The sequence below is a fragment of the Campylobacter sp. RM6914 genome, from assembly GCF_004803835.1.
Lineage (GTDB): Bacteria > Campylobacterota > Campylobacteria > Campylobacterales > Campylobacteraceae > Campylobacter_A > Campylobacter_A californiensis.
On record NZ_CP012545.1, the window covers coordinates 572,726 to 1,034,098 of the forward strand.

General features: G+C 36.6%; 462 protein-coding genes, 7 tRNA genes, 3 rRNA genes, 1 other RNA gene and 3 pseudogenes (2 of these 476 only partly in view). 226 read left to right on the forward strand and 250 right to left on the reverse strand.

Features of this window, described 5'->3' with window-relative positions:
• From rpiB to folD, 4 genes are all read right to left on the reverse strand, one after another.
• On the reverse strand, positions 1-284 hold the 5' portion of the coding sequence (gene rpiB, locus CCAL_RS03025; RefSeq protein ID WP_170016527.1) for a ribose 5-phosphate isomerase B. The gene continues 166 nt to the left of window position 1, outside the view; 284 of the gene's 450 nt are visible here — the first part of the coding sequence; its start codon is at positions 282-284; the stop codon falls past the left edge of the window.
• 65 nt (positions 285-349) lie between these two features.
• Positions 350-991 (reverse strand): site-2 protease family protein, encoded by a 642-nt coding sequence (locus CCAL_RS03030; protein WP_170016525.1) that lies wholly within the window; start codon positions 989-991, stop codon positions 350-352.
• Positions 978-1,838: a signal peptidase I gene (gene lepB / locus CCAL_RS03035; RefSeq protein ID WP_170016523.1), complete on the reverse strand. Its 861-nt coding sequence runs from the start codon at positions 1,836-1,838 to the stop codon at positions 978-980. Before lepB ends, CCAL_RS03030 begins: the two co-directional genes overlap by 14 nt.
• A 12-nt stretch (positions 1,839-1,850) precedes the next feature.
• Positions 1,851-2,714 carry a bifunctional methylenetetrahydrofolate dehydrogenase/methenyltetrahydrofolate cyclohydrolase FolD gene (gene folD, locus CCAL_RS03040; RefSeq protein ID WP_170016521.1) on the reverse strand — a complete coding sequence of 288 codons (864 nt, stop codon included), beginning with the start codon at positions 2,712-2,714 and terminating at the stop codon, positions 1,851-1,853.
• An 84-nt stretch (positions 2,715-2,798) separates the two neighbouring features.
• Here folD and CCAL_RS03045 point away from each other — a divergent pair, with 84 nt between their 5' ends.
• From CCAL_RS03045 to CCAL_RS03090, 10 genes are all read left to right on the forward strand, one after another.
• Entirely contained in the window at positions 2,799-3,182 is a 384-nt protein-coding gene (locus CCAL_RS03045) for a c-type cytochrome (RefSeq protein WP_170016519.1), read from the forward strand.
• Positions 3,179-4,462 carry a glutamate-1-semialdehyde 2,1-aminomutase gene (gene hemL, locus CCAL_RS03050; protein WP_170016517.1) on the forward strand — a complete coding sequence of 428 codons (1,284 nt, stop codon included), beginning with the start codon at positions 3,179-3,181 and terminating at the stop codon, positions 4,460-4,462. Before CCAL_RS03045 ends, hemL begins: the two co-directional genes overlap by 4 nt.
• Positions 4,455-4,733, forward strand: coding sequence for an AtpZ/AtpI family protein (locus tag CCAL_RS03055; RefSeq protein ID WP_170016515.1), 279 nt, complete (start codon positions 4,455-4,457; stop codon positions 4,731-4,733). The genes hemL and CCAL_RS03055 overlap by 8 nt, the downstream gene beginning before the upstream one ends.
• On the forward strand, positions 4,730-5,245 hold the full coding sequence (locus tag CCAL_RS03060; protein ID WP_169936351.1) for a hypothetical protein: 516 nt from the start codon (positions 4,730-4,732) through the stop codon (positions 5,243-5,245). The genes CCAL_RS03055 and CCAL_RS03060 overlap by 4 nt, the downstream gene beginning before the upstream one ends.
• A complete protein-coding gene (locus CCAL_RS03065; protein WP_170016513.1) occupies positions 5,235-6,455 on the forward strand; it encodes an MFS transporter in 1,221 nt (406 codons plus the stop codon). The genes CCAL_RS03060 and CCAL_RS03065 overlap by 11 nt, the downstream gene beginning before the upstream one ends.
• Before the next feature lie 2 nt (positions 6,456-6,457).
• Entirely contained in the window at positions 6,458-8,104 is a 1,647-nt protein-coding gene (locus CCAL_RS03070) for a hypothetical protein (protein ID WP_170016511.1), read from the forward strand.
• Positions 8,101-8,367: an EscU/YscU/HrcU family type III secretion system export apparatus switch protein gene (locus tag CCAL_RS03075; RefSeq protein ID WP_228026616.1), complete on the forward strand. Its 267-nt coding sequence runs from the start codon at positions 8,101-8,103 to the stop codon at positions 8,365-8,367. The genes CCAL_RS03070 and CCAL_RS03075 overlap by 4 nt, the downstream gene beginning before the upstream one ends.
• Before the next feature lie 140 nt (positions 8,368-8,507).
• Entirely contained in the window at positions 8,508-10,187 is a 1,680-nt protein-coding gene (locus CCAL_RS03080; protein WP_169972123.1) for a methyl-accepting chemotaxis protein, read from the forward strand.
• Positions 10,188-10,223: 36 nt separating this feature from the next.
• The gene (locus CCAL_RS03085; RefSeq protein WP_170016509.1) at positions 10,224-10,787 is read left to right on the forward strand and encodes a CheB methylesterase domain-containing protein; all 564 of its coding nucleotides are present in this window, start codon (positions 10,224-10,226) and stop codon (positions 10,785-10,787) included.
• On the forward strand, positions 10,777-11,616 hold the full coding sequence (locus CCAL_RS03090; protein WP_170016507.1) for a CheR family methyltransferase: 840 nt from the start codon (positions 10,777-10,779) through the stop codon (positions 11,614-11,616). The genes CCAL_RS03085 and CCAL_RS03090 overlap by 11 nt, the downstream gene beginning before the upstream one ends.
• 1 nt (position 11,617) lies before the next feature.
• Here the strand turns inward: CCAL_RS03090 and CCAL_RS03095 are convergent, their stop codons facing one another.
• The 4 genes from CCAL_RS03095 to CCAL_RS03110 form a co-directional block, all read right to left on the reverse strand.
• A complete protein-coding gene (locus CCAL_RS03095) occupies positions 11,618-12,811 on the reverse strand; it encodes an MFS transporter (protein ID WP_170016505.1) in 1,194 nt (397 codons plus the stop codon).
• A complete protein-coding gene (locus CCAL_RS03100) occupies positions 12,812-14,029 on the reverse strand; it encodes a copper resistance protein NlpE (protein ID WP_170016503.1) in 1,218 nt (405 codons plus the stop codon).
• Positions 14,030-14,073: 44 nt separating this feature from the next.
• Positions 14,074-14,529 carry a copper resistance protein NlpE gene (locus CCAL_RS03105; protein ID WP_169972126.1) on the reverse strand — a complete coding sequence of 152 codons (456 nt, stop codon included), beginning with the start codon at positions 14,527-14,529 and terminating at the stop codon, positions 14,074-14,076.
• Positions 14,530-14,670: 141 nt separating this feature from the next.
• Positions 14,671-14,859 carry a hypothetical protein gene (locus CCAL_RS03110; protein WP_170016501.1) on the reverse strand — a complete coding sequence of 63 codons (189 nt, stop codon included), beginning with the start codon at positions 14,857-14,859 and terminating at the stop codon, positions 14,671-14,673.
• 155 nt (positions 14,860-15,014) lie between these two features.
• On the opposite strand from CCAL_RS03110, the gene CCAL_RS03115 reads away from it, so the two are divergent.
• The 4 genes from CCAL_RS03115 to CCAL_RS03130 are packed head-to-tail and all read left to right on the forward strand — an operon-like array spanning position 15,015 to position 19,668.
• Positions 15,015-16,061 carry a dehypoxanthine futalosine cyclase gene (locus CCAL_RS03115; RefSeq protein WP_169936373.1) on the forward strand — a complete coding sequence of 349 codons (1,047 nt, stop codon included), beginning with the start codon at positions 15,015-15,017 and terminating at the stop codon, positions 16,059-16,061.
• Positions 16,062-17,288: a M16 family metallopeptidase gene (locus CCAL_RS03120; RefSeq protein WP_170016499.1), complete on the forward strand. Its 1,227-nt coding sequence runs from the start codon at positions 16,062-16,064 to the stop codon at positions 17,286-17,288.
• Entirely contained in the window at positions 17,285-19,099 is a 1,815-nt protein-coding gene (gene recG / locus CCAL_RS03125) for an ATP-dependent DNA helicase RecG (RefSeq protein WP_170016497.1), read from the forward strand. Before CCAL_RS03120 ends, recG begins: the two co-directional genes overlap by 4 nt.
• Positions 19,100-19,128: 29 nt before the next feature.
• Positions 19,129-19,668 (forward strand): DUF1523 family protein, encoded by a 540-nt coding sequence (locus tag CCAL_RS03130; protein ID WP_170016495.1) that lies wholly within the window; start codon positions 19,129-19,131, stop codon positions 19,666-19,668.
• 34 nt (positions 19,669-19,702) lie between these two features.
• Here the strand turns inward: CCAL_RS03130 and hpf are convergent, their stop codons facing one another.
• The 6 genes from hpf to fliW form a co-directional block, all read right to left on the reverse strand.
• Positions 19,703-20,230, reverse strand: coding sequence for a ribosome hibernation-promoting factor, HPF/YfiA family (hpf, locus tag CCAL_RS03135; protein WP_170016493.1), 528 nt, complete (start codon positions 20,228-20,230; stop codon positions 19,703-19,705).
• Between the two features lie 98 nt (positions 20,231-20,328).
• On the reverse strand, positions 20,329-20,787 hold the full coding sequence (locus CCAL_RS03140; RefSeq protein WP_170016491.1) for a type IV pilus modification PilV family protein: 459 nt from the start codon (positions 20,785-20,787) through the stop codon (positions 20,329-20,331).
• Complete coding sequence (locus tag CCAL_RS03145; protein WP_169936386.1) at positions 20,787-21,665, reverse strand: prepilin-type N-terminal cleavage/methylation domain-containing protein; 879 nt, start codon at positions 21,663-21,665, stop codon at positions 20,787-20,789. Before CCAL_RS03145 ends, CCAL_RS03140 begins: the two co-directional genes overlap by 1 nt.
• On the reverse strand, positions 21,662-22,240 hold the full coding sequence (locus CCAL_RS03150; protein ID WP_169999739.1) for a prepilin-type N-terminal cleavage/methylation domain-containing protein: 579 nt from the start codon (positions 22,238-22,240) through the stop codon (positions 21,662-21,664). The genes CCAL_RS03145 and CCAL_RS03150 overlap by 4 nt, the downstream gene beginning before the upstream one ends.
• Positions 22,237-25,956: a hypothetical protein gene (locus tag CCAL_RS03155; protein WP_170016489.1), complete on the reverse strand. Its 3,720-nt coding sequence runs from the start codon at positions 25,954-25,956 to the stop codon at positions 22,237-22,239. The genes CCAL_RS03150 and CCAL_RS03155 overlap by 4 nt, the downstream gene beginning before the upstream one ends.
• A gap of 43 nt (positions 25,957-25,999) precedes the next feature.
• Positions 26,000-26,383, reverse strand: a complete 384-nt coding sequence (fliW, locus tag CCAL_RS03160; protein ID WP_169972135.1) for a flagellar assembly protein FliW — start codon at positions 26,381-26,383, stop codon at positions 26,000-26,002.
• Positions 26,384-26,525: 142 nt separating this feature from the next.
• Between fliW and CCAL_RS03165 the strand changes: the two genes are divergently transcribed.
• Both CCAL_RS03165 and lon read left to right on the forward strand, forming a co-directional pair.
• The gene (locus CCAL_RS03165; protein WP_169972136.1) at positions 26,526-27,173 is read left to right on the forward strand and encodes an outer membrane protein assembly factor BamD; all 648 of its coding nucleotides are present in this window, start codon (positions 26,526-26,528) and stop codon (positions 27,171-27,173) included.
• 17 nt (positions 27,174-27,190) lie between these two features.
• A complete protein-coding gene (gene lon, locus CCAL_RS03170; RefSeq protein WP_170016487.1) occupies positions 27,191-29,602 on the forward strand; it encodes an endopeptidase La in 2,412 nt (803 codons plus the stop codon).
• A gap of 234 nt (positions 29,603-29,836) precedes the next feature.
• Here the strand turns inward: lon and rpsR are convergent, their stop codons facing one another.
• The 6 genes from rpsR to CCAL_RS03200 all read right to left on the reverse strand — a co-directional run bounded on the left by rpsR (position 29,837) and on the right by CCAL_RS03200 (position 34,924).
• Positions 29,837-30,097 carry a 30S ribosomal protein S18 gene (gene rpsR / locus CCAL_RS03175; protein WP_169936398.1) on the reverse strand — a complete coding sequence of 87 codons (261 nt, stop codon included), beginning with the start codon at positions 30,095-30,097 and terminating at the stop codon, positions 29,837-29,839.
• A gap of 13 nt (positions 30,098-30,110) precedes the next feature.
• A complete protein-coding gene (locus CCAL_RS03180) occupies positions 30,111-30,671 on the reverse strand; it encodes a single-stranded DNA-binding protein (RefSeq protein WP_169936400.1) in 561 nt (186 codons plus the stop codon).
• A gap of 14 nt (positions 30,672-30,685) precedes the next feature.
• Positions 30,686-31,108: a 30S ribosomal protein S6 gene (rpsF, locus tag CCAL_RS03185; protein ID WP_170016485.1), complete on the reverse strand. Its 423-nt coding sequence runs from the start codon at positions 31,106-31,108 to the stop codon at positions 30,686-30,688.
• A 74-nt stretch (positions 31,109-31,182) separates the two neighbouring features.
• Positions 31,183-32,181, reverse strand: a complete 999-nt coding sequence (holA, locus tag CCAL_RS03190; RefSeq protein WP_170016483.1) for a DNA polymerase III subunit delta — start codon at positions 32,179-32,181, stop codon at positions 31,183-31,185.
• Positions 32,181-34,109: an RNB domain-containing ribonuclease gene (locus CCAL_RS03195; RefSeq protein WP_170016481.1), complete on the reverse strand. Its 1,929-nt coding sequence runs from the start codon at positions 34,107-34,109 to the stop codon at positions 32,181-32,183. Before CCAL_RS03195 ends, holA begins: the two co-directional genes overlap by 1 nt.
• Positions 34,106-34,924, reverse strand: coding sequence for an HDOD domain-containing protein (locus CCAL_RS03200; protein WP_169936409.1), 819 nt, complete (start codon positions 34,922-34,924; stop codon positions 34,106-34,108). Before CCAL_RS03200 ends, CCAL_RS03195 begins: the two co-directional genes overlap by 4 nt.
• A 145-nt stretch (positions 34,925-35,069) precedes the next feature.
• On the opposite strand from CCAL_RS03200, the gene ilvC reads away from it, so the two are divergent.
• Genes ilvC through ruvX form a run of 4 tightly spaced genes read left to right on the forward strand, consistent with a single transcriptional unit; the run spans position 35,070 to position 38,517 of the window.
• The gene (ilvC, locus tag CCAL_RS03205) at positions 35,070-36,092 is read left to right on the forward strand and encodes a ketol-acid reductoisomerase (RefSeq protein WP_170016479.1); all 1,023 of its coding nucleotides are present in this window, start codon (positions 35,070-35,072) and stop codon (positions 36,090-36,092) included.
• A 3-nt stretch (positions 36,093-36,095) separates the two neighbouring features.
• Complete coding sequence (locus tag CCAL_RS03210; protein WP_172285051.1) at positions 36,096-37,358, forward strand: divergent polysaccharide deacetylase family protein; 1,263 nt, start codon at positions 36,096-36,098, stop codon at positions 37,356-37,358.
• The gene (dprA, locus tag CCAL_RS03215) at positions 37,355-38,137 is read left to right on the forward strand and encodes a DNA-processing protein DprA (RefSeq protein ID WP_170016475.1); all 783 of its coding nucleotides are present in this window, start codon (positions 37,355-37,357) and stop codon (positions 38,135-38,137) included. The genes CCAL_RS03210 and dprA overlap by 4 nt, the downstream gene beginning before the upstream one ends.
• Positions 38,134-38,517 carry a Holliday junction resolvase RuvX gene (gene ruvX / locus CCAL_RS03220; RefSeq protein WP_170016473.1) on the forward strand — a complete coding sequence of 128 codons (384 nt, stop codon included), beginning with the start codon at positions 38,134-38,136 and terminating at the stop codon, positions 38,515-38,517. The genes dprA and ruvX overlap by 4 nt, the downstream gene beginning before the upstream one ends.
• Here the strand turns inward: ruvX and CCAL_RS03225 are convergent.
• The 5 genes from CCAL_RS03225 to hemW form a co-directional block, all read right to left on the reverse strand.
• Positions 38,503-39,348 carry a hypothetical protein gene (locus tag CCAL_RS03225; protein ID WP_170016471.1) on the reverse strand — a complete coding sequence of 282 codons (846 nt, stop codon included), beginning with the start codon at positions 39,346-39,348 and terminating at the stop codon, positions 38,503-38,505. The two genes, ruvX and CCAL_RS03225, sit on opposite strands and share 15 nt — an antisense overlap.
• Entirely contained in the window at positions 39,345-40,367 is a 1,023-nt protein-coding gene (queA, locus tag CCAL_RS03230) for a tRNA preQ1(34) S-adenosylmethionine ribosyltransferase-isomerase QueA (protein ID WP_170016469.1), read from the reverse strand. The genes CCAL_RS03225 and queA overlap by 4 nt, the downstream gene beginning before the upstream one ends.
• Positions 40,364-41,107 (reverse strand): twin-arginine translocase subunit TatC, encoded by a 744-nt coding sequence (gene tatC / locus CCAL_RS03235; RefSeq protein WP_169936423.1) that lies wholly within the window; start codon positions 41,105-41,107, stop codon positions 40,364-40,366. Before tatC ends, queA begins: the two co-directional genes overlap by 4 nt.
• A complete protein-coding gene (tatB, locus tag CCAL_RS03240; RefSeq protein WP_169936425.1) occupies positions 41,107-41,577 on the reverse strand; it encodes a Sec-independent protein translocase protein TatB in 471 nt (156 codons plus the stop codon). Before tatB ends, tatC begins: the two co-directional genes overlap by 1 nt.
• A gap of 69 nt (positions 41,578-41,646) precedes the next feature.
• Complete coding sequence (gene hemW, locus CCAL_RS03245; protein WP_170016467.1) at positions 41,647-42,693, reverse strand: radical SAM family heme chaperone HemW; 1,047 nt, start codon at positions 42,691-42,693, stop codon at positions 41,647-41,649.
• A gap of 98 nt (positions 42,694-42,791) precedes the next feature.
• Here hemW and CCAL_RS03250 point away from each other — a divergent pair, with 98 nt between their 5' ends.
• From CCAL_RS03250 to cmoA, 9 genes are read left to right on the forward strand one after another with little or no spacing between them, the layout of a single operon-like run.
• Positions 42,792-43,256, forward strand: coding sequence for an RNA pyrophosphohydrolase (locus CCAL_RS03250; RefSeq protein WP_170016465.1), 465 nt, complete (start codon positions 42,792-42,794; stop codon positions 43,254-43,256).
• Positions 43,256-44,455 (forward strand): aspartate kinase, encoded by a 1,200-nt coding sequence (locus CCAL_RS03255; RefSeq protein ID WP_170016463.1) that lies wholly within the window; start codon positions 43,256-43,258, stop codon positions 44,453-44,455. The genes CCAL_RS03250 and CCAL_RS03255 overlap by 1 nt, the downstream gene beginning before the upstream one ends.
• On the forward strand, positions 44,455-44,997 hold the full coding sequence (locus tag CCAL_RS03260; protein WP_169936433.1) for a HobA family DNA replication regulator: 543 nt from the start codon (positions 44,455-44,457) through the stop codon (positions 44,995-44,997). The genes CCAL_RS03255 and CCAL_RS03260 overlap by 1 nt, the downstream gene beginning before the upstream one ends.
• The gene (locus CCAL_RS03265; RefSeq protein WP_169972147.1) at positions 44,998-45,618 is read left to right on the forward strand and encodes a DNA polymerase III subunit delta'; all 621 of its coding nucleotides are present in this window, start codon (positions 44,998-45,000) and stop codon (positions 45,616-45,618) included. It begins immediately after the preceding gene.
• On the forward strand, positions 45,615-46,766 hold the full coding sequence (gene folP / locus CCAL_RS03270) for a dihydropteroate synthase (RefSeq protein WP_170016462.1): 1,152 nt from the start codon (positions 45,615-45,617) through the stop codon (positions 46,764-46,766). Before CCAL_RS03265 ends, folP begins: the two co-directional genes overlap by 4 nt.
• 2 nt (positions 46,767-46,768) lie before the next feature.
• The gene (gene ligA, locus CCAL_RS03275; protein ID WP_170016460.1) at positions 46,769-48,712 is read left to right on the forward strand and encodes an NAD-dependent DNA ligase LigA; all 1,944 of its coding nucleotides are present in this window, start codon (positions 46,769-46,771) and stop codon (positions 48,710-48,712) included.
• Complete coding sequence (gene tlyA / locus CCAL_RS03280; protein WP_170016458.1) at positions 48,702-49,409, forward strand: 23S rRNA (cytidine-2'-O)-methyltransferase TlyA; 708 nt, start codon at positions 48,702-48,704, stop codon at positions 49,407-49,409. Before ligA ends, tlyA begins: the two co-directional genes overlap by 11 nt.
• Positions 49,375-50,238 (forward strand): bifunctional riboflavin kinase/FAD synthetase, encoded by an 864-nt coding sequence (locus CCAL_RS03285; RefSeq protein WP_169936443.1) that lies wholly within the window; start codon positions 49,375-49,377, stop codon positions 50,236-50,238. The genes tlyA and CCAL_RS03285 overlap by 35 nt, the downstream gene beginning before the upstream one ends.
• Positions 50,235-50,939 (forward strand): carboxy-S-adenosyl-L-methionine synthase CmoA, encoded by a 705-nt coding sequence (cmoA, locus tag CCAL_RS03290; protein ID WP_170016456.1) that lies wholly within the window; start codon positions 50,235-50,237, stop codon positions 50,937-50,939. Before CCAL_RS03285 ends, cmoA begins: the two co-directional genes overlap by 4 nt.
• Positions 50,940-50,972: 33 nt before the next feature.
• On the opposite strand, the gene rpsO is transcribed toward cmoA, so the two are convergent.
• The gene (rpsO, locus tag CCAL_RS03295; RefSeq protein ID WP_169936449.1) at positions 50,973-51,245 is read right to left on the reverse strand and encodes a 30S ribosomal protein S15; all 273 of its coding nucleotides are present in this window, start codon (positions 51,243-51,245) and stop codon (positions 50,973-50,975) included.
• A gap of 187 nt (positions 51,246-51,432) precedes the next feature.
• On the opposite strand from rpsO, the gene CCAL_RS03300 reads away from it, so the two are divergent.
• Genes CCAL_RS03300 through CCAL_RS03330 form a run of 7 tightly spaced genes read left to right on the forward strand, consistent with a single transcriptional unit; the run spans position 51,433 to position 57,930 of the window.
• Positions 51,433-51,837, forward strand: a complete 405-nt coding sequence (locus tag CCAL_RS03300; RefSeq protein WP_169936451.1) for an RrF2 family transcriptional regulator — start codon at positions 51,433-51,435, stop codon at positions 51,835-51,837.
• Between the two features lie 2 nt (positions 51,838-51,839).
• Positions 51,840-54,029: a flagellar biosynthesis protein FlhA gene (gene flhA / locus CCAL_RS03305; protein ID WP_170016454.1), complete on the forward strand. Its 2,190-nt coding sequence runs from the start codon at positions 51,840-51,842 to the stop codon at positions 54,027-54,029.
• A gap of 10 nt (positions 54,030-54,039) precedes the next feature.
• Positions 54,040-55,056 (forward strand): DHH family phosphoesterase, encoded by a 1,017-nt coding sequence (locus tag CCAL_RS03310; protein ID WP_170016452.1) that lies wholly within the window; start codon positions 54,040-54,042, stop codon positions 55,054-55,056.
• Positions 55,053-55,283 carry a hypothetical protein gene (locus tag CCAL_RS03315; protein ID WP_170016450.1) on the forward strand — a complete coding sequence of 77 codons (231 nt, stop codon included), beginning with the start codon at positions 55,053-55,055 and terminating at the stop codon, positions 55,281-55,283. The genes CCAL_RS03310 and CCAL_RS03315 overlap by 4 nt, the downstream gene beginning before the upstream one ends.
• 19 nt (positions 55,284-55,302) lie before the next feature.
• Positions 55,303-55,704, forward strand: coding sequence for a tetratricopeptide repeat protein (locus CCAL_RS03320; RefSeq protein WP_170016448.1), 402 nt, complete (start codon positions 55,303-55,305; stop codon positions 55,702-55,704).
• Positions 55,705-55,720: 16 nt separating this feature from the next.
• Positions 55,721-56,650 carry an aspartate carbamoyltransferase catalytic subunit gene (locus CCAL_RS03325; RefSeq protein ID WP_169936462.1) on the forward strand — a complete coding sequence of 310 codons (930 nt, stop codon included), beginning with the start codon at positions 55,721-55,723 and terminating at the stop codon, positions 56,648-56,650.
• A 2-nt stretch (positions 56,651-56,652) separates the two neighbouring features.
• The gene (locus CCAL_RS03330; protein WP_170016446.1) at positions 56,653-57,930 is read left to right on the forward strand and encodes a dihydroorotase; all 1,278 of its coding nucleotides are present in this window, start codon (positions 56,653-56,655) and stop codon (positions 57,928-57,930) included.
• Between the two features lie 53 nt (positions 57,931-57,983).
• Here CCAL_RS03330 and CCAL_RS03335 read toward each other — a convergent pair whose 3' ends face one another.
• Together CCAL_RS03335 and CCAL_RS03340 are read right to left on the reverse strand one after the other, a co-directional pair.
• Positions 57,984-58,160 carry a hypothetical protein gene (locus CCAL_RS03335; RefSeq protein WP_169936466.1) on the reverse strand — a complete coding sequence of 59 codons (177 nt, stop codon included), beginning with the start codon at positions 58,158-58,160 and terminating at the stop codon, positions 57,984-57,986.
• Positions 58,157-58,408 carry a helix-turn-helix domain-containing protein gene (locus tag CCAL_RS03340; RefSeq protein ID WP_169936468.1) on the reverse strand — a complete coding sequence of 84 codons (252 nt, stop codon included), beginning with the start codon at positions 58,406-58,408 and terminating at the stop codon, positions 58,157-58,159. The genes CCAL_RS03335 and CCAL_RS03340 overlap by 4 nt, the downstream gene beginning before the upstream one ends.
• 308 nt (positions 58,409-58,716) lie before the next feature.
• On the opposite strand from CCAL_RS03340, the gene CCAL_RS03345 reads away from it, so the two are divergent.
• The 3 genes from CCAL_RS03345 to dnaK all read left to right on the forward strand — a co-directional run bounded on the left by CCAL_RS03345 (position 58,717) and on the right by dnaK (position 61,976).
• Positions 58,717-59,520: an HrcA family transcriptional regulator gene (locus tag CCAL_RS03345; RefSeq protein ID WP_170016444.1), complete on the forward strand. Its 804-nt coding sequence runs from the start codon at positions 58,717-58,719 to the stop codon at positions 59,518-59,520.
• Positions 59,517-60,032, forward strand: coding sequence for a nucleotide exchange factor GrpE (grpE, locus tag CCAL_RS03350; RefSeq protein WP_170016442.1), 516 nt, complete (start codon positions 59,517-59,519; stop codon positions 60,030-60,032). Before CCAL_RS03345 ends, grpE begins: the two co-directional genes overlap by 4 nt.
• A gap of 69 nt (positions 60,033-60,101) precedes the next feature.
• Positions 60,102-61,976: a molecular chaperone DnaK gene (dnaK, locus tag CCAL_RS03355; RefSeq protein ID WP_170016440.1), complete on the forward strand. Its 1,875-nt coding sequence runs from the start codon at positions 60,102-60,104 to the stop codon at positions 61,974-61,976.
• A gap of 250 nt (positions 61,977-62,226) precedes the next feature.
• On the opposite strand, the gene CCAL_RS03360 is transcribed toward dnaK, so the two are convergent.
• Positions 62,227-66,513 carry an autotransporter domain-containing protein gene (locus tag CCAL_RS03360; RefSeq protein ID WP_172285052.1) on the reverse strand — a complete coding sequence of 1,429 codons (4,287 nt, stop codon included), beginning with the start codon at positions 66,511-66,513 and terminating at the stop codon, positions 62,227-62,229.
• A gap of 88 nt (positions 66,514-66,601) precedes the next feature.
• Positions 66,602-67,414, reverse strand: a complete 813-nt coding sequence (gene ppk2, locus CCAL_RS03365) for a polyphosphate kinase 2 (protein WP_170016718.1) — start codon at positions 67,412-67,414, stop codon at positions 66,602-66,604.
• A gap of 92 nt (positions 67,415-67,506) precedes the next feature.
• Here ppk2 and dsbD point away from each other — a divergent pair, with 92 nt between their 5' ends.
• From dsbD to CCAL_RS03395, 6 genes are all read left to right on the forward strand, one after another.
• Positions 67,507-69,213 (forward strand): protein-disulfide reductase DsbD, encoded by a 1,707-nt coding sequence (dsbD, locus tag CCAL_RS03370; RefSeq protein ID WP_170016716.1) that lies wholly within the window; start codon positions 67,507-67,509, stop codon positions 69,211-69,213.
• Between the two features lie 312 nt (positions 69,214-69,525).
• On the forward strand, positions 69,526-69,921 hold the full coding sequence (locus CCAL_RS03375) for a hypothetical protein (protein WP_170016714.1): 396 nt from the start codon (positions 69,526-69,528) through the stop codon (positions 69,919-69,921).
• 38 nt (positions 69,922-69,959) lie between these two features.
• Positions 69,960-71,483, forward strand: a complete 1,524-nt coding sequence (locus tag CCAL_RS03380) for a helix-turn-helix transcriptional regulator (protein ID WP_170016712.1) — start codon at positions 69,960-69,962, stop codon at positions 71,481-71,483.
• A gap of 212 nt (positions 71,484-71,695) precedes the next feature.
• A complete protein-coding gene (locus tag CCAL_RS03385) occupies positions 71,696-73,270 on the forward strand; it encodes a flavocytochrome c (protein ID WP_170016710.1) in 1,575 nt (524 codons plus the stop codon).
• Positions 73,270-73,692: a cytochrome c3 family protein gene (locus CCAL_RS03390; RefSeq protein ID WP_170016707.1), complete on the forward strand. Its 423-nt coding sequence runs from the start codon at positions 73,270-73,272 to the stop codon at positions 73,690-73,692. Before CCAL_RS03385 ends, CCAL_RS03390 begins: the two co-directional genes overlap by 1 nt.
• 9 nt (positions 73,693-73,701) lie before the next feature.
• Positions 73,702-74,346 carry a cytochrome c3 family protein gene (locus tag CCAL_RS03395; RefSeq protein ID WP_170016705.1) on the forward strand — a complete coding sequence of 215 codons (645 nt, stop codon included), beginning with the start codon at positions 73,702-73,704 and terminating at the stop codon, positions 74,344-74,346.
• A 46-nt stretch (positions 74,347-74,392) separates the two neighbouring features.
• Here the strand turns inward: CCAL_RS03395 and CCAL_RS03400 are convergent, their stop codons facing one another.
• The 7 genes from CCAL_RS03400 to CCAL_RS03430 all read right to left on the reverse strand — a co-directional run bounded on the left by CCAL_RS03400 (position 74,393) and on the right by CCAL_RS03430 (position 80,727).
• Positions 74,393-74,755: a nitrous oxide-stimulated promoter family protein gene (locus CCAL_RS03400; RefSeq protein ID WP_170016704.1), complete on the reverse strand. Its 363-nt coding sequence runs from the start codon at positions 74,753-74,755 to the stop codon at positions 74,393-74,395.
• 73 nt (positions 74,756-74,828) lie between these two features.
• Positions 74,829-75,539 (reverse strand): 3-deoxy-manno-octulosonate cytidylyltransferase, encoded by a 711-nt coding sequence (gene kdsB, locus CCAL_RS03405; RefSeq protein ID WP_170016702.1) that lies wholly within the window; start codon positions 75,537-75,539, stop codon positions 74,829-74,831.
• Positions 75,536-76,996 (reverse strand): threonine synthase, encoded by a 1,461-nt coding sequence (gene thrC, locus CCAL_RS03410; RefSeq protein WP_170016700.1) that lies wholly within the window; start codon positions 76,994-76,996, stop codon positions 75,536-75,538. Before thrC ends, kdsB begins: the two co-directional genes overlap by 4 nt.
• A gap of 24 nt (positions 76,997-77,020) precedes the next feature.
• The gene (gene argB / locus CCAL_RS03415; protein WP_170016698.1) at positions 77,021-77,866 is read right to left on the reverse strand and encodes an acetylglutamate kinase; all 846 of its coding nucleotides are present in this window, start codon (positions 77,864-77,866) and stop codon (positions 77,021-77,023) included.
• 45 nt (positions 77,867-77,911) lie between these two features.
• Positions 77,912-78,835: a tetraacyldisaccharide 4'-kinase gene (locus tag CCAL_RS03420; RefSeq protein ID WP_169936528.1), complete on the reverse strand. Its 924-nt coding sequence runs from the start codon at positions 78,833-78,835 to the stop codon at positions 77,912-77,914.
• On the reverse strand, positions 78,828-79,961 hold the full coding sequence (locus CCAL_RS03425) for a DegT/DnrJ/EryC1/StrS family aminotransferase (RefSeq protein WP_170016693.1): 1,134 nt from the start codon (positions 79,959-79,961) through the stop codon (positions 78,828-78,830). The genes CCAL_RS03420 and CCAL_RS03425 overlap by 8 nt, the downstream gene beginning before the upstream one ends.
• Positions 79,962-79,971: 10 nt before the next feature.
• Positions 79,972-80,727, reverse strand: coding sequence for an NAD+ synthase (locus tag CCAL_RS03430; RefSeq protein ID WP_170016691.1), 756 nt, complete (start codon positions 80,725-80,727; stop codon positions 79,972-79,974).
• A gap of 115 nt (positions 80,728-80,842) precedes the next feature.
• Here CCAL_RS03430 and CCAL_RS03435 point away from each other — a divergent pair, with 115 nt between their 5' ends.
• Positions 80,843-81,445: an MBL fold metallo-hydrolase gene (locus tag CCAL_RS03435; protein ID WP_170016689.1), complete on the forward strand. Its 603-nt coding sequence runs from the start codon at positions 80,843-80,845 to the stop codon at positions 81,443-81,445.
• On the opposite strand, the gene CCAL_RS03440 is transcribed toward CCAL_RS03435, so the two are convergent.
• Genes CCAL_RS03440 through CCAL_RS03450 form a run of 3 tightly spaced genes read right to left on the reverse strand, consistent with a single transcriptional unit; the run spans position 81,438 to position 83,042 of the window.
• Positions 81,438-81,965: a PaaI family thioesterase gene (locus CCAL_RS03440; protein ID WP_169936536.1), complete on the reverse strand. Its 528-nt coding sequence runs from the start codon at positions 81,963-81,965 to the stop codon at positions 81,438-81,440. The genes CCAL_RS03435 and CCAL_RS03440 overlap by 8 nt on opposite strands.
• A gap of 8 nt (positions 81,966-81,973) precedes the next feature.
• Entirely contained in the window at positions 81,974-82,834 is an 861-nt protein-coding gene (cmoB, locus tag CCAL_RS03445) for a tRNA 5-methoxyuridine(34)/uridine 5-oxyacetic acid(34) synthase CmoB (RefSeq protein WP_394346911.1), read from the reverse strand.
• A gap of 31 nt (positions 82,835-82,865) precedes the next feature.
• Entirely contained in the window at positions 82,866-83,042 is a 177-nt protein-coding gene (locus CCAL_RS03450; RefSeq protein ID WP_169936538.1) for a hypothetical protein, read from the reverse strand.
• An 89-nt stretch (positions 83,043-83,131) separates the two neighbouring features.
• On the opposite strand from CCAL_RS03450, the gene CCAL_RS03455 reads away from it, so the two are divergent.
• From CCAL_RS03455 to CCAL_RS03470, 4 genes are read left to right on the forward strand one after another with little or no spacing between them, the layout of a single operon-like run.
• Positions 83,132-84,217, forward strand: a complete 1,086-nt coding sequence (locus tag CCAL_RS03455; RefSeq protein ID WP_169936540.1) for a transglutaminase domain-containing protein — start codon at positions 83,132-83,134, stop codon at positions 84,215-84,217.
• Between the two features lie 2 nt (positions 84,218-84,219).
• Entirely contained in the window at positions 84,220-84,543 is a 324-nt protein-coding gene (locus CCAL_RS03460) for an aryl sulfotransferase (RefSeq protein WP_170016685.1), read from the forward strand.
• Positions 84,536-84,796 carry a heavy-metal-associated domain-containing protein gene (locus CCAL_RS03465; RefSeq protein WP_169936544.1) on the forward strand — a complete coding sequence of 87 codons (261 nt, stop codon included), beginning with the start codon at positions 84,536-84,538 and terminating at the stop codon, positions 84,794-84,796. Before CCAL_RS03460 ends, CCAL_RS03465 begins: the two co-directional genes overlap by 8 nt.
• Before the next feature lie 6 nt (positions 84,797-84,802).
• Positions 84,803-86,080, forward strand: a complete 1,278-nt coding sequence (locus CCAL_RS03470) for a M20/M25/M40 family metallo-hydrolase (RefSeq protein WP_172285053.1) — start codon at positions 84,803-84,805, stop codon at positions 86,078-86,080.
• A 73-nt stretch (positions 86,081-86,153) separates the two neighbouring features.
• Here CCAL_RS03470 and CCAL_RS03475 read toward each other — a convergent pair whose 3' ends face one another.
• Both CCAL_RS03475 and CCAL_RS03480 read right to left on the reverse strand, forming a co-directional pair.
• Positions 86,154-86,486 (reverse strand): hypothetical protein, encoded by a 333-nt coding sequence (locus tag CCAL_RS03475; protein ID WP_170016681.1) that lies wholly within the window; start codon positions 86,484-86,486, stop codon positions 86,154-86,156.
• 393 nt (positions 86,487-86,879) lie between these two features.
• Positions 86,880-87,467 (reverse strand): S24 family peptidase, encoded by a 588-nt coding sequence (locus CCAL_RS03480; RefSeq protein WP_170016679.1) that lies wholly within the window; start codon positions 87,465-87,467, stop codon positions 86,880-86,882.
• Between the two features lie 177 nt (positions 87,468-87,644).
• Between CCAL_RS03480 and CCAL_RS03485 the strand changes: the two genes are divergently transcribed.
• From CCAL_RS03485 to CCAL_RS03500, 4 genes are all read left to right on the forward strand, one after another.
• Positions 87,645-87,872 (forward strand): helix-turn-helix domain-containing protein, encoded by a 228-nt coding sequence (locus tag CCAL_RS03485; protein ID WP_169937045.1) that lies wholly within the window; start codon positions 87,645-87,647, stop codon positions 87,870-87,872.
• Positions 87,872-89,848: a DDE-type integrase/transposase/recombinase gene (locus CCAL_RS03490; protein WP_170016677.1), complete on the forward strand. Its 1,977-nt coding sequence runs from the start codon at positions 87,872-87,874 to the stop codon at positions 89,846-89,848. The genes CCAL_RS03485 and CCAL_RS03490 overlap by 1 nt, the downstream gene beginning before the upstream one ends.
• 110 nt (positions 89,849-89,958) lie before the next feature.
• Positions 89,959-90,474 (forward strand): phage major tail tube protein, encoded by a 516-nt coding sequence (locus CCAL_RS03495; protein WP_170016675.1) that lies wholly within the window; start codon positions 89,959-89,961, stop codon positions 90,472-90,474.
• Between the two features lie 21 nt (positions 90,475-90,495).
• On the forward strand, positions 90,496-90,768 hold the full coding sequence (locus CCAL_RS03500) for a phage tail assembly protein (RefSeq protein ID WP_170016673.1): 273 nt from the start codon (positions 90,496-90,498) through the stop codon (positions 90,766-90,768).
• A gap of 139 nt (positions 90,769-90,907) precedes the next feature.
• Here CCAL_RS03500 and CCAL_RS09445 read toward each other — a convergent pair whose 3' ends face one another.
• Positions 90,908-91,042, reverse strand: coding sequence for a hypothetical protein (locus CCAL_RS09445; RefSeq protein ID WP_257792152.1), 135 nt, complete (start codon positions 91,040-91,042; stop codon positions 90,908-90,910).
• Positions 91,043-91,126: 84 nt separating this feature from the next.
• Between CCAL_RS09445 and CCAL_RS03505 the strand changes: the two genes are divergently transcribed.
• From CCAL_RS03505 to CCAL_RS03530, 6 genes are all read left to right on the forward strand, one after another.
• Positions 91,127-93,343: a phage tail tape measure protein gene (locus CCAL_RS03505; RefSeq protein ID WP_170016669.1), complete on the forward strand. Its 2,217-nt coding sequence runs from the start codon at positions 91,127-91,129 to the stop codon at positions 93,341-93,343.
• A 10-nt stretch (positions 93,344-93,353) separates the two neighbouring features.
• Positions 93,354-93,728 (forward strand): phage tail protein, encoded by a 375-nt coding sequence (locus CCAL_RS03510; protein ID WP_170016667.1) that lies wholly within the window; start codon positions 93,354-93,356, stop codon positions 93,726-93,728.
• Positions 93,721-93,915 (forward strand): tail protein X, encoded by a 195-nt coding sequence (locus tag CCAL_RS03515; RefSeq protein WP_170016665.1) that lies wholly within the window; start codon positions 93,721-93,723, stop codon positions 93,913-93,915. The genes CCAL_RS03510 and CCAL_RS03515 overlap by 8 nt, the downstream gene beginning before the upstream one ends.
• Entirely contained in the window at positions 93,909-94,943 is a 1,035-nt protein-coding gene (locus tag CCAL_RS03520; RefSeq protein ID WP_170016663.1) for a phage late control D family protein, read from the forward strand. The genes CCAL_RS03515 and CCAL_RS03520 overlap by 7 nt, the downstream gene beginning before the upstream one ends.
• A gap of 227 nt (positions 94,944-95,170) precedes the next feature.
• Positions 95,171-96,496: an AAA family ATPase gene (locus CCAL_RS03525; protein WP_170016661.1), complete on the forward strand. Its 1,326-nt coding sequence runs from the start codon at positions 95,171-95,173 to the stop codon at positions 96,494-96,496.
• Positions 96,486-97,085, forward strand: a complete 600-nt coding sequence (locus CCAL_RS03530; protein WP_172285054.1) for an RloB family protein — start codon at positions 96,486-96,488, stop codon at positions 97,083-97,085. Before CCAL_RS03525 ends, CCAL_RS03530 begins: the two co-directional genes overlap by 11 nt.
• A gap of 268 nt (positions 97,086-97,353) precedes the next feature.
• On the opposite strand, the gene nth is transcribed toward CCAL_RS03530, so the two are convergent.
• Positions 97,354-97,989, reverse strand: a complete 636-nt coding sequence (gene nth, locus CCAL_RS03535) for an endonuclease III (protein WP_170016657.1) — start codon at positions 97,987-97,989, stop codon at positions 97,354-97,356.
• Between the two features lie 88 nt (positions 97,990-98,077).
• Here nth and CCAL_RS03540 point away from each other — a divergent pair, with 88 nt between their 5' ends.
• From CCAL_RS03540 to CCAL_RS03570, 7 genes are read left to right on the forward strand one after another with little or no spacing between them, the layout of a single operon-like run.
• Positions 98,078-98,905 (forward strand): peptidylprolyl isomerase, encoded by an 828-nt coding sequence (locus CCAL_RS03540; RefSeq protein ID WP_169972178.1) that lies wholly within the window; start codon positions 98,078-98,080, stop codon positions 98,903-98,905.
• Positions 98,906-98,917: 12 nt separating this feature from the next.
• Entirely contained in the window at positions 98,918-99,982 is a 1,065-nt protein-coding gene (fbaA, locus tag CCAL_RS03545; RefSeq protein WP_170016655.1) for a class II fructose-bisphosphate aldolase, read from the forward strand.
• Positions 99,983-99,986: 4 nt separating this feature from the next.
• Positions 99,987-101,315 carry a MotA/TolQ/ExbB proton channel family protein gene (locus CCAL_RS03550; protein ID WP_170016653.1) on the forward strand — a complete coding sequence of 443 codons (1,329 nt, stop codon included), beginning with the start codon at positions 99,987-99,989 and terminating at the stop codon, positions 101,313-101,315.
• Entirely contained in the window at positions 101,302-102,390 is a 1,089-nt protein-coding gene (locus CCAL_RS03555) for an OmpA family protein (RefSeq protein ID WP_170016651.1), read from the forward strand. Before CCAL_RS03550 ends, CCAL_RS03555 begins: the two co-directional genes overlap by 14 nt.
• A complete protein-coding gene (locus tag CCAL_RS03560) occupies positions 102,387-103,235 on the forward strand; it encodes a 1-aminocyclopropane-1-carboxylate deaminase (protein WP_170016649.1) in 849 nt (282 codons plus the stop codon). Before CCAL_RS03555 ends, CCAL_RS03560 begins: the two co-directional genes overlap by 4 nt.
• On the forward strand, positions 103,232-104,527 hold the full coding sequence (gene hisD / locus CCAL_RS03565; protein WP_170016647.1) for a histidinol dehydrogenase: 1,296 nt from the start codon (positions 103,232-103,234) through the stop codon (positions 104,525-104,527). Before CCAL_RS03560 ends, hisD begins: the two co-directional genes overlap by 4 nt.
• A gap of 55 nt (positions 104,528-104,582) precedes the next feature.
• Positions 104,583-105,332: a flagellin gene (locus CCAL_RS03570; RefSeq protein WP_170016645.1), complete on the forward strand. Its 750-nt coding sequence runs from the start codon at positions 104,583-104,585 to the stop codon at positions 105,330-105,332.
• A 115-nt stretch (positions 105,333-105,447) separates the two neighbouring features.
• Here CCAL_RS03570 and rpoD read toward each other — a convergent pair whose 3' ends face one another.
• A complete protein-coding gene (gene rpoD, locus CCAL_RS03575) occupies positions 105,448-107,307 on the reverse strand; it encodes an RNA polymerase sigma factor RpoD (protein WP_170016643.1) in 1,860 nt (619 codons plus the stop codon).
• Positions 107,308-107,460: 153 nt separating this feature from the next.
• On the opposite strand from rpoD, the gene CCAL_RS03580 reads away from it, so the two are divergent.
• Together CCAL_RS03580 and flgG are read left to right on the forward strand one after the other, a co-directional pair.
• Positions 107,461-108,273 (forward strand): flagellar hook-basal body protein, encoded by an 813-nt coding sequence (locus CCAL_RS03580; protein WP_170016641.1) that lies wholly within the window; start codon positions 107,461-107,463, stop codon positions 108,271-108,273.
• Between the two features lie 11 nt (positions 108,274-108,284).
• Positions 108,285-109,073: a flagellar basal-body rod protein FlgG gene (flgG, locus tag CCAL_RS03585; RefSeq protein ID WP_172285055.1), complete on the forward strand. Its 789-nt coding sequence runs from the start codon at positions 108,285-108,287 to the stop codon at positions 109,071-109,073.
• 140 nt (positions 109,074-109,213) lie between these two features.
• Here flgG and CCAL_RS03590 read toward each other — a convergent pair whose 3' ends face one another.
• Positions 109,214-109,726 (reverse strand): hypothetical protein, encoded by a 513-nt coding sequence (locus CCAL_RS03590; protein WP_170016639.1) that lies wholly within the window; start codon positions 109,724-109,726, stop codon positions 109,214-109,216.
• 200 nt (positions 109,727-109,926) lie between these two features.
• On the opposite strand from CCAL_RS03590, the gene CCAL_RS03595 reads away from it, so the two are divergent.
• The 4 genes from CCAL_RS03595 (at position 109,927) to CCAL_RS03610 (ending at position 112,821) form a co-directional block, all read left to right on the forward strand.
• On the forward strand, positions 109,927-110,547 hold the full coding sequence (locus tag CCAL_RS03595) for an AzlC family ABC transporter permease (RefSeq protein WP_170016721.1): 621 nt from the start codon (positions 109,927-109,929) through the stop codon (positions 110,545-110,547).
• A gap of 60 nt (positions 110,548-110,607) precedes the next feature.
• Entirely contained in the window at positions 110,608-110,952 is a 345-nt protein-coding gene (locus CCAL_RS03600; protein ID WP_170016637.1) for a branched-chain amino acid transporter permease, read from the forward strand.
• Positions 110,953-111,046: 94 nt separating this feature from the next.
• Positions 111,047-112,096 (forward strand): type II asparaginase, encoded by a 1,050-nt coding sequence (locus CCAL_RS03605; RefSeq protein WP_394346904.1) that lies wholly within the window; start codon positions 111,047-111,049, stop codon positions 112,094-112,096.
• Positions 112,097-112,224: 128 nt separating this feature from the next.
• The gene (locus CCAL_RS03610) at positions 112,225-112,821 is read left to right on the forward strand and encodes a LysE family translocator (protein ID WP_170016635.1); all 597 of its coding nucleotides are present in this window, start codon (positions 112,225-112,227) and stop codon (positions 112,819-112,821) included.
• A gap of 106 nt (positions 112,822-112,927) precedes the next feature.
• Here CCAL_RS03610 and CCAL_RS03615 read toward each other — a convergent pair whose 3' ends face one another.
• Together CCAL_RS03615 and CCAL_RS03620 are read right to left on the reverse strand one after the other, a co-directional pair.
• On the reverse strand, positions 112,928-113,407 hold the full coding sequence (locus CCAL_RS03615; protein WP_170016633.1) for a DUF5991 domain-containing protein: 480 nt from the start codon (positions 113,405-113,407) through the stop codon (positions 112,928-112,930).
• A gap of 7 nt (positions 113,408-113,414) precedes the next feature.
• On the reverse strand, positions 113,415-113,657 hold the full coding sequence (locus CCAL_RS03620; RefSeq protein WP_170016631.1) for a hypothetical protein: 243 nt from the start codon (positions 113,655-113,657) through the stop codon (positions 113,415-113,417).
• Positions 113,658-113,679: 22 nt separating this feature from the next.
• Here CCAL_RS03620 and CCAL_RS03625 point away from each other — a divergent pair, with 22 nt between their 5' ends.
• The 7 genes from CCAL_RS03625 to CCAL_RS03655 all read left to right on the forward strand — a co-directional run bounded on the left by CCAL_RS03625 (position 113,680) and on the right by CCAL_RS03655 (position 118,305).
• A complete protein-coding gene (locus CCAL_RS03625) occupies positions 113,680-113,979 on the forward strand; it encodes a hypothetical protein (protein ID WP_170016629.1) in 300 nt (99 codons plus the stop codon).
• A gap of 146 nt (positions 113,980-114,125) precedes the next feature.
• Positions 114,126-114,797, forward strand: coding sequence for a response regulator transcription factor (locus tag CCAL_RS03630; RefSeq protein WP_170016627.1), 672 nt, complete (start codon positions 114,126-114,128; stop codon positions 114,795-114,797).
• Complete coding sequence (locus tag CCAL_RS03635) at positions 114,794-115,825, forward strand: sensor histidine kinase (protein ID WP_170016625.1); 1,032 nt, start codon at positions 114,794-114,796, stop codon at positions 115,823-115,825. Before CCAL_RS03630 ends, CCAL_RS03635 begins: the two co-directional genes overlap by 4 nt.
• Positions 115,826-115,889: 64 nt before the next feature.
• On the forward strand, positions 115,890-116,438 hold the full coding sequence (locus CCAL_RS03640; protein ID WP_170016623.1) for a glutathione peroxidase: 549 nt from the start codon (positions 115,890-115,892) through the stop codon (positions 116,436-116,438).
• A 9-nt stretch (positions 116,439-116,447) separates the two neighbouring features.
• Positions 116,448-117,026: a nitroreductase family protein gene (locus CCAL_RS03645; protein WP_170016621.1), complete on the forward strand. Its 579-nt coding sequence runs from the start codon at positions 116,448-116,450 to the stop codon at positions 117,024-117,026.
• 17 nt (positions 117,027-117,043) lie between these two features.
• Positions 117,044-117,502 carry a ferritin-like domain-containing protein gene (locus tag CCAL_RS03650; RefSeq protein WP_170016619.1) on the forward strand — a complete coding sequence of 153 codons (459 nt, stop codon included), beginning with the start codon at positions 117,044-117,046 and terminating at the stop codon, positions 117,500-117,502.
• Between the two features lie 17 nt (positions 117,503-117,519).
• Positions 117,520-118,305, forward strand: a complete 786-nt coding sequence (locus CCAL_RS03655) for an HpcH/HpaI aldolase family protein (protein WP_172285056.1) — start codon at positions 117,520-117,522, stop codon at positions 118,303-118,305.
• Between the two features lie 45 nt (positions 118,306-118,350).
• On the opposite strand, the gene CCAL_RS03660 is transcribed toward CCAL_RS03655, so the two are convergent.
• Positions 118,351-119,307 carry an SLAC1 anion channel family protein gene (locus CCAL_RS03660; RefSeq protein ID WP_172285057.1) on the reverse strand — a complete coding sequence of 319 codons (957 nt, stop codon included), beginning with the start codon at positions 119,305-119,307 and terminating at the stop codon, positions 118,351-118,353.
• Positions 119,308-119,470: 163 nt separating this feature from the next.
• Between CCAL_RS03660 and CCAL_RS03665 the strand changes: the two genes are divergently transcribed.
• The 11 genes from CCAL_RS03665 (at position 119,471) to glyS (ending at position 128,113) form a co-directional block, all read left to right on the forward strand.
• Positions 119,471-120,115, forward strand: a complete 645-nt coding sequence (locus tag CCAL_RS03665; protein WP_170016615.1) for a Crp/Fnr family transcriptional regulator — start codon at positions 119,471-119,473, stop codon at positions 120,113-120,115.
• A gap of 65 nt (positions 120,116-120,180) precedes the next feature.
• Entirely contained in the window at positions 120,181-120,357 is a 177-nt protein-coding gene (locus CCAL_RS03670; RefSeq protein ID WP_169938607.1) for a YgaP family membrane protein, read from the forward strand.
• Between the two features lie 86 nt (positions 120,358-120,443).
• Entirely contained in the window at positions 120,444-120,923 is a 480-nt protein-coding gene (locus CCAL_RS03675) for a 3-isopropylmalate dehydratase small subunit (protein ID WP_169938609.1), read from the forward strand.
• Positions 120,924-120,942: 19 nt separating this feature from the next.
• Positions 120,943-122,010, forward strand: a complete 1,068-nt coding sequence (leuB, locus tag CCAL_RS03680) for a 3-isopropylmalate dehydrogenase (RefSeq protein WP_170016613.1) — start codon at positions 120,943-120,945, stop codon at positions 122,008-122,010.
• The gene (locus tag CCAL_RS03685; RefSeq protein ID WP_169938614.1) at positions 122,007-122,252 is read left to right on the forward strand and encodes a hypothetical protein; all 246 of its coding nucleotides are present in this window, start codon (positions 122,007-122,009) and stop codon (positions 122,250-122,252) included. Before leuB ends, CCAL_RS03685 begins: the two co-directional genes overlap by 4 nt.
• Complete coding sequence (locus tag CCAL_RS03690) at positions 122,234-122,602, forward strand: CiaD-like domain-containing protein (protein ID WP_335890497.1); 369 nt, start codon at positions 122,234-122,236, stop codon at positions 122,600-122,602. The genes CCAL_RS03685 and CCAL_RS03690 overlap by 19 nt, the downstream gene beginning before the upstream one ends.
• Positions 122,568-123,719 (forward strand): CCA tRNA nucleotidyltransferase, encoded by a 1,152-nt coding sequence (locus tag CCAL_RS03695; RefSeq protein WP_169938676.1) that lies wholly within the window; start codon positions 122,568-122,570, stop codon positions 123,717-123,719. Before CCAL_RS03690 ends, CCAL_RS03695 begins: the two co-directional genes overlap by 35 nt.
• A gap of 15 nt (positions 123,720-123,734) precedes the next feature.
• Positions 123,735-124,568, forward strand: coding sequence for a formyltetrahydrofolate deformylase (gene purU, locus CCAL_RS03700; RefSeq protein ID WP_169938618.1), 834 nt, complete (start codon positions 123,735-123,737; stop codon positions 124,566-124,568).
• On the forward strand, positions 124,568-125,047 hold the full coding sequence (locus CCAL_RS03705; protein ID WP_169938620.1) for a tRNA (cytidine(34)-2'-O)-methyltransferase: 480 nt from the start codon (positions 124,568-124,570) through the stop codon (positions 125,045-125,047). Before purU ends, CCAL_RS03705 begins: the two co-directional genes overlap by 1 nt.
• Positions 125,044-125,970, forward strand: coding sequence for an endonuclease/exonuclease/phosphatase family protein (locus CCAL_RS03710; protein WP_170016610.1), 927 nt, complete (start codon positions 125,044-125,046; stop codon positions 125,968-125,970). Before CCAL_RS03705 ends, CCAL_RS03710 begins: the two co-directional genes overlap by 4 nt.
• Positions 125,971-126,085: 115 nt before the next feature.
• Positions 126,086-128,113 (forward strand): glycine--tRNA ligase subunit beta, encoded by a 2,028-nt coding sequence (glyS, locus tag CCAL_RS03715; protein WP_170016608.1) that lies wholly within the window; start codon positions 126,086-126,088, stop codon positions 128,111-128,113.
• Between the two features lie 35 nt (positions 128,114-128,148).
• Here the strand turns inward: glyS and modD are convergent, their stop codons facing one another.
• The 9 genes from modD to CCAL_RS03760 all read right to left on the reverse strand — a co-directional run bounded on the left by modD (position 128,149) and on the right by CCAL_RS03760 (position 133,747).
• Positions 128,149-128,988, reverse strand: coding sequence for a ModD protein (gene modD, locus CCAL_RS03720; RefSeq protein ID WP_170016606.1), 840 nt, complete (start codon positions 128,986-128,988; stop codon positions 128,149-128,151).
• Positions 128,985-129,254 (reverse strand): helicase, encoded by a 270-nt coding sequence (locus CCAL_RS03725; RefSeq protein ID WP_170016604.1) that lies wholly within the window; start codon positions 129,252-129,254, stop codon positions 128,985-128,987. Before CCAL_RS03725 ends, modD begins: the two co-directional genes overlap by 4 nt.
• Entirely contained in the window at positions 129,244-131,334 is a 2,091-nt protein-coding gene (locus CCAL_RS03730; RefSeq protein WP_394346912.1) for a heavy metal translocating P-type ATPase, read from the reverse strand. The genes CCAL_RS03725 and CCAL_RS03730 overlap by 11 nt, the downstream gene beginning before the upstream one ends.
• On the reverse strand, positions 131,303-131,611 hold the full coding sequence (locus CCAL_RS03735; RefSeq protein WP_169999644.1) for a YtxH domain-containing protein: 309 nt from the start codon (positions 131,609-131,611) through the stop codon (positions 131,303-131,305). Before CCAL_RS03735 ends, CCAL_RS03730 begins: the two co-directional genes overlap by 32 nt.
• Complete coding sequence (locus CCAL_RS03740) at positions 131,612-131,920, reverse strand: hypothetical protein (protein WP_169999642.1); 309 nt, start codon at positions 131,918-131,920, stop codon at positions 131,612-131,614.
• Between the two features lie 10 nt (positions 131,921-131,930).
• On the reverse strand, positions 131,931-132,254 hold the full coding sequence (locus tag CCAL_RS03745) for a hypothetical protein (RefSeq protein ID WP_228026746.1): 324 nt from the start codon (positions 132,252-132,254) through the stop codon (positions 131,931-131,933).
• Positions 132,254-132,898 (reverse strand): ferritin-like domain-containing protein, encoded by a 645-nt coding sequence (locus CCAL_RS03750; RefSeq protein WP_170016600.1) that lies wholly within the window; start codon positions 132,896-132,898, stop codon positions 132,254-132,256. The genes CCAL_RS03745 and CCAL_RS03750 overlap by 1 nt, the downstream gene beginning before the upstream one ends.
• Positions 132,891-133,214, reverse strand: coding sequence for an HMA2 domain-containing protein (locus CCAL_RS03755; RefSeq protein ID WP_170016598.1), 324 nt, complete (start codon positions 133,212-133,214; stop codon positions 132,891-132,893). Before CCAL_RS03755 ends, CCAL_RS03750 begins: the two co-directional genes overlap by 8 nt.
• An 86-nt stretch (positions 133,215-133,300) precedes the next feature.
• Positions 133,301-133,747: a Fur family transcriptional regulator gene (locus tag CCAL_RS03760; protein ID WP_169938639.1), complete on the reverse strand. Its 447-nt coding sequence runs from the start codon at positions 133,745-133,747 to the stop codon at positions 133,301-133,303.
• A 133-nt stretch (positions 133,748-133,880) separates the two neighbouring features.
• Here CCAL_RS03760 and CCAL_RS03765 point away from each other — a divergent pair, with 133 nt between their 5' ends.
• Positions 133,881-134,090, forward strand: a complete 210-nt coding sequence (locus CCAL_RS03765; RefSeq protein WP_169938641.1) for a hypothetical protein — start codon at positions 133,881-133,883, stop codon at positions 134,088-134,090.
• Here CCAL_RS03765 and CCAL_RS03770 read toward each other — a convergent pair.
• Positions 134,087-134,743: a lipid-binding SYLF domain-containing protein gene (locus CCAL_RS03770; protein WP_169938643.1), complete on the reverse strand. Its 657-nt coding sequence runs from the start codon at positions 134,741-134,743 to the stop codon at positions 134,087-134,089. The genes CCAL_RS03765 and CCAL_RS03770 overlap by 4 nt on opposite strands.
• A 186-nt stretch (positions 134,744-134,929) precedes the next feature.
• Here CCAL_RS03770 and CCAL_RS09525 point away from each other — a divergent pair, with 186 nt between their 5' ends.
• The 3 genes from CCAL_RS09525 to CCAL_RS03790 all read left to right on the forward strand — a co-directional run bounded on the left by CCAL_RS09525 (position 134,930) and on the right by CCAL_RS03790 (position 139,070).
• The gene (locus CCAL_RS09525) at positions 134,930-137,197 is read left to right on the forward strand and encodes a molybdopterin oxidoreductase family protein (protein WP_336607771.1); all 2,268 of its coding nucleotides are present in this window, start codon (positions 134,930-134,932) and stop codon (positions 137,195-137,197) included.
• 93 nt (positions 137,198-137,290) lie between these two features.
• Positions 137,291-137,905, forward strand: coding sequence for a trimeric intracellular cation channel family protein (locus tag CCAL_RS03785; protein WP_169938647.1), 615 nt, complete (start codon positions 137,291-137,293; stop codon positions 137,903-137,905).
• 1 nt (position 137,906) lies between these two features.
• Positions 137,907-139,070: an acetylornithine transaminase gene (locus tag CCAL_RS03790; protein WP_169938649.1), complete on the forward strand. Its 1,164-nt coding sequence runs from the start codon at positions 137,907-137,909 to the stop codon at positions 139,068-139,070.
• 12 nt (positions 139,071-139,082) lie between these two features.
• On the opposite strand, the gene ybaK is transcribed toward CCAL_RS03790, so the two are convergent.
• Complete coding sequence (gene ybaK, locus CCAL_RS03795; RefSeq protein ID WP_170016592.1) at positions 139,083-139,568, reverse strand: Cys-tRNA(Pro) deacylase; 486 nt, start codon at positions 139,566-139,568, stop codon at positions 139,083-139,085.
• A 57-nt stretch (positions 139,569-139,625) separates the two neighbouring features.
• Between ybaK and fliL the strand changes: the two genes are divergently transcribed.
• Genes fliL through CCAL_RS03810 form a run of 3 tightly spaced genes read left to right on the forward strand, consistent with a single transcriptional unit; the run spans position 139,626 to position 143,848 of the window.
• Positions 139,626-140,168, forward strand: coding sequence for a flagellar basal body-associated protein FliL (fliL, locus tag CCAL_RS03800; RefSeq protein ID WP_170016590.1), 543 nt, complete (start codon positions 139,626-139,628; stop codon positions 140,166-140,168).
• A complete protein-coding gene (gene acpS / locus CCAL_RS03805; protein WP_170016589.1) occupies positions 140,165-140,515 on the forward strand; it encodes a holo-ACP synthase in 351 nt (116 codons plus the stop codon). Before fliL ends, acpS begins: the two co-directional genes overlap by 4 nt.
• Before the next feature lie 42 nt (positions 140,516-140,557).
• Positions 140,558-143,848: a DUF748 domain-containing protein gene (locus tag CCAL_RS03810; protein ID WP_172285058.1), complete on the forward strand. Its 3,291-nt coding sequence runs from the start codon at positions 140,558-140,560 to the stop codon at positions 143,846-143,848.
• A 25-nt stretch (positions 143,849-143,873) separates the two neighbouring features.
• Here the strand turns inward: CCAL_RS03810 and radA are convergent, their stop codons facing one another.
• From radA to CCAL_RS03835, 5 genes are read right to left on the reverse strand one after another with little or no spacing between them, the layout of a single operon-like run.
• Complete coding sequence (gene radA, locus CCAL_RS03815; RefSeq protein WP_170016585.1) at positions 143,874-145,214, reverse strand: DNA repair protein RadA; 1,341 nt, start codon at positions 145,212-145,214, stop codon at positions 143,874-143,876.
• Complete coding sequence (locus tag CCAL_RS03820; protein WP_170016583.1) at positions 145,207-146,115, reverse strand: DMT family transporter; 909 nt, start codon at positions 146,113-146,115, stop codon at positions 145,207-145,209. The genes radA and CCAL_RS03820 overlap by 8 nt, the downstream gene beginning before the upstream one ends.
• Positions 146,096-146,443 carry a VanZ family protein gene (locus tag CCAL_RS03825; RefSeq protein ID WP_169938663.1) on the reverse strand — a complete coding sequence of 116 codons (348 nt, stop codon included), beginning with the start codon at positions 146,441-146,443 and terminating at the stop codon, positions 146,096-146,098. Before CCAL_RS03825 ends, CCAL_RS03820 begins: the two co-directional genes overlap by 20 nt.
• A complete protein-coding gene (gene ftsY / locus CCAL_RS03830) occupies positions 146,436-147,302 on the reverse strand; it encodes a signal recognition particle-docking protein FtsY (RefSeq protein ID WP_169972208.1) in 867 nt (288 codons plus the stop codon). The genes CCAL_RS03825 and ftsY overlap by 8 nt, the downstream gene beginning before the upstream one ends.
• Positions 147,302-147,874, reverse strand: coding sequence for a TlpA family protein disulfide reductase (locus tag CCAL_RS03835; RefSeq protein WP_170016581.1), 573 nt, complete (start codon positions 147,872-147,874; stop codon positions 147,302-147,304). Before CCAL_RS03835 ends, ftsY begins: the two co-directional genes overlap by 1 nt.
• Positions 147,875-148,035: 161 nt before the next feature.
• Here CCAL_RS03835 and CCAL_RS03840 point away from each other — a divergent pair, with 161 nt between their 5' ends.
• From CCAL_RS03840 to CCAL_RS03920, 17 genes are all read left to right on the forward strand, one after another.
• Complete coding sequence (locus CCAL_RS03840; RefSeq protein ID WP_170016579.1) at positions 148,036-148,653, forward strand: 5-formyltetrahydrofolate cyclo-ligase; 618 nt, start codon at positions 148,036-148,038, stop codon at positions 148,651-148,653.
• Entirely contained in the window at positions 148,586-150,139 is a 1,554-nt protein-coding gene (gene rny, locus CCAL_RS03845; protein ID WP_169938670.1) for a ribonuclease Y, read from the forward strand. The genes CCAL_RS03840 and rny overlap by 68 nt, the downstream gene beginning before the upstream one ends.
• Positions 150,140-150,145: 6 nt before the next feature.
• The gene (locus CCAL_RS03850) at positions 150,146-150,736 is read left to right on the forward strand and encodes a lipid-binding SYLF domain-containing protein (RefSeq protein WP_169938672.1); all 591 of its coding nucleotides are present in this window, start codon (positions 150,146-150,148) and stop codon (positions 150,734-150,736) included.
• A 7-nt stretch (positions 150,737-150,743) separates the two neighbouring features.
• On the forward strand, positions 150,744-151,304 hold the full coding sequence (locus tag CCAL_RS03855) for a DedA family protein (RefSeq protein WP_169938674.1): 561 nt from the start codon (positions 150,744-150,746) through the stop codon (positions 151,302-151,304).
• Between the two features lie 394 nt (positions 151,305-151,698).
• Positions 151,699-153,209: ribosomal RNA gene (locus CCAL_RS03860) — 16S ribosomal RNA — on the forward strand.
• Between the two features lie 157 nt (positions 153,210-153,366).
• Positions 153,367-153,442: transfer RNA gene (locus CCAL_RS03865), tRNA-Ala, on the forward strand.
• Between the two features lie 16 nt (positions 153,443-153,458).
• A tRNA-Ile gene (locus tag CCAL_RS03870) sits at positions 153,459-153,535 on the forward strand.
• Between the two features lie 520 nt (positions 153,536-154,055).
• Positions 154,056-156,962: ribosomal RNA gene (locus CCAL_RS03875) — 23S ribosomal RNA — on the forward strand.
• A gap of 129 nt (positions 156,963-157,091) precedes the next feature.
• Positions 157,092-157,210: ribosomal RNA gene (gene rrf / locus CCAL_RS03880) — 5S ribosomal RNA — on the forward strand.
• Together the 16S, 23S and 5S rRNA genes with 2 tRNA genes alongside form the textbook arrangement of a ribosomal RNA operon.
• A gap of 842 nt (positions 157,211-158,052) precedes the next feature.
• On the forward strand, positions 158,053-158,502 hold the full coding sequence (locus CCAL_RS09530; RefSeq protein WP_169938844.1) for a helix-hairpin-helix domain-containing protein: 450 nt from the start codon (positions 158,053-158,055) through the stop codon (positions 158,500-158,502).
• A 710-nt stretch (positions 158,503-159,212) separates the two neighbouring features.
• Positions 159,213-159,488 (forward strand): hypothetical protein, encoded by a 276-nt coding sequence (locus CCAL_RS03890; protein ID WP_172285059.1) that lies wholly within the window; start codon positions 159,213-159,215, stop codon positions 159,486-159,488.
• A gap of 232 nt (positions 159,489-159,720) precedes the next feature.
• Entirely contained in the window at positions 159,721-160,734 is a 1,014-nt protein-coding gene (locus CCAL_RS03895; RefSeq protein ID WP_170017214.1) for a bifunctional 3,4-dihydroxy-2-butanone 4-phosphate synthase/GTP cyclohydrolase II, read from the forward strand.
• Positions 160,735-160,753: 19 nt separating this feature from the next.
• The gene (locus tag CCAL_RS03900; RefSeq protein ID WP_170017212.1) at positions 160,754-161,503 is read left to right on the forward strand and encodes an amino acid ABC transporter substrate-binding protein; all 750 of its coding nucleotides are present in this window, start codon (positions 160,754-160,756) and stop codon (positions 161,501-161,503) included.
• 14 nt (positions 161,504-161,517) lie between these two features.
• Positions 161,518-162,189, forward strand: a complete 672-nt coding sequence (locus tag CCAL_RS03905) for an amino acid ABC transporter permease (protein ID WP_170017210.1) — start codon at positions 161,518-161,520, stop codon at positions 162,187-162,189.
• Between the two features lie 10 nt (positions 162,190-162,199).
• Complete coding sequence (locus CCAL_RS03910) at positions 162,200-162,934, forward strand: amino acid ABC transporter ATP-binding protein (protein ID WP_169938742.1); 735 nt, start codon at positions 162,200-162,202, stop codon at positions 162,932-162,934.
• Between the two features lie 176 nt (positions 162,935-163,110).
• Positions 163,111-163,683, forward strand: a complete 573-nt coding sequence (locus CCAL_RS03915) for a cytochrome C (RefSeq protein WP_169972520.1) — start codon at positions 163,111-163,113, stop codon at positions 163,681-163,683.
• 95 nt (positions 163,684-163,778) lie between these two features.
• Positions 163,779-166,322 (forward strand): molybdopterin-dependent oxidoreductase, encoded by a 2,544-nt coding sequence (locus tag CCAL_RS03920; RefSeq protein WP_170017207.1) that lies wholly within the window; start codon positions 163,779-163,781, stop codon positions 166,320-166,322.
• A gap of 40 nt (positions 166,323-166,362) precedes the next feature.
• On the opposite strand, the gene CCAL_RS03925 is transcribed toward CCAL_RS03920, so the two are convergent.
• Positions 166,363-166,824: a methylated-DNA--[protein]-cysteine S-methyltransferase gene (locus CCAL_RS03925; RefSeq protein ID WP_170017205.1), complete on the reverse strand. Its 462-nt coding sequence runs from the start codon at positions 166,822-166,824 to the stop codon at positions 166,363-166,365.
• A gap of 104 nt (positions 166,825-166,928) precedes the next feature.
• Between CCAL_RS03925 and CCAL_RS03930 the strand changes: the two genes are divergently transcribed.
• The 8 genes from CCAL_RS03930 to CCAL_RS03965 all read left to right on the forward strand — a co-directional run bounded on the left by CCAL_RS03930 (position 166,929) and on the right by CCAL_RS03965 (position 176,708).
• Positions 166,929-169,490: a bifunctional aconitate hydratase 2/2-methylisocitrate dehydratase gene (locus CCAL_RS03930; RefSeq protein WP_170017203.1), complete on the forward strand. Its 2,562-nt coding sequence runs from the start codon at positions 166,929-166,931 to the stop codon at positions 169,488-169,490.
• Between the two features lie 85 nt (positions 169,491-169,575).
• Positions 169,576-170,799, forward strand: coding sequence for an ankyrin repeat domain-containing protein (locus tag CCAL_RS03935; protein ID WP_170017201.1), 1,224 nt, complete (start codon positions 169,576-169,578; stop codon positions 170,797-170,799).
• Positions 170,800-170,809: 10 nt separating this feature from the next.
• On the forward strand, positions 170,810-171,562 hold the full coding sequence (locus tag CCAL_RS03940; RefSeq protein ID WP_170017199.1) for an SDR family NAD(P)-dependent oxidoreductase: 753 nt from the start codon (positions 170,810-170,812) through the stop codon (positions 171,560-171,562).
• A gap of 15 nt (positions 171,563-171,577) precedes the next feature.
• The gene (locus CCAL_RS03945; protein ID WP_170017197.1) at positions 171,578-173,269 is read left to right on the forward strand and encodes a Na+/H+ antiporter NhaC family protein; all 1,692 of its coding nucleotides are present in this window, start codon (positions 171,578-171,580) and stop codon (positions 173,267-173,269) included.
• Positions 173,270-174,379 carry a tRNA (uridine(54)-C5)-methyltransferase TrmA gene (gene trmA / locus CCAL_RS03950; protein WP_170017195.1) on the forward strand — a complete coding sequence of 370 codons (1,110 nt, stop codon included), beginning with the start codon at positions 173,270-173,272 and terminating at the stop codon, positions 174,377-174,379.
• Positions 174,372-174,770: a CoA-binding protein gene (locus CCAL_RS03955; RefSeq protein WP_170017193.1), complete on the forward strand. Its 399-nt coding sequence runs from the start codon at positions 174,372-174,374 to the stop codon at positions 174,768-174,770. Before trmA ends, CCAL_RS03955 begins: the two co-directional genes overlap by 8 nt.
• Positions 174,754-175,965 (forward strand): threonine ammonia-lyase, encoded by a 1,212-nt coding sequence (gene ilvA / locus CCAL_RS03960; protein ID WP_170017191.1) that lies wholly within the window; start codon positions 174,754-174,756, stop codon positions 175,963-175,965. Before CCAL_RS03955 ends, ilvA begins: the two co-directional genes overlap by 17 nt.
• 47 nt (positions 175,966-176,012) lie before the next feature.
• Positions 176,013-176,708, forward strand: coding sequence for a DUF4230 domain-containing protein (locus CCAL_RS03965; RefSeq protein ID WP_170000536.1), 696 nt, complete (start codon positions 176,013-176,015; stop codon positions 176,706-176,708).
• On the opposite strand, the gene truA is transcribed toward CCAL_RS03965, so the two are convergent.
• The 7 genes from truA to glmU are packed head-to-tail and all read right to left on the reverse strand — an operon-like array spanning position 176,705 to position 183,057.
• A complete protein-coding gene (truA, locus tag CCAL_RS03970; RefSeq protein ID WP_170017189.1) occupies positions 176,705-177,427 on the reverse strand; it encodes a tRNA pseudouridine(38-40) synthase TruA in 723 nt (240 codons plus the stop codon). The genes CCAL_RS03965 and truA overlap by 4 nt on opposite strands.
• Positions 177,427-178,455, reverse strand: coding sequence for an LptF/LptG family permease (locus CCAL_RS03975; RefSeq protein ID WP_169972530.1), 1,029 nt, complete (start codon positions 178,453-178,455; stop codon positions 177,427-177,429). Before CCAL_RS03975 ends, truA begins: the two co-directional genes overlap by 1 nt.
• Complete coding sequence (locus CCAL_RS03980; RefSeq protein ID WP_170017187.1) at positions 178,448-179,227, reverse strand: prepilin peptidase; 780 nt, start codon at positions 179,225-179,227, stop codon at positions 178,448-178,450. Before CCAL_RS03980 ends, CCAL_RS03975 begins: the two co-directional genes overlap by 8 nt.
• Positions 179,227-179,898 carry a polyprenyl diphosphate synthase gene (gene uppS / locus CCAL_RS03985; RefSeq protein ID WP_170017185.1) on the reverse strand — a complete coding sequence of 224 codons (672 nt, stop codon included), beginning with the start codon at positions 179,896-179,898 and terminating at the stop codon, positions 179,227-179,229. Before uppS ends, CCAL_RS03980 begins: the two co-directional genes overlap by 1 nt.
• 2 nt (positions 179,899-179,900) lie before the next feature.
• Positions 179,901-180,587 carry a hypothetical protein gene (locus tag CCAL_RS03990; protein WP_169938693.1) on the reverse strand — a complete coding sequence of 229 codons (687 nt, stop codon included), beginning with the start codon at positions 180,585-180,587 and terminating at the stop codon, positions 179,901-179,903.
• Positions 180,588-181,763: a bifunctional phosphopantothenoylcysteine decarboxylase/phosphopantothenate--cysteine ligase CoaBC gene (coaBC, locus tag CCAL_RS03995; RefSeq protein ID WP_170017183.1), complete on the reverse strand. Its 1,176-nt coding sequence runs from the start codon at positions 181,761-181,763 to the stop codon at positions 180,588-180,590.
• Positions 181,756-183,057: a bifunctional UDP-N-acetylglucosamine diphosphorylase/glucosamine-1-phosphate N-acetyltransferase GlmU gene (gene glmU / locus CCAL_RS04000; protein WP_169938690.1), complete on the reverse strand. Its 1,302-nt coding sequence runs from the start codon at positions 183,055-183,057 to the stop codon at positions 181,756-181,758. Before glmU ends, coaBC begins: the two co-directional genes overlap by 8 nt.
• A gap of 132 nt (positions 183,058-183,189) precedes the next feature.
• Between glmU and CCAL_RS04005 the strand changes: the two genes are divergently transcribed.
• Genes CCAL_RS04005 through CCAL_RS04025 form a run of 5 tightly spaced genes read left to right on the forward strand, consistent with a single transcriptional unit; the run spans position 183,190 to position 187,591 of the window.
• Positions 183,190-183,954 carry a motility protein A gene (locus tag CCAL_RS04005; RefSeq protein ID WP_169972534.1) on the forward strand — a complete coding sequence of 255 codons (765 nt, stop codon included), beginning with the start codon at positions 183,190-183,192 and terminating at the stop codon, positions 183,952-183,954.
• Positions 183,955-183,957: 3 nt separating this feature from the next.
• Positions 183,958-184,734, forward strand: a complete 777-nt coding sequence (locus CCAL_RS04010) for a flagellar motor protein MotB (protein ID WP_170017181.1) — start codon at positions 183,958-183,960, stop codon at positions 184,732-184,734.
• A gap of 3 nt (positions 184,735-184,737) precedes the next feature.
• Positions 184,738-185,469, forward strand: coding sequence for a flagellar type III secretion system pore protein FliP (fliP, locus tag CCAL_RS04015; RefSeq protein WP_172285060.1), 732 nt, complete (start codon positions 184,738-184,740; stop codon positions 185,467-185,469).
• A 32-nt stretch (positions 185,470-185,501) separates the two neighbouring features.
• On the forward strand, positions 185,502-186,722 hold the full coding sequence (locus CCAL_RS04020) for a hypothetical protein (RefSeq protein WP_170017260.1): 1,221 nt from the start codon (positions 185,502-185,504) through the stop codon (positions 186,720-186,722).
• Positions 186,719-187,591 (forward strand): DMT family transporter, encoded by an 873-nt coding sequence (locus tag CCAL_RS04025; RefSeq protein ID WP_169938878.1) that lies wholly within the window; start codon positions 186,719-186,721, stop codon positions 187,589-187,591. The genes CCAL_RS04020 and CCAL_RS04025 overlap by 4 nt, the downstream gene beginning before the upstream one ends.
• A 7-nt stretch (positions 187,592-187,598) precedes the next feature.
• On the opposite strand, the gene CCAL_RS04030 is transcribed toward CCAL_RS04025, so the two are convergent.
• From CCAL_RS04030 to murJ, 17 genes and pseudogenes are all read right to left on the reverse strand, one after another.
• Positions 187,599-188,282, reverse strand: coding sequence for a metallophosphoesterase (locus tag CCAL_RS04030; RefSeq protein WP_170017262.1), 684 nt, complete (start codon positions 188,280-188,282; stop codon positions 187,599-187,601).
• Between the two features lie 80 nt (positions 188,283-188,362).
• Positions 188,363-189,841 carry an aldehyde dehydrogenase family protein gene (locus CCAL_RS04035; protein WP_169938882.1) on the reverse strand — a complete coding sequence of 493 codons (1,479 nt, stop codon included), beginning with the start codon at positions 189,839-189,841 and terminating at the stop codon, positions 188,363-188,365.
• Between the two features lie 307 nt (positions 189,842-190,148).
• A complete protein-coding gene (locus tag CCAL_RS04040; protein ID WP_394346913.1) occupies positions 190,149-191,549 on the reverse strand; it encodes a methyl-accepting chemotaxis protein in 1,401 nt (466 codons plus the stop codon).
• Between the two features lie 24 nt (positions 191,550-191,573).
• Positions 191,574-192,146 (reverse strand): annotated as a pseudogene (locus tag CCAL_RS09535) (PDC sensor domain-containing protein); the annotation flags it as partial.
• A gap of 302 nt (positions 192,147-192,448) precedes the next feature.
• Positions 192,449-193,768: a methyl-accepting chemotaxis protein gene (locus CCAL_RS09540; RefSeq protein WP_216656489.1), complete on the reverse strand. Its 1,320-nt coding sequence runs from the start codon at positions 193,766-193,768 to the stop codon at positions 192,449-192,451.
• 114 nt (positions 193,769-193,882) lie between these two features.
• Positions 193,883-194,515 (reverse strand): annotated as a pseudogene (locus tag CCAL_RS09545) (cache domain-containing protein); the annotation flags it as partial.
• Between the two features lie 537 nt (positions 194,516-195,052).
• Positions 195,053-195,961, reverse strand: a complete 909-nt coding sequence (locus CCAL_RS04050) for an AEC family transporter (RefSeq protein WP_170017037.1) — start codon at positions 195,959-195,961, stop codon at positions 195,053-195,055.
• Positions 195,962-196,125: 164 nt separating this feature from the next.
• Positions 196,126-196,761 carry a YggS family pyridoxal phosphate-dependent enzyme gene (locus CCAL_RS04055; RefSeq protein WP_170017035.1) on the reverse strand — a complete coding sequence of 212 codons (636 nt, stop codon included), beginning with the start codon at positions 196,759-196,761 and terminating at the stop codon, positions 196,126-196,128.
• Complete coding sequence (rseP, locus tag CCAL_RS04060) at positions 196,758-197,870, reverse strand: RIP metalloprotease RseP (protein ID WP_170017034.1); 1,113 nt, start codon at positions 197,868-197,870, stop codon at positions 196,758-196,760. The genes CCAL_RS04055 and rseP overlap by 4 nt, the downstream gene beginning before the upstream one ends.
• 18 nt (positions 197,871-197,888) lie before the next feature.
• Positions 197,889-198,431, reverse strand: a complete 543-nt coding sequence (gene pgsA / locus CCAL_RS04065) for a CDP-diacylglycerol--glycerol-3-phosphate 3-phosphatidyltransferase (RefSeq protein WP_169938520.1) — start codon at positions 198,429-198,431, stop codon at positions 197,889-197,891.
• 72 nt (positions 198,432-198,503) lie between these two features.
• On the reverse strand, positions 198,504-199,283 hold the full coding sequence (locus CCAL_RS04070; protein WP_170017043.1) for an enoyl-ACP reductase: 780 nt from the start codon (positions 199,281-199,283) through the stop codon (positions 198,504-198,506).
• Between the two features lie 5 nt (positions 199,284-199,288).
• Positions 199,289-200,182, reverse strand: coding sequence for a 4-hydroxy-tetrahydrodipicolinate synthase (dapA, locus tag CCAL_RS04075; protein WP_170017032.1), 894 nt, complete (start codon positions 200,180-200,182; stop codon positions 199,289-199,291).
• Complete coding sequence (locus CCAL_RS04080; RefSeq protein WP_170017030.1) at positions 200,179-201,426, reverse strand: M16 family metallopeptidase; 1,248 nt, start codon at positions 201,424-201,426, stop codon at positions 200,179-200,181. The genes dapA and CCAL_RS04080 overlap by 4 nt, the downstream gene beginning before the upstream one ends.
• Before the next feature lie 9 nt (positions 201,427-201,435).
• Positions 201,436-202,509: a quinone-dependent dihydroorotate dehydrogenase gene (locus CCAL_RS04085; protein ID WP_170017041.1), complete on the reverse strand. Its 1,074-nt coding sequence runs from the start codon at positions 202,507-202,509 to the stop codon at positions 201,436-201,438.
• A 48-nt stretch (positions 202,510-202,557) separates the two neighbouring features.
• Positions 202,558-204,282 (reverse strand): ABC transporter ATP-binding protein, encoded by a 1,725-nt coding sequence (locus CCAL_RS04090; RefSeq protein ID WP_170017028.1) that lies wholly within the window; start codon positions 204,280-204,282, stop codon positions 202,558-202,560.
• Positions 204,279-205,661 (reverse strand): cysteine--tRNA ligase, encoded by a 1,383-nt coding sequence (gene cysS / locus CCAL_RS04095; protein WP_170017026.1) that lies wholly within the window; start codon positions 205,659-205,661, stop codon positions 204,279-204,281. Before cysS ends, CCAL_RS04090 begins: the two co-directional genes overlap by 4 nt.
• Positions 205,648-207,048 (reverse strand): murein biosynthesis integral membrane protein MurJ, encoded by a 1,401-nt coding sequence (gene murJ, locus CCAL_RS04100; RefSeq protein WP_170017024.1) that lies wholly within the window; start codon positions 207,046-207,048, stop codon positions 205,648-205,650. Before murJ ends, cysS begins: the two co-directional genes overlap by 14 nt.
• 188 nt (positions 207,049-207,236) lie before the next feature.
• On the opposite strand from murJ, the gene CCAL_RS04105 reads away from it, so the two are divergent.
• From CCAL_RS04105 to CCAL_RS04135, 7 genes are all read left to right on the forward strand, one after another.
• Positions 207,237-209,168: a flagellar assembly protein A gene (locus CCAL_RS04105; protein WP_172285063.1), complete on the forward strand. Its 1,932-nt coding sequence runs from the start codon at positions 207,237-207,239 to the stop codon at positions 209,166-209,168.
• The gene (gene ruvA, locus CCAL_RS04110; RefSeq protein WP_170017020.1) at positions 209,165-209,719 is read left to right on the forward strand and encodes a Holliday junction branch migration protein RuvA; all 555 of its coding nucleotides are present in this window, start codon (positions 209,165-209,167) and stop codon (positions 209,717-209,719) included. The genes CCAL_RS04105 and ruvA overlap by 4 nt, the downstream gene beginning before the upstream one ends.
• 13 nt (positions 209,720-209,732) lie before the next feature.
• Positions 209,733-210,770, forward strand: coding sequence for a D-alanine--D-alanine ligase (locus CCAL_RS04115; protein WP_170017018.1), 1,038 nt, complete (start codon positions 209,733-209,735; stop codon positions 210,768-210,770).
• Between the two features lie 66 nt (positions 210,771-210,836).
• Complete coding sequence (locus CCAL_RS04120) at positions 210,837-211,067, forward strand: type II toxin-antitoxin system Phd/YefM family antitoxin (RefSeq protein ID WP_169938503.1); 231 nt, start codon at positions 210,837-210,839, stop codon at positions 211,065-211,067.
• Complete coding sequence (locus tag CCAL_RS04125; RefSeq protein WP_170017016.1) at positions 211,057-211,833, forward strand: alpha/beta fold hydrolase; 777 nt, start codon at positions 211,057-211,059, stop codon at positions 211,831-211,833. The genes CCAL_RS04120 and CCAL_RS04125 overlap by 11 nt, the downstream gene beginning before the upstream one ends.
• Entirely contained in the window at positions 211,830-213,260 is a 1,431-nt protein-coding gene (locus CCAL_RS04130) for a Mur ligase family protein (RefSeq protein WP_172285064.1), read from the forward strand. Before CCAL_RS04125 ends, CCAL_RS04130 begins: the two co-directional genes overlap by 4 nt.
• Positions 213,260-213,703: a sel1 repeat family protein gene (locus tag CCAL_RS04135; protein WP_170017012.1), complete on the forward strand. Its 444-nt coding sequence runs from the start codon at positions 213,260-213,262 to the stop codon at positions 213,701-213,703. The genes CCAL_RS04130 and CCAL_RS04135 overlap by 1 nt, the downstream gene beginning before the upstream one ends.
• Before the next feature lie 3 nt (positions 213,704-213,706).
• On the opposite strand, the gene CCAL_RS04140 is transcribed toward CCAL_RS04135, so the two are convergent.
• The 3 genes from CCAL_RS04140 to pta are packed head-to-tail and all read right to left on the reverse strand — an operon-like array spanning position 213,707 to position 216,553.
• A complete protein-coding gene (locus CCAL_RS04140; protein ID WP_170017010.1) occupies positions 213,707-213,985 on the reverse strand; it encodes an SEL1-like repeat protein in 279 nt (92 codons plus the stop codon).
• Positions 213,985-215,181 (reverse strand): acetate kinase, encoded by a 1,197-nt coding sequence (locus CCAL_RS04145; RefSeq protein ID WP_169971774.1) that lies wholly within the window; start codon positions 215,179-215,181, stop codon positions 213,985-213,987. The genes CCAL_RS04140 and CCAL_RS04145 overlap by 1 nt, the downstream gene beginning before the upstream one ends.
• Before the next feature lies 1 nt (position 215,182).
• Entirely contained in the window at positions 215,183-216,553 is a 1,371-nt protein-coding gene (pta, locus tag CCAL_RS04150) for a phosphate acetyltransferase (RefSeq protein ID WP_170017008.1), read from the reverse strand.
• Between the two features lie 70 nt (positions 216,554-216,623).
• Between pta and flgH the strand changes: the two genes are divergently transcribed.
• The 4 genes from flgH to lpxD all read left to right on the forward strand — a co-directional run bounded on the left by flgH (position 216,624) and on the right by lpxD (position 220,629).
• A complete protein-coding gene (gene flgH / locus CCAL_RS04155; RefSeq protein ID WP_169938488.1) occupies positions 216,624-217,331 on the forward strand; it encodes a flagellar basal body L-ring protein FlgH in 708 nt (235 codons plus the stop codon).
• Positions 217,332-217,512: 181 nt separating this feature from the next.
• Entirely contained in the window at positions 217,513-219,207 is a 1,695-nt protein-coding gene (locus CCAL_RS04160; RefSeq protein ID WP_170017006.1) for an acetolactate synthase large subunit, read from the forward strand.
• Between the two features lie 5 nt (positions 219,208-219,212).
• A complete protein-coding gene (gene ilvN, locus CCAL_RS04165; RefSeq protein ID WP_169938530.1) occupies positions 219,213-219,674 on the forward strand; it encodes an acetolactate synthase small subunit in 462 nt (153 codons plus the stop codon).
• Between the two features lies 1 nt (position 219,675).
• Entirely contained in the window at positions 219,676-220,629 is a 954-nt protein-coding gene (gene lpxD / locus CCAL_RS04170; protein WP_170017004.1) for a UDP-3-O-(3-hydroxymyristoyl)glucosamine N-acyltransferase, read from the forward strand.
• A gap of 38 nt (positions 220,630-220,667) precedes the next feature.
• Here the strand turns inward: lpxD and CCAL_RS09350 are convergent, their stop codons facing one another.
• The 3 genes from CCAL_RS09350 to tgt form a co-directional block, all read right to left on the reverse strand.
• Complete coding sequence (locus tag CCAL_RS09350) at positions 220,668-221,051, reverse strand: CorA family divalent cation transporter (protein ID WP_335890515.1); 384 nt, start codon at positions 221,049-221,051, stop codon at positions 220,668-220,670.
• A gap of 94 nt (positions 221,052-221,145) precedes the next feature.
• A complete protein-coding gene (locus CCAL_RS09355) occupies positions 221,146-221,355 on the reverse strand; it encodes a hypothetical protein (RefSeq protein WP_228026760.1) in 210 nt (69 codons plus the stop codon).
• Complete coding sequence (gene tgt, locus CCAL_RS04180; RefSeq protein WP_170017002.1) at positions 221,348-222,475, reverse strand: tRNA guanosine(34) transglycosylase Tgt; 1,128 nt, start codon at positions 222,473-222,475, stop codon at positions 221,348-221,350. Before tgt ends, CCAL_RS09355 begins: the two co-directional genes overlap by 8 nt.
• A gap of 121 nt (positions 222,476-222,596) precedes the next feature.
• Here tgt and CCAL_RS04185 point away from each other — a divergent pair, with 121 nt between their 5' ends.
• Genes CCAL_RS04185 through mog form a run of 10 tightly spaced genes read left to right on the forward strand, consistent with a single transcriptional unit; the run spans position 222,597 to position 233,506 of the window.
• The gene (locus tag CCAL_RS04185; RefSeq protein ID WP_228026759.1) at positions 222,597-223,703 is read left to right on the forward strand and encodes an MlaE family ABC transporter permease; all 1,107 of its coding nucleotides are present in this window, start codon (positions 222,597-222,599) and stop codon (positions 223,701-223,703) included.
• Positions 223,700-224,440 (forward strand): ABC transporter ATP-binding protein, encoded by a 741-nt coding sequence (locus CCAL_RS04190; protein WP_170017000.1) that lies wholly within the window; start codon positions 223,700-223,702, stop codon positions 224,438-224,440. Before CCAL_RS04185 ends, CCAL_RS04190 begins: the two co-directional genes overlap by 4 nt.
• Complete coding sequence (locus CCAL_RS04195) at positions 224,440-225,366, forward strand: MlaD family protein (protein ID WP_170016998.1); 927 nt, start codon at positions 224,440-224,442, stop codon at positions 225,364-225,366. The genes CCAL_RS04190 and CCAL_RS04195 overlap by 1 nt, the downstream gene beginning before the upstream one ends.
• A gap of 1 nt (position 225,367) precedes the next feature.
• Complete coding sequence (locus CCAL_RS04200) at positions 225,368-225,928, forward strand: ABC-type transport auxiliary lipoprotein family protein (protein WP_170000157.1); 561 nt, start codon at positions 225,368-225,370, stop codon at positions 225,926-225,928.
• 39 nt (positions 225,929-225,967) lie between these two features.
• The gene (locus CCAL_RS04205; RefSeq protein WP_170016996.1) at positions 225,968-227,392 is read left to right on the forward strand and encodes a COG3400 family protein; all 1,425 of its coding nucleotides are present in this window, start codon (positions 225,968-225,970) and stop codon (positions 227,390-227,392) included.
• Between the two features lie 55 nt (positions 227,393-227,447).
• The gene (aroB, locus tag CCAL_RS04210) at positions 227,448-228,488 is read left to right on the forward strand and encodes a 3-dehydroquinate synthase (RefSeq protein ID WP_170016994.1); all 1,041 of its coding nucleotides are present in this window, start codon (positions 227,448-227,450) and stop codon (positions 228,486-228,488) included.
• A complete protein-coding gene (locus CCAL_RS04215; RefSeq protein ID WP_170016992.1) occupies positions 228,485-230,074 on the forward strand; it encodes a mechanosensitive ion channel domain-containing protein in 1,590 nt (529 codons plus the stop codon). Before aroB ends, CCAL_RS04215 begins: the two co-directional genes overlap by 4 nt.
• Positions 230,071-231,315: a tRNA (N(6)-L-threonylcarbamoyladenosine(37)-C(2))-methylthiotransferase MtaB gene (gene mtaB, locus CCAL_RS04220; RefSeq protein ID WP_236860504.1), complete on the forward strand. Its 1,245-nt coding sequence runs from the start codon at positions 230,071-230,073 to the stop codon at positions 231,313-231,315. The genes CCAL_RS04215 and mtaB overlap by 4 nt, the downstream gene beginning before the upstream one ends.
• The gene (locus CCAL_RS04225) at positions 231,302-232,957 is read left to right on the forward strand and encodes an AAA family ATPase (protein ID WP_170016988.1); all 1,656 of its coding nucleotides are present in this window, start codon (positions 231,302-231,304) and stop codon (positions 232,955-232,957) included. Before mtaB ends, CCAL_RS04225 begins: the two co-directional genes overlap by 14 nt.
• 9 nt (positions 232,958-232,966) lie before the next feature.
• Positions 232,967-233,506, forward strand: coding sequence for a molybdopterin adenylyltransferase (gene mog / locus CCAL_RS04230; protein ID WP_170016986.1), 540 nt, complete (start codon positions 232,967-232,969; stop codon positions 233,504-233,506).
• Between the two features lie 53 nt (positions 233,507-233,559).
• Here the strand turns inward: mog and CCAL_RS04235 are convergent, their stop codons facing one another.
• From CCAL_RS04235 to CCAL_RS04305, 15 genes are all read right to left on the reverse strand, one after another.
• On the reverse strand, positions 233,560-234,303 hold the full coding sequence (locus CCAL_RS04235; RefSeq protein ID WP_169938460.1) for a glycosyltransferase family 2 protein: 744 nt from the start codon (positions 234,301-234,303) through the stop codon (positions 233,560-233,562).
• Entirely contained in the window at positions 234,300-235,073 is a 774-nt protein-coding gene (locus tag CCAL_RS04240) for a polysaccharide deacetylase family protein (RefSeq protein WP_172285065.1), read from the reverse strand. Before CCAL_RS04240 ends, CCAL_RS04235 begins: the two co-directional genes overlap by 4 nt.
• Positions 235,070-236,053, reverse strand: coding sequence for a glycosyltransferase (locus CCAL_RS04245; RefSeq protein ID WP_170015994.1), 984 nt, complete (start codon positions 236,051-236,053; stop codon positions 235,070-235,072). The genes CCAL_RS04240 and CCAL_RS04245 overlap by 4 nt, the downstream gene beginning before the upstream one ends.
• Positions 236,050-237,105 (reverse strand): glycosyltransferase, encoded by a 1,056-nt coding sequence (locus tag CCAL_RS04250; RefSeq protein ID WP_172285066.1) that lies wholly within the window; start codon positions 237,103-237,105, stop codon positions 236,050-236,052. Before CCAL_RS04250 ends, CCAL_RS04245 begins: the two co-directional genes overlap by 4 nt.
• Positions 237,102-238,073, reverse strand: a complete 972-nt coding sequence (locus tag CCAL_RS04255; RefSeq protein ID WP_169936013.1) for a glycosyltransferase — start codon at positions 238,071-238,073, stop codon at positions 237,102-237,104. Before CCAL_RS04255 ends, CCAL_RS04250 begins: the two co-directional genes overlap by 4 nt.
• Positions 238,070-238,759 (reverse strand): polysaccharide deacetylase family protein, encoded by a 690-nt coding sequence (locus tag CCAL_RS04260; RefSeq protein ID WP_169936010.1) that lies wholly within the window; start codon positions 238,757-238,759, stop codon positions 238,070-238,072. The genes CCAL_RS04255 and CCAL_RS04260 overlap by 4 nt, the downstream gene beginning before the upstream one ends.
• A gap of 110 nt (positions 238,760-238,869) precedes the next feature.
• Positions 238,870-240,072, reverse strand: a complete 1,203-nt coding sequence (locus CCAL_RS04265; protein ID WP_170015998.1) for an O-antigen ligase family protein — start codon at positions 240,070-240,072, stop codon at positions 238,870-238,872.
• On the reverse strand, positions 240,069-241,151 hold the full coding sequence (locus CCAL_RS04270; RefSeq protein ID WP_170016000.1) for a glycosyltransferase family 4 protein: 1,083 nt from the start codon (positions 241,149-241,151) through the stop codon (positions 240,069-240,071). Before CCAL_RS04270 ends, CCAL_RS04265 begins: the two co-directional genes overlap by 4 nt.
• Positions 241,148-242,038: an ELM1/GtrOC1 family putative glycosyltransferase gene (locus CCAL_RS04275; RefSeq protein WP_170016158.1), complete on the reverse strand. Its 891-nt coding sequence runs from the start codon at positions 242,036-242,038 to the stop codon at positions 241,148-241,150. The genes CCAL_RS04270 and CCAL_RS04275 overlap by 4 nt, the downstream gene beginning before the upstream one ends.
• Positions 242,035-242,913 (reverse strand): lysophospholipid acyltransferase family protein, encoded by an 879-nt coding sequence (locus CCAL_RS04280; RefSeq protein WP_169936002.1) that lies wholly within the window; start codon positions 242,911-242,913, stop codon positions 242,035-242,037. Before CCAL_RS04280 ends, CCAL_RS04275 begins: the two co-directional genes overlap by 4 nt.
• A gap of 45 nt (positions 242,914-242,958) precedes the next feature.
• On the reverse strand, positions 242,959-243,564 hold the full coding sequence (locus CCAL_RS04285; protein WP_170016003.1) for a DedA family protein: 606 nt from the start codon (positions 243,562-243,564) through the stop codon (positions 242,959-242,961).
• 41 nt (positions 243,565-243,605) lie between these two features.
• Complete coding sequence (locus tag CCAL_RS04290) at positions 243,606-244,259, reverse strand: LysE family translocator (RefSeq protein WP_170016005.1); 654 nt, start codon at positions 244,257-244,259, stop codon at positions 243,606-243,608.
• Between the two features lie 38 nt (positions 244,260-244,297).
• Positions 244,298-245,086 (reverse strand): MetQ/NlpA family ABC transporter substrate-binding protein, encoded by a 789-nt coding sequence (locus CCAL_RS04295; protein ID WP_170016008.1) that lies wholly within the window; start codon positions 245,084-245,086, stop codon positions 244,298-244,300.
• Between the two features lie 33 nt (positions 245,087-245,119).
• A complete protein-coding gene (locus CCAL_RS04300; protein ID WP_170000139.1) occupies positions 245,120-245,899 on the reverse strand; it encodes a MetQ/NlpA family ABC transporter substrate-binding protein in 780 nt (259 codons plus the stop codon).
• Between the two features lie 136 nt (positions 245,900-246,035).
• Entirely contained in the window at positions 246,036-246,809 is a 774-nt protein-coding gene (locus CCAL_RS04305; RefSeq protein WP_170016010.1) for a MetQ/NlpA family ABC transporter substrate-binding protein, read from the reverse strand.
• A gap of 304 nt (positions 246,810-247,113) precedes the next feature.
• On the opposite strand from CCAL_RS04305, the gene CCAL_RS04310 reads away from it, so the two are divergent.
• Complete coding sequence (locus CCAL_RS04310) at positions 247,114-247,890, forward strand: PhzF family phenazine biosynthesis protein (protein ID WP_170016012.1); 777 nt, start codon at positions 247,114-247,116, stop codon at positions 247,888-247,890.
• A 4-nt stretch (positions 247,891-247,894) separates the two neighbouring features.
• Here CCAL_RS04310 and CCAL_RS04315 read toward each other — a convergent pair whose 3' ends face one another.
• The gene (locus CCAL_RS04315; RefSeq protein ID WP_170016014.1) at positions 247,895-248,230 is read right to left on the reverse strand and encodes an ArsR/SmtB family transcription factor; all 336 of its coding nucleotides are present in this window, start codon (positions 248,228-248,230) and stop codon (positions 247,895-247,897) included.
• A 99-nt stretch (positions 248,231-248,329) separates the two neighbouring features.
• On the opposite strand from CCAL_RS04315, the gene CCAL_RS04320 reads away from it, so the two are divergent.
• Entirely contained in the window at positions 248,330-249,292 is a 963-nt protein-coding gene (locus tag CCAL_RS04320; protein WP_170016016.1) for a permease, read from the forward strand.
• Between the two features lie 5 nt (positions 249,293-249,297).
• Here CCAL_RS04320 and CCAL_RS04325 read toward each other — a convergent pair whose 3' ends face one another.
• From CCAL_RS04325 to pbpC, 6 genes are all read right to left on the reverse strand, one after another.
• Positions 249,298-249,972 (reverse strand): methionine ABC transporter permease, encoded by a 675-nt coding sequence (locus tag CCAL_RS04325; protein WP_169971749.1) that lies wholly within the window; start codon positions 249,970-249,972, stop codon positions 249,298-249,300.
• Positions 249,972-250,928 carry a methionine ABC transporter ATP-binding protein gene (locus CCAL_RS04330; protein WP_169935981.1) on the reverse strand — a complete coding sequence of 319 codons (957 nt, stop codon included), beginning with the start codon at positions 250,926-250,928 and terminating at the stop codon, positions 249,972-249,974. The genes CCAL_RS04325 and CCAL_RS04330 overlap by 1 nt, the downstream gene beginning before the upstream one ends.
• Positions 250,929-250,972: 44 nt before the next feature.
• Positions 250,973-251,956, reverse strand: coding sequence for a diaminopimelate dehydrogenase (locus CCAL_RS04335; protein WP_170016018.1), 984 nt, complete (start codon positions 251,954-251,956; stop codon positions 250,973-250,975).
• A gap of 108 nt (positions 251,957-252,064) precedes the next feature.
• The gene (locus CCAL_RS04340; protein WP_170016020.1) at positions 252,065-254,677 is read right to left on the reverse strand and encodes a valine--tRNA ligase; all 2,613 of its coding nucleotides are present in this window, start codon (positions 254,675-254,677) and stop codon (positions 252,065-252,067) included.
• A 116-nt stretch (positions 254,678-254,793) separates the two neighbouring features.
• Positions 254,794-259,923: an alpha-2-macroglobulin family protein gene (locus CCAL_RS04345; RefSeq protein ID WP_170016022.1), complete on the reverse strand. Its 5,130-nt coding sequence runs from the start codon at positions 259,921-259,923 to the stop codon at positions 254,794-254,796.
• A 1-nt stretch (position 259,924) separates the two neighbouring features.
• A complete protein-coding gene (pbpC, locus tag CCAL_RS04350; protein ID WP_170016024.1) occupies positions 259,925-262,108 on the reverse strand; it encodes a penicillin-binding protein 1C in 2,184 nt (727 codons plus the stop codon).
• Between the two features lie 61 nt (positions 262,109-262,169).
• Here pbpC and CCAL_RS04355 point away from each other — a divergent pair, with 61 nt between their 5' ends.
• The gene (locus tag CCAL_RS04355) at positions 262,170-264,203 is read left to right on the forward strand and encodes an ATP-dependent helicase (RefSeq protein ID WP_170000132.1); all 2,034 of its coding nucleotides are present in this window, start codon (positions 262,170-262,172) and stop codon (positions 264,201-264,203) included.
• Here CCAL_RS04355 and CCAL_RS04360 read toward each other — a convergent pair whose 3' ends face one another.
• The 14 genes from CCAL_RS04360 to CCAL_RS04425 form a co-directional block, all read right to left on the reverse strand.
• Complete coding sequence (locus tag CCAL_RS04360) at positions 264,204-264,611, reverse strand: DUF3237 family protein (protein WP_228026734.1); 408 nt, start codon at positions 264,609-264,611, stop codon at positions 264,204-264,206. It lies immediately after the preceding gene.
• Positions 264,612-264,691: 80 nt separating this feature from the next.
• Positions 264,692-265,237, reverse strand: coding sequence for a DUF3237 domain-containing protein (locus CCAL_RS04365; protein WP_169935970.1), 546 nt, complete (start codon positions 265,235-265,237; stop codon positions 264,692-264,694).
• 102 nt (positions 265,238-265,339) lie between these two features.
• Positions 265,340-266,155, reverse strand: coding sequence for a DUF3137 domain-containing protein (locus CCAL_RS04370; RefSeq protein ID WP_170016028.1), 816 nt, complete (start codon positions 266,153-266,155; stop codon positions 265,340-265,342).
• Positions 266,156-266,249: 94 nt separating this feature from the next.
• Positions 266,250-266,813, reverse strand: coding sequence for a LemA family protein (locus tag CCAL_RS04375; RefSeq protein WP_170016029.1), 564 nt, complete (start codon positions 266,811-266,813; stop codon positions 266,250-266,252).
• A gap of 66 nt (positions 266,814-266,879) precedes the next feature.
• Positions 266,880-268,736 (reverse strand): molecular chaperone HtpG, encoded by a 1,857-nt coding sequence (gene htpG / locus CCAL_RS04380; RefSeq protein WP_169971740.1) that lies wholly within the window; start codon positions 268,734-268,736, stop codon positions 266,880-266,882.
• Between the two features lie 85 nt (positions 268,737-268,821).
• Complete coding sequence (locus tag CCAL_RS04385; protein ID WP_236860494.1) at positions 268,822-269,139, reverse strand: YolD-like family protein; 318 nt, start codon at positions 269,137-269,139, stop codon at positions 268,822-268,824.
• Positions 269,120-270,382 (reverse strand): Y-family DNA polymerase, encoded by a 1,263-nt coding sequence (locus tag CCAL_RS04390; RefSeq protein ID WP_170016031.1) that lies wholly within the window; start codon positions 270,380-270,382, stop codon positions 269,120-269,122. Before CCAL_RS04390 ends, CCAL_RS04385 begins: the two co-directional genes overlap by 20 nt.
• Positions 270,383-270,742 carry a fluoride efflux transporter FluC gene (locus tag CCAL_RS04395; RefSeq protein ID WP_170016033.1) on the reverse strand — a complete coding sequence of 120 codons (360 nt, stop codon included), beginning with the start codon at positions 270,740-270,742 and terminating at the stop codon, positions 270,383-270,385.
• On the reverse strand, positions 270,735-271,421 hold the full coding sequence (locus CCAL_RS04400; RefSeq protein WP_170016035.1) for a lysophospholipid acyltransferase family protein: 687 nt from the start codon (positions 271,419-271,421) through the stop codon (positions 270,735-270,737). The genes CCAL_RS04395 and CCAL_RS04400 overlap by 8 nt, the downstream gene beginning before the upstream one ends.
• Positions 271,402-272,703, reverse strand: coding sequence for an SH3 domain-containing protein (locus CCAL_RS04405; protein ID WP_170016037.1), 1,302 nt, complete (start codon positions 272,701-272,703; stop codon positions 271,402-271,404). The genes CCAL_RS04400 and CCAL_RS04405 overlap by 20 nt, the downstream gene beginning before the upstream one ends.
• The gene (purQ, locus tag CCAL_RS04410) at positions 272,697-273,362 is read right to left on the reverse strand and encodes a phosphoribosylformylglycinamidine synthase I (protein ID WP_169935954.1); all 666 of its coding nucleotides are present in this window, start codon (positions 273,360-273,362) and stop codon (positions 272,697-272,699) included. Before purQ ends, CCAL_RS04405 begins: the two co-directional genes overlap by 7 nt.
• On the reverse strand, positions 273,359-273,595 hold the full coding sequence (purS, locus tag CCAL_RS04415) for a phosphoribosylformylglycinamidine synthase subunit PurS (RefSeq protein WP_169935952.1): 237 nt from the start codon (positions 273,593-273,595) through the stop codon (positions 273,359-273,361). The genes purQ and purS overlap by 4 nt, the downstream gene beginning before the upstream one ends.
• 8 nt (positions 273,596-273,603) lie before the next feature.
• On the reverse strand, positions 273,604-274,314 hold the full coding sequence (gene purC / locus CCAL_RS04420; protein ID WP_170016039.1) for a phosphoribosylaminoimidazolesuccinocarboxamide synthase: 711 nt from the start codon (positions 274,312-274,314) through the stop codon (positions 273,604-273,606).
• Between the two features lie 17 nt (positions 274,315-274,331).
• Positions 274,332-275,615 carry a S41 family peptidase gene (locus CCAL_RS04425; RefSeq protein ID WP_194239105.1) on the reverse strand — a complete coding sequence of 428 codons (1,284 nt, stop codon included), beginning with the start codon at positions 275,613-275,615 and terminating at the stop codon, positions 274,332-274,334.
• A gap of 219 nt (positions 275,616-275,834) precedes the next feature.
• Here CCAL_RS04425 and CCAL_RS04430 point away from each other — a divergent pair, with 219 nt between their 5' ends.
• From CCAL_RS04430 to hypA, 13 genes are all read left to right on the forward strand, one after another.
• A complete protein-coding gene (locus CCAL_RS04430) occupies positions 275,835-278,408 on the forward strand; it encodes an ATP-dependent Clp protease ATP-binding subunit (protein WP_170016041.1) in 2,574 nt (857 codons plus the stop codon).
• Positions 278,409-278,589: 181 nt separating this feature from the next.
• Positions 278,590-279,744, forward strand: coding sequence for a hydrogenase small subunit (locus tag CCAL_RS04435; protein ID WP_170016043.1), 1,155 nt, complete (start codon positions 278,590-278,592; stop codon positions 279,742-279,744).
• On the forward strand, positions 279,737-281,461 hold the full coding sequence (locus tag CCAL_RS04440; RefSeq protein ID WP_170016045.1) for a nickel-dependent hydrogenase large subunit: 1,725 nt from the start codon (positions 279,737-279,739) through the stop codon (positions 281,459-281,461). The genes CCAL_RS04435 and CCAL_RS04440 overlap by 8 nt, the downstream gene beginning before the upstream one ends.
• Positions 281,462-281,464: 3 nt before the next feature.
• Positions 281,465-282,124, forward strand: coding sequence for a Ni/Fe-hydrogenase, b-type cytochrome subunit (cybH, locus tag CCAL_RS04445; protein WP_170016047.1), 660 nt, complete (start codon positions 281,465-281,467; stop codon positions 282,122-282,124).
• Positions 282,125-282,126: 2 nt separating this feature from the next.
• The gene (locus CCAL_RS04450) at positions 282,127-282,681 is read left to right on the forward strand and encodes a HyaD/HybD family hydrogenase maturation endopeptidase (protein ID WP_170016049.1); all 555 of its coding nucleotides are present in this window, start codon (positions 282,127-282,129) and stop codon (positions 282,679-282,681) included.
• Complete coding sequence (locus CCAL_RS04455) at positions 282,641-284,122, forward strand: hypothetical protein (RefSeq protein ID WP_170016051.1); 1,482 nt, start codon at positions 282,641-282,643, stop codon at positions 284,120-284,122. Before CCAL_RS04450 ends, CCAL_RS04455 begins: the two co-directional genes overlap by 41 nt.
• Before the next feature lie 36 nt (positions 284,123-284,158).
• Positions 284,159-286,369, forward strand: coding sequence for a carbamoyltransferase HypF (gene hypF, locus CCAL_RS04460; protein ID WP_170016053.1), 2,211 nt, complete (start codon positions 284,159-284,161; stop codon positions 286,367-286,369).
• Between the two features lie 46 nt (positions 286,370-286,415).
• A complete protein-coding gene (gene nikR, locus CCAL_RS04465; RefSeq protein WP_169935934.1) occupies positions 286,416-286,829 on the forward strand; it encodes a nickel-responsive transcriptional regulator NikR in 414 nt (137 codons plus the stop codon).
• A 215-nt stretch (positions 286,830-287,044) separates the two neighbouring features.
• Positions 287,045-287,857 (forward strand): hydrogenase nickel incorporation protein HypB, encoded by an 813-nt coding sequence (gene hypB / locus CCAL_RS04470; RefSeq protein ID WP_170016055.1) that lies wholly within the window; start codon positions 287,045-287,047, stop codon positions 287,855-287,857.
• Positions 287,857-288,147 carry a HypC/HybG/HupF family hydrogenase formation chaperone gene (locus tag CCAL_RS04475; RefSeq protein ID WP_169971730.1) on the forward strand — a complete coding sequence of 97 codons (291 nt, stop codon included), beginning with the start codon at positions 287,857-287,859 and terminating at the stop codon, positions 288,145-288,147. Before hypB ends, CCAL_RS04475 begins: the two co-directional genes overlap by 1 nt.
• Positions 288,131-289,222 carry a hydrogenase formation protein HypD gene (gene hypD / locus CCAL_RS04480; RefSeq protein ID WP_170016057.1) on the forward strand — a complete coding sequence of 364 codons (1,092 nt, stop codon included), beginning with the start codon at positions 288,131-288,133 and terminating at the stop codon, positions 289,220-289,222. Before CCAL_RS04475 ends, hypD begins: the two co-directional genes overlap by 17 nt.
• On the forward strand, positions 289,219-290,208 hold the full coding sequence (gene hypE / locus CCAL_RS04485) for a hydrogenase expression/formation protein HypE (RefSeq protein WP_170000123.1): 990 nt from the start codon (positions 289,219-289,221) through the stop codon (positions 290,206-290,208). Before hypD ends, hypE begins: the two co-directional genes overlap by 4 nt.
• Positions 290,208-290,549 carry a hydrogenase maturation nickel metallochaperone HypA gene (gene hypA, locus CCAL_RS04490; RefSeq protein WP_170016059.1) on the forward strand — a complete coding sequence of 114 codons (342 nt, stop codon included), beginning with the start codon at positions 290,208-290,210 and terminating at the stop codon, positions 290,547-290,549. Before hypE ends, hypA begins: the two co-directional genes overlap by 1 nt.
• A 48-nt stretch (positions 290,550-290,597) precedes the next feature.
• On the opposite strand, the gene CCAL_RS04495 is transcribed toward hypA, so the two are convergent.
• Positions 290,598-293,165 carry a YhdP family protein gene (locus tag CCAL_RS04495; RefSeq protein ID WP_170016061.1) on the reverse strand — a complete coding sequence of 856 codons (2,568 nt, stop codon included), beginning with the start codon at positions 293,163-293,165 and terminating at the stop codon, positions 290,598-290,600.
• On the opposite strand from CCAL_RS04495, the gene mltG reads away from it, so the two are divergent.
• From mltG to CCAL_RS04545, 10 genes are all read left to right on the forward strand, one after another.
• Positions 293,113-294,057, forward strand: a complete 945-nt coding sequence (gene mltG, locus CCAL_RS04500) for an endolytic transglycosylase MltG (RefSeq protein ID WP_170016069.1) — start codon at positions 293,113-293,115, stop codon at positions 294,055-294,057. The genes CCAL_RS04495 and mltG overlap by 53 nt on opposite strands.
• Positions 294,058-294,129: 72 nt before the next feature.
• On the forward strand, positions 294,130-296,313 hold the full coding sequence (locus CCAL_RS04505) for an NADP-dependent isocitrate dehydrogenase (RefSeq protein WP_170016071.1): 2,184 nt from the start codon (positions 294,130-294,132) through the stop codon (positions 296,311-296,313).
• A gap of 3 nt (positions 296,314-296,316) precedes the next feature.
• Positions 296,317-297,207, forward strand: coding sequence for a lactate/malate family dehydrogenase (locus CCAL_RS04510; RefSeq protein WP_169935915.1), 891 nt, complete (start codon positions 296,317-296,319; stop codon positions 297,205-297,207).
• Positions 297,207-298,382: an ADP-forming succinate--CoA ligase subunit beta gene (sucC, locus tag CCAL_RS04515; RefSeq protein WP_170016073.1), complete on the forward strand. Its 1,176-nt coding sequence runs from the start codon at positions 297,207-297,209 to the stop codon at positions 298,380-298,382. Before CCAL_RS04510 ends, sucC begins: the two co-directional genes overlap by 1 nt.
• 1 nt (position 298,383) lies before the next feature.
• The gene (sucD, locus tag CCAL_RS04520; protein WP_170000168.1) at positions 298,384-299,283 is read left to right on the forward strand and encodes a succinate--CoA ligase subunit alpha; all 900 of its coding nucleotides are present in this window, start codon (positions 298,384-298,386) and stop codon (positions 299,281-299,283) included.
• On the forward strand, positions 299,267-299,572 hold the full coding sequence (locus tag CCAL_RS04525; RefSeq protein ID WP_170016075.1) for a 4Fe-4S dicluster domain-containing protein: 306 nt from the start codon (positions 299,267-299,269) through the stop codon (positions 299,570-299,572). The genes sucD and CCAL_RS04525 overlap by 17 nt, the downstream gene beginning before the upstream one ends.
• Entirely contained in the window at positions 299,573-300,700 is a 1,128-nt protein-coding gene (locus CCAL_RS04530) for a 2-oxoglutarate synthase subunit alpha (protein WP_170016077.1), read from the forward strand.
• Positions 300,690-301,535 carry a 2-oxoglutarate ferredoxin oxidoreductase subunit beta gene (locus tag CCAL_RS04535; RefSeq protein WP_170016079.1) on the forward strand — a complete coding sequence of 282 codons (846 nt, stop codon included), beginning with the start codon at positions 300,690-300,692 and terminating at the stop codon, positions 301,533-301,535. Before CCAL_RS04530 ends, CCAL_RS04535 begins: the two co-directional genes overlap by 11 nt.
• Positions 301,532-302,083 carry a 2-oxoacid:acceptor oxidoreductase family protein gene (locus tag CCAL_RS04540; protein ID WP_169935905.1) on the forward strand — a complete coding sequence of 184 codons (552 nt, stop codon included), beginning with the start codon at positions 301,532-301,534 and terminating at the stop codon, positions 302,081-302,083. The genes CCAL_RS04535 and CCAL_RS04540 overlap by 4 nt, the downstream gene beginning before the upstream one ends.
• A gap of 55 nt (positions 302,084-302,138) precedes the next feature.
• Positions 302,139-302,624 (forward strand): flavodoxin domain-containing protein, encoded by a 486-nt coding sequence (locus CCAL_RS04545; RefSeq protein WP_170016081.1) that lies wholly within the window; start codon positions 302,139-302,141, stop codon positions 302,622-302,624.
• A 34-nt stretch (positions 302,625-302,658) separates the two neighbouring features.
• Here the strand turns inward: CCAL_RS04545 and CCAL_RS04550 are convergent, their stop codons facing one another.
• The 15 genes from CCAL_RS04550 to murA all read right to left on the reverse strand — a co-directional run bounded on the left by CCAL_RS04550 (position 302,659) and on the right by murA (position 315,826).
• The gene (locus CCAL_RS04550; protein WP_169935901.1) at positions 302,659-303,297 is read right to left on the reverse strand and encodes a thiamine phosphate synthase; all 639 of its coding nucleotides are present in this window, start codon (positions 303,295-303,297) and stop codon (positions 302,659-302,661) included.
• On the reverse strand, positions 303,290-304,450 hold the full coding sequence (gene thiH / locus CCAL_RS04555; protein ID WP_170016083.1) for a 2-iminoacetate synthase ThiH: 1,161 nt from the start codon (positions 304,448-304,450) through the stop codon (positions 303,290-303,292). The genes CCAL_RS04550 and thiH overlap by 8 nt, the downstream gene beginning before the upstream one ends.
• Complete coding sequence (locus tag CCAL_RS04560) at positions 304,450-305,217, reverse strand: thiazole synthase (RefSeq protein WP_169935897.1); 768 nt, start codon at positions 305,215-305,217, stop codon at positions 304,450-304,452. Before CCAL_RS04560 ends, thiH begins: the two co-directional genes overlap by 1 nt.
• A 12-nt stretch (positions 305,218-305,229) precedes the next feature.
• Positions 305,230-306,084 carry a sulfur carrier protein ThiS adenylyltransferase ThiF gene (gene thiF / locus CCAL_RS04565; RefSeq protein WP_170016085.1) on the reverse strand — a complete coding sequence of 285 codons (855 nt, stop codon included), beginning with the start codon at positions 306,082-306,084 and terminating at the stop codon, positions 305,230-305,232.
• Complete coding sequence (thiS, locus tag CCAL_RS04570; RefSeq protein ID WP_170016087.1) at positions 306,084-306,287, reverse strand: sulfur carrier protein ThiS; 204 nt, start codon at positions 306,285-306,287, stop codon at positions 306,084-306,086. The genes thiF and thiS overlap by 1 nt, the downstream gene beginning before the upstream one ends.
• An 84-nt stretch (positions 306,288-306,371) precedes the next feature.
• Positions 306,372-307,541, reverse strand: coding sequence for a pyridoxal phosphate-dependent aminotransferase (locus CCAL_RS04575; RefSeq protein ID WP_170016089.1), 1,170 nt, complete (start codon positions 307,539-307,541; stop codon positions 306,372-306,374).
• Positions 307,542-307,655: 114 nt separating this feature from the next.
• Positions 307,656-309,491 carry a biosynthetic arginine decarboxylase gene (speA, locus tag CCAL_RS04580; RefSeq protein ID WP_169935889.1) on the reverse strand — a complete coding sequence of 612 codons (1,836 nt, stop codon included), beginning with the start codon at positions 309,489-309,491 and terminating at the stop codon, positions 307,656-307,658.
• Positions 309,484-310,722 carry a histidine--tRNA ligase gene (hisS, locus tag CCAL_RS04585; RefSeq protein ID WP_170016091.1) on the reverse strand — a complete coding sequence of 413 codons (1,239 nt, stop codon included), beginning with the start codon at positions 310,720-310,722 and terminating at the stop codon, positions 309,484-309,486. Before hisS ends, speA begins: the two co-directional genes overlap by 8 nt.
• A gap of 20 nt (positions 310,723-310,742) precedes the next feature.
• Positions 310,743-311,327 (reverse strand): dTMP kinase, encoded by a 585-nt coding sequence (gene tmk / locus CCAL_RS04590; RefSeq protein ID WP_169935884.1) that lies wholly within the window; start codon positions 311,325-311,327, stop codon positions 310,743-310,745.
• Between the two features lie 2 nt (positions 311,328-311,329).
• On the reverse strand, positions 311,330-311,800 hold the full coding sequence (gene coaD / locus CCAL_RS04595) for a pantetheine-phosphate adenylyltransferase (RefSeq protein WP_169935882.1): 471 nt from the start codon (positions 311,798-311,800) through the stop codon (positions 311,330-311,332).
• A 57-nt stretch (positions 311,801-311,857) separates the two neighbouring features.
• Positions 311,858-312,409, reverse strand: a complete 552-nt coding sequence (locus CCAL_RS04600; RefSeq protein WP_170016093.1) for a UbiX family flavin prenyltransferase — start codon at positions 312,407-312,409, stop codon at positions 311,858-311,860.
• Positions 312,406-313,212, reverse strand: a complete 807-nt coding sequence (gene flgA / locus CCAL_RS04605) for a flagellar basal body P-ring formation chaperone FlgA (protein ID WP_170016095.1) — start codon at positions 313,210-313,212, stop codon at positions 312,406-312,408. Before flgA ends, CCAL_RS04600 begins: the two co-directional genes overlap by 4 nt.
• 68 nt (positions 313,213-313,280) lie before the next feature.
• A tRNA-Gly gene (locus CCAL_RS04610) sits at positions 313,281-313,355 on the reverse strand.
• Positions 313,356-313,398: 43 nt separating this feature from the next.
• Positions 313,399-314,559: a molybdopterin molybdotransferase MoeA gene (locus CCAL_RS04615; protein WP_169971711.1), complete on the reverse strand. Its 1,161-nt coding sequence runs from the start codon at positions 314,557-314,559 to the stop codon at positions 313,399-313,401.
• Between the two features lies 1 nt (position 314,560).
• Complete coding sequence (gene murA, locus CCAL_RS04620) at positions 314,561-315,826, reverse strand: UDP-N-acetylglucosamine 1-carboxyvinyltransferase (RefSeq protein WP_169936045.1); 1,266 nt, start codon at positions 315,824-315,826, stop codon at positions 314,561-314,563.
• A gap of 141 nt (positions 315,827-315,967) precedes the next feature.
• Between murA and CCAL_RS04625 the strand changes: the two genes are divergently transcribed.
• The 4 genes from CCAL_RS04625 to CCAL_RS04640 are packed head-to-tail and all read left to right on the forward strand — an operon-like array spanning position 315,968 to position 318,500.
• On the forward strand, positions 315,968-316,654 hold the full coding sequence (locus CCAL_RS04625; RefSeq protein ID WP_170016097.1) for an NlpC/P60 family protein: 687 nt from the start codon (positions 315,968-315,970) through the stop codon (positions 316,652-316,654).
• Positions 316,655-316,664: 10 nt separating this feature from the next.
• Complete coding sequence (locus tag CCAL_RS04630; protein ID WP_169936043.1) at positions 316,665-317,189, forward strand: rhomboid family intramembrane serine protease; 525 nt, start codon at positions 316,665-316,667, stop codon at positions 317,187-317,189.
• 8 nt (positions 317,190-317,197) lie between these two features.
• The gene (locus CCAL_RS04635) at positions 317,198-318,013 is read left to right on the forward strand and encodes a ferritin-like domain-containing protein (protein WP_170016099.1); all 816 of its coding nucleotides are present in this window, start codon (positions 317,198-317,200) and stop codon (positions 318,011-318,013) included.
• A complete protein-coding gene (locus tag CCAL_RS04640) occupies positions 318,006-318,500 on the forward strand; it encodes a SixA phosphatase family protein (protein ID WP_170016101.1) in 495 nt (164 codons plus the stop codon). The genes CCAL_RS04635 and CCAL_RS04640 overlap by 8 nt, the downstream gene beginning before the upstream one ends.
• A gap of 481 nt (positions 318,501-318,981) precedes the next feature.
• Here the strand turns inward: CCAL_RS04640 and CCAL_RS04645 are convergent, their stop codons facing one another.
• From CCAL_RS04645 to murI, 4 genes are all read right to left on the reverse strand, one after another.
• Complete coding sequence (locus CCAL_RS04645; protein WP_170016103.1) at positions 318,982-320,331, reverse strand: TolC family protein; 1,350 nt, start codon at positions 320,329-320,331, stop codon at positions 318,982-318,984.
• Between the two features lies 1 nt (position 320,332).
• Positions 320,333-322,261, reverse strand: a complete 1,929-nt coding sequence (locus CCAL_RS04650) for a MacB family efflux pump subunit (protein ID WP_170016105.1) — start codon at positions 322,259-322,261, stop codon at positions 320,333-320,335.
• Positions 322,258-323,451: an efflux RND transporter periplasmic adaptor subunit gene (locus CCAL_RS04655; protein ID WP_169971705.1), complete on the reverse strand. Its 1,194-nt coding sequence runs from the start codon at positions 323,449-323,451 to the stop codon at positions 322,258-322,260. The genes CCAL_RS04650 and CCAL_RS04655 overlap by 4 nt, the downstream gene beginning before the upstream one ends.
• 66 nt (positions 323,452-323,517) lie before the next feature.
• A complete protein-coding gene (murI, locus tag CCAL_RS04660) occupies positions 323,518-324,318 on the reverse strand; it encodes a glutamate racemase (protein WP_170016107.1) in 801 nt (266 codons plus the stop codon).
• Positions 324,319-324,397: 79 nt separating this feature from the next.
• Here murI and CCAL_RS04665 point away from each other — a divergent pair, with 79 nt between their 5' ends.
• The 3 genes from CCAL_RS04665 to murG all read left to right on the forward strand — a co-directional run bounded on the left by CCAL_RS04665 (position 324,398) and on the right by murG (position 327,724).
• A complete protein-coding gene (locus CCAL_RS04665; RefSeq protein ID WP_169935858.1) occupies positions 324,398-325,459 on the forward strand; it encodes a tyrosine-type recombinase/integrase in 1,062 nt (353 codons plus the stop codon).
• Positions 325,460-325,532: 73 nt separating this feature from the next.
• On the forward strand, positions 325,533-326,693 hold the full coding sequence (locus tag CCAL_RS04670; RefSeq protein ID WP_170016109.1) for a peptidoglycan glycosyltransferase FtsW: 1,161 nt from the start codon (positions 325,533-325,535) through the stop codon (positions 326,691-326,693).
• Positions 326,690-327,724: an undecaprenyldiphospho-muramoylpentapeptide beta-N-acetylglucosaminyltransferase gene (murG, locus tag CCAL_RS04675; protein WP_170016111.1), complete on the forward strand. Its 1,035-nt coding sequence runs from the start codon at positions 326,690-326,692 to the stop codon at positions 327,722-327,724. The genes CCAL_RS04670 and murG overlap by 4 nt, the downstream gene beginning before the upstream one ends.
• On the opposite strand, the gene CCAL_RS04680 is transcribed toward murG, so the two are convergent.
• From CCAL_RS04680 to CCAL_RS04695, 4 genes are all read right to left on the reverse strand, one after another.
• Positions 327,716-328,453 carry a hypothetical protein gene (locus CCAL_RS04680; protein ID WP_170016113.1) on the reverse strand — a complete coding sequence of 246 codons (738 nt, stop codon included), beginning with the start codon at positions 328,451-328,453 and terminating at the stop codon, positions 327,716-327,718. The two genes, murG and CCAL_RS04680, sit on opposite strands and share 9 nt — an antisense overlap.
• A gap of 75 nt (positions 328,454-328,528) precedes the next feature.
• Positions 328,529-328,615, reverse strand: a tRNA-Leu gene (locus tag CCAL_RS04685).
• Between the two features lie 90 nt (positions 328,616-328,705).
• Positions 328,706-329,008: an HU family DNA-binding protein gene (locus tag CCAL_RS04690; RefSeq protein WP_169935850.1), complete on the reverse strand. Its 303-nt coding sequence runs from the start codon at positions 329,006-329,008 to the stop codon at positions 328,706-328,708.
• 129 nt (positions 329,009-329,137) lie between these two features.
• The gene (locus tag CCAL_RS04695; protein ID WP_170016115.1) at positions 329,138-329,878 is read right to left on the reverse strand and encodes a YaaA family protein; all 741 of its coding nucleotides are present in this window, start codon (positions 329,876-329,878) and stop codon (positions 329,138-329,140) included.
• A 108-nt stretch (positions 329,879-329,986) separates the two neighbouring features.
• On the opposite strand from CCAL_RS04695, the gene flgL reads away from it, so the two are divergent.
• The 4 genes from flgL (at position 329,987) to CCAL_RS04715 (ending at position 334,771) form a co-directional block, all read left to right on the forward strand.
• A complete protein-coding gene (gene flgL, locus CCAL_RS04700) occupies positions 329,987-332,251 on the forward strand; it encodes a flagellar hook-associated protein FlgL (RefSeq protein ID WP_170016117.1) in 2,265 nt (754 codons plus the stop codon).
• A 143-nt stretch (positions 332,252-332,394) separates the two neighbouring features.
• On the forward strand, positions 332,395-334,503 hold the full coding sequence (locus tag CCAL_RS04705; RefSeq protein WP_394346914.1) for an FtsK/SpoIIIE family DNA translocase: 2,109 nt from the start codon (positions 332,395-332,397) through the stop codon (positions 334,501-334,503).
• Between the two features lie 98 nt (positions 334,504-334,601).
• Positions 334,602-334,676, forward strand: a tRNA-Gln gene (locus CCAL_RS04710).
• Positions 334,677-334,696: 20 nt separating this feature from the next.
• Positions 334,697-334,771: transfer RNA gene (locus tag CCAL_RS04715), tRNA-Met, on the forward strand.
• Positions 334,772-334,829: 58 nt separating this feature from the next.
• Here the strand turns inward: CCAL_RS04715 and CCAL_RS04720 are convergent.
• The 9 genes from CCAL_RS04720 to CCAL_RS04760 form a co-directional block, all read right to left on the reverse strand.
• Entirely contained in the window at positions 334,830-335,705 is an 876-nt protein-coding gene (locus tag CCAL_RS04720; RefSeq protein WP_194239107.1) for a tyrosine-type recombinase/integrase, read from the reverse strand.
• Entirely contained in the window at positions 335,689-336,912 is a 1,224-nt protein-coding gene (locus tag CCAL_RS04725) for a replication endonuclease (RefSeq protein ID WP_170016119.1), read from the reverse strand. Before CCAL_RS04725 ends, CCAL_RS04720 begins: the two co-directional genes overlap by 17 nt.
• 53 nt (positions 336,913-336,965) lie before the next feature.
• The gene (locus tag CCAL_RS04730; protein WP_170016121.1) at positions 336,966-338,198 is read right to left on the reverse strand and encodes a type II secretion system protein GspD; all 1,233 of its coding nucleotides are present in this window, start codon (positions 338,196-338,198) and stop codon (positions 336,966-336,968) included.
• Positions 338,146-339,273, reverse strand: coding sequence for a zonular occludens toxin domain-containing protein (locus CCAL_RS04735; protein WP_172285067.1), 1,128 nt, complete (start codon positions 339,271-339,273; stop codon positions 338,146-338,148). The genes CCAL_RS04730 and CCAL_RS04735 overlap by 53 nt, the downstream gene beginning before the upstream one ends.
• A gap of 12 nt (positions 339,274-339,285) precedes the next feature.
• The gene (locus CCAL_RS04740) at positions 339,286-339,726 is read right to left on the reverse strand and encodes a hypothetical protein (RefSeq protein WP_170000093.1); all 441 of its coding nucleotides are present in this window, start codon (positions 339,724-339,726) and stop codon (positions 339,286-339,288) included.
• The gene (locus CCAL_RS04745) at positions 339,723-341,903 is read right to left on the reverse strand and encodes a hypothetical protein (RefSeq protein ID WP_170016125.1); all 2,181 of its coding nucleotides are present in this window, start codon (positions 341,901-341,903) and stop codon (positions 339,723-339,725) included. The genes CCAL_RS04740 and CCAL_RS04745 overlap by 4 nt, the downstream gene beginning before the upstream one ends.
• 226 nt (positions 341,904-342,129) lie before the next feature.
• On the reverse strand, positions 342,130-342,435 hold the full coding sequence (locus tag CCAL_RS04750; RefSeq protein WP_169935832.1) for a hypothetical protein: 306 nt from the start codon (positions 342,433-342,435) through the stop codon (positions 342,130-342,132).
• Positions 342,436-342,475: 40 nt separating this feature from the next.
• Positions 342,476-342,694 (reverse strand): phosphonate transporter, encoded by a 219-nt coding sequence (locus CCAL_RS04755; RefSeq protein ID WP_170016127.1) that lies wholly within the window; start codon positions 342,692-342,694, stop codon positions 342,476-342,478.
• Between the two features lie 125 nt (positions 342,695-342,819).
• A complete protein-coding gene (locus CCAL_RS04760; RefSeq protein ID WP_170016129.1) occupies positions 342,820-343,149 on the reverse strand; it encodes a hypothetical protein in 330 nt (109 codons plus the stop codon).
• 256 nt (positions 343,150-343,405) lie between these two features.
• On the opposite strand from CCAL_RS04760, the gene CCAL_RS04765 reads away from it, so the two are divergent.
• Complete coding sequence (locus CCAL_RS04765) at positions 343,406-343,639, forward strand: TetR/AcrR family transcriptional regulator (RefSeq protein WP_170016131.1); 234 nt, start codon at positions 343,406-343,408, stop codon at positions 343,637-343,639.
• A gap of 162 nt (positions 343,640-343,801) precedes the next feature.
• On the opposite strand, the gene CCAL_RS04770 is transcribed toward CCAL_RS04765, so the two are convergent.
• On the reverse strand, positions 343,802-344,068 hold the full coding sequence (locus CCAL_RS04770; protein ID WP_169935825.1) for a type II toxin-antitoxin system RelE family toxin: 267 nt from the start codon (positions 344,066-344,068) through the stop codon (positions 343,802-343,804).
• Positions 344,065-344,271: a hypothetical protein gene (locus tag CCAL_RS04775; RefSeq protein ID WP_169935823.1), complete on the reverse strand. Its 207-nt coding sequence runs from the start codon at positions 344,269-344,271 to the stop codon at positions 344,065-344,067. Before CCAL_RS04775 ends, CCAL_RS04770 begins: the two co-directional genes overlap by 4 nt.
• A gap of 428 nt (positions 344,272-344,699) precedes the next feature.
• On the opposite strand from CCAL_RS04775, the gene CCAL_RS04780 reads away from it, so the two are divergent.
• The gene (locus tag CCAL_RS04780; RefSeq protein ID WP_170016133.1) at positions 344,700-346,148 is read left to right on the forward strand and encodes a transglycosylase domain-containing protein; all 1,449 of its coding nucleotides are present in this window, start codon (positions 344,700-344,702) and stop codon (positions 346,146-346,148) included.
• Positions 346,132-346,707, forward strand: a complete 576-nt coding sequence (locus tag CCAL_RS04785) for a hypothetical protein (protein WP_170016135.1) — start codon at positions 346,132-346,134, stop codon at positions 346,705-346,707. The genes CCAL_RS04780 and CCAL_RS04785 overlap by 17 nt, the downstream gene beginning before the upstream one ends.
• A 187-nt stretch (positions 346,708-346,894) precedes the next feature.
• Here the strand turns inward: CCAL_RS04785 and CCAL_RS04790 are convergent.
• Positions 346,895-346,971: transfer RNA gene (locus tag CCAL_RS04790), tRNA-Arg, on the reverse strand.
• Positions 346,972-347,102: 131 nt separating this feature from the next.
• On the opposite strand from CCAL_RS04790, the gene CCAL_RS04795 reads away from it, so the two are divergent.
• Together CCAL_RS04795 and CCAL_RS04800 are read left to right on the forward strand one after the other, a co-directional pair.
• On the forward strand, positions 347,103-347,285 hold the full coding sequence (locus tag CCAL_RS04795; RefSeq protein ID WP_170016137.1) for a hypothetical protein: 183 nt from the start codon (positions 347,103-347,105) through the stop codon (positions 347,283-347,285).
• Between the two features lie 59 nt (positions 347,286-347,344).
• Entirely contained in the window at positions 347,345-348,169 is an 825-nt protein-coding gene (locus CCAL_RS04800; RefSeq protein WP_170016138.1) for an adenylosuccinate lyase, read from the forward strand.
• Here CCAL_RS04800 and CCAL_RS04805 read toward each other — a convergent pair.
• From CCAL_RS04805 to CCAL_RS09550, 8 genes and pseudogenes are all read right to left on the reverse strand, one after another.
• On the reverse strand, positions 348,159-349,406 hold the full coding sequence (locus CCAL_RS04805; RefSeq protein WP_169971696.1) for an RNA polymerase factor sigma-54: 1,248 nt from the start codon (positions 349,404-349,406) through the stop codon (positions 348,159-348,161). The genes CCAL_RS04800 and CCAL_RS04805 overlap by 11 nt on opposite strands.
• 2 nt (positions 349,407-349,408) lie before the next feature.
• Positions 349,409-350,137, reverse strand: a complete 729-nt coding sequence (lptB, locus tag CCAL_RS04810; RefSeq protein WP_169935811.1) for an LPS export ABC transporter ATP-binding protein — start codon at positions 350,135-350,137, stop codon at positions 349,409-349,411.
• Positions 350,130-350,537: a tRNA (adenosine(37)-N6)-threonylcarbamoyltransferase complex ATPase subunit type 1 TsaE gene (gene tsaE, locus CCAL_RS04815; RefSeq protein ID WP_170016140.1), complete on the reverse strand. Its 408-nt coding sequence runs from the start codon at positions 350,535-350,537 to the stop codon at positions 350,130-350,132. Before tsaE ends, lptB begins: the two co-directional genes overlap by 8 nt.
• Positions 350,530-350,781 (reverse strand): RNA-binding S4 domain-containing protein, encoded by a 252-nt coding sequence (locus tag CCAL_RS04820; protein WP_170016142.1) that lies wholly within the window; start codon positions 350,779-350,781, stop codon positions 350,530-350,532. Before CCAL_RS04820 ends, tsaE begins: the two co-directional genes overlap by 8 nt.
• Positions 350,782-350,822: 41 nt before the next feature.
• The gene (gene mmuM, locus CCAL_RS04825; protein ID WP_170016144.1) at positions 350,823-351,455 is read right to left on the reverse strand and encodes a homocysteine S-methyltransferase; all 633 of its coding nucleotides are present in this window, start codon (positions 351,453-351,455) and stop codon (positions 350,823-350,825) included.
• Positions 351,379-351,756: a homocysteine S-methyltransferase family protein gene (locus CCAL_RS04830; RefSeq protein ID WP_170016146.1), complete on the reverse strand. Its 378-nt coding sequence runs from the start codon at positions 351,754-351,756 to the stop codon at positions 351,379-351,381. Before CCAL_RS04830 ends, mmuM begins: the two co-directional genes overlap by 77 nt.
• A pseudogene (locus CCAL_RS09265) lies at positions 351,753-352,774 on the reverse strand (amino acid permease). Before CCAL_RS09265 ends, CCAL_RS04830 begins: the two are co-directional and overlap by 4 nt.
• Positions 352,755-353,132: an amino acid permease gene (locus CCAL_RS09550; protein ID WP_216656451.1), complete on the reverse strand. Its 378-nt coding sequence runs from the start codon at positions 353,130-353,132 to the stop codon at positions 352,755-352,757. The pseudogene CCAL_RS09265 and the gene CCAL_RS09550 overlap by 20 nt, the downstream one beginning before the upstream one ends.
• A 221-nt stretch (positions 353,133-353,353) precedes the next feature.
• Here CCAL_RS09550 and CCAL_RS04840 point away from each other — a divergent pair, with 221 nt between their 5' ends.
• The 16 genes from CCAL_RS04840 to CCAL_RS09555 all read left to right on the forward strand — a co-directional run bounded on the left by CCAL_RS04840 (position 353,354) and on the right by CCAL_RS09555 (position 368,975).
• Positions 353,354-354,574 carry an argininosuccinate synthase gene (locus CCAL_RS04840; protein WP_169935801.1) on the forward strand — a complete coding sequence of 407 codons (1,221 nt, stop codon included), beginning with the start codon at positions 353,354-353,356 and terminating at the stop codon, positions 354,572-354,574.
• 83 nt (positions 354,575-354,657) lie between these two features.
• Complete coding sequence (rplI, locus tag CCAL_RS04845) at positions 354,658-355,107, forward strand: 50S ribosomal protein L9 (RefSeq protein WP_169935799.1); 450 nt, start codon at positions 354,658-354,660, stop codon at positions 355,105-355,107.
• A complete protein-coding gene (gene hslV / locus CCAL_RS04850) occupies positions 355,108-355,653 on the forward strand; it encodes an ATP-dependent protease subunit HslV (protein WP_169935797.1) in 546 nt (181 codons plus the stop codon). It abuts the gene before it with no gap.
• Complete coding sequence (gene hslU / locus CCAL_RS04855; protein WP_169971692.1) at positions 355,653-356,975, forward strand: HslU--HslV peptidase ATPase subunit; 1,323 nt, start codon at positions 355,653-355,655, stop codon at positions 356,973-356,975. The genes hslV and hslU overlap by 1 nt, the downstream gene beginning before the upstream one ends.
• Positions 356,976-356,984: 9 nt before the next feature.
• On the forward strand, positions 356,985-357,854 hold the full coding sequence (gene era, locus CCAL_RS04860) for a GTPase Era (RefSeq protein ID WP_170016148.1): 870 nt from the start codon (positions 356,985-356,987) through the stop codon (positions 357,852-357,854).
• A gap of 51 nt (positions 357,855-357,905) precedes the next feature.
• Entirely contained in the window at positions 357,906-359,429 is a 1,524-nt protein-coding gene (locus tag CCAL_RS04865; protein ID WP_170016150.1) for a C4-dicarboxylate ABC transporter, read from the forward strand.
• On the forward strand, positions 359,429-360,076 hold the full coding sequence (pilO, locus tag CCAL_RS04870; RefSeq protein WP_169971689.1) for a type 4a pilus biogenesis protein PilO: 648 nt from the start codon (positions 359,429-359,431) through the stop codon (positions 360,074-360,076). The genes CCAL_RS04865 and pilO overlap by 1 nt, the downstream gene beginning before the upstream one ends.
• Entirely contained in the window at positions 360,076-360,492 is a 417-nt protein-coding gene (locus CCAL_RS04875) for a hypothetical protein (RefSeq protein WP_170016152.1), read from the forward strand. The genes pilO and CCAL_RS04875 overlap by 1 nt, the downstream gene beginning before the upstream one ends.
• Complete coding sequence (mshL, locus tag CCAL_RS04880; RefSeq protein WP_170016154.1) at positions 360,470-361,990, forward strand: pilus (MSHA type) biogenesis protein MshL; 1,521 nt, start codon at positions 360,470-360,472, stop codon at positions 361,988-361,990. The genes CCAL_RS04875 and mshL overlap by 23 nt, the downstream gene beginning before the upstream one ends.
• The gene (locus CCAL_RS04885; RefSeq protein ID WP_169971686.1) at positions 361,980-362,807 is read left to right on the forward strand and encodes an ATP-binding protein; all 828 of its coding nucleotides are present in this window, start codon (positions 361,980-361,982) and stop codon (positions 362,805-362,807) included. The genes mshL and CCAL_RS04885 overlap by 11 nt, the downstream gene beginning before the upstream one ends.
• Positions 362,800-363,627, forward strand: a complete 828-nt coding sequence (locus tag CCAL_RS04890) for a CDC27 family protein (protein WP_172285068.1) — start codon at positions 362,800-362,802, stop codon at positions 363,625-363,627. Before CCAL_RS04885 ends, CCAL_RS04890 begins: the two co-directional genes overlap by 8 nt.
• The gene (locus tag CCAL_RS04895) at positions 363,624-364,166 is read left to right on the forward strand and encodes a hypothetical protein (RefSeq protein ID WP_170000080.1); all 543 of its coding nucleotides are present in this window, start codon (positions 363,624-363,626) and stop codon (positions 364,164-364,166) included. The genes CCAL_RS04890 and CCAL_RS04895 overlap by 4 nt, the downstream gene beginning before the upstream one ends.
• Complete coding sequence (locus CCAL_RS04900; protein WP_170015384.1) at positions 364,166-365,917, forward strand: GspE/PulE family protein; 1,752 nt, start codon at positions 364,166-364,168, stop codon at positions 365,915-365,917. Before CCAL_RS04895 ends, CCAL_RS04900 begins: the two co-directional genes overlap by 1 nt.
• Entirely contained in the window at positions 365,914-367,158 is a 1,245-nt protein-coding gene (locus CCAL_RS04905; RefSeq protein WP_170015386.1) for a type II secretion system F family protein, read from the forward strand. The genes CCAL_RS04900 and CCAL_RS04905 overlap by 4 nt, the downstream gene beginning before the upstream one ends.
• A gap of 46 nt (positions 367,159-367,204) precedes the next feature.
• Complete coding sequence (locus tag CCAL_RS04910) at positions 367,205-367,705, forward strand: PAS domain-containing protein (RefSeq protein ID WP_169935773.1); 501 nt, start codon at positions 367,205-367,207, stop codon at positions 367,703-367,705.
• Between the two features lie 496 nt (positions 367,706-368,201).
• Complete coding sequence (locus tag CCAL_RS09555) at positions 368,202-368,975, forward strand: methyl-accepting chemotaxis protein (protein ID WP_394346915.1); 774 nt, start codon at positions 368,202-368,204, stop codon at positions 368,973-368,975.
• A 24-nt stretch (positions 368,976-368,999) separates the two neighbouring features.
• Here CCAL_RS09555 and CCAL_RS04920 read toward each other — a convergent pair whose 3' ends face one another.
• Both CCAL_RS04920 and CCAL_RS04925 read right to left on the reverse strand, forming a co-directional pair.
• Positions 369,000-369,443 (reverse strand): GatB/YqeY domain-containing protein, encoded by a 444-nt coding sequence (locus CCAL_RS04920; protein WP_170015390.1) that lies wholly within the window; start codon positions 369,441-369,443, stop codon positions 369,000-369,002.
• A 45-nt stretch (positions 369,444-369,488) separates the two neighbouring features.
• Positions 369,489-370,394 carry a Ppx/GppA phosphatase family protein gene (locus CCAL_RS04925; protein WP_170015392.1) on the reverse strand — a complete coding sequence of 302 codons (906 nt, stop codon included), beginning with the start codon at positions 370,392-370,394 and terminating at the stop codon, positions 369,489-369,491.
• 161 nt (positions 370,395-370,555) lie between these two features.
• Here CCAL_RS04925 and CCAL_RS04930 point away from each other — a divergent pair, with 161 nt between their 5' ends.
• On the forward strand, positions 370,556-372,100 hold the full coding sequence (locus CCAL_RS04930; protein WP_170015394.1) for an inorganic phosphate transporter: 1,545 nt from the start codon (positions 370,556-370,558) through the stop codon (positions 372,098-372,100).
• On the opposite strand, the gene mnmH is transcribed toward CCAL_RS04930, so the two are convergent.
• From mnmH to CCAL_RS04975, 9 genes are all read right to left on the reverse strand, one after another.
• Positions 372,101-373,126, reverse strand: coding sequence for a tRNA 2-selenouridine(34) synthase MnmH (gene mnmH, locus CCAL_RS04935; RefSeq protein WP_170015396.1), 1,026 nt, complete (start codon positions 373,124-373,126; stop codon positions 372,101-372,103).
• Positions 373,113-373,598 (reverse strand): HIT family protein, encoded by a 486-nt coding sequence (locus CCAL_RS04940; RefSeq protein WP_169936037.1) that lies wholly within the window; start codon positions 373,596-373,598, stop codon positions 373,113-373,115. The genes mnmH and CCAL_RS04940 overlap by 14 nt, the downstream gene beginning before the upstream one ends.
• Positions 373,598-374,395, reverse strand: coding sequence for an indole-3-glycerol phosphate synthase TrpC (gene trpC / locus CCAL_RS04945; protein ID WP_170015398.1), 798 nt, complete (start codon positions 374,393-374,395; stop codon positions 373,598-373,600). The genes CCAL_RS04940 and trpC overlap by 1 nt, the downstream gene beginning before the upstream one ends.
• Complete coding sequence (locus tag CCAL_RS04950) at positions 374,392-375,651, reverse strand: tetratricopeptide repeat protein (RefSeq protein WP_170015400.1); 1,260 nt, start codon at positions 375,649-375,651, stop codon at positions 374,392-374,394. Before CCAL_RS04950 ends, trpC begins: the two co-directional genes overlap by 4 nt.
• Positions 375,627-375,995, reverse strand: a complete 369-nt coding sequence (locus tag CCAL_RS04955; protein ID WP_170015402.1) for a YkgJ family cysteine cluster protein — start codon at positions 375,993-375,995, stop codon at positions 375,627-375,629. The genes CCAL_RS04950 and CCAL_RS04955 overlap by 25 nt, the downstream gene beginning before the upstream one ends.
• Entirely contained in the window at positions 375,992-376,693 is a 702-nt protein-coding gene (locus CCAL_RS04960; protein ID WP_170015404.1) for a tRNA1(Val) (adenine(37)-N6)-methyltransferase, read from the reverse strand. The genes CCAL_RS04955 and CCAL_RS04960 overlap by 4 nt, the downstream gene beginning before the upstream one ends.
• Complete coding sequence (locus CCAL_RS04965; RefSeq protein WP_170015406.1) at positions 376,690-378,933, reverse strand: hypothetical protein; 2,244 nt, start codon at positions 378,931-378,933, stop codon at positions 376,690-376,692. The genes CCAL_RS04960 and CCAL_RS04965 overlap by 4 nt, the downstream gene beginning before the upstream one ends.
• Before the next feature lie 5 nt (positions 378,934-378,938).
• Complete coding sequence (locus tag CCAL_RS04970; RefSeq protein WP_169935753.1) at positions 378,939-379,895, reverse strand: NAD(P)-binding domain-containing protein; 957 nt, start codon at positions 379,893-379,895, stop codon at positions 378,939-378,941.
• Positions 379,896-380,036: 141 nt separating this feature from the next.
• Positions 380,037-381,377 carry a class II 3-deoxy-7-phosphoheptulonate synthase gene (locus tag CCAL_RS04975; protein ID WP_170015408.1) on the reverse strand — a complete coding sequence of 447 codons (1,341 nt, stop codon included), beginning with the start codon at positions 381,375-381,377 and terminating at the stop codon, positions 380,037-380,039.
• Between the two features lie 149 nt (positions 381,378-381,526).
• Between CCAL_RS04975 and rarD (CCAL_RS04980) the strand changes: the two genes are divergently transcribed.
• Genes rarD (CCAL_RS04980) through CCAL_RS04990 form a run of 3 tightly spaced genes read left to right on the forward strand, consistent with a single transcriptional unit; the run spans position 381,527 to position 383,753 of the window.
• Positions 381,527-382,414, forward strand: a complete 888-nt coding sequence (rarD, locus tag CCAL_RS04980; protein ID WP_170015410.1) for an EamA family transporter RarD — start codon at positions 381,527-381,529, stop codon at positions 382,412-382,414.
• Positions 382,411-383,289, forward strand: coding sequence for an EamA family transporter RarD (gene rarD / locus CCAL_RS04985; RefSeq protein ID WP_170015412.1), 879 nt, complete (start codon positions 382,411-382,413; stop codon positions 383,287-383,289). Before rarD (CCAL_RS04980) ends, rarD (CCAL_RS04985) begins: the two co-directional genes overlap by 4 nt.
• On the forward strand, positions 383,286-383,753 hold the full coding sequence (locus CCAL_RS04990; RefSeq protein ID WP_169935745.1) for a hypothetical protein: 468 nt from the start codon (positions 383,286-383,288) through the stop codon (positions 383,751-383,753). Before rarD (CCAL_RS04985) ends, CCAL_RS04990 begins: the two co-directional genes overlap by 4 nt.
• A gap of 27 nt (positions 383,754-383,780) precedes the next feature.
• Here the strand turns inward: CCAL_RS04990 and CCAL_RS04995 are convergent, their stop codons facing one another.
• From CCAL_RS04995 to CCAL_RS05060, 14 genes are all read right to left on the reverse strand, one after another.
• Positions 383,781-384,824: a glycoside hydrolase family 3 protein gene (locus CCAL_RS04995; protein ID WP_170015414.1), complete on the reverse strand. Its 1,044-nt coding sequence runs from the start codon at positions 384,822-384,824 to the stop codon at positions 383,781-383,783.
• Positions 384,825-384,838: 14 nt separating this feature from the next.
• The gene (locus CCAL_RS05000) at positions 384,839-385,729 is read right to left on the reverse strand and encodes an NAD(P)H-dependent glycerol-3-phosphate dehydrogenase (RefSeq protein ID WP_170015417.1); all 891 of its coding nucleotides are present in this window, start codon (positions 385,727-385,729) and stop codon (positions 384,839-384,841) included.
• A 146-nt stretch (positions 385,730-385,875) separates the two neighbouring features.
• Positions 385,876-387,300 carry an Asp-tRNA(Asn)/Glu-tRNA(Gln) amidotransferase subunit GatB gene (gene gatB, locus CCAL_RS05005; protein WP_170015419.1) on the reverse strand — a complete coding sequence of 475 codons (1,425 nt, stop codon included), beginning with the start codon at positions 387,298-387,300 and terminating at the stop codon, positions 385,876-385,878.
• A 144-nt stretch (positions 387,301-387,444) separates the two neighbouring features.
• The gene (locus CCAL_RS05010) at positions 387,445-388,122 is read right to left on the reverse strand and encodes a F0F1 ATP synthase subunit A (RefSeq protein ID WP_169935737.1); all 678 of its coding nucleotides are present in this window, start codon (positions 388,120-388,122) and stop codon (positions 387,445-387,447) included.
• Between the two features lie 114 nt (positions 388,123-388,236).
• The gene (locus CCAL_RS05015; protein ID WP_170015421.1) at positions 388,237-388,998 is read right to left on the reverse strand and encodes a TSUP family transporter; all 762 of its coding nucleotides are present in this window, start codon (positions 388,996-388,998) and stop codon (positions 388,237-388,239) included.
• A 122-nt stretch (positions 388,999-389,120) separates the two neighbouring features.
• Positions 389,121-389,654, reverse strand: coding sequence for a superoxide dismutase family protein (locus CCAL_RS05020; RefSeq protein WP_170015423.1), 534 nt, complete (start codon positions 389,652-389,654; stop codon positions 389,121-389,123).
• A gap of 72 nt (positions 389,655-389,726) precedes the next feature.
• A complete protein-coding gene (locus CCAL_RS05025; RefSeq protein WP_170015425.1) occupies positions 389,727-390,488 on the reverse strand; it encodes a TIGR02757 family protein in 762 nt (253 codons plus the stop codon).
• Positions 390,485-392,356 carry a flagellar hook-associated protein FlgK gene (gene flgK / locus CCAL_RS05030; RefSeq protein ID WP_170015427.1) on the reverse strand — a complete coding sequence of 624 codons (1,872 nt, stop codon included), beginning with the start codon at positions 392,354-392,356 and terminating at the stop codon, positions 390,485-390,487. Before flgK ends, CCAL_RS05025 begins: the two co-directional genes overlap by 4 nt.
• A gap of 2 nt (positions 392,357-392,358) precedes the next feature.
• Positions 392,359-392,784: a flagellar biosynthesis protein FlgN gene (locus CCAL_RS05035; RefSeq protein WP_170015429.1), complete on the reverse strand. Its 426-nt coding sequence runs from the start codon at positions 392,782-392,784 to the stop codon at positions 392,359-392,361.
• A gap of 14 nt (positions 392,785-392,798) precedes the next feature.
• Positions 392,799-393,002, reverse strand: coding sequence for a flagellar biosynthesis anti-sigma factor FlgM (locus tag CCAL_RS05040; RefSeq protein ID WP_169935725.1), 204 nt, complete (start codon positions 393,000-393,002; stop codon positions 392,799-392,801).
• Between the two features lie 54 nt (positions 393,003-393,056).
• Positions 393,057-393,356: a rod-binding protein gene (locus tag CCAL_RS05045; protein ID WP_170015431.1), complete on the reverse strand. Its 300-nt coding sequence runs from the start codon at positions 393,354-393,356 to the stop codon at positions 393,057-393,059.
• Entirely contained in the window at positions 393,356-394,414 is a 1,059-nt protein-coding gene (locus CCAL_RS05050) for a flagellar basal body P-ring protein FlgI (protein WP_170015433.1), read from the reverse strand. Before CCAL_RS05050 ends, CCAL_RS05045 begins: the two co-directional genes overlap by 1 nt.
• Before the next feature lie 68 nt (positions 394,415-394,482).
• Positions 394,483-395,052 carry a 16S rRNA (guanine(966)-N(2))-methyltransferase RsmD gene (gene rsmD / locus CCAL_RS05055; protein ID WP_170015435.1) on the reverse strand — a complete coding sequence of 190 codons (570 nt, stop codon included), beginning with the start codon at positions 395,050-395,052 and terminating at the stop codon, positions 394,483-394,485.
• Positions 395,049-395,381, reverse strand: a complete 333-nt coding sequence (locus CCAL_RS05060) for an ornithine carbamoyltransferase (protein WP_170015437.1) — start codon at positions 395,379-395,381, stop codon at positions 395,049-395,051. The genes rsmD and CCAL_RS05060 overlap by 4 nt, the downstream gene beginning before the upstream one ends.
• Positions 395,382-395,495: 114 nt before the next feature.
• On the opposite strand from CCAL_RS05060, the gene CCAL_RS05065 reads away from it, so the two are divergent.
• From CCAL_RS05065 to CCAL_RS05080, 4 genes are read left to right on the forward strand one after another with little or no spacing between them, the layout of a single operon-like run.
• On the forward strand, positions 395,496-395,903 hold the full coding sequence (locus CCAL_RS05065) for a FlaG family protein (RefSeq protein ID WP_170015439.1): 408 nt from the start codon (positions 395,496-395,498) through the stop codon (positions 395,901-395,903).
• Between the two features lie 3 nt (positions 395,904-395,906).
• Positions 395,907-397,673: a flagellar filament capping protein FliD gene (gene fliD, locus CCAL_RS05070; protein WP_170015441.1), complete on the forward strand. Its 1,767-nt coding sequence runs from the start codon at positions 395,907-395,909 to the stop codon at positions 397,671-397,673.
• 9 nt (positions 397,674-397,682) lie between these two features.
• Positions 397,683-398,051 carry a flagellar export chaperone FliS gene (fliS, locus tag CCAL_RS05075; protein ID WP_169935711.1) on the forward strand — a complete coding sequence of 123 codons (369 nt, stop codon included), beginning with the start codon at positions 397,683-397,685 and terminating at the stop codon, positions 398,049-398,051.
• Positions 398,051-398,281 carry a hypothetical protein gene (locus CCAL_RS05080; RefSeq protein WP_170015443.1) on the forward strand — a complete coding sequence of 77 codons (231 nt, stop codon included), beginning with the start codon at positions 398,051-398,053 and terminating at the stop codon, positions 398,279-398,281. The genes fliS and CCAL_RS05080 overlap by 1 nt, the downstream gene beginning before the upstream one ends.
• On the opposite strand, the gene rnpB is transcribed toward CCAL_RS05080, so the two are convergent.
• The 13 genes from rnpB to CCAL_RS05145 all read right to left on the reverse strand — a co-directional run bounded on the left by rnpB (position 398,277) and on the right by CCAL_RS05145 (position 410,146).
• An RNA gene (gene rnpB, locus CCAL_RS05085) (RNase P RNA component class A) lies at positions 398,277-398,594 on the reverse strand. The two genes, CCAL_RS05080 and rnpB, sit on opposite strands and share 5 nt — an antisense overlap.
• Before the next feature lie 531 nt (positions 398,595-399,125).
• Positions 399,126-400,259, reverse strand: coding sequence for a tRNA pseudouridine(13) synthase TruD (gene truD, locus CCAL_RS05090; RefSeq protein WP_236860505.1), 1,134 nt, complete (start codon positions 400,257-400,259; stop codon positions 399,126-399,128).
• A complete protein-coding gene (locus tag CCAL_RS05095) occupies positions 400,228-401,049 on the reverse strand; it encodes a thiamine-phosphate kinase (protein ID WP_170015447.1) in 822 nt (273 codons plus the stop codon). The genes truD and CCAL_RS05095 overlap by 32 nt, the downstream gene beginning before the upstream one ends.
• An 11-nt stretch (positions 401,050-401,060) precedes the next feature.
• On the reverse strand, positions 401,061-402,872 hold the full coding sequence (locus CCAL_RS05100; RefSeq protein ID WP_170015449.1) for a menaquinone biosynthesis decarboxylase: 1,812 nt from the start codon (positions 402,870-402,872) through the stop codon (positions 401,061-401,063).
• A 19-nt stretch (positions 402,873-402,891) separates the two neighbouring features.
• Positions 402,892-403,830, reverse strand: a complete 939-nt coding sequence (gene hemC / locus CCAL_RS05105) for a hydroxymethylbilane synthase (RefSeq protein WP_170015451.1) — start codon at positions 403,828-403,830, stop codon at positions 402,892-402,894.
• 299 nt (positions 403,831-404,129) lie between these two features.
• The gene (locus CCAL_RS05110; RefSeq protein WP_170015453.1) at positions 404,130-404,567 is read right to left on the reverse strand and encodes an FxsA family protein; all 438 of its coding nucleotides are present in this window, start codon (positions 404,565-404,567) and stop codon (positions 404,130-404,132) included.
• Complete coding sequence (locus CCAL_RS05115) at positions 404,561-406,264, reverse strand: proline--tRNA ligase (protein ID WP_170015455.1); 1,704 nt, start codon at positions 406,262-406,264, stop codon at positions 404,561-404,563. The genes CCAL_RS05110 and CCAL_RS05115 overlap by 7 nt, the downstream gene beginning before the upstream one ends.
• Positions 406,251-407,549 (reverse strand): glutamyl-tRNA reductase, encoded by a 1,299-nt coding sequence (gene hemA / locus CCAL_RS05120; protein WP_170015457.1) that lies wholly within the window; start codon positions 407,547-407,549, stop codon positions 406,251-406,253. Before hemA ends, CCAL_RS05115 begins: the two co-directional genes overlap by 14 nt.
• The gene (locus CCAL_RS05125) at positions 407,549-408,442 is read right to left on the reverse strand and encodes a polyprenyl synthetase family protein (RefSeq protein WP_170015459.1); all 894 of its coding nucleotides are present in this window, start codon (positions 408,440-408,442) and stop codon (positions 407,549-407,551) included. Before CCAL_RS05125 ends, hemA begins: the two co-directional genes overlap by 1 nt.
• An 8-nt stretch (positions 408,443-408,450) precedes the next feature.
• Positions 408,451-408,879, reverse strand: coding sequence for a hypothetical protein (locus tag CCAL_RS05130; RefSeq protein WP_169935689.1), 429 nt, complete (start codon positions 408,877-408,879; stop codon positions 408,451-408,453).
• Positions 408,872-409,126 carry a DUF2018 family protein gene (locus tag CCAL_RS05135; protein ID WP_169935687.1) on the reverse strand — a complete coding sequence of 85 codons (255 nt, stop codon included), beginning with the start codon at positions 409,124-409,126 and terminating at the stop codon, positions 408,872-408,874. The genes CCAL_RS05130 and CCAL_RS05135 overlap by 8 nt, the downstream gene beginning before the upstream one ends.
• Positions 409,127-409,193: 67 nt before the next feature.
• Entirely contained in the window at positions 409,194-409,817 is a 624-nt protein-coding gene (locus CCAL_RS05140) for an HAD family hydrolase (protein ID WP_170015461.1), read from the reverse strand.
• Entirely contained in the window at positions 409,814-410,146 is a 333-nt protein-coding gene (locus CCAL_RS05145) for a hypothetical protein (RefSeq protein WP_170015463.1), read from the reverse strand. The genes CCAL_RS05140 and CCAL_RS05145 overlap by 4 nt, the downstream gene beginning before the upstream one ends.
• Before the next feature lie 137 nt (positions 410,147-410,283).
• Between CCAL_RS05145 and CCAL_RS05150 the strand changes: the two genes are divergently transcribed.
• Positions 410,284-411,561: an O-acetylhomoserine aminocarboxypropyltransferase/cysteine synthase family protein gene (locus CCAL_RS05150; RefSeq protein ID WP_170015465.1), complete on the forward strand. Its 1,278-nt coding sequence runs from the start codon at positions 410,284-410,286 to the stop codon at positions 411,559-411,561.
• Between the two features lie 23 nt (positions 411,562-411,584).
• Here CCAL_RS05150 and CCAL_RS05155 read toward each other — a convergent pair whose 3' ends face one another.
• The 5 genes from CCAL_RS05155 to CCAL_RS05175 form a co-directional block, all read right to left on the reverse strand.
• The gene (locus CCAL_RS05155) at positions 411,585-413,030 is read right to left on the reverse strand and encodes a potassium/proton antiporter (protein WP_170015467.1); all 1,446 of its coding nucleotides are present in this window, start codon (positions 413,028-413,030) and stop codon (positions 411,585-411,587) included.
• Positions 413,031-413,050: 20 nt separating this feature from the next.
• Positions 413,051-413,488, reverse strand: a complete 438-nt coding sequence (locus tag CCAL_RS05160) for a nucleotidyl cyclase domain-containing protein (protein WP_169935677.1) — start codon at positions 413,486-413,488, stop codon at positions 413,051-413,053.
• Positions 413,489-413,515: 27 nt separating this feature from the next.
• The gene (locus CCAL_RS05165) at positions 413,516-414,754 is read right to left on the reverse strand and encodes an ArsS family sensor histidine kinase (RefSeq protein ID WP_170000101.1); all 1,239 of its coding nucleotides are present in this window, start codon (positions 414,752-414,754) and stop codon (positions 413,516-413,518) included.
• Entirely contained in the window at positions 414,754-415,434 is a 681-nt protein-coding gene (locus tag CCAL_RS05170; RefSeq protein ID WP_170000050.1) for a response regulator transcription factor, read from the reverse strand. The genes CCAL_RS05165 and CCAL_RS05170 overlap by 1 nt, the downstream gene beginning before the upstream one ends.
• Positions 415,435-415,527: 93 nt before the next feature.
• Positions 415,528-416,937: a Do family serine endopeptidase gene (locus CCAL_RS05175; RefSeq protein ID WP_170015469.1), complete on the reverse strand. Its 1,410-nt coding sequence runs from the start codon at positions 416,935-416,937 to the stop codon at positions 415,528-415,530.
• 153 nt (positions 416,938-417,090) lie between these two features.
• Between CCAL_RS05175 and CCAL_RS05180 the strand changes: the two genes are divergently transcribed.
• Genes CCAL_RS05180 through CCAL_RS05190 form a run of 3 tightly spaced genes read left to right on the forward strand, consistent with a single transcriptional unit; the run spans position 417,091 to position 419,976 of the window.
• Entirely contained in the window at positions 417,091-417,963 is an 873-nt protein-coding gene (locus CCAL_RS05180; RefSeq protein ID WP_169935670.1) for a DnaJ C-terminal domain-containing protein, read from the forward strand.
• Between the two features lie 3 nt (positions 417,964-417,966).
• On the forward strand, positions 417,967-418,347 hold the full coding sequence (locus tag CCAL_RS05185; protein ID WP_169935668.1) for a heat shock protein transcriptional repressor HspR: 381 nt from the start codon (positions 417,967-417,969) through the stop codon (positions 418,345-418,347).
• A complete protein-coding gene (locus CCAL_RS05190) occupies positions 418,348-419,976 on the forward strand; it encodes a cation:proton antiporter (protein ID WP_170015471.1) in 1,629 nt (542 codons plus the stop codon).
• A gap of 27 nt (positions 419,977-420,003) precedes the next feature.
• Here CCAL_RS05190 and CCAL_RS05195 read toward each other — a convergent pair whose 3' ends face one another.
• Together CCAL_RS05195 and secA are read right to left on the reverse strand one after the other, a co-directional pair.
• On the reverse strand, positions 420,004-421,203 hold the full coding sequence (locus CCAL_RS05195) for an ABC transporter permease (RefSeq protein ID WP_170015473.1): 1,200 nt from the start codon (positions 421,201-421,203) through the stop codon (positions 420,004-420,006).
• A 64-nt stretch (positions 421,204-421,267) separates the two neighbouring features.
• The gene (gene secA, locus CCAL_RS05200; protein ID WP_170015475.1) at positions 421,268-423,865 is read right to left on the reverse strand and encodes a preprotein translocase subunit SecA; all 2,598 of its coding nucleotides are present in this window, start codon (positions 423,863-423,865) and stop codon (positions 421,268-421,270) included.
• A 99-nt stretch (positions 423,866-423,964) separates the two neighbouring features.
• Between secA and lolA the strand changes: the two genes are divergently transcribed.
• The gene (gene lolA / locus CCAL_RS05205; RefSeq protein WP_169971641.1) at positions 423,965-424,477 is read left to right on the forward strand and encodes a LolA-like outer membrane lipoprotein chaperone; all 513 of its coding nucleotides are present in this window, start codon (positions 423,965-423,967) and stop codon (positions 424,475-424,477) included.
• Between the two features lie 11 nt (positions 424,478-424,488).
• On the opposite strand, the gene CCAL_RS05210 is transcribed toward lolA, so the two are convergent.
• From CCAL_RS05210 to CCAL_RS05230, 5 genes are all read right to left on the reverse strand, one after another.
• Positions 424,489-425,013 (reverse strand): hypothetical protein, encoded by a 525-nt coding sequence (locus tag CCAL_RS05210; protein WP_170015477.1) that lies wholly within the window; start codon positions 425,011-425,013, stop codon positions 424,489-424,491.
• A complete protein-coding gene (locus CCAL_RS05215) occupies positions 425,010-426,332 on the reverse strand; it encodes an ATP-dependent DNA helicase (protein ID WP_170015479.1) in 1,323 nt (440 codons plus the stop codon). Before CCAL_RS05215 ends, CCAL_RS05210 begins: the two co-directional genes overlap by 4 nt.
• 3 nt (positions 426,333-426,335) lie before the next feature.
• Complete coding sequence (locus CCAL_RS05220) at positions 426,336-428,348, reverse strand: bifunctional C40 family peptidase/M15 family metallopeptidase (RefSeq protein WP_170015481.1); 2,013 nt, start codon at positions 428,346-428,348, stop codon at positions 426,336-426,338.
• Between the two features lie 86 nt (positions 428,349-428,434).
• Positions 428,435-428,887 carry a DUF523 domain-containing protein gene (locus CCAL_RS05225; protein WP_170015483.1) on the reverse strand — a complete coding sequence of 151 codons (453 nt, stop codon included), beginning with the start codon at positions 428,885-428,887 and terminating at the stop codon, positions 428,435-428,437.
• A gap of 1 nt (position 428,888) precedes the next feature.
• Positions 428,889-429,755 carry a D-amino acid aminotransferase gene (locus tag CCAL_RS05230; protein ID WP_169935650.1) on the reverse strand — a complete coding sequence of 289 codons (867 nt, stop codon included), beginning with the start codon at positions 429,753-429,755 and terminating at the stop codon, positions 428,889-428,891.
• A gap of 100 nt (positions 429,756-429,855) precedes the next feature.
• Here CCAL_RS05230 and CCAL_RS05235 point away from each other — a divergent pair, with 100 nt between their 5' ends.
• The gene (locus CCAL_RS05235; RefSeq protein ID WP_169971638.1) at positions 429,856-430,362 is read left to right on the forward strand and encodes a hypothetical protein; all 507 of its coding nucleotides are present in this window, start codon (positions 429,856-429,858) and stop codon (positions 430,360-430,362) included.
• Here the strand turns inward: CCAL_RS05235 and CCAL_RS05240 are convergent, their stop codons facing one another.
• Positions 430,363-430,656 carry a hypothetical protein gene (locus CCAL_RS05240; protein WP_169935646.1) on the reverse strand — a complete coding sequence of 98 codons (294 nt, stop codon included), beginning with the start codon at positions 430,654-430,656 and terminating at the stop codon, positions 430,363-430,365.
• Positions 430,657-430,659: 3 nt separating this feature from the next.
• Entirely contained in the window at positions 430,660-431,583 is a 924-nt protein-coding gene (gene rsmH / locus CCAL_RS05245) for a 16S rRNA (cytosine(1402)-N(4))-methyltransferase RsmH (RefSeq protein ID WP_169935644.1), read from the reverse strand.
• Positions 431,584-431,695: 112 nt separating this feature from the next.
• Here rsmH and CCAL_RS05250 point away from each other — a divergent pair, with 112 nt between their 5' ends.
• From CCAL_RS05250 to ftsZ, 4 genes are all read left to right on the forward strand, one after another.
• The gene (locus CCAL_RS05250) at positions 431,696-432,292 is read left to right on the forward strand and encodes a class II aldolase and adducin N-terminal domain-containing protein (protein WP_170015485.1); all 597 of its coding nucleotides are present in this window, start codon (positions 431,696-431,698) and stop codon (positions 432,290-432,292) included.
• Positions 432,293-432,423: 131 nt separating this feature from the next.
• Positions 432,424-433,881: a peptidylprolyl isomerase gene (locus tag CCAL_RS05255; RefSeq protein ID WP_170015487.1), complete on the forward strand. Its 1,458-nt coding sequence runs from the start codon at positions 432,424-432,426 to the stop codon at positions 433,879-433,881.
• Between the two features lie 5 nt (positions 433,882-433,886).
• Positions 433,887-435,317 (forward strand): cell division protein FtsA, encoded by a 1,431-nt coding sequence (ftsA, locus tag CCAL_RS05260; protein ID WP_170015489.1) that lies wholly within the window; start codon positions 433,887-433,889, stop codon positions 435,315-435,317.
• 14 nt (positions 435,318-435,331) lie between these two features.
• Complete coding sequence (gene ftsZ / locus CCAL_RS05265) at positions 435,332-436,468, forward strand: cell division protein FtsZ (protein ID WP_170015490.1); 1,137 nt, start codon at positions 435,332-435,334, stop codon at positions 436,466-436,468.
• Between the two features lie 379 nt (positions 436,469-436,847).
• Here ftsZ and CCAL_RS05270 read toward each other — a convergent pair whose 3' ends face one another.
• The 3 genes from CCAL_RS05270 to CCAL_RS05280 are packed head-to-tail and all read right to left on the reverse strand — an operon-like array spanning position 436,848 to position 438,654.
• Positions 436,848-437,138: a metal-sulfur cluster assembly factor gene (locus CCAL_RS05270; protein WP_170015492.1), complete on the reverse strand. Its 291-nt coding sequence runs from the start codon at positions 437,136-437,138 to the stop codon at positions 436,848-436,850.
• Positions 437,128-438,309 (reverse strand): peptidase M50, encoded by a 1,182-nt coding sequence (locus CCAL_RS05275; protein WP_170015494.1) that lies wholly within the window; start codon positions 438,307-438,309, stop codon positions 437,128-437,130. Before CCAL_RS05275 ends, CCAL_RS05270 begins: the two co-directional genes overlap by 11 nt.
• A gap of 3 nt (positions 438,310-438,312) precedes the next feature.
• Positions 438,313-438,654 carry a hypothetical protein gene (locus tag CCAL_RS05280; protein WP_169935630.1) on the reverse strand — a complete coding sequence of 114 codons (342 nt, stop codon included), beginning with the start codon at positions 438,652-438,654 and terminating at the stop codon, positions 438,313-438,315.
• 715 nt (positions 438,655-439,369) lie between these two features.
• Between CCAL_RS05280 and CCAL_RS09560 the strand changes: the two genes are divergently transcribed.
• The gene (locus tag CCAL_RS09560; protein ID WP_394346916.1) at positions 439,370-440,386 is read left to right on the forward strand and encodes a methyl-accepting chemotaxis protein; all 1,017 of its coding nucleotides are present in this window, start codon (positions 439,370-439,372) and stop codon (positions 440,384-440,386) included.
• Between the two features lie 58 nt (positions 440,387-440,444).
• On the opposite strand, the gene CCAL_RS05290 is transcribed toward CCAL_RS09560, so the two are convergent.
• The 19 genes from CCAL_RS05290 to mnmE form a co-directional block, all read right to left on the reverse strand.
• Positions 440,445-440,954 (reverse strand): hypothetical protein, encoded by a 510-nt coding sequence (locus CCAL_RS05290; RefSeq protein WP_170015498.1) that lies wholly within the window; start codon positions 440,952-440,954, stop codon positions 440,445-440,447.
• Complete coding sequence (locus tag CCAL_RS05295; protein WP_170015500.1) at positions 440,951-441,904, reverse strand: hypothetical protein; 954 nt, start codon at positions 441,902-441,904, stop codon at positions 440,951-440,953. Before CCAL_RS05295 ends, CCAL_RS05290 begins: the two co-directional genes overlap by 4 nt.
• Positions 441,901-442,575, reverse strand: a complete 675-nt coding sequence (locus tag CCAL_RS05300) for an ABC transporter ATP-binding protein (protein ID WP_169935622.1) — start codon at positions 442,573-442,575, stop codon at positions 441,901-441,903. Before CCAL_RS05300 ends, CCAL_RS05295 begins: the two co-directional genes overlap by 4 nt.
• Positions 442,572-443,681, reverse strand: coding sequence for an ABC transporter permease (locus CCAL_RS05305; protein ID WP_170015502.1), 1,110 nt, complete (start codon positions 443,679-443,681; stop codon positions 442,572-442,574). The genes CCAL_RS05300 and CCAL_RS05305 overlap by 4 nt, the downstream gene beginning before the upstream one ends.
• Positions 443,671-443,859 (reverse strand): hypothetical protein, encoded by a 189-nt coding sequence (locus tag CCAL_RS05310; RefSeq protein ID WP_169935618.1) that lies wholly within the window; start codon positions 443,857-443,859, stop codon positions 443,671-443,673. Before CCAL_RS05310 ends, CCAL_RS05305 begins: the two co-directional genes overlap by 11 nt.
• Complete coding sequence (locus CCAL_RS05315; protein ID WP_228026724.1) at positions 443,856-444,899, reverse strand: nitrous oxide reductase accessory protein NosL; 1,044 nt, start codon at positions 444,897-444,899, stop codon at positions 443,856-443,858. Before CCAL_RS05315 ends, CCAL_RS05310 begins: the two co-directional genes overlap by 4 nt.
• A 10-nt stretch (positions 444,900-444,909) precedes the next feature.
• On the reverse strand, positions 444,910-445,743 hold the full coding sequence (locus CCAL_RS05320) for a tetratricopeptide repeat protein (protein WP_169971630.1): 834 nt from the start codon (positions 445,741-445,743) through the stop codon (positions 444,910-444,912).
• Positions 445,744-445,754: 11 nt separating this feature from the next.
• Positions 445,755-448,427 carry a cytochrome c biogenesis protein CcsA gene (gene ccsA / locus CCAL_RS05325; protein ID WP_170015504.1) on the reverse strand — a complete coding sequence of 891 codons (2,673 nt, stop codon included), beginning with the start codon at positions 448,425-448,427 and terminating at the stop codon, positions 445,755-445,757.
• A gap of 15 nt (positions 448,428-448,442) precedes the next feature.
• Positions 448,443-449,414, reverse strand: coding sequence for an NrfD/PsrC family molybdoenzyme membrane anchor subunit (gene nrfD, locus CCAL_RS05330; protein ID WP_170015506.1), 972 nt, complete (start codon positions 449,412-449,414; stop codon positions 448,443-448,445).
• 1 nt (position 449,415) lies between these two features.
• Positions 449,416-450,090, reverse strand: a complete 675-nt coding sequence (locus CCAL_RS05335; RefSeq protein ID WP_169935610.1) for a 4Fe-4S dicluster domain-containing protein — start codon at positions 450,088-450,090, stop codon at positions 449,416-449,418.
• A gap of 27 nt (positions 450,091-450,117) precedes the next feature.
• A complete protein-coding gene (locus CCAL_RS05340; protein ID WP_169971626.1) occupies positions 450,118-450,888 on the reverse strand; it encodes an FKBP-type peptidyl-prolyl cis-trans isomerase in 771 nt (256 codons plus the stop codon).
• Between the two features lie 63 nt (positions 450,889-450,951).
• Positions 450,952-453,012 carry a cytochrome c3 family protein gene (locus CCAL_RS05345; protein ID WP_169935607.1) on the reverse strand — a complete coding sequence of 687 codons (2,061 nt, stop codon included), beginning with the start codon at positions 453,010-453,012 and terminating at the stop codon, positions 450,952-450,954.
• Between the two features lie 104 nt (positions 453,013-453,116).
• On the reverse strand, positions 453,117-454,541 hold the full coding sequence (locus tag CCAL_RS05350; RefSeq protein WP_170015740.1) for an ATP-binding protein: 1,425 nt from the start codon (positions 454,539-454,541) through the stop codon (positions 453,117-453,119).
• A complete protein-coding gene (locus tag CCAL_RS05355; protein ID WP_170015508.1) occupies positions 454,531-455,220 on the reverse strand; it encodes a response regulator transcription factor in 690 nt (229 codons plus the stop codon). The genes CCAL_RS05350 and CCAL_RS05355 overlap by 11 nt, the downstream gene beginning before the upstream one ends.
• Positions 455,221-455,401: 181 nt before the next feature.
• Complete coding sequence (purH, locus tag CCAL_RS05360; protein WP_170015510.1) at positions 455,402-456,934, reverse strand: bifunctional phosphoribosylaminoimidazolecarboxamide formyltransferase/IMP cyclohydrolase; 1,533 nt, start codon at positions 456,932-456,934, stop codon at positions 455,402-455,404.
• 17 nt (positions 456,935-456,951) lie between these two features.
• A complete protein-coding gene (gene purL / locus CCAL_RS05365) occupies positions 456,952-459,147 on the reverse strand; it encodes a phosphoribosylformylglycinamidine synthase subunit PurL (protein ID WP_170015512.1) in 2,196 nt (731 codons plus the stop codon).
• 90 nt (positions 459,148-459,237) lie between these two features.
• Positions 459,238-459,714, reverse strand: coding sequence for a hypothetical protein (locus tag CCAL_RS05370; protein WP_170015514.1), 477 nt, complete (start codon positions 459,712-459,714; stop codon positions 459,238-459,240).
• A 23-nt stretch (positions 459,715-459,737) separates the two neighbouring features.
• The gene (locus tag CCAL_RS05375) at positions 459,738-460,316 is read right to left on the reverse strand and encodes an NAD(P)H-dependent oxidoreductase (RefSeq protein ID WP_170015516.1); all 579 of its coding nucleotides are present in this window, start codon (positions 460,314-460,316) and stop codon (positions 459,738-459,740) included.
• A 20-nt stretch (positions 460,317-460,336) separates the two neighbouring features.
• A protein-coding gene (mnmE, locus tag CCAL_RS05380; RefSeq protein ID WP_170015518.1) for a tRNA uridine-5-carboxymethylaminomethyl(34) synthesis GTPase MnmE crosses the window boundary here: on the reverse strand, positions 460,337-461,373 show its 3' portion. 301 nt of this gene lie beyond the right edge of the window; only the last 1,037 of its 1,338 coding nucleotides appear in the window; its start codon lies off the right edge, out of view; the stop codon is at positions 460,337-460,339.

Here is a 461,373-nt window from a genome sequence, read left to right on the forward strand (position 1 = left end):
CGAGCAGTAAATTCATCATGGCAAAGTGCGCAACGTATGTTTGCGTGGCGATTTGCTGCGATTGATATGCCGATACCTGTTCCGCATATTAAAATTCCATAGCAGTTATCATCTAAATTTTTTGCCATTTTGTGAGAAAAGTCAGGATAATCAACACTTGTAGTAGCGTCGTCTGTACCAAGGTCGATGATCTCGTAACCGATGTTTGAAAGTGAGTTTTTAAGCTCTTTTTTTAGTCCAAAACCTGCATGATCACTAGCGATAAAAATTTTGTCTATTTGCATGAGTATTCCGTTTGATTTAAAATTTCAAGATTATATCGCAAATAGCATTAAACTAAAATTCAATCTCAAAGCATGGAACGAAGTAGCTTAAAAATATAAGTTATAGGTGCAAAAAACTGCTCTTTAAACGGTGATATTAATATCACAACAAGTATAATAAAGCCGTATTTTTCAAGGCTTGTTATCAAATTTGCCATGCTGCTAAGTCTAAAAGATCTTAAAGCGTATTCTAATGCCTTTGATCCGTCAAGTGGCGGGATCGGATAGAGATTAAAAAGCCCTAAGAATAAATTTATAGCAAGAAAAGTGTAGATAAATTTAGCTTCCGCAAATCCAAAATTTAAAAATTTTAGCACAAAAAATGCAAATGCCGCTAGGATAAAGTTGTATGCTATGCCAGCAAGAGCAACTATGATAGCGCCTTTATGGCCACCGTTTCTCATAACGGTGGTAAGATTAACGGGGACTGGTTTAGCCCATCCTAGTACAAAACCGCTTGTTAGATAAAGTGCCGCAGGGATGATTATCGTGCCAAACATATCAATGTGACGGATAGGGTTTATACTTAGGCGATTTTGATTTTTAGCGGCCATATCGCCAAATTTATAAGCCGCTAGGCCATGGGCTATCTCATGACCTACAATGGCTATGACTAGGCAGATTACTATGGTTAAAATTTCAACTATGTTTATATTAGTGAAGTCCATCTACTTCATTCTCTTTTAGTGCAAAATTTATAAATTTATCGTCGTTTTGTACCGTATCGACAAATCTTCCTATGCGCTCCCATCTTATGCGATAGTCGCCATCCCAGCTAAAGTAAATAAACCAAGGCTTACCAACTATATGCTCATATCTTACGCTTCCCCAAAATCTACTATCATTTGAGTGATCGCGGTTATCTCCCATCATAAAATACTCATCTTTTGGCACTTTAAAGTAAAATGCGTTAAAGCCGTATTTGTCATTTGGTGCTAGAGAGCTTACTCTTAGCGGTTTCATGGCTAGTTTGCCTGCATTTAGGTAATAAATCATTTGCTCAAACATATTTACGTTTTCATCATAGTGAACACCGCTAAATTTATAAGGTTCTTTAACAAAGAGTTTGCCATCAAGCTCTACTATGTCGTTTTGATCGTAATTTGCTCTTATATACTCATCGCCTTCATGCGGTCGCAAAAAAGTTTGTTTTTCACTAAAGACGACTTCGTCTTCGCCGATCGCAAAATTTCTTTTAACATAGTGAATTTTATCATCGTAAGGATAGCGGAAAACAACGATATCACCACGTTTTGGGCCATCGGCTGTGATTAGATGTCCGTTGCCGTTTAGCTCAGGCATGACTTTTACTTCAAGCCAAGGAATTCTAGGCGTAGGAATCCCGTAGCTAAATTTTTTAACAAATAAATGATCGCCTATCAAAAGTGTATTTTTCATAGATCCAGACGGTATAACAAACGCCTGTGCTACAAAAAATATAACTAATAATACGATTATAACAGTACCTGTCCAGCTACTTGAAAAATCGTATAATTTACCTAAAAATTTCTTCATTATCTTCTTTCTTTAAAAATTTAATCCTAATTTTTTTGCGCGATTTTTAGCTGAGATTATAGTGTTGTTTAAAAGCATAGCTATTGTCATTGGTCCAACGCCTCCAGGAACCGGCGTGATAAAACTACATTTTGAAGCAACCCCGTCAAAGTCCACATCTCCAACAAGTCTTCCGTCATCAAGGCGGTTTATACCCACATCAACGACTATCGCCCCCTCTTTAACCATGTCCGCGGTTACAAAATAAGGCTTTCCGATGGCCGCCACGATAAGGTCTGCACCAGCACAAATTTCTTTTAAATTTTTAGTCTTGCTGTGAGTTACTGTAACTGTAGCAGACGCGTTTAAAAGTAAATTTGCCATAGGTTTGCCGACTATATTGCTTCGTCCGATAACAACGGCGTTTAGTCCAGCTACATCTATGTTATACTCTTTTAAGATTCTCATGATACCAAATGGAGTGCACGGCGCAAAACCATCAAGTCCGCTAACGAGTTTTCCGACATTTATGGCATGAAAACCGTCTACATCTTTTTCAGGGCGGATCGCTTCAAGGACGCTATTTGTATCTATGTGTTTTGGAAGGGGAAGTTGGACTAAAATCCCATCAACGCTATCGTCTAAATTTAAAACATTTATAAGTGCTAAAAGCTCGCTTTGACTTGTGCTTTGCGGAAGTCTGTGTATTATAGAGCCGATACCTGCAGCTATACAAGCCTTTTCTTTTGATGCTACGTAAGTTTGACTAGCCTTATCTTCTCCGACTAATATCACTGCAAGAGCCGGCTCAACGCCTGCTGTTTTTAGTTTGCTAGCTTCTGTGGCAACTTCCTGTTTTACTTTTGCACTAACGGCTTTTCCGTCCAAAATGGTCATTTTTTACCTCGCTTAAATGCTATTTTAATCACAAAAATTGTATCATATCCAAAAATTTATTAAAATTTAAAAAACGGAAGGTAGATGAGAGTATTTTTTTTATTTTTTTTGATTTTATTTTCGGTATATGGAGCCGACTTTATAACTAAAAAAGAATACGCAAAAATGCTATACTCAAACCCTCGCGGCATAGGTTGCGATAAGTGTCACGGAGCTAACGCCCAAGGTAGCGTGATATCAAAATTTAAACAAAAGAGTAAAGATAGCGAAAAGTTTGTTGATGCAGAGCTAAGAGCTCCTGCGATAAATAATGTAAGCTATGAGGTATTTGAGCGGGCTTTAGAAGAGCCAAAAGGCATGATGCCAAGCTACTTTTTGACCGAAGAAGAGAGTTTGATACTATATGAATACATCACAAATTTAAAAGAAGAAAGTAAAAAAACTAAATCAAAAGGAAAGAAAAAATGACAAATAAAGAGGCCTTTAAACAAGCTAAAGAATTTATCCCGGGAGGCGTAAATTCGCCTGTTCGTGCATTTGGCAGTGTTGGCGGTGAACCGCTGATAATAGACCATGGCGAAGGTGCGTATATTTATGATATCGAGGGTAGAAAATATCTTGACTTTATTCAAAGCTGGGGACCGCTAATATTTGGACATTGCGATAAAGACATAGAAGATGCCGTTATAAATTCAGTCAAAAATGGCTTAAGCTTTGGTGCACCGACATTAAATGAAACAGTTTTGGCAAAAATGGTTTGCGATAAATTTGAAAATATAGAAAAAATTCGCTTCGTATCTTCGGGCACGGAAGCTACAATGAGTGCCATAAGAGTTGCTAGAGGATATACAAATAAAGATGGACTTATCAAATTTGAAGGTTGTTATCACGGGCATTCTGACGCTTTGCTTATTAAAGCAGGAAGCGGCGCCACTACTTACGGTAATGCTTCAAGCGGCGGAGTTCCGCAAGATACGGTAAAAAATACGCATTTAGCAATATACAACGACATATCAAGCGTTGAGAAAATTTTTAATTCAGGTGCGCAAATCGGAGCCGTGATAATCGAGCCTATCGCGGGAAATATGGGACTTGTCCCTGCGCAAAAGGAGTTTTTAGCAGCTCTTAGGGAGTTGTGCGATAAATTTGGCGCAGTGTTGATACTTGATGAGGTTATGAGCGGTTTTAGGGCTTCGGAATTTGGCTCTTTGCCTTTTCATGGAGTAAAGGCTGATCTTGTGACATTTGGCAAGGTTATAGGAGGAGGGCTTAATGTTGCGGCGTTTGGCGGAAAAGCGCAGATAATGAACTGCTTAAGTCCTGATGGTGCGGTTTATCAGGCAGGGACATTAAGCGGTAATCCTGTCGCTATGAGCGCGGGTATAGCAGCTCTTAGCAAGATAAACTCAAATAAAAATTTATACGCTAAGCTTGAAAATTTAGCAAGAAAATTAACGGACGGTTTTAAAGACGCAGCAAAAAGTGTCGGTATAGACATCCAAACCGATGTTAGAGGCTCTATGTTTGGATACTTTTTTACTAGCAAACCTGTTAGAAATTACGAAGATGCATTAAAAAGCGATACAAAAATGTTTGCTAAATTTCATGCGGCTATGCTAAAGCGCGGAGTTTATCTAGCTCCTAGTCAGTTTGAGACGGGATTTATATGCGAGCCTATGAATGAAAGCGATATAGAATTTGCGGTAAACGCTGCAAAAGAGGCATTTAACGAGATAAAAAATGGCTAAAATCAAAATAAACGAAGTTGTAAACGGAGCCGAGAAGTTAAGTCTTGGCATATCCATGGTTGTAGCCGTAGCTATCGGCGTAGGGCTTGGCTTTTGGCTAAAAAGCTTAACTGGCTGGAACGCCATGATATTTGTTGGTCTTGCTTTTGGTATCGCTGCTGCTGCACTAAACGTCCATAAAGCTTACAAGGCTCAGATAAAAAGTCTTGACGAACTAAAGGACGAAAACAGATACAAAGGCTACAAAGACGCAAAAGAGGATGATGAGTGATTAAAACTCTTGCCTTGCTTTATCTTGTTTTTTGGCTTATTTTGCTTGTTTTAGGCTCGTTTGTATCGCTAAATTTCATACTTAGCTCTCAGGTTGCATTTTTTTCGTCGTTACTTATACTTTTTGCCACGTTTAAAAGCTATCAAAGACGAGTAAACGCTCGCATGAGAGACGATAAAGATGAAATTTTAGCCATGCAAAAAGAGCTTGATGATGAAGAGGAAGAGGAGTGGGGCGAGCAAGATAGCCAATATAAGCAGGGCGAAGATGTTAAAGAATTTAGTCTAAAAAATGAAAAAGAAAGGCTTAAAAAGCAAAAGATCAAACTAAAAGATCTAAATTTAACAGCCGCATTTGTGCCTTATCGTTTACTTGCTTATGCGGTTTTGATTTTGGGATTTTTAGTGCTTAAAAGAAAAGAGATGCTTGACATCGCAGGTATTTTAATCGGTCTTGCGCCTATGCCTATCGGGGCGTTTTTATTTGGAGTAGTTAGTAAAAATGTCAAGTAGTATCCGCATGATCCGTTCGATGTTGCCGCTTTTTTTTGGTATGAGCTTACTCTTTGTTGGCAATGGTCTTGTTATTAGTTCATGCGGTGTGAAGCTTAAGGAGATGGGTGTTGGTGAGCTTGAGATCGGCGCTATAAATACCTGCTTTTTTATCGGCGCTCTAATTAGCACGATAGGAGCTCATCGTATCGTTTCAAAGGTCGGACACATCAGGTCATTTGCGATATTTTCGGCGGTTTTTGGCGTAGCTGCGATGTTTCATGGATTTAGTCAAAATTTATATTTTTGGGCGTTATTGCGCGCACTTTTGGGATTTTGCTACTACGGACTTTTGATGGTGATAGAAAGCTGGCTTAATGCAAAAACCGCAACTTTCATAAGATCGCGCGTTATAGCGTTTTACGAGGGCGTATTTTATTTTAGCTTTAGTGCGGGAATTTTGATACTTCTTTTTAAGTTGGATACATTTGAAATTTTTATCATCAGCGCCGCGTTTATCATGCTTTCAAGCATACCTTTAAATTTAATACGCATAAAAGAGCCAAAAATTCCCAAAAAAGAGAGCGTAAGCATACCCAAAATTTTTAGCATAGTTCCACTTGCCCTTGTCGGTAGTGTAATAGCAGGTGTTTTGATAAACGGCTTTTTCTCGATGGCTAGCTTATTTGTTATGCTACAAGGGCAGGGCGCAAAAGAGGTATCTATTTTTATGACTACGGCGATGGTTGGCGGGTTTTTCGCGCAAATTAGCATAGGCTCATTGAGTGATAAATTTGGCAGACGACCCGCGATAATGGGGTGTGCTATCATTTCTTTGATATCTGCTGTTTTGTTTTTGGTTACCACAGGAAGTAGTCTAACTCAATACATCTTATCGTTTTTTTTAGGGAGCGGATTTTTCTGTCTTTACGGCTTATCTTTGGCTAGAGCAAACGATATGCTAGTTGATAGAACTCATAGCATAGAAGTTGGCAGGGCATTGCTTTTTAGTTATTGTACGGGCTCTCTTATCTCGCCACTTTTGATGGGCGCTAGTATGAAATTTTTTGGGGCGATGGGCTTTATATATGTTTATATCTTACTGCTTACAATACTAATCGCATTTGCTATGACACAAAAAACCGTTCCCATGCATCTTAGAAAGCCATATGAAGAGCACCCTATGCATAACATGGGCGAAATGTCGGCACTAAATTCAAGTAAAAGCTGATAATGGAAATTTTAAATTCTTTAAGCGCTCAAGTAAATACCCAAAACGCAGGTAATATCGCCTCAAATCAACCAGAAAGGTTGGCACAACAAGAGGGCTTGTTTAAAAACCAGCCAACTCAGCAAAATGCAACTAATCAAAGATCGCAAGAAGCACTTGATAACCTAGATAAGCTTGTAGGGCGCGTCCTTGAGGAGTTAAAATCAACCGGAAGCACAACAAAGGCGGAGCAAATTTTACAGCAGGCAAAAGATACTCAAATTTCTCCAAATTTATCAAAAGATCTGCAGTCGTTGGTGAAAATGCTTGAGACGCAGGATGAAAACGATGGGGTGCTAAAAGGATTTGCCTTAAAACTAAAAGAATTTCTAAAGCCGATCGCCGACATAAAGACAGGTAGTTTTAACGAGCAGATAAAAAATTCAGGCATAATGCTTGAAGCAAATTTAAAAGAGGCATTAAATGGTCAAAAACTGCCAAGCTCTATGTTAAATTTGCTTAATGACATTAAAAACCTCTCAAACAAAGAGCTACTTGCTAATATATTAAGTCTTGCTGCGGATGAAAATTTAGATAACCACGGCTCTTTTATCAAACTAAACCAAATGCTTCAAGCATCTAAAAATGATGCCGCTGCGGTTTTAAACAACTCTTTATTTAAAAATTTATTAAGCGACGTTAGCAAGCTTGATAATATTGCCAAATTTTTAAACAAAGAGAGTAAAGAGGACTTAAGCGGCGATAAGATAAGGTCGCAAGCTGCTAAGATAAATGAATTTGTCGATGTTTTAAAGTCTAAAGTTTTAACTCTTGCTAATGAAAAACTTAGCCAAAACTCAGCCTTTGATTCAAATTTTAAGTCACTTAAGAGTGCTCTTGAAGATATAAAAAATACTTTAAAGGCGTTAAATAGCATAGGCGATGAGGCGGGAGTGATCAAGTTTTTTAACAACATAACATCATCTCTTGAAGAAGCAACACTACAAGATAAACTAACTAGTGCGGCTAGGCGACTTGCTCAAACCATAAATATAGCAGACCGTGAGGCAAGTAGTGCAAAAGCAAATTTAAACGAGGTAAAATCCCTCATAAAACAACTAAATTTAGCCTCAAACGATATATCTAAAATCGAGCCAAAAAATGCACAAGAGATAGCCAAAACGCTAAGCAGTGATGTAAAAAGCACGCTTTTGTCCATACAAGATAAAACTCAAAATCAACAAATCAACCAAGCCGTAAACAAAATGCTCTCTCAAATCGAAATGCATCAAATGGTTTCTAGTATAGGAGGCGGTATACAAACATATATGCCATATGTTTGGGACGGCGTGGATGGCGCAAATGTCGCGTTTAAGCGTGGCAAAAAGGATAAGTATTACGCGCAAATCGACCTAAATTTTAAAAAATTTGGACAGATAAATATCATGGTGGGACTTATCGATAAGCGCTATATCGATATCTCTATCGCTACTCAAAGTGCTGAATTTAAAAGTGTCATACTTGAAAATTCAGCAGAACTAAAACAAGCCATATCTGAAGTAGGGCTCATAATTTCAAATTTTAATTTACGAGTGCTAGATAAAAAACAAATCAAGCAGAAATTTAAGGATTTTGGCGGGCTTGAGGTTGGGTATGACAAGAAGGCATGATGAAAATTACTAAAAAAAGAGCAGTTGCTCTAGGATATAACAGAAAAAAAGATAATGCGCCTAAGGTTTTGGCTTCAGGAAGTGACTATATGGCGGATAAGATAATATCTGTCGCAAAAAAGCATGAGATACCCATAAAAGAAGACCCAGATCTTATAGAAATTTTAAGCAAAGTCGAAGTTAATCAAGAAATCCCGCCAAATCTATATAAAGCGGTTGCTGAGATCTTTGGATTTCTTTATAAAGTTACAAATAATAAGTGAATCTATTTTAAGAAAATAAAATTTTATTTATAATTTAAATTATAAATTTTTTTTAATAATATTAATTGTTTTTTCTGATATAATAACGCGTTTTTTAATGTAAATTAATTGCAAATTTAAAAATAACAAGAGAGGGTTAAATGAATATTTCAACCAAAGTCACGGCTATGGTCGTATCTTCACTACTGTTGCTTTTTGCTGCATTAGTAAGCATAAGCTATTATGAACATCAAATGAATGCTAAGCATGTTGAAAAAGACCTGATAAATTCTATCATCGGTGGTAAACAAGTTGAGTTAGCGGGCGAACTTGCTATCGCTGCTACGATGGTTAAACAAATAGAAAAAAACTATAAAGAACACGGGCTAGATACGGAAACTCTTAGAAAAGATCTACTTGACTATGTAGGGGCAGTTAGATTTGGTGCGGGCGGTAGAAACTATATCTCTATCTATGACACAAAAGGTATTGCTATCATAAACCCGGGAAATCCGAAATTTAACGGAACAAGCCGTATACATGCTGCAGATGTTAATGGACTAAGATATATAGAAAAACTTGTTAATACTGATGAGTTTGTGCAATTTACTTTTGCAGGTGAGAATGGAAACATTAGACGTCTTGGTAAGAGTCAAAAACTAAATGTAGCGGGCGAAGATATGGTGTTTATGGCTATAGCTGACCTAGAAAACGCATATCGTATAGGCGGCGAGCAAGTTAAAGTCTTAAAAGATGAGATGATCGCCGGTCTAAAAGTCTTTGTTACGGCGTCTATCGTTGTTATGATAATTGCTCTAATAGCTTCTATGCTTTATGCTAAATTTTCAATAACCAAACCTTTAAATTTATTAATCGATAAAGCTCGCGACCTTTCAAGCGGCGACGGTGATCTAACCAGGAAGCTTGAGATAAAAGGCAACGATGAGATCGCTCAAGCAAGTGCCGCGATAAACGACTTTATCGAAAAAGTTCGCGTGCTAATTAATGATGCTAAAAATTTATCAAGCGAAAACTCATCTATCGCAAATGAGCTAAGCTCAACATCGCTTCAAACAGGAAAGCGCGTCGAAGACTCAACAACTATTGTTACACGAACAAGTCAAGACTGTAACTCTATACAAACTAACATGAGAGGCTCTATACAGCTAGCTCAAGACGGTAAAGACGACTTACAAAAAGCTCTTAAGTATGTTGACGAGGCAAACAAAGCGATCGCTACTTTATCATCTGATATCGTAAATACCGCGCATGTAGAAAACGAAATGGCTGTTAAGATAAACCAATTAAGCAAAGATGCCGAGCAGGTAAAATCAGTTCTGGTGGTGATCAACGATATCGCCGATCAAACAAACCTACTTGCCCTTAACGCTGCCATTGAGGCTGCACGTGCAGGTGAGCACGGACGCGGTTTTGCTGTCGTTGCCGATGAGGTTCGCCAACTAGCAGAGCGCACACAAAAGAGCTTAACAGAGATCAATGCTACTATTAATGTTATTGTTCAAGCGATCTCGGACTCTAGCGAGCAAATGAGTAAAAACTCACATCAAATTCAAGAGCTTACAAATGTTGCTAGCAATGTTGAGCAGACTATCAATGTTATGAGTGATGTTATGAGTAGTGCTATCGGAATGTCTGATAAGACGATACAAGATTATATAAATACCGGTAAAAATATCGATGATATAGTTAAAAATATCGATGGTATCACAGCCATATCAACCGAAAATGCGAGAAGCGTCGAAGAGATCGCAAGTGCCGCAGAACACCTAAATAAAATGACAGATACGCTAAATGCGAAACTATCTGAATTTAGAACTTGATAGGCGGGCATTTTAAATTTAACTAAAAGGCTAATTATGGCTCAAAAATTAGTTTTGATCGGAGCCTCTACAGGAGGTCCCGGTCATATCAAAAAGCTTTTAAAAGACATTAAAATAACAGATACTAGTATAGTTATCGCACAACACATGAATAAGATGTTTATCCAGTCGTTCGTAACGCAAGTAGGCAGAGAGTGTGGGCTGGATGTGGAGCTTTTGAATGAAAAAACCATACTTAAAAACAAAGTTTATGTCTGCGATCAAAATTTCATGATCGGAGAAAATATCCCGCTAAACGCAAAGCCAAACCCCGATGCAAAAACGATATACACACCAAATGTCGATGTGCTTTTTAACTCAGCGGTTGGGATTTGTAAAAATTTAAATGTCATGGCTATACTCTTAACTGGTATCGGTGATGATGGGGCTATAGGGCTTAACAACCTTTATAAGGCAGGAGCCAAGTGTATCGCCGAAAGTGAAGATAGTGCAATAGTTTACGGTATGCCAAAACGTGCTAAAGAGCTAAATCCAAATACAAAATCTTTAAATTTAAGTACGATAAAAAAAGAGCTTGAGGAATTTTTAAATGTTTTTTAAGAGAAATAGCGAGCAAAATTTAACAAATACAAACTACGATACCTCTTTTGTGGCGCCAAGCGACATGGATGGGTTTAATGAATTTTTAAATACCTTAAAAACTCTTTGCGGGGTCGATCTTGAGTCAAAACGCGAGATAGTCCTTCAAAGGCTAAAGACTTTTGCTAAAAATAGACAAATCCCTACATTTAAAGAGATAGTAAATTCTATAAAATATAACAAAGAGCTAAGGCAGGATATTTTAAATTTAATCACTGTAAATGAGACTTATTTTTACCGTGAACTTCCTCAACTAAAAGAAGTGATATCTTACGTCAAAGAGCTTGGTAGTGCTAGGATACTATGTGCTCCTTGTTCAAGCGGAGATGAAGTTTATTCTCTTGCTATGCTAGCACACGAATACGCTCTTGGAGCAGGCGCATTAAGTGTGGTTGGTATCGACATAAACTCACAGGCTATATCTGACTGCATAAGTGCAACATATAGCAGCAGAAGCTTGCATAGGCTTGATAATTATCAAAAAGAGAGATTTTTTAAAAAAGACGGAGATAAATTTGTCTTTAAAAAAGATCCTGCTTTTAAATGTGAGTTTAAGATCATGAATGTCTTTGACGATGCGATATTTTCACTTGGTAAATTTGATGTGATACTTTCAAGAAACATGATGATATATTTCGATGATAATTTTAGATTAAAATGTGTTGAGAGACTTCATAGGCTTTTAAAAGATGGCGGTAGGCTTTATACCGGACATGCCGATCTTGTGCCGTTTACACCGCTTTATGAGAAGAAATTTGTGCACGGATCACCTTATTATCAGATGATATGAGTTATTTTATATCATAAAATTTTGAAATTTTGTGATAGTAAAAAGCCCCCGCAAAAAACACCATACCCATAAGCGCCGTTATGATCTCAAGGCCAACTCCAAGTCTAAATAAAAGCCCGATAGCAACCGAGACAAGCGCGCTTATGCCAAGATATACCATGTCGTTATATGCTATCACTCTTCCGTAAAATTTAGCGTCGCAGTTTTGTTGTAAAAGAGTATATGTATAGCTCCAAAGTGTAGACGTGAAAAATCCGGCAGCCAAAAGTCCTAGAAACCCAAGATAAAAATTACTTTGCAAGATCGCCCAGATGATTATCCCGATCCCATGTCCTATATAAAAATACAGTAGAGTTTTTTTATTAGCAAATTTGCCAAGTATTATCGGAGAGATCATAAGCGATACTGCTCTACATGCATTTATAAGTCCGATGACTAGTGAGATAGAGAGGATGTTTGCATATGTATAGTCAGCCAAAAGCGCTACAAGTGCGTCGTAGGCAGTAACTCCGACTATGCTATGAAGTAGTATAAGGTGTATGACGAGCTTATTTTGTTTTAAGTATATTAGCCCGCTTTGTAGCATTTTAAATGTCGGCTCTACAAATTTTGGTTTGAAATTTGGAATTTTGAGTGCAAAAAGAAAGTAAAAACTAATAATATAAATAACCCCATCAAGTATAAAAGCGCTCTTGATGCCAAAAAAGTGTATATAAACTCCAGCCATGCCCATGCCAGCAGTATAGGCGACTGCCCAGATTATGGAGTGAATTTCGTTTGCGAGCTTTAAGTTTTCTTTGCTTAAAATTTTAGGAAACAGGCTCATCTCTACTTGAAAATAAATCCCGCCCGTGCCGTTTCTAATAAAAATCAAAACCAAAAGTAGCCAAAGTAGATCAAGCGAATTTATAAAAACCAGCATAAAAACGGTAACGGTTTCTATAAGTGCGATAATGATAAGCATCGGTTTCGCGCTAAATTTATCCACCCAAACACCGCTAAAAGGCGCTAAAACAACTCCAGGGATATAAGCCATCGCGGCACTTAGTGTGATCGCCCAGATCGGTGCGTCAAGGCTGATAAGAAGAGTAAAAATTCCCGTATGCGAAAACCAAACTCCAAAATAACATATAAGCTGCACCAAGCTTAGAAGCCTGAAATTTCTTTCTTGCTTTAAAAGCGTGAGATACCTCATTTATTGGTTCCAAATGAGTAGAATTTGATCTATTTTAGTATCGTTTGGTATCTCTTCAAGTTTTATAAATTTCTTTAAATTTTGCGGTTTTTTTAGCTTTATAACCATGTCGCGAGATGGTATTTTAAGCGAAATTTGGTTTTTACTTACGGCAAATTTTTCTATTTTAAGACTACTTTTGATCTGCTCGAAATTTGAGTTTAAATTTATCCCTTCAGGTGTTTTAAACTGCGAAGACAACACGTCTATCTGAGTTATGATACCGTTTAAGAGAGTGTATTTAAACAGCGGCTCTTTTTTCTCGTTATAAATTATGTGTGAGTTATTTTTTGTATTTGTATCTTTGTGGATATTTTTTGTGCCAAAAATTCTAACTATATCGGCATGGTTCATATCTTCGGTAAGCTCACTGATAAAAAATTTACCGAATTTTTGTTTGGTATCTTGTTTGTTTTTGTATTTACCTGCTATATAGCCGCTTTTGCAAATTTTGGCATTTGGAGTATGGTTTAGGATAAATATATCATCATTGATCCTATGCAAGCTAAGTCTAACATCGTTATTTTTAAAGTAAAACACACCTTTGTTGTAGTTTAGTTCACCGCTAAGCGAACATGTGGGTTCGTTTGCCTTTAAAGATGAGTAAACGTTAATCTTGGCTTCATTTTTATAGGTGCTAATAACTATGCTTTGAAAGCTTTTTTCGTTCTTAAATTTAAAAAATTCACCGTAAAAGCCGTTTTTATACTCTTTATCTATAGGCTCAAAGCTGTAAATTCGCGATAAGACGCCAGCAAATTTTTGCTTGTTATCGTTTAATTGCAAGAGGGATTCTTTGTTTGGCTCAAAGTAGCAAGTTTTGCCGTTTTCGCTTTTTAACACCAAGAATTTACCCTCGGTGTCAAATGTCCCCTTTTCTTCGTAAGTATTGGCTGATTTTGAAATTTCTAGCATGGATTTTGTGTAAGTTTTGTCTTTGTTTAGCGTTAGTATCGTTTTTATCCCTTCGCAGTTAGAGCAGGGAAGTATGGTGTGATATGTCGAAAATATCGCTTTTGAAAGAATGAGATTTGACTTTATTTCTTTTTTTTGATTTTTATTTGTTTCTTGTGTTTTTGTCTCTTTGGTTTGTAGCTCTTGTTGGATTGGTTTTTGAGGTGTATTGTCGGCGCAGCCCAAAAAGAGCATGACCGTTAAAAATACTATAAAATTTCTCATAACAGCTCCTTAAACATAACGAAAATCAAGCCAAATTTTTATGCTTAATTGCTCTTTTTAAATGTATATAAGTCCTTAAATTCGCCCTTTGCAACATTGCCGTCAAAGTCTAAAAGGTGCAAATTTGTTCCGTCAAATTTATAACTCATTTTTTCTTTATACTCGTCAGTTGTTGTTACGATATCTCCGGCGATTTCATACTTGCCGTATTGCAAGTCGGTGTAGTCTTGGTTGCCCTTATATGTCATTTTGCAAGTAAAAGAGCCGTCGGCATTTAAATTTAAAGTAGTTTCTATCGCTTCGCAGCTAGCACAAGGAAGAGTTGCTTTATAAATTCCTGCTACAGGAATGCTTTTGATCTCGCATTTTGGTGCTTTGTTTTTATCGTCATCAATAGTGCAAGTCTCGCCCTTTGGAACATCTATGTGTTGGTTAAAACTAGAACAACCAGCCATAAAAATAGCACTTGCTAAAAGAGTGATAAACTTAAATTTTTTCATTATTTTTCCTTTTGATTTTAAAAATTAAGATGTATTATAGTAGAGCTAATGTTAATTTATAATTTAAGCGATAAAAAATTTAAGAAGAAATTTGTTGTTGAAATAAGGATAGCCCAAGAAATTTGGGCTTAGGGTTTAAATTTATTTTTGCATTGCGGGATTTTGCATCATGCCTCTTTGACAGCCACAACTTTGTATCACAGGTGTGCAGTTTTGTCCGGCTTTACAAGTACCGTAGCTTACTTGGTCGTTAGCATTGTTGGTTTTAGGTTGGTTAGCACAACCCACTAAAAATGTAGCTACAAATACGATAAGGGCAAAATTTTTCATTATATTTCCTTTTTGAAATTTGGTAAAAATAATTTTTGAATACTATAGTTTGTTTTTAAAAATTTTATTAACACCCTTTAAAATTTGTTGTTTTTTGAGTTTTAACAGCAAAATTTTGATAAACTACCATAAAATTTTAAAGAGGTTATGTAAAATTGAAAAGACTTAGTATAGACGAGGCGGTTTGGCTTATCGAAAACGCACCGCTTCATGAGCTTGGACGTATGGCATACGCTAGAAAAAAAGAGCTACATCCAGACGCGATTACAACATTTATCGTCGATAGAAATATAAACTACACAAATGTATGCTGGGTAGATTGTAAATTTTGTGCATTTTATCGCCATGCAAAAGAAGAAGACGCTTATGTTTTAAGTTTTGAAGAGATCGGCAAAAAGATCGAGGAGCTATTAGAGATAGGCGGAACTCAAATTTTATTTCAAGGCGGAGTTCATCCAAAGCTTAAGATCGAGTGGTATGAGGATTTAGTCGAGTATATAAGTAAAAAATATCCAAGCATTACGATACATGGATTTTCGGCAGTTGAGATAGATTATATAGCTAGAATTTCAAAGATAACGATAGCTGAAGTTTTAAGTCGCTTAAAAGCAAAAGGTCTTTACTCGATACCGGGAGCGGGTGCTGAAATTTTAAGCGATAGGGTGCGAGATATCATCGCTCCTAGAAAGTGTGACACCGCAATTTGGCTTGATGTGCACAGACAAGCACACAAACTTGACATAAAATCAACCGCAACAATGATGTTTGGCACGGTAGAAACTACACGTGAGATAGTTGAGCACTGGGATCACATAAGAAATTTACAAGATGAGACGGGCGGTTTTCGTGCGTTTATATTGTGGAGTTTTCAAGGGCTTAATACAAAACTCATGCAAGAGTATCCACAAATTCAAAAGCAAAGTTCAAATCGCTACTTAAGACTGCTTGCGGTTTCAAGACTGTTTTTGGATAATTTTAAAAACATACAAAGCAGCTGGGTTACGCAAGGAAGTTATGTGGGACAGCTTGCATTGAAATTTGGCGCAAATGATCTTGGCTCGACAATGATGGAAGAAAATGTTGTGAAAGCAGCAGGTGCTAGCTATAGGATGAGTCAAGATGAGATGATCGCGCTAATCCGTGATATAGGTGAAATTCCTGCCAAACGCAATACAAATTACGACATCTTAGAGAGATTTTAGATGAAAGTTACAAATTTAAATGTAAAAAATGTAGATATCCCTGTTGTTTTTGAAAGTTCAAAAAGCCTTGCTGTAGCCAGCTTAAAGCTTATTTTTAAGGTAGCTGGCGCTTGCGAGAACAAAACTGCCGGTCTTGCTAGGCTTGCGGCAAATATGCTAAATGAAGGCACAAAAAGCAAAGGGAGTATAGCATTTGCGCGCGAGCTTGAAACAAGGGCGATAAACCTAGAAGTAAGTGCAGGTTATGAAACCTTGGCGATAGATATAAATTGCTTAAAAGAGTATTTTAATTTTGCGCTAGATAAACTAGCAGAGTTGCTTGCTGAGCCAAATTTAACCAAGGAAAGCCTTGATAAGTGCAAGATAACAACATTTGGTGAGATATCAAATTTAGCAAACGATAACGACTACGTGGCAAGATGTGGACTTTATGAGTTGCTTTATAAAGGCACAAATTTAGCTATGCCAAACATCGGAATAAAAGAGAGCATAGAGGCCATAAGTTTAAATGATATAAAAGAATTTTTATCCTCTCATATGGATCTTGGAAATTTATTTATCGTTTTTGGCGGAGATGTAAACGAAAATGATCTTTGGCTTTTAAAAGATGCGTTAAATTTACTAGAAGTTGGTAAAAAACGCGAGCTTGAAATTTTAACAACAAGCGATAAATGTGAAAAGAAATTTATAACAAAGCAAAGCGAGCAAGCGTATGTGTATTTTGGAGCTCCGTTTAACGTAATTCAGGATGAGAGATTTAAAGCAAATGTGGCGATGTTTATACTTGGCGAGAGTGGTTTTGGTTCACGTATCATGGAAGAAATTCGTGTTAAACGCGGGCTTGCGTACTCGGCTTATGCGCGCGGGGTCTATAACCTTAGTAGCACCCAAGTTTATGGATATTTACAAACTAAAAATGAGAGTAAAGATGAAGCCATGTCGGTTGTTTTAAGTGAATTTGATAAATTTATAAAGCATGGCGCTACCAAAAACGAGTTGGCTCAGGCGAAGAAATTTTTACTAGGTTCGCTTCCTTTAAGGCTTGAGACGTTATTTCGTAGGCTTGGTATAGCCGAGGGTGAATTTTATCAAGGTAAAAAATTAGGCTCTTTTATGGATGAGCTTAAAAAGATAGAAGCGCTTAGTCTTAAGGAGCTAAACGACTTTATCGCCACTCATGACGAGATAAGCAAGCTTAGCTTTTGTGTGCTTTATGACGGCAAATGAAATTTGAAGCAAACGAGCGCGAAGAGCTAGCCAAGATCGGTGTTTATAGCTTGCTTGATCTAGCTTTGGTGCTTCCTAAAAGCTTTGAAAGTAGCTTTATAACAAGCTCGCCAAGACAAGGCGTGGTTTGTGTAGAGGCTGAAATTTTAACCTTGCGACGAGCAAGTGGCGGCATGCTTATCGCAACTGCCTTTTGTCAAACTTGGGAGTGTGAGATAAAGCTTGTTATATTTCACGCAAAACCTTGGCACTACGGTGCTTTTAAACCACATAAAGAGCTTATCTTAAACGGGACGTGTGCTTATGCTTACGGTGCATGGCAGATAGCTAATCCAAAAATCATCACAAAAACAGGCGTCATAAGTCCGAAATTTAGACGTGATATGAAAGATGAAAGATTAAAAAAATTAATCAAAAAATACATAACAAACGAAAATTTAAGGGCCGAGGGCTTAAATGAAAATGAAATTTCATTTTTAGTCGCTATCCAAAAAGGAGATGAAGATAGCATATCTTTGCTAAATTTGCTAAAAAATGGCGAAGTTGACACTCGTGTAATAAAATTTATTGAAATTTTTAACTATATAAAAAAGCTAAATTCTAAAAAATTATACTTTAAAAATCAAAAAATTGAGCCTTTTGATATTAATGAGTGGCTTAAAAATTTGCCGTTTACCCCAACAAATGACCAGTTAAACGCCATAAATGATATCAGACAAGATATGAGTAGCACGCAGGCAAAACGGCGAGTTATTATGGGAGACGTTGGTAGCGGCAAGACTTTGGTTATCTTAGGTGCTGCACTTAGCGCATATCCAAACAAGAGTATTTTGATGGCACCAACTAGTATCTTAGCAAATCAACTTTATGAAGAGGCATGCAGACTTTTGCCGGACTTTATGAATGTCGTGCTTGTTAAAAGTGGAGAAAAAGAGCCGGATCTAGCTAATGCAAACCTAATCATCGGAACACATGTTTTACTCTACACAAAACTGCCAAAATCCGTGCTCGTCATGGTTGATGAGCAACATCGTTTTGGCTCTGCGCAACGAAACAAGGTCGAGGAGCTCGTTAGAGACGGTGAAAGGAGTGCCACTTTTGTGCAGTTTTCCGCTACTCCGATACCGCGCACTTTAACTATGATAAACTCTTCGCTTGTTAGCTATAGCTTTTTAAAAGAAATTCCTTTTAAAAAAAATATACATACACAGGTGATCAAAAGCGCTGATTTTGGTGCGTTTATGGCACATCTTCGCTCTGAAATTTCAAACCATCGTCAAGCTGTGATCGTCTATCCACTAGTTGAAAGCTCTGAGGTGTTAAACTATCAAAGCTTAAGTGAGGCGAGTGATTTTTGGCTTCAAAATTTTAAAAATGTATATATAACGCACGGCAAAGACAAGCAAAAAGATGAAATTTTGCTTAAATTCAAAGAAGATGGTGATCTGCTTTTGGCAACAACCATCGTTGAGGTCGGCATCTCATTGCCTCGTCTTAGCACTATTTTGATCGTAGGAGCCGAGAGGTTAGGCCTTGCTACTCTTCATCAGTTGCGTGGCAGGGTAGGAAGAAATGGTGGCGATGGGTATTGTTTTTTATTTACCAAGCTTAAGCAAACGCCTTCAAGACTTATAGAATTTGCTCAAACTCTTGATGGCTTTAAAATAGCCGAGCTTGATCTTAAAAATCGTCAAAGCGGCGATATTCTTGACGGAAGTGTTCAGCATGGTGCTACTTTTGAGTATTACGAGTATGAGGAAGATATTACAAAAGCCGCACAAGATAGGTTAAAAGCATTAAGAATTCTATAGTAAAATGCACTAAAATTTAAAGGATTGTTATGAATTTTGGGCAAAATTTAAAAAGATCGGCAAAAATTTCTTTTATAGTTGTTTCGCTTTTGGCTCACTTTATGTTAGCCGTTGCAGTAAACTATGCATTTCCGCACTATGATGACGCTCTTATAACCGGCGGAGAAGTAAAACGCATGGATAAAGATGGGCTTGTAAGCACGGCAAATCCTGCCGACGGACCAACTAGAGATGTGTATTTTGTCTACACACAAGAGGCTAATAGCACAAAGGTCATGCCTTATCGTAATGAAGACACAAGATGGGGATTTCCATTTTATTTTAAATTTAACTCAGCCGATGTGCAGGCCGTAGCGCAAAGTTTTGCGGGTGAACAAAAGCTAGTTCAGGTCAAATTTTACGGTTGGCGGATAGCTCTGCTTGATGAATTTAGAAACATAATATCCATACGAGAGATAAAAGATGCAAGCGAACTTTCAAATCCTATCATGACTTATGTTTTTTATGTTTTGCTTTTGGTTTCGTTTGGTTTTAGTGTAAGAGTTATAAAAAGATTGTTTGACAAGTAGTAAATAAGGGGCGTTTAACCGCCCCCAGGAAGTATCAATAAAGTCCGAATTTACCGTCGGCTCTTTTATATATCACACGCATTTTAGCGTCGATATCGTTAAATACATAAAATTGCATTTCGCTATTTTTAAGGTGTTCAAGTGCCTCTTCGATCTCAAGCGGTTTATAAAGTTCAAGTTCCATAGGGATGATCTCGTCTACACCCTCAACAGGCTCTTCTGCTATGCGAGCGCGAACTTCTTTGCCGTCATCTTTGCCTTTAACTGTGATTTTTTTATCGTGTTCACGGCGTAAAACTTTAGATGCACGGTCTATTGCTAGATCAACTGCCGCATAAAGGTCTTTGTCTTTTTGGCGGATAACGATCGTATCTTTATGTGCCATATTCAACGCAAATTCTGCATTAAAACCTTTTCTGCCTTGTTTTTCGTCAGCTGAAACAACACATCTGCCTGATATTATGTCTAGATTGTATTTTCCCAGTGTTTCAAAAGCGTTTTCTATATAGCTTTTTATCGGCTCTGTAAGCTCAAGTTGTCTTCCTACAATGCTTATATTCATAGCATACTCCTTTGTTTGAAAGTAACATTATTATAGCACACCAAGCTTAAAATTTTTAGCTTAAATTTAATAAAGAAAATTAATTTTGTAATAAAAAACTATAGTTTTTGCAGTGTTCGTTTGTGAAAGCTTATTGGGTTTGGCGTGATGCTTTCTTCTTCGCCTTCGCTATTTATCTTTGTTTTTGTTGTTACGAAGACATCTAGCCTGACTGTTCCTATGCTTTGAGGGGTTTGTATGTCAGTTACTAGCTTGCCATCGTCGCAATTACCAATCTGACCAAAAAAATGCACATAAACCGAGTAGTTAAAAATATCATTGAAATTTTGATCGGATATTATTGGATTACTAGGGCAACCTTTGCTAAAATCATGGTTAAAAATTTCAAGCATTGCCATTTCGGTTGCACCTTGCCCCAAAAGCTCAGCCTGCTCTCTTAGATAAATTTCAGTTGTTTGTCGCATGCTAGCCATTGATAGTTCGAGTGCTAATATGCCAAGACTTGATATGACTACCACAAAAAATATCGCCGCCAGCAAGCTAAAACCACGCTTCATTAGTATATCGCCTTTGATTTGCATACGGTAAAGTCAAAATTCTTATCAAACATAAGCCCTGACTTGCCTGCTTCGTGCATGCAAAGTTTTATGACTACTACGCCGTTTTGCTCGGTAAAGTTAAATCTAGTCACATTCTCTGCTAATATCGCACTATCTGCATTTTGAAATTTTTCGCCAAGCCATGGTTGATAGTTGTAGTAAAGCTTTAGCGTAAAGTCGCCTCTTTGCTCGCTTTCATCGCTAACGGCGATAGCATATGCGCTGTAAGCTATGTGGTATTGTTCTGAGATTTCGCCGTCGTGAGTTAAATGTATTTTGTTATCCTCAACGCTTGTTATCTTTGCGACATCAAGAGAGTTTGTGTTGTTATAGCCAAAAGAAGTTGTGGCATCATAGGCTAAACCCTTAAATATCACGGCTAGGTCGGTTATCGCTACACCAAAGTCATCCAAAATGCCATTTTCTTGATTTAGACTAGAAAGTTTGCTTCCTGGAGTTATAAGACCATTTGCTTTGCTGCTTGGCTCTAAGTCGGCAAATCCGCTATAAATACCATCGTTAAACATCTCTCGAGCGTATGTTATAAACTCAAGCGTTGTGTATTCGTTATTTACCTGATCGTTATTTAAGGGTAGTATGTTGCTACTTGTGCCTTTTCTTGCGATAACGCTTTCTTTTATGCGATAGCTAAGCATTTTTGAGATCTGTTCAAGCACAAGTTCGGTTTGAGTTTGCAGCGAATTCATCGCTTTACTTTGCACATAGTTTTTAAAAACAGTTGTTGTTACTTGAAGTGTCATCAAGCCTACGATACCAAGCACAACGATAACGATGATTAGTTCGATTAGAGTAAATGCCTTTTTTGTTGCTCTCACTGCCACTCTTTAGTATTTAAAAGCCCGCTATCGCCGATATTTACCGCAAAACCACTTAGGGTTACTTCGGTTTCATGACTTTGTTTGTCGTAGGCTTTTGTTTTTATATCTATGCGCTTTATATCGTTGTTTGAGTTGAAGTTAGACACTGTGACGTTGTATGTTGAAGAGAGTATGTAGTCTCTTTCTTTTGTTGCTTCCATGTTTACGTTGCCGGTAAAATTTGCTATGCTTTTTATGTTGGTTATGCTCTCCGGGCAGGCTTTATCTAGGTTAGCTCCGGTTTTTGGTTGAAAATTTCTTCTGCCGTCACCAGAGATGGAATTTGATTCATAAAAATTTGTATCGTTAAATATCGGCACAAGCGTGTTTTCATTTTCGCTTATATAATCGCATGTAAAGGCGGATTTGAGCACCAAAGACATGTATGTTTTAGCGTTTAAGATACTTTCTTGTGTCAAGGCTTTTGTGTTTGCGACATTTGTTTGTTTTATGATGATAGGTATGCTTACACTTACGATAGCGACCACGATCAGCGCTAAAACGACTTCGATAAGCGAAAATGCCTTTTTCACCACTCTATCCTTCTGTTTGTTCTTTCCGAAACTCCTTCAAAGTCGCTACCGCCGATAAATTTTCCTTCGCCCATGTTTTTGCCGTCATTATCTTTGGTTTTTAGCCCAAGAGAGCTACCGCCCCAGCCTCCCTTGTCTAAAAATTTAACGACAAAGTCATTATAGGTGGCGTCTTTGTTTGTTTGGTTGTAAATTAGCCATTCAGGAAGGTCTTGCATGTTGATTTGTGCATATCCGGCCACAGTGCTACTTAAATTTATAGGCATTTTACCATTATTTAAAGTATAGCCTTCCTTGATCCGTGCCTTTGCTGAGGTGGGTTTTGGATCAAAGGTTATTGCAACTGCTTTATCGGGCCCGGCGTTTTTGTCGATATACCAGCCGCCGGTATTTGGCAAGACAGAAGCATTGCTTGCGTCAAATATAGCGCTATCGCAGTTGTTGCAGTAAATTCCATAATACAAATTTGTGTCAAATCCGTTTTTTGGACCTTCTAAATACGGTGCATAAAGTCTGGCGTAGTAAAAATTTGCCGACTTTATTTCATCACCTTGTGGCTTTATATATGTTGTGCCATTGACATTATCAGCGTCTTTTATATCGCTAAATTCAAACTGATCGTTTGTGATTTGAAATGGATTTATGGCTAGGTTTTTTTCTCGTGCAAAATTTATTTTGACTTCGCCGTTAAAAACACCTCTTGCAAAACCTTCGGCGAGTGCATTAAATTTATCATCTTCATTTTGCTTTAGTTTGGAGTCATCCATAAAGTAGTGGATCTTTTCTTTCGTGCTAGCTATGTTTGTGTCAGTGTCACTGCCTGGGTTAAAGGACATGTTAAATTTAACATCTTTTGCATAACAACCATTGCTATACATAAGAGCGGGCTTATCGTTATAAAGCCTTGCCGTGATCTGAAACTGCGCTTTTGCGTAGGTGTGAGCAGGGCTATTGTTGTCGATAGTTTGGCTTAGATAGACTGCTGCTTTATCGTTAGGAAAGCTAAATTTATCTACACGTATGTCTTTTGGTGTAAACGTAAGACTTTGATCTAGCGGGATATCACACCCTATCATGCCATTAATGTTTTCGTTTGATGCGCTACTGTTTATAACGCAGTCGTTGTTTATGCTATCAGTGCTTGTGTATTTGGTGTCTGCCGCTTTTATCGTTGCTAAGCCTATGTCTGGGTAGTAAAAATTTGTGGATTGATCTTGGGCAACCGCTACGCCGCCTGTTTCTTTTGTTAATCTTCCTTCGCCATGTTTTATATCGGCGTTAAATTTTAGCCCTTTAAGTTCGTCAAGCTCGATGTCACAACCGTCTGGATTTGTTTGCGTAAATTTGATATCTCCTATCCTTGCACCAAAGTTATCATCGATAGTGCCACCGTATTTAAGGGCTTTGATGGTGATGTTGTCATAGTTTTTGCCGCCTATGAGAGAGTTGATATTTTGACCATCTTCTTGTAGTATAAATTTGTCCGGTCTAACAGCAAATGAGTCTGAAGAGCATTTTTCTATGGTTTCGTCAAATTGGTTCTTATATACCATTTTGAATTTTAAGAAACTATACGATCCGTTTACCAAAACTCTTTCTATGTCAAATTCTGTTTTGCCTTTTGTGTTTATTTCCCGCGCCGTACTTTCGATAAAATCCGCATCACAACCCCCGGAAACAACACCAACCGTCATTACATCGTCTTTTATAAATATGGCAGGAGTCGTAGCTACGGCATTATTTTCATCAAAAAACATAAGCTTGACATCAAACGCTCTTCCTGAAAGTTGTGTAAACAAGCTTCTTTTTTCGTTTTTCGCATAGTTTTTATTAACAACGTCTATCTCGTTTTTTTCCGGAAGTATTGTTTCTATTTGGTATTTTTTACTTTCGCATTTGCTTATAAAACCGGACTCGTATTTATAGTCCATGCTTTTATTTTTAAATGACACTCTATAGTCGATTGGTTTAAATTCGCCGTTTAATATATTTTCAAATCGTATAAGTGCACGATTAATATTATCAAACGACCCTCCTTCGCCGCTGTCCGCTCCCTTTCCTACATAAAAATCTACTAACTTGCCGTTTAAAGTGTATAAATTTGCTTTGTTTACTTCTGAGTCTAGTATGTCAAAAGACTCTGAGATACGAGTAGGCACGATATAGGTGTTTTTGATGGCATTTTCTGAGTCAAATTCAGCCGTTACAACGACACCTTCGGCTGTTTCGTTGCCTTTATTTTTTATAATGAGTGTATTTTTTAGGATATCACCGATCCTTAGTTGTGTTTTTTGTTTCTCGTCGGTACTTATCTCAATAAAATCAGAATCACCCCTTTTATACTCTATCTTTTCCATGTAGCATACTTCAGGCACATAAAGCGTGGTTGAAAATCCTACCATACCGATATTAGTACGCTCGCCAAAATCTGTACCGTATATACTTTTGGTACCGGCTGTTATTTTTGCTGTTGCACTTGTTTGTGAGTTTCCTATGAGATTAGTTATGTTATAGGTATCAAGATCCATTTGGTTATTATAAACTCTATTTGAATTTAGGTGTTTTCCATTTTTTGTTATTGTGCTATTAAAATAGTTATCAAAGTATATATTATTGTTAATGTCTTTGTATTGGTTGATTCTATTGCTGTTATCGTTTATAATTTTTTTTGAATTGATTTCTATAACTTCGGCATTATATATTTCTTTCTTACCGCCAAACGATAAGATAGAAAATGACGAATGTACGTCTCCGCGAGTAGGAGTGTAAAAGCCATCAAATTTAAGATTCATTGATTTGTTTTTTACTATAGGAGCTAATATGGTAAGTCCGTCATAGATACTAATATTTTTTGGTTTTATGATATTGGTATGCTGGTCGCCAAAATCATATACTACCACTAAAGCCCAACCTCCATAAAAAGGTGCATATAGTTTATTATTCCAAGAACCTTCTCTATAGCCTATTAAAGGAAAAGATTTTCCTTTTGTAGATATTATATCTCCTGCAGTAAATGTCCTACCTTTTTTATCTTTTCCGAGCGTTTTTTTAATTATATTTGTTACATCTATATTTGCCTGATACATAAACTGCATACCATCATTGGTGTATGAGCCGTACCATTTTGTATCCGCTTCTTTGGCTGTTAGAGAGTAAATCCTACCGTTTGGTGTTTTAAATTGTATGGTATTAAAATTTTTAATATCTGAGTAATACCTATTCCGCAATACTTTATCGTTATCGTTAAATGAGTTTAGACCCCATTTGTTTGATATTGAACCGGCCCAATAAAGCTTTGCAAATATAACCTTACTTCCATCTATGTTTTGTTGTTCAAATTTGCTCTTATCGCTAAAATCAAGAGTAGCACTTGATGAGTTGGTTATGAAATTTGTATCATTTTTTATAAATTTTATTGTGGTTCGAACCGAATCTAAATCATTGTATACTTTTGGTTCAAAAAAATATTCACCTGCTTCAGGTATAGATATAGTAGCCCCAGTTACTTCCATATCTCCGTATATACTTGGCTTGCTGATGCCTTTTTTTGTTAAGACGTTATCGGTTTTTATATCTCTGTATCCATTCTTGCCAAAGCCGGTATTTTCTTTGATGACATCATGGCTTAAACCGTTTGTGTCTTTGTAAATAGCTCCGAGCAAATTTACGCCAAAAAATACAGCAAAAACACATACGGTAAATTTTAATCTTATCATTGCAAGCCTTTAGGGGACTTAGACCAAGATCGGTCCAAGCTGGTTACTTTTGTATAAAGTTTTCTATCTTTTCCGCTTGCCCATACTGCGGATATACGGCAGCGTCAAGCACTATTTGTGATAATGTCATGTTGTCCATATTACAAACTATGGGGGCTATAAAATTTACAGTTGAGGTTTCAAGAGGTAAAGAAACAACAATGATGTTGTAAATTTTAAGCTCGCTGCTGTCTTTTATCTGCATAAGCTCTTCATAATAAGTAGGAATTTCAAAGTCATAATCCCTAAGAGCAAAAGGGTTTATCATGGTAAAAGAAGTGTTATCGTCCTTACTTTGAAGCTTTACGAAAAATTTATCAAGTTCTATTATCTCCATTGTTTTAATGTGCTCAAAGCCTAATATCGGACTTTTAACGCTAAATGTCATACCTACTCCTTGTTTTTTGATTTATTTGAGTTGACTTTTATTTTACCATGTTTTAGTCTAAGAAAAACAAAAATTTACAAATTTATGCAAAAATAATACCAAAAAATGTAAAATAGCAAAAAATCAAATTTCAAGGAACACTATGCGTAGGATCTTAAATTTTATTATTATTGTCGGTTTTAGCGCGATTTTAAGTGGTTGTGCAGAAAAATACACAGAACTTTATAACCTCACTCCTGATGAGTGGTATGCGCAAATTATCGCTGATATAAAGGATGCTGATTTAGAGAGTGCGGATAAGCACTATGTGTCGATGTCTAGTGAGCACGTAGCAAGCCCACTTTTAGAACAAATGCTTTTGATCCTAGCACAAGCGCATGTTAACGAAGAAGAGTATATACTGGCAAATTACTACCTTGACGAATACATAAAAAGATATGGCGATGGTGCGGCAAAGACGGAATTTGCTCAATACCTTAAGATAAAAGCAAATTTTGACTCATTTTCACAGCCAAATCGCAACCAAAAGCTAATGGAAGATAGCGTGGTTGAGATAGAGAAATTTTTATATATGTATCCAAATACGCAGTATAAGCCGCTTATAGAGACTATGCTTATTAAATTTAAGCTTGCTATCTACTATCTAGACACCCAGATATATGACCTCTATATGCGCACAGGACGTGAAACCTCGGCTGAAATTTATAGACAAAAGATAGAGGCTTCACCGCTAAAAGATGCAAATTTGCTTGAGCCGGTGCTTCCTTGGTATAGAAAAATGTTTGAATAAAATTAGGAGTGATAAATTTGCAAATAAACGATAACAAGACATTACCGGCAAAATTGCCTGTAATTGTAGAAGATGAACTGTTTTTATATCCATTTATGATAACGCCGCTATTTTTAAGTGACGAAGAAAATTTACGTGCACTTGATATTGCGCTAGCTGACGAAACGCCTGTGCTAATAGTTCCTGCAAAACCTCAAAACGACGGAGCTAGGGATTTTGAAAGCGTGTATGACGCAGGAGTTATCGGCACTATCATGAGGCGTGTGCCTTTACCCGATGGTAGAGTAAAGATACTTTTTCAAGGCATGGAAAAGGGTCGCATACTACACGTTATAAATGAAAATCCTCTTGAGGCAATGGTTGATGCGCTACATGTAGTACGTCCTTCGCAGGTTAAAACCGATGCTTTGATCGTAGTTCTTAGAGAAAAGGTGCGCGAACTAGCGCAAGTAAGCCATTTCTTTCCGCCTGATTTACTTAAAACGATAGAAGAGAGTGCAGAAGCCGTGCGTGTATGTGATCTTGTTTCAAGCGCACTTAGACTTAAAAAACAGATCGCTTATAGTTTTTTTATCGAAGAAAATTTAGAGCAGCGTCTGCTTAAGCTAATCGACTATGTTATAGAAGAGATCGAAGCAAACAAGCTACAAAAAGAGATAAAAAATAAAGTTCATTCAAAGATAGATAAGACAAATAAAGAGTATTTTCTAAAAGAGCAATTAAAGCAAATTCAAGCCGAGCTTGGTGCTGACTCAAACCGTGATGAAGAGATAGAAGAGTATCGCAAAAAGCTTGAAAGTAAGAAAAAATTTATGGGTGAAGATGCATACAAAGAGATAAAAAAGCAAATAGACAAACTATCTCGCATGCACCCTGACAGCGCCGACGCAAATACCTTACAAAGCTACCTTGACTGGGTTGTTGAGGTGCCTTTTGAAAATTTAGCAAAGAAAAAGTCGTCTATCGCTGAGGTAAGCAAGCATTTAAATGCTGACCATTACAGCTTAGAAAAGCCAAAAGAGCGTATTGAGGAGTATTTTGCTTTACGTGAATTACTTGAACTTCGTGGTGTTAGCGAGAAAGTAAACAACGGTGCCATACTTTGTTTTGCGGGACCTCCGGGAGTTGGTAAAACAAGTCTAGCAAATTCTATCGCAAAAGCTTTAAAGCGCGAGCTAGTGCGTATAGCTCTGGGTGGGCTTGAGGATGTTAATGAGCTTCGAGGACATCGTAGAACCTACATAGGCGCGATGCCCGGACGTATTGTCCAAGGGCTTATAGAGGCAAAGCAAATGAACCCTGTTGTGGTGCTTGACGAGATAGACAAAGTAGGGCGAAGCTATAGAGGTGATCCGACTGCTGTTTTACTTGAAATTTTAGATCCGGAGCAAAATAATAAATTTCGTGATTATTATCTAAATTTCAATATTGATCTTAGCAAAGTGATATTTATAGCCACCGCAAACGACGTAAGTCAAATTCCTGCTCCTTTACGCGATAGGATGGAATTTATACAGCTTAGCTCATATACTCCACAAGAAAAATTTGAGATAGCTAAAAAATATCTAGTCCCTCAAGAGCTTAAAAAACATGGACTAAAACCAAGCGATGTTAGTATAAATAAAGAGGCTCTTGAACTTATCATTTCAGACTACACACGTGAGAGCGGAGTGCGTAATTTACGCCGTAGGATAGCTGATATACTTAGGAAAGTTGCTAAAAATATCCTAACTAAAAATAGCGAGGGCAAAGTTACTATAACGGCTAAAAATTTAAAAGAATTTTTAGAGAAAAAGGTTTATGAGATAGAGCAAGCCGATAAAAAAGACCAGATAGGTCAGGTAAATGGCCTAGCTTGGACTAGCGTAGGTGGCGATGTGCTTCGTATAGAAGCCATACGTATACAGGGCAAGGGCGTGATGCAAATAACCGGGCAGCTTGGCGATGTAATGAAAGAGTCTGCACAAATAGCATTTAGTGTGGTAAAGGTACTAATCGATAATAAAAAGCTAAAAGTTCCGATGGCTATCGTGCCAAAATTTGAAGATGATAAGCGCAAGCTTGAGGCTAGCGATGTTTACCGTAGATATGACTTGCATGTGCATGTTCCAGAAGGTGCAACGCCAAAAGATGGTCCAAGTGCCGGCATAACGATGGTTACAGCCATAGCTTCTATACTAACTGATATAAAAGTTCGCCATGATGTTGCTATGACGGGCGAGATCACTTTAAGCGGAAAAGTACTTCCGATAGGAGGACTAAAAGAAAAGCTTATTGCTGCTCACAAGGCAGGTATCAAAACGGCTCTTATTCCACGTAAAAACTACGAACGAGATCTTAACGACATCCCTGATGAAGTAAAAAAAGATATCAACATTATTGCCGTTGATACGATAGAAGATGTGTTGAAAAACGCTTTGGTTAAGTAAAATTCATTTTTCCCGGTAGGTTTTGTAAACTTGCCGGAAAATATTTTAAATTTTTATCTCTTTTTTCTTTAAATTTAACAACAAATATATCTTGCAAGCTAAATAAATTTTTATAATAATATTTATATAAAGGTTTTATAGGAGTAAAAATATAGAGAAGATTAAATTTAAAGAAGAAAGTAATATAATTTTTATAAAAGTGCTTAGCCCAAATATGGGCTAAGCAAAGTAGTATTATAGGCCCTCAAATGGGTTTGTTACTACGTTATCACGATCTACTATATATGGTATAAGCGCTGCTTGGCGAGCACGTTTGATCGCTTTTTCTACCATTTCTTGGTATTTTTTAGATGTGCCAGTTAGTCTGCGTGGCATTATCTTAAATCTCTCTGATAAGCAATACTTTAAAAGTGAAGTATCTTTATAGTCGATAAAATCTATCTTTGCCTCTGTGTATTTGCAATATTTGCGTGAATATTTTCTTTTTTCTGCCATAATTTATCCTTAATTAAAACGGTATTGTATCGTCGCTTTCGTATTTTACATTATCCGAATCAACGTTTACTTCAGGGATTTTTTCTTCATAATAATCTTCATTGCTTCTTTTGTTAAATTGCTGATTTTGAGCTCTTTGCGGTGCATTTTGGTTATATCCGCTATTTTGTGAGTTGAAATTTGACCCACTATTATAACCGCCCTGTTGATATCCGCCTTGATTATTTTGATTGAATCCACCTTGCGAAGAAGGGCCACCTCCAAGCATTTCCATGTTTTCAACACTTATGCTGTGTTTACTTCTATTTTGGCCGTTGTTGTCTGTCCACTGATCAAATTTCAAGCGACCCTCGACCAAAATTTTAGAACCTTTACTTAGGTATTGGTTGGCTATCTCTGCTGATTTTCCAAAAAAAGATATGTCGATAAAGCAAGTTTCTTCTCGTTTTTCACCGTTTGCCGTAAAACGGCGTGTTACTGCTATGCCAGAATTTCCGATAGCAGAACCGCTTGTTGTATATCTTAGCTCGATATCTCTGGTTAAATTTCCGACTAAAACTACTTTATTGAACATTTTTTATCCTTAAATTACTCTTCTGTAAGCGGTTGTTCTTCTACTTTTTCAACTCTTGGCTCACGTGGTGCTCTTGGCTCACGTGGCTCTTTGCGAGCGATTGTTTGTCTGATACCTTTTACCATTCTTTCCCATGCGGCTATCTCGCGTTTGTTTTCGTATTTAACGCTTAAGAATCTGATTATATCTTCTGTGATTCTGATATTTCTAACAAGTTCTGCTAGAAGTGCCGGAGGTGCTTTGTAGTAGATAACAAAATATGTGCCGCGCTCATATTTTTTAATAGCATAGGCAAGTTTTCTTGTGCCTATCTCTACAACATTGGCTATCTCGCCGCCGTTTTTGGTTATGACTTCTTTTACGAAATCAACTTTTGCTTTAACTTCTTCTTCTGTAAGCGTAGGCTTTAGAATGAATAAAAGCTCGTAATGTCTCATTGATTCTCCTTGTGGGTATTAAGCTCGCGAACGAGCAAGGATGCTTTTAAGCAAGCTAGGATTATACCTTTTTCTTACTTAATTTTTGCTGTTGATATTATGTTTTGCAGGTTTAGAATGGTTGATAAAAGATATGCCGACTTGTCTATACCGGGGTTTGTTTTTAGCTCTGATTCGGCTAAATTTAGCTGGATAAAAACATCTGCATAAGTCTTTAAATTTAAAGATAAACTTTGTGTTTTTAGCGCATTTGCGACGTTTTGAGGAGGCGCATATCCGATAGCTTCTTTGATATCAAATTTGCCGTTTATTTTTATATATGAGTAGAGTTTAAATAGTCTAAAAAATGATTTATAAAGCGAGTTAATAAATAAAATTTCGTTAAATATCGGATCTTGCTCGTATGTAAAAAAGTCTTTTTTGATATCTTTTAATGAAATAAATTTATTAAAAAAATCATCAAAATTTACACTTCCAAGTCCAAAAACAAGCTTTCTTACCGTGCCTTGTTCGATGTGGGTATTTAAGCTCGCAAGTTTGTTAAGTTCGCCTGCTGCAAGATATAAATTTTCATTATGTATGAAGTAAAGCTCGTAAAGTGCATTTTTGGTTATGTTTAGTCCTATTTTTCCGGCTTGTCTGGCAAGTAGTTGTAAGGCCTCTTCGGGGTTGTTTGGTTTAAAAAATCTAGCGAAATTTAAGCCAAACGTTCTTTGAGCTTCGGTTGTTATCTTGGTATCTGACTCGTAAAATTCGTATAAAAAGAAATTATTTTTATCTTTTTCACATGCTTTTATCAGCTCTTTTAGCTCTTTAGAAGCGATCTTTTTATCGGTTTTTATATGAAGTAAATTTTCTCCACCAAAAAGAGACGGTTCACTTAAGTGTGACAAGGCTCTTGCGTAGTCGTATTCGTTAAAGTAAAGGCTTAAGATATTTGTCTCTTCTTTTTTGTAAAGGGTTAAAATTTCCTTTGCAAAGAGCTCGATTTGGTATTCGTCAGCGCCAAAAAGTAAAAAATAATTTGCTATTTTGCCATTTAAAAGCGCATTTTCAAGCTCTCTTTTATACATTATTTTTCTTTTTTATCAAACTTTTTTATGATCTTACCGATGATTTTAGCTGTGGCGATATCGGCTTGCGTTATCTCTACTAGAACATGCGATAATAACTCGCAGGTGTAGTTTGGTATAAATATCCTAGCGCCTTTTAGTTCGTCGTCTAATTTTGCGATCAGGATGTTTTGGTTTTCGCTTATGTAGCATTTGACGTGTTTGCCGATATTTTTACTTGCCCACCTTGCAAATTTACGATCCATAAAGTCAAATGCCGTCTTGTCGGCTTCGCGTTCAAGCTCGCTTAAATTTGAGCACGTATTTTCTATATTTAAAAGTAGATAGTTATAAAGCCTGTCGTCTTTTGACAAATTTGCCTTTAGCAATCTATGCAAAATAAGATCGGAATACCGCCTAATCGGACTTGTAAAATGTGTATAACGGTCAAATCCAAGTCCAAAGTGTCCGAAGTTTTCGCTTGCGTATTCGGCCTTTTTTTGTGCTTTTATAATTAGCTTGTCGATCTCTTCGCGATTGCCTAAAATTTCTGCTTTTGCTTGAATTTTACGTATGAGATTTGCTAAGTCGCTCTCATAAGAGAAGTCAAGACCAAGTAAGGCAAGGTCGTTTAATAAATTTATGATTTTTTTAAGATCTGGTGAGCCGTGATTTCTAAAGACACCCTTTTTTATACGTTTGGCGGCTGCTTTGTTTGCAAGCAACATACAGTCTTCTACTAATTGATGCGAAGCAGAGTCGTTTTCAAATCTAGTTGCGCATACTTCGCCGTTTTCATCAAGACTCATTCTAAGCTCTTGAGTGCGAAAATCAAACGCGTGAACTAGGCGCTTTTGTCGTAGTTTGATCGTTAATTTATGCAAAGGTTTTATCCAGTCGATCTCGCTTTTTTCTTCATCTTTTAAAATTTTATCTATCTGATCGTAGTTAAATCTTTTCTTGGAGGCGATTATAGCTTCAAAAAGCTCTTCTTTTTTTACATCTAAATTTTTATCAAGAGAGATTTTAAAACAAAATGCAAGACGTGCAACATTTGGCTTTAGTGAGCAGATATTTTCACTTAAAGCTCGTGGCAACATCGGGATTGATTTGTGAGGAAAGTATATCGAAAAACCACGAGTTTTAGCTTCTTTGTCAATAGCGCCGTAACTGCTTACGTATTCGCTAACATCGGCTATAGCTACATAAATTTCAAGATTTTTTTCATCAAAATATATCGCATCGTCAAAGTCTTTGGCGTCGATAGGGTCTATCGTGCAAAAGTCAAGATCGCTAAGATCGACTCGCTGTGGATACATGCTAGGATCTACTTCGTCACCCCAAGCTCTGGCTTCATCTTCACAAGCGTCGGTAAATTCGTCGTTTTTGTTATAAACGGCTAATGAAATTTTTTCATCACTTGCAGGATCTGCGATATTTCCTAAGACTTCTACTATGTCGTTGTTTAGGTTGTTTATTTTAAGTAAAGTGCCCGTAGGTAGGGCTTTTAGGCTTTTTTGACTAGCCTTTAAGGCGAGGCTTAGTCCGGTTTTTAAATTTACTCCAAGCACTGCCGCGCCAAAACTTTTTGTGTAAACTACGCTTGTTTCGTTTGCGAGTTTTAGACTCATTACAACCTTGCCGTTTTCGCGTTTTCTACCATTTTTTAGGAGTTTTACGAGGACTATATCGCCGTAATGACCGTTGTTTAAATTTTTATTTTCGATTAATATATCTTGCTTAAAACGCTTATCATAAGGTAGTAAAAAACCGGTTCCGTTCGAGCTTATGTCAAGTTTTCCGCAAACAAAACCGTTGTTTAGATAAAATTTATTGTTGTATTTTGTAACGGCATTTAAATTTAAGAGATTTCGTAAAATTTCTTTGTTTGAGGCACAGACTTCTTTTTCTGTTATCCCGTCGATTAAATTTTCTAAAAATTCTCTCACAGACTATCTTTTACCTTTGCCGTAGCCATCAAGAAAGTATCTTGGCTAAAGCCGTATTCATCAAGTAAAGGAAGAGTGTTTTGTATGCTTATATCATCAAGTTGGTTGAAGATATTTACACTTGTTTTGATAACCTTGAGTGCTTTTGCATACTCTTTTATGTGCTCAGGCGCATCTTCTGGGTCATTTGAGTAGAAGATAGAATTTATGAGCTCATTTTCTAAATTCCACTGCTCAAAAATTTTAGCAGTGACTTCTTCGTTTGTGATATCTAAAAACTCACTCTCTAAAAGTGCTAAATCACTAGGATAAACGATATCTTTTAATCTTGAGTTAAATTCTTCCGCTTCGTCGTTTTCGTTAAGCTCGTGAGCTAAAACGATCTTTCCGATCTCTAGCATGAAAGAGGCTGGAGATAGTATTTCAAGGCTTTTTGGTTTTATTTTTGAGTACCAGTTATACATCAAAGCGTTTTGTATGGTTGAGATATTTAAGAAGTCCTGGCTAGTTATTCCGTAGGGCTCTAAATTTATATTAAAGCTCTTTTTTACGGCACTTGAAAGCGCAAAACCTCGTATAGTTACCGTTCCAAAAAGAGATATCGCTCTTGCTACGGTAGTGATCTCCTTGCTAAAGCCGTAAAGTGGAGAATTTGCCGAGCGCAAGATGTTTGCCGTTAGCATCGGATCTTGCTCTACGACCTTTGTTAGATCGCTAATGGAGCTATTTTCATCAGCGCAAATGCGTTGAATTTGGATAATCGTATCGTCAAGCGGAGGAAGGGATTTTATTTTTTTATATATTGAGTCGTTCATGATAGATAGCTTTCTTAAAAATTTTTGCAATATTTTATCTAAAATGGCTTGTTATAAAACTTAAAGGATATAAAATTTGCGACTTCAGCGATATTTGAGTTCGTAAATTGTATAATCTATGCCAAAATTTTATATAGGAGAAAATATGGCTGTTAATATTTATTATGACAAAGACTGTGATTTAAGTCTTATTCAGGGTAAAAAAGTTGCTATCGTTGGTTTTGGCTCACAAGGTCACGCACATGCGGAGAACCTACGCGATAGCGGTGTAAAGGTAGTTATCGGACTAGCAAAAGGCGGAAAAAGCTGGGCAAAAGCAGAGGCTAAAAACTTTGAAGTTAAAAGTGTGGCAGAGGCTACAAAAGACGCAGACGTAGTTATGATATTAACTCCCGATGAACTTCAAGCTGAAATTTTTGAAAACGAGATCAAACCTAATCTAAAAGACGGCGCTGCTATCGCGTTTGGACATGGATTTAACGTTCATTTTGGACAGATAAAAGCTCCCGCAAACATAGATGTTATAATGATCGCCCCAAAAGCACCTGGTCATACTGTAAGAAGTGAATTTGTTCGCGGAGGCGGTATACCTGATCTAATCGCTGTTGATCAAGACGCTAGCGGGCAGGCAAAAGCTATCGCGTTAAGCTATGCTTCAGCTATTGGCGGTGGCAGAACAGGCATCATCGAAACTACATTTAAAGATGAAACTGAAACAGATCTTTTTGGAGAGCAAGCAGTTCTTTGCGGCGGTTTATGTGCACTTGTAAATGCAGGTTTTGAAACACTTGTTGAAGCCGGATATGAGCCTGAGATGGCATACTTTGAGTGTTTGCATGAGTTAAAACTCATCGTTGATCTAATGTATCAAGGCGGAATGGCTGACATGCGTTACTCTATCTCAAATACTGCTGAATACGGTGATTACGTAAGTGGCACAAGAGTAGTTGATGAAAACAGCAAGAAGGCTATGAAAGAAATTTTAAAAGAGATCCAAAACGGAACTTTTGCTAAGAATTTCATCCTAGAAAGAAAAGCCGGCTATGTAAAAATGAACGCAGAGCGTGGCATAGCTGAAAGAAGTCTTTTAAATCAAACAGGCAAAAAACTTCGCGCGATGATGCCTTGGATAAGTGCCGGCAAAATCGTAGACCAAAACAAAAACTAAGTCTTGAATAAAAAAAAGACTACAAAAGGGCGCTCTAAAAAATCCCTCAAAGGGCGTCCTTTAAATAAAACATTTCTTGGTATCGCGCTTTTATCCTTGCTTATCATCATAACACTGATAGTCGCGCTCAACCAAAAATCAGACAAAACAGCAGATATAAATCAAACCACTATAAATGTAAAAAATGTAACTACCATAACCGATAAAAGGGTTGAAGATATAAAAAAACCCGTCCAAAAACAACATAAGGTAGCAAAATTTGATGAAGATGAAAATTTAACTAAAATTTTTATAGACCCAAAAAACAAAGATGAAATTTTTAAAAATCAAAAGCCTCAAATTTATCAAAAACAAAAAGATGAAACCGAAGTAAATGCATCGATAAAGCACGAAATAAAAGATGTTGAAAAAGATACAAAAAAAGAGTCGCCTGTAAAAACACAAGATAAATTTAATGAAGATAACGTTAGTAAAAAAATACCTCAAGAAAAAATACAAGAAAAGCAAATTTCAAAAAAAGACGAAAACAAAACCGCAAAACAAGCAACTCAATCCGATAAAAAGCCACTGCCCAAAGAGGAGGCTTTTGTGCCACTCACACCTACAAAAAGCCTTTTTGGAAAGCCAAAACTTGTTATTATAATAGACGACGTGGCGACTTTTGAACATGTAAATATGATACGCTCAACCGGACTTAAACTGACTCCTTCTATATTTCCGGCAACCAAGGCTCACCCTGATACGCCAAAGATAGCCCAAGGTTTTGAGTTTTTTATGATACATCTTCCTATGCAAGCTAAAAATTTTAAAAGACCCGAGATCGGCACTTTAAATGTAACAGATAGTTATGAAAGTATGCTTGAGAGGGTTAAAAAGATAAGAGCTGACTTTCCAAAGGCGGTATATATAAATAATCACACCGGGTCAAAATTTACGAGCAATTTCGATGCTATGGACAGGGCTTATCGTGCGCTTTTAAGTCAAAATTTTGTATTTGTAGATAGTCGAACTATAGGCACAAGCGTAGTTGCCAAAGTCGCAAGCAAATATTCAAAACCATACATCTCGAGAGATGTATTTTTAGACGATGACCCATCAAGATCAGCCGTAAAAAGAGAGCTTGAAAATGCCGTAAGGATAGCCAAAAAACGCTCTTACGCTATAGCTATCGGTCATCCTAAGAAAAACACTATAGACATCATTAAAGAGAGCAAAAACACCATCTTAAAAGATGTAGAAGTGGTTTATCTTAAAGAAATTTTATGAAAATTCTGGCAAAAGATAAATTTATAAGTAAGTTAGATAGGCTTACAAATCCTCCAAAAGAGCTTTACTATGAGGGTGATATAGATCTTTTAACCATGCCAAAAGTAGCGGTTGTGGGCTCAAGAAAAGCCAGTGTCTATACAAAAGAGTGCGTTGCTAGACTTTGTGCAAGTCTTAAAAACCATAATGTTTGCGTGGTAAGCGGAGGTGCACTGGGCGTCGATATAGCTGCACATAAAGCTGCCATGCCCTTAACGATCGGAGTTTTTGCGACTGGGCTTGATACCTTTTATCCTAGTTCAAATGCAAAATTTATAAAAGAAATTTATGATAAGGGGCTAGCACTAAGCGAATACAGCCCAGGCTCGCCTGCCATAGGATATAAATTTCTTGAGCGTAACCGCATAGTAGTCGCTCTCTCGCAAGCTCTTGTGGTAGCCCAGGCAGACTTAAAAAGCGGCTCCATGCAAAGCGCCAGACTTGCCGGAGAGCTTGGCGTTCCGGTATTTGTCCTGCCTCAACGAATGGGTGAAAGCGAGGGGACAAATATGCTTTTAGCAAAAGGTAAGGCAAAACTGATAAATGATTTTGATGAATTTTCTTCGCAATTTGGACTTTGTCTAAACAAAACGCCTGCACAAAATGATGATATTTTAGAATTTTGCAAAGACTTTGTTTCGCTTGAAAAGGCACTTGCAAAATTTGGCGATAAAATTTACGAATACGAATTGGAAGGCTTAGTGGAGATTATAAATTTAAAGGTAAAAAGTAAGATATGAATGAAAAATTTATGGCGATAGATGTTGGGCTTAAGCGGATAGGTGTTGCCTTTGGAGTAGGGCAAGTTGTTTTGCCCCAAGAGCCCATACTTCGTAAAAATCGCAACCAAGCCGCTCGTGACGTGTCGCAAAGAGTTGCAGAGTATGGAGTAAATGTTTTAGTTGTAGGCTTACCGCTTGGCGGAAGTAGTGAGGATGAGATGAGGCGTAGGATAGAACATTTTGTATCACTTCTTGAATTTGGCGGGCGCATAGTCTATCAAGATGAGAGTTTAAGTAGTTTTGAGGCGAGTGAAATTTATACAGATACAAAGCGCGACGGGAAGCTTGACAGCATGGCTGCTGCGGTTATACTTAAGCGATACTTAGAAGTTGTTTAACACTCTGCCCCTAACTCTTTCTTTTCTTTCATAACACATATCAAGCACTGCTCGCAAGATATCATAAGAGTATGGTTCTCTTAAGATGATGAGTTCTTGTTTGATTTCAGGTTTAAAGATCTCATCTGTTTCGCAAATCGCTACTATGCAAAAATATTTCATCTTTTTAAATTTTAGTAGTTCGTTTAAATTTTGCTCATCTTCTAAAAATACCTTTTGGACAAAGACTAGATCAGGGTTATATATAGCGTCTGTAATGTGTTGTTTTAAGCTTTCATAGTCACTGCTTGGCTTTACGTTTATGCCTATAAATTTTAGTTGATTTGAGAGGATTTTAAAGCCGTTTTTATTGTCGTAAGCAATTATGGCGTTGTAGTTTTTTATAGCTTGATTATTGATGTCAAGGCTTTTTGTGGGTTGTGCGTCGGAAGCCAACTCGACTTCTATATCAAGGATAAAGTTGCCGTTTTTATCTTGTCGTATGATGATACCGGCTTTATCACCATACTCTTTTGCCGCGTTTAGTAGTTCTTGGTCAAATTCTTTAAGTCGTTCGCTTGATGAGATTAGGATATTAAAAAGGATCCTATTTGTATTATAGTTGGCTAGTTTAAATTTGATTAAAATTTCACATTCACTTTGAAAAAAAAGAAAAATTTTAGTCAAATTTTCTATACATTTTATCGTATTAGAAGCGTCTATCTTATATACACGCGGATATGATGGGTCGTATTCGAAAAGTATGGTATTCGCATGTCTCTCGCCGTCGTAGTATATGGTCTCTAAGAATAAATTTATTCTTTCTATAAAGTCTATCTCTTTAAGTTTCATATGATAAGCATCCCATCTCCGTATGAGTAAAAACGGTATTTTTCATTGATAGCGGTTTGATAAATTTGCATTGTTTTTTCAAGGCCGATAAAACTTGTTACGAGCATGATTAGAGTTGATTTTGGTAGATGAAAATTTGTAAGTAAATAGTTTTGTCGGATCGGCGGGTTGTTTAAATTTAAAAACAACTTGCAAAATCCGCTTGCGCTATTGCTTCTGGCAAATTCTTCCACGCACCTAGTTACGGTTGTGCCAACTCCTAAAATTTTCTTATCGCTTTTTATAAGCTCTTGGGTGTTTTGCGGTATGTCATAAAATTCAGAATGCATGATATGATCTTTGATATTATTACACTCTACGCCTTTAAACGTTCCTGCTCCCACGTGCAAAGTTAGATATGAAATTTCATGATCTTTTTTGATGTTATCTATCATGTCCTCGCTAAAGTGCAAGCTTGCAGTCGGCGCGGCTACAGCTCCGCTGGTTTTAGCAAATATACTTTGATACCAGCTCTCATCATCTTTAGTGTCGGCTCGTTTTATATATGGCGGTAGTGGCACATGTCCGATCTTTTCAAGTTCGCAAAAAAGATCCGATGCGCTTAGTTCTAAATTTGATCTATAAAATTTAACCGCACGCGTGCTGTCGCTGTTTAAAGCTAAAACTTTTGCACTTATGCCATTATCAAAATTTAAGATAGAATTTTCTTTAACCCTGCCTCTGATATAACAGCTAAATTTGTTCTCTCCAAGTGGTTGGTTAAGCATTATTTCGCAAGCCCCACCGCTTTGTTTATGTCCTAAAATTCGTGCTTTTATAACTTTTGTATCATTAAATATAACCGCGGTATCTTTTGGTATAAGCTCTGCTAAATTTTTAAATTTAAGGTGATGTATCTCGTCTTTATCTTTAAGATAAACTAGTAAGCGAGCCTCTTCTTTTGGTAAGATAGGTTCGCTTGCGATAAGGCTTGGCGGGAGATTATAATCGTAACTAAGAATGTCGTCTATATCTTTCATTTCTCGTTTTCTTGTGCGGGCTCTTCGTCCTCTTCTTTTTTGTTTGCCGACTTGGCGATAAGTATAGAAAGACCATAAAGACCCATAAGTGGAAATGCCATTAAAAATTGGCTTATAACATCAGGCGGAGTAACGATAGCTGAAAAGATAAATATAATAACAACTGCGTATCTAAAGTATTTTTTAAGCATGATGTCATCAACAAGACCAAGTTTTGCAAAGAAAAATGTTATAACAGGAAGCTCAAAGGCGATACCAAATGCCACTAAAAGTTTGGTAAAAAATCCCACGTATTCGCCGATACTAGGAAGTGCGGTAAAGAGTTGTCCGCCAAAATTTACCAAAAACGTAAAGCCAAGCGGTATAACTACGTAGTAACAAAAAGCCGCACCGCATAAGAACATTATCGTTGCCGCAAGCACAAAAGGAACGACGTATTTTTTCTCGTTTTCATAAAGTCCGGGTGCTACAAATAGCCAAAACTGCCAAAATATAATAGGCAAAGAAACGATAAGTCCGGCAAAAAATGCAACTTTCATCGCCGTAAAAAACGGCTCTTGCACTTGCGTAAAGATGATGTTACTTCCATCCGGTAAGACGGCCTTTAAAGGCTCGGTCATCCATGCTAGGATCGGGTTCCAAACCGTAAAACAAACAACAAAAGCAAGAATAACGCTTGCTACGCTAAGACCAAGCCTCTTTCTAAGTTCAACTAAATGCGGTTTTAACTCTTCAAACATTATGCCTCTTTGTTTTGATTTTCTATATTTTTGTTTTCGGTTTTAATACTGTTTTGGCTTTGAGTGTCTTGTTTAGGGCTTTCACCGCTGCCTAAAACTGCGTCTTTTATAGCTTCGGTAGGGTTTTTAACACTATCAACAGCCTTTTTTACTCCGCTAACGGCATCGTTTAACCCACCCGTAATATCGTTTACACCGCTTTTTAAAGCATCAAGCTCTTCAAAGGTTAGTTTTTTTCGCACGTTTTCAGTGGTTTTTTCTAAATTTTCGCGGTATTTTTTAGCATCTTCTTTTAGTTCTGCTATCTTCATCTCTTGATCAAAGGTTGATTTGGCGTCATTCACGCCTTTTTTGAGCATTTTGAAAAATTTAGCTATCTGTATCATCGTGTCAGGAAGCTTCTCAGGTCCAAGAACTAAGACTGCTATCACGGCTATTATAAGTACTTCCGAAAAACTCATACCAAACATTTTTGTCCCTATTTTATTAAATTAAGCTCAACATTCTAGCTTTATTTTGCTCAAAGTTAAATAAATTTTTTAGCCGACGATAAATAATGCGATCTCGTCTGCAAGTAGGAAATTTTTAACAAAGTATTTGCCGTCTTTAAAGGCTAATTTTCGGCTTTTTCTTAAAATTTCCGCTCGCTCTTGCTCGTGTTTATTGAGCCACGAAGCTTCTATGCCTACGATACTTCTTGCTCCTAGAAAGATCCTTTCAAATTTCATATCGTTTTTACTTAAAATTTCGTATGTTTTTTGTGTGGGATCTGCTATAAATTTCTCTAAATTTGCACATGCGGTAAATCTAAAATCATCACAAAAGCCAACTGCATAAGCACCTATGGCTGCATAGTCCTTACCTTGCCAATACCCTAGGTTATGCTTGCAAATTTCGCCAAAATTTGAAATTTCGTATTGCTTTAAGCCGATATTTTCTATCTCATTCATTATAAATTTAGCCAGTATCGGGCTATCCTTTTTATACTCGTTTTTATGAAAAAACGGAGTATTTGGTTCAAGTGTTAGTGAGTAAGCACTAACGTGTGAAATTTCTAAATTTTTAATGTTTTCAACCTCCTTGGAGAGTCTTTTTTTTGTGTCAAATTTCGTGCCGTAAATCAAATCTATATTGATATTTTTAAAGCCTGAAATTTTAGCATTTTTAACGGCTTGATAAATTTGCTTTGCATCGTGTGTTCTTCCTAGAAATTTTAGCTTGTCTTCAAAGAAACTTTGAGCGCCGAAACTTATGCGATTAACCCCTAAGTTTCGCATTTGTGTAAGCCAGTTTGTATCTGCTGAGTTTGGATTTGCCTCGCTTGTTATCTCGCAATCTTTTTGACAAAAAGATAAAATCTGCTCAAAAAGCGGTTCGTAAAATTTGGCATTAACGGCGCTTGGAGTCCCTCCACCGATAAACACGCTTTTAAAATTTCTTATCTTAAATTTTTGAATTTGAAATTTCAAGTCTTTTAGTAACGCATCAAAATAACTTTTAGCTAGATTATCTTTGCCTACGACTGAGCCAAATGCGCAGTAAGGGCATTTGCTTTCGCAAAATGGAATGTGTATATAAAGTAACAAATTTTCTCTTTCTTAATTTTTTGTATTTTAACCTAAATAAATTTAAAGCCGAATTTGGTTAAAATCAAAGCCAAAAATTTATAAATAGGGCAAGGAAGATGCAGAAAAACTACAGACCAAATGTTGCAGCTGTCATTCTTTCAAGTGCATATCCGTTTAAATGTGAAATTTTTGTAGCTCGCAGGGTTGATTTGAGTGATGTATGGCAGTTTCCGCAAGGAGGCATAGACAAGGGCGAAGAACCTAAAGACGCGCTTTTAAGAGAGCTTGAGGAGGAGATCGGAACTCGTGATGTTGAAATTTTATACGAGTATCCAGAGTGGCTTAGCTATGATTTTCCGATTAATGCAAAAAAGAAATTGTATCCGTTTGATGGGCAGACGCAAAAGTATTTTTTAGTTCGTCTAAAGTCGAATGCAAGAGTAAATTTAAATACAAAGCACCCGGAATTTAGTGAATTTAAATTTATAAATGTCAAAAATGTACTTGATGAGATAAACCACTTTAAAAAGCCTATTTATATCAAGGCTTTAAGTTTTTTTAAAGAGAAAGGATTTTTTTAATGCTGATTGTTCAAAAATTTGGCGGAACGAGCGTCGGAACGCTTGAGCGTATCGAAGCGGTGGCAAATCGCGTAATAGAAACCAAAAATGTGGGAGCAGACGTGGTGGTGGTAGTGTCTGCGATGAGTGGCGTTACAAACCAACTTGTAGAATACGGCGAGCATTTTTCAAAACATCCAGACGGTGTTGCTATGGATATGCTTTTAAGCTCTGGCGAACAAGTAACTACGGCGATACTATCCATAGCTTTAAATGCAAAAGGATATGAAACAGTCGGTTTAACCGGTGCAATGGCAGGCATAATCACCGATGACATTCATACAAAAGCTCGCATTGAAAAAATAGACACAAAACGTATAAAAAAAGAATTAAATTCAGGCAAAATAGTTGTGGTAGCAGGCTTTCAAGGCATAGATGAGCACGGCAATATAACAACCTTAGGTCGTGGCGGAAGCGACCTTAGCGCAGTTGCGCTTGCGGGAGCTTTAAAGGCTGATCTATGTGAAATTTTTACAGATGTAGACGGTGTTTATACTACCGATCCTAGGATAGAAAAAAAGGCCAGAAAACTTGAAAAGATCAGCTATGACGAGATGTTGGAGCTTGCAAGTGCCGGAGCAAAAGTGCTTCAAAACCGCTCTGTAGAGATGGCTAAAAAACTTAACGTCAAGCTAGTAACAAGAAGTAGCTTTAACCACAACGAAGGAACATTAATAACTCAGGAGGATAGTATGGAAGCAGTTTTAGTAAGCGGAATAGCACTAGATAAAAATCAAGCAAGAGTAACTTTACGCGGTGTGGTTGATAAACCGGGCATAGCTGCTGAAATTTTTACCGCTTTGGCAAATGAAAATATAAACGTGGATATGATTATACAAAATGTAGGGCTTGACGGAACAACAAATTTAGGCTTTACGGTGCCTCAAAACGAGCTTGAAATAGCAAAAGAAACTATGCAGAAACTAAATGCCGCAAAACACGTAGAGTATGATGACGCGATAGTTAAAGTTTCTATCGTGGGCGTTGGTATGAAAAGTCATAGTGGCGTAGCGTGTTTAGCGTTTGAGACGCTTGCAAAAGAGGGCATAAACATACAAATGATCTCCACAAGTGAGATAAAAATTTCTTTAGTTGTGGATCAAAAATACGGTGAACTTGCAGTGCGTGTATTGCATGAAGCGTATAAGCTAGATAAATAATGCAAGATCTCATAAAATGGACACTCGAAGCGATCAGAAACGAAGGATCGCTTATGAGTTGGATGGAGGAGCGAAGGGTTGAATGGACTCCTCTTTTGGCTTCAAGACTAAAATACCTCCTTGATGGCAGGACTTTTATCGTTATAACAGACGACGAGAGGACTTGGTTTGAGGAGTATTTGATTAAAAAGATCAACAGAGCCTCAAGCGCAAGACCGCTTTTGCCGTTTGTTAGCCTTCGTGCGCTTTATCCAATGCTTGATGAAATAAACTCTAAAGAACAAATTTTACTTCTTGAGGATATGTTAAGCCTTGCTTTTCCAAACGGATATGTGTATTTTTACATCGGAAAAAGCGTCGATAAAAGATCTCAGATCGCAAAGGGTGCTGACGATAGCTATATGTGGCTCTTTGATGAGCAGGCGCAAAATAGCTTTTATCTAAGCTCAAATGATGAAAATTTAGACATAAAACTTATAACTTTATTTAGACTTTTTGATAAAAGTATCGATGCGGTACTTTTTGCAAAGGTTGTTTTGTAAATGCTTAATAAAATCGTTATAACAAACGATTTTAGCTCTTTGCAATTAGAGCTTGAAAATGAGTTTGAGAGTAAAAATTTAAGATTTTTTATTAGCGATGATTTTTTGCTAGAAAATGCAAAAGAGGTCGTAAACGAAGCCTATATAGCGGAAAAAGAAGAAAAACTTCTGGTTATAATGGCAAAAAACTACAAAACAGAAGCGCAAAATTCGCTTCTAAAAATCATCGAAGAACCCCCTAGAAATGTTAAATTTTTAATCGCAACAAACTCTAAAAATTTACTTTTACAAACTATTCGTTCGCGTATGATCGTTGAGAATAGACTTGAAAAACCGAAGCGAATGGATATAAATTTAAACCTAAAAAGCCTTGATTTAAAAGATGTTATGAAATTTATAGATGAGTATATAGAGCTTGAGCGTTCTGAAAATTTCGATAAAAACGAACTAAAATCGCTTATAAGCACTGTGATCATTAAAGCCTGTGAAGCCGGATTTAAATTTAGTGCAGATGAGCTTGAATATTTTTATAAGCTGATGATTTTAGCCGACTTGAATGCTAAATGCACGCAACTGCTTACTCCTTTAATGTTGATTATTTTACAAAAGGGACGTCCTTGAAATTTTATAAAATAAACGAAAATTCCGACTTTAACGCACTTTGTGAATACATAAAACCAAGCCCTGGCGGGATAAGTATAATGTCAAAAAAGAGCAAATTAAATTTTGTACTAATCGATGATATTCGCTCTCCTGCGGCAAATATCCTAAAGCAAGATGCCATTAGCGTTGGAGCTGAGCTTGTTACGCACAAGGATACGATATTTGGCATGCAGTTAAATTCTTCTGCACTTTTAATGGGTACAAATGCGCAATTTCAAGCACTTTCAAAGAAAGAGAAATTGCAGGATTTTGGTCTTAAAAATTTGGCTGTATTTTTAGGTAAAAGTTTTGTTAAATCAAGACAAGCCCAGATCATGGGTGTTTTAAACATAAATAAAGATAGCTTTAACGAAAACAGTCGCATAACGGGCGAGAATGGAATTTCCCGCATAGAAAATATGATAGAGCAAGGCGCTAGATATATCGATCTTGGCGGCGTAAGTTCAAGACCTGGAAGCGTTTATCCTGGAAGAGATGAGGAATTTGATCGCATAAAAGATATTGTTAGTGAAATTTATAGGCAAAAATTATACGAAAAGGTTGAGTTTAGCCTTGATAGTTTTGATGAGTACTGCCTGGAATTTGCTCTAAATCACGGCTTTAGCGTGATAAATGATATAACCGCAAATGAAAATTTAGCCTCTCTTGCTGCAAGATATGATGCGCAATTTTGCATGATGCATATGCTTGGTGATCCTGCGACAATGCAAATCGCTCCGCATTATGACGACTTGATGGGCGAGATAGATGAATTTTTTGCTCAAAAAATAGAGCGAGCAACAGCACTTGGTGCTAAGAAATTAATTTTAGATGTCGGGATAGGATTTGGTAAGACTGCTGAACAAAATATGCTTTTAATCAAACATCTTTCGCATTTTTTGCATTTTGGATATCCGCTTTTAATCGGCGCAAACAGAAAATCAGTCATAAATCACTATGTAAAAACAGATGTCAAAGACAGGCTTCCGGGCTCGCTTTATCTACATCTAAAAGCCTATGAAAACGGAGCAAGTATAATCCGCACTCACGATGTTAGCGAGCATGTGCAGATGTTTGTTTTACATAGCGGGATGCAAAATGTAAATTTATGGCAGGATAAGGCTTGATAATGACAAAAACAGAGTATGAAAATGCCGTTGAGACGTTAAATTCTTGGGCAAAGGCGTATTACGAGCTTGATGAGCCGATCGCTAGTGACGAAGAGTACGATAGGCTGTATCATGAAATTTTAGAGTATGAAAGGCTAAATCCAAAAGATATTTCGATATTTTCTCCTACTACTCGTGTTGGAGGAGGTGTTAGTGAAGGTTTTAGTAAAGCCTCTCATATAAAACGCATGTGGAGCATGGAAGATATCTTCAATCATGCAGAGCTTATGGCATGGATAAAACGCGGCGAAAAAGAAAATTTAAGCTTTGTTGTTGAGCCTAAATTTGACGGAGCTAGCTTAAATTTACTATATGAAGACGGAGTTTTGGTTAGAGCCATCACAAGGGGGGACGGCGTGGTCGGAGAAGATGTGACAAATAACGCCAAAACGATAAAGTCCGTTCCCTTGAAGATAGATTACGATAAACGAATAGAAATTAGAGGCGAGGTCGTTATAAAAAAAGATGACTTTGATATGATAAATGAGCAAAGGGCAAAGGATGGCGAAATGCCACTTTCAAATCCCAGAAATGCAGCTGCAGGTAGTTTAAGGCAGCTTGATAGTGCTGTAACGGCAAAGCGTAAACTTTTATTTATCCCGTGGGGTGTTGGTGAAAATAGCTTAAATTTTATGCGCCATAGCGAGATTATGAATTTTGTTAGAAATTTGGGCTTTGAACAGGATGAATTTTTTAAAATTTTAACCACCGATATGCTTGATGATGCTTACAAGGAGCTTTTGGCAAAGCGCGATGAAAAAAGCATCATGATGGATGGCATGGTTGTAAGGGTTGATGATTTGCAGCGTTGCGAGGAGCTTGGTTATACGGTTAAATTTCCAAAATTCATGGTAGCTTATAAATTTCCTGCCATAGAAAAAACTACGCGTTTGCTTGATGTTGCCCTTCAAGTAGGAAGAAGCGGTGTCGTAACTCCGGTTGGAGTGCTTGAAGAGGTTGTTATAGACGGCGCTCGCGTAAAGTCGGCAACACTTCATAACTTTGACGAGATAGAGCGCCTTGGGGTTATGAGAGGTGACATGATAAGCGTGATACGCTCAGGCGATGTCATACCAAAGATAACGGGAGTATTCAAAGAAAGAAGAGATGGAACGCAAACACCGATAATGCGTCCTCAAATTTGTCCTGAGTGCGGTTCACATCTACTTGATGAGGGTGTTTTTATAAAGTGTCAAAATTTAGACTGTAAGGCTAGAGTAATAAACTCAATCATTCATTATGCCTCTAAAAAATGTCTAAACATAGACGGGCTTGGTGATGCTATCATAAATTTGCTTTATGAAAAAGGCATCATTTCAAAGGTTATAGACATCTACTCGATAAATTTTGATGACTTGATAGGGATTGAAGGCTTTAAAGATAAAAAGATCAACAATTTACTAAAAGCTATAGAAGATAGCAAAAACACCAGCCTTGCAAGATTTATAACAGGGCTTGGATGCGAGCATATCGGCGAGGTTGCGGCTAAAAAGATAGAGCAGGTTTTTGGAGATAGATGGCTTGAGGCAAGCTATGATGAAGTTAAAAATTTAGAGGGTTTTGGCGAGCAAATGGCTAAAAGCTTGATCGAATTTATCGAGGTAAATCACCAAAGTATCAAAGAGCTAGCAGATATTGTTAAGCCCGTAGCTTTAAAACTAGAGATAAAAACAAACGCCTTTAGTGGCAAAACCTTTGTTATAACGGGCACTTTGAGTCGCGCACGCGATGAGTTTAAAAGCGAACTAGAAAGTTACGGAGCCAAGGTTGCCGGCTCGGTTTCTAAAAAAACAGACTTTGTTTTAGCAGGTAGCGAAGCAGGTAGCAAGCTTGATAAAGCACTTGAGCTTGGTGTAAGCGTGATCGATGAAGAGCGATATGAAAGCATGAAAAATGAGATTTGATTTATACGTCGCGCAAGAGTTAAATATCAGCCGAAACAAGGCAAGCGAGCTTATAAAAAACGGCAAGATCGCACTAAATGATGAAATTTGCGATAAGGTTAGCCTTGACGTGCAAGGCGGAAAAGTGGGGCTTCTTGATGAAATTTACGTTGGGCGAGGGGCATTAAAACTAAAAAGCTACCTAAAAAGCAAAAAAATTGAAATTTATGGCAAAAATGCCCTTGATATAGGTTCTAGCACAGGCGGGTTTATGCAGATCTTGCTGGCTAATGGCGTAAAAAGCGTCACTGGTGTTGATGTTGGAAGTGACCAGTTGGATACTTGCTTGCGCAAAGACGAGCGCGTTAAAATTTATGAAAATACAGATGTTCGTCTCTTTAAAAGCAGTGATAAATTCGAGCTTATTACCTGTGACGTTAGCTTTATATCTGTGGTTGAAATTTTAGAGGCTATTGATAAAAACGCCGATAGAAACGCGATGATCATCATACTTTTTAAACCTCAATTTGAAGTAGGAAAAGATGTAAAACGCAACAAAAAAGGCGTTGTAACCGATAAAAATGCAGTCTTACTTGCGATGAAAAAATTTGAACTCGCGTGTGCAAAGTTTGGTTGGACGCTTCTTGATACAATGGAGTGCGATATAAAAGGAAAGGAAGGAAATGCCGAATTTTTCTACACTTTTAACAAAAGATAACATAACAGCGGTTGCGATAGGGCATTTTGACGGTATTCATCGCGGTCATAAACAGCTTTTAAAAAGGCTTGGTCAATACGGCGGACTTGTTATAATCGATAAAAATAAAGCTAATATCACGCCAAAGTTAAAACGCGCTGAATACTCAAGCTATCCGTGTTTTTTGTATGATTTTGAAAGCATCAAAGGACTTAGCGGCGAAGAGTTTATCGCTCTTTTAAAGCGCGATTTTAAAAATTTAAAAAAGATAGTCGTCGGATTTGATTTTAGGTTTGGAAGAAATAGAGCTTGGGACAAGCGCGATTTGATGCGTATTTTTGATGGAGAGGTTGATGTTGTTGATGAGTATTGTTTTAACGAAATGGGTGTGCATAGCTCTACTATACGTGAATACATCAAAGATGGCAAGATAGCCCATGCAAATGCACTTTTAGGACGCGAGTATTCGATAGAGGGTGATGTCGTAAAAGGGCAAGGCATCGGAGCAAAAGAGCTTGTTCCTACACTAAATTTACGTATCCAGAGCTACTTGCTGCCAAAGGCGGGAGTTTATGCCACAAGAACTAGGATAGGCTATAAGACTTACGGCTCTGTTACGTTTGTGGGCAACCGCGTTAGTACAGATGGCGCTTTTAGCGTTGAAACTCACATCATCGGCGAGGAGGTTCATCCAAGTGCGGAGCGTATCGCGGTTTGTTTTGTTAAGGCGCTTCGTGAAAATAAAAAATTTAACAGCCTTGCCGAACTCAAAGAGCAGATAAAAAAAGACATAGAACAAGCAAAACAGTTTAGCGGAGTTTGTGAATTATTTTTAATGAGTCAAAAATGAGAGATGAAATTTTTAAAGAACCGATAAAAAAACAGTTTGAATTTGATGCTTCGGTTGCTAGTGTTTTTGATGATATGATAGGGCGCAGCGTGCCGTTTTATGATGTTAGTGTTAAGCTGATAAGTGAAATTTTGGCCAAAACTTTACCGCAAAATGCCAAAGTTATCGATCTTGGTTGTTCGACCGCAACTTCGCTTTTAGCTCTTTTTGCCTTTAGGCAAGATCTTTTGCTTTATGGAGTAGATAACTCACAAGCCATGCTTGAAAATGCCCAAAAAAAAGCTAAAGCTTTTGGCGCAAGGATAAATTTTAAAACAGATGATATTTTAAAGTGTGAAATTTCAGGCTTTGATGCGGTGATATTAAATTATACATTACAATTTATCCGCCCTATAAAACGAGCCGAGTTTATATCTAAAATTTATGATGGTTTAAATGAGAATGGAATTTTTGTTTTTAGTGAAAAGATAATTTACGAAGATAAGAAATTTGCAAAAAATATAATAGAAATTTATGAAAACTATAAAGCAGGGCAGGGGTATTCTCGTTACGAGATAGCGCAAAAACGTGAAGCTTTAGAAAATGTTCTTATCCCGTATACCGAAGATGAAAATCGCCAAATGGTTTTAAATGCAGGATTTAAGCGTATCGAAAGTGTGTTTAAGTGGGGGAATTTTGTTAGTTTTGTAGCGTTTAAATAAGATCTAAGAGAGAAACTCTCTTAGAAATTTTTGTTATTTATCTCTTATGCCTAATTCTACGATTAACTTAGAATAAGTAGCGTAGTTTTTGTTTTTAAGATATTTTAAAAGTCTTTTTCTTTGACCGACTAGTTTTAAAAGACCTAGACGTGAAGAGAAGTCTTTTTTGAAAACCTTAAGGTGTTCTGTAAGTTCTGCAATACGAGTTGAAAGAAGTGCTATTTGAACTTCCGGAGAACCTGTATCTCCCTCTTTTCTGGCGAATTTCGCAACTATTTCCGCTTTTTTAGCCGAATCCAAAGCCATGATGACCTCCTGATTGGTGATTTAAAATTAGATGGCGATTATATCATAAAAAACATAAAAATAGATAAAGTGATGTTTTTAATTAAAATAAAATAGTTTTGACGCATATTTGACGCTTATGGTTAAGTAAAAATCTAGCAAATTTTTTATAAAATATCTAGCTGATTATACTTTCGAAGGAGAAAATGTGCTTTTTACAAAAGCTAGTGAATACGCACTGCTATCACTTATATTAATATCTCAAAAATCATCTCCGGTAGATGTTGATACGATATCAAACGAATTACAAATTTCAAAAAGTTTTTTAGCCAAAATTTTACAAAATTTAGCAAAAGAAAAAATTTTAAAATCCTACAAGGGCGCAAACGGCGGTTTTACACTCGAGTGCGATCCAACTACTGTTAGTGTTAAAAAAGTAATAGAATGTGCAGAAAAGCGTCCCATGAGCGTATTTGAGTGCTCTGGCTCAGCCGAAGGCTGTTCTTCGCAAAGGGCTTCAACGTGTCAAATTTGGTCTATGTTTAGCACCCTTCAAAGCAAAGTTGATGAGATGCTTGATGATATAAAACTAAGCGATATTATCAAGAAGTAATCTTGGCAAAGCAAAAAAACACCATCTTAACTCTAGTTGCGCCATTTTTAGCTCCTATTTTACGTTTTAAAAGTCTAAGTATCGTTGGCGTAATCGTGGCGATTTTGGCCATTATTATCGTTCCGCTTCCTGCTGGAGTTCTTGATTTTTTCCTTGCGCTTTCGATCTCAATTTCGGTTTTGATCATTTTAATATCCATCTATGTGCCAAAGCCAACTGATCTTACGACATTTCCGACACTTATACTTATTATCACACTCTTTCGTCTTTCGCTAAATATCGCTACAACTCGTATGATACTTAGCGAAGGACACAATGGACCAGAGGCGGTAAGTGAGATCATATCGAGTTTTGGGCAGTTTGTCGTCGGTGGAAATTATGTTATAGGCGTTATAGTTTTTTGTATCTTGGTGCTGATAAATTTCATGGTCGTAACAAAAGGCTCAACTCGTGTTTCAGAGGTTCAAGCTCGTTTTACACTTGACTCGATGCCCGGAAAACAAATGGCGATAGACGCTGACTTAAATGCCGGTTTGATCGATGAAAAAACCGCAAGAGAAAGACGTGAAGCTGTTATTGCGGAGGCAAATTTTTACGGCGCAATGGATGGTTCGTCTAAATTTATAAAAGGTGATGCTGTAGCCGGGATCATCATCACGATTATAAACATCATAGGCGGCTTTGCTATAGGCGCTTTTCAACATGATCTTGATATGGCAACATCGGCGCAGTACTATACGATATTAACTATCGGAGATGGTTTGGTTAGCCAAATTCCGGGGCTTATCAGCTCTACTGCAACAGCCATTATCATAACACGTGCAAGTAAGGAGAGTGATAACTTTGCCGAAGGCTCGATAAACCAGCTCTTGGGCGATTATAAAACATTATTAATCGTTGGCTTTATACTTTTTATGTTTGCCCTAGTTCCAGGACTTCCAACACTTTCTTTGGGTTTTATAGCGGTGCTATTTTTGGGTCTTGGATATATTATAAAGCAAACCAAAGACGGACACATAATGATCCCTGCTGCAGGATCTGTCAAAACTAAGTCCGCCCAGGGTGCACAAGGCGGCACAGCAGGTCAAACCGCTCATGGTGCAAGTGCCGCAAAACCGGCTAAAAAAAGTGATGAAGAGATAGCAAGAGAGGAAGAGACCAAGATAAACGATATCTTAAAACTTGAAATTTTAGAACTAGATCTTGGTTATGGCTTGTTAAAACTAGCCGATGCCGATCTTATAGAGAGAATTCGTGCCATGCGCCGAAATATCGCTTCTCAATTTGGCTTTTTGATGCCCAAAATTCGTATCAGGGATAATTTGCAACTTCCTCCAAATGAGTATAGGTTTAAGCTAAAAGGTGTCGTGATAGGTCAGGGCGAAATTTATGCGGATAAATTTCTGGCTATGGATAGCGGACTTGTGAGTGAGGATATAGAGGGAATTCCCACAAAAGAGCCGGCATTTGGACTTGATGCCTTATGGATAGACGCAAATACAAAAGAAGATGCCATACTTAGCGGATATACGATAGTTGATCCCGCAAGCGTGATAAGCACCCATATGAGTGAACTTATCAAACAAAACTCAGCCGAACTTTTAACGCGTCAAGAGACGCAAAATTTACTTGATAAACTAAAAACAGACTATCCTGTGGTTGTTGAAGATACATTGCGTATAGCTCCGATAAGCCTTATACAAAAGGTGCTTAAAGCCCTGCTTAAAGATGCGATACCTATTAAAGATCTACTTAGTATACTTGAAGCCATCGGTGATATAGCCGAGGTTACTAAAAATTTAGACATGATAATCGAGCATGTCCGTGCTGCGCTTGCTCGTGCGATAACTTCGCTTTATGTCGATGAAAAAGGCCAGCTTAGCTTTTATATCCTTGATGCCGGCAACCAACAAAAGTTAATGGACGCAGTTCAGTACAAAGACGGCGCTTATCACCTCATGATAAATGTCGCTCAGACTTCATCTATCGTCCAAGCCTTAAGAAGAGAGCGAGAGAAACGACCTATAAGCCATCATGGACCTATGATAATTTGCGTTGAACCTAGTTTACGTAAATTTATAGCCAATATCTGCTCAAATTTTGGCATCGATATAGTCGTGCTTAGCTTTGCGGAAATTTCTGCAAATACGCCTTTTGAAACAATCGGCGTGATAGAAATAGAAAATTTATAAAAGGAAAATAATGAAAATTTATCATTTATCGCATACCGATCTTGACGGATACGGTGCGCAGGTTATTACGAATTTTTATTTTAATAACGTAAAATTTAGCAACTCAAATTACGGACGAGAGATCGATGAGAAATTTAACCAAATCGTATCTGATCTTGATGATGAAAAAAGCATTATTTTAATCACGGATCTAAATTTAACGATGGCTCAATGCGCGGACTTTTCTCAAAAGCTAGAGGGTAAAAATGCTAAAATTTTCTTATTTGATCATCATCAAAGTGGAGCCGAGTGTGCAAGCGCTTTTGAGTGGTATTTCTTAGACAGTTCAAGATGTGCCACAAAGATCACTCATGACTTTTTTGCTGCAATGTTTAAAGAAAACGAAGAGCTTAAAAAATTTAGCGACATTGTAAATGCTGTTGATATTTGGCTAAAAGATGATAAAAATTTCGAAATGGGAAAGGTGTGTTTGGGTCTTGTTGCAAACGCAAAAGAGATAAACAAGATAATGTTTGAGCGTGAAAATACGCTTTATCAGTTTCATCTCTTAAAACATGCCGCGGAATTTTTTAATGAAAAGAACGACTATATCGGGCTTGATATGCAAATACATGCCATAAAAAAAGAGTTTTTTAAATTGAATAAAGACGATACATTAAGTAATCTCATATCAAACTATGTCGTAAATTTACTTAGTGAAAACAAAGAAAAATTTAGCATAAATTATAATGAATTTAGAGGAATTTTGACATATAATATAGGAAATACTTCCGTTATAGGCAATGATTTTTTGGTGGCAAATCCTGAATTTGACTTTTTCATAGACATTACAAATAAAAAAACAATGAGCTTTAGAGCAAATGGAAAAGTCGATGTAAGTGCGATGGCAAAACATCTAGTAGGAGGAGGCGGACATGTAAACGCAAGTGGCGGAATGTTTGCAAATTTCAAAGACGGTTTTAGCTATGAAGCGATAAAAACACAAGTCGTAGAGTTGATAAATAAAAAAACACAGGAGGCATTATGAGAGAAGAAGACGTGAGCGTTGAGGAGCTAAGTTACGAGCTTAGTGTAGTTTTAGAAGGATTGCTTCACTATGCTGGAGTTAAAAAGTCAAAGCTTGAAGAGGCTGCGGGAGTTTATGTGGAGTGTATAGACGATGCGCTTGAAAATTCAGATGCACAAGGTGTTGACGAGGTTATAGCGATAGTCGAGTTTATGAAGAAAAAATATCCAAAACTATTTGAAAAATAAAATTTAATAAAGGAAAAACATGAAAAAATTACTAACTTTCTTAGCTTTAAGTGCACTTGCTTTTGGTGCAAACACAAATTTTGATGAGGCTGTAGAGCTTTATAAAGACGGTAAATTTGCGCAGGCTTACACTGCCTATAATAGAGCGTGCGGAGAGGGTGTAAAAAAAGCTTGCACGATGAATGCTATTATGCTTTTTAACGGAGATGGTGTTAAAAAAGATAATGAGCAGGCTGAGAGAATTTTTACTAAAATGTGCGATGAAAACGAGCCTATGGCGTGCGCAAAACTAGCTGAAATGCAAGCTTATGGATTAACAAAAGATAAAATAAAAGACGAGGCTAGAACGCGTGCATTGTTTAAAAAGGCATGCGAGGGCGGATACGAGCCTGCTTGTATGTGGGCTGGCGAGCAAAAATAATCCAAAAGGGGATAAAATGAGCTATAAACGCAAGGATTTACTCGGCACGATAGACCTTAGCACTGATGAGATTTTATATTTTTTAGATGCTGCTAAGGAATTTAAAAATTTAAATTTACAAGATATCAAAAAGATTGATTATCTACGTGGTAAAACTACTATAAATGCTTTTTATGAGAATTCTACCAGGACGCGTACTAGCTTTGAAATAGCAGCCAAAAGACTTGGAGCCGATACTATAAATTTCAGTTCCTCAAACTCAAGCGTAAATAAGGGCGAAACGCTAATTGACACGATGAACAATATGGCTGCAATGAAGAGCGATATCATTGTGCTTCGCCATCCAAGCTCAGGTGCTGCAAAACTTGCAAGCAAGCACACTGATGCTTCCATAGTCAATGCGGGAGATGGTATGAACGAACATCCGTCTCAAGCACTGCTTGACCTTTTTACATTAAGGGAATTTGGCAAAAGCCTTGATAGTAATACTACTGTAGCGATAGTGGGTGACATCGCTAGAAGCAGGGTTGCTCGCTCTGATGCTTGGGCTATGAACACCCTTGGTATGAATGTAAAAATTTTTGCTCCAACTATGATGATGCCAAAAAATGCAGAGGTTTTTAACGCTCATATTTGTAAAAATATGGAAGAGGCGTGTGAGGGAAGTGATGTTATCATAATGCTTAGGATCCAACTCGAACGAGGCGACGGTGACGTGTCTTTTCCTAGCTCAAGAGAGTATTCTAAATTTTTTGGTCTAAATAAAAAACGCATAGCTTTGGCAAATAAAAATGCTATCGTCTTGCACCCCGGACCTATTAACCGCGGTGTGGAGCTAAATTCGGATGTTGCCGATGGCGAGCACTCTGTCATCTTAAATCAAGTTGAAAGTGGTGTAGCTATGCGTATGGCTATACTAAATACCTTAATCAAAAATAGGGGATAAATATGAAAATAGCTATCCAAAACGGAACCATAGTTAATAATAATGAAAAATTTAAAGCCAACGTCCTTATTGAAGGCGATAGGATCGTAAAGATAACAAGCGATGAGATAGAAGCCGATGTTAAGATAGATGCTAGCGGTAAATTTATAATGCCTGGTCTAATTGATATGCACGTTCACTTTAGAGATCCAGGGTATGAGTATAAAGATGATATCATATCAGGCTCACAAGCGGCAGTTGCTGGCGGAGTTACTACTTGTCTTTGCATGGCAAATACAAACCCAGTAAACGACAACGCTTCCATTACGCGAGAGATGATACGAAAAGCGCGAGAGTGCGGACTTATAGACCTTATGCCAATAGCTGCCATTAGTAAAGGTCTTGGCGGTAAGGAGCTTGTTGAGATGGGCGATCTTATCGAAGCCGGTGCGGTGGCTTTTAGTGATGACGGCTTGCCTGTTAGTAGCTCAAGCGTCATGAGAGCTGCACTTGAGTATTCAAAGATGTTTGGTAGCTTTTGTATAAGCCACTCTGAAGACTGCTCGCTTTGTCGTCAGGGTGTTATGCATGAGGGTAAAGTTTCTGCGATACTAGGACTAAAAGGTATGGCAAGAGAAAAAGAGGAGATAGCCGTTAGCAGAGATATGTTGCTTGCAAAATTAACAAATGCGCACATTCATATTGCGCATGTAAGCTCGGAGTATTCTCTAAAGATTATCGAAATGGGACGCAAAGAAGGCATAAATATCACTTGCGAAGTCACTCCTCATCACTTTAGTTTTAGCGATGATGATATTTTGCAAAATGCCTATGATGCAAATTTTAAAATGTCTCCTCCACTTCGTGAAATAAGCGATATAAAAGCTATCAGAGAGGCTTTAAAAAGTGGACTTGTGGATGTTATCGCCACAGATCACGCTCCTCATCATAATGATGAAAAGATAGTAGAATTTGATCGTGCCCCGTTTGGTATCATCGGTCTTCAAACTCTTGTTCCACTTACCTTAAAGCTAGTAAAAGAGGGCGTGATAAGTCTTGAAAGGATGGTTGAGCTTACTTCTGCAAATGCCGCGAAGATGTTAAATTTAAAGGACAAAGGTCGCATAGCCGAAGGAATGCTAGCCGATATCGCTGTGATAGATCCTGATATTGAGTATATCTATGACGAAAAGATAAATCGCTCTAAGTCTATAAATTCACCTCTTTTTGGTAAAAATTTAAAGGGAGCCGCGGTTGTTACTATCAAAAGTGGCAAGATAGTTTATAAATTCGGCGAATAAATTTTAAAATTTTAGGCGTAAAACAACGCAAAATTTTACGTCTAAAATTCTTTTTAAAACTTCTTCAACATCCTTACATTCTTTACTTTAAGCTTTATTTGTGTTATTTTGTTAAAAGTAAGTGAATAAAATTCTCTATAAAAACGTATAAATTTACCCTCTTTTTTTGTGCATATCGCAGAAAAAACACTTTCAAGCTCCATACGCTCTTTTTGAGTAAGTCCGTTCATTTACTATCTCCTATTAATTTTTTCATCTTTTTTATTACAAACAAAATATCATCTTCGTCAAGCTCACAAAGCAACTGGCATATAGCAAGTGCGGCTTGTGGCTTTGAGTTGCCAAGCCTCCAGTCTTGATATGTCCTCATCGAAACACCTAGGTGCTTTGCCATTTGCGCTTGAGAAATTTTTTTACCGATATTTTTTGATTCAACTGCGTTATGAAGCAGGTTGAAAATGTCGCTTGTTTCAATCATCCGCAAATTATACATTTTTTATAATTAAACATGTATTAAATTTAATATAAATAGCAAATATAATTATATTTAATGAAGTTTATAAGATAAATAAATAATTATAACATATAAATTATACGGTAAAATGTATAAAAATGTAAAATAAAATTTAAAACTAAATTATTTTACATAATATTCTTTAGTTATATAGACTAAATATAAATAAATAAAAAAATTTAATTTTATTACTTGACATTAGTATACTCAATATTGTATAATTCACTTAGCAATCAAAAATAAAGAGTGCTAATAATAAGCAGAAAAAGAAGATGAACAGAGTAAATAAAAGAGATTTGATACTAAATTCTATCATTAAAGCTTATCTAAACAACAACTCTCCAATAGGTTCAAGTGAGCTTGGCTCTATCATGGATGTTGCGATGCCGGCCTCTACGATAAGGGTCTATTTTAAAAAGTTATCGGACGAGGGTGCTATCACGCAGCTTCACATTAGTAGTGGCAGAATTCCTACCGTAAGAGCGATGACTGATTATTGGAATGATGTTTTTGGAGAGATTAACTTTGATAAGGTTTTGCTCTACATACAAAACGAATTTATGCTTAAATCGCTTTGTGATAAATTTGAGCTTTACTGTATGGTTTTTGGGGATTTTAAACAAGAGCTTGATGAAATTTTGAATGTAAATGATAAATTTTTACTCTTAAATTTCACCGATGACGAACTTGTTTTAAAATACGATGTTCGCGTTGAGAAATTTTTAAAAAACCTGATCGGCATAGACTTAGACAAGCTTGAGCTTGTCTGCTCTCAAGTTGGTCTAAGTGAGCTTAAAGGCAAGATAAGAGAGCTAAAAAGGACGAAAATTTACTTTCAAGAAAATGAAATTTTAGCCTTTAAAATGTTTGATGATGAGCGTTTTAAGATGATACTTGAGCCAAGTTTTGCTACAAAAATGCAGCAAGGTTTAAGTTTTGCACCGATTTTTACGGAGGACTTTATGGGGTTAAAGATCAATGTTAATTACCAAGATAAGCCTTCAACTATGATATGCGCAGGTAGCGTGTATAGTAATTATGTTAAATTTTTAAATCAAATAAAGGAGGTAGCATGAGCGAGGATATAAAAACCGAGCAAGTTGCTGATGAGAATATAGAGCTTGAAGCAATTAGCCAAGAGAGTGCTAAAATTTTAGACTTAGAAAAACAACTTGGAGAATTAACAGATAAGTATTATAGGGCAAATGCGGATTTTGAGAATTTAAGAAAGCGTGTGGAAAAAGAGAAGGCTGATATCGCAAGCTACTCGAACGAGAAATTTGCGAGGGATCTGCTTCCTGTGATAGATGCGCTTGAGATGGGTGCTGGATTTGAGGCTGAAGATGAGTTTGCCAAAAAGATAAAAGAGGGTATAGAACTTTCTATAAATGAGTTTAAAAAGGCGCTTGAAAAGCACGGCGTGAGTCAAATTTCAACTGATGGCGAGTTTGATCCAAATGTTCATAATGCGATCATGCGTGTCGATAGCGATGCCCATGAAAGTGGCGCGATAGTGCAAGTTATGCAAAAGGGCTACTTAATAAATGGTAGAGTTTTACGCCCTGCGATGGTAAGTATTGCAAATTAAATTTTAGTTTAAAACGGCGTGAAAGCGCATATAAATTTTTAAAAATAAAATCAAAATAAAGGAAAGAAAATGGCAAAAGTAATAGGTATCGACCTAGGAACAACAAACTCATGCGTTAGTGTGTATGAGCGTGGCGAAAGCAAGGTAATCCCTAACAAAGAGGGCAAAAACACAACCCCATCGGTTGTGGCTTTCACTGATAAGGGCGATGTTTTGGTGGGCGATGTAGCTAAGCGTCAAGCGGTTACAAACCCTGAAAAGACGATCTATTCGATCAAGCGTATCATGGGTCTTATGAGCAACGAAGATGCTGCACGTGAAGCGAAAGAGCGACTTCCGTATCATGTCGTAGATCGCAACGGGGCTTGCGCGATCGAAATTTCAGGCAAGGTCTATACTCCGCAAGAAATTTCTGCAAAAGTTTTAATCAAGCTTAAAGAAGACGCAGAAGCATATCTTGGCGAAAAGGTTGTAGATGCGGTCATTACAGTGCCAGCATACTTTAACGATAGTCAAAGAAAGGCGACAAAAGAGGCTGGAACGATCGCTGGTCTAAATGTACTTCGTATCATCAACGAGCCGACAGCTGCGGCACTTGCGTATGGACTTGACAAAAAAGAGGCTGAGAAAATTTTAGTTTACGACCTAGGTGGTGGTACATTTGACGTTACAGTTCTAGAAACTGGCGATAATGTAGTTGAAGTTTTGGCAACTGGTGGTAATGCGTTCTTGGGTGGTGATGACTTTGATAACCTTGTTATCGACTGGCTAGCTGGTGAGTTTAAAAGTGAAACGGGTATCGATCTAAAAAGCGATGTTATGGCTTCTCAGCGTCTAAAAGAGGCAGCTGAAAACGCTAAAAAAGAGCTTAGCTCGGCACAAGAGAGCAATATCAACCTGCCTTTCATCACGGCTGACACAACAGGTCCAAAACACCTTGTTAAAACGCTAACTCGTGCAAAATTTGAAGGTATGATAGAAAAACTAGTAGCTCAAACTATAGATAAGATAAACGAGGTCGTAAAAGACGCTGGTCTAAGCAAGTCAGAGGTAAAAGAGATCGTAATGGTTGGTGGCTCTACTCGTGTGCCACTAGTAGGCGAGGAAGTTAAAAAAGCGTTTGGCAAAGAGCTAAATAAGAGCGTGAACCCTGATGAAGTCGTGGCTATCGGCGCTGCTATACAAGGTGCTGTTATTAAAGGTGATGTAAAAGACGTGCTACTTCTTGACGTTACTCCGCTAAGCCTAGGTATCGAAACACTTGGTGGTGTGATGACTAAAATCATCGAAAAAGGCACAACCATACCTGTTAAGAAAAACCAAACTTTCTCAACTGCTGAGGATAACCAAAGTGCGGTTACGATACATGTTATCCAAGGCGAGCGCGAGTTTGCTAGAGATAACAAGTCTTTGGGTCAGTTTAACCTTGAAGGTATCCCATCAGCTCCACGTGGTGTACCACAAATCGAAGTTGAGTTTGACATCGATGCAAACGGTATATTAACGGTATCAGCAAAAGATAAGGCAACTGGCAAAGCTCAAAATATCACAATCTCAGGCTCAAGCGGTCTAAGTGATGATGAGATCAACAAAATGGTAAAAGAGGCCGAGCTTCACAAAGAAGAAGATGCCAAACGCAAAGAGGCTGTCGAGACTAGAAACCAAGCTGACGCGCTGGTTCATCAAACTCAAAAGAATCTCGATGAGCTAGGTGAGAAAGTCCCAGCTGACGATAGAGCAAATATCGAAGCAGCCCTAAACGCACTTCGCGAAACACTAAAAGATGAAAGTGCAACAAAAGAACAGATCGATGCGAAGGTAAAAGCTCTAAGCGAAGCTAGCCACAAACTAGCCGAAGCGATGTATAAAAAAGATGAAAGTGCAACTGGTAGCGAACAATCTAAGAAAAAAGATGACGATGTCATCGACGCAGAGGTTGAGTAAGAGTGAAATTTAGCGGACGAAAGTCCGCTAAATTTAATTTATCTTTGAAGCACAAAAATAAGCTTTGTGATTTAAAAAAATCTAACCAAAAATTCTAAATATAAATACAAATAGCAAAACAAAAATAGATTGCCCGAAAATATTACCTATCAAAAAAGTGCGACTTAGCATAAAATAGATAAAATTTAGCGACTATTTAGCAATGCCAAAATCAACCGCCAAAGGCGTGATTTAAACACGCCTAAAAGAGTTAAAATTTATATTCCAGCTTTATTCCAGCTCTGCCGCCATAGCCACCCTTAAAGTCGCTAACTCCACCAAGATTGTATTGGATGGTAAAATTTTCATTTAGCTTTGTTTCGCCGATGTAGTTTAGCTCGTATTTTATGCGACTTTTCTTGATGTCATATTCAAGATAGTTATTTGCACGGCTTAAATTTAGCTTCACATCGTCGTTTGAGCGATGAATTTGCTTTTTGACAACGGCTTGGATCGTATGTGCCTGAGTTTGACTAACCACACTATACTCGGCACCAAGCCCAGCAGAAACGCCAAATTCGTTTAGCTTATCTTGCTTGTAGTTTTGCGTTTTAAAACCATCCATTTTTGTATAATCAATCTCAAAAAGCACCAACGGCTTTAAACTAGCCTTGTCTGAAACATCAAATCTATGCTTGTAATATGTCGATAACAACGCACCAAAGCCGTTATTTTTGCCATTTTCAGCTCTATTTAAAAGGGTAAAATCTTTCTCACTTTTTATGTAGGCAAGATTTAAGTTTGACTGAAACTCATGACCACTCGCGCCTTCATAGTCTGCGTAAATGCCTATATTATAGGCTTTTGAGCGATCTTGGTAGTTTTTGCCATCATGCTTTGCACTTGTAAATCCAGCCATAACGCCGTAAATAACGCTACCACTTGCAAGATCTGCTGTTTTGTCATAGCCTATATTGGTGCCGTAAAATTTCATATCTGCGCCGCTATTTTCTTTAAAATACCCACCACCGAAGTTATACCAAAAGCTATTTTTGGCTCTGTCATTTTGGATCGCTTCAAGGACATTTTTTAAGTCATCTTGTGAGCTATTGCCACTTGCCAAAGCGTATTTAAAGGCGTTTTGTGTGGTTAGCTTCGGACTAAATTTAATATGAGCTAGGCGTGAGTTCATCGCCAAATTTGATGAAAAAAGCACACCACTTGCGATATTTACACCAGAGTTTTCGCCGATATTTTTTAGCTCGTTTTCAGTTTTTTCTAAAATTTTACTTAAAGCATTCGCATCTTTTGTGTATGCTGCGTGTTCGATTTGTGCAACTAGTTCAGGGCTTGCACCATTTGCCGTGTGAGCTAGGATGGCGGCCAAAAGCTCGTTGCTTTGGTTGTTTGAGAGATTTTCTAGGGCTTTTTGACTCTTTGGATCTTCTTTTTGGAATTTCACTATAAGCTTGTTGTTTTCTATCGTGCTGGTTGCAAAGACTCCGCTTGAAAACTCTACATAAGGCGTCTTTGTGCCAGTTAGAGTTGTTGCAGTGATTATCTCATAGTTTTTCTCAAAGTCGATTTTATCGGTGTTTGCCTTTAAGACATCACTAAAATTTAGCTTTATTTTTAGCACGTCGGCAAAGCTTATTTGGTTAAAATTTAAAGCATTTACCTTGATCTCGTTGCCGTCAAGAAAGCCTACATTATTTAGCGTCAAAGAGCTTAAAATGCCGATATTTTGCGTGATATTTTTAGGGGTGCTCATATCAAATCTAAGCTCTTTGAAATTTATCTTTGAGCTATCGTGCGTTTGGAGGTTATGAAAGGCGTTTTCCTCCCAAGTTTTTAGCGTGATTTGGCTGTTGTTTTGAGCGGTTACGCTTTGTAAGGCGGAGGCATTTTTGATATTAGACAGGTCGATTTTTGAGTTATCGGCGTTTAAATTTTGCACACCAAATGTCGAATCTTCTGAAATTTTAAACTTGTCATTTGTGAAATTTACTAGGGTTAAATTTTTAGCTTCTAGCTCTGAGCTGTTTTGAAGCTCGATATTTCCACCATTTATACTAAGTGCATCAGTGCCTTGTTGCTTGTAGATTGAGCGATCAAGACTTATGCCTTTTAGTGTGGTTGTGCTGCTTGATGTAACGGAACTACCATTTTTGGCGATTAAATTTAACTCGTCAAGGTTGCTTACTAAGCCGTTGTTTAGATCCAGTCCTCTTGCATTGTCAAGCGTTATGGATTTACTAACATTTAGCGTTGCGGTGGTGCTTTTTTGGATTTTGTTGTTTGCGTTGGCGATGTTTTTAAACGCCAAATCCTCGATTTGCACGACCGAGTTGTCGCTAAAATTTACACTATTGTTTTCATTTAGAGTTAGATTTTTAGCCGTTAAAGTCGCGCTACCAGAAAGCGTTAAAGTTGGAGCAAACTCCGTTAAGCTCGATTTGATAGCGGTTGTGTCACTTGCGGTTATTGCACCACTAAATTTTATCGTATCGTTGCCCTGATTTTTCTCATCTAACTTTTGGCTTTCGATTTGCTGAGCGTATGATAGTCCGCCATTTTGCGTGTTGGCTCCGTCAAGTTTGTCGATAAAATAATCAATATCTCCGCCAAAATTTATAGCCGAAGTGTCATTTGCTGTGATGTTTGAGTTAAACTCACTCTCTTTGCCGATACTTAGCGTTGAGTCTTGCAAGGTTACGCCGTTTGAGATAAATTTTACTTTATCCCAGTCCGGCTGGGTAAGCGTCGATGGACGCTCCAAGTCCATATATTCTGGCATATTTTTGTCATATTGTTTTATCGTTGCCGTGCTTGTGTCGCGTGTTTTTACGGCGTGTGTGGTTGGGTGTCCGTGTATGGCAACTTTGGAATTTGCAACGCTTAAAGTGCCGTCTATTTGGGTATTTGCGTTAAAAACTAGCGTTTTGTCATTTGTGTTTTGAATTGCTATATTTATCTTGTTTTTATCGCTTCCACCGATGGTTGTATGCACGATAGTATCGGCATTATCGTTGCCTTGTAGGGTTAAATTTGCAGTTGTTGTTGATGATGAGTTTATGATATTTGCGCCGGCGTCGTTTGCAGAGATGTTTTTAGCGACTATACTTTTGCCGTTTAGATCGAGTTTTCCTCCGCCGTTACCGAAAAATAAATTATCTGCGTTAAAGTTAGTTATGTTATCTGCAAGTTTTAGCGTTGCTCTACCGCTAGTTACATAAATTTTATTAAAAGCATTTTCCGCATTTAGCACAACCAGTCCATTGCCAAGACGCAAATTTGTCCCAGTTGCGGCGCCTACATTGAGCGTTCCAGCTCCGATTTTATGCAGATCTTCCACAACTCTTGTGTTTAAATTTACGCTTGCATTTTCAGCGATGTCAAATCCCGCAAATTTCAAACTTCCAGTGCCATTTATCGCTGTCGCTCCACTCTCTACGACGATGCCGCCATAGCCTAAATTTAAATCACTACTAAGATTTATTGATTTATCGGCATTTATTATATTGTCTTTATTTGCAACTAAATTTGTGCCAGTAACATCTGTTTCATAAGCTGTTTTGTAATCATTAAGATCGTTGGCATTTACATAAGATATATTTATGAAATTTCCGCCCCCAGCCGCATGCCCACGCAAGACACCTACCAAAACCCACTCGTCTTTTATCGTGTCGTATAGATAAAAACCGCTTCCGCTATCGCCATTTGTGGTGTTGTTTTTAAAAGCACCATTGACCTCTGCACTTAACATAAGTCCTGATTTTTGATAATCTTCTGATAAATCTTTATTGATTATTCTACTAAAATTAATCGGCGATGTGCTTGCGCCTATCTGAAATAAGCTTCCGCCTTTTGCTGTATTTGGCTCTAAAACCGATAAAGCATTTGAATTATTATGCAATTTTAAATCACCACTTCCAGCTTGATACAGTATAAGCTTTCCATCTGCATCTGTGTCAAGTTTTTTCAGGTAGTCACCTATTTTTTCTATCTCTGGCAAAGCCTCTGCGTATGAGTTAAATCTTTCAAGACTGGATACATTTTCAGGATTAAAAGCTGACACTTCACCCTCAACAATATATTTTGTTGTTTTTAGATACATTGTCTCACCAGCATAATATTTTAGTGTTGCTTCTACTCCATTTGCGCCGTGTAAAAATTTATAACTCGTTTGACCAAATGTAGTCTTTTCGTTACCACTACTATTATGCATAAAACTATTTGCCAAAAACAATCTTTTAATATGGACTGCTGTTACGACATTATTTCGTCCAAGCGATGTGATAGAGCCGTCTATAGTGCGAGCGGCTTGGTTTGGCACACGAGCAAATTTAAACTCGCTTCCATCTTTTGCCTTTAAAACGACTTCGCCGCTAGTGTTGCTAAAAACACCTTTGTTTTGCCCAAGATCTAGGTAGTCTCTGTAGTGGAAATTTTCAAGAGACATATTTTGTGAGAAAGCACCTGTGCAAAGCACGCTGGCAAGCGCAAAGGAGAGAGATATGCGTTTTGCACAAGTTGTTTTTGTAGATTTTTTCTTCATAACTTTTCCTAACTATTAAAAACTCCGAAAAAGATTATACAAGATAATATATTAAAAATTAATTAGTTTTTTTAAAGTAAATTTAAAGTTAATTTATGCTCTTAAGCCCCTCTTTATTTAATCCACTTTCTATACGCTTTATCTCTACTTCACCGCTTCTCACGATTTCCTTATCGTAGCTAAGTATTTTTTTATCTGTCTTGTTTGGATACTCGACATTTGAAAGGATATATCTGAAGATATTTAGTCTGGCAACCTTTTTGTTATCCGAAGCGATGATAGTCCAAGGAGAGATCGTTGTGTGAGTTGCCAAAAGCATGGAGTATTTTGCGATGGAGTATTGATCCCATAACTCTTGTGCTTTTTGATCCACGGTAGATATCTTAAACTGTTTTAGAGGATCGGTCATGCGCTCTTTAAATCGCTTTTTTTGTTCCGCTTTTGTGATGGATAGGTAAAATTTAAAGAAAATTATCCCGGAATTTATGATCATTTCTTCAAATTTTGGCACTTCGCGTAAAAATTCCTTATGCTCTTCTTGTGTGCAAAAGCCCATAACAGGCTCGACTCCTGCTCGGTTATACCAACTTCTGTCAAATATCACTATCTCTCCGGCGCTTGGCAGATGTTCTACATATCGCTGAAAATACCACTGTGTTTTTTCAACGTCGCTTGGCTTTTCAAGGGCCACTATGCGACATCCTCTTGGATTTAGATGTTCTGTTAGGCGTTTTATGCTGCCACCTTTTCCTGCAGCATCACGTCCTTCCATAAGGATTAGCACTCGTAAGCCTTTGTCTTTTACATGATTTTGAAATTTTAGGAGTTCGATCTGAAGTGTTCTCAGCTCTTCTTCGTAGTTGTTGTTTGCCTTCTCTTTTTTTTGACCGTTTTTTGGCATATTGACTCCTTTATAAATGGTATGCTAAGCAAATTTTACTCTAAATTTAACAAAAAATATTAGAATTATACGTTTTTAAGGAGAATAAATTCATGTTTTTTAGAGCGCTTGTATCTTTTTGTATCTTTTTTGTTTCACTTTTATCTGCGCCACTAGATACCGCAGAGGCTTTTAAGCTAAGATCATCTATCGACGAGCAAAATGTTAGGATTGATTTTAAATTTGGACAAGATATTTATATTTATAATCAAACTTTTGAGATAAAGCTTGCAGATAAGCCTATAAATTCGCTCATTGATATGCCAAAAACAGAAATGTCAAACGAATACGAGATAATACCAACCGACTTTTCGCTCCTAATACCGCTTAAACTCATAGAAGAGAACTTGCAAGACGATTTGTCAAAAATTTCCATCTCATATCAAGGATGTGCCAAAAACGGCATTTGCTACCGTCCGCAAAATAAAACTTATATCGTAAGTAAAATTCAAAGTGGATATAAAGTCGTTGATAGTGATGCTAAACAAGAAATTTCAGACGAGCAAGGTATCGCAAATGAGCTCTCATCAAAGAGCTTTCTGCTATCGCTTGTGACTTTTTTTGGATATGGGTTGTTGCTTGCTCTTACTCCGTGCGTGTTTCCTATGATACCGATACTTTCAAGTATTATCGTTACTAAGGGTGGGGAGAATTTGGGTGTTAAAAAGGGCTTTTTACTCTCGTTTGTTTATGTTTTGGCGATGAGTTTTGCTTATGCGTTAGCCGGAGTCGGAGCTAGCACACTTGGTTTTGGAGTGCAAGGCATGCTTCAAAATGCATGGATTTTGGGCACATTTGCTGTTATTTTTGTTTTGTTGGCGTTTAGTATGTTTGGCTTTTATGAACTCAAACTTCCGTCTGTGATTGAAAATTTTATAAATAAAAAGTCTAAAAACTCAAGTGGCTTGCTCGGTGTTTTTATCATGGGCTTTACCTCTGCGCTAATAGTTTCTCCTTGTGTTGCCGCCCCGTTAGCTGGAGCCTTACTTTATATAGCTCAAAGCGGTAATTTACTTTACGGCGGAGTGATGTTGTTTATTATGGGGCTTGGCATGGGTGTTCCGCTTCTTATTATAGGCGCTAGTTCTGGTAAAATTTTGCCTCGTCCTGGAGTTTGGATGGATGGGGTAAAAAGTCTTTTTGGCTTTTTGATGTTATTTATGAGTGTTTGGTTGCTTTCAAGAGTGTTTGGAAGTGTTTTTGAGCTTGTTGGATACGGTGTTCTTGGTGTATTTACGGCTGTATTTTTTGGAGCATTTGAAGCAGCTGGCTCTGGCTGGTTGAAATTTAAAAAGGCGACTGCAATTTTGGTTTTTGTCTACTCGGTTATGCTTATTATCGGTGGATTTTTAGGTTCTAAAAATGCCCTTTCGCCACTTAGCGGTTTTAATTTAAGTGCATCCGCTAAAGATGAACTTAAATTTGAAAAAGTTCAAAATTTACAAGAGCTTTTGGCTGCTATAAATAACTCAAAAAAGCCTGTTATGGTTGATTTTTGGGCTAGCTGGTGTGTTAGCTGTTTAGAACTTGACGATAGGACTTTTAGTGATCTTGGCGTAAAAAATACTCTTAAGAATTTTACCGTTATAAAGATCGATGTTACACAAAATTTAAGTCAAAACCGTGAAATGCTTAAGTATTTTTCACTTATAGATCCACCTGCGCTTTTGTTTTTTAAAGATGGTTTGGAGATAAGTTCAAAACGAATAATCGGCTATATAGATCCACAGAAATTTTTAGAGAAAGTTTCTGATATCTAACGCCAGTATTTATAAATATCATTTTATTAAAATTTTAATTATTATCTATGTCAGAAGCAATTGACTATTAAAATATTAAATTAATATATCAAAATTTAATTTAAGACCCTTTAAAAAGCAAAGGTTTTACTATTTTTAAAGGACAATTTTTATCATGAAGTTATAAAAATAATATTTAAAAAATTTAATTATAAAATTAATTTTTGATTTTAATAGCTTTTGTTTTCATAAAACTATTTCAAATGACCAAAAAATATAAATAAACATAAAGATAATTTTTGAGATAATAATTAAAATTTTTAAGGGTGTATTTTGAAAATTTTAGTCAAGAAAGATTATAAATTTTTTATCATCATAAGCATAGTCTTTTTGTGTTTTATCGGACTTAATTACTATTTTAACTACGAGCTTTTAAAGGATAATATAAGGCGTTATGAAAGCGGAATTTTTAGCCGTGTACATACCAAAATTGAAGATTGGACAAACTCAAATTTTAAAGATGTAGAAAAAATTGCAAAACTTTTGCAAAATGAACATATACAAAGCGCGACACAAATTCAGCCCTTGCTTCATAAATTTCAACAAAGCTCAAATTTTCCGTATCTCATCATGGGGCTTAATGATGGAAATTTTACATATCAGATAATGATTACGTTACGCCTCACAATTACGACCTTAAAACTCGCGATTGGTATAACGACACATTAAAGGTAGGTGGCACGATAGCTTCAAATCCATACATCTCTATGCGACTTGGACTTCACAGCGTATCTATTTGCACTCCTATCAAATTAGTAGATAAGCGAGGTGTTTTTTGCGGAGGACAACCATTTGAGGTTATAAGGAGCTATTTTAAAGAGTATAAAACCCTATACGATAAAAATTTATATCTTATCAATAAAGGCGGTGAGATATTAGCAAGCTTTGGCAATATAAATGATACGATATCTTTTGAAAATGTAAATTTACCAAACGACAAATACATGGCGATCCCTATCAAAAATACTAATTGGAGTATAGTTGTTGAAAAAGATCAAGAGCTTTATACGAATGAGCTTAATAAATATTTACTTATAAATTTGTTACTTTACGCACTTTGTGTCTTGATATATATTTTTACTAATTTCATTTGGCTTAGAAAAAACAGTATAAGCTCAAAGCAACTTAATGAACAAAACATTTATATAAAAGATGTGCTTGCTAAGCAGGTAAATGGAGTTTTTATTAGCTGTAATGAAGATCTTGAGATCATATATGCCGGTGATGAATTTGCAAATTTCTATGATTTTTATAATGGTGCTGCAAACCTAAAAGAGACCATAAGAAACAGTAAATTTCTTAGTGATGATGAAAAGTTAAATTTTCTTAATGAGATAGCTATCTCAAGTCGGGGTTTGAAATTTAGGTATTTTAATATAGAGTTTACAAAAGAAAATGAGGTTAAGAAATATCTGATAACAACTGCACCTATCGGTGATCATGCTCCTTACGGTCTGTCATTTTTATTCCAAGACGTCAGTTTAATGCAAGAACAAGAGTCTCAAAAAACATATAATGAGTTCTATAATCCATATGTAGAAAAATTAATGATTTTTATTAAGCAAAATATCGGAGATGATGGACTTTGTGTGGAAAAATTAGCCAAAATTGGCGGGTATTCCAAATTTCATTTGCAAAGATTATTTAAAAATTATACCAACACTAATGTAGCTGAATATCTACGTTCGTTCCGTCTTGAGCGTGCTAGGTTTTTATTAAAATTTAGTGACGAAAAAGTAAGTGTTATAGCTAAAAAATGTGGATTTGCTCATAATGAAACATTTATAAGATTGTTTTCTAAATTTTACGGCTCGTCCCCGCTTGTTTATAGACAAAACATAAGAGGTAAAATTCCTAAAAAAGAGCTATTATACGAGGAGATAGAGTTGCCAGAAATTAAGCTAGCTGTAACACATAAGCCTCAAAATATAGAGTTTTTAAAATCAAAGCAAAGCGGTGGCGATATCTTAGTTTTGCTTGAAAACGGAGATATAAATAGTAAAATTTATGCAGCTTATAGCAAAGATGGCTCACTATCGTCATATGTGGAATTAAGCGGCGGAACATGGGCTAAGATAGATATAAAAGGCATGAATTTGCCAATTGAGGATATTTTAGACAAGGCTTGCGAGATATTTTATGATCCAAATCTGTACAAATTTAAAGCTCCTCAAATTTATTTTTCGCTAACTGATGATAAAAATATGGATTTTATATACTTTAAAATTTAGAAATTTTACTGATTAAAACACACATTAGCTTAAGTTAATATTTTATGCTAAACTTAGATTAAATCCTGTAAAAACGAGCTTCACGATTATTGATAAAAAATGCTTTGCCATTATTTGGCATTTTTTATCATGAAACAAACCAAAAAATTTATATTAGTATTTCATTTAAAGATCTTATTAAAAATCTTTAAATTCATATAAAAGGAGAGATGATGTTTGACTCATCAAGAAGGCGAACCTTAAAGACGCTTGCCTGTTGCTCCGCTGCTATTGCTGTTCCAAATTTAGTGTTTGGCAAGATGAATGCAAGCGATGTAAAGCGATGGGATAAGGAATTTGATGCTGTAGTAGTTGGAAGCGGATTTGCAGGCTCTGCTGCTATGTTGTCGTTACTAGATCACGGCATAACAAACTGCATAATGATAGAAAAGATGCAGTATCTTGGTGGTAACTCTGCTTATAGCGGTGGATCTATGGCGGTTGCCGGTACGCCTATACAAGAGCGCGACGGTATTAAAGATGACCCCGAAAGCCAGATAAAAGACACTCTAAAAAGCGGTCATGATCTAAATGATAAAGAGCTTGTGCGAGAGATGATTTATAAAGGTCCAGAAACCTTTAATTGGCTTGTTGAGAATGGCGTAAATTTTAAATGGGTGAGTCGCAGTGGTGGACACACTGTACCTAGGTCACACTCCGCAGGTGCAGGTAGCTATATTACTCGTCCTTTACAGCGTAAGATCATAGAACGCGGAGGCAAGATCGCCACTCGTGTAATAATGGATGAGATTATTTATAATGATAAAAACGAAGTTGTGGGGATCAAAGTGCGTGAGAAGTATGAATTTAACTTTGATAGAGAATTTGACGAGAATGACAATAAAAGTGGTCAGGTTAAATTTTATCGCTGTTTAGGTGGTTTGATATTAGCCACAGGAGGTTGGGGCGCAGACATTAAATTTAGACAAAATTTCGACCCCGCTCTTCGCGCTGACGTGCTAACTACAAATCATCTCGGAGCTACTGGCTATACGGCTCGTAAGCTTATCTTGGATGACATTAAATTTATTGATATGCAATACATCCAGCGCCTGCACGTCACTTCTGCAGATGAGCCGTTTTTCGGCTTTGCGTATCGCTGGATCACGCGCGGTTATGCATACGGCATAATGATAAATCCAAAAACTGGTCTACGTTTCGTAAACGAGATAGCTGATCGTAAAATAGGCTCGGACGCGATCTGGAGCATGAATGAAAATGGAAAAAATCATCCTGTATTAATAATGGACATAGAGGGCACAAAAACCGTCGATATCAAAGACTTCCAGCGTGGATTAAGCGTAGGAGCAGTGAAGAAATTTGACACCATAGATGAGCTAATCGCACATTATGGTATCAACAAAGAGCCGTTCTTGGATCAACTTAAGCGCTATAATTCTTTTGTAGATGAGGCTGCTAAAGATAAAGAGTATCGTGACCCTGAATTTAAACGAAATTTCTCCGCTTATAAAGGCAAATTTATTAAAGTGGAAAAGCCACCGTTCTTTGCCTCTCGTCCGGGACCAAAAGTGCATCACTGTATGGGTGGGATAAAGACTACGATTGATTGCGAGGTATACAATAACGATATGGCTTTGGTGTCGAATTTATACGCTTGCGGTGAGCTGACTGGCGGTCGCCATGGCTTTAACCGCCTTGGTTCTAATGCCGTACTTGACTGTCTGGTTTATGGCAAGCGAGCAGGTGCAAAACTAGCGCAAATTTATAACGCCAAAAGGGGTGCGTGATGAGAAAAATTTTATTTATACTTTCTATTTTGATTATATCTTTAAGCGCAGCAGATGTAAATGCTAGCTTATCTGAGATGTTGCGCAACTCAAAAGGTGAAATAACAACAGATTTTAGTCCAAAGATTTTTCCTATCCAAGGTATTCATAAAAAGCTAAATTTAGCCTGTATTGATTGTCATAAAGATGAAAAGCAAAAAGATTACTCTTCTGCAATGAATAACTCTTGTCTCTCGTGTCATGGAAGTTACTCAAAACTAGGCGAAACCACAGGACATCTAGGACATAACGATAATATCCATGCTAATCCACATTACGAATCGCTTGATTGTGACACTTGTCATAAATCGCACCAACCAAGCGTAAATATGTGCTTGCGTTGTCATACGCAAGACAGCATGAAAAAATTGATCGTGAAGTAGGAGGCAGTAATGAAAAAAGTAGTATTTTTAACGATAATTTTAACTTTGGTGGCTGTTTTTGGCGGATACCATGTGATAAAAGCCACTGGAGAATATCCATTTTGCGGAAGTTGTCACGAGTGGGATGGAGCCATAGCACAAACAAATTTGGCCGATCCTATTCACGGTGGCTCAAATCCAAAAGGTCTTGGAGCAAAATGCACTGACTGTCACTTGCCTCATGATAGCTTGGCTAATTATATTTTTACAAAAGCTAAAAACGGTATAGCAGAAGGCATCACGACACTAACTGGTGATCCAGACAAAAAAGATTGGATAGCCAATCGCGAATATGCACGCAAAAACTATACTTTTGATAGCTCTTGTCTAAACTGCCATGCGGACATTGTGAAAACATCGGATGCTAACGCTACAAGGCAAATTCTGCCTGTAAATAGCTTGCCAGAAGAGATTGCTACTTTAAGTGAAGCGGGTAGAATGCATATGAAATATCTTGAATTTAAAGGTACTGGCGATGAGATGAAATGTACCGACTGTCATAAAAATGTGGGTCATAAAGAGCTTGGCAAAATGCTAATCGAACAAAAACATAGGATTGCAAATAGCTGGGATGAGTGGGAGAATATGTATCAAGAGAGTAGAAAAAATAAGTAAAATTTTATTATTCTCTTGTGTGGGTTATGGGTAAAAATTTAATTTTTTACCCATCTTTATCTCTTAAAAACAACCTCTTTATCTTATTAAGTCCCAATTTCATGCCGCTGTATTTCATCATTTTTGCCATTCGTTTCCACATTGGTAGTTCATAACATGGATGTGGGCAGGTGTGACAGCGTGGTTTTTGCACATGTGGGCATGCGCAAAGCCTTGCAAAGGAGTAGTTTAGCATGTCTTCACAGTCTTTGCATAGTTCATAGCTCACACTTACAACATCAGGCACTCCTTCATAGGTTAATGTCTTTTCTTGCTTTATTTTTGGTAGTTGTTTGTGCTTATCTGTGCAGTAAATTTGTATAAATTTAGTAACAGTCGTAACCTCGTAAGCAAATTTTTCATTAGTCATTTTTGTCCTTTAGCAAAAGGTTATCGAAAAATGATAAAATTTGTTTACGAGTTTCATCAAGACTATATTGCTCTTAAAAATCAAATTTTACTCTAGCACGTTTTAGGTCTTCGGCACTATCTATGCCTATACTTTCGCTTGAAATTTCAAGCATGGCTATACGTTTGCCGTTTTGAAGCGCGCGAAGTTGCTCTAGTTTTTCGGTATTTTCAAGGCTTGACGGAGCTAGTGAGCAAAACTCATTTAGGCTAGCTACGCTGTATCCATAAATTCCAAGATGAGCCTTATATGTTTTACACTCTGCGCGGTTAAAAGGTATGCGTGAGCGTGAGAAATAAAGTGCAAAGTTATCTATATCGGTTACGACTTTAACTAAATTTTTATCATCAACAAGCTCATCGTTTATTAACTTGTAGCATGAAAACATGAATGCTTTATTTTGTCTTTTTTTGCAAAATTCTCTAAATTTTGCGATATTTTCAGGCTCGATAAATGGCTCATCTGCTTGCACGTTTATGACTATATCGTTTTGATCTAGGTTTAAATTTCTGCATGCCTCATTTATACGATCTGTCCCGCTTTGGTGACTAGTTGATGTCATGACGGCATTTAGCCCGTGAGTTTTTGCTATATCTAAAACACTCTCGTCATCAACTGCTATGACGACCTCGTCGCACTCGCTCACTCGTCTGGCAGTTGCTACAAACATTGGAACTCCGCCTATATCGCAAAGAATTTTATTTTTAAATCTAGTAGAACTTAGTCTGGCAGGTATGATTATCATTTTTTTATCCATTCTAAAATTTTATCTTCTATCTCATTTTGTTCGATAACATCAGGGTGTAAAATTTTAGCATCAAAAAGCTCTTCGATACTGCTTGGCGCGCTTTCATTTAGTTTTGAAGCAAGCGTGTTCAAGCCCTCTTTTTCGCTATCTGCACTTTGTTGGCACGCCTTTAGCATGCTTGGCGCAAATTTAACCCAATGTGCCGTTGAAGTGATGACATTTATACGTGAGCTATCTGCCATTTTAAAGCAAGTTGCGGTGTGCGGGTCGATAGCTACGCCTTTGTCCATCCACTCTTTTATATAACTCTCACACTTACTATCAGTGCAAAAGTCTGCTTCAAATTCAGCTTTTAATGCCTTCAGCTCATTTTTATCAAGCTTGTAAAATTTATCTTTACTTAGCTTATCCATAAGCTCTTTTGTGCGAACGGCGCCAAATTTATCAAACAGCAATCTTTCGATATTGGAGCTAATTAAAATATCCATAGCAGGGCTTATAGTTTGAAGCAATTTCTTGCCCCTAAGATCGTAAATTCCTGTATTAAAGAGTTCTGTTAGGATATTGTTTGCGTTTGAAACGATTTTGATTTTGCCGATTTTAGCGCCCATTTTTTTAGCATAGTATGCACCTAAGGCATTACCGAAGTTTCCGCTAGGCACGATGATGTCAAAACTCTCACCCCTTGCTAATTTACCATTTTTTAAAAGTCTTGCATAAGCGTATGCGTGATATATGATCTGAAATAAAATTCTTCCGAAATTTACGGAGTTTGCGGCACTTAGACTGAGTTTGTTTTTGGCTAATTGCGCTTTAAAATTTTCGCTTGCCAAAAGCGTTTTAAGTGCTCGTTGCGCGTCGTCAAAATCGCCTTTGATACCGATAGTTTTTAGGTTATCGCCCTTCATGCATACCATTTGTAGGCGCTGAACCTCGCTGGTGCCATTTGCAGGATATAAGCAGACGACTTTTATATTTTTAGCATTAGCGAAGGTTTTTAGCGTGGCAGGTCCGGTGTCGCCGCTAGTAGCGCACATGATGAGATAGTTTTTGTTTTTTTCTTGCGCAAGAGAGCTTAGAATTTCTCCAAAAGGCTGAAGAGCCATATCTTTAAAAGCGCGTGTAGGACCGTGATATAGTTCATTTATATATAAATTTTTACCAAGTTTTTTAAATTCAACCGGAGATGCTGGCTTGTCAAAGTTTTTATATCTTTTTACTGCTTTTTTAAAGACGTTTTTATCTATGTTAAATTTAAATAAAGAGATTATATAAAGGGCTAGTTTTTCATAGCTTAGCTTGCTTAGTTCGCGCCATTTTTTATCACTTATCTTTGGTAGCTTAACTGGCGCGTAAAGTCCACCGTGTTCGCTACTTGGATTAAGTAAAGCGCGTTTTAAACCGACTTTTTTTGATTTTTCGTTTTTCTTGGCTCTTGTTGGGTGCAGTTTCATGTTTTTTCCTTTGATCTCTTAAATTTATTGTCTTATCATAGTTCCTATACCGTCGTCGGTAAATAGCTCAAGAAGTAATGAATGCGATAGTCTCCCATCAAGTATGTGTGCGTTTTTAACGCCGCTTTTTACGCATTCTAAAGCCGCATCGACTTTTGGCATCATGCCTCCGCTTATAACGCCGGTATTTTTTAGCTCATTTATCTGTGATTCGTTTAGTTTGCTGATGAGCTTTTTATCGTTATCTAAAATTCCTTGAGTATCGGTTAAAAATATTACTCTTTCGGCCTTTAGTGCACTTGCTATCTTGCTTGCGCAAAGATCGGCGTTTATGTTGTAGCTATTTGCCTCATCGTCAGTTGCAATAGGTGCCACAACAGGTATAAGCCCATTTTGTAAAAGCCCGTTTAGCACGGCTGTATTTACGTATTCTATCTCGCCGACAAAGCCGTATTTGCCGTTATTTAGCGTTTTAGCTTTTAATAAATTTGCATCTTTGCCACTAACACCTATGGCTCTTGCGCCATTTTTATTTAAAAGTGCAGTTAGTTCTTTGTTGATATTTCCGCTAAGAACCATCTCGACGACTTCCATGGCTTCTTTATCTGTTACTCTAAGACCGTCTACGAATTCGCTTTTTATATTTAGCTTATCAAGATATGAGTTTATCTTTTTACCGCCGCCGTGAACTACGATAACCTTGCAGCCTACAAGCTGAAGTAGTGCGATATCTTTGATGAAATCACTCTTTAAATTTTCATCAAGTTGAGCCGAGCCGCCATATTTCACAACGAAAATTTTATCGCGGAATTTTTGGATATATGGTAGAGCAGATATGATCACCTGTGCGGTTTGAAGTTTATCTTTCAAAGTTTTTCCTTGTATTTAAAATCCTAGATTATAGCAAAAAACCGTTTAAATTGCTTGTTTTATGGCGTTTTTTAGCTCATTACTAAGCGTTGTGTGTAGTTTTATAAGCGAGATAGGGAGATTGAAGTCTTTTACTTTTACAAAATCCTTTTGTGTCATAAGTAAGGATGTAGCTTTGTAAGAGCTAAGAAGCTTTGCAAGCTCTTGTTTATTAAAGTCGTGATGATCTGGATAAAAAATTTGCGCTACTGTTTGGTTGAAAAATGGCTCTAGGCGCGTTGGATTGGCTATTGCTGTGACTAAAAGCATCTTATCTGTTTGGTTAAAAATTTGAGTTTTTCTAAAGTGCGAAACACCCTCTTTAGCTATGAAATCCCCAAATCTATAAAAGCCAACAGGATATCTATAAGCCCCGCTAGGTATGGTAAAATTTAGCGCTGGAAGAGGGTTTGGCTGGATTAGGATATTAAATTTTTTAATGTGAAATTTGCCAAAACCATCATCTAAAATAATATACCTTGCACCCATTTTTTTTGCTTCATATATAGCTTCATCTCGGTTTTCACTAACGATGACGTTTGTATTTTTTACACTTATGGCATACTCCATCGCCTCATCGCCACTTGTTTTTACGTCTGTTAAAATTTGACCGTTTACGCATACCTTTACAAGACCTTTACTACTTCTGCCGTATCCTCTTAGTATGATAAAAGCACCGTCAAATTCGTTTGCTATCGCGATACCAAGCGGAGTTTTGCCGCTTCCTCCCAAGCTAAGGTTGCCTATGCTTAAAATTTTAATACCAAGATCCTTCTCTTTACTTGTGTATTTTTTGATATAAATAACAAAAGCATATATTAAAGACAGTGGTAAAAGTATAAAAGAAAGAAGCTTTTGAGTGAAATTAGGGCGGTAAAAATAACTCTCCGCCCAAATGTATAAATTTTGTTTAAATGTGCTTTTAGACACGTGATTTTGATATCTCTTTAATCTTTTCGCAAATATAATAAACCTCTTCATCTTTTAAAGCGTTATAAATAGGCAAAGAAAGCACTTGTTGATATACCTTAAGTGCACTAGGGTAGGCGTTTACTTTAAGGTTGTATTTAGCCTTGTAGTAACTTAAAAGATGTATCGGTATATAGTGTAACGAAGTATGGATGCCATTTTCCAGTAGCTCACGTGCGAAACTGTCGCGGTTTTTATCGATTTTGATTATATACTGAGAGTATACATGGTCACGTTTTTTAATAGGAGTTGTTATGTGAGGACAGTTTGATAACTCTTTGTTATAAATTTCAGCTATCTCTTTTCTGCGTTTGATAAACATATCGTTTTTTTCTATCTGGGCAGTGGCATATGCGGCATTTAATGCACTTATATCGTATTTAAGACCGATGTCAACTACGTCATAAATATAGCCTAAGTTGCCGTATTTATCGATACCGTTTATAAGTGCGTAGTTTCTAAGAAGTCTCGCGCGTTCCGCAATCTTGTCGTCATTTGTTGTGAAAAATCCAGCTGTTGCGATAGGGTTGTTTACTTGCGAATACGTCTGAAAGCATGATAAAAATGAGTTTTCATTGCCGATTTTGGTGCCATTGTATGTTAGTCCGATAGAGCGATTTGCATCATCTAATACTTTTACGTCATAATGTTTTGCTATCTCGTTTATCTCATCAACCGGAGCACTTTGTCCTGCTATGTGACTTACAAAAATTCCTTTTAGTTTTTTATGATTATACTCTTTGAGGGCTTTTTTAAGTGAGTCCGGGTTTATGTTAAAGTCATCTTCGTTTATATCGACAAATATCGGCTCGGCATCAAAGTGCCTGATTGATTGGGCTACACTTGGAAATGAATTTACCGAGCAAATAATCTTATCTCCACGTTTTATCTCCATTGCACTTAAGGCTAAGTGGTGTGCTGCGGCTAGGTTGTTTGTGCTTATGACATGTTTTGCACCGAAATATTTTTGCAAAGTATCTTCTAGTGCTTTAATGGTTTTGTTTGAATTTTGGTTTTTTAAAACATCTTGTATAAGTTCGTTTTCGCGCTCCGTAATGGTTGGTTTATAAAATGAAATTTCTTCCATGTCTTGCCCCCTAAATTTTTGCTATCAGAGGCATTCGCCTCTTAAATTCGTTTGATTTTACTCTTTTTAGTATCTCTTGAACTGTTTTTTTGCCAAATTTTTCTTCGATTTGTTTATTATAAATTTCACCGTTTTTTGTCGCTATTAAAATTTCATCAACCACTTCATAGCTATATCCGATATCTTCTTCGTCGCTTTGGCCTTCCCAAAGATCGGCTGATGGCGCTTTGTTTATGATATTTTCGTCTATCTCAAGATACCTAGCAAACTCAAAAATTTCAGTTTTATAAAGCTCTCCGATAGGATTTATTGCACATGCCATATCGCCAAATATAGTTCCGTATCCAAGCATGAGTTCGCTTTTGTTACTAGTTCCCACAACGATAGCTCTTATGTCTGCCGAGTAGTCATACAAAAGGCTCATTCTTATTCTTGCACTTAAATTTCCTTTTCGAATATTGTTTAAATTTGTGTCTATACTCTCTTGGTATGCGCCTAAAATGCTTTCTATGCTTAAGATTTTAAATTTAATGTTTCTCTTTTGACAAAATTCAGTTGCATCTTTTATATTTTTTGGGTCGGAATTTTTAGTCGGCATGATTAGGGCGTGTGTATTTTGAGGCATTGCCTTTGCGCAAAGTGCGCCCACTATAGCAGAATCAAGCCCTCCGCTCATACCAATAAGTAAATTTTCGACACCGATATTTTTACAGTAGTCTCTTAGAAAAGCAACCAGTTTTAGCTCTAACTCTTTAAAATCTCTCATTTTGGTATCATTGTTTAAAAAATTTGTATTATTATACTTAACATATATAAATTTTTAGTTAAGTTTTCATAATTTTATTGTAAAATTCTTAAAAAAATAAATTAAAGTATTGAAAATGAAAGTGTTATCAAAAAGTTTTGGAGAATACGCTACAAACTGTTACATAATAGAGCAAGACGGTATGCAACTTGTCGTAGATCCAGGTAAAGGTTCGTTTGAGTGGATTGGTCAAAATGTTACAAATTTAAAGGCTATACTTTGCACACATGGGCATTTTGACCATATTTTTGATGTTTTAAAGGTCAAAAATAAGTTTAAGGCGCCTATTTATATCCATGAAGAGGACGCATTTTGGGCGCAAAATGATATTTTTGGATATGGATATGAGATATTTACTCCAGATGTATTTTTTAAAGACCAAGAGTGCGTTACTATCGGCTCGTTTAATATAAAATTCCATCACTTTGCAGGACATACACCAGGATGTTCAATGATAGAGATAAACGGCTGTATGTTTAGTGGTGATTTCTTGTTTAGAGATAGTATTGGCAGGTGGGATTTTCCGTATTCAAACAAAGAAGATATGCTAAAAAGCCTTGAAAAATGCTCAAAAATAAGTGGTGACTACAAGCTCTATCCAGGACACGGTGAGCCAAGCAGTCTAAGTGCGGAGCAAGGCAGGCTTGATATGTGGATAAGGATAGTGACTTCTAGTTAGCCTTATCCTGTCGTTCTTTAGCACGTCTAATAGCGCCTTCGCGTTGGATATTTTTTTGTTGTGCTAAAAAAATATGCTCTTCGAGTGCAACGAGTTGAAATGTCCCCTCAAATACCTTCATGTCGTGGAGTTTACCTATGACTCTTACTTCGCGTTTGCGCGACTCGTCAAAGTAAGCTCTTGCATCAAATTCTACGATCTCTCCAAGTTTGATCGGGCCGTAAAAATTTATACGAGCATTTATGGTGACGCAAAATTCTTCATTGATGGCAACAAGAGCAGCGTAGTTTGCCGCGGAAAATATAAATCCGCTATGGATGAGATCAGAGCCGTCGGCTACCATTTCGTTTGTGGTAAAAAATTTTGTTTTTGCGTGATTTTTTTCTAAAAATGTCGTTACGCCGGTTAGGCTTAACTTGATATTTGGTGATGTTTTTATCTCATTGCGAAATGGATTTTCGTCTTCAGGAAGGACGATTTGAGAGTCCCCAACCTCTTCATAAATGCTGTTTTCAGCCATTTTTATCCTTAAATTTTTATTTTTATATACACTCGGTTTGGAGCAGGATAACCTTCGATAGTTTTTAAGCTATCGTTTGGATCAAGAAAATTTTCTAAACTCTGTCCGTCTATCCACTCGGTTTTTCTTTGTTCGTTTACGTCGGTAGGTTTTGTGGCTAAAATTTCAAAATCACTAAATTTAGCCCTTTCACACCAATTTTCAAGCGCACCGATAGTAGGGACAAAGTATATGTTTGGTATCTTTGAATACGTAAGCTTTGGTGTTAATGCAAAATCACCCGGCATATCTATATACATCGTATCTAAAAATACTTCTCCGCCCTTATTAAGTGAACCTTTAAGTTCTTTTAGCATTTTTACCGGATCGCTTCTGTGATATATCACGCCAAGGCAAAAGATGGTGTCAAATTTATGCTCGTAATGCGCTAAATGCTCAACTCCTAAAAGCTCATATATGATATTTGAGCGCACAAAATGGTTTATGAAATTAAACTGCATAAACGTATGCACGCTAGGGTCAAAGCCGACTAATTTTTTTGGTTTTTCTTTAAGCATGCGAAACATGTAATATCCGTTATTGCACCCCACATCGGCTACAACTTTATCTTTTAAATTTATATGTGGTTTAAGTAGGTTGTATTTTATAAAGCTTTGCCACTCTGTATCTATAAAAAGCTCTCCAAGCGCAAACGGACCTTTTCTCCATGGCTTAAGCTCTTTTGCGATCGCCTCTATCTGTTCTTGTTCTTGAGCGGTTAAACCGTTAAATTTAATACTAACAATATCGTTAAATTCACACTCGCAATCAAACTTTCCTAGTGCATTTATGAGTGAAAGAAGTTCTAAATTTTTATATGAATTTAATATCTTTTGTCTTTCTTTTATGAAATTTTGCACGCTACTTCCAGTCTATGATGTTGTGCGGACACTCTTTGCGATATGTGCCGGTCGCGTCATAATACTCTTTACAGTCGTTGTAATACTGTGTTGAAATTCCGCGCTCATTTAAAAAAATACAACCGTTAAAAACAAAAACAATAAGCATTAAAAGTAATATTTTAAGAAATTTATTCATGGATTTGATTTTAGCATAAAATTTAATATTTTATAGTAAAATGTTCGTTTTTAGGGCTTAGGTTAGCCATTTTATTATTAAGGCATTTCATGCAAAGACGTGATTTTTTTAAAATAGGTGGAGTTTTGGGTGCGGCAAGCGTGCTGCCAAGCGTAGCATTTGCGGCTGCTAACGAGAGCAAAAGTAGTGCGGTTAGGACGTTTGACGTTAGATTAAGTCATTTACTAAAAGAAAAGGGTAAAAACGCTCGTTTTTGGTTACCTCTTGTTACTTCAACCGATTTTCAACAATTAGTAAGCGACTATAAGATAACAACAAATGCAAAAGAGTATTACATTTCAGATCTTGCCATCCCAACGCTATTTGCCGACTTTAAAGAGGGTCAAGTAGATCCAGCAATAGATGTTGAATTTAAAGTGAGAACCACTGAGAGAAATACCGACTTTTCAAAGGTTAATTTTAACGAAAATGAAAAATTAAGCAAAGAAATCGAGTTTTATCTAAAAGCAACCGCTCAAATTCCTACAACAGGCATAGTTAAAGAATTTGCTGACAAGATCATCGGTAAAACAAAAGGTGACTTAGAAAAAGCTCGTTTGATATATAACTGGGTCGCAAACACTATGGAGCGTGACAATAGCGTGCCTGGATGTGGCAGAGGAGATGTAAAAGCTATCCTTGAAAGCGGTAAACTAGTCGGTAAATGCACCGATATAAACAGTGTGTTTGTCGGACTTTGTAGGGCGGTTGGAATTCCTGCTCGTGAGTTATTTGGTATCCGCGTTGGTGCTTCGAGATTTTCAGGCCAAATGGGCGCAGCTCCAAAAGAGGACGGCTTAAGTCATATATCTGGCGGACAGCACTGTAGGGCGGAATTTTATCTAAAAGGATATGGCTGGGTGCCTGTTGATCCTGCTGATGTTACAAAGGTAAGACTGGGCGAAAAACTAAGCAACAGCGACACAAAATTGGCTCAAATTCGTGATTATCTATTTGGTAACTGGGAAATGTGCTGGATAGGCTTTAACTACGGTAGAGACTTTGACCTAAAGCCACTTGCCGAGCAAAGACCTATAAATAACTTTGGCTATCCATATGCTGAGGTTGATGGCAACACGTTAGATTATTACAACCCAAAAGAATTTAGCTACGATTACGTATCGAAAGAAATTTAAATTTGAAGCAGGTTTGGTTTATCATAACCTCGGCTATTAGCGCATTTATGGCAACGCTTTGTTGCCTACCTGCGCTACTTTTTTTACTGTTTGGAACCTCTTTTTCATTTTTGTCTTGGACTAGCGCATTTTATGAGTATCGCACGTTTTTTAGCATACTTTCGGTGATATTTTTCGTTGCTTCGGCATTTTTTGTGTTTTATAAGCCAAAGTCTTGCGCGCTAAATTATGCTAAGAAAAAGTGGATATTTACATATGTTCTTTTGGGGATTTTGATTGTTTTTATGCTTGTTTATCCAGAGCTGTTGGGAGACTTTTATGAGTAAAATTTTATTTGCACTACTAATTTGTACGGTTGCATTTTCGGATCAAAATTTTAAGATACAAGTAGAGGCTATGCATTGTCCACTTTGCACGTCAATGGTTAGAAAAGCACTGCTTGGAGTTGAGGGCACTCAAAGTGCCAAAGTTTCTTTACGTAGTAAAACGGCGGATGTTATTACGGTGGATGGAGTTAAGGAAGATGACTTGCTTAAAGCTATAGAGGCTATAGGCTATCCTGGTATTGTTTTAAAGTAGACACTCATGAAAGAAGTTCAAATTTTAGACAAATTTAAGGAAATTTCACAAATTCCCCATTGCAGTTTTAATACAAAAGAGTTGCGCGACTTTTTGGCTAATTATGCCAAAAATCACGGATATAGCGTGGACGTTGATGAGGTTGGAAATATCCACGCGATAAAAGGTGAGCCTAAAATTTGCTTGCAAAGTCACTATGATATGGTTTGTGTGGGCCATGCGCCAAAGCTCGAGCTTGTCGAAAAAGATGGTTTTTTAAGCGCTAAAGAGTCATCTTTGGGTGCCGATAATGGCATGGGTGTCGCTATCATGATGCAGATGATGAAGGAATTTGAAAATTTAGAATGTCTTTTTACAAACGACGAAGAGGTTGGGCTTATAGGAGCAAATGGATTTGACGGTAATTTTGCAAGCAAAAAGCTTTTAAATTTAGACAGCGAAGATGACAGCGAGGTTATAGTTGGTTGTGCAGGAGGTATAAATATCTTTGCATGCATTGACGCAGATACAAAGACCGTATCAAGCGGCGATGTTTATGAAGTTATCGTTAGTGGATATCCTGGTGGACACTCCGGTGTTGAGATACAAAAAGATATACCAAACGCTATTAAAATTTTAGCTCGCTTTATAAGACAAAACGGTGCGAAGCTAGTAAGTATAGAAGGTGGTGAAAGAAGCAACTCTATACCGGTTAACGCAAAGGCTGTCGTAGTAAGTCAGAACAAATTAAAAAGCGATGACTTGCATATTTGCGTTAAGAAGCTTGACGGTACTGCTAAAATTTTAAAAAATTCAGATCAAATTTTAGCTTTTATAAATGGTTTTTCGCAGGGCGTAAGAAGCTATGATGTGGAGTTAAATTTACCAAAAGATAGTGTAAATTTATCTACCGTAAAAAATCACAACGGTAAGACCTGGGTGGAATTTTACGCTCGCTCTATGAGTATGGATGGAATTTTAAGGCTCGAGTTTGAGATCGGCGAAATGGCTAGTGCGCTTGGTTTTGACATTAGTATCAATGAGCGCTCTAATCCCTGGGAGCCTAGTGCAGATGAATTTGCTTATGCTGTTTTGGATGAACTTCAAAAATTTAAACCGGATGCAAAGATAAAGGCTATACACGCAGGGCTTGAGTGTGGTGTGCTTTGTGAGGGCAGAGATGATATGCAGACTTGTTCCATAGGACCAAATATCTACTCTCCGCACTCTACTCACGAAAGATGTGAGCTTGCTTCGGTTGATATTATAGCAAGTGTCGTTAGAAATATAATTAGCAGATATTAAATTTGTAAAATTTTACATAAAATTTCATTTAAAATGCTTAGAAACTATAAGCATTTTAAATTTACATAAACGCTTAAACTAAGATGTTTAGGCTTCCTCTTTCTTGCCTGCTTTGTTCTTGGTTTTGACTCTGCTCGGTTTGTTCTAGTTGTCTTTGTTCGTTTGCTCTTTGACTTTGCTCGGCTTGAGATGCTTGTGTGTTTTGAATTCGCTCTTCGTTATTTTTGTTTTGAGCATTTTGCTCTCGCGTTTTGTTTTGATTTTTGTAGATATCATAGCTTTGATAACTTCCGTAAGAATTTATTGAAGTAGGTGTGAGGGGGTAGAGAAAATGAGAGTGAAAAATTTTAGCGATTTTTTTATGAAAGTCCCTAAATATGGGGATTGTGTGGATAGTTGTAAGCATTTTAAATGCGGAAATTTTTGTGCCAAAAAATCCCTATAGTCCCAAAATGGCTGTTTTATCCCAAAAGTAGTGGAAAAATAGCTCTGTTTTAAACACCTTAAAAACCCAAATAAACGACATTTAAAAGCCCCTTAAAGGCTGGAAAAAATCAAGGAAAATTTTAACGATATAGTAAAGCTTTGATACTTTACTATAAAAATATGGTTTATTTTTATAGGTGATTAAGACACAAAATTTAGCAAAAAATGTGTCTTAATAAAACTTAATGTGGCTTAATGCTTTTAAATAGCGTTTTTTCAAGCACTTATATTAAGACACAATCATAAAACAATAAACAATATGCCACTAAACTTAAAAATACATTTTTTAATTAAGACACGTTTTAAGCTTTCATTAATAGACTTTCATATCAAGGGAAAATTTGCATCTAACCTTGCCAATGATTTTTAGCTCTACAATCTTATCTTCTGTCAATACTATATCTTGATAAAAACTATTAAGCGATGTTAGTTTAATCTCTTTTTGTATTGGATTTCTAAGAAATTTTTTCATATACACATCACCGCCGATATTAGCTATGATTATATCTCCATTTTTTATATCCGCATCTAAATCAATAATAACCATATCTCCGTTTTGGGCAAATGGCTCCATGCTGTCACCAAAAACCCTTATAACATCATAGTTTTTTACAGGTACTTTTAGAACTTTTTCTAAAAATTCACCACTAACTGGAATAAGACTAAAATTTGCACTAGAATTTATAGCTCCATATCCTGCACTTGCAGCAACATCATCAAAATACCTTAGATTTACCTTGATATTTTGTGGTTTTTTTACCTTATCAACACTTAGGCTTGTAAATTTTAATTTTACTGATGATGTTAGTCCTTTTGAACGCCAAGTGCTCGCAGTATTTCTACTATAGCCCATTTTTTCGGCTACATCTTCAAGACTTGATACATTAAAAAACTTTTTCATATTCTCAAAAATTACTTTATCATCCATAGTTTTTATACCTCGTTTTATTCAAAATATAGTTTTTATACCTTGACAATAAGGTTAAAATACTATATAATTCTGCAAATGTTTGCTGAATTATATCTTAAAAATATAAATTCTGCAAATGTTTGCTGAATTTATACGAAAGGAGCAAAAGTGATAAGAAAATACTTTGACGATAATTGTATAAGCATTAGACAATGGGCTAAAAAGCACAATTTAGAACAAAGAACTACATATGCTGTAATCAATGGCGAAACAGTCGGAAAATACAACACAGCAAAAGGAAGCTCAAAGAAGGTATTTGAAGCACTTTTGAGTGAAGGGATAATAGAAAATATGCCTGACGTATTTAAGAGCGATGACAATGAAAAGGCTAGCTGATGTTATATGCTGAAACTGCGGTTGCTTCTGTTATTTTCAATGTTAGTCTTAGTGCCTTAAAAGAAGCAACTCGTAGAAATTCCCAAAAATACCCATTTATCCATATAACTGACGCTAAGGTGCGAAGTCGTGGCGGCGTGAAGCTACTCTTTGAGGTAGAAGTAGCTCAAATAAACTCATGCATAAAGAGCGGAAAACTAGATAGTGATGTGGGTGTGTATATGCTAAAAGATGGTGAGTATAGCCAAATAAAATTTAGTGAGATAGTAGGTAAAAACAGCACAAAAACAAGCGAAAGTGAGAGAATATCATACTTTAACCTAAGCCAAAGTGAGCAAGAGAGCGTAAATGAGAAGCTAAAAATACTAAAAGAGTGGGATGAGTATAAAAGGGCTGGGTTGTCCTCTAAAAAGTTCTGCAAGGATTTTAACATAAGCGAGGCAAGGTTTTTTAGATGGCAAAGGGCTTATAGGGAGCAAGGTGCTGTGGGTCTGGCTGATAAAAGAGGCAAACACAGGGTAGGAGCTAGTAAGCTAAGTGGCTGGATGATGGAGTTTGTGCTTAATAAATTTAGAGCTTATGGAGCTGGTGCAAAGCTAAATATAACAGAGGTCTGGAAAGCGCTACATAAAGAGGCTGGAGTAAGAGAGTGGTATGACTACTATGGCTTTTTAAAAGGGGAGGTAAAACCGCTCTTTGATACGGGAGCTATAAAAAGATACCTTGATAACTACTTTGCTAATAAGCCTTTGGAGCTAACGATGATAACAAAGGGTATGGATAAGGCTAAGAGCTATCATCAGCCTGCGTTTGGCTCACAGGGTGAAATCATCACAAGGCGTAATCAGTGCTGGCAAATAGACAGCTCACCGCTTGATGTGATGGCAAGAGATGGCAAAGGCGGCGAAGCGATAAGGGCTGACATACTCTCGATAGTGGATGTATATAGCGGTAGGTGCGTGGCTAGTGTGGAGAGTAGCTCAAACGCCTTGGCACTTGTAAGGCTAATGTGGAGAGCGTTATCTACGCTTGGAAAGCCTGAGTTTATCAAGGGCGATAACGGCAAGGACTATCTAAGCAGGCAGTTTCAGTATCTGCTAAATGGGCTTGGTATCGGATACGACAGAGCCATAGCGTATAGTGGGGATGAGAAGGGCTTTGTAGAGAGGCACTTTAGAACTATGCAGCACTCAGGCATCATAGCCCCAGAGTTTTCAGGCGAAGACGTTATAAAAACAAATCTTGAAAGCATTGCAAAAAGACTAAAAGCCACTGGCATTGTGGATCTAAAAGCAAACAATGCAAGTGAAGCTATCGCTAAGATGGGAGACTTTGGCACGAGTCGCCTAATCGCAGCCTATCCGTATGTAAAGATCTGGGATGATGAAGCAAATGATTATACGATGCAGCCCCAATCGGCACGCATAGCAGGTATGATAGCCTATGTCGATGGACAAAGTGAGTTTGGTTACTCAGATAGCTATTCAAACAGAGTGATGAACGGCGTAGTAGGGTTAGCTGATGATATAGACTTTGAGCTAGGCGAAACATGTACGGCGGATGAGCTACGTGCGGCTCATATCTCAACTATCATTAGAGAGAGCGGATTTAGAACTTGGGGTGGTGAAACGTCAGACCAAGATACCATTTGGCAGGATCTAGCCCGTGTTAGGATATTTGACCGCATTTCGCAGGCAGCTCAAAAGGGAGTGCTCTTTGCGATTGACCGCAAGGCAGATCAACTCTATCACGCAAAAAGAAGCGTCGAGGAGCTACTGCGTCAGCTTGTAGGTGCAAAGGTATTGCTTGGATATGAGCTATCTTGGAGCGAAAAGAATACGGATGCAACGGTTACGGTGGGCAAATTTTATCTAGACGTTAGAATGCAGAATAATCCAATAATAAAACAGCTAACGCTAGATTTTATCTACGTAGATAGTTACTCAAGCCAGCTAATGGATGATTTAAGTAAATAGGTGCTTTCTAAAAGCTTTTGGAGCAAAAACAAGGGGTACCCCGCTTGGCGGGGACTTTAGTGTTTGCTCCTTTAGCCAAGCTTTGCTTGGCGTTAAAAGGAGATAAAAAAATGATTAAAAGGAAAATTCCTCAAGTAGTCCAAGAGGCAAACGCGTATATCAACGGACAAGGGTATCTTGGAGTGGTAAAATCCTTGACTATCCCAAAGATAGAGCAAGAGACGATCGAAGCCAAAGGCGCGCTCGGCGGCAATTTTGCAAGCGGCAGTATAAAACCCGTCGAGATGGAGTTTAAGCTAAGCGTGATTGATAAAAATATGTATCTAGGCTACGGTCTTAACACTTGGCAAAACAGGATCCCATTTTTGTTTAAAGCAAGCATTTATCAAGCGGGCAAAGGAGAAGCGGTGCCGTTTTCTATGGCGGTAACGGGCGATATAGTTGAGATCGATCCGGGCAGCTTTGAAAGCGGCAAAGAGCTTGAGGTCACCGTCAAGCTTGCCGTGCACTTCCTTGACATCAATATAGACAAGATACCGATGGTGCTATTTGACGTGGAAAATATGATATGTTTAATAGGCGGAGTGGATTATTTAGCGAAAGTTAGATCAAATTTAGGCGAATAGTATAAATAAAAAGGATAAAAGATGGCAAAAAATAAAGCGGAAAATCACAATATCATCACGGAAAACGGCAATACATACACGCTTTTAAAGCTAAGCGACGGCAAAGAGTTAAAGATAAGACATCCAAAGGGCAGAGATTTAAGGTTTGCCATGAGCGGTACAAAGGGGGATGAGGCGGCACTTACTTTTAAACTAGCGAGTAACCTTACTTGCTTAAGCGAAGCGGAGCTTGACGAGCTAGAAGCCAAAGATTGCGCGTTGATTTTAGGAGTGGCCGCCGGTTTTTTAAGCTAGCCCCGACTTATGAAGGGGCTGCGCTGATTGCTCATACGCTTCATTTTTCGTTTAATGAAATTATGGAGTTTGAGGTTAGCGAATATCAAAGATTTTTAAAAATTTCAGAAGATATTCTGATAAAAACTAGAAATTTGGGTTAGGCTTTAGAGCTTAGCTCATCAAAGAACGGGTATAAAAACGGCACGGCAAAGATGAAATAAAATGGATTTATGTCAAAAATCGCATAAGCTAATGCTCCGATTAAAGTGCATATGCCAAGTAGTGAGTTCATTAACTCGTCCTCCTTGCATAAAGATTTTTGATTTTTCATCTAAATATTCTAACAATTAAAGTTTTTAAAGTCAAGGGGAAGTAGATGGATAATACTCAAGTCGGCATAATTATAGGGCTTAGCACAAAAGGCTTTGAAGCGCTAAGCGGCAATACAAAAAAACTTAGTGAATTTGCAAATAAGTTAAGTATGGCCGGTAAAAACGTCACAAAGCTAAATGAAAAAATTGCAAAAATTAACGGCTTTAAGCTAAAAATAGATGAAAATTTAGGAAATATCACAAATGAGCTATCATCGTGGCAATCTCGCCTAGTAACGGCTGCTAGCTTTGCAGTTCCGGTTAAGCTTGCCGTCGACTTTGAAACATCAATGGCGGACGTTAAAAAGTATGTCGATTTTAAAAGCGAAGATGAAGTCAAAATTTTAGGCGAACAGATAAAGAGCTTAAGCCGCGAGCTTGGCGTAAATGCGAATGAGCTAGCGCAAATTTCAGCCAGCGGCGGACAGCTAGGGCTAAAGAGCGATGAGATAGCAGGATTTACGAAGCTTGTCTCAAAAATGGGAGTGACCTTTGATATGAGCGGCAAAGATGCCGGAGACGCCATTGCCCTAACCATGAATAACCTAAAACTAGGCATCGATGAGATAGCCGTGCTTGGCGATAAGATAAACTACCTTGACGATAAAATGTCAATGGTAAATGCAAGAGATATAATAAACGTGATCGGTCGCACGGCGGGATCGGGCTCTATACTTGGACTAGAGGGCGATAAAATTTCAGCCCTTGCAAGTAGCTTTCTATCTCTCGGCAAAGCTCCGGAAGTAGCAAGTACCGCTATGAACTCGCTTTTTAACAAACTTGCAAATATTGACGGGCAGGATGAGAAATTTAAAGAAGCTCTAAAAAGCATGGGAATGGATGCAAACTACTTAAAGGTAGCGATGCAGCGTGACGCAAGCGGTGGGCTTGATATGTTTTTAAACGCTTTGGCGAAAGTGGATAAAAGAGCTCAAATGGGCGTATTGACCGATATGTTCGGATCTCAGTTTGCGGATGATATGGGCTCGCTCGTAAATGCGATCGATAAATATAACGAGGCTAGTTCGCTCATAAATAGCGAAGGTGCAAAAGGCAGTATGGACGGCGCGCTAAAAAACAAGCTAGCCACCACAAAAAGCGGGCTTGAAAGGCTATCTCAAAGCTTTATTAGTTTAGGTATCACGATCGGCGAGGCATTTTTGCCGACGTTAAATTTGATAACAAGCGGACTTGGCAAACTAACAAACGGCATCATTGCGCTTACAAGCAAATTCCCAAATGCCACAAAGGTGATATTTGGCTTTATGGGCGGAGTTTTAGCTATTGTTACCTTGGCTCCCGCCATAAAAATACTAGGCTGGGGTCTTGGCATAGCGTGGCAACAAGCAAAAATCTTAGGCTCAGCCTTTGGCGTGCTAAACGAAATTTTAAAGCTCAAATATCTAAATACCATAAAACTAAACTACGCCTATCTTAAGGTGACTGCAAGCGCAAAAATAACTGCGGCTGCCACTTGGGCAAACAATGCGGCAAGTAAGGCTTATGCCGCTACTTGCGGCTTGTTAAAAACCGCCGTCTCTGTTCTTGTAGGAGCGTTCAAGACATTACGTTCAGCGCTTATAACTACCGGCATAGGGGCGCTGGTCGTCGCCCTTGGGCTTGGAGCTAATTATATAATTGAAAACTGGGATAAGGTAAAAGCATTTTTTAGTAATATCTGGGAAGGTATTAAACCATACTGGCAAGCTATAACACAATTTTTTAGCGATCTTTGGCAAGGGTTAAGTGATTTTTTAAGTGGCATTTTTTCGCCAGTTGTTGATGCGTGGAACTCTTTATTTGGTGGATTTTTTGACTGGATCGGCGAAAAATTTGCTTGGGTCAGTGATATGGTATCAGCTATAGGCAATGTCATAGGTAAAGCAACTAGCTGGACTAAAGATACGCTTGGTATAGGAGATGGAAAAGAGAGCAACTGGCATAACCCTCTTAGCTGGTTTAATGACGATACGCCGGGTGAAAAAACACCCGCCTTTAGTGATACATTTAATACGACTTCTCCGAACATGGCTAAAAGTACAGTAGCCATGACAACAAGCGGAGCCACGATAAATGTAAATTTTAGTGGCGACTTTAATATCGCCACAAATAATGGCAAATTTGATATGAGCGAGTTTGAAAGGCAAGTAATAGCCAGTGTAAAAAGGGCTTTAAAAACTGATGAGATGAATGCCAAAAATAGAAGCATTATAGGGCAATAAGGGGCTAAAAATGGTCTTATCGTTAGGTGGATTTAAATTTAATTGGAAGCAAACCGATGGCATAAGCCGTGAAAGCGAATTCGGCATTAACCAAAATGATAGGATAGGAAACTATCCTGCGCTCTTTCGTGCAAATTTAGGAAACGAAAGCATAAAAATAGACGGACACACCTTGCCGTATCAAGGCGACAAGCAAGAGGCATTAAAAGAGCTTTATGCTCTTGCATACGTTGGATCTAGTTATCCGTTAGTAACTGGTTATGGCAAATATCTAGGCAAATTTGTGATAACAAAGATAAGCGAAAGCCAAGCTGTTTTTACCGATAACGGACTATTCTTTACACAGGGATTTAGTTTGGAGCTGAAAAGGGATTATGATGGATAAAATTTATATAGCTAAAGACGGCGAAAGACTTGATATTATCGTTTATAAACATTACGGCACATTAAAAAATTTCACTGAAATTTTAGCTTTTAATAGCCGTTTAAACAGCATTTTAAAAGCGGGCGATAAGGTATTTTTGCCCGAGATAAAAGAAAATGTAGTTAAAAAGGAAAAGACGCTATGGTAAGAGTGCCAAATTTTAAACTCCTAGCCAAAGGCAATGACATCACCGCTAAAATCAAATCAAATCTCATAAGCCTAAGCTACGAAGATAAAGAAGGACATGAAAGCGATGAAATAAGCATTGTAGTAAATGGCATATACGCTAAACCGATGTTCGGCGATAATTTAGAGCTTTGGCTTGGATATGGGAGCGATTTATTTCACTGCGGCAAATTTAGCGTTCAAACCGCCACAAGGGACTACAAGGCAAACACGACGGAGGTAAGAGCGACTGCGGTAAATTTCGCAAGCCCTCAAAAGCTCGCCAAACGTAGAAGCTGGGAAAATACTAGCTTGTTTGCCATAGCATCAAAAATAGCCGCTGAAAATAAGCTAAACGTAAAAACAAGCGGAACGGATCAGCCTATCGCCTCCGTTCTGCAAAACGATATTAGCGATCTTGATTTTTTATATGGACTATGCTTTGAGTATGGCTATATAATGAAAGTAGCAAATAATACAATAGTAATCACAAGTAAAGACGGCAAAGGCGATGAGAGTCAAACGTCAAACACAGCCAAAACCAGCAACGCGACCGAGCGAAGCGAGGGGGTTTCTACGCGAAACGTAGTGAAGCTGGAAAAGAATGAGAGCTTGCCAAGATTTAGTATCGAGCTAAGCGAGTGTGAAAGCCTAAGCATCACGGAAGCAAATCGCAATAGCTACACCGCCGTGATAGTGCAGTGGCACGACTCAAAGGACGGCAAGGATAAACAAGCCAAGATAGGAAGTGGCGAGCAAACCTATAAGCTAAATATCCCCGAGCCAAAATCAGACAATGAAGCCTTTAAAAAGGGTGAAGCTAAACTCAATGAGCTGCAACGCGGCGGAATAAACGGCTCGCTTACGGCTACGGGCAGAGAGATAAGAGCCGGCGGAAAACTAAAAATAACCGGTGCAGCCGGACTTGAAAATGTAGAATTTAGCGTAAAGTCAGTGTTGCACAACCTAAACGCTACAAGCTATATGATCGATGTGGAGTTTGAGGGGTGAAATTGCAAATAGAGCGTCCCCCCCCCATTTGCAAAATACAAAGTAGCAAAGTAATATTACTTAAATTTCTTACAAAGTAGCAAAAATATTAATACAGTGTTGATTAATTCGGTAGCGTCTAGATTGAAAAATAAAAGTTGAAATTTGTAAAAAAAATACAAAAACACTACTTTATTTAATAAAATTTGCTAAAATAATTTTGCGATTTATATCAAAAGAGGATAAAAATGCTACTAAGCTTTCGTGCAAAAAATTTTAGATCATTCCGTGATGATTTAGTTGTAGATATGCGGGCTCTAAATATAAAAGGCAATGAAGAAAACAAAGCCAATATAAATAACACTGAAATTTTAAAAAGTATAGTTATATTTGGTGCAAACGCAGCTGGCAAATCAAATATAGTTAAAGCATTTAATGCAATGCAATCTGCCGTTTTGCACTCATCAAGAACACAGCGAGGCGACAAGGTAATAGGTATAGACCCTTTTGTTTTAGACAATGAGAGTAGAAATAATCCTACCGAATTTGAAATATCCTTTTTGATAAACGAAGATAAATATATTTACGGATTTAGTGCAAACAAAAAAGAAGTTTTAAACGAGTGGTTATATTACTATCCAAAAGGATCAAGAAGAGTAGTTTTTAGTAGAGAATTTAATAATGATACAAATTCTTATGAATGGGATAAAAATAACGGTAAATACTTAAAAGTAAGTAGTGATGATGTAAATACTTACAGAAAGATGACTAGGGAAAACGAACTTTTTTTATCTAAAATAGTTCAATTAAATAACAAAAGTGCCGCAACGTGTGTATTTGATTGGTTTAACAATAAATTAAAATGTGCAGGTATTCAAGGATGGAATGACGGCGAAATAATAGCTACCAATATGATGCTAAGAGAAGAAGGTAAGGAGCAAAACAAAGAAGAAATATTGGATCTTTTAAATAAATTTGATTTAGCCATAGATGATATAGAGGTAAAAGAAGAGATATTGCCAGAAGGAGTTATTGACCCATTTTTAAAAGATTTAATAAGAAAGCATGCCTCCGCTATAAGTCCAAATACAACTCCTTCTAATGATGAATTTAGAACTATTAAAACATCTTTTGTTAGAAAAACATCCTCGGGAGAATTTAAAATAAATATAGACGATGAGTCAGATGGAACAAGGAAGTTATACTCCTTGGTTGCACCTTTTATTTTGGCCTTAAGAAGCGGAACAACGGTAGTAATTGATGAGCTTAATAATAGCTTGCATACTTTAATTTTAAAACAAATAGTTGATATTTTTCATGACAAAAACACAAACAAAAAAAACGCCCAGCTTATATTTACTACTCATGATGGTGTGATACTTGATCAGGAGATTTTTAGACGCGATCAGGTTTATTTTTGTTCTAAAGATGATGATTTTGCCTCGTATTTAGAACAGCTATCTGATTACAAAACAAGAGATAAAGAAAAGGTATTAAAGGGATATTTGATGGGCAGATATGGAGGCATCCCTAATTTGGCAAGCTTTTTTGATAAGGCTGAGTATGGGGACTGATGATTTATATAAAAAACGAAAAGCTAGAAAAATTAAAAAAAGTGGTGACCTTATGGTTATCATATGTGAAGGGCAAAAAAGTGAACCTAATTATATAAGTGAGTTTATAAAAGATTTTAAATCAAATCGTAATTTAAATAAAATAAAAATATTACCAAATCACTACACAGATCCTCTGAATATTGTTCAGCAGGCTGTAGAACTTAAAAAAGACGGGTATGATATAGTTGCATGTGTATTCGATAAAGATACTCATGCAAATTTTAGTAATGCAATAGAGCTTGCAAGAAAAAAAAATATAAAGACAATAATTAGTGACCCATGCTTTGAATTTTGGATACTTTTACATTTTAAGAATACTAGCAGACCTTTTGGTGGGGGAACCCCATGCCAAGATTGCATAAAAGAGCTAAAAAAGATACCAGGATTTAATAATTATCAAAAAGGTAAAGACAATATATATAGTATGACAAAAATGCATATAAATACAGCCACTCAAAGAGCCAAGAAACTACAATCACTAGACTCAAGCAAAACTAATTTTTTTGAGTTATTGGATGATATAAAAGAGTTTTTGCAGTCAGAATAACTACTGCAGCAGATATTTTAATTTGACACACATTTAAATCCCTTGTATAAATAAAACACTCCATTTTGTTAATCTTGCTACAGTCCGATGGGTTAAAGGTGTTTAAAATGAGAGTGAAAATATAGCAAGATTTTAATCGCTATCGTTTTAAATGCAAGATACTCTCATTTTTGATGCGCGGATACAGTAGGCATTTTTATCCTTTTGATTTTATTTATATTATAGTATCTTTTAGATAATTGCAACTTAATATGATATAAAATTTACATTAAATTTGCACTTTATCCTTGCTTTTGCAAAGCTCATATAAAAAGCATTCGCCGCAAAGTGGTTTTTGAGCCTTGCAGACATATCTGCCAAAAAGCACCATCGCTTGATGAAGCCTGCCAAGATCTGTTTTAAAAGCTAAAATAAGATCAGCCTCGGTTGCTTGTGGGGTTTTTGCACTGCTTAAACCAAGACGATGCGAAACTCTAAATACATGCGTATCTACTGCCATTACATTAGCACCAAGTGCTTCTAGCATGACGACATGGGCGGTTTTTGTTCCAACTCCTGCTAAATTTATTAGTTCGCTCTCTGTGAGCGGAATTTCTCCACCGTGATCATCAACAACACTTTTTGCCATTTTTATTAAATTTTGTGCTTTATTGTTAAAAAAACTGCAAGAATTTATAAACAATTTCACGCTCGCAAGATTGGCATTTGATAAGGAATTTACATCGGGATAGGCTTCAAAAAATGCCGGAGTTATTAGGTTTACACGCTTATCGGTGCACTGTGCCGATAGCATGACGCAGACTATTAGTTCGTAGTTGTTTTTCCACTGAAGTTCGCTTTTTGCATCTTTGTAATTTTGCAAAAATAAATTTTTGATTTTCGATATATCTTTTTTCGTTCTCATTTTGTGATTTTAGCATTTAATTAATAAAAAGTAACGTATTCTTTGGATATAATAACTAGTTTAAAACAAAATTTTATAAAGGATGTTTATGAAGAAATTTTTATTTCCAACGTTTTTAAGCTTGGCTACCGCACTTAGCCTAAATGCTGCCGTTATGGCTACAGTTGATGGCGAGAGCATAGAAGATAGCGAGGTTGCTGCTTTATTAAGCGCTGCTATGCCTGGATTTGACGCGAGCCAACTTTCACAGCTTCCTGCTGATGGTAAAAAACGCGTTGTTGATGATTTGATTAATAGAAAACTTTTACTTAAAGACGCTAAAGCAACAGGCATAGAAAAAGATCCTGAATTTACAAAAGCTATGCAAAATGTTCGCGATAGTATCGCTCTTGACGTATATATGAAAAAAATGTTTGACGGCATTAAAGTAAGTGATGCCGAGATAAAAGATTTTTACAACAAAAACAAAGAAAATTTCTCTCAACCGGCTCAAGCCCGTGCTCGCCATATACTTTTGGGTGACGAAAAAGAGGCCGGGGCTGTTATAGCTGAGCTTAAAAAACTAAAAGGTGACGCACTAACTAAGAAGTTTGCCGAGCTAGCAAGCGCTAAATCAATCGACAAAGGCTCTGCGGCACACGGTGGCGAGCTTGGCTGGTTTGGTCAAAGCCAGATGGTTAAACCTTTTGCCGATGCTGCTTTTGCACTTAAAAAAGGTGAAATTTCTGCAAAGCCTGTTCAAACTCAATTTGGATATCATGTTATCTTAAAAGAGGATTCAAGGCCTGCCGGAACAGTTTCACTTGATCAAGCTAAAGGTCAAATTGAACAAAATTTAAAACTAGAAAAATTTCAAGGTCAAATTAGACAAAAAACAGATGCGCTTCGCTCTAAATCTAAAATAGAATACAAGTAATCGGAGGATAAAATGGGCGTTTTAGATGTTGTAAAAGCCGGTGTTGTAAGTGGCGAGGATCTAAATAAGCTATATACATATGCAAAAGAGCAAGGTTTTGCTATACCTGCAGTAAATGTCGTAGGTTCTAACTCTGTAAATGCAGTACTAGAAGCGGCAAAAACGGCAAATTCGCCCGTTATTATTCAATTTAGCAACGGTGGAGCCAGTTTTTACGCAGGTAAAAGCTGTCAGGGTGGAGATGTTTTAGGTGCTATTGCTGGAGCTAAGCATGTTCACTTGCTAGCAAAGGCTTACGGAGTGCCGGTAGTGCTTCATACCGATCACGCCGCTCGTAAGCTTTTGCCTTGGATAGATGCTCTTATACAGGCTTCAAAGGAGCATAAAAAAACTCATGGTATACCACTTTTTAGCTCTCATATGCTTGATCTTAGCGAAGAGAGTTTGGAAGAAAATTTAAGTACTTGTGAAAAGTATCTAAAAGAACTTAGCGATCTTGACATCGCCCTTGAGATAGAACTGGGTGTAACCGGTGGCGAAGAAGACGGGGTGGATAATACAAATGTCGATAACGCACTTTTATACACACAACCCGAAGATGTAGCTCTTGCTTATGAAAGACTTAGTAAGATAAGTGATAAATTTAGCATAGCCGCAAGTTTTGGCAATGTTCATGGAGTTTATAAACCCGGCAATGTTGTTTTACGTCCCGAAATTCTTAAAAATTCACAAGAGTATGTCGCAAAGAAATTTAATACAAGCGACAAAAAGCCTGTAAATTTTGTATTTCACGGTGGAAGTGGCAGCGAGCTAAAAGATATCAAAGATGCCGTAAGTTACGGCGTGATAAAAATGAATATCGACACTGATACGCAGTGGGCGTTTTGGGATGGCGTGCGCGAATACGAAGCCAAAAATAGAGGCTACCTTCAAGCGCAGATCGGTAACCCCGAAGGCGATGATAAGCCGAATAAAAAATATTACGATCCAAGAAAATGGATAAGGTGTGGCGAAGAGAGCGTGATAAAACGCTTGCAAGTTGCATTTTCTGATCTGAACTGTTTAAATAGGAATTAATAAAATGTCGGTCAGTAACGACTTTAGCGATCTTGCCTTACCTCAAACCAAGGCAGACCGCTCTATCTTTGTTTTTTTTAAGATTATCTTTTTACCGGTTGCTACCTTTGTTTTAGCCTTGCTTGCATACCTTGAAGTTATCAACTTTGAGATGAAAGCGCACACGATAGTGATGATGGCTATTATCTTGATCGTAGCCGTGATATTTACTCGTCATAGTGCGGAGTATGCGTATAGTATTTTTCGTGCAAGAGGCGATGATTTTAGGCAAAGCCTTAAAAAATTTATCGTTTCACATTTGCTTGAAATTTCAGGACTTAAGAAGTCAAGAGCCGGTTTTAATGAATTTTTAGACGAATACACAAGAAATTTTAGAAATGACAATCTAGCAAGTATAGGCTCTGCCGTATTTCCTATGCTTGGAATTTTAGGCACATTTATAAGTATAGCCATGTCTATGCCTTCGTTTAGTTCAGGTACGGCCGGAGAGCTTGAAAAAGAGATAGCTATCTTGCTAAACGGTGTTGGTACGGCATTTTATGTGTCGATATACGGTATATTTCTTGCGCTTTGGTGGATGTTTTTTGAAAAGATAGGTATATCAAAATTTGAAAAATTTGCCAACGAACAAAAAGAGTTAAGTAGAGAATTTTTCTGGCAAAAAGACGAGCTTGAACAGTTGTATATGAGTGCTGCAAGTTCACATTTTGAAGATATGAAAGTCATGTTTACCCGAGTAAGCAATGAAGAGTATTTTAAACGGCTTGATAGCGTTACTGAGGCTAAATTTAGCAACTTTATGCAGCTTGAAGAAGCGCAGCAAAAAATAGTCGCTCAAGCTTCCGAGACTTTAGAGCAAAATGTAAAAATTTTAAATAAAGCCGCAAGTAGACAGGACGAATTTATTAAAATTCATTCAGATATTTTAAATGCCATGTCTTCGTTTAACGACTCTTTAAAAGAGTTGGAGTTAAAAATTTCAACCCAATACAACAGAGCAAGCGAACTAAATGAGAGCAAGATGGTAAGTCTTGATAAAAGTGTGGCTAAATTCTCGGAAAATTTAAAACTTTTTGACTTAAGTTTAAAAGAATTTTCGGTTAAACTTTTAAATGAGCAAAATGCTGCTATGAAGTCGTTTAGGCAAAGTATTTTTGATGGAGTAAGCGAATTTAAAAGTGTTTATGAGCAGGAGATAAAGAGTTCTGAAAGAGAAAAAGAGCGTGATGTCTTGATCGCGGAACTTAAAAAAAGCGTAAAAGAGATCGATCAAGAAGCTAGCTTAATCATACAAAAAATAGAAAATGCAAATTTGATAGATGAAAATAGATAAAAAAGACCAAGCATCCTCGACATTTTGGGTTTCGTATGCAGACCTTATGGCGGGATTGCTTTTTGTTTTTATGCTACTTATCGGCGCGATAGTCGTTAAGTATGTTTTTTCTCAAAATACCCTGGCAAGCAAAGAGCAAGCCATAATCGCAGCTCTTGCAAATTTAAAAGACGAACAAGGTAAAAATATCACGCTTGATAGGCTAAATGCAGCCTTAAAAAGCGAGCTTGCAAAAATAGGCGATGAAAATTTAGAGCTTAAAAAAGCAAATGAAATTTACATAGTTGAGCTTGATGCGCTAAAAGAGCGGTTAGAGAGAGCTGTAAATGAAAATTTAGACGCAAATGCAAGTATAAAAGACCTAAATGCGAGTATTTTAAATTTAAATCAACAAATGATAATCCTAACAGACGAGTTAAAAGCGGCTGAAGAAAACGCAACAACTCAAAGCGAAGATAATGAGAAAAATTTAGCTAAAATCGCCTTTTTGCTCGAGCAGGTAAGCCAAAAAGAGGCTAGATATGATGAAATTTTAAGAGACCTTAATATAACAAAAAGTCGTATTAAAAATTTAACAGGCATTAGAGTAAAGGTTATAGGGGCTCTTAAAGAAAGGCTCGGAAGCGATATCGCTATAGATCCGAATTCAGGAGCTTTAAAACTAAGTTCTTCTGTCCTTTTTGATAAGGGTAGGGCGGAGATAAAAGATGAAGTTAAAAATGAATTAAAGCTTACCTTACAAAAATACTTCGATGTGCTTTTAAATGATGAAGAGATATCTAAAAACATCGATCAAATCATGATAGAGGGCTTTACCGATAGTGACGGAAGCTATCTTTATAACCTCGAGCTTTCGCAGCGCAGAGCTTATGCTGTGATGGATTTCATAAATTCATATAGTAGCGATGAAAATTTAAGAAAACATCTCGTTGCAAGCGGTCGTAGCTTTAACGAGCTTGTAATGAAAGATGGAGTAGAAGACAAAGACGCCTCACGAAGGATAGAGATAAAATTTTTGATCTCAAACAAAGAGGCGATAAAAGAGATAGAGAAATTTTTGGAACATACGCCATGATAGAGAAGTTTAAATTTCGCGGACGTGAGATGTTTTTGCTAAGAGACGATCTGCTTGGCGAATTTAACGGCAACAAGGCCAGAAAGCTTGAGTATTTTTTAAATAGCGACTTAAAAGGTATAAAACGCATAGTCTCACATGGTTCAAGTCAGTCAAATGCCATGTATAGTCTTAGTGTGTTTGCAAAGATGCGAGGTCTTGAATTTTGCTTTGTGGTTTCTCATTTAAACTCGAATTTGCAAGAAAAGCCTGTTGGAAATTTTAAATTTGCCCTACAAAACGGCATGAAGATATTTGTCGCGCAAGATAGAAGGTCGCTTGCAAAAGAGCTAGCAAGCCAAGATGATGCTTTTTTTATAGAAGAGGGCGTGGCGATGGCTGAAGCCGAATTTGGCTTTAAAACACAAGCTATGCAAATAGAAAAATGGTGCGAAAAAAATAGCATAAGACCTGATATCTTTTTGCCATCAGGTACAGGAACGAGCGCAGCTTATCTTGCTAAAAATTCAAATTTAAGAGTATTTACTTGTCCTTGTGTCGGCGATGTTAAATTTTTACAAGATGAAATTTTTGCTCTTGATAAAAATTCAAAAGTTCAAATTTTAAATCCTCCTAAGAAGTATCATTTTGGGGATTTAAAACTTGAGCTTTATAAAATTTGGCGTGAAATTTTAGACGAAACAGGAGTTGAGTTTGAGCTCATTTACGATCCGGTCGGCTTTTTAACGCTATTTTCAAATTTGGACGCATTTAGCGGCGATATCCTTTATATTCACCAAGGAGGAATTCTTGGCAATATAAGCCAAAAAATGCGATATGAGAGAAAATTTAAAGGAGAATTATGAAATTTTTACACACAAACGACGCTGATTTTAGGGATAAATTCTCACAACTAGTAAGGCGTTCTGATATGGACATGAGCGGTGTTATGCCGACTGTTATGAAAATCATCGAAGATATAAGAAAAGACGGAGATGATGCACTTTTTGCGCAAATAGCAAAATTTGATAAATTTACTCCCACATCCACACAGGATCTATTGATATCAACCAAGCAAATGCAAGAGGCTTATGACGCGCTTGATAACACGCTTAGAGAGTCGTTAAAGCTAGCTTACGAGCGCATAAAAGCCTATCACGAGCAATCCGTGCCAAAAACTTGGAGTATGCGTGATGAGCACGATGTGCTTTTGGGTGCTAAGTATACTCCGGTAGATAGAGCGGGACTTTATATACCGGGTGGTAAAGCGGCATATCCTAGTTCGCTTTTAATGAATGCTGTTCCTGCCATAGTTGCAGGAGTAAAAGGGATAGTGGTTTGCACCCCTGCTATCGGCGGCAACGTAAACTCTCTTTTACTTGCAGCCATGCATCTTTGTGGTATCAAAACGGCATTTAAAATAGGCGGAGCAAGCGCGATAGCGGCCATGGCATACGGAACTAAGAGTGTTCCAAAGGTGGATGTTATAACAGGTCCCGGAAATATCTACGTAGCAACCGCTAAAAAGCTTGTTTATGGTGAAGTAAACATAGACATGATAGCGGGTCCAAGCGAGATAGGTATCATAGCGGATGACAGCGCAAATGCTCGCCATATCGCGATCGATCTTTTAAGTCAGGCAGAGCATGATGAGCTTGCAAGTAGCTTTTTAATAACTCCGGTAGAGGCTTTTGCTAATGAAGTTTCAAAGCACGTTGCAAGTGAATTAAAGAGTCTAAAGCGCGAAGCTATCGCAGCAGAAAGCATACGCAATAAAGCCGCGATAATAGTAGCAAAAGACATGCAAGAGTGCGTTGAGCTTATAAATGAACTAGCTGTAGAACACCTTGAAATCGCGACAAATGACGCACTAAGCTATATGAACGACATAAGGCATGCCGGAGCGATATTTTTCGGACATTTTACACCAGAAGCCATGGGTGATTATCTAGCCGGACCAAATCATACTTTGCCAACGGGCGGAAGCGCTAGATTTTACTCGCCTCTAGGGGTTGAAAATTTCATGAAGAAAAGCTCTATAATCTCTATTGGCAGAAAAGGCATAAAAGAGCTTGGCAAAGCATGTATGAATTTAGCCGATGCAGAGGGGCTTGGCGCACACGAAAGATCGGTAAAAGTTCGCTTAGAGGATTTTTAGGTTAAATTTAGTTTAAAACTATACAATGCCTTGTAAATAGAGTAAAGGGGTTAAAATGAAGTTGAACAACTTATCTGCGACAAATATGTATAATGTTGCACAAAATAATAACGACCAGCAAGAAAAAGCTTTGAAAAATATCGCTGTCGCGCGTGCTTTAAGTGGGATTGACGGCTCAAACCTTGCTATCGCGGACTCCCTTATGCTCCAAAGTAACACTCTTGAGCAAGGTATTGCTAATGCAAACGATGCTATAGGCATGCTTCAAATCGCTGACTCCACGCTGTCAAATTTAAGCCAAAGTGCAAATCGTATAAATGAACTTTCGGTATCTTTAAATAATGCTGCGTTAAATGACAGCCAGCGCTCAATGATACGAGGTGAGATCAACGCACTTTCAAATTCTATGAGCGATAGCCTAAGTAACGCTACGTTTAACGGTAGAAATGTTTTTGGATCAGAGCTAAATTTTGTTACAGGCAATGGCATGGAGAGCATAAATTTAAACACAAATTCTTTAATGACAATAGATGAAGATGGCTCTAATGCAACCGATATAATCTCTAATATCAATTCTCTTCGCACTCAAATAGGCTCTGCGCAAAATGGTATAGCTTCAGGCATAAATGCTTCTGTTGCGCAAAGCATAGCACTAAAAGAGAGTGAGAGTAACCTGCAAAACAATGATATCGCCAAGAATTTAAATGATCTTCAAAATGCAAATTTGAGCATAAATGCAGCCATTTTGGCGCAAACACATAATATTACAAGCTTGCAAACCCAACTTGATAGACTTCTTTCATAAGCCCAAATTTGGGCTTATGTTTTTATCTGCTTAAATTTTTATATATTCTATTAAAAATTTGAAAATTATAATGTATTAAAATGTAGTTTTGTCAAAAAAAGAAGATCGAGAGAAATTATCCCTCGATGTAGTTTTTGAGTTTTCTACCCACTTTAGGGTGTTTTAGCTTTTTAATGGCTGAGCTTTCTATCTGACGAACACGCTCACGAGTTACATTAAGAGCCTTGCCTATCTCTTCTAGTGTTCTATCACTTTCGTCTTCAAGTAGACCAAATCTCATGCAAATAACAGCTTTTTCACGGTCGTTTAGCTGAGAGAGAACCTCGTCTATCTGCTCTCTAAGGTCGCCTTTTAATATCTGCTCCATTGGGCTTAATGATGTTTTATCCTCGACAAAGTCTCCAAATTTTCCATCATCTTCGTTTGCTATCGGAGCTTCTAAGCTAATAGGCTCTTTTGTGATTTTGATGACTTGTTTTACCTTGTCTATGCTTAGTCCGACCTCTTTTGCAATGATGCTTACATCGGGCTCTTTCCCTTCTTCTTGGAGGTATTTTCGGTTGATTTTATTGATACGATTGATCGTTTCTATCATGTGTATCGGTATGCGGATAGTTCTTGCTTGATCGGCGATCGCGCGAGATATGGCTTGACGTATCCACCATGTTGCGTAAGTTGAGAATTTGTAGCCTTTTCGGTATTCAAATTTATCAACAGCTTTCATTAAGCCGATATTTCCCTCTTGGATAAGATCTAAAAACGGCAAGCCACGGTTGGTGTAGCGTTTTGCTATACTAACGACAAGGCGTAAATTTGATTTTGCCATTCTGGCTTTTGCCTCGTCTGAAATTTTCTTTCCGCGTTTTATCTGCTCTAAAATTTCTTTTAAGACGGTTGGATTAAGGTCAAATCCTTGCTTGCTAGCCTCTTTTGTTTGAAACAATTTCTTTATCTCAACATAAGTTGAAACCATTGTTGCTTCAGGAACACGTGTAGCTATCTCTTCTTTTGATAGTTTTACTATGTCTTTTAGTATGCTTTTGTGATTTTTCTTAAGTTCGTCACTAAACATTGGCAAGCGATACTCAAGGCGTTTAAGTTCTCTATCAAATTCGTCGTCGCTTTTTAGCGCAGTTTCCATTGATTTTACGATCTCGCTTATAAGCTTGCTTGTTGGTCCTAGATCCATAAGCTTATCTTTTAGAATTTTCTTTTTAAATGCAAGAGTAAGTTTTGACGCAGTATCTTCGTTCTCAACTTTTTCTTGTTTATTGGCTGTTTTTAGCCACTCTTTTTTGGCTTTTTCAAGTGCTTTAAAGCTTTCTATAACTTTTTCAGCGCGTTTGTCGTTTTTGAGTGATTTTTTAGGAGTTTCTTCATCCTCATTTTCCTCCTCATCGCTCTCTTCTTCCTCGTTTTCATTTTCACTTTCACCATCATCTTCAAAGCTTTTAAAAAGCTCTTTTACGCGACGTTCACGGTTGATAAGCGGCTCTTTGTAATCAAGTATAAAGTCTATAAGAAATGGCACCGAGCAAAATGCATCTATGATAATATCTTCGCCAAGTTCGATTTTTTTGCTGATTTCTATCTCTTCTTCTTTTGTTAAAAGCGCTATTTGCCCCATTTCGCGTAGATACATCCTTACTGGACTATCTGAGCGTGACCATTCTAAAAAGTCGTTATCGTTTGCAAGGTCAAATTCTTCTTCTAAATTTAATTCATTTGAATTTTGCTCTTTTTCGCTCTCTTTTTGGCGTTTTTTAGCATCTGCTATATTTCTTGCTTTTGCAACCTCTGCGGCAGTCATAAGCTGAACTTTGTTTGCGTTAGCCAATGCTTCTATCTTTTTAACCACTGTTGCCGTTGGGGCTTTTTCAAGTAGTTTTACTAATTTTTCATAAGTAACAAAACCCTTTGCGTTCTCAACAAAAAGTTCCTCGATTTGATTAAACGCGTCTTTGCTTGTACTCATAAAATTTCCTTTCCGATTGGCGATTTAAAAATATCTGACTATGTTTTGAAGAAATGTGGATTATACCGAAATTTTATTAAACGTATATAAATTTAAAGTTGGAACGTATTTTGCTTTAATTCGTTTTGATATAAATTTGAACTAGGAAAATCTATGCAAAATGGCTACTATCAGGCAACGGCAGGTATGGTTACGCAGTTTAACCGACTAAATGTCATAACAAATAATCTTGCAAACGTAAACACTATGGGATTTAAAAAAGACGGCGTGGTTGTGGGGGATTTTGAGAGAATTTTTAAAGAGGTTCACGATGAGCTTCCACTTAAAAACCACACCAAAGATGCTGCTAAATTTTTAAACAGAACGCTAGATAGAGTTCCGCAGGTAAGCGAGCAGTATATTGATTTTAGCATGGGAGGGATAAAAAATAGCACAAATACGCTCGATTTTGCAATTAAGCGAGACGATGTATTTTTTCTAATCGATACTCCAAGTGGTGTTAGATTAAGTAAAAACGGCTCTTTTAGTCTTGATGAAGACGGCTTTGTTGTTACGCAAGAAGGTTACCGTGTATTGCCTAGTGGATATGAAACTATGCCTTTGGCTCAAAGAGGCATTCAGGTGCCTCAAGGAGAGGACTTTAGAGTGGACACAAGAGGAAACGCTTATGCCAATAACGAGCAAATAGCTAAATTTTACATGGCTCAACCACGAGAGATAAGAGCTCTTGAAAAGATAGGGGATAATTTTTACAAGCCGGAAAATTTAGATGATATAGTAGATATAAATGAAGCAAATGTTGTCTTGCAAGGATATGCACAGATGTCAAATGTAAATCCTGTAACCGAAATGGTTGGACTTATAGAGACACAAAGGTTGGTTGAAATGTATCAAAAAGTAATGACAAGTCATATGACTGATCTTAACCAAGACGCTATTGATAAACTTGCAGCAAGTAGAGGATAAAGGATAAAAACATGATGAGATCACTTTATACGTCAGCAACAGGCATGATAGCCCAGCAGACGCAAATAGACGTTACCACACATAATATTGCAAACGTCAATACTTACGGCTTTAAGAAAAATCGCGCAGAATTCGCAGATCTTATGTATCAAGTAATGGAGTATGCAGGAACTGCCACAAGTCAGACTACTACAAGCCCAACCGGTATCGAAGTAGGACTTGGCGTTCGACCGACTGCGATAAATAAAATTTTCTCGCAAGGGTATTTTAAAGAGACGAGCAATAACCTTGACGTTGTCATCGCAGGGGATGGATTTTTTCAAATTCAGCTACCTGACGGCACAACGGCTTACACTAGAAACGGCGCCTTTAAGCTTGATAGTGAAGGTACGATCGTAAATTCTGACGGATACGCTTTGATACCTCAGATAACCGTTCCTGCAAACGCTACGCAAATTTCTATCGGTACTGACGGAACTGTTTCCGTGCTTCAAGCCGGCGAAACCGATATGGCGCAAATCGGACAAATAGAGCTTGCAAATTTTATAAATCCAGCAGGTCTTCACTCTATGGGGGATAATAACTATCTTGAAACGGCAGCAAGCGGAGATGTTGTCGTAGGTGTTGCTGGCTTAGATGGACTTGGAGCTATTAGACAAGGATTTGTTGAGATGAGTAACGTGCAGCTTGTTGAAGAGATGACTGATCTTATCACGGGGCAACGCGCGTATGAGGCAAATTCAAAAGGGATCACGACAAGTGATGCGATGCTTGAGATCGTAAACGGACTTAAAAGGTAAGTAAAATGAGCTATATGCTTTTAATTATCGGTTTTATTGTGTTGATTTGGGTGGCTGATATATTATACTTTTCAAACGAAGAAGCCCATAAATTTTCAAAATAAATTTATGACTTTCTAGCCCGTTTGTGGGCTAGAATTTTACTTTTCCGGGCATTTTGTATTTGGTTGGATACGAGTATCAGAGCCTTGAGATGATATCATGTAGGCTTCTCCGGCTATAAACTCACATACTTTTCCTGCTTGTGTAGAGGTAAATACCTCATCGCCGATTTTATACACCAAACTTACTGCATCAACGATAGTAGCTTCATCGCCGACTTTACTTCCGCCGACTCCGCCAAGTGTGCCACCCACTATTCCTCCGATCACTGCACCTTTATCCGACGAACCGCCACCTAATGCATAACCAGTAACCGCACCAACTGCGGCACCAAGCACCGCTCCAACGGTTGTGCTTTGTGTTTTTGTTCCGCCGTCTTCAACTGCAACTCTTGCAGGCAAGACTTCAAGTATTGTTACTACTTTTACACTTTGTTGTCTGTTTAATTCACCTTGATTATATACGTTGCCACCCATTGTATCGGCAGTTTTTGCGCCACATCCTGCAAATAACGCACCGCAAATGGCAAGCGAGATAAATTTAGCTTTCATTGCTTCTCCTTTTTAAAGTCATTTTGATTATACACTTAAATTTTAAATGAGTATTTTTTATTACATTAAGAAAACTACTTTAAATTTTTCCTTATGCTGAGATTTAAGTTATGTTTTTGTATTATTCGCGTTTTTAAGGCATTTTAGTGGAACAAAATTTAGATAATAAATTCATCTTTAAACTCTCCATCCCTGTTTTTATGGGTTATTTTCCATTGGGTATAGCATTTGGCATAGTTGCTCATAGTGTAGACATAAGTCCTTTTATAGCTCTTATGCTTAGTATGCTTTCTTACGGAGGGGCTGCGCAATTTATGATGCTTTCGCTTTTTGCGGCAGAAACTACTTTTTTAGAAGTTTTTGTTGTGTCTTATCTTGTAAATTTACGCCATACTTTTTATGGACTTTCGCTTTTAAAAGAATACAACGGACTAAAATTTAAAATTTTTAATATCGCTACTTTAACGGATGAAACATTTGCTATCTTTAAAACATTACATATCGAAAATTTAGACGATAGAGGTCGCGTTTTTACTGCGCTAAATTTTCTTTCTTGGAGCTACTGGGCTTTAGGAACGGCAACGGGAAGTTTTGCTGGTATGCTTATAAAATTTGATATGAGCGGACTTGAATTTAGCCTAACCGCACTTTTTATAGTCATAGTTATTGAGATGTTTAAAACAGATAGAAATTTTAAAGTCCTTGGTGCGGCTTGTGTTTTTGGAATTTTAGGACTCGCGCTTTTGCCGGTTAAATTTTTACTTGTTGGCTCAATGTTTGCATGTTTTGTATTTATTTTAATATTTAAGGATCGTTTGTGATTATTAAGATAAGATTTTGCTACATTATCGTAACACTTTAAATTTAACACGGAGATTTGCATGAATATAAGCACAATATCTAACGAATGGATACTTTTTTTGGCTGTTATTTTAAGTTCTATTGCAACATTTATAACCCGTGTAACACCATTTTATATGATAAAAAACTATAAACCAAGCCCATGGTTGAACGCGATACAAAAACATATGGGACTAATGATAATGGTGATTTTGGTATGTTATGCGTTAAAGGATACTAGGCTAAATGCCTATCCATACGGGGCAAGTGAAGCGATGGCTGTTTTGATTGCCATTTTGGCTCATCTTAAATTTAAAAACACCCTAGTTAGTATTATTGTTTCAACTTTGTTTTATATGTTTTTTATTAGAGTTTTTAAAATTTAATAAAATTAAAATATTAATTGACTTTCTAAATTTTACCATGTATAATTTCTCCTAAGTTTTATAAAAACCATTTTATTTTAAAGGAGAATGTATCATGAGTTTTTCATTCAAGAAGGTGGTGGCAATTATGCTTCTTTCAGCTGTTGCGGCTTTTGCAAAGCCTACGATTTACATTTTAGCTACTGGTGGTACCATAGCTGGTTCAGGTGCAAGCGCTCTTGATTCTAGTTATACTTCGGGCACAGTTACGGTTGATAAACTAATCGCCGCAGTTCCTGAGATCAACAAGATCGCAACCATCAAAGGTGAGCAAATTTCACAAATCGGCTCTCAAGAGATGAACAACGAGGTTTGGCTAAAACTTGCAACTCGCGTAAATGAATTACTAACTAGCGGCAAAGCTGACGGTGTCGTTATCACTCACGGTACTGACACTATGGAAGAGACCTCATATTTTCTTGACTTAACAGTAAAAAGTGACAAACCTATCGTATTTGTAGGTGCTATGAGAAATAGCGGTTCACTAAGTGCAGACGGTCCTTTGAACTTATTTAACGCTGTAAATGTAGCTATAAGCAAAGAAGCTGTAGGTAAAGGTGTTTTGGTTACAATGAATGACGAAATTCATGCTGCTCGCGAAGTAACAAAAACAAACACAACTGCAGTTGATACATTTAAGTCGCCAAACAGCGGTAAAATCGGTACTGTATTTTACGGAAATGTAAAATTCTATATGAACCCTATCCGCAAACACACTGTAAATTCAGCATTTGATATCACTAAGATCAAAGAACTTCCACGTGTTGACATCATCTATAGCCATGCAAATGACAATCCTGACTTTGCAAATATCGCTATCAAAAACGGTGCAAAAGGCATAATCAGCTCAGGTATGGGTAACGGCAATCCATTTCCAACTGTTCTTGAGGCACTTGGAGAAGGTGTTAAAAAAGGCGTTGTAGTAGTTAGGGATTCTCGTGTAGGAACAGGTGAGACTACTCTAAACGGCGAAGTTGATGATGCTAAATACGGTTTTTTGGCAAGTGATAATCTAAACGCTCAAAAAGCTAGAGTTCTTTTAATGCTAGCTCTTACACAAACAACAGATAAAGCTAAAATTCAAGAACTATTCTTAACTCATTAATATAGTAGATAGAGCGCAAAAGGTTACAAGTTAGCCTTTTGCGTGCTTTTACAGTGTTTTGTTTTTTTGCAGTGTATACCGTGCTTACTTCGTAAAATTCGACTTAATTCAGCCACTTAAGGCTCATCATGAACTATCTTCTCTTTGTTGTTACGTTTTTTCCTATTAGTTTTATGCCTGGCATTAATATGACTCTTGCTTTAAGTGTTGGTATGAGTATAGGCTATATGCGAGCTATACCTATGATATTAGGGCAACTTGTAGGTGTTGTTTTGGTTAGTTTTTTGTGTATTTTAGGGGCCGCTACGCTACTAATAAGATATGAATTTGTGTTTGAGATGATAAGAATTTGCGGTGCGATTTACATCATATATCTTGGCATTATGCTATTTTTTAGTCGTGGCAAACTATCTGTAAAAAGTTATAAGGGAGATATGAATAAAAGAACTTTATTTACACAAGGACTTATAATATCGTTTTCAAATCCAAAGGCTTGGATATTTTTCGCGGCTATTTTGCCACCTTTTTTAGATAAGCAAGATCCGTTTGGGACTGGCATGTGTCTGCTTGTCTTTTTGCTCGCCCTTGTAGAATTTACCTGTCTTAGTATCTACTCTTTGGGTGGTGCGGCACTAAAAAGGATACTTTTTAATCATCTTCGAATGTTAGAAATTTTTACTGCTAGTTTGATGTGTTTTATTGGGATTTGGATGATTTTAAGCTAAATTTAGACACACTTATAAGCCAGAGCCCAAATTTAAAGAGCTTATATGTTTAAATTTTAGTCGCCAAAGCGATTAAATATACCATCAAGCGCGAAGCATTTACTCTTTACTCTACCTTTTTAAAATATACGTAGTTCTCGTTCTTGCCAAAGATTTTTAACCCTTTGTTATCCTTTAGGTCAAGTCCGCGAAATAGCATAAATAGTGGTTTTGTATTATCAATACCATCTAAATTTATAAACTCGCCTTTTGTTACTTTTGTAAAATATATATCTACTCTGTTGCTCCTTACTATACCTTTACATACGACTTCATAATGTTCAACAAGGCTTAAATTTATCTGTGTCGCACCATCGCTCTCTATCTTGCCGATACTTAGTGAGTAGCCATCTTTTTGACTTTGATTACCTCCTGCATATGTGCCTTTCCACAGCTTGTCGCGGTATGGTTGAAACAGTGCTTCTATCGCACCAAATGCCTCTCTGGCGTTTTTAGGGGCTTCGTTTATGCCACGACTTCGTATGTTTTTGTTCCTGTCATCGTAGCTTGCGCCTAGCGCCCACGAACCACCGTCAAAGACCGGCATGTCTGGCTTATACTCCCTCGTTAAATATCCCAGCGTCCGCCTCTATCGTGCCGCTTAAAGGGTGGTCTTCGTCGATGGTGATGAGCGCCTTGCCGTCTGCTCTCTCTACCTTGTAGCTCTCGCCACCAAAGCGGTTCATTGCAACATCCTCGTAGTAGAAAAAGGAGTGCATATCGATTGGTTTTGTATCTGCATATACTGCCACACTTGCTAGTAAAATAGCCATAAAAAAGCTTTTTAATATAGACATTTCCACTCCTTGTAGGTTTGTTATGAATTTTACATTTTTAAATTTAAAAAATGCAAATTTGCAGGATTGGGCAATAATTTTACATAATCGTTCTACCACCCTTTGCGTGGTGTTAAAAGGTAGTAAAGTAGCAAGCGTGGGCTCGGCGCTCATGGGCTCGCTTCAATACGGAAGCGGCGTCATCTCATCGCTACTGTATGCCTATTTTAAGGGGCACTCGGCTATCCCGATGTGTGTTTTTATCGCGTTTTTCACTTTGCTTAGCTTTGTGGTGATATTTTATAAATTAACGGTGGTAAATTTAAAGATACTCAAGCGATAAAAATAAAAATGTATGCAATTTACGCAAATAATTTTTTAAAGTAAATTATGAAGTTTTAGAGCTTTATAAAATTTTTAATACATATAATTTTATACACATTAAGGACACATATATAAGCTATAATTTCATAAATTTAAGGAGCTTATATGTTTAAAATTTTAGTTGCCGAGGATGATGAACTACTAAACGAGATGATACAAGTAAAGCTAAAAAACGAGGGCTTTAGCGTAAAGAGCGCGTTTAACGGCGTGGAGGCGGTGGAAATTTTAGAAAGTGAGCATATTGACCTGCTTATCACTGACGTTATGATGCCTTTGCGTGATGGATACGGTCTAGCAAAAGAGGCAAAGCTCATAAAAGAGAGCCTTCTTATACTCATGATAACCGCCAAAAGCGAGATAGTGGATATGGAAAGGGGCTTTCTAAGCGGAGCCGATGATTATATGAGTAAGCCTATAAATTTAAAAGAGCTAGTTTTAAGGGTAAATGCCTTGCTAAGACGCGCTAAGATAGTAAATGAAAAGAGGCTCTCATTTAAAGGCACGGAGCTAGACTACAACGCGCTGAGCGCGAGTGTAAACGGCGAAAAGACGGAGCTTACGCCAAAGGAGTTTTACCTGCTCTTTTTGCTACTCTCAAACGAGGATAAAATTTTCACACGATTTGAGATAATGCAAGAAATTTGGGGCTTTGAAAGTGATAGCGATGAGCGAGTCGTCGATACTCACATAAAAAAGCTAAGACAAAAATTTGAACACACAAGCGACTTTGAGATAGTTACTATCCGCGGACTTGGCTACAAGGGTAAAATTTCATGAAAAAGTATCTAATCAGCCTAAAATCCTATATCGCCATAATGTCTTCGCTCACATTTTTATTTATCACCATATTTTCATCATCCTTGGTCGCGCTCATACTTTGGCTTTTTGATATACGGCTAAGTCTGTTTTTTAGCGTTGCGATAGTTTGCGTGCTTACTACGGTTTTAAGCACGGCGACATTTTACTTTGGCACGGCTTATTTTTTAAGATATATTGAGAGGTTTAACAAGGCTTCTAAAAGGATAGGAGATGGCGACTTTAGCGTGAGAGTGGAGCGAAACAGAGATAAATTTAGAGGAAATTTTATCTACCTGCACGAGCTTGATGAGTTAGCCGATAGCACAAATAAAACGGTTAGCGAGCTTGAAAAGATGAATTTCTTGCAAAAAGACTTCATCTCAAACGTATCTCACGAGCTAAAAACACCGCTAAGCGTTATAAGTGGATTTTGCGAAATTTTACTTGATGAGCCAGATGAAGCGGACAGGAAAAGATACCTAAACCTCATCCACGCCGAGGCAAACGCCCTAAGTGAGCTTTGCGAAAATATGCTACTGCTTTCAAAACTTGATAACAACACTATCGTGCCACAAAATGACGTCATCCGCGTTGATGAACAGATACGAAAGGCGCTATCCACACTCATACAAAAGCACAAAAGTGAGCATGAGCTAGAGCTTCTTTTAAACCCCGTAAGCCTAAAAACTAACGCCTCTATGCTTATGCAAGTGTGGATAAATCTGCTAGATAACGCCCTAAAATACTCAAAAAGTAAAATTTGCATAGAGTGCTTTGAGCAAAACGGCGAAATAGTCGTGCGTATAAAAGATGATGGCGAGGGGATAGAGCCAAGTAAGCTAGAGCGGATATATGATAAGTTTTATCAATGTGAGGAGTCACATAAAAAGAAAGGAAGCGGACTTGGGCTATCTATCGTAAAGCGAATTTTAGAGCATTTAAGGGGTGAGATAGAGTATAAAAACACAGAGTGTGGCGTGCAAGCATGTGTAAAATTTAAAGTGTGAAATTTAAAAGGACACATTAAGGACACATAAGAGCTGTATAATTCTCAAAAATAAAGGAGAATAAATGAAAATTTACGACATAAACGTTACTACAAATCGTGGCGAGAGCAAGTCTATGAGCGAGTATAAGGGCAAGGTGCTGTTAATCGCAAATACAGCTAGCAAGTGTGGCTTTACCGATCAATACACCCAGCTAGAAAAGCTAAATGCGGAGTTTAAAGACAAAGGGCTTTGTGTACTTGGCTTTCCAAGTGATAACTTCGCAAACCAAGAGCCTGATGATGATGAAAACATAGCTAAAAACTGTCAGCTAAATTTTGGTGTGACATTTGAGCTGTTAAAAAAGGGCGACGTAAGAGGTGAAAACGCGGCAGAGATATTTAAATTTCTAACCTCAAAGCAAGGATTTAAGGGCTTTGACAAGGAGCATCCGCTAAGTGCGAAAGTAAGTGAAACGTTAGAGAAAAACTTCCCTGAAATTTTAAAAGGTGATGGCGTGAAGTGGAATTTCACTAAATTTTTAGTGGATAAAAATGGCGAGGTTGTAGCACGTTTTGAGCCTACGGCTTCGTTTGATAAGATAAAAAATAGCATAGAAAATTTACTTAAATAAGGAGCAAATATGCAACTTTTAGAAGCGATGCAAAAACGAAAAAGTGTGCGTGAGTTTAACAGATATGTGCCTACAAAAGAGGAGATAGAGGCGGTTATAGATGCGGGGTGTTTGTCGCCGACACTATTTACGACAAAAGATGCTCACATAAGCGTCATCAATGATAAGGAGCTTTTGCACGAGCTTGACGCGGCGGCGGTAAAGAAATTTGGCGGCGCGCTTGATATGATGGGCGTTAAAAATACCCTTTACGATGCGCCGGTTTATATTTTACTTTCGGGAAAATTAGTCGAAAAGATGCCACAAGGCTGGGAGTTTTTAAAGCCTGAGAATATGCATAGAAACGTTTACTGGGCGATGGGCTCAGTGATGCAAAATATGCAACTTCGCGCTACCGAGCTTGGGCTTAGCTCTTGCCTTGTAAATACAGTCGTGGTTACGCTATTTGATGAGCCAGAGCTTGCCAAAAAGGCTGGCATACCTGATGGCTACTCTCCGCTTTGCTCTATCGTGCTTGGCAAGAGTGATAAAAATTCAGATGAGCTTAGAGTGCCAAATAGAAGCCATTATGGCATAAGTTATATTTAAAATTTAAAGGAAAAAATATGTCAAACAAAAATGAAATTATCAAATCATTACAGTTTCTTGTAACAAACCTTTCACAAGCGGCGGATTTGCACGCTATGCAGTCTAGGATTTTTGCTAGTCAAGGCTTTTCAAAACTAGCCGAAAAATACAAAGAACACGTGGTCGAAGAGCGTGAGTTTGTGGTTAAATTTATGGATAGGATCCTTGACTTGGGCGGTGAGCTAAAACTAGAGTCAAAAGAAGGGGATAAGGTCTATAAAGACGCGGTGGAGTTTATAAAGGCTGACTTTGAAGTATCTAAAAATGGACTAGGCGAAGTTGCTACTTTTGTCGAAAACGCAAAGGCTGACTACACTACGTATGATTTGCTAAAAGAGTATTATAAAGATGAAGAGAGCGATATGTATTGGCTAGAAAATCAACTTGAGCTTATCGAAATGATCGGCAAACAAAATTGGCTAGTAGCTCAGCTTTAAATCGCAAAGGATAAAAAATGGCAATGGTTAAAGACTATCTAAAAAACAGCTTTAAAGAGAATATCAACGCTGGAAATTTACAGTTTGGCGTAGCGCAAGAGATACCTAGTGCGGAGGTGGCTGAAGTTTTAGCCACGACTAAATACGACTGGCTATTTGTCGATGGCGAACACGGCGCACACGACATCCGCTCTATCGTTGATATAGCTCGTGCTATCGCGCCTTACGATATGACACCTGTGGTTAGGATACCGCAAGCTGGAACGGGCATATTTAAACAGCTCCTTGACTCAGGTATCCAAAATATCATCATCCCGAAAGTTGAGAGTGGCGAGGAAGCCGAGCAGATAATGTACTGGGCTTCGTATCCGCCTAGGGGCAACCGTGGTATGGGTGCAGGCGCGGTAAGAGCGGCAAGATATGGTAGGTATCCTGACTATTTAGAACGTATAGAAAAAGAGATATGCATCCTGCCTCAGATAGAGAGCAAAAAAGGTATAGAAAACCTTGAAGCGATAGCTACAACACCAGGCATCGGCGGTGTGTTTCTAGGGCCTATCGACTTAGCTGTGGATATGGGTCATGGGCTAAATATCTTTCATCCTGAGGTGGTAGAGGCGATGAAGTATGCTATAAAACGCATAAGAGAGTTTGGCGTGTCGGTGGGCACTATCGCTGTTACGCCTGAGCAGGTAAAAGAGTACGCCGATATGGGCGTTAGCTTTTTAGGCGTTGGGGTTGATACCCTATTTTTGGCAAACTCAGCTGATAGCACTCTTGAAACGTTTAAAAGCAAGCTTTAAAATGAGATGAACGCCACTAAGTCATCGCGGTTTAGTGGTGTAAATTTAGTGCTCCGCTACGCAAATTTCATCGTTTTTGATAGCTTTTATAGTAAAGTATCCGACAACTCCGATAAAAAATAGCAAAACCACAAACATTATCACGCCAAAGTATAGATAAATCATCTCACGGCTTAACTCATAAGCCTTCACAAAAGTCATGCTAGCCGCCGCTGTCGGGAAGGTAAACGCCCACCACGATAGGAAAAATTTAAGCTTCATGAAATTTTTATACATAAATAGTATCAGCCCCGTAAAAAATATCGTCAAATTTAAAAGCACGTGAGCAAAGACATCAAAGCTCCCCACAAGTCTCGTGTAGCCTAAAAATGCGATCGCAGGCGGAGCGATGACGATAAAAAGGGTCGGCATGAATTTTTGTGTGAGCTGATCGTGAAAGATGATGCGGTAAAAGACGATCGTAAACAAAACGAGCCAAAAAAAGAGCCCGATAGAGAAGTAATACCACAAAAACTCGCTCTTACTATCGCTTGCGATGACTACTACAAGGTTGCCAACTATCGGGATAAACCAGGCGGGATTTGAGTGGTTTATGAGTAGGTTGTTATTGATCCAAAAGGCGATGACATAAAAGGTAAAAAAAGTCTGTAAAACAAGTGCGATGTAAAAAAGCACGCTGTGCAAAGAGGCAAATTCACTCCACATCGCAGAAAGCAAAAACAGCGATATGGCAAATGCGGCGAAGAAATTTATCTTAACTGGATGAGATATCTCTTTTTTTACATCATCTTTAAATTTAATTATTTTTATTCCATAAAGTGCAGCGATAGCGATAAAGATTAGGCTAGTTGCGCTACGTAAAATTTCAAATATGATATCTGATAAACCAAGCGTTAAATTTAATTTCTCGTATGATAATGTAAGCCCGCCAAGTCCCATAATAACGGCAAAAAGCATAATGGGAAAGTTGGCAAGTTTAGATGATGTTTCTTCATTTTTCATAATAACTCTTTAAAATTTTTTAAAATATTACTCTTATAATGGCAAAATTTCAGTGATAAAATCACTTTGTTAAAGAATTTTATTACATGAAAATAAATAAATACTAAGAAGATGTTTAGAATTTTTCAATACAATACTGGAATTACATAATTCAAGGAATAAAATGCTAAATGAAGCTGATCGTAAATTTTTAGACGAAAGTTTTTTGTCTAAGTTTGAAATTTCGGACGCCCATAAGCAACTTGTTATGGAAAAAAGTCTAATCAAGACTTTTAAAAAAGATGAGATCATCTATACAAAAGACGGTTGCAAGGGTTTTATCGTAGTAAAGAGCGGCAATATAAGAGCCTACATCGCCTCTAGTAACTTTAAAGAAATCACTGTTTTTAGCCTAAAAGATAATGAAAGTTGTGTGTTATGCTCCTCTTGTGTCAAGAAAAATTTCGAGATAGAGATAAATTTACAGGTGTATGAAGACACCGAAGTAGTTTTGATACCTATTGATAGTTATAAAATTTTAAGGGACATTTATCCCGAGATCATGAGTTTTACTTTAAATTTAATCTCAACAAGATTTGCAAGTGTTATTACCGTTATGGAGCAGGCATTGTTTCTACCGCTTGTTGAACGTATAAAAAATTTTTTAGAGCAAAACAGCACAGACTCAAGCGTTAAGATCACTCATGAACAGCTGGCAAACCACATCGGAAGCGCCAGGGAAGCTGTCTCAAGAGTCTTAAAAGAGATGGAAAAAGAGGGGCAAATAGAGCAAAAAAGAGGAGTTATTACTCTACGTCATGCAGTGTAACTTTATCACAAATTTAAACTTTTATTTGCGCTAATATCTCGTAAAATTTTTAAAAGGAGATAAATATGGTAAGCAAAAAGAGCAGAATTTTTAGAGTGATATTTGGGTTATTTTTGATGGTTGGTGTTTGGCTTTTATTTAAAAGCTACTGGGCATTAATAGGCCTTGTTCCTATAATAGTAGGTATTACAGGATACTGCCCCGCATGCCAAATACTTGGCAAATGCTCTTTAAAAAGATAAATTTCAAAGACGCCTTTTTATTGTTTGATTTGTTATTTAGCTTTTTTTGGTTAAAATCGCAAAAACTTACTATTTAAAGGCGTATTATGGCAAATAAAGTATGGAAATTTGGAAATAATATCGACACTGATATTATCATCGCTGCAAGATATCTAAATACATCTGACGAAAACGAACTAGCAAAACATATCATGGAAGACGCTGACCCCGACTTTGTAAAGAAAATTTCAAAAGGCGATATTATCGTAGCGGGTGAAAATTTTGGCTGTGGAAGCTCGCGTGAACATGCGCCTATCGCCCTCAAAGCTGCCGGCATAAGTGCCGTTATAGCAAAAAGCTATGCGAGAATTTTTTATAGAAACAGCTTTAATACCGGACTTTTAATCCTTGAGATAAATGAAACCGATGAGATCAATGAGGGTGATGAGCTAAAGATAGATGTTGATAACGGTGTGGTGCTAAATTTAACTAGCAAAAAAGAGTATAAATTTAACGCTATCCCACCTTTTATGCAAGAGCTTTTAAGTGCCGGTGGACTTATAGAATACGCAAAAAGCAAAATTTAAAATTAAGGTAAATACAAAAATGAAAAGATATAAAATTTGCGTTATAAAAGGCGATGGTATCGGTCCTGAGATAGTTGATGAGGCGATTAAAGTACTTGAGGCGACAAGCTTGAAATTTGGCTTAGAGATGGAATATGATTATAAGTTAATGGGAGGCGCGGCTTATGATGTTTTTGCTGAGCCGTTACCAAATGAAACACTCGATAGTGCTCTTAGCTCAGATGCAGTGCTTTTTGGTGCTATAGGTGGTGCAAAATGGGACAATTTGCCTCGCGACAAACGTCCTGAAAGCGGACTTTTAAAGCTTAGAAAAGGTCTTGAAGCTTTTGCAAATTTACGTCCCGCTGTTATTTATGATGAGCTTGTAGAGGCCAGCACTATAAAGCCTGAAGTCCTTCGCGATGTTGATATATTGGTTGTTCGCGAGCTAACCGGAGGAATTTACTTTGGTCAGCCTAGAGAGAAGACAGAAGACAGTGCATTTAACACTATGACATATACAAGAGCCGAGATAGAACGTATAGCAAAGATAGGTTTTGAGGCTGCACTAAAGCGTAAAAAACGCGTTTGCATGGTAGATAAGGCAAACGTTCTTGAGACAAGTCAGCTTTGGCGTGAAGTCGTAAGTGAAGTTGCTAAAAGATACCCTGATGTAAGCCTTGAGTTTATGTATGTTGACAACGCCGCCATGCAGCTAGTGCGTAATCCTCGCCAGTTTGACGTTATTTTGACGGAGAATTTATTTGGAGATATATTAAGTGACGAGGCAAGTATGGTTGTAGGCTCTATCGGCTTGCTACCAAGCGCAAGTATGGGCGGCAAAGTAGGAATTTACGAGCCTATACACGGCTCTGCACCAGATATAGCAGGTCAAGGTATAGCAAACCCGATCGCAACTATACTAAGTGCTGCAATGATGTTAAGATACGCATTAAATGAAGAAAAAGCAGCTACTTGCATAGAAAATGCCGTAAAAACAGCACTATCTCAAGGTTATCGCACAAAAGATATCGCCGCTTATGGAGCAAAAGAAATTTGCACCACAAGTGAAATCGGCGATGTGATCGTTAAAATAATAGAGCAATGAAAAACACCGTTACCGAAGCACTGATATATGAGGCTCAAGGGCTAAAAGACGACGCCCTTGAGATTTATAAAAACATCCTTAAAAATGATGCGAACAACAAAGAGGCACTTGCTGCGATAAGGCGTTTAAGCGGACTTCGCAAAGGTCGCAAGATACAAAATGAACTTATGAAGGATTTTTTTATAGACATGAATACACCTGAAGAGATAACGGAATTTAAAAGGTGGTTAATAAGAATATGAAGCTTGATGATATAGCAAGAATGGCGATAGACGAGGTTAGCGCGGAGCTTGAGAAGATAGAAAATATGACCAAGGTTGAGGAAGAGCAAAATTTATCAAGTTCTAAAGAGGATGAAGCACAAGAAGATATCGCTTTGCAAAAAGTAGATGAGCCAAAAGAGAGTGCCAAAGAGATAATAGGTAGCGAAGAGATATTTTTACGTAATCTAAAAGAGCGTATAGAAGTTCTTTTTGAAGGGTTAAACGAGATGTCACAAAAAGATCTACCCCAAAGACTAGAACTCACGCTTAAATTTCTTGAATTTGTTCTTGCAAATGTTGAAAACAGGCTTGAAAATTTATCAAAATAAAGCCTTAGATGAGGTGCGAGAAATTTTAGCGCCTCATACTTCACGAGCCTATCTTGTAGGCGGTTGTGTTAGAGACTCCATTTTGGGGCGTGAAATTTATGATTATGATATTGAAGTTTATGATATATCGCCTGATAAATTTGATAATATCATGCAAGATGTCGGTGCAAGCGGTGTAGGCAAGAGCTATTTTATCTACAAATTTAAAGAATTTGACCTAGGACTTCCACGTACGGAAAATAAAACCGGCTTAAGACATACCGACTTTGAGGTAAGCTACTGCAATGATGAAAAAGCAGCCTCTCAAAGGCGTGATTTTAGTATCAATGCGCTTATGTTAAATATCTTTAACGGCGAGCTGATTGATAACTGGAGCGGGCTTAGCGACCTTAGAAATTCATCTATAAGGCACATTGATGATGAGAAATTTTGCGAAGATCCGCTTAGAGTTTTGCGCGCTGTTCAGTTTGCATCAAGGCTCAATTTTAAAATCTCTCAAAAAACATTAGAGCTTATGAAAACTCTTGATCTGTCCTGGCTTAGTAAAGATAGGATAGCTTGTGAACTACTTAAATTTTTTAAAGCAAAACATCTTGAAGTCGGCACATTTTACCTTTACGAGCTTGGACTTTTTGATAAGTTGTTTAACCTTAAAATTTCACGAGACGAGCTTGATGATTTTTGCAAAAAGCTGCAAAACGCACGTAAATTTATAGATAGTTCAAGGCTATTTTTGTATCTTTTATCTAATGAATTTTCTTTAAATTTGACGCAAATTTTAAAAGAATTAAAGTTGCCTAAAATTTATGAAAAGATATTAAAAGAGCCGTTTTATAAGGATCAGCCGAGTGATTTTGAGCTTTTGCAAATCGCGCAAAATTTACCACTTAAGCAGTGGCTCGGCTGCTATAGCCAAAAGCGTGTCGATAGGGCTAAAAAGCTAGGTTATTACGACGAACAATTAGAGATAAAGATCGACGCAGCCAGCATAATACAACAAGGCTTTACAGGCAAAGCCGTAGGCGAACAAATAGAGCTTAAAAAAAATGAAGAGATAGAAAAAATTCTTGCCGAAAAAGGCTTAAACAAGTCAAAATTTGATAAAATCCAAGACTAAATTTTAGGAGTTAGTATGCAAAAATACATTTTGAAAATAAAATGTAGTGACGAAAAAGGGCTGATATATAGAGTTTCTGATGTTATATTTAAACATCGTCTAAATATCGAAACAAACAATGAATTTGTTGATAAGGAAAATAATCGCTTCTTCATGCGTGCCGAGCTTAGCGGAGAACTAAACATAGGTGAGTTTTGCGGTGTGCTTGAAGCTGTTTTACCAAGCGATGCAGAGATAAGCTGCCTTGCAAAAGCAAAAAAAGATATCATTGTTTTAGCGACAAAAGAGACACATTGCTTGGGTGATTTGCTTATTAAATTTGATAGCGGAGAGCTAAATGCAAACATTGTTGCCGTTGTCGCTAATCATGAAATTTTAAGAAGTTTGGTTGAGAGGTTTAACATACCTTTTCATGTTGTATCGGCTGAAGGCATGAGTAGAGAAGACCACGAAGATGCGGTGCTTGAAGTCATGTCACAGTATAAATTTGACTACGCGATCTTGGCTAAATACATGCGTATCCTAACGCCAAAATTTGTCAATGCTTACCCGCAAAAAATCATAAACATACATCACTCGTTTTTACCTGCTTTTATCGGAGCAAATCCTTACAAGCAAGCATATGAGAGAGGTGTTAAGATCATCGGAGCAACGGCGCATTTTGTAAACGACAACCTAGATGAAGGTCCTATCATCACTCAAGATGTGATACATGTAAATCATGAAATGAGCTGGCAAGATATGCAACGCGCGGGACGCACATGCGAAAAAAGCGTTTTATCAAAAGCACTTGACCTTGCGTTTGATGATAGACTTTTTATAAATGAAAACAAAGTGATAGTTTTTTAATGTTTAACATAGTTTTAGTTTCCCCGCAAATTCCGCAAAATACCGGAGCTATAGGGCGAATGTGTGTAAATGCAAATTTAAAGCTTCACATCGTAAAACCAACCGTTTTTAGTCTTGATGAAAAGGCGGTAAGGCGTGCAGGGCTTGATTATTGGAAGGTATTAGATCCTGTTATATGGGAAAGCTTAGATGAGTTTTTAGAGCAAAATTTAAAATTTAAAGATAGATTTTTCTTTGCTACGACTAAGACAAATAAGCTTTATTTTGACGCCAAATTTAAAAGTGGGGATTTTATATTTTTCGGCGGAGAAAGCACGGGGCTGCCTGGTGAACTAATGAAAATAAACGAAGATAACAAAATAACAATCCCAATGGGAAAGCAAGGCAGAAGCCTAAATCAAGCAATGAGCGTGGCGATCGTGGCTTATGAGGCTATAAGACAAAATATAGCTGAATTTGACTTTAGGGTGCCGATTTGAGAGCGGTTGTTTTACTTGTTTTTTGCGTCGTTTTTGCGTTTTGTCAAAATATAAAAATTGCAACTTATAACGTTGAAAATTTATTTGACGGAATAAATAACGGTAACGAATACTCTGACTTTCGTATAGGTAAAGGCAAGTGGAGCAAAGAAAAGGCTAGGCAAAAACTTCTTCGTATAAAAGAGGTTATAACTGCTTTAGATGCTGATATTATCGCTCTTCAAGAAGTAGAAAACGAAGAGGTTTTAAAAGAACTCATAGCCGGCACAAACTATAAGTATATAAATTTTAGCACGAGCAAAAATGCTCCTGTAGGGCTTGGCGTGATATCAAAGATAAAGCCAAGCTCAAGTGAGGCTTATAAAGTCCACGGTATAAAAACGCGTGATATTTTAAGGGTTAAATTTAAACTTCAAGATGGAGAATTTAGCCTTTTCGTCGTGCATTTTCCAGCCTTTAAACGTAACGGCTTAGAGGCACAAAAAAGAGCAGAAAGAACTCTTAGAGTGGCTTTAGCGCAGCATAAAAATGCTATCGCACTTGGGGATTTTAACACCGTCTACTCTACGTCGGATAGATCGCTTTTATACAACATCACGACTACTAAAAACTACACAAATCTTTGGAGCGAGGTAAGAGAGTATAAACAGCGCTACTCGTATGCAAGATCGGGTTCAAATAAACGTGCGATAGACCATGTGCTTTTAAGTCCAGAATTTATGGACAAAAAAGGTCAATTTGTCTATGTTTGTGATAGTTTTAAGGTGTTTAAGCCAAATTTTATGATGGATGGCGAATACGCAAAAAGTGAGAAGAATTTAAGTGTGTATTCTGATCATTTGCCGCTTGTTTTTGAAATTTCAACTGATAAAAATTTGCTTTGCGGTATAATGAGCAAATTTTTAAATCGGATAAATATGTAATGGATAGAATTCTTGATATTTTCATGACCGCCTTATTTGTGGCATTTTTGGTATTTATGCTACGTGGCGTTGCACTTAATATAAGCGAAAAACAAAAAAGGAAAGAGGACAAAAAATGACAAAAGAGTTGCTGATCGAAATCGGTGTTGAAGAGCTTCCTGCGATACCGTTTCTAAAAGAGTTGCCAAATATCAAAACAAAATGGCATAAAGTGCTACAAGAGTATCGCTTGGATGGCGAGTTTGAATTTTACTATACGCCAAGAAGGCTAGTTTTTCTACACAAAAATTTTAGCATCTCACAGCCTGATAGCACGGTGGAATTTATCGGCGCGCCAAAGCATGTTGCGCTAAAAGACGGTGCTTTTACAAAAGCGGCGTTGTCGTTTGCCGGCAAATGCGGTATTAGCGAAAGTGAGCTAAAATTTAAAGAGATAGATGGCAAAGAGGTTTTATTTTACGAAAAAGAGCTAAAAGGCGAAGCTAGTAAAAACTTGCTTGGCGATATGATAGAGAAGTTTTTACTATCTCTTAGCTTTGGCAAGTCTATGCGTTGGGGCAATGGCGAATTTGAATTTATCCGTCCTGTGCGTTCGTTTTTATGTATCTTTGGTGATGAGTTTGTAGAATTTGAAAAATTTGGCGTAAAAAGCGAAGGCTCTACTTATCCTCACAGAAGTATCAGTTATGATAAAATTTCTATCGCAAACATCGATGAGTATTTTAGCGGATCAAAATCACGCGGTATCATCCTTGACGCAAATGAGCGCAGGGCGATTGTGCTGGCTGCATTTGATGAAATTTCAAAGAAAAACGGAGTACAGATAGAAATAGACGAAGAGCTACTTGATGAAGTAGTGACGATAACCGAGTATCCAACCGCGCTTTTGGGTGAATTTGAGAGTGAATTTTTACAAATCCCAAGCGAAGTCATCATAACTTCCATGAAAGAAAATCAACGATATTTTCCGGTGTTTAAAAATTCAAAGCTAAGCAACCACTTTGTTGTCGTAAGTAATGCTATAAGTAACGATAGTGCGCTTATAGTTCGCGGCAACGAGAAAGTTTTAAGGGCTCGTTTAAGCGATGCGATGTTCTTTTGGCAAAGCGACTTAAAAGCAGAATTTAGTCCTGAAAAGCTAAAAAATATCACTTATCTTAAAGAGCTTGGAAGTATTTACGATAAAGAGCTAAGAGAGGTTAGAGTAGCTCAAATTTTAGGCAAAATGTATAAAGATAGGCTAGAAAACGAAGTCGGCAAAGACTTTAATGCAAAGCTTGAAAGAGCTGTGATGCTAAGCAAGGCAGACTTAACAAGCGGCATGGTTTATGAATTTACCGAACTTCAGGGTATAATGGGTCATTACTACGCACGTGCAAAAGGCGAAGATGAAGCGATAGTAACCGCTATAAAAGAGCAATACCTACCAGATGGTGAAGATGCACAGTGTCCAAGTGGTGTATTTAGCTCGGTCGTCGCACTTTCAAGTAAACTTGATGCACTGTTAGGGCTTTTTAGCGTAGGCAAAATTCCAACCGGCACAAAAGATCCCTACGCACTTAGACGTGCGGCAAACGGTGTTATCAGGATAGTTCAAAACATGGGTTTTGAGTTTGATATCGTTAAAGTTTTAGAAGAACTCAAGGACGGATATAAAGAATTTGACACCAGCATACTTGAAGAGTTTATACTTGATAGACTTTATGTATTTTTTGATGTAAATTCTTCTATCGTAAAAGCTTGCATAAATAGCGGCAAGCGCGATATAAACGAGCTTGGTAAGGCGATAAATGCTCTAGCTAAGATCTCAAAAGATGATGAATTTAAAGAAAATTTCTCTACCTTTAAACGTCTTGCAAATATCATAAAAGATAGCGAAATTTTAAATGTAAATGAGAATTTGATTAAGAACGAATACGAAAAAGCCCTAAATGATAAATTTGGCGCACTGGATAAAAAAGAGGGCGACTATGAAGGGCGCTTAAATGAGCTGTTTGGGCTAAAAGATAGTATTGATGGCTTCTTTGATAATGTTATGATAAATGACGAAGATCCAAATATAAAGGCTAATCGCATCGCTATAATCGGACAAATTTATAAAGAATTTTTAAAGATAGCAGACATTAAAGAGATCAGCTTTTAATAACACATACAAGGGTCAAGCCTTTGACCCTTTGCCTATATAAATGAAATTTTACCTGTAAGATCGGCTGTGCCTTGAGTGTATGGTGCCGATGTTATTACCGCATTTATGCCTGTCTTTGCAAACTCCTTGCAGTTTTTTAAATTTATACCTCCTGCTGCAGTTACTATGATGCTTGAATTTGTTTTATTTTTAAGCTCTATGGCTTTACTAAGTTGCGATGGGCTAAATTTATCACACTGGATAACGTCCGGCTTGTAATGCAAAAGCGTCTGAAATTCGCTTAAATTTTCACACTCTATCATTATCTTTTTTTCTGGCAGATTGGTTTTAAAGTCGGCTATATGTTCGCAGAAATTTTCAAAACTTTTGTAAGCCTTGATATGGTTTGCGAAAAATAGCACGCTGTCGCTAAGGTTTGCCCTATGTATGCGTCCACCGCCGCTTATAACGGCATTTAGGCAAAATTCTTTTGCAAAAGGAAAGTTTTTTCGCGTGGTTTGGACTTGACAATACGGGCTAGCGTCCTTACATAAAGCTACCATGTCTGCAGTATGTGTTGAAATTTTACACGAGTATTCAAATAAAATTTGTATCAGCTTCCATGCTTTATGTAAATTTTCAAAGCTACCGCTCGCGTTAAATATCGGCTCTTTTGCTTTATAAATTTCACCGTCTTTTCCTGTGTTTACATCTTTGCATTCAAGAAATTCTGCTATGCGTATTGCTGTGGCTGTGTTGCTTAAAACAATTCGCTCACGTGTAAAAATTTCAAGTTTAGCAGGGCGCTCTTTACCCTCGCAAAGTGAGGTCGTAAGATCGTTTAATGGGAGATCGGAGTGGATATACTCCCAAATTTTTGCGTCACTTATCATTTTGTGCTAAGGGCTATTTTCTTACGTTTTTTGGACTGTTGGGTTATAATTTTTTGCGCAAAACCATTATTGTAAAGTCCGTGATGATATATGCTAAAGCCGACAAGTGCTACGCCTGATATGATATGTAGCGCTTTTATAGTTTTGTTTTTCATGCCAAACGCACTTAATGTAACCACTCCAAGTGACACACCAAGGCCGACTTTTGCGACTTTTCTTTGAGTCTCAAGATTTAGTAATGAGCCGTTTAAAATTTTATTTTGCAAATTTTACACCTTTCATTGAATTTAAAAGTAGCCAGATCGTAGTTCCGTTGTGCAGTATTGCGGTTGCGATAGGGTTTAGTATGCCAAATGTTGCTGCTACTAGGATGGCGGTATTTATACCAACGGTTGAGTTAAAATTTGAGCCGATTAGCTTCATTGTTTTTACAGACAACTCTTTGGCGATAGCAACACTTGCTATATCGTCCTTAAGTAGGCTTATATCAGCAGTTGCCTTTGCTATGTCTGCACCCTTGTGCATACTTATGCCTACGTTTGCTTTTGTTAGACTTGGTGCATCGTTGATGCCATCTCCTATAAATGCAACATTTTTACCTTCGGCTTTTAGTTCTTCTATTATCTTTGCTTTATCCGTTGGCAAACATTCTGCGTATACACGGTCACAACCAAGCTCTTTAGCAACCTCTTGAGCTTTTGCTTTTATGTCTCCGCTTAACATAATAATCTCTTTTACACCAAGAGTTCTTAGCTTGTCTAATGTGGCTTTTGCGTTTTCTCGCATATCATCTTTCATCGCGATAACGCCGACTAGTTCTTTGTCGTATCCGACATAAAGTAGGGTTAGTCCTTTGTTTAGTGCATCTTGTATGACTTTATCTTGCCCGGCAAAGCTTATACCTTCGTCATCTTCTAAAAAGTGTCTTGAACCGATAACGACCTCTTTTTTATCCATGGATGTTTTGACGCCGTGTGCAACGATAAATTCGACCTCATCGTGATGTATATGATGAAAACCGCGTTTATTGGCGGCTTCTACGATCGCCTCTGCTACAGGGTGGAAGTAGTGCTCTTCGGCGCTTGCGGTTAAATTTAAGATATCTTCTTCGCTTAAATTTTTCTTGAACGAAAATATCTTGACCACGCTAAGTCTTCCATGGGTTAGAGTTCCTGTTTTATCAAACACAAAAGTATCTGCCAAATTTAAAGCTTCGATCGCCTTCGCGCCTTTGATTAAAATCCCGTTTCTTCCGGCCTTTGAGATACTTGACTTAAAAGCCACCGGAGTTGCTAGCTTAAGCGCACAAGAGTAGTCTGCTTGAAGCACGCTTGCGACACTGTTCATATCGCGGTTTATCAGATAGGACACACCAGCTAAAGATAGAGTGACCGGCACTAGTTTGTCGGCCAGTTTTGTAGCTTTTAGCCCGACGCTTGATTTTTCGTTTAATGAGCTTTGGATGTATTCTTTGATACGGGCCGTAGCTGTTTCGTCGCCAACATTTTCAGCCCAAATTTTGATCCGGCCATCTTCGACGACAGTCCCGCTCATGACGCGGTCGCCTCTTGATCTAGCGATAGGCTCTGCCTCTCCGGTCATTGAGACTTGATTTACACTAGCATTTCCGTCAACTATATATCCGTCTATGCCTATGCTCTCTCCTGCGCCGACAACTACTATGTCGCCTTTTTTAAGTTTTTGGGTTTTTACTTTTTTAAGTCCTAGGCTGCCGTCTTCTTGGCGAATTTCTATCCAAACCTCTTCGATATTTGGTCTTGCAAGCTCTTTTATGAGATCATCGCTTCTATGAGAGGTACTTTCTTCCATGTATTCGCCTAAATTTAACATGAAATTTGTGCTGTTTGCGGCTAGATGGTCGCCTCTTGCAAGGCTAACGCCAACAGCCATAGACTCAAGAACTTTAGATGTTACTCCCTCTTCTTTTAGTTCTTTTACGCCTTGTAGTAAATTCGCACTACTTGCATAAAGTCCCAACGCAGTTTTTGTGTAATTGCTAGAGATGAGCGGACTTATCGCCATTACGGCACCTGACTTGTATATCTCGACCTTACTTGGCAAGGAAGTGTCTTTTGGCTTTTTTGGGATCTTTAAATTTTGTATGAAATTTAAAATTTCATCAAGATCGCCAAAATACTCTACAACGATACTTTTTGCGTATTTGTTTACGCGCACGCTTTTTACGCCTTTGTGCTCGCCGATATTAGCCTCTATGACACTTACGTCGCTTCGGTTGTTTAGCTCGTCACAGATAATACGAATTCGGTTACCGCAGTGATGTGCGATACGTAGATTATTTTTGTGCTTCAAGCTCTGCTTTGACATCTTCAAACCGCTCTTTTAGCTCTTCTATGCCGGCATTTACAAGCTCTCCGCCTTTTATGATAGCTTTAAAAAGGCGCTCTTGTGCTTTGGGATTAGTAAGTACATAAGCTGCTACGCCGCCGATAAGTAGTCCTTTTATAAAGCCTGCGGCATTAAAATTTTCAGGAACAAAAGGTAGTTCTTTGGCTGCTTCGTTTATGGCTTTATCTACTCCGTTTTGGGGAGGTGTAGTTACTTGAACTTGAATTTCTTGGTTGTCGATATATGGATTTTTCATTTAGTTACTCTCCGGTTTTATTAAATTTTCTATTAAAATTAGTGCACCGATACCAAGGGCGGTCTTTGTAGCCGCACTCATGTAGTTTCCTTTGGCGATAGAGTTTGACGCACTTATGCCTACGGCTGCTACCACACCGCCGCCTAGGCTAAATTTCAAAACTCTCTTTGCGACACCAAGGGGAGTTTTTTTGTTTTTATTTCCTAGCTCAAGCGCAGTCGCGCTCATAGCACCCACTAGAGCGCCGCTTACGAAGTGGTCAAACGGCAGTCTAGTTGTTGAAAGCATAAGAGCTTTACTTTTGCTCATATTATATCCCCTATGCTTGATCGTTAGCTACTTGCGGTTTTGCTTTAGCAGTAGACGGTTTTTTAACACTTTTTTTAGCGGCTGGTTTTTTCTCGCTTTTTGTTTGAGTTTTTAAGATCTTTTCTTGAGTAAATTCCTTTACGTCACCTGCGATATCTTTGCTTTTTTTAAAAAGGTCTTTTGCGGTTTCTTTACCTTTTTCAAAGCCGTCAGCCGCACACTCTTTTACCTTATCTCTTTTGTTGTAGGCTACTACAGCCAATGCGCCCAATGCGACGCCTGCAATAAATGGAAGTGCCATTTTAGCTCCTTTCTTGTTTGTATTTTGTATCATTATTTATCCTTTGGTTCTAAATTTTTACCGACTATGGAGATACCAAGAGCGCCTAGTGCAAGACCGCTAAAAAACGAAAAATTCGGATTATTTAAAATTTTCATCATCTGGGCTTTATCGGCTTTGCCACTTATGATATCTTGCAGATCGTTGCTTATTTTAGCGAAATTTTCTTGGTATTCGTTTATAACACCCTCATAGCCTTTTTCTTGTAAATTTTGTATTAAATTTTTTATATTATTTTGATCATCTTTGTCGCTAGACATGGTCTTAGAAAGTTTTGCTTTTAGGGCGACGATGTATTCGTTATTTGATGTAGCCCAAAGTCTAAAAAATAGATCTTTTAGCTCATCATCGTCTAAATTTTCACAGAAATTTTCATACATTTTATTTAGTTGAATTTCATAATTTAACGCACATATAAATGCATCCTGGGCGCAAGTCGGTTTTAAAAACGCATTTTGCGTCTCATCTTCGTTTAGCTTAAGCTTTTTAACCTTGGCATATGTTTGTATAAGGGTTATGGCATTTTGTCTTAGGGCGTAAATTTCTCTAAAAACATCATCAAATTCGTTTAAAATTTCATATAAAATTTGAGCATTTTTTTCGCTTAAATACGCTGCGTCCAAAAAGTCGTTATGCACAATACACCTCTTTTGCGATGTTGTTTATCTTGACTGAAATTTGGTCTAAATTTTGTCCCTCAAGAAGATCGTCCCATAAAATTTTAGGGAAAATTTCATTGTCATACTCGATCGTTACAGAGCCGATGATCTTGTTAAATTTGACGTTTTTTATGCCGTTTATCTTTGCTATAACACTGTCAAGTTCACCTAAATTTATGCTTTGCGAAAGGTCCTTGATCTTTGGATCAACCCTAACTCTAAGGCGACCCGGAGTGTGAGCTATCTTGCTAAAATAGCTTGATATTTGCATTAAAATTTCTAAATTTATATCCATTTTTTATCCTTTTGTCGGCATTATGTAATTAAGTAACTTAAATGTTACTTAAAGTTTTTTGCCTCTCGTTATCAAAATCCAAATTATTATGAGAAATTGTTTTTCAGACACTCATCACATATTCCATAAAGTATCATCGAGTGCGATATGCAAGTGAAATTTTTATCTTTACAAATTTTATCCTGAGCGTCTTCTATAAAATCATCTCTAAAGCTTTTAACTTTTCCACATCTTTCACAGATAAGATGATCGTGATGTGCGGTTAAATTTAACTCAAATTTTCTTACGCCGTTGTCGTCATATACGTTTGTAAGGTTACACTCGCTTAAGAAATTTAGTAAAGCATAGATGCTTGGCATGGAGATGTTTTGTTTGTGTCTTTTAAGAAATTCGTCTTTTATATCGGCTGCGCTTAAATGCGATGAGGCATGATATAAAATAAGTAAAATTTTCTCTTTTGCGTATGAATTTTTATGGTTAAACTCACTCATAAAATGTGATAAATTTTTATAAAAATTTTCAAAGTTTTCCATCTTGTATCACCGCAAATTTGATATTAATTACTAAGTATTTATAATAATACCTCATATTAACTATAAAGAAAATAAAGCCAAATATAAGGTTGTTTTGGTATAGTTTCGCAATTTTTTGACTTAAGGAAAACTAATGACGTATGACGAGCTTGAATTAGATGCGGTTTTACTTGAAATTTTAGAAAATCGCGGCAGTTTCGACTCTATGGATGATGAAGAGCTTTATGAGCTTATAGAGCATGTTGCGACTTTTACGGATGGGGATTATGAAGAAGCGTTTGAGTATATGACGCAGTTTTCGCCTATACCTAAAAAACGCTTCATCTCTTTATTTACAATCTAACCTTTAAAACTTTGCCTAGCTAGTTCTTGCAACTTCTTTGTGTATTTACTAGCTTTTGGGCTGTTGTTATAAATATCTTCGTAGTCGTATATCCTATCGTAATAATCTATCGTATCTTGTCTGTTTATGCCCATATGTGAAATTTGAATTCCAACTCCAAGATAAATTCCTCTTGAGTTAGATGACTCTCTTGCGTAAGCAAAAAATTCAGGGGCATTTGTGGTTATAGCGCCTCCGCTTGCGTTATTTATCATCGTTGCTTGTGTGCTTAGGGAAATTCTATAGTTATTTTCAAAAATTTTATGATAGCTGCGAGAGTTTTTGTAAACGATGATAAGATCAACAGAGCTTAATCCAAGGGTTGCACCAAGCTCAATTCCTGAAAAATCCACAAAAAACGGACTTGAAATTTGACCGTCATCATTTTTAGCCACAAAGATACCTTTGCCATTTATAACGCTAACTCCGGCTCCACCCTTGGTAAGATCTGTAAATATCGCTATCGCGCTAGCGTCTTTTAATAAATTTTGATCTTTATTTTCTATGATAAAGTCATTTAGGACGTTTATGGCGCGTTTTACTTTTTGGTTTTGCACAATATCGGCCGATAAAATAGTGGCAAAAAATGCCAACATGAGTAGAATTTTACGCATTTTGATTCCTTTTTGTTCTAATTATATTAAATTCTAGTAAGTATATAATATAAAAATATTTAATTAATTTAAAAAATTAAAGAAAAATTTATATTTATTTAAAGTTAATTGTGTAAAAATTGCATAATTAAATATGTAAAAATAACATATTTAAAATAACCTGTAAAACAGGTAAAGGAGAATACGATGAAAAGTGGTGGTAAAGTCATTTGCCCGTATTGCGGAACCGGCTGCGAGGTGGAATTGTTTGTCGAAAACAACGTGATAAAAGCAGCCGTTGGCGTTGAGGATAACCCCGTAAACGAAGGAAGTCTCTGTTTAAAAGGTAGCTACGGCTGGGACTATGTAGGCTCTCCAGACCGACTAGTAAAACCATTGATCCGTAAAAAAGACGGAGTGTTTAGCAAAGACGGCGATCTAGTAGAGGCAGAGTGGGACGAAGCGCTTGATCTTGTCTCAAACAAGATAAAAGAGGTGGTTGCCAAACATGGCGCTGATGCTTTAGCGGGAAATTTTTCTGCACGTTGCACCTTGGAAGATAACTACGTTGCACAAAAATTAATGAGAATTTTAGGGACAAACAACGTCGATCACTGTGCTAGAATTTGACACGCTCCGACTGTGGCAGGTCTTGCCAAAACTATCGGTAACGGAGCGGCTACAAATAGCTTTACGGAAATTGGCATTTATAGCAATTGCGTGCTTATGATAGGCTCAAACCCTGAAAACGGACACCCAATTGCTGCCATGCACATACAACGCGCTTTAAATCGTGGCGCAAAACTCATCGTGATAGACCCGATAAAAACAGAATTTGCAAATCGTGCCGATGTGCATTTACAACTCGAACCTGAGCATAATATACCTGTTATAAATTCCATGATCTATACGATAATAGAAGAAAATTTAGTAAATCAAGAATTTGTAAAAAACCATACAAATGGCTTTAAATACCTAAAAGAGGCGGTAAAAGACTACGCTCCCGAGGTTGTAGCTAAATATACCCGCCTAAATGCCGACGATATAAGAAAAGCAGCTAGAATTTATGCCACCGTAAAACCTGCTGTCATCACTCACGGCATGGGAGTTACTCACTTTAACCACGGAGTAGGCGGGGTTTGCGATGTGTCAAATTTATTTTTGATCACGGGAAATATCTGCGAGCTAGGCACCGGCGACTTGCCTTTAAGAGGACAGGAGAATGTTCAAGGCTGTTGCGATATGGGTGTGCTTCCAAATGTTTATCCAAATTTAGGTCAAGTAACAGACCAAGCTGCTAGGGAGTGGTTTGAGAGCAAGTGGCATTTACCAAAGGGCCATCTAAGTGCAAAAATAGGCATACACAAGACAGAAGTTCCTGACGCCATTATAAATGGTCAGGTTAAATTTTTCTGGACAATAGGTGAAAATCCCGTCATCTCAGAGCCAAATACTAACCATTTTTTAAAAGGGATTTCTATGGTGGAGATGTATGTGGTGCAAGATATCTTCTTGACTGAAACTTCACGCAAGGCCGACGTGGTATTTCCTGGTGTTGCAAGCAGTGAGAAAGAAGGGCTTTATGCAAACGCAGAGCGAAGAGTTCAGCATAATGACGCTGTTATCACACCTCCAGGAGATGCGCGTCAAGACTGGTGGATAGTGTGTGAATTAGCCAGGCGGCTCGGACTAGGAGAGCACTTTACATATCAGTCTCCTGAGCAAATTTGGGAAGAGGTTCGCAGGATAGATCCTAGAAGATACGGCGGCATGAGCTACTATCGTATCAAAAAACATCACGGGCTTCACTGGCCTTGTCCTGATGAAAATAGTCTTGGTGGACAAAGCTTGTATCTTGATAAAAAATTCTTTACTCCAGATGGCAGAGGAAATTTTGTTCCTTGCTTGTTTGTTGATAGCATCAAAGATATTGAGCCTGCAAAAGCAGAATTTGCTAAAAAGCACGCAATGCCTGAAAACTATCCTGTTATGGCCGGATGTGTTGATGAAAAGACAGACGAGAAGTATCCTATCCAGCTACTTACTACAAGAAAGGTTTATCAATACACCGTAGGAACGATGACTCGTCGTTCTCGTGCGATAGAAGAGGGCGGAGATAGTATTGGTCCGATAGCTGAAATGAGTGCCGCGCTGGCAGCTCGTTACGGTATATCGCATGGGGATTTTATCAAGGCTTGGAGTAGATATGGTTATATCGTTGTAAAAGCCGATATAACCGACTGCGTGCCTGACGGTATCATACAGATGACCTTTCACTACTGGGAGAGCTCTTGTAACGAGCTAACAAGCTCCGGCTGGGACTTTATCTCCAAGACGCCGACATTTAAAGCTGCGATCGAGATCAAAAAGATAGATGAGGAGGAATTTTTACGCGTGCGTGAGTTAAAGCGTGAGAAATTTCAAACAAACAAGATCATATTTGATGACTTCCATCATTATCCTATGACGTTTTAAGCTTTAGTCCCGTTTGGTTGCGGGGCTAAATTTAAAGCCGATATTTATATTTTTACTTGTAAAATACCCCGAAAATTTACTTAAAGCGTATAGATGGAAATAATCTCAATCATAGAGTATATAGGTATCGCATCTGCGGCACTCAGCGGTTATTTGTTCGGAGTAAAGAAGGGTTGTGACTGGCTTGGCGTTTTTTTGGCGGCATTTTTAACTGCACTTGGCGGCGGTATTCTTCGTGATATGCTTGTTAGTAGGGCGATTTATAGTTTTACGCATTATATGCCCATGATTATTGTTATTTTGGTGCTTGTAGTGGCAAATTTTACGAATTTACACAAAAAACGTGATAAATTGGAGAAAAAATTTATATTTATATTTGCCGACGCTATAGATGTGATATGCTTTTCTATAGTAGGAGCTATGGTTGCTGTCGAATACGGTCATAACGTGTTTGGCGTAGGGCTTATGGCATTTTTTAACGGCGTAGGCGGAGGAATTTTACGCGATATTTTACTAAATGAGGTGCCTTGGTTTTTAACTACGGGGCTTTACGGGACGATTAGTCTTTGTGTCGGCATTAGCTATTATCTGCTTTATTTGGCAGGTTTTACAGGGGTGTTTTTCGTGCTGTGCTTGCTTGCGCTTGGTATTACTATACGAATGTTTGCATACTATAATGGTTGGCGTTTGCCGCCGCTAAAGGATTAAAATGTATTTAATGGACACTTACGCTAGATTTGATGTAGGTTTTGAGAGAGGAGAGGGTGCTACTCTTTTTGATGAAGATGGTAATGATTATGTTGATTTTGCTTCGGGTATAGGTGTAAATGCGTTAGGCTACGCTCATAAAAAAATAGTAAGAGCAATTACTAAGCAGGCTAAAAATTTACTTCACACTTCAAATATATATCACATCAAGCCGCAAGAGCGTTTAGCCAAGGAAATTTCAAAGCAAATCGGCTATAAAACATACACTTTTTTTTGTAACTCAGGCGCAGAAGCTAATGAGTGTGCGATCAAATTAGCTAGAAAGTATGGTGCAACTCATTTTAAAGAGAAGAAATTTGAGATTATTTCTTTAGGAAATTCATTTCATGGACGGACATTAGCTACACTTCAAGCAACCGGACAGGATAAATTTCATCCTGAAATTTTCGCTCCTTATATGGAGGGATTTAAATTTTACTCAACGATTGAAGATGTTATAAAAAATATAAATGATAATACCGTAGCTGTAATGATAGAGTTGGTTCAAGGCGAAGGTGGCATAAAAGCTCTTGACAAAGATGAGGTAAAACGTCTTGCAAAAGAGCTTAAAAAACGCGAACTTTTACTTATAACCGATGAGGTTCAATGCGGTGTTTATAGAACCGGCGAGTTTATCACAAGTAAGCTTTATGACATAAAACCGGATGTTATAACCTTTGCAAAAGGACTTGGCGGCGGAGTTGGTATAGGGGCCTGCGTTAGTAAAAAAAGTATATTCACACCAGGCGATCACGGCTCTACATTTGGCGGAAATTTCCTAGCTACTTCGGTAGGACTTGCGACTTTAAAAGAACTAAAGGCATTAAAAAAAGATGGCGAAATGGATAAAATTTCAGCTGAATTTAACGAACATCTGGATGAAGTTGTAAAGAAAAACGGTAAAATTTTTGAGCAAAAACAAGGTCTTGGCATGATGCTGGGTCTTGAGCTAAAAGATGGTATCGATCTTGCTAAAATTATCTCTCTTGCACTTAAAAACCGTGTTTTGGTACTTCGATCAGGAGTTAAAACGCTTAGGTTTTTACCGCCTTTAAATATAAGCAAAAAAGAGATGAAAGAGGGTTTTGCTAGACTACAAAAAGCGCTTGATGAGTATCAAGCCTAAAATTTGCAGGGACTACTCTCGCGCTGATCTTGCGATGCTTTGAAATTTTGCATCGCAAATTTTTGCAAGATCAAGGGGATTTAGCATAAGTTGCTTTCCTCTAACACCTGCGCTTATATAAATTTCTTGCAAATTTATCGCTCTATCGTCTATAAAAGTTGCAAACTGTTTTTTCATTCCTATTGGCGAACAACCGCCTCTGATATATCCTGTGATCTTTTCTAAGTCTCTTAAATTTACAAGCTCACACCTCTTAACTCCGGCAGCTTGGGCTAGGGATTTTAAATTTAACTCCAAGTCTCCTTGAATACAAGCTATGATATAGTTTTTTGGCTCGCAAACACAAACTATGGTTTTATAAATTTTTTCTATCGGTTGTGCGGCTACGTTTGCTACGTGAACGGCTGAAAGATCGCTCTCATCAACTTCGTATTCTATGATCTTGTAAGGAATTTTAAATTTATCAAGTATCCGTGCGGCATTTGTTTTATGTATCATCTTTTCTCATTTTTGATTTTTTTTTGTATAATTGTATCAAAATTTTAAGGAGAGAGAATGGCGGACGAGATAGAAGAAGGAAAGTCTAAGAAGGGTGGCTCAAAAAGTGTGCTTATTGTCATTATCGTGGCGATATTTGTATTATTGCTTATAGTTGGTGCTTTGGTGGCGTTTTTGCTTCTAGGAGATGATGATACGGCACAGGCAAATGCTGCTATGCAACAACCTCAACAGCAACAAGTAGCGCAGTTTACCCCGGCTTCTCAGTCTAACAAGCGCACTGTAAATTATGCAAATATGGGTCCGATATACCCTCTTGATCAATTTATAGTAAACCTTCTAAGTGAAAACGGCTCACGTTTCTTAAAGACTAAAATTGACATGGAACAAAGTGCTGAGACTTTAACACCTGAACTTGATAAGAAAAAGGCGCTACTTCGTGATATTATCATAGTTACCTTGTCTTCAAAAACTTACGAAGAAGTAAGCACCTCAAAAGGTAAAGACAAACTTAAAGATGAGATAGTCGGCAAGTTAAACGAAGTTATTAGCGATGGATATATTAAAAATATCTATTTTACTGATTTCGTGGTGCAATGATCGGTATAGACATAGTTGCTATAGATAGGATAGCTAGGCTAAAAGCGCGCTATAATGAGACATTTTTGGCGCGTTTTTTATCTCCTAGCGAGATAGCCCTTGTTAAGTCAGACGCAACGGCTGCTGGTTTTTGGGCGGCAAAAGAGGCTGCTAGCAAGGCTCTTGGCGTCGGTATAAGTGCTGAGTGCAGTTTTTTTGACATTATCGTTGAAAAAGATGCGAAAAATGCACCTATTTTAAAATTTACACCTAAAATTTATGAGAAATTTAATATAAAAAATGCCAGTTTAAGCATAGCTCACGATGGAGGATTTGCCATTGCAGCAGTTATGCTGGAGCGTTTTTAGGATAACTAGCTTAGCCGTCATTTCAAATTTTAAAGGTCAAATTTGAAAAATTTCTATCACAAATATAAAAAATCTTGCATCGTCATAACTTCATTTAGCTTAATTGTTTTGTTTTATACTTTATTTGGATTTTTCGGTATTCCTTGGCTTATAACGGATATCGCACCAAAATTTATAGCCGATAAAAATGCGACTTTGGAGATCAAAGAGGCTAAATTTCATCCATATAAATTTGAACTAAACGCAACTAAAGTAAGTCTAAAAACATACAATGATCTTTTTAGAGCAGACAGTATCGATGCGAGTTTAAATTTCAAGAATATTTTTTCAAGAAATGTAAATGTTGATGTCTTTCGCTTAACAAATCCATTTATAAATATTACGCGAGATAGGGAGCTTGGTTTTAACTTTGAGCCTTTGGTTGCAAGTAAAACAAGTGAAGATAATGCAAGCAATCAGGCAGATAACGAGAGTTTTTTTAACTTTACGTTAAATTTGTTTGAGATTATAAACGGCGGCGCTCAATATGCCGACATGAGTTTAAAAGAGCCATTTGTGGTCTCTTTTAATGATCTAAGCTATACTATAAATGATATAAATTTAAAAGAGTATAGCGCAGGAAAGCACGATCTTGATACAAGCTCAAGCTTGTTTGAGACGTTTGATTGGAGTGGCGGAGTTAGTTTAAATCCTTTAAAAATATATGGCGATGTTAAATTTAGTGGACTAAAAATGAACAAAATATGGCAAAGCTACATAAATCAGCCTGATATAAATATAACAAAAGGCACGCTTGATGCAAAGCTAAACTACGAGCTAAGCCTAGATAATGGTGTGAATATAAATGTAAATAAGGCAAAACTTCAAGCAAATGAATTTGAAGTGCTAAATTTGGATGGTAACATTTCATTTGATAAATTTAGTTTAGATGATATCTCTTTAAACGGAGACTTTGTTAAGACAAGTGTTGTAGATGTAAAAATCGGCAAAACTTCGCTGGATAAAATTAGCTTTAAAAACGCAGAGATAGCCATGAGTAGTGATAAAATTTATATAGACGATATGCTCATAAGGGCTAGAGATGATTTTAAAAGTATCACTACAAGGTTGCCAAAATTTGGCTTAAGCGACATTAAATTTAAAGGTTATGACACGGAGTTATCACAGTCTGTCTTTGAATTTAACGAGCTAAACACTTTAGTGTTTTTAAAAGATAGTGACGCAAAGATTGTCGCGGATCTTAAAAATTTTAACTCACAAACTAGTGTCATAAAAGTAGCGGGAGAAAAACTACTTAATATTGATAGTCTAAATGCAAATGAGCTTAAATTTGATAATGAAAGACTTGCACTTGGCTCTTTTGACGCCAAAAAAAGCGATCTGTTTTCAAGAGATAAAGTATTTGGCGGACTTGACAAACTTAGTCTTGAAGATATAAGTTTTAATCTTAAAGAAAACATACTTGATGTAAAAAACATAAAAGTGCTTGAGCTATTTTACAACGATGAGATAAGCAAAAACGGTGCAAAAGCAATAAATAATCTTGCTATTTTAAAGAAAACTTCCGCAAAACAGACCGATAAAAAAGCGGCAACAGCAAATAACGATAGCAAAAAACAGTTTGTCGCAAATGTCAAAAATATCGAGATCATAAATGCAAAGTCAAACATCACGCAAGGCTTTCTTCCTTCTGTTCTAACTCATGAGATAGTTCTTAAAAATGCCAAAATAGGCGGCTTTTCAAGCGATCTTTCAAAACCGTTTGATATAAATGCAAGCATTACAAGTGGTGAAAAAGTTGATATAAATTTAAAAGGCAACGCAAGGCTTGAGCCGCTAAAATCAGATCTAAACATAAAGCTTAACAGCAAACTAAAAGAGTTAAATAAGATCTCAAAACACTACATTAACGGCTTTATCGCAGGTGGCAATCTAAGTGTTGATGCAAATGTTAAATTTGATAAAAGCTATCAGATAAATTCACATGTAAATTTGGACGATATTCTTATAAACGATAGTAATAACTTGCAAATTATAAATTTAAAAAATGCAAAAATAAAAAATATAAATTTAAATGAAAATGGAGTAAAGATAGACGGCGTGACGATAAACAGCCCACATCTTCGTGCTCATGTTGATGATAACAAAAGCTTAAATTTAGCGCTTTTGGCAAAAGTTAACAGCCAAAACGAAGCAAAAAAAGAACTTAAAAGTAAAAGTGCCGATAAATTTGGGGTGCAGATACAAGATGTTGCCTTGAATGACATGAGTGTTGATTTTAGCGATGCTAGCCTGGTTTTACCGTTTTTGTTTAAGATAAAAAATTTAAATGCAAAAGTTGACAACATAAGGAAAAACACCATCTCAGAGATAACATCTAGCGGAACTATAGGTAAAGGAGGTAGCGCAAATGTCCAAATGAGGATAAACGCGCTAGAGCCTAAAAAATTTAGCGATATTAGCTTGAAATTTAAAGATGTCGAGCTAAACGAAGTAACTCCATATAGCGCGACCTTTGTTGGACGCAAGATAGAGGGTGGGGTGCTTGACTTATCGTTGGTATATAATATCGAAGATTCTCAGATGAAAGGCGATAATGGCATACGTATAGACACCATAAAACTTGGAGAAAGTGTGGAGTCACCTAGCGCAGTTAGCTTGCCTTTGCAGCTTGCCATCTCGGTACTTCAAGACTCAAACAACGTAATAAAGCTAAATTTACCTGTCGGAGGTGATCTTGAAAATCCAGAATTTAGTTACGGTGGTATAGTACTGCAAACCATCATGCAGATATTTACAGATGTTGTGACTTCTCCTTTTAGACTTCTTGGGAATATGCTTGGAGTAGAAAATGCTGATGAGCTAGCCAGTATCGATTTTACGGCAGGTAGCGACGAGATGATGAAGTCTCAGATGAAAAAGATAGATGAATTTAAAAAGATAACCGATGCCAAAAAGGATATAAATTTAATCATTGCGCCTTCTTATGATGAAGAAGTGGATAGATACGCAGTCCAAAAGAGGTTGTTTGATAGAGACGTGATGATTGCTTCAAGTAAAACAAATGGTACACAAGACGAAGTCATACGCCAAATGGCCGCCAGACAGTTTAAAAACCAACCGACTAATGCATATGAGGCTTTGGTTAGAGCTAGAAAGATTGATGAAGATACTCTTGATAAGCTAGCCAAAAATAGAGCGCAAAAATTAAAGCAAGCGATGATAGATGTCGGTATATCGGCGGACCAGATAGTGGTTTTAGAAAAGATACAAGCAGTTAAGGCACAAATGGATCTTTATGTGCCGATACCTATGGGTGTAGAAAATAAATAAATCATGACCGGTGTTATCCCGGTCATCACATCCACTCCAAAACTTGTGTTATCTCTTTTGCATAAAAGCATTTTATGCCCTGCGTATCAAGTGGTTTACTAGGTATGATCGCATTTTTAAATTTTTGTCTTTTTGCCTCTTTTAGTCTTTCGTCTATGTTAAAAACATCTCGAATTTCGCCGTTTAAACTAAGTTCACCGATAAATATACTATCTTTGCTTATCGGGCGATTTCTAAAACTTGAGATGATAGCTGCTACGACGGCAAGATCGGCGGCAGTTTCATTTATCTTAACTCCGCCTGAAACATTGATAAAAACGTCATAATGTCCAAGTGGAATTTCAAGTTTGCGTTCAAGCAGAGCCAAAAGCATATCAAGGCGGTTTTTCTCATATCCTGTGGAGCTACGTTTAGGATAGGCGCTTTCGCATACTAGGGCTTGAATTTCCACACTTAAAGCCCTTGAGCCTTCCATTATGACGGTTATAGCAGAGCCTGACACCGCGTTGCCCCGTGTGAAAAATTTACTTGCAATTTCTGTAGCACAAACAAGACCGTTGGCGCTCATTTCAAAAATTCCAACCTCACTTGTTGAACCAAAACGGTTTTTAAATCCTCTTAGCATTCTTAGCTCTCTTGAGGCGTCTCCTTCAAAATAAAGCACGACGTCAACCATGTGCTCAAGTATCCTAGGACCTGCGATCGAGCCGTCTTTTGTTATATGACCGATGATGAAAACACAAATTTCTTGCTCTTTAGCCAGTCTCATGAGTTCAAATGTTATCTCTCTAACTTGCGAAACTGATCCTGGAGCGGAGCTTACGTTTTGGCTATAAAGTGTCTGGATAGAGTCGACAACTAGCACTTTGTATTCGTTTTTTTTGGCTTCACTTAAGATGGTTTCAAGATTTATCTCTGTAAGTAAAAATAAATTTTTATCCACGGCGTTTAACCTCTGGGCTCTCATTTTGATCTGACTAGCGCTTTCTTCGCCGCTTACATAGAGTGTTTTTTTACCGTTTTTTGCCAAATTTGAAGAAATTTTTAAAAGAAGGGTTGATTTGCCTATTCCTGGGCTTCCGCCAATTAGCACCAATGAACCTTCTACTACACCTCCTCCAAGCACTAAGTCAAGCTCGGCATCATCTGTGCTAAAGCGCTTGATGTTTTCGATCTCTACTTTATCTATACTAACTGCCTTGCTTGGAGATGATGAAAATTTAGCCAGCTCTTTTGATATTTTTATCTGTGTATTGCTAAGCTCGATAAAACTATCCCAAGCACCACAGTTTGGGCATTTGCCGATCCATTTTCCTTGTTGATTACCGCAAGCTTGACACTCAAAAACGGTTTTACTTTTAGCCATTTTTTCTTCCTTTAAGCCGTTGTTTTTTATTTTTTATAGAGCCAAGATATATGGCAAACATTGTTATCGCCGCTCCTGGCCACTGAAATTTTGTTATAAATTTATCTAACAAAAACGCATCTATCAAAAGTGCCGCAACGGGTTCGCTTAACAATAAAAGACCTGTAAGCGAAAGTGACAAAAGCGGTACACAGTAGGCTATAAGCCCCCAAGCTACACATTGCATGATAGCACCATATATAAAAACAAGCCCAAGCTCTTTAAAATTTTTTGGAAAGAAATTTAGACTGTCTATGATGATGCTTACAGGAAGGAGCGAGATGGCACCGCTGATACTTAAGATAAACATCAACGAAAAGATACTTATCTTTTGAGCTTCTTGAGATTTTTTTACAAAAAGCATGGATATCGCCAAACAGCCACCAGAGCCGATACCTGCTATAAATCCCCAGATGGCATTTGTGTTTGAATTTAGCTCAGGATATGCTATAAGAGCTACGCCAAGTGTTGCAAGTATAAGACTTAAAATTCCAAGTGCGCCTTGCTTTTCGTTATATAAAACACATCCTATAAACGAAAGCCAGAAAATTTGCAAGCTATTTAATAATGTGGAAATTCCAGGCCCTATCGCATATATACTTTCGTGCCATAAGGCTAGATCGTAAGCTAAGAAAAACCCTGATAGAGCGGCATAAAATTTAGCTTTTTTGTTTGTCGGTAAACTTTTATTAAAGTATTTTACTATGGTGTAAAATATCGCCGAAGCTATAATTAAGCGCCAAAATGCAACCGCATAAGCCCCAAGTGATACGGTTGAAACGATAATACTTCCAAGTCCGAACAAAACACAACCGACGATAAGCCCAAGAGAGGCGCTTTTGCTATTTAAGTATAAATTCATGTTTTATTTTTGTAAAAATTATCGTAAAGATGGCCCCAAGCGTTATCCCGACACTGTCGGCTAACACGTCAAAAAGACTAAAAAATCGATTTGGCAAGAGGCTTTGGACTAGCTCAATTTGTATGCCGTAAGCCAAAAGTAGCACAAATTTGTACCAAAATTTAAGCTCAAAAGCTAAATTTAAAAGCACATAAAGGACAAAAAAGGCGAGTATGTGATTTGTTTTATCCCAAAACAGCTCATTTACAGTGATTTTTCTTGAAGTTGTAGCTAAAAATTCTACCACAAAAAGCGTTGCAAAAAAGCCAAATTTGTATAGCTTATCCAAAAATTACGTCCATTAAACCATCTAAAAACTCATCTGGGTTAAATTTTACTAAGTCGTTCATGCTCTCACCGACACCGATGTAAAGTATCGGCAGTTCTAGCTCTCTTGCCACGCCAAATAAAGCTCCGCCTTTCGGAGTACCGTCAAGTTTTGTGATGATAACTCCATCAAGCCTAACTATATCGTTAAAAGCCTTTGCTTGAGCGACGCCTGCGTTACCTTGCGTTCCGTCTAGGATTAAAATTTTACGGTGTGGAGCTTTTTCGTATGCTTTGCTTGAAATTCTTACGATCTTGCTAAGTTCGTTTGCTAAATTTGTTTGGTTTTGAAGCCTTCCTGCGGTATCAAGTATTACACGATCGATGTCTTTTGCAAGAGCCGAACTTATCGTATCAAAGGCAACTGCTGAAGGATCATGTCCTTGCTGTGTAGCTACTATAGGCACATCTATTTTTAAAGACCATTGGCGAAGTTGCTCGATAGCTCCTGCTCTAAAAGTATCACAAGCACCTAAAATCACGCTTTTGCCACTTGTTTTGTATAAATTTGCTAGTTTGGCGATGGTTGTGGTTTTGCCTGCACCGTTTACGCCCAAAATAAGATCTACAAACGGCTTATCATCGGCTATTTTACGCTCATTTTCATAGATAAAGTAGCTCGACATTACTCGTTTAAGATCGGCTCTTTTTACCTCGTCTTGTGGTGGTAGATAGTAGATTATCTCTTCGATTATCTCATAAGCGACATCGGCTTCTAAAAGCATATCTTCTAGGATGTCTTTTGTAATTTTTTTATCTTTTTTGGCACTATTTATCGCACCAAATGTTCTCTCAAAACCCTTTTTTATAAAATCAAACATTACTCTATCGCCTTTTGTATATCTCTTTCTAACATCTCTTCAGGCACCAAACCTTTATATCCTGATGCGTAGTCGCCGTTTTTGTCAAATAAAGCAGAAGACGGAAGGGCGAAAATACCGCCTATTGCCTTTTCGAATAAATAATTACTTTCGCCAATTGCGATGTCATATTTGATTTGATATTTTTGCGCAAATGCCTTTATCTCATCCTCGTTTTTATCTTCAAGCAAAACAGCGATAATGTTTAGCTCTTTTTTGTATTTTTCACTTAGATTATTTAGATGCGGAATTTCAGCTTTGCACGGTGGACACCAAGTCGCCCAAAATACAAAAAGAGTTGCTTTTTCATTATCTTTTATGTCAAAGCCGTTTTCTCTTTTTTGCAGTGAAAAAATTTCATTGCTTAAGAGTTTTAGATCGATTTTTTCATCGACTTTTACGGCATTTTGTGCGAGGTTACTCTCTGTAGAATTTGTATCAATTTTTGCACTATCTTTGGAACTTTCTTTGTTTTCACAGCCTAATAATAAAAATATAGCTAAAACAGCTACGCTTAAATTTTTAAATTTCATACTACTCCTTCGTTATTTAAAGATAAAATTATACTAAAAATTTTTTAAATTTATCGTCTAAAACGCAACCAAATGTATCGCTATAATTTTTATTTTGCATTTTATAAAATATTAACCGGCCATAATGTAATATTTTTATACCAAAACAGCAGGTGTATTTGATGAAAAAAGATATAAGAATTAAAAATTTCAAAGAGATGAATAAGATAATAGATCATACGGCAAAAGCCAAGCATTATGCTGTTTTAAAAACTCTTTTAAATTTGATTGAATTATCAAAGTCTAAAAATATACTTTTTTTTATGCCTTTAAGGTATGAACCTGATGTTTATTCTATCAGGCACAATCTATCCAAAAAATGTAATATTTTTATTCCATTTATGGTAGGGCTTAGTTTAAAAATGGTAAAATTGAAAATGCCGTTTGTGCGCTCTAAATTTAATGTTAGAGAGCCTTTAAGCAAGAAAAGCAGCACTAGGCGGCTTGATATGGCTGTAGTTCCCGTCATCGGGGTTGACGCTACTATGGCAAGGATAGGACATGGCAAAGGTTTTTATGATAGATTTTTTAGCGGCTTATCCTATCGTCCGAAGTTGATAGTTTTTGTGCAGATTAAAGACTTTTATATCGATAAAATTCTTTCTCAAGACCACGATATTCGCGGCGATATCTATCTAACCCCAAAGCAAAATTACATAAAAAGAGGAATTTATGATAGAGATTTTAATAGGCTTAGGAGCCGGTGTGGTGGGCGTTGGCGCAGGGTATCTGTATGCTAAAAAGATAAATGACGCTAATTATAATATATTTTTAGAGCAAGCAAAAGCAAAAGCAAAAGTCATAGAACACGAGGCAGAGCTTACACTTAAAAACTCAAAATTAGCCGTTCAAGAGGCTGAATTTGAAGCTAAGAAAAAATACGATGAAAAGACAACTAAGCTACAAAAAGATTATTCTCAAAAATTTGACGAACTAAATAAAAAAGAGCAGTCTTTGTTAAACGAGCAAGAAATTTTAAAAGAAAACAAAGCTTTGTTTGAAAAAGACAAGAACGAAGCCAAGCTAGTTTACGAAGAGGGTTTGAATTTAAAAGTAACCTATCAAAACAAAGTAGAAGAGGCGCTAAAAGTCCTAGAGCATGCAGCCGGCTTAACCGAGGATGAAGCTAGAGATGTGGTGCTTAAAAAGGTAGAAGAGAAGTCTCGTGCTGACATAGCGCATATCGTAAGAAGATGCGAAGAAGAGGCAAAGCGTGAAGCCAAAAAGAGAGTGAATTATATTTTAGCACAGGCCACATCGCGTTTTGCGGGCGAATTTGCAGCAGAGCGCTTGATAAATGTTGTAAATATTAAAAATGATGAACTAAAAGGCAGGATAATCGGCAAAGAAGGGCGAAATATCAAGACTTTAGAGATGGTTTTGGGTGTTGATATTATTATCGATGACACTCCGCATGCTATTATTTTAAGTAGTTTTAACTTGTATCGCCGCGCAATAGCTACACGTGTTATCGAGCTTTTGGTTGAAGATGGCAGAATTCAGCCAGCCAGGATAGAGGACTTGCATAAAAAAGTTACTGAAGAATTTGAACAAAGCATACAAGAAGAGGGAGAAAATATCGTTATGGACTTGGGACTTAACAAAATTCATCCTGAAATTATCAAGCTAATAGGCAAGTTAAAATTTAGAGCTAGCTACGGACAAAATGCCTTAGCTCATAGCCTTGAAGTAGCACATCTTGCAGGTATTATAGCTGCTGAAACAGGTGGAGATGAAAAACTTGCAAAAAGAGCTGGAATTTTACACGATATAGGTAAGGCCTTAACGCATGAATTTGAGGGCAGTCACGTTGATTTGGGTGCTGAAATTTGTAAGAGATACAAAGAACATCCGGTTGTTATAAATGCTATTTATGCACATCACGGACATGAAGAGGCAACAAGTGTAGAGAGTGCTGCTGTTTGTGCTGCCGATGCATTAAGTGCGGCAAGGCCTGGAGCTAGACGTGAAGTGCTTGAGAGTTTTTTAAAACGTGTTGAAGAGATAGAAAATATCGCAAAAAGCAAGGACGGTATAAAACAAGCTTACGCTATAAATGCGGGACGTGAGATACGAGTTATAGCAAATGCCAAGCTTATAAATGACGATGAGGCAGTGCTTGTAGCTAAAGAGATAGCAAGTGAGATAGAGGATAAGGTGCAATATCCTGGTGAGATAAAAGTAAGTGTAATACGCGAAACAAGAGCGATTGACTACGCTAAGTGATTTGTGATGAAAAAAATTTTGCTTTTATGTTTTTGTTTACTTTTTGCTTTTGCAAATGAAGAGTTGGTTTTAAATAGTGCAAATTCTTTTGTAAAAACTATGAGTTCAAAGCCAGAAGTTCCAACCAGAGAACTTATGGAAAAATCAAGCGCGATCGTGATATTTCCGAGCGTAAAAAAGGTCGGCTTTGTAGTTGGCGGGATGGGGGGAGATGGAGTTATGCTAGTAGGCTCTTTAAATTCCGTATCCGACCTAGTCCCTGTAAGCATGAGCGGGGGGAGTGTCGGCTTGCAGCTTGGTTACGAAGACAGCTCACTTGTTCTTTTTATAATGAAAAACTCGATCGTAGAAGACATCAAAAGCCAAAAGCTCGCGCTTGACGCAACTGCTTCATTTTCTTTTGGCGCTAGGATAGGAGAGCGGGTTAGCAAGATCGGGGATTTTAATTTTTCAAGCGACATCTATGCTTACGCTACTAATGATGGTTTTTTTGCCGGAGCTAGTTTTGGTGGTGTTGTAATAAAACGTAATAACCAAAATTTGAAACAATCCGGCTATGCATATGAACAACTGATGAATATCTACACCAAATTTTAGGCATAAAATGCAAGAAATTTTAACCTCTCTTTCAACATACGGATATATTATTCTCTTTTTATATACACTTGGCGGTGGCATGGTTGCTATTATTGCAGCTGGAGTGTTAAGTTATGCCGGTAAAATGGATCTTGGTGTTAGCATAGCTGTTGCAGCGATATCAAATGCTTTGGGTGATACCTTGCTTTTTTATCTAAGCAGATATAATAAAAACATGTTTATGCCTTACTTGAAAGGACACAAACGCAAACTTGCTTATGCGCATTTACTCATGAAAAGGCATGGAGATAAAGTTGTATTTATTCAAAAATTTATATATGGATTAAAAACGCTAATTCCAATAGCAATTGGTCTTACAAAGTATCCGTTTTATAAATTTAGTGTATTAAATGTTATAAGCTCAATACTTTGGGCCATCTCCTTAGGCGTATTAAGCTATTTGGCTGGAAATTTCTTCATGCAAATTAGTGATTATCTTAGCGATCATGGGTATATTATGCCTAGCATTATGCTTTGTTTGCTTGTTGTGATATATTGTTTTTTACAAAAGATAACTAAAAAACGTTAATTATAATAACATACTATCTAAAAATCCATAGTAGTGTTTTTCGTATATTTTGTGCTTACACTATAATAATGTAAGCACACCCCACTATCTTTCCTCTAAAATTTCCCATTCTAAATTTTTTCCCAACTTTTTTCAATCTCCCCTCTCTTTTTAATCTTTCTTTAAGCATCATGCCTGTATAATTCCAGCTCACGAGTTGAGAGAAACCACTTTTAACCTTCTTGAGTTAATAAAGCTTTCCTTTTTATCGTTGTTCTTTTAAATTATTAATGTTAAACTATTAGTCAATCTTTGAAATCTAAACAAGTGATCGATTGAGCCAGTTTGCTATCTTAGCAAACTAAAACTAATAAATAAAAAACAAAAGTTTTTAGATTAAAAACTTCATATAAATTATATGGAGAGTTTGATCCTGGCTCAGAGTGAACGCTGGCGGCGTGCCTAATACATGCAAGTCGAACGGAGATTAAGTAGCTTGCTATTTAATCTTAGTGGCGCACGGGTGAGTAATGTATAGCTAATCTGCCCCTTAGTAGAGGACAACAGTTAGAAATGACTGCTAATACTCTATACTCCTTCTTAATATAAGTTAAGTCGGGAAAGTTTTTCGCTAAGGGATGAGGCTATATTGTATCAGCTAGTTGGTGAGGTAATGGCTCACCAAGGCTATGACGCATAACTGGTCTGAGAGGATGATCAGTCACACTGGAACTGAGACACGGTCCAGACTCCTACGGGAGGCAGCAGTAGGGAATATTGCTCAATGGGGGAAACCCTGAAGCAGCAACGCCGCGTGGAGGATGACACTTTTCGGAGCGTAAACTCCTTTTGTTAGGGAAGAACCATGACGGTACCTAACGAATAAGCACCGGCTAACTCCGTGCCAGCAGCCGCGGTAATACGGGGGGTGCAAGCGTTACTCGGAATCACTGGGCGTAAAGGACGCGTAGGCGGATTATCAAGTCTTTTGTGAAATCCTATGGCTTAACCATAGAACTGCTTGGGAAACTGATAATCTAGAGTGAGGGAGAGGCAGATGGAATTGGTGGTGTAGGGGTAAAATCCGTAGAGATCACCAGGAATACCCATTGCGAAGGCGATCTGCTGGAACTCAACTGACGCTAAGGCGTGAAAGCGTGGGGAGCAAACAGGATTAGATACCCTGGTAGTCCACGCCCTAAACGATGTATACTAGTTGTTGCTATGCTAGTCATGGCAGTAATGCACCTAACGGATTAAGTATACCGCCTGGGGAGTACGGTCGCAAGATTAAAACTCAAAGGAATAGACGGGGACCCGCACAAGCGGTGGAGCATGTGGTTTAATTCGAAGATACGCGAAGAACCTTACCCGGACTTGATATCTAACAAATCATCCAGAGATGGAAGAGTGTCTGCTTGCAGAAATGTTAAGACAGGTGCTGCACGGCTGTCGTCAGCTCGTGTCGTGAGATGTTGGGTTAAGTCCCGCAACGAGCGCAACCCACGTCATTAGTTGCTAACGGCTCGGCCGAGCACTCTAATGAGACTGCCTTCGCAAGGAGGAGGAAGGTGTGGACGACGTCAAGTCATCATGGCCCTTATGTCCGGGGCGACACACGTGCTACAATGGCGTATACAATGAGAAGCAATATCGCGAGATGGAGCAAATCTATAAAATATGTCCCAGTTCGGATTGGAGTCTGCAACTCGACTCCATGAAGCCGGAATCGCTAGTAATCGTAGATCAGCCATGCTACGGTGAATACGTTCCCGGGTCTTGTACTCACCGCCCGTCACACCATGGGAGTTGATTTCACTCGAAGTCGGAATGCTAAACTAGCTACCGCCCACAGTGGAATCAGCGACTGGGGTGAAGTCGTAACAAGGTAACCGTAGGAGAACCTGCGGTTGGATCACCTCCTTTCTAGAGTACAATGAATATTCTCTCACAAGATATTCATCAAAGGAAAATTTAAATACTAACTAACCTTAGTATTTACTCAATCGATCCTTGTTTAGTTTTGAAAGATTGACGGCTAATAAAGATTTATCTTTCTAGTTTTAGATTAGATAGATAATATGGGGAATTAGCTCAGCTGGGAGAGCGCCTGCTTTGCACGCAGGAGGTCAGCGGTTCGATCCCGCTATTCTCCACCAGATTTTTTATTAAAGAGGGCCTATAGCTCAGCTGGTTAGAGTGCACCCCTGATAAGGGTGAGGTCACAAGTTCAAGTCTTGTTAGGCCCACCATAAAGATTATTATAAGATTTATTAGCTATAATCACATCCCCAATTTAATAGATTGTGCTTAAATAGTTTATCGGCTTATGAAATCTAAATCAAGTTTTTAAATTTCAAAAATTTGATTTAGATTTTTTAATCTAATGTTCTTTTATTTATTATTGTTAAGAGTCACAAGCAAGTTTTAATAAAAACAATTTTACAGGACTTGTTAAAGATTTAGATATCTAAACTCATTGCATTAAATTGCAGAAGTTTGACATCACAAGATACTATAGGATTTAAAACTTATCTATACTATCTGTCAATGCTTTCCGTCTTGGAGTTTAAGATACTAGATGTAATAACTAAAAACTATAAAGCTTGATTCTAAATTTACGGCGCTTCAGTAAGAAGCGGTGTGCTTTAGGTGGGTCAAGGGAGTATTTATACTCCTTGTCGTAAAAAGTAGCTTTGCTACTTTGCGAAGTATAGGTGGTTATCTTTAGCAAGGAAGTGATGCGAATTAGAATATAATATATACTAAAAAAGGTAAGCTACTAAGAGTAAGTGGTGGATGCCTTGGCTAGTAGAGGCGACGAAGGACGTGCCAGGCTGCGATAAGACTCGGGGAGCCGTCAAGGGGCTTTGATCCGGGTATTTCCGAATGGGGCAACCCAACTGATAGCGATGTCAGTTACCATATAATGGAGCGAACGTTGGGAATTGAAACATCTTAGTACCAACAGGAAGAGAAATCAATAGAGATTACGCTAGTAGCGGCGAGCGAACGCGTAAGAGGGCAAACCGTTAGTTTACTAACGGGGTTGTAGGACTGCAACATAGACTAAACTTAGTTAATAGAATAAGCTGGAAAGCTTAGGCGTAGAGGGTGATACCCCCGTATATGAAAACTTTGTTTTACTTAGCAGTATCCTGAGTAGGGCGGGACACGTGATATCCTGTCTGAAGCTGGGTCGACCACGATCCAACCCTAAATACTACTACTAGACCGATAGCGCACAAGTACCGTGAGGGAAAGGTGAAAAGAACTGAGGTGATCAGAGTGAAATAGAACCTGAAACCATTTACTTACAATCATTCAGAGCCCTATGATTTATCAGGGTGATGGACTGCCTTTTGCATAATGAGCCTGCGAGTTGTGATGTCTGGCGAGGTTAAGGAAACCCGGAGCCGTAGCGAAAGCGAGTCTTAATAGGGCGTTTAGTCAGATGTTGCAGACCCGAAACGATGTGATCTATCCATGAGCAGGTTGAAACTGGTGTAAGAACCAGTGGAGGACCGAACCCGCTAGCGTTGAAAAGCTATGGGATGACTTGTGGATAGGGGTGAAAGGCCAATCAAACATCGTGATAGCTGGTTCTCTCCGAAATATATTTAGGTATAGCGTCATGTAGTAACACTAGGGGGTAGAGCACTGAATGGGCTAGGGCATACACCAATGTACCAAACCCTATCAAACTCCGAATACCTAGTGTGTAATCATGGCAGTCAGGCGGCGAGTGATAAAATCCGTCGTCGAGAGGGGAACAACCCAGACTAACAGCTAAGGTCCCTAAATCTCATTTAAGTGGAAAACGATGTGGAGTTACTGAAACAACCAGGAGGTTGGCTTAGAAGCAGCCATCCTTTAAAGAAAGCGTAATAGCTCACTGGTCTAGTGATTCTGCGCGGAAAATATAACGGGGCTAAAATGAGTACCGAAGCTTTAGACTTAGTTTTACTAAGTGGTAGGAGAGCGTTGCATTCAGCGTTGAAGGTATACCGGTAAGGAGTACTGGAGCGGATGCAAGTGAGCATGCAGGCATGAGTAGCGATAATTGGGGTGAGAATCCCCAACGCCGTAAACCCAAGGTTTCCTACGCGATGCTCGTCATCGTAGGGTTAGCCGGGTCCTAAGCAAAGTCCGAAAGGGGTATGCGATGGAAAATTGGTTAATATTCCAATGCCAACATTATTGTGCGATGGAAGGACGCTTAGAGTTAAGCAAGCTAGCGGATGGAAGTGCTAGTCGAAAGGTGTAGGTTAAGATCCAGGCAAATCCGGATCTTTTTAAGCCGAGACCCTACAGGCACACAAAGTTCTTCGGAACAGCGTGTGAATTGCTGATACTGTCGAGCCAAGAAAAGTTTCTAAGTTTAGATAATGTTGCCCGTACCGTAAACCGACACAGGTGGGTGGGATGAGTATTCTAAGGCGCGTGGAAGAACTCTCTTCAAGGAACTCTGCAAAATAGCACCGTATCTTCGGTATAAGGTGTGCCTAACTTTGTGAAGGATTTACTCCGTAAGCATTGAAGGTTACAACAAAGAGTCCCTCCCGACTGTTTACCAAAAACACAGCACTCTGCTAACTCGTAAGAGGATGTATAGGGTGTGACGCCTGCCCGGTGCTCGAAGGTTAATTGATGATGTTAGAGCAATCGAAGCATTTGATCGAAGCCCGAGTAAACGGCGGCCGTAACTATAACGGTCCTAAGGTAGCGAAATTCCTTGTCGGTTAAATACCGACCTGCATGAATGGCGTAACGAGATGGGAGCTGTCTCGAAGAGGGATCCAGTGAAATTGTAGTGGAGGTGAAAATTCCTCCTACCCGCGGCAAGACGGAAAGACCCCGTGGACCTTTACTACAGCTTGACACTGCTATTGGGATAAAGATGTGCAGGATAGGTGGGAGGCTTTGAGTATATGACGCCAGTTGTATATGAGCCATTGTTGAGATACCACTCTTCTTTATTCTGATAGCTAACTAGCTTACGTTATCCGTAAGTAGGACAATGTCTGGTGGGTAGTTTGACTGGGGCGGTCGCCTCCCAAAATGTAACGGAGGCTTACAAAGGTTGGCTCAGAACGGTTGGAAATCGTTCGTAGAGTATAAAGGTATAAGCCAGCTTAACTGCGAGACATACATGTCAAGCAGAGACGAAAGTCGGTCTTAGTGATCCGGTGGTTCTGTGTGGAAGGGCCATCGCTCAAAGGATAAAAGGTACCCCGGGGATAACAGGCTGATCTCCCCCAAGAGCTCACATCGACGGGGAGGTTTGGCACCTCGATGTCGGCTCATCGCATCCTGGGGCTGGAGCAGGTCCCAAGGGTATGGCTGTTCGCCATTTAAAGCGGTACGCGAGCTGGGTTCAGAACGTCGTGAGACAGTTCGGTCCCTATCTGCCGTGGGCGTAAGAAGATTGAGGAGAGTTGACCCTAGTACGAGAGGACCGGGTTGAACCAACCACTGGTGTATGAGTTGTCCTGCCAAGGGCATCGCTCAGTAGCTACGTTGGGATGTGATAAGAGCTGAAAGCATCTAAGCTCGAAGCCAACTCCAAGATGAATCTTCTTTTAAGAGCTCTAGTAGACTACTAGTTTGATAGGCTGGGTGTGTAATTGATGAAAGTCATTTAGCTGACCAGTACTAATAGCTCGTTTGCTTATCTTTTAAGCATCACTTCCTTGTTAAGGATAAAACCTTAGTAAGAAGAATGTTTTTATAAACATGCTTTACTCTTAACAAAATATCACTACAGTGTTAAATAAGAGATTAATCACTAATCCTTTATTTAACACTGCTCGTGGCTATACAGACGAGGAAACGCCTTGCTCCATCTCGAACCAAGAAGCTAAGCTCGTCCTGGCTGATGATACTCTCCCTTACTGGGATGTCGGGAAAGTAAGTCGCTGCGAGCTTTGTTAATTATTCTACTACTTATTATCCAAATACAAAATCTTAAACTACCTAATATTAGATCTAAACCAACTAAGATTTTAACTTATATAAACATATAATTAAAACATCTATCTTTAATGCTTTATATCTTTTATGATACTGCTTTTTATTTATTGTGGTTTTTCTTTCTCTTTATTATCTTTATTGTTATCTTTGTTTTATTGTGATAGACGGATTACTTTTGTGTCTACTATCTTTTGCTCTTATAAATTTAACCTTGGCGGTCTTAATGAATGCTATATACTCTTCTTTAGATGTGACAGGAGTTATCCAAAGCTATGGTGTGATAAATAGATAGCTTGTTTTTATTTTTCGTGTATGTTTTTCTTCTTGTGTATAAAATTAGGCTTAATTTAACTTAAGCTCTAAACAATGAGTTTTAATTTATGGTTTTACTTATGTTCTCTAAAAGCAACTAACGCAGTGAAGTTAAAAATAAGTATATAATACCTCGTGGAATTTTAGAGGCTAAATTTAGAGAAAATTGAAATATATTTGTATAAATATAAAGACAGGTAAAATATCATAAATAATATAAATCCAAAAGTAAGCTTGTGTATATATTTTAAACAAATAAGAATTTTAACGGCAAACAAATGCTAAAAAGTATCTAGTTAAATTTAGCGGTAAATATAGATAAGTGAGAGCTTTTTCAAAACTAAAAGAGCGGTGTGGTAAACATAAATTTCCCATCTTAGATATTCATATTTTTTATATTAAATTTATTCTTTATATGTATTGTAAAACAAGCGTTTACCCTACTAAGTTATAATCAAATTCAATCTTAAATCAAAGGAAAACAATGAAACTATCTTTTAAATCAACTCTACTATCTTTAGCGCTACTAGCTACTCAGGCATTTGCCGTTATAAATTTAAATACGGCCACCAAAGATGAACTAATGAGTTTAAACGGTATAGGCGAGAGTAAGGCCGAGGCTATTATAGAGTATAGAAAGGCTAATAAATTTAACTCTATAGAGGATATTAAAAACATTAGTGGCATAGGCGATAAGACATATGAGAATTTAAAAGATGATATATCAGTATCTGGTAAGACGACAGTGCAACCTAAGGTAAAAGAGATAAAAGATAAGTCAGCCAAAAAGACTAAAGAGCTAAAAGAGGATATTAACAATAAAACCGGTAAGACAAAAGATAATGCAAGCAAGAAAGGCAGTGAGATAAAAGATATTAAAAGCAGTGCCAAGGATAAGGTAAAAGAGAAGGCCAAAGAGGAAATAAGTAAGTAAGAGCATAAAGCTTAAACAAAATAAGTAGATTAAGAGTAAAATAAATACACAAAACATTATAATAAAATAGAGAAATTTAAAGTAGGACAAAAGCAAGAGATAAATAAAAGCAGGAAAAATCATAAATTGCTTAGCTCTTTGCTTTTTTAGTGCTAATCTTTATGTTTCTCTTTTATATCACTAGTCTTTAAAAAATACCGCTTAATAAACAGTGCCTAGTTACTAGAGATGGCATATGTAAGGTTTTTATAGTTTAATAAATTTAATCATGAAGTCAATACCATATATCATCAAAGTAAATAAGGCTTTACACTTAAATAAATAAATAAATAAAAAGAGGGTCTAAATTTATTTATCCTTGTTTTTATTTATTTGCGCAAGATATTTACCTGGGTTTAACAATGGCATTAAGTATTTTTAGATGTGCTAGAAGTCTAAGGCTTTTAATGGCTATATGCTATGTAGTTATGAGCAAGTGCGTAATTATAAAGAGATTAGAAAGAGGCAAGATTATAAGAGAGATTATAAGAGAGACGGTAAAAAGGTATTTCTCTTATGGGTTATGTGGGGGGGGGGATAAAACAAATAAGACAGATATATAGTTTAGGTATTTTTATGGTTTGTGGGGTGGGTTAAGTAAATTTGGTTATATAGTAAAAAGGTTTAGCTAAAAAGATAAACATAAATATAATTTAATGTAAGGAGATGAAATGAAGTCGTATTTAAAATGTTTAATGTTGTTTGTTGTGATGATGCCTTGTTTGTCACTTAATGCGCAAACGCTATCCATAAATCACAAAGATACCGAAGTTATAGATGTTAAGATAGAAAAATCAGAAATTGAAATGATATCAAATTTAGTTTATGCACAGCCTCCGATTTACGGATATAAGAACAAAGCTCTCGAGATGGATATAATTAAGCCTGTTAGTAAGGAGCTTTTACCGACTGTTGTGTTTGTGCCGGGAGGCGGGTTTGTGTCTTAATAATTTGCACTATTTTTATCTTCTATTTAATTCAATTTTTGCAGAATAACTATTTTTTAAAATTTATCATTTTAGTAAAATTAAATTTATAAATTTTAAAGCATAGTCCACGTTGGTTTGTGTTTTATACTCTTGCTAGATAAGCTATATAACTACTAAAATTCGGGATAATTAAACTTTGTTTTTGTGATTTTGCGTTACAATTAACGCTAAAAAATTTTAAAGGATAAAAATGAGTTTTGATAAAGTAAAACAAGCTATCGAAGACCTTAAAAACGGTAAAATGATCGTCATGGTTGATGATGAGGATCGTGAAAACGAAGGCGATCTTATCTTCGCTGCTGATAAGAGCGATATGCAAAAGGTAAATTTTGCCATCACCCATGCAAAAGGCGTGCTTTGTCTTGCCATGGATGAGGCAAACGCTAAGCGTCTTGATCTGCCTTTGATGGTTGCTAAAAATACCTCAAGCCATGAAACGGCATTTACCATCACTATAGATGCCAAAGATGCGACAACTGGCGTTAGTGCGTATGAACGCGACATGAGCATAAGACTGGCTGCTGATGCTGATTCAAAGCCTGATGATTTTGTTCGTCCGGGACATATATTTCCATTGATAGCAAAAAATGGCGGTGTATTAGTGCGCACAGGACATACCGAGGGCTCAGTTGACCTTTGTCGTCTTGCAGGACTTTCACCGATGGCTGCGATATGTGAGATAGTAAAAGAAGACGGCATGATGGCAAGAAGAGATGATCTGGAAGAATTTTGTGAGAAATTTAAGATAAATATGCTATCGGTTTCCGACCTTGTTCAGTATCGCTTACACAGCGAAAGTCTTATAAAAGTGAGCGAGCCTATCCAGTGTCAAATCGCTCAAAAAAATGTTGTTAGATATGACATAATCGATCATGAAAACGAAAAGCATGCCGTTTATGCCTTTGGTGAAATAGCTCAAAATACAAATGTAAAATTTGTAAAATCAATCGCCGACTTTGACTTTATTAGCTCTGCTAAATTTGATGAGCTTATAAGTGCGATAGAATTTTTAAAAGCAAATGGCGGTCTTTTGATATTCTTATCAAGTAAGACGAATGATTCAAACTCAAAGGACTTTGGCATAGGCGCTCAAATTTTAAAACATTTTGGTGTAAAAAAGATAGAAGTCTTAAGCCATAATAAAAAAGATTTTGTTGGTATAAGCGGTTTTGGGCTTGATATCACGGGTTATAAAGAGATATAGTAAAATAATCGGAGAATTAATGAAAATTGTATTTAAAATTTTAGTTACAAGTATGCTTTTATGTATATTTGCAAATGCTAAGACCTTAAAAGATGGCTCTTTGACTGTTGCGACAGAGGGGACTTACTCGCCATTTTCTTATTATAATGAAAAACATAAACTAGTCGGGTATGATGTTGATATAGCTCGCGCTATAGCGGATGAACTCGGACTTAAGATAAATTTTGTAACTGCACCATGGGATGCCATACTTGCGGCATTTGATGCAGGTAAGGCTGATACGGTGTTAAACCAGGTGAGTATAACGGACGAGCGTAAGAAAAAATACGACTATACCGAGCCTTATACGGTAGCTTATGCCGCTCTTGTAGTGCGTGCTGATAATGAAGAGATCAAAGGCTTTGATGATCTAAAAGGTAAAAAGTCCGCTCACTCAGCTACAAGTAACTGGGCGAAAATGGCTAGCAGATATGGCGCTCAGATCGTTACGGTAGATGGTTTTAGCAAGGGTGTAGAGCTTGTAATTACTAAGCGTGCGGACGCTACCATAAATGATAATGTTACATATTTTGATTACATGAAGCAACGTCCAAAAGCCCCACTTAAAATCATAGCAAATAGTTCTGAACCGATATATACGGCAGCTATTGTCAAAAAAGACAACACGGAGCTTTTAAATCAGATGGATGAGGCATTAAAATCACTACGCAAAAAAGGAGTTTTGAAAGAAATTTCTATTAGGTATTTTGGTGAAGATGTTAGCGAGTAGCATTAAGGTGGAAAATGGGCGAAGAGTTTAATAGAGTATACGAACTAGTAGTAACCTCGGTAGTACCGATGAGTGAGGCGTTGCTTAAGGTTACTATCCCGCTTACGATAGTTTCGTTTACTCTGGGGCTAGTTGTGGCAGTGCTTACGGCTATTGCCCGCATAGCAAATGTTAAATTTTTTAAACAAATTAGCGAAATTTATATATGGATATTTAGAGGCACGCCTTTACTGGTCCAGCTTTTTATTGTTTATTTTGGTTTGCCTATCATAGGTATAGCGCTTGATGTATGGAGTGCGGCTATTATCGCGTTTAGTTTAAATATCGGCGCATATGCTTCTGAGGCGGTTAGAGCTTCTATTCTCTCTGTTCCAAGAGGGCAGTGGGAAGCAGCTACAGCACTTGGAATGACCTATACTCAAATTTTACGTCGCATTATCGCTCCACAAGCCGTGCGCATCTCGTTACCGCCACTTTCAAATATCTTTATATCAACGCTAAAAGATACATCTTTGGTGGCTTCTATCACGATGGTTGATATGTTTATGACCGCACAACGTATCGCAGCACGCTCGTTTGATCCGCTTACGCTTTATGTTTTAGCTGCTCTTTTTTATCTTATAGTTTGCACGTTTTTAACATTTTTTCAAGCCAAACTTGAGCGTAAATTTTCAAAATATATTTAAGTAGTATGGTATGATAAAATTTACAAATCTAATCAAAAAATTTGGCGAAAATGTTGTATTAAAAGGCATAAATCTTGAAATTTACGACAATCAAACAACGGTAATATTAGGAAGCTCAGGTAGCGGTAAATCAACCTTACTTCGCTGTATAAATTTGCTAGAGATCCCAAATTCGGGCGAGCTTTGCCTTGGTGATTTTAGTATAAATTTTAGTGCGCCGCATAAACCAAGCCAATACCAACCTTTCCGCTCACATACAGGAATGGTCTTTCAAAGTTTTAACCTTTTTCCGCATTTAACCGTGCTTGAAAATGTTATCGAAGGTCCTACGCAGGTATTAAAAATTCCACGCGACAAAGCGGTTAAAACCGCATACGAACTACTGGATAAGGTTGGACTAAAAGATAAGGCAGAGGCTTATCCTAACAGACTTTCCGGAGGGCAATCTCAGCGCGTAGCTATAGCTAGAGCACTTGCTATGCAACCTGCATTTTTATTGCTTGATGAGCCTACATCGGCGCTTGATCCAGAGCTTGAGGCACAGGTTTTAAAAACTATCGGAGAGCTTTCAAAAGAGGGGCGTTCTTTGATAATAGTAACTCATAACATGAATTTTGCTCGTAAGATAGCCGATAGGATACTCTTTTTAGATCATGGGTTGGTAGCATTTGATGGTGTGGCTGATGAGTTTTTTAATAGCACTGATGAACGTATAGCTAAATTCATTAGTGCAATGGACTTCTAAGATTCTTTCAAATTTTATTTAAGCTTTGCAAATTTCATATCAGTGTATTTGCAAAGCTTATCTCCACTTAAATTTATAACTTCAATTAAAATAGTAAATGTAAAATAAAATTTTCATAAAAACAATTTTTAATAATTATTTTTATACAATATATCAAATTCTTTGAAAGGAGATGGATGAAAAAGCTATTTTTATTATCTATGTTTTCCTGTTTGCTCTTTGGCGCAAACGAGATGTATAGCGACAAGGTTAAGCCTGTCTTTACGGATGCGACCTCTAACGCTTCTGTAGGAAGGTTACTTCCGACGAACGGTGTTGAAATTTTATCAAAACAAAACGGTCGCGTGAAGATAAAAATGCAAGGTTACATAAATCCTGTCGCACCAAATGTCGTTTATTTTAGCGATTCTGAGCGAGTTATCGCTATAGCGTTTGCCAAAACGGCAAAATTTGACTCAAAGCTTGTCAAAAAAGGACAAAATGGCAAATGGGATAAAGTGGAAGTAGAAGCTTATACTATTGATGGTGATTTTTATAATGAAGTTGATACGATGTTTGCCCGTGCCAAGCAGACTTATGCAGACTCATGCGGAATTTGTCATGGACTACATGAGACCACGCATTATAAGGCAAATCAATGGCCGAATTTATTTAAATCAATGCTTAGTAGAACGACAGTTGAAAAAGATGATGAGTGGCTTATAGTGCAGTATCTGCAAAAACATTCATCGGATGTTAAGATTAAGTAGTAGTTGTTTCATGCATGTTTTGTATGTTTAAAATACAAATTTTCATGCACGATACGTTGTCTTAAAATTTAATAAATGTGTTAGGAGAAAACACCATGCAAAGACGAAATTTTTTAAAACTAGGAGCTATGACGCCGTTACTTTCAAATGTTACCGCTATAAACTTAATGGCTGACGATATGGGAAAAGAGCTTGTTAAAAACGGCGAGATCTTTACCGCTGCAAAATGGGGCATGTTAAAAGTAGGCGTAAAAGACGGCAAGGCAGTTGGATCAACACCATATCAAAAGACAAGCGATGTAAAAAACCATCTTCAAACTTTCACGCATGACCTTATCTATAACTCTCGTATTAAATACCCAATGGTGCGTAAAAGCTACCTAGAAAATCCGGACTCGCCAAAACCAGAGCTTAGAGGCAAGGACGAATGGATACGAGTAAGATATGAAGACGCGATAAAGCTTGTAGCTAGGGAGCTAAAAAAGACAAGAAAAGCTAAAGGAATTCAAAGCGTATTTGCGGGAAGCTATGGCTGGAAGAGCAGTGGAAATATCCACAACAGTAGAACTTTGCTGCATAGATTTATGAACTTAAGTGGCGGTTATGTAGGTTATACGGGAGACTATTCTACCGGAGCAAGCCAGGTTATAATGCCGCACGTGATGGGTAGTATAGAAGTTTATGAACAACAAACAAGCTGGCCGGTAGTTTTGAATAACTCAAAAGTTGTGGTATTTTGGGGGGCAAATCCGATAACTACTCTAAGCGTAGGCTTTAGTAGCTCTGACGAGCAAGGCTTTAAATACCTCGAAGATCTTAAAAAAAGAGCTGATATAAAAGTCATCGTGATAGACCCTATAAAAAGCGAAACGGCTCAGTATTTTGATAAATCAAAATGGATAGCTCCACGCCCAAATACCGATGTTGCGATGATGCTTGGCATGGCGCATTATCTATATACGAGCGGTAAATTTAATAAAGATTTTATAGACACATATACAGTTGGTTTTGATAAATTTTTACCGTATCTACTAGGTAAAACAGATGGCACACCAAAAACTCTTGAATGGGCTAGTAAAATTTGCGGTATAAAAGAAGACGTCATAAAAGAACTAGCTGATGTCTTGATTGATAATAGATCTATGATAATGAGCGGTTGGGCTATACAAAGAGCAGATCACGGTGAACAAGCCCACTGGATGCTAGTAACTCTTGCTTCTATGATAGGACAGATCGGACTAGAGGGTGGTGGATTTGGACTAAGTTATCATTACGCAAACGGTGGCAATCCAACTTGCAAAGGTGCGGTAATAGGCGGCATAAATAGAGGCGATATAGGTAGGATAGATAAAAACGGTGAATTTATCGGAACTGCAAACGGCGTTATAGATGCAAATGGTAAATTTATACCGGGCTCAACACCTTTGATAAAAGGCGAGATAGACTGGGCTGTTGAAGCTAAAAAATACACTTTCCCGATAGCAAGGATAGTCGATGTCTTGTTAAATCCTGGAAAAGTCATAGATCATGATGGAAGAAAGGTGACTTACCCTGATATAGACTTTATTTACTGGGTTGGCGGAAACCCAATCGTGCATCATCAAGATACAAATGTCTTAATAAAAGCTTGGCAAAAACCGCGCACGATAGTCGTGCATGATCCGTATTGGACGCCAAGTGCGAAGATGGCTGATATCGTTTTTCCTATAACCACTCAATACGAAAGAAACGATATGACTATGACGGGTGATTATTCTAACGATCATATCGCTCCTATGAAACAAGTCGTTGAAAAATACGCCGAAGCAAAAGATGATTATCAAATTTTTACCGATCTATGTAAAGCATATGCTAAAAATTTAGTTATGGCATACACAGATAACGGCAAGGATGAATTTGACTGGATAAAAAGCTTTTACAACGATGCGTATGATAAAATTTTAGCCATACCTGAGCTTGCGTCCGAGATGAAGCCTTTTGATGAATTTTGGAAAGAGAACAAGCCTGTTAAATTTTACTCAACTCCTGAAAGCGAAGCATGGGTAAGACATGCTGAATTTAGACAAGACCCTATACTAAACCCACTAGGAACTCCGTCTGGATTGATAGAAATCTACTCAGAGACCATCGAAAAAATGGGGTATGACGATTGCGCTGCACACCCTATGTGGTATGAGCCTGTTGAATGGCTTGGTATGAGCGATAAGCCGGCACAACTTCATATGCTCTCAGTTCACTCTCCATATCGTTTGCACTCACAGCTCAACCAAACCTCACTTCGCGATACCTATGCGGTAGCAGGTAGAGAGCCTATATGGATAAATACCAAAGATGCTAAGGCTAAAGGCATTAAAAACGGTGATTTGGTAAGAGTGTTTAACTCAAGAGGAGAGGTCTTGGCTGGGGCTGTTATAACCGATAACGTAATACCGGGTGTTGTAAGGCTAGCTCAAGGTGCTTGGTATGACGGCTTTGATGCGGGACTTTGCAAAAACGGAAACTCAAACGTCTTAACGATAGATAAAGCAACATCAAAACTATCTAACGGCAATATCTCTCAAACAGCTCTTGTTAATATCGAGAAATTTAAAGGCGAAGCGCCAAAATTAACGGCATTTAGCGAGCCTAAATTTGCTTAAAATTAAGTAAATTTCCCAGCCTCAAATTTAGGGGCTGGGTTTATGATAAGTTGCCCTTTTCTAAATTTAGTAAAATTTCTTTTGTTTTTAATCCGCCCGCTCCACTGTATCCGCCAAGACTGTTGGCCCCCACTACGCGGTGACAGGGAATGATGATCGGGATTTTGTTTTTAGCATTTGCACTTCCCACGGCTCTTTGAGCTTTTTGGTTGTGTATCATTTTAGCAACGTCAGAGTAAGTTGCGGTCGTGCCGTAAGGTATGTTTAGCAAGGCTTTATACACGCTTTTTTGAAAAGGAGTTGCTTGTATGTTTAGTCTTACGCTAAAATTTTTAAGTTTACCGCTAAAATACGCCTCTAACTCATCTAAGCATAGTTTTAAATTCGGCTCTTTTACGTCTGTTTTTATAAATTTATCTACAAAATTTATCTCGCTAATACCGTTTTTATCACCTAAAATTTCTAAAATTCCGATCAAAGAAGAGAAATATGCTTTATCCAAAACGAAACCTTTTTGATAAAATTTTATACCATTTTAGCCTATTTTTGTGGAATTCCCATATATTTTAGATAAAATATAAAGCAAAAATTTAAAAAGGCTTTGATATGGATTTTTTAATACAATACAAAAAACACATCGACGAACGTGCAAAGCTAGGCGTGCCTCCTTTGGCGCTAAATCAAGATCAAACAGTGCAAGTTTGTGAAATCTTACGCAACACAAAAAACGAAAATGAAGCAAAAGAATTTATAGAACTTTTATCTAATCGCGTAAACCCAGGCGTTGACGACGCGGCAAAAGTTAAGGCTGAATTTTTGGGCGAGATAGTTAATAGTGGACTTGAAATTTGCGGCATAGATAAAATAAAAGCTATTGAAATTTTATCCAAAATGCTTGGTGGATATAATGTTGCAAAGCTTATTTTAGCTCTTAAAAATAGCGATGAAAATGTGGCAAAAGCGGCAAGAGATGCTCTAAAAAATAGCATTTTTGTAAATGAATACTTTAACGAAATTTTAGACCTTAGTAAAACAAATAAATTTGCCCTTGAAATTTTAAACTCATGGGCGAAGGCAGAGTGGTTTTTAAAGCGAGAAAGTCTTAGTGAGTGCATAAAAGCGGTTGTTTTTAAAGTTGCCGGCGAGACAAATACTGATGACTTAAGCCCTGCAAGTGAGGCATTTACGCGCTCTGATATACCTCTTCATGCAAATGCGATGCTTGTTAAAAGACAGCCCGGAAGTTTAGAAAAAATATCTGAGCTTAAAAGTAGCGGTCGCGAAGTTGTTTATGTAGGCGATGTCGTAGGAACCGGATCAAGTAGAAAAAGTGGTATAAATTCTATCCAGTGGCATTTGGGGCGCGATATAGACGGCGTGCCAAACAAAAAAACAGGCGGTGTAGTTATCGGAACTAGCATAGCTCCGATATTTTTCAACACCGCACAAGATAGCGGAGCTCTACCGATCATAGCGGATGTTAGCGCACTTGAGACGGGAGATGAGATAGAAATTTATCCTTACAAAGGTGAGATAGTAAAAAACGGCGAAGTTGTCGCTAAATTTAACCTGTCGCCAAATACTCTAATCGATGAAATTCGCGCAGGAGGTCGTATACCGCTTATTATCGCTCGCGCACTTTGTGTCAAAGCCAGAAATGCTTTAAATTTAGCACCAGAAAATATCTTTACAAAACCGGATCAGCCAAAAGATGACAACTCTTATGGATATAGCTTGGCTCAAAAGATAGTCGGACGTGCATGCGGCGTTAAAGGCGTTAGGCCAAATACTTATGTCGAGCCTGTAACATTAACGGTGGGTAGCCAAGATACGACAGGACCGATGACTAGAGATGAGATAAAAGAGCTTGCAAGCTTGGGCTTTAGTGCGGATTTTGTGCTTCAAAGCTTTTGCCATACGGCCGCTTATCCAAAGCCTAGTGATGAAATTTTACACGCAACATTGCCAAATTTCATGAACTCAAGAGGCGGTGTTAGCTTAAAGCCCGGGGATGGAGTTATACACTCTTGGTTAAACCGCATGGTTTTACCGGATACTTTAGGCACGGGCGGGGACAGCCATACTCGTTTTCCTATCGGCATAAGTTTCCCAGCAGGAAGCGGACTTGTTGCATTTGCAGCGGTTCTTGGCGTTATGCCTTTAAATATGCCTCAAAGCGTTTTGGTGCGTTTTAGCGGTAAGCTAAAAGAGGGTATCACGCTTAGAGACTTAGTAAATGCCATACCTTACTACGCCATAAAGCGCGGTCTTTTAAGTGTTGAGAAGAAAAATAAAAAGAACATATTTGCCGGTAAAATTCTTGAAATCGAAGGACTTGAAAATCTAAAAGTCGAGCAAGCTTTTGAGCTTAGCGACGCCTCTGCAGAGCGCTCTGCAGCAGCTTGTGTAGTAGCGCTTAATAACGAGCCGGTTATCGAATATCTTCGTTCAAATGTCGCACTTATCGATGCTATGATAAAAGCTGGATACGAGAACCGCCAAACCCTTGAAAGAAGACGTGATAAAATGCTCGAATGGCTTAAAAACCCAACTCTTTTAAAAGCCGATAAAGACGCGCAGTATGCAGAAATAATCGAAATAAATTTAGATGACATCTCTGAGCCGATCTTAGCATGTCCTAACGACCCTGATGATGTTGCGACTTTATCTGAAATTTTAGCCGATCAAAATAGGGCAAAAGAGATAAACGAAGTCTTTGTCGGAAGCTGTATGACAAATATCGGACACTATAGAGCTTTGGCGCAAATTCTAAAAGACGAAAAGTCTATACCTACGCGTTTATGGGTTGTTCCTCCTACAAAAATGGACAAAGTACAGCTTGAAAGCGAGGGCTGTTATGATGTATTTAAGGGAGTAAATGCCCGCGTTGAGGTTCCTGGATGCTCCTTGTGTATGGGCAACCAAGCAAGAGTTGAAGATAATGCCGTTGTCTTTTCGACTTCTACAAGGAATTTTGATAATCGCATGGGTATGGGCGCTAAAGTTTATCTAGGAAGTGCTGAACTGGCGGCAGTTTGTGCGATACTTGGTCGTTTGCCTAGTGTTGATGAGTATAAGCAAATGATCGCCAAAAAGATAGTTGGAAAAGAGAGTGAAATTTATAGGTATCTAAATTTTAATGAGATCAAAGACTTTTATCTGCATTAAAATTGTTACAAAGGTATGTAAAAATTTGATAAATAAGCGATATTATCGTTTAAATTTGTTAAAATAAATAAATTTAGGAGGATTGGTGAAAAGATTATTTTTGTTGTTTTTATTGGTGTTTGCTCCGATTCTTCTTTATGCTTTGGAATTTGGTTGCGAAGAGCTTAAAAATCCAAAAGAATTTTTTAAAACCAAGTCTCAAAAGTATTCTCTTATCAACGATGCAATATTTTATTGCGATGGCTCGCTCTTAAATTTAGAGCACGTAAACGCTCTTTTTGAGGTTGCTAAAAAAATTCGCGGCGAAAATAGAAGCTGCGTCGGCGATAGTGTATACGAAGAAAATTTAAATAAATTCAAATGGCTTTTGCTTGAGGCTAGCTTTGCTCCTGAAATTTATGCCAAAAGCCTTAAAACTCCAAATGAGTCTGAAGAGCAAAAAGACGCTCAAATGGTGTATTTTCGATATTGGGGCACTCAGTCACTTTATAATTTTTTAAAACGAAGAGAATTTTTAAAGCTATATAATGAGGCTCAAACCCCGCTTGTAAAATACTACGAACAAAGAGGTCAAGACTTTGGTAGTGCGGCGTATTATGCGACTAGTGTTGTAAATGCCTTTTTGACTTTTGCGGTAGGTAGCGAGCATAAGGTTAAATTTGATATCACTCCAGAGCAAAAGATGATCATCGATAAAACAGTAGGCTATGAGCAAATTTCATCTATGCTTTACTCCAAAAGTTTCAGCGCTTTTGAGCTTTCTAATATGTTAAATACCGCGCTTTTGTATGAGCGTGAAATTTCTGTTTTAGAGCAAATTTTAAAACGCGGAGCAGATATAAATTTCGGCGATGAAACCGCACTTTTTTATGCTCTTAAAAATTTAAAAAATGTAGAATTTTTGTTAAAAAACGGTGCTGATGTCAATCACAAAAATATATTTGGCAAGAGTGTGCTTTTTTACGCGGTGCAGTTTGGGGATGTGGCTTTAACAAAATTTCTGCTTGAAAACGGTGCAAATGCAAATGACTTTTATATAGATCAAAATACCAAAAATGCGATTTTAAATTTAGGCGATGAAAATTTTTATAATAACACGTGTGCGCTTGAGCATACTTTAAGGTCCGTTTTTATGCACGCAGCTTCACATGCGAATGTCGAAATTTTAGAGCTTTTAATAAAACACGGAGCAGATATTTACGCGGTTGACGAGCTTGGTTTTAACGCAATGGACTATGCTATCATAAACGCAAATGAGCAAAACATAAAATTTCTGCAAGACTTAAAATTAGAACCAAAAATAAAATAAGGAGATAGACATGAATGCAACAGCTTTTATTACCGGTGCAACTTCGGGATTTGGCGAGGAGATAGCTCGCACTTTATCGCGCGAAGGATATAAGATCATAGCTTTAGCAAGACGTAAAGATAGACTGGAAAAACTTGCAAGCGAGCTTGGAAATACCCATATAATAGTAGCTGACGTAAGAGATAAAGAGGCGATATTTGAAGGTGTTAAAAATTTACCAAAAGAATTTCAAGACATAGAAGTACTTGTAAACAACGCAGGTCTTGCTCTAGGTCTTGATGGTATCGTAGAGGCTGACGTAGAGGATCTTGAAACGATGGTAGATACAAACATCAAAGGACTTCTATACTCTACAAAAGCGGTTTTGCCGATAATGAAAGCTCGAAAAAGCGGTTATGTCTTTAATATCGGTTCTACAGCTGGTGCTTGGCCGTATCCGGGAAGCCATGTTTATGGTGCAAGTAAGGCATTTGTAAAGCAATTTAGTCGCAACATGAGAAATGACCTTAGAGGGCTTGGGATAAGAGTGACAGAGATCGCTCCCGGACTTTGTAAGACTGAATTTAGTGAGGTTAGATTTAAGGGCGACGTAGAAAGAGCAAATAAAGTATACGAAGGCGTTGCAGCCATAAAACCGCAGGATATAGCTCAAATTCTATTAAACTGTCTAAATATGCCAAAACACGTTAATATCAACATCGTAGAAGCAATGGCTACAGCACAGACATGGGCGGGACTACATATAGAAAAAGATAAATTTTAATAAAGGAAAAGTTGAATGAGTAAAATTTCATTTTTTATTTTGACGGTCTTTTTGCCGATCATAGCATTTGCCGATTCTGCGACAAATGCTAAAATTTTTGGCATCTGGACGTTGATACCTCCCGTTGTTGCGATAGCTCTTGCGTTTATAACAAAAGATGTTATTTTGTCGCTTTTTATAGGTGTTTTTAGTGGAACGTTTTTGATTAACATCATAAATGAAAATGTTTTTATGTCGTTTATCAAGGGCTTTACTGGTATAGTCGAGCGTGTTGTAGGCTCGATGGCTGACAGTTGGAATGCAGGCATTATGCTTCAAGTTCTTTGTATAGGCGGTGTTGTTGCTCTTATAACAAAAATGGGCGGTACTAAAGCTGTTGCGCTTTGGCTTAGTAAGAAGGCAAAGACCGGAGTTTCTGCTCAAATTTCAACTTGGTTAATGGGAATTTTTGTATTTTTTGATGATTATGCTAACGCCCTAATCGTTGGTCCCATCATGCGCCCTATAACCGATAAATTTAAATTAAGCCGTGAGAAGTTGGCATTTATCATAGATGCTACCGCAGCTCCTATCGCAGGTATCGCCATAATCTCAACTTGGGTTGGACTTGAAATTTCACTTATTAAAGACGGTTATGGCTTGGTTGGTGTTGAAAATATCAACTCTTACGGCGTTTTTATAGAGACCATCCCTTATCGTTTTTATAATTTATTCATGCTATTTTTTATAGTATGCACCGCAGTTATGCAACGCGAGTATGGTCCTATGCTACTTGCCGAACAAAGAGCAAGGCGCGGGGAGCTACACTCTGGTAAAACCACGATACAAGATATAGAGGATAAAACTCTTGAGCCAAAAGATGGTGTAAAACTTCAGGTTTCAAATGCCGTTGTGCCTTTGCTTGTGCTTATTATAGGTGCGTTTATAAGTTTTTATTTTAGTGGATTAAAATCACTTGAAGGTGAAGCTCTTGAAGCAGCTTTGGCAAGTCCTTTTTCATTTATGACATTTAGAGAGACATTTGGAGCCGCCGATGCTTCAGTGGCACTGTTTCAGTCGGCACTTTTTGCTAGTATAGTTGCTATTACTATGGGTGTTTGGCGTAAAATTTTTGATGTAAAAGAGGCGATAGGTGTTTGGGTAAAAGGTTGGAAAACTATGATAATCACCATCGTGATTTTGCTTCTTGCATGGAGTCTTAGTTCTGTTATTAAGGAGCTTGGTACATCTAGGTATTTAGTTGATATGCTAAGTCAAACTACGCCTAAATTTATTTTACCTGTGGCTATATTTATACTTGGTTCTTTTATATCGTTTTCTACGGGAACTAGCTACGGCACGATGGGCATTTTAATGCCTCTTGCTATACCGCTAGCAAATGCAGTTGGTCTAAACTACGGACTTGATGGCGATGCGTTGCATGCTTATATGATAGTTAATATCTCAGCCGTTCTTACGGGCGCTATCTTTGGCGATCACTGTTCACCGATATCAGATACAACCATACTTTCTTCTATGGGGGCAGGTTGTAATCACATAGATCACGTAAGCACTCAGATCATCTATGCGCTAAGTGTGGGTGCTGTTGCTATATTTGTCGGATATCTACCTACGGCGCTTGGAGCAAGCATTTGGGTTGTTCTTCCGCTTGGATTTTTAGCTACTTGGGCTCTTGTTAGGTTTGTTGGTAAAAAGGTGGAAATCTAGTTGCAGTGTTGTCATTTTAAAGAGTGCGGTAGTTGCACTCTTGAGGGAAGTTATGAAGAGCAAAAGGCTTTCAAGCTAAATGCTATTAGCTCTAAATTTAGCGAATTTTACGATAAAGAGTTTGAATTTTTTGCCTCAAATGAGAAAAACTACCGCATAAGGGCCGAGTTTGGTATATGGCATGAAGCGGATAAAATTTACTACACGATGCACTCAAAAAATAAAGGCGAGAGAATTTTTGTGCGCGAATGTCCAAAGGTTTGCGAGCAGATCGTCTCTTTGATGTCGATATTGCTTAATGAACTTGAGAGCGACGCTAAGTTAAAGCACCGTCTGTTTGGTGTTGAGTTTATCTCATGTAGCAGCGGAGTATTGGTAACTTTGCTATATCACAAAAAGCTTGAAGCCACTTTTTTGGAACATATAGTAAATTTGGCAAATAAGTTAGATATAACCATCATCGCTAGATCAAGAGGGCAAAAAATTTTAAGCCATGAGTTAAATTTAATAGACGAGCTTAAGATAGACGGTAGGATTTATAAATTTCATCTTAGTGAAAATGCTTTTATCCAGCCAAACAAGGCTGTAAATGAAAAAATGATCACTTGGGCTAAAATAAATTTAGCAAAAGGCGGGAAAGATCTGCTTGAACTTTACTGCGGACATGGAAATTTTACCATCCCTCTTAGTGAGAATTTTAAAAACGTTTTAGCCACAGAAATCAGCAAAAGCTCGATATTTTATGCTCTTAAAAACTGTGATATAAATGATACTAAAAACATAAAATTTCTAAGACTTTCAGCCAATGAGCTTATAAGTGCCTTTAAAAACGAGCGCGAATTTAATCGCTTAAAAGATATAAATTTACACGAGTATGACTTCTCTCATATACTTGTCGATCCGCCTCGCGCAGGACTTGAGCCAAGTGTTATAAATTTTATTAAAAATTATGAAAATATCATATATATATCTTGCAATCCGGATAGTTTGTATGAAAATTTAATACAAATTTCACAAACTCACGAAGTCGTAAAATTTGCTGTTTTTGATCAGTTTGCGCACACTCATCATGTGGAGTGCGGAGTTTTGTTAAGGAAGAAAAATGGATGAAATTTTGCATAACATACAAAATATCGCGGTAGTTGGCTTAAGCCCCGACAAGAGTAAGGCAAGTAATATGGTTGCTAAATTTCTTATAAAAAAAGGTTTTAAAATTTTTCCTATATATCCAAAAGAAGATGAAATTTTAGGACAAAAGGTATATAGAAATTTAAGCGATATAAACGAAAATATAGACATTATTGTTATGTTTAGAAAAGGCGAATATGCGGATATTTTAATAGATGAGGTTATAAGAAAAGGAGTAAAAACTCTCTGGCTTCAACTTGGCATAACCAACGAAAACGCCAAAGCTAGAGCATATGCGAATGGTATAAAATTTATCCAGAACAAATGTATAAAAATAGAATTAGAAAGGCTAGAAAATGGTATCTTTAAATAAAATAATCCAAGCAAAAATCACAATCGGACACTTTGTAAACAAAACTCCGTTTGCGTTCTCACAAAGACTAAGTGATGTTTCGGGTGCTAAAATTTACTTAAAAGAAGAAAATTTGCAACGAACAGGTGCTTATAAAATTCGTGGCGCTTATAATAAAATCGCAAATTTAAGCGAAAACGAGCGCAAAAAAGGTGTCGTTGCTGCAAGTGCAGGCAACCATGCTCAGGGCGTAGCCATAAGCGCACGTGAATTTGGCGTTCGTGCGGTTATTATTATGCCTGAATCAACCCCTCTTCTAAAAGTCGGAGGTACAAGAGATCTTGGCGCTGAGGTTATTTTAAAAGGAAATAACTTCGACGAAGCCTATGAATTTGCTGTCACATATGCAAAAGAGCAGGGTATGACTTTCATACACCCGTTTGACGATGAGTATGTTATGGCAGGACAAGGCACGGTGGCGCTTGAGATGCTTGATGAGATGAGCGATCTTGATATGGTTGTGATACCTGTTGGTGGTGGCGGACTTGCTAGCGGTGTTGCAAGCTGTGTAAAACAAGTAAATCCAAATATAAAAGTAGTTTGCGTAGGTGCAAAAGGCGCTCCTGCGATGTGGCAAAGCTTTAATGCTAAAAAAAGTATAAACTCAAAATCAGTAAGAACCATAGCCGATGGTATCGCAGTAAGAGATGCGAGTGAGATAACTCTTACAAACATCCTTGAGTGTGTGGATGAATTTGTGCAAGTTGATGATGAAGAGATCGCAACGGCGATTTTGTTCTTGCTTGAAAGACAAAAGATCGTAGTTGAAGGCGCTGGAGCAGCAGGTGTAGCAGCACTAATGCACGGTAAGATAAAACATAAAAAAGACGCTAAAATCGGTATAGTGTTAAGTGGTGGAAACATCGACGTGCAAATGCTATCTATTATTATTGAAAAGGGCCTTATCAAATCAGCTCGTAAAATGATAATACAAGTAACACTTATAGACAAACCGGGAGCACTTTTAATGCTAACTGACGCACTTAAAACCGCAAATGCAAACATAGTTAAGATCGACTACGACCGCTTCTCCACAGAGCTTGAATACGGCGATGCAAGTATCATTATAACACTTGAAACAAAAGGCAAAGATCATCAAGAGGTGGTGGCTAAGAGTTTGAGGGATTCCGGGTTTGATTTTAAGCAAATTTTCTAAGGTTTATAATAATACGCTAAAATTTGCCAAAAATACAAGGAATTAAAATGGGCGAATATCTAAATTTGATACTTGTGATACTGTCTGCGTTTTTGATTTTTGCAGTCTATAGGCTAAGCAGAGAGCTTAGGAAATTTCAAAAGAAAAACAGTGAAATTTCTGTTGTGACGGATATCGAGCAGATAAAAAGTATCGGTGAGTTGTCTGTTTTTCAGGTTTATAGCAAAGAGATCGTAACAAAAACAGATCATGCGTTTGGGAATTTTGGCAAAGAGTATTTAAGGTGGCTTGTTAGTGAGAAAAAGCTTTCGATGATATTTGAATTTGAGATAAACTTCATATACGACCTAACAAGTCCAAAGCTTGAGATAGTTCAAATTTCAAACTCAAACTATAAAGTAAAAATGCCACCTTGTAGATATAAATTCTCAATCGCAAATATGAAATTTTATGATGAAAAAAACGGTAAATTTATACCGTTTTTGTTGCCTGATTCGTTAAATGGTTTTTTTGGAAGTAGCTTTAGAGAAGAGGATAAAAACCGTCTTATCGAAGAGGCTAGAGGAGAGGTTGAGAAGATGAGTGTAAGGCTTATCACGCAACTTCAAGGCAAAATTCATAAATCCGCACGCGACACTCTTGAGGCTATCGCAAAGAGCTTTGGTGCAAATGACGTTAGTTTTGAGTTTAATGATGATGAGAGCTTGATAAATAGTGAGCTTGAAGTAAAAAATATAGCCTAGTAAAAAACTCTATGCAAATAAAGCCCTTGTGCCGGCGCAGGGATGCGAGTAAACGGAGCTTTATTTTGTAGCTGGGTGCATATAAGCCTGCCGGCGTTATTAAATTTTAAACCCTTTAAAACGGTTGCAACCATTAAGCGCACCTGCCCTCGTAAAAAGCCGTTTGCTTTAAAAACTATCACGCTTTTATTTTTATATCTATAGCAAAATGCCTTAGTTATAGTACGAACCGGACTTTTTGTATCACTCCCTGTTTTCATAAACATGCTAAAGTCGTGCTCTCCTATAAAATTTTTAAGCAACTCATTGGCTGTTTTTATATCAAATTCCGGCAAAAAAACCTCATAATCGCTTCTAAAAACACTAAATTCATCATGACTGATGATATAGCGATAGAGCCGAGCTTTTGCATCGTATCTTGGATGAAATTCTTCGTTTGCGCGCATGATGCGTTTTATATGTATGTGTGGGTGGGCGTGACGATTGATTAGATCTTTTAGGCGGTTTAAGTCTTTAAAATGTTCGCCGCACTCCACACAAGCGCTTTGATTATTTGCATGAACACCCTTGTCGGTGCGAGAACTAGAGGTGATTTTGTTAAAAATTCCAACATGAGCCAAGGCTCTAGCAAGAGCGTCTTCTACTCCGTTTTCATGTGGTTGTGTCTGTGAGCCTTGAAATTTAGAACCGTCGTAAGAAAAGATAAACCAAATTTTCATTAGTATCTTCGTGCGATTTTGGTTTGATAAAGTAAAATTCCGCTAAGCATAAAGCTTAAAAACACCACAGGTATTGCAGTTATCGGGCGTGATGCAAGTAGCATGATAAGTGCAAAATACCCAAACAAGACGCCAAATGAGCCAAGATAAACCGCGCCCTTTTCATATCTATACGTAACTATACCAAAACTAATGGCAAAAAGTGTGGTTGCAAGCGGAAAGAGTGCAACTAGGACATAAGTGCATAGATCTTTTTTGCGTTTATTATTTGTTTTTGCTTCAAGCCAGTACTCTTTTATATTGCCGACTTTGCTTGTGCTTTCGCTTTGAGTGGTGCGTATTTTCATGTATTTAAAGTTGCTTTGGTTGTAAAGACTATCTCTCATATCATAAATTTTACCGTTATTTAACGACAGCTCTACGCCTGATTGTGTGTTTGAGAATTTGGCATTATCGGCGATGATTATGCGCTCAGAGTCTTGAACTTTTGGGTTATACATAACTATATCTTTGTATATAGTGCCATTTTCATCGCTGTCTTGAGTGCCGATGTATACCATCCATTCGGAGAATTTTTGCCCAAATTGATTTGGTTTTAAATTTAGTTTGGCTACCGTTTTTTTATAATCAACAAAATTTGAGTTTAGCTCTGCGGCGATGGGTATCATCACGAGTGCCAAAAGCATTAAAGCACCGCTTAGTAAAGCCGCAAAAGATAAGAAAAATTTAGCTATCGAGTTTGGTGAACTTCCAAGGGTAAAGATAACAATACTTTCATTTTCTTTTGAAAGGCGAAATAAAGTCATGGCAAGAGATACGAAAAATGCTATCGGCACGACAAACAAAAGAACCTTAGGTAGCATGAAAAGATAAAGCTTGATCAACTCGCCAAACGTTATCTCGATATATGACGTTACGCGCGCTATTTGTATAAAAAAGACAATGGACATGATAAGAAACAGTGTTGAAAATAACGAGGCAAATGTGCCAAGAAAGTTGTGTAAAAGATATTTATTTACTCTATTCATATAAAAAACCTATAAAATTTATGTATTCTTCTTTAAAGATATAAACCAAAACAAGCCCAAGGCTTAAAAATGGCACAAAGGCAAGCTCGTAGTCTTTTTTTCTAATTATCAAATAAGCCGGTAGTGTTAAAACCGCAGCCGTATAAATGGCTAGTAATGTCAAATTTAACGGCAAGATCGCACCTATGATAGCGGCGATAAATATATCGGCACTTCCCATCGCTTCTCTTTTCATGGTTGCACTTAAAATAAATCTAAGAAGCCAAAAAACTATAGCTAAGCATATCGAATTTATAATCAAACTAAAGTCAAATTCGCAAAAAACTTCACTTGCTGCAAAAAGTAGGGCAAATCCTAATGCGCTAAAAAGTAAAGAGTCGGGAACTGCCTTAAACTCAAGATCAATCAAACTAAGTGCTAAAAGCAGTATAAGGCAAACACCTAAAGCAAAGGCTCTAAATAAGCTTTGTACGTCTATAAAATCAACGCACTCTCCAAAAAAACTAACAAGCATGAGCGCGCATGAACAAATTTCTATCAGCGGATAGATAGGGCTTATCTTTGAGTTGCAAAAGGCGCATTTGGCACGTAAAAAAAACCATGAAAAAACAGGTATGTTATGATAAAACTTTAGCTTGTGATCGCATTTTGGGCAAGAAGATGGCGGAAAATTTATACTTTTTTGTCGTGGCAAACGATATATCAAAACATTTGCAAATGATCCCATGCAAAGCCCAAAAACAGCAAACACTATAGCGTAAATTTCAAACATCAAAGCCCGCCAAAACGTCTATTTTTGTATTTGAAATTTTCAACTATCTTTGCTAACTCATCTTTTGTGAAGTCAGGCCACAAAGTATCGCTAAAGGCAAGTTCTGCGTAGCTTGCTTGCCAGAGCATGAAATTTGAAAGTCTTTGCTCTCCACCCGTTCTGACAAGCAAGTCGATACACTCGCTCTCATCAAGGCAGTTTTGTAAATTTTGCTCGTTTAGTTCAAGTTTTAGCTCACTAACACGCTTAAAAGCGCGTAAAATTTCATCTTTTGCACCGTAGTTTATGGCTAGGTTGAGTTTTAGTTTCGTATTGTCATGCGTTAGGCTTTTAAGTAAATTTATCTCGTCTTTTAGCTCGTTGCTAAAGACGCTGATATCACCTATGGTTGTAAATTTTATACCGTTTTTTATAAAATTTTCTCGTTTTGATATTAGAAATTTTTTAAGCAGATCCATTAAAAATTCGACCTCACGCTTTGGCCGTTTCCAGTTTTCTGTACTAAAAGCATAAAGGCTTAGGATTTTTATATCTTGATCGGTGCAAAATTCGCAAATTTGCTCAACAACATTTGCTCCGACTTCATGACCTTTTTGACGTAAGAAATTTCTCTTTTTAGCCCAGCGTCCATTGCCGTCCATGATGATAGCTAGGTGGTTTAAGTTGTTCAAAATCATCCTTTTATGTCTATTATCTTACCGCTTTTATCCCACAGCGGTGAAATTTGGCAGGTTTCTATCTTACAGCTAAATTCATAGTTTAGTAAATTTGCTACTTTTTTAAACGGCGTGCTTATCGACACAATACCTTTTTCATCAAGTCTAAATAAAATCGGCGCAAAATTTGAAAAAGCAAGATAAAATGCGCTCTCTTTTTGTCCTTTTTTAAATTGAAAAATCCCATAAATTTCATTGTATAAAAATGGTATATGGACTATCTTTTCTTGCAAGGCTAAAAACATATCGGTATAAATTTTAAAAGACTCTTTATCTTTTGCATTCATCAGCGAGTCGCAAATATGCTCGTAAAACCACGCCAAGTCATTTTCTTTTATAACGCGTTCGATTAGATTAAGACCTTGCGGCAGTATGCCAAAATTTAAAATTTCAGGCTTTTTAAACATATTTTTTATAAGTATATTTTCGTTGTTGCTCTCTATCTCAGCCCAGTAATTAGCGCCGATATCAAGTTGTTTAGCACTTTTTGTATTTAAATTTCTATTTGCAAATTTCAATATATATCTATTAAAGCCGATCTTTTCAGATACTTTTAGGCTAATAGGAAGCGATGTGTTTAACGCGATAGGCGCTACATTTTGCGCGTTAGCTATCTTTTGAATTTTGCCTATTTTACTTATCATTTATCTTAATTCATTTGATAAATTTACTATTTTTGTCGCTATAGCTTCTTTTGAAGCAAGTTGTAAATTTATGGTTTCATTTTTTGTTATAAAGCTGATTTCGTTTTGGTCGCTACCAAATTTATTTTCTTCCCTTAAGACGTTTAGGCAAACGGCATCAAGTCCTTTTTGTTCTAGCATTTTTTTGGCGCTATCTACCGCAATGCTTACATCGGTTTCTAGTTTAAAGCCGATTTTGCGACATTTAAAGTCTTTTAATTCGTTTAATATATCGATATTTTCGGTTAATTTTAGCGACCAATTTTTTCCAAGTTTGTTTTTTTTAAGCTTGCCGTCAAATTTTTCCTCGCTTATGTAGTCGCTAATCGCAGCACACATTATGAGTAGGTTGGTGTCTTTGCACTCATCTTTTAAAAGTCCTAAAAGCTCGTTTGAGCTTGTGAAATTTCTTACTTTATAAGGCACGTCTTGTGTTTTAACGCTAGTAAGCAAGCTTACATCCGCACCTGCATAAAAAAACGCATCCGCTAAGGCTTTTGCCATTTTGCCGCTTGAAAAATTTGTGATAGCCCTTACTTCGTCTATCTTTTCAGTGGTTGCGCCACCTGTGATGAGAACCTTTTTTTCTTTAAAAATTTGCTTGCAAAATGATCGTTTGACATGATAAAGTATTGTTTCAATGTCTGCCAAGCCGCCCTTGCCGACATCTCCGCAAGCTAGAGTTTTAACGACCGGCTCGATGATTTGTGCGCCGTTTTGAGCTAAAAATTCTAAATTTTTACATGTAGAAAAATGCTCTAGCATGTTGTGATTTGCGGCAGGGGCTATCAAAAGCGGGGCTTTTGAGGCGATTAAAGTTTGCATAAAGACGTTATCGCAAACCCCACTTGCTAGCTTATTTATGGTGTTTACCGAGCATGGAGCAATCAAGATAAGGTCGGTTTTTGCGTAGTTTATGTGGCTTAAACCCTCCTGCCAATCCTGTGTTCGAGAGCTTAAAATTTTATGATCACAAAGTGCTTCAAATCCACTCTCATTGCAAAATTCAAGCGCCCCATCGCTTAACATTACTCTAACATCCGCGCCTAATTTTCTAAGGCGCGAGAGAATTTCGTATGATTTATAAAATGAAATACTACCGCAAACTACCAATAAAATTTTTTTACCCTTAAGCATCTTTTTTACCAAAAAATTTATAGAAAAAGCCCTCTTTGTTGATCTGCTTGCCACGACTTATCGCTAATGCACCGCTTGGCACGTCCGAAGTTACGGTGCTTCCTGCTGCTATCAAGACATCATCGCCTATGTTTACAGGGGCTACTAGTTGCGAGTCGGATCCTATAAAGACGTTTTTGCCGATCACGGTTTTATGCTTTGCCTTGCCGTCATAGTTGCAAGTTATAGTTCCACATCCGATATTTGTTCCGTTATCTATCTCGCAGTCTCCCAGGTAACTTAAATGCCCGGCTTTAACACCGTTTAATACGCCCTTTTTTACCTCGACAAAATTTCCGATATGAGTGCCTGATATCTTGCTTTTTGGCCGTATGTGAGCCAAAGGTCCGATGTCTGAGCTTTTTATAATGCTTTCTTCTATCACGCTTGAGCTTTTTATAATGCTTTCTTCTATCAAGCATTCGCCAAGTATGCTTACGTTTTCTTCAACAACGCATTCGCCTTTAAAAACAGCTCTTGCGTCTACAAATATAGTTTGTGGTAAGCGCATATTTATGCCAAATTTCATCCACTCTTTTTTGATGTTATCTTGCATGATATTCTCAGCTATGCTTAGTTGAAATTTGTCATTTATGCCCATGAAATTTTGCTCGCAAACATCAACAGCTACACAGCTTAGATTTTTTTGATTTGCAATTTTTATAGCGTCAGTTAGATAATACTCTTTTTGCGAGTTTTGGTTATTGATAAGAGGTAAAATTTCTTCTAAGACTTCGCGTTTAAAGCAGTAGCAACCGGCATTTACGCGGTTTATTTTACGCTCTTCTTCGCTTGCATCTTTTTGTTCTACTATGCCTGTTACTTTGCTGTCTTTTTCTATCACACGGCCATAGCCGAATGGATCTTTGCAAACAAAGCTTGACATCGTTATATCCGCATCTTTATCGCAAAGGCTTTTTAGCTCTTGTGCGCTAACTAAAGGCATATCTCCGCATGTGATTAAAACTTTTTCGCCCTTAAATTTTATGCCCTTTAAAGCACCTGCAGTGCCTGGGAAATTTGCAAGATCTTGAATGTGAATTTGCGTGTCTTTAAATTCTGATAAAATATGCTCTTGTATAAGTTCTTTTTGGTGATAAAGCACGACGTGAACATCATTTGTTATCTCATAAGCTTGTTTTAAAACATGCCTTATCATGCTAACTCCGCTTAGTTTAAACATAACTTTAGGAGTTGTTGATTTCATTCTTGTTCCAAGCCCTGCGGCAAGTATAATTATCGAAATATTATTCATTTTAAGCCTTGGTGATTTAAAATTTAAACGCGATTGTATCAAAAAAAGACAAATAAAATTTTGAATTTAATATAACTTCAATGAAATTTAAGTAAAATATGAAGTTTATTAAATTTTTTAAGCGAGAAGACTATGGATTTAGGAACCGTTGTCGGTTGGGTTTTAACTCTTGTTTTACTTTTTGGAGCTATGGCGATAGGCGTAGGGATAGGGCCTTACATAGATATACCGTCTATTATGATTGTTTTTGGCGGAACCATCGGTGTAATGATGGTCGGCTTTAAAATGGAAACACTTAAAAGTGTCGGCAAATTTTACGGTATAGCCGTAAAGCCTCAACAGATAAATCTTAGCGAAACTATAAAAAAACTTGTTGATTACTCTACTAAGGCTAGACGTGACGGTATCTTAGCGCTTGAAACCGATGTAAATAACGAAACAAATCTTTTTATGAAAAAAGGACTTTCAATGGCGGTTGACGGCACAGAGCCTGATACTATACGCGCACTTTTGGAGATAGACATCGATCAGTCCTCGTCAAGACATAGCGCAAATATCAAAATTTTTGATCAAGTCGGTGGATTTTCGGGATCTATGGGTATGATAGGAACGCTAATCGGACTTGTTGCGATGCTTTTAAATATGTCAGATCCTTCGGCGATCGGTCCATCAATGGCGGTTGCTCTCTTAACAACTCTTTATGGAGCGATGATAGGAAACATCATTGGAGCACCGGTTGCCAATATCTTGTCTATACGTGATGCGGATGAGACACTTGAAAAACAGATGGTTTTAGAGGGTATCATGGCGATACAGTCGGGAGACAACCCAAGGACGCTTGAGGCAAAACTGCTAGCATTCTTGCCTCCAAAAGATAGAAAAAGTCAGTTTGAGTAAAAAATGGCAAAGTTAATAAAACCTAGCGACTGTCCTAAATGTATGCCCGGTTGGCTTGCAACCTTTGGTGATCTTATGTCGCTACTGCTGTGTTTTTTCGTTTTGCTTCTTTCTATGGCAACAATGGATGCGAAAAAATTTGAAAATGCCATAGGCTCATTGGCCGGTGCGCTTAGCGTGCTTGAAGGTGGTTCTCGTCCGCAAGTGCAAAAAGAGCAAGAGATGAGTTTAGAAACTAGCACTAGAGAAACCAGGGCAAAGTTAAAATCAGAAAACGAGATCATGAAAACAGCTAGCGCGATAAACCAGCTTTTAACCGCCAGCGGATCACCTGAAGTAAGTGTGGAAGAGGCTGAGGATGGGTTTATACTAAGACTTCCTGCTAGTTTGCTCTTCTCAAAAGGTAAAGCACAGATAGAAAATGACGATGCAAGGCTGTTTTTAAAGCGAATTTCAATGGTTATAGCTAAACTTCCTAGTGAGGTAAATACAAATATCATAGGACATACGGATGATCAAAAACCAGATATCGACTCTATCTATAAAGACAACTGGCAGCTTTCTTCTGCTAGAGCTATAACGGTTGCGCAAGAGCTTATAAATAACGGAGTTGATGCTAAAAAGTTAATAGCCTCAGCAAGGGCTTCTTATAATCCGTTTGCTAGTAATGATAGCGAGCAAGGTCGCGCCAAAAACAATAGGGTGGAAATTCATTTCGTTTCGCTTGATAAAAAAGAGAAAGAAAGAACTAAAAAAAGCATACTTGATGCGGGACAATAGAGCGTGAGAGCGTTATTTGTTTTACTTGTATTTTTCTGCGTAGGTTTTGGTGCCGATCCTGTCGTGCCTACTATAAATTTAAGTCTAAGTGCTCCAAGTAGCCCGCAACAACTTGTAAATTCTTTAAATGTCATGATATTCTTGACGGTGCTAACTCTTGCTCCGTCTTTGATATTTATGATGACGAGCTTTTTGCGGCTTATTATTGTCTTTTCATTTCTTCGTCAAGCAATGGGAACACAGCAAGTTCCACCTTCAACCATACTTATCTCTCTTGCTATGGTGCTTACATTTTTTATAATGGAGCCGGTTGCAAAACAAGGCTATGAAAATGGCATTAAGCCTTATCTTGCCGAACAGATAGGATATGAAGAGGCGTTTACAAACTCCGTTAAGCCTTTTAAAGACTTTATGGTAAAAAATACAAGGGAAAAGGATCTAGCACTATTTTTTAGGATAAGAGATCTGCAAAACCCTTCAAATATAGATGATATACCTCTGAGCATTGCGATGTCTGCTTTTATGATAAGCGAGCTAAAGACGGCATTCGAGATAGCATTTTTGCTCTACCTACCGTTTCTTGTTATCGATATGGTTGTAAGCTCGGTTTTGATGGCCATGGGTATGATGATGCTTCCTCCGGTTATGATATCTTTGCCGTTTAAGCTTTTGATATTTGTTCTGGTGGATGGCTGGAATTTATTGGTTGGAAACTTAGTAAAAAGTTTTCACTAATGTTACCTGTTTTTGCCGCTTGAGGTGCTATCATGAGTGCTAAAATTTTAATATTTTTACTATTTAGCTGTGTTGCATGGGGAGGAAATTTAGTTCAGATCATAAATTTGGCTCAAAGTGCAAAACTCGAAGAGTATGTTAAATTTAACCAAATAAACCAAGAAGATACAAAAAACAAGCTACTAAATATTGATATAAATGCTCGTTATAAGCTCTCTAAAGACTTAAGTAAAGATGTTGTGTTAAGGTCTGGTGGTATAACTGCTAGGATAGAGTATCTGCTTTTTGATGGTGGAGAAAGAGAAGCGGCAAATAAAATTTTACTATACAAAAATGCAAATAATTTTTATAAAAATGATGAGTTTTTAAATTTAATCAGCTTTCAAGTAGGCAAAATTTATTTTAACGCCATCGCTATAGCCGAGCTTATAAATATCGAGCAAGAAAGGCTGGAACTTTTAAAAGAGTTAAGCATAGACGCTTCGTTTTGGCTTGAGTTTAATGACATCGGCTTTGATGAGTTTGTGGCACTTGGATTAAATTTAAAAAACAGTCAAGAGACACTTGAGGAGCTTTTGTTTAGGCAAAATGAGCTTTTGTCGCGTATCAGCCTTCTTTCTGACGCAAGTATAAATTTTGAGCACGGCTCAAGCGTGATAATGCCTAAATTTGACAACAAAACATCTTTGCTTAAATTAAATGCAATCAAGCAAGAAAAAATCATCAAAAAAGAGGAAGAAAAACAAGAAAAGAGTCGCTTTGCTCCAAAGGTTTATTTAAAAGACTTTCAGCATCTTAGTGCAGACGATCTAAAGATAGGAAACAAGAGCGGTTCTGAAGCATTTGATAAATATCTTGATGCTAATAAGCCCATGATCGAGTTTAAATGGGATATCCCAAATGAATTAAGTTTAAGTAGACAAAGACAAGAAAAAAGAGTTGCCTTACTTAGCGCCAATGAAGAAGAGGATGGGATTATCCTTAAACTAAAAGCCATCAAAAAACGCATAAATAAACTTGATGCAATGGTAAAAATAGACACCATTAAACAGCTTGATATCCAAAAAAATTTAAAAACAATCACTCAAAGATACGCAGAAGGAAAGATGGAATATCGTGAATTTTTTTATTTATTTGGCAAAAATTTTGATGATAGAATAAATTTTATATTAAATTATGATGAGATGCAAATGCTCTGCCTTGAGTATTATTACGAGGCTGGTGATGAAATTTTAAAGAGGATTTTTGATTGAAAAATTTAGTTTTTGTAACTTTTTTGTGGGCGTTTAGTTTTAGTCTTATAGGTGAATTTTTAGCTGGCAAGATCGATAGTTATTTTAGTGTTTTTGTGAGAGTAGCACTTGCGGCGTTGGTGTTTTTGCCATTTACTAAATTTAGAGGGATTAAGCCTAGTTTTGCATTAAGTATCATGGCGATAGGTGCCGTGCAGATCGGCGTAATGTATCTTTTTTACTATAACTCTTTTTTGTATCTTTCGGTGCCCGAAGTCGCCCTTTTTACAATATTTACACCATTTTATGTAACGCTTGTGTATGATGCGTTTAACCGTAAATTTAAAAAGCTTTATCTAGTGAGTGTTGGCATTGCAGTATTTGGAGCATTTATCATAAAATACGGCGCTATAAATGATGGATTTTTAACGGGATTTTTATTGGTTCAAGGAGCAAATATTTGCTTTGGAGCAGGGCAGAGTGCGTATAAAATTTTACTTGAGAAAAACACCATAGAGCAAAAAGGAATTTTTGGATATTTTCATTTTGGAGCGTTTTTTGTCACGTTGCTGGCGTTTTTGGTGTTTGGAAATTTTAGCCGTATAACTCCTGACTTAACTCAAAGCGCCGTTCTTATATGGCTAGGTGTCGTGGCTAGTGGAGTTGGGTATTATCTATGGAATAAAGGAGCAACGCAGGTTGATAGCGGAGTTTTGGCTATCATGAACAACGCGTTAATTCCCGCTGCTATCATTGTAAATTTGTTATTTTGGTATAAGCAAACTGACCTTTTACGCCTTGTGGTTGGAGGAGTGATCCTTTTTGCCTCGCTCGCTGTGCATAAGCGAATAATCAAATTTTATGAAAACCACGAAGTAAAAACAGTTTAAATTTAGCCTAACTTTCGATATTTTCTTGCGTAAAAATTTTCATACTTGGAAATTCGATCGCGCAAAGACGCGGGTTTGCTCCTTGCTTGTAAACACAGCCAAGGTCTATATTTGCACTAAAATTTGTTATATCAGGATCTTTAAGCGGAGTATGTCCGTAGACATTAAAAATTTTTGCATTTTCAAAAGTATCGTCACGCCCTGATATGACGTGCTTTCTAAAATCATCTTTTAGGCTTTTATCTTTTCTACTGTTCCACATTTTACCTACGGCAGAATGCGACACCACAAGCTTTCTTTGATCCGAGGTTTTTAAATTTTTATACTCTATATACACTGGTAAGGAACGCATAAATTTAAGATGTTTTTCTTTTAATTTTTGCTTGTTTTGATACGAAGCAAAGGTCTGTGCTCCACCGTTTTTATAAAACCAAGGCTCATTTAAAAGCTCTTTGCCTTTTAAAAATTCATCGCTAAATTTAAGAAGCCTAAATTCGTGGTTGCCAAGGACGCAGTCATAGCCGTTTTGTAAAATAAGCTCTATGACTTCGGCGCTATTTTCGCCTCTATCTATCACGTCTCCAACAAAGCAAATACGCGAATTTAGTCCGTTGGGAAATTTGTCTATAAGTGCAAGTAGGGTTTTATAGCAACCGTGAACGTCGCCGATGACATAGATGTTTTCTTGCATATTTGTCCTTAAAAAGTACAAATTATACCAAAGAGAGTTTAAAAATTTAAAGAAGATAGGGCGAAAATTCGCCCTATACGTTACTGCTCGTAAAAGCCGCTTGGTTTTCCTGTAAGATCTATCATGATATTTTTCATTTGAGTGTAGTGTTCTAGGATTATCTTGTGTGTTTCGCGACCAATACCTGAGTTTTTATATCCGCCAAATGGACTTCCTTCAGGGATTTGGTTGTATGTATTTATCCATACGCGACCTGTTTCCATTAGTCTAGCGACACGAAGCGCTTTAGTTATATCTTGAGTGAAGATACCTCCGCCAAGACCATACTCACTATCATTTACCATTTTGATAAGCTCTTCTTCGTCTTTAAATTTTATCACGACGCCAACAGGACCGAAAATTTCCTCTTGAGCTACACGCATGTCATTTGTGACATTGGTAAGTAGAGTAGGCTTAACAAATGCACCTTTATCGCAACCGTTTGCACTATATGCTTCGCCTCCTACTGCTACCGTAGCACCTTCGTCTTTGCCGATCTTTACGTATTCAAGGATCTGAGCCGCTTGTTTTTTGTTTACTTGTGCACCCATTTGAGTGTTAGGATCTAGCGGATCTCCGACTTTGATATTTGCAAATTTCTTAACCGCTGCTTCCATAAATTTATCATAGAATTTCTCTTCTACAAAGATCCTACTTCCCGCGCAGCAAACTTGGCCTTGGTTAAAGAGTATGCCAAGTTGAAGTCCGTCAAGCGCTTTTTCTAAATTTGCGTCGGCAAAGAAGATATTTGCACTCTTTCCGCCAAGCTCTAGCGTGGCAGGGATTATGCGTTGTGCGGCTGCGATAGCGATATCGCGACCTATCTCGGTTGAGCCTGTAAATGCTAGTTTATCAAGTCCGGTGTGATTTTTGATCCACTCACCGGATTTGCTTCCGCGACCGGTTACTATGTTTACAAGACCTTTTGGTAAGATATCGCCTATTAGTCTAAATAGTTCAAGAACACTAAGGCTTGTTTCGCTTGATGGTTTAAATACGCTTGCGTCACCCGCGGCAATAACCGGAGCTAGCTTCCAAGCCGCCATTAAAAATGGAAAATTCCAAGGCACTATTTGTCCAACAACGCCGATAGGTTCGCGAAGCACTATAGAAAGTTGCTGTTCGTTTAGAACGTTTGAACTTCCCTCCTCTCCCTGTATAACACCTGCAAAATACCTAAAATGCTGAGCTGCAAAAGGGATGTCAACATTTAGTGTTTCTCTTATAGGTTTACCGTTATCCATTGTTTCCACGCGAGCAAGGTGTTCTTTGTTTGCATCAATTATATCGGCGATTTTATTTAAAAGAGCACTTCTTTCATTTACGGTGCTACGTTTAAATTTATTAAACGCCTCTCTAGCAGCTTTAACCGCATCATTTACGTCATCTTCTGTTGCGTCTGCTATTTTAGCTAGAAATTCTCCGTTTGCAGGGTTTGTGCTATCAAGAGTTGCGCCATCTTTTGCGTCACGCCACTCACCATTTATATAAAGACCGTATTTTGGTAGTAGTTCTGTCATTTTTTCTCCTTGTATTTTTTATGAATTAACAATAAAATTATATTCTCTAGCTACTTAATGCTTTTTAAATTATGATTAAATTTTACATATAAAATTGAATTTGAAATTTATTTATCAGAAAAATAAAAAAAGCCCTAAAATAGCTTTATATGCATAAAATAAAGGAAAGATAATATATAAAAATGACCCAAATTTACACAAGATGTAAACGGTTTTTAACAAAAAAGTGTTATTTTTAGTTATAAAGGTAAATTCGCCAGGGCAAGGCGTTTTCTAGCCCGGGCGAATTTGTGATGGTTAGCAGTGATTAAAATTTACTTTTTTTGACGTCTTCGACTATCATTTTTGCCATTACGTCTACTTCTTGTGTCACTTCGCTTGTTGTGTTTACGATACTAACATTTTGCTGTGTTAAAGTATCTATTTGAGCAACAGATTGGTTTATCATATTTATACCTTCACTTTGCTCTCTTATGCTTTCACTCATCTCATTGATTGATTGGGCTAATACATTTGTATTTGCTTCTATCTCACCTAGAGATTTTTGAGTTCTCTCTGCTAGCTTTCTTACTTCATCAGCAACAACAGCAAATCCACGTCCATGCTCTCCTGCACGTGCAGCTTCTATAGCGGCATTAAGTGCAAGTAAATTTGTTTGATCTGCTATATCACGGATTATAACTATGATATTTTTGATCTCTTCGCTTTGTCTTATAACATCTTGTGTCTTTTGAGATATTGCACTCATAGAGCTACTCATCTGTTCAACTGCTGCTGCACTCTCTTGTAAAGAGTTTGCTTGTAGGTGTGCTCCATTTGTTAGCTCTTTCATAGAGCTTGCTAGGATCTCTGCCTTTTGTTCAAGGATTTGTGCTTTTTCAAGGTTGTATTTAAGCATACTAGCTATCTCTTCACCAAGAATATTTGTCGCCTTTTCTACCTCGCCCTTTGCATTTTGAATTTTAGCCGTGAAATTTGAGCCTCTATAGTTGTCAAAAACTTTTTGTATCTCATTTAGATCACTACCGACCTTTACTTCAAGCGTAGCAAGCATTTTGTTTAAAACATTTTTGAGTTCTACTATACCTGGATTTGCAGGGTTTTGTGTGATCCTTGCTTTTAGGTTGCCGTCTTCTATCATTTTTGCAGTATCAACGGCTTGGTTTAGGGTGACACTGTCTTGGTTTGCGGCTTCTTGAATTTTAGCGATACTTCCGTTTATCATATCCGCCATTACGCCAAATTCGTCTGTGGTTTTTATGTTGATCCTAACAGGTTGTTTGATCTCGTAGTTTAGGAAGCTAAAGAACGAATTTAATCCATTTGTGATATCGCCTAGAGGTTTTAGGAAGTAAGTCACGGCAAATATCAAAATACCCACGATGAAAACTATAAATAAAACAGATGAGATAACCTGGGAAACTAGCACGGAATTAAGTATAGGTTGATAATCACTTAGTGAATTTACCGAGCACACTAGCCAGTTTGCAGCTTTATATGTCTCACAGGAGCCTATCTTTTCTTCACCGTTGTATGTGTATTCAAAACCGTGATCAGGATCTTTAGCATGGCTATCTAAGAAAATTTTGCTAACGGCTAGATTCTCTTGTGAAGTTGATGTGATGTTTTCATAGTTTGGATGATACACAAAGTATGATTTTGCCATATCAACTATAACTATGTTAGAAGTTGGCGTATCTTTTATCATGTTAAGAGCAGCTTTTAGATCGTCTATGTAGATATCTACGCCGATAACACCTATTCTCTTGCCGTCAACGATGAAAGCCTTGCTTACGCCCGTTGCGTATTTATTTGTTGTGCCGGTTACGTAAGGATCGAAAAAGGCGATTTTACCGTTAGCTTCACTACCTTTTTTATACCAGCCTCTTGTTCTAGAGTCAAAGTTATCTCTATAAACCGTCTTGTGGTATATGCTTGAAATTTTACCTTTTGAATTTTCTGCGCCGACAACCTCGCCGGTATCTTCAAAGCCTATATAAAGTTCGTCTAGTTTTGCAGCTGTCGCAAGTTTTTGCAGTTCAACTTCAAGCTCTTGTCTGTCATTTAGAAGGTGTTTGTTTTGTTTTAAAAATAGCTCAAATTGCTCTATGGCAAGTATTTTTGTGCCAAAAAACTCTTCAACAAAAACCTCTGCTGCTTTTGATGATGCTTGCTTTGAGTCCTTTGATAAGTTGATTATCGTGTCCTTGGACTTAAAGTAGCTAATGCCTGAAAATACGACAAAAGACAGAGTCAGTAAAGCCAGTATTATGACGGCAAGTTTGTTTGAGACCTTTCTCATCATTTCGTAAAACTCCTTTTTTGATAAAAATTGTCGAATGATATGCTTTTTAAAATTAAATTATTATTAATGAATAATCATTTTTTTATTTATCATAAATTTACGCTGTTTTTTGATGTATAGGTAGATGATTATGATACTGGCAATAGGGCGTTTAGAAAAGAGTGTGAAGAAAAGTAACAAAATTTAAATTTATAAAATTTAAATTTCATTTTTGCAAAAATTTAAGTGGTAAAAAATGTGAATTTTCGAAATATTATTTCAAGCGAGAAAATAATCTCGCTTGATTATGTGAGTAAATTTGTCTAAAACTTCCTCTTCCTTACATCCTCAACTATCTTCTTAGCCATCTCATCTACTTCAGAAGTTACTTGATTGGTTTTATTAGCTACTTGAACATTTTGCTGTGTTAAAGTATCTATTTGAGCAACAGATTGGTTTATCATATTTATACCTTCACTTTGCTCTCTTATGCTTTCACTCATCTCATTGATTGATTGGGCTAATACATTTGTATTTGCTTCTATCTCACCTAGAGATTTTTGAGTTCTCTCTGCTAGCTTTCTTACTTCATCAGCAACAACAGCAAATCCACGTCCATGCTCTCCTGCACGTGCAGCTTCTATAGCGGCATTAAGTGCAAGTAAATTTGTTTGATCTGCTATATCACGGATTATAACTATGATATTTTTGATCTCTTCGCTTTGTCTTATAACATCTTGTGTCTTTTGAGATATTGCACTCATAGAGCTACTCATCTGTTCAACTGCTGCTGCACTCTCTTGTAAAGAGTTTGCTTGTAGGTGTGCTCCATTTGTTAGCTCTTTCATAGAGCTTGCTAGGATCTCTGCCTTTTGTTCAAGGATTTGTGCTTGGCTTAAATTTGCTTTTAGCATGTTGGCTATCTCACTGCCAAGAGCGTTTACACCGCTAGCTACTTCACCTTTATCATCAAGAGTTTCTGTGAAATTTTGATTTTTATAGGCTTCAAGTAGTTTTAGGACATCTTGTGCATTCGCGGCTATAGCTGTTTTTAACGCTTCTTGTAGCTCTTTAAATGTGCCTTTTAGTTGGTTTAGAGCGGGATTTATAGTCTGCGCGTCTAACATGGCCATGAAATTTCCGCGTTTTATCTCATCAACAAAGCTATTGGCCTCTTTTATGAAGGCATTTTGCTCGGCTAAATTTCTCTCAGTCATTTTGATGTTTTCATTTATTAACATGCCCATTTTACCTATCTCGTCATTGGCGCGGATAGTGATAAGATCGGCTTTGTTTGTTTTGAAATTTAAAAATTCAAAGAAATTTTCTAGGTTATTTCCTACGGTTACGATACGTTTGCCAAAAGTTTTAGAGTAACTCCACATTGCAAAAGATAAAATTAGCATGGAAACAACGGCTAAAATGATAATAAAATTTCTAAGCTCATTGGTTTCTTTGACTGTTTCATCTTTGGGAGCGATTAAGACCATGCCCCATATTTTATCAAAATGAGGAATTTCTATATTTACATAAACTACTTTTGAAAGTTTCTTGGTAACGGCAGAAACCACCTCTATCTCGATAGGTTCTTCTTTTTGCAAGGCGCTTTCTATCGGCTTAAGGGCAGGGTTTACATCAACCATTGACTTGCCTATAAGGGCTGTTTCTTTATGCACTATAAATTTGCCTGTATGAGAAACTAAGAAATTTACGTCACCATCATACAGATGTATGCTGTCGCATAGCTTTTGAATATTTGCCACATCAAGAGTTATGCCAACAACACCTACAAATTTACCGCTTACGATGATCGGGCTAACGGCTGTTGTAACTAGCTTTTCTTGACCGCCGTAGTTGTAGAAAAACGGCTCTAAGATAGTTGGTTCGCCGGTGTTTTTTGGTATAGTATAGTAGTCCGCTTTTTCATATCCGGCTACTCTTCTGGCAAAAGATAGAGTGCCGTTTAAATTTGTTACATAAGGGGCAAATTTACCATCTTCGCCGTATAAGATACTAGCACCACCGTCTTGGGATTTACTATAGACCTCTTCGCTATCAGTCATCATCCAGACGGCTAGAAATTCGGTGTTGTTTTTTGCTACTTCGTAAAATATATCGCCGATGCTATCTGTGGTTAGTTTATTTTCTGCATCAAGCGCACCGCCGATAGTTTCTGATAAAACTCTTGAAGTTTGCATAGCTTTTGAGAAAAACGCTGAAACCTTTTCGGCATTTTTACCCATTTCGCTTTGGATATATTGGCTTGTGTTGCGCTCTGACATTCCTAGCGTTTTTGAAGCAACTATGATGATAACTAGCAAAAGTGCAGCTAGTGCCATCCCACAACTCATGAGAGTGAGTTTTGTTGAGATATTTAGGTTTTTAAACATTTAGATCCTTTCTGTTGTATGAAAAGCTTAAGTCAAATTATTACTATTCGTAGCTAAATTTTTAATAAAATCAAAATATTTTTTAGGCAATAGTTATCACGTGTTTCCAATTGTTTCAGGGGTGTATTTTTATAAAACTTAATATTTATATAGACTATAAAAATTTATAAAATATTAATATTTCCAAGCAATATCAGTATATAATATAAAATATATAAATTAATATTTTTAATTTATATAAAATTTACTTTATATCAAAACTAGCATGAATTGATAAAATTTAAAATTTATCATATAAGATAAAATTGCCTTTTTATCGCTAAAAAAATGGAAATTTACAAATTTGATATCAAAAAAATTATTCTTTTTTGGCATATATTTTCGTGGATAAATTTTACTTTTAAAGCCATAAAAACTTAAATTTAAATCATAATATAAAAATAAAGATTTATATTTTTAAGAGATTATGGTATGAGAAATAACGTAGTTTGTGCTTTAAAATTTTAAATAATAAAATTAATTATTTATTTTAGTATCTTAGGCTCCAAAGATGAAAAACAACATTGGAAATATCGCAAAACTAAAGGCAACTCCAAGCGCAACGGCTGAGATAGCAAGAGAGCTATCAAGCCCGGCCTTCATTATCATAGCACTTGCTAAAACCATAGGAGGCATGCAAGATTGAAACAATCCTACGAGCCAGGTTTGATTTATCGGTATGTTTAGTGTGCCGGTTATTGCTGCAAAAAATAGCGCCGGAACCACCATCTTGCAAAACAAAACAATACTAACGCTCTTGTAAGAGCTGGTTATACTTCCAAAGCTAAGTCCAACTCCGATGGCAAATAAAGCCACTGGAGTAACGCTGCCCTCAAGCATATGAAGTGGCTCAAAGATAAACTCCGGTAAAGATATTTCTTTTAGACAAAGAGCTAGGATAAGTGCTACAAATGGAGGGAATTTTAAAATTTTCATCGCATTTTGAAAAAGTGAAACCTTTTCTGGTGCGCCAAATGAAAGTATCAGCGGACCAAGGATCGAGATAGGTATGGATGTGGCTAGTTGATCGTAAAATATAATCTCGTTTAATACACCGTCGCCAAAAAAACCTTGTATGACGGGCATGCCCACAAAGAGGGTATTGCCGAATAAGCTTAGCATGACCATGCTTACGATTGTTGGTTTTGAAAATTTAAACAAGATACCAAGTCCAAGAGCCACTAAAGCCCCTGTGAGTGTTCCCAAAAATCCGGTTGCGATGGTATTAAGTAGTTCAATATCGATATTTACATGATATACTTTATCAAAAATCAAAGCAGGGATGGCAAAACAAAGGACAAAATCAACAAAGATGATCGAATGTTTTTGTTCTAAAATTTTTATCTTTTTAGCAAAAAAGCCGATAGCAACAATAAAGAAAATAGAAAATAACGGAATAAAATTCATAAAAACTCTTTTAAAATAAAAAATGGATTATAAAATCATGGGGTTTAAAATTTAATTAAATAAGTAATTGTGGCTCAAATTTTGCATTTTATTTTTTAAATTTTTGTTTGTAAAGTTATTTTGGAGTAATAAATTTGACTTACTCTAAGATAAACCAAATTTTATCAAACGTATAAAATAGTTCCAAGTCTTATCATGTTTGAGCCACATTTTATGGCTAGTTTAAAGTCAGAGCTCATACCCATAGAACAAATTTGTGCTCCATGGGGTTTAAGCTCTTCGTAAATTTTATAACTTAGCTCAAAGCTTTTTTGAATTTCTTTCTCGTTATCGCTGTGTGCGCCGATACTCATGATACCTTTTAGGTTGATATTTGGACAAAGTTCTTGTATCTTTAAATATGTCTCTATAGCGTTTGACGGAAGAACTCCTTGTTTGGTGTCTTCGTTTGCAGAATTTATCTGTAAAAGCGTATCAAGTTTGTAGTTTAGACGTTTATCGACTTCATGTGCGCGTTCTAAACTATCGCAACTTTGCCAAAGAGTAGGGCGAAGTGAGATTAGTTGGTTGATTTTATTGTTTTGCAAACGACCTATCATGTGCCATCTTATATCAAGAGCTGCTGAAATTTCACTTTGTTTTTTTGCCATTTCTTGCACTCTGTTTTCACCATACTCAAGCTGACCTTGTGCATGTAGAGCAAGCACCTCGGCACTTGTGACATTTTTGCTAACAGCAATAAGCCTGACGTCCGGTTTTATGGAGTTTATCTCTTCTAAAAGTGCTTTTAAATTTATCATTGGTAACCTCCGCTAAGTCGCATTATATCGTTATATGTGGCAAGTAACATAAGGCTTAGCAGCACCGCCCAGCCACAATACGTAAGTGCCACGTATACGCGCTCGTTCACCTCACGCCTAAACAAAAGTTCATATAAATTAAAAAGTATGTGTCCTCCATCTAATGCAGGTATCGGCAGTAGGTTTAAAACACCTAAATTTACCGATATAAGTGCTACGATAAGAAGAAGAACAGATATATTTATCTGGGCCGCTTTTGACGTGATGTCGGTAATTTGCACTATGCCTCCAACCTCTTTTAGTGGCACTATGCCGCTTACTAGTTTTTGAAATCCTAGAAATATCAGTTTTGAAGCATTTATCGTTTCATCTATGCCAAATTTGACCGCACTAAGTCCGCTATGATAGATTTTTACTATCTTGCCTTTTGGAGATATACCAATAAGTGGTTTTTGTATGCGCTCATTAAAGGCGTTTTGAGTTGAGCCTATTTTTGGAGTGAGATAAATTTCTAAAACCTGCCCTTCACGTTCGATCAAAAGACGTGTTTTTTGAATTTTTACATTTTTGCTTATATCATCCCACTCTTTTATCTCGTTTGAGTCTATTGCTAGGATTTTGTCATTTATGGCAAGCTTTGCCTCATATGCGGCAGAGTTTACAGCTATGTGGCCCACGACAGGAGCTAGCTTATCGACACCCATAAAGCCTATAATGATATATATAAAAAAAGCTAGGATAAAGTTAAAAAACGGTCCAGCAAAGAGTATATAAATTCTTTTTAATGGGGTTAGGGTGTTATAACTATCTGCGTCGTAGTTTTTATGCGCAGGATCTGTATCATCTTGACCTTTTAACTGAACATAGCCACCAAGAGGGATCGCGCTTAGGCAGTAGTCGGTATTGCCGACTCGTTTTGTAAAAATTTTATTGCCAAATCCTATACTAAAAGTATTTACGGCAATACCTACCGAACGAGCAGCCAAAAAGTGTCCAAGCTCATGAAAAAATATCAAAAAGCTAATGGCAAAAACCGTAACTAAAAAATAAAACGAATAAGCCCAAAGTCCTAAAAGAAGTAGGACTAGAGTAAAAATAAGACCTTTCAAAAGTCTCCTTTGATTAAATTAATGCTTTTGTGCTCTAACATAAACGGCTATATACTCATATCCGGAATACATCGTAAGTGCCACAGCCACCCAAAGCAAAATTTCAGCTCCCCACCATTGCATGGTAAGCCAGCCTATAGCTATCATCTGAAAGACCGTTTTAACCTTGCCGGCCATTGACGCGGCAACATTTAGCCCTTCGCTTGCTATCACCACCCTAAAGCCTGTTATAAAAAATTCTCTTATAAGGATAAGGTATATCGCCCATGGGTTTGCTCTGCCCAACATCATAAGTCCTATAAAGGCAGCCAGGGTTAGCATCTTATCCGCAAGCGGGTCAAGTATGGCACCTAGCTTTGTTTTTTGATCCCATGCTCTAGCTATATAGCCGTCAAAAAAGTCTGTAACGGAAGCGATAACAAAAACAAATCCGGCGAAAAAATTTATCCAGCTAATATGAATGTTTGGTAGCTGAGACGGTGCGTTTACAAGCAAGTAAAACATTACCGGAGCGAGGGCTATGCGAAAGATAGCAAGAGCGTTTGGCAGGTTTAGGCTCATTAAAGCTTTCCTTTTTTGTATTTTGGTTAAAATTTTAAGTGCTTTAGATTAAGCCAAAGCACTTAAAATATATTATTTAAATGTTGTTCCACCATCTATGATAAATGTATGTCCTGTTACCCAACTAGCCTTAGAAGAGCAAAGAAATTTACATGCTCCTGCTAGATCGTCAGGCTGTCCCATGCGATTTAGTGGGCTAAGCTTTGCTGTAAAGTCGCGCACTTCCTCATAGTTTGTAAAAGCCCTTAAAGCGTCTGTTTCTATCGGACCGCCGCTTACTACGTTTACGCGGATATTTTTCTCTCCTAGCTCAGTCGCAGCATATCTAGCCATGGCCTCTACGGCAGCTTTTGCTGTGCCGTGACCCGAATAGTTTTCTATATAAACTAAATTTCCGGTTGAGCTTAATGAGATAATAGCGCCTCCGCCAACTTTTTCCATTCTTTTGGCAGCCTCTTGTGTCCCTACTACAAATGCATTTACGGTTGCTGTAAAGATATTGTTTATGCCGCGAGGCTTTAGCTTCATAAATTTAGTATATCCACCCGCGACCGCGCGACCTGAGATAATTGCGTTTGAGATAAAAAAGTCTACTCTATCAAAGTCTTCATCTATCTTTAAAAATAGATCTTTGTATTTTTCAGGTTCAAGTATATTTAGCGGATATGCACGAGCTTTTATACCATACTCTTTTTCAAGCTCTTTTGCTTGCTCGTTTGCCAACTCTTCGTTTGAGTTAAATGTAAAAGCGATATTGCAACCTGCTTTTGCAAACTCGATCACTATCGCACGACCTATGCCTCTCGTGCCTCCACTGACGACTAAAGTCTTACCTTGAAATTCATTGGTTATGTCCATTAAAATCCTTTTATGTTGTATTTTTTCATTGTTTGTTCAATAAGTTTTAGGTTGTCGTTACTTGGATTGCAAAGTGGCAGACGATACTCTAATGTCGGTGTGAGACCCGCGATAAACATTGCCGCTTTTATAGGTATCGGGTTGCTCTCGCAAAATAAAACTTTGTTTATATCGTAAAGATTATCATTTATAGCTTTTGCTTCTTTAAATTTTTCTTGCAATGCAAAATGTGTAAGATCGGCTATCTCATTTGGAAGTAAATTCGCCGTTACCGAGATCACGCCTTTGCCACCGTTTGAAAGGATTGGATAGTTTATGGCGTCCTCTCCGCTTATAACTAAGATATTTGGCTCGTGAGCTAAGATATCAACACATCTGTCTATGCTTCCGGTTGCCTCTTTTATGCCGATAACATTTTTGCAATCCCTAAAAATTCTAATCGCTGTTTTTGGTAAGATATCTGAGCCTGTACGACCCGGAACGTTATATAAAATGACCGGAATTTCAACGCTTTGAGCTAGGGCTTTGTAGTGTAGATAAAGTCCTTCTTGGGTTGGTTTATTATAATACGGAGCAACTGAAAGTATGCCGTCCGCGCCGTGACTTTGAGCAAATTGTGCTATATCGATAGCTTCATGAGTTGCGTTACTTCCGGCGCCTGCTAGTACTTTAACATTTGTGCCTTTGCACGCATTTACGGCTATTTCTATGCAAACGCGGTGCTCATCATGCGTTAGCGTGGCACTCTCGCCGGTTGTGCCTACTGGAACAACAACGTCTATGCCGTTTTTTATCTGTCTTTTTATCAGTTTTTCATAGGTTTCTTCGTCTAGTTTACCGTTGCGAAAAGGCGTTATAAGGGCGGTCATACCACCTTGTAAAATTTCGCTCATTGCTCTTCCTTTTTTAAGATTATCGTTGTTGATTTTTTATCGACAAAGTATTTTTGCGCCGTTTGTTTAAGCATATTTGCATCGATATTTTCTATATTTTCTTCAAATTTATAAAGAGGGCTTATGTCGCCTCTTGCAAGATAACTTCCATATAAATTTGCAACTCTTGCCGAGCTATCAAACGAATAAACAAAGTCGCTTTTGATTAAATTTTTAACCCTTAAGACATCATCATCGCTTACTAAATTTTCTTTGAGATCGTTTATTAGCTCTTTGATCTTAATTTCGACATCCTCGGCCCTTACATCAGGGTTGCAGATGGCTAAAAATATAAATAAATTTTCATCTATACTGTCAAGATTGTATGCGTAAATTTGATTTACAAGCTGAAGTTCATCAACTAAAACACGCTGAAGTATAGAGCTCTTGCCGTTGCTTAGGTATTCGCTTAGTGCGTTTAATCCGATTTGATCATCGTGGTTAAACGGAGGAATTTTATAAGCAATTGCGAGCATTTGTGTTTGTGTATCTTTATAGACAATAGCACGCTTAGCACCGTCTTGTTCAGGCTCTACGCAGTGTAGTTTTGGAATTTTGTTTTTATTTTTTATATGTTCGAATTTCTCTTTTGCAAGCCTAAACGCCTCTTTTTTGCCGATATCACCGACTATTAGCAAGATTGCGTTTTGTGGCTGATAGTATGTTTCGTGAAATTCTTTAATATCTTTTATGTTCCAGTTTTGTATATCCTTTATAAAACCGATAGGCGTCCAGTGATATGGATGATAGATAAAGGCGTTATTAAACAGTCTAAAGTAAAGATAGCCTATAGGATTGTTGTCTGTTCTCCATCTGCGCTCCTCATGGACGACATCTCTTTCAGGCTGAAACTCTTTGTCTTTTAGGCTTAAATTTGACATAAGTTCTGCAAAAAGTTCTAGGGATTTTTCTAAATTTGAATTTGAACATTTGATAAAATAATGCGTATAGTCAAAGCCCGTGCTAGCGTTGTTTGAACCGCCAAAACCTTTAACTATCTCGTCAAATTCTCCGGTTTTTAAATTTTTGGTTGATTTGAAATTTAGATGCTCAAGCATGTGTGCGATACCACTTTTACCCATGATCTCGTTACGTGAACCAACTTTGTAAAATATATCTACATTTATGACTTTTGAGCCTTTGTTTAAAGGTATGTGATAAATTTCAAGTTTATTAGCAAGTTTTAGTTTGTTAAATTTTATCAATTCTTGTCCTTACTTTCTAATGTCAACGCCGATAGCTTCACTAATGTTTGCGTAACCGTCTGCTTCTAAAAGTTTTAAAACCCCTTCGTTTATATCACGACAGATCATAGGACCTTTAAAGATAAAGCTTGTAAAAATTTGTATCAAACTGGCACCCATTTTAATACGATCATAAGCCTCTTGTGCATTATCTATACCACCACAAGCAATTAGCACAGTTTTGCCGTAAAGTTCGTCCGCTACTGCTTTAAAAATTTCTCTTGATTTTTGAGTGATGACCTTGCCGCTTAGTCCGCCAAAATTTTGAAGTTTGGGTGAATTTGATAGAGAGTAGTCTATACTTGTGTTTGAAACGATGATACCGTCAGCACCGTTGGCTACGGCACTTTGAGAGAGCTTTATCGCTTTTTCGTGGCTTAAGTCGGGTGAAATTTTTAAAATAATAGGCTTTTTGGTTAAAGGTTTTATTTTACTAAAAAGCTCTGTTATAAATTCGCTCTCTTGTAGATCGCGCAAATTTGGAGTGTTTGGAGATGAGATATTTACTACAAAAGCATCACAAATTTCACTAAAATCTTTTACTAATACTTCATAATCCTCTATCGCTTTTTCATTTGGAGTGATTTTATTTTTGCCGATATTTGCCCAAAGTGGCACTACGTTGGGATATAGTTTTTCTACTCGCTGCTTTATCTTTTGGCTACCGTCATTATTAAAGCCCATAGCGTTTTGTATACTCTCTTCTTCAACTAAACGAAAAAGACGTGGTTTTTGGTTGCCTGGTTGCGCTTTTGGTGTAAATGTGCCAAATTCAAGATAGCCAAAGCCAAGTGCTGTAAGTGCGGCAAACATGGTTGCGTTCTTGTCAAAACCACCACCAATGCCGATAGGGTTGTTGTAAATGCTTCCTAGTAAATTTTGTTGAAGTCTGGCGTCATTTATCACGCATTTGTTTGCTAAAAAGCTAAGTGAGCCCGGAAATACACAGTTTGCACCGATCATTGTGATTTCAGCGATCTTGTGTACGGTTTCAGGGTCAAATTTAAAAAATACAGACTTTAAAGTATCGTAGTTAAGACTCATTTTTTCCTCTTTAGGCATTTAAATTTGCTAATTTTATCAAAAAACGCCTTAAACTAATGCTTTGCCCTTAAGTTTTGCATAGACTTCACAGCTGTTTTCAAGCTCGCTATCTTTGCCTATGCCAACGATTTTACCTCCGCTTAAAACGGCTATTTTGTCGGCATTTTGCACAGTGCTTAAACGGTGAGCGATGATAAATATTATCTTATCTTTTCGTAAGTTGTTTATAGCACTTGTTATCTCTTTTTCACTTTCGTTATCAAGTGCGCTTGTAGCTTCGTCGAAGATTAAAATTTGAGGGTTTGCATAAAGCGCTCTAGCTATAGCAATACGTTGTCTTTGCCCGCCTGATAAATTTGTGCCAAATTCATTTAAAATACTATCTATGCCATCATCCATTGCAGATACAAATTCATATGCGTTTGCCATTTTTAACGCATTTATAACGGCATTTTTGTCAAAATCTCTACCGTATGCTACGTTTTTAGCTATCGTATCGTTAAATATATAAACGCGTTGTGTTACAAGTCCGATATTTTTACGAATGGACGAGAAGCTAAAGTTGCTCAAATCTCGTTCGTTGATTAGTATATTTCCTTTAGTCGGCTCATAAAATCTAACAAGTAAATTCATAAGAGATGTTTTTCCACCTCCGCTTGAGCCCACAAGCGCTATGAGCTCTGATTTATGCGCGGTTAAATTTATCCCTTTTAAGATGCTTTTTTCGTAGTAGTCAAGATAGACATCTTTAAAATTTATGCTTTCTATTTTGTCTTTTAGCTCGTCTTGTCCCTCTTTTATCTGACTTTTTTTATCCATTAGCTCAAATGTTCTTTCGCTTGCCGCGATAGCGTCTTGCATTTTATTATAGATATTTACCATACGTTTTGCGGGAGTATAGAGCATAAAAAGCGCTGTTAAAAACGAAAAGAAAGCGCCGACACTAAGATCGCCGCTAATGACCTCTTTACCGCCGATGATTATAACTGCGACTATGCCGATAGAGCCGATAGTCTCCATCATAGGGCTTACAAGCTGTTCGATTTTGACGCTTTTTAGATTTAATTTAAAGAATTTATTGTTTTCTGCAACAAACCTTTCATGTTCGTATTTTTGTGCGTTATTTGCTTTAATTATCTCGATATTTGTAAAAATTTCGCTCAAAACAGAGGTTATGTCAGATGTTTTTTCTTGTGAGGCACGAGAAATTTTCTTCATCTTTTTTGCAAGCTTTGATATCGGGTAGATTGCTGCAGGTAAGACAACTAGCGCAAAAAAGGCAAGACTTGGACTTTGATATACTACCACGCATAAAAGTCCAACAACTGTGATAGACTCTCTAATAAGTTCAGGTATCATCGTAGAGACTATGGTTCTTATGCGATCTATGTCGTTTATACAGCGACTTATCAGCTCTCCCGTGCGAAATTCGTTAAAAAATTTCATATCAAGAGAAAGTAAATTTGCTACTATTTTCTCGCGAAATCTCCTAATAATATCTTGTCCGATAAACGCCGTAAAATACGCTTGTGTAAATGCTCCGATATTTTTTAGAAGATAGATAGCTATTATCGCGTAAGGCAGGGTGTAAAGTAAAGCCTCGTTCTTTTCGACAAATATTTTGTTTAACACGGGCTCGACTAGATACGCGGTTGCGGCAGTGCCTAAGCTCGCAAATATCATGCCGATAATAGCTAGGATAAAATGTGGTACATAGTCCCTAAAATACGGAGTAAAACGCTTTAAAACACTTTTTAGATTAAACTGCTTCACGCTCTCTCCCACATCGTACCTTCCGGAGTATCCATGATACTTATACCCATAGTGCTTAGCTCTTGGCGTATTATGTCTGCTCTTTCAAAATTTCTCTCTTTTTTAGCTTCGCTTCTTTGTATTATAAGTTCGTTTATACGCTCTTTCTCGCTTTGACTTACGCCAAATTGAAAATACTCAAAGCTATCTTTTTGCGCTATACCGAAAATTTCATTTATAAATTTTATGTTTGCCGCTATTTGTGCTTTATAAATTTTGTCTTTTGGATTTTCATCAAGTTTTTCATTGGCAGTTTTTACAAACTCATCAAGTGCGGCAAGTGCTTTTGAAGTGTTTAGATCATCACTTAGAGCCTCTAAAATTTCAGCTTTAAATTCCTGACTTACATCTCCGGCGTTTACGCCTAAAATTCTCTTTTTAAGTCTATAAAGTTTATCAAGTCTTTTTTTGGACGCCTCCAAATCAAGCTCAGAGTAGTTAAAATTCGCTCGATAATGACTGCTTAATAGATAAAATCTCAAGGCTTCTCCGTGATAGTGTTTAAGCGCATCTTTGACAAAGAAGCTATTTTGAAGACTTTTACTCATTTTTTCGCCGTTTATTTGGATAAAGCCGTTATGCATCCAGTATTTAGAAAGGTCTTTGTGGTTGGCACATCTGCACTGCGCGGCTTCGTTTTCATGATGAGGAAAGAGCAAGTCTATGCCACCTGCATGTATGTCTATCTCGTAGTTTTCGTCCCCGTTAAAATACTTCTTTATCATGGCGACACATTCAGAGTGCCATCCAGGGCGTCCTTTGCCAAATGGACTTTCATACCAGTTTTCATCAAATTTCCATAGCACGAAGTCTTTTTTATCGCGTTTTTTGTCATTTATATCAACTCTTGCTATGGTCTCTAAGTCTGCACTTTTACCGCTTAGGCTAAGATACTCGCCGTCTTTGCTCGTATCAAAATAAATCCCGTCTTCAAGAGTGTAAGCAACATCTTTTTGAAGTAAAATTTGGATATATCTTATCATCTCTTCGATACACTCCGTAGCCTTTGGCGAGATGTCTGGCTCTAGGACGTTTAGTGCGTTCATGTCGGCTTTATAACTATCTATATAGTGTGAGGTTATCTCTGCTAAACTTTTATTACTTTCGCTCATTTTTTTTAAAATTTTATCATCTATGTCAGTGTAGTTTCTAACAAATTTAACCTTATACCCCAAGGCTTTTAATGTGCGTCTGAGCATATCAAAGCTTATCGCAGATTTTGCATGACCTAAATGTGCATCATCATAAACGGTCGGACCGCATAGATAAATGTTTGCTTCGCCGTTTCTTATCGGCTTAAATTCTAGCTTTTCTTTTTTTACGCTATCAAAAATTTGCATTAAAAAATTCCTTTAAAAATTGTAAAATCACTATCAAAACAGTGCAAGCTAAGAGTATGAGAGAGATTTTTTTAAGTTCGATTATATCTAAAAATTTGCTCCATCCAAAAGCATGGATATATAAAATAAGCTGCAAAAAGCCACCTATCGAGCTTGCTAGAGCTAAACCGCTAGCGGCTAAAAACTGCATTAAAATGACTGCTAATGCGAGATTTACTACAAGGCAGATTATAGAAATTTTAGCGGCTAATTTTTGTTGCATTTTAGCATAAAGCCAAAGGGAAAAAATTTTAGCCAAGCCAAAAGGGGTAAGTCCTAGCATGTATGCACTTAAGACTTGTGCGCACTCTATCGTGTTTTGTCTTGTAAAATTTCCACGCTCAAACAAAAGCCAAACTATAAATTCGCTAAGCATTACGCCGCCTATAGTAGCTAAACTAAGTACGGATAATAACACATAAAAGCTTTTTTTAGTCCAGATAAGTGCGTTTTTTTCGTCTTTTTCTTTAAGGAGTTTTGTTATCTTTGGAAAAAGAGCTTGCGTGAGTGCAATGGCAAATATCGCAAGCGGAAGTTGAAAAATTCTGTTTGCGTAAAACAGATAACTGATACTGCCTGCCGCTAAAAACGAAGCTAGCCAAGTATCCATAAAAGCACTTATTTGCATAGCTGATGAGCCAAGTAGCCCGTGGTAAAAATTTATAAAAAATCCTTTGACATTTGCTCGTTTTTTTTGAGTATAAGCTTTTAAGCCACCGACAAAAAGCTTGCCGATACCGTTTATTTTCATAGCAATGATATGTGCTAAAACTTGTAAAACACCACCTATTACAACGCCAAAACTTAGATAGTAAGCAACTATTTTTTCGATTTGGTTGCGAGATAAGAGTAGGGCGACGATCATTGCTATATTTAAAAGTGCCGTAGAAAAGGCGGTCGTTGCAAAGTGCCCTCTGTATTGAAGCAACGAACCCATAAAAGTAACTATGTATATTAAACCAAGGTAGTAAAAATTTATATTTACCAAAGGCACTGCTTCAAGTATTGCTTCATCACTTAGGCCGCTTGCGATTATACGTATAAAATACTCGGTAAAAAGATTAACCGCAAGAGTTAAAATGCCTATAAAAAATAAAAATTTTAAGAAGATTTCTGCTGCAAATATACCTTTTTTCTTTGCTTTGCTAAAATTTGGTAAAAACGCCTGCGTAAAAGCACCTTCGCCAAATATCCTGCGAAATAAATTAGGTATTTTAAATGCAACAAAAAATAGATCACTAAAAAGTCCTGCGCCCAATATAGAAGCGCTTAAAAGATCGCGCAAAAGCCCAAGAACACGCGACAGCATAATGCCTGCGGAATTTGAAAAAAAGCCTTTTATAAACATAAACCCGCCTAAAAATTTAAAACTATAAATAGTAACAAAATAAATTTTAAAAGGGAATAACATTTACGTTTTTCGTAAAATTTTGATAACAACAGGCTAGCTATGGCAAAAATTTGGCGTTTATACTAACCCAACTTTAATTATTTTTTTGAGATAATAGCTGACATTTTTTATCTAAGGTTAAATTTTTGAGCGAAAACATAAAAGAGCAAGAAAATTTTCTAGCTCCAATACAAATAGAAACAGATTCTCCGTATGTCTATATGCGCAAACTTAGTGCGGATCACGGCATACCTGTAGAATTTATTGATTTTCGCATACAAAACATCGTAACTTCTTATACTAACGAAGAAAATTTAGAACCGGTAGTGCTTAATGAGGACGAGCTTAAGATATTTGATGATGATGAATTTTTCTTGGATACAAAGCTTCACATTACTCAAAACTACCATTTGGAATTTTATGATAAACGTTTGGAAGAGCCTATAAAACTTCCTAAAATTTCTATCGGAGTAAACAGCCTTGTTACTAAGATCATAGTCAAGGTTCATAGAAGTAACGAATGCAAGTATGTGCTCGGATATGAAAAGATAATGTTTGACTATATTGCCAAGCAACTTATGAAAGCCCAAATTTTGATAGGTATCAGAATGGGTGATGCAAAAGAAGAGTTGCTTCGTATAGCGTCTATTTTACGTGTAAAAGACATGATAGATACTGAACGAACTTTTACCTTAACAAGCGGTATAAATCCCGTAAAATCGATCGATGCTCAAACTATATATCATTATAAAACTAAATTTGATAACGAAGAAAACAAGGACAAGATAGACTACGCTAGTCGCGGGTTTTTGCTTGGTGTTATGGAAGATGAGCTGATAATAGAGCAACTAAAGCCAAAAAATGGCTCAAACGGACGTGATGTAAGGGGTAAATTTATATATGTCCCAGAAGCTAAAGTCGATGGTGAACCTGAGATAAATATAACTCCAAATATCATCCGCACAGAAGATGAGGTCTCGGTTAAATTTACGGCAAAAACCTCTGGTTATGTAATAGAAGATAAAGGCGTTTACGACATACAAGATCACCTTGAGATAAATGAGATAAATTTTAAAAACACAGGTTCTGTTCAAACCGGACTTGACTCAAACGTAACCCTTGTCGTAAAAGAGACAGATGCTGTAAAAGATGCCATCGGAACAGGTGTAGTCGTGGAGGCTAACGAGGTTGAGATAAAGGGCAATGTCGCCTCAAATGCCGTTGTAAAAGCAAATCGCGTGGTTATAGGCGGGCAAACTCATGCAAAGGCTAAAATTTACGCAAAAGATGCCAATATAGGCATACATATAGGGTATGTTGAGGGCGATGACGTGAGTATCGATAGGCTTGAAAATGGTAGCGTCGTTGGCAAAAATGTAACGGTTAAAAGTGTCATAGGTGGTAGTATAACTGCTGAAAATATCTATGTAGAAACACTTGGCTCAAACTGCACATTAACTGCACAAAATTTAATAGAGGTAAAATACCTTCGCGGAACGAATAATAGATTTATCATCGATACTGGCAGGATCAAAGATGACTCTGAAGAAGATATGCAAACTTATGTTAAGCATATAGAGGAGCTTCGAGCCGAGCTTGTATCGATAAAAAAACATCTAGGTGTTAAGAAAAACATTATAGATGAAAACAGAAATTCTATCTATCTCATAAAGACCAAGGTTGAAGAGCTTACAAAGTCAAAGGTTATACCTCCGGTTACATTTATGAAAAAGCTAAAAGAGTATCAAGAATTAGTAACCGAGTATAACTCTTTATTAAAAGAGCACAAAGATAAAAAAGAGCTGATACTTACTCTTAAAGAGAAGCTTAATGCTATGCAAAACAGCATTTTTGAAGCAAAGATAATCAACCGAAGCACTTGGATAGACTTAAATGAGATCAAATTTATATTAGTTGACCCCCCTCAAAATATCACATACTCTACAAAACAAAATGAAATGGCTCGCGTTATAAGCCTAGAAAAGGTAGAAAATGAAGACGGCGAGACAGAATACAAAATAAAAAGGTCAAATCGCTTGGAAGAATTTGAGCAAAAACAAAAGCAGGAAAAAGAATGATAAAGGCTATAGAGGGTGTAATAACTAAAAAAGACCCCGGTTTTGTGGTATTAAAAACACTTAGCGGGATTAGTTATGGGGTGTTTATATCGCTGTTTTGTTCTGCAAAACTTGAAAGTGGAACCAAGATAGAACTAAATATCACTCAGATTATTAGAGAAGATGCAAATTTACTGTATGGATTTTTAGACATTAACGAACAAAAGATGTTTGAAATGTTGATAAAACTTAGCGGAATAGGCGCATCAACGGCAATGGCGGTTTGTTCAAGTCTTACTCCAAATGGCTTTACAAATGCCGTGTTAAACGGAGATGCCGACACGATAAAGCAAGTCCCAGGTATAGGTCCAAAGACTGCTCGTAGAATAATTGCAGAGCTAAGTGACGCAAAACTAATAAGCGAAGAGAGTGTGCCAAGTCATCAGTCAGAAGCACTACTTGCGCTTGAAGCGCTTGGCTTTAAAAGAGAAAAAATAGTTAAAATTTTACCCGAGTGCAAGAGTTTAAATACTAGCGATCTTATAAAAGAAGCACTTAAAAAATTAGCATAAATAAAGGAAAAATATGAAATTAGGTATAGTTTTTGGGGCTAAAAGTTACGAACATGAAATAAGCATAATAAGCGCTATCGTGTTAAAAAATATCTTAAAGCAAGAGCTTACTTTTGTTTTTTGCGATGGGGAGCGTGACTTCTACCTTATAGAAAAAGACGACATGAGAGCGAATTTCTTTAGCACAGGCAAGTATAAAAAATGTAAAAAACTATTCTTGTCTCAAGGCGGATTTTACACACATTCACTCTTTGGTGTAAAAAAACTTGAAACCGAAATCTATATAAATCTTATCCACGGCATGGATGGTGAAGACGGCAAGATAGCGTCGTTGTTTGATTTTTACGGTATCGAGTATATAGGGCCTAGACTTGAGGCTAGCGTGTTGAGTTTTAACAAAGAACTTACTAAATTTTTAGCTAAAAAAGCTAATGTCAAAACGCTTGAATACGAGGTTATAAAAAGAGGCAAGCTTCCTACTATAAATTTCCCCTTTATCCTAAAGCCGCTTAGGCTAGGAAGTAGTATCGGAGTTGGCGTCGTAAAAGATGAAAGTGAACTTGAATACGCACAAGATGTCGCATTTGAATTTGACGATGAGGTCTTAGTCGAGCCTTTCATTAAGGGTGTTAAAGAGTATAATTTAGCAGGCTGTAAGATAAATGGTGAGATTAAATTTTCTATCATTGAAGAGCCAAGAAAAAAAGAATTTTTAGACTATGAACAAAAATATCTTAGCTTTTCAAATGAAAACAAAGTCGCTAAAGCTGAAATTTCAAAAGAGCTCGAAGATGAACTAAAGTCGGCATTTGCAAAAATTTACGAGTGCGGGTTTGATGGAGCGCTTATACGTTGCGACTTTTTCGTTATAGATGATAAAGTGTATTTAAATGAGATAAATCCAAACCCTGGAAGCTTGGCAAACTATCTTTTTGATGACTTTGAGGGTGTTTTAAATGAGTTGGCAAATTCACTTACAAAACCAAAAAACATCAAAGTTGATTATAAATTTTTAAATTCAATAGTGCATTCAAAAGGCTCAAAAGTATAAGAACGTAAGCAAATCATAAATAAAAATATGTTAAATTTTACATAAAATTTTATGTAAAGAGATGTTATGACTACGTTTAGTAAAGATGAAATTTATACCGCAACCGAGGTTGTGAGAAATTTTAGCTCTATCCTAACAAGGATAAGCAAGAACGAGATAAAACGCGCGGTTATCGTAAAAAACAACAAATTTGAGGCTGTTTTATTAAACATGAGCGAATACGAACGTCTGGAAAAAGCGGTAGCCGTCCTAGAGGCTATTTATAGCTCTAAAAAGCGAGAAAACAATGGCGAGTAAGAAGATAAAAGTCGGCTTTGAAAGCTATGATATAAGTTATGAAATTTTAAATCCAAAATGTGAAAACGCCATATTATTTTTGCATGGCTGGGGTGCAAACAAAGAGATAATGAAAAAGGCTTTTGGTGCGCATTTGACAAATTTTTGTCATATTTATGTCGATATGCCTGGTTTTGGAGCAAGCAGTATAAACTCTCCTTTAAAAACAAAAGACTACGCGAAAATCATTCGTGCTTTTATCGCCGAACTTTCAACTAAACCCGCTATCATCGCAGGTCATAGCTTTGGAGGTAAGGTTGCAACACTACTTGAGCCTGCAAATTTAGTTCTTCTAAGCTCTGCTGGCATAGTTGAGAAAAAGCCTTTGTCAGTTAGGTTTAAGATAGCTGTTTTCAAGCTTTTTAAGTTACTGGGATTTGGTAAATTCTATAGACTTTTTGCCTCAAAAGATGTAAGCGGGATGAGTAGAATTATGTATGAAACCCTAAAAAACGTTGTTGACGAGGACTTTTCATCTAAATTTAAAAATTTTAAAAATAAAGCCTTAATATTTTGGGGTAAAAACGACAGAGCTACCAGTCTAAAAAGTGGCGAGAAGATACATAAATTTATAAAAAATAGCGAATTTTTTCCACTTGAGGGCGATCATTTTTTCTTTTTACTTCATGCTAAATTTATATCGCAAACGATAGAAGATGGCATGGGTGTCGATACTATGGTCGATATAGATTTGCAAGAAGATAGTGGTATAGAGGAGATAAGGTGAGCCTAGAGGAGTTGTTTTTTAATGTTAGTAAGGTATTTTTTATTTATGCGATATCGTTTTATACGATAACTTGCTTTCAGTGGTTTTCTTATCGTTTTGAGCGAGTTGTTTTTCATTTTACAAAACCGCTTTGGCACGTTTTTTTTGCCATAGTTCCGCTTGTTCTTTTTTATACGACTGGAGAGTATTTTTATATTTATTTTTATTTTGCGTATCTGCCAAGTCTTTATTTGTGGCATAAAAAGCTTGACAAGAAGCTTATTTTTACCGCTAGAATTAAGAGATTTTTTATATTTTTAACACTTGCTGTTGTCTCTTTTGGAGTTATGAATTTTATTATAAATGGTAAATTTGATACCGATGTTTTGTTAATTATCGCAGCTTCATTGGTTTTAAGTCATTTTTATGAAAAGATAAATGCTTTAAATTTTAGAAAAAAAGCCGATAAAAAGCTAGCTCTTTTGCCTAAACTAAAAATAATCCTAATCACTGCAAGTTACGGAAAAACAAGTATCAAAAATTTTCTTTTTGAGCTTTTAAGAGATGATTTTATATGCCATAAGACACCAAGAAGCGTAAATACTTTGACGGGGCTGATCAAAGACGTAAACGAGAATTTGACTTCGCAGACACAAATTTATATAGCCGAAGCAGGCGCTAGACTTAAGGGTGACATAGCTCAGATTACGGAATTTTTAAATCCCCACATTGTCGTAGTTGGTGAGATAGGTGCTCAGCATATTGAGTATTTTAAAAGTCTTGAAAACATACGCTCAACAAAGCTTGAGGCGCTTTGTAGTAAAAGGCTTGAAGCAGCTTTTTTACATAGCTCGACATTACAAAACCCAGATGATAAACAAGAAATTTATGATGAAAGCTTAAGCGATGTAAAGGCTGATCTTAGTGGCTTAAATTTCATACTTGATGGTAAAAGCTATCACGCAAACTTGCTTGGTAAATTTAATGCCGTAAATTTAGCCGCATGTATAAAAGTGGCTAAAATTCTTGGTGTAAGCGAAGAGAAGATAGATAAAAACCTCTCAAAAATTAAAAACGTAGAACATCGTTTGCAAAAGATAGAAGCAGGTGGAAAGCTGATAATAGACGATAGCTTTAACGGAAATTTTGCAGGTATGAGTGCTAGCTATGAGCTTGTGAGCACATTCGAGGGACGAAAGGTATTAATAACTCCCGGTATTGTTGAGTCAAGTCCGCAAGAAAACGAAAGGCTTGGTAGGATCATAAATGAAATTTTTGATGTTGTTATGATATCAAGCCCATTAAATGCACAAGCGCTTTTAAAAAGTATAATAAAACCGCAGATAATCATCATAAAAGATAAGGCTAATATGCAAGAAATTTTGGCAAAAAACACTAAAATAGGCGATGTTGTATTGTTTTCAAACGACGCACCGAGTTTTATGTAATGAAAAAGATTATATTGTTTTTATTTTTTATACTTTTGGCTTTTAGCTTTGACATCGACGACTTTGATAAGGGCATGTATGAGCTAAAAGAGGGAAATTTTAACGCTGCATTTGAGATATTTTATGCAGGGTGTGAGTCAAATGACGATATGGCTTGCGAGGAGCTAGGGCTTATGTATATAAACGATGAAGTAAGTCCTAAGCTTGATACAAGACTAGAAAAAAGAGATAGCTTGGAGCTTGGAATTTTATATTTAATGAAAAGTTGTGATGAGCTTGGTTATCTAAATGCTTGTGAAAATATCTTAAATTTAAAAGAAAATTTTACGATACAAGATGAAATTATAAAGCGTGCAAAAGAGCGTTATAGCGAGCTTTTTAACGAATTTAACGCAAATGAAAATTTAAAAGAAGATAATGCAACTCAAACAAGAGGCGAGTAAAATTTAATCGCCTATCTTGCTTTTGTTAGCGTCAGGAATTTCTAACGATATGATCGCGAAGTCATGGCATGCGCTCATGTTGCCAAGCTCACAACCAAGGTTATAATACTCTGCGGCTTTGGCTTGATTTTTTTGCATTTCAAATATAATGCCAAGACGGTAACAGTCCTTTGCAACCGAGTTTTTACACCCTTGCTCTAAGGCGCTCATTTCTTGTGTTATATCGCTTTGGTCTGCAAAAATTTGTATAAACATAAACACGCACGCAAGTAAAATTCTCATTATTTACCTCTGTTTTCTATGATTTTTTTTGTCTCTCTTGCTATTTCAAGCTCTTCATTTGTCGGTATTACAAAGACCTTTGTTCTAGCATCGTCCTCATCAAGACATCTTTCTGATGAATTTGAGGTATCAAAATTTAAATCGTGGTTGATATGAATGCCTAAAATTTTTAGATCATCACAAATTTTTTGGCGTGTGTTTGGAGCATTTTCGCCGATACCACCGGTAAAGATTATCGCATCAACTCTGCCTAAAACTGCGTAATATGCACCGATATATTTTTTGACACGGTAACAAAACATATCAAAAGCAAGTTTTGCTCGTTCGTCGCTTTGCATTTTAGCAACCACATCTCTCATGTCACTTGAGCCACAAATTCCAAATAGCCCGCTTTTTTTATTTAAAAATGTATCTATCTCGTCCCATTTTAGCACGTTTGCGTTTAGCAGATAGACAAGTGCTGCAGGGTCTATGTCGCCACTTCTAGTTCCCATTATAAGTCCTTCAAGCGGACTAAGTCCCATAGAAGTATCTACGCTTTTTCCATTTTGCACCGCACATACGCTAGCGCCATTGCCAAGATGAAGGGAAATGGCGTTAAATTTATCGTGATCTATACCCATTAAGGTCGCCGCGCGTTTGCAAACATAATTATGAGAAGTGCCGTGAAAGCCGTATTTTCTTATATGATGTTCTTTGCAAATTTCATATGGAAGAGCGTATCTATAGGCGTATTCTGGCATGCTTTGGTGAAACACCGTGTCAAAAACAACTACATGCGGGACGTTTTTACTACTTTGCATTGCGTTTTTAATCCCCGCTATATGTCCTGGGTTATGAAGAGGTGCCAGTGGGCTGGTCTCTTCTATCTTTTTTATAACTTCATCGTTTACTAGCATAGAGCTAAAGAAATTTTCTCCTCCATGGACGATGCGATGTCCTATGCCGTCAAGTTCGCTTAGATCATGAAGAGTGTTTGACTCTCTAAATAGCTCATTCATAACCTCAAGTCCCTCGTGGTGATCTTGTATGGGTAAAAATTTTTCATAAACTTTTCCGTTTGCTTTTAAAACGGCTCTTGATTTTTCCGCACCGATTTGCTCGATTATCCCGCTTGCGATACTCTCTTCATTTTGCATTAAAAATAGTTGAAATTTTATAGAACTACTTCCGGAATTTAAAACTAAAATTTTCATATTACTCTCCTGCTTGTATGGCGCTTATTAGGACTGTATTTACTATATCTTCAACCAAACAACCGCGACTTAGATCATTTACAGGCTTGTTTAGTCCTTGAAGCACAGGACCCATCGCAACGGCATTTGCACTTCTTTGGACGGCTTTATAGCAGATATTTCCGCAGTTTAAATTTGGAAAGATAAATACATTTGCTTGTCCTGCTACATCTGAATTTGGCATTTTTTTGGCTGCCACATCCATATCTATCGCCGCGTCGTATTGTATCGGTGCGGCTATTTTTAAACTAGGAACAAGCTCTAGCGCTATCCTCGCAGCTTCTTTTACAAATTCCACATCTTTTCCGCTTCCACTATTTGCGGTTGAGTAGCTTAACATAGCTATGCGTGGCTCTATACCAAAAGAAATAGCGCTTTTTGCCGTGCTAACAACTATGCTTGCAAGCTCTTCTTCGTTTGGATTTGGCGTTATAGCGCAGTCGGCAAAGGCAAAAATTTCCTCATCCATCGCCATAAAAAATACGCCAGAAACCAGTTTTGTGTCCGGTTTTGTTTTGATTATCTGAAGGGCAGGGCGTATGGTGTCAGCAGAGCTTGTATTTGCCCCGCTTACCATAGCATCAGCCAAGCCTTCATAAACCAACATGGTGGCAAAATAAGTCGGATCGCACGCCATTTCGCGCGCTTTTTCTATACTAATACCTTTTGTTTTTCTAAGCTCGTAAATTTTATCGGCAAAGTCATTTGAGTGGTTGTTTTGTTTTGGATTTATGATAGTAGCTTTTTTTAGATCAAGTCCTAGTTTTAAAGCGTTTTTGTCTATTTTGTTTTTATCGCCCAAAAGTGTGATCTTAACCGCATCTTGTTTTAATAAAATGTCGGCTGCTTTTAAAATTCTCTCATCTTCACTCTCTACTAAAACTACGTTTTTATGAAATTTCTTTGCTCTTTTTGCAAGATCGTATGCAAATTTATAAGGCGTGATTATATTTTGTGTTGAAGCTAAAATTTCATCTACACTATCGGTTATTAAAAGCTTTGAATTTTTATTTAGGCTTTTTAATGCCTTTAAATTTTTTAGCTCAAATATCGGAGCATTTAAATTTTTTGCGATTTTTAAATTTAGCTCATTTTTCCCAAACACGCTAAAACTTTCGCAACCTTTTATGATAACAAAGTCGTTTTGTGCTTTTAAATTTTCAAATTTTTCTATGAGTTTAAGGAAAAATTCCTTTTCGTTGGAGTTTGTAAAATCATCTTTATCTTGTTGTGTAAAAAATATTTCAAATTCTGCGATATTTTTAAATTTGTTTAAGATATTTCGCTTAAAATAAGAGAAATTTTCATCGCAAATAGTGTAACAAAAATTCATCCTGAAACCTTTTTTGGAACTTTATTTGCTTGATTTTAGCATAAAAATAGAAAAATTTTTAAGGTTTTTTATGAGAATTAGAAATTGTATGACGATTTTTGCTACGAGTTTACTTTTTTTAGGTTGCACCCCAAGCGTTGATCCGCATATTAATATGGAGCCACCGGTTTATGTCGAGCAACTACCGTCAAAAGATAGTGGAAGTGGTCAAAGTAACGCAGGAAGTCTTTACGGTCGCGGAAAAGACCCGTTATTTTCGGATCGTAAAGCTATGAATGTAAATGATATCGTAACTATCGTGATATCAGAGACTGCAAGTCAAACATCAACAGGAAGCAAACAAACAAGTAAAAACAGCACAACCTCTTTGGGAGCCGGTACTTTTACTGCAGGAGGCTCACCGTTATCAAATGTAGCAAGACAGCTAAATAAATACGGCAACATAGGCTTTAGTGCAGGCGGAGAGAATTCTTTTAATGGCAGCGGAACAACAAGTAGAAACGAGCGCTTTAACGCAACTATCTCGGCACGTATAATTAAAATTTTAAATAATGGCAATTATTTCATAGAGGGCAATCGCGAACTTTTAATAAACGGTGAAAAGCAGATTATGCAAGTAAGCGGTGTTATACGCCCGTATGACATTTCTCAAACAAACGAAATAGACTCAAGATATATCGCTGACGCAAAAATTTTATATAAAACAGAGGGTGATGTTGATAGATCTACCAAAAAACCATGGGGAACTCGCATAATGGAAGCCATCTGGCCTTTTTAATGCTTCAAATTTAAACGGCTCACTCACTTGAGGGGTCGTTTAATAAATTTAAACTACGTAAAAATTTCAAAAAGTGTAACAAAAATTTTTAATTTATGCTTAAATTTGATCAAAATCATGTGATTTTAACGTAATTTGAGATATAATCTAACACAAATTTTTAAAAGTAAGGCGATAAATAATGAAAGAGTTAAACGGCTCACAAATGATCAGCGAAGCGCTTAAACTCGAGGGTGTCGAAGTTGTTTTTGGCTATCCTGGCGGTGCTGCGCTAAATATCTATGATGAAACATATAAGCAAGAGTATTTTAGACATGTTCTTACTCGTCATGAGCAAGCAGCCGTTCATGCTGCAGACGGTTATGCGCGTGCTAGCGGTAAAGTAGGAGTTGCTTTTGTTACTTCAGGACCAGGATTTACAAATGCCGTTACGGGCTTAGCTACGGCATATAGCGATAGCATCCCTTTGGTGCTCATTAGCGGACAAGTCGCCACATCACTAATCGGAACAGACGCATTTCAAGAGATAGATGCGGTCGGCATATCCCGTCCCTGTGTTAAGCATAACTACTTAGTTAAAAATATTGAAGAGTTGCCTAGAATTTTAAAAGAAGCGTTTTATATAGCTCGCACCGGACGACCGGGTCCTGTTCATGTCGATATACCAAAGGATATAACTGCTGCTATAGGAAAATTTGAGTATCCAAAAGAGATAAATATCCCGACATACAAGCCTACTTATAAGGGCAACGCAAAACAGATAAAAAAAGCTGCCGAGATCATCGAAGCAAGCAATAGACCGCTGCTTTATATAGGAGGCGGTGCGATCATAAGCGGAGCTAGTGAGCTAATTAGAGAATTTGCTAAAAAGACAGGAATTCCTGCCATAACTACGCTTATGGGGCTTGGTGTTATGAGAGATGATGACGAGTTAAATTTAGGCATGGCAGGTATGCACGGAAGTTATGTTGCTAACATGGCTCTTAGCGAAAGCGATCTTTTGATAGCCTTGGGAGCTAGGTTTGACGATAGGATAACAGGTAAATTAAGCGAATTTGCAAAACACGCTAAGATAATTCACGTAGACATCGATCCAAGCTCTATCTCAAAAATAGTTAATGCACATTTTCCGATAGTTGGCGATCTAAAATCAGTTCTTAGTGAACTCATGGGTCGCATAAATGCTAAACCTGAAAACTTTGAAAAATGGCGTGAAATTTTAGCTCGCTACAACTCTTTGTATCCTTTGAAATACACAGATAGCGAGGAAGTTTTAAAACCTCAGTGGGTTATAGAAAAAACATCACAAATGGTAGGCGATGATGTAGTTGTGTCCACCGATGTTGGACAACATCAGATGTGGGTTGCGCAATTTTTTGCCTTTAACAAACCTAGACAGCTTGTAACAAGCGGTGGTCAAGGGACTATGGGCTTTGGTTTACCTGCTGCTCTTGGTGCAAAATGGGCTGTTGGCGATAAGCCTGTTATAAATTTTACCGGCGATGGTTCTATTCTTATGAATATCCAAGAGCTTATGACCTCGGTTGTTGATAAAAAGCCAGTTGTAAATATCATCTTAAACAACAGCTTTTTGGGTATGGTTCGTCAGTGGCAGACATTTTTCTATGAGCATAGATATTCAAACACTGATCTTAGTATCCAGCCTGACTTTGTCAAGCTTGCGGAAAGTTTTGGTGGAGTAGGTTTTAGGGTAAAAACCAAAAAAGAATTTGAAGATGCGTTAAACACAGCACTTAAGAGCGATAAAATTTCACTTATCGACGTCGTGGTAGATCGCTTTGAAAATGTTCTTCCGATGGTTCCTGCAGGGGCTGCGATATACAACATGATACTTGATGATAAGGGTCAAAAATGAGTGCAATAAGAAGAGTAATATCAGTTATAGTTTTAAACGAACACGGAGTTTTATCTAGGATCTCAGGGCTTTTTGCCGGGCGAGGTTACAATATCGACAGTCTTACTGTTGCCCCTATCCCTGAAAGCGGTTTTTCTCGTTTAAGTATCGTTACAAGCGGAGATGAGCGAGTTTTAGAGCAGATAGTAAAGCAACTTCACAAGCTCATACCCACTTACAAGGTTATAGAAAGCGGTGAATTTGTGGAAAAAGAGATGGCTCTTATCAAAATTCCTCTAAATGAAAATTTTGGTGGGCTTGATGCGATACTAAAAGCATATAATGGAAGCGTGGCAAATACAAATGAAAACTATATCATTGTTATGGTTGCCGATGATGCAAATAGGATAGATAATTTCCTAAAAGCGATAAAGAAATTTAATCCGGTAGACATCGTTCGCGGTGGATCGGTTTTGATGGATATATAAGATGAAATTAAGTGAAATTGCACAAAAAACGGGCGCGAGTTTTGACGGAGAAGATATTGAAATTTTTGCATTAAATTCTCTTAAAAATGCAAATAAAGCCGAACTTACGTATTGTGACGGCGAGAAAAATGCTAAATTTATAAGCGGTTCAAATGCGGGAGCAATTTTAGTAACTAAAAATTTACTTGAATTCGTTCCTTCGGGCATGACGGCACTGGTGTGTGATAATCCACATTTAGCGTTTGCCATACTTAGTAAGGATTACGCAAAGCCGTTATTTTGCGAGAAAAAAGACTCAAGCATAGATCCTAGCGCAAATATAATGCCAAATGTATATATCGGATCAAATGTTGTGGTTGGGGAAAATACCGTCATTATGGCGGGGGCATTTTTAGGCGATAATGTAAAAATCGGCAAAAACTGCATAATCCATCCAAACGTAGTGATATATAACGACTGTATCGTAGGTGATGAGTGTCATTTGCTTGCAAATTGTGTCATAGGCTCTGACGGGTTTGGTTATGCACATACAAAAACAGGCGAGCATGTCAAAATTTACCACAACGGCAATGTTGTCTTAGGTAATTACGTAGAGATCGGTGCATGCACTACGATAGATAGAGGCGTGTTTGAAAGCACTATTGTGGCTGATTTTAGCAAGGTTGATAATTTGGTTCAAATAGGTCACAACTGTGAACTTGGCATGGGATGTCTTATCGTCTCACAAACAGGACTTGCTGGCTCAACTATACTTGGTAGAAACGTTGTTATGGGCGGACAAAGCGGTTCTGCAGGACATGTGAGTGTCGGCGACTTTGCGCAAGTAGCTGCACGTGGAGGCGTTAGCAAAAATTTAGAAGGCGGTAAAAAATACGCAGGAGCTTACCCTATAATGGAGCTTGCAGAGCAGTTTAAATTGCAGGCTAAAATTTCACGATTTTTTAAGAAAAAATAAAATTTAACGAAGCTTTGTGTAAGCCAAAGGCTTCGTTTCTACTTTTTAAGCCAAAATACAAAAATCAAAATCATAACAATGACAAGCATCGCTATGCTTAGCACAAAGGTTCCATTTTTCATCTGGCTTAGAAACATTCCGCTTGTATTCATCCCAAAAAAACTTGTGATAAAATTTAACGGCAAAAATAGCAATGAAAGCAGAGTTAGCGTATAGATGTTGCGGTTTATCTTCTCGTTTCTTATGTTTTGTATATAGTTAAATATCTCTTCGGCTTTTACGGCATTTTCATTTACTACGTTTTTAAAGATATTTGCTTCATATGTATAGTTTTGCAGTAGTTTTTTTAATGCAGGCTGTTCGTTTTGACATATGGCAAGTGCTTCGTAAAAGTGTGAAATTTTGTTTTGAAATTTATGAATTTCATACTTTAAAACAGGGTGTTTTTTATAAAATTTGAAAAATACCTATGGTTTGTATAAATTTTTTCATAACTTTCAAGCTGGGCTGAGTGTTCTAAATTTTATTTCTAAACTCACTTGTTATCTTCTTAATGACGACGATAAAATCGTTAGCGTTTATTTGTGTTATGCCGTCATCTGTGTAAATTTTACCCTCTTTAAAGATAAATTTATAACTTTTAGCACTATCGTCTGTTGCAAGGTATAAATACTCATACATATCGGTGTAAAAATACCCCGATATACTACGAACTATATCAGTCATTTACTTTTCTTTTTGCGTAAAAGTTGATTTTAAATTTAGCAAACTCACCATTTGCTATCGCCTCGCGAATTTGTTTCATTAAATTTAGATAATAGTGTAGGTTATGTAGGCTTGCAAGACGGAAAAATGTAAGCTCACGTGCCTTAAACAGGTGGTTTAAATACCCGCGCGAGTAGTTACGACAGGTATAGCAGTCACACTCTGAATCTATCGGCGCATGATCATTTATAAATTTGGCCGATTTCACATTTATCTTGCCAAAGCTTGTAAAAAGCGTGCCATTTCTTGCGTTACGTGTAGGCATAACACAGTCAAACATATCTACTCCGCGTTCTACGTTTTCTACCAAGTCTTCAGGTGTGCCTACGCCCATGAGATAGCGCGGACGCGCCGGGTCGGTAAATGGTATCACTCCCTCAACCGTGTCATACATCTCTTGGTTGCTTTCGCCAACACTAAGCCCGCCGATAGCAAGACCGTCAAAGTCCATCTCGCAAAGCGACTGTGCACAAAATTTACGTGCCTCATAGTCCGTGCCACCTTGGATGATACCAAAGATATTTTGCTTAAGACCCACGCCCTCATTTTGTTTAAATTTATGATATCTTATCGCTTCATCAGCCCATTTAATCGTGCGTTTTAGGCTTAGCTCTACGCGCTTTTTCTCAGCAGGAAGTGCCACAAGGTCATCAAGTATCATCATAATGTCGCTTCCTAAGTCATACTGTGTATCAAGCACGCTTTTTGGTGTGAAGTAGTGAGTTGAGCCATCGATGTGGCTCTTAAATTTTATACCGCCATCGTCATTTTTGGTGTTTGAACGAAGTGAGAAAGCTTGAAATCCACCGCTATCGGTTAAAAACGAGCGGTCAAATTTAGAAAATCCATGAAGTCCGCCAAACTCTTTTACTATATTGCTTCCTGGGCGCAAGTACATGTGGTATGTGTTTGCGAGTATGATTTTAGCGTCTAGTATTTCTTTCATATCGGTAGCGTCTAAGCTCTTTACAGCGCCAACCGTGCCAACAGGCATGAAAACGGGTGTAGCGATCTCTGAGTGAGCTGTTTTTAATATACCGGTTCTTGCGTTACCATCGGTTTTTGTTACTTTAAATTCCATTTGTTTTCCTTTTCTTAAACCGCGATTTTAGCAAAAAAATGTTTATTTTGAAATTTTATCTTGCTTTTATAGGTTTTAAAGTAAAATTTAAAACCTAATTATCGCATTTTAAGGAAAATTTTTGTCAAACTCACAAAGTATCGTTTTTACAAAAAACCAGAGCTTGGCTAAGCTTATTTTTAAAGAAGATGTGAGCTATAAAGATGCGAAAAATTTACGACCTATTTTTTTAACATTATCAAAATTTAACGGCGATATCGAGATAGATATGACGGAGCTTGAAAGGGTGGATTACTCCGTTTTGATCCTACTTAAGAATAGCATTAAAAACAAAAAATACGATATAAAAGTTAATAATCCAAAAATCAAAGCCATGTTAAATTTAGTCAATGATAAAAATATCGACACAAGTTATTTCCCCGCTCAAAACAAGCTAAATTTCTTCGCTCGTTTAGGTGAGAAAATTTGCGACGGAATTTTAAATTTATTGGAATTTTCTGCATTTTTGGGTGAATTTATCATCAAAACTCTTAAAATTTTAATTAACCCCACTCAGCTTAGGTTTAAAGAATTTAGTAACTACATAAAAGACGCCGGCGTAAATGCCGTGTTTATCGTATCTTTGACCGCATTTTTGATAGGTGTAGTACTTGCTTATCTTGGAAGTTCCATGCTTGCAAATTTTGGAGCAAGCATATTTATAGTTGAGATAATGGGAATTTTGACTCTTCGTGAGGTCGCTCCGCTTATTGCAGCTATCGTAGTTGCAGGTAGATCGGCATCAAGCTTTACTGCTCAAATAGGCGTTATGAAGCTAACCGAAGAGATAGATGCGATGAAAACGATGGGCTTTAAACCGTTTAATTTTCTAGTTCTTCCTCGTATTATAGCTATGGTTTTGTGCCTGCCTGTGATAATTTTTATCACTGATGCGGTTAGTATATTTGGGCAGATGTTAGTTTGTGAAAATTTGCTAGATATAAGCTTTAACGACTATCTTGCTAGGTTTAAAGATATGATCGAAATTCGGCATTTTGTAGTCGGTATGATAAAAGCACCGTTTTTTGGTGCAGTCATAGCGATAATTGGCTGCATGAGAGGGTTTGGAGTAAGTCAAAGCGCTCAAAGTCTTGGTGAGATGACTACGATAAGTGTTGTAAATGCGATATTTTGGGTTATAGCGCTTGATGCGTTTTTTGCGATAATTTTTATGTGGTTAGAGATATGAGAGATATTATTAGGGGTGAAAATATCACGACAAGTTACGGCGAACGTATAATGCACGATAATGTCAGCTGGAGTATCAAGGAGGCTGAAATTTACGGCTTTTTGGGTGGTAGCGGTAGCGGCAAAACAACACTTATGAAGACGATGATATATTTAAAAGAGCCAAATTTGGGCGATATCTACTTTGATGGCGTAAATATGTGGAAAAGTGATATCGCAACACAAGCTAAGATAAAGCTTGAAAGCGGGACGATGTTTCAGTTTGGTGCGCTTTATAGCTCTATGACGATACTTGATAATGTCGGTGTTATGCTGGTTGAATACTCTAAATTTAGCAAGCGACAGATAGATGAGATCGCGATGTTTTGGATACAAAAGGTAGGCCTTAAAAAAGAGGCGGCTTCATTATATCCAAGTGAGCTTAGCGGTGGTATGAAAAAACGTGCTGCACTTGCGCGAGCTCTTGTGCTTAGCCCTAAAGTTTTATTTTTAGATGAGCCAAATAGCGGACTTGATCCCGTTAGTTCACGTCAAATGGACTCTCTTGTAAGGGATTTGAGGGATTCGCTTGGGCTTACGGTTGTTATGGTTACTCACGATGCAGACAGTATCTTTGATATACTTGATCGTTTTTTGATAATAGAAAATAAAAAAATCGCCTTTGAGGGAACACTAAGTGAGCTTGAAAAAGCCGATCGAAACCCTCTTGAAGAGTTGTTTAAATCAAGGAAAAAATAATGGAAAATAGAAATTCCTATACCATAGTCGGTATGTTTTTTATAACCTGCCTTAGCGCACTTGCCGTATTTATCTGGTGGATGACAAATAACGACACGAAGCTTGATTATGTTAATTACTATATAAGGACAAACGAGCTTCCAAGCGGTGTTAAGGCTGACTCTTTGGTTAAATTTATAGGAGTTCCCGCAGGAAGTGTTAGTAGGATCGACTTTGTAAAAGATAGCAGTGCTTTAATCGAAATAACACTAAAGATTAGAGATGATCTACCTATTAAAAAAGACAGTGTGGCAAGTATCGAGCTTCATCCTATAAGTGGAGTTGCAACGATAAACATAAGTCGTGGAACACAAGACTTTAAAAAGGATGAACGTTTGGTTTTAGAACTTGAGGCTAGTTTGTTTTCAAAGCTTGGAAATAACGCTCAAAATATCACAGAAAAGCTAAGTCAAAGCCTTGATAAGCTTGATAATTTCTTCTCTGATAAAAATATGGCCCACTTACAGTCGATCCTTGAAAACATCGATGCGTTCACTAAAGAGCTAAATGATAAAGAGAGCATGGCAAATGCAAAAGTCATGGTGGAAAATTTAAAAAACATAACATCCGATTTTGAAAAAGCACAGATAAAAGAACTTGTGTCAAATTTAAACGGGCTTGTTGACAGTTCAAATTCTTTTGTGGTTTCTGCTGACAAAAATGCGAAAGAATTTTCCTCTTTGCAACAGCTGTTAAGACAAAAGCTACAAGACGGCGAGTATGACCTTAAAAATGCGCTAAGCCCAACCATGCTTGAGGCGACTAAATTTCTAAGTGATTTTCAAAAAACATTAAGAGAATTTAGAGGTGCGCTTTATCGTTTGGAAGATAACCCTTATGAATTTTTCTTTAAAGATGTAGAAAATAAAAAACAAAATGGAGAGTGAAATGAGAAAATTTACATTAGCCCTTGTATCTTTGATAATCTTAAGCGGTTGTTCGATAAAAACAACGGTTGCGCAACCGGATATGTATGAAATTTACTACTCAAACAAGGAGTGCAGGGCAGTTAAAAATGCTTCTAAAAATATCTACATAGATAGCGTAAGTGCGCTTGATCTAGTAGATAGTAGGAGAATTTTAATCGTTGCCGAAAATAATAAGATAAGATACTTAGACGATGCAAAATTTGTAGCTATGCCAAGTGAGATGATATACAAAGCGCTTGTGAAAGGGGTTTACTCAAACTGCGGTCTATCTCCTGTTTTTGCACCAGGCACAAATGACAGCAGGCTAAAGGTAAATTTAATCTCACTTCAAATAAGAGGCGATAAGGCTGAAGTAACGATGGCCTATGAACTGTTTAACGCCTCAAGATCGATAAAGTCAGGGATAATAAACAAAGAACTTTTTTGTCCGGATCCTAGCTCAAAAACAGTATTTGAAACTATAAACAAAACCGTCAATATAGCGATCGATACGCTTTTGTCTGAAATTGTGATAGATTAAGTCCGTTTTGCTATAATGCCGCCTTTAATGGGAGTATTTATGAAAAAAATTTTAATAATAGCAGACGGAATACTTGCTGAAAATTTTATTAAAAGACTTTTAAAAGCAAAGTCCGTATCTCATCACTATACGATCGTTATCGAAAAAAACGGGATCATATCAGATGATATGAATCTTGAAAATTTTAGTTTTTATTATTTTGATCCGACAAGCTTTTCTAAGCTAAAAGGTGTTGCTGATGGCTATTTTAGTCAGTTTCTAATAGTCATGCAAAACAAAGCCGATGCATTTGCTGCTTATGAAAATTTAAGAAAAATAAGTACTAGGACAGAGCTTGTTTTTATGAATATATGGGAGCTTACAAAAGAGGAAAAAGAGCGCATAAGCTCGGATAAGCATTTGGAATTTGAAGATGTAAGGGAGATCGTCTCTTCTCGCTTGATGGACTGTATGCCTGATGTTCCTGTTTTGGCTGACAACATTGGTCTTGGCGAGGGCGAGATAATGGAAGTAAAAGTGCCTATCGGCAGTGCATATATGTATAGGCATATAAATGCCATTCAGCAAAAAAGGTGGAGAATTTCGCTTGTTTATCGTATGGGCGAGATAATACTTCCAAAGCCTAGCGTGATGATACAGCCAAACGATACGCTTTTAATAGTTGGCGATCCTAACGTTTTGCAAAATGTTTATCGCTCTATAAAACGTGAGCCGGGACAGTTTCCAAGCCCTTTTGGAAACAATATCTATACGATAATAGACATGCATGAAATGAGTAAAGAGCGAGTTGCAAAGCTTATAGAAGATAGCTTGTTCTTAAATTCTAAGCTAAATAATAAGCGCTTGATACTTAAGGTTTTAAATCCGACTTTGGGCAAAAATTTAGATATGCTAAAAAGCATAAAAGATAAAAAAATAAGCGTTTTGTTGGATTATTTCTCACAGGATCTAGCTTATATAAAACAAGAAATTTTTAAATTAGATGTCGGTATGATCGTTAGCGATGATGAGTATTTCTTTAAATTTCAAAAATTTTTCTACTCGCTAAAACTACCTGTTTTAAAGACGGGCAAGCTAGACTTAAAACAGGTAAAAGAGGGTGTTATACTTGGAGAAGAGAGTCAAGAGATCGAAAATCAATCCGCCGTCATAATGGACTGTTGCGCGCAGCTTAGTCTTGATATGAAATTTTATCATTTTGATAGCCAAAATAGCGATAAAGACGCTTTGACAGAGCATTTTGAAAGTATAAGCAACCTATTTTCAAGACGTATAACCATAGAGAGTAGCAAAGACAAAAATCCTATCATAGCTTTAAAAAAAAGCAAAGATCTGTTGCATTTTGTGGTGTTTAACGAAAATATCGTTACCTCAAGCCCTTTTGCCTTTATGTCAAGAGACATGAATAGACTTTATAAAAAATTAAGTAACAATGCACAGCTTTTTGTGCCTACAAGTGTGTAAAATTTACTTAAATTTGAAAGAATTTGGCTAAAATATCCATAAATACGGAGTAAATATGCAAATAGATTTAAGATTAAAACAAAAAGAGCATGACTATAAGGTTTATATAAATGAGCTTGAGCGCATAGAGCTAAAAGGAAAAGTTGCGATCGTAACTAATCCAAAAGTCGCGGGACTTCATCTTAAAAGACTTCTTGATGTCTTAAAGTGCGATGATTATTTTATAGTTACTGTTCCTGACGGCGAAGAGTATAAAAATTTAACTACGGTTGAGAGCATCTTAGAGCAATTGTTTACAAGCCGTCTTGATAGAAGTAGCACGCTAATAGCTTTTGGTGGTGGCGTAATAAGCGACATGGTGGGTTTTGTGGCTAGTATTTATCAAAGAGGGATAAAATTTATAAACATCCCAACCACTCTTTTATCTCAGGTTGATGCAAGTGTAGGCGGAAAAACCGGAGTAAATAATAAATTTGGAAAGAATTTGATCGGCTCTTTTTATCAGCCAGAAGCGGTTTACTGTGAAAGTAAATTTTTACAAACATTAGCCAAGCGCGAGTTTAGTGCAGGCGTAGCTGAGGCTATCAAGATGGCTGTAACATTTGACAAAGAGATGTTTGAGTGGCTCGAAAATGCTGACTTAAACGATGAAAAAAATTTAGCAAATTTAATATATAAAGCAGTTGGCATAAAAGCAAATGTTGTTATGGACGACGAGAAAGAAAAAAGCGTAAGGGCTGTTTTAAACTATGGCCATACATTTGCCCATGTAATAGAAAACCAAACAAACTATAAAACCTATCTTCACGGAGAAGCTGTTGCCATCGGTATAAACATGGCAAATGCTCTTGCTTTGCACTTGGGTTTAATGAGTAAAGAAGAGGTTGAAAGAGTTAAGAGGCTCTTGTTAAAATTTGACTTGCCGACAAGCTATAAGATAAATGACGAAGAACTATTTTGCGACGCATTTTTCCTTGATAAAAAGAGTGAAAATAGCAAGATAAAATTTATCCTTGCAGACGGCATTGGAAATGCGGTTATAAAAGATAACATATCAAAAAGTGATGTTTTAAAAGTTTTAAGAGAATTTAAATGAAATTTTTAGTTGTTTTATTTTCTATTTTTGTTTTTGCTTGTGCGGAAGATAACTCCACTATATCCGTTCAAGACTCTGAAATTTCACTTAAGATCACTGAAGTGCAAAAACAAATAGACGCCATAGACGGCTTGCTAAAAGGTAATGCGTGGATAACTAGATACGCAAACTACAACACATACCAAAAATTGCTTTCTGAGTTGGAAGAAGGCGAAGCTGCCATAAAAAAGATGGATAAAAATTCTCGTAAGACTAGCGATACTGCAAAGAGGATAGAGACCTTAAAAGAGCAGGTAAATTTACTAAAAGAGTATGAGAAGACACCATTTTCAGCCATGCTTGCTGCACCTGAAGTAGAAAATCCACCACGTATCATAAACCCGATCGCTCTTATCTCAGGGTTTTCTTATATTAAAAAAGTAAAAACAAATAAAGACGAATACTCTCGTCATATACTTGAACTTGACATGGTTTTATCTAGGCTTGATGAGAAAGAAAAGCTTTTAGTTGCTATGCTTGATCTTGATAATAGTGAGGAGAATAGAAATTTACTCTATTCAACAAGACAAGAAATTTCAGAACTAAGCGCAGCAAAACAGATCGCACAAACGACATTTAGTGTATATGGCAAAAGAGCCGACGAGGCGATAAGTATAGCTACAAATGATATAAAAGCGCAATTTTTTAGCATGTTAAATATCACGATTTGGTTGATAGCAACGATCATACTTTCGTTCTTGGCTAAATTTATAGCCAAAAGAACGATAACTGATAATGAGCGTTTTTATACGGTAAATAAATTTCTAAACTTTTTAAACGTTACGCTTATTATACTTATACTTTTGTTTGCATATATAGAAAACGTAACTTATATCGTTACTGTGCTTGGTTTTGCGTCAGCTGGTATTGCTATTGCTATGAAAGATATGTTTATGAGTATGCTTGGCTGGATGGTGATAATGTTTGGTGGCTCGATACACGTTGGAGATAGGATAAGAGTGCTACATAACGGTTCTGAATTTACTGGTGATATTATCGACATCTCTCTTCTTAGGATGACTGTTTTTGAGGATGTAACATATACGACATATAAAGTAAATCGTCGTGCAGGACGAATCGTCTTTATACCAAATAATTATATATTTACCGATCTTATCGCAAACTACTCTCACTACGGCATGAAGACTGTTTGGGATGGCATAGATATCGTGCTTAGCTTTGATAGTAACCATAAAAAAGCTGTCTATATAGCAAAAAGTATAGTTAGAAAATACTCAAAAGGATATACCGATATCGCAAAGCGCCAAATGACAAAATTACGCAGTCAATACAGCATAAAAAATCCAAACGTAGAGCCGAAAGTTTTTACTTTTTTTGAGCCTTACGGAGTAAATATCTCAAGTTGGTATATGACAAATTCATACGCAGCACTTGCTCTTAGAAGCACGATAAGTGCCGAGATCATAGACGCTTTTAACAAGGAGGATGATATAAAGATAGCTTACCCTACGCAAACCATGTATCTAAGCAAAAAACAAGACCCAAGCCCACATAGCGAGCTTGAAAATGAAAGTAGTTGGATATAATGCAAAAGGTGTTTTTTAAAACATTCGGTTGTCGCACAAATATCTACGACACTGAGCTTATGAAAAGATACATCAAAGACTATGAGATAACAAACGACGAAGATAGCGCAGATATTGTTATCATAAACTCATGCACTGTAACAAATAGCGCAGATAGTGGCGTAAGAGCTTATATAAATAGTGTAAGAAGACGTGGTGCCAAGGTTGTTTTAACAGGTTGCGGAGCTGTTAGCAAAGGCAAAGAGCTGTTTGATAAAAATGGAATTTTTGGCGTGATAGGAGCTAGTGAAAAAGCAAATATAAACACGCTTTTAAATTCGCAAGGTAGATTTTTTGAGCTTGGAAATTTAAAGTCCATAGACAGAGATATCGTTACAAATTACGAAAATCACACAAAAGCTTTTATAAAAATTCAAGAAGGTTGTAACTTTTCTTGTAGTTATTGCATAATCCCTAGCGTGCGTGGTAAAGCACGTAGCATGGATGAGCAAAATATCTTAAACGAGGCTAAAATTTTATCTCAAAACGGCTATAACGAGCTTGTTTTGACAGGGACAAATATAGGCAGTTACGGCAAAGATACAGGCAGTTCGCTTGGCGCTCTTCTTGCAAATTTGGGTAAAATTTCAGGCATTAAGCGCATCAGGCTTGGTAGTATTGAGCCAAGCCAGATAGATGATAGTTTTAGAGAAATTTTAAACGAGCCGTGGCTAGAAAAACATCTTCATATTGCACTTCAACATACAAGCGAAAGAATGCTTCGTATCATGCGCAGAAGAAATGAAGCCTTGCGTGACTTGGAATTATTCTATGAGCTTAGCGAGCTTGGATTTGCGCTTGGAACGGATTATATAGTCGGACATCCCGGCGAGAGTGAAGAGATATGGGATGAAGGGCTTGAAAATTTCAAGAAATTTCCGCTTACTCATCTGCATGCATTTGTTTATTCACCGCGTTTTAATACACATTCGGCAACTATGAAGGTGGACGTTAGTGGCGATATAGCTAAAGTCAGGTTAAATACACTAAAAGAGATAACAAGGCAGAAAAATTTAGAATTTAGAAAGCAACATAAAGTAGAACTTGGCGTTTTGGTTGAACAAAAAAACAATGAATTTTACGAAGGATTTGATCAGTTTTATAATAAAATTAAGATCAAATCAGAACGCGATATATCAAAAGAGTGGCTTTGGCTTAAGGATTATGAGATAGAAGAGGAATTAAATTATGCAAAAATTTAATTTTAAATTTAATAAAAAAAATATAGTAGTCATTGTTTTGATTTTGCTACTTTTGCTTATAGGATTTGCACTTTTAAAAGAGCCAAAAACGATAAGATATGATGCTTATAGCGCGCTTCTTGACGGAGACTTTATCGACAAAGCAGTTATAGAAGATAACGAAGTAATAATCTATGCACAAAACAATAAATATAAAATCATAAAAGACGGCATAGACGTAAAAGAACTCATAAAAAAGGTGCCGATAGAACAAAAGGAAAGATACATATCAGTGAGTGAAATTTTTACTATTTTTATAGTTTCTTTTGTGCTTTTCTTTGTAATGTTTTTGTTTGTTAGATTTAGAAAAAAAGAGTTAGAACAAGAAAAAAAGCCTGTTTATGATGTCGAAAGTGTTGTAAATTCTTTTGGCGTTCCTGTTATATCAAACGTGAAATTTAGCGATGTGGCAGGCATTAGCGAGGTCAAAATAGAACTTAGCGAGATTGTCGATTTTCTTAAAAATCCACTAAAATACAAAAGCTTTGGTGTAAAGATGCCAAAGGGCGTTTTGATGGTTGGACCTCCTGGAGTAGGTAAAACTTTAATTGCAAAAGCTGTAGCAGGAGAGGCAAATGTGCCGTTTTTTTATCAAAACGGTGCTAGCTTTGTTCAAATTTATGTTGGAATGGGTGCAAAACGCGTTAGAGAGCTTTTTTCAAAAGCTAAGATGTATGCACCGTCTATTATCTTTATCGATGAGATAGATGCTGTCGGCAAGAGTAGGGGAGGCAGTAGAAACGATGAACGTGAAGCTACGCTAAACCAGCTTTTAACCGAAATGGATGGTTTTGAAGATAACTCGGGCGTTATAGTCATAGCTGCAACAAACCGCATGGAGATGATAGATGAGGCGCTTTTAAGATCCGGAAGGTTTGATAGGAGGATTTTTCTTTCTATGCCTGATTTTAAGGATAGGGTGGCGATACTTAAAGCATATCTTAACGGAAAAAGCTGCAATGTCGACGTAAATGAGATAGCTAAAATGAGTGTAGGATTTAGCGGAGCGGCTCTTTCTACCTTGGTAAATGAAGCTGCTATAAGTGCGCTAAGGCAAAATAAAACAAGTATAGATATATCAGACTTTGAGGCTGTTTCAAACAAGGTTTTACTTGGCAAAAAGAAAATCCTAAGCTACTCCGAAAGCGAAAAAAAGATACAAGCTGTTTATCAGGCGGCAAAGGTGTTAAGTGCGTATTGGTTTGACGTTGGATTTGAAAAAATTTCTTTAGTAGAGGATCGTTTTATAGGCGTTGAAAGAGAGATAGAGTCAAAATCCCAAATGTTAGCTCGTATCAAGGTATTTTTATCAGGCAGATGCAAGCTTGAGCTTGATCAAAATGATCTGTTCTCAAATTCTAAAAATGATCTAAATTTAGCAAAAGATATCGCTCAAAAAATGATCTTTGAATACGGAATGGGGAGCTCCTTTGTTCCAAATCAAATGGATGTCGAGCAGATACTTTTGCAAGCAAAAGAGGAAGTGGTAAGCTTTTTAAAGGGTGTTGATACGCAAATTGAAGCTATAGCCGAATATCTTTTAAGCTATGAAACGATAGATAAAGATATGGTGGCTGAAATTTTAAATAAAATTTATAAATAGGAAGATTATATGAAAGTAAAAATAGGAATTTTAACACTTAGCGATAGGGCGAGTGACGGAACATATGAGGACAAATCAGGACCAGCTATAAAAGAAGTGCTTGGTGAATGGATAGTAAGCGAATGCGAGTATTTTTACGAGGTTATACCAGATGAGCCCGAACTTATCAAAAAGCGCCTTAAATATATGTCAGACGAGCTTGGATGTAGTCTTATCTTAACAACAGGCGGAACCGGTCCTGCAGTGCGAGATGTAACTCCTGAGGCAACTGAAGATGTATGTGAGAAGATGATGCCGGGCTTTGGGGAGTTAATGAGAGCGGCAAGCTTGAAATATGTCCCAACGGCAATTTTATCAAGGCAGACTGCCGGCATTCGCGGTAAATCTTTAATCATAAATTTACCGGGTCAGCCAAAAGCTATAAGAGAGTGCCTTGAGCCGATATTTCCTGCTGTGCCATACTGCATAGACCTTATCGAAGGGGCTTTTATCGAAACAGATGAAAATGTAATGAAGGTATTTAGACCAAAACAAAAGAAAATTTCTTAAATATTTTAGTGCCTATTTGTTAGGCACTAATTTTTGGTATTTTGATTTATATATTATTTTTTAAGTATTTCAAATTCATAAAGCTTTGCTTCTTTTAAAAAAGCATAAAAAGCCAAATTTATGGACACTATCAAACCTTTTTTGCCATTTAAAAAATTTCGCCTTATAAAATATGATTTAAAAAATGCAATGGGCAGCAAGAACGCCAGTTTTAAAAAAGATGACTTTTTATTTTTTTCAAATTTTTCAACCGCCCTTAAACCAGAGTAGCTATTTATCTTATTTATATGAGTTGAAATTTCATTACTTCCGTAGTCATATATAAAATTTTTACTTTTTTTGACCCTACCATTAAAATTTATACTCTCATGCACTAGCTTTTTAGGGTAGCTTCCCATATCTTTTTTAAAAAAGCGTATTCGTTTGATAAATCTACCATATTTATTAAAAGAGCCTAGATACATACTTGATATCAGTACTTCTATCCCGTCAGCATCGTTATTTACTATAGTTTGCTCTATCTCATTTTTTAGTCCAGATGATAGCTCTTCATCCGCATCTAGATTTAGCACCCACTCATTTTTACATAAATTTTTTGCATACTCTTTTTGATCAGCATAGTCAGTAAAATCTCTATGATAAATTTTATCCGTGTAGCTTTTAGCAATATTTAAAGTATCATCCGTACTGCCACTGTCCACGATGACCACCTGATCAAAGTCCTTGACGCTTTCAAGTACTCTTCTTATATGTTTTTCTTCGTTTTTACATATGATATAGACCGAGGCTTTTATCATAGTTTATTCCTTACTTTATGAAATTTCAGCCAAAAGTCAAAAAAGCCCTCAGTGCCAAGCACACCGATACGTTTTATCTCAAATTTATCATCACCGGCCTTAAACACACCTCGTTTTACGATAGTAGCATTTTTATATCCAGCATTTTTTGTGAGACGAACTATATCATCGTTGTATTTGCCGTAAGGATAAGCAAACGCCTTGCACTCTTTTTTAGTTATGTTTTCTACTGCTTGTTTTGATTTTATCAGTTCGTCTTTGACCTCTCCTAGGCTCGCACGTTCTAAATTTAGATGTGACATCGTATGTGAGCCAAACTCCACTATATCACCCATCTTTAAAATTTCATTACCGCTTAGCATACGAGATATATATTTTGTATTTTTTTGCTCCCAGTGGTTAGTCTCTTGGTTTGGCACTAGATAAATAGTCGCTTTAAAGCCATGCTTTTTAAGTATAGGATAGGCGTTTGTGAAGTTATCAGCGTATCCGTCATCAAATGTTATGCAAACGGATTTTTGTGGAAGCTCTTTGAGATCGCATAACTCACTTATCGTGTAGCTTGCAAAGCCATTTTTGCCTAGCCATGATATTTGTTTCTCGAAATCCTCAGGCTTCACACGCCACTTATCAAATTTTTCGCCCTTATGCTCAGCTATACTATGGTACATAAGCACTCTAGCATGATAAAAGCTCTCGCTTTTGCGCCACCAGTTAAATCGGAGTGAAAAACCGATAAAAACAGCTAAAATTACTAAAATCCAAATCATTTTATCAAACCCCTATATGCATCCATATATTTTTGCACCATTTTTTCTATACTATACTCATCTTTTCTAGTTTTAACTTTTGCAAATACATCCACAAAATGATTGTAATTATTATAAATTTCTGTAAGTTTATCTGCCAATGATTCTGCTGTATTTTTAAAAATAAGCTCATCTGGCAAAATTTGAGCACAAATTCCAGTTTTAGTTGAGATAAGAAGCGGAGAATAATAAATACCATCAATAGCTGTTAGTCCATATGGCTCAAATACTGAAGCAATAATCTGAATATCACAACTAGCCAAATAATCTTGTAAATTATCCACAAACCCAACAATGCTAACTTTATTTTCTAAGCCCAAATCACTAATCTGTTTTTCAAGCTCTGCTCTTTGTTCGCCTTGTCCAAAAATGCTAAATTTAAAATCAAAATCCAAAAGCGAAACAGCCTTTATGATGGTTTGCATACCTTTAACAGGATCAAGTCTTGCCGCAGAAACTATATGAAAAGTATCTAATTTTAGCATAGGATTTGTCTTTTTTTCATACATACCGTTTTTGATAATTATAGAATTTTCTTTTAGTATCTCTTTCGTATCCTCAAGTATCGCCACACAAAGATCAGCTTTTTCGTATCTTTTTTTTGCTTTTAGTGTATGTTTTGTGGCGATGATAGGTATTTTTTTAGACATAAAAAGTCTTGCATTATACATTATCTCAAGCTCTTTTGTATTGTGGCAGTGGATTACATCAGGGGAGATTTGTTTTAAAATTTGAGCTGTTTTATATAAAAAAAGTGGATTATATCTATTTTGTTCAAAGTCAAATTCCACCAAATTTACACTATCGTTTATATATGGTTTTATCTTCTTTTGTGTTAGCAAAAATACTTCATTGTCTTTTGACATCTCATTACAAATATCCACACAAACCTTTTCAGTCCCAGCAAACTGCACCCAGTGAAGTGTGTGTAAAATTTTCATATCAGCTCTCCATTTTTATAGATATACTCACGCCACTCGTAGCCTTCACTGAAATTTTCATTTTGCAGTGCTTCTATCATAAATTTTGCTACCCTTTTTGCATTTGCTATTTTTAGTGTCTTTTCTTGTCCATTTTTTGCTATATCTTTAAATTTATCGTCTTTCAAATACTCTTTTATTTTATCAAAACAATCATCAGGACTTTCAAAATAAACTATCTCTTTTTTATCCTCATAAAGCTTCCCAAAACCATCTATCCTAGGGCTAAAAGTGCAAACTCCACACCCCATAAACTGCGCCATCCTATCGCTAGCACCTAGTAGCTTCTTTGCATTTTTACTTTCAAGCTCATCATCTCTATTAAAATTTATAGCTATCTTTGCACTATTAACAGCCTCGTGAAACCCACTGCCAAATACATCTTTATTGCCAAGGCTTGCATAAATTTTATGATTTATACCATTGTTTTTGCAAAAATCATCAAGAAGTGTCGCAAATTTATATCTCACATCCTCTTTATAGTCTCTCGCTATATATATCACATCAGTAGTTTTTGCTGTGTCTTGGTGTCTATCAAACGCACCATCTGATATGTTTGGGAAAAATGAAAATTTTGTATCTTTATATTTTAGACTTAGATCTTTTAATGGCAGGGCGTTTGCGTAAAAAAATGTATCCACTTCATTTAAATTATTAAAGAAATTTTGATTTTCTTTTAGATGATCCACGTACCACTGTGCTATTTTTAGATTTGGAAGCTCTTGTTTTATGGTTTTTAGAGTTTGCCTATCTATCTTTTCAGCCTTACCAAGAAGCAAAATATCAGCCTTTAAATTTTTACAAATTTGTATAAGTTTATTATTCATCTTTTTTAAGCCACTATTTTTTATACCTAAAAATCTTAAATTTCGCTCCCAATCTCGGTAGCTAAAGTCATATACAAAGTGTCCATTTTGTATAAGTCCGTGTGATATTTTTCTCTCCATACCATAAAAGAAATTTCCATCATCATATTCGTTAAATATACTACAATGCACTATTTTAAGGCTCATTTTACCTCCTTGTAATACTCTTTTAATTCATATAAATACTTCTCAAAACTAAGTTTTTCTTGCATAGGTTTTGCAAATTTTAAAAACTCATCTTTATAAAAGCCGTAGTTTTCTTTTATCTCTTTTAGTTTTTTATCACATTCGTTTATATCAAATAAAAATTTAGGCTCGAGTATCTCTTTTATCCCGCCAACATCTGTTGATATAAGTAAATTCGAGTAAAATATACCCTCTAAAAGCGTGTTTGGTAGCCCCTCGCTACGCGATGATATGATTTGCATACCTGAGCCATTTAAAATCTCTTTTATATCATCCCTAAAACTTAAAAGCTCGACTTTATCGTTTAATTTTAGACCATTTATGAGATTTTTTAGGTTTTGCTCCTCTTTTCCACTTCCGACAATGTAAAGTTTATACTCAAAATTTAGCTTTGAAACAGAGCTGATAAGCTCAGCAAATCCTTTTATGGGATCAAGCCTACCCACGCTTACCATACTAAACTTATCAGTTAGTTTCTTTGGCACAATATCTATTTTTTTGATACCAAAGTATATGACTTTACTCTCATTTTTTATCGTATTTGCCACCTCTTTTGAAACAGCTAAGACATTTTTGGTTCGGTTAAAAATTTTACCTTTTCTTATATTATGTTTTGTGGCTACAAATTTTTTATTTAAAAATTTATTTATGATATAAAATATCTGCGTCGCCTTTGCTCCATGTGTATGGATAAGCTCGTAGTTTTTGGCTATTTTTGCTATTTCTAGATACAAAAATGGATTATACCTTTTATCAAAACTTTGATACTCATAGAGCTTTACATTTTTGCTAAGCTTATCTTTAAAAGAGCAGTTTTTTGGTGTAATAAGAGCCACTTCATCGGTTTTGCTAAGTTCGTTTAGTGTGTTTATCACGATATTTTCTACACCACCAAAGATATTTGAGCAGATAAAGTAGCAAATTTTCATCTATCTCGCCCCTTTTTTATCTTTAGTATAAAATTTAAAATCCCACCCCTACCGCTAATCATAATACGTGGTATTTCATGATTATTATAGCTTGATTTATATACGTCATTATGCGTAGTAGTGGCAAATTTATAGTGTTTTTTGGCTATCTCCACGCTACTTTTATCAAAGAAACCAAATGGATAGGCAAAAGTCTCGCATTTTATGCCAAATTTTTTCTCGATTTCTTGCTTTGAAATTGACATTTGAAGCTCTTTTTCGCTATCGCTTAGACTTGGTAAATTTACGTGGTCAAGTGTGTGCGAGCCTATCTCTGCAAGTCCGCTATCGAGCAAAATTTTAACCTCATCATCGCTTAGCATCTCTTCATTATTTAACTCACTACTTGACTTTGCGGTATCTCTATCGTGAGCCCAGTCGCGGTTAAAACGATTTGTAACGATAAAAATATTTGCCTTAAAGTTATACTTTTTAAGAAGCGGTAGTGCGTTTGTTAAGTTGTCTTTATAACCGTCATCAAATGTCATAATTACTGATTTTTCAGGTAGTTCGCTTGAAATTTCACTTAAAAAATAGCTTTTAAATCCATTTTCCTTAAGCCAAGCAAGTTGTTTTTCAAACTCTTTTGGCTTTACACGAAGTCTATTAAATTTTGAAGCGTTTTTTGGCAAATGTTCACTTATCATGTGATACATTAATACTCGTGGATATTTTAAGTCGATATCAGCTCTCCACCATGCAAATCTGAGTGAAAAAATAGCAAGTCCCACAATAATTAAAGCAAAAACAACATATATCAAGCAATAATCCTATCTTTTAATCCTATAAAACAAAAAACAGTAACATAGCTTAAAAGCTCTTTTGTGTTAAATAAGCCATAGTCAAACTGACAAACAACAAAAGCAAAAATAAAAAAGCCAATAACCTTAGTATTTTTTGTTTTTACTAAATGTATAAAAATAGCTAAATTTAGACCCATAAAGGCTATAAAACCCAATGAGCCAGTACTATAAAGTAGCTCCATTATCATATTGTGCGGTGCAGAGTAGTTTGGATTTGTTAAATATGGAGCATTTGGAACAAATCTAAAACTATCTATACCCCAACCAAAAAATGGTTGTTTTAAAAACATCTCATAGCTATACTGCCATATACCAAATCTATGGCTAGAGTTTCCTTGCACTAGTGTTGAAAATCTATGCTGAAGGCTATCTGAAAAATAATACAGCACAAGTACTCCAAAACAAAATAAAAGAGCAAAATAAAAATACTCTTTTTTAAATTTTTTTATATTAATAGCCACGTAAAATAAAGTAGCTGCACTACTAGCCACCCATGCTGAGCGTGAAAAAGAAAAGATGATTAACAGTGCAAATATACTAAGCAAAACAGCCTTAAAAGCGGTATTCTTTAAATAGAATAGAATAATAGTAAAGCCTATGCCCATCATTAAACCAAACCCATTGCGATTACGTAAAAATCCTTCCAGACCATACCTAGAGTTTTTGTAAAAAAATATATTTTGGTAATTTGTTATAATCTCGTATAGTCCCGCAGACGCAAGAAAACAAACACCTATAATACAAGAGTAAAGAATAAATTTTTCACTAAAGTTATATATTTTAATGAAGTAGCATAGGGCTAAAAATATAAGAGCAAACCGTAAAACAAAATAAACTATAATCTTCCAAGATTTTGGCCCTAAAACATCTGTGTTTAAGGCATTTGATATAGCCATAACCAAACAAAGCAGAACAAACAAAACCAAGTATATTTTTTGTTTTTTTAAAATTTCTATAACGGTATTATAATTTTTATAATAAACAACATGAGATACAAAGACCAAATTTATAAGAATCCAGCTACCTTGATAGATGGCATTGTCAAAAGGCATTGATAAACACCAAAGTATAAGAGAAAACAAAAAAACAAATTGGAATTTTGATATATTTTTTATATCTGTAAAAATTTCATTTTTATTCACGCCAAAGATATTCATTTTAAAATTTCCTTATAAACTTTAACCGTTTCTTTTACCATATTTTCTAAGTTAAATTTCTCTTTTATGTAATTAAATCCATCAAATTTAAGCTCGCGCGCCAAGAGTATCTTTTTAGAAAGTTCCACCTCATCTAGTGGCTCAAAAAAGTAGCCATTTTCTCCATCTTTTATGATGTCTTTCACACCGCCGTGATTACTAGCTACTACCGGGGTATTAAGAGCGATGGCTTCAGCCACGCTTCTACCAAAGCTTTCAGGTTTTAAGGTCGCACTCACCACCACATCACTTAGTTTGTAAATTTTAGCTACTTCGCTAATACTACCTAAAAATTTTACATTTTTATCAAGTCCAAGCTCGTTAGTTAGCGCCTTAAGTTTGTTAGAATACTCCTCTTTTTTGGGATGTGCTCCACCTGCCACTATGAGGCAGACACTGCTAAATTTTTGCTTTAGCAAAGCGGTCGCTTTTAAAATGGTCTCGATATTTTTTATCTGTGTTATGCGTCCAACAACACTTATAACAAGCTCGCTTTCTATCTTAAACTTATCTCTTAAAGTTCTCTTATCGGCTAAATTTTTAGGATCAAAGCTGGTAAGATCAACACCGCGAAAAACAACCGATATTTTATCATTTTGCACATTAAAATGTTTTATAATATGCTCTTTTACGGCGTTGCTTACGCATATTATCTTATCGGCATCCGTCATTATCTTACTGTAAAAATTTGGTGTATTTATACCGTGAACTGTGCTTACTATATTTAGATTTAGTCCGATTTTAGCAAATTTTAAAAGCCAAGCAGGCACACGTGAGCGAACATGCACGATATCAGGCTCTATCTCTTTTAAAATTTTTCTAAGCTTTAAAACTCGTTGGATCATAGTGAGCAAATTTTTACTATAAACATCAGCCGTTATGTGCGTTACGCCGTTTTTTTCTATCTCGCTTACCAGCTTTCCACCACCGCTTATCACGTATGATTTTATGTTATATTTGTTAAATTCGCGTGTTATCTCAACTACACCACGCTCCACTCCGCCCTCATTTAGCTCAGGTAAAAGCTGAACTACTTTCATATATTTATCTCTTTTAAAATTTTAGCTAAATTTATCTTTTCGGTTTTGGCAAACACCTCGTTTTTTTGATAAATTTCAACCAGTTTTTTATCTTTTAAATTTTGTATGAAATCATCAAATTTATTATGCTCGTCTTTTCTCTCAAGCTCCAGTATGACTACATTTGCGTTAAGGTTACACACGGCTTCGCTTATCATGGATACGGAGTCGATGGTGATAAATACGTATTTGCAGTGTTTTAAAAAGTCATATATTGGATTTATCTTGTCTTCAAGATAGCTTACAAAAAAGTTAAAATTTTCTTTTTTTAGCGCGCTTTCTATCTCTTTTGGAGTTCGCGGAGATGTTGTAATAAGCGCTTCATAGTCACTAAATTTAACCCTTATCTTTTTTATGGTTTTTACTATCTCTTCACTCATGACAAAGCTTTTGTTGCTACCGCCGATGATAAAACCTATCGCCTTTTTTTGAGGGGTGTAGTAGTTTGTTGGCTTTAGATAGTTTAAATTTACAGGCAATATGGTCGCATTTTTGGCATGAAAATTATCATGATGTGTGCAAAATACAATATCAAAGTCATTTCTAAAACCTTTTGGAGCCATTAGTGCTACGTTTTTTGCTTTAAATTTTCTTGCAAAATATTTATTAGCATAATACGTCGTAGAGCCAGCCGAAACAACTATGTCAAAATTTTGAAATTTCAAACTGCCATAGTTAAAAATAGGCAGATATATACGCAAAAAATCAAGCAAATAACTTAAAAATTTAAGCCATTTATATGAGAATTTGATACGTAAGATCTCAAATTTATATCCTTTGAGTTCGCAAAATGCCACACTTTGGCTTTCATGTCCAGCTCTTGCATCGCTGATGATAAGAGCTCTCACATTTTCCACCTATTATGCATCCAAAACCACTGTGCAGGATCAAGCCTCACAACCTCTTCAAATATATCGTTTATTTGTTGTGTTATAAATTTAGTATCATGCTCACTATCGCCGTTTAAACCACTTTCATCAAAATTTTTAACGATAATCTCATATCGTCCATCATCTTTTCTTATTGCAAAGATCGGTATTATAACTGGATTAAATTTTAATTTAAGCTGTGCGATAGCTTTTGACGTTAAGCACTCTCTTCCAAAAAAGGTTGACGGAATGGAATTTATGGCTCCTGGTTTTTGGTCTATCAAAATCCCTGCATGGTATCCTTTTTTAAGAAATTTTACCATTTTTATCATTGCGTTATCTTTTGTGGCTAGTGCGTTACCAAATTTAGTGCGAGATGGCGTTGTGATATTTTTTTCTATAAGTAAGTTATTGCCTTCTCTGCCCACAACAACTAGTTTGTAGCCGTTAAAACCAAAATAATGCGCCAAAGCTTCCCAGTTGCCAAAATGAGCCGTTGTGAACAAAACCGGGCGATTGCCGTTATCGCAAAGGCGGTTTACGGTTTCTATCGCCTCTTTGCCGTTTATGATAAGCTCGTCAAGCGTTTTTTTGTCATTATATAGTAAGAGGCTCTCGCAAAGTGTTTTACTAAGGCTTGTGAAGTTATTTTTAGCTATATTTTCTATCTCTTTTTGTGTTAAATTTGTATAGGCAAGACGTAAATTTTTAATGGCTAGTTTCCGTCTTGATCCAAGTGTGTAATATAATAATACGGCAATAAATTTAAAAAATTTATATGAAAAAGAAATAGGGCAAATTTTAGAAATTTTTATAACCAATACAGCCAAGAAATACTCAAATTTTTCTCTCAAAATTCACCTTTATTTAAATTTTATAGATTATATCAAAAAATGTTTTTAAGTTTTTTTAAAATATTTTACAAAGATAAAATATACTGCAAAGAGTAGGGCTACGACAAACAAAAGCCATAATGTTATCTCTTTTAACTTGGCTGATATCAACTCCTCATTTTGACCCAGAAAGTAGCCAACCCAAAGTAGTATACCAACCCAAATCCCAGCACCCAACGTAGTAAATAAACTAAATTTTAAAACATTCATTTTAGTAAGTCCTGCCGGCAAGCTGATGTATTGGCGGATCCCTGGGATCAAACGGCAGTTAAATGTCGAAATTTCACCGTGTTTGTTAAAAAAGTTTTCGAATTTTTGCATTTTTTTATCTGTGATACCAACAAATTTACCGTATTTTTGAATGAGGGGACGACCAAAAAAGTAGCACAAATAATAATTAAAAATAGCTCCGGCTAATGAACCAAGAGTTCCTGCCATAAATGCCAAAGTTAGGCTCATCTCGCCCTTATGTGCTAAGTATCCGGCAGGAACCATGACTACTTCGCTTGGAAACGGGAAAAACGAACTTTCTAAAAACATCATAAAAAATATCCCGGTATATCCCCACTGGCTAACAACCGAGACGATAAAATTTATAACATCACTTAACAAGGCAGACCTTTTAAAAATTTAAAGCCTTAATTATAGTTAAATCACCCTTTTAAAGCATTTAAAATTTCAAGCACAAGCTCATAAAAGATGATTGTGGCAAAAACGGCAAAAACGAGTGAACAAATTCCGTCTAAAAGACGTTGTTTTTTAAGAAAGGCTTCACGTGCTTTAGGCAAAGAAAACAATTTGCCCAAGAGTATGAAGCTAAGAACGCTTTGTATTGATATAACCGCAACTAAAAGTATGATGTGGTAGACATTGCCTGACTTATCGATAAATCTTGAAAATATGCTCGCAAAGTATAAAATGGCTTTAGGGTTTGATAAATTTGTTAAAAATCCCACGATAAAAAAGTGTTTTGCGCTTAAATTTTTATCTTTATTTTCCTTAACATTGACATTTGAGCTATTTTTTGAAGAACGATAAAGCAAAAAACTAAGGTAAAAAAGATAGCAGACGCTAAAGAGCATGAGTGCTATTTGCAAAGGTGGAAATAAAACAAATAGTGTTTTTAGACCAAAGGCTGTAAGCATGATCCAGATGATTATCCCGGCTCCCACTCCAAGACAGGCAAAAATGCTTTGTCTAAATCCATAAGCAAGTGATGTTCTAAGGATGAGGAAAATATCTGGTCCAGGTACTATAAGGGCTAAAAAATGTGTCGCCATAAGGGCTAAAAGTGCATAAATTTCCATGATATTCTTTCAAAAGAGCAGGGCATATGCCCTGCGTGTTAAAACGACGGTATAACCGCTCCTTTGTAGCGACTGATAATAAATTCTTTTACCTCGGGACTTAGTATGGCTTTGTTTAGAGCCTTGATCTTTGGTAGGTTTTCATTACCATCTTTTACTGCTACAAAATTTGTATAAGGACTATCTTTTCCTTCAAGCAAAAGTGCGTCTTGCGTTGGCTTTAGACCTACGTCAAGTGCGTAGTTTATGTTGATAAAAGCTATCGTCACATCATCAAGTGCGCGAGGTGTTTGAGCTGACTCCATCTCTTTAAATTTTAGATTTTTTGGATTTTCTACTATGTCAAGCGGAGATTTGTATTCGCTATTGTTTGCTTTTATAATCCCTGCCTTTTCTAATAAATTTATCGATCTAGTCGAGTCTGCAGAGTTGTTTGATATAGCTACGATATCGCCGTTTTTAAGCTCGTCAAGGCTTTTTATCTTCTTTGAGTAAATTCCCATAGGCTCTACGTGAACGCCGGCAGTTGGGACAATATGTGTTTTATTGTCTTTATTAAAGGCTTTCATGTAAGGAAGACCCTGGAAGTAATTTGCGTCAAGATCGCCTTGCTCGGTTGCTAAATTTGGTATAACATAGTCGTTAAATACCTTGATCTCAAGCTTATAGCCCTCTTTTGCCAAAAGCGGAGCTACGACCTCTTCAAGAATTTCCGCATGAGGAACAGGAGTTGCGCCGATTATTATTGTTTTTGCATCTCCTGCTGCATTTAGGCTAAGCGCTAAAGAGATAGATGCAAGTGGTAGTAGTAGTTTTGAAATTTTCATTATTTTTCCTTTATTTTATTTTGTTTTTTGGCATTAAAACGCCGGTATAACTTCGCCTTTATAGCGATCAAGTATGAAATTTTTAACCTCTTGTGTCGTGATAGCGGCGTTTAACGCCTTTATCTTATCGTTATTTTCATTTCCTGCGCGAGTAACTACGATATTTGCATAAGGACTATCGCTATCTTCAAGCAAAAGCGCATCTTTTGATACACTAAGACCTATATCAAGGATGAAATTTGTGCTAATAGCGGCCAGATCAACCTCGTCTAGCGTGCGTGGAATTTGCGCTCCTTCGAGCTCAAGAAATTTTAAATTCTTAGGATTTTTAACTATATCATGCGGAGTTGCAAGGCTGATATTTGGCGCAAGTTCGATAAGCTTTGCTTTTTCAAGTATCTTAAGTGCGCGGTTGGCGTTACTTGGGTCATGTGCGATGGTAATGGTCGCTCCGTCTTTTAGCTCATTTATGTTTTTTATCTTCTTAGAGTAAAAGCCAAGCGGTTCAACATGAACGGCTACGGTCCTAACAAGCGTGAGCCCGCGGTTTTTATTTTGCTCTTCAAGATATGGCAGGTGCTGAAAGAAATTTGCATCTAGATCACCGTTTTGAGTTGCGATATTTGGTATAGAGTAGTCGTTTATCTCTTGGATGACCAGCTCATACCCTTGTGCTTTTAAATTTGGCTTTATAAACTCTAAAATTTCAGCGTGAGGAACGGGAGAAACTCCGACTATGATCTTTTTATCACCACTTGCACCGTATAAATTTAGTGCGAGTATGGCTGTGCTTATTATGGTTAAAATTTTCATTACATTTCCTTTTAGATTATGCGTGATACGCTGCATTGATAAATTTAGACTTAAATTTACCGACTTTAGGACAAAAGGTTAAAGGCCTTTGCTCTTTGTGGTATTAAGGAAGCTTTTGGCTTCCTTGATGGCGTTATTAAAACGCTGGAAGTATGGCTCCTTCGTATTTTTTCTCGATGAAAGCTTTTACTTCAGGTGTTGTTATAGCTTTGTTTAGAGCTTGTATTTTTTTACTTTGCTCATTGCCTACTTTTACAACTACATAGTTTACGTAAGGGCTCTCTTTACTTTCAAGAGCAAGAGCGTCTTTTATAGGGTTTAGGCTAGCATTCAAAGCATAGTTCGTATTAATAACTGCTATCGTAACATCATCTAGTGTGCGAGGTGTTTGAGCCGACTCCATCTCTTTAAATTTTAGATTTTTTGGATTTTGGGTTATATCAAGAGGTGTTTTTAGTGGATTGTCATTTAGCTTTATAAGACCTGCGGTGGCCAAAACATCAAGAGCACGACTCTCGTTCGTTGGGTCGTTTGGTATAGCTACGATATCTCCGTTTTTGATCTCGTTGATGCTTTTTATCTTTTTAGAGTAAACACCCATTGGCTCAAGGTGAACACCTACGGTATGCGTAAGTTTTGTTCCTTTGTTTTTGTTAAATTCTTCAAGATAAGGCAGGTGTTGGAAGAAATTTGCATCCAAATCGCCGTCGTCAGTTGCGATATTTGGTATAGAGTAATCGTTAAATTCTTTTATTTCAAGATCATAGCCATCTTTTGCAAGGATAGGTTTTATAACCTCAAGGATCTCAGCGTGTGGAACAGGCGTTGCGCCGACTACGATTTTTTCAGCTGCGTTTGCTGATACAAGCAGGCTTAAAGCAACTAATGAAGTAGCAAGTATTTTTGTCATTTTTTATCCTTTTTAAAAATTTGCTAACACTCAAAAAGGATAAGCGGATAGTAGAAGGCTTAAATTTCTTTTTAAATGTTTAGCGAACTAAGCACTTAAAAAGAAATTTGTGCTTAGTATTTGTCTTTCGACACCTTAGTTTCTATCAAGCGACACATTTCGCACATATCTGATTTCATGATATATCCTTTCTCTTTTTCAAATTAAATTGGCGAATTGTAAGAAAAGTTGCTTTAAAATAAGTTTAAAATCTTTAAAATTTAGGTCAATTGATGTAAATACTTAAAAATTTAAAGGAAAAATGATGATAATACATCATGTAGATGCTTTTACAAATGAGCTTTTTAAAGGCAATCCAGCCTGTGTTTGCGTAAGCGACGCTCCGCTTGATGAAAATTTGATGCAAAAGATAGCTGCTGAAAATAATTTATCCGAAACTGCATTTTTAGTTAAAAATGGTGAAATTTATAATCTTAGGTGGTTTACGCCTGTTAGCAAAGTAGACCTATGCGGACATGCTACGCTTGCTAGCGCCTTTGTTTTAAAAAGCTTTTTTGAGCCGAGTCAAAATGAGTTTAAATTTAGTACATTAAGTGGGATTTTAACTGTAACCTATGAAAACAGTGTATTTTTGCTTGACTTTCCAGTGTTTGAGCTAAAAGAGATAAATGTGACTGAAGCGATGAGTAGGGCTGTAGGAGCAAAGCCACAGCAAGCCTTTTTGGGACGCGACCTGCTTCTTATAATGGAAAATGAGAGCGATATTATAAACGCAAAACTTGATTTTGGTGCGATGCTAGAGCTTGACGGACTTATAACTCATATAAGTGCAAAAGGAGGTGAATTTGACTGTGTTTCAAGAAGCTTTGCGCCAAAACTAGGCATAAGCGAAGACCCGGTTTGTGGCTCAGGGTACTGTCATATCGTGCCATTTTGGGCTAAAAATTTAGACAAAATAAAGCTAAAAGCACTACAAGCATCAGCTAGAAGTGGAATTTTAGAGTGTGAGATGATGTCAAACGGACGCGTAAGACTTGGCGGAACGGCGGTTTTATACTCTAAAAACGAAGTATTTGTTTAAAAATTTACCTTAAATTTTTTATGATACTTCTTGCATTTTTTGAATTTTTAGTGATTTTTTCCTCTAAAATTCTATTTATGCACTCTAAAAAGTTTGGCAAACAGCAAATATCAACTGAGTAAAATACATGAAGTCCTGATTTTTCTCCTTTTAAAATTCCAGCACTTTTTAATACACTAAGATGCTTTGAAATGGTGGCTTGCTCTTTGTTTAAGTTTTCACAAATTTCGCTTACACTCATACTTTTATCGCCTAAAATTTCAACTATCTGAACTCTTAATGGATGGGCTAAAGCCCTCATAAAATCACTTTTTAGCTCAAAAATATCAACATACCGCATCTAAAATCCTTTTGGCAATTTTATCTAAAAAAGCTAAATTTATACTTGACTATATTCCTATATAGATATATAATAATGCAAAAAATAAAAGGATAAGATATGTTAGATATATTTACAAGGCAAAGCGTATTTCAGTTTTTCAAATTTTTTATGATTTATTTTGTTGAGATTTCACTGTTATTTTTAGTTGTGTCGTTTTTGGTATTCATTGTGTCTGAAAAATTCAGCGATAAACTTAAAAAGCATTTAGTAAAGAGCGATTTTTCAAGCTTCGTTAAAGCATTTGTAGTCGGCGCTCTCACTCCGTTTTGTTCTTGTTCTACCATACCACTTTTAAACGGATTTTTAAAAAGTGGCGTTTCTTTGGGGGTTAGTAGTGTGTTTTTACTAAGCTCACCACTTGTAAATCCGGTTATCCTGACTCTACTTTTTATCGGTTTTGGCTTAAAATTTACAGCTGTTTATTTTGCGGTTATTTTTATCACATCAATTACTTTTGGCATCATACTATCTAAAATAAACCAAAACAAATTTTTAAAAGATGACTTTATAAAACCAAAATTTAGCCTAAGTGTAGGCGTTTCAAGTATGGTTTTTAAAGCTACAACTCAACCAAAAATCTGTGCTTGCAACCAAGCAAACACTAATGAAAGTATCTATAAAATAGCTTTTTCAAACTCACTTAGGGAGTACAAAAAGCTATTTGTGTACGTACTGGTTGCGATGTTTATCGGTGCGACGATACATGGCTTCGTGCCACAAACGCTTGTATCATCATACCTTGGCGCAAGCGACTTTGACTCTATATTTATATCAGCCGTACTTGGCATTTTACTTTATGTCAGAGTAGAAGCCCTCATCCCTATCGGAACAGCACTCTTGTCATCAGGTGCGAGCGCGGCGGCTTTTGGAGCGTTTGTGATAACGGCAGCTGGGATAAGCTTGCCTGAGATTATACTTCTCAACAGGTTCTTTAAACCAAAATTTATAGCTATTTTTATCGGATTTATACTGTGCGTGGCGATGATATTTGCGTTCTTTTTATCCGCAAATATCATCTAATTTTTTTATTTTTTCGTCCATTTATAGGCTAAATTTCCTAAAATTTGAACGATTTGTACCATGATTATCAGGATAACTACGGTGTAAAACATTATATCAGGGCGAAATCTCTGATATCCGTAATTTATCGCAACTGCTCCAAGACCGCCACCACCGACAGCTCCAGCCATCGCTGAAAAGCCGATATTTACGATAAAAGTTAATGTAAACGCAGATATGATACCTGGAAGTGCCTCGACAAACATTATCCTAAAAATGATCTGAAAATTTGAAGCACCAAAGCTTTTTGCTGCTTCTATTATGCCGCGATCAACCTCTTTTAAAGAGTTTTCAATAAGCCTAGCCACAAAAGGAGCAGCTCCGATGGTAAGTGGAACGATCGCAGCAGTAGTGCCTATGCTTGTGCCAACTATCATTTTTGTGATAGGAAATAGTACGATGATAAGGATGATAAACGGAAAGCTTCTTAGGATATTTACACAAATATCAAGTATAAAGTAGACTTTAGAATTTGGTTTTAGGCCGTCTTTATCAGAGATGATGAGTAGAACGGCAGGGATAATGCCTATGACAAATGCTAAAAATGTAGAAACAAGGCTCATGTAAACGGTTTCGTTTATAGCAGGGAGTAAAATTCTGTTAAACACATCAGGAAATTTTGAAAAATCAATGCCAAACATTACGCCACCTCCCATAAAACGCCACTTTTAGATATATAATCAAGCACTTTTTCTTTGTCTTCTTCTTCGATGTTTATTACCAAATTTCCAAGAACATGGTCGTTTAGCTTTTCTAATTTGCCCCAAACGATGTTAAAATCAACATTTAGCGTCCTCGCCATATGTGTTATGATGCTGTGTTGGGCGACTTCTTTTGGAAAATACAAGCGAATATTTATGCCACTTTCTGGCAAAATTTCCTCTTCGCCAAGAAATTCTTTCATTTTTAAGTCGGGTTTTAAGAATAACTCCTCGATACTGCCGCAGCCTATTATCTTTCCATGTTCTAGCAGTAACGCACGAGAGGCGACACTTTTTACGACTTCCATTTCATGAGTAACCAAAACTACGCTTATACCAAGCTCTTTGTTGATACGTGTTAAAAGCTCCAAAACACCTTTGGTTGTATTTGGATCAAGCGCAGAAGTCGCTTCATCGCTTAATAAAATTTTTGGCTCCAAGGCTAATGCTCTTGCTATGGCGACGCGTTGTTTTTGACCGCCGCTTAGCTCGTTTGGATATGATTTTAATTTATTTTCAAGGCCAACAAGGCTTAAAAGCTCATTTACTTTTTTGTTTATGTATGCGCCGTCAAACCCCCAAAATCTAAGTGGAGTTGCTACATTTTCAAAGACAGTTTTGCGGTTCATTAGTGCGAAGTGTTGAAATATCATCCCGATATCTTTTCTAAAACGCCTTAACTCATCGCCTTTGATCTGGCTTATCTCTTTGCCAAACACCTTTAGGCTTCCTTCTTGATAGTCCTCAAGTCCGTTTATACAGCGAAGCAGGGTTGATTTACCGGCGCCACTGTGTCCGACTATGGCAAAAATTTCGCCACTTTCTATCTGCAAACTTACATCGTTGATGGTTAATGTGTCGCCGTAATATTTCTTTAAATTTTTAATTTCAATCACTAAAATTCCTTTTTTGGCAAAACCAGTCCTTTAAAACTGGTTGCTTATAAAATTTCTTTTCTTAGCTCTTCTGTGCTTTTTGGTGATATTAATGCCGGAGCTATGTCAAAAACTGTGTATGCACCGCTCTCGCCCTTTGCATTTAAGCGGTAAGCTGCACGTGCGTAAGCCACTAAAACACTAGCCGTAAATTCTGGGTTGGAGTCTAGTTTTAGTGAAAATTCGATTAGGTGTTTACTTTCGTCGTTTTCACCTGTTTTACCACTTCTTAGCACAAAACCACCGTGCGGGATACCGCCGTGTTCGCGTTTAAGTGTTTCTAGGTCGACAAAATGCACGCTTGTGTTATAGTCGGCAAAGTAGTTTGGCATAGTTTTTATCTCGTTTTCGATACGAGCTTTATCAGCACCGTCTTCTACTACCACATAGCATTCTCTTAGGTGTTTTTCACGTGTAGAAAGTTTAGGATTTTCACCATTTCGGACACTATTTAATGCGCTCTCTATCGGCACTGTATACTGTCTAGCATCCACTACGCCTTTTACACGGCGTATGGCGTCAGAGTGTCCTTGACTAACACCTTTACCCCAAAATGTATAACTCTCGCCATTTTCTAACACACTCTCACTATAAAGGCGATTTAGTGAAAACAGACCCGGATCCCAGCCTACGGCTATCACGCCTACTTTTTTACTTTTTTTAGCCTCAGCATCAACTGCTGCAAAGTGTTCTGGAATTTTAGCGTGCGTGTCAAAGCTATCAACGACGTTGAAATTTTTAACAAACTCAGGAGTTTGTGTAGGCAGGTCAGTAGCACTTCCTCCACAAAGTATTAGCACGTCAAACTCGCTCTTGTGTGATAAAATTTCATCCATTTTAAATACAGGCGCACCGCAAGTTTTTACGCTGCTTGGCTCACGACGGCTAAATACCGCCGTCATCTCTATATCTTTTGTGTTTCTTGTTGCTAGTTCAACGCCACGACCTAAATTTCCATATCCCAAAACTGCTATTTTTATCTTACTCATATTTTTCCTTGTTAAATTTATCTGTTTTTTGTGTTTTAAAATCTATAAATTTCAAGGCACGCGTTCAAGTCGCCATGTCCTAACACAAAAACCAAAAAATTTCACCTATTACGCTCCAAAATTTGCTAGCTCGCCAACTACTTTTTCAAGCTGTGCTTTTGCATTTTCTAGCCCTTCGCGGTTAGTTTTGATGACTTCAGCCGGTGCATTTGCTACAAATTTCTCATTTCCTAGCATATTTTCTAGCTTTGCTACCTCTTTTTCTAGCTTGTTTTTCTGCCCCATTAGACGCTTTACTATCTCACTAGTATCGATGCCTGATAGTGGTACAAACACGCTTAAATTTTCACTAACATCAACGGCAGAGTTTGCCACTTTATCAGTGCAAATCTCTATCTCCTCGCATTTTGCCAGAAGTCTTACGTAGTGCATCACAGCACTCATATCCTCATCCACTATCATATAAGCCTTGGCTATCTTTGAGTTACCAAGATCAACAGTCGCTTTTGCACGGCGTATGCTTACTATGGCTTCTATAACTAGTGCAAATTTACGCTCGATATCCATATCACGCTCATTTACCTTTGGATACGCCTCGACCATTATAGAGTTTGTATCCTCTAAATTTGTACCACTTAGCTCGTGGAAAAGATACTCAGAGATAAACGGCATAAACGGACTCATCGCCCTCATCGCCTCTTTAAATATCGCCCCAAGCTCTGCCACACTAGCCTTATCACCCTTGCTTAACTCGATACCCCAGTCGCAAAACTCATCCCATAAAAATTTATAAAGCGCATTTGCCGCATCGTTAAAGCGGTACGCTTCGACGTTTTCACGCACGACTGCCACACACTCGTTAAAGCGACTTAGCATATATCTGCCTAGCTCGGTTTTTACCTCTATTTCACTTAAATTTTCAAATTTTGGTGCGTTTAGAAGCAGGTACTTACTCGCGTTATAAAGCTTGTTTGTGAAGTTTCTAACTAGCACCATTTTCTCTTCACTTAAGCGTATATCGCGACCCTGCACCGCTAAAAGCGTAAGCGTAAAACGTAAAATATCAGCCGAATACTCATCTATCTTATCAAGCGGGTCGATGATATTTCCACTACTTTTGCTCATCTTTTTGCCATCTTTATCTTTTACCAACGCGTGCAGGTAGATATCTTTAAACGGTATCTCGCCAAGTGCGTTTTCACTCTGAAACATCATCCTAGCAACCCAGAAAAATAGTATATCAAAGCCTGTTATAAGCATAGTGTTTGGATAAAATTCTTTTAAGTCGTTTTCAAACCATTTCTCATTTTTAAGCTCGTCGCCGTTACCCCAGCCAAGTGTTGAGATAGGCCACAAACCACTACTAAACCACGTATCTAGTACGTCAGGGTCTTGCGTGAAGCTCTTACTACCACACTTTGGACAGCACTCAGGCGTATCGCTCTCATCCGCCCACTCATGCCCACACTCGCAGTAAAATACAGGAATCTGATGTCCCCACCAAAGCTGACGGCTGATACACCAGTCTTTTAGCTCTCTCATCCATGCATTAAAGCTATTTATCCAGTGTGACGGATAAAACTCCGCCGCGCCCTCGTTTACCTTTTTTATCGCCTCGTCCGCTATCTCGCTCTTTACAAACCACTGTTTTGAGATATACGGCTCGACCACGTTCTTACAACGATAGCAGTAGCCCACTTGGTTTTCGTAGTCTTCGATTTTCTCTACATTTCCTATCTTTTCAAGCTCAGCCATCACTATATCACGCGCCTCAAGTCGCTCAAGACCTTTAAATTTATCGCAGTAGTCGTTCAAAATCCCTTGCTCGTCAAATATTGTGATAAACTCTAAGTTATGGCGTTTGCCTACTTCATAGTCGTTCACGTCGTGTGCAGGAGTTACTTTGACCACGCCCGTTCCAAACTCCATATCAACGTGCTCGTCCGCGATGATAGGAATTTCACGGTTTATGATAGGAAGCACGACTGTTTTACCTATTAAATTTTTATAACGTTCATCATTTGGATTTACCATAACAGCCGTGTCACCAAAGTATGTCTCAGGTCTGGTGGTCGCCACGATAACAAATTCTTTACTTTCTTTTAGAAAATATCTTAGGTGGTAAAGCTTGCCCTTATTTTCCTTATGCTCAACCTCTACATCACTTAGCGCGCCATCATGGGTGCACCAGTTTACCATGTAGTTACCGCGTATGATAAGACCTTTTTCATATAAATTTACAAATGCCTTCTTTACAGCCTTTTTAAGCCCCTCATCCATAGTAAAGCGCTCTCTACTCCACGCAGGAGTGATACCAAGACGGCGCATCTGATAGACTATCTGACCGCCACTTTTTTCCTTCCACTCCCATACTTTATTTACAAATTTTTTGCGTCCCAAGTCCTCTTTTTTTGTTCCTTGTGCTAAAAGCTGTTTTTCTACCACGTTTTGAGTAGCGATACCAGCGTGATCAAGCCCTGGTTGCCATAGTGTTTTGTAACCGTCCATACGCTTATAACGAGTCATAATATCTTGAAGTGTAAAAGTAAGCGAGTGTCCGATATGAAGCACTCCAGTGACGTTTGGTGGTGGCATCATTATGCAGAAATTTTTGCCATCTTCTTGGATAGACTTGTTGCCATCTATCTCAAAATATCCGCGCTCTTCGCAAATCTTATAAAATTTCTCTTCTATCTCTTTTGCATTGTAAAAATCAGCCACTTTTTTATCCTTAATTATTATTTAAAAAATGCTCGATTTTATCAAAAACTTGTTTAAAATTTGCTTTTTAAGGGGCTAAAGAAGATAGAGTAGGGTGAGCTAGTCACCCTTTTGTTTTACTTTATAATAAAGCTCTTTGTAGCTAAATCATAGTCATTTTGTGCTTCGTTATACATGTTTTCGCCTATGACAGCAGGCAGAGAGCATTTACCTTTTAAAACAACTCGGTAAGGTGTATAGATAATTGCATTTTCACCGCCTTTTAATTCGAAAAAGCTCAAAACTCTATCGTCCTTATCGTCCTTTATGAGCTGATGTGATAAATTTATGCTATTTGTTACGGCTTCATCTCTTGTAAAATTTGCTAAATTTTCATTTATGGGCTCAAAACATGTGCTAGTTATCTCGTTTAAAGCACCCACAAGGTCTGCCTTGGATAAAATTTCAACTTTTGAGTAAACTATATCGTTGAGTTTAAGTGAATTTAGCGATATTTCTTTACCATCATTTGTGACAAAAGTCCTGTAAATATCAAGCTCTTTTTTCTCTTTTGCATGCTTTATCTGCAGGGGTATATAGGCACTTGAACTAATTGTTATAAACAAATCGCCGGTTGCTTCTACTTCAAATTCGCCTTTTTTTGTGTTTAAATTTATCGTTTGATTTGCGTTAAATTCTTCAACTTTGCCGTCGTATTTTACTTTAAATTTCACATCTTTATCATCTTTTAAATCCGCAAAATAAGCATTTAACGCACGAAGCATAAACGCCCTTTCTTGTGTTGAGCGAGCGCTGTTTGTTTTTGTTAGTAGCTCTTTTGCAAGATTATCTGAAAATGTATTTTTCTCAAAATTTGTAGCGTGCAGATATAGTATAAATGCCTTGTCTCTTAAATTTGAGCTAAAGCCTATGCTCTCATTTTCTGTCTTAACTACATCTAAATTTTTAAGTACCATCAAAGCTTCGTTTTTGTATCCAACCGCTTGTAGTATCGAAGCCATTAGGTATTTGCTAAGAGTGGTTTTTGTGTAATTTTTAGTGTCGTAAATTTGATTTATCTCGCTCATGCTGGCTTTTGAATTTTTACTTAAAACATACATCGCATAAAGTGCGTTATCACCGTTTGTGTGGTGCTTTAGTCCATTGATCGCTTGTTTTTTGATATTTTCATCCACGTTAAAACCAGCTTTGCTAAGCTCAAAAAGCACATCGGCAGTGTATATAGAAGCAAAGCTATCAACCGCTCCTAGCTCACTCCAGTATCCAAATTCGCCATTTTTATTTTGCATTTTACTTAGTTCTTTTATGGCACTATTTATAAACCTAACTCTATCTTTTTCTTCGGTTTCGTCTGCGCTTTTTGCATGAAGTAGGGCTAAAAGGCGACTTGAGCGTTGTTCGGAACATCCATATGGGTAAGAGATTAAATTTTTTGACATTGCCGCAAGTAGACCGTAAATAGAACTTGAAGCATCAATTGCTATGTCTGTATAGCCGTTTGCGAGCTTGAATTTTCGTGATTTATGCACACTAAAGCTTTTTGCGTAAGTGCTTTTTGGTTGGGCATTTATGATGGTAATGTTGTTTAAATTTGCAAAGGTGTTATTTGCTTCGTCTGTAGCTGTTATCTCAAATTTAGCATCAGCAACATCTTTTGCTTTTATATTAAAATTCAAAGCTATATTTTCAAAAGGTTGTAGATTTACAGATGTTTGACTTAAATTTATATCCAGGTTGTGGCTGTGACTTGAGCTTAAATTTAGAGTTTTTTTATTTTCTGTAGTGTTGAGGATACGCAAAATCCCCTCTATCTCATCGCCGTTTATCATATAACTAAGCTTTGTGGGTTTTAAAACTACATCGTCTTTAACCTCTAAAACAGCACTGGTGCTTGACATCTTTAGTTTGCTTGAACTTATAACATCTATACGGATGGCCGAGTTAAAGTCGCTAGGTGTTTTAAACATATAAACCGCAGTTCCATTCTCGTCAGCTTTAAGCTTTGTAGCTTCATAAAATGTTTTTATGTTTTTAGTATCTACAGGACTTTCGTATTTTGCCATTTTGGCAGCCATTAGCATATTAGCAGCGCTATCTCCGCCAAAATTTAGCGTTTTTGCATTTAGCTTGTAGCCTGTTAGTCTATCGTAAAAATCATAGTCAAAAACGCCGTCGCTAACAACTTTATCAAAAAATTGAAGTGGATTTGGGGACGGTTGTGAAGTGATGTTAAGTATACCAAAATCTGCTAGAAATAACGCTATATCGGCATTTGGTTCGGTTTCTATCTCGATCTTAACGTCCTTGTTTGTAAATGAGCTTTTTGGGGCATTTAACAAAAGTTGTATGTTTCTATCGCTTTTATCGGCGTTTGCATAGACTTTCGCATGTGTTCTAAACGGTGTGCTTCCCTCATCTGCTAGTCGGTAGATGTTCGCACTTACATATAAACCGGTAAAATCAAAATCAAGTTTAAATTTAACATTTGCCGAGTTGTTTTTTATCCTTGCAAGCTTATATGCTTTTACGTTTCCGCTTTCTACCGTAACAAGCGCTAGTCCTTCTTTTATGACCGAACTTATATCTGCGCTTAGCTCATCGCCTTTTTTGTAGCTTTTTGCATTTAGTTTTATCTGTGCTTTTGAAAGCTCTTTTGTTGGCATTAAAGTTGAGTATGTATAGCCGCTGACATCAATGTCTATGCTAGTGCTTGCTTTGCTTATGATGTCAGTTACTACGACTGTATAGTTGCCGCTTTGAGCAAAGGCGTATTCTAAAGCGCTATTTTCTTGTGTAAATGTAGCTATGGTTTCTAGGCTTTCAAACCATCTTAGCTCGTTAAATGCGTCGGTTGTATAGTTCCAAATTCGTCTTTTTATCTCAAATTTTAGATTTGACTTAACTTCTTTCATGCTTTTTGTATCAAGCACTACGGTTTTAAAATTTACCTTTTCTTCAGGTTCGACAAAATTTTTGTTTGCATAAATTCCAACTAAATTTTGCTTCGGAAAGATAGTTATTAGCTTACTTGCGCTTACATTTTGCCCATCGTCGTTTATGTTAAAATTTATTATGCCGTTTGCTATGCTTTGGGTTTGGACGCTGTCGTTTATATCGATGACAAAAGACTCCTTGCTTGTGCCGTTTTCATCGAGTTTAACAGGCTTATAAAAGCCATCTAAGGCTAAATTTTTAACAGTGTCGTCTTTAAATTTATAGTCTTTGTATTGTTCGTTTTTGTATTCTAAGTCAACAAAATCAATCTCCAAACTACCGTTTAAAAAGCTTGCCTTACTTCCAAATAAATATGAGCTTGACAATAAAATTTTGCCTAGCTCCTGGGCATGAAATTTATCTTTTGCAAGAGTTATTTCATTTTTTATACGAGTTGGAGTAAAGCTTTCAACGTAAAATGGCTCTTTTGATAAAATTTTACCGGCATAAATAACGCTAAAAGTAAACCTGCCACTAAGCTCGCTTGATATACTTTCGTTAAAGTCAAAAGCACCTACTTCATTTGTTTGATAGGTTAAATTTGCTATCTCTTTGTTTTGCGGATCGGTTATTTTGACTTTAACAGGCATGTTTGAGATCGGAGTAAAATTTCTATCTCTTAGATAGCTTACACCTTTTATGCTTTCATCTGGTCTTATTAAATTTGATGCAAAGTGTGTAAATGCGTCGATAGTTTGGTTGCCGTCTTTTAGCGAATACGCAGCGTCTTTGTTTATATGTCCGTCTTCATTTATAATCAAGAAATTTTGCTCTTTTGCAAGGCTTACGACAACCGAGCCTACATCTTTATAAATGTCTTTTTTGCTAAATTTAAAAACACCTTCGTCATTTGTTGCACCTATCGTGATCTCGTCGTTTTTCTTGCTGTAAATTTTAACATTTGCATTAGCTAGCATTATGTTTTCACCAAGTCTGTTGGCAAATACGAAAATTTCATCCTTGCTAAGTTTTGCATTTACTGCTATATCACTTAGATAGACTACTTTTGAGGTGTGTTTATCTTTGTCGTAGTATAAATTCACACGATAAATTCCATCTGTAACTCCGGTAAAGTCAAGTTTGATTTTATGTGATGAAAACTCGTTTAAAACCCCGCCTAGTTCGTAGTTTTTAGAAGCTATCTCGCTTACAAATTCGTCTATGTCGTTTGGTTGTGGTTTGAAATTTAAAAAATATCTATAATTTTGATCGCTAAGTTTTTCTATAACTACTTTAAGGTTGCTTACATTTACACTTCTTATGCCGATCTCTCCGACGCTTGATATATACGGCTTATCGTTTATAAATTCTGCAAAAGGTGCCAAATTTGGCATTTTAACGATATAAGTACTATCGTCTCTTACTACATTCCAGTTATCGCCAAAACCTTTTTTGATAGTTATTTCGTATTCGTTAAGGGCTTTAAATTCATCACTTACGATATCAAAATAATAATAAAAATCCTCACCTATCTCATCCGTTTTGTTTTCGTCTATAACATATCCGATATTTGTTATTTGAAAATTTTTGACGCCTTTTATTTCGATAAATTTATTAAAATTTCTATCATTATAAAGCCAGTCTTTTAGATAAATTCTAGCTGCTAGTTTTCCGTTATTGAGGCTTTGAGGATAGAGTTTGTCTATCGTTAAAGTTTTTGCTTTTTCATTTTCTACTACGATATTTTCTTCATTTAAGGGTTTTGAGTAAGTTATATTAAGGTCGGCTCCCAAAGTCGCGTTAAATTCGCTACTAAAGTCTTTAGGAAGGTTAAAAGCGGGGTTACTTTGAGCTTTGTCTAAAGCTATAACAAAAGCCTTTTCAAATGAATTTTGTATACTAAAGTTGTTGTCGTTTATGGCTAGCTTTTGTTTTAGCTCATTGGCGCTGACTTTGTCGTTAAATTTTAATACAAATTTATAATCTGAAATTTTGTCTATGCTTTTTAATTCAAAATTTGGAGTGCTAAAGTTTATCTTGCTGTTTTGCATTTTGCAGGTGTGTTTTTTGCCTGCGTGAAGGTCTTTGGTGTAAAGGATGATACTTTTTGTTTTGTATTCTATAGTTGCGTTTATTTCAGGCACGCAAGTTAAAATTTTATCATCGCTTGTTGTTCCTACGAGTTTTTCATCTATAGTTTCATTTACGCCAAATTCTATCGAAAACGGCGTTTGTGTGATATTTTGATCAAAAGTTAATGCGCTTAAATTTATAGTTGTAAAAAGTATCAAAAGCGCTTTTGAAAGATTCATACTATCTCCTTATCTCTATCTTTATCTCTTTGTAGTTTGAATTTTCATCAAGACATCCTATGCGGTGCTGACCTGTCGCCAAACTAACGATATTTTCGCTTGCACTTTGGCGTTTGATAAATTCGCCGTTACCAAGCGTGATGTAAATTTCATCTCCTAAATAAGCGTAACATTTTATCATAACTTTGGTTTGATTATTATCATTTATGAAGATTTGACCATCATATAAAGAGGCAAAGATCGGAGCTTTATCTCGTAAAAACTTAGCACAAGGACTTTGTGCGATATCATTTTTGTTTAAAAATCCGTTTTTATACATAAAATCAAGCTCTTCACTTCTTAAATTTTGACATTTGTTTTGAGGCCAAACACCGAGAATTTGCTCATCTTGTTGCATATTTTTACATTCTTTAAACTCAAAACTATCAAGGCATGTTGGAGCTAGAACTATGCCGTCTGGTTTTTGCATGAAATTTAGTTTTTCTTTTTGAGAAAGCAACTTAAACATGTCAAACACAACCGAACTAGCGTCATTTAAGCCTGTTAATCTACTCGTCTTCTCGCCGTTAAAATTTCCTATCCAAATTCCAAGAGTATAGTTTTGATCAACTCCCAGCGCATATAGATCTCGCGAGTTATGGCTTGTACCTGTTTTAAATGCGATGGTTGGTGTATTTTGGGCGTATTGCCATGCATTTTTTAAGATGCCCCTACTTGCTTCGCTCATCATTTTTGCGCTCAGATAAGCACTTTGAGGGCTTATGAGGTTTAAAATTTCATTTTGGTTATTTACAAATTCACCTGCAAACTCAAGCGGTAAAAGCTTGCCGCCATTTGCATATATCGTATAAAGACGAGTGAGGTTTAAAAGGCTTATTTCAGGACTTCCAAGCGCTATGGAAGCTCCGTAAAATTCCTTTTTGTTGTCTATTAAATTTATCTTTTCAAGTAGTTCATAAAGTGAGTTATCGCCAAGTTTTTGATTTAAATTTACGGCGGGGATATTTAGACTAAGACCTAGCGCGTCTTTTGCGCTTACTTTACCCAAAAAGTCGTCGTTAAAATTTCTAGGAACATACTCGTTTATGTAAATTTGCGTGTCTATAAGCTCGCTTTTTGGAGTGATAAGTCCGCTATCAAGGGCAAGCGAGTAGATAAAGGGCTTTAGTGTGCTACCGACATTTCGTTTCATATTTAGGCTAGAGTTTTTGCCGTCTTTTGAGCTTTGATCGTGTGAGCCGATAAAGGCTACGACACTCATTTTTTTATTATCTATCAAGACGGCTGAGGCGTTATTTGCGCCATTTTGCTTGAGTTTGAACATGGTTTGATTTAAGATGTTTAATAGATCGTTTTGAAATTCTAAATTTAAATTTGAGTTTGTGATACCGTTTTTAAAAGCGACATCGGTGTAGCTTGGAGCATGAAAGGGGGCATTTAAGCGAGTATTTACAAAAGGCTCATTTTGAGCACGCTTAAGTGCACTAAGGTCGATGATACCTGCATCAAAAAGCAGTTTAGCGACGCGGTTTTTTAGTGTGTTTATGTCTGATTTTTTATCAAGGCGATTTTTGTTTGGATTTTTGGGTATTGTGGTCAAAAGTGCGATCTGAGCGTAGCTTAATTGTGATAAATTTTTATTAAAATAAAACCTAGCCGCAGCTTTTACGCCCTCGATATTGCCCCCGTAAGGAGCTAGATTAAAGTATAAATTTAAAATCTCATCTTTACTAAAATGCCATTCGAGTTGAAAAGCGCGAAAAATTTCTTTGATTTTATTTGCGTAAGTTCGCTCATTGGCTTCAAGCATCCTTGCTACTTGCATAGTTATCGTGCTGGCTCCTATGCGGTTTTTGTGCGTTATGTTGTAAAAACTAGCGCGAATTATCGAGAGGGGATTAACGCCAAAATGATAGTAGTAAAATTTATCTTCAAAAAGTAAAACGCTTTTTTTCAAAATTTCAGGAACTTCATGTGTGTGAAACCTCCAAGCTCCGTCACTTGCGAGCTTCATGCGTAGAATTTCGCCGTTTTTATCATAAACAACCTTGGAGTCATCTTTGTTTAATTTATCTAAATTTAACGGAAAAAGTGCGTCAAAAAGCATAAACGCCACAAACAAAATAGCAAAAAAAGACACCGTAAATTTTAGGAATTTTAAAGCTCTTGGCAATGTTTTATTCATTGCGTGATTATATCTTATTTTTAACTCACTTTAGGTATAATCACGCCTTTTTGGAGTCATCATGCCGTTAAGTAAACTAAATAAAGAACAATACACCGCCGCAACCGCACCGTTTGGTCATAACCTGGTAATCGCAAGTGCAGGAACGGGAAAGACCAGCACTATCGTAGCTCGCATAGCACATCTTTTAAATTTGGGCGTTTTACCTGAGAAAATTTTACTTCTTACGTTTACAAACAAGGCTGCAAGCGAGATGATAGAGCGACTAGAGCGGTATTTTGACAAAAAAATCACCGCTAAAGTCACGGCAGGGACATTTCACTCCGTCTCATACACGCTACTTAAGTCGTTAAATAAAGGAGTTATACTAAAGCAACCGGGTGAGCTTAAAATTTTACTAAAAAGCTTAGTTGAGCGACGTAAATTTCATCACTTAAGCGATGTAAAACCATATGGCGGCGCATATCTTTATGACATGTATTCGCTTTATCAAAACAGCGTAAGCGATATAAGCTTTGCCGACTGGATAGTGCAAAAAAGCGATGAACAGGGCGTTTATGCTGAAATTTATGAAGATGTTTTAGAAGAATTCGAAAGCGAGAAGCGTAAATTTTCATACGCTGACTTTAATGACTTGCTTATAAATATGAGAAACGAGCTAAAAAATAATGCTCAAATTAATTATGATGAAATTTTAATAGACGAATACCAAGACACAAACACTCTCCAAGGCTCGCTTATAAGCGCGTTTAAAACAAAAAGCATCTTTTGTGTTGGGGATTTTGACCAAAGTATTTATGCCTTTAATGGTGCAAATATCGAGATCATCGGCTCTTTTAAGGATAGATTTTTAGATGCAAATATATACGCACTAAATGTAAATTATCGCTCCAGCTCGTCCATACTTGCTCTTGCAAATAAAGTAATATCAAACAATCCGCGCCTTTACGAGAAAAATTTAATAGTAAGCAGAGAGGGAAATTTTAAAGCTCCGACATTGCTTGTTTATAATGAACTTTTCGAACAATACGTAAATATCGCAGATATCATCTCTCTCTCGCCGTTTTCACGTCAAAATATCGCGATAATCTTTCGAAACAACTCAAGCGCGGACGGCCTTGAAGTCGCGTTAAAAGAGCGAGGGATAAGCTCAAAACGTAAGGGTGGGATAAGTTTTTTTGAAAGTAGAGAGATAAAGGCGCTTGTTGATATCATGGGTGTTGTGATAAACCCAAAAGACATAATGGCTTTTATACATATCTGCGAATATGCCAAAGGTGTTGGAAGTGCGGTTAGCAAGGAGCTTTTTGACGCACTTGTAAAATTAGGACATGGAAGCCTTGTTGAGGGGCTTTTAAATCCTGATGAAAATGTAAACATACAAAGCAATAAAAGACGCAACTACCAACTAGGGCTTTTTGATGACATAGACGAATTTGCCGATGTGTCGCGTTTTTCATCACTTAAATTTAGTGATAAATTTCTATCCCACCCTATACTCAAGATGCAAAAATTAAGCGAAAATGGAGCGATATTTTTATATGAAATTTATAATTTCTTACTCCGCGCAAAACGTATAACTCGTCCAACATCGCTGATAAACGAGATAAGAGATAGCAAAATTTACGAGCTTATCGTGCAAAATATCGCCACAAAACGAGCTACACTGAAAAACGGTAATGTTGACCCGTCGTTATTTAACGAGGCAAAAGAGCGCATAATGAGAAAGTCCGTAGTCTTAGCCGAGCTGTCTAAAAACTATCATGATATGGAAAAATTTTATAACTTTATAACGCTTGGAAGCAATGAGATGAGCGAGGGGGAGGGTGTGAGCTTGCTTAGTGTTCATGCAAGTAAAGGGCTTGAGTTTGACCAGGTATTTATAGTTGATCTTGCGCAAAATCGTTTTCCAAATTTAAAGCTAATGAGCATGGGCGGTTCGCTTGAAGAGGAGCGAAGGCTTTTTTACGTCGCAGTCACCAGAGCTAGAAACGAGCTTTATCTAAGCTATGCTAAATTTGATAAGATAAAAAAGATAAATTATCAACCAAGTTGCTTTTTGATAGAAGCAGGCATGGCAAAGGCAGGAATTTAATCATTTTAGCTCATAAAAGCTAAGAAGCGTTCCTTGTGGAGTGGATACCGCGTAACCGATAAATATGGCTTGTTGTATCCATTTGTATTTTTTAGAGTAAGCTTCAAATTTTGGCACTGTAACAAAGTATCGAGATCCATCATTCTTTTTATGTATCATGCCTTCATTTTGTATGTATATCGTTTCACCATCATCTAAAAGTATGGCATATCTGGCGGAAATTTCTTTTATGCCGTTTTCTTTTTGCTTTTGGATGTCAACTCCATAAGGCATGGCGACACCGTTTATTTTACCGCTTACCTTAAGTGTAAATGGTACGAAAATTCTTTCGTTATCTCCAAGACATAGTCTTTCTTTGTTTGAATTGATAAGTATACTAAATGTGTATTTAAGTTTTGGTTCTTGCAAAGTAGGGTGCGAAACATTTGCGCACCCTGAGATAAATATGGAAATAAAAGTAAAAATTAAAAATTTTATATTAATTTTTATCATTTAACTTCATAAAAGTTTAATAAAACTTTATCAGGTAGCCTTACAGCATAGCAAACAAATATCGCTCTTTCCATCCATTTGTATTTTGCATCGTAAGTTTCAAATTTTGTTACGGTTGCAAAGTAGACATATTTTGGATCCACGATCTTGCCTTGTGCAGCCTCTTTTGCAACTTCAGGGTCTGTTATATGTCTCATACCGCTATTATCAATATAAATTTGAGCCCCGTCATCAAGCTTTATGGCGTATCTTGCGGTAAGTTCCGTAAGTCCGTCAGGGCGAACGACTTGACTATCTACACCGTAAGGCAAGACCTCTCCGTTTAGTTTACCGCTTACTTTACCGCCTTTTATATATATGAGTCTTCTTAAGCCGTGTTCGTCATCTTTGCCGACAACAAGCGGCTTTTCAACCTCTATATCTATCATAAAGGCAAGCTCAAGTTTAGGCTGCTTTAAGTCTTTGGCTGAAATATCAGCAGCATTTAGACCAAAAAGACCGAGTGTGACTATCGCTAATGCAACGAAAAATAACTTTCTCATATAAACTCCTTTGAAAAATAAAGTAAATCTATTTTTTAATAGTAATATAAGAATAATAAATTTTTACTGAATTTTGTTCTGTTTTAAAAAATTTTTGTATTTTTAGTTACAAAATAAATTGTTGTTTAAATTTAAATTTTTAACTATATCCAAAAATGTGGTAATCTCTTTTTTGTAAGCGTTTAAATTGTCTTGATCTAGTGTATTTTTCATATCAAGCTCGAAGCTGTCTTTGCCTAAATTTATGTAAATATAAATAAATTCGTCTTTCAAAACAGCACAAATTTGAGCTTTAAAAATTCTTTTTAGCTCGCAAAAATCCTGCATAAATTTTGGTGTTAAAAGATAACGAGCGTTTATTTGATCATTTGTGTAGGTTTTAAAATGGCTTTCAAAAGTAGCATCGTCCATATAGGCTCTATCGCCGTTTGTTTTTATGAAATTTGCTTTTTTGTCTATTATTTGAGTGATAGAATTTATTTTTTTATTAAATTTAGCGATAAAAAGCACCCCTTGAAACACAACAATCTCTTTTTTTATCTCTTTACCGTTTTGTATGTTTTTTTGCACTCTTTTAACCAAAGCATCACTAAATTTAACCAAAATATCATCTACTTTGCCATTTACTAGATCATTTCCGCCATAAAATGATATATCGGAACTATAAATTTCTGTAGATAAAAACTCGTTTTTTGTTATAAATTTATCTTTTTCATAGACTAGATCAGGGTTGATATCTTTAATTATGATCGGCATTATTTTGCTTTTAAACTCAACTTTTACGCTTTTGGAAATTTTTGAAACATAGAAATTAAAGGCAAAGACGATAGCGATAGTGCTAAATATAAAAGCTCCTAGTTTATTAAAACCAAAAGCATGAGCATAAAAATGAAAAAATAAAAATGATAATACAGCCACGCAGACAGCTAGTATTAGGGCGTTTTTGCGCTTTTTAAAAACAGCTATCTGCTCTGCTTTAATATCTGTAATGTATGAATTTAAATTTTCGATCTTAATCTCGCTTAAAAAGATCTTTTACATCAGGCGTATTTTGTTCGTTTTGAGGTGCTTGAAAAAATTCTTTAGGGCTAAATTTGAACCAAGAAGCGACAATATTGCTAGGAAACATCTCAAGTGCGTTGTTGTAAATCATCACGGCAGAGTTATAGGCTCTTCTTGCGGCACTTAGCTGGGCTTCTATCTCATTTAGGCTCTTTTGAAGCTCTATGAAATTTTCGTTTGCTTTTAGCTCGGGATAGGCTTCAGAAAGTATTTTTATGCCGCCAAGTGTCGAGCTAAGCTCATTATTTATCTTTAAATTTTCACTCTCATTTGCATTCATGGCTTTACTTCTAAGCTCTGTTACTTTTGTTAAAAGTTCGTTCTCGTGTTCTGCATATCGACTAACGCTTGAAACCAAATTTGGTATAAGATCGTAGCGATTTTTAAGTGCAGCATCAATGCTTGCACGGATATTTTTTACCTGATTTCTTTTTGCGATTAGCGAGTTGTAGATGCTTATAAAAGCGATGACTAGTGCAAGTAGAGCGATCAAAATAGCAACATAAGCGTTCATGAAATTCCTTTAAATTTTTGCAAATTGTAGCATATTTGGCTCCAAAATAGAGCCAAATATATGCCGCTATATCGCTTTTGTCATTATTTTGGTTAAGATTTTGCTAAATTGAGCAGGATCTTCTATGTTCATACCCTCATTTATCTTTGCCATATCAAGAAGCAGGCGAGAGATATCATTTATCATTAACTCGTTTGTTTCTAATTTGGTAAAAATTTCGTGATTAGGATTGATCTCAAGTATAGGTTTTACCTTAGGTAGGTCGTTTTGGCCCATTTGTTTTAACATCATCTGCATAGCAAAATCAGGATCGTTTTTATCATATATTAGCACTGCAACAGAGTCGCTAAGGCGCGAGCTTAATTTTACGTCCTTAACATCATCTTTTAAAATTTCACGCATTTTAACCAACGTATTTGTCAGTTTGCTTTCATCAACGCTATTTTCTTCGCTTTTTATCTCATCGTCTATATCTGCGTGAGATATTGATTTCATAGGAATTTTATCAAATTCATTGGTCATTGGCATAACGATAGTGTCGATCTCTTCGTCCATTATCAGCACTTCTATATCGTTTTTCTTAAAGCTTTCAAGAAGTGGAGAATTTCTAAGCATATTTTCGCTGTTTCCACTTATGTAATATATGCTTTTTTGATCCTCTTTCATACCTTCTTTATACTCTTTTAGGCTGATAAGTCCATCTCGTTTGCTTGATTTAAATAATACAAGATCTAAAACCGCCTCTTTGTCATTACCAAAGCCGTAAAGTGCCTCTTTTAGGACTTTCCCGAAAAATGTGTAAAATTTTATGTATTTTTCTCTATCTTTTTCTTTTAATTTAGCTAATTCGCTTAAAATTTTCTTCACGCTTTGCTCTTTTACGCTTCGCATGATGGCGTTTTCTTGTAAAATTTCACGGCTTACGTTAAGAGGTAGATCTTCTACGTCGATAACGCCTCTGATAAATCTTAAAAACGGAGGTAGAAGCTCTTTTGCGTCATCTGTTATAAAAACGCGCTTTACATAGAGCTTTACACCGCTTTGGTAATCAACTCTAAACAAATCAAACGGCTCTGAACCAGGCACGTAAAACAGCGTGCTATATTCGATCTTGCCTTCGGCTTTTGTGTGGATATGCAAAAGCGGATCGGTACTGTCGTGGCTGATTTGCTTATAAAAGTCATTGTATTCTTGTGTTTTTATCGAGGCTTTGTTCATGCGCCAAAGAGCGCTTGCTTTGTTTATTTGAACGTTTTTTGTTTCGTATTTGCCCTCTTTTTCATCACCACTTGGAGCTACATACTCCTCTTTGTCCATAAAAATCGCATACGGGATATGGTTTGAGTATTTTTTGATAATACCTTCGAGCTTCCAAGTATCGGCAAATTCTTCGTCATTTAGATATAGTGTTATACTTGTGCCGTGTGATTCTTTTGTACTGTTTGAAATTTCATAGCTTTTTGCGTCTGAAGTCCATTTGTTTACCTCGTCGCTTAACGCTTTTTTGCTAACGACTTCTATCTTGTTTGCAACCATGAACGCAGAGTAAAAACCTACGCCAAACTGACCTATGAGCGAGCTGTCTTTTTTGGCATCTCCGCTTAAATTTTGCATAAAGCCTTTTGTGCCGCTTCTTGCGATAGTGCCTAAATTTGCGATAAGCTCATCTTTGTTCATGCCTATACCATTATCACTGATTGTTAGTGTTTTTGCCTCTTTGTTGACGCTTATATCTATGCGTGGAGTGTAGTTTAGACTTTTATATGCTTCATCAGTAAGTGATAGGTAGTTTAGCTTATCTAGTGCGTCGCTTGCATTTGAGATAAGTTCGCGAAGGAAAATTTCCTTGTTGGAATATAGTGAATGTATCATTAAATTTAACAGATCATTCACTTCGGTTTGAAATTCAAATTTGTCTGCCATTTTATGTCCTTTTTAAATTTTTAGCAGATTATATCGTAATGTGCTAAAAATATTTTTAAAATTGACTGTGGTAATGTCAATGTTATTAACTATTTTTAGTTATATCGTATATATCGTTAAAATTTATCTCGGTTTTTGCGATGTTTATCTTTTGTAGTTTTAAATTTATCTGTGTAGTAAGTCCGCTTAAATGAATGCAGTCAAAACCGTCATGGTAGGTAAGAGATATGTTATCTCCAGGCTTTAAGGTGCTTAAAATTTCTAAGTTTTCATAGGCTTTTGCCTCGTCTATTTCAAGCTTTTGACTAGCTTGTCTCTCTTGTTCCCTAAGCGCTTTACTTAGCGTTGACAGAGGATTAAAGGAGCTAAAAATTTTTGCTCTATCATTTTTTATCTTTGACACCGCTTTTATGCCCTCCGATTTTTTCGTTTCTATCTCGCCCTGTTGCTTCTGGCATAAGATCTATCGCTCTTAAGATGGCATTTTTGCCAAATTTATCCTTGATGGCATTTATGGCTTTTAAGGCAGTTTTTTCTTTATCGTCTTGCTCGTCAAAAAGACTTTTTTCTACTTGAGTATCTTTTTTGATATTGTTTGCGCTTATGCTAATTTGCCTGATAAGTCCTAAATTTTTGATTTTATTTAGATATAGATCCTCAACGCTTTGTATGATCTTGCTGGTGATATTTGTAGGAGTAGGGTAGCTTATCGTAGCGCGTTCGTGTCCAAGATTTTTATCGGCAAATTTTATCACTATGCTAATTCCGCTGGCTTTGACATTTTGCGCCAACATCTTTAAGCTTAGTCTATCGCTCATCTCTTTTATAACAGTTAAAGCTTCATAATACTCATAATCACGCGGTAAAATTTCAGAGCTATAAAAAGACCTTGTGCTTGGCTTGTATGCTTTTATGTCAGCGATAGTTATCGGCTCGATACCATTTGCATGATCAAGAGCTATATAGGCGTCTATGCCAAATATCTTTTCAAGTAAATTTAAAGGAACCATTGACATGTCTTTCATGCAAAAAATTCCATATCGGTTTAGCTTTGCTTCTGTTTGTTTGCCTATGCGCCAAAAGTCGCTAAGAGGCCTATGTGTCCAAAGCTTTTCTTTGTATAAATTTTCATCTAAAAACGCTATATTGTCATCACTATGCTTTGCAAGCATATCAAGTGCGATCTTTGCTAGGTATAAATTTGTACCGATCCCACAAGCAGCTGTTATGCCGGTTGTTTTAAAGATATCTTCCATTATCATTTTAGCTAGCGATCTTGCATCAAGAGAGTAAAATTTAATATACTCGCTAATATCCATAAAGGCTTCATCTATGGAGTAGACATAAATGTCCTCTTTTGCGATGTATTTTAGATAAATACCATAAATTTTTGCCGCATAGTCTATGTAATACTGCATGCGAGGGGCAACGGTTGTGTATTTGATATTTTTTGGTATCTCGTATAGGCGACATCTATTTTTGACGCCTTGAGCCTTCATATATGGAGTAACCGCAAGACATACCGTGCCATCGCCTCTGCTTGTGTCCGCAACTACTAAATTTGTCTTAAATGGATCAAGTCCAAGCTCCACGCACTCTACGGATGCGTAAAATGACTTTAGGTCTATTACGATATATGTTTTCATTTAGATGAAATTTTTGCTTACTAAAACCCCAAGATAACAAAAGGTTATACACATAAAAACACTTAGAAATATATTTGCAAAAGCCAGTATCGGATCTTTTGAAAAAAGCGTAACGGTTTGATAGCTAAAAGTAGAAAATGTAGTAAATCCACCAAGTAGACCTGTTATCAAAAAGAATTTTAAGCTGGGATCAAATTTTAGGCTAAACAAAACACCTATAAAAAAGCTGCCTAGTGAATTTATAAAGAGTATGGATAATGGAAAGGATGTGATAAAAATTTTATTTATCAAAATATCCAGACCATATCTAAAAATAGCCCCGAAAAAACCTCCAAAGCCAACAAGGATTAAGTTAAGCATTTAAATTTGCACGCTCTTTATCAAGTACGGCTTGCATTTTTGAGCGTGTATTTTCAAGCCACTCTTTGTCGCTTGTGTCAATGGTGTCTAGACAGATAACTTTTATGTTGCCGTTTTTAAAGCTAAATTTTTTAACATTTAGGATATCTGTGCCTATTATTACGATAGGTTGGACTTTTAAATTTAGCTTTTCGGTTATTATCTTTGCGCCGCCTTTAAATGGTAGTAACTTACCAGAATACGACCTTGTGCCTTCTGGAAATATCGCCAAAACACGACCATTTTTTACTCTATCTTCTGCATCTTTTAGCAGCTTTATGAGGGAGTGTTTGCTCTCGCGTTCCACGGATATCATCTTTGGCAGGCTTAAAATTTTACCGATTATTGGTATTTTACCGATTTGAGCTTTTGCTATCCAGCAGAGGTTTTTGGGATGAAGCTCTTCTAAAACGATAATATCTAGCATGCTTTGATGGTTTATAAGTAAGATATTTGCTTCGTCGCTAAATTCGCCTTCGAGTTCTAAGCTATAAAGTCCGCAAATTCTTTGCAATTTCGCCCAAGCTCGTCTGATAGCACGGTTGCTTTCGTTAAATACCCACATTAAAAATACAACAACTGAAACGCTAAGCAGGAATTGAAGTAGATAAAAAAAGGCTTTAATTCTTGAAAAGATCATCTTTTTTTACCCAGCCTATCTTTCCGTCGTTAAATAAAATTTTACGGTAGTCATCTTTATCTCCTAAAATTTCAACATTTTCTTGAGCAAGCGAAGTGTAGAATATAGTCGAGTTTTGCGTAGGCAAAATACTCACGCTTACGTTTGGTTTTAGTGTTGCTTTGCCAAAAGGATTGTAAGTATAAATTCCAAGCGCCACAAAGATAGCCGCAACGAAAAAATAACTAAATTTTCTTCTTAAAAGGGCAAGAAGGAAAAATATCCCGGCAAACGAATAAATGGTAATATCTTTATAAGCGCTAAATTCGCTTTGTTTTGGATTAAGCCCGATCTGAGTGCTTACATCGTCATCCTCAACACTAACAGGCAAAGAAAAGCTCTCGAATTTATTTCTACTTAAGTTATAGTAGTTGAAGTCAAGACTTTTTTTGTTAGGTTTAAATACGGCAAAATAATACGCACTTTGAAGCCCAAAGTCGCCAACTATAGTATCTACGCCTTGCTTTAAAATGGTTTTATTTTGTATATCAAAGGCGCTTATGTCGATATTTCTACCTACTATTTCAACAACCATGATATTGTTTATATCATCAAATTTAGTAGTTTTAAATTTCTTTACTTCCAGGCTGTCTGCAACTATGTGGTTGAAATTTTCATCAGACCTTAGCTCTTTAAGCCTTGGAAGAAAGATGTTTATATTTGCATTTTGATAGTCTTGGTTATTTCTTTTAAGATTAAGACTTACGCGAAGACTTTTTGCCTCGATACTTTTTGCTATCATATGAAGCGTAGTTGTATATACGCCATTATCTGTTTTTATCCATTTTAAATTTTTGGAATTCAACCATTTTATATTAGTCTCATCGACTGTTGTAGTAAATTCAAAGTCGAAGTCACTTTGAGTATCAGCTAATAAGTCAACACTAAAAATTTCGCCAATAATGGCATTTTTAGGCATATTTACGGCTTTAAGTATGACGTCTTTTGCTTTTACGCTATCGTAAATTTGAGAGTCGGGTATGCTAATATCTGGTTCGTTTGTGGGTATGATATTACGCATTTGTTCCGGGGTTATGCGCTCTGGCTGTGGTGAGACTAATTTTTGACTTATGTCAGGATTTGAAATAGGTGGTTGCGGTGTAGCCGAGGACACATCTTCTTTGGGTGTGCTTTGGATAGTCTTTTCTCTGTCGCCATCCATCATATCAAAAATGCTAGGCTCACTCCTTTGAGCCGCATTTATGTTTAAAACAAGTAGTAAAATTGAAAAAAATTTTACCAAACTAGTCCTTTTAGCATTTTTAGACCATCGTCTGAGTTAAGTATTTTTTCACAAGCGCGCTCAGGATGCGGCATAAGGCCGAAGATCTTTTTACTCTTGTCGCAAATACCTGCTATACTATCGATAGAGCCGTTGATATTAACGTCATTGCCTTTTTCGTCACAATACTTTAGCAACACCTGTTCGTTTTGATACATCTCTTTTAGGGTTTTATCATCTGTAAAATAATTACCTTCGCCGTGTGCAACAGGGATATTTACTATCTCTCCAACTTCTAAATTTGATAGAAATTTATTTGAATTTGCTACAACTTTTAGTGGTTGGTATTTTGATATAAAACTCATGCTTTCGTTGCGTCTCATAGCGCCTGGCAATAATCCAAGCTCGAGCAACATCTGAAATCCATTGCAGATTCCAAGCACGTAGCCGCCTTTTTTAGCGTGTTCTACGACTGCTTTCATAGCAGGAGAAAATTTAGCGATGGCTGCTGTTCTTAAGTAATCTCCATAGCTAAAACCACCGGGTAAAACAATCAAATCAGCGTCGATTTTATCCTCTTTATGCCATACGATCTGCGTATCACAGCCTAGAAGATCAAATGCGTATTTTGTATCTACTTCGCAATTTGAACCGGGAAATAAAACTACCGCTACTTTCATAGCACTATCTCAAAATCTTCGATTACGGTATTTGCTAGTAGCTCTTCACACATTGTTTTAAGCTGTTTTTTTGCCTCTTCTTTATCTGTTGCGTCTATATCTAAAACAACTTGTTTTCCGATACGTACATTAGATACATTTGCAAAACCTAGTGAGCTAAGAGCATGTTCTGTTGCCTTGCCGGCAGGGTCTAAGACCCCGTTTTTTAGTGCTATATTTATAACTGCTTTCATTTTTAGCCTTACGATAAAATTCTTCTTAAAACTTCTTCATAAGCGACTTTTACTTCGCCGATACCTTGTCTAAATCTATCTTTGTCAAGTTTTTCGTTTGTTTGTGCATCCCAAAAGCGGCAGCTATCAGGGCTTATTTCATCAGCCAGTAGTATATTACCGTCTTTATCGATACCAAATTCTACCTTAAAGTCAACAAGTTTTAAGCCTTTTGCTTCAAAGAATTTAAATAGTATAGAGTTTATTTCGCGAGCGATATGGCGTAATGTCTCAAGATCTTTTTCGCTTTTTACAAGACCCATAACAAGACAATGTTCGTCAGTTACGATAGGATCGTTTAGTTCGTCATTTTTATAATAAAATTCAACTAATGTAAACGGTAAAACCATGCCTTCTTTTAGTCCAAGGCGTTTTGAAAGAGAGCCGGTTGCTATATTTCTAACAACAACTTCTATAGGAACTATTTCACATTTTTTAACAAGCTGCTCTGTGTCGCTAAGTGTTTCAACAAGGTGAGTCGCTATGCCTTTTTCTTTTAAAATTTTAAAAAGTTGTGTGCTTATTTTATTATTTAAGGCGCCTTTACCGTCTTCTTTACCTCTTTTTTGAGCATTAAATGCGGTCAAATCGTCTTTAAATTCAGCGATGAGCAAATTTGCGTCATCGGTTGCATACATCTTTTTGCCTTTACCTTCGTAAATCAACTCTCTCTTTTCCATACACTACTCCTTGAAAATTATTGTTTTATTTTTAAAACTTTTACTACGTCAATGGCTGTTTTTAACTGTAAATCTTCATCAATTTTTTTCTGAGAAATTATCGTTTTATCATCTTTTGCTTCTGTTTTATTTGCTTCGGCACTTGCGTCTATTTTATCTAATTCACTTTGTAAATGCGCTTTTAGCTCACTTTCTTTTATTGCAAATGCACTATTTTCGCTTTGCGGTACTTTACCTGGATAGACTACTATATCAGGCGTAACACCGACTGCTTGTATAGTCCTGCCACTTGGAAGATAATATCGAGCGATAGTAAGTCTAAGAGCTTCAGTGTCGTCGATAGGTAGTATGACTTGAACGCTGCCCTTACCAAAGGTGTTCTCTCCTACTACTACACCACGTTTGTGATCTTGAAACGCACCACTAACTATCTCGCTAGCACTTGCGCTACCGCCGTTTACTAAAATGGCCAAAGGAAGTCTGCTTAGCGTGGTACTAGAGCTTGCTTTATACTCGGCATTTTCATTACTATCGCGACCTTTTTGAGATACTATGATGCCTTTATCTACAAAAAGATCTACTAGCCCGACAGCTTGATTTAGTAGTCCGCCCGGATTATTTCTTAGATCCATTATAACCCCGTCTACTTTAGGGTATTTCTTAAGAAATTCGCTTGCTTTACTGACTACGTTTTTGTCGAAATTTGTTATCCTAAGATATAAGATGTTTTCTTTTTCTATCATGCGAGCATATACGGACTCTACTTTTATTATGTCGCGTATGATTTTTACGTCAAATGGCTTTTGCTCGCCTTTTCTTACGATTGTTATGGTTATTGGAGTTTTTGGTTTACCGCGCATTTTATTTACGGCTTCATCTATCGTTGTTCCAATGGTTGCATTGCCGTCTATTCGCAGGATTATATCTCCTGCTTTTATACCGGCTCTATCTGCCGGAGTATCTTCGATAGGAGAGATAACGGTTAGTGCGCTATCTTTTATACCAACAGTTATGCCAAGTCCGCCAAATTCGCCGTTTGTTTGGACTTGCATATCCTTAAAAGCTTTTTCATTTAAAAAGCCCGAATGTGCATCTAAATTTTGCATAAGACCGCTTATGGTTTTATCGATAAGTTCTTTAAATTTTATATCATCAACATAGTATTTTTCAACGGTGGATATAGTTTTTGTTAGTTTTGAAAGCGCTTCGATCCTAATACTTGCATCATCATCGCTTTTAGCCGTCAGTGAAGTTGCTAAAAGTGCTGAAGAAAGTAAAAGTGAGATGAATTTTTTATTCAATTTTTCTCCTAGAATTTAAATACTGGGAATTTTAGTAGGTTTTGCCTAAAAAATGGCTAAATTTTAGCAATATCGTCGCATGAATTCAAAATTCCTACGCATTATAAAAAAGGGAAATATTGTCACTCGTATATTTTATCTGCTAAATTTATAAAAATACCTTGACAATAATAGACTAAAGTTATATAATACAACCAATATAAAATTAAGGAGCCAAGAATGTCTAACATAACAGAGAATTTGACAGCACAAATGACAAGCGCTTTAGAAAGTGCCGCGTCTTTAGCTATACATTCTAAAAATTCACAGGTTGTGCCACTGCATCTTTTTTGGGGATTGGTTACGGATAGTGGTTCGATCTTAAACCAAGTTTTTAACAAAATGTCTATCTCAAAAGAAGCCGTGGAGCTTGAGATAAAAAGCATTATTTCATCATTGCCTACAAGCTCAAACGTAAGCCGTGAAAATATCCAAATTTCACGTGATATGATAAACTCTCTTGAGAGTGCAAAAGGGCTTATGACTAGCCTTGGAGATAGCTTTGTGGCAGTAGATACGTGGATAATGGCAAATTTAGACGTTGAACCGATCAAAGGAATTTTGTCTAAATTTTGCGATATTTTAGAGATAAAGAAAAATTTAGAAGCCATTCGTGCAGGTCGCAAGATAGATACCCAAACTAGTGACGAAACACTTGATAGTTTAGAAAAATACGGGGTTGATCTTTGCAAGAAAGCTCTTGAGGGCGCACTTGATCCGGTTATCGGTCGTGATGAAGAAATAACAAGGATGATGCAAATTTTAATAAGAAAAAGCAAAAACAACCCTATCTTACTTGGTGAGCCGGGTGTTGGTAAAACGGCAATAGTTGAGGGCTTAGCTCAAAAGATAGTCGCTAAAGACGTGCCTGTAAGTTTGCAAAACAAACGCGTGATAGCTCTTGATATGAGTGCGTTAATCGCCGGTGCAAAATACCGCGGCGAATTTGAAGATAGATTAAAAGCCGTTATAGAAGAGGTTAAAAAGGCTGAAAACATCATACTTTTTATCGATGAAATTCACACCATCGTAGGAGCTGGTGCAAGCGAGGGTAGTATGGATGCGGCAAATATCCTAAAACCGGCTTTAGCGCGTGGTGAACTTCACGCAGTTGGTGCAACTACGCTAAAAGAGTATCGTAAGTATTTTGAAAAAGATGCGGCGTTACAACGTCGTTTTCAACCTATCGACGTAAAAGAGCCAAGTGTAAATGAGGCCTTACAAATTTTAAGAGGTATAAAAGCTAGACTTGAAGTCCATCATAGCGTAACCATAACAGATAGTGCGCTTGTGGCAGCTGCAAAGTTGAGTGATCGCTATATATCAAACCGATTTTTGCCTGATAAAGCCATCGACCTTATAGATGAAGCAGCAGCTGAGCTAAAAATGCAAATAGAAAGCGAACCATACGAACTAGCACATGTAAAGCGTGAAATTTCAACTCTTGCCGTTGAAAAAGAAGCATTAAAAATGGAAGATGAGGCTAAAAATTCGGCTCGTTTGGAGCAGATAGAAAAAGAGATCGCAAATTTAAACGAGCAAAAACAAAGTTTAGATATAAAATTTGAAAATGAAAAGGCTGTGTTTAACGGAATTTCAAATGCTAAAAAACAGATCGATAGTCTAAAAAATGAAGCTGAGATCGCAAGACGAAACGGAGAATTTCAAAAAGCAGCCGAGATAGAATACGGCAAAATTTTAGAGGAAACAAACAAGCAAAAAGAGCTTGAAAGCAAATGGGAAAGCATGAAAAAAGAGGGCGTGCTTCTTAAAAATCAAGTAGACGAAGAGCTTGTTGCTGGAATTTTGAGCAAATGGACAGGCATAGCTGTTTCAAAAATGTTAGCTAGCGAAAAACAAAAATATCTACAAATAGAAGGGCATTTGCAAAAAAGCGTTATAGGTCAAGACGCTGCCTTGCACGCGCTTTCACGTGCCATAAAACGTAACAAAGCAGGGCTAAATGAAGGTTCAAGACCTATTGGGTCGTTCTTGTTTTTAGGTCCTACGGGAGTTGGTAAAACGCAGTCGGCAAAGGCACTTGCTAAATTTTTGTTTGACGATGAAAAGGCGCTTATACGTTTTGACATGAGCGAATACATGGAAAAGCATAGCGTCTCAAGGCTACTTGGCGCACCTCCCGGATATGTTGGATACGACGAGGGCGGGCAACTAACAGAAGCGGTTAGACGTCGTCCTTATAGCGTGATCTTGTTTGATGAGATAGAAAAGGCCCATAAAGATGTGTTTAATATCTTGCTTGGGATATTAGACGATGGGCGAGCAACCGATAACAAAGGTGTTACGGTGGATTTTAAAAATACTATCATTATCTTAACCTCAAATATCGCTTCAAATTTTATCATGGATCTTGAGGGAGAAGAGCGAGAAAAAGCCGTTAAAAACGAGCTTAAAAACTACTTTAAACCTGAATTTTTAAATCGCCTAGATGATATGATAATTTTTAATCCGCTAACTGAAGATGGGCTTGTAAGTATCGTGCAAATCATGTTTAAAGAATTTCAAAACAGACTTGGCGAGCGCGATATAAAAGCAAATTTGGATATAAGTGCGGCTAAATTTATCGCAAGTGCCGGTTTTGACCCGGTTTATGGCGCTAGACCGCTAAGACGCGCACTGTATGAGCTTGTTGAGGATAATGTTGCCGAAATGATACTCAAAGACGAGCTTGAAAGTGGCGATGAGATAGAAATTTCAGCAAATGCAAATGAAATTTTAATCACCAAGAAATAGCGAATTTTAGGGCTGTTGCGGCAGCCCTTTGCAATATGCTAAAAAATAATATTAACATAAAATAAATATTAATAAATCCTCTCTTAAATATTATCTCTAATAAAATTTTTAATAACCTTTTAGTAAAACTATGTGTAATATTTCACAGTTAGTTTTATCTCATTATATAAAAGGAGTAAAAATGACCGAGAATGACGTCCTTGTAAGGATTAACAAAAGATTGCTCGAACTTTCTAAAATTCCAAGAATCAATCAAGAAGGTTCTATTGCTAAACGTTTAAAAGAAAAAGGTTTTTCTAGGCGTGATTTCATGAAGTGGGCAGGTGCGATGAGCGCATTTATGGCACTTCCTTCAAGTTTTGCGCCAAGTATTGCAAAAGCTGCCGAGCTTAGTGATAGACTGCCCGTGATTTGGCTTCATATGGCCGAGTGCACGGGCTGCTCAGAAAGCCTTCTTAGGAGTGATACTCCAACTATAGATAGTCTTATTTTTGACTATATTAGCCTTGAGTATCATGAAACTCTAATGGCCGCAGCAGGTCATCAAGCTGAAAGAAATTTGCACGATGCCATTAAAAAGTATAAAAACCGCTATATTTTGATGGTGGAGGGTGCTATCCCAACCGGAGCTACCGAACACTATCTAACGATAGGTGCCGAAGGTCATACGGGTAAGCAGATAGCTCAAAATGCCTGTGAAAATGCGGCGGCTATATTTAGTATAGGAACTTGCTCTAGTTTTGGAGGAATTCAAGCCGCACATCCAAATCCAAGCAACTCAAAAGCGCTAAGCGTTATCACTTCAAAACAAGTTATAAACGTCCCCGGCTGTCCTCCAAGTGAGAAAAATATCGTAGGAACACTGCTTCATTTTATATTATTTGGCACTCTTCCTGCTCTTGATGTTTACAACAGACCAAAATGGGCTTATGGACTTAGAATTCATGACCTTTGTGAAAGACGCGGACACTTTGATGCCGGCGAGTTTGTGCAAAGCTTTGGTGATGAAGGTGCTAAACAGGGCTTTTGTCTATACAAGGTAGGTTGTAAAGGACCATATACTTTTAATAACTGTTCACGCGAGCGCTTTAACTCTCATACATCATGGCCTATCCAGGCAGGACATGGCTGTATAGGTTGCAGTGAGCCTGACTTTTGGGATACTATGGGGCCGTTTGAAGAGCCAATGGCAGATAGATTATACAACACTCCGTTTGGTATTGGGTCTGACGCCGTAAGCGATAAAATCGGAGTTGGAATTTTAGCTCTAACAGCCGTTGGCATAGCAGCACACGCAGCAATAGCCGCTATGAAAAAAGGAGATAACGATGAGTGAAAGAAAGATTGTCATAGATCCTATAACTAGGATAGAGGGGCACTTGCGTGTAGAGGTTGTTGTTGATGATAATAACGTCGTGAAAGAGGCGTATTCTGGATCGACACTTTGGCGTGGTATAGAGCAGATAGTAAAAGGACGTGATCCCAGAGACGTTGGGTTTTTTACTCAAAGAATTTGTGGCGTTTGCACGTATTCTCACTATAAAGCAGGTATTATCGCGGTTGAAAACGCACTTGGCATAACACCTCCTTTAAATGCCCAACTAACAAGAACTCTTATGAATGCAGCGCTTTTTGTGCATGACCATATTGTTCATTTTTATCACTTGCATGGGCTTGACTGGGTTGATGTTATATCAGCTCTTAGCGCTGATCCTAAAAAAGCAAGCGAAGTTGCGTTTAAATTTACAGACCTACCGTATGCGTGCGGGGAGGATAAGCTTAAAGAAGTTCAAAAAAGAGTAGGGGAATTTGCAGCTAAAGGTAACCTTGGACCATTTGCAAATGCGTATTTTGGACATAGCACTTACAAACTAAGTCCTGAAGAAAATTTAATAGCTCTTTCGCACTATCTTGAATGCTTAAGAATTCAACGCATCGCAGCGCAACTTATGGCGATATTTGGCGGTAAAAACCCACATCCGCAAAGCTTAACCGTAGGCGGTGTAACTTGCGTTATGGATATCGAAAGCCCCGCAAGACTAGGCGAATATCTAACAAAACTAAAAGAGATTCAGGAATTTGTTAATCGTGCTTACTATCCGGACTTAGTTATGGCGGCAAAAGCCTATGCGAACGAGCCTAGCGTGCTAAATGATATCGGTGTAGCAAATCTTTACACATTTAAAGAATTTCAAATAGGCGCAAACGAGTGGTTGTTTGAAAGCGGTATCATTAAAAACGGCGATCTAAGCAAGGTTTATGATGTTGATGAGAGCCTTATAACTGAAGAAGCCACACATGCTTGGTATGAAGATGACAAAGCACTTCATCCGTATGATGGCAAAACCGATCCAAAATACACAGGTTTAATTGATGGTGAAAGTATTGGCGAAGACGGTAGGATGGTTCATTCTAAATTATTTAACACAAAAGGTAAATATAGCTGGATAAAAGCGCCTAGATACGGCGGAGAATCTCTGCAAGTAGGTCCTTTGGCAAATATCGTAGTTAATTACGCAAAAGGAAACAAATACGTAGTGCCTGTGGTGGATAAATTTTTAAAAGACACGGGACTTCCTTTAAGTGCTGTTTTATCAACACTTGGTAGAACTGCAACAAGGATGCTTGAAGCTAAAATCATAACCGATAACACTATCACGGCCTTTAATAACCTCATAGAAAATTTAAAAACCGACCGTGAGACATGTGCTAAATACTCTATAGACAAAAACAAAGAGTATAAAGGCAGATACATGGGTCATGTGCCACGCGGAACGCTAAGTCACTGGTGTCGCATAAAAGATGGCGTCATAACCAACTGGCAAGCTGTAGTTCCTAGCACATGGAACGCCTCTCCAAAAGATGCCAAAGGTCAAATGGGATCGTATGAAGCGTGTTTGATCGGTTTAAAGATAGCCGATGTTACACAGCCACTTGAGATCGTGCGTAAAATTCACTCATACGACCCTTGTATAGCTTGTGCCGTTCATGTGATGGACACAAAGGGGGCAAAACTTGGCGAGTATAAGATAGATGCAAATCTAAAAGGATAAGCCATGAGAAAAGCAGAGTATGAATTTAGCATAGGAGTTAGACTTACGCATTGGATTAGAGCTATTGTGATAGCGTTTTTGATTTTTAGCGGGTTTTACATCTCTTATGTATTTATAGCGCCTGAAATTTCGGCAGAACCTACGCTGTTTTTAAACGCAAAATGGAGAGCCGCCCATCAGGTTGCTGGGTTTATTTTGATAGCGTGCTTTATATTTAAAGTTTATCTATTTATATTTGACAAACATAGTAGAAAGGAATTAAGAAGTGTTTTTGACTTTTTAAATCCAAAAATTTGGTTCTCGCAGATCAAATACTATCTGTTTTTAGGCAAACATCCTCATCTAAAAGGTGTTTACAACCCGCTTCAGTTTGCGTCTTATTTTTTCTTTTATGTTGTTTTGGCTCTTATATGCGTTAGTGGCCTTGTGCTTTACGCTCACGTTTATCACGAAGGACTTGGTGGCGCTATATATGACATTGCTAGATGGCTTGAGGAGATGATGGGTGGTTTGGCAAATGTTAGAACGATACATCGAATTTGTATGTGGGTTATCATGATATTTGTGCCCATTCACGTCTATATGGCTGTATTTAATGCCGTTAAAGGCAAAAACGGAGCCATGGATGCGATAGTTAGCGGATATAAATTCGTAAAAGAATAAAGATGAAATTTCTGCTTCTTGGTATCGGAAACGTTATGTTTGGCGATGAGGGCTTTGGAGTGCATTTTATAAAGTGGATAGAGAGAAACTACCGCTTTACAAGCAAGGAGCATTTGCTTGAATTTATAGACGGCGGGACGTTAGCCATGGCGCTAACTCCCGTTATTTCGGAATTTGATAGTATAGTGATGGTTGATTGTATAGAGGCTAACGACTCAAAAGTAGGCGAAATTTACTTCTTTGACTATGAAAATATCCCTGAATTTATAAATTTTGACGGGTCTGCACATGAAGTCGAGATGAAGCAAACATTAGCATATATGGACATTTTAGGTGATAGACCTGAGGTTAAAATTTTAGGACTTATCCCAAAGCGGATAGAGCCCATGAGTTTTGAACTCTCAAGCCAACTGATAAATGGCGCAAATGTCGCTTTAAACGCACTTTTAAACTATCTTTTAAAATGCGGATTTGAGTATGAAAAGATAGATAATCTTAGCATACAAGATATAGCAAATGAGTATAAGAAGAAAGGTTTTTATGGTTCTAGCTTTTGAATTTTTATGGATAAAAGAGCTTGTTTGGCTTGAGATCATCCTAAGACAAACGGCTAAAAATTTACCTCATAAAGTAGTAAAAGATAGCGAAGGACTTACGCTTTTTATTAGTGCAAACGAGAGTGAACTTTCTAAATTTAGTGACAAACTTTGCATAAATTTACCAAGTTCGCTTTTTATAAAAGGCTTTAGAGTTTATGAAGCAAGCATGCCAAACGACAAAAGCGATAAAGATGTGCACTTGGAGTGTGATTTGCCAGCTCTAACCCCGCTTCAAGAGCTAAATTTTAAACAAAACGGACAAATTTGCAAAAATGAATTTGGTGTTTTAAGTAAAATTTCTGTACTTGATCAAAAAATTTGCGAAGAAAATTTTAACCTCCTTTTAGGGCAGTGCGCTAAAAAGATAAAAGATGGAGAGGTAGTGAAATTTAAGAGCAGCTCTAGTGAATTTGAAGTAGAGATCCTACATAGCTTTGATAAATTTGACTTTATCATGCCAACTAATTCAAAAGCGCTTTTAAACATCTTTACTTTTAATGAGCGCGAGATAACGGCACTTGCTAGCTTTGAAAAGCCGATGTTAAGACTAAAAACAAATGCGCTTTTTAAGCAAAAACACCCTCAAATTCAAACTACGGCAAATGTTAAATTATCACAGGATTTTTTTATCTTTGCTCTTTGCGATAAACTTTATAATGATAAGATAAATTTTATCGGAGTTAGAAATTTAGGCAAAAATTCTATTTTTAAATTTTGCCTTTTTGATAAAGAAAGCTTGGTTTACGATAGCAGTTCAAAAGAAGAGCTAGAGAGTGATTATTTTGAGTTAAACTTAAACAAAGATAGTGCCGACGGTATATTTTTAGTGCGTAAAAATGATAAGATACCGCTACTTTTTATACCAAATTTTATAAGTTTTGACGAAATTTTTAAGGAGATAAAAGGGCTTGATGGCGGAGAAAGGTTGCTTGAAAATTTTGCAAAAACTTATGTTTTACCAAGCGAAAATTTAAACCTAAATGCAAATTTTTACTCACTGTTTTGCATGAGTGCAAAGGTGTTAAATTTTAGTCCAAATTTAAAACAAGCAGGAGAAAGGCTGCTATTAAACGCCTTTAACTTTGGTGCAAATAGAGGCGTTTTGATAGATTGTAAGGTTAAAGACGGTGTTTTTGATGTGGCTAAATTTATAAGAAGCACCATGAGTTTTATGCTAGCCGGAGCGCAAGAGGGCAACATAAGCTATGGTGTGGTAAGTTCACTGGCTGGCTTTTTAGCAAATTTCATACTTGAAAAAGCGGATGAATTTGATATAAAAACCGTGAAATTTAGCGGAGATTTATTTAAAGAAGAAGCTGTATTAAAAACATTTAAGCGCGAATTTGAGCCAAATTTTAAGCTTGATTTTAGCAGTTTGGGCATTAAAATATCACTGTAAAGCCCGAATTTATTAAATTTTTGTTATAAATTTCAAATGATAAATTATAATTTTGAAATTTCAGGTTTAGTTCAGGGTGTTGGTTTTAGACCATTTGTGTATTCACTAGCGATCAGGTATGGACTAAAGGGTGAAATTTACAATGACGACGAAGGTGTAAAGCTAAGCCTTTATGGAAAAGAAAAGGCGCTATTATCATTTGAAAAGGCACTATTTGCTGAGCTAGTGCCGCTTGCTAGGATAGATGAGCTAAGGAAATTTAAAGGCGATAAAGTCTTTGACGAGCTAAACATCATTGCTTCTAGATCAGCCCAAAAAGCAGCTGCCATACTACCTGATTTTGCTATTTGCAAAGAGTGTGAACGAGAGTTTTATGATCGGTCAAATCCTCGCTATCTATATCCATTTATAAACTGCACGAATTGCGGTCCGAGATTTTCTATCATAAAATCCCTGCCATATGATCGTATAAACACAACCATGAATGAATTTAAGATGTGTGAAAGTTGCGAGAGTGAGTATAAAAATCCACTCGATCGTCGCTATCACGCACAGCCCATCTCATGTCCAAAATGCGGTCCTAAGCTTATGTTAAAAGATAAAGTCGGTAAAATTTTAACCCAAAACGAAGACTCGATAAAACAAGCCACGCAGCTTATAAAAGATGGTAAAATTTTAGCCATAAAAGGACTTGGCGGCTTTCATCTAGTTTGCGACGCGCATAATCAAAATGCGATAAATGCGCTTAGACTTCGCAAACATCGCCCACACAAGCCGTTTGCTATAATGTGTAAAAATTTGCAAAACGTTAAAGAGCTGGCTGAAATTTCAAGCAAGGAAGAGGAGCTTTTAACTTCAAATTTAAAGCCGATCGTGCTTTTAAAAGCAAAGCCAAACAGCACTTTAGCGCCAAGTATCGCGCCAAATTTAAACCGTCTTGGCATTATGCTAGCATTTAGCGGTATCCATTTAGCGCTTTTTGAATACCTTGATACAAATATCGTGGCAACTAGCGCAAATATCTCCGGTGAGCCGGTGATATATAACGAAGCAGAGCTACTTTATAAGCTTGGCGATGTTATTGATTTTTATCTTGACCACGATAGACAAATTTACTCTCCCAGTGACGATAGTATCGCTTTTACGGTGCAAGAGGAGATAAATTTTACACGCACTTCGCGCGGGCTTAATCCATACTTTTTTCATTCAAATTTCAACAAAAAAGGGACATTTTTAGCCCTTGGTGCCGAACTCAAAAATCAATTTGCCATCTATCATAACGGGCAAATTATGATAAGCCCATACATTGGAGATCTTAAAAATGTAGCTACTTTTGATAGATTTTTAAATGTTTTAAACCTTTTTGTTAAAACCTACGAGCTTAAATTTGATCACGTGATTTGCGACCTTCACCCGCATTTTTTAAATACAAAATGGGCTAAAGAGCAGGGATTTACTTTAAGTGCCATCCAGCATCATTATGCACATCTTTTAGCTGTTATGTTTGAGCATAATTTACCAAAAGATGGCGAATACATCGGCTTTTGTTTTGATGGTACAGGATATGGTGAGGATGGTAAAATTTGGGGTGGAGAGGTATTAAAAATAGATCAAAACGGCTATAAAAGGCTTTATTGTTTTGATGAATTTAAACTAATAGGTGGCGAAAATAGCATAAAAAACATCTATCAAATCGCTTACTCTATCATATTAAAATACGATCTTGAAGATGAAGCGAGAGAATTTTTATCAAAATTTGACGCAAAAAGGCTTTTGGCACTAAAATCAGCGCATAATGTTACCAATATACACACTAGCTCTTTAGGCCGCGTGTTTGACGCATTTGCAAGCGTTATCTTGGGTTTAGAAAGTATAAGTTACGAAGCCCAAAGCGGTATGGAGCTTGATAAATTTTATGATGAAAGTTTGGACTATTCTTATAAATTTGAGATAAAAAATGGTGTTATAAATTTTAAAAATGCCTTTAAATCGGCTCTAAAAGATGACGCAAGGCACGCAGTTACTGGCTTTATTAATGCTATCGCAGATCTAGTAACTCAAGTATCTAAAGAAGGCAAAAAAGATGTCTTACTTTCTGGAGGAGTATTTCAAAATTCTACACTTTTATCACGTGTGATTAGGAATTTAAAAGATAAAAATATAAATTTTTATCACTGTTCTAAATTTTGTGATAACGATACAAATATAGCTTTGGGTCAAATTTATTATCTTTTATCTAAAATTTAAGCTTTAAAGTTTTATAATAACATAAGTTTAAGTTAAGGGGGCTAACATGGATGAGATAATTAGATTTAGCGTTTCTTTACCTAAATCGCTTCTGGACGAACTTGACAAAAAGATCGCAGAGCAAGGATATGCTTCAAGAAGCGAACTGACACGAGATCTCATAAGAGAAAAGATGGTAAAAGATAGTTGGGAGACTTCAAGTGGCGAACTTGTAGGTGTTTTAACGGTCATTTACACACATCATCAAAATGAGCTTGTTGTTAAGATGTTAGAGCTTGAACATGATGCTGATATAAAAATCGTCTGCACAACACACATTCATATAGATCATCACAACTGTCTTGAGACGCTTGTTTTACGCGGTGAAGCTGATAAAATAAAGCGTTTTAGCGATAGGATATCAGGACTAAAAGGTGTTAAATTTGCCGAACTTACAAAAGCAGCCGTTCCGCACACCTGATAACACTTAATATTTTTAATTAAAATATAAATTTATAGTGGTAGGTTATTTTAGTATTTAAATTTATGAAATTTTATGCTTCTAAAATTTGCAGTCAAGTTAAAATTTCATAAATTTTACTACATTTTTTCTTCTAAAAATTTAAAATTTAAATTTAAGCTTTATCTAATAATCAAAGAGTTAAACTTATAAAATTAATATTTAAGGAGCTAAAAATGTGTAAAGATTGCGGTTGCTCGTTGCCTGGTCACTCACACGAACATACTCATACGGACGGTACAAAACATACTCACTCGCATTCTCATGACGGAATTTTATCTCATACTGACAAAAAAGCCCACGAACACGAGCATTCGCATGCACATCCGGTGTTAAATGAAAGCAAAACGATAGATGTTATAGAAAAAATTTTATCGGCAAATGATGCCGAGGCAGAGCACAATAGAGCTCATCTTGACGAGCATAAAATTTTATGCGTAAATTTAATGAGTTCACCAGGGGCTGGTAAAACCACTCTTTTAGAAGCTACTATAAAAAATTCAAACATCAAAATCGGCGTAGTCGAGGGCGACTTAGAAACTAACCAAGATGCGGATCGTGTAGTACTTGCAGGTGGTAAGGCTCACCAGATAACCACTGGTCAAACATGCCATTTGGACGCTTTTATGGTACATGAAGGACTTCATCATCTGCCTTTAAATGAGCTTGATATGGTGTTTATAGAAAATGTCGGAAATTTAGTCTGCCCTGCTAGTTATGATGTAGGCTCGCATTTTAACGCAGTGCTTATATCAGTGCCTGAAGGCGACGACAAAGTAAGTAAGTACCCTGTAATGTTTCGTGCGGCAGATGTGCTTTTGATAAGTAAAATTTCACTTCTTCCTCATTTTGACTTTGATGTAGAAAGAGTAAAAAAAGACGCAAGAAAACTTAATCCCAAAATCGACATTATCGAGATAGATAGCAAAACAGGCGAAGGTGTCCAAAAGTGGGTTGAGTATCTAAAATTTAAAAAAGAGATGAGATAATGTGCCTTTCTATACCATCAAAAGTTATCGAGATAGATAGCGATAATGTAGCACTAGTTGAGACGCTTGGCGTTCAAAGAAGAGTTAGTCTTGATCTAATCGCAGAGCCGGTAAGCCCGGGTGAATACGTCCTAATCCATGTCGGATACGCAATGGAAAAGATAGACACAAAGATCGCGCAAGAAAGTATACAAATTTATAAACAAATAGCCAAAGACATGAAAAGCGGCGTAATAGACAGCTATGACGGCGACATGGGACTAAGGGATTTTGATGGATCTGATAAATGATTTTCGCGATAAAGAACTTATCTTAACTCTTAGTTCGTTAATAAAAAAAGAGAGTAAAAAACCGCTAAATATCATGGAGATTTGCGGTGGACATACGCACTCTATTATGAAATTTGCCTTGCCTGATCTAGTTGGCAAAAATATAAATTTTATCCACGGTCCGGGTTGCCCGGTTTGTGTTATGCCACGCTCGCGCATAGACGAAGCCTGTAAATTAGCAGCGCTTGAGGGTGTGGTGTTTTGCACCTTAGCCGATATGCTTAGGGTGCCAGGCTCATATACAAGCTTGCAAAAGTTAAGAGCTCAAGGGCATGATATACGCGCGCTTTACACACCGCTTGACGCTCTTAAAATCGCCAAACAAAACCCTGATAAAAATGTAATATTTTTTGCAATAGGTTTTGAAACCACAACTCCAATGAGCGCAAATCTGGTTGAAAAAACTATAGAGCAGGGTATTAAAAATTTATACTTTCATATAAATCACGTCACAGTTCCCGCTCCGGTTCGAGCTATCATGCAAGATGAAAATGTCAATATAGATGCATTTTTAGGACCTAGCCACGTAAGTGTTATAACTGGAAGTGAAATTTATAAAGAGCTTAGCGAGGAGTTTGCAAGACCGATTGCTATTAGTGGATTTGAGCCACTTGATATCATGGCTAGTGTCTTAAATTTAGTAAGACAGCAAAATTTAGGCACTCATGAGGTCTATAACGAATACGAACGTGTCGTTAGCAAAAACGGAAATTTAAAAGCAAAAGAGCTAATCGCAAAATACTTTATCCCATGTGACTTTGAGTGGCGAGGACTTGGCGTGATAAAAGATAGTGGTATGAGACTACGAGATGAGTATGCGCACCTTGATGCAAGGCGGAAATTTGACTGTAACGTAGAAAGCAAAGGCGAGAGTAAGGCCTGCATATGCGGTAAAATTTTACGCGGGCAAGCAAAACCGTTTGAATGCAAAGTCTTTGCAAAAGCGTGCACCCCGCAAAATCCAATAGGCTCTTGCATGGTTTCAAGCGAGGGTGCTTGTGCGGCATATTTTAAATATGCAAAGAGGATTTCATGAAGATAATGCTTAGCCACGGTGGTGGTGGCGAGGAGATGAACTCGCTTATAAATGAAACTATTTTTAAAATTTTTGATAATGAAATTTTATCACAAAGTAACGACTCGGCTATCTTAAATTTAAACTCAAAATGTGCCTTTAGCACCGATAGTTTTGTGGTCACTCCTATATTTTTTAACGGTGGAGACATCGGCAAGATCGCAGCTTGCGGCACCATAAATGACCTTGCGATGGTTGGAGCTAAAGCAAAGTATCTAAGTTGCTCGTTAATCATCGAAGAGGGGCTTGAGATAGATGAGCTAAAGCAAATTTTAACCTCGCTAGCAGAAATTTGTAAAAATGACGGTGTAAAGGTTGTTTGCGGGGATACAAAGGTTGTGCCAAGAGGAAAGTGTGATAAAATTTTTATCAACACATCAGGGATCGGCGAAATAATCTGCGACAATGTAGAGCTTAAAAGCTTGCGTCCAAAGGCTAAAGTTTTGTTATCGGGAGATATCGGAAGACATGGTGGCGTTATACTTGCAAGCAGAGAAGAATTTGAGCTAAGTTCGGCGTTAAAAAGTGATTGCAAAAGTTTAAACAGTGTTGTTTTGGAGCTTGTAAAAAACGGCATAAAACCGCTTTGCATGAGGGATGCCACAAGAGGCGGCTTGAGCGCAGTTTTAAACGAGTGGTCGAAATTTAGCAACCTTGACATCTTGGTTTTTGAAGAAAAGATAAAAGTAAGCGATGAAGTTACGGGGATATGCGAGTTATTTGGCTTTGAACCTTACGAGCTTGCAAACGAAGGGACTTTTGTCCTTGCCGTAAGCGAAGAGGACGCACCTTTGGCGCTTAAAATTTTAAAAGAATTTGACCAAAATGCAAGTGAGATAGGTGAAATTTTAGATAGTAAAAACTCAAGGGTTATTATAGAAAACGCTTATAAATCACGTAGATTTTTAGAGCCTCCAAAAGGCGAGCTTTTGCCAAGGATCTGTTAATGCACGAACTAAGTATCGCTCAAAATTTACTCACTCTTTGCGAGCAAAATGCCGAAAAAAACGGTGCAAAAAAAGTTAATGAAATCATCATCAAAATAGGGCGTTTAAGCGGAGTTGAGCCACATTATCTACAAAGTGCGTTTGATGTTTGCAAAGCAGGAAGTATATGTGATAGCGCCAAGCTTACTATAAATTTGCAAAATATAATCATAAAATGCAAAAGCTGCAACAAGGAAAATGAGCTTGATAAAAATGAATTTTTATGCCCAAATTGCGGCTCAAACGAGCTTGATGTTATAGACGGCGAAGACATGATGCTCATGCAACTAAAAATGGAATAATACATAAAATTTTATGTATTATTCTTAAAATTAAACTACACTTAACAATCAATCAAAAATCAAAAACGGAGCCTCTATAATATTTTTTATGATATTAAACGGGGAAAGCAAGGTATCTTGTAAAATTTGAGTCGAATACTCCGGCTTTTGCGTTGTTCCGCGAATGGTGATGAGCGTTGAAAACGAGCGTTCTTTGCCAAGTATGATTTGATTGACTACAGGAATTTTATCGATGATATTACTTGCGTCTTTTAGTATCTTAAGCTCAAGATCGATATTTATCACCTTACTTTCAAGATCTATCGTGCCTTTTCCTGCGATATCGGCACTGCTTCCTTCGATGTCTATTGCTATAAATTTTATCAAAGAGCCATCTTTTTCAAATAAAATTTTACCGCTTTTTACCGTAAAGCCTTTATCGTTAAAATCAGGCGTTTTAAAGCTTAAAAGCGCAGGAACGGAGTTTATAAAGCTTAAAAGCTGTTGGTAAAATATATAATCCTTAATGTAAGCACTGTGAAATCTCGCCTCACCCTTAAATAAATCCTTGCTTTCCCCAAGTATCTTTAGCCTAAAATTTCCACTCTCAAAGCTGTTAAATCCAAAAAATTGATTAACAAATTCACCGCTTATCCCTGTGGCGTCAAGGTCGATTTTTTGGTTATTTTTGACAAATCCAAAACGCCCGCTTGATGGAAAACCTCTAATTATCATCTCGTCGGCTTTCTCATAAAATTCCAAGTTCTTAAACGCGAGTGTTCTGTTTAGATCTTTTATCGTTACGTCGGCATTTTTTGCGTATAAATTAAGTGCGTAAAGCCTCTCTTGATCGTTTGTTTCATTTGTGTCTATTTGTAGATTTAGATTTTGCGTTGTGATATTTACATCGCTTTGTTTTGTGTTAAATTTGATAAGTCCACTTTTTGAGCGACCTTTTGAGGTAAGCTTTTGTATGTTTACATCGATGTTAAAGTCGTCTACTTCGTATTTAGTACCGTCTTTATGATAAAAAGGCAGGTTAAATTTAAGATCGTTTGCGTCTATGTTTAGAGTGTTAAAATCCTTCGTAGTAAGCGTAAAGTCTCTAAAATCACTTATGCCGATCTGGTTTAAAAGTGGCGAGTGTTTGATCAAACTTGCGTTGTTTGTTTGTATTTTATTCTCATCGCCAAAACTTAAATTTAGGTCGAAATTTAATATATTAAGCTTTGTATCATCTCCGCTAAAGTCAAGCTTTGCTTGTATTTTTTCATCTTTGAGGCTTAAAATTTTAGCATCATCTGAGCCAAGATCAAGGTTTTTTAAATTTGCTCTTATATCGCCGACACTTTTATTGATGTCTATGTTCGCTCTTGCGTCGCTGTTAAAAAACTCAAGACCAAAATTCTTTGCATCGATCTTTAGTGTGTCTGTATTTATGAGTTTTATGTCGGCATTTTTAGCATTAAATTTCGCTCCCGCTATGTCTATGCCCGCATTTGTTGCGTTAAAATCGCCATTTGCGATGACGTTTATCGTATCGAAATTTATATCAAGCAATAGTGTGGCGTCCATTTTTCCACTTGTTTGATTTATCGGTATTTTTATATCATAAGCTTTTAAAATATCATTTATAACACTATCATACATTGAGCGAGTTTTTAGATTAAGTAAAATTCCAGCCTCTTTTTCGTCAAAAATATTATAGATAACAAGGTTTGAGCCGTCAAGTTTGCGACCTTTATATACCGGCTCTAAAAGATCAAAGTATAAATTTGAGTTTTTAAGTTTTATGCTCGCTTCTTTTACATCAACCGCCTCTAGGCTCTTTTCAAATTTTACATTTAGGCCTTTTGCAACGGCTGTGGCATTAAGATCATCTAGATAAAATTCCGAATTTTCTAAATCCACCTTGCCATTTAACTCTTTGATATTGTAATCTTGTGCGATAATAAAGCCGTAGATCCAATTTTTAACATCCTCGTTTAAGTTAAATTTCAAATCAAGATCATTCATAAAATCCCGCAAAGAATTTGCCTTAATGTCATAAGCTTTATATCTTAAAATCCCATCTACAAGCGTAAAATCAATCCTTCCGTTTATCTCAAACGAATTAAAACTTCCAGAAAATGCGTATTTTTGTTTTTTGATATCAGCACTTCCAAAGCCGGACAAGGTTACATTAAAGTCCTTAAAAGCAAGGTTTGATATGTTAAAGTTATCAACTCCGGCTTCTTCTCTTTCTTGCATTTTAACATCTAGACCAAAATGCTTGTTGTCTACAAAAAAGGAGTTGTTTTCAAATAAAATTTTAAGCTCATTGTCTCCGATTTTTAAGCTGTGAAGTGAAATTTCTTGAAAAAGTATATCAAGCCATTTGGCACTTTGAGTAACATCGATTAGGTAATTACCTGAGGTCTTTTCCTCTTTTTGCACTTTTAGCTGAGGAAATTTTAATTCTTTTGCTCTAAGTATCAGTTTTTTATCGAGTTTTATGTATAATTGTTCTATTCTAAGCTCGTCAAATTCGAGGTTTTCAACCTTAATTCCAAATTTTAAGAGCAAGACTAAAGAAAGAACAAAGATGATTAAAAATTTTATAAAAAACCCATATTTAGCTATTTTTTTTGATGCCATACTTATATTTTTCCTAAGTATTTTTATATATCTAACACGTTCTATAAATACAAGCGAAGTCGTTTTTATCCCAAAAGGCGGTGTTGGTGAAATTATATCTTATTTATCTAACCGTAACTTTAACCTAAGTAGTATCGACAAATACGCACTGATATTTATCGGATCACCACAATCAGGCTGGATAAATATGCAAAGCACTAAGTTAAGCAGGATTGATTTTTTACGTAAATTAACAGTAGCAAAAGCCGCTCTTAAAGACATAACTTTAATCCCAGGCGAAACTACTGTGATATTTTTAAACCAAATTTCAAAAGAGCTCGGCTTAAACGAGCAGATTTTAAATGCCGAATACAACGCGATATCTCCACTTCCTGACGGCTTTATCATGCCAAATACATATAAAATCCCGCTTGGCATCAGCGAAAGACACCTGGCTTACTATCTTGTAAATTCATCAAAAAAAGCACATCAAGACCTTAGTATGAAAATTTTTGGTGAATATGATGAAAAAAAATGGTTTAAGTTTTTAATCATCGCTTCAGTTATCCAAAAAGAAGCCGCAAGTAATGACGAAATGCCTCTTGTTAGCTCTGTCATCTACAACCGCCTAAAAAAGGGCATGAGACTACAAATGGACGGGACTTTAAACTATGGTATCTACTCTCATGAGACGATAACCCCGGAGCGTATACGCACTGACATGAGCAAATTTAACACATATCTAAACGACGGACTTCCGCCAAGCCCGGTTTCTTCAGTTTCTATAAATGCGATAAAAGCGGCGATAAGCCCCGCAAGTAGTGATTATTTGTATTTTGTAAGAGATAAAAGAACAAAAAAACATAAATTTTCAAAAACTTTAACCGAACATAATCAAAATATAGGTAGGTAGTGTTTAAAATTTTATTTTATAATTGTTTTTTAACAAAAAAACGATAAATTTATAAAAAACCAAGGAATAAATATGAGTGAGATCATTTGGACTAAGACGGATGAAGCCCCGTTGTTTTCGAGTTATTCGTTATTGCCTATTTTGCAAAGTTTTTTATCGAAGGCAGGCATAAAAATATCACAAAAAGATATATCTTTAGCAGGACGAATACTGGCTGAATTTAGTGATATTTTAGCTAATAAACACGAAAACGCTCTTGAGCTATTAGGAGAGCTTACAAAGAGTGCTGACGCAAATATCATAAAACTTCCAAATATTTCAGCAACACTTCCTCAACTAAATGCTGCCATTAGCGAGCTTAGAAGCAAAGGCTTTGATCTACCGTTATATCCAAATGAGATAAAAACAAAAGAAGATGAAGAGATAGCAAAAAAATACGCAAAGATAATTGGAAGCGCGGTTAATCCAGTCCTTAGACAAGGCAATTCTGACAGGCGCTGTGTAAAGGCGGTAAAAGACTACGCAAGGGCAAATCCACACTCCACGGGCGAGTGGGATAAAAATGTAAAAACTCGTGTAGCACACATGCAAGATGGGGATTTTTACGCCAACGAAGAGTCTATCATCAGTAAAAAAGATGATGTTTATACAATAAATTTTATAAATAAAAATGGTGAGAAGACAAAACTAAAAGAGCTTGAAATCTTAAAAGATGAGATAATCGATGCTAGTTTTATGAGTGTAAAAAAGCTTGATAAATTTTATCAAGATGCCTTTAAAAGCGCAAAAGATGATGACTTACTGGTAAGCTTACATCTAAAAGCTACGATGATGAAAGTAAGCGATCCTGCTATATTTGGTCATGCGATAAAGATCTTTTTTAATAAAGCATTTGATGAGTTTGGTGAAATTTTTAAAAGCCTAGAGATAAATGAAAACAACGGTTTAAAAGATATTTTTGCTAAAATTTCAACTCTAAAAGAGACAGAACGAAACAGGATCAAAGCTAAATTTGATGAAATTTTTACCTCATCGGCAAGTGTTGCGATGGTAAATAGCGCACAAGGTGTTACGAATTTTCACGTTCCAAACGATACGATAATCGACGCTTCAATGCCTGCCATGATAAGAAATTCTGGAACAATGTATGATAAAAACGGCGAACCAAAAGAGACTTTAGCGATAATACCCGACAAAACTTACGCCACTCTTTATCAAGCTTGCATAAACAACCTAAAAGAAAAAGGCTCACTTGATGTCACCAAAATAGGAAGCGTCTCAAATGTCGGTTTAATGGCTAAAAAAGCTGAAGAATACGGCAGTCACGATAAGACTTTCATTGCAAAAGATGATGGAGAATTTATCGTAGTTGATAAAGACGATAAAGAGGTATTTAAATTTAATGTGCAAAGCGGCGATATCTTCCGCATGACTCAAGCAAAAGATGATGCTATAAAAAGCTGGATAGACCTAGCTTTAAATAGAGGCAAGATAACAGGCGAACCGCTAGTTTTTTGGCTTGATGAAAACAGAGCGCACGATAGAAATTTAAAATCAAAAATAGATCTTTTGAAATTTGAAAATGCAGGCGTAAAGTATGAAATTTTAAACTATGAAAAAGCATGCGAGAAATGCCTTGACATCATAAGAGAGGGTAAAAATGTTATAGGCGTTACAGGGAATGTCTTGCGTGACTATTTAACTGATCTTTTCCCGATACTGGAGCTTGGCACTAGCTCAAAAATGCTATCTGTCGTGCCTTTGCTTTGCGGAGGAGGTATGTTTGAGACTGGAGCGGGTGGAACTGCACCTGTGCTAGTAAAAGAGCTAATTGAGCAAAACCATCTCATCTGGGATAGTCTTGGCGAATACCTAGCTCTCATAGCCTCGCTAGAACATCTTGCTAATTCTAAAAGCAATAAAAACGCTAAAATTTTAGCTAAAACACTAGATGGTGCCGTAAATTTATACCTAAAAAATAACAAATCACCACAAATGGGAGTTAAAAATCCAGACACTAGAGCGAGCCACTACTATCTAGCCCTTTACTGGGCGCAAGAGCTTAAAAATAGTGAACTTGGCAAAGAATTTACAAATTTAGCAGATGATTTGCTAGCTAACGAAGCTAAAATTTTAAATGAACTTTGCGAAATTCAAGGGGATGGAGTTGATTTTGGTGGATATTTTTATCCGGATGAGCAAAAAAGTTCTAATATCATGAGACCTAGTCAAACACTAAATAAAATAATAGGATAAAAAATGAAGATAAGTATAATCGGAGCAGGAAATGTCGGAGCAAGTATAGCTTACGCTCTTTGCATGAGAGAGGTTTGTGATGAGATCGCACTTGTTGATATTTTTAATGATGTTGCAAAGGCGAAGGCTATCGACATAACGCAAGCAAGCTGTGTGTTTGGTGCTAAAACCAAAGTTGTCGGCGCGGATAACTTTGAGCTAGTTAAAAACAGCGATATAGTTGTTGTTACGGCAGGTAGCCCTAGAAAAGATGGTCAAAGCAGAGAAGACTTGCTTATTAAAAACGCTCTAGTAGTAAAGTCAAGCGCCGAAAATATCGCCAAATTTGCTCCAAATGCGATAATAATCGTCGTTACAAACCCGCTTGATGTTATGGTTTGGGTTGCACGTAAGTTTAGCGGCTTTGATAAAAGTCGTGTTTTGGGTATGGCTGGCGAGCTGGACGGCGCAAGATGTCGTTTTGAGCTTGCTCAAATTTTATCACAAGATATGAGTGAGCTTAGAACAAAAGTTGTTGGAGCGCACAATGATAAAATGGTCATATCCAATAAAAATATCAATGTAAATTTAAACAAAGAAAACTTTGAAGTCTTAAAACACGAGACAAAAACAGGTGGAGCAAAGATAGTAAAACTACTCGGAACTTCGGCGTATTACGCTCCTGCGGCAGCTGTTGTAAAGATGTGTGAAGAGATAAAAGATCAAAAAGGCGAGATCGTTAGCGCAAGTGTGATCTTAGACGATGATCTTTCTTGCGGTAGGTTGGTAAAACTAAGCAAAAACGGGGTTGGCGAAATTTTAGAGCTAAATTTGGATCAAGAAGACTTAGATGAGCTAAACGCAAGTCAGGACGAGATCAGAAAGAACATAAATTTCTTAAAAGAAAATTTATAATGAACATTCACGAATACCAAGCCAAGCGGATTTTTAAAGACTATGGCATAAATGTCGCAAACGGTATTTTAGTTGCAAATTTAAATGAGACCAAAGAGGCTTTAGATGTTTTGCAAACAGATAAATTTATCCTAAAAGCGCAAATTCATGCAGGTGGTCGTGGACTTGGCGGTGGTGTGAAGATAACAAAAGACAAACAAGAGGCGTTAGAGTGGGTGGCTAGTATGCTAAACACTCGCCTTATAACCAAGCAAACTTCAAAAGACGCAATGCTTGTTGAAAAAATTTACATCGAAGAGGCTATTAAATTTAAACAAGAAATTTATCTAAGTTTGACATTTGATAGAAACAACGAGAGCATCAGCCTGATCGTTTCAAAAAACGGCGGCATAAGTATAGAAGAAGCTGCACAAATAAGTCCACATCTTATAAAAAATATAAGTATAGATCCGCAGATAGGGCTTTGCTTGTTTCACGTTCAAGAGCTTGTGGTATTTCTTGACATCAATAAAGAACTAGCGTTAAAACTTCATGAAACGATTTTAAAACTATATCAAATTTATATTCAAAAAGACGCAAATTTAATAGAGATAAACCCGCTTGTTTTAACGCAAGATGATGAAATTTATGCGCTTGATGCAAAGATAAGTTTTGACGATAGTGCTCTTTTTAGACATCCTGAAATTTTAGCTCTAAGTGATCCGTCTCAAGCTGATCCAAGCGAAAACGAAGCCAAAGAGCAAAAGTTAAATTACATAAAATTTAATGGAAGTGTTGGTTGCGTTGTAAACGGTGCAGGGCTTGCGATGGCAACTATGGATATCATAAAAGAGCTTGGCGCAGATGCGGCAAATTTTTTAGACGTTGGCGGAAGTGCAACAAGTGACGGTGTGGCAAAGGCTTTTAGGCTCATTTTAAAAGATAAAAACGTCAAGGTGATTTTCGTAAATATTTTTGGCGGCATAGTAAGATGCGACCGTATCGCTTCTGGTGTGATAAAAGCATGTAAAGAGATAGGTCTAGACGTGCCTGTGGTTGTTAGGCTTGACGGCACGAATGCAAAAGAAGCCATGCAAATGTTAAAAGAGTCTGCCTTAAAAGGGCTACATGCAAGTCAAAATTTGCTTGATGGTGCAAAGCTAGCCGTAAAACTTGCCAAAGAAACGAGCTTATGACATGAGTATATTTATAGACAAAAACACAAAAGTCATAGTCCAAGGCATAACGGGCAAGGAAGGTAGCTTTCATACTCAAAGCTGTTTGGACTACGGCACGCAAATTTTAGCCGGAGTTACCCCTTTTAAAGGTGGGCAAACCCATCTTGGGGTTAAAATTTATAACACCGTAAAAGAGGCAAAAGAGGCTACTGGCGCTGATGTTAGCATGGTGTTTGTTCCTGCGAATTTTTGCAAAGATGCGATCATCGAGGCGGCAAATGCAGGCATAAGGCTTTGCGTTGTTATAACAGAACATCTGCCTGTTCTTGATATGCTAGAGGCAAAAACCTACGCAAAAAAATGCGGTATGAAGATAATCGGACCAAATTCGCCGGGCATCATAAGCGCAGGCGAGTGTAAACTTGGCATAATGCCTAGTTGCGTCTTTGAAAAAGACAAGATAAATGTCGGGATCATCTCCAAATCAGGCACTCTAACATATGAAGCCGCAAATCAGATAAAAGCCCAAGGTTTTGGCATATCAAGTGCGATTGGCATAGGTGGAGACGCTGTTATCGGTATGGCTTATGATGAAATCTTACTAGAGTTTGACAAAGACGAGGATACAAAAGCTATCGTTATGATAGGCGAGATCGGTGGCGAACTTGAGAGCAACGCGGCAGACATCATAAGAAATTTAAAAAAGCCGGTTGTTGCATTCATAGCAGGAGCCAGTGCACCGCAAGGGCGTAAAATGGGACATGCTGGAGCCATTATAAATTCAAAGAACGCAAGCGCAAGAGCCAAATTTGAGATACTTGAAAGTGTCGGTGCTTATACGGTTACAAATCCTGCCAAAATAGGTGAAAAATTAAAACAAATATATAATGAAGGAAAATTTTATGATCATAAGAGATGATGTGCCCGTTTGGGTTGATGAAAGCAGGTGTAAGGCTTGCGATATCTGCGTGAGCAACTGTCCCGCGGGAGTTCTTGGTATGCGTATAGAAATCTCTGCAGTGCTTGGTAAGATAATCGAAGTAGTTTATCCTGAGTCTTGTATAGGTTGTCGCGACTGTGAGTTACATTGTCCTGATTTTGCGATTTATGTTGCCGATAAAGGATATAAATTTGCCAAGCTTACGCCAGAAAGCAAAGAAAGAGCACTTTTGGTAAAAGAAAATAAATTTCAAAAGCTGGAGGCGTAGATGAGAGAGATAGTATCAACGGGAAATTCGCTCGTAGCTATGGCTGCCATAGAGTGCGGTTGTAACTTTTTTGGCGGATATCCCATAACCCCAAGCAGTGAGATAGCACACGAACTAAGTCTTTTGTTGCCGCAAAATGGCGGAACATTTATACAAATGGAAGATGAGATAGCGGGTATATCTGTGGCTCTTGGAGCGGCTATGAGCGGTGCAAAAGCAATGACAGCAAGCTCAGGTCCCGGAATTTCTCTAAAAGCAGAGCAGATAGGCTTGGGTTTTATAGCTGAAATTCCTATCGTTATCGTAAACGTTATGCGCGGCGGACCTTCTACGGGACTTCCTACTCGTGTGGCACAAGGCGATGTCTTGCAAGCTAAAAACCCAACTCACGGCGATGTTAATATGATAGTTTTAGCGCCTTCGAGTTTGGCTGAGTGTTATACTCAAACCATCCACGCGTTTAACCTAGCCGCACGTTTTATGACACCAGTTATGCTGCTTCTTGACGAAACGGTAGCGCATATGCAGGCAAAGGTAAGTTTGCCTGAAATTTACGAACTTGAAATTTACAAAAGAGATGAATTTAAAGGAGATCCAAGCTCATACAAGCCTTATGCCGCTAAATTTGACGCTCCTGCAACGCTAAATCCTTTCTTTAAAGGCTACCGCTATCATATCACAGGTCTTCATCACGGAGAAACTGGCTTTCCTACGGAAGATGGAAATATCGTTGAGTATAATATAAATAGGCTGTTTAATAAAATAAATTTACACACGGATAAGATAGAACAAAGCGAAGAATTTATGTTAGATGACGCTCAAATTTGTATCATTGCATACGGAAGTGTCGCTCTTGCAGCCAAACAAGCTATACTAAATTTACGTCAAAAAGGACTAAAAGTAGGGCTTTTTAAACCTATATCGCTTTTCCCGATGCCTAAAAACGCATTAAAGGAAATTGCCGACAAATTTGATAAAATTTTAGTTTGCGAGCTAAATTTGGGTCAATACAGTGGCGAGATCGAAAAAGTCATAAAAAAAGAAACACAAAAATTACTAAAAGCAAACGGCAGACCACTCACTCCAAGTGAGATAGAAGCCAAGATAGGAGAGTGCTATGGCATTTAATTACGATAATTATTTAAGAGCTGATAAAATGCCTACGCTTTGGTGCTGGGGCTGTGGGGACGGAGTTATTTTAAAAAGTGTCATTAGGGCGATAGATCAGCTAGGCTGGGACATGAATGACGTATGTGTTGTTTCAGGCATAGGGTGTAGCGGAAGATTTTCAAGCTATGTAAATTGTAATACTGTTCATACTACACATGGTCGCGCCATAGCTTATGCTACAGGTATAAAACTAGCAAATCCAAGCAAACATGTTATCGTTGTAACAGGTGATGGGGACGGTCTTGCCATAGGTGGCAACCACACCATACATGGATGCAGAAGAAATATCGGACTTAACCATATCCTTATAAACAACTTTATCTATGGACTTACAAATTCTCAAACAAGCCCGACTACTCCAAGAGGATTTTGGACGGCTACAGCTCAACTTGGCAACATCGACCCTAGCTTTAATGCAACAAATTTAGCCATCGCAGCCGGAGCAACATTTGTTGCAAGAGGAAGCGTTATAGAACCTGAAAGACTTACGAAACTTTTTGTTGAAGGCTTTAAGCACGACGGATATAGTTTTTTTGATGTATTTTCAAACTGTCATGTAAATTTGGGTCGTAAAAATAAAATGGGCGAAGCCGTAAAAATGCTTGAGTGGATCAAAGAAAGAAGTGTAAACAAAATCAAATTTGATCAAATGAGCGAAGATGAGCAAAAAGGACTTTTTCCGCTCGGAGTTTTACATAAAGATGAAGCTAAAACCGAGTATTCAAAAGCCTATGCGAAAGTTATCGCAGCCGCCAAAGACGGTACAAAGATAAATTTTGAGGAGATAGTATGAAAACTCAACTTAGATTTGTCGGTGTCGGCGGGCAGGGTGTCATAATGGCTGGTGAAATTTTAGCCGCAGCAAAGATAGAAGACGGCGGATATGGCGTAAAAGCTTCCACATATACTTCTCAAGTTCGCGGAGGACCGACAAAGGTTGACATCATTCTTGATGAAAATGAAATTTTATACCCTTATGCAAACGAAGGCGAGATAGACTTTATGCTAGCAACCGCACAAAAAAGTTATGATCTTTTTAAAGACGGAGTAAAAGAGGGCGGTATCATAGTCGTAGAACCAAACCTTGTAAAACCAAGCCAAGATGATTTAAAAAAATGGAAAATTTATGAAATTCCTATCATCTCTATCGCTAAAGACGAAGTTGGAAACGTTATCACTCAAAGCGTTGTAGCGCTTGGAGTTGCGGTGCAAATGAGCGGTTGCTTGGATAACAAGCTTGTAAAAGCAAGTATGCTATCTCACGTGCCAAAAAAGGTGCAAGAAGCAAATGCTAAAGCGTATGATCTAGGGATAAAATACGCAAAAGAAGTGATGAATTAGTTAAATTTTAATACCAAAAAGAGTAAAATACTCTAAATTTATCAAAAGGAATAAAATGAGTAAAGTAGCTATTTTTTACGCAACAGGCAAAGGCGATACTAAAAAAGCATGCGAGTATCTTGGTGGGAAACTAAACGCCAAGATTTTGCCTGTAAATGAAGCAACTAGGGCTGTCTTTGAAGAGCAAGACGTCTTAATCCTAGCTAGTTCAAGCTATGGTTTTGGCGAACTGCACGATGACTGGAAAAACAAATTAAACGAACTAAAAGAGGCGAATTTAAAAGGCAAAAAAGTCGCGATAGTAGCCGTAGGCAACCAAGAAAGACACGCTGATAGCTTTGTAAGCGGAGTGGTTGATTTCTTACCTTGCATCAAAGATGCTATTTTGATAGGACAGAGTGAACTTGACGGCTATAAATTTGATAGCTCTTCGGCTTTTATAAATGGCAAATTTATAGGACTTGCGCTTGATACAAAAGGTGACAAAGAGTATGAAGCTCGCATAGATAAATGGGTCGTTGCTTTAAAAGAGCAAATTTAAACCATACTAAAAACCTCTTTGAGATAGACTTTTCTTAAAGAGGTTTAAAATTCCTTACAAATTTAAACTCATCCTCACATCTCATGGCTAAACTCATGGTGCAAATTCCATCCACTCCGGCGTTCAAGATATCTTTGGCGTTTGTTTCGTTTATGCCACCAAGAGCGTAAATTTCTTTATCAAATTTAGCTTTTAGTTCTTTAATAAAACAAACCCCTTTTGGTTCAAGTCCTACTTTGGAATTTGTAGCAAATATATGAGAAGCAACCAAAATATCTGCAAATTTAGAGGAGTTAAGAGCTTCGTCAAAAGTATGAGCCGGAGCGTAAATTTTAGCATTTAAATTTTGCTTTTTATGCTCGGCTAAATTTCGCATGTTAAGCCCAAACTCATCTGTTTTTAAATTTATAAGCGTTTCGAGTTGTTTTGAACTCATCCAAAACGATCTCTCAAGCTCACACGCGATATTAAAAAATTGATTGATAACGAGTTTTGTGTTAAATTTCTTACAAATTTCATCTACCTTAAAAGCAAGTAAGCGAAATTCATTCTCGTTAAGCTCTTTTTCACGAAGTAAAATTTCATCTACGCCGGCTTTGCAGAGCTTTGAAATTTTATCTAAAAAATCCCCTTCACAAAGAGCCGTTGAGCCTATTACAAGAAGTTTAGACATAGATATATTCGCTCATTAAAGGCTCAAGTCCTTGAGCTCTTATCATGGCGCAAATTTCATCAACCGAGCGAGAGTCTTCTATCTCAAACTGCTCATCGCCTTTTTTGTTATCCGAGTGTGCACCGATACCGACATTTACTCCTGCGCTTATTTTGTTTGCAGCGATTTTAACGGCATTATCGCGAAACAAAGCGCGCTCACGAGTTGAGATAGTTATGTTTGCGCTTGGCATAAAGATACGATAAGCGCATATCACTTGCAAAAGCTCGCGCTCACGGACACCTCTTGGATTGATCTTGGAGTTGTTTATGATAGGACGAAGTCTAGGTACTGAAAATGCGATCTCTGCATGAGGGTATTTTTTCTGCACCAAACTAGCATGCAGTGCTGTAGAAAATGCGTCTAACCTAAAGTCGTCGAGTCCTAAAAGAGCGGCAAAACCAACCCCTCTCATGCCTCCCATAAGAGCTCTTTCTTGCGCATTTAGCCTGTATGGGAAAATCCTTTTATTTCCTGCAAGGTGAAGTTTTTCGTATTTTGAAGGATTATAAGTTTCTTGAAAAACGGTTACATAGTCTACTCCGCTTTTGTGAAGTAGGGCGTAATTGGTCGAATTTACAGGATAAACTTCAACTCCGACTATCTTAAAATACCTATTTGCTATCTTGCACGCTTTTGCGATGTAGTTTATATCGGAATTTGTCTCGCTTTCGCCGGTAAGTATCAAGATGTCTTCAAGCCCAGTTTTTGCTATCTCTTTTAGTTCAGCTTCGATCTCACTCTCGCTTAACTTAGCTCTTTGTATATTGTTTTTAGAGTTAAATCCGCAATAAACACAGAGATTATCACAGTGATTTGCTATGTAAAGCGGAGTAAAAACGCTAACGTTTATACCAAAATTTGCCCTTGTTTTTTTCATGGCAAGCAAGGCTATTTGCTCTAAAAATTCAGACGCCGCAGGACTTAAAAGCGCTTTTAAATTTTCTAAAGTGCAAATTTTACTCTCAAGTGCAGCCAAGACATCATCTTTGGTATAAATTTCAGGCTTATAGCTCTCTCGCTCTTTTAAGACGGCATTCATTATCTCATCGCCTATGTTTTGCATATGCGGCAAAAGCTTCATGTGGTCGGTTTTAAATTGACTAAATTTCATTATTCTAAAAATCCCGTCAACGGAGAGCTTGCACTAGCGCTATCTTTTACTCGTCCAAGCCCTGCAAGATAGCCCTCACGACCGGCATTTATGGCGTTTTTAAACGCTCTTGCCATAAGGGTTATGTTTTTAGAAGTTGCGATCGCGGTATTTGCCATGACTGCCGCTGCTCCAAGTTCCATAGCCTCACAAGCCTGAGACGGGCGACCGATACCGGCATCAACTATGATCGGAGCTTCTACCTCGTTTATTAAAATTTCAATGATATTTTTAAAAACCAAGCCTTGATTTGATCCGATAGGTGCGCCAAGAGGCATAACACAAGCTGCGCCGCTGTTTATCATGGCTCTTGCCGAATTTAGCTCGGGATACATATAAGGCATGACAACAAAACCCTCTTTGGCCAAAATTTCAGTCGCTTTTATAGTTTCGTAGTTATCGGGGAAAAGGTATTTTGAGTCGGTTATGATCTCTATCTTTACAAAATTTCCACAACCAAGCTCACGTGAAAGTCTAGCTATACGCACTGCCTCCTCGGCATTTCTAGCTCCGCTTGTATTTGGTAGGAGCGTGACATTTTTTGGTATAAAATCAAGTATATTTCTATCTTTGCTTTCATTTACACGGCGAAGCGCTAGTGTGATGATTTGCGCATTTGCTTCATTTATAGCAGCAGTTATTAACTCATGGCTGTATTTGCCAGAGCCTAAAATAAACCTTGAGCTAAATTCTTTATCTCCAAGTTTTAAAGTATTGTTTTGTTGCATATTTTGCCTTTATTAATTTGCTTCAAGACCCATAAGAAGGCGGATGGCTAGGTTTGCTTCGTGATTAGCACATATCGCGACTCTTGGAGCCATTAGTCCTTGTCCATGCTTTGCGGCATTTACAAGATCTCCACAAATATGAACGTTTTTTGCAAATTTGATAGTTTTTATGAGGTTTGAGCTATAATGCCCAGCCATGCCTGATGCGCCAATTATCTGCTTATCTTTTAAGCTTAGTCCGGCTTCGTTTACTATCATTGCTTTGCCTACGACATTATCAAATGCCTCACACACGATAGAACATGGCGCAAAAACTTCAGCTACATTTGAACTATCAAGAAGCACATCATGGGTTATAACTTCGACAAAAGGATTTACATCGGTGATTAAATTTTTTAATGCCTCGGTTTTTTTCATGCCGATATGCTTTACAAAGTATTGTTGTCGGTTTAGATTGCTAGGCTCGACTACGTCAAAGTCGGCTAGCACAAGCTTTGCTACACCTACGCGAGCAAGGCTTAAGGCAATGTTTGATCCAAGTCCTCCAAGTCCGGCTACTCCGATGCAGGCATTTGATAAAGCCTCATTTAGCTCAGGCGAATTTCTTGCGGCTATCATTGCTTTTAAAACATCTTTTTGAGGCATAACACCACGTTTTATAAACACTACGTTAGAACCGTCATTTAGCACTAAATTTTCTTTTGTTGCAAAGCCGTCAACGATAAAAATATCAGGCTCATCGGCATTAAATTTAGTTAAAAATTTATAAATTTCTCCATTTTTATTATCAAAAATTTCAGACTTTAACTCATTCAAATCACTTGCCAAAACTTCAAATTTAACACCGTTTATTACTATTTGCTTCATTAACCGCCTCCTACAAATTCTACCACTTCATATTTTTTACCAAGGCCCATCGTCTGTTCTTGCCACATGTTTCTTGGTAAAATTTCATAGTCGCGCTCAAGTGCTATAAATTTGAGTTCAAATCCAAATTTGAGTAAAAATTCCTCTACTGTCATATCACTTTCAAGAGTGATTTCTTTGCCGTTCAGGACTATGTTTACCATTATGAAGTGCCTTAAAATTTTATCGTGGTATTGTATCTAAAATTTATAAATGGAAAAAAGAAGACGGAAAGCTCCGTCTTTAGATTATTTGTAAGTTTTTACAAACTCTGCTATCCTAGCGATAGCCTTTTTGATACTTCCTATATCTGTAGCAAAGCTTATCCTAAAATATCCATCCATACCAAATCCAACCCCAGGAACAGTGGCTACATTTGCTTTTAAAAGCATGTCTTGACAAAATTTCATGCTATCTGGTTCAACTTTAGAGCAGTTTACAAATAGATAAAATGCACCTTTTGGCGAGTCTACACTAAGCCCATCTATCTCGTTTATAAGATTAACTGCGATATCGCGACGTGATTGATACTCGCGTCTCATGCGTTCTATATCATCGTCTGTTTTTCCTAAAAGTGAAGGTATGGCACCTGCTTGGACGATAGAGCTTATGTTGCTAGTACTTTGGCTTTGTAGCTTTTTCATGGCTGCATTTAGCTCGTTTATCGGACTTGCTATGTAACCAAATCTCCAACCCGGCATTGCGCCGCATTTGCTTAGTCCATTTATCGTGACGGTGCGATTAAAAAGATCTTGACTAACAGATGCAACTGATACAAATTCTACGTCATAAACTAATTTTTCATAAATTTCATCGCTTGTTATGATGATGTCAGTGCCCTTTAGCACCTCTCCAAGAGCTGCTATCTCATCGCGAGTATATACTGATCCTGTTGGATTTGTAGGGTGGTTTAGGCTTAAAATTTTTGTTTTTGGAGTTATAGCGTCTTTGAGTTGTTGAGGGGTGATTTTAAATTCAGTGCTTTCGTTTGTTTCGATAAATACAGGCTTGCCTCCGCAGAATTTCACTATCTCCGGGTAACTTACCCAATACGGGCTTGGTATGATAACTTCATCGCCCTCATCAACAAGTGCTTGAAAGACGTTAAATAAAGAATGCTTGGCTCCGACGTTTGTTATTATCTGGCTAGGTTCGTATTTTAGTCCGTTATCTCTTTCAAATTTAGCCGAGATTGCTTTTAAAACTTCAGCCGTTCCAGGAACCGGGGTGTATTTTGAGCAGCCTTTATCAAGTGCTTCTTTTACACTGTTTTTTATAGTTACAGGTGTGTCAAAGTCAGGTTCGCCCGCTGAAAGACTGATGACATCAATCCCTGCCGCCTTCATCTCTTTTGCTTTTGAGCTGATTGCTATTGTTAAAGACTCGCTTAGAGTTTGCATTCTTTTTGCTAAAACCATTTTTAACTTCCCCTTTGTAAATTTTTTAAAGTAATTTTATAACAAATAATTTTTGAAGCGACCCAAAAATTTAAAATTTAAGATCGCTTTTTAACCTCATGTTTCAATAAGTAATCAATTAATAGTTTTTAGATAACTATTGTCATTTAAAAACAGATAAAGTTCTCCTAAAATTTGTTTTTTCTGTGTTTCGTTGATTAAATTTGACTTTTCAAGCCTTTCGTTCAAAGTGTCTTGTATCTCGTAAATATCATAGTCAAGATCCTCCATGATATCAAGTATCGACTGACTTTCGATCACATCTTTTATAGTGTAGCCTTCAGGCGTAAGCTCTATCGTTGCTTCCGTAGGATGAGTAAAGAGGTTGTGCTTCATCCCAAGAACTTCTTGATACGCACCAACTAGGAAAAATCCCAAAAAATACTCCTCCTTTTCAACATCTACATCGTGCAAGAAGAGCTGATTACCGTCTTCGTTGTAGCTTATCTCGCCGTCGCTATCGCATGTTATATCCCAGATACAAGCAGGAAGTGTAGGGCGTATATCAAGCCTATCTAATGGCATGATAGGGAAGTTTTGCTGTAAACCCCAAAAATCGGGCATGGATTGAAACATCGAGAAATTTACTAGATAACGCTCTTTTATCTCCTCTTGTATGCGCACAAGGTCTGCGGTGCTGTTTTTATTGCCAAGCATGATAACGGCTTTTTTACTTATCAGCTGGACTAAAATTTCTGCATTTGAGCGATCTTGAAGATCAACATAACCAAGGTCAAACAGCGTAAGCACACTTTCCATATGGTGGATCGCATCATGCAGATATTCAAGTGCATTTGAAGGCTTTATCGTCTCGTAAAGATCGTAAAGTTCGGTTATTAAAGGTGGATTTTTCTTTTTTAAATTTAGCTTTTCTTCGGTATGGTCTTGGCTGAAAAGTTCAAGCACAGGAGCCACCAAAAGTGCGTGAGAAGCCGAAACAAAACGCCCGCTTTCTATAAAAATATCAGGCTCGAATTCATTTTTTTGATTTGCGATATTTTTTAGAAGATAAACAACGTCGTTTGCATATTCGTTTAGAGTATAGTTGCGGCTTATAGTTTGTTTAAATTGCGAATACTCAATCGCCAAACCGCCGCCTAAATTTATGGCTTTTAGGTTTGTTGCACCCATTTTTCTTAGCTCAACATAGATGTTGCCTGCCTCGGTTAGCGCCTTTTTAAGTGGGTGAATTTCATTTATTTGCGAGCCGATATGAAAGTGTATCATAGTAAAGCAGTCAAGCAAATTCGCTTTTTTAAGCAAATTTACCGCTTCGATAAGCTCGGTTGAAGTTAGTCCGAATTTAGAATAAATTCCACCGCTCTTAGCCCATATGCCAGAGCCTGCAGAGTGCAGACGTATGCGAAGTCCGATGTTTGGTTTTGGGGCAAATCTCTCCTTTGCGGTTGCGATGATCGCTTCAAGCTCATTTAGGCCCTCGATGGTTAAAGTTATGTTGTGTCCCATTTCAGCCGCGATAAAGCCGATATTTATAAGCTCTTTGTCTTTAAATCCGTTTACCGTTATTGGTGCGCCGTCGTTGTTGTATGCCATAGTCAAAAGAAGCTCTGCCTTACTTCCTGCTTCAAGCCCGTAGTTATACGGCTTGCCAAGGCGTGTTAGGTTTTTAACAAAACCTGGGTATTGATTTACTTTTAGAGGAAAAACCGCGTTAAAATTGCCTTTATACTCAAATTCCTTTTTTGCCTTAGCAAAGCTTGCATGAATTTGCTCGATCTGCTTTTGTATAAGGTGTGGAAAACGAAGAAGCAATGGACCTCTATAGCCCTCTTTGCGTATATCTTTTACAATGTCGATTATCGCTGGTTTTCCTGCCGAATTTATGCAAACCTTGCCATTTTCTATGACAAAATTTGAGTTTCCCCAGATATTTAAACCATAATCATTCATTATCAAGTTCCTTTTCAAGCTCATTTAAATTTATAGTTTTTTCGGTTTTATTGTCTAAATTTTTATACCAAATTTGACTATTTGCGCGTTCATTTTCTCCTATGCAAAGGAAAATTTTAGCGCCTTTATTGTCTGCTATTTGCAAATGTTTTTGAAGTTTTTTGGCTTCATAGGATATCTCTACTTTAAATTTATCCCGCATTTTAGTCCCAAGCGAATATACAAAGTCCAAATTTTGCTCATCTAATGCACAAATATAAACTCCGTTTCGCTCGTTTTTAATATCTCTTGAGCTTAAAATTTCCATTATACGCTCTATGCCCATGGCAAATCCAACTCCATAGCTTGCTTTCCCACCAAGATACTCCACAAGCCTATCATATCGTCCGCCACCGGCTACCGCGCTTTGAGAGCCTATCTCATTGCTAATAAACTCAAATGCAGTCTTACAGTAATAATCAAGCCCTCGCACAAGCTTTGGATCAACCTCATAACCTATGTTGTTTTCGTCTAAAATTTTCTTTAGCTTATCAAAGTCATCCGCAGCTTCTTTGCTTAAATTTTCTATCATTAGCGGTGCATTTTGATAAATTTCTTGGCATTTTTCATTTTTGCAATCAAGCGTTCTTATAGGGTTAAGCTCTTTTCTTCTAAGACAATCATCGCAAATTTCACTCTCATTTGCATCTAAAAATTTGACTAATTTTTCTTTATAGCTAGCCATAGAAGAAACATCTCCAAGAGAGTTTATTTTAAGTGTGGCTTTGATATCTAAGCGTTTTAAAATTTCACTTATCATTAAAATAATACTTGCGTCCTCATAAACGCTAGCCTCACCAAAACACTCCACGCCAAACTGGTGAAATTCTCTTAAGCGACCCTTTTGAGGTCTTTCGTATCTAAACATAGAGCCATGATAAAACCACCTATAAACGCCACCTGCACGGTCAAGTTTGGCTTCGATATAAGCCCTAACAACCCCCGCAGTGCCTTCAGGGCGTAAGCATACATCGTTGTTACCCTTATCAGTAAACTGATACATCTCTTTACCGACGATATCGCTACTTTCTCCAACACTTCGTTTAAAAAGAGCAGTCTCTTCAAGATGTGGAGTTTTTATCTGAGTATAACCGTAGTTTTTAGCCACGTCTTCACAGGTTTTTACAATGTATTCATATAGTTTACTTCTATCTTGAAGCATGTCTTTCATTCCGCGAAGTGCTGTTATCATTTTTGTCCTTTTAGTTTATTTTAAAATTGTATAAATTCTTCTATCTCTTTACTTATCTCTTGCACGCTTTTGCTCGCATCTATATAAAGCGTGTTTAAATTTAAGTCTAAGAGTAAATTTTTCATATTTTGCTGAACAAGCAAAAGATACTCAAAACCTCTTGCTTCTACTGCGTCCGATCCGCCTCTACTAAGTAACCTTTGCTCTAAAAGCTCCTTATCTGCCTCAAAAAATACAACCTTATCCGGCAAATTTGAGTTAAGGGCAAATTTGTTAAATTCTAGTAAAATTTTAGCATCATAGCTGTTTTCGTTAGCTAAGGCATAAGCTATACCTGAGATAAATCCTCTATCGCTAATGACGATTTTATTGGCATTAGGCGCAACAACTTTTGCATAATGTTCGGCTCTATCAGCCAAAAACATCAAGGCCTCAGCTCTTGGGCTTAATTTAAATTTACCGCCGAGTAAAATTTCCCTAACATGCACACCAAACTCCGTTCCTCCGGGTTCTTTTGTGATGATAGGATTTTGGTATTTTGCGGATAAAAGCTCTATTTGCGTGCTTTTTCCAACTCCGTCTATGCCTTCAAATAAAATATACATTATCACTTTGCCTTTAAAATTTCTAAAATTTCAACTGGTACAAGCTTGCTTACATCGCCGTTGTGCAAAAATACCGAACGAACTATCGAGCTTGAGATGAAAGCATTTTTAAGGCTTGGCATAAGATAAACCGTCTCAAAATCCTCCCAAAGCGCAGCGTTTGCATAGCCTATTTGCAGTTCGTATTCAAAGTCGCTTACCGCTCTAAGACCCCGTATCACTGTGTTTATGCCTCTTTGCTTAGCAAAATCAACCAGTAAATTATCAAAACCTTCAACACAAACATTTTTAAAATTTTGTATCGAAATTTCTACCATATTTACACGTTTTTCAAAGCTAAATAACGGCTTTTTACTATCATTTTTAGCTACCGCGACTATTACTTTATCAAAAATTTTAGTAGCACGCCTTATAACGTCAAGGTGTCCGTTGGTTATAGGATCAAAAGTGCCCGGATATATGCACGCTTTCACTTTACCGCCTTTAAATTTTTATATTTTATACTTTTATTACTAAATTACGGCTTTTGGTTAGTTCCATCTTTTGTAAATTTCATTTTCTATATCAAGCAAATCAAGCCATTTGCCGATTATAAAATTTTCCATGTCTTTTAATGTCTTAACTCCTGCATAATACCCCAAGATAGGCGGAGCGATAACTGCTCCACAAAGTGATAGTTTAGACATATGCTCTAAGGATATGGTTGAAAAAGGCATCTCTCTAACCGCCAAAACAAGCCTTCTTCGCTCTTTTAGACTAACTGTAGCCGCTCTAGTTATCAAAGTATCGGCAAACCCGGCATGAATTTTAGCCAAAGTATTTATAGAGCAGGGCGCAACTATCATCGCATCTATCTTAAACGAGCCCGATGCGATAGCCGCACCTGTATCATCGTCATCGTAAAATTTAACACCCTTATCTTCAAATTTGCTTATTTCGATACCTTCTTCTAACAGCAAAGTTTTTTTGGCCGCATGACTAATTACGGCATGGATTTTGGCATATTTTTTAGCTTCATTTATGAGCTTTAGCCCTAAATTTACACCACTGGCTCCGGTTATTGCTATGATTACGCTTTTCATTGGATCATCACCTGTTTTGATGAGGAGACAACTGCAGATAAAATTTTATTATCCCTTGTTCTAATCTTAATAATATCACCCAAATTTCCATTTTCAAGCGCTTTTACTTCGATTATAATACTAACACCGCCTTCATTTAGCACCGCCTTGACACTGTCTCCTTTTTTTACTAAAGAAGCTGCTATAAAGTGTTTTGTCGAGAGAATTTCACCTGCTTTTATCTTTGTTCTGGTTATCAAAGTTGAGCTTGGAAACGACGAGATATAATCTTTTTGATATTTATTAAACTCAACATACCCACTTTGATAGTCAAGAAGGCCCAAGATATGTTTATGATCCATTGAGTTAAGAGCCAAAAATACAGGCATTTTAGCTTTAAAAGAGTATTGGAAAAATATGCTTTTTGAGGTAAGATCGGGTTGTTCAAACGAGGCCCTAAATGTTCCGCTTGAACGATCTTTTGAATTTATAAAGATATTTTCAAGACGAAAATCATTAAAATTTTCAGGCAATGTGCTTTGAGGTTTTATATCGACACTTTCTATCTTTATCCCTGAAAATTCATCACTAAGAGCGTGTAAAAAACTCATTAATACATTATCCATAAGTGTGCAATTTCTAACAAAGGATACGCTTCCTCCGCTTTTATCTTTATATGTTTTAAAATTTGCCGTTAAAATTTCGTGAAGTTCTTTTGTATCTATCTTTGCGGCTCTTTGTCCGTTTAAATTTAAAATTTCATTATCTTCGCCGTCAAACCCAAATGTATAAAGTGAAATTTCATCTTGATCGATACAATACATCGGATAAACACTGACTTCTTTTGCAAAAATTGTTAAAGAAAGTAAAAAAAATGTGGATATAAAAAAAATGGAGCGGGAAACGAGATTCGAACTCGCGACCCTAACCTTGGCAAGGTTATGCTCTACCCCTGAGCTATTCCCGCAACCAAATGAGAAAGCGCATTTTAGCAGATTTAATATCATTTGTCAAGAGATCCTTGTGATAAAAATGTCAGAATTTGCTAAAATTTCACTTTCGCTTGGATTTGAGATATAAATAGCGTTACTTTTTAAGAGTGGTTTTATCATTCCGGAGCCGTATCTGTTTTCATTGGTAACATGAAACTCAAAATTATCAACGCTTCCTAACACGATATTTGCTCGTCCCGGTTTTATTTTTATATTTTCTTTTAGCGTTACTTTTTCAAATTTTAGTCTCTGCGATAAAAGCAACGGAAGTATAAATAAATTTGCACAAAGATATGCTGCCATTGGGTTACCGGGCAAGACAAAAACCATTTTTCCGTCTTTTTCATATGCTTTAAATGGCGCTCCAGGACGCATATTTACCTTATTAAAAAGTTCATTAAAACCGATAGCTTCAAGGGCTTTTTTCATAAAGTCAGCCTCTCCCTTGCTTGCACCACCGGAACAGATAATAACATCAAATTTATTGCTTTGATTTAAGGCGGTCACGGTCGCTTCAAAGCTATCTTTAATAATGCCAAGATAAGAGCTTTGAAAGCCATTTAGAGTGAGTATGGCGCCGATACCAACGGCATTTGCATTATAAATTTGATCATCGTCGGCATTTTGCCAAGGTTCTACTATCTCATCTCCGCTTGAGTAAATTCCAATGCGTGGCAATGCAAAAACTTCAACAAAGCTAATACCTTGTGCAGCCAACATCATAACCGCTCTTGCGTTTAGTTTTTCGCCTTTTTTAAGCAAAATTTCACCTATTTTCACCTCTTCGGCGGCAAATCTATAAGCGTCCCCTTTTTTTAAATTATTAGGAGCATGGATTAAATTTTTATCTACGATACACTCTTCAAGACGCATGACGGTATCAGCCCCAAGAGGCATTTTAGCTCCTGTCATTATCTTTATGCATTCGTTTTGATTTATCTTAGTAGTTCGCTTATCTCCTGCAAGAACGCTATCAATCAATACAAAAGGCTTGTCTTTATCTTCAAATTTTACAGCATAGCCGTCAAGCGCAGAGTTGTCAAAGCAGGGTAAATTTTTAACCGCCACGACATCTTTACTCAAAATCCTACCACAAGCTTCATTTATAGGTAAAATTTCCAGCGAATAGGGCGGATTAAAATTTCTAAAAATCTCATCTATAGCTTCAAAAACTTCCATTTCATTCCTCTAGTCTTGTGATATTTGCACCAAGTTGTTTAAATTTAAGCTCTAAATTCTCATAGCCTCTATCAAGATGATATATCCTATGAACTCTTGTTTCACCTTTTGCAACAAGAGCTGCCAAGATAAGTGCAGAGCTTGCTCTAAGATCAGTTGCCATAACATCGGCGGAATTTAGCTCACTGCCGCCATAAACACTTGCGATATGACCATTTAGTCTGATATCAGCGCCCATTCTAGCCAGCTCACTTACGTGCATAAAGCGATTTTCAAAGAGTCTTTCATCTATCACGCTAACGCCGTTTGCAACAAGGGCTAATGCCATAAACTGCGCTTGCATATCAGTAGGAAATCCTGGATACTCAGTCGTTATGATCTCACAAGGCTTGATCTCTTTAGCTGGACTTATCGTTATCTTATCATCATCTATCTCTATGCCAAAACCCATCTCTTCAAGCTTTGCTATAACGGCAAGCATGTGTTTTGCATTTACTTTAGTTACTGTTATCTTAGAATTTGTTATAGCACCTGCGCAAAGGTAAGTACCTGCTTCTATCCTATCAGGGATAACTTTTATGTCAGGTATCGTAAGTAATCTTTGACCGCTTCCTTCGATTACTAGCTCACTAGTTCCTATGCCCTCTATGTTTATGCCAGATGCCTTTAAAATTTCACACACTTGCACGACTTCAGGCTCTTTTGCCACGTTTAAAAGCCTTGTAGTTCCATGTGCTAAAGCTGCCGCCATGATGATGTTTTCGCTTCCGGTTACGGTTATCTTGTCAAAAACTATGCGAGCTCCATTTAGTCCATTTGGTGCACTAGCCACGATATAACCTTGTTTTATTTCGATATTTGCGCCCATTTTTTCAAGCGCACTAAGGTGAAGGTCTATAGGTCTTTGACCGATGGCACAACCTCCTGGCAAACTAACCTCACAATGTCCAAAACGGGATAATAAAGGACCAAGAGTTAAGATAGATGCTCTCATTTTTCTAACTATGTCATAGTTTGCCATGGTCGAATTTACACTACTTGTATTGACCTTAAGAGTATTTGGATCTTCAAATTCACAACTAGCGCCTAAATTTACAAGCAACTGTGCTAGAGTCTTAATATCTGCAACATTTGGAACATTTGTAAGTTTTAATTCATTTTTAGCAAGCAGTGTTAGTGCGATCAACGGGAGAGCTGCGTTTTTAGCACCACTTATAGCAACTTCGCCACTTAGTTTCGCTCCGCCTTGTATTTGCAAATAATGCATCATAATTTTACCTTAGAATTTAAATTTTTGCCTTGATTATAGTGATTTTTTGCTTATAAAACAAAATTAAATTTCCAAAAACCATCCATTTACTTTGCATAGGTAAAATACTTACTTTAAATTTAAGTGATTAGGAAATTTATGCTTAAGCGTTCCATAGTTTTAGCTACTTTGATCGTTCTTTTTACAGGTTGTGCTACTCTTAATCAAAACAAAAAACTACCCATAAACGAGGCCATAAAAACAGACGCCCCTCTCCAAAAAAAAGAAGAGCAAACATACTTGGAAGCGTATCTTGACAAAGATAAACAAGATACTCGAGAGCATAAAAATTTCGGGTCGTTTTTTAATAAATACCTAAACACAAAAATAGGCGGTGACTGCTCCGGTTTCATATCAGTGGTAAATAAAAAACACGAAAATATGTATTTTGATGAGAAAAGCATATCAAAACACTACGATAAGTCAGGTAGAAAGTCAAAGGCTATCTTTAACCTATATAGTAGCAAAAAGCAAATTTCATTTACCGAACCCAGGGTTGGGGATCTGATATTTTTTGCAAATACCCTAGGAAGAGCCGCAGGTAAAAATAAAGACAAAAGCAACATAACCCACATCGGTATAGTCACCGAAGTAGCAAAAGATGGAACGGTTAAATTTATACATAATTACAGCGGCAAAATAACACATAGTTATATGAATTTAAGACAAAAAAACACATATAAGATCGGGGAAAAAGAGATCAACAGCTATATGTTAAGATGTAAAAGCAACAAAACAAGCTGCCTTGCTTCAAATAGATTTGCCGGATATGGCATAGTAAGGTAGAGCAAATTTGATCGTTACTTACATATTAATATGCATAAATTGTCTTATATATCTTTTTGTCGGACAAAATTTTAATACAATTTTTGGCCTAAACGCCGGTTTTGCTCAAAATTTTATATTTTCTTTTCAGCCGCTAACATCGATGTTCTTACATGGTTCGCTTTCGCATCTAATTATGAATATGGTTGTTTTGTTTCAATTTGGCTCTATTTTAGAGCGAAATTTGGGACATTTTAGATTTTTACTTATATATATTTTAGGTGGCATTGCAACTTCGTTTTTAACACTCATTTATGTGTATTATATGCTTTATTTTAATGCGCAAGTTGTCACTGTAGTTGGTGCAAGTGGCGCGATATGTGTTCTTTTGGGCGTTTTGTCGTTTTTGACAGACAAAGAGACGCGAAAAGGACTTGTTATAGCACTTTTGCTTATGAGTTTTGCTCCGTTATTTTTTGGAGTAAATATCGCTTGGTATGCGCATTTGCTTGGTTTTGCGATAGGATATATTTATGCTAAAATGTCATTTAAATAAGGAATGACATGAATTTTTTTGATGAACTTTTTGAGATTATAAACGAAAGCGACATAAGCACTAAATTTAATAAATTTCAGATATTTTACGACAAATTTAAAGCAAATGAAGATATAAATTTAAAAAGAAACTCACCCGCACAAGAGCTTAAAACTCCTTGTTACGCAAGTTTTTGTGATGTCGTCAGCATGAAAGAATTTAACAAAAAGACAAAACCAAAAGATAAAAAGCTAGCCTTTATCCACTCTGTGGCCCATATAGAATTTAGCGCTATAGACATCGCTCTTGATGCATGTTATCGTTTTGATAATCTGCCAAGAACATACTATCTAGACTGGCTTGAAGTAGCACAAGACGAGATAAGACACTTTAATATGATAGAAAATTTACTTAAAGAGCAGGGCACAAAATACGGTGACTTAAGTGTTCATGACGGACTTTTTATCGCCCTTTGCAAGACGCAAGAAAGCCTTGTTGAACGTATGGCGCTTTTGCCAAGATATATGGAGGCAAACGGACTTGACGCAAACGCTCATATCATACAAAAACTTCAAAAAGAGGGCGGAGATAAAGAGCTTATTGGGGCGTTAAATGTCATTTTGCAAGAGGAAATTTCTCATGTCAGCAAAGGCGATAAGTGGTTTAAATTTGCTTGCAAACAGCTAAATATAAATCCAAACGAATACATAAATATCATACAAACCCTCTATCCAAATTCCTTTAAAACAAGTAGAGAGCTAAATGAAGCAGATAGACTAAAAGCCGGCTTTAGCAAAGAAGAACTTGAGATGATCAAAAATTTACAAAAGTCTCAAAATGCATAAAATTTATTTTATCAGACACGCAAAAGCGCAAAAGGAAAATAAAGACACAAGCAAAGACTTTAGTAGAGAGCTTACTTCACGTGGCAAAGAAAATGCAAAATTTATGGCACAAAGGCTACTAAAACACAAAATCATACCAAATGCCATTTTTTCAAGCAGTGCAAAACGTTGCGAACAGACGGCAAAAATCATCTCTCAAAATATAAATTTCAAACACAAAATCATCCTCAAAGACGAACTTTATGATATAAGCACAGATAAACTTATAGAATTTGTGCAAAATTTAGACGAAGATATAAAAGAGGTTTTCATCATACTTCATAATCCAAGCATAACTGAAATTTCAGAACTTCTAAGCGACTCTTTTATCGGTAACATTCCAACGAGTGGAATTTTTTGTGTTAAGATAAAAACAACTTTTAATCAAATAAAAGAGGGGAGTGCAAAAGCGCTTTTCTTTGACTACCCCAAAAAACACAAAAAATAACTTTTTTAATTTTTACTTTTATTTTTATATACATTTTTATACATTGCATAATTTTTGCATCCTCGTGTGATTTTATATCTAAAAAATAAGTTTTTATCCATACAGAAAATAAAACATATTTATTTATGCATTTTTTTACAATAAATTTCATGGATAAATTTTTATATTACAAAAAGTAAAGTCAGATAAATCCCTAAAGTAGGCATTTTAAAGTTAAAAAGGATAGATTAAAGAAAAATATAAATAATAATTTGAAAATTATAGTTTTCAATACAAAATATAAAATTTGTCTCGGTTTTACGTTTTGTTGTATTATATTGCATGAAATTTTATGTTTTTGATTTTGCTTTGAAATTTTGGCTTTATGATAACTTTTATGTATTGGAAATTTTTGCTACGCTAAATCAAAGCCAAGATGACTTGGCTTAATGAAAGTAATTTTATATATGTTTTAAAATAAATAATCTTATGAGCTGTTGATTTATCTCTTGGTAAATTTGCCGGCCATAGCTTGATAAATTTCTATCTCGTCTTGCAGGAGATTGTATTTTCCGGATAGTAAATTTATATAAGCGTCTGTTTGATCGTTTAGTGCTTCAAGATAGTCTTTTAGCTCTGCTTTGCCGTATTGGTATTTGTTATTATAAATTTCACTGATTTTTTGTGTATTGTCAAACTGCTTTACATAGTTGTCAAACACTCGCGTATCTTTTTCATATGACTTATAGCTAGTTGAAATTTCGTTTAAAGCCGTGTTTAGCGTGCTTAGATAGTTTAGTTTTGCGCTTTCAAAATTTGCTTCTGAAATTTTTAGGTTTGATTTAAGTTTTGAATAGTTTAAAAACGGTAAATTTAACGATACATTACCGCTTAGAAATTTCATAGAAAAACTATCTGAAAAATTCTCATCACTTCCTCTTAAACTAGCCCCTATCGTGATACTTGGATAAAAGTCTTTTTGACTGGCTTTTAAATTTAAAAGCCCCTCTTCTATCCTAAAAATCGCAGCTTGCAAATCAGGACGAGTTGAGATACTTTCAAGTGGTATTTCCAGATCAACTCCGATCGGGATAATGTCGCTTATTAAAATTTCATCTGTTTTTAGTTCAAAACCAGGTTTTACATTAAGTAAAATTTTAATATTTTTTTCGATAGTTAAAAGTTCATTTTGAGCATTTAGTAGCCTGGTTTTAGTGCTAATGACGGAATTTTGTAGTTTGGTCAAAGACAGTTCTTCTTCTTTTCCGCTTTGAAATTTTACCAAGACGATTTGCTGCAGTTTTTCATAATTATCCAGTAAAATTTTATAATACCTTATACTCTCGTTTAAGTATGCAATATTAAAGTAACCGTCTACTATGCCATTTATAACACTCAACTTACTGGCTTCAAGGTCAAAACGGGTAGCGCGTGCTTCCCATAAGGCAGCATCTCTTGCATTGGCTAGTTTTCTAAACAAATCGATCTCATAATTTAATGAAATTCCACTTGCATTTGTTCGCGTCCAAGACGAATTTGTAGATATATCGCGCGAACGCTCTACTTCAACGCTTGCATTAAAAGTAGGTATAAGTTCGGCTTCTAAAACACCTGCTTGAGCCATGGCTTTGTTGATAGCAACGGCTGCTTTAGCAAGGTCGATATTGTTTTTTATGCCAAGCTCGATAAGCTCATTTAGATAGTTTTTGTTGTATTCTTGCCACCATTTTGTGTTTATACTTACATCTGCCCTATTTTCGTTTTGAAGTAAAATTTCGCTGAAATTTTCATTTACGTCCTTAACGGCACAACCGCTTAAAACTGCCACAAGTGCCAAGCTTAAAATTCTCATTTTACTCCCTTGAAAGTGCATCTATTGGATTTAGTTTTGACGCATTTTTGGCTGGCATATAGCCAAAAACCACTCCAATAACCATCGATGTTGTGATGGCAACTATTATTGATTCATTTGAAAATATCATCTTAAATCCGCTTAAAATGTTATTACAGATATAGCCTATGCCATAAGCCGTAGCTACGCCGATCGCACCGCCGATGACACAGAGCAAGATGGCTTCTATAAGAAATTGCTGTAAGATATTGCCCTGTCTTGCACCTATCGCCATTTTTATACCGATCTCTTTTGTGCGCTCGGTAACTGATACGAGCATGATGTTCATGACACCTATACCACCAACTATAAGCGAGATCACTGCGATACTTGAGATAAGAATTCTCATGGTTGATATCGTGCTTTCGACGGTTTGTTTTACGCTATCTGAATTTCTAGTAAAAAAGTCCTTTTTACCATGCTTTATAGTTAGAAGTTCTGTTATGCTTTTTTCTGCAATTTGTGCATTTACGCTCTCTTTTACCCTGGCGGTTATAGAGTTTATATGCCTATCGCCTGTGATTTTGTTTATAACAGTCGTGTAAGGAGCATAAATCCTAAGCGCGCTAGCATCTCCGAATGTAAAATCATCCTTTTTTAACACACCGATGACCTTAAGTGGTTTTTTATTAAAAAGTATGGTTTGCCCGACTGGATTTTCGTGTGGGAAAAGACTATTTTTAGTATTTTGATCGATCACCACAACAGAAGCCGAATCTCTTACCTCCTCATCGTCATAAGTCCTACCCTGCTCTAATTTTAGTCCGTTTACGTCAAACGTCCCCGAGCCGCCACCTCTTAAACTAGCCGTAAGCGAGGTGTTTTGATATGTTATTGTTCCACTTGTGGAGGTATTTGGAGTGACTGACTCTAAGAACGATTGATTTGCAAGCATTTGCGCGTCGCTTATCACAAGAGTTTTAACGCGTCCTGAGTGCATATCACCAAAACTTTGCCCAGGCATTATGTCGATAGTGTTTGTGCCTATCTTTCTTATACTGGCTAAAATTTGCTCTTGCGAGCCCTTTCCTAGCGCTACCATACTTACTACCGCGGCTATACCGATGATGATACCAAGCATGGTTAAAAGCGAACGAAGCTTATGCGCAAGCATCGCACTTACAGACATTTTAAAGCTTTCGATAAGCTGATCTTTATAGTAGATAAATGAGCTTTTTTGTTGAGGTTTTGGTCTTTTTAGAGTATAACTTTCATCTTTTTTACTCTCGTCTTTTATGATATGACCATCTTTTATTTCTATGATGCGATTAGCGTATTTTGCTATTTTTGGATCGTGTGTGACGATGATTATAGTATGGCCTTGTTTGTGTAAATTTAACAAGATATCCATCACCATAAGACCACTTTTACTATCAAGCGCGCCTGTTGGCTCATCAGCTAGAATGATCTCTCCGCCGTTCATGAGCGCACGTGCTATGCTAACACGCTGTTGTTGCCCCCCAGATAGCTTGTTTGGCAAACTTAATGACTTATCATCAAGCTCAAGAGATGTTAAAATTTCATGCGCTCTGCTTTGTCTATCCTTTTTACTAACTCCGGCATAAACGCTTGGAAGCGCGACATTTTCAAGCGCATTCATGCTCGCTAAGAGGTTGTATCTTTGAAATATAAAGCCGAATTTATTGCGTCTTAAATTCGCAAGTTCATCTGAGTTAAATTTCGAGATGTTTTCATTTTCTAGCAGATACTCACCGTAGCTTGGACTATCAAGACAGCCTAAGATATTCATAAGTGTTGATTTACCAGATCCAGACTGACCGATGATGGCTATAAATTCGCCCTTTTTTATATTTAAATTTATGCCATGTAAAATCTCAATCTCACCATCGCCGACTTTGAATTTCTTTACGATATTTTTTAGTTCGATCACCTTGGACCTCTATTTGCCTTTGCGACCATTTGAGCGATCTCACTAGAACTACCTTGCGATGTTATGATCTCATCGCCCTCATCTATACCGCTTATTATTTGTGTCTCAAGGCTATCTCTTATGCCTGTTTTTACTTCTACTCTTACAACTTCTTGATCGCCTTTTAGGACATTTACATAGCTTTTGTCTTTTTCTTTTTTTATAGCAAGGCTTGGTATGACGATAGCATCATCTACTTTGGTTACCAAAAGAGTGTTTTGCGTAGTCATGCCGATACGAAGGATACCGTCAGTATTTTCAACTATGCTTTGCGCATAGTAGTAAACTGCCGAAGAGCTTGAAGAACTTGAGCTTGAGGAGGAGCTTGAGCTTGAGTAAGTTCCGTCACTAAGCCTTGTAAGACCGGGGTCTATCGAGCTAACAACTGTTTTAAATTTCATATTTGGCTCAGAAAGTATCGAGTACTCAACAGGGGTGCCGACTTTTATCTTTGTTATATCGCCCTCTGCGATTTGCATTTTCATTTTTACCTTACTAAGGTCTGCGATATTAACAATGGTCGGCGTTGTTTGATTTGAGTTTACTGTTTGCCCCTGCTCTACTTGCACAGATACGATCACCCCATCATTTGGTGCTGTGATTTTAGTATAACCAAGGTTGATCTCGGCGGTATTTAGTTCGATTTTGGTTTGATTAATCTGTGCGTAAATTTCTCTTAAAGAGGCTTCATTTGTTGCGTAAGTGTTTTTTGCATTTTCGAATTCTTGTTTTGAAGTAGCACTCTTTGCGTATAGTGTTTTTTCACGCTCAAACTGTGTTTTTGATATCTCAAGAGCTACTTTTGCACTAGCAAGTCTAGCCTCATAAATTTCAAGTTGAGCACGCTTATCATTTACGTTATTTTGCTGCGTTGAGCTATCGATCTCGGCTATCATATCGCCCTTTTTTACCTTATCACCAAGCCCTACGTATAGCCTTTTTATCTGCCCACTAACCTGCGCGCCAACATCCACAAGTTCTGTGGCAAATATCTCACCAGTCGCTTCTACTTTGTTAGAAAAGCTTTTTTTAACAGCCTTTTGGGTGATAAATTCTATGCGCTCCTTTGGCTTAAAATACTCTGCATAGATGTAAAAACCGCCAACCACAACCACTGCTAAAAATGCTATAAATTTGAAAATTTTTTTCATAGTTTCACTTTAAATTTTAAAATACTCGGCAATTCTATTTAAAAAAAATAAATAAAAAATTAAATTTTACGCTATATCTATCATCTCATCAAGTCGCTTGAGATATCGCTTTAGTTTTGTGATCTCACTACCGGATGATACTTGTTTTGATGAGTAAAAAAACTCTACGCTTTGCTTGTTGTTTTCAATTAAATTTAAGCCCTCAAGCTCGGATATTAGCTTATTTACTGTGCCTTCGTTACCGTCAAGTATTTTTATATTGCTTGGCAAAATCCGCCTTAGAGTATCTTTAAAATAATTAAAATGCGTACATCCAAGCACAATAGAGGAGTAGTTTGTAAGATTAAATTTTAAAAGCTCGCTATTTAAATATTCCAAGACATCAATTGAGGCAAACTCTTCTTTTTCTGCAAATTCTACAAGCTTTGGAAGCGGTAAAACATCGACTAAATGGTTTGTATCAACGCGCCCGATAAGATCTTTTAGTTTTTTGCCAACCGCGGTTACGGGAGTTGAGATAAGTAAAACTCTAAGATCATTTTCATCAGGTATTTCTTGCTGTAAGTCAATAGCTTTTTTAACAGCAGGCTCCATGCCGATTATCGGTATGTTAAATTTTGCCCTAAGTTCGTTTATCGCTACGCTTGTTGCGGTATTACATGCGATAACGACAGCTTTTGCGCCTTGCTTTATTAAAAATTCCACGCTCTTTGTCGTGAAATTTAAAATCTCCTCCCTGCTTTTTAAGCCGTAAGGAACATTGTCTTTATCTGCATAATATAAAAATTCTTCGTTTTTTAAGCGTTTTAGCGCCAGATGAAGCACACTAAGCCCGCCAAGACCAGAGTCAAAAAAAGCTATTTTCATTACAAATTCCTTTTAAAGGCGTTATTATAACTCATTTTTGGATATAATTTTCAATTATTAAATTTATAAGGCTTATATATTGAAATACCCGCTTGATGCAAAAGATAGTTTTGAAAACTCTATGCTGTTTTGGCTCGTAAGATATGTCAAATTTAAATTAAGCTCTCTTTCTAATAAAGAACTAAGAGATCCAAAGGCTTTAGCTACCGTAAACTATAAACTAAGCAGAGATATAAAAAGCATAGAAGAGCTTGACGGACTTGTTAAAATTTCAAGAAATGCAGGACTAACGGGCATAAACACCTACTTTAATCCACTTAAAAAAATTTATGAGACGCTTAAATTTTACGAGCTTTCGAGTTTAAAAGTGATAGATGAAGAGTTAATAAGCGAAGTTTTAGCCAGCGTTACTGGCGGACTAAGCGATGCGAGTAAGAAAAACTATAGAATTTCTGTTATAAATTTCTTTGCGTTTTTGGATAAACAAAACGAAGAAGACGGCAAGGCTCATGTTTTTGATATAAATTTAAAAAACTGGGGCGGTATAAGCGGAGTTAGAGGTCAAAAACTACCTGAATTTATGAGCGAAGAAGAGGTTAAGAAATTTCTAAATGCCATTGAAAATGCCGACTTTAAGGTAAACACAAATCGCAATAAGCTAATCATCAAAACAATAATCTTCACAGGAATTCGCGTAAGCGAGGCTTTAAATTTAAAGCGAAAAGATATAACGGAAGAAGGCGATCTTTATATCATAAGAATTAGAGGCAAAGGCAACAAATACCGTATCGTCATGATAAAAAGACACCTCATAGAAGCCCATATTGACGCGATCGCCATAAACTACATAAATAAAGAGGGGTATTTATTTATCAATAAAAAAGGCACAAGGCTAACTCAGGCATACGTAAGTCGCATAGTCGAGCAAATTTTATTTAGCGCCGGTATCCGTAAAGAAAAAAACGGCGCACATATGCTTCGTCACACATTTGCAACAATGCTTTACAAAAAGCAAAAAGACCTTGTTTTAGTGCAGGAAGCCTTGGGTCATGCAAGCCTAAATACTTCAAGAATTTACACTCACTTTGACAACGACAAGCTCAAACTTGCCGCGCAAGTTGCCGAAGAGCTAAATGGCTAGTATAAACGATCATTTATCGCTTTGTAAGTAGAGTTTCAATACAATAAAAGGCTATAAATTTTTGGAGTAGATCTTGGCCGTTGATAAGATTATTTTTTACCTTTGCGTGACACTGATTACGATTAGTATCACATTTTCACTATCCTTACCTGTTTTTACGGTTTTACAGTTTGATTATAGTCAATATCACTTTTTTATTAGGCAACTTATAGTAGGTTGTATAGGTATTTTTTTGATGTGGGGACTTTCAAGGCTTAATCCCGACAAAGCTCTTATCTGGATAGGTTTTGGGCTTTTTGGTTTTTGTATAATCACAATGGGTCTTATGCACATGCTACCCTCTTCAATGGTAACGGAGGCAGGTGGCGCGCGTAGATGGATAAGACTTCCCGGGTTTTCGCTAGCGCCGGTTGAGTTTTTTAAGATAGGTTTTGTTTATTTTCTAGCATGGAGTTTTGCCAGAAAGATAAATGAAAACAAAAAAAGCATAAAAGAGGAACTTAAACTTCTTTTACCTTACATCTGCGTCTTTCTGATAGTAGTTTATCTTATCGCCGTTCTTCAAAATGACCTTGGACAAGTTGTCGTGCTTGCATTAACACTTATCATGATGGCGCTTTTTGCAGGAACTAGCATGAAATTTTTTAGCATAGGTTTTTTAGGTGCAGCCTTGCTTGCTATCGTTGCCATTATCAGCTCTGAACACAGGATTTTACGCATAAAATCATGGTGGGGAACGATACAAGGCATGGTTTTATCGATACTACCTGAAAATATAGCTGAAATTTTAAGAGTGGATGATGCGCCGGAGCCTTATCAAATTTCACACTCACTAAATGCTATAAAACATGGGGATTTCTTAGGAGAAGGACTTGGTGCCGGCGTTTTTAAGCTTGGCTTTTTAAGTGAAGTTCATACGGACTTTGTTTTAGCAGGCATAGCAGAAGAAGTCGGCGTCGTTGGAATTTTATGCATAGTTGCTATTATCCTTGCGTTACTTTATAGAATTTTTAGAATTTCAGCCAGAAGCGAAAATAAAGTTTATCACCTATTCTCGCTCGGTATCGGACTTATCATATCGTTTTCATTTCTTATGAATAGCTACGGCATAACTTCGATAACACCGATAAAAGGTATCGCTGTGCCGTTTTTAAGCTATGGTGGTAGTTCGATATTGGCCGTTTGTATAGGCATAGGTATGGTTTTAATGATAAGCAAAAAGGCGAAAATATGATAGTTATTAGTGGTGGCGGAACCGGAGGACATCTAGCTATTGTCAAAAGTTTATGCGAAGAACTTAACCTTCGCGATCAAAAGCCTATTTTTATCGGCTCAACAAGAGGTCAGGACAAGCTTTGGTTTGAAAATGATGAAAATTTTAGTGAAAGAATTTTTTTAGAAAGTAGTGGCGTAGTAAACAAAAGAGGTTTTGATAAAATTTTATCTCTACTAAACATCTTTAAGCTCTCACTAAAATGTTGTAAAATTTTAAAAAAACATAAGGCAAGAGCCGTTATTATTGTTGGCGGATACTCTGCCGCACCTGCCGCGTTTGCTGCTATAATGTGCAAAATTTCACTTTTTATACACGAACAAAATGCAATTACAGGTAAGTTAAACAGACTTTTAAAGCCATATGCAAAGGGATATTACAGCTCATACGATGAAATTTCTCCATGCAATTATCCAGTAAGCAGTAAATTTTTTGCTACGTCAAGGATTAGAAAAGAGCTAAAAACCGTGATATTTTTAGGCGGATCACAAGGAGCAAGAGCGATAAATGATCTTGCCGTAAATTTAGCTCCTAAGCTTAAAGAAAGCGGCATAAAGATCATTCATCAATGTGGCAAAAATGCACTTGTAAAACTCAAAGAAAGATATAAAAATTTAGGCATAAGTTTAGAAAATGATGTAGAAATTTTTGAATTTAGTAAAAATTTGGAACAAAAAATGTCGATCGCAGACCTAGCTATAAGCCGTGCAGGAGCTAGCTCACTTTGGGAACTTTGCGCAAATGCCTTGCCTGCGATATTTATCCCCTATCCTCATGCCGCTAAAAATCACCAATACTACAATGCTAAATTTTTATTTGAAAAAAATATAGCTAAAATTTGTTTACAAAACGACTCTGGCGTGGATACTGATAGTATTTTAAAAATGATTAAAGAATTTGATATAAATCACAGCTCAAAAGCGCTACAAAGCATGATAGAGCAAAATGGAGCCAAAGAGATAGTTGATAAAATTTTTAGCAAGTTAGGTTAGATGCTCGCCAACCGCGCTTGCTTTTATCTCTTGAAGTTCATAGCTTAGATAGTGATAGATAAGCTCTGTTTTTACAAGACTTTTACTACTAAAGACTGGATTTATGATTTGCATTATACGGTCAGTTGCGTCTGCTATCTCTACAAGCAAAAGCTCATCTTTTCGTTTTTTAGCAACCGTTATAGCACTAGTTAGAAAACTAAATATGTTTTTAAACTCAACAAGAACTACATTTGAAGCTATTTTTGAGTCATAATTCAAAACTCGCTTCATCTGCTCTTTAAGCCCCGTTAAGTCCCTTAAAATCTCTTTTATCTCTTTTTCTTCTTGGTTATTAAAATTTATAAAATTAGCTTTCGCTTTTTTAACACTTTCTTTGTATTCTTCTATCAAAATAGCGATAATATCTGAAATTTTTTCCAAACTATTTTTGATATTTTTATTTGCCTCAAGGCTAACACCCTCTTTTGCGGCTCTTTCCTTTAAGACATCGTTCATTCTGCGTAAATGCAGACTTATCTCTTCGTAGTAGTCATTTGTATTAAAAAGATTATTAAAAAAATCGCTCTCATTGTTTTTGCTATAAAATTTAGCTTTAAGCATATCAACATTTTTATTAAACTCAAAAACATCAACATAAGGAATAATTTCTTTGTCAAAATCCCTATCTAAAAGCGCAAATTCTTTTTTTATATTTTCTATCTCATTTTTTATAGTGGTATAATTCATATTATTCTCTTTTATTTTTTGATATTCTACTATAAATTTGATATGTTTTGAAGTTTTTGTATAAAATATATATAATGGTGCCCGAGGTCGGACTCGAACCGACACAAGGTTGCCCTTACCAGATTTTGAGTCTGGCGCGTCTACCAGTTTCACCACTCGGGCTAAAAATTAGAAATGTGATTGTATCAAATATATCTAAAAGTGAGCTAAATTTAAAGCCCTTTGTATAAAAGGGCTTTTGAGTTAAAGAAATTATTTCTTTTTAGATTTTTTTGCTGCGGCTGCAGCAACTGCTTCTTTAAGTTTTTTGCCAACTTTAAATTTAACAGCTTTGCTAGCAGGAACGTCGATAACTTGTTTTGTTCCAGGAACTCTTGCTTTTCTAGCAGCTCTTTCAGTTGTATCAAAAGTACCAAAACCAATAAAGCTAACAGAATCACCTTTCTCAAGAGCAGCAGCTATAGTCTCTAAAGCAGCGTCGACAACTTTAAGAGAATCTTTTTTTGAAAGACCGGCCTTATCGGCAACAGCTTGAATAAATTCAGCTTTTTTCATAAATCGTCCTTGTATAAGAATTGTAATGCGTTAATTCTACAATGTTTTTATAAAAAAAACAATAGCTTTTTGCCTATTTTAGCTATCTTTTTCAATATTTTGGTAAAAATTCAACTAAATTAGGCGCTTTTAGCACATTATCTCGAAACAAACCTCGTTTTTTAGCCCTATCTTCTTTATCTCAACCAACTTTAATCCATCAAAATTTACATCCATAAGCTCTTTTTTGCTATTAATATTATCTTTTGCGATTTGATTTAAAATTTTACCTCGATATGCTTTTGCGTGATGGCTTACTATTTTCCCATTTTTTATAAATTTAAAGCTTGTGTGCTCTTTTTTAATCTGATAAAATTTCTCATAATACCCTGCACGAAGATCCAAAATATCATCATCTTGCAAAAATTCATCAAGACTTTTGCTAAAATGTTCATTATAAAATTTTTCAATATTCACACCGTTAATCTTCTCACCCTGCTTCAATTTGTATTCAAAAATTTTATCTCCGGCAAGAATGGGTCCAAATAAATTTGAAAATATAACCACATTTTTATCTATATAATTTTGTGAATTTTGACTTAAATCTCGGTAATTTAAGTGCTTATAAGCAACACCGTCATAGCGCAAAACCGCTTTTATTAAACCTTTTGTAAAAACATCCCGCCTTAAACTCTTATCATCGATTAAATTTTTTATCCCAAAAAGTTTTGAAATTTTATCTATACTGGAAGTTTTTATAAATTCATTATATATGTTTAGAATTTCTAGTCTTTTTTCATACAAATCTAAAAACACAAGACTGCTTTTGTCCAATCTTTCGTCGTTGTTAAACGCGCTTTTACTCTCACTTGGAGAAAATAAAATTTTCATACTTACTCCTTTAAAGGTCTAATTATAGTGTAAATAATTTTACTTTTTATCCGATATTACAAAAAGCGGAACTATTTTTGCTTTATCTGCCAATAAAGAGGAATTAAAATGAGAATAACAAATCAATGGCGTTACAACCAAACATTATATGACTATCAAAGAAATATGGCCGGAGTTCAAAAAAACTACTTGCAACTTTCAAACGGCGTTAAGATAAATCAAGCATACGACGATGCTAGTTTATATAACGACGGGATGAGGCTTGATTATGAAGTAGAAACTTTCAGCCAAGTCATAGAAGCTACATCAAAGTCTGTAAATTTCGCCAAAAATACAGATAAATCACTGCAAGAATTTGAAAAGCAACTTGAAAATTTTAAAACAAAGATGATACAAGCAGCTAGTGACGTGCATAGTTCTACATCACTGGAAGCTCTTGCAAATGAGCTTGTCGGTATAAAAGACCATCTTGTAAATATCGCAAACACTTCCGTGAACGGTCAGTTTTTATTCTCAGGTTCAGCCGTTGATACCAAGCCTATAGATGGTTCAGGCAAGTATCAAGGAAACGGCGAAAGCATGAAAACTTCAGCAGGAGCGCAGATAGAGCTGGCTTATAACATTCCAGGGAAGCAAGTATTTTTAGGTTCAGATAACGACTATAATAAAATTTTAACCACAAATGTAAGCTTGATAGACAACACCAAAGACTATTCAAATGGAACTGAATTAAAATACCTAAACGAACAATCAACCATAAAACAAATGGTTGGACTAAACTATGTAAATAACAAAAATACCATAAATTCAGATTATGATTTTACCGATAAAGACATTGACTTCCCTGGCACATACTTTTTCTTACAGGGAACGAAACCGGACGGAACAAGCTTTACTAGTAAATTTAAAGTAACAGACGACACGACGCTTGAAGGCTTAATGGATAAGATCGGTTATGAGTTTGGCAATACCAAAGGCTCAAAAGTCGTTGACGTAAGTATAAACAATGACGGTCAATTTAATATAAAAGATCTAACAAAAGGCTCTCAAGTCCTAGACTTTCACATGGTAGCCGCAACTGTTAAAGTTGACAACAAAGCCGATCTTGCTACGGCGATCGCTGATGAAACAGCAGGAAATTCTCCTCTTGAAGCAGTTGACACATTATCAGCCCTACAGACTTTAGCAGACAATGGCGATGTGCATATAACAAATTTTATAAAAAGCAACTTTAAAGATAAAGCTTCAAACAAAGTTGACTCTTTTGATTACGATAATGTAATGTTTGAAAAAAGCAATAATCAGCTTATAGGCAATATCTCTCAGGTTAATAGAAAAACAGGAGAAGTAGCTACAGACTCCACTCGCTTAAGTCAAACGGCTGCAGCCCAGCAGCTTTATCCAAATTCACAAGATAGATATAATATCGATAACCAAAAACTAGCCATAGAAGTCAAATCAAAAACAGGTATAAAATACACCATCGAATTAATACTGGGCACTCAAGATCCGTCTACGCCGGTCTTATTTACCATACAAGCAACCGACGCTAATGGCAACAATGCCTTCCCCACAGGAACGCCTGCCACAAGATCTCTAGCTGTGTATAATGCGGACGAATTTGGCGAGTATAGAACACAGACAAATGACTTTACATATAGACAACTAATGGATATAGTAGCAATGGCGGCGAGTGACAATATACCAAATCCGCCTCATGTGGAAAATGCCACAACCACAACAGAACAAAGAAGACAAAACTATGAAGCATACAAAGATGCTATAGAAAAATCACACGGCTCAGTAGAAGTAAATTTAGATGACAAAGGCAGAATAACACTAACCGACAAAACTCAAAGCGTAACAAATATCGAGCTTAGCATACAAGACGCAAGCGAAAGCGGTAAATTTTATGGTGATAGCACAGGCAATACCGCAGCAACAAAACAAGGCAATGGCTCTGTGTTTAGCTTTATGGAAAATAACGCGGTTACGATAGACGAGCCCGGTATTGATATGTTTGCCGACCTTGATAGCATGATAGAGGCTGTTAGGCAGGGGTATTACCGTGCCAGCGATGAAAACGGCGATCCAAGAAACACAGGCATGCAAGGTGCACTGCAAAGACTTGATCACTTAATGGATCACGTAAATAAAGAGATAACCAAGATTGGATCTCAAACAAATTTAATAACAACAACGAAAGAACGAGCCGAGCTTATGAAAGTAAATGTTCAAACGGTAAAATCAGACATAATGGATGCTGACTACGCCGAAGCCTATCTTGCATTTACTCAAAAATCCCTAGCCTACCAAGCGATGCTTCAAGCTACTTCTAAAATCAACCAGCTAAGTCTTTTAAACTACATGTAAAAGCGGGCAGGCACGCTCGCTTTTAAAATTTTTAAACTCCGCTGTGTTATAATAAGTCTTTTTATTAAAAAGGATTAAAAATTTTACACCAATCAATCTTAACAATAATCATTTGTATTTTACTATTTTTTGGCATTGCAACCATAGCTCCGACAGCTGATTTTGTGGGTTCTGTCGGTGAGTTGCTTGGAAATTTAAATTTTAAGCTATTTGGACTTATTGCTTATGTTTATCCGTTTTTGCTGATTATCTTAAGCTATTTGTTTTATAAAAAACACAATAAATTTGATAGCGAATTAGCCCAAAGTCTGCTTGGATTTTTTTTATTTTTTATTGCAATCTTAATGCTTCAATCGATCACAACATCTATCGCAAACAGCGGAGAGGTCGGAAATTTCATCAACGATGCTCTAAGGGACATTATCGGTACATTTGGCACATGTATAGTGATACTTATGATGTTTGTTATCTCTGTCGGACTTATCTTTAGAGATAATATTATAGTTGTGCTAAGGCGAGCTTTTGTAGACCCTACGGTAAATTTAAAATTTAAAAATCAAGAACAAAAAACAAGTCAAAAACAAACTATAGAACGCAAAAAACTAAAAGAAATTTCAAATACTAAAGACGATATCAAAACATATGTGGACGAGCAAGTTATAGAACAAATAGAAATTTCAAACACAGATGAAGCCGATACACAAATAAATTTAGAACCTGACATAAACAGCGAACTTGATGAGCCAAGCATCAATAGAAAGTTAAAAATTCAAGGCGTTGAAATTTTAAATGAAGTTGTAGAAAATAAAAAATTACTCGAGGAAATAGAAAAAGGTAAAATCGAAAAACCTAAAAACTTCGAGCTTCCATCGCTTAAATTTCTAAAAGATCCACCAAAAAGATCAACTCACATAAACGAAGCAGAAATTGATCAAAAAATTTCAGACTTGCTTGATAAACTTCGTAAATTTAAGATAGACGGCGATGTGGTTCGTACATACACAGGACCGATCGTTACAACATTTGAATTTCGCCCTGCCCCACATATAAAAGTCAGTAAAATTTTAACACTTCAAGACGATCTTGCTATGGCTTTACGTGCTCAAACAATACGTATCCAAGCACCAATTCCAGGCAAAGACGTAGTTGGCATAGAGGTGCCAAACACAAACACCGAAACCATCTACCTAAAAGAAATTTTAGATAGCGAAATCTTTAAAAACGCCAAAAGCCCACTAACAATGGCACTTGGCAAAGACATAGTCGGAGCACCTTTTATAACAGACCTTAAAAAACTCCCGCACCTTCTCATCGCAGGAACAACCGGAAGTGGCAAGAGTGTGGGCATAAACGCCATGCTGCTAAGCTTGCTATACCGCAACAGCCCGCAAACCCTTCGTCTCATGATGATAGACCCAAAGATGCTGGAGTTTAGCATTTATAACGACATACCGCATCTTTTAATACCTGTTATCACTCAGGCCAAACAAGCCATAACGGCTCTATCAAATATGGTCGCTGAAATGGAGCGACGCTATACTATCATGAGCCATACACGCACGAAAAATATCGAAAGCTACAACGAAAAGATGAAAGCAGAAGGTGGCGAGCAATTCCCATACATCGTAGTTATCATTGATGAGTTGGCTGACCTTATGATGACTAGTGGCAAGGACGTGGAGCTATATATCGGGCGTCTGGCACAGATGGCAAGAGCAAGCGGTATACATCTAATAGTCGCCACGCAACGCCCAAGTGTGGACGTAGTAACCGGTCTAATAAAAGCTAACCTACCAAGCCGTATCAGCTACCGTGTCGGACAGCGCATAGACAGCAAAGTCATACTTGATCAAATGGGAGCAGAAAGCTTGCTAGGACGTGGTGATATGCTATTTACCCCTCCTGGAAGTCCTGGTATAATACGCCTGCATGCGCCATTTGCAAGTGAAAAAGAGATAGAAAGCATTGTTGAGTTTTTAAAATCACAACAAGAAGTAGTTTATGATGAGAGATTTTTAGCTGAAGCTGGAAGCAGTGGAGAAAATAGCGAAGCTACGCTAAATGCCGGAGAGCTTGATCCACTTTATGAAGAGGCAAAAGCCATTATACTAAGTGAGCAAAAAACATCCATAAGCTATCTACAAAGGCGTCTAAGCATAGGGTATAATCGCTCGGCAAATATCCTAGAGCAACTGGAAAAAATGGGCATCTTAAGCCCACTTAACGCAAAAGGACAAAGAGAAATTTTATAGATATTTGAGGAAATTTTAATATTTTTTGCAAAATTTTTTAAAATTCCCTTGACAAAGAAATAAAAAAAATGTATAATTCAATTTCTTTTTTAAAGCGTTGGGGTATCGCCAAGCGGTAAGGCAACTGGTTTTGGTCCAGTCATTCAGAGGTTCGAATCCTCTTACCCCATCCACCACCTTAATATCCAAATGACGCAGAGTAGAGCAGTGGTAGCTCGTCGGGCTCATAACCCGAAGGTCAGCGGTTCAAATCCGCTCTCTGCAACCAATACCCTAAAAATCGACATTTCAAAGCACTTTTTTAAAACTTAATTTTTTCTTACTTTTTAATTAACTGATTTTATTAAATTTTCAATAGTTTCTTTAGATTTTTTAATATTACTAGTAATATATTTTTGAGTAGTAATTATATTTGTATGCCCCAGAGTAAAAGATACTTGCTCAATAGGAAGCTTTAAATAATTTATTGAATAAGTTCCAATTAAATGACGTATATCATGAAGCCTGATTTTAGGCAAATTATTGCGTTTTAGTAAAGAATTCCAAGAACGACGTAAATCGACAAATTTATTATGAGTGTTAGAATTTTCAAATATATAACCGTTTAGCCTATTATCTTTTTTAGCTTGTATATAATGTTTCAATAATCTTAAGTATAACTCATCGCTCATAGTATAAATCATATTTCTTTTAGCTTTATTAATTTTATATGGAATTATATAAGTTCTATTTTTTAAATTTATATCACTAAATTTAAGACTTAACACTTCATTTTTGCGCCTACCATGAAGCAAGAAAAAAAATATATCGGCATTTACTCCCCTATTCTCAACTATTGCTTTAATAATAGCCTTTTGTGTTTTAGTAGAATAATCAAAATATCTTTTATTATCAAACCTTGGAAGCTCGATAAACTCACAAGGATTTTTAATTACAAGATCGAGTTTTAGGGCAAATTTAAAAATTACTCGCAACTTTGCTACAATATTTTTCACAGTTTTTACTTTATATCCATTTTTTAAAAGCACATTGCAAAACTCTTGGATATCAAGAAATGTTATTGCATCTACAAATTTTAAACCTAGGCCGTTTTTAAAATGCTTATTGTATGTTGCTATATCGCTTCTAAGAGTAGTTTTACTTAAAATAAGCTCGTAAAATAAAATATACTTTTCGAAAAGCTCATTAAGAAGGATTGACATTTAAGCCCCTTTTAATAAAATCATTGGCAGTCAAATTATTTAAATCATGAGGAGTATTAATGTGGGTAAAACAATTTAAATCACGTTCAAGTAAGATATTTTCTACATATCCCAAATGCTGTAAATTTATGTTTTCTAGGTCTAAATTGTGATAATAATTAACTAATTCAAAATTAGACATGCGATTTATAGGAATACGATTTAAGCATTTAATATTTTTGTTATCGGAGCCGAAAAGCTCATCAATATAATTTAAAAGCTGTAATTCTTTAAAACGTTTAGAGATGTTTTTATCATTCATTTTATAAGGAGTATTATTGCAAACTTTAGGTATTTTTATTTTTTGCCATAACTCGCCGAATTCGTCAAAAATTTGAACTGGTTTTTTTGTTTCAGGATCTATAATTACTGTAATTAAGCCTTTATTGTAGTTTTTTGTAAGAGATATCAAACCAATTCTTCCGTTTAGTTTTCTATAAATTTCAAGACTTACAAAAGTTTTAGACATAGTAAAATGTCTAATATGATGTTTTAAATACCAAAACGTAATATCTGTCAAATTCTCCAATTCAGGGTTTTGTCGCAAATCATCAAGAGTTTTAAAAATATATTTCATAATATAAGCCGTTGGATTATTAATGTTTGTTTCAACTTTACTATGAGTATCTAAAAATCTACTTTTAATAGCGCTAACACAATCATTTAAATATTCTTCGGGAACAAAAACAAGCAAATTCAAATGACAAGTTCCGTCTAAATGTGGCTCCTTTGTGGATATATAACATCTTTGCTTGGGAGGTATATTTCTAAAATGCTTTGAATTCATAATGCTTCTAACTAAAAATTGGAGCTTATTTGATCCAGACTTTACACTGTGCTTATCATCATTGATATATTTTTTATTGTAAACTAGCTTACTTCTACCGCTTTTTAAAGTAATCATTTTTTGACGATGATACTCGCTAGGCAAAGTTAAAACAGCAAATATAGGCTTTAATCCTTCTTTTTCTGCGTAATCATTTAAGCTAGAGACACGATTGTTTAGTTCTGCAATATATCTATTTGAATTATGCCAACTAGAAAAATAAAAATGAGAATAGGGAATATTTTTGCCATTGATATATAAAAAATTATTATCAAGGTATCTTTTTTGATTTTCTAGTTTGTTTTTTAAAAAGACTTTATCAGCTTCAGTAATTCCATACACAATCTATCCTTTAAGTTACACACTTATATTATATATAGCCAAGAGCACAACGCTCATTCCCCGCTACGCGGGTCCCCTTTGGCGTTGCGCGTTGCGCTCAAAAAATAATCCTCTAGCCTTTTATTTAACTCTTTTTCATCGGGCAACATTGTAATAAAAATACTAAAACTAAAATCATTGGTTTTTGTGCTACTATAGGACGTTAAATCGCCTAAAATAGGTATATTCTCTATAAATGGAATAGTTTTATTTGAAGTTATTGTTTCTTTGCTATTTATACCACCGATAAGAAAAGAATTAGTGTCAGTAAGATATACATTAGTTTTTAGATGTCTACTACTAATTCTTGGAGTGTCTGTGTCATCTAGTAAATTCTCAATATACAAATCAAGCGTAAAGCTTACACTATCGTTTGTGATTAATACATTTGTAATATTAAGCTTCAATCCTACATCTTGATAATCTACTTGATTTGTTGTCAATGTCTGATTATTTTGAATTTCAATAGAAGATTTTTTAATGGGTGTTTTTATAACGCTTTCTATAACACTATCTTTATTATCTATAAGGGTAACTCTTGGATTGTAAAGCAAATCTGATACTCCATTTTCTTTTAGTAAATTTATAAGGCTAGTAACGCTATTTTTATCTATTTTGGTGCTATCTACAGTAAGAATATTTGTAATTATTTTGAAGTAAAAATGATCTAGCGGATTTAAAACAGCTTCTATGCTAGGTCCTATTTCTTTTAATTTTATATTGTCTGTGCTAACGATTGTAAAACTAAGTTGCCTAAGCTGATAACTTGTGTCAAGTCCTTTTATGAGATTGTTTATTATTTTATATTGGCTTTCTGTCGTAATAAGAAGTATTCTATCGCTATAAACAGTATATTTAATATTTTCATTGAATAAAGATAAGGCAGATATAACATCGTCTTTAGAAATATGCTTAAATTTTATAATATAGTCGTTTAAAATAGGATTATCTTCAATAGTTGGATTATATATCAAAATAACGCTATTTTGTATAAGGTAGTCAAGCCCATTGACTTTTAGAATGTCTTTGAGCAACTTATCTAAGGCATTGCTATTGCTTAAATCCAAAGTAGGTAAAAATACGTCAAAATTTGTATCAATATTTCCACTAATGACGATATTTTTACCAGTTATACCGCTTATTTCGCCTAAAAAGTCACTAAATGCAATACTGCGATACTCTAAGGCGTTTAAACTACTTAAAAGTAGAAAACATAGAACTAGGACTGCTTTTTGCAAAGTTTTCATTGTGAACCCCTTGAGATGAATTTTCCAAGCCTTTTAAAACTCTTTCAAAATCCAACGGACAAGATAAGAAATAATCTATATAATTTACTGATTTCTTATCTTGCAAGAATATGTGACAGTTTGAAAATGAAAGAAGTTCCAAAAAGCTATCTAAAGATAAATCTATGGCATAACTTCTAAATTTACAGCCACTAGGAAAACAAGTTATCTTTAGATAGATTTTATTTTCATTGAAAATTGTTGTATTTATGTCGTTTATATCTTGATTGTTTGGCGTAGATTGAATTTGTATGCTTTCTGAAATATTGGCATCAAAAAATCTAATTTCCTGCTTGATTGTTGGCTTTAATGCTTCTTGTTTTGGCTCTAGAAACAAATAAAGCATATATGAAAAAATTATAAAAATTATTAAAAATAATATTTTTTTAGTTGCATAACTTTTATAAATTTGCTTTGAACCGCTATTATATAAATCAGATATTTTTTGATTAAATTTTAGGTTGTCTGTCCTGATTAAGTTATCATTTATTTTTAATGAGGTGCTATAAACTTTATACCTAAATATTGTGCTAAATAGCCTCTTTCCGCTAGGCTGGGCTATATACATAAGCTCGGTATGAACAAGGTATTCTCTATTCATTTGACGCTTTGACTGAAGTAAAAATATAACGTCAATACCAAAGTGTCCGTGATAGCTTAAAAATCTGCCTAAACTTTTACTAAATGTGTTTGAAAATGTGTTGTATACCTCATCTAGGATTATTAAGCAGTGATGATAGTTTTCATAAATGCCACTTTTTAAAGCATAGCTATCATAGTCATCGATATCGGACAAAAAGCCGTTTTCATATTGAGAGCTGAGGGCGTTTTCTTGCTGGGTGGCAGAAATAAAGTCGATTTTATTATATTGTTTTACAAAGCCGTTAAATAGTTCAAATTTTAAGCCGTTTATGTTTGTATATATGTATCTATATTTTGAAGTATTTTTTAAATGAAGCTCGTATTCCTCATTTATAATATCGACCGCTTTATAAGTCTTTCCAGAGCGTGGGGGTCCTATAATGATACTTAGCATTTTATCCACTCATTAAAGAATATAAGATAAATCTTTTAAATAACTAGTAATAGTATTGACTACATAAGCTATAACTCTATAAAGTTGCAAGGCAAAATAAAAGCTAAGAATAGAAATAAACAAGGACATTGAAATAGAAAATGCGTCAGCTAAACCACTTTGATTTAAAAATTCCATAGTTGAATTTATAATTGTTTGATTTGGTAATCCACCAAAAGAGCCACTAACGCCATTTGAATAATCAAACATTTTAGGAAAATATTCTCTAAGTAGATTCCAAATTCTCATGATAAATAAAATTGAATACGTAGCGAAAGAAACCATAAAAGCAACAAGCATAACATATAAAGGTATAAGCACAACCAATTTAGCGGTTTTTAAGCTAATTTTTTTAGAAAGATAAAGAATAAAATCAGCAATAAAACTACCAACGGCACCGATTAACCATTTCATGAATCACCACCTACTCTAAATAAATATTTCAAAGAGAACATAATAATCTCAAAGCTAAACCAAATTGTAAAAAATATAGTGAGAATTGACCTATACGGACTGACGAAATAGCAAGGGTCGATAGAGAATAAATTTGTCTTTCCGCTACCAGGAGTTGGACCACTAATAGTAAAAGGACAATTGCCAGATGGGATTTCTGGAATATCGATACCTTTTTCAAGAATATCTTTAGCATCATTAAAGTCATTCATTAAATTATCAATATCTTTTTTTGTATTATCTATAAAAGTAAAAGCTTCTTTTGCTGATAAGTCAAGCTTGGTTAGTTCGCTTGCAAAAGTAGCAAAAGCGGTTTTTGTAGCAATGTTAGGGTCATAATTCCACTCTAATTTTTGTTGTGTTTTTATGTCAGTTAGGGTGTCGTTGGCACGATCAAGTTGAGCTTTATTCTGCGAAAGAGCGTCATTAATGGCATCTAACTTTGAATTGTTTTGATTAATGGCACGTTCCAAAGCACTTAAATCGGGAGATTGTGTAGGGGTGCTAGTAGATGAATTGCCATTATTTGGAGTATTAGAACCAGTGCTAGGATCTGTTATAGTGCTATCTTTTGGGATAGTATTGGTTACTTTTCCGCTCGCGTCAATGGTGTTGGTATAGCCAGTTGAAAGATTGCCAACACCTGAAGGAGTTTTATAATTATGAGAAAGAATCACATCTTGAACCTTTGACCCAGAGGAAGATATAGTTTCAACAACTTCAACATCAATAACACTATTATCAGGAGTAGTAATAGAGCCTTTATATGTAGTTTTATTACCAGATTTGCCAGTTTGTTGAATTGTCATAGGGAGATTTGGAGTAGGATTATCAGCTTGTTTAAACATGGTATCCAAATCATAATCTAGTTTTATATTCCTAATTTCATTTAATGAAGTAGCTTCTTTAGTTGGCATAGGTTTAGCCATATCTTTAAGTTTTGCAGAAATCAACGTATTGTTTTCAAGTCCTGAAAGAGAAGCATTTTTTGGAAAATCAAAAACTTTTAAATTTGGTGAAACATCAGCTAAAACCTGAGGGGTTTTTGGGATATTTACAGTTGTTAAAGTTATATCAAATTTGCCTGTTTCTTTAAAAACGTTATTTAGAATAATTAAATCATCATCAACAGGATTAAATCTGAAAACTGGTTCGGGACCTGATTGAGTAGCCCTCATGTCAACCAACTGGGGTCTATATTCCAATAAATTAGGAATATTGGGCTTTGGATTATTTTTAAAAAGACCTTTAACATAAGAAGCCAAAGAAATAAAAGAATTCTTTATAGCGTTTATAGGCAAAGGAAGCATGAAGCCACCTATTATAAAAAGGTCGCTTTCAAATTGAAATTCAGCCTTAAATCTATCAATGGTTTTTTGATGATAGCAACCCATAGGAATTAACATGCATGTAGCCATTTCATGAGAATCCAACGTGGCGTCACAAAAATGCCAAATCATGCCTTTAGCTTCACATTTCGTTTGGTCGTCTAAAGTAGGATTAGGCAAACATTTTTCTATGGTTAAATCGCGTTGCCAATCGCGGTCTATTTCATATTTTTGAAAAATCATAGGTTCTGGACACCAAGAGGGGCGTTCTGAATCGGGTTCACATTGACCTGTTTTGGGATTTCGTATTTGTCCTTCAGGACATGCGAGAAATTCGCAATCTCCAGTATCCGGATTTCTTTGCTGACCACTTAAACATTTCGATTTACAAGTTTTTGAAATGATATCGAATTCTTGATCAGAAGAGCATTTGGTAAAATATTGATACTTGACGTAATTATAATAACCACAAGTGGTCTCATAAGGAGTATACTGGAAACAACTTTCAGAATAAGATAAAACACTACAACCAAGATAGTCATCTGAAATTTTACAAATGTATTTAGGAAGAGAAGAGCCAGAATTGTGTAAATTTTCTTCATATTTATGCTTTGAAAGAAATTTAAATATTTTATCGCCTGAAGAAACAAAACCATTGCCCAATTCAACAAAATCAACAGTATTAGAAAAATTAATCTTTGTAGCGCAATAAGCGTCGCAATCATCATCAGGGCAAGAATTGCAATCAATAGAAAAAGCAAAATTTATTGAAATTGATAGAAAAATAATTATGTTTAATAATATTTTCATTAATTAAAACCTTTTTTAATATTTGCTGACGCCCTTCGGTTGCCGGCTAGTTTTTTTAATAATCACTTTTAACATTGAATTTGATCAGCCAAAAAAACTAGCTGAAAAATTTCAAAGCAACCTTATTTAACAAAAGAAAGAGCTATGACGTAAATAAAGATAGGGACAAAAAAGAGAGCAAAAATATTCATAAAATAATTAAAAACATCGTTGCTAAAAACTTCTATCATCGTGTAGCTCCTACTATAATTAAACCCATAAGGAAAGAAAACGCTATCAATATTGATGAAAGACCCATTAAGAAATTAAATTGATATTCATAAATATTTAAATCGGGTATTAGTTCATTTTTACTTATATAGCAAATGTTGGAAGCTGTATCAAAAATAAAATTTGTTTTAAAATCAATAAATTTTGAAGGAGAAGAAGAAACAGAATTATCAAAATTAACATAAAATAAAGTGTTATCCTTTATATAAAAATCTTTCACACAAGAATTTAAATCAGGTATATAAATAGCGTTTTCTTTCATTACTTTAACCTTTTTTAGGGAGCAAAAGCCCCCTATTAGACTATTTTATGAAGCCCTTGACCCTTCGGGCAATCATAAAGACAAAAGCAACAGCTACGACACCAGCGAAAACATAGTCGAAAAGTGCGTAATCGGCTTTTAGTGGGTCAGTTGGAACTGCTGGGGCATCTGCAGCAAAGAGAACCGGAGCAGACATTAAAGCAACGCTAGCTGTAGCGACCTTACTTTTTGTAGTTTCTAGAAAATTTTTGGCTTTCATAGATAACTCCTTGAGATGATTTTTTAGAGTTCAAACTCGAGAAAATCTACAAAATAAACTTTATTGAGTTTGAAAAGCGGGAGAGCGGTTCACTACTCACATTAAGGCAAAGCCCCCGCGGTTTGTTATTTAGACGGCTTTAATTCCTTGCTAGCAAATGGATTTTCATTAAAGACTTGGAAATTTAAGCTGTCATCTGGAAACATATAAGCACCGTTGCGAGTGTTTAAAAATCGATATGGAACGGCGATATATTTGCCTTTTAGTGAATCAAATTGAGGTTTTAAAGAAAAATCATAACTGATAGTTTCAGTTGATTTTATTAGATAGCCTTGCTTGTCGCGACCCTCGAAAGTGATAGTGACGTCGATAGAGCTAGAAACCTCGCCAGTTTTCTTGTCGATTCTAGAAATCGGGCGAACTTCGTCGCAAAAGCCAATAAGATATGTATACATTGTAGCTCCTTAAAATGTTTTTGTAGCTAAAATTTAAGGGGCGGAGCTACGCCACCCCAAGCAGTTTAACAACATACTAAGGTTGTAACACCCACACCCCTAAACATCTCTACTCTGTTGCGGGCGGTATGTTAAGTTTGAAATTTGTTAATATTTGATAGAATTCAAGTGTCTAGGTTGAATAATTCAAATTAACTTTTTGAGTTATTCCAAAATAAACCTTAAATATTAATAAAATATTTGAATAGTTAAAAAAATGGATAAAAAAGAAATAGCAAAGATAATAAAAAAAGACATAACAACACTATATAATTGGGAAAAAAGAAACCCAGAATTATATAATGCAGTATATAGTTTTTTTAACGGATTAGATTTAAAAAACGATGAAAAAGAATTATTGGAATTATTCGAAAAATTGAATGATACAGAAAAAGAATATTATTTAATAGATATGAAGCTTAGAATTCTAAAAAAAGAAATGGACAACTAAAATGTTTTTAAAATATAAAAATAAAAAAATTGACAATATTGCAAGAATTTATGAATTTATTTTTCTAAGTGGAAAATTTATATTTATTTTAAATACAATAAGTGGTTATTGATAAAAAATCTTTTTAGTCCGATCATATATGACATGATTTCATAATATACCTTACTTATAAATATCTTTTCTATGTCCTATTTTTAAAATAAGTATTGTTATTTTGTCATCTTTGATTTGAAATACAGCCCTTATATCACTTGAAATTCTATACCTGTAAAAATTTGAAAAATTAACCAAAGAGGTTATATTTTTACTATCTTTTATGATTTCGTAGTTATCGCACAAATAAATAAGTTTTTCTTTGATTTTTGTGTAGTCTTTTTTGTTAAATTTTTTTAAATTTTCTTTTGCTATGTCTGAAATTTCAAGTTTCATAATGACTTTTCTATCTCTTTAAAAACTTCATCAGCAGGATATGTTTTAATAGTGCCATTTTCGATAGATTTGCTTATTTTCAAAGCGTCTTTATACTCTATAAAATCATGATAAAGATCTATGGCTTTTTTAACTATTCTTTTATCCGAAGTTGTAAGAGTATGCAAGAAATCTTCTCTTTCTATCTCTAACATATTTTCCATAGTTTTAACCTTTTTTATTTTTTATGATTATAACATATTTTAAAAAACATTATATAAAGCAGGCAAATTAAGATATTTAAGTAAAATTTTACAGCACAAAAATCTCATAACCCGAAGGTCAGCGGTTCAATCCGCTCTCTGCAACCAGTTTAAATCAACTGCCAGTTATATTATTTTATTTTTTCATAAATTACATTTATTGTGTTGTCTTGCGCAAACAAAAAACAACTCTTGCTGACAAATTAAGCACCCAAAGTCTCGTAAGTAATAGAATTATAACTTTATAAAATAAATCAATATGGTCATAATTGACTAAAACATACACAATAATTATGCTAAAATTAGCACAAATTTTTATTAAATAAAACATAAAGTAAAAGAGTTATTTGGTGATAACAAATGTGCATATTAATGTGAATGGCTATATTGTGAAAGCCGATAATGGTGAAACTATTGGTGTTTGCTCCGATACAAATAAAATCTATACAAAGCGAATAGATACAGAGATTCCTGAAGTTTTTATTAAATTCTTGCTGTCAATTGAAGACAAAAGATTTTATAAGCATATAGGAATTGATTTAATTGGAATAGCAAGAGCCTTTTATAGAAATTTACAAGCCGGAAAAATAATAGAAGGTGGAAGTACAATAACGCAACAATTATCAAGAAGCTATTTAAACGACAACTCAAAAACATTTAAAAGAAAGTTTGCAGAAATTTTTAAAGCTCTAAAAATAGAAATTAAATTTTCAAAACAGCATATCATAGATAAATATATTGAATCTATTTATATGGGTTCAAACATATATGGATTTGAGTCAGCTTCTATTAAATATTTTGCAAAACGACTGCATGAGCTAACAAAAAAAGAATTTATATCCTTAATTGTGCTCTTAAGGGGTCCCAATTTATATATTAACAACAACCAACTTTTCCTAGATAGATATAAAAGTATAGTGGCTAGATTAAATAAAACAAACCTTATCTCAAAAAGTCAAACTGGCAAGTACTTGCATAATTTTCCAAAATTAAAACAAAAACAAATAAGTGTTGTGCCATCAGAAATTATATCTGCTGTTACTAAGACGATAGAACGCAATAAGCTTACAATTAATAGCACAATAAATTATAAAATACAAAACAAAATTAACAAATTTGTAAATTCAACTAAAGATTTTGATTCTGTAATATGTATAAAAAATGGCAAAATTGCTGGTTTTTCTAGCAAGCATGGAAATCATTATATATTTAACCACTTCGGAAATGTAGGCTCAACACTCAAGCCTTTTATATATTTATATTTAAGAAGTCATGGGGTAGAGCAAAATACGCAAATACCAACAACACCTATTTATAAATATAAAAAATGGATAGCAAAAGAAGCATTTGAGCCAACATATAACACCATGTCTTTGGCAAAAGCACTAGAGGTATCTAATAATACAGTGTTTTTAAACGCAAGTTATAAAGTAGGTTTTGATAATATTTCTAAGCATATAGCTAATTTGTTTAACAAAGAAAATTGTGAAGATTTTCCATCTTTGGTTTTGGGTTCCACTCCATATGGTATTTCTTTATACGAATTATCAATGGCTTATTATAATTTATTTTCAGATAATAATCATGAACATATAGACGAATTAAAGTCCATATTAAGACAAGTATCAATAAACACATTGGGATTAAGCTCATTTTTTTGCAAAACAGGCACTACGAATAACAATAGAAATAGATATATTATTTTAGGGAACCATGAAATAGTATTTGCCTTCCTCAGAGACGAAAGAATGACTTATGATAGCATTGTAAATGCGGGTAAAGCGCCGAAAAATTTTACTCAAAAGATTAAGGGGTTTTTTAATGAACTCATTAGATGAGGATTTGTTTAAAAATATTTTATTGTTTATAAATGATAAAATAAATGATGTTGAATTTATTTTATTTTTAATACTGGGTATATGTTCATTAATAATTAAAAAATATATAACAGATTCAGTAGCTCAATCCGAAAATATTTTTATAAATACTCAAAAAGAAAATTTAGATAATTTAAATCAAATTTATTTTTGTTTAGTTCAACTATCTTTAAAGCCAAATTCTAAATCCAATGCGAAGAAATTATATGAGTTATTGTTGAAAAATAGTTATATAGTGGACATCAAAGAAAACAATGATTTGTTAAAAAATGTATATGAAAATTATTCAAAAGATAAACCATTAAATGAAAAATTGATTTTTGATTATCTTAGAAAAATTCAGGATAAGATAAAAGAAATTAATAACATCATAAATAAAAATAATTCAAGATATTTAGAGCAACAAAACAATCCCGTAAAATTTTATCTCAAAAAAGCATTATTTTCACTATTTTTAATTATTTTTATATTGTTAATTTTATATGTCTTAAGATCATTATATGTGGATTTATTTACTTAAACTATAAAAAGATTGTTTTTATAAAAATATTCTCATATAACTCTTTTGAGATAAAAACTTTATGCTTTCTTTTTTGTAAATTCTTAGCTAATGCTCGCAAAAAATATTAAGGTATTGCATTGCAAACTTTAAAATGTTTTAGAAATTTTAACTTAGAGACTTGTGTGTTTTTAAAAAATAAGTAAGATGGTGCGCCCGAGAGAATTCGAATCTCTGACCTTTTGAACCGCAATCAAATGCTCTATCCAGCTGAGCTACGAGCGCACAATAAAAAAGAAATGTGATTATAGCAAAGTTTTCTTAAAATTTGCATATATTTTCTAAAATTTCTAAAATTTATGCAAATTTTAGCTCAAAACAGATAATCTTACGTCAAATACAATAAAGGAAATACGATGAATGACTTTTTTGACAGCTTAAAAGATATAAAAAAAGAGCTTGTAAAAGAACAAGGTGTAAGCCTAAAAACTCAAAAAGATCCACAAAATGCAAAACAAGACGCTATCAAACATAAACAAGATAGACTAAAAGATGAGTTTTTGTCATATATAAAAAATAGCGATATTAGAAAAATCTAAAAAACACAATTTGGAACGTTTATTGCTTTTTATCCTTATAGTTTTTAAGGAGAAATTTTATGAATATAACTCAAACTTTAGAATCTTTAAGCATACAAACTCAAGATGACATATTATTTTGCGAGCTTCGCAATATCATAATAAAAAATTTCAGCAAAACTATCGCCAACAAAGGCAAGATCATATCATTTTACGAAGAGAGCGAAATACCACAAAGAAAGTGCTTTTTAAAGTTTATTAAAAAAATATATGAAAAAGAGACAAATGAAGAGCTAAACCTCTTTTTCGCGCAGTATAAAACTATAAAAATCAACTATGTTCAAAAAAATGCGGTTTCTAACATGTTTTTTGTAGATGTTGATTTTGTAAAGGATGAGATTGTATTACTACTTAATAATACACATAAAATTTTTGCCAACTATATTATGCAATGCTTTAAAGATAATGAAAACAAATTTAATGAAAAACAAAATATCTTACATGTTAAAATTAAAAACGAAAGTGATTTTGACGCTTTTAATACACTGTTCTCAAAAAAAGAGCATTTAAATTTCATCATACATTTCAATCTTGATAGTACAAAATTTGATACATTTAAACGAAATTTTAAAGTTCAAAAATCAAGTAAATTTGTAAATAGATTTTCAGCTCTTGCAGATCTTTTGGAGGACAACTTTGAGACTTTGGGCTGTGAAAAGGATAGCGACTTTGAGCAAATCAGACAAAGCTATCTTTCGCTGGTTAAAATTTATCATCCCGATCGTCATGCAAGCAAGCCTCAAAAAATTCAAAACGAATACCGTGAAAAATTTGAAAAGATACAAACCGCGTATGAAAGCCTTAAACCGCTTTTTAAAACGCAAGAAAACTTTGTCAGTGCTTGATAGCGTAAATTTTTTTACGCTCGCTAGAACTTCCGATATTTAACGACTTACGGTATTTTGTTATCGTTCGCCGCACCAATGGGATATTAAAATTAGCCTTTATAAGTTCTAAAATTTTAAGATCACTTAATGGCTTTTGTGGACTTTCTTTCTTTATAAGTTCAAGTAAAAATCCTTTTATAGCCTCATTTGAAACTTCCTCATCAAGCCCAGTAGCAAAAAACTTCTTAAGAGGGATCGTTCCACGCGAGCATTCTAGGTATTTATTTGCAATGGCACGCGATATAGTGGATGGGTTGCGACCAAGATCATCGGCTAAATTTTTAAGCTTCATCGGCTTTATGTCTCCACCAAAGAAATAATCATACTGATACTCGACTATCATTAGCCCTATCTTATAAAGCGTTGCTTTGCGCATCTCAAGCGCATCTATGAGTGCCCTAGCCTCTTTTATGCGGCTTGAGACAAATTCGTTTGCCTCATCAAGTCCTTGTGTATCTAGTAAAATTTCAGGATAAAACCCGTCATTTACACTAACGCTAATGCCGTTATCATCTGTTTTTATGGCTATATCTGCAACGGCTGTTGCCACATCTTCTAGGTATTCTATAGCAGGAGGATTTTTAAATTTTTTTATTAATTCAAGAGCCTCTTTGTAGCCCTTTAGTTTTGTCATCTGTTCAATATCTTCGAAATTTTCGATAATTTTTTTTACATTTTCGTAAATTTTAGCCTCACACTCCACCTCTTCAAGCTGAAACAAAAAGCTCTCTTTTAAGCTCTTAGCTCCAACTCCACTTGGCTCAAGATAGGCAAATCTAGCTCTAATACTCTCAACTTGCGCATCATCAAATTCCGATAAAATTTCATCATCATATTCAAAATACCCTTCATTATTTATGCATTCGATGATTTTATAAGCTATATTTTGAGACTTTAACGTTGGAAAAAGCGGTGGATTTATCTGCTCATAAAGCTTTTCATACAAGCTTTGCTTTTGTATACTGGTAGCTTCAAGCGTATCTGAAATGGAATTTTTGCTTATTTCTTTAAAAAAATTTCTTTTAGAATTTACATGAGATGAATTTTGTTCTATGCTAGCAAACGGGTTGTTTTCGACAAACGGCTCAAGCGTCTCTTTTAGCTCGTCAAGGCTACTTTGAAGTATCGGAAGCCAACTACGAAGCGTTTGATTAAGCTTTAGTTTTGGCGATAGAGCTTGAGTTTGACGCAGCATTTTTACTCTAGAAGCTTAAATTCTTCACCAAGATAATGCGTGCGAACATTTTTATCGTTTGCAACCTCTTTTGCCGTGCCGCTTGCAAGCAAAGCACCGTCTTTGATAACGTATGCTCTATCGCAAATAGCCAACGTCTCACGCACGTTATGATCAGTTATAAGCACACCTATGCCTAAATTTTTAAGGTCACGAACTATACTTTGTATATCACTAACCGCGATAGGATCAACCCCTGCAAAAGGTTCATCAAGAAGAAGAAATTTAGGTGTTATCATAAGACTCCTGGCTATCTCGCATCGTCTTCTTTCGCCACCGCTTAGACTTACGCCTTTTCTTTGTCTGATGGGTTCGATGTTTAAGAGATTTAGCATTTCATTGACTTTTTGCTCACAAACTTTAACATCTTTGTATAAAATTTCCGCTCCTAAAAGCAAATTTTCCTCTACGCTTAAGTCTTTAAAGATGCTCGACTCTTGCGGTAAATACCCAATCCCCATTTGCGCTCGCTTATGAAGTGGAACATTTGTAACATCTTTATTGTCAAGCACAATAGTGCCACTTGTAGGGCTGATTAGACCGCATATCATGTAAAAAGTCGTAGTCTTACCGGCGCCGTTTGGACCAAGAAGTCCTACTACCTCTCCACTTTTTATATCTAGCGAAACGCCTTTTATGATGTTTGTCTTTTTTATGGTTTTCTTCAATTCGTTTATCTGTAATTTATGCACTTTTTACCTCGTATATTCGCAGGTTTTCTTTGGTTTTTATGTTGATTATAGTATATGGAATTTTATAAATTTTTAGCATATTTTCGAGCTCTTCATCGCCCCACTCAACAAGATGTAGTCCATCTTCATACAAATTTTCAAAAAGTCCGTTTTTTACAAGACCGCTAACACCATTTTGATATATATCATAGTGAAAAATTTTTACATCGCCATCATAACTTTGCATGATCGAAAATGTAGGCGAAGTAACATTTTGCTTAACGCCGTGAAATTTAGCTATCTCTTGCACCAAAGTTGTCTTGCCGCTAGCAAGAGTTCCACTAAGTAGCACCACACCATCTTTTGGCAGTGTTTTTACAAGCTTGATAAGCTCATCTTTAGCTAGTATAAATTCACGCATTAACCTGCCTTACATACTCTTCTTGTGCACTTTTTGGGATACTTTTACTTGTCGGTATAGCCAGCACCTCATAACTTACTTCGCGGACAAGAAATTTTATGGTTATTTTATCGCCAACTTTGACATCTTTAGCAGGCTTTGCAACCACTCCGTTTATACTAACTACTCCGCTTTTACACATATCTTCGCTGATACTTCTGCGTTTTGTGATATTTACTACATTTAAAAATTTATCTATTCTCATGGGCTGGATTTTAACTAAAATTTGCTTATTTTCGCATAACACTAAATTTTTGTCTTTAAAATTTCGCTTAGTTGCCTTATAAATTCAGGGCTCGTTTGGCAACATCCGCCGATCAGCCTTGCGCCAAGCTCATGCCACTTTTGTATATACTTTATTAGCCCGCTCTCATCAGGCTTTTCGCTCCATTTTTGAGTCTTGGCGTCATACACGGCGCCCGCATTTGGGTAGATGATAAATGGCTTTGTTCCGCCAGCCTTTTTTAAATTTGCAAGCAAAGCGCTAGCAAGAGTGTCACTTATGCAATTAAAGCCGTAGGCAAGCACGTTTGGAGTGCTTTCTAAAATTTTAACCACGTCTGTTATAGCGTCGCCGCTAGCAAGCTCATTTTCATCTCTTGCCGTAAAACTTATCCAGCAAGGCACGTCCTTAAAATTTTGCTCTAAAAGCTCGCATATCGCCTCCGCCTCGCTTAAAAGCGGTATAGTCTCAACCGCCAGCATATCCGCCCCACCCTCTAAAACAGCCCTAATGCGTGGCTCGTGAAACGCCTTAAATTCACTCTTGCTTAGATTATAATCACCCCTATATTCGCTCCCGTCAGATAGATACGCACCGTATGGTCCGATACTTGCCGCCACAAGTGGAGTCTCCGTCGCTCTCACGTATAAATTCATCCACCGCCTCGCGTGCTATAAGGCTTGTTTTTATGATTAAGCCATACGCCTCTTTTTCGCTAAACCCGGCCGCCATAAGGCCCGGAATCGTCGCTTGATAGCTTGCCGTCGTGATGATGTCGCTTCCGGCTTTTAAATAATTTTTGTGAATTTGCTTGATAGCGCCCGGGTTTTGTGCGATATGCTTTGCCGACCAGAGCTTACCGCTGATGTCAAGCCCCATAGCTTCAAGCTGTGTGGCAAGCGCTCCGTCAAGCACCACTACGTCTTTTTTGGCTAATAAATCTTTAAATTTACTCATATCTTTTTATATCTCAAATAGTAATAAATATAGCAAAACGCCACGAAAGGAAGCCCGAAATATAGTCCCGGACGTTGCTCGGCGTCATAAGCGATACCTATGATCGAAACCGCAAGCAAGGCGATCGTAATATATGGCAAAACGGGCGAAAAAGGCACTCTAAATTTGAGATCCTCCACGCTTTTGCCGCTTTTTATCCACTCTTTTCTAAAATTTATCTGTGCAAACGGGATAGATAGCCACACGCCAACTACCGCAAAGCCCGCTATCGAAATAAGGGCTAAAAATACCGAATCCTCGGCGTATTTACTAGCAAATAGCGCTCCCACCGCACCTATCATCGACATCACAAGCGCTCTAACAGGCACTCCTCTATCGTCAATCTTCGCCACCCAAGGCCCGATTTGCCCCTCGTTGCTAAGCGACCAAAGCATACGTGAGCTGGCATAAAGCCCCGAATTTCCCGCCGAAAGTATCGCTGTCAGGATGACAAAATTCATAATATCCGCCGCATACGGTATCCCCATCTTGTCAAAAACTACGACAAAAGGCGCTTCTAGTACGCCCGCCTCATTCATCGGAAGCAGTGAAGCTAAAACAATGATGGTTAACACAAAAAATATCACAAGCCTAAGCACCGTGGTATTTATAGCGCGAGGTATGTTTTTCTCTGGTTCAGCTGTCTCGCCAGCTGCAATGCCGATAAGCTCGGTGCCCGAAAAGGCGTAGTTTACCGCTAGCATCACGGTAGCCACAGCCAAAAAGCCGTTTGGAAAGGTTCCGTTGGCGGTGAGATTGGCAAAAAGCGGAGCCGAACTCGCCCCATCAAACGACACCACGCTAAATATCGCCCCAAGTCCAAGCGTGATGAACACGATGATCGCCATTACCTTAATGCCCGCAAAAAAGACTCAGTCTCTCCAAAAGCCCTTACGTTTAGCAAATTTATGACAAAAATTAGTCCCGTAAAAAATGTCGCAAAGACCCATACTGGCACTTCAGGAAACCACCTTTGCATAAGTATCGCCGCTCCCAAAAAACTCGGTCCCAAGCGCTACCGTCCAGCACAGCCAGTAAAGCCACGTAACGGTAAATCCCGTAGCCGGAGAGATAAATTTCGTAGCATACGCACCAAATGAGCCAGTAACCGGCATCGCCGTAGCAAGCTCGCCAAGAGAGAGCATAACCAGATAGACGACCACCGCGCCCACAAGATAGCTGATGACAGCACCAAGCGGACCGGCCTGTGAAATGGTGTAGCCTGAGCTTAGAAACAGCCCCGTGCCGATAACTCCGCCAAGAGCTATCATAAATAGATGGCGTGAGTTTATCTTGCGCTTAAACTCGCCTTGATTTTGTAATTTGTGATTTTGCAACACGCTTCCTTTTGTTTAAATAAAATTTTAATTTTACTAAAATTTATCGTAAATTTAGTTAATTTAAATTTCAAATTTAATTAAATTTTTCAATTTTACCCATGTGATCCAAAATTTCGATATATTCCATCTTGGATCTATTATTTTTTGCTTAAAGTATTTATTTAAAATTAATCATTTTTAGATAAAATTAGCCATTTAATCTAAATAAGGAGAATGGGATGAAAAAAGAGGTTAAAAAGGTCGTTCTGGCTTACTCCGGCGGACTTGATACAAGTATAATTCTAAAATGGCTTCAAGATGAATATAATTGCGAAGTTGTAACATTTACGGCAGATATAGGTCAAGGAGAAGAGGTTGAGCCGGCTCGCAAAAAAGCTATAGCACTTGGAGTAAAACCTGAAAATATTTTTATAGAAGATCTAAGAGAAGAATTTGTAAAAGACTATGTATTTCCTATGTTTAGAGCAAACGCTATTTATGAGGGAGAGTATTTACTGGGAACTTCTATCGCTCGTCCGTTAATATCAAAAAGACAAGCAGAGATAGCAAAGCTAACCGGTGCTGACGGCGTTAGCCACGGAGCAACAGGCAAAGGAAACGATCAAGTTCGTTTTGAGCTTGGGTACTACGCACTAAATCCTGATCTAACCATCATAGCGCCTTGGAGAGAATGGGACTTAAATAGTCGTGAAAAACTTCTTGCTTATGCAGAGAGAAATGGCATAGATATAAGTAAAAAACCAGGCAAAAGTCCATACTCAATGGACGCAAATTTACTTCACATAAGCTATGAGGGTTTAGTTCTTGAAAATCCCGCAAATGCTCCTGAAAAAGATATGTGGAGATGGACGGTTGATCCAAAAGATGCGCCAAACGAGAGTGAGATAATCACTATCGGCTACGAAAAAGGCGATCCTGTAAGCATAAACGGTAAAAAGCTAAGTCCTGCTGAAATTTTAACAGAGCTAAACCGTCTTGGGGCAAAACACGGCATAGGACGCCTTGATATAGCTGAAAACCGCTATGTGGGCATGAAAAGTCGCGGTTGCTATGAAACACCTGGCGGCACTATCATGTTAAAAGCCCATCGTGCGATAGAGAGCATAACTCTTGACAGAGGAGCGGCTCACCTAAAAGACGAGCTAATGCCACGCTATGCAGAGCTAATCTACAACGGTTTTTGGTTTAGCCCTGAACGTGCTATGCTACAAGCTGCGATAGATAAAAGCCAAGAGCATGTAAACGGTGAAGTAAGGGTTGAGCTTTATAAAGGAAATGTCATAATCCTTGGTCGTTCAAGCCAAAATGATAATTTGTTTAACGAAGCATATAGTACATTTGAAGAGGATAGCGTATATGATCAAAAAGATGCGGACGGCTTTATCAAGCTAAACGCTCTTCGCTTTATAATCGCTAGCAAAAACGGAAGAAAATTTTAAAATTTCAATCAATTAGCAAGCTTTATTTTGGCTTGCTAATCTTTTTTCAACCTCTCAATAAAATTTAAATCAAAGGTATAAAAATGAAAGTATTACTTATAAAAGACGTAAAAGGCTTAGGAAAAGCAGGTGAGATAAAAGAGGTAAAAGATGGATACGGCAACAACTTCTTGATAGGAAAAGGCTTTGCAAAAGCTGCAACTCCTGATGTATTACGCCAATACGAAGCAGCACAAAAAAGAAAAGCAGAAGAGCTAAAATACGAACTTGCAAATTTAGAAAAATTAAAAGATGAGTTAGCTAAAGTTACGGTAGTTATCAAAAAACAACTAGGTGCTAACGGCGCACTTTTTGGCTCTGTCTCCAAAGAAGAGATAGCTGAAGAGCTTGAAAAAACACATCATCTAATCGTTGATAAAAAATCAATCGAAATAGAAAAAAACCACCTAAAAGCGGTAGGAATTTATAATGTTCAAGTAAAACTAGGACACGCGATAAGTGCCGATTTAAAGGTTGACGTTCAAGGAGAGTAAGTGTTTCACGCAACAACGATCTTAGCCTATAAAGGCAAAAATAAATCAGTAATAGGCGGTGATGGTCAAGTAAGTTTTGGCAACACTGTATTAAAGGGAAATGCCGTTAAGATCAGAAAGATAAAAGACGGTAAAGTTTTGGCGGGCTTTGCAGGAAGTACCGCCGATGCGTTTAACCTTTTTGATATGTTTGAAGAAAATTTAGAGCAAGCAAAAGGGGATCTCTTAAAGGCTGTTATAAATTTTAGTAAAGCATGGAGAAAAGATAAGTATCTACGCAAATTAGAAGCTATGATGTTGGTTCTTAACCGTGATAAAATTTTCTTACTTAGCGGGACCGGCGATGTAGTTGAGCCTGAAGACGGAAAGATAGCTGCGATAGGCAGTGGCGGCAACTACGCACTTTCTGCTGCTCGCGCACTTGATAGGCTAGCCACCGACATAGATGAAGAGGTGCTCGTAAAAGAGAGTCTTACTATCGCGGGAGAAATTTGCATATATACAAATACAAATATAAAAACCTATGTCTTAGAGGATGATAAATAATGAATATGACACCAAGACAGATAGTTGAATTTTTAGATGATTATGTTATAGGGCAAAAAAATGCCAAAAAGATCATCGCTATCGCACTTCGCAATCGCTACCGAAGGATGAAACTAGAAAAAGCTATGCAAGATGACATAGTTCCTAAAAATATCCTAATGATAGGCTCAACCGGTGTTGGCAAAACTGAGATCGCAAGACGCCTGTCAAAGATGATGGGACTTCCTTTTATAAAAGTCGAAGCTAGCAAATACACTGAAGTAGGCTTTGTCGGACGTGATGTTGAAAGCATGGTTAGAGATCTTGCGATGGCAGCTTTTAACCTAGTAAAATCAGAACACATCGAAAAAAACCAAGCTAAAATTTCAGAATACATCGAAGATAAAATAATCAAAAAACTACTTCCACCTTTACCAAAAGGCGTTAGCGAAGAAAAAATAGCAGATTATGAGCGAAGTTATGAAAAAATGCTAACAAAGCTTAGAAATGGCGACTTAGATGACCTTAATATCGAGATCGAAGTCATGCAGCCAACAATGAGCGAGAATTCAAACATCCCGCCCGATATGGCTCAAATGCAAGAAAGCTTCATAAAAATAATCGGCATGACAAATAAACCGACTAAAAAAGAGATGAAAGTCAAAGATGCAAGAAAGGCTCTTGAGGCAGAGGCAAATGATAAAATTTTAAATACCGAAAACATCAAAACTGAGGCTTTAAGAAGAGCACAAGATGAAGGCATTATATTTATCGACGAGATAGATAAAGTAGCTGTAAGCTCCGGAAATTCAGGCAGACAAGACCCGAGCAAAGAGGGTGTTCAGCGTGACTTACTTCCGATAGTGGAAGGCTCTTCGGTATCTACAAAATTTGGAAATTTAAAGACGGATCATATTTTATTTATCGCAGCCGGCGCCTTTCATGTAAGTAAACCAAGCGATCTTATACCGGAGCTTCAGGGTCGTTTTCCGCTTAGAGTCGAGCTAAATAGTCTTGACGAAGATGCACTTTATCAAATTTTAACCCAACCTAAAAACTCCCTTCTAAAACAATACATCGCCCTGCTTAAAACAGAAAATGTCGAGCTTGAATTTAGCGATGAAGCCATACGCGAGATCGCCAAAATAGCACAAGCGGCAAATGAAAAGATGGAAGATATCGGAGCGAGAAGACTTCATACAGTTATCGAGCGCGTTATAGAAGATATTAGCTTTGAAGCAAGCGAGAAAAACGGAGAAAAGATCGTTATAGATAAAGAGCTAGTTAGTCAAAGACTAAGCGATGTCATAGAAAATCAAGACATAGCAAGATACATACTATAAAGGATAAATTTGAAATCAGGGTTTGTTAGCATAATCGGTCGCACAAATGCAGGTAAAAGCTCAATGTTAAATGCATTGCTAAATGAAAAAATAGCTATTGTTTCGCACAAACAAAACGCCACTCGCAGAAAAATAAGCGGCATCGTAATGAACGGCGATGATCAGATAATTTTTACCGATACGCCCGGGCTTCATAAGAGCGAAAAGCTAATGAATAAACTAATGGTAAACGAAGCGATAAAGGCGATGGGCGATTGCGATGCTCTTGTTTTTATCGCCTCCATCCATGATGATTTAAGCGATTATCAAACATTTTTAGCTCTAAATCCAACCAAACCTCACATTGTAGTACTTAGTAAGGTTGATGAGGTAAATAATCAAAAAGTGCTTCAAAAAATGAGCCAATACCAGCCTTACGCTAGCCATTTTAGCGCCCTTTTGCCATTTAGCACAAAACAACAAACTTACAAAAAACCTCTTTTAGATGAAATTTGCAAGCTTTTACCTGAACATGAGTATTTTTATGATCCTGAATTTATAACAAATACAAACGAAAAGGAAATTTTTAAAGACTTCATTCTTGAAGCTATTTATGAAAATTTAAGTGACGAGATCCCCTATTCCAGTGATGTTTTGATAGATAAAGTAAAAGAAAAAGATGATATAACAGAAATTTATGCCACGATTATCACAGAACGCGAGATACACAAGTCAATGATAATAGGTAAAAACGGCGAAACTATAAAACGCATAGGCATAAACGCAAGAAAGCTTATATCAAATTTGACGGGTCGCAAAATTTTCATAAAAATAGTCGTTTTAGTGAAAAAAGGATGGAGTAAAGACGAAAAAATACTTAAAAAAATAAATAACTATTGATTTTTTATTTTGAATACATTAGAATACAAACAAGTAACAAATGAGGTATGAATGATAAAGATAAGAAATAACGTTGAAAAGTCTATTATTACAATCGATCCATATAAAAAAGATGCATTTAAATTTATAGGGAACGAAGTCGGGGCTTTAGATGTTTCAAGATCAATTTCTAAAGAAAATTTCTTTATCTCATATCTTAAATTTAAAAATTTAATCACCACAACTATAAGCATTTCTCGCGAAACAAGTGAAGAAGAGCTTTCAAATATCATCTCTATTAAAACTTACGAAGAGCTTTCTCTTGATGCGACGATTGACTATAAAATAGTTTTTATAGAGTCTCAAGCGCAAACAGAAGATAGGCTTTTTAGCGTATTTGTCATAGCAGACGACACGATAGATAAGATATTTAAAGACATAATGGCGAAAATTCCATACATAGACTACCTATCTATCGCCCCTCTTCTATACAGCTCACTTTATAAAAAAGGCTTTTTGACTGTTTTAGATGTTGATTGTTTTATATGTCTTCAAAAAGATGACGCGTTTTTAGCTGTTTACTCAGGAGGCGAATACCTAACCTCGCGCCCTCTTCGCTATAATCTAAGCTCTATTAAAGATAGATACAGCGAACTAAAAGGCGAACGCATAAGCGAAGAGGCTTTTTATGAAAAACTTAACACAAACGGCATTTGTATGGATACCGAAAGTGAAAATTTTGATCCTGAGTTAAATGATGTTTTAGAAGACTGTTTTTTTTACATTAATGACGCTATAAATATAATAAACAGGGTATATTTTGTAAATATTCACAACATCTTTATCGACTCTGAGATCGGTAAAATTCCTGGGCTTGAGAACTTTGTTCAAAGTAAAATCGGTCTTAAAACAGCAACTCTAAGTACAAACATCTCAATAAACAGCAAAGACTACGACCTAAGTCAACAGCACAATATGATGGCTCTGATTGCAAGGCTGACCAAAGAAGAGGATTATCAGGCAGAATTTAACTTCTCGTCATTTTTAAGACCCCAACCGTTTACAAAACGAACGAGCGGTAAATTTATCCTTTCATGTGGCGCAGCTTCACTACTTGCGGTCGCGTATCCTGCGTATAATTACCTTGGAGGGTATTATTTAGAGCAAAGCATACCTGTTCTAACGCAAGAGCTAATTGACCTCAAAAACGAGTCAAACAGGATAAGGATTAGCCTTGCGGGACTTCAAAAAGAAAAAGAGCAAATGCAAGATATGCTTGTTAAAGATAGACAAAAGCTTGAATTTAGAGAAAACTTACTAACTCAAATCAGCGATAAAAAAAACGAATACGCCATGAAAGGGATAAATATATTTGAAATTTCGCAGATCATAAATCAAAATAAAGTTAAAGTTTCAAATATATTTGGCAAAGATAGAAATATGACTTTTGCGGTTCAAAGCAATGACGAGAAAAATATAACAGAGCTAATAAAACAGATCGCACAAACGGCAAAATACTCCATAAACACAAAACGCATAGATTTTAATAAAGTCCAAAATGTCTATGAAAGCAATGTAAGCGTAGAGATAAGATAATGAAACAAGATATATTAAGCAGGATTGATGAGTATTTTGAGCAAAAGAGCCAAAATGAGCGCTACATATTATCTTTTGGTGTTATAGCTGTTATAGCGTATCTTTTGTATATTTTCTCATTTGATGCATCTGAGCGATTTTACAATGAGCAAAGTATGCAATACGAACAAATTTCAAAAGAACTTAAGGTTGTGCAAGACTACATAAAGTCTGTTAGCTCTCCAAACGGCGATCAAAATTTTAAGATAAAAGAGCAAAGCAAAGAGCTAGAAGCACTTAAAAAAACACATGAAGAACTTTTGGGCTTTAACAACTACTTTGACGACAAACTAAAAGAGCTTTCGTTTTTGCTTTTTAACGATCAAAATTGGGCAACTTTTTTAGATAGGATAGTAATACTAGCAAAAGAGAATAATATTAAAATTTTAGAACTCAACAATGAATTTAAAAACCCCAGTTACCAAAAAGTAGAGCAAATTTTAAACATAAACGTAAAACTTTTAGGAAGCTATCAAAATATGCTCAACTATATAAATTCACTAGAAGAATCAGAGCTCGTAGTCGATCTTCATAAGATCGATATAAACGCCACTCAAAAAGAGCTAGGCGCTAATATCGCAATATCTATTTGGGGTATGAAATACTAATGAAATCTATATTTATTACGATAATCCTATCATCTTTATGCTCTTTGCTTGGGGCAGATGTCCAAGATAAAAAGATAAAATATGATGGAATGTTTTCTCAGATCAGACAACAAAGAGAAGGTGTAAGCAAGCATGAAATTTTAAATAGCAAAAGCCCTTTTAAAGAGGTTGCAAGAGATGAAAATTTAACAGTGATATCGCCAGAAACCTTAAATACAGCAAGCACATTTACGCTACAAGCTGTTATGCAAGATAGAGTCAAGATGGATGGCTCTTGGTATAAACTTGGCGACACTATAGGCGAATACAAAATAACTAAGATCACAAATACAAGCGCTGTTTTAAAAAGAGGCGATGAAAAACAAGAAATCAAAATTCAAAACGGAAAGAAAAATGTCTATATTAAAATCAACTAAATTTAAAATTTTTACATTATCTATAATTTTATTTACAAGCGTTTGTTCTGCGCAAGCTAGCTGCTTGGGCAAGAAATTTAACATGAAAATCCTAGAAGAAACTCCACTTATTGACGTGCTTACTCAGCTATCTGACATGTGCGAGTTTAGCATCATAGCCAAAGACACACTTAGCAAACAAGAGCTAAGGGAGTCAACACATGGCGTAAATATAAAAAATATGTCGCTAAATGAGGTCTTTAACCTACTTTTGCATGAAAAAAATTTAAGCTATGAATTTTCAAACAACGTGCTTAAAATTTCATCTCTTCAAACAAAAATATTTAAACTTGACTATATAACATCGGTTAGAGAAGGCACAGCTATAACAAAAGCTTCCGTTGACTCAGCCCCTGTAGAAGTGGGAGAAAGTAGCGGCTCTTCGCAGTCTTTAAACGATAGTCAATCTGCTGACAACCTTATTAAAACAACAGAAAAATTTGACTTTTGGGAAAAGCTTGACGCTGAGCTAAAGGCCATACTAAATAACACTAGCGAGCACATCATCGCACCTGATCCTATTATTAACCAAAACGCAGGACTTATCACGATAACTGGAACACCATCTCAGATAAAACGCGTTCAAACCTATATAGACGAGATGCAAAAACGCCTAAAAAAGCAAGTAATCATCGATGTTTCGATAATTGCCGTCGATCTTAAAAACGAGTATAAAAAGGGGGTTGATTGGAGTAAATTTGAACTTGGCTTTAACTCATACATAGGCAACAATCCAAGCAATGGAGCATCCGGTGCAGGCTGGACAAACCGTGGCAATGGACTAAGTGCCGGTTTTGGTCAGACACTAAACATCGCTGCAAATTTAAATTTCAGTCTTGACGGTATAATAAATTTCCTAGAAACCAACGGTAGAACAAAAGTTATATCAAGCCCGAAAGTAACAACTCTAAACAACCAGCAAGCCCTTATCTCGGTCGGCGATAATGTAAATTACAGGGTTATGGAAGAAACCAGCAACAACAACGTAAATAGCGACAGGACAACTGTTACTTATAAGCAATACTCTGTATTTATAGGAATTTTGCTAAATTTACTTCCTGAAGTATCGGATAATAACAAAATCATGCTTCGTGTAAACCCATCTTTAAGCACATTTAAATACTCAGAAGATGACACAAGAACACAAAATTCTACCATTAGAGAGATAGCTCCTGATACAATACAAAAGAAACTCTCAACCGTAGTTCATGTAAATAGTGGCGACACGATAGTTCTTGGCGGACTTATCGGTCAAACAAAAGGCAAAGATAACAGCGAAGTACCGATCCTATCAAGCATACCTCTTATAGGTAACGCTTTTAAAAGCACGAAAGATGTATCAAAAACAACCGAGCTTATATTTGTGATAACGCCAAGAGTGGTTGATCTAAACGATCCAGCTCCGATATCACAATCCTTAAAAGATTTAGGTTTTTCAAAGACATTATATGAGCAATAACATTTATGCGGATTTAAAAGAAATTTTTATAAACGAAGATGATATTAATAGCTTTGTAAATTTAGACAAAACTATATCTTGTTACAACAAGATCATCTCTGTGATCAAAAAACCGCTTAAGCTTGTATTGTTTTATGGAAAACCTGGCACCGGAAAGACATTTTTATTAAATAAAATTGTAAAAGATCTTGGTGATAACCAAAAGCAAGTTATATTTTTCTCATACCCTTTTTTTAGCGAAACAAGTTTCGTAAACGCACTTTGTGATGAAATTTTTACCGATAAAAAAGAAAACATAAACAACTTTGAAGAGCTAATACAAGAGTATGGAAAAAAATTTGCAAATAAAAAAGAAATTTTAGAAAATCAAATCGTAATAATCCTAGACGAAGCCCAACTCTATCCACAAGAGTTGATTGAAAAAATTAGGCTAATGGCCGACAGCAGGTATTTTAAATTTATCTTCACCATCCACAAAACAAGCGAAGAAGATGTTATCGCAAAGGATTATTTTCAAACTAGAATTTGGGAGAGTATAGAACTAAAAAGTGCTGATCTAAATGAGGTCATCACATATATACTTAAAAAAATTTCCATGAAAAATTTAGAAAAATACCTGAATTTTAGTGACGCCGACTTTGCTCTCATATACGATCTTTGCGAAGGAAATTTAAGAACGTTAAATAAACTTTTGTATAAATTTTACGAAATTTGCGAATACTACGAAAAAAACGAACCGTCAGTTTTGGCCGCAAAAGAACAAAATCAAAAAATTTTAATTATGTCTGCAATAGATACTGGACTTATAAATGCTTAGCACACAAGAGATAAGAGAGCTTGAAAAACGTTATGAAGCCTATATAGCAAGCAAAAAGCCAAAAATTTCAAATCAAACAAAACTAATAATAATCTTAATCCTAGCTACCGTTTTGGCTACAAGCGGCTTTTATGCACTTAATACCAAACAAAATGATCAAAAACCAGACACCATCTCAAGTGTTATAAACGAAAGTAAGCAAAAAAGCATAAATGCAAAAGAGAGATTTGAAGAAAAACTTAAAGAAGAAGAGCTTATAAGCAAAGTAGCAAACAAACTAGAAGAAAACCTAAGACATCACAATGCTTCAGGTGATAAAATTTTAGACATCAAGCCTGGTGACACTAAAAACGAAAGTAAAACCGCACCACAAGGCTGGTTAAAGCTTAAAGTCATCTCAAGTAGCGATGATGCCGACAACACCCCTCTTCCTAAAAACCAAATTTTAGACTTTGACGAAAGTGTGTCCAAAGAGCAGCCAAAAACACAAAAATCAAAAATAGACATACAAATAATACCTCCAAAAGACAAACTCTCATCTTTAAAAGAGTCCTTTGCCACAACAAACAACCAAAGCTACGCCCTTGAGATAGCTAGGATAAATTTTAAAAACAAAAACTACAACGAAGCTATAAAATGGGCATTAACGGCAAACGAGATAGACAGCAACACAGAGGAGTCGTGGGTGATATTTGCTAAGTCAAAGTATTACACAGGTAATAAAAATGACGCCCTAAAGGCTCTAAAAGAGTATAATAAAAAGCAAAACAAAGCCACGATAGATGTATTAATTAAAAAGATAGAAAGTGGTTCGTTATGAAAAAAATTTTACTTATATTACTAACCGTGATTAATCTTTTTGCCATAAACCAACAAGAGATAGAAGAGTGGTTTAGTAACGGTGAATACAGAAAAGTTTGCTCAAACCAAGTTGAAAATTTCTTCAAAAAAACATCAGATGAGTCAATAATGAGTATATATGGCATATCTTGCCTTAATATACATGAACTAAACAGGCTAGCTTCGCCTATGTTTAAGCTGGTAAAAACAAAAGAAGCACGCGAGAATGCGGCGTATTTTGCGGATATTTTGTTTAAAAAAAAGCTTCTCTATCACGCACTTATCGACAATGTAGACATAAGCTATATTAGACTTCCAAAGAGTGATTATATACTATCTTTTATCTTTGATAAATTTGTAAAAAAAGAATACATCTTAGATGGTGACGAGTATATATTTAAGGAAAAAAACTCAAGCACGCACTATACGCTTAACGTTCTAAAAGAGTCGCAAACAAATAAAATAATCCTAAAAACATTCAAAGACGACGAATTAAAATCACAAATAGAGTATTGGTAATGAACATAACTGAAAATATCATCTTAAAAACGCTAGAACAAAACTCAAAACTAACAATAGAGCAAGTAGAAAATATACAAAATTTAAAGACTCAAACGAACAAAACTCTGCTTGAAATTCTTTATGAAAATGAATTTATAACACAAAAAGAGATAGATGAAACCTTGGGTGATCTTTATAGACGCGGTCGCATAAACATCACTGAAACAACAAAAGACCTCGAAATAGATATAAAGAAATTTCTAAAATATATCGCGCTTCGCTTTAAACTTACGTATTTTAACCTTGACGATATAGATATAGACTATAGAATTTGCGAACGCATAAATACAAGTCAATTAAAAAGCTACGAAGCTCTTCCGATAAAAGAGGACGAGATAAATATCTATGTGGCGTTCAAAAATCCATTTGACGTTATGACTCAAGATAGGGTTCAAAATTTATTTAACAGAAAACTACTAAAAGTAGTCGTTGCAGACCCAACACAGATAGAAAAATACACAAACAAACTTGCTTTAAACGAAAGCATAAAAGACATCATTGCCGAGATAAGAAAAGAGCTTTCAAGCTCAGCCAGCGGTGCTTCAAATACCGAGAGTTCCGGAATTTTAAAACTTATCGAAGTTATTTTAAAAACAGCTATACAAAGTCGAGCAAGCGATATCCACATAGAGCCGACTGAAACAAACTGCATAGTAAGAAGCAGGATAGACGGCATACTTAGTGAGACGTTTATATTTGATAAAGACATTTACCCGCCTATGGTAAGTAGAATGAAACTGCTTTCAAACATGGACATAGCAGAGCGTAGAAAACCACAAGACGGACGCTTTTCAGCTCAAATTTTAGACAAAGAGTATGATTTTCGTATCTCAACCCTTCCTATCCTAAATGGCGAAAGCGTGGTTTTACGTATCCTTGATAAGTCAAAGGTTATTATAAATTTAGAAAACTTGGGCATGCAACCAAAAAATTTCGATAAATTTAAAAAAGCCATGAAAGCCCCTTATGGCATAGTTTTAGTTACGGGACCGACCGGTTCCGGTAAAACGACAACGCTATATGGCGCATTAAGCGATATAAAGAGCATAAAGACAAAGATCATAACAGTCGAGGACCCGGTTGAATATCAATTAAACATGATACAGCAAGTTCATGTAAATGAAAAAACAGGCATGACCTTTGTTACTGCACTTCGTTCTATCTTACGTCAAGACCCGGATATCATAATGATAGGCGAGATCCGCGATCAAGAAACACTTCGCATAGCTATACAAGCAGCTCTTACCGGTCACCTTGTTTTTTCCACTTTGCATACAAATGATGCCATAAGTGCCATACCAAGAATGATAGACATGGGTATAGAGCCTTATCTAGTAAGCGGTGCACTCATATGTATCGAGGCTCAAAGACTTGTAAGAAAGCTCTGTCCTCACTGCAAGCAAGCCATAACTTTACCAAAAGATACATTTGAAGAGCTAAAACAATATATCCCTCAAGAGTATCAATTTTACTCAAGTACAGGCTGCCAACAATGCTCACAAACCGGCTATCTAGGTAGAGAGATGATAAGCGAAATTCTACCTATCACGGATACCATACAAAGCTTGGTTGCAAATGGTGCAAATAAAGACGAAATAAGAAGCGTAGCTTATCAAGAGGGCTTTATAGATATGTTTCATGACGGCATTATACGTGCAGCAAACGGTGTCACAACGATAGAAGAAGTTTACAGGGTTGCCAAGATATGAAACTATTTGAAGTAGAATACATCCAAAACGGCAGAAGACAGAAAATGACCCTTAAGGCAAATAGCACAAGTGAAGCTAGAAGTCTTGCTGCAAAAAACAACAAAGGCATGATAGTAAAGATCGGCGAGACAAAAACTCTTCCACTTTTAGAACAGATGGAAGATGTTAAAGATAAATTTTCTAAATACTTCTCCTCCACAAAGGTTAAAGTGCCAAATTTGGTTGCCGTAGTAAGCCAGCTAAGTGTCATGGCAAACGCCGGAATTTCTATCCACGACAGCATAAAAGAGATCGCAACTTCAACTAACGATAAAAAACTAAAAAAAATTTTTACATCCATAAACGAGGACCTAAACCAAGGTGCAAGCCTAACATCTTCAGTAGAAAGTTTCAAACATGAGCTAGGTGATGTAACTATAGCCATGATAAGACTTGGCGAAAACACAGGAAACATGGCTGACTCTTTAAAAAAACTTGCAAATATCTTACAAGAAGTTTGGGATAACCAACAAAAATTTAAAAAGGCTATACGCTATCCGGTTACCGTGATATGCGCTATCATTGTTGCCTTTACGGTCATGATGCTTATGGTAGTTCCTCAGTTTAGAGAAATTTTTGAGCAACTTAACGCCCAGCTTCCTGTGCCTACTAGAATTTTACTAGGCATAGAATACGCCATGAATAACTACGGTTTTTACATCATCGCCTTACTTATTGCCGTTGGTATATTTGCAAAGAAATTTTATGATAAAAGCGAAGAATTCAGAACAAAATTAGACAAATACCTACTTAAAGTTTATTTGATAGGCAAGATAATATTTTATGCCAACATGAGTAGGTTTAATCTTATATTCACAGAGCTTGTTCGTGCGGGAATTCCTATCGCAGAAGCACTTGATACGGCAAATATAACAGTATCAAATATCGCCATAAGAGAAAAGCTAGCCGGAGTTAAAATTTTAGTCGGCAGAGGAGTAAGCCTAACAGAAGCTTTTAAGGAGACAGGGCTTTATGAAAATATGCTTATACAAATGATAAACGCCGGAGAGCAAAGCGGCAGTATAGACAGCATGTTAGAAAAGATAGCTGACTATTATAAGGCAAAATTTAGCGACATAATCGACAACATCTCAAGCTATATCGAGCCTATTTTGCTTGTGTTTATAGCCTGTATGGTTATTTTACTCGCACTTGGCATTTTTATGCCTATGTGGGACTTGGCGCAAGCCGTAAAAAATTAAAAGTTATGTTATACTATTAATTGTATTGCATGAGAAGGAGTATAAAATGCTTACAAACAATGAACATGAAGTTGATGTAAATGCTTTTTTAGTATCCAAAACAGACACAAAAGGCAAAATAACTTATTGTAACGAGCCTTTTTTGGAGATTGTAGGTGCTAAGCAAAAAGAACTTTTGGGAAAACCGCACAATATCGTCCGTCATCCCGATATGCCACGCGTTGTTTTTAAAATCCTATGGGAACATATCCAAGAAAAAAGAGAAGTTTTTGCCTATGTTAAAAACAAAAGCTTTGATGGTGGATTTTACTGGGTGTTTGCCAATGTCACCGCTTCACTTGACGCAGGCAATAAAATCGTAGGTTACTACTCCGTAAGAAGAAAACCTAACGAAAAAGCTATCAAAATTATAGAACCGCTTTACAAAGAGCTGCTTGAAATAGAAAAACGCGGCGGTATCGAGGCTTCATTTAAGGCTTTGAATGAAATTTTAAACGAAAAAAAAGTTACGTATAATGAATTTATAAATAATTTACAAAGGCTTTGATATGTTTTTTAATAAAAAAATGGAAAATTATGATGAAATTTTAGATGTTATCCAGTCTGCTAGAAATGGTATTTTAGAGCCTCGCATAATAAACATAAACCCAAATCATCCTTTAAGAGAGATAGCTCTTGGCATAAACGACCTGCTTGATCAAGTAGAAGCACTTCAAAGAGAAATTTCCACATGTATAAATTCGGCTCAAAGCGGTATAACATATAGAAATATATTTACCGAAGGTTTTCGCGGCACTTTTCAAACAAATGCCCTTTCTATGAGCGCAGGAGTTGATGGCATAAAAGCCGGTCAAAAAGGCAAAGTTAGAGGCATACTTTCAGAGAAATTTGACAAGCTTGGCAACGGCAACCAAGGCATGCAAGAGGTTCAAGTGGATCTAAACGAAAGCATAGATAACTTAGAAACAATGACATCTATAGCAAACGAAACAGCTAAAAATGCAAATGAAACACTAGTTAGCTTAAGCGAGTTAAATGAGCAAATGAACTCACTTGACGGACTTATAAACAACTCAAATCACGCTATCCATACTCTAAGCACAAGAACGGATGACATCTCATCTGTTGTAAATTTAATTAAAGATATAGCAGAGCAAACAAACCTGCTTGCCCTTAATGCAGCCATCGAAGCAGCACGTGCCGGCGAGCATGGACGAGGCTTTGCGGTTGTTGCCGATGAGGTTAAAAAACTAGCCGAAAATACACAAAAGGCAACAAGCGAGATAGGTATAAACATCCAAACATTGCAGCAAGAGGCAAGAGATATACACTCAAATTCACAAGAGATCGACAGGATAGCAAAAGCTGCAAGAGCTAGCATGCAAGAGTTTGAGCAAACACTTTATAAATTTAACCAAGATGCGCAAACTACGGCTTCTACGTCAAGATATGTAGTAGATAAAACATTTAGCATAATAGCAAAAATAACACAAATAGTATACAAAACAACGGCTTATTCAGATGTTATAAACGAGAGAAAGCATACCGAAGAAGAGATCCTAAAAACGGGAGAGGATCTTCTTGGATGGTATGAGAATGAATGCGCTCAAAAATTTTCTAAAACCACCTCTTATGCAAAAATAAGACCTTTAATAGAAGAATTTAACTCTTTAATCTCTACAAATTTAACAGAGGCAAAAGAAGGATACAATGCTTCGAATTTAGAAGTTTTTGTAGATAGATTTAGCAAGTTAGAAAAAATAAGTAGCGAAATTTTTAGACTATACAACGAAATGAACCAAGAAAATAGAAAATAAGGCTAGAAAACTAGCCTTATTTGATTATGACAAAAGCCTTTTTGCAACTTCGCTTATACGTTTTGTTTCGGCTTTTGCCCCTATTTGCTCTTTAGCATCTTTCATTACAGCGCCAAGATCTTTAACGCTACTAGCACCAAGCTTTATTATAATGGTTCTTATCACTGTTTCAAGCTCATCATCGCTTAATTGTTGCGGTAGGTACTTTGATATCACATCTATCTCTTCTTGCTCTTTTTTGGCAAGCTCCTCGCGAGCACCTTTTATATATAGCTCTATAGAATCTTGTCTTTTCTTGATCTCTTTTTGAAGTATCGGTAACACTACTTCGTCGGTCATTTCTATACGATTGTCGACTTCGACTTGTTTTATAGCAGCATTTATAGTGCGCAACGTATCTCTTAAAAATTCATTTTTAGCCTTCATGGCCTCTTTAACATCAGATAAAATTTTTTCTCTTATGCTCATGATCTTCCTTTATAAAATTTATCCCGAAATAATATCAAAAATAGGCTAAAATTTTAAAATTTCATCTAGGCTTTTATTAAAATACGCCACCCCGACACCCTCTCTAAGACCATCATCTATGACAACAAGCTCGGCTTTTTCGTTACACAAAAGTTCTTTTAACAAAAGCATACCACCAAGCATCGGCATTTTACGATTTTTACCCAGGAGTTTATCGGCTTTTTCGTTATCAAATTTTAAAATTTCACACATCAGCCCATCAAAATCATCCTTAAACAACCTGTATCCGTTTACTCTACTTTTGTCATAATCATCATAACCCATACCAAGCTTTAACGCTGCCATAGTTGTCGGCACACCTGATGTTAAAATGATATGTTTTTTATCAAATTTAGCTAGAAATTCTTTAGCTTCTTTGGTGGTAGTTGCAACTTTTTTTCTCATTAAAGAGATATCATTGTCAAACTGATCGCAAAAAGTGATGATACCAAACTCAAAGCTTTTAAATTTATCTCCATTACTTATCTCGCTACTTCCGCCTCCAAGATCTATAAAAACAGAGTTCTTGGTATCCATGCCAAGCCCATTAAGCGCCTCTTTAACACCTAAAAATGTAAGTTTTGCTTCGGCTTCGCCGCTTATTATTTTAAATTTGACATTAAATTTTTGCTCTATCTCCTTAAAAATTTCATCCGCGTTACTAGCCACTCTAAATGCCTGCGTGGCAACAGCTATGTGGTTTATTTTATCAAAGTCAAATTTCTCTTTTGCCTGTGCTATAGCTTTAAATATATCCCCTTTTGCTTCATTTGATATCTTACCGCTTCTTTTTAGTCCTCTTGCAGATCCTACTATACGCTCAAAAGTATCGATGATTTCATATTTTCCATTTAAATTTTGCATTAAATTTAGACGAAAAGTATTTGAGCCAAGGTCTATGGCTATTATCATTTTATATCCCTTATTTTTTATAAAATACATAAAATTTTATGTATTTTATCCGTTTTGTTTGAAAGTAATTATATAATAAATTTCATACATAAAAATTCTAAAAACTTTAATAAATTTCAAGATATAATGCTGACACAATTACAAAGGAGGCTATTTTGCTTTTGTCAAGGGAAAATTTATTAGCTTTGTTTATATTTGCCATCTGTAGTGGCGGCTTTTTTATATGGGGGTATCAATACATCCCGACAAATCACTTCTTTTTATTTTCCATAGCAAGTATTTTTGGTATTTTCATGGCATTTAACATCGGTGGAAACGATGTGGCAAATAGCTTTGGAACAAGCGTTGGGGCAAAAACTCTAACGCTAAAACAAGCTCTTATTATCGCAGCTATTTTTGAGCTAAGTGGCGCGATATTTGCAGGTTCGGAAGTTACGGCAACCATTAGAAACGGCATAATAAAATTCCCAGAAGATGGGATGAATCCCATGAAATTCGTAGCGATAATGACCTCTGCTCTTTTAAGCTCCGGACTTTGGCTTTTTTACGCTACAAAAAGAGGACTTCCTGTTTCAACCACACACTCTATCGTAGGCGGTATCGTAGGAGCCGGTGTGATCATGGGGTACACAACATACGGGAGTCAAGAGGCGCTTGGCATGATCTCTTGGAAAGGCATAGGAAGCATAGTCTTTAGCTGGGTGATCTCTCCGCTACTTGGTGGCGCAGTATCTTATGTGATCTATAAATACATAAAAAGAAAGATCTTGGAGCCAACACATGAGCTAAAGTTATCTTTAAAAGCACTAAAAAACGAGCGAAAGGCATACAAAGAAGAATTTATAAGATCGCTTAAAAGCCTTCCTAAAGATGTGCAAATTTCAACCATAACAAGAATGGCAATGATCGATGAAGACGACATAGAAAACAACGGATATAGCGAATACAAATCAAACATCAAAAAGATGAAAGAGCGCGAAAAAGCCCTTGATACATTTAGCGCAATGAAAAAACACATACCTTTTATAGCAAGCTTTGCCGCTATGGTGATATCAGGCATGATGTTATTTAAGGGTCTTAAACACTTAAATTTAACAGTTAGCACGATCCAGACGATATGGATTATATTTGTTATAGGCGCGTTAGCTTATCTTGCCAGCTTTGCCATCATAAATGTCATGAACAAGAACGATAGCGAAAAAAGCATAAACAGGATATTTTCTTGGTTTCAAATTTTTACCGCATCATCTTTTGCTTTTTCTCACGGCGCAAACGATATTGCAAACGCGGTAGGCCCATTTGCCGCTATACTTGATGTATTAAAAACAGGCACAATAAATGAAGCCTCACCTATACCTAGCGTAGCTATGGTTACCTTTGGTATAGCTCTTGTTATAGGGCTTTGGTTTTTAGGCAAAGAGGTTATTACTACAATAGGCTCAAAACTAGCCGAGATACTTCCTGCTACAGGATTTAGTGCAGAGCTTGCGGCCAGCCTTGTAATACTACTGGCAACCAAGCTTGGCATACCGGTAAGTTCTACACATATACTTATCGGGGCAGTGCTTGGTATCGGCATAGTAAATAACAATGCAAACTGGAGCATGGTAAAACCTATACTTCTTGCATGGGTTATCACCCTGCCTACGGCAGCTGTATCATCGGCTGTTATTTATATTGGATTAGAAAATATCTTAGGTCTTTAATCATTTACGAGGAAATTCTCCTCGTAAAACCTCTTCCCTTATCTCATTAAGCCTTAAAAGTGCTTCGTCAAAATTATCAGAATTTATACTAATATCTATCTTTGCTGCTTTTTTATAGACCTTATCGTAGTATTTTGTTAGTAAAATTTCACTAACTTTTGCTATATCGTTACGCTCAAATGCCTCTATGGCTTCTTGTTTTGCCTTTGTTTTTATAAAAGGAGAAATTTTGCTCATGCAAGCATAAAAATATTTATCATCCACGTTTTGATAATCTTGCATTATGCACTCTATCCTGCGCGATAAGCTAGCCTTTACTTCAACACAAACACCGCTTCTTAAAGCTTCATGTAAAGTAGCAGGAAGAGTAAGCGAGCCTATCTTTCTACTCTCTCCTTCAGCAAAACAAACTTTACCTTTTAGCCTATTAAGCTCAAAAAACAATTCATCCTCAAATGCTTTTTGGCTTGGCTGAGCCCCGTTTATCTCGCCAAAAACCGAACCTAAATGATTTGCTATATTTTCTAAGTTTATAGACGGAGAAAGCGCCTTTATGAGTTTGGTTTTAAAGCAACCAGTATTGCCAAAAAGTGTTATAAATTTAGTATCAACCTTCGACTCTAGTACCTGTCTTACATGTGCCCTAAAACTTTTATATCCACCGTTTAGCCTAACAACTCTATATCCTATCATGCTAAGAACGGTTGCTATCGAGGCTGATCTCATGCCTCCCTTTGCGCAGTATATCCCAACAACTGAGCCAACCTTACAGCTATCATAAACCTTATCTATGATATTTTGCAAATTTTCGGATATGTATTTTGCACCAAGAACTTTTGCTAAAGATCTGTTTTCTTTGTATATGCAGCCTATTTCGTGATGTTCTTTATCGTTTAGCGCATATAAATTTTGTGCATTTTTTATATGAGAATATGCATACTCATGTGGGCTTCTGGCGTCGATTAAAATTTCAAATTCGTTTTTTTTCTCCAACCACGGATTTATTTCAAGTTCAGATAATGGCACTAAATGCCTTTTTTAACTTTTCAAAAAGAGGATGAAACGGAACCCCATTTACTCTAACATCAGATATCGTAGTTATAAAATTTGTATCCCTACTCCATCTAGGAACTAGATGATAATGCACGTGCTCGGCTATCCCTGCACCGGCTGCAGCGCCTAAATTCATGCCTATGTTTACGCCTTCTGCATGAAGCTCATTTTTTAAAATTTTAACACCCTCTCTTACAAAACGGCTCATCTCAAGCCAAGTATTGTCTTGCAAGTCCTCTATCTTATCCGTGTGTTTAAGTGGTATAACCATAAAATGACCGGGGGTATACGGATAGAGATTCATTATCCCAAAACAATACTTCGCTCGAAATAAAACTCCCGCCTTATCATCATTTTCTGGATGATTTATGATATTACAAAAGACACATCCGTCGGGCTTTGAGCCAAAATACTCACTTCTCCATGGTGCACAAAGATGCTCCATCACATACCTCCTTTTATTGATATTACAGCCTCAGCGATACTTTTCTTACGCATAAAATGTTCTCCTATCAAAAACGCGTCAACACCGATTTTATTTAGCTCCATAAGTTGTTCGTGGCTCTCAAGCCCACTTTCCGCAACTATAACCTTGTCTTTTGAAGCGTTTAAGATAACAGGCACAAGCTTTTCGCAAAGCCCCATATCCATGGTAAATGTGTCTAAATTTCTATGATTTATACCAATTATCTTTGCTCCAACTTCTAAGGCTTTTTCAAGATCTTTCATGTCATGCACTTCGACTAAAATTTCAAGTCCTATGCCTTTTGCATACTCCATAAGCTCTTTTAGCTTGGTCAAACTTAGCGCTTTTACTATAAGTAAAGCAAAATCCGCACCAAATATCAATGCTTCTAAAAGTTGATATTTGTCTACGATAAAATCTTTTCTAAGTAGGGGCGTTGATGTATATCGTCTTATTTGCGTTAAATACTCAACATTACCCTTAAACCAATGAGGTTCGGTTAAAACGCTTATAGCATTAACATTTGCGGTCTCATACTCTTTTGCTATACTTAACGGAGTGAAATCCTCTCTGATTATGCCCTTGCTAGGGCTTGCTTTTTTTACTTCAGCAATGATTCTAAGAGGTTCGCCTTTTGTGCTTTTTAGCGCAGATATAACATCTCTTGGAGCATAAGGATTAGCGCTGTAAGCGCGTTCCAACCACTCCATTTTATACTTCTTCTTTCGTTCTTCAAGATCCTCTTGCGTTTTGTTTATGATCTCGTCAAGTATCATTTTTTAGACCCTTTGTTTGATTTCTTAATGCACTTTTCTATTAAATTTAAATGCTCTTTTGCCTCTTTTGTATTTTTAAATTCAAAGTCCTGCATAGCCTTTAGCATTATCTCTTTTGCTTTTTTGCAGTCACCAAGCTTATAATATCCCCATGCAAGAGAGTCTTGATAATACGGAGAATCAGGTGAAATTTCAAGAGCTCTTTTTACAAGACTTATACCCTTTTTTACGTCCACATCATGATCTATGAGCAAATACCCGTAGTAGTTTAGATAAATTTCTTTATCAAGCTTAACCACACTTGCTTCAAATTTATCCATTACGCTTTCAAGTTGTTTTTGCTCGTGTTTGTCATACATCTCATACTCAAAAACAGCAGCCCTTGCTAAAAATTCAAGATCCCTAGTATCATTATAAATTTTAACGGCAAGGACATAAGCATCACCATAGCTTTTCATGGTAGCGTAAATTTCCATTAAGACTGTATCATTATAGCTATATTTTTTCAAAAACTCAGCAGCGGCTTTATAATTTTTATCGTAAATGAAAATTTGCAGTGCCTTTTCAAGATAATTTTTATTCTGGCTGATAGCATAAAGTTCTTCGCAAATTTCTACCATCTTGGTAAAATTTTGTGTTTGCAAATATAAATCAGACATCGTTTCACAAATTTTTATCGTGCAACCAAACTCATCCTTGTATCGTTGCAAATACGAAAGTGCATCTTGTGGCTTTTCAAGTTGATTTATCAAAACATCGACTATACGCAATAGCGTTTCTTCATTTTTATCTAAATTATAAGCTTCTTCAAAATACCTTAACGCCGTTATGCTATCGTTTTGTAGCATACATATCGTGCCTAAGATCAAGATATTTCTTACGTTTGGCTCTTTTGCGACCAAATCCCTCATGATATTTCTGGCATATGAAAACTGTTTTGCGTTTACCATATCAGCAACCTTGATACGTATAAATTCACTATCATCCTTAAGTGAAACCTCGCTTTTTTTCAAAAGCTCTTTAAGCTTTGGACTGCTTGACGCATAGGCTAGCTTTAACGCCTCTTTTAAGTAAGCAACTTGCTTGGTTTTTTCAAAAAGCTCCTCATATATAACGATAGAATTTTCTATGTTGCCATCATTTTGCAGTGTAAGTGCTTGCAGTATGCTTAAATTTAACTCGTCATCGGCGTTTATATTTGTAATAAAAATAGCAAAAAACAAAGAAGCGGTTATAAAAATTTTACGCCAATACATTCTCTCTCTAACTCTCTTAAATTTTTTCTGAAATAGTCCCAAAACGGAAAACTTCTACACTGTGATGGACGAAACTCGTAAATAGAACAATTTTTATTTATCTCATCAAAAAACACACAAGCATATCCATCTTCATGACTTTTTTCTTTTATGCTAAATTTTTTACCGACTTTTATTAGAAATTTTTCTTTAAATTCATCTTCATTTAGCCCCAAATGCTCAGCTAAAAGTCTACTTTCGCCCTCATCTATCCAGATATATCCACTCTCGCCAGTGCAGCATTTGCCGCCACACTCTTCACAAAAACTAGGGTCAAATTCCCACTCAAAACCATCTTGCTTCATTCATAACCCTTACTTTTTGTATCCGCTTTTTTAAAAATTTCATTTGCCTCTTTTGAGTAACTACCATCTTTCATTAATATAATAGGCGGTAAAATTTTACACTTTGAACGAGAGCCTTTTTTGGCTCTGATCAAAACTAAATTCGCACAACTTTGCTCTTTTGAATGAACAAATTTGACGCAAATAGGTTTTATCTTAAATTCATCCAAAAGTGTGAAAATTTCGTTAAGGCAAATAGCATCATAGCAAAATATCAACTCTGCATTTGACTTTAAATTTTGATTTGCACTATATAAAAATTCCCTAAGACCCAAAAACGACGCATAACGGCTAATTGCAGTGTGTTTGTTTTGACTTTGTTTGACGCCCTCGTGATAAAACGGAGGATTTGAAACGATAAGCTCAAATTTATTGCCGTCTTTAAATGTGTTAAAATCAGCCATTATAGTTTTAATCTCAAGAAAATTTTCTGCGGCATTTTTACGCGAAATGTCTAAATTTATCTCTTGCACATCAAGCAAACTAAGCTGCATTCCGCTAAAATCTCGCTTCAACAAAAGACCCAAAATTCCACATCCGCAACCAACATCAAGCACCCTGCCTTTAAACCATGGATTTAAATTCTCACAAATAAACCCATAAAGCATAAGCGTATCGGAGTTATATCTATATCCGTCTTTAAGCTGAGAAAGGATCATCTATAAACCTTTAAAACAAAGCCTCTTGCATTGTTTTTAACTATTATTTCCGAGCTAAAGCTTATGCGAGCAAACTCTCCGAACTCATCTTTTACAAGCTCAGCTGCAGCCTTTGCTCTTTCTTTACCAACACCATAGTTTACATACTCGTTAAGTCGTCCTAGCTCGTCTTTTTTGATATTTTGTGCGACATTTTGCGGTATAACAAAGTTCTTTTGATCGACTATCGGGGTGATTTCATAAATATAATTTGCCGTAAATCTTTGCAAAAATTCACTCACGCGATTTTTGCACATTACGCTTATTTTATCTCTTGCATCCATATCGATACACTCAAGGCTAGAGATAAGCACGAGTTTCGTAGGAATTTCTGGCTTCGTTTGCGCTTCAAGTATCATTTTTAATTTTGCATTTTCATCCTCTAAAGCATCTTGCTTGTCTAAATTTTGCTCTATATCTTTTTGAAGCTCCGCGATTTGCTCACTTGTGCTATTTGACTGCCTTGCGTGAAGCTGCTTTATCTTATCGGTGAGCTCTTTTATGGTTTCATTGCTATCTTGTGCTAACCTTTTAGCCTCTTTAAGCTCGTTTTTTAGGGATTTTATCGTTACACTTGCCGTTGCATTGTATTCGCTTGGAGGTAAATTTTGTTCCACCTTTTTTTCAAGTATATTTATCTCTTGGCGTAAAATTTCATAATTTTGCCTATCTATCTTTAAACTTCTTTGATGAGCCTCAAGCTCGATTTGTTTATTGTTTAGTTTTAAATTTAGCTCGCTTATATTATTTTCTAAATTTTTTACTTCTGCTTGTTTATCGGCAAATTTGGCAGTCATTTCATCAAGCTTTAAATTTGTTTCGCTAATTTTTTTATTTTGATCGATGATAGCTACACTTTGTTCATTTAAATTTTTAGCATTTTTTTGCAAAGTCTCATTTGTTTTTAGATACTGGGCATTTAGCTCGCCAAATTCTTTTTGAGCATTGGATAGCTTTGCTTTTAACTCTTTTATGTCATTATCTGCATATGCGTTTAGTTCTTTAAATTTTGTATTTTCTAGCTTTAGTTTTTCAAGGTCTTTAGCCATACTTAAGACCATTGCATTACTTGTCTTAAGCTCTTCTTCGGTTTTTAAATTTCTATCTTTTAATGTTTCATGTTCTTTTTTTAAAGCCATCAAACTTGCGTTTAATTCCAAGTTTTGACCGTTATAATTTTTAGCTGTATCATCTTTAGCCTGCAAACTTTTTTGCAAAAGCTTAAGCTCATAGCGGCTTGTATCAAGAGCGGTTTTTGTATCTTCTAAGCTCTTTTTTAAGTCTAGCACGGAATTTGCTTTCTTTGAAAGCTCATCCTCCATAACAAGTCTTTGAGTTTCAAACCCTTCAGTTATGATTCTAAGCTCTTTATTGTGTTTAAAACTTAAATTTGAAGCGTCATTTCTTTCTTGTTCAAGCTCGTTTTGTAAAGTTTCAAGCTCATTTTTGCTTAGAATTCTCATTTGTAAGATATTTTCATTAAGCTCATCTATCTTTTGAGCTTGCTCTTTAACCTTGGACAATAACTCGATGTTTTGGCTGCTTAAGGCGCTTATATTTGCCTCTGCTTGATCTTTTTCCTTAGCAAATTTCTCTTGCATTTGAGCTTTATAGTTTTTGTCGCTAATACTTAATTCATTTAAAGCGTTTTCAAGGTCAACTATCTTTTTCTCATAAGCCTTAGAGCTTTCTATCATGTCGGCTTGTGCTTCGTTTAAGCGTTTAGTTATATTTTCTATGTTGATAAAATGCTGCGCTTCAAGCTCCGTTAGATTATGAGAATTTTTTTGATTTATAAGCTCCTTTTCGTTTTCGAATTCCTCTTTTAGTAAATTTACCTTGCTTATAAATTCGATATTTTTCTCACTCATATCGATATTATCTTGTGCTAAAATCGCATTTTTACTAGCTAGTTCGCGTACTAAAGATTGAAGCTCCTCGACGTTAGTACTTAACTGCGTTTCATCGTTTAAGACGAAATTTTGAGTATAGCTTTTTGGTGTTATATAACCGCCATACTCAAACAAATCATCCTTGCTTATATACTTAGCCTTTTCTTCTTGAGGTAAATTTTCAAAGCTGATGAGATGGATAGGATGTTGGCGTTCACCCTCTTTAAATTCAGTGTTTTTGTCACTAAGTCCTATCCATATAGCAATTGTAAAAAAAGTTAAAAAGATAGCCGATACGAGAAGCTTCAAGCCTATTATCCTCTTTTGGCAATAATATCTTTTACTACGACATGCGCGTGATTTAGTGCGGCAACTATTGAGCCGCCGTTTTTAAGAACTATATCTCCTCCGATATAAAGCGACGGTATATTGCTTTGATATTTCTCATCGACTATTGGATTGCCTTTTTCGTCCATTGCGATTTGACATTTTTGTAAAAAATCAACCGGACTTGAGCCTCCTATGGCATAAACAACGCGGTCATATACACGAATTTTACCGTTTGAGTAGTGCACTCTAACACGTCCACTTTCGTTTTCTAACTCTGTTATATCGTGATTTAAACGGACTTTGATCTTTTTATGTTTTTCAAGCTCCCACAAAGCATCTTTGTTTGTTTCGTTTACACGTGAAAAATCATCTCTTCTATAAGCTATCGTAGTTTTGTTATATAAACAAAGCTCAATCGCGTATTCAACGGCAGAATTTCCACCTCCTACAACTAAAACCTTCTCGCCTTTAGTGCAGTTATCAAGGTTAAAATTTATCACTTGGTTTAGTGAAGGCGGGATTTTATAATCCGGCTTATTTGGCCTGCCCATTTTGCCGATAGATATCATTACGCTTTTTGCCTTAAAGGTTGCATTTGCAGTTGTCACGTTAAGTAGATCACCGTCTTTTTTGATACTTTCAACCTCGGAGTTAAATATAGCCTTAATCTTTTCTTCATCTAAAAGCTTATCAAAAAAGTCAAGTGTGCTCTCTTTTGTTCCATCTTCAAACGCAACAACTCCGTGAATAGTGCTATCTTGACCCTTATACTCTTTATCTACGCGTTTATTGTCTTTATAAAATTTTCTTATAGTTTGACTATGATTATCACCTTTTTCTAACAATAGAACATTATGAAGTCCGTTTCTTTTAGCCTCAACAACCGTAGCTATACCGCAAGGACCACCGCCGACTACGACTAAATCATAAATATTTTGCATATTTTTCTCCATAAACATTAAATAACTTATGAATTTAACAAAAAAAAGATTAAAAACTAAGAAAATTTATTAGCTAAAGTATAATTTGGGAAATATAAAAAGAGAAATTTTAGTGCAAAAATTTGCACTAAAATTATGTTGTTAAGCTTTTTTTAGGAAGTCTGCGATTAAAAATGCAAGCTCAAGCGCTTGATCGGCATTTAAGCGAGGGTCGCATTGTGTTTCATAGCGCTCTTCTAGGCTTTGTTCTGTTACGTTTAGTGTTCCGCCGGTGCACTCGGTAACATCTTGTCCCGTCATCTCAAGATGTATGCCACCAGGATGAGTTCCTTCTGCCTTGTGTATCTCAAAAAAGCTTCTAACTTCGCTTATGATTTTATCAAATTCGCGTGTTTTATAGTTGTTCGAGCTTTTTACGGTATTGCCATGCATAGGGTCTATGCTGTAAAGTATATTTAATCCTTCTCTCTTTAGCTCGCGCAAAATTTGAGGTAAATTTTTCTCTATCTTATCAGCTCCCATACGGATGATGACATTTAGTCTGCCAACCTCATTTTCTGGGTTAAGCTTATTTGATAGATCGATAATATCTTGAGCCGTAGCCGTAGGTCCGATCTTAACACCGATGGCGTTTTTTATACCGCTTAAGAAATGCACGTGAGCGTCATCTACACCCCTGGTTCTTTCACCTATCCAAAGCATGTGCGCAGAACAATCATACCAATCTCCGGTCAAGCTATCCTCTCTGGTCATAGCCTCTTCATAAGGCAACAAAAGCGCCTCATGTGAGGTATAAACGGCTGTTTGAGTTAGCGTAGGAGTATTTTCAGACGTTAGCCCGCAAGCTGCCATAAAGGCAAGAGTTTTGGTTAGCTCATCGGCAAGTTGTGCATATTTTTCGCCGATATCAGGCTTTTTAATAAAGCCCAAATTCCACTTATGCACTTGATGTAAATCAGCCAAACCACCGCGAGAAAACGCTCTAAGCAAGTTCATTGTTGATGCGCTTTGATAGTAAGCTTCTATCATGCGTTTTGCATCAGGAATTCTGGCCGCTTCGTTAAATTCAAAGCCATTTATGATATCTCCACGATAGCTAGGAAGCCTTACTCCTGCTACCTCTTCAAAGTCACTACTTCTAGGCTTTGCAAACTGTCCTGCCATACGCCCTACTTTGACGATAGGACAGCCTCCTGCAAATGTCAAAACAATAGCCATTTGAAGCAAAAGCTTAAACATATCTCTTATGTTATTTGCGCCTAAATTTAAAAAGCTCTCGGCACAATCCCCGCCTTGAAGCAAAAATGCGTTACCATCGCAAGCTTTTGCAAGCTCTGTTTTTAATTTTCTAGCCTCACCCGCAAAAACAAGCGGCGGAAGGGTTTTAAGTTTAGTTTCAACATCTCTCAACTCGTCTAAATTCGGATAAACAGGCTGCTGTAAAGCCCTGTATTTCCTCCAACTGTCACGACTCCAACTCATAAAAAACCTTTATTGATTAAATTTAATCTCACGATTATAGCACTTAAAACTTAAAGTAAATTCTAAATTTTACATTAATCAACTCTTAAACATAAAAGCCCTATAATCTCGCACTTAAACTAAAAACATTAACACTCTCAAGGTAACAAATGGACATTAAAAATCAAAAAGCACAGGGCTTCTTCTATGCCGTAAGTTCGTTTGTTGCTTGGGGATTTTTTCCGATATTTTTTAAGCTTTTTGACGAAAGTGTAAGCGCATATGAAATTTTAGCTCACCGTATAATTTGGTCTGTATTTTTCATGTCGATCGTTCTTTTGTTTATCAAAAAACTTCAAAATATTAAAATTTTACTTCAAAATAAAAGCACAAGAAAGGCTCTTTTTTTAAGCGGTTTATTGATTAGTGCAAACTGGGGAGTTTACGTATACGCAGTAGCTAATGATAAAATTTTAGAGGCTAGTTTGGGGTATTTTATCAACCCGTTAATGAACATTATATTTGGATTTTTAGTCTTTAAAGAGAAGATAAGTAAGATTTCAGCCATTGCGATATTTATCGTGATATTTGCCATCGGGGTTCAAATTTATGCCCTAAAAGCACTTCCTGTTATATCACTGCTTTTGCCGATAACATTTGCACTTTACGGAGTTGTTAGAAAGCAGATAAGAGTCGCCGCGCTTGAAGGGCTTTTTATAGAAACATTACTTGTTTTGCCTTTTGCACTTGGATATGTTTTTTATCTATCCTTGATCTCGCAAAACCACTTCACAAACGGCACAAATACAACCATTATGATAATTTCAGGTATCGCTACCGTCGTGCCGTTACTGGCATTTAATGCTGCCACCACCCGTATAAATTTAAGCACGATCGGCTATATACAGTATCTTTCTCCCACCCTCTCTATGCTGTGCGGTGTGTTTTTATTTCATGAAGAGCTTGGATTTTACAGAGGAATTTCATTTGTTCTTATATGGATCGCACTATTTTTAAGTGGTTTTGGTACTATGATAAACACAAAGTCAAAGTCATGAAAGAAGAACGACTAGGTCTTATTTTTGGCATTAGCGCATTTTGCCTATGGGGCTTTTTGGTTGTATTTTTTAAACAATTTAATGGAGTTAATCCATATGAGATAGTAGCTCACAGAGTGCTCTGGTCGGTTTTAGTGCTGCTTTTAGTTTTGGTATATCTAAGACGTATTTCATCTTTGATTAAAATTTTACTAAATTTCAATGTAACATTTTGGCTGTTTATTAGCGGGCTTTTACTTAGCTCAAGCTGGTGTATATTTGTTTATACCGTAGATGCAGGGCTTGTTTTAGAGGCAGGTTTTGGAAATTTCATAAGCCCCTTGCTTTCTATACTTATTGGCTGCTTTGCTCTTAAAGAAAATATAACAAACGGTGCAAAAGTTGCCGTCTTTTTTGTGGTTTTAGCTATCTTGATCCAAAGCTTAACACTTGGCTCCTTGCCTGTTCTCTCCATTCTTTTAGCAACTATAGTTGCAATTTACGGGCTCATCAAGAAAAAGATAAGGGTTGCAGCACTTGAGGGACTTTTTGTAGAAAATTTACTGATTACGCCAATTGCCATGACTTACTTTTTATATCTTTTGCATAGTTCTCAAAGTCATTTTATGGCTGATTTAAACGGCTTTTTACTGATACTTTGCGGTCCTGTTACAGTTGTGCCCTTGCTGCTTTTTAGTGCAGCAACCACACGTATAAATTTAAGCACCATGGGGTATTTGCAGTATATAAATCCCAGCATTTCCATACTTTTGGCGATATTTTTATACGGCGAAAGTGTAGGAATTTATAAAATCATCTCTTTTTGCCTAATCTGGGTCGCACTTGCTATAATAACGCTTGAAGGATTTTACAAATACAAAAAAGGACACAAATGAATGACGATATAGGTTTTTATCTATTTTTGGCTATAGCGGCGGCTATGTTTTTGTTTTTTCAGATACAAAAACTAACAAGAAAACTCGACAAAGAAGAAGCTTTAAAGCCCATTAGCGGTAGTGGCACAGCAAATAACACAAACAAACAAAATTCTAAAAATTATCAAGGTTTTTGTGACGCTATAGATAATGAAATTCGCTTATTAAGGCAAGATGCACTAAATAACGATATCTTAAAAAACGAAGAAAATAGAGATAAATTTTTAGAAGAGCTAAGCAATATCAGTAAAAAACTAACATTTATCCAAACCATGAATGCAAACAAAGATGCGCAACAATGGGAAGCCCAACTGTTTGAAATTCTAAACAGGATAGAGGTTTTGGTAGATGAAAATTTCAAAGAAGCACAAGCAATAAATGATCGAACAAGGCTAAATTTAGAAAAACACTTTGAAAATTTATAAGATAAATTTAACAAGACAAGCTTCTTGTTAAATTTTCTTTTTTAGAGCCATTATGCGATCATAAGAGGCTTTTATACGCTCCTTGCTTATCTTTTTTTCATTTACGCCGTCAATTATATGCTGCACAACGATCTCTGCAGTGCGTTGTTTTGAAATTTTAAATTCACTAAAAAGCAAGATATCGCCTCCTGCATTTATAAATTTAACGATCTTATCTTTAAGTGCGCCTTCTCCAACGCCTTTCATAAGCATGTCATCGCTTATAACAACACCCTTAAAACCAAGCTGTTTGCGAAGTAGATCATTTATAACTTTTTTTGAAAAGGTGGCAGGCTGAGTTACATCTAAACCATCAACATACAAGTGTCCGACCATAACGATATCGGCTAAATTTTTATTTATAGCGTCTTCATAAGGCAAAAGTGCAGCACTATCTAGCGCAACAATAGTCTTGTCTTTATGAGAATCTTGCGCAGAGCTGCCATGACCGGGAAAATGTTTTAAAGTTGTTAAAACTTTCTCTTTAGCAAATGCCCTTAAAAAAGAATTGGCATAAAAACTTATCTTTGTTGCATTTTGACTATAAGCACGCTCTTTTGCTCCAATTATCGGAGAATTTATATCGTGTAGATCAAGAACGGGAGCAAAATTTAGATTAATACCAAGTTCTTTTAAATTTCTAGCCATCTTGACATACATCTCATAAGTCTGGCTGATATTAAGAGTTTGAGCCACTTCAAACGCACTCGGGTAGGTAAAACCAAGTGACTTTAAACGACTGATGTTGCCACCCTCTTCGTCAATAGCTATGAAAATTTTACCATTTTTTTCTTTTATGGCTTTTGTTAAAGCTTTTAAATTTTCTTTATCACTAACATTTCTAGCTAAAAGCATAACTCCGCCAAAGCGTCCGTAACCGGCATCGCTTAACATAGCTTTAACATTAGTATCTTTTAAATTTGAACCGTGAAAACCGACCATAACCATTTGCGATGCCATAGCTCTAAGACTAACTTCACTTGCACACAAATGCACGCTAAAAAACGCAAATAACAAATATAAAAATTTCATACTTTATCTCAAATTTATCGTTTTTCTAAAAGAGATCGAACACTTTCGTAAACGTCTTTTCCATCAAGCATTTTAACGACTTCGCATGCGATAGGAGTGTAGATGTCATTTTCTTTAGCTATCTTTAAAATAGCCCTAGCCGTTTCTACGCCCTCAGCAACCTCTCCAAGCTCGTTTAAAATTTTCTCCAAGCTCTCATTTTTAGCCAGTCCGATACCTACACGGTAGTTTCTTGATAAAACGCTTGATGCTGTCAAGAAAAGATCTCCCGCTCCGCTAAGACCCAAGAATGTCTCGTCTTTTGCACCAAAAAATTTGCCAAATCTAGCCATCTCGACAAGACCTCTTGAGATAAGACTAGCGCGAGCATTATTGCCAAGTCCAAGTCCGTCACAAATTCCTCCTGCGATAGCGATCACGTTTTTATAAGCGCCACAAATTTCAGCACCTATAACATCATCTGAGGCATAAGCCTTTATGTAGCTAGGAAAAAATCCTGCAAATTCAAGAGCCAGGTTTTGATTAACCGAGCTTATCACAATAGCGCATGGAAGCTTCTTTTCAACCTCTTTTGCAAAAGTAGGTCCGGATAGAAAAGCTAAATTTTCCTTTGGAACATATCGTTGGTAAATTTCATTTAAAAATCTTGAACTTTTGGTCTCGATGCCCTTACTGGCAACTAAAATTTTTTGACCGTTGTATTTAAAATTTTGCTCAAGCCACTGCGCAACAGCTTGAGTTGGTATAGTAAAAACAAGATATTTGCATTCAAGCGCCTCTTTTAAGCTTACAAAATTTTTAATATCACGAGGCGTTCTAGAGCTTATGACACATTCATTTTTCTCACTAAGAGCGTGAAAAAGCGCACTTCCCCATTTACCGGCTCCAATAACTGCTATCTTCATAATCTCTCTTTTAATAAAATTTCAAACACCAAGCATAAACAAAAGGCGTATTTTAAAATAAGTAAAAATTTGACCCAAGACCAAAATAACTATTTGTCATTAGCTCTCGTGATCAAATTTTTTAGAACAAGGGCGATACTATACCATTAAGCTAATTTTGACTTTAAAAGCTCGTTTACTTTGCCAGGGTTAAACGCACCCTTGCCCTCTTTCATGACCTGTCCGACAAAAAAGCCAAACATCTTTTCTTTTCCTGCTTTGTATTCGGCAACTTTATCGCTGTTAGCGCCTAAAATTCTGTCTATTATCTCAAGTATCGCACCGTCATCGCTAACTTGTTTTAAGCCTAGTTTTTCGATTATCTCATCTACTTTTTCGCTTGGGTTTTCCATTAGATAGTCAAGTACTTCTTTTCCCGCTTTGCCGCTTATAGTGCCGTCTTCTATGCGAGTTAAAAATTCTATCATTTTTGCACTATTTATGGGGCTAGTCTCGATAGTCACACCGTTTTTTAGACGTCCGCTAAGCTCAACCAGCAACCAAGTTACACAAAGTTTTGGTGAAATTTTAGCTCCGACAAGCTCTTCAAAATACCTAGCCATCTCAATGGTACTAACTAAATTTAGTGCATCATCTTCTTTTATGCCAAATTCACTTTGGTATCTTGCAACTTTCTCATCTGCTAGTTCAGGAATTTTAATAGCTTCATTATACATCTCATCGCCAACCTCTACAGGGAGTAAATCAGGGTCTGGGAAATAGCGATACTCTGCGCTATCTTCTTTACCTCTCATTGAGCGTGTAACTAAATTATTTGTATCAAAAAGACGTGTTTCTTGATAAACTTCTTCGTCATATTTGCCATCTTCCCAAGCTATACTTTGGCGCTCTACTTCGTAATCAATCGCTTTTTGTATGAATTTAAAAGAGTTTAGGTTTTTGATCTCAACGCGAGTATAAAGTTTTGTATCGCCTTTTGGACGGATACTAACGTTTGCGTCACAACGAAATGAACCCTCTTGCATATTCGCATCGCTTATATTTAAAAATCTCAAAATAGAATGAAGCTTTTTAAGATATGCCACAGCCTCGTCCGAGCTTCTAAGATCAGGCTCGCTTACTATCTCAAGAAGAGGTGTTCCAGCGCGATTTAGATCGACTAAACTTCTGCCGTCCTCATGAATATTTTTACCTGCGTCTTCTTCAAGGTGCGCTCTTGTTATACCGATACGTTTTTTTTCACCATTAACATCTATAAACAGTTCTCCGCCTTCAACTATAGGAATTTCAAACTGCGAAATTTGATAAGCTTTTGGAAGATCTGGATAAAAATAGTTTTTTCTATTAAAGACAGATTTTTTATTTATGGTTGCATTGACCGCCGTGCCAAAACTTATAGCTTTTTTTACGGCTTCTTTATTTAAAACAGGTAATGCTCCTGGCAGAGCTAGACAAGTTGGGCAAACGTGAGTATTAGCCTCATCTCCAAAACTTGTTGAACAAGAGCAGAAAATTTTTGTTTTTGTATTTAATTGAGTATGAACTTCAAGTCCGATAACGACTTCAAACATAATAAACCTTTATTAGCGTAATTTATACAAAAAAATTAGAGTGTATTGTATCAGTTATTTCTTTTAAAATATCTAAAAATCGAGTTTTTAAGGTAAAAAATTTAAGTAAAAAAGAAGAAAAGCCACAAAAAGTGGCTTAAAATTTTAATGCTCTTCTATGGCTACAGCGCCCGCTAAATAAACATAAGTTAGCATCATAAAGATAAAGGTTTGAAGCACAGCCATAAGCGTAAGTAACGCATAAGCCGGAAGCGGAGCAAACCAAGGAGCAAGAGTTAGCATAACCAATAAGAAAAGATCATCGCCTTTTATGTTACCGAAAAGACGGAAAGAAAGCGAAACAATACGTGATAAGTGTGAAATAATCTCAACCACAAACATAAGCGGAGCAAGCACCTTACTTGGTCCCATAAAATGTGCGAAGTATTTAAAGAAACCATTCTTTTTTATACCTTGATAGTTGTAATAAACAAAAACAACAAGAGCGAGAGTTAGAGTTAAATTTAGACTTGATGTCGGAGACTCAAAACCAGGAATTATACCGATAGCATTTGAGAAAAATACGATAAAACCGATAGTTGCAACAAGCGGAAGATATTTGCGAGCAAGTTCTTCACTACCTAGAGTATCTTTACCCATTGACACAACGCCCTCAAGATAAGCCTCTACTATATTTTGAAGACCGCGTGGAACTAATTGCATTTTAGCGGTTGCAAGTTTAGCCACTAAAACTACAATGATAGCAACCAAACAAAAGTGAAAAGCATACACAAATGCATGGCTATGATAAATCAAATCCGAAAAAAGAAAAATATCTTTCATTCATCAACCTTATTGAAAATTTTTGTCGTGATTTTATCAAAAATATTGTTAAAAGTTTTTTAAGCTTTTAAATTTTTAGGCTATTTTTGGTCTTTTAGCTAAAATTTAATCGCATCAACCCATAAAATAACTATAAACGAGCTTTAAAATTGTAGCACCGACGACTATCAAAAACATCGTTCGTATAAATTTTACCTCTTTTTTTATAACCATATTTGACCCAATGTATGCACCTAAAATTTGTCCAATACCCATCAATACGCCAACTATCCAAAGCACATGCCCGCCGATGATAAATACACCTAAAGATACGATATTACTAACAAAATTTAAAACTTTTGTATGTGCAACAGCTCGTTTCATGTTTGCGCCTATTAAGGCTACTATGGCAAATGTCCAAAACGACCCTGCTCCTGGTCCGAAAAATCCATCGTAAAAACCAAGTGCAAGACCAAAGGATGTATAAAACGCGCGGATATTCATCCTTGCTTTTCTGTCCTCTTCGCCGACTTTTGGAGCAAAAAGAGTGTATATAAATATCGCGATCAGTAAAAACGGTATGATGACTTGCAAAAATTTAGCATCAAGCACTAAAATAAGAGTCGTGCCGATACATGCCCCTATAAAAGTAAAAACAATACCGATCCAAATTTCTTTATAATCAACCATGCCTTTTAAGCTAAAATTTAATGCGGCAGTAAAACTTCCGAAACTTCCTTGGAGTTTGTTTGTTGCAAGGGCGACATGAGGAGGAACACCCATTGCCATGATGGCCGGTAAGGTTATAAGACCTCCGCCACCTGCGATAGCATCAATAAAACCACCCAAAAATGCAGCGGCAAAAAATACACAATAAGCTATAAGATCAAACTCCATACTAACCTCATTTATGAAATAAAGAGTTTATTTTACAGTTTTTAATATAAAAATTTAATTGCAAAAGAAAAATTTAAGAAAAGAAAGAGAGTGAGTCCCGTTTAGGAACTCAAAAAAGCGCGTTATTTTATAACACCGCAGATCATTCTAGCACCACCACCGCCAAGAGGTTTTGGGTGATCATGGTGGTTATCTCCACCTACATGTATCATCAAAGAGCGACCTTTTAGCTCGCTTATGCTTTTAATTTTTGGTGCTAGCACAGGATATATAGCGTTACCTTCAGCATCAACTATCAAAACAGGTAGATCGCCTTTATGTCCTTTGTCATCCCATGCAAATGAGTGTTTCTTAGTGCCTTCCGGATCCCAATGTCCTCCGGCTTTCATGCCAAGACCTTTTTCGGTTGCACCGCAATCTGGATTTTCATGCACGTGAAAGCCATGAATTCCGCTTGCGATACCCTTTAAATTTGGGAAAAACGCTACGCCGTGACTAGTATCAATAGCAACAACTTCGCCTACGGCAACATTACCTTTTTCGCCAAGTTGCTCCATGTTGATAACAATGTGATCTTGAGATTTTGGGTCAAACACAACCTCGTTTGCAAACAAAGCCGTACAAGCCAAAGCGCCTGCTAAAAGTATCTTTTTCATCTACTCTCCTTTTTAATAAAGTAAGAAAATAGTAACTTAAATTTGTAAATAAAAATTATTAAAAAGATAAAATTATCGTATATTTGAAAAAATTTCGTTAAGCTCAGACTTTTGTCCTATACGATAAAGCGAAAAATCGTACTTTATGGGGTCATTTTCATCAAAATCTATGAGTTTTTGCGTGATTTGCAAAACTGTTTGAAAGTCATAGCTCTTTCTTGTGCAAAGACCAAGCGCAAGAGAAATTCGATGCGTGTGCACATCAAGTGGCAGCAAAAGATCTTTTTTGTTTAAATTCTTAAATAGTCCTAGATCGATATCACTATCTCTAACCATCCAGCGAAGATACATGTTATATCTTTTATAAGGAGAGTTTGGGGATTTATCAAACGGTTTTGAAAAGAAGAACTCATAACCTTGCGAACGATAAGAGTTTAGCGAGTAAATAAATTTAATAAATTCGTTTATAGCGTCTATCATTGCGTGATTTTTATCAAATCCTCGCCTAAAAATCTCCTCTATATCACCTTGCCTTTTAAGTCTTGAAAGAGTTATAAAAATTTGTTTTACATCTTCTGTGGTTTGAAAGCGGTATTTGTGATTTGTCAAATTTTTCTTTATATACTCTTCATTTTCATCAAGTAAACTAAAATCAAGAGAATTTAGAAATTTCACTATAAGCTTAGCGTTACCATAAGCAAAAAGAGCGCAGATAAGTGCGATATGAGGCTCTTTAAATTTTGTTGCTACTTGAAGTGGATCAGCGTAAGAGAAAAGCTCATCATCGCTGTTTTTACTAGCAACATGAGCATTAAGAACTTCTTTAAGAGTCATTGTTTAAGCGACAACAAAGTATCAAGCATCTGATCTACAGTCGTAATAATCTTAGCTGCGGCACCGTAACTTGCTTGAAAGCGGATCAAATTTGTAAGCTCTTCGTTCGTATCAACTCCGCTTATAGACTGAAATTCACTCTCAGCCGTCTTTATAAGACTTGTGTTTGTTTCGTTTAGCAAGTTATTGCTTTCGGTGTCACTTGCGATATCCGTAGTCACATATCGGTAAAAACCCTCTATCGTCTCTTCTCTATCCATTGCAATACCGTTAGAGTAGAATGTAAGCTTGCTGTATTGGAGTTGAACCATGCCGTTAGCTACGGAGTTATTGCCCGTAACAGGTTTTGAGTAAGCTCTTATCTTGGTATGGTCTGTTTTAAATTCATCATTTATATCGATATTTTTCGCATTATCGCCTGTAAAAAATTTATTTACTCCAATCACTCCTGGGAAATTTGTCCCGTTATCGACAAAGGCGATACTATACGTGCCTTGTGCAAATTTTGGCGTAACCGCAAATAAACCTTTGTTTGAGTTTTTATCATACGCATAAGATGCAGAAAAGTAGTCATTAACATCGTTTGTCATGTTGTTGTCGTTATTATCGTCGGAATTTGAGTTAAAGTCGCTAACTATAGAGTTACCGTAAGTGGTGTCGTTCATAGTTGTCGTTCCGTCGATCTTTATCGTCTTTCTAGCTATCTCTTCGCCTTGATTATTATAAACAATAACATCAAAACTGCCCTGTCTTATGCCTTCATTATAATTCATAAGCGTCTTAGAATCTTCCAAAAAGCTAAATTCATCTGTTGCGGCAACTTCAACTGCCGACTGTGCATAAATATTATTTGTATTATCTATCAAAGTTTTAGCAAACGTATCAAGGTTATCGATGTATTTTTGAACCGTGCCGTCGGTAAATTTCATCCTTGAAGTATCGTAGTTTCTTCCTCGAAGATCAAGAGCAGCGCCGACTTTACCGTTTTGTATATAGTTTTCCATCGGAATTCTTTTACCGTCTTCTCGCTCATAATAAATTTGTGAAAATCCGCCGTTTGCCGTCTCATCGATAGAGAGTGGGTGGAAATTTACACCGTCTATGATACTAACACCACCTATATTTAACGAGTAGTATCTGCCCTGATCGGTTATGCCGGTATTGATTTGTGAATTGCTAGAAAGATCGCTTTTGTAAGTTGAAACATTTACAAGTCTTGAGATGGCAAGCTCAAGCTCGTCGCGTTTATCTCTAAGATCGTTGGCGTTTATTTTTATGCCGGCATCTCTGCCACTTTCTACGCGCAAAATTTCTTTATTTATATTTGATATTTGCTTGGCAAGATCGTTTATCTCTTCGATATTTATCTTTATCATATCGTCGATCTCATATTGGATCTTATCTAGCGTCTTTGCCGCTTGATTTAAATTTGAAGATAAAACACTTGATAAATTTAGTAAATTTACCTTTTGTGAGCCTTCGTCTGGATTTGACGCAAAGTCATTCCATGCACCAAAGTAGTTTTGTATATCTCTTACTATGCCTCTATCATCAAGGTCTGGAAAATTTTGTGCTATCTCTTGAAGAATTCTTTGTTTGTAACCTGTGCTTTCTGAATTTGAAGAGGCGAGTTTTAGCCTTGAATAGGTAAATTCATCATGTATACGAATTATGGTATCTACTTGTGTTCCCATGCCAACACCACCGGGAACAGTGTTTATAGCTGGTGCAGCCGACTGCACGACACGCTGTCTTGTGTAGTAGTTACTATCTGCGTTTGATATGTTATTTCCGGTTGTGCTTATCTGAAGTTGTGCAGCGTTTAGTCCTGAAATTCCTGTATTTAAAGACATAAATATATTTGCCATGACTAAACCCTTGTCTTATATAAATTATTTGAATTATTCGTAGAGCTGTATTCGTTTGAATTTTGACCAAAAATTTGTTTATTTAAAGAGTCGAAAAATTCTTTTACAACAACAACGTGTCTTGCGTATTCTTTATTTTTAACATGTAGCTCTTCAAGTTTTGAACGCATAAGGACGAGCTTAGACTTAACTTCATCGTCAAGTACGTTAGCAAGCGCGGTCGTGTTATTTTCTTTTGAAACTTTAACCAGCTCTTTATCTAAAGCCTTTTTTGTTGTTTCAAATTCACGAACCAAAGATAGCTTTTTCTTCACGCTCTCATCAACAGTTGAGTGCTTTGCTTCTTTTATATTTTCTATGTCTTGCACTGTTGCCTTTATAAGCTCTTCAAGACTTGCTATCGCCTCGTCCAAATACCTCTTTAACATCTACTTCCTTTAACTTAAGCTATCGCGTCAGCTACAGCCTTTGCCGTTTTAGAAATATCTATCTCATAACTTCCGTCGGCGATAGCAGCTGCGATCTGAGCAACTTTGCTATTTTTATCTACGTTAGTAGTAGATAGCTCCTGCTCTTTTCTAGCTTCAGGCGTTTTAATGCCTGAATTTGCACCAAAGCCGATGTTTGTACCTAATGAACTTATCATTTTGTATCCTTTTTTAGGTTTCTTACGCATTACATCGGCATAAATTTAAATTTCTTAAGAGTCTCTCTTTAAAAAATTAAATAAAAGCTCACTAAACCCAAACCCACCGCTTAAAGCACGGCTCATTGTGTCATTATACATCGACTTATATATATCAGATCCAGCCTCTTTTGGAAACAAAGATTTCTCGTCTTCTTGCTCTTTTAATGCTATATCAAGAACAGCCTTTATCATAAAAGCCTCAAAAGCATCAGTTTGTTCTTTTAAGAGTTCATCATTTTTTCTATCTAAAATTTTTTGATCAACATTTATATTGTTGTATGAATTTAATGCCAAGGTATTATCAATTTGCATTATAAAACCTCCAAATCAACATGTATAGCGCCAACTCTTTTTAAATTTTCAAGTATCGCTATGATATCGCTAGGGCTAGCGCCAAGTCTGTTTAATGCACGAGTTACATTAGCAACAGTTGTCTTTTCACCTGAAATTTTAAGCAGTCCTGCATTTGGTGAGATAGCTGTATCACTTTGTAAATTTACATCGGCCTCTTCGATATTTTCATAAGAATTTGGCTCAATCTTGATCGTGATATCTCCATGTGTAACAACAACTGGGTCTACAACGGCATTTATACCACTCACCACGGTTCCTGTTCGCTCGTCTATAACTATCTTCTCATCAGCCTTGTAGTCGATCTCAAGATCAAGAACACTACTTACTATCTCTATTATATTTGCATCTTGCGGTCTTCTAAGCAAGATCGTTCTAGGATCAAGTGCTATAGCTATATCATCTCCGATGTTTGCATTTATAGCGTTTTGTATATCAAGAGCGGTTTTAAAGTTTGTATTTTTTAGGCTTAAATTTATATTGTTTTGATTGTAAAAGTCATATGTTACCTCACGTTCCACAAGCGCACCGCCAAAAATACTTCCTGCAGTTAGGTGATTTGAGCTAGCTCCTGCTCTACCGGAGCTTTTGCCTCCAAGTGTCAGTGAGCCTTGCGCAAGTGCATATATATCACCGTCTACTCCTTTTAATGGAGTCATAAGAAGCGTTCCGCCCTGCAAGCTTTTTGCATCTCCGATAGAAGAAATAGTAACATCAAGCTTATCTCCGTGTCTTGCAAAAGCAGGAAGCTTTGCGGTAACGATAACGGCAGCGGTATTTTTTGATTTTATATCATCTGGGTTTATTTTTACATTGACTGTTTGAAGCATGTTTGAAAGCGACTGGATCGTAAATTCAGAGGTACTTCCATCGCCTGTTCCGCTTAGTCCTACAACCAAACCATAACCTATAAGCTGGTTATCTCTAACGCCCACAACACTTGCTATATCTTTAACTTGCGCCGCAAAAGCCAAAGTGCTAAAAGACAGACAAACAGCAAAAGTAAGTAATTTTTTCATTGCATTTCCTGCTTAAATTTTAGGATTTAAGCTAAGAAAAGCAAAAATTGTTCCACATTTAAGATAAATTATCCAAAATACGAAAGAGTTGTCGCTCCGAATTTTTTGGTTTTTAAAAGAGCAAAGTCACCGATATTTTCAGGAAATTTAAACGAACTAATATGCTCAAAAACTATCATGAAAATTTTATCTTTTTGAACTCTGATTATAAGAGTTAAGAGCTTATCGTAGATATCATCAAAACCGTCTCTAATATCAAAAGGCGGATCAAGATACAAAAGCACCGGACTTTTTTGCGAGGCAATGATATCAGGTAAAACCAAAAAGCTATCAGCATTTACTGCTTTTAAATTTATCTCATCGATACTTTGCATATTTTTTCTAGTAAGAGCAAAAGCCGCTTTATCTTTTTCTATAGCTACTGCCGATAAAGCGCCGTTACTAAGAGCTTCGCACGCCATAACCGCACTTCCGCCAAAACCCTCGATAAAAACCTTGCCTCGCAAGTCATTTCTAAGAGTATCAAAAAATGATCCTTTGACGATACTTTTCGTGCTTCTTGTTGTTTTTAAACTAGGAAGCTCAAGTTTTTTACCTTTAAATTTACCGCTTGAAATGGTTGTAAAAATTTTACTCAACTTCTTGACCTTATAAGCGAGATAACGTCTTTTTTAAACTCTTCTATCAAAGCCAAAACCTCTTTTTCCAAACTGTCTTTCTCCAAATTTTCTTGCACACTTGGTTTTATCTGGATCGCAGAGTAAAATTCCTCTAATAAATTTAATAGATTTTGCTTTGTAAAAGGCAAATTTATGTGTGAGCCTATCAAAAAAAGAGGCTTTTGAGTTGTAATCTTTCTATCAGAAACAACAAAATCGCAATCTTTATGCTCGGCTATAAAATCCTTGCAAAACATAAGAAGCGTCTTTTGAAGTAAAATACATTCGCATTCAAATGAAATTTTCATATCCGTCCTTTTTGTGATTTTAACTAAAATTTTCAAAAAAACAGATAAACACTATAAAGGTTTTTTGTTTTTTCCCGATATAAATTGTAATCATGGATATTTCAAGGAGAGGATATGGAAATTTTTAAGGTAGCGGCAAACCAAGTCATAGACTCTACCGCTTCGATCTCGCAATCCAAACAAGAAACAAGGCAGGTAGAAGATACGCAAATTCAAGAGAATTTAGTAAACAAAGAGCCAAGTAAAAAGCTAAGTGAGGTTATCGAGGAAGAGATAGATAAGCTTAGCGAAGAAGATCTTGTAAAAAAGACAAAAGAGAGCACGGAGAAGTTAAATTTCCAAATGGAACAGCTTGATGCCAAAGTCAGGTTTGAATACAATGATAAACTAAACATGATGGTAGTTCAGGTAAAAGACGCTAAAACAGGCGAAGATATAGCGCAAATACCAAGCAAACAAGCCATCAAAATAAGTGAATATTTTAAAGAGAGCATTGGTATGCTTTTTGACAAGGAGAGTTAAAAAATGGCAGTAGGAAGCGTAACAAATTTAGGTTTTGGAACAACAGACGGCATACTTAATAGCGAACTTATAGATAAGCTAAAAGCCGCCGACGAAGCCGCACAGATAGACCCGCTAACAAAACAAATAGAAGCAAACCAAACAAGAAAAAGCGACCTTTCGGCTATTAGAACGTTAGTTAGCAACGTAAACGTTAGTGCAAAAGCTCTAACAAACGAAACACTTTATCTGCAACGCTCTGTTAGTTCAAGCGGAACAAGTGCTAGCATAACTGCAAGTGCGGGCGTAAGCATACAAAATTTCACCCTTGACGTGCAACAAGTAGCACAAAAAGATACTTATCAAAGTAACAGAATTTACAGTGCTACAAGTTTAGCCAGAGCAACTGCAAACGGCTCTTTTGATATAGAAATCGGCAATGACAAATTTTCAATATCAGTAAAAGAGTCAAGCACATATCAAGATATTATAGACAAGATAAATGAAGTAAGCGGCGGCAAGCTAGAAGCTCGTATTATAAACGTCGGTGGCTCTACAAATCCATATCAAATTTTACTACAATCCGCAGACACAGGAGCATCTCAGGAGATTAAAATTTCAAACGACACCTCAGGTGTTTTAAAAGCTCTTGGATGGGATAATGAAGAATATGCCGTAACAAACGAAGACGGAAGTACTGTTTTAAATGATGACGGCACACCAAAAATGACTTCGGATTTAGAGAAAAACAGACTTTTAAAGGCGCAAGATGCTATCTTTACCTATAATGGCGTGAGCGTCACTAGAAATACAAACAGCTTTGACGACCTTCGCCCTGGCGTAACGATAACGCTTAATGATACAGGCAGATCTACTTTTAATATCTCGCAAGATACCACGCAAATCGTAGAAGCATTGACAGAATTTTTAAACGACTACAACCTAATGGCGGAAAACTTAGCCATAGCGACAAGCTATGATGAAGATACCGGTTCTACAGGCTCTTTCCAAGGCACAAGTGAAGTAACCGGCATAAGATCGAGCATAAGTCGTCTTTTAATGTCTCAAGATAAAAATGGCCTAGATATAAATCAGATCGGCGTTAGCATGAATGAAGACGGACAGCTTGAATTTAACCAAACAAGCTTGCTTTCAGCACTAAATTCAAATCCAAACGCCATCAAAGAATTCTTTATGGGAAGCACTACCCAGCAAACCATAACATATACCGGAAATTCAAGCATCAGTGCAGGTAAGCTTGAAGTCAAGGTGGGAGATATCAATATAAATGGCACAACCATATCATTTAGTACTGGTGAAAATGCAACCGCAAAACAAAATGCAATCGCTCTAATAGAAGCCATAAATAACGCCGGCATAAGTGGTCTTACAGCCAGTCTTGATCCAAGCGAAGAAAGGATCGTTCTAAAAAGGAATGACGGCTCTGAAATAAGCATAGGCGGAGATAGCGATGTCTTAGCTAAACTTGGCATGAGTGCAACGACGATAAACCCTAGTAGTATAACAACAAGCGGTTTGTTTACGAATTTAACAGATAGGATCCAAACTTTTATCGGAACCAACGGCTCATTAACCACGCTTGCAACAAGACTTCAAAACGAAGGCAAGTCGCTAACTGATGAAAAAACAAGAACACAAGAGAGTTTGGACTCAAAATACTCTATCATGGAAGAGAGATTTTTACAGTATAACAAGATCCTAGCAGAACTTGAAAATCAACTCTCTACTATCAAAAACATGATCGAAGCAGAACTTAATAAAAACAAATAAGAGAAGAACATGAATAACTCAGCAGCATATAACGCATACGCACAGTCAAGCTTTGGAGGCATAGAGTCTCCAACTAAGCTTATAGAGATGCTTTATGACGGAATTTTAAAATTTATATTTCGCACCAAAAAAGCTATAGAAGTCGGCGACGTAGAAAAAAAGGTATATTATATAAATAGAGCTAATGCAATATTTGTTGAATTACTAAATTCGCTTGACTATTCACAAGGAGAGGTTGCACACTACCTTAGTGGACTATACGCGAGACAGATACAACTTCTAGCCATAGCAAATATCAATAACGACATAAATGCACTAAACGAAGTAACAAATGTCGTAAAACAGCTATCTGAAGCTTGGCGAGAGGTAACAGCGTAATGAGCGAGTGGATAAACCAGTATAAATCCGCTCTAGTAAACCAAGACGCATCAAAACTAGAAAAGTTATCTCAAAAATTTAATGAGCAAAATTTTAAAAATTTAAGTGAGTTACAAGAGGTTGAAGCACTTATCTTACAAGCAAAAGAAATTTTTAACAAAAAAGCCGTTCATATCAAAAACGAGATCTCAAAGCTAAAAAATGCACAAAAATATATAAGCGATAGATAGAGGCACGGCGATAAGCCGAGTTCTGTCTTGAGCGATCATTTATCTCATCTTGCATTTACATACAAGTTCTAGCGAAGGGTTTTATCATAAGACCAAAACCATCCCTTCTTGCTGCGAGTTGGGTTTATATGGCTACGCAAGTTACCAAGCGTACCGGTGGGCTCTTACTCCGCCGTTTCACCTTTACCGCTTTCGCGGAAGTCTGCTCTCTGTTACACTTTCCCTTAGGTTACCCTAGCCATCCGTTAGATGGAACTCTGTCTTATTGCAGCTCGGACTTTCCTCTTTTGCAAGCGATCGCTTACCGTGCCAAGCGAAATTATAACCAAAAGGCTTTAAAAAATTATTATTTGGTTTTGTTATTTGCAAATTTATGCTAAAAGTTAAGCGCAAACTGTTTTGACTGACAGTTAAATTTATAGCATAAATACAAATTTTATCTTGACGCAAAATACGATCGATAAATTTATACTCTAAAACCAGCGCTCTACTTATGTAGCTAACAAGAGTTAAAGCATGATTTTGGTGTTGGCAAATTTAAAACACTAGATAAAAGTCAGCAATAAGGCTTGGCAAATTTTATAAACATATATCTATAGCAACCTTTTAAGATGGATCGCGTATGGTTTACATAAATTTAGCAGGCGTGAATAAAACAAAAATAAACGATAAAGTATCGTGAGATAGCTTTAAATGCTCCGCTTCGCCACACTCATAACCAAAAGCAAAAATGCAAAAATTTTACATCAAGACTAGGCAAGTAGCCTGTTACAGAGCAAAAATTTCAAACTCATTTTTACAGAGTGCTAAAGAACAAGAAAAATACTCACAAAACAAGCCATTATCACTCAAAGATATTTTTATGAAGAATTTCTTCTAACACCACTGTCGCATACGACCCTTTTTGCAAGGTAAAATCTATCGTATAGTGCGCCTTTTCTTCATTATATCTATGGCTTACATTTTCTAAATAACTCCACGCAAAGCGCCTTAATCCGCTCATTTTGTTTTCAAATTCCATCGCTTCGCCAAAGATTTCATCTTCGATAGTTTTAGCCATGCCTTCGCTTTTATAGGCTTTTTGCCCGATTATCAGCCCGCAGCTTGTAATATCTCTTGCGTTAAACCTAACCGTCTCAGTCTCTAAATCCTCACACAAAAAGCATTTGCCAAATGGATAATGTCCTAAAACCTCACCTTTTATTAGCTTAAAAAATTGCTTTTGCTCTTTTAGACTTTTTAACTCATCCACGTTCATAAATTTATATATTTCAGCCAGCTCCTTTAGACTAAAATCCTGCACAAACCTTGAAATTTCAACACGTTTGCTAAGCCAGCGGTTAAAAAGATCACTTTGAAAAGCTGAGATCAAAAAATCGCTCATCTTTGGATTTTTTAACTTCTTGCCCTCCAGCGTGCCGTGCTTTAGTAGCTCAAGCCCACCCGCCGCATTATCGCCAAATTTGCCAAAACGCTGATAGCCAAAGTAGTTCGCATAGCCCATTTTATCTATCGCATCTATCGCTTGAGCAAGCTTAGACGCCTCACTTGGCATAACTTTTTTAAGCCTTATAAAAAAGCTATTTCCCTTTAAATGCCCAATTCTAAGCTTATTATTATGTGCGTTTACGCTTAAAATTTTCATCTTTTCATGGCTAAAATTTGCAATTTTTTCCTCAAATTTACGTGGCAGGCTGATAAACTGAGTAGTCATTCCTTGTTTATCCTTTAGCCCTGCATAGCCAAATTCCCTGATTTTTACACCCGAAAAGTCGCTAAGCGCACGCAGGGCTTCTTGTGTCGTCATATCTTTTTTAGAGATTTCGATGACTAGATGTTCACCCTCGCCGCTAAAGTCATAAAGTGGAATTTCACGCACGACAAAATCATCTGAATTCTTGCTAAAATAGGCATTTATCGGCGTATGTGTAAGCGCATAAAGTGGCTTAAAAATGGTGTTCTCTTGCATTGTTTTTATATCTTCCTTTTGTTGTTTTTGCAAATATCGTTATCTTAGTTCGGCTCTTTTTGGCTAGATTTTCTATTTTTTTGCGATTTTTAGCGGCAAATGCGAATAAAATTTCATACTCTTCCCCGCTTTTTAGCTCATTTTTGCTTAGCTTTTTGCTAAATTTCACGCCAAGCCCACTTGCTTTACAAAGCTTAGCTAGATCGGTGCCAAGCCCGTCTGAGATATCCATTGCGGCACTTAAAAACTTAGCCGAGCGATAAAAAAACCTATCTTTTAAAACAGGCTTTTTAAAGCGAGAATTCCTAGCCACGCTCCCGCCTCTTAGTAAGGCTTTTAGCCCCTTTAGGCTATCTCCAAGCTTACCCGTAAATGCAAGCAGATCGCCCGCTTTAGCGCCGCTTCGCAGCACTGCCTGAGAGTTTAACTCCGAGATAATCGTAACGCTTATGATGATCTTATCCGAGCTTATCGTATCGCCGCCGATTATCGTTACGCCAAACTCATCGCACGCTCTTTTAAAGCCGTCCCTTAAAAGCGAAATTTGCTCCATTTTTAGGCTCTTTGGCACGCCAAGTCCGATAAGTGCGAACTTTGGCACGGCATTCATGACAACAGCGTCCGAGATATTTACGATCATTGCTTTATAGGCTATTTCGTCAAGTTCTAGCCAACCACGTTTAAAATGCGAGCCCTCTACGAACAAATCCTTACTATACACCCATTTGCCGACCACAGCGCCGTCATCACCAAGATAGGAATTGGTAAATTTATCGATTATCGCTTGCTCTTTATTCATACTTAAAGAATTTAGCCAAAAATTTCAAATTTCTCAAATAACTCCGGCTCATCCTTGATCACGCCACGTTTTATAAGATCATAAACAATATCTTTGGTGCAATCCGTCTGCTTTGGCCACTCTCTTGTATAGCCTTCAAGCTCATTTTTACTTGTTGCATCAACACAAAAAACACCATCTTTGATATAAATATCACGCATGGCATCGATATTGTTAACAACGCGCCAAAGTAACATATAGGCATTTTCTATGCGATTTTCAACCCCAACAAAGATAAGAATTCTAAAGTTTTCTTTAAATTTAAGCAGCTTTTCGAAAATAGACGAAACGTTCTCGTTTTTACCAAATTTTATAACGCAGATCGGATTTTTAGTGTTTGTTTTATACTGTTTTAGCTCTAAAATTTTCTTACTCACGCTTTGAAATTTATCCAAAAGTTCTTTATCGCTTAAAAGTACTGGAGCGTTATCACTACAATCAACTGTCGCATCTATGCCAAGCTTTCCACCATAGCATGAATTTGGTGAGGCGTGATCAAGCTGGTCGCAAACTCCCTCGCTTATAAGAATGCTTTTTTCTCCAAAACGGTTTAATACAAGATCGCTAATCGCTTCATAATCTCCAAGTCCAGGCGCGTTTTGATCCACAAAAATAGCATGCTTTACAAAGCTCATCTGCCCCACACCCCAAAACGCGTGCATAGCTTGTTTAGCATGTCCTGGATATATTGCATTAAGTTTTGCTAAGATAAGGTTATGAAAAACACCATTTTCAGGCATGTTATAGTCTATAAGCTCAGGAACTGTCGTGCGCAAAAGCGGTAAAAATATACGCTCGGTCGCCCAGCCCATATACTTATCTTCCAAAGGCGGCTTACCAACAACCGTTGCGTGAAATACAGGCTCTTTTTTGTGCGTTATCGCTGTTACATCCATCACCGGAAACGGCTCAATCGGTGTGTAAAAACCCGTATGGTCGCCAAAAGGCCCTTCAAGCTCAAATTTATCCGTATCCACAAACCCTTCGATCACAAAATCTGCATCGTGTGGGACATAAATTTCATTTGTCAGGCTTTTGACTAGTCTTGCGGGACTTTTACGGATAAAACCGTAAAGAAGTAGCTCAAAGATCCCCTTTGGAAGCGGCGCCTGACCGCACCAGATATAAAGAGGATCGCCTCCGATCGCTACAGACACAGGCATTTTGCATCCGGCATGCTTATACTCATTAAAGAAATTTGCACCGTCTTTATGTATCTGCCAGTGCATACCAAGACGATTTTTATCATAAACTTGCAAGCGATACATACCCAAATTTTGAAGCTCTCCATCTAAGCTTTGAGTATAGACCTGTCCCATGGTTATAAAAGCACCGCCATCAAGCTCCCAAGTCTTTAAAGCCGGTAGATCATTTAAATTTACCGCATCGTCAAAATACGCTACATCTTGACACTCTCCGCGCTCTTTTAGTCTTTTAGTAAAGACATTTCTTAAACCAAAAAGATAACTCATGAAGTCGATCTTCTCCATGAAATTCTTTGGTTTTTTAGGTTTTAAAAGGGCTGAAATTTCATCTGCTATCGCATCTGGATGTGCTTTTAAGATAATCTCTACCGCACGCTTTGAGCCAAAGATATTTGTAAGCACCGGTGGATATTTTTTGCCATTTTTATCAGTTACATTTGTAAAAAGAAGTGCTTTACTGTCTGGCTTTTTAACCTCTATATAGCTAATATGCGCTATCTCAAGATTAATATCCACAGGATCACTTATCTCTCTTAAAAGGTCATTTTTTCTTAAAATTTCAATGTAATTACTCTCCATGATAGCCCTTTACTTAAATTTATAAGGCGTTTGCCATAGCCTCAGCACGCATTAGAAGCTCTTTTGCGCCACGCTTTATAAATTCGTTTGCAAAATTCTCCCCTACGCTTTTGTATTCATCTTTATTAACGACTGTTTTTTCTCTTAAAAACTCGCTTCCATCAGGCATTCCAACGATAGCTTCTATAAAAATTTCATCATTTTTTAGCTTTGCGCTAATGCCTATAGGAGCTTGACAACCACCATTTAGTCTAGCTACAAAAGCACGCTCGATAGTTGTTTCTATTACAGAATTTTCATCGTTTAAAAATTCTATCTCTTTTAAAATTTCATCTTTCTCCACACTCTCGATGCCTAGTGCCCCTTGACCCATGGCAGGTATCATTTGAGATAAACTAAACGGATAGATATGCTTTACTTCGTCTTTTATATTTAGGCGATTTATCCCCGCCATCGCCAAAATAATCGCATCAAATTCGCCCTCTTTTAGTTTTCTAAGTCTTGTCTGCACGTTTCCGCGAAGCGAAATGATCTCTAAATCAGGACGCATTATAAGAAGCTGCATACGACGGCGAAGGCTTGTCGTGCCGACTTTTGCACCTTTTGGAAGCTCATCGAAAGTAGCGTATTTTTCACTTATCATCGCATCTCTTACATCTTCACGCGAACAAATCGCCGCCAAAACAAGACCTTGTGGAAATTCAACCGGAACATCTTTTAAGCTATGAACAGCTATATCACTCTCGCCACGTAACATGCTCTCTTCAAGCTCTTTTGTAAAAAGCCCTTTACCGCCTATCTTAGCAAGCGGGGTATCAAGTATCACGTCGCCTTTTGTTTTCATTCCGACAAGCTCTACGTTTAAGTCTTTATGCTGCGTAGTTAGCCTGTCTTTGATATGCTCGCTTTGCCACATCGCAAGGATGCTTTTTCTAGTTGCAATCTTGAGTGTTTTCATCTTTTAACCTTTCGTATGTTATGCTTACTTTATTCTCCCAAAAGTTCGTCTCTCATACTTGTTTTTGTATTTAAATTTATAATATCTGTCGTAAAAATTCCATCTTTTATAAATAAAATTTCTCTTTTTTCCATCTCTTTTTTAAGCGGTATAAACTCGATTTTACATTAAAAACATGAGCCTCAAAACCACCCCTAAGCTCTATAATCTTTGCCGTTTTTACTGACTTTACGAAAATTTTATCATTTGCCTGATAGTTTGCCTTTATAAATTCCAAAGCTTCACTTGCAAATGCAAGATTAGCGAACAGACTTAGGCTCGTCAACAACTTCAACATCAATTATTTCACTGTTATTTTTATCTTCGCTTTTGCTACTAAATTCATAATACGTATAATTATGCGTAAAATTTTGTGTATTATCTACCTTTGGTTTAAAGAAAAAGGAGGCTATAATAACACAAATTCCTATCGCGTCTGTCAAAAGACCCGGCAAAAACAGCAAAAGTCCGCCAAGCCCCAAACTAATGGCGTTAAAAATTTTTAACCCGCCAAACATATCTTGCATATTGTTTTGAGAAAAGATATTGCCAAAGCCTAGTCTAAACATCAGCAATATCCCGATAAATCCACTTATCATAACCTCGCTAAAAAATGCAAAGAAACCATAAGCAATGATAAAAAGATAAGCCAAAATAAGCTCTATTATCAAATACGGTAAAAAAGTAATCCTTAGCATAATCTTTCTTTTAACATCCCAAGCGCGTCTTTGGCTTCTATCTCTATTTTAATAAGTTCATTACGCTCTATAAATTCTACTTTTCCGTTTTCAAGCCCTTTACCAACAACTATCGCAAACGGGCAACCTATAAGCTCATAATCGTTCATTTTAACACCAAAACGCTCATTTCTATCATCAAAAAGAACGTCTATACCTGCATTTTTAGCGCTTTCATAAAGCTCATTCGCATACTGGCTAGCTCTTTCGTCTTTAAAATTTGAAAGCACTATAACAGCATCAAAAGGAGCGCATTCTTTCTTCCAAACACAACCCCTATCATCATGGCTTTGCTCTATCATTACAGCCATGAGTCTTGATACGCCTATACCATAGCAACCCATAACATAAGGCTTTGCTTTACCATTAGGATCTAAAAATGTAGCATTCATAGCGCTTGAGTACTTATCCCCTAGTTGAAATATATGTCCTACTTCTATGCCTTTGCTAAGCTCAAGCTCACCACCACAATGAGGACATCTATCTCCTGCACTAACACTTGCTAGGTCTTTAAATCTATCTTCGTTAAAGCTACTAACACTAACACCTATAAAATGGTAGTCTTTTTCGTTTGCACCACAAATCATCTGCGTGTTATCTCTAAGCTCATTATCTATGTAAAAGTCTACACTTTTTAGGCCAACAGGTCCGCAAAAACCAGCTATAATACCCGCATTGGCTATCTCGTCTTCATTTGCGTCAACTATCTCAAGTGCGCCACAAGCGTTTTGAGCCTTTACATCCTGAAGTTCGTCATTGCCACGTATAAAAAACACGACAATTTTTGAGTTATCTTCATATACAGCCTTTTTTATGACTGCTTTTATCGTATAAAACTCATCTACTTTAAAAAATTCCGCTATATCTTTTATGGTTTTTGTATCAGGAGTATAAAATTTATCGGCATCAGCTTGCGGCAAGTGTGCTTTTGTTGTTTTTGGTGCACGAGTCGCAGCCTCAACGTTTGCGGCATAAGAGCACTCTTTACAACAAAGTATATCATCCTCACCGTTTTTTGCAAGCACCATAAATTCTTTACTGCCGCTACCACCTATCGCGCCACTATCGGCATCTACTGCACGGAAATTTAAACCAAGTCTGGTAAAAATTTTAGAATAAGTGCGCTCCATCAGGTCAAATTCGCGCTTTAGATCTTGCGTATCGGCATGAAAACTATACGCATCTTTCATTATAAATTCGCGTCCTCTTAAAATTCCAAATCTAGGACGTGCTTCATCGCGAAATTTGGTATTTATCTGATAGATATTTTTTGGCATGTCTTTATAGCTGTTTAGCTTTCCACGCATTGTTGCTACGGCTGATTCTTCGTTTGTAGGACTTATAACAAAGTCATTGTCCTTTCTGTCTTTAAAACGCAAAAGCTCTTTGCCATAAACTGCATATCTTCCGCTTTGCTTCCAAAGCTCGGCATTAGTAACTGCACTAAAAGTCATCTCTAATGCACCTGCCGCATCCATCTCTTCTCTTACTACATATTTGATCTTCTTAAGTACACGTTGTGCCAAAGGAAGATAGTTGTAAAGCCCTGCTCCATTTTGCTCGACAAATCCACCGCGAACTAAAAATACATGGCTTGGCAAGCTGGCGTCTTTTGGCGCTTCTTTGGTAGTTGGTGCATAAAATTTAGAAAATCTCATTATTTTTCTCCATATCTATTTTTAAACTTTCATTCTCGTCAGAAGTGATACCAAAGACAAATTTCATAGCATCGGCAATATCTTGAGCGTCTTTTCTGGTTGAAATCGTTTTTAAATTTACTGTAGGCAGATGCAAAAACGCCTTAAATACTTGATGTATAAGGCGTTGTGCTTCATCGTGATCGCTATTTTTTAGATAGCCTTTCTTTATCGCCTTTTCAAGCTCGTTTTTAGCACAAATTTTTGCTTGCTCGCGCACAGCTTTGATAACAGGTATGCTTATGTTATCTTTTAGAAATTTTAAAAATTCATTTGTGCTTTGCCCAACGATAGAGTAAGCAAGTTGCGCTTGCTCTTCACGAAGAGCTAAATTTTTCATCACGATCTCTTCTAGGTTATCAACCGTGTAGACATTTATCTTGTCGGTATTTACCAGATCTATATCTCTGGGAACGGCTATATCAAAGAAATATCTTCTAAATTCACAAGGCTCGATAAGAGCACCCGTTATGACCGCATGCGGCGCCGAAGTGCTTGAAAAGATCAGGTCGTATTTGTTTATATACTCTTTTAGTTTTAGTATGCTATCCCAACTAGCCTTATCACCAAGCTCATCAACAAGCTCCTCTACACGCTCGGTACTGCGGTTTATGATTATAACATTTGCACCATTTGCTATAAGATGTTTTGCGGCAAGCTCTCCCATCTCTCCTGCGCCAACGACTATAGCGGTTTTGCCTTCTAGTGTTGTAAAAATTTCCTTTGCTTTAGCGACGGCGACCGATGAAACTGATATTGGATTTTTAGAAATTTGTGTTTCATTTCTAACTTTTGCCGCGCATTTACAAGCATAATGTATCGCCTTGCTTATACCGTTTGAGCACATTTGTTTATCAACGGCGAATTTAAAGGCAGCTTTTAGCTGACCTACTATCTGCGTTTCGCCAACAACCAGGCTATCAAGCGAACTAGCAACTGAAAAAAGATGATGTATCGCGCCACTATCTTCATAAATATCGGCTCTTTCAAAAAGCTCATCTTCAAAAACACCCGAAAATACGGCTATACATCTTATGATGTGGTTTGTTGCGGTTTTTGTATCAGTTACATAAGCTAGCGCCTCAACCCTATTACATGTGCTTAAGACCATGCATTCATCGATATCTTTGCTTGATTTTATAAGTCTTAAAATTTGCTCTTTTTTCTCGTCATTATCAAAGGCTAGCTTCTCTCTAACTTCGATATCGGTATTTTTATGTGTAAAGCTTATACTTAAATAATGCATCAAAATTCCCTATCTATCATACTTTTTATAATACCTTCAAGCTCGAAATTTTTATACTCACTGATCGCTTCAAGTGCCTCTTGACAGAGTGTTCTAGCCTCATCTATGGCACGTTTTATACAGCCAAATTCGTAAAATTTATCTTTTATCCAAGAATTTTCTTTTTCATTCAAATCCTTGCCGTGAAGCGATTTTAGATATTCCTTATCTTGGCTATTTAAATTTTCGTAAAGATAGATATAAGGCAGTGTAGTTTTACCTTCTTTGTAGTCATTCATAGCAGGCTTACCAAGCGTGGCGCTATCTTGTGTTATATCAAGCACGTCGTCTATTATCTGAAAGGCAAGACCTAAATTTTTGCCGTAAATTCTAAATTTATCCACATTAAGACCAGCCATCATCGCCCCGCAAGCTGCAGTCGCTTCTATCAAAACAGCGGTTTTATAGTAAATCATATCCATGTATTTTTGTTTTTCAAAGTTAAATTTACCGCCAAGTTCAACATCCATAAGCTCACCTATACTTAGTCTGCTTACAGCAAATGAAACTTCTTTGGCAATGTTGGGACTAAATTTACTAAGCTCGTAAAAGCCTTTTGAGTAAAATATATCGCCTAGCATTATTGAATTTTTAACTCCAAAAAGCGAATTTATACTTGGTTTACCGCGTCTTGTATCCGCATCATCTATAACGTCATCATGTAGTAAACTAGCAAGATGGATGAGTTCGATTATCGCACAAAGTTTTAAGACATTTTCATCTTCGTTTGCTATCTTTAAAAGTAACTTGGAGCGGAGTTTTTTGCCAGAGCTGACACATTTAAACATCTCCATAGCCTTTTCGTATCCCAGCTCTTGTATAAATTCTGCCATTATTTTATCTATTTTATCCATTATTCGCCTTATTGTTGTGATTGCAAAGGGTCGATAAATTCGACATCTATGCGCTTCTCTTCATCAAGTATGTTTACTTTAAACGTTGCTTTTTTATTTTCAAATTTTATAAACGAAAGATACAGCTTTACACTATCATTCGTCGGTCTTGTAAAGTCAGGTATAATGCGCTGCATATATGTATCATGTCCGTGCCTAAGCGACATCGTCATATGACGCGGATATCTTCGAAAAAAGCTTTGCACGATGATATTTGTGCTATCAAAAAGAGTCCAACGAAAGTCAAAACTATCTCTTTTTTGAGTGGCTTTTTCTGTTATAAAAACACGTGCCCACTGATCTTTTTTGAGTTCAAATTCATAAGTTGGGTTAAAATTCGCAGCACCGGCAAAAGCAAAATTTATAAAAACAAACAATCCAAGAAAAATTTTATTCATTTTGACTTAAAATTTCTCCACTTAACCCGATATAAAGGTCATTTAATCCATCTTGCAAGCCTTGTGGATTTGTTGATTTGAAAGATAGAATTTCAGTGTTTGAGATACCTTTTTGTTCGCAAATTTCACGCATAGCGATCAACTCTTCAAAAATTTTATCAAGTTCATTTGAAACGATATTTTTATCAGCATAAAATAAAATTTCAAAAAATTTATCTCTCAAAGAACCATCAAATATATCTTGCATACACTTCTTTCTATTTAAAATATTTAATTATAGCCAAATAAAGCTAAAAAAAATTTGATTAATACGCTTAAAACTCCGATATAAGCGCCCATGCCTCTTTTATGCTTGAAGCATTAAATTCTGCGCTTTGACTTTTTTTACCAAATCCCCAGCTAACTTGCATGTATGGCATTTTAGCGTTTTTTGCGGCAAGTTCATCTTTCATGCTATCGCCGACAAACATCGCACGACTAGCGCCAACGCGCTCGCAAGCAAGAAGAAGCATAGTAGGGTCAGGCTTTTGCGGTATATACTCACTAGCCCCTATAATTTCATCAAAAATTTCATAAATTTCACATTTTTTAAGGATGGCTTCAAGAGTATTTTGAGGTGCATTAGACGCTAGAACAACTTTAAAATTTTCATTCTTACATAAATTTAAAAGCTCGTCTATGCCATTGTAACAGACCGCATAAAGGTCGTAATACTTTTTAAATTTCTCCTCAAATCCCTCTTTTAAACTCGCACTTGGTCTATCTATGCTGTAAAAATCAAGTCCTAAATTTCTACCTGGTTCATTTATGGCTTTTATAATAAAGTCTGCTTCAAGAGGCGCCAAATTCATCTGCTCTCTTACTTCGTTTACTGTTTTTTCTATGGCGATAGAGCTGTCTATTATCGTGCCGTCCATATCAAATATTATCGTCTTCAATCCTCATCCTTAAATTTATTTTTATGTTTATCTTTTTTATATGTTTTTGACTTTCTAAGCTTATCAAGAGCATTTGCACTTTTTAGAAGTTCGTCTTTTTTTGCATTTGTTATAAGTAAATTTATAAATTCTTCAAGCGCTTTTGTGTATGGCTGATCAAGATAAACACTCTCAACTTTTGAGATAATCTCAGCATTTTTAGCCACTCTAGCACGAAAGGCTTCTTCATCAAAATCATCTCTTTTTAATGAAGATGTTGCAAATTTAGCAAATTTCTCCAATGCTCGCAGATATTTTACACGCTTTGCTTTTTCATCTATAAAATTCATATTTCCTCTTTAAATTTGTGTGATTATAGCAAGGTTTTTGCAAAAATTTTATAAAATTTATACAATGTTTACTTTATTACTATTTTATTTATTATTGTCTTATAAAATCGACAAAATTAAATCAAAAAGGAGAGTCAATGAATCAAGAAACCATTGCTATACATGCGGGATATGATACAAAAACAGGTGTTGGAGCTATGTCAGTACCGATATATTCAGCTACGGCATTTGACTTTGGCACGGCTCAAACCGCGGCAAATCGTTTTTGTCTAGCGGAGCTTGGACCCATTTATTCGCGTCTTACAAACCCTACTCTTGATATACTAGAGACACGTTTTGCTACTCTTGATAAGGGAGCGGCTGCCATTAGCACCTCAAGCGGACAAGCAGCTACTTTTTTTGCATTAGCAAATTTAGCACAAGTTGGAGATAACGTCATAGTAGCAAAAAAGATCTATGGTGGCTCAAGCACACTTATCACTCATACGATGAAACGCTTTGGTATAAACGCTAGACTTTTTGACTCTGACAACGCAGACGAACTTGAAAGTTTAATAGACGAAAATACTAGAGCTATATTTTTTGAAAGTCTTTCAAACCCGCAAATAGCCATACCAGATATCGAGAAAATAACAAAAATCGCAAAAAAACACAAAATCGTAACCATTGCCGACAATACGGTTGCCACTCCGGTTTTATTTGAAGCTTTCAAGCATGGCGTAGACGTGACACTTTATAGCGCCACAAAATACATAGGTGGTCAAGGAAATGTAATGGGCGGCATGATAGTTAGTTCAAAAGAGCTAAATAGCCTACTTGTAAACAATCCAAGATACCCGCACTTTAACGAACCGGACGAAAGCTATCATGGTCTTGTTTATGGCACATTGGCTGCAAATTTTGATATTTTTACATTACGTATTAGGCTTTCATTAATGAGAGATATCGGAGCAACACTTTCGCCAAGTAGCGCTTACGGGCTTATACAAGGTCTTGAAACGTTAAGCATAAGAATGCAAAAACACTGTCAAAATGCACAAAAGATCGCAGAATTTTTAAATACACATCCAAAAGTAAAGTCAGTAAATTACCCTGGTCTTAAAAATGATCCGTTTTACGATAAAGCACAAAGATATCTAAAAGACGGGCTTGCAAGCGGTCTTATAAGCTTTGACCTTAGCAGTAAAGAAGCTGCCACTCGCGTTATAAACAGCACCAAACTTTTTAGTATAGTCGTAAATATCGGCGATACTAAATCACTAATCACCCACCCAGCAAGCACTACACACTCGCAACTTAGCGAGGAGGAGCTTGAAAAAGTAGGTGTAGGAGCAGGAAGTATACGCCTAAGCATAGGCATAGAAGATGCCAACGACTTAATAGAAGATCTAAAGCAGGCCTTAGATAACGCATAAATTTCAAAGGGTCTTTTTGACCCTTATCCGACAAGAGCTTTTATGGTGTCTTGATATAAAGCGTGATTTTCACACTGAACCAACAACAAATCCCCCTCGTTAAATATATAAGAACCAGTAGGCTTTAAATACTCATTTTTACGCTTAACAAGGATGATCAAAAATTCACTTGGCAAACTAACCTCCGCCAAGTTTTTACCTATAACTTTTGCTCCTAAATTTATAGTGTATTGACGAAGTGCGTAAGTTAAGATAGGCGAGTTTTCTACTTTGGCGTTTTCTTCTTGAACCTCATCTAGCCTAACATTAAATTTAGTCGCAGCATAGCCTATGGACATACCTTGCATACAAATAGAAGTAAGTACCATAAAAAAGACGATGTTAAATATAATGTTTGCATTAGGGATATTTTCTACATATGTGTATGTAGCAAGGATGATAGGCACAACTCCTCTAAGCCCCACCCATGAAACAAAAAGCTTTTCATTAAAGTTAAATTTAGAGCCGATAAGCGATACAAAAACACCTACCGGACGAGCTATAAAAGTCAGCCATAAAGATAGCACAAACGCCATAAGCGCTATTTCTGGAAGCTGCGAAGGAAATACAAGAAGACCTAGTGTTAAAAATACCACTATCTGCATAGCCCACGCTATACCGTCATGAAAACCGATCAAATTTTTCTTATGGACAAAATCCCTTTTGTTTATAAAAATACCCGCAATATAAACTGCCAAGTAACCATTGCCGCCTATCTTAAAGCAAAGCGTATATAAAAGCAGTATCCAAGCCATCGAAAATACCGGATACATACCCCAGTTGCTTAGTCTCAGTCTGTTAAATATCGAAGGTAACGCTAGTCCGAACAAATACCCAAGAGCTATACCTATACCAAACTGCATACCCAAAACACTCAACCAATCAACCGGAGAAGGAATTTGTGAAATGGATATTATCTGAATGATATTCATCGTTAAAAATATCGCCATTGGATCGTTTGAGCCAGACTCAAATTCTATAAGAGGGGCCAGGTTATTTTTAAGTGAAATTTTCTTTGCACGAAGTATAGCAAACACCGCAGCTGCGTCAGTTGATGATATGACGGCTCCTAGTAAAAGAGACTCAAGCCAACTAAATCCGAGCAGAATTTTAGCCATCGGCGCTACTGCAAAAGCAGTAAGTATGACACCAATCGTAGCAAGAGTAAGTCCTCTTGAAAATACCGGCTTTATAGAGGAAAAATTTGTATCAAGCCCTCCTGCATAAAGTATAAATATAAGAGCAAGCATGCCTACGTTTTGGGCTATGATTTGATTATCAAAATGCACACCAAGCAAGCCTTCGGAACCTGCAAGCATGCCGACACCTAAAAAAACCAAAAGAGCGGGTATGCCAAATTTATCAGAAATTTTACTTATAAGTATACTTGCTAGCAGCAAGATCGCAAAAAATAACAATAAATTTTCCATTTAAGCTCCGACTTTAAATTTCATAATCTCTCTTCAAATATATCAAATGCCTCTTCGGTATTTAGGCATTTTAAAATAACCCCGTAGTTATCTTTTATCTCATCTTGAAGCTTAGCGATCAACTCTTTGCCAGTCTTGCCATCTTTTGGATAAGTGATTATCACATCAATTGGCTCTGAGTTTAAAAATTCTTGTATACCGCTTAAAACCACAGCTGCACCATTTTTGTCAGTATGATAAAGCACTGCAATATAGTGATCACCCTCTTTTATGACAACATCTGTTCTTCTTAAAATTTTTTCAAAAATTTCACCGTATTCATAACCGTTTGGTATGCAAAAATATATAATGGAAAGTTGATTTGACCCATTCATGGTGTCGTTATATCTTTCTATAATGGCGATCTCAAGATCAACAAGCGAAAGTATATCTATAGAGGCGAATTCTTTAGCCGCCATACCGTGTCCTTTAAAATTTATTTTCTTTTAGTTAATTATATCTTTTAAATTCTCAAATGAGAAGATATTTAATCCATTTTTATGTTCGTAGTGTAGTTTTAACCCATGTGCCTCAAGGATATTGCTAACTATATAAAGCCCAAGACCAAAACTTTTTTGAGCATTTTCGCCTTTTATAAAAGGCTGGATATAAAAATTTAGATCATTTTTTAAAGCTTCACCTTTTGTGATAAATTTGATATGCTCTTTACTAACAACGATATTTACGTGCTTTTCGGGAGAGTATTTAAGCCCGTTATCGACCATATTTTTTATAGCAACCGAAAAAAGCTTAAAGTCAACCACAAGCCTTACATCATCAATAAAATTTATACTAACGCTATCTTTTTCAACCATCGCTATATCTAAAGCCTCGTCGATAAGATCTTGCATCAAGCAGACATTTTTATTTGTAAGTGCTATTTTAGAGGTCGTCTGTTCGATCGCGGCTAGTTCGTTTATAAGACTTTCTAGCTTATGAAAAACCGAGATCAAGCGATCTTGATTTTTACCTTTTTCTATCATTTGAGCAGCGATTAAACCTTTGGTTATAGGGGTTTTTAGCTCATGCATGATATTTCTTAAAAACAAATGCCTTGAGTCATTTAGAGCTTTTATCTGACTAACTGCATTATAAAATGCTTCTGAAACTTCTGAAATTTCATCATTTCCGCTACTAACATTTTGCACAGCGCTGAGATCTCCGGCGGCAAATTTTGTTATTTGTCGTTTTAGCTTTCTTAGCGGTTTTATCTTGTAAATAACAAATATATAAGCGCCAAGCAAAATCATAGCAACAACGATAAAAACAGCCTTTATAACCTGATATCTATATGGCTGAAATTCCTTGTCCATCAAAAGTTTGGTTTCATCAAGATGACGCATCATGAGATAGTGGTGTTTTTCATAAAGCAAGATCGCACTCGAACCGATGTCATCAGAAATTTCTTCAATCACACTTGCTTGAGATAAAATTTGCGACTTTAAATTTTCATTTACTATCTCAGGCATATCAACATTACTAAGTTGTCTATCAAATTCATCCTTGTCGATAATACCACTCATGTAAAATAAATTTGTTCTAGCCACATTTGAGTATTTAGTATTTAGCTCTCTTGTATAGTTTTGTTTGTCATATTCCATCAACCATAAAAAAGCAAGAAATATCGAACTAAGCGCAAGAGCAAATATAAAAGTAATCGTGATAAAAACAGAAGAACGAGGCATCATAAAGTTAACTTGTATCCGACGCCACGTATAGCATGTATATATCTTGGCTCTTTTGGATTTTCGCCAATTTTTGCACGTATGCGTCCGATTATAACGTCTATACTTTTGTTAGTGCTATCTTCATTGATGCTTTCACAGTTATAAATCAGCTCTTCTCTAGTAACCGCACCACCCTCTTTTAACATCAAATATCTCAAGATATCATACTCGGCAGCTGTTAAATTTACAACACTTCCCTTAAATAATATCTCATGCTCATACTCTTTTAGAACAAGATCTTTTGGTGTCTCTTTGTTGTTTTCTTCATTTAAACTAGCATTTTGTCTTCTAAGATGACTTTTTATGCGGGCAAGTAGCTCTTGCGGATCATAAGGCTTTGGCAAATAATCATCCGCTCCGTTATCTAGCGCATTGACTTTATCTGTTATATCATGGCGAGCGCTTGAGATTATGATCGGGATATTATGTTGTTTTCTTATCTCTTTGCAAACTTCAAGTCCGTCAAGTCCGGGCAGAGTAAGATCAAGTATAACAAGGTCAAAGGAATTTGTATTAAGAGTGGAAAGTCCGATATAAGGCTCTTCGGCTATCGTAACTTCCATGTCGTAATTATGTAAATATTCGCTTAAAATTTCAGCTAATTCAAAATCATCTTCAATCATAAGAATTCGTATCATAAAAAGCCCTTTTTTAAATCTTTGCGATATTCATTATATCAAAAATTTTAAAATTTAAAACGACAAAGCCCGTAAATACGGGCTAAAGCCTTATTATTTTACAACCAATCCCTGCATGATACCTCTTCTATTAACCCACACAAGCGTCTTTTTGCCGCTATTTTGTTTCATTATCTGCACAAACGACGCGACGTCTTTAATTATCTCTTCGCCGACTTGCACTATAATATCGCCTCTTTCAAAGCCAAATTCCTCAGCCTTTGAGCCTTGCTTTACACTACTTACCAAAACTCCCATGCTATCTGCACCGAGTTTAAATTTATATCTTGCATCATCGGTTAAATTTGTAACCCCAAGCCCTTCAAGCACAGAATTATCATTATGGGCTTTTACGCTTATGTCCATATTTGTAAGCTTGATCTGAACGCTTGATAGTTTACCTGAGCGCTCGTAAGTTAATTTTAATGTGCTGTTTGGAGCGAGCGAACCGATGAAATTTTTAAGATCATTTGCATTAGTTATAGGCTTCCCATCGGCTTCTATAACTAAGTCGCCTCGCTTTAGCCCAGCCTCGTCAGCCGGTAGTCCTTTTTCTACACTGCTGATTAATGCGCCTGATTTATTTTTATAAATTTCTTTTTGATCATCAGTTAAATTTGCTATCATCACGCCGATGTATCCACGTTCTATTTTACCGTCGGTAATTAGCTTTTTAGCTATCTCTTTTACCATATTTGAAGGTATCGCAAACCCTATACCACTGCTATCTCCACCACGTGAAAGTATGGCTGAGTTGATGCCGACAAGCGCGCCTCTACTATCAACCAACGCACCACCTGAGTTGCCTGGATTTATCGAAGCGTCTGTTTGGATAAAATTCTCGTATTGATTTAAGCCGATATTGTCTTTATTTAAAGCGGAAATTATACCCTTTGTCACACTCTCTCCAACACCAAAGGGATTACCTATAGCAAAGACGACATCCCCGTCAAGCAGTTTTGAGGAGTCTGCAAAATATATCGCATCAAGATCGGTTGCCTCTATCTTTATAACAGCAAGGTCAGTCTTAGGATCGCTGCCTACGACTTTTGCTTTATACTCTTTTCCGCCTTTTGTCATGGTGACTACGATCTGATCACTATCTTCTATGACGTGGTTGTTTGTCACTATGTAACCATCTTGAGAGATGATAACTCCGGAGCCTAAAGATGTGCTTTTTTCGCGATCTTTTGGGATACCAAAGTTAAAACCAAAAAATTCTTTAAAAAACGGATCATTAAACATCTGCTCAACGCCATTTTGCACTGTTATAATCTTTGTTGTAGAGATATTTACGACTGATTTTTTAGCACCTGATATTGAGTCATGGTATGAAAGTATTATATTTTTACCCTCTTGCAATGGCGAAATTCTGCTAACCTCTGTCTGTGCTTCATTAAATGCAATATTGCTTGCAAAGATAGAAGTCGCTGCCACAAGGGAAATAAATATCATTTTTTTCATCAATACTCCTTATGATTAATTTTGAGTATTATAAATTCTACTTAATAATAAAATTTTAATACTTCCAAGATATAAGTAAATGAGATAAAACTTGATTGACTTAGACTAAAGTTTTATGCTACAATATCTATCAAAAAATAAAGAGGTAATGCAATGAGTGAGAGCTTATACGAGACACTAGGGGTTTCTAAAAATGCATCTAGTGATGAAATTAAAAAATCATACAGAAGACTAGCTAGAAAATACCACCCGGACATAAACAAGGACCCTGGTGCAGAAGATAAATTTAAAGAGATAAATGCTGCTTATGAAATTTTAAGTGACGATAAAAAACGCGCTCAATACGACCAATATGGCGACAGTATGTTTGGCGGACAAAATTTCCACGACTTTGCTAGAGGTTCGGCAAATAGTGCGGATCTAAACGAAATTTTAAAGAATATCTTCTCCGGAGGATTTGGCGGATCTAGCTTTGGTGGTGGATTTGGCGGATTTTCAAGTGATGGATTTGGCGGATTTGGCGGCTTAGATCTTGATATAAACGCAAAAGTAAATATCCCGTTTGAAGTAGCCGTTATCGGAGGAGAGCATAGGATAAACCTTAACGGCGATAGCCTTAAGATAAAAATTCCAAGCGGTATAAACAACGGCGAAAAGTTGCGTATAAAAGGCAAAGGAAAAAGTGCATCAAGACAGGTTGGTGACCTTATATTAACCGTAAATATCGAGCCAAGTAGCGAATACGAAAGAGACGGTGATGATCTTTATAAAGATATCGAAATCCCTTTAAAAACAATGATGTTTGGCGGCAAGATAGAGGTTAGCACATTTAAAAAAGACGTTACGATAAAGATCGCCGAAAACTCAAAAACAGGAACTAAAATTCGTCTAAAAGGCTATGGTGTTCAAAACAGAAAAAGCGGAATTTACGGCGATTTATACCTAAGAGCAAGAGTGAAACTTCCTGATATAAACAGCCTTGATGCGAAATTTGTTAAAACTTTAAAAGAAAATTTACCGGAGTAAGACATGAAAGATTATGATGAACCGCTATTTTTAATTAGCGTTGTGGCAAAAGTGCTTAGCATACATCCTCAAACGCTTCGCCAATACGAACGCGAAGGTCTTATAGAGCCTTCAAGAACTGATGGAAGGATGAGACTTTACTCGCAACGTGATGTTGATAAGGTCAAAATGATACTTAGACTAACCAGAGATCTTGGAGTAAATTTAGCAGGAGTTGATGTTATCTTGCAACTTAAAGAAAAAATGGACGAATTTGAAACAACTATCGACCAGCTACGAGATGAGCTTGATGAATTCAAAAAAGGTGGCATACCGGCCAAAAAATCCCTAGTTAAACGCAAAAATAGTTTTGATATTATATTTTATGATGAAAAATTAAAATAAATGGAAAAAATTCTCTTAGCATTCCTACTAGCAACCGCACTCTCCATAGTCTTAAATGTTGTTTTTAAAAAATTTGCCATACCTACAATCATCGGATATATCGTCACAGGCACGATAATATCCGGATTTATGAACATAAAAAGCAACGAAGAGATAATGCACCTAGCCGAATTTGGCATTGTGTTTTTGATGTTTACCATAGGGCTTGAATTTAGCTTTAAACACCTCATGACAATGAAAAGAGAGGTATTTTTAAACGGAACTTTTCAGGTTAGCATCTCGGGGTTTATACTTGGAATTTTAGTTCTTTACACCATGAATGTGGTTGATAAGAGCGCTATCATCATCGGTCTAGCCCTTGCACTTTCATCAACTGCGATAGTATTAAAAACCCTAAATGACACTGGCGATATATCTCAAATTTACGGAAGAAAAGCTCTTGGAATTTTACTATTTCAAGATATAGCAGTTATCCCTATTTTGCTTATGATTGATATATTTAGCTCGGCAAACAGCTCTATTGACGAGCTTTTAATTCAAACATTTATTAGTGCGATAATACTTATCATAACGATCTATTTAATAGGCAAATACACTATAAACTGGATATTTTATAAAGTCGTGCAAACAAATTCGCAAGAAATTTTTATCGCCATGATACTGCTTTTAGTTATCGGCTCTAGCGAGCTTGCTTATTCGTTTGGATTTTCTTACTCGCTTGGAGCATTTTTAGCTGGCATGATGATGGCTGAAACGCAGTATAAGCACCAGATAGAATCAGACCTCATACCGTTTAGAGACCTACTTCTTGGACTGTTTTTTATAACTGTCGGTATGCAGATAAATTTTAGTATTGTATTTGATAATATATTTATTATAGCATTCTTAATTATAGCAACCATGTTCATAAAAGCCCTTGTCGTTTTTGGCATGCTCTTACTTTATGCAAAGCGAAGAGTTGCTATAAAAACAGCCCTTAGCTTATGTCAGATAGGCGAATTTGCACTCGCTGTCTTTGGACTTATGAGTTCAAGAGGTTTGATCTCAAACCAAACAGCTCAAATTTTCATAGCCGTTGCCGTGGTTTCGATGTTTGTCACACCTTTTATCCTTAAAAATTTAAATCGCCTAGCAAATTTAGTGCAAAAAGAGGTTGCAGTAGAGCCAAACGAGATGATAAAACCACAAAAGATCAAAAACCATATAGTTATCTTTGGATACGGAAGACTTGGACAAGAGGTTGTTTTGCGCTTAAAAGAGCAAAAAATTCTCTACCTTGCGCTTGAGAGCGATCTAAGCTTGGTTGAGCTTGGTAGAAGTCGCGGTGAAAATGTATTTTTAGGAAACGTCTTAAAAAAGCAAACTTATGACAACGCTTGTATCAGCAGTGCGGCTGCGGTTATCATAACTGTTAGCAACGAACAACGACTTGAGCTTATCGCGCAAAATATCAAAAACTATAATCCAACCATACAAACCGTCATAAGATTTAACGGACATGACGAAAAGGATCTATTTTCGGACCTTGGTAACAACTTTCATCTAGTAAGAGAAGAAAGAGCCGTTGCTAGGACTTTAGTGCATGAGGCTCTTTTGTGCAAGATAGATAAAGATGTGGCAAGAATTTAAGATAGCACAAGCATGGCTATCTTAAATTTACTCGTTTCTAAGAGTTTGTAAAACGTCTATCTGGGTGGCTTTTTTAGCCGGATAATACGATGAGATCGCTACTATAATGATCGCTCCAACGATAATCATACCAAAATCAAAAAGCGAAAGCTCCATAGGAAGTTTTGAGCTACCATAAACATCTGCCGGTAAATTTATAATGTTGAAATTTCCAAGTAGCCAAATTCCAAAAAGCCCCAAAATAAGACCAAAAACTATCCCACCACCACCGATAACCAAACCTTGGTAAAAAAAGCTCTTTTTTATCTCATTTTTACTAGCTCCAAGCGCCAACAAAAGCGCTATCTCTTGGCGACGGTTCATAACAGTCATCAAAAGAGAGCTTACGATGTTTAGTGATGCAACAAGTATGATAAGCATCAAGACTATAAAAAGAGCACGTTTTTCAAGCGCCAAAGCAGAGAAGAAATTTCCGTTTTGTTGCCACCAGCCTATCGCTTTTAGCCCAACAGGAAGCGCCTCTTGTATACGCTTTATATCATCAAACGGTTTTAAAGAATACACATGCACCCCATCATAAACGCCGTCAGGATACTCTAAAATTTTACGCAAAGCCTCGGCTGACGTGTATGCATAAGCTTTATCGTAAGCTACAAGTCCTGACTCAAAACTAGAAGCAACGTCAAACCTTTTCATTTTTGGAATAAGCGAAAATCCTCCTGGATCCGCCTTTGTAAATATAAGCGTTATCTTGTCGTTTTCATTTAACCTAAACTGGTCTTTTATCCCTTTGCCGATCAAGATATCATATCCATTAAGCTCTTTTTCTTTCAATCCTTCATTTACAATCAAATTAATTTGCTTTTCATCAGCTGAATTTACCCCAAAAAGTATGCCGCCTTCTAAAGAATTTGACCCGCGATAGATGACTTGAGAGCTTATAAACGGACTAAATTTTAGCTCCGGAAATTTTTCTTTAAGCTGTAAAGTTAAAGTATCGTCTATATCAGCTTTAAAAGCGCTCATTATCGTTATGGGATAGTTCATGGTAAAAAGCTTACGCTCAAATTCTTTATCAAAACCGTTCATTATCGCCATGGCAACTATAAGCACCATAAGTCCGATACTAACTCCCAAAAAGGCAAGAACCGCACTTAGAGTTATAAATGGTTGTGATTTATCAAATCTAAGGTATTTAAAAAGCAAGTATTTAGGAAGACTTGTCATTGATTTCCTTTTAGTATTAGCAAAGCCTTATGGATAAACCACAAGGCTTATTTTGAGGATAAATTTAAGCGAAAATGCCCTTTTTAGGACCGCTTTTGCCGCAACACTCTTTGTATTTTTTACCGCTTCCGCAAGGGCACAGTGAGTTGCGAGGTATTTTTTTAGTAGATGTTTGAGCTTGATCTTGGTTGAAATTTAAGCTTCTATCTTGCTCTTGCTGCATACGTTCACGCATGGCTGCAGCCTGCTCTTCTTCTTCGTCACGATTTCTTAGGCGCAAGCTCTGAAGCATTTTTATACTTTCGGTCTTTAAACGAACAACAAGCTCCATGAAAAGATTGTAACTCTCTTTTTTATACTCAGTTAGAGGGTCTTTTTGGTTATATCCGCGAAGCCCGATACCTGTTTTTAATATATCCATTTGATACAAATGCTCTCTCCACGCGTTATCAAGCACTTGCAAGTAAAGAACCTTTTCTATATCATGCTTTTGCTCGCTTTGAAGCACACTCATGCGCTCTTCGTATCTATCGGTTAAAATTTGAGTTGCTTTTTGCAAAATTTCATCATATTCAAGTCCAGTAAGGTCGCTTTCATCTATCAGCTCACCACAGTCGTTTGCTATGATCTTGCATAAATTTGCGATATCGTAATCATCTTTAAGACCACCATGGAAGATTTCCGCATTTTCAAGCATGCTTGCAACATACTCTTGTCTGTTTTGCAGTATCTTCTCGCTCATGTCAAATTCTTTATCAAGTAGCTCATTACGGTAGTTATATATCGTCTTTCTTTGCTCATTTGCCACATCGTCATATTCAAGAAGATGCTTTCTAGCTTCAAAGTGTAGACTTTCAACCTTTTTTTGTGCGTTTTCTACGGCTCTTGTTACCATTCGACTCTCTATGCTTTCGCCCTCTTCTATACCAAGACGATCCATTATCGCCTTTATCCTATCAGAGCCAAAAATTCTAAGCAAGTTATCTTCAAGGCTTAAGTAAAACCTACTCTGACCAGGGTCACCTTGACGTCCTGCACGCCCACGCAATTGGTTGTCTATCCTGCGGCTTTCATGTCTTTCAGTGCCGATTATATAAAGTCCACCAAGACTTCTAACCTCATCATTTATTCTTATATCAACACCACGACCAGCCATATTTGTAGCTATAGTTACTGCACCTTTTGCGCCGGCTTCAGCGATTATCTGCGCCTCTTTTTCGTGATTTTTAGCATTTAACACAGAGTGAGGAATTTTAGCCTTTACAAGCATCTCGTGTAGCTTTTCGCTACGCTCGATACTTGCGGTACCGACAAGCACCGGCTGACCTTTGTCGTGAGCCTTTTTTATCTCTTCAACAACTGCCTTAAATTTTTCTTCTTGAGTTTTATAGATCAGGTCGTTGCCGTCAATTCTTTTAACCGCAACATTTGTAGGTATACTAATAACATCTAGCTTATAAATTTGAGAAAACTCCGTAGCTTCTGTTTGCGCAGTTCCCGTCATGCCTGCTAGTTTGTCATACATCCTAAAGTAGTTTTGATAGGTTGTATCGGCTAGAGTTTGACTCTCTTCTTGAATTTTTACCTTCTCTTTGGCTTCAAGAGCTTGATGAAGCCCTTCGCTAAAACGCCTACCTTCACTTAGTCTGCCCGTAAATTCATCAACGATAACTATCTCGTTATCTCGCACTACATAATGAACATCTTTCTCAAAAAGGTTGTGTGCCTTTAATGCCTGATCCAAATGATGGCTAAGGATAGCGTTTTCTAGGTTGTATAAATTCTCAACACCAAATAACTTTTCTGCTTTATTTATACCCTCTTCGGTTATCATTATCGTGCGGTTTTTCTCATCTACGACAAAGTCGCCGCTAGGCTTTGAATTTGGGATATTAGGGTCTGCAGCTTCCCCGCGAGTTAACTTTTGAGCTACTTCATTTGCCTTTATGTAGCCGTCAAGAGTGCGATTAGTAGGTCCTGAGATGATAAGCGGGGTTCTTGCCTCATCTATCAAGATACTATCCACTTCGTCCACTATAACAAAGTTGTGCTCTCTTTGAACTTTATCTTTTGCGTCAAATTTCATATTGTCCCTAAGATAGTCAAAGCCAAATTCAGAGTTTGTTCCGTAAGTTATATCGGCATTATATACAGCCTGTCTTACACTATCATCATAAACTCCACTTAGTATAACGTCTACGCTAAAGCCTAAAAATTTATAAAGCTCGCCCATCTGAGTTGCGTCACGTTTTGCCAAATAGTCATTGACTGTAACTACATGCACGCCTTTACCGCTCATCGCGTTTAAAACAACAGGAAGAGTAGCAACCAATGTTTTACCTTCACCTGTTTTCATCTCGGCGATCCTGCCCTCATGAAGCACCATACCGCCGATAAGCTGAACATCAAAATGACGCATACCAAGCGTTCTCTTGCTAGCCTCTCTAACGATGGCAAAGACATCGTTTAAAATATCGTCAAGACTTACTTTTTGCTCCTTGACTTGCACTCTTAAAGCTTCAAAAGCAGCCTTAAGCTCGTCGTCGCTCATTGCCTGATATTTGTCTTCAAGTGCATTTATAAATTTTACTCTTTTTGCGTATTGTTTTATCTCTCGGTCATTTTTTGTTCCAAAAATTTTTCTAAATACCGCTGAAACCATACTTGTGCCTTCCTTAAATTTTAAAAGTTCTCATTCTATCATAGTTTTACTATTTATTTATTTAAACTGGGCTAGAATAGCGTAAAAAAAGGGGAGTAGATGAGAAAAATTCTAATTGTTTTTTTGCTAGCATTACCTGGTTTTTGTGCGGGGTTAAATTTCAAAAGTTTACAAAGCGACTTTACGCAAACGGTAAACAGTCAAAACCAAAGCATATCTTATAGCGGTAAATTTTATGCGAGGAATGATAATGTCGCGCTTTGGATATATGAGTCACCCACACCAAAAAAGATATATTTTGACAAGCAACGAGTTGTTATCGTAGAGGACGAGTTAGAACAAGCCATCATTTCAAGACTTGACGAAACTCCGAATTTAACTCAAATTTTAACCCATGCAATGCAAATCCAACCAACACTTTATAAGGCCATTTATGACGGTGTGGAGTATTTTATCACCGTTAAAAACGATCTTCCAACGATGATTGACTATAAAGACAGGCTTGATAATAAAATAAAAATCACATTAAAAAATCAAGTCGCAAACAAACAAATTTCAGAGGAAATTTTAACACCGGTTATACCGCAAGGATACGATATAATCAACCAATAAATTTGATAAAATTACTCAAAATCCTTGCCAAAACCTTGAATACTATTTAAGTCGATCGGTCGTTGGTTTATTGTATTTGAGTCAGGCGCTATAACGATCTCGTTTGTTTTCTTTCGTCTATTCTCAAGGGCATCTTGAGGCAGTGGACTTTGACATAAATTTTGTGATTTTATAGCGTTTATGATCTCGTTAAGTTCTAGGTTGTTTATAACTTTGATATTTAAAATAAGCACATCATCAATATCAAGAGTATGTTTTTTAGCGGCGTATTTGATAAAAGTCTCTTTAAATTTTTCTTTTCCCATTGAAGTTAAGATATCTTCAACATAAAAGCTTCCGATTATGATATTTAAAGCGTCAAGCACATAAGACTCATTGTCATTCATATCGCGCCCAACCACTTCTAAATTTAAGTTTATTTTTTTAGTTATATTTGCTCCGGATTTTGAGTAAATGTCAGTTTGAAAGTCGCTTACCCTTAAAACATCACAAAAGGCAAATGCCGAAAAAATCATAATCAAAAACAGCTTCTTCATATCTCTATCTCCTTAATGTTCTCAAAAATATTTTCACTATAAAATTTTTTAACTTCATTGTCAATTTTAACGACTTTTCTTAAATACTGCCTAAAATCAACCCCTCTATCATAAAAAAGCTTTAAATTTTTTGGATTTTTAGCACGAGAAAGCGCAACATAAAGCTGACCGTTAGCAAAAATTTGATTAAGGTTGCACATTAAAAAATTTATGCTCATGCCTTGTGATTTGTGTATCGTTAGCGCATAAGCTAGCTTAAATGGAAACTGTAAAAAACTAGCCATGCTTTTTTGTGCTATCTCGCCGTCTTCTGAAACAAATTCACTAAGCTCAAAGGAATTTTTGACTACTTCTATTATCTCGCCGTCGTTTTTTTGGACGATAACACCGGAGTATTCGCCGTTTTCTTTTAAAATCTGAACGATTTTGCCCTGTTCTCCGTTATAATACTCGCCCCATTTATTTGCGGTAAATATTATCTTTGCTCCGATTTTCATGTTTAAATTTAATGGAGAATTTAGTGCGTTTATCCAACTTTCAAGAGTTTTTTCATGTAGCTTTTCATCAAAAATTTTAATATCCGCCGTGCAAACTTCAAGCGGAGTTTGTAGCTCTTTTAAGCATCTTTCATTTAAGACATCAGCTTCGCGGTTAGTGCCGTAAAGCACACTCATATCGTCATTTATCTCAAATTTATCGCTTCTAAGCAAATTTATATAGTCTATAACTTCATCATTTAGCTCGCCAACTCTAAGATGAGATAAAATTTTGTAAAATTGTAAATCCTGTGTACGTTTTGAAATGAGAAGCTCGATGTTTTTTAGTTTAAATTCACTCCATGCATGCGAACTAAAAGCGTATGTAAAGCTAAAAAGGGCATTTTTGCCTTGCTCTTTTTGCACAGGTGGAAGTTGGTAAAAGTCACCAACAAAAAGCAACCTCCCGTTAAATTTAGAAGCTTGCAAGCGATACCTTATCATCTCCATAAGATCAGAGCTTATCATTGAAATTTCATCGATCACAAGCAAATCACAACTATCAAGCATGGCTCTTAATGAGTTTAATTTACTCCTTTGACGCCTATCAAGAAGCCTTAACTCTTCATAGTTTTTACAAATTCCAAATTTAAAAAAACTATGCACACTCACACCACCGATCCCGACGGCGCTTATGCCCGTTGAGCCTAGTATGACGACATTTTTAAGGTTGCTTCGGTAGTGCTTGATAACAGCTTGTGTAAGGTAGCTCTTGCCAACCCCTCCGCCTCCTGTTAAAAAGATATTTGAGTTTTCAAGCAGTTTTAAAATTTGCTCTAACATCTATCAAAACATCTCCGGACGATACTCAAAGTGCATAGTATCAAAATGTTCCCATCTACCGCCCCAGATAAATTTATGCTTCTCAAAGGTATGAACTATAGCTTCTGGAATTTGATTTTTATACACTTTATGCCAGCGCCAGTAGTGGCTTTGTTTAACATTTACATCTATTGCGATACCGTAACTATGTGCACTCGGTCTATTTGTGCCGGCTATAACACGCCAATTAAAAGTCCCAGCGGGATCTTTTAGAAACTCAAGCAAAGACGGGTCTTGTTTAATAAGCTCGTTTAGCTCCTGACTAACAGCATTTAAAGCCTTAGCTGCACCGTTTTTTGAGTTAAATTTTAGCTTTAAACCTAAAAAATCCTTAAGCCACACAACGTCTGTTAAATTTTCTCTTACAGCCTCTTTGTTATCTCCGTAAATTTTACCCAAAAGCTCGTAGTTCCTACATCGTCCACTATCGTTTAAGGACGCATTTAAGGGCATAAGAGCGGCATACGGCAAAGCGTTCATATCTTGCACATCAGCGCCAACACTACACTCGGAGTCTTTTTTTATAAAATCATTAAACACTATATGACTTTCATCGCTAAAATAAACTAAATTATCCTCGATCCTAACCCCATAAGCATCTTGTAGTTTTGATATCTTTTCTTTCATATCTATTTTGGAATTTAAAGGCAAAATTTCAGATTTTTTGCCACTTGGGGTTTGCAAGATATTCATAGAAATCACCTTTGAAAGTAGCAAATTCTTATCATCTATATCACCTCTACCTTTGCCTATCTCAAGCGTTGTTAGCACCACGCCGCCCATAAGAGCACGTCCGTTATCTTTTGTCCTAACACCCCACGCATCATGCAAAGCAAGCACTCCTTCGTTGCTAGTTCCCACATAAAGCATAATGTGACCTGGAAGATGAAAAAGTGTCATATAAGGCACGCCCTGCTCTTTTATGAGCTTGATCTTTTCTTTGGCATTTAAATTTTGCAGCTCTATCTTTTTTCCCATTTTAGCCTGCGCGCCAGAATTTCTAGGAAGCCAAAAGCCAAAGCTACTCATGAGATCTTTTAAAAATAATGAGCAGTCGCGAAGGTTATTTACCCCACCCCAGCCATAAGGCTGATTTAGTAGAGACTGGGATAAAATTCTTATATTTTCATCATCAAAAGCAAGGGGAAATTTACCAGAAGCATGCTTTGAAATTTTATATTTTCTAACCCCTGCTCTTGTTATCACTTCTCCATAAAAATTCTCTTTATCCTCGGCGTTAAAACCAAGCAGCACCCCTACTCTTGCATAAAATAAAAACCCGCCCTCTAGGTCATAAACAGGCGTATTATCTATCTTTACAGCTAAGAAATTTTGCTTTTTATACTTACTGCTTTCTTGTTTGGTTAAAATTTTTATATCTTCTGACTTTATCCAGCCCCAAACCGTATCATCCTTAACGAATACCCAAGCTTTATCAAGTGAAAAATGCGATACAAAAAGTGGATGAGCTATGCTTAAAGTAGAAGACTGAGCATAGTCAAAAGGATAACCTTCTCCCGGAAGTTGTGGGTTGTAAAAAAGAGGGTCGCTGCTTGGGAAATTTCTTAGAGCAGTATTTGCGGTAGTTATGGCATGTGCTGATAATTTGCCAAATTCATTAAAATTTGCATTTTGTCTTTGCTTGTCAAACCAAGCCTTTTTTACCGGTCTAAAATTTGATCCAAAATAGCTTTTTTTCTCTGAAAATTTATATGTGTTAAATGCCCAAAACGCCTCATCCTGTTTTACATTTTTAACATTTATATCATAGACACTAAAGCGATTTTTCAAAAGATCGTCACCACTAAAACTAGCGCTAAGCATGCTCTGTGGAAGAAAATTTGCATCTTGAGGTAATTCAAAATCCAAAAGCGTGATACGACCTTTAAAAGTTTGGTCTAAACTAACTTGAGGCACTTTTTGAGAACAACCAAGTAAAAACAAAAGAAAAAAAACCGATAAAATTTTATTTTTCAAAAATTTTCCTTACATTATAGATTGAGCCGAGATTTTAACAAAAATTATAAAAATTCAACCTGATTTTATAGCAGATTTTAAACGATCTAATCATCTAAAAGCTGATCAAAATTTTCTTCGCTATATATTTTGATACCGCCACTTTTAAGCTCTTTTGCGCATACGCCATCGCCTTTTATCAAGGTTTTTGTAAAATTTCCATCATAAATTTCATCACTCCCACAACTTGGGCTTCTTGCTTTTAATACGGCGATCTTACATTCGTTTAACCTAGCCAAGTCTAAACAAACTCTAGCACCAAAAATAAACCCATCCGTAACATCTAAGCCAGAAAATTTAGTCACAACTCTATCGTTTAAAATTTCAGCCGCCTCACGCGGAGTTTTAAGTCCTCCAAGCTCTTCGGGACAAATTTTTATAAGCTCGTATTTTTGTGCAAGTTTTGCTAATTTTAAATTTAAAGCATCACTACTATTATTTGTGCCGTCGTATTTGCAATTTTGCCCAAGCAGGCAAGCGCTGATTAGGATTTTTTCCACTTTATTTAAGCGCCTCTTTTAAAAATTCCTGCACATAAAGTTCTCTTAAAGCCATTGAAAATTTACCTATCTTTCCGCCGTTTATAGCTCTTCCGTCAGCCTTTATCACAGGAAGTAATATAAGCGTAGCAGCCGATATAAACACCTCGTCCGCCTCATAAACTTCACTCATGCTAAATTTTCTCTGCTCAACTTTTAATCCTGCCTGATCGGCTAATCTCAAAAGACGCTTACGGCGAATTCCTGGCAAAATTTCATTTGAAAGTGGTTTTGTTATTAAAACACCATCTTTTATGATAAATGCACTTGAACTACAACCCTCTGTCACGAAGCCATCTTCAACCATAAATCCCTCATGTGCGCCCTTTTTATGGGCTTCATTTTTCGCATAGCACTGAGCCAAAAGCGATATAGACTTGATGTCGCGTCGTTTCCAACGTATGTCATCTACACTTGCTACTTCTATGCCTGTTGTTGCTAGCGGATTACTTAAAATTTCTGCTTCATAGCAAAAAACAAACACACTTGGAGTTAAATTCTCGATAAAATAAAAATCCCTAGGAGCGGCGCCACGCGTAATCTGCATATATACACCGCCCTCTTTTAGGTTGTTTTTTGTTATTATTTCATATAAAATTTCTTCAAATTTTTCCTTATTATAAGGAAGTTTTAGCTCTATCTCTTTAAGGCTTCGTTCGAACCTAAGCCAGAAATCCTCTCTATCAACAAGACGAGAATTTATAACAGGAACTACCTCGTAAATCCCGTCTCCAAAGACAAAACCTCTGTCAAAAGCACTTACTTTAGCTTCCGATGCTTTGCAAAATTCTCCATTTAAAAAAACTATTTCCATGTTACTTCCCGCCATCTTTGCTCCTTTAAATTTTAGTAAAATTGTAGCAAATTTTACTCTATTTTAGGGTTTTTTGATATAATTGCGTTAAATTTTAATAAAATATTGGAACAAAATGAAAGAAAATTTAAAAAAATACATACTAGATAGCATCTTTGTCGTATCAAAACAACCAGTTCTTTTTAGGGATTTACTTGAAGCAAACTGCCTTTTTAACGAAGGCATGTTAGTAGACGGCGCAAAACTAAATTTCAAATTCAGACACTCTAAAACATATAAAATTTATGCACTCATATGCATATTGTTTCTTTTCCCGTTACTTGTGTTAACCCATCATTTTTTATCAAATATCGATGCGCATATTTCTATTTTAGTTACCGTTGCGGTTACATCCGTTGTTTTTATAGGTTTTGATATGTTTAAGGTTTGGGCGAGAAAAGAAAAAAGCCGCGAACTTATCAAAAAAGCTTGGGCGGTGCATTTTCCATACTTTACTTATGAGAAATACTCAACAAAAGTAGAAGAAATTTATAACGAAGCGATAAAAAATGACATACCTAAAAAAGAGCTTGAGCAATACGTTCTTGAAAAACTTATCTTACAAAAGGAAAGTGCCGAATAGTTACTTCCATTGCGGATCTTGCAGTGGGTTTAGAATTTGATTTTTGTAGCGAAGGTTTTCAAGCCTGGTATTTAAAGCCTTATACTCTTCTAATAAAACATCGCGTTTTCCGCTTATCTCGGCTATATCGCGACTCAAATAATAAATTTGATTTGCTATATAAATTTTAGGTAACAACAATCCAAGTGCAACAAACATCGCAAGATAGACCATTACTAGTGTTTTAAAGCTTAAATTTTGTTCGTGCTTTTGCTCTTCGTCATGAAGCTCAAGTAGTTCTACTTTTTCATCCATTATCTACCCTTTAAACTCAAAAACACGCATTTTAGCACAACTACTACGAGAATTAACAGCTATCTCTTCCTTGCTTGGCGTTATGGCTTTTTTGGTTAAAATTTTACCCAAAGCGTGATTACCGCCACACTCACATCTTATAGCAAAAGATGGACATATGCACTCCTTTGCCCACTCTTTAAATGTATTTTTTACAATCCTATCTTCAAGAGAATGAAAGCTAATTATCGCTACTTTGCAACCATTAAACTTAGCGTTTTTAATGCTTTCAAGAAGCATTTCAAGCTCACCTAGCTCGTTATTTACCTCTATCCTAATTGCTTGACAAACAAGTATAGCAGGGCTTACGCTTCTTCCTTTTATCGGTCTTGTGCCAACTATACCGGCCAACTCTTTTGCGCTTGTTATGGCTTTTGTTTTTCTAGCTTCAATGATTTTTTGGGCTATAAAATTTGCATTTGTAAGCTCTGCGTATTTGTATAAAATTTCAGCTAGTTTTTCTTTATCATAACTATTTATAACATCATATGCACTTAGTCCGTCAGATTGATTCATGCGCATATCAAGAGTGTCGGAATTTATACTAAAGCCCCGATCGTTTTTATCAAGCTGAAGAGAGCTAACCCCTATATCAGCAAGCAGTCCTTTAACATTTTTTTTGTCATTTTGATCAAGAATTTGAATTAATCCAGAAAATTTGCTCTTATAAATTCTAACTCGCTCACCAAATTCAGATAGTTTTTTTTTGGAAAATTCTATCGCCTCATCATCTCTATCGCAAGCTATAAGGTTTAAATTTGAATTTGCTTTTAGTAGTGCCGACGAATGTCCTCCATATCCTAAAGTGCAATCTATAAAATTACCTTTAGTATCCTTAAAAACATCCAAAACTTCTTCTAGTAAAACGCTAACATGTGGGCTTTGCAAAATATTTTCTTCCTTTAAATTTAATTATAAATTTATCTAATCTTTACTTAAAAAGTAATTTTATGTAAAATTTTATGTAGTTTTATTATAATTAAACCAAAAAAGGATAAAAATGGAACTCCAGCACTCCATAAATGAGCTAAAAAAGATTTCACTTTCGATGTTTAGAAAAAATTTCCTAGGCGTTTTTCATGGCTCTATCTCGGCAAGAGTAGAGAGAAATCAATTTCTTATCAATAAACAAAATGCAATATTTGACGACATTAAAGATAGTGATTTGACGCTACTGTTTTCAAAGAAGGACTATCGTTGGAATGAAGCAAGCATGGATGCATATATACACCTAAACATATACAAAAACATAAACGAAGCAAAATTTATATGCTACGCCATGCCTCCTTACACAACAGCCTATGCCATGAAACATGACAAAATCGAGCCAAAAGACTATTTTGGGTATATGAAATTTCATCAAATTCATGTTTATGCGCCAAAGCAATTTGAAGACTGGTATGAACGAGCAGAAACCGAAATTTATCGTTACATGCTTGAAAAAAATACAAACATCGTAGTTATAAAAGGATATGGAATTTACGCTTTTAGTCGCACACCACAGCAGCTAGCAAAGGAAATAGCGATACTAGAAAATAGTTGCAAACTTTTATATTTGTCAAATTATTACGAAAAATTTTCAAGCGAATTATACTAACACTCTTTGAAAAATGTTAGTAATTTTTGGCAATATAAACCGCATTAAAAGCTCGTTTTTAAGGTTACTTAAGACTATTTTTAGTAAAATAGCACATAATTTTCGTTAGTGATTAAAAAGGATTAAAATTCATGATAACTTGGATGCAAAAAAATAAAAAATATTTAGTTGTAACAATATGGATAAGCGTTATCGCTTTTGTCGGAGCAGGCTTTGTAGGATGGGGTGCTTACGACCTAAACAACAACAGAGCGACATCAGTGGCAACCGTTGGTCATAGAAACATTAGCGTTCAAGAACTTCAACAAAAGTATAATCAAATTTATGACTATTACAGCAACATATTTGACGGTCAATTTACTCAAGAAAAAGCCGAAGAGATAGGTCTTGAAAATATAGCTATGCAAGCTGTCATACAAGATAACTTGCTACTAAATTTTGCCGATGATATTGGTCTTAGCGTTAGTGATGAAGATGTTTTAAAATACATCGTTGCTGATCCATCTTTTCAAACAGACGGAGCATTTAATAAAAATTTATACTACGATGTATTAAGGCGTGCAAGGATTAATCCAAACGACTATGAAAAGAATTTAAAACGCCAAATACTTATGGATAAGATAAATTTCATACTAAAAACAACAGCAACACAAAAAGATATCGAACTTATGAATGCAGCGTTTTTTATGCAAGACAGAGTTGCCGTTGAGATAATCAAATCTGACAAAAATGAAATCACAGTCAATGAAAATGAGCTAAAACAACTGTGGGAAAATAACAAAAACAACTATATGACCGACACTCTTTACGGCTTACAAACTCTATATATCGAGTCAAATAACATTGATGTAAATGCAACAGAACTAACAGCTTACTATAACGATAACAAAGATAAATACAAAGATAGTGATGACAAAATCATCGCTTTTGAAAATGCAAAAGAGCAAGTTTTGAAAGACTACAGCCTAGAAAAAAACAAAACACAAGCGCTAGAAAAATACATTGCCGTAAAAAAAGGTGAAATTTCAACAGACAGCGAGATATATGTAACTGAAAATAACGCAACTTTTGATATGCAAGAAATCAAAGAGGCAAATCTTGGCGAGACAATCAAGCCTTTTATCTATCAAAACGGCTACCTTATAACAAAGATCAAAAGCATCACGCCTCCTCAGCCTATGAGTTTTGAAGCAGCTAGAGAGCAAGTGCTAGAAATTTATAAATTTGACAAATCAAAAGAGATACTTGAGAGTAAAACAAAAGCAGCATTAGCAAATTTCAAAGGCAAAGATATTGGCTTTATTAGCAGAGATTTAAACCAAACTATAGATGGTTTAGAGATACATGAAGCACAAGCTTTTGTTAGTCAACTGTTAGAGTCGCCAAACAAAAAAGGCTACATTGTATTAGATGATAAAGCTGTTATTTACGAGATTTTGGAACAAAAGTTGCTTACTAATGATATAAATAACAACTACAAACAGCTTGTTGAACAAAATATTGCGAATCTTAAAAATAGTGAGCTTATGCAAGATTTGACAAACGAACTGCAAAAGCGTTATGTAGTTAAAGAATACATCAAAAGGTAATTGTTTTGAGTACTAGAATTTTAGGTATAGATGTCGGCTCGTTTCAGATATGTGCTGTTATAGCTCAGCATGATGAAAACGGAATTCGGGTTATAGGCATAGGCACAGAAAAGACACAAGGTATCAAAAAAGGTGTCATTACAAATATAGAACTTGCATCAAAATCAATAAAAAATGCACTTCAAGAAGCACAAAGAGTAGCCGGCACACAGTATGAAAAAGTTATAGTTTCACTATCTGGTGCATACACTAAAAGCGTAGATAGTAGCGGTGTGGTAAATGTACCAAATCATGAAATAGGCATACGAGAGATAGAAAGAGCCATGCAAATGGCTGACCATACGGCAAATATACCTAGTGAATACGAAAAACTCCATGTCTTGCCTTATAATTTTAAAGTAGACGGACAAGAGCATATTGAAGACCCAATAGGTATGAACGGAACTAGACTTGAAGTTCAAACACATATCGTAACCGTGCAAAAATCAGCACTAAGCAACCTAAGAAAAGCAATCAGCTCTGCAGGAATTCAAATAGATAATATCGTCTTATCAGGATACGCTTCAGCCATTGCAACACTTACCGAAGATGAAAAAGAGCTCGGGGTGGTGCTTATCGACATGGGTGGTGCCACTTGCAACATGGTTATTCACTCTGGAAATTCTATTAGATATAATGAATTTTTAGGTGTGGGCTCAGCAAATATAACAAACGACCTATCTATGGCGCTACATACTCCTTTACCAAAAGCCGAGGAGATAAAGATAAATTACGGCGCATTGATAAATAAATCCGTAGACCTTATCGAGCTTCCTATTCTTGGAGATGAAAGTAAAACTCACGAGGTTTCACTTGATATCATATCAAACGTAATTTATGCAAGAGCCGAAGAGACACTTATGATACTTGCTAAAATTTTAGAAGATAGTGGCTATAAAGATCTTATAGGCGCTGGAGTAGTTATCACCGGCGGTATGACAAAACTTGAAGGATTAAGAGATCTTGCGTCTGCTATATTTGACAAAATGCCTGTTCGCATAGCAAAACCAAAAGAGACTGAAGGACTCTATGAGATACTTAGAGAGCCTGCCAACTCTTGCGCTATAGGTCTTTGTATGTATGGAGCTGGCGAATTTACATCATACGAGATAGACTCTGAAAAGCGCATGAGATACCACGGGGAAATTATCTCAAAACCAAAAAATAGCTTTAATAAAATTTTTGAAGAAGAAAACGTAAAAGAAGATATAAATTTAAGAAATAAAACTTTTAATCCGTTTGAAGTTGAAGGTGTAGAAATAATCGGCAATGAACAAAAGGCTTTGGAGCAAAGAGTTGTTAAAAACGAACTTGCTAATATTGCTGATATAAGCAAACAAGATAAACAGCCAAATATCTTTACCAAATTTTGGCAACGACTTACACAATTATTTTAAGGAGAATTTCTAAAATGAGCAGCTTTACAGTAGAAGAAAATAAAAGCATATATGGCGCTAAGATAAAAGTTATAGGCGTAGGCGGCGGCGGCGGAAATATGATAAATCATATGATAAGAGAAAATAGCGCTTTAAATATTGATTTGATAGTGGCAAATACAGACGCTCAAGCACTTGAAAATTCTCCTGCACACACTACAATCCAGCTTGGCGAGAAAAAAACAAAAGGGCTAGGAGCCGGCATGAGACCTGAGGTTGGCAAAGAAGCCGCTCAAGAGAGCTACGACGAGATAAAAAGCGCACTTGAAACTTCAGATATTGTCTTTATTGCTTCTGGTCTTGGTGGCGGTACAGGAACCGGAGCCGCTCCTATTGTAGCACAGGCCGCAAAAGAAGTGGGTGCTCTAACGGTAGCAGTGGTCACTATACCTTTTATGTTTGAGGGCAAAAAGCGTCGCAAACTAGCCGAAATAGGACTAAGTGAACTTCGTAAAGAAAGCGACTCGATAGTTGTTATACCTAATGATAAACTTCTAACTTTGATAGATAAAAAAGCTGGTATAAAAGAAAGCTTTGAAATAGTTGATAACGTGTTAGCACGTGCCGTTAGTGGCATGAGTACCATAGTCCTAGACTCAGGCAAAAGCGATATCAACCTTGACTTTGCCGATGTTAGAACTGTTATGAGCCATAGAGGTATGGCGCTAATGGGCGTAGGCGAGGCAGAGGGCGAAGATGCTGCTCAAGAGGCTATGAAAAACGCTATCCAATCACCTCTTCTTGACAATATGAGTATAACCGGCGCCATGGGTGTTCTAGTGCACTTTAGGATCAATCCTACTTGCCCTCTAAGCGACATTCATGAAGCTATGGCTATCATACAAGATGCGGCTGATGAAGATGCCGATATCGTATTTGGTACTACAACTGACGAAGATGCGGCAAACAATAAAGTCCAAGTTACAATAGTTGCAACAGGCTTTCAGTCAGCCAAAGAAGAGATAGAAGAAAAAAAGGAAGTCGAAAGCCTAAATGAAGCCATAAAAAAGGAGAGGATCCTAAGACTTCAAAAAGTAAGCGGCGGATACAATAGTGAAGACTACATGGCGCAACTTGACGTTCCATCATATATGCGTCATCAAATGGACTAAAAAACACATAAAATTCTTCTTAATAAATTTAAAAGGGGTTTATCTCCTTTTAAATTTCATATAGCCCACTCAAGCAAGCGCCATTTTTTAAAATCGCATTTTATATCGCTTCATTCTACTTTATATTGTTTTTATGTTTAGATCATCGTTTGTAGTTATAGCCAAAACTTATAGCAAGTAACTAGAGTTAGTTTTATTTAAATTTATATTTATTAAGATATTCGACGACCACGCAAAGCAGTTTATTAATATACAAAATCAGTGAAATTTATAAAAATAAATACTAACTAGACACAAGGTTTGCATTGAAAAGTTGGGAGTTAATTTTATTTTCAACTGCCAACTTGTTTACCCATAAAAGTAAACACTCGTGAATAACTTAAGCTCCTAAAGCCTTTTTGACCTCGTCTCTAGCCATCTGTATTGTCCACGCAGGCTCCCATACAAGATCTATATTGCACTCTTTTATACCATCTACTCTAAGAACTGCGTCATTTACCCAGCCAAGTATAAGCTCATGAAGAGGACAAGAGCGAGTTGAAAGCGTCATTATAACTTTTGCTTTATCCTCATCCACTACAACATCGTATATCAACCCCAAAGAAACTATGTCAAACCCGACCTCAGGATCAACTATCGTCGAAAGCTCTTTATAAATTTTATCTTTCATGTTTTACTCCAAATTTTATAAATTTAAAAATATGCACTACATTAAACGCAACCAAAGTAGTACTAATTAGCAAACAAACAAGTGCGATATATTTGATATCAAACACATATGCCACCAAAGCTGCTACATTAAAAAATATCGCAATATATGCAGGTTTTTTAACCACCATATCGTCCAATAAAGGGACTTTTGTTTTGCCGACAAACGGTGCTATATAATGATACCAGATCAAAAATGGAGCGATCTTATATAAATGCGCAACTATAAAAGCATACAAAAATCCAAAAAATAGAAAAAATACCGCAATATCAATCCGCGTAGAATTTATGAAAGCGCAAAAGAACACAAATGCTACAAGCGATATAAAAACATTAATATTCCAATAATCAAATGCCTTTCTTACACGCTTTTTAAGTATCAAAAGAGCCTCTAGTATAAAACAAAGTGCCGCAACAACAAACGACAAAAGCGCAAATTTCATATCAAAACAAAGCAACACTCCACTCATTACGTAAAATATCAACGAAGTCTTACTTAGTATAAATTTTAAATCATGCACAAGCGCAAACATCGGTAAAAGCACGCTTGCTACGCCTACTATTATAAAAAATATAAATCCAAGCACAAAATAAACATGATATCTAAGTAGCAGTTCGAAATCAAAATTCAAAAACCCAAACATACTTAAAAACAAACATGTACCAAAACAGATGCCCATAAGCAAAAATACCGACGAACATAAAAGTGCCGTTGCGGCAAAATTTCGCTTTTGGTTTTTTATAAAACTTAAAAAATAAGTCACGCAAAAAAACATAAGCGAGGCAAATAGCAAAAAAGCGCCAACATATGTGATCGAATTTTCATCAAACACTAGCCCAAAACCAAAACAAAGCGTGGCTATGACATAAATAGTTAAATTTAAAATAGCTCCATTTATGGTAAAAAACGGTTTTTCAAGTATCACGGAAGTTAATTGATAAAGTGAACCGATAATTATGCTCATAACAAAACCTACCAAATAAATATGCACAAATCCAGCCGTAGTAAAAGCTGTTGGCGTATCAAAATTTGCCATCAAAAAAGCAAAGATACTAACGATCAAAAATAAAATTCCAACGATAAAGTAACCGCCAACTAGCTTAAAAGGTGGTGCAAATGTATTTAAAAGCATCTCTTATCCATGGCATGTTTGGTTAAAATCAAAGCCCTCAAGCGAAGCTCCATCTTTTAAACTAAAAGTAAGCTTTACTTGCTCTCCTTCTAAATTTTCACTAATCACATAAAAATTTTTCTCAATCTTTGGTATAAGACCTGCTGGAAATTTGTGATTTATCATTACGATTTTAGTGTTTTTATCTGCAAATTTTAAAGCCAACATTGCGTTTAACATGGGCTCTGGCGGCACGCAAGCACGTGTATCAAAACCTATATATTTTTCATCATCTTTTTGGGTTTTAAAAAAATCCACCGTAGCACCTTTAGGTGAAAATTTTTGCCAATCCTTAAAATAATCCATCTTAACTCCTTATTAAATTTACGACAATTATACTCTGATTTATTTTGTTAAGCATTGATTAAACTCAATGACTTTTATGTTTTATTTTAAGTTAATTTAGTTACAATTATTTTTAAATATTAAATTACAAGGGGTTAAAATGATAAATTTAAGTATAGCTAAAAAGCTAACATTAAGCGTTCTTGCCATTCTTGTGGTCAGTTTTGTTGTTCTTCAAGCGATAATCATACAAGAATTTAAACAAACCACCCAGGAACAGGCTCTAAAAAGCCTTAAGATGATTAGCGAATCGGTATTTTTCTCATTACGCTCAGCAATGAACACAGGCGACAGAGACGCTATGAGAGAGGCTCTTGAAACAAACTCAAAAATAGAAAATATAAGAAATATAAGAGTTTTTAGAGCACAAGAAGTTAGTGAAATGTTTGGTCTTGAAAAAGTAGTTAGCACCGAAAAGGAGATAAACGAGCAGTTTACATCACCAAACGATAAAAATATAAACGTTCAAACAAAAGATGAGCACTACCTAAGACTTATAAGACCTCTAAAAGCAACTAACGACTGCCTTGCCTGTCATGCTACCTCAAAAGAAAATGATGTCCTTGGTGTTCTTGATATGTCTTACTCGATGGAGGAATTTAACGGATATATCCAAAATAAAACATGGGTCTTTTTAAGTATTTTTACCGTTATTTTGATCGCTACCCTACTTTTTATGCTATTTATCATAAAAAAAGTTGTTATAAACCCGTTAAAGCTGCTTTCCTATAGAACAAAAGATCTAACAAGCGGAGAGGGTGATCTAAAAAGCAGGATACCCATCTCAAGTAACGACGAGATAGGTGAAGTTAGTAACAACATAAATACCTTTATCAAACAAATAGCCGATATAGTAAAACGCATACAAGATGGTGCAGATGAGATAAAATCGCAAATCTTAACACTAAGAAACAGCTCGCTAGACCTTGATAAAAGCTCTCAAGACGGAAGAGAGCAAGCTATGCGTTCACATAACTTTACAAAAGACATAGATGATGATTTCGTGCAAACAAAGCAGATGACCGAAAACGCAGTTTGGCTAAGCAACGACTCTAATAAAAAGCTAGATACTGTTATAGATTTGCTAGAGCATGTAGTAGACGACATTAATGCCGCTAGTAAAAACGAGCAAATCCTGGCCGATAAAACAACGCAAGTAGCTACAGAAAGTAAAAATATAGATCAAATTTTAGGTATCATAAATGAAATTTCAGACAGGACAAACCTTCTTGCGCTAAACGCAGCTATCGAAGCCGCAAGAGCCGGAGAGTATGGCAGAGGATTTGCTGTAGTTGCTGAAGAAGTGCGAACTCTTGCAGAGCAGACAAACCAGCAAATAGATGACATCTCAAAAAATTCAAGAAGTATTATCTCAAGAGTAAATGAGCTAAACGACTCCTTAAAAGAGAATTCAAGAAGTATTAAAAAATTAAGCAACAATGCAAGCGAACTAAGAGCAATCGCAGCACAAGCTCAAAATGCAAATACTAACTCGATCGAGATGGCAAAAAGCATAGAAGAAAGAACGGATCACAGTAAAGAAAACATAACCGAACTTTTAGCTCAAAGTAAAAAATCAGTCCAATTAGCCGAACTTAACGAGCACACAGCACAACGCCTTTTAGAGGTCGCAAACTCACTTGACGCCATATCCCAAAGCTTTAAAATGGACTTAAATAAATTTAAAGTCTAGCTCTTTTAAATTTGCCCTACTTTAATATAAGCTAGGGCAAATTTAGTTTATTACGGGGTTAAATTTTATTTTCTTTAAGCAGGATGTAGATGAGTGGGTTCATCGTAGTTTCGCCACGTGCGGCGCACAACACAACATCTTCAAAAAAATAATCACTCGTGCCATAGCTTCTAAATTCATACGCACCAAATCCAAACATCATCGGCGTCATCTCAACCCTAGAATACCAAGCCCTTCTTGCATCGATATACTTCTCGCTATCTTGCGAATAAACCCAAAGCATAATGTCATCTTTATTTTTCTGACGTATAAGCCAGATAAATGAATTGCCGATATCGTTAAAAAAGTAAGTATCGCCGTTTGGCATTACAGCTTGAGCCGTATTATAAAGATCGGCGATAAGCGTCTTGCTTTCTGTGCAAAGGTATTTTCCAAGCTCGATCTCAAGTGGTTTTTTCTCAAGATTTCCATGCCTGACTACAACACTACCCTCTTTTACATCAATACTAACATAAAGCAAGGTAAAAACACAAAAAAGAAGAGTGAGTGCAAAAATTTTCTTTATCATAGCAACACTCCGATCGTAAAGTAGTATTTTGCAACATAAAACGAGCATATAGCCACATTTATAAGTAGCCAAAACGACGAAAGGCGAAGTAAATGAGTGTAGTCATATCCCGTGATAAGCTCGACCAAAAAAGGAGTAATACCGTAAAAAATTCCCAAAAACAGCGAACCCCAGATAGGATAACCAATGTAATAATACTCGCCCATTAACATACAATACGGGCATTTGTGATTAGGCTGTTCATAGACATAAAGCCCAAAAAAGTAAGTTATAGCATAATAAGCGATAAATAAAAACAATAAATTTAAGGCAAAACTAGCCATTGACTGCTTTAAAAAATTTAAAACCGCGATAGAGGCAAATATAACATAAAAAAACATCGCTAACATCGCTTGAGTGTAGCCAAAAGGTAGCTTAGGAGCTTGAAAAACAACAGAACAACAAAAAACAGGAACACTTAAAGGTATGTTTGTAAAAAACAAAATTTCAAGCACAAATTCACCCAAAATAGCACAAAACAGTATGCTAAAGATGATGTATTTTCGCTTTAAAAACGGAAAATTTATCGCTTTTAAGTCAAGATAGTTTACAACAAGCCAAAGTCCAAGTCCAAATATAAGCAAGAGTTTTAGTAAAAACAGTATATTGCCGTATTCGTTTGAGCCGATAACTCCTGCCGAGCACATAGCGCCAGGCACTACGGAAGAGAGTTTATTTAACGAAAGAGCAAAGAAAACAAACAAGATAATCTTGCAAAATATAGTAAAAAACAAGATCGTATTTACAAGATAATTATGCTTTTCAAGAGTGTATTGTAAATTTGTAGTTGCATTAAAGTCCCAGTAGCGTAAAATGCGCACGATATAAAACTGTGAGATAGCCATCAGAACGATAACTATAAGCTCGGCAAACAAAAACGCAATTACATCATTTGATAAAAATACACTCATAAAATTTCACCGTTTTTAACATCAACGATCTCATCTACAAAGTCCAAATCATCAAATAAAATATCATGAGTTGCTACTATAACCGTCTTTTTTAACTCTTTAAATTTCTTAAGCATCTGGATAAAAACAAGAGAATTTTGTTTATCCAAATTTGCGGTCGGCTCATCGGCTAGTATAATGCTTGGCTCCATAACAAGTGCTCTTGCTATAGCGCATCTTTGCTTTTCGCCTCCGCTTAGGCTTGATATATTTTGATCTTTTTTGTGAGCTATATTTGCTATTTGCATAGCTTTTTGCACCATCTCTTCAGTTTGTGACTTGCTAAGACTTAATATACTTAGCGGGGCTTTTACGTTATCCTTAACACTTAGTCCCTCAAGTAAATTAAAACTTTGAAAGACAAATCCTATCTGTGTATGACGGATATTTGAAGCCATGATATCAGGAAGCTTTGAAACATTTTGTCTGTTTATTAAAATTTCGCCGCTACTTGGCTTTGATAGCCCCCCAATAAGTGAAAGCAACGTGCTTTTACCACTTCCGCTCACTCCTTTTAATATCACCAGATCACCGCTCTTTATGCTTAAATTTATATTTTTTAAAGCATAAAATTCATTTGTTTCACCCTCGTGGTAAATTTTATTTAGATTAGATACTTCTACTGCGTTCATTTTACTGCCTCACTCATATCTGCTATAGCTATACGCCACGATGGTATGATAACAAATGCTAAAAACGGTATCACACTAAACAAAAATATAAGAAACAGCATATTAAAGTCAACAATAGGCGTAAACGTAACTGAATTTTCAATCTCAAGTCCCAAAAAAACATTACGCAATAATGGAGCGTTAAAGATAAAAATATAAATATAAGCAAGTGCCACACCTAGCAAAAAGGCACTCGTTGCCACTGTAAAATTTTGTATAAATTTTAATGCAATTATGTCTTTGATCGCATATCCGATACTTCGCAAGATGGCGATCTCTCGCTTTTTTGAGCCGTATGCTAATGAAATTTGGTTTTTAAGTAGTATGAAAAACGAGATCATAGCCGCCGAATAAATCACCATAAAAATTCCACCCTTATAATAATAAAGATGTCTTATATCAGAAATTCTATCCTCCATGCTAAGTGCTTGTGTGTTTGGGTATAAATTTGAGATACTAAGTGCGACTTGACTTATCTCGTTCTCGTTTGGAACATCGACATAAATTTTTGTGTATTCGCCCTCTTCCAGGCTCAACACCGCTCGTGCGGTTGTGGGATTTAGATAGATGACATCGTTTGTGATGATATTACTACTATGCGAAGCGATTTTGTTTATCTTGATGGGAATTAAAGCGTGTTCTGTTAAAAAGTTAAACACATCTTCATAGTAAAGCTCTGCCATCTCCCTTTTTACACCCTCGCCTATTATCATCTCGTTTTCATCAAGCTCATCTAAGCCAATTATATGAAACCAAATTCTTTTTTGTCCAAAGTAGTAATACCCATCCACAACGCCCCACGCATCACTTACGCCGTTTATGCGTTTTATGTCATAGATGTAACCGTCATGCATGGTGTCCTTTTTACCGGCTCTTACTGCCTCCACGACAACACTTGGAGAGTTTTGTATACTAAGACTTAGGTCGTTTTGAATAGAACTTGATATAAACAAAACCGAACTTAAAATAAAAACTATAAAGGTAAAGATAATAAAACTAAAAGCATGATCGGCTCTATCTTTATAAAGTAGTTTTATGGCGTAGTCGATAAAATTTTTACTTACCATAGACAAATTCCTTGTATTTTGGACTTTTAAAAACTATCGAAGCTCTTACGTCTTTGACTTTTTTAGAGATATTTTCCAGCTCATCACTTCTAGTTTTATCATCAAAATTTATATAATGCAATCCGATAAAAGCATAAACAACACTAAAAACTACAGTTAAAATACCTAAAAATTTCATAACCCTTTTAACATTTCTTCCGTTATATCTTCAAATTTTAAGATCTGCTTGCCTGCATGATCTTTTGCAAAATTTATGGCCTCGTTTTGACTTGCAAATGGGATTAACTCATCACCCATAGGGCCAAAGACATTTGAGCCGACTACAAAATACGCGTTTTTGGCATCTATCTTATGAAGCTTGTAATAATCACTCACAAATAATTTATTGAAATTTTTATTGTTTTTAAAGTAATACTTCATCATGTCTTTAACACCGTCAAAATAAAACTTTTCGCTATCTGCTTCTATCATCGCAGCCCATTGTGGGTTTTTAGCTACAAACATCCCGCATATCGGACATCTTGCATCTTTTGGAACGACGATCTTTTCAGCTTTTTTAACCACATTTACATTTTTTGGTTCATCCCAGATATAAAGTGCTGCCGCTTGCAAGTCGCCATCGGCTGAAATTTGACAGAACTTTTTGAGGTCGTCTTTTAAAAGCGCGATACTTTCATAAATGTTTTTATCGACTTTTGTGCATTTGGTTTCATAAATTTCTTTACCTTTTGCATAAACTCCGCCCTCGCGTTTTGCTTTTATCATCTTCATGTCACTTACAAAGTCTTTTCCTGCTACCTCATAAGCCTTTTCAAAACTCATTATCTCGCCACCGTTTCTAGCTTGAAACTCTTTAGCATCATCTTCGGTTAAAAATGAGTATTTACTGTTTTGCGTCATCGTTCCTTTCATTCGACTACCGACAACATAGTAAGCCTTGCTGGCATCGATAAAATTTAAATTCTTTGTATCAACAACCATGACATCTTTTGGCATAGTTCCCTTTGTGGCCTCATGAAGACAGTGCATTGAGCAGTATTGTTTACCGTTGTGAGTATGATTTGTTTTATAAAATTTAGCCAAATCCATCCCGCAATTAGGACAATACTCTTTTGCATTTCCCTGCATGATAAGAGTTGATTTATCAGGCTCTACACTTTGAAACATTGCCGCTTGCAACGCTCCAACGATACAAGCAAGTATCATAAATTTTTTCATACCAACTCCTTTATTTCATAAGTTGTTCTAAAATTTTTGCATTCTCACAAGCTTCTACAAGCCCGCCGTCACAACTTTTCTTAAAAAAGTTTTTAGCCTTTTCGTTATCGGCTTTTACACCTTTGCCCTCAGCATACATTATGGCAATATCATTACAACCTTTTGCATAGCCTAGATTACAAGACTTTTCAAAGCTCTTTGCTGCTTGCTCGTAGTTTTGACTTGTGCCTTGAGCTAGCGCATACAAGTAGCCAAGGTTATCACATGCCATACCGATACCTCCGTTGCATGCCTTTTCGTAAAAGCTTTTTGCCTTTTTGTAGTCTTTTTCTACGCCGTTTCCTTGGTTATAAAGATAGCCAAGGTTATTACATCCCATCATATCTTCGTAATTACAAGCTTTAGTGTATAGTTCGATCGCCTTTTTAAAATCACGCTCCACTCCTGCACCATTTGCATAAAGCAGCCCAAGCGAGGTGCATCCTTCGTTATCTTTACAAGCTTTGTCATAAAACTGCGCTGCTTTTGTAAAGTTTTGATCAACACCTTGACCGCTTTCATGCATATATGCAAGGTTGTTGCAAGCTAAAGCAAAATTCATCTTACAAGCTCTATCGTATAAATTTACAGCTTTGACAAAGTCCTTTGCTACGCCACCTGTTCCCTCATAATACACAACCGCAAGGTTATAACACCCAGATGCCTTTTTATCCTCTTCGCAAGCTTTTTCATAAATTTCTACTAATTTTTTATGATCTCCGCTTTGCTGCGCCTCAATGCCCTTTTTTATAAAACCGGCATTTGCCAATACCGCCAAGATCAATACCAAAACAAGCTTCTTCACCTTCTCTCCTTTTATATAGCTTTTACTTCTCGCCCTCTATAAGCAAAAACAGCGAGTAAGATCACAAATGTCAAAATAAAATATATAAATTTAGGCACTCCCATAGCATCACCGCTAGCATATGAATGCATGCCCGTTAAATAAAAATTCACACCAAAATACGTCATCACGATACTAGCGTAAGATATCATCGAAGATACGCAAAAAGTATATATGTTATTAAATTTAGGAATAAACCTCAAATGCAAAACGATAGCATAAACAACAATGGAAACAAACGACCAAGTCTCTTTACTATCCCATCCCCAGTAGCGGCCCCAGCTCTCATTAGCCCAAATTCCACCAAAGAAATTTCCAACCGTAAGCATAGAAAGTCCAACTATCAAGCTTATCTCATTTATAGCTGTGATGTAGCGAATTTGATCATTTAAACGTTCTTTGTTTTTGCCATTTTTTAATATCATTAACACAAGAGCTAAAATTCCAAGCAAACACCCAAGACCCAAAAAGCCGTAACTCGCCGTAATAATCGAAACATGTATGCTTAGCCAATAAGACTTTAACACCGGAACTAAATTTGTTATTTGAGGGTTAACAAAACTCATGTGCGCCACAAGCATCACAACACTTGCAAGTAGCGACGCAGCACAGAGCGTAAGAAGCGAGCTTCTAAAAAACACCACTCCGGCTAGTGCAGCCGACCAACCTATATAAATCATGCTCTCATAACTATCGCTCCATGGCGCATGTCCTGCGATATACCAACGAAGAGCCAGACCAAAAGTATGAGCTGCAAATCCAAAAACAAATAGCCAAAAAGATATTTTTTTAATACCTTTATAATTCCCGCCCGTAAGTATCTCGGATAATGCCAAAATAAGTAAAATTCCGCCAAATACCATATAAAAATAAACAAGCTTTTTAAAAATTTCAAGTTTATTATAAGCAACCTCGGCTTTTATCTGAAATTCACTCGGTAAGATGTGTGCCGATACTTCTCTTTGGTAGTTTTTAAGCTGTGAAAGCGCAAAATTTGCCTTTGTCCAGTCGTTTTTATAAATACCCTCTCCAAGCGAAGAGATATAGTCATTTAAAAGCATTTTCGCCTCTTTGGCTACGCCGGGATTAGCAAATGCATCGTTTGGAGAAAGCCATCTATCGCTCTGATCGTTTGGTATCGGTATAAATTTAAAAAATACACCTTTAAGAGCTAAATATGCAACATTTATACGCTCATCAAATTTGACCATTTCGTTATCAAATTTAGAACGTTGCGAGGCTGGTTTGGCATTTGCCTCATCGCTTTGACTCATTAGCTTATATTCGCCCTTTTCATCAAACATAAAACTAAAACTAACAAAATTTTCACTCTCGTTTAAATTTAGAACTTTTTTAATATCGCTATTTTTAATCTTTATGATCTTTAGATCCTGCCAGAGCGTAGGGTTTATACTCATGCCCAAAATTATTTGCTCTGCGCTTAAACCAAATAAAGAATTTTGACCTGCAAATTTACTTACTATCTCATTAGCTTCCGTGCTCATCGGCTTTATGCGCCCCATGAAGTCTTGCACTAAAAGCCCTGCAAAAACACCGTTTGCATGAGATCTTGTAAATTTACCAAACTGTTTTAGATCATCATTTGCATATAAATTTGAATTGGTCGCAAAAACAAGAGCAAAGATAAATAAAGTGGCGTTATTTTTTATAAATTTTGCAAGTTTCATAAAGCGTGAATTTTTGGTAAAAAAGTTAGCTACAAAACCAAAACAAAGCAAGAAATACCCTACATAAGTAGGAATTTTACCAGGGTCTTTATTTACCTCCAAAACAGTTCCCTGCTCGTCTTTGTCATACGAGGATTGAAAAAGCTTATAACCGCTAAAATTTAAAGGGTTATTCATAAAAATTTTATAGTCCATTACTTTTTTATCGTCTTGCAAAACCTCAACACTGCTTGAGTAAGACGACGCACTTTGTGATCCTGGGTAGCGCTCTAGCTCAAAGTCGTTAAGCTTTACGGAAAACGGCAATGTCACTAGTTTTGATCCCCATGCAAGCATTATTTGCTTGCCATCTTGCTCGATAACTTGTGGTTCTCCAAGCCAGCCTACTCCACCCCTAAGACTTACTTCTTTTTGCTCTTTGTCGTCAAAGCCTGCTTTTACATTTAAAACGCTTCTTTTGCCTTTTGGAAAAGCTTGATAAGAGCTAAAATTTACGTTAAAAATTTTGTCGTCTATGGCTTGTGAGATAGAAAAGCTATTATCACCCAGTTGTGATAAATTTAAGAAGAATTCGAATGTTTTATCTTCTGTTATGATCTGCAAATAAGGCTTGACGCTTACCATTTCGTTTGAGTGTTCGCCCTCTCTTACGTGAAGCACCCCCTCTTCACCGCAATACCTAGTCAAAAAAGCACCCAAAGCTATCACGATAAAAGCAAAATGCACCACAAAAGCACCAAGATGGCGCCACATTTTTGTCTTTATGATGATAGCGCCTAGCGAGATCGTTAGCAAAAGCATAACGATCTCATACCATCTGGCGTCATAAACTAAAATTTTAGCCGTCTGCGTGTCGTAAATACTCTCTAAAAAAGTAGCCACCCCAGCTCCAGTAGCTAAAACGGATAGCATGAAAATAACAAATTTATATGACAAAAAAAAACCAAACAACCTCATGCTATCTCCAAAAAATCAAATAAAAATACTGTAAGTTTGTCCCGCATAAAGTATAAACATACGAAGCATCAAAACACCTATGATACTTGCAAGAGAACTCACGTAAAAAGCAAAACGAGTATGTGCAAATGTTTTGCCTAATAAGAAGTTAAATACGATAGGTATAACAAAGCCTATACCAACGACTCCTATCCAAAACATTTTAGCATATTCTCCACTAAAAAATGCCATGCTTGCCGCTTTTTGAACATCGCTTCCTATGATAAGCGAAACAAAAATCATACCGATAAGCAAAATTTCTGCAGCCATTACAGGCCACTCTATAGCGTGTAAAATTTTAAGATCGCTCGAATGCGTATCTTCTCTAAAAAACATTGCAGCAATAAGCCCGGAACCTGCTATGCCCGCACTTAATCCAGAAGCTACAAAAAGAGCCGGAAGCGCAGATGTATTTAGTATAGGAAATCTTACCAAAACAGAGATAAGAAAGCCGGTATAAGCGCATATCGCAACAGCAAAAATAAGCGTTAAAACAAACATAAGCGGACGAATAAAATTTAAAATGTTCATTATTAGTCCAAAAAATGCCTTTAAGAACGTAAAATGGTTTGCAAAAAATGCATTTAATTCCTTCTCAAAAGCATATAAAATCACAACAAAGCTAAGCGGTATGTAGATACAAAGTGCTAAAACACCTATAGACATAACCGAAGTAAAGTTATAATTTATCAAAATTTTCCAAAAATAAAGCGGCTTATCAAGGTCGGCAACCAAGCAAACCATACCTAGTAAAATAGTAACAAGAGAAAGCAAAGAAGCACCCTTAAACAAAGGCGTAACACCAGTTTGCTTTTTATAATACCTTATAAGAAGTGCAACGATAAGCGCTCCACCGCTCATGCCCGCTAGCAAAAGATACACAGCGATAGGCCAATGCCACACGACTCCGCTTGAAAAAGTATGAGTATAATTTATCGCACCATTCATTTCACACCCCCATTTTTACCGCAGGTATATAGCGCAAACTAGGTTTTGTGCCACACTCGGGACGCATTCTTAAGCTATCTTTTATACGAAGAAGCTTGCTTATATGCGACTCTTCATCGTTTAGATCACCAAAAACTAAAGCGTCGTATCTGCATGCTTCGACACAGGCAGGCTCTTTGCCCTCTGCCAAATTTGTATCTAAGCAGAAGTTACAGCTTTCTGCGGCATGATTTTCGCTATTTATAAAGCGCACATCATAAGGACAGGCTACTATGCAGTATTTACATGCTATGCAGTCATCGGCATTTGTTGTAGTTATACCTGTTAGCAAGTCCTTATGACAGGCGTTTGTTGGGCAAACGCTAGCACACGGTGCTTCCACACATTGTTGGCAGCTAACGCGCACATATCGTTTTTGCATCCTGTTATTTGGATCTGTTTTATCCTCTACAAAAAGCCTCATCTGTCCTTTAGGGACTAGATTTACTTTCACACAAGCTCTTTCACAGTCAGTACACCCGACGCATTTGTTTTGATCAAATATCATGCCGAAATTTGGTTTTTTAGTTTGCGCTTTTGGCTTATCATTTACGGCTCCGTAAGATGCCGCCGTGATAGAAGCCGAACCAAGAGCAAGGTATTTAACAAATGCTCGTCGTTTTAAATTTGTGTCCATATTCTCCTCCATTTTTGGGCAAAGAATTTACTTTGTTTGATGTATATTTTTTATTTCTTGTTCACTCATGTCTTTTACTATCTTAGAATACTCTCCCGGCTTTAATACCTTTAAAAGCTCAACTTCAAACACCACGGTAGATCCCGCAGGGATAGTTTCTAGCTCTTCATCCGCATACGCAAGCTCGCTAGGTATGACAAATTTGTATTTTGAACCGGCATTCATAAGCAAAAGACCCTCTTTAAAACCCTCTATAACATTTATCAAAGACAAGTGCATAGACGTTTTGTTATCGTATGTGTTTTCAAAGACTTCGCCGTTTGGCAAATACCCTTTGTAATGCACCTCAACAATACTTTCCGGTTTTGGCTTATCTCCTCCGCCTAGCACTAGCATTTCATATTGCAAACCTGATTTTGTTGTTTTTACATTTTTATTCTTGGCATTTTTAGCCATAAATTCTTTACCGATTTTTTTATTATTAGCAAGTTGTATTTTTTTATTTTCTTCAGTTATTTTATTTAGCCTATCAGCTCTTTCATTTAACAAAGAGATTATATCTTCGTCTTTCATTTTTGTCTGTTTTTTTAGAGCGTCTATAAGACCTTCTATTACGATATTAACATCAGACTTTACACCCATTTGCATTTGGTTGTGAAGCTGGTTTGATATATAACTTCCCGTTGATGCACCTATAGCATAAGACTCTTTTTCTTCAGTTGTCGACAGCTGAGCGCCAAATACACAGCTTGACAAACAAAAGATAGGAATTAAGCTTTTTAATATAACTTTTTGCATCGTTTTACCCTTAATTAAAAAATTTTATAAATTAAAAGGGCTACATAAAGTAGCCCCTATTTTTTACATTTTACTATTCAAAATTCTTTGCGCTTCTTCTACATAACCTTTAGCAGCGTCAAGTCTTTGTTTAGTATATTTAAAGCCATGCATACCCCATGAACCGTCTTTTTCAAGTAGATCAACAGTGTCTTGAGCTTTTTCAATTAGCTCGTAAACTCTTGATTTGTTACTTGGATCAAGTTTTTTGGTTTCTAGGATCTTATACATTCCCTCAATGCCGATCTTAACTTGAGTATAGTCGTTTTTGATAGGAGTTTGCCATCCCATAACTTCATCATAAGCTTGTTTTTGATTTTTGAAGTGTAGGGTCTCTTTTAGCTCTGATACAACAGGGCTGTGGCAACCTTTGTTTTCAACCATATCAAGATCCGCCCAAGATGTTCTAGCACAAGCCCACATCAAGTCAACAAAGTTTCTACCATCTTCATTTCTTTGGAAATGCCAATCCTTACCGTCTCTTGCTTCTTTTGAAGCAGCACCTGCAACGAATGATTTTTTATCAGGGCTAACATCGATTTTCCAGATGTGTGATCTTCTTTGAGTATCAAATCCCGCATTGTCTTGGAACTGGATAGCATAGAAGTTCTCACAACTCATCATAAACGGCATATGGCAAGATGCACAAGAGTTATCTTTGTGTGTATCGGCTCTTGCTGCTATATAAGCTTGCTCTTGGTGACAATCCGCGCAAGTTTTTCTAATTTTTGGTTTTGAGTAGAATGAGCTTAGATAAGCTTGTTCTGAGTTATAGTTAAGTCCTTTGACATTCTTATCACCCGTAACAAAACCTGTATTATCGTGTGGATCGTGGCAAGTAACGCATCTCATACCTTTTTCATAGTGAGCTGTAAAGTATGATTGAGAACCCTCTGAACCACATCCTGGTCCCATTGATTTAAATTTAGAGCTTAGTGCTAAGTCAGGAGCGATTTTACCAAGCGGATGAGCTTTGTAAAGATCAGGGCTCCAGTTAAATCTTTGGTGACAACGTTCACAGTTAGAAGTTCTAAAGTTTGTAGCTCCGTCAAGGTGTCCGCCTGCCCCGTGACACTCTTCGCAACTTACACCTTTTGATATAGTGTGTTTTTGTAGCTCTTTAGCATTACCAAGTGCTGCATAAAACTCTTGTTTGCTCTTGAAGTCAAATTTGAATGGGTGGCAAACCTCACAGTATGAAGCATTAGCTTGGAAGTTCATAGTGTGTTTGTATTTTGCAGCATAAGATGCAAGACCGCGAACATAGCCTGTATTTAGACCGTATTCTTCAAGTGTTTCAGGGAATTCCGGCACCCATTTTTTGATCTTCTTAACAGTTTCTGGAGTTAGGTTAAGAGCCCAAGTTCTTTGCCATTGGTTTGAACCCGGAGTGATAGTACCAGTACCATCTCTTAACAAACCACCATCAACATGGTAAGTTCCTCTTAACATCCAAGCATCAACGAAACCAAATTTAGTTCTAAGGTGACCTACGGTTGCAAAGATAACATCAGGAGTAATACCTTTTGGTAGGATTGATGCGGTATCTTCTGTAAATACCGGCTCTGTTAGGTTGTTATTAACCTCAGGGTGTTCGCCAGGGAAGCGAATAGTAGTTGAGTGACGAGATCTACTCCATGCTTCGTATTGTGCAGGGTGACACTCACCGCATTTTTCAGAACCTATAAATTTATTAGGAAAAGCTAGTGATGAACCGGCAGGAATTCTATACATCATAGAACTATAGCCTTGTCCTTGTTCACGTTTGCTTGCTTTTGACAAATCCTTACCGTGCCCCTCCTCTAGCCATTCGTGGCCCCTATCTACGACATTTATCTTGCCGTCAACTTTTCCGCCGTACTTTGTAAAAATCGGGTGATTTTTAAACAACCAGTCATACATCTCTTTTTCTTCAACGATGTAATCCTGTAAAGATACGACACCTCTATCCTTAAGGGTTCCCTTAGGATCAGCGATAACGCCTCGAGCTGCGCCGGTCATTTGCATATCGTGCGCACAGGCAGATGAAGCAAATATGCTAATACCGGTAAGCAACCCAAGGAGTGCTCTATCCAGACCTTTCATACTTTCCTCCTTCGAAGAATTTTTCAAATTTCAAAAATCAAGAAGATTTCGTATTGATAATACTAACAATAAAAAGGGGTAAAAAGAGGGGGAAAGTTAATATTTTATGAATTTAAAAATAAAATTGTAAATATAACACCGTCTTTTGTGTTTTGCACTGTTATAAAACCGTTATTTTTTTTCATTATAACCTGACTCATGTATAATCCCAGACCGCTGCCTTTTTCTTTAGTGGTAAAATTTGGGTTAAATATCTTTTTTATCACGCTTTTATCGATATTTCCAGCGTTATTTTCTATGGTTATCATACGCGATAAAGAGTTCTTAAAAGAGCAAATTTTAACCCTTTTTTCGCCTAGATGCGACTGTCCAAAAGCCTCTTTGGCGTTACTTATAATATTTATTAAAATTTGTATTATTTCATTAATATTTCCAAAATGAGAGAAATTTTCCTTAATTTCTACATCTAATTTTATAACATGATTTTTAAGAGCTGATTTTAAAATTTTTTGAGTCTGCTCTATCGCTTCAGCACTGGTAAATTCGCGCTTTATAGAATTTGGATTGAAGAAGTTTTTAAAGTCGTTTATAGTTTGAGACATAAATTTAACCTGCTCATCTACATCCTTAATCTTCTCATTTAATTTTTCTTTTGTTAATTTTCCTTTTTCATTATAAAGCTCTAAATTTATAAGCGTTGAGCTTATTTGTGCCAAGGGTTGCTTCCACTGATGCGAGATGTTGCCTATCATCTCTCCCATTGAAGCAAGGCGACTTTGATGTATCATAAGTTGTTCGTTTTGCTCTTTGATCTTTGCCATTTTTTCATGTATCTTGTATACTAAAAATACAAGAAGCACAAAAACTACAAAAAGTGCCACACTGCTTGTTATAAGCTCATTTGCGTGATACGCAAGGATGTTTTTGATGGGAATTTTAAAGGATATCATCGCTATCGTATCGCCGACCTTACCCTCAAAGTCCTTTGAGCTGCCGTATTGCTCCATCATCTTTTTAGGAACCGAATTTATGTTATGGCAAACCGCACATGAGGCTTGAGAGTTTTTAACAGGAAGTCCCACATATATGTAAGAGGTGTTGCCGTCTTTGATTACCTGCGAGAATTCCTCATATCTTTTCTCTTTAAAGCCTTCTAAAATTTCATTCTCAAACTCATCTCCCTCATGCTCTGGGTTTAAAGGATTGGTCGCGACAAGCTTATAGTCGTAATTTATCTTATTTTTTGAAAGTTGGATATTATAAATTTCACGTGTGATATATGATGACGACTGAAGTCTTGGGTCGAAAAAATCATCTTTTATAACGCCTTCCACCTTAAGCTCGTCTATCAAAGGACGCTGCACTATCGAGATATAATCCCGCACCGCATTCATCGTATCAAGCACATAAAATGCCTCTTGCTTAGCGTCTTTTAACGCAAGCTGTCTATAAAAGCTAAAGACAAGCCCAATGATGATTATATAAAGGATAGTAAAGATAGCCACCACAAAACGAAATCTATATTTCACAGATGTAACCAACCCCGTATAAATTTCTAATCGTATCTTTGCCAAGCTTTTTACGAAGCTCTTTAACTATGGTTTTTATCGCTTCTTTGCTTGGCTGGTCAAATTCCCAAAGATAGTCAAATAACTCTTCATAAGTGACTGCCTTGTTTTTATTTTTCAAAAAATACTCAAGTAAGCGACTCTCGCTTTTTGCAAGGTGACAGGCAGTATCTTTTATGTAAATTATCTTTTTAGCAAAGTCATATCTTGCTTGGGTATTGATATTTAAAATTTGTCTATCACCTCCAAGCTCACGAGCTATATCTTTTAATGCGGCGATAAAAGCCTCTTTATCATAGGGCTTTGGTAAAAACCTAGTTATCTTAAGCTCTACCGCCCTCCATAAATACTCTTGCTCGGTATGACTTGAAAGTATGATGATGGGTATGTTTTGGTTGTTTTGACGAACTCTCTTTATCACCTCAAGCCCGTCCATATGAGGAACCGTTATATCAAAAACAAGCACATCATAAAAACCGCTTGTGGCTAGATCAAGTGCCTCAAGTCCATCTTCTATACCCATAACTTCGCCAAAAAACAGCTCTAAAGTTTCGGTTAAATTTTTTAAAATTCCAACTTCGTCCTCTAAACAAAGAACTTTTTTATCCGATAAAATTTCTAAAATACTGCTATTTGGCACAAATTTCCCTTTAAATTTTCAACGATAATTTGCATATTATCAAAACAAGGCTTAAATTTAAAAGCTCAAATTAAAAATTTACTTTTACTAATATTTAAATATTTTATTATTAAAGAAGATAATTTGATTAAGTAAATTTAAAAAGACCGCTAGTTAAATTTAACGGTCTTTTTGTGAGATATTAATGCAAGAAGTGGCGAATGCCCGTAAAGTAAAGCGCCATACCGTATTCGTTTGCAGCTTCGATAACTTCATCATCTCTTATGCTACCTCCAGGCTCTACTATACATTTTACACCTACTTTATGAGCTATATCTATACTATCTCTAAACGGGAAAAACGCCTCACTAGCAAGTGTGCAACCATTTAGATTAATCCCCATATCTTTTGCTTTGGCAACTGCAGCACGAGCCGCATCCACACGACTTGTCATACCCATGCCAATAGCTACAACAGCGCTATCTTTTACATAAACTACACAGTTGCTTTTTGTAAGAGCGGCAACTTTCCAAGCAACATCAGCGTCCGATAGCTCTGCCTTACTGGCGGCTCTTTTGCTCATTAGTTTCATATTTTCAAGTTCCGCATCTTTAACGTCATCTCTTTCTTGATAAACAAAACCACCATCAACGCGTTTAAAGTCGTATTTGTCGTTTGCACGAACTAAGAATTTGTTATCTTGCGTGAAAATTTTAATACGCTTTTTACTTTCAAAAACAGCAAGCGCATCTTTATCTACATTTGCAGCGATAATTACTTCAACATAAATTTCATTGATCTTTTGTGCCAGCTCTTTATCAAGTGTGCCGTTTATCGCCACTACTCCGCCATAAGCAGACACCGGATCACACTTTAGTGCCTCAACATAACTCTCAAGCAAATTTGACTTTACTGCAAAACCGCATGGGTTAGCATGTTTGATAATCGCCACGGCAGGAGCTTCATTGAAGCTTGTCGCAAGCATTAAAGCACCGTTTATGTCTGTTAGGTTGTTAAAGCTAGCTTCGCCCTTTAGTGCGCGGAAGTTGTTGCTAAAGAAGTATTCAAATTCATAAAGCGCACCTTTTTGATGTGGATTTTCACCATACCTTGTATCAAAAACTTTATTTCCGACGATAAATTTAGACGCGCCAAATCCTCCGTTAAATCTATCGTTCATATAGTTTGCTATCATTGAGTCATATGCTGCCGTATGCTCGTAAGCTTTTATCATCAAGCTTCTTCTAAATTCGATATCGTCACGTTTTTCTCTAAGTCTTACTAAAATTTCGTCATAGTCAAGAACATCTGTAACTATCAAAACATCCTTGAAATTTTTAGCCGCACTTCTAACCATAGCAGGACCGCCGATGTCGATATTTTCGATGATCTCATCAAAATCATCAGTGCGAATAGTAGTTTGTTTAAACGGATATAAATTTACACAAACAAGGTCAATACCCTCAACTGCGTTTTCTTTTGCTTGAGCCACATGCGCCGCATCATCTCTTTTGTGTAAAATTCCGCCGTGAATTTTAGGATGTAAAGTCTTTACGCGACCTTCAAACATTTCCGGACTTTTAGTGACTTCTGCTACTTCAAGAGCTTTTACTCCGTTTTCATTTAGCATCTTATGTGTTCCGCCTGTAGATATCACTTCCCAGCCAAGCTCTACAAGTCCTTTTGCAAACTCAACAATACCCTCTTTGTCGCTTACGCTAATTAACGCTCTCACTTCTTCTCCTTTTAGTTTTAGTCGTCTTGCTTAACAAGTCTTGTAAACTCGTTTAGATATATCTCTTTAATTTGCTTTAAATCTCTTTTAATGTCGTTTATTTCAAATTTATTACTTCCGGTAACACCTATCTTCACAGCCTTTACGCCGTATTTTTGTGCTAAAGATTTAAATTTATCTTCATCTTTTACTCCAACTATCGCACGAGAAAAGCTTTCGTCAAATACCCATCTTTTATCCTCAAAGTCGCAACTACAAGTAGCACCGATACCGCTCATGCAAGCCATCTTAGCCAAAGTCATAGCAACTCCGCCTGTGCCAATAGAATTTGCAAATTCAAGAATGTCGTTTTTATTTGCCTCTATCACAAGATCCCATAATGCTCTTTCTTGTTTATAATCAACGTCTTTTAACTCACCTGCTACGACGTTAAAAAGTGTTTTCATATATAAACTTCCGGCAAATTCTCCGCTTGTCTCGCCAAGAAGATAAATGGCTGTATTTTCGCCTTTAAATATGCTTGGTAAATTTTTATTAGCATCTTCATTTACACCGACATTAACGATCGCAGGAGTTGGATACACACTAACTCCATCCGTATCATTATAAAGACTTACGTTGCCGCTTACAACAGGAGTGTTTAGCTCACGACAAGCCTCCTTGATACCCTCGCAACCTTGTGCAAATTGCCACATAACTTCAGGATTTTCGGGATTTCCATAGTTTAGGCAGTCTGTTATAGCAAGAGGCACGGCACCACTCATAGCTACCTTACGTCCACTTGCCGCAACAGCCATGGCAGCTCCTATTTTAGGATTTACATAGTTATGTCTTGGAGAGCACTCCATACCCATAGCTACAGCTCTACCGGTCTCTTTTACTCTTATCACACCTGCTCCCAAAAAGCCCGGTTGTTTTATTGTATTTGTTTGGATATTTGCATCGTATTGGTCATAGACAAATGATTTATTTAGCACGTGTGGGTCGCGAAGCAGTTTGTCAAAGGCTTCATCGTTGCTAACGGCCTTATAGTCGTTTATCGTTACATTTTTTATCTCATCAAGATACTTAGCTTTGGCAGTCGGACGATCGAGCACCGGAGCTGCTTCACTTAAAGGCTCGATAGGTATCTCTCCAACCAACTCGTTATGCCAGTAAAGCTCCATCTTACCGCTACTAGTTACCTCTCCGATAACTTCCGCATCAAGATCGTATTTATTAAAAATCGCTCTTATCTTCTCTTCATAGCCTTTTTTGGCACATATCAGCATACGCTCTTGGCTTTCACTAAGCATAAGCTCATACGGTGTCATGCCTTCTTCTCTCATAGGAACTTTATCAAGATGCATTTTTAAACCACTACCGCTACGTCCTGCCATCTCAAAGCTTGAACTCGTAAGTCCTGCAGCGCCCATATCTTGGATACCTATAATATAATCAGTCTTAAATAGTTCCAAACAAGCTTCCATAAGTAGCTTTTCGGCAAACGGATCTCCTACTTGAACGGTAGGACGAAGCGATTTGTTTTCGTCATTAAAGCTATCACTTGCCATAACCGCACCACCAAGACCGTCACGACCTGTCTTTGAGCCGACATATATCACAGGGTTACCAACACCTTCAGCTTTTGCGTAAAAAATTTCATCGCTTTTGCAAAGGCCCAAAGCAAAGGCATTTACTAGGATATTGCCATTAAAACTCTCATCAAAACTTACTTCGCCGCCGATAGTCGGTATACCCATGCAGTTTCCATAGTGTCCGATACCAGCTACCGAACCTTTGATAAGGTGGCGTTGATAGCGAGCAACTTTATCAGATCCTAAGAAATTTCCAAATCTAAGCGAGTTCATGTTAGCTACGACTCTTGCACCCATGGTAAATACATCGCGTAAAATTCCGCCAACTCCAGTGGCTGCACCCTGATATGGCTCGATAAAGCTAGGGTGGTTGTGGCTTTCCATTTTAAACACAGCCGCATATCCGTCGCCGACATCTATAACTCCGGCATTTTCACCAGGTCCTTGTATCACCCAAGGTGCTTTTGTCGGAAAACCGTTTAGGTATTTTTTACTTGATTTATATGAGCAGTGTTCGCTCCACATCGCAGAAAAGACACCAAGCTCAAGTAAATTTGGCTCACGTCCTAAAATCTTAAGAATATTTTCATATTCACCGTCGCTTATTTTATGAGCTTTTATCGTAGCCTTATCCATTTTTGCCCTTTGTGAGATTTTAGTCTATTTTACTCTAACAAGGCTAAAAAAAGGGTAAAATAACCGCCTTATTAAGCCTATGAATTTGTATCAAATTTGTGTATTTTGAGGTATAAGTCGGCTGTATTTTTCTTCAAGTTCGTCTATTTTAGAAATTATAAAATCATACATATCGCCGTCAAATTTACCTTCGTCAGTAAAAACTACTCCGTCTATATCTACATACGCTTTGCTTTCGCCCTGCTCAAAAAAGCAAACAGACTCTGCGTTGAAATCTTTTAGCTTCATCCATTCAGGGGTTTTACCCTTGCTTATGCCGTAAACATAAATTTCATTAATTTGGCTATCATTTTCTTTTAAATTTGATAAAATTTCGGGGCTTATCTTTATAGCTATCATGCCAAGTGCGCAGACAAACTCAACCAAATCATCGCAAAGTCTAAATCCACAATGCTGCTCAAAGTCATTTACGGACATCAGATCGGCTGCATTTTCAGCAGCGTCCACATAACTAAACTCATCGCCTAACTCTAAAATTCTACTTTTTAAATTCTTTAAGCTTCCCATTTTTATCCGATCAAATTTTAAATTTAACCAAAAATTTTACTTAGATGGCTTTTGTAGTCGTTTATAAATTTTGACACATCAGGCATTTTGATAACATCGTTACAGATAAAAGACTCAAGAGGTTTGATACCTAAAAATTCATTTGCTTTTCTAAAATGCAGATAAACGCCATCTACTCCAACTCCCTCAAAGAATTCATTTTTATCCGTGAAGGCTTCAATAGGTGCATTCCAAGTAAGAGATAGCATGTGTTTTTTGCCGTTTAAAAGTCCGCCCGTTCCGTAATCCTTCGTAGGCGCAGTGCGATGACGACCATCACTTGCATACAATTTGCCATGACCAGCTGTGAAAACATCATCCATGTATTTTTTAACTATCCAAGGCTCACCCATCCACCAGCCTGGCATCTGCCAGATCACAACATCCATCCATAAAAATTTCTCGATCTCTTCTTCTATATTATAACCTGCGTCGATCACACACTCTTTTATCTCATGTCCCATCGCGCGTAAATGCTCTTTGGCTACTTCATGCAAAGTCTGGTTAAGCCTACCCTCTGAATGACCAAATTTTTTTCCACCGTTTATAAGTAAGATTTTCATATTATTCCTATTTTTAAAATTTATTTTCCTAAGCAAAAACTACTAAACATTTCATCTAAAATTTCATTTCGCTCAAAAGGTTTTGTTATCATGCTTATGTGTTTTATGGCAGAATTTATCTCATAAGCAAAGAGTTCAAGTTCGCTCTCATTAAGCAACTCTAATGCTCTTTTTATAGCATTAGAAGCATCCATGCAGGAGTTTATTTGCATGCTTGAACTTAGTATTATTTCATCGCTATCTTGAGAGTTTAAGTATTGTTCTATCTCGCTTACAAGAAGCTCTGTGCTATTTTTGGCTGAAATTTTTAAGACATCTGGCAACTCAAGCTCAAATTTAATATCTAAATCGCTTTTATTTAAAACAAAAAAGACTTTTTTATTTAAGTCACTGACAAGTTCTAAAATTCTCTCATCTTGCTCGTCTTTAAAATTTGACCCGTCAAAAACAGCCAAGACGATATCCGCTTCTTCGATCGCCTTTAAAGAGTAACTAATGCCAATGTTTTCGACATTACCGGCATTTTTACGAATACCTGCCGTGTCTATTATACGCACCAAATGCGTTCCGATATTTAGATTTTCTTCTATCCTATCGCGAGTAGTACCAGCCTCATCTGATATTATGGCTCTTTCATAGCTTAAGAGCGCATTTAAGATAGAACTCTTGCCGACATTTGGCTTGCCAACTATTGCTATTTTAAAACCCTCTATCAAGCCTTGACGACTTTTGCTAAGAGCAACGATACGTTCTAATTTTGCGTGATTTTGACTTAACATCTCTGAAATTTGACTCATCAAATCACTTGGTAAATCATCATCGGCATAATCAATACTTGTCTCAACAAATGCTAAAGTTTTTACGAGCTCTGCTCTAAGCTCATTTGCGTATTTGCTCAGATCACCTCTCATTTGACGAGCAAGAATTTTAACAGCGCCTTCACTTTTTGCATTTATTAACGACTGTATAGCATTTGCTTTAGCAAGATCCATCTTGTCGTTTAGAAACGCCCTATGGCTAAATTCTCCGCCTCTAGCAAGTCTAGCTCCGGCAGACA

What these genes read in the sequence shown, in the direction of transcription:
- CCAL_RS03670 (WP_169938607.1), top strand. Translation starts at nt 120,181, where the DNA reads ATGGTAAGCAAAAAGAGCAGAATTTTTAGAGTGATATTTGGGTTATTT.
- CCAL_RS04215 (WP_170016992.1), top strand. Translation starts at nt 228,485, where the DNA reads ATGAAATTTTTAGTTGTTTTATTTTCTATTTTTGTTTTTGCTTGTGCG.
- CCAL_RS04395 (WP_170016033.1), bottom strand. Translation starts at nt 270,742, where the DNA reads ATGCTTAACTTAATCCTTGTTGGCTTTGGAGGTTTTTTCGGGGCTATT.
- CCAL_RS04540 (WP_169935905.1), top strand. Translation starts at nt 301,532, where the DNA reads ATGAAAACTCAACTTAGATTTGTCGGTGTCGGCGGGCAGGGTGTCATA.
- CCAL_RS05060 (WP_170015437.1), bottom strand. Translation starts at nt 395,381, where the DNA reads ATGAAAATTTCATTTGAATGCGAATGTATTTTACTTCAAAAGACGCTT.
- CCAL_RS03510 (WP_170016667.1), top strand. Translation starts at nt 93,354, where the DNA reads ATGGTCTTATCGTTAGGTGGATTTAAATTTAATTGGAAGCAAACCGAT.
- CCAL_RS03155 (WP_170016489.1), bottom strand. Translation starts at nt 25,956, where the DNA reads ATGATAAGATTAAAATTTACCGTATGTGTTTTTGCTGTATTTTTTGGC.
- CCAL_RS03400 (WP_170016704.1), bottom strand. Translation starts at nt 74,755, where the DNA reads ATGACTAATGAAAAATTTGCTTACGAGGTTACGACTGTTACTAAATTT.
- CCAL_RS05250 (WP_170015485.1), top strand. Translation starts at nt 431,696, where the DNA reads ATGGAACTCCAGCACTCCATAAATGAGCTAAAAAAGATTTCACTTTCG.
- CCAL_RS05290 (WP_170015498.1), bottom strand. Translation starts at nt 440,954, where the DNA reads ATGATAAAGAAAATTTTTGCACTCACTCTTCTTTTTTGTGTTTTTACC.
- dnaK (WP_170016440.1), top strand. Translation starts at nt 60,102, where the DNA reads ATGGCAAAAGTAATAGGTATCGACCTAGGAACAACAAACTCATGCGTT.
- CCAL_RS03465 (WP_169936544.1), top strand. Translation starts at nt 84,536, where the DNA reads ATGAGTAAAATTTTATTTGCACTACTAATTTGTACGGTTGCATTTTCG.
- ruvA (WP_170017020.1), top strand. Translation starts at nt 209,165, where the DNA reads ATGATAAAGGCTATAGAGGGTGTAATAACTAAAAAAGACCCCGGTTTT.
- CCAL_RS04310 (WP_170016012.1), top strand. Translation starts at nt 247,114, where the DNA reads ATGATAATACATCATGTAGATGCTTTTACAAATGAGCTTTTTAAAGGC.
- CCAL_RS04345 (WP_170016022.1), bottom strand. Translation starts at nt 259,923, where the DNA reads ATGAATCTTTCAAAAGCGCTTTTGATACTTTTTACAACTATAAATTTA.
- CCAL_RS05160 (WP_169935677.1), bottom strand. Translation starts at nt 413,488, where the DNA reads ATGGCGGCTAAAGAATTCGCCTCTATAGATATACTTTCGCTTGTTGAT.
- CCAL_RS05130 (WP_169935689.1), bottom strand. Translation starts at nt 408,879, where the DNA reads ATGAATAAAATTTTTCTTGGATTGTTTGTTTTTATAAATTTTGCTTTT.
- CCAL_RS04960 (WP_170015404.1), bottom strand. Translation starts at nt 376,693, where the DNA reads ATGATCCTTTCTCAGCTTAAAGACGGATATAGATATAACTCCGATACG.
- CCAL_RS04195 (WP_170016998.1), top strand. Translation starts at nt 224,440, where the DNA reads ATGGAAAATAGAAATTCCTATACCATAGTCGGTATGTTTTTTATAACC.
- CCAL_RS03550 (WP_170016653.1), top strand. Translation starts at nt 99,987, where the DNA reads ATGTCGGTCAGTAACGACTTTAGCGATCTTGCCTTACCTCAAACCAAG.
- CCAL_RS03130 (WP_170016495.1), top strand. Translation starts at nt 19,129, where the DNA reads ATGAATTTTGGGCAAAATTTAAAAAGATCGGCAAAAATTTCTTTTATA.
- CCAL_RS03595 (WP_170016721.1), top strand. Translation starts at nt 109,927, where the DNA reads ATGGGTTATTTTCCATTGGGTATAGCATTTGGCATAGTTGCTCATAGT.
- flgH (WP_169938488.1), top strand. Translation starts at nt 216,624, where the DNA reads ATGAGAATTAGAAATTGTATGACGATTTTTGCTACGAGTTTACTTTTT.
- CCAL_RS04140 (WP_170017010.1), bottom strand. Translation starts at nt 213,985, where the DNA reads ATGAGAATTTTACTTGCGTGCGTGTTTATGTTTATACAAATTTTTGCA.
- CCAL_RS04740 (WP_170000093.1), bottom strand. Translation starts at nt 339,726, where the DNA reads ATGAAATGGTTAATCGGTGCCGTTGGTAGTTTTATTGCTGATTTTATT.
- CCAL_RS04745 (WP_170016125.1), bottom strand. Translation starts at nt 341,903, where the DNA reads ATGAAAATATTATTAAACATAATTATTTTTCTATCAATTTCAATAAAT.
- thiF (WP_170016085.1), bottom strand. Translation starts at nt 306,084, where the DNA reads ATGAAGCAAATAGTAATAAACGGTGTTAAATTTGAAGTTTTGGCAAGT.
- acpS (WP_170016589.1), top strand. Translation starts at nt 140,165, where the DNA reads ATGATCGGTATAGACATAGTTGCTATAGATAGGATAGCTAGGCTAAAA.
- coaBC (WP_170017183.1), bottom strand. Translation starts at nt 181,763, where the DNA reads ATGCTTAAGGGTAAAAAAATTTTATTGGTAGTTTGCGGTAGTATTTCA.
- CCAL_RS03735 (WP_169999644.1), bottom strand. Translation starts at nt 131,611, where the DNA reads ATGAAAAATCCATATATCGACAACCAAGAAATTCAAGTTCAAGTAACT.
- mshL (WP_170016154.1), top strand. Translation starts at nt 360,470, where the DNA reads ATGTCTATATTAAAATCAACTAAATTTAAAATTTTTACATTATCTATA.
- CCAL_RS03085 (WP_170016509.1), top strand. Translation starts at nt 10,224, where the DNA reads ATGGCTCAAAAATTAGTTTTGATCGGAGCCTCTACAGGAGGTCCCGGT.
- CCAL_RS04240 (WP_172285065.1), bottom strand. Translation starts at nt 235,073, where the DNA reads ATGATTTGGATTTTAGTAATTTTAGCTGTTTTTATCGGTTTTTCACTC.
- CCAL_RS05375 (WP_170015516.1), bottom strand. Translation starts at nt 460,316, where the DNA reads ATGAAAATCTTACTTATAAACGGTGGAAAAAAATTTGGTCATTCAGAG.
- CCAL_RS05065 (WP_170015439.1), top strand. Translation starts at nt 395,496, where the DNA reads ATGGAAATTTTTAAGGTAGCGGCAAACCAAGTCATAGACTCTACCGCT.
- CCAL_RS03770 (WP_169938643.1), bottom strand. Translation starts at nt 134,743, where the DNA reads ATGCGTAAAATTCTACTCATGTTGGCATTTTTTGCCACTATTTTATCG.
- CCAL_RS05095 (WP_170015447.1), bottom strand. Translation starts at nt 401,049, where the DNA reads ATGAATAAAGAGCAAGCGATAATCGATAAATTTACCAATTCCTATCTT.
- CCAL_RS04955 (WP_170015402.1), bottom strand. Translation starts at nt 375,995, where the DNA reads ATGAAGCAAGATGGTTTTGAGTGGGAATTTGACCCTAGTTTTTGTGAA.
- hypE (WP_170000123.1), top strand. Translation starts at nt 289,219, where the DNA reads ATGAAGATAATGCTTAGCCACGGTGGTGGTGGCGAGGAGATGAACTCG.
- CCAL_RS03905 (WP_170017210.1), top strand. Translation starts at nt 161,518, where the DNA reads ATGGGCGAAGAGTTTAATAGAGTATACGAACTAGTAGTAACCTCGGTA.
- CCAL_RS03940 (WP_170017199.1), top strand. Translation starts at nt 170,810, where the DNA reads ATGAATGCAACAGCTTTTATTACCGGTGCAACTTCGGGATTTGGCGAG.
- CCAL_RS04020 (WP_170017260.1), top strand. Translation starts at nt 185,502, where the DNA reads ATGAGTGCTAAAATTTTAATATTTTTACTATTTAGCTGTGTTGCATGG.
- CCAL_RS04120 (WP_169938503.1), top strand. Translation starts at nt 210,837, where the DNA reads ATGACTACGTTTAGTAAAGATGAAATTTATACCGCAACCGAGGTTGTG.
- CCAL_RS03540 (WP_169972178.1), top strand. Translation starts at nt 98,078, where the DNA reads ATGAAGAAATTTTTATTTCCAACGTTTTTAAGCTTGGCTACCGCACTT.
- CCAL_RS03685 (WP_169938614.1), top strand. Translation starts at nt 122,007, where the DNA reads ATGAAAAACACCGTTACCGAAGCACTGATATATGAGGCTCAAGGGCTA.
- CCAL_RS09540 (WP_216656489.1), bottom strand. Translation starts at nt 193,768, where the DNA reads ATGGTTGATGTAAACCCTGCCCTTAAGCCGATAGAAAGCGCCTTGCAA.
- CCAL_RS03260 (WP_169936433.1), top strand. Translation starts at nt 44,455, where the DNA reads ATGCAAGATCTCATAAAATGGACACTCGAAGCGATCAGAAACGAAGGA.
- CCAL_RS05025 (WP_170015425.1), bottom strand. Translation starts at nt 390,488, where the DNA reads ATGACTCTTAAAGAAGTTCTTAATGCTCATGTTGCTAGTAAAAACAGC.
- hypF (WP_170016053.1), top strand. Translation starts at nt 284,159, where the DNA reads ATGATAAATTATAATTTTGAAATTTCAGGTTTAGTTCAGGGTGTTGGT.
- CCAL_RS04925 (WP_170015392.1), bottom strand. Translation starts at nt 370,394, where the DNA reads ATGATAATAGCCATAGACCTTGGCTCAAATACTTTTCGTCTAAATTTA.
- CCAL_RS03475 (WP_170016681.1), bottom strand. Translation starts at nt 86,486, where the DNA reads ATGCTTACAACTATCCACACAATCCCCATATTTAGGGACTTTCATAAA.
- CCAL_RS03255 (WP_170016463.1), top strand. Translation starts at nt 43,256, where the DNA reads ATGCTGATTGTTCAAAAATTTGGCGGAACGAGCGTCGGAACGCTTGAG.
- CCAL_RS04560 (WP_169935897.1), bottom strand. Translation starts at nt 305,217, where the DNA reads ATGCAACAAAACAATACTTTAAAACTTGGAGATAAAGAATTTAGCTCA.
- CCAL_RS03095 (WP_170016505.1), bottom strand. Translation starts at nt 12,811, where the DNA reads ATGAGGTATCTCACGCTTTTAAAGCAAGAAAGAAATTTCAGGCTTCTA.
- dsbD (WP_170016716.1), top strand. Translation starts at nt 67,507, where the DNA reads ATGTTTTTTAGAGCGCTTGTATCTTTTTGTATCTTTTTTGTTTCACTT.
- gatB (WP_170015419.1), bottom strand. Translation starts at nt 387,300, where the DNA reads ATGTTTGAAGTCGTTATCGGACTTGAAGTTCATACTCAATTAAATACA.
- CCAL_RS04695 (WP_170016115.1), bottom strand. Translation starts at nt 329,878, where the DNA reads ATGAAAATTTTATTTTCTCCAAGTGAGAGTAAAAGCGCGTTTAACAAC.
- CCAL_RS03850 (WP_169938672.1), top strand. Translation starts at nt 150,146, where the DNA reads ATGAAAAAAATTTTGCTTTTATGTTTTTGTTTACTTTTTGCTTTTGCA.
- CCAL_RS04365 (WP_169935970.1), bottom strand. Translation starts at nt 265,237, where the DNA reads ATGAGAAAGTTATTTTTCGTTGCATTAGCGATAGTCACACTCGGTCTT.
- CCAL_RS04510 (WP_169935915.1), top strand. Translation starts at nt 296,317, where the DNA reads ATGAAGATAAGTATAATCGGAGCAGGAAATGTCGGAGCAAGTATAGCT.
- CCAL_RS05240 (WP_169935646.1), bottom strand. Translation starts at nt 430,656, where the DNA reads ATGGATGAAAAAGTAGAACTACTTGAGCTTCATGACGAAGAGCAAAAG.
- fliS (WP_169935711.1), top strand. Translation starts at nt 397,683, where the DNA reads ATGAATAACTCAGCAGCATATAACGCATACGCACAGTCAAGCTTTGGA.
- CCAL_RS03395 (WP_170016705.1), top strand. Translation starts at nt 73,702, where the DNA reads ATGAAAAAAGTAGTATTTTTAACGATAATTTTAACTTTGGTGGCTGTT.
- CCAL_RS05215 (WP_170015479.1), bottom strand. Translation starts at nt 426,332, where the DNA reads ATGTTAGAGCAAATTTTAAAACTGCTTGAAAACTCAAATATCTTTTTA.
- flgG (WP_172285055.1), top strand. Translation starts at nt 108,285, where the DNA reads ATGATGAGATCACTTTATACGTCAGCAACAGGCATGATAGCCCAGCAG.
- rplI (WP_169935799.1), top strand. Translation starts at nt 354,658, where the DNA reads ATGAAAGTATTACTTATAAAAGACGTAAAAGGCTTAGGAAAAGCAGGT.
- CCAL_RS03530 (WP_172285054.1), top strand. Translation starts at nt 96,486, where the DNA reads ATGGGGACTGATGATTTATATAAAAAACGAAAAGCTAGAAAAATTAAA.
- recG (WP_170016497.1), top strand. Translation starts at nt 17,285, where the DNA reads ATGAAATTTGAAGCAAACGAGCGCGAAGAGCTAGCCAAGATCGGTGTT.
- CCAL_RS09530 (WP_169938844.1), top strand. Translation starts at nt 158,053, where the DNA reads ATGAAACTATCTTTTAAATCAACTCTACTATCTTTAGCGCTACTAGCT.
- CCAL_RS03110 (WP_170016501.1), bottom strand. Translation starts at nt 14,859, where the DNA reads ATGAAAAATTTTGCCCTTATCGTATTTGTAGCTACATTTTTAGTGGGT.
- CCAL_RS09355 (WP_228026760.1), bottom strand. Translation starts at nt 221,355, where the DNA reads ATGACTGATATAGTTCGTAGTATATCGGGGTATTTTTACACCGATATG.
- CCAL_RS04375 (WP_170016029.1), bottom strand. Translation starts at nt 266,813, where the DNA reads ATGAACGCTTATGTTGCTATTTTGATCGCTCTACTTGCACTAGTCATC.
- CCAL_RS03890 (WP_172285059.1), top strand. Translation starts at nt 159,213, where the DNA reads ATGAAGTCGTATTTAAAATGTTTAATGTTGTTTGTTGTGATGATGCCT.
- cybH (WP_170016047.1), top strand. Translation starts at nt 281,465, where the DNA reads ATGAGAAAAGCAGAGTATGAATTTAGCATAGGAGTTAGACTTACGCAT.
- CCAL_RS04005 (WP_169972534.1), top strand. Translation starts at nt 183,190, where the DNA reads ATGGATTTAGGAACCGTTGTCGGTTGGGTTTTAACTCTTGTTTTACTT.
- CCAL_RS05135 (WP_169935687.1), bottom strand. Translation starts at nt 409,126, where the DNA reads ATGCAAGATATATTTGATGGTTCTTTGAGAGATAAATTTTTTGAAATT.
- thiH (WP_170016083.1), bottom strand. Translation starts at nt 304,450, where the DNA reads ATGAAATTTAGTCAATTTAAAACCGACCACATGAAGCTTTTGCCGCAT.
- CCAL_RS04600 (WP_170016093.1), bottom strand. Translation starts at nt 312,409, where the DNA reads ATGAAAAGCGTAATCATAGCAATAACCGGAGCCAGTGGTGTAAATTTA.
- CCAL_RS03450 (WP_169936538.1), bottom strand. Translation starts at nt 83,042, where the DNA reads ATGAATAAATTTCTTAAAATATTACTTTTAATGCTTATTGTTTTTGTT.
- CCAL_RS04440 (WP_170016045.1), top strand. Translation starts at nt 279,737, where the DNA reads ATGAGTGAAAGAAAGATTGTCATAGATCCTATAACTAGGATAGAGGGG.
- CCAL_RS03590 (WP_170016639.1), bottom strand. Translation starts at nt 109,726, where the DNA reads ATGAAAGCTAAATTTATCTCGCTTGCCATTTGCGGTGCGTTATTTGCA.
- lolA (WP_169971641.1), top strand. Translation starts at nt 423,965, where the DNA reads ATGAGAAAAATTCTAATTGTTTTTTTGCTAGCATTACCTGGTTTTTGT.
- rpsO (WP_169936449.1), bottom strand. Translation starts at nt 51,245, where the DNA reads ATGGCTTTGGATTCGGCTAAAAAAGCGGAAATAGTTGCGAAATTCGCC.
- radA (WP_170016585.1), bottom strand. Translation starts at nt 145,214, where the DNA reads ATGGCTAAAAGTAAAACCGTTTTTGAGTGTCAAGCTTGCGGTAATCAA.
- CCAL_RS03250 (WP_170016465.1), top strand. Translation starts at nt 42,792, where the DNA reads ATGCAGAAAAACTACAGACCAAATGTTGCAGCTGTCATTCTTTCAAGT.
- CCAL_RS03265 (WP_169972147.1), top strand. Translation starts at nt 44,998, where the DNA reads ATGCTTAATAAAATCGTTATAACAAACGATTTTAGCTCTTTGCAATTA.
- CCAL_RS04760 (WP_170016129.1), bottom strand. Translation starts at nt 343,149, where the DNA reads ATGTATACATATCTTATTGGCTTTTGCGACGAAGTTCGCCCGATTTCT.
- CCAL_RS04455 (WP_170016051.1), top strand. Translation starts at nt 282,641, where the DNA reads ATGAGTATAAGAAGAAAGGTTTTTATGGTTCTAGCTTTTGAATTTTTA.
- CCAL_RS09555 (WP_394346915.1), top strand. Translation starts at nt 368,202, where the DNA reads ATGAACTCACTTGACGGACTTATAAACAACTCAAATCACGCTATCCAT.
- CCAL_RS05050 (WP_170015433.1), bottom strand. Translation starts at nt 394,414, where the DNA reads ATGAAAAAATTACTTACTTTTGCTGTTTGTCTGTCTTTTAGCACTTTG.
- CCAL_RS03840 (WP_170016579.1), top strand. Translation starts at nt 148,036, where the DNA reads ATGAAAAAAGATATAAGAATTAAAAATTTCAAAGAGATGAATAAGATA.
- CCAL_RS04640 (WP_170016101.1), top strand. Translation starts at nt 318,006, where the DNA reads ATGCATAAAATTTATTTTATCAGACACGCAAAAGCGCAAAAGGAAAAT.
- fbaA (WP_170016655.1), top strand. Translation starts at nt 98,918, where the DNA reads ATGGGCGTTTTAGATGTTGTAAAAGCCGGTGTTGTAAGTGGCGAGGAT.
- CCAL_RS04085 (WP_170017041.1), bottom strand. Translation starts at nt 202,509, where the DNA reads ATGAGTCTTAACTACGATACTTTAAAGTCTGTATTTTTTAAATTTGAC.
- truA (WP_170017189.1), bottom strand. Translation starts at nt 177,427, where the DNA reads ATGAAAATTTGGTTTATCTTTTCTTACGACGGTTCTAAATTTCAAGGC.
- CCAL_RS04750 (WP_169935832.1), bottom strand. Translation starts at nt 342,435, where the DNA reads ATGAAAGAAAACGCTATTTATATACCTGATTTAAATTCTTGTGTGAAA.
- CCAL_RS03330 (WP_170016446.1), top strand. Translation starts at nt 56,653, where the DNA reads ATGAAAATAGCTATCCAAAACGGAACCATAGTTAATAATAATGAAAAA.
- kdsB (WP_170016702.1), bottom strand. Translation starts at nt 75,539, where the DNA reads ATGATAATCATACCTGCCAGACTAAGTTCTACTAGATTTAAAAATAAA.
- CCAL_RS03945 (WP_170017197.1), top strand. Translation starts at nt 171,578, where the DNA reads ATGAGTAAAATTTCATTTTTTATTTTGACGGTCTTTTTGCCGATCATA.
- CCAL_RS04950 (WP_170015400.1), bottom strand. Translation starts at nt 375,651, where the DNA reads ATGTATTGGCGTAAAATTTTTATAACCGCTTCTTTGTTTTTTGCTATT.
- CCAL_RS05275 (WP_170015494.1), bottom strand. Translation starts at nt 438,309, where the DNA reads ATGCTTTTAAATACATTTGCACCACCTTTTAAGCTAGTTGGCGGTTAC.
- CCAL_RS04030 (WP_170017262.1), bottom strand. Translation starts at nt 188,282, where the DNA reads ATGCAAGAAAACATCTATGTCATCGGCGACGTTCACGGTTGCTATAAA.
- CCAL_RS04550 (WP_169935901.1), bottom strand. Translation starts at nt 303,297, where the DNA reads ATGTCTAAACTTCTTGTAATAGGCTCAACGGCTCTTTGTGAAGGGGAT.
- tatB (WP_169936425.1), bottom strand. Translation starts at nt 41,577, where the DNA reads ATGTTTGGTATGAGTTTTTCGGAAGTACTTATAATAGCCGTGATAGCA.
- aroB (WP_170016994.1), top strand. Translation starts at nt 227,448, where the DNA reads ATGCAAATAGATTTAAGATTAAAACAAAAAGAGCATGACTATAAGGTT.
- fliD (WP_170015441.1), top strand. Translation starts at nt 395,907, where the DNA reads ATGGCAGTAGGAAGCGTAACAAATTTAGGTTTTGGAACAACAGACGGC.
- CCAL_RS04905 (WP_170015386.1), top strand. Translation starts at nt 365,914, where the DNA reads ATGAAACTATTTGAAGTAGAATACATCCAAAACGGCAGAAGACAGAAA.
- hisD (WP_170016647.1), top strand. Translation starts at nt 103,232, where the DNA reads ATGAAATTTTTACACACAAACGACGCTGATTTTAGGGATAAATTCTCA.
- CCAL_RS04295 (WP_170016008.1), bottom strand. Translation starts at nt 245,086, where the DNA reads ATGAAAATTTCAAAACTACTACTACCACTTGCATCTATCTCTTTAGCG.
- ccsA (WP_170015504.1), bottom strand. Translation starts at nt 448,427, where the DNA reads ATGAGGTTGTTTGGTTTTTTTTTGTCATATAAATTTGTTATTTTCATG.
- CCAL_RS04900 (WP_170015384.1), top strand. Translation starts at nt 364,166, where the DNA reads ATGAACATAACTGAAAATATCATCTTAAAAACGCTAGAACAAAACTCA.
- ilvA (WP_170017191.1), top strand. Translation starts at nt 174,754, where the DNA reads ATGGTATCTTTAAATAAAATAATCCAAGCAAAAATCACAATCGGACAC.
- CCAL_RS03340 (WP_169936468.1), bottom strand. Translation starts at nt 58,408, where the DNA reads ATGATTGAAACAAGCGACATTTTCAACCTGCTTCATAACGCAGTTGAA.
- CCAL_RS04255 (WP_169936013.1), bottom strand. Translation starts at nt 238,073, where the DNA reads ATGAAAATTTGCTACTTTATCTGCTCAAATATCTTTGGTGGTGTAGAA.
- CCAL_RS05295 (WP_170015500.1), bottom strand. Translation starts at nt 441,904, where the DNA reads ATGAGTGTATTTTTATCAAATGATGTAATTGCGTTTTTGTTTGCCGAG.
- CCAL_RS04235 (WP_169938460.1), bottom strand. Translation starts at nt 234,303, where the DNA reads ATGATAAAAGCCTCGGTCTATATCATATGTAAAAACGAAGAAAAACAT.
- CCAL_RS03955 (WP_170017193.1), top strand. Translation starts at nt 174,372, where the DNA reads ATGGATGAAATTTTGCATAACATACAAAATATCGCGGTAGTTGGCTTA.
- thrC (WP_170016700.1), bottom strand. Translation starts at nt 76,996, where the DNA reads ATGAAACTGCACCCAACAAGAGCCAAGAAAAACGAAAAATCAAAAAAA.
- CCAL_RS04720 (WP_194239107.1), bottom strand. Translation starts at nt 335,705, where the DNA reads ATGTCAATCCTTCTTAATGAGCTTTTCGAAAAGTATATTTTATTTTAC.
- fliL (WP_170016590.1), top strand. Translation starts at nt 139,626, where the DNA reads ATGGCGGACGAGATAGAAGAAGGAAAGTCTAAGAAGGGTGGCTCAAAA.
- hypA (WP_170016059.1), top strand. Translation starts at nt 290,208, where the DNA reads ATGCACGAACTAAGTATCGCTCAAAATTTACTCACTCTTTGCGAGCAA.
- hemL (WP_170016517.1), top strand. Translation starts at nt 3,179, where the DNA reads ATGACAAATAAAGAGGCCTTTAAACAAGCTAAAGAATTTATCCCGGGA.
- CCAL_RS03030 (WP_170016525.1), bottom strand. Translation starts at nt 991, where the DNA reads ATGGACTTCACTAATATAAACATAGTTGAAATTTTAACCATAGTAATC.
- ppk2 (WP_170016718.1), bottom strand. Translation starts at nt 67,414, where the DNA reads ATGCCAAAAAACGGTCAAAAAAAAGAGAAGGCAAACAACAACTACGAA.
- cysS (WP_170017026.1), bottom strand. Translation starts at nt 205,661, where the DNA reads ATGCAAATTTTTGATAGCGTAAAAAAAGAAAAGCTAGAATTTAAGCCG.
- dprA (WP_170016475.1), top strand. Translation starts at nt 37,355, where the DNA reads ATGAAAATTCTGGCAAAAGATAAATTTATAAGTAAGTTAGATAGGCTT.
- CCAL_RS03380 (WP_170016712.1), top strand. Translation starts at nt 69,960, where the DNA reads ATGCGACTTGGACTTCACAGCGTATCTATTTGCACTCCTATCAAATTA.
- CCAL_RS03660 (WP_172285057.1), bottom strand. Translation starts at nt 119,307, where the DNA reads ATGAAAAATGAAGAAACATCATCTAAACTTGCCAACTTTCCCATTATG.
- CCAL_RS04200 (WP_170000157.1), top strand. Translation starts at nt 225,368, where the DNA reads ATGAGAAAATTTACATTAGCCCTTGTATCTTTGATAATCTTAAGCGGT.
- rny (WP_169938670.1), top strand. Translation starts at nt 148,586, where the DNA reads ATGATAGAGATTTTAATAGGCTTAGGAGCCGGTGTGGTGGGCGTTGGC.
- CCAL_RS04990 (WP_169935745.1), top strand. Translation starts at nt 383,286, where the DNA reads ATGAATGACGATATAGGTTTTTATCTATTTTTGGCTATAGCGGCGGCT.
- lpxD (WP_170017004.1), top strand. Translation starts at nt 219,676, where the DNA reads ATGAAATTAAGTGAAATTGCACAAAAAACGGGCGCGAGTTTTGACGGA.
- CCAL_RS04135 (WP_170017012.1), top strand. Translation starts at nt 213,260, where the DNA reads ATGAAAAAGATTATATTGTTTTTATTTTTTATACTTTTGGCTTTTAGC.
- CCAL_RS03390 (WP_170016707.1), top strand. Translation starts at nt 73,270, where the DNA reads ATGAGAAAAATTTTATTTATACTTTCTATTTTGATTATATCTTTAAGC.
- murJ (WP_170017024.1), bottom strand. Translation starts at nt 207,048, where the DNA reads ATGTTTATAAAAGGCTTTTTTTCAAATTCCGCAGGCATTATGCTGTCG.
- CCAL_RS04785 (WP_170016135.1), top strand. Translation starts at nt 346,132, where the DNA reads ATGAACTCATTAGATGAGGATTTGTTTAAAAATATTTTATTGTTTATA.
- CCAL_RS03630 (WP_170016627.1), top strand. Translation starts at nt 114,126, where the DNA reads ATGTTTAAAATTTTAGTTGCCGAGGATGATGAACTACTAAACGAGATG.
- CCAL_RS04315 (WP_170016014.1), bottom strand. Translation starts at nt 248,230, where the DNA reads ATGCGGTATGTTGATATTTTTGAGCTAAAAAGTGATTTTATGAGGGCT.
- speA (WP_169935889.1), bottom strand. Translation starts at nt 309,491, where the DNA reads ATGAATGATTATGGTTTAAATATCTGGGGAAACTCAAATTTTGTCATA.
- CCAL_RS03610 (WP_170016635.1), top strand. Translation starts at nt 112,225, where the DNA reads ATGAACTATCTTCTCTTTGTTGTTACGTTTTTTCCTATTAGTTTTATG.
- CCAL_RS05155 (WP_170015467.1), bottom strand. Translation starts at nt 413,030, where the DNA reads ATGGAAAATTTATTGTTATTTTTTGCGATCTTGCTGCTAGCAAGTATA.
- CCAL_RS05145 (WP_170015463.1), bottom strand. Translation starts at nt 410,146, where the DNA reads ATGAATTTTATAGATGAAAAAGCAAAGCGTGTAAAATATCTGCGAGCA.
- CCAL_RS03640 (WP_170016623.1), top strand. Translation starts at nt 115,890, where the DNA reads ATGAAAATTTACGACATAAACGTTACTACAAATCGTGGCGAGAGCAAG.
- modD (WP_170016606.1), bottom strand. Translation starts at nt 128,988, where the DNA reads ATGATAAGTGACGCAAAAATTTGGGAGTATATCCACTCCGATCTCCCA.
- ruvX (WP_170016473.1), top strand. Translation starts at nt 38,134, where the DNA reads ATGAATGAAAAATTTATGGCGATAGATGTTGGGCTTAAGCGGATAGGT.
- CCAL_RS05305 (WP_170015502.1), bottom strand. Translation starts at nt 443,681, where the DNA reads ATGGTAAGTAAAAATTTTATCGACTACGCCATAAAACTACTTTATAAA.
- purU (WP_169938618.1), top strand. Translation starts at nt 123,735, where the DNA reads ATGCAAAAATACATTTTGAAAATAAAATGTAGTGACGAAAAAGGGCTG.
- CCAL_RS04325 (WP_169971749.1), bottom strand. Translation starts at nt 249,972, where the DNA reads ATGTTTGGCATTGATTTTTCAAAATTTCCTGATGTGTTTAACAGAATT.
- purS (WP_169935952.1), bottom strand. Translation starts at nt 273,595, where the DNA reads ATGAAAGCAGTTATAAATATAGCACTAAAAAACGGGGTCTTAGACCCT.
- CCAL_RS03705 (WP_169938620.1), top strand. Translation starts at nt 124,568, where the DNA reads ATGTTTAACATAGTTTTAGTTTCCCCGCAAATTCCGCAAAATACCGGA.
- leuB (WP_170016613.1), top strand. Translation starts at nt 120,943, where the DNA reads ATGAAAAGATATAAAATTTGCGTTATAAAAGGCGATGGTATCGGTCCT.
- CCAL_RS04940 (WP_169936037.1), bottom strand. Translation starts at nt 373,598, where the DNA reads ATGGAGCATCTTTGTGCACCATGGAGAAGTGAGTATTTTGGCTCAAAG.
- CCAL_RS03555 (WP_170016651.1), top strand. Translation starts at nt 101,302, where the DNA reads ATGAAAATAGATAAAAAAGACCAAGCATCCTCGACATTTTGGGTTTCG.
- queA (WP_170016469.1), bottom strand. Translation starts at nt 40,367, where the DNA reads ATGAAAGATATAGACGACATTCTTAGTTACGATTATAATCTCCCGCCA.
- CCAL_RS05150 (WP_170015465.1), top strand. Translation starts at nt 410,284, where the DNA reads ATGAATCAAGAAACCATTGCTATACATGCGGGATATGATACAAAAACA.
- CCAL_RS04530 (WP_170016077.1), top strand. Translation starts at nt 299,573, where the DNA reads ATGAGAGAGATAGTATCAACGGGAAATTCGCTCGTAGCTATGGCTGCC.
- CCAL_RS04010 (WP_170017181.1), top strand. Translation starts at nt 183,958, where the DNA reads ATGGCAAAGTTAATAAAACCTAGCGACTGTCCTAAATGTATGCCCGGT.
- CCAL_RS05015 (WP_170015421.1), bottom strand. Translation starts at nt 388,998, where the DNA reads ATGGAGTTTGATCTTATAGCTTATTGTGTATTTTTTGCCGCTGCATTT.
- CCAL_RS03425 (WP_170016693.1), bottom strand. Translation starts at nt 79,961, where the DNA reads ATGGAAGAAATTTCATTTTATAAACCAACCATTACGGAGCGCGAAAAC.
- folD (WP_170016521.1), bottom strand. Translation starts at nt 2,714, where the DNA reads ATGACCATTTTGGACGGAAAAGCCGTTAGTGCAAAAGTAAAACAGGAA.
- CCAL_RS09560 (WP_394346916.1), top strand. Translation starts at nt 439,370, where the DNA reads ATGCTATTTATCATAAAAAAAGTTGTTATAAACCCGTTAAAGCTGCTT.
- CCAL_RS05110 (WP_170015453.1), bottom strand. Translation starts at nt 404,567, where the DNA reads ATGCTAAGGATTACTTTTTTACCGTATTTGATAATAGAGCTTATTTTG.
- rpsF (WP_170016485.1), bottom strand. Translation starts at nt 31,108, where the DNA reads ATGAGACATTACGAGCTTTTATTCATTCTAAAGCCTACGCTTACAGAA.
- nikR (WP_169935934.1), top strand. Translation starts at nt 286,416, where the DNA reads ATGGATGAGATAATTAGATTTAGCGTTTCTTTACCTAAATCGCTTCTG.
- CCAL_RS03225 (WP_170016471.1), bottom strand. Translation starts at nt 39,348, where the DNA reads ATGAAACTTAAAGAGATAGACTTTATAGAAAGAATAAATTTATTCTTA.
- CCAL_RS04475 (WP_169971730.1), top strand. Translation starts at nt 287,857, where the DNA reads ATGTGCCTTTCTATACCATCAAAAGTTATCGAGATAGATAGCGATAAT.
- CCAL_RS04145 (WP_169971774.1), bottom strand. Translation starts at nt 215,181, where the DNA reads ATGAAAATTTTAGTTTTAAATTCCGGAAGTAGTTCTATAAAATTTCAA.
- CCAL_RS03625 (WP_170016629.1), top strand. Translation starts at nt 113,680, where the DNA reads ATGAATTTTACATTTTTAAATTTAAAAAATGCAAATTTGCAGGATTGG.
- CCAL_RS05255 (WP_170015487.1), top strand. Translation starts at nt 432,424, where the DNA reads ATGATAACTTGGATGCAAAAAAATAAAAAATATTTAGTTGTAACAATA.
- CCAL_RS03820 (WP_170016583.1), bottom strand. Translation starts at nt 146,115, where the DNA reads ATGAATTTATACTTAAATAGCAAAAGCGCCTCTCTTGGGCTTATCGTC.
- CCAL_RS03645 (WP_170016621.1), top strand. Translation starts at nt 116,448, where the DNA reads ATGCAACTTTTAGAAGCGATGCAAAAACGAAAAAGTGTGCGTGAGTTT.
- CCAL_RS05270 (WP_170015492.1), bottom strand. Translation starts at nt 437,138, where the DNA reads ATGAAAGATAAAATTTATAAAGAGCTTTCGACGATAGTTGATCCTGAG.
- CCAL_RS04545 (WP_170016081.1), top strand. Translation starts at nt 302,139, where the DNA reads ATGAGTAAAGTAGCTATTTTTTACGCAACAGGCAAAGGCGATACTAAA.
- CCAL_RS03965 (WP_170000536.1), top strand. Translation starts at nt 176,013, where the DNA reads ATGGGCGAATATCTAAATTTGATACTTGTGATACTGTCTGCGTTTTTG.
- CCAL_RS04305 (WP_170016010.1), bottom strand. Translation starts at nt 246,809, where the DNA reads ATGACAAAAATACTTGCTACTTCATTAGTTGCTTTAAGCCTGCTTGTA.
- CCAL_RS03180 (WP_169936400.1), bottom strand. Translation starts at nt 30,671, where the DNA reads ATGTTCAATAAAGTAGTTTTAGTCGGAAATTTAACCAGAGATATCGAG.
- rpsR (WP_169936398.1), bottom strand. Translation starts at nt 30,097, where the DNA reads ATGGCAGAAAAAAGAAAATATTCACGCAAATATTGCAAATACACAGAG.
- rarD (WP_170015412.1), top strand. Translation starts at nt 382,411, where the DNA reads ATGAAAGAAGAACGACTAGGTCTTATTTTTGGCATTAGCGCATTTTGC.
- CCAL_RS04895 (WP_170000080.1), top strand. Translation starts at nt 363,624, where the DNA reads ATGAAAAAAATTTTACTTATATTACTAACCGTGATTAATCTTTTTGCC.
- mltG (WP_170016069.1), top strand. Translation starts at nt 293,113, where the DNA reads ATGATTAAAAATTTTATAAAAAACCCATATTTAGCTATTTTTTTTGAT.
- glmU (WP_169938690.1), bottom strand. Translation starts at nt 183,057, where the DNA reads ATGAATAATATTTCGATAATTATACTTGCCGCAGGGCTTGGAACAAGA.
- CCAL_RS05165 (WP_170000101.1), bottom strand. Translation starts at nt 414,754, where the DNA reads ATGCCTCGTTCTTCTGTTTTTATCACGATTACTTTTATATTTGCTCTT.
- holA (WP_170016483.1), bottom strand. Translation starts at nt 32,181, where the DNA reads ATGTATAAAAGAGAGCTTGAAAATGCGCTTTTAAATGGCAAAATAGCA.
- CCAL_RS05315 (WP_228026724.1), bottom strand. Translation starts at nt 444,899, where the DNA reads ATGAAAAAATTTATGATACTTGCTTGTATCGTTGGAGCGTTGCAAGCG.
- CCAL_RS05370 (WP_170015514.1), bottom strand. Translation starts at nt 459,714, where the DNA reads ATGGGAAGCTTAAAGAATTTAAAAAGTAGAATTTTAGAGTTAGGCGAT.
- CCAL_RS04335 (WP_170016018.1), bottom strand. Translation starts at nt 251,956, where the DNA reads ATGAGTAAGATAAAAATAGCAGTTTTGGGATATGGAAATTTAGGTCGT.
- CCAL_RS04995 (WP_170015414.1), bottom strand. Translation starts at nt 384,824, where the DNA reads ATGAAATTTTTATATTTGTTATTTGCGTTTTTTAGCGTGCATTTGTGT.
- hisS (WP_170016091.1), bottom strand. Translation starts at nt 310,722, where the DNA reads ATGATAACAGCACTTCGCGGAATGAAAGACATGCTTCAAGATAGAAGT.
- CCAL_RS05195 (WP_170015473.1), bottom strand. Translation starts at nt 421,203, where the DNA reads ATGACAAGTCTTCCTAAATACTTGCTTTTTAAATACCTTAGATTTGAT.
- CCAL_RS03505 (WP_170016669.1), top strand. Translation starts at nt 91,127, where the DNA reads ATGGATAATACTCAAGTCGGCATAATTATAGGGCTTAGCACAAAAGGC.
- flgL (WP_170016117.1), top strand. Translation starts at nt 329,987, where the DNA reads ATGAGAATAACAAATCAATGGCGTTACAACCAAACATTATATGACTAT.
- CCAL_RS04265 (WP_170015998.1), bottom strand. Translation starts at nt 240,072, where the DNA reads ATGAATATCTTTGGCGTGAATAAAAATGAAATTTTTACAGATATAAAA.
- CCAL_RS03900 (WP_170017212.1), top strand. Translation starts at nt 160,754, where the DNA reads ATGAAAATTGTATTTAAAATTTTAGTTACAAGTATGCTTTTATGTATA.
- CCAL_RS05345 (WP_169935607.1), bottom strand. Translation starts at nt 453,012, where the DNA reads ATGAAAGGTCTGGATAGAGCACTCCTTGGGTTGCTTACCGGTATTAGC.
- CCAL_RS03495 (WP_170016675.1), top strand. Translation starts at nt 89,959, where the DNA reads ATGATTAAAAGGAAAATTCCTCAAGTAGTCCAAGAGGCAAACGCGTAT.
- CCAL_RS04160 (WP_170017006.1), top strand. Translation starts at nt 217,513, where the DNA reads ATGAAAGAGTTAAACGGCTCACAAATGATCAGCGAAGCGCTTAAACTC.
- CCAL_RS03515 (WP_170016665.1), top strand. Translation starts at nt 93,721, where the DNA reads ATGGATAAAATTTATATAGCTAAAGACGGCGAAAGACTTGATATTATC.
- CCAL_RS03105 (WP_169972126.1), bottom strand. Translation starts at nt 14,529, where the DNA reads ATGAAAAAATTTAAGTTTATCACTCTTTTAGCAAGTGCTATTTTTATG.
- glyS (WP_170016608.1), top strand. Translation starts at nt 126,086, where the DNA reads ATGACAAAAGAGTTGCTGATCGAAATCGGTGTTGAAGAGCTTCCTGCG.
- CCAL_RS03520 (WP_170016663.1), top strand. Translation starts at nt 93,909, where the DNA reads ATGGTAAGAGTGCCAAATTTTAAACTCCTAGCCAAAGGCAATGACATC.
- CCAL_RS05210 (WP_170015477.1), bottom strand. Translation starts at nt 425,013, where the DNA reads ATGAAGAAGCTGTTTTTGATTATGATTTTTTCGGCATTTGCCTTTTGT.
- CCAL_RS04400 (WP_170016035.1), bottom strand. Translation starts at nt 271,421, where the DNA reads ATGATCTTTTCAAGAATTAAAGCCTTTTTTTATCTACTTCAATTCCTG.
- ftsY (WP_169972208.1), bottom strand. Translation starts at nt 147,302, where the DNA reads ATGTTTGATTTTATAAAAAAGGGTTTTGAGAGAACATTTGGTGCGATA.
- CCAL_RS03360 (WP_172285052.1), bottom strand. Translation starts at nt 66,513, where the DNA reads ATGAAGAAAAAATCTACAAAAACAACTTGTGCAAAACGCATATCTCTC.
- CCAL_RS03655 (WP_172285056.1), top strand. Translation starts at nt 117,520, where the DNA reads ATGGCAATGGTTAAAGACTATCTAAAAAACAGCTTTAAAGAGAATATC.
- grpE (WP_170016442.1), top strand. Translation starts at nt 59,517, where the DNA reads ATGAGCGAGGATATAAAAACCGAGCAAGTTGCTGATGAGAATATAGAG.
- CCAL_RS04450 (WP_170016049.1), top strand. Translation starts at nt 282,127, where the DNA reads ATGAAATTTCTGCTTCTTGGTATCGGAAACGTTATGTTTGGCGATGAG.
- tgt (WP_170017002.1), bottom strand. Translation starts at nt 222,475, where the DNA reads ATGGAATTTAAAGTAACAAAAACCGATGGTAACGCAAGAACCGGTATA.
- CCAL_RS03570 (WP_170016645.1), top strand. Translation starts at nt 104,583, where the DNA reads ATGAAGTTGAACAACTTATCTGCGACAAATATGTATAATGTTGCACAA.
- CCAL_RS03120 (WP_170016499.1), top strand. Translation starts at nt 16,062, where the DNA reads ATGAAAGTTACAAATTTAAATGTAAAAAATGTAGATATCCCTGTTGTT.
- CCAL_RS04050 (WP_170017037.1), bottom strand. Translation starts at nt 195,961, where the DNA reads ATGAATTTTATTCCGTTATTTTCTATTTTCTTTATTGTTGCTATCGGC.
- CCAL_RS03200 (WP_169936409.1), bottom strand. Translation starts at nt 34,924, where the DNA reads ATGAACGACTCAATATATAAAAAAATAAAATCCCTTCCTCCGCTTGAC.
- CCAL_RS03440 (WP_169936536.1), bottom strand. Translation starts at nt 81,965, where the DNA reads ATGGCTGAAAACAGCATTTATGAAGAGGTTGGGGACTCTCAAATCGTC.
- purQ (WP_169935954.1), bottom strand. Translation starts at nt 273,362, where the DNA reads ATGAAAGTAGCGGTAGTTTTATTTCCCGGTTCAAATTGCGAAGTAGAT.
- CCAL_RS05180 (WP_169935670.1), top strand. Translation starts at nt 417,091, where the DNA reads ATGAGTGAGAGCTTATACGAGACACTAGGGGTTTCTAAAAATGCATCT.
- mmuM (WP_170016144.1), bottom strand. Translation starts at nt 351,455, where the DNA reads ATGAATTTATACGTGAGAGCGACGGAGACTCCACTTGTGGCGGCAAGT.
- hypB (WP_170016055.1), top strand. Translation starts at nt 287,045, where the DNA reads ATGTGTAAAGATTGCGGTTGCTCGTTGCCTGGTCACTCACACGAACAT.
- CCAL_RS04770 (WP_169935825.1), bottom strand. Translation starts at nt 344,068, where the DNA reads ATGAAACTTGAAATTTCAGACATAGCAAAAGAAAATTTAAAAAAATTT.
- rpoD (WP_170016643.1), bottom strand. Translation starts at nt 107,307, where the DNA reads ATGAGTACAAGCAAAGACGCGTTTAATCAAATCGAGGAACTTTTTGTT.
- CCAL_RS03500 (WP_170016673.1), top strand. Translation starts at nt 90,496, where the DNA reads ATGGCAAAAAATAAAGCGGAAAATCACAATATCATCACGGAAAACGGC.
- CCAL_RS03090 (WP_170016507.1), top strand. Translation starts at nt 10,777, where the DNA reads ATGTTTTTTAAGAGAAATAGCGAGCAAAATTTAACAAATACAAACTAC.
- CCAL_RS04390 (WP_170016031.1), bottom strand. Translation starts at nt 270,382, where the DNA reads ATGAAAACATATATCGTAATAGACCTAAAGTCATTTTACGCATCCGTA.
- CCAL_RS03430 (WP_170016691.1), bottom strand. Translation starts at nt 80,727, where the DNA reads ATGAGAGATTTTAAAGAGTTAGAGCTAAAACTGGTTGCTTTTCTAAGA.
- thiS (WP_170016087.1), bottom strand. Translation starts at nt 306,287, where the DNA reads ATGGTAAACATAGTCCTGAACGGCAAAGAAATCACTCTTGAAAGTGAT.
- CCAL_RS04205 (WP_170016996.1), top strand. Translation starts at nt 225,968, where the DNA reads ATGAAAAAAATTTTAATAATAGCAGACGGAATACTTGCTGAAAATTTT.
- CCAL_RS04430 (WP_170016041.1), top strand. Translation starts at nt 275,835, where the DNA reads ATGTCTAACATAACAGAGAATTTGACAGCACAAATGACAAGCGCTTTA.
- CCAL_RS03920 (WP_170017207.1), top strand. Translation starts at nt 163,779, where the DNA reads ATGCAAAGACGAAATTTTTTAAAACTAGGAGCTATGACGCCGTTACTT.
- CCAL_RS04355 (WP_170000132.1), top strand. Translation starts at nt 262,170, where the DNA reads ATGCCGTTAAGTAAACTAAATAAAGAACAATACACCGCCGCAACCGCA.
- CCAL_RS05280 (WP_169935630.1), bottom strand. Translation starts at nt 438,654, where the DNA reads ATGGATTATTTTAAGGATTGGCAAAAATTTTCACCTAAAGGTGCTACG.
- CCAL_RS04625 (WP_170016097.1), top strand. Translation starts at nt 315,968, where the DNA reads ATGCTTAAGCGTTCCATAGTTTTAGCTACTTTGATCGTTCTTTTTACA.
- CCAL_RS03055 (WP_170016515.1), top strand. Translation starts at nt 4,455, where the DNA reads ATGGCTAAAATCAAAATAAACGAAGTTGTAAACGGAGCCGAGAAGTTA.
- nrfD (WP_170015506.1), bottom strand. Translation starts at nt 449,414, where the DNA reads ATGAATGGTGCGATAAATTATACTCATACTTTTTCAAGCGGAGTCGTG.
- CCAL_RS05125 (WP_170015459.1), bottom strand. Translation starts at nt 408,442, where the DNA reads ATGGATAAAATAGATAAAATAATGGCAGAATTTATACAAGAGCTGGGA.
- htpG (WP_169971740.1), bottom strand. Translation starts at nt 268,736, where the DNA reads ATGGCAGACAAATTTGAATTTCAAACCGAAGTGAATGATCTGTTAAAT.
- CCAL_RS03635 (WP_170016625.1), top strand. Translation starts at nt 114,794, where the DNA reads ATGAAAAAGTATCTAATCAGCCTAAAATCCTATATCGCCATAATGTCT.
- CCAL_RS04260 (WP_169936010.1), bottom strand. Translation starts at nt 238,759, where the DNA reads ATGATAAGTGAACATTTGCCAAAAAACGCTTCAAAATTTAATAGACTT.
- CCAL_RS03345 (WP_170016444.1), top strand. Translation starts at nt 58,717, where the DNA reads ATGAACAGAGTAAATAAAAGAGATTTGATACTAAATTCTATCATTAAA.
- pilO (WP_169971689.1), top strand. Translation starts at nt 359,429, where the DNA reads ATGAAACAAGATATATTAAGCAGGATTGATGAGTATTTTGAGCAAAAG.
- CCAL_RS04035 (WP_169938882.1), bottom strand. Translation starts at nt 189,841, where the DNA reads ATGACAGAACTACTACCAAAATACGGTCTTTATATAAATGGTGAGTGG.
- sucC (WP_170016073.1), top strand. Translation starts at nt 297,207, where the DNA reads ATGAACATTCACGAATACCAAGCCAAGCGGATTTTTAAAGACTATGGC.
- CCAL_RS03320 (WP_170016448.1), top strand. Translation starts at nt 55,303, where the DNA reads ATGAAAAAATTACTAACTTTCTTAGCTTTAAGTGCACTTGCTTTTGGT.
- CCAL_RS03600 (WP_170016637.1), top strand. Translation starts at nt 110,608, where the DNA reads ATGAATATAAGCACAATATCTAACGAATGGATACTTTTTTTGGCTGTT.
- CCAL_RS04800 (WP_170016138.1), top strand. Translation starts at nt 347,345, where the DNA reads ATGAATATAACTCAAACTTTAGAATCTTTAAGCATACAAACTCAAGAT.
- CCAL_RS04775 (WP_169935823.1), bottom strand. Translation starts at nt 344,271, where the DNA reads ATGGAAAATATGTTAGAGATAGAAAGAGAAGATTTCTTGCATACTCTT.
- CCAL_RS05040 (WP_169935725.1), bottom strand. Translation starts at nt 393,002, where the DNA reads ATGATAAGTTCATTAGGTACAAACATCGGCTTTGGTGCAAATTCAGGC.
- CCAL_RS03745 (WP_228026746.1), bottom strand. Translation starts at nt 132,254, where the DNA reads ATGATACAAAATACAAACAAGAAAGGAGCTAAAATGGCACTTCCATTT.
- CCAL_RS03930 (WP_170017203.1), top strand. Translation starts at nt 166,929, where the DNA reads ATGGATTTTTTAATACAATACAAAAAACACATCGACGAACGTGCAAAG.
- CCAL_RS05115 (WP_170015455.1), bottom strand. Translation starts at nt 406,264, where the DNA reads ATGAGATTTTCTAAATTTTATGCACCAACTACCAAAGAAGCGCCAAAA.
- CCAL_RS03695 (WP_169938676.1), top strand. Translation starts at nt 122,568, where the DNA reads ATGTTGAAAACAGGCTTGAAAATTTATCAAAATAAAGCCTTAGATGAG.
- CCAL_RS03665 (WP_170016615.1), top strand. Translation starts at nt 119,471, where the DNA reads ATGCTAAATGAAGCTGATCGTAAATTTTTAGACGAAAGTTTTTTGTCT.
- CCAL_RS04890 (WP_172285068.1), top strand. Translation starts at nt 362,800, where the DNA reads ATGCTTAGCACACAAGAGATAAGAGAGCTTGAAAAACGTTATGAAGCC.
- CCAL_RS03325 (WP_169936462.1), top strand. Translation starts at nt 55,721, where the DNA reads ATGAGCTATAAACGCAAGGATTTACTCGGCACGATAGACCTTAGCACT.
- CCAL_RS04245 (WP_170015994.1), bottom strand. Translation starts at nt 236,053, where the DNA reads ATGAAAATTTTACACACACTTCACTGGGTGCAGTTTGCTGGGACTGAA.
- CCAL_RS05020 (WP_170015423.1), bottom strand. Translation starts at nt 389,654, where the DNA reads ATGAAAAAGATACTTTTAGCAGGCGCTTTGGCTTGTACGGCTTTGTTT.
- CCAL_RS03760 (WP_169938639.1), bottom strand. Translation starts at nt 133,747, where the DNA reads ATGGAAAACTTTGAAAATTTTTATAAAAATTTATCACATTTTATGAGT.
- CCAL_RS05000 (WP_170015417.1), bottom strand. Translation starts at nt 385,729, where the DNA reads ATGAAGATAGCAGTTATTGGAGCCGGTAAATGGGGAAGTGCGCTTTTT.
- CCAL_RS04970 (WP_169935753.1), bottom strand. Translation starts at nt 379,895, where the DNA reads ATGCAAAATATTTATGATTTAGTCGTAGTCGGCGGTGGTCCTTGCGGT.
- ftsZ (WP_170015490.1), top strand. Translation starts at nt 435,332, where the DNA reads ATGAGCAGCTTTACAGTAGAAGAAAATAAAAGCATATATGGCGCTAAG.
- CCAL_RS04300 (WP_170000139.1), bottom strand. Translation starts at nt 245,899, where the DNA reads ATGAAAATTTTAACCATAATAAGCACAGCCATACTCGCACTAAATTTA.
- pgsA (WP_169938520.1), bottom strand. Translation starts at nt 198,431, where the DNA reads ATGAGCCTAAACCTGCCAAACGCTCTTGCTATCTTTCGCATAGCCCTC.
- CCAL_RS03075 (WP_228026616.1), top strand. Translation starts at nt 8,101, where the DNA reads ATGATGAAAATTACTAAAAAAAGAGCAGTTGCTCTAGGATATAACAGA.
- dapA (WP_170017032.1), bottom strand. Translation starts at nt 200,182, where the DNA reads ATGAGCGAAATTTTACAAGGTGGTATGACCGCCCTTATAACGCCTTTT.
- CCAL_RS04865 (WP_170016150.1), top strand. Translation starts at nt 357,906, where the DNA reads ATGATAAAGATAAGAAATAACGTTGAAAAGTCTATTATTACAATCGAT.
- CCAL_RS03855 (WP_169938674.1), top strand. Translation starts at nt 150,744, where the DNA reads ATGCAAGAAATTTTAACCTCTCTTTCAACATACGGATATATTATTCTC.
- CCAL_RS03070 (WP_170016511.1), top strand. Translation starts at nt 6,458, where the DNA reads ATGGAAATTTTAAATTCTTTAAGCGCTCAAGTAAATACCCAAAACGCA.
- purL (WP_170015512.1), bottom strand. Translation starts at nt 459,147, where the DNA reads ATGGATAAGGCTACGATAAAAGCTCATAAAATAAGCGACGGTGAATAT.
- CCAL_RS04435 (WP_170016043.1), top strand. Translation starts at nt 278,590, where the DNA reads ATGACCGAGAATGACGTCCTTGTAAGGATTAACAAAAGATTGCTCGAA.
- CCAL_RS05310 (WP_169935618.1), bottom strand. Translation starts at nt 443,859, where the DNA reads ATGAAATTTTTAGGTATTTTAACTGTAGTTTTTAGTGTTGTTTATGCT.
- CCAL_RS03740 (WP_169999642.1), bottom strand. Translation starts at nt 131,920, where the DNA reads ATGAGCAAAAGTAAAGCTCTTATGCTTTCAACAACTAGACTGCCGTTT.
- CCAL_RS04755 (WP_170016127.1), bottom strand. Translation starts at nt 342,694, where the DNA reads ATGAAAGCCAAAAATTTTCTAGAAACTACAAAAAGTAAGGTCGCTACA.
- CCAL_RS04920 (WP_170015390.1), bottom strand. Translation starts at nt 369,443, where the DNA reads ATGAGCATAAGAGAAAAAATTTTATCTGATGTTAAAGAGGCCATGAAG.
- CCAL_RS03140 (WP_170016491.1), bottom strand. Translation starts at nt 20,787, where the DNA reads ATGAAGCGTGGTTTTAGCTTGCTGGCGGCGATATTTTTTGTGGTAGTC.
- CCAL_RS04290 (WP_170016005.1), bottom strand. Translation starts at nt 244,259, where the DNA reads ATGGAAATTTATGCACTTTTAGCCCTTATGGCGACACATTTTTTAGCC.
- CCAL_RS03615 (WP_170016633.1), bottom strand. Translation starts at nt 113,407, where the DNA reads ATGCCGGTCTTTGACGGTGGTTCGTGGGCGCTAGGCGCAAGCTACGAT.
- CCAL_RS03910 (WP_169938742.1), top strand. Translation starts at nt 162,200, where the DNA reads ATGATAAAATTTACAAATCTAATCAAAAAATTTGGCGAAAATGTTGTA.
- cmoA (WP_170016456.1), top strand. Translation starts at nt 50,235, where the DNA reads ATGAGAGATGAAATTTTTAAAGAACCGATAAAAAAACAGTTTGAATTT.
- tmk (WP_169935884.1), bottom strand. Translation starts at nt 311,327, where the DNA reads ATGTATATTTTATTTGAAGGCATAGACGGAGTTGGAAAAAGCACGCAA.
- tlyA (WP_170016458.1), top strand. Translation starts at nt 48,702, where the DNA reads ATGAGATTTGATTTATACGTCGCGCAAGAGTTAAATATCAGCCGAAAC.
- CCAL_RS04125 (WP_170017016.1), top strand. Translation starts at nt 211,057, where the DNA reads ATGGCGAGTAAGAAGATAAAAGTCGGCTTTGAAAGCTATGATATAAGT.
- CCAL_RS04320 (WP_170016016.1), top strand. Translation starts at nt 248,330, where the DNA reads ATGTTAGATATATTTACAAGGCAAAGCGTATTTCAGTTTTTCAAATTT.
- CCAL_RS04735 (WP_172285067.1), bottom strand. Translation starts at nt 339,273, where the DNA reads ATGCTAAGTATCATTATAGGACCCCCACGCTCTGGAAAGACTTATAAA.
- CCAL_RS04055 (WP_170017035.1), bottom strand. Translation starts at nt 196,761, where the DNA reads ATGATAAATTTAAAAGCACTTTTAGAAGAGATAAACTCCATAAAACCG.
- CCAL_RS03790 (WP_169938649.1), top strand. Translation starts at nt 137,907, where the DNA reads ATGTATTTAATGGACACTTACGCTAGATTTGATGTAGGTTTTGAGAGA.
- CCAL_RS03650 (WP_170016619.1), top strand. Translation starts at nt 117,044, where the DNA reads ATGTCAAACAAAAATGAAATTATCAAATCATTACAGTTTCTTGTAACA.
- lepB (WP_170016523.1), bottom strand. Translation starts at nt 1,838, where the DNA reads ATGAAGAAATTTTTAGGTAAATTATACGATTTTTCAAGTAGCTGGACA.
- CCAL_RS09445 (WP_257792152.1), bottom strand. Translation starts at nt 91,042, where the DNA reads ATGAACTCACTACTTGGCATATGCACTTTAATCGGAGCATTAGCTTAT.
- CCAL_RS05010 (WP_169935737.1), bottom strand. Translation starts at nt 388,122, where the DNA reads ATGAAAGATATTTTTCTTTTTTCGGATTTGATTTATCATAGCCATGCA.
- CCAL_RS03675 (WP_169938609.1), top strand. Translation starts at nt 120,444, where the DNA reads ATGGCAAATAAAGTATGGAAATTTGGAAATAATATCGACACTGATATT.
- CCAL_RS05080 (WP_170015443.1), top strand. Translation starts at nt 398,051, where the DNA reads ATGAGCGAGTGGATAAACCAGTATAAATCCGCTCTAGTAAACCAAGAC.
- CCAL_RS04615 (WP_169971711.1), bottom strand. Translation starts at nt 314,559, where the DNA reads ATGGAAGTTTTTGAAGCTATAGATGAGATTTTTAGAAATTTTAATCCG.
- CCAL_RS04830 (WP_170016146.1), bottom strand. Translation starts at nt 351,756, where the DNA reads ATGAGTAAATTTAAAGATTTATTAGCCAAAAAAGACGTAGTGGTGCTT.
- CCAL_RS04765 (WP_170016131.1), top strand. Translation starts at nt 343,406, where the DNA reads ATGGATAAAAAAGAAATAGCAAAGATAATAAAAAAAGACATAACAACA.
- CCAL_RS03835 (WP_170016581.1), bottom strand. Translation starts at nt 147,874, where the DNA reads ATGAAATTTAAAAATTTAAGCGTAGCTGTTTTAGCTATATTTTTATTA.
- CCAL_RS03895 (WP_170017214.1), top strand. Translation starts at nt 159,721, where the DNA reads ATGAGTTTTGATAAAGTAAAACAAGCTATCGAAGACCTTAAAAACGGT.
- flgK (WP_170015427.1), bottom strand. Translation starts at nt 392,356, where the DNA reads ATGGCAAATATATTTATGTCTTTAAATACAGGAATTTCAGGACTAAAC.
- CCAL_RS04505 (WP_170016071.1), top strand. Translation starts at nt 294,130, where the DNA reads ATGAGTGAGATCATTTGGACTAAGACGGATGAAGCCCCGTTGTTTTCG.
- CCAL_RS04225 (WP_170016988.1), top strand. Translation starts at nt 231,302, where the DNA reads ATGCAAAAATTTAATTTTAAATTTAATAAAAAAAATATAGTAGTCATT.
- ligA (WP_170016460.1), top strand. Translation starts at nt 46,769, where the DNA reads ATGACAAAAACAGAGTATGAAAATGCCGTTGAGACGTTAAATTCTTGG.
- CCAL_RS05175 (WP_170015469.1), bottom strand. Translation starts at nt 416,937, where the DNA reads ATGAAAAAAATGATATTTATTTCCCTTGTGGCAGCGACTTCTATCTTT.
- CCAL_RS04820 (WP_170016142.1), bottom strand. Translation starts at nt 350,781, where the DNA reads ATGAGAATAGATAAATTTTTAAATGTAGTAAATATCACAAAACGCAGA.
- CCAL_RS05235 (WP_169971638.1), top strand. Translation starts at nt 429,856, where the DNA reads ATGAAAGAAAATTTAAAAAAATACATACTAGATAGCATCTTTGTCGTA.
- CCAL_RS03285 (WP_169936443.1), top strand. Translation starts at nt 49,375, where the DNA reads ATGCCGAATTTTTCTACACTTTTAACAAAAGATAACATAACAGCGGTT.
- secA (WP_170015475.1), bottom strand. Translation starts at nt 423,865, where the DNA reads ATGGTTTCAGCGGTATTTAGAAAAATTTTTGGAACAAAAAATGACCGA.
- CCAL_RS04190 (WP_170017000.1), top strand. Translation starts at nt 223,700, where the DNA reads ATGAGAGATATTATTAGGGGTGAAAATATCACGACAAGTTACGGCGAA.
- CCAL_RS03580 (WP_170016641.1), top strand. Translation starts at nt 107,461, where the DNA reads ATGCAAAATGGCTACTATCAGGCAACGGCAGGTATGGTTACGCAGTTT.
- CCAL_RS03915 (WP_169972520.1), top strand. Translation starts at nt 163,111, where the DNA reads ATGAAAAAGCTATTTTTATTATCTATGTTTTCCTGTTTGCTCTTTGGC.
- CCAL_RS03730 (WP_394346912.1), bottom strand. Translation starts at nt 131,334, where the DNA reads ATGTCAAAGCAGAGCTTGAAGCACAAAAATAATCTACGTATCGCACAT.
- rarD (WP_170015410.1), top strand. Translation starts at nt 381,527, where the DNA reads ATGGACATTAAAAATCAAAAAGCACAGGGCTTCTTCTATGCCGTAAGT.
- CCAL_RS04730 (WP_170016121.1), bottom strand. Translation starts at nt 338,198, where the DNA reads ATGAAAACTTTGCAAAAAGCAGTCCTAGTTCTATGTTTTCTACTTTTA.
- ybaK (WP_170016592.1), bottom strand. Translation starts at nt 139,568, where the DNA reads ATGATACATAAAACAAATGCCGCACGGATACTTGATAAATTTAAAATT.
- CCAL_RS03480 (WP_170016679.1), bottom strand. Translation starts at nt 87,467, where the DNA reads ATGAAAAAGTTTTTTAATGTATCAAGTCTTGAAGATGTAGCCGAAAAA.
- CCAL_RS03620 (WP_170016631.1), bottom strand. Translation starts at nt 113,657, where the DNA reads ATGTCTATATTAAAAAGCTTTTTTATGGCTATTTTACTAGCAAGTGTG.
- CCAL_RS03165 (WP_169972136.1), top strand. Translation starts at nt 26,526, where the DNA reads ATGCGTAGGATCTTAAATTTTATTATTATTGTCGGTTTTAGCGCGATT.
- CCAL_RS04645 (WP_170016103.1), bottom strand. Translation starts at nt 320,331, where the DNA reads ATGAGAATTTTAAGCTTGGCACTTGTGGCAGTTTTAAGCGGTTGTGCC.
- CCAL_RS03990 (WP_169938693.1), bottom strand. Translation starts at nt 180,587, where the DNA reads ATGATAAGTAAAATAGGCAAAATTCAAAAGATAGCTAACGCGCAAAAT.
- murG (WP_170016111.1), top strand. Translation starts at nt 326,690, where the DNA reads ATGATAGTTATTAGTGGTGGCGGAACCGGAGGACATCTAGCTATTGTC.
- CCAL_RS04975 (WP_170015408.1), bottom strand. Translation starts at nt 381,377, where the DNA reads ATGAGTTGGAGTCGTGACAGTTGGAGGAAATACAGGGCTTTACAGCAG.
- CCAL_RS04840 (WP_169935801.1), top strand. Translation starts at nt 353,354, where the DNA reads ATGAAAAAAGAGGTTAAAAAGGTCGTTCTGGCTTACTCCGGCGGACTT.
- CCAL_RS03435 (WP_170016689.1), top strand. Translation starts at nt 80,843, where the DNA reads ATGAAAGTGTTATCAAAAAGTTTTGGAGAATACGCTACAAACTGTTAC.
- purC (WP_170016039.1), bottom strand. Translation starts at nt 274,314, where the DNA reads ATGGAAAAGAGAGAGTTGATTTACGAAGGTAAAGGCAAAAAGATGTAT.
- CCAL_RS03455 (WP_169936540.1), top strand. Translation starts at nt 83,132, where the DNA reads ATGCAAAGACGTGATTTTTTTAAAATAGGTGGAGTTTTGGGTGCGGCA.
- CCAL_RS04910 (WP_169935773.1), top strand. Translation starts at nt 367,205, where the DNA reads ATGCTTACAAACAATGAACATGAAGTTGATGTAAATGCTTTTTTAGTA.
- CCAL_RS04525 (WP_170016075.1), top strand. Translation starts at nt 299,267, where the DNA reads ATGATCATAAGAGATGATGTGCCCGTTTGGGTTGATGAAAGCAGGTGT.
- CCAL_RS04575 (WP_170016089.1), bottom strand. Translation starts at nt 307,541, where the DNA reads ATGGTTTTAGCAAAAAGAATGCAAACTCTAAGCGAGTCTTTAACAATA.
- hemA (WP_170015457.1), bottom strand. Translation starts at nt 407,549, where the DNA reads ATGCATTATTTAAGTATAAGCTTTACACATAAAAATACCGATATCGAA.
- CCAL_RS05170 (WP_170000050.1), bottom strand. Translation starts at nt 415,434, where the DNA reads ATGATACGAATTCTTATGATTGAAGATGATTTTGAATTAGCTGAAATT.
- CCAL_RS05335 (WP_169935610.1), bottom strand. Translation starts at nt 450,090, where the DNA reads ATGGACACAAATTTAAAACGACGAGCATTTGTTAAATACCTTGCTCTT.
- hypD (WP_170016057.1), top strand. Translation starts at nt 288,131, where the DNA reads ATGGATCTGATAAATGATTTTCGCGATAAAGAACTTATCTTAACTCTT.
- CCAL_RS03100 (WP_170016503.1), bottom strand. Translation starts at nt 14,029, where the DNA reads ATGAGAAATTTTATAGTATTTTTAACGGTCATGCTCTTTTTGGGCTGC.
- hemC (WP_170015451.1), bottom strand. Translation starts at nt 403,830, where the DNA reads ATGAAAACACTCAAGATTGCAACTAGAAAAAGCATCCTTGCGATGTGG.
- CCAL_RS03755 (WP_170016598.1), bottom strand. Translation starts at nt 133,214, where the DNA reads ATGGATATAAATTTAGAAATTTTAATGCAAATATCAAGCTATTTTAGC.
- CCAL_RS04115 (WP_170017018.1), top strand. Translation starts at nt 209,733, where the DNA reads ATGAAATTAGGTATAGTTTTTGGGGCTAAAAGTTACGAACATGAAATA.
- CCAL_RS03560 (WP_170016649.1), top strand. Translation starts at nt 102,387, where the DNA reads ATGATAGAGAAGTTTAAATTTCGCGGACGTGAGATGTTTTTGCTAAGA.
- tsaE (WP_170016140.1), bottom strand. Translation starts at nt 350,537, where the DNA reads ATGCGTGAATTTATACTAGCTAAAGATGAGCTTATCAAGCTTGTAAAA.
- CCAL_RS03980 (WP_170017187.1), bottom strand. Translation starts at nt 179,227, where the DNA reads ATGTTTGAAATTTACGCTATAGTGTTTGCTGTTTTTGGGCTTTGCATG.
- CCAL_RS03310 (WP_170016452.1), top strand. Translation starts at nt 54,040, where the DNA reads ATGAAAATTTATCATTTATCGCATACCGATCTTGACGGATACGGTGCG.
- CCAL_RS05300 (WP_169935622.1), bottom strand. Translation starts at nt 442,575, where the DNA reads ATGAACGCAGTAGAAGTATCTAATCTAAATAAAATTTACCACGAGGGT.
- CCAL_RS03525 (WP_170016661.1), top strand. Translation starts at nt 95,171, where the DNA reads ATGCTACTAAGCTTTCGTGCAAAAAATTTTAGATCATTCCGTGATGAT.
- CCAL_RS04885 (WP_169971686.1), top strand. Translation starts at nt 361,980, where the DNA reads ATGAGCAATAACATTTATGCGGATTTAAAAGAAATTTTTATAAACGAA.
- CCAL_RS03065 (WP_170016513.1), top strand. Translation starts at nt 5,235, where the DNA reads ATGTCAAGTAGTATCCGCATGATCCGTTCGATGTTGCCGCTTTTTTTT.
- CCAL_RS05045 (WP_170015431.1), bottom strand. Translation starts at nt 393,356, where the DNA reads ATGCAAATTGATAATACCTTGGCATTAAATTCATACAACAATATAAAT.
- CCAL_RS03470 (WP_172285053.1), top strand. Translation starts at nt 84,803, where the DNA reads ATGAAAGAAGTTCAAATTTTAGACAAATTTAAGGAAATTTCACAAATT.
- CCAL_RS03490 (WP_170016677.1), top strand. Translation starts at nt 87,872, where the DNA reads ATGTTATATGCTGAAACTGCGGTTGCTTCTGTTATTTTCAATGTTAGT.
- CCAL_RS04250 (WP_172285066.1), bottom strand. Translation starts at nt 237,105, where the DNA reads ATGAGCCTTAAAATAGTGCATTGTAGTATATTTAACGAATATGATGAT.
- CCAL_RS04805 (WP_169971696.1), bottom strand. Translation starts at nt 349,406, where the DNA reads ATGCTGCGTCAAACTCAAGCTCTATCGCCAAAACTAAAGCTTAATCAA.
- CCAL_RS03335 (WP_169936466.1), bottom strand. Translation starts at nt 58,160, where the DNA reads ATGAACGGACTTACTCAAAAAGAGCGTATGGAGCTTGAAAGTGTTTTT.
- tatC (WP_169936423.1), bottom strand. Translation starts at nt 41,107, where the DNA reads ATGTTTGAAGAGTTAAAACCGCATTTAGTTGAACTTAGAAAGAGGCTT.
- hslU (WP_169971692.1), top strand. Translation starts at nt 355,653, where the DNA reads ATGAATATGACACCAAGACAGATAGTTGAATTTTTAGATGATTATGTT.
- CCAL_RS05100 (WP_170015449.1), bottom strand. Translation starts at nt 402,872, where the DNA reads ATGGAGAGTAATTACATTGAAATTTTAAGAAAAAATGACCTTTTAAGA.
- CCAL_RS03315 (WP_170016450.1), top strand. Translation starts at nt 55,053, where the DNA reads ATGAGAGAAGAAGACGTGAGCGTTGAGGAGCTAAGTTACGAGCTTAGT.
- CCAL_RS05340 (WP_169971626.1), bottom strand. Translation starts at nt 450,888, where the DNA reads ATGCAAAAAGTTATATTAAAAAGCTTAATTCCTATCTTTTGTTTGTCA.
- flgA (WP_170016095.1), bottom strand. Translation starts at nt 313,212, where the DNA reads ATGTATTGTATCGATCAAGATGAAATTTCACTTTATACATTTGGGTTT.
- CCAL_RS04795 (WP_170016137.1), top strand. Translation starts at nt 347,103, where the DNA reads ATGAATGACTTTTTTGACAGCTTAAAAGATATAAAAAAAGAGCTTGTA.
- ilvC (WP_170016479.1), top strand. Translation starts at nt 35,070, where the DNA reads ATGGCTGTTAATATTTATTATGACAAAGACTGTGATTTAAGTCTTATT.
- pbpC (WP_170016024.1), bottom strand. Translation starts at nt 262,108, where the DNA reads ATGAATAAAACATTGCCAAGAGCTTTAAAATTCCTAAAATTTACGGTG.
- murA (WP_169936045.1), bottom strand. Translation starts at nt 315,826, where the DNA reads ATGCATTATTTGCAAATACAAGGCGGAGCGAAACTAAGTGGCGAAGTT.
- trpC (WP_170015398.1), bottom strand. Translation starts at nt 374,395, where the DNA reads ATGATACTTGACGAGATCATAAACAAAACGCAAGAGGATCTTGAAGAA.
- CCAL_RS03605 (WP_394346904.1), top strand. Translation starts at nt 111,047, where the DNA reads ATGAGTTTTTCATTCAAGAAGGTGGTGGCAATTATGCTTCTTTCAGCT.
- hpf (WP_170016493.1), bottom strand. Translation starts at nt 20,230, where the DNA reads ATGAATATAAGCATTGTAGGAAGACAACTTGAGCTTACAGAGCCGATA.
- murI (WP_170016107.1), bottom strand. Translation starts at nt 324,318, where the DNA reads ATGAAAATAGCTTTTTTTGACTCTGGTCTTGGCGGGCTTAGTGTGCTT.
- CCAL_RS03785 (WP_169938647.1), top strand. Translation starts at nt 137,291, where the DNA reads ATGGAAATAATCTCAATCATAGAGTATATAGGTATCGCATCTGCGGCA.
- fliW (WP_169972135.1), bottom strand. Translation starts at nt 26,383, where the DNA reads ATGACATTTAGCGTTAAAAGTCCGATATTAGGCTTTGAGCACATTAAA.
- CCAL_RS04635 (WP_170016099.1), top strand. Translation starts at nt 317,198, where the DNA reads ATGAATTTTTTTGATGAACTTTTTGAGATTATAAACGAAAGCGACATA.
- CCAL_RS04875 (WP_170016152.1), top strand. Translation starts at nt 360,076, where the DNA reads ATGAAATCTATATTTATTACGATAATCCTATCATCTTTATGCTCTTTG.
- CCAL_RS04495 (WP_170016061.1), bottom strand. Translation starts at nt 293,165, where the DNA reads ATGGCATCAAAAAAAATAGCTAAATATGGGTTTTTTATAAAATTTTTA.
- CCAL_RS03765 (WP_169938641.1), top strand. Translation starts at nt 133,881, where the DNA reads ATGACGTATGACGAGCTTGAATTAGATGCGGTTTTACTTGAAATTTTA.
- CCAL_RS03975 (WP_169972530.1), bottom strand. Translation starts at nt 178,455, where the DNA reads ATGAATAGAGTAAATAAATATCTTTTACACAACTTTCTTGGCACATTT.
- CCAL_RS04680 (WP_170016113.1), bottom strand. Translation starts at nt 328,453, where the DNA reads ATGAATTATACCACTATAAAAAATGAGATAGAAAATATAAAAAAAGAA.
- pta (WP_170017008.1), bottom strand. Translation starts at nt 216,553, where the DNA reads ATGAATTTTTGTTACACTATTTGCGATGAAAATTTCTCTTATTTTAAG.
- CCAL_RS05185 (WP_169935668.1), top strand. Translation starts at nt 417,967, where the DNA reads ATGAAAGATTATGATGAACCGCTATTTTTAATTAGCGTTGTGGCAAAA.
- mog (WP_170016986.1), top strand. Translation starts at nt 232,967, where the DNA reads ATGAAAGTAAAAATAGGAATTTTAACACTTAGCGATAGGGCGAGTGAC.
- CCAL_RS04690 (WP_169935850.1), bottom strand. Translation starts at nt 329,008, where the DNA reads ATGAAAAAAGCTGAATTTATTCAAGCTGTTGCCGATAAGGCCGGTCTT.
- CCAL_RS03385 (WP_170016710.1), top strand. Translation starts at nt 71,696, where the DNA reads ATGTTTGACTCATCAAGAAGGCGAACCTTAAAGACGCTTGCCTGTTGC.
- nth (WP_170016657.1), bottom strand. Translation starts at nt 97,989, where the DNA reads ATGAGAACGAAAAAAGATATATCGAAAATCAAAAATTTATTTTTGCAA.
- CCAL_RS05190 (WP_170015471.1), top strand. Translation starts at nt 418,348, where the DNA reads ATGGAAAAAATTCTCTTAGCATTCCTACTAGCAACCGCACTCTCCATA.
- CCAL_RS03045 (WP_170016519.1), top strand. Translation starts at nt 2,799, where the DNA reads ATGAGAGTATTTTTTTTATTTTTTTTGATTTTATTTTCGGTATATGGA.
- CCAL_RS04535 (WP_170016079.1), top strand. Translation starts at nt 300,690, where the DNA reads ATGGCATTTAATTACGATAATTATTTAAGAGCTGATAAAATGCCTACG.
- CCAL_RS04040 (WP_394346913.1), bottom strand. Translation starts at nt 191,549, where the DNA reads ATGATAAAAGATACGCCAACTTCTAACATAGTTATAGTTGATATGGCA.
- CCAL_RS05230 (WP_169935650.1), bottom strand. Translation starts at nt 429,755, where the DNA reads ATGGCGGGAAGTAACATGGAAATAGTTTTTTTAAATGGAGAATTTTGC.
- CCAL_RS04270 (WP_170016000.1), bottom strand. Translation starts at nt 241,151, where the DNA reads ATGAAAGTAGTTCAGCTTTTACCTGAGCTAAATGAGGGCGGAGTGGAG.
- CCAL_RS03080 (WP_169972123.1), top strand. Translation starts at nt 8,508, where the DNA reads ATGAATATTTCAACCAAAGTCACGGCTATGGTCGTATCTTCACTACTG.
- sucD (WP_170000168.1), top strand. Translation starts at nt 298,384, where the DNA reads ATGAGTATATTTATAGACAAAAACACAAAAGTCATAGTCCAAGGCATA.
- CCAL_RS04655 (WP_169971705.1), bottom strand. Translation starts at nt 323,451, where the DNA reads ATGAAAAAAATTTTCAAATTTATAGCATTTTTAGCAGTGGTTGTGGTT.
- CCAL_RS05035 (WP_170015429.1), bottom strand. Translation starts at nt 392,784, where the DNA reads ATGTTAAAGAGGTATTTGGACGAGGCGATAGCAAGTCTTGAAGAGCTT.